This window comes from Pantoea phyllosphaerae, from assembly GCF_051025595.1.
GTDB lineage: Bacteria > Pseudomonadota > Gammaproteobacteria > Enterobacterales > Enterobacteriaceae > Pantoea.
Genome location: NZ_JBPFDE010000001.1, coordinates 230,686 through 684,345, shown reverse-complemented (window position 1 = coordinate 684,345; position 453,660 = coordinate 230,686). Strand labels below are relative to the sequence as shown.

Annotated in this window: 429 protein-coding genes, 5 tRNA genes, 1 other RNA gene, 7 pseudogenes and 1 other annotated feature (1 of these 443 only partly in view); of the genes and pseudogenes, 184 read left to right on the top strand and 258 right to left on the bottom strand. The window is 58.7% G+C overall.

Annotation, left to right across the window (positions count from 1 at the left end; genetic code table 11):
- The 4 genes from ACR6A7_RS03190 to ACR6A7_RS03175 form a co-directional block, all read right to left on the bottom strand.
- On the bottom strand, window positions 1-7,107 hold part of the coding region annotated (locus ACR6A7_RS03190; protein ID WP_434123308.1) for a hemagglutinin repeat-containing protein (this coding region is incomplete at its 3' end). Its footprint begins 2,745 nt before the window's first position; 7,107 of 9,852 annotated nt are visible.
- Between the two features lie 12 nt (window positions 7,108-7,119).
- Complete coding sequence (locus tag ACR6A7_RS03185; protein ID WP_434123307.1) at window positions 7,120-8,766, bottom strand: ShlB/FhaC/HecB family hemolysin secretion/activation protein; 1,647 nt, start codon at window positions 8,764-8,766, stop codon at window positions 7,120-7,122.
- A 335-nt stretch (window positions 8,767-9,101) separates the two neighbouring features.
- Window positions 9,102-9,572, bottom strand: coding sequence for a GNAT family N-acetyltransferase (locus ACR6A7_RS03180; RefSeq protein WP_434123306.1), 471 nt, complete (start codon window positions 9,570-9,572; stop codon window positions 9,102-9,104).
- 51 nt (window positions 9,573-9,623) lie between these two features.
- A complete protein-coding gene (locus ACR6A7_RS03175; protein WP_434123305.1) occupies window positions 9,624-10,019 on the bottom strand; it encodes a VOC family protein in 396 nt (131 codons plus the stop codon).
- An 81-nt stretch (window positions 10,020-10,100) separates the two neighbouring features.
- Between ACR6A7_RS03175 and ACR6A7_RS03170 the strand changes: the two genes are divergently transcribed.
- The 7 genes from ACR6A7_RS03170 to ACR6A7_RS03140 all read left to right on the top strand — a co-directional run bounded on the left by ACR6A7_RS03170 (window position 10,101) and on the right by ACR6A7_RS03140 (window position 18,065).
- Window positions 10,101-10,955 (top strand): alpha/beta fold hydrolase, encoded by an 855-nt coding sequence (locus ACR6A7_RS03170; RefSeq protein WP_434123303.1) that lies wholly within the window; start codon window positions 10,101-10,103, stop codon window positions 10,953-10,955.
- A gap of 802 nt (window positions 10,956-11,757) precedes the next feature.
- Entirely contained in the window at window positions 11,758-12,609 is an 852-nt protein-coding gene (locus ACR6A7_RS03165) for a transporter substrate-binding domain-containing protein (protein WP_434123302.1), read from the top strand.
- A gap of 12 nt (window positions 12,610-12,621) precedes the next feature.
- Window positions 12,622-13,341: an ABC transporter permease gene (locus ACR6A7_RS03160; RefSeq protein ID WP_033746906.1), complete on the top strand. Its 720-nt coding sequence runs from the start codon at window positions 12,622-12,624 to the stop codon at window positions 13,339-13,341.
- Window positions 13,342-13,352: 11 nt separating this feature from the next.
- Window positions 13,353-14,081: an ABC transporter permease gene (locus tag ACR6A7_RS03155; RefSeq protein WP_033746902.1), complete on the top strand. Its 729-nt coding sequence runs from the start codon at window positions 13,353-13,355 to the stop codon at window positions 14,079-14,081.
- A gap of 1 nt (window position 14,082) precedes the next feature.
- On the top strand, window positions 14,083-14,877 hold the full coding sequence (locus ACR6A7_RS03150) for an ABC transporter ATP-binding protein (RefSeq protein WP_434123301.1): 795 nt from the start codon (window positions 14,083-14,085) through the stop codon (window positions 14,875-14,877).
- Window positions 14,874-16,370: an HAL/PAL/TAL family ammonia-lyase gene (locus tag ACR6A7_RS03145; protein WP_434123300.1), complete on the top strand. Its 1,497-nt coding sequence runs from the start codon at window positions 14,874-14,876 to the stop codon at window positions 16,368-16,370. Before ACR6A7_RS03150 ends, ACR6A7_RS03145 begins: the two co-directional genes overlap by 4 nt.
- Window positions 16,371-16,541: 171 nt before the next feature.
- Window positions 16,542-18,065 (top strand): sensor domain-containing diguanylate cyclase, encoded by a 1,524-nt coding sequence (locus ACR6A7_RS03140; protein WP_434123298.1) that lies wholly within the window; start codon window positions 16,542-16,544, stop codon window positions 18,063-18,065.
- Here ACR6A7_RS03140 and arnF read toward each other — a convergent pair.
- The 9 genes from arnF to ACR6A7_RS03095 form a co-directional block, all read right to left on the bottom strand.
- Window positions 18,060-18,443 (bottom strand): 4-amino-4-deoxy-L-arabinose-phosphoundecaprenol flippase subunit ArnF, encoded by a 384-nt coding sequence (gene arnF, locus ACR6A7_RS03135; protein ID WP_434123297.1) that lies wholly within the window; start codon window positions 18,441-18,443, stop codon window positions 18,060-18,062. The two genes, ACR6A7_RS03140 and arnF, sit on opposite strands and share 6 nt — an antisense overlap.
- Window positions 18,440-18,772 (bottom strand): 4-amino-4-deoxy-L-arabinose-phosphoundecaprenol flippase subunit ArnE, encoded by a 333-nt coding sequence (gene arnE, locus ACR6A7_RS03130; RefSeq protein WP_434123296.1) that lies wholly within the window; start codon window positions 18,770-18,772, stop codon window positions 18,440-18,442. The genes arnF and arnE overlap by 4 nt, the downstream gene beginning before the upstream one ends.
- Window positions 18,769-20,430, bottom strand: coding sequence for a lipid IV(A) 4-amino-4-deoxy-L-arabinosyltransferase (arnT, locus tag ACR6A7_RS03125; protein ID WP_434123335.1), 1,662 nt, complete (start codon window positions 20,428-20,430; stop codon window positions 18,769-18,771). The genes arnE and arnT overlap by 4 nt, the downstream gene beginning before the upstream one ends.
- Before the next feature lie 33 nt (window positions 20,431-20,463).
- Complete coding sequence (gene arnD, locus ACR6A7_RS03120) at window positions 20,464-21,348, bottom strand: 4-deoxy-4-formamido-L-arabinose-phosphoundecaprenol deformylase (RefSeq protein WP_434123295.1); 885 nt, start codon at window positions 21,346-21,348, stop codon at window positions 20,464-20,466.
- The gene (arnA, locus tag ACR6A7_RS03115) at window positions 21,345-23,324 is read right to left on the bottom strand and encodes a bifunctional UDP-4-amino-4-deoxy-L-arabinose formyltransferase/UDP-glucuronic acid oxidase ArnA (RefSeq protein WP_434123294.1); all 1,980 of its coding nucleotides are present in this window, start codon (window positions 23,322-23,324) and stop codon (window positions 21,345-21,347) included. The genes arnD and arnA overlap by 4 nt, the downstream gene beginning before the upstream one ends.
- On the bottom strand, window positions 23,321-24,307 hold the full coding sequence (gene arnC, locus ACR6A7_RS03110; RefSeq protein ID WP_434123293.1) for an undecaprenyl-phosphate 4-deoxy-4-formamido-L-arabinose transferase: 987 nt from the start codon (window positions 24,305-24,307) through the stop codon (window positions 23,321-23,323). The genes arnA and arnC overlap by 4 nt, the downstream gene beginning before the upstream one ends.
- Window position 24,308: 1 nt before the next feature.
- A complete protein-coding gene (arnB, locus tag ACR6A7_RS03105; protein ID WP_434123292.1) occupies window positions 24,309-25,445 on the bottom strand; it encodes a UDP-4-amino-4-deoxy-L-arabinose aminotransferase in 1,137 nt (378 codons plus the stop codon).
- A gap of 792 nt (window positions 25,446-26,237) precedes the next feature.
- The gene (locus ACR6A7_RS03100; RefSeq protein WP_434123291.1) at window positions 26,238-26,642 is read right to left on the bottom strand and encodes a cupin domain-containing protein; all 405 of its coding nucleotides are present in this window, start codon (window positions 26,640-26,642) and stop codon (window positions 26,238-26,240) included.
- A 103-nt stretch (window positions 26,643-26,745) separates the two neighbouring features.
- On the bottom strand, window positions 26,746-26,955 hold the full coding sequence (locus ACR6A7_RS03095; RefSeq protein ID WP_434123290.1) for a DUF1471 domain-containing protein: 210 nt from the start codon (window positions 26,953-26,955) through the stop codon (window positions 26,746-26,748).
- Between the two features lie 396 nt (window positions 26,956-27,351).
- Here ACR6A7_RS03095 and sapC point away from each other — a divergent pair, with 396 nt between their 5' ends.
- The 5 genes from sapC to ACR6A7_RS03070 all read left to right on the top strand — a co-directional run bounded on the left by sapC (window position 27,352) and on the right by ACR6A7_RS03070 (window position 32,271).
- The gene (sapC, locus tag ACR6A7_RS03090; RefSeq protein WP_434123289.1) at window positions 27,352-28,242 is read left to right on the top strand and encodes a putrescine export ABC transporter permease SapC; all 891 of its coding nucleotides are present in this window, start codon (window positions 27,352-27,354) and stop codon (window positions 28,240-28,242) included.
- Entirely contained in the window at window positions 28,242-29,237 is a 996-nt protein-coding gene (sapD, locus tag ACR6A7_RS03085) for a putrescine export ABC transporter ATP-binding protein SapD (protein WP_103795928.1), read from the top strand. The genes sapC and sapD overlap by 1 nt, the downstream gene beginning before the upstream one ends.
- Window positions 29,238-30,041, top strand: a complete 804-nt coding sequence (gene sapF / locus ACR6A7_RS03080; RefSeq protein ID WP_434123288.1) for a putrescine export ABC transporter ATP-binding protein SapF — start codon at window positions 29,238-29,240, stop codon at window positions 30,039-30,041.
- A 118-nt stretch (window positions 30,042-30,159) separates the two neighbouring features.
- Window positions 30,160-30,948, top strand: a complete 789-nt coding sequence (gene fabI, locus ACR6A7_RS03075) for an enoyl-ACP reductase FabI (RefSeq protein ID WP_434123286.1) — start codon at window positions 30,160-30,162, stop codon at window positions 30,946-30,948.
- 195 nt (window positions 30,949-31,143) lie between these two features.
- A complete protein-coding gene (locus ACR6A7_RS03070; RefSeq protein ID WP_434123285.1) occupies window positions 31,144-32,271 on the top strand; it encodes a CMD domain-containing protein in 1,128 nt (375 codons plus the stop codon).
- On the opposite strand, the gene ACR6A7_RS03065 is transcribed toward ACR6A7_RS03070, so the two are convergent.
- Both ACR6A7_RS03065 and ymcF read right to left on the bottom strand, forming a co-directional pair.
- Complete coding sequence (locus ACR6A7_RS03065) at window positions 32,247-33,164, bottom strand: LysR family transcriptional regulator (protein ID WP_434123334.1); 918 nt, start codon at window positions 33,162-33,164, stop codon at window positions 32,247-32,249. The two genes, ACR6A7_RS03070 and ACR6A7_RS03065, sit on opposite strands and share 25 nt — an antisense overlap.
- A 272-nt stretch (window positions 33,165-33,436) precedes the next feature.
- Complete coding sequence (ymcF, locus tag ACR6A7_RS03060; protein ID WP_434123333.1) at window positions 33,437-33,592, bottom strand: cold shock small protein YmcF; 156 nt, start codon at window positions 33,590-33,592, stop codon at window positions 33,437-33,439.
- A gap of 497 nt (window positions 33,593-34,089) precedes the next feature.
- Here ymcF and ACR6A7_RS03055 point away from each other — a divergent pair, with 497 nt between their 5' ends.
- Entirely contained in the window at window positions 34,090-34,302 is a 213-nt protein-coding gene (locus ACR6A7_RS03055; protein WP_434123284.1) for a hypothetical protein, read from the top strand.
- 56 nt (window positions 34,303-34,358) lie between these two features.
- Here ACR6A7_RS03055 and ACR6A7_RS03050 read toward each other — a convergent pair whose 3' ends face one another.
- Window positions 34,359-34,568: a hypothetical protein gene (locus tag ACR6A7_RS03050; protein WP_434123283.1), complete on the bottom strand. Its 210-nt coding sequence runs from the start codon at window positions 34,566-34,568 to the stop codon at window positions 34,359-34,361.
- A 49-nt stretch (window positions 34,569-34,617) separates the two neighbouring features.
- Window positions 34,618-36,204: a PTS transporter subunit EIIC gene (locus ACR6A7_RS03045; protein WP_434123282.1), complete on the bottom strand. Its 1,587-nt coding sequence runs from the start codon at window positions 36,202-36,204 to the stop codon at window positions 34,618-34,620.
- 250 nt (window positions 36,205-36,454) lie between these two features.
- On the opposite strand from ACR6A7_RS03045, the gene ACR6A7_RS03040 reads away from it, so the two are divergent.
- From ACR6A7_RS03040 to pdeR, 5 genes are all read left to right on the top strand, one after another.
- The gene (locus ACR6A7_RS03040; RefSeq protein WP_434123281.1) at window positions 36,455-38,758 is read left to right on the top strand and encodes an FdhF/YdeP family oxidoreductase; all 2,304 of its coding nucleotides are present in this window, start codon (window positions 36,455-36,457) and stop codon (window positions 38,756-38,758) included.
- A gap of 122 nt (window positions 38,759-38,880) precedes the next feature.
- Window positions 38,881-40,815, top strand: coding sequence for an exoribonuclease II (locus ACR6A7_RS03035; protein ID WP_434123280.1), 1,935 nt, complete (start codon window positions 38,881-38,883; stop codon window positions 40,813-40,815).
- 181 nt (window positions 40,816-40,996) lie between these two features.
- Complete coding sequence (locus ACR6A7_RS03030; RefSeq protein ID WP_434123279.1) at window positions 40,997-43,063, top strand: carbon starvation CstA family protein; 2,067 nt, start codon at window positions 40,997-40,999, stop codon at window positions 43,061-43,063.
- Window positions 43,056-43,340 (top strand): YbdD/YjiX family protein, encoded by a 285-nt coding sequence (locus tag ACR6A7_RS03025; protein ID WP_434123278.1) that lies wholly within the window; start codon window positions 43,056-43,058, stop codon window positions 43,338-43,340. The genes ACR6A7_RS03030 and ACR6A7_RS03025 overlap by 8 nt, the downstream gene beginning before the upstream one ends.
- Window positions 43,341-43,499: 159 nt before the next feature.
- Complete coding sequence (gene pdeR, locus ACR6A7_RS03020; RefSeq protein WP_434123277.1) at window positions 43,500-45,485, top strand: cyclic di-GMP phosphodiesterase; 1,986 nt, start codon at window positions 43,500-43,502, stop codon at window positions 45,483-45,485.
- Window positions 45,486-45,497: 12 nt separating this feature from the next.
- On the opposite strand, the gene ACR6A7_RS03015 is transcribed toward pdeR, so the two are convergent.
- The 3 genes from ACR6A7_RS03015 to araD form a co-directional block, all read right to left on the bottom strand.
- On the bottom strand, window positions 45,498-46,364 hold the full coding sequence (locus tag ACR6A7_RS03015; RefSeq protein WP_033746837.1) for a crotonase/enoyl-CoA hydratase family protein: 867 nt from the start codon (window positions 46,362-46,364) through the stop codon (window positions 45,498-45,500).
- A 140-nt stretch (window positions 46,365-46,504) separates the two neighbouring features.
- Complete coding sequence (gene kdgT / locus ACR6A7_RS03010; protein ID WP_434123276.1) at window positions 46,505-47,488, bottom strand: 2-keto-3-deoxygluconate transporter; 984 nt, start codon at window positions 47,486-47,488, stop codon at window positions 46,505-46,507.
- 329 nt (window positions 47,489-47,817) lie between these two features.
- Window positions 47,818-48,519, bottom strand: a complete 702-nt coding sequence (araD, locus tag ACR6A7_RS03005; protein WP_434123275.1) for an L-ribulose-5-phosphate 4-epimerase — start codon at window positions 48,517-48,519, stop codon at window positions 47,818-47,820.
- 351 nt (window positions 48,520-48,870) lie between these two features.
- On the opposite strand from araD, the gene osmB reads away from it, so the two are divergent.
- Window positions 48,871-49,086 (top strand): osmotically-inducible lipoprotein OsmB, encoded by a 216-nt coding sequence (gene osmB / locus ACR6A7_RS03000; protein ID WP_434123274.1) that lies wholly within the window; start codon window positions 48,871-48,873, stop codon window positions 49,084-49,086.
- Window positions 49,087-49,169: 83 nt separating this feature from the next.
- On the opposite strand, the gene yciH is transcribed toward osmB, so the two are convergent.
- The 5 genes from yciH to pgpB all read right to left on the bottom strand — a co-directional run bounded on the left by yciH (window position 49,170) and on the right by pgpB (window position 52,790).
- Window positions 49,170-49,493, bottom strand: a complete 324-nt coding sequence (gene yciH, locus ACR6A7_RS02995) for a stress response translation initiation inhibitor YciH (RefSeq protein ID WP_434123273.1) — start codon at window positions 49,491-49,493, stop codon at window positions 49,170-49,172.
- Window positions 49,490-50,212, bottom strand: a complete 723-nt coding sequence (gene pyrF, locus ACR6A7_RS02990) for an orotidine-5'-phosphate decarboxylase (protein WP_434123272.1) — start codon at window positions 50,210-50,212, stop codon at window positions 49,490-49,492. The genes yciH and pyrF overlap by 4 nt, the downstream gene beginning before the upstream one ends.
- A 200-nt stretch (window positions 50,213-50,412) precedes the next feature.
- Window positions 50,413-51,582, bottom strand: a complete 1,170-nt coding sequence (gene lapB, locus ACR6A7_RS02985) for a lipopolysaccharide assembly protein LapB (protein ID WP_434123271.1) — start codon at window positions 51,580-51,582, stop codon at window positions 50,413-50,415.
- Window positions 51,583-51,588: 6 nt separating this feature from the next.
- A complete protein-coding gene (locus ACR6A7_RS02980) occupies window positions 51,589-51,897 on the bottom strand; it encodes a LapA family protein (protein ID WP_434123270.1) in 309 nt (102 codons plus the stop codon).
- A 128-nt stretch (window positions 51,898-52,025) separates the two neighbouring features.
- Complete coding sequence (gene pgpB / locus ACR6A7_RS02975) at window positions 52,026-52,790, bottom strand: phosphatidylglycerophosphatase B (RefSeq protein ID WP_434123269.1); 765 nt, start codon at window positions 52,788-52,790, stop codon at window positions 52,026-52,028.
- Between the two features lie 229 nt (window positions 52,791-53,019).
- Between pgpB and ribA the strand changes: the two genes are divergently transcribed.
- Window positions 53,020-53,616: a GTP cyclohydrolase II gene (gene ribA, locus ACR6A7_RS02970; RefSeq protein ID WP_434123268.1), complete on the top strand. Its 597-nt coding sequence runs from the start codon at window positions 53,020-53,022 to the stop codon at window positions 53,614-53,616.
- Between the two features lie 118 nt (window positions 53,617-53,734).
- Here ribA and acnA read toward each other — a convergent pair whose 3' ends face one another.
- The 5 genes from acnA to topA form a co-directional block, all read right to left on the bottom strand.
- Window positions 53,735-56,416: an aconitate hydratase AcnA gene (acnA, locus tag ACR6A7_RS02965; RefSeq protein WP_434123267.1), complete on the bottom strand. Its 2,682-nt coding sequence runs from the start codon at window positions 56,414-56,416 to the stop codon at window positions 53,735-53,737.
- A gap of 439 nt (window positions 56,417-56,855) precedes the next feature.
- Window positions 56,856-57,035, bottom strand: a complete 180-nt coding sequence (locus ACR6A7_RS21125; RefSeq protein WP_491565904.1) for a YciX family protein — start codon at window positions 57,033-57,035, stop codon at window positions 56,856-56,858.
- Window positions 57,036-57,038: 3 nt separating this feature from the next.
- The gene (locus ACR6A7_RS02960; RefSeq protein WP_120454073.1) at window positions 57,039-57,197 is read right to left on the bottom strand and encodes a YmiA family putative membrane protein; all 159 of its coding nucleotides are present in this window, start codon (window positions 57,195-57,197) and stop codon (window positions 57,039-57,041) included.
- 496 nt (window positions 57,198-57,693) lie between these two features.
- Window positions 57,694-58,668: an HTH-type transcriptional regulator CysB gene (gene cysB / locus ACR6A7_RS02955; RefSeq protein ID WP_434123266.1), complete on the bottom strand. Its 975-nt coding sequence runs from the start codon at window positions 58,666-58,668 to the stop codon at window positions 57,694-57,696.
- A gap of 198 nt (window positions 58,669-58,866) precedes the next feature.
- Window positions 58,867-61,464: a type I DNA topoisomerase gene (topA, locus tag ACR6A7_RS02950; RefSeq protein WP_434123265.1), complete on the bottom strand. Its 2,598-nt coding sequence runs from the start codon at window positions 61,462-61,464 to the stop codon at window positions 58,867-58,869.
- Window positions 61,465-61,835: 371 nt separating this feature from the next.
- Between topA and ACR6A7_RS02945 the strand changes: the two genes are divergently transcribed.
- On the top strand, window positions 61,836-62,084 hold the full coding sequence (locus ACR6A7_RS02945; protein ID WP_434123264.1) for a YciN family protein: 249 nt from the start codon (window positions 61,836-61,838) through the stop codon (window positions 62,082-62,084).
- Window positions 62,085-62,141: 57 nt separating this feature from the next.
- Here ACR6A7_RS02945 and sohB read toward each other — a convergent pair whose 3' ends face one another.
- Window positions 62,142-63,191: a protease SohB gene (gene sohB / locus ACR6A7_RS02940; RefSeq protein WP_434123263.1), complete on the bottom strand. Its 1,050-nt coding sequence runs from the start codon at window positions 63,189-63,191 to the stop codon at window positions 62,142-62,144.
- A 174-nt stretch (window positions 63,192-63,365) separates the two neighbouring features.
- Here sohB and ACR6A7_RS02935 point away from each other — a divergent pair, with 174 nt between their 5' ends.
- Window positions 63,366-64,127 (top strand): YciK family oxidoreductase, encoded by a 762-nt coding sequence (locus ACR6A7_RS02935; protein WP_434123262.1) that lies wholly within the window; start codon window positions 63,366-63,368, stop codon window positions 64,125-64,127.
- The gene (gene cobO, locus ACR6A7_RS02930) at window positions 64,127-64,717 is read left to right on the top strand and encodes a cob(I)yrinic acid a,c-diamide adenosyltransferase (RefSeq protein ID WP_434123261.1); all 591 of its coding nucleotides are present in this window, start codon (window positions 64,127-64,129) and stop codon (window positions 64,715-64,717) included. The genes ACR6A7_RS02935 and cobO overlap by 1 nt, the downstream gene beginning before the upstream one ends.
- Before the next feature lie 35 nt (window positions 64,718-64,752).
- On the opposite strand, the gene rluB is transcribed toward cobO, so the two are convergent.
- Window positions 64,753-65,637: a 23S rRNA pseudouridine(2605) synthase RluB gene (rluB, locus tag ACR6A7_RS02925; protein WP_434123260.1), complete on the bottom strand. Its 885-nt coding sequence runs from the start codon at window positions 65,635-65,637 to the stop codon at window positions 64,753-64,755.
- Window positions 65,638-65,862: 225 nt separating this feature from the next.
- Here rluB and ACR6A7_RS02920 point away from each other — a divergent pair, with 225 nt between their 5' ends.
- Window positions 65,863-67,212 (top strand): MFS transporter, encoded by a 1,350-nt coding sequence (locus tag ACR6A7_RS02920; protein WP_434123259.1) that lies wholly within the window; start codon window positions 65,863-65,865, stop codon window positions 67,210-67,212.
- Between the two features lie 636 nt (window positions 67,213-67,848).
- Window positions 67,849-68,496 (top strand): serine protease, encoded by a 648-nt coding sequence (locus ACR6A7_RS02915; protein WP_434123258.1) that lies wholly within the window; start codon window positions 67,849-67,851, stop codon window positions 68,494-68,496.
- An 8-nt stretch (window positions 68,497-68,504) separates the two neighbouring features.
- Here the strand turns inward: ACR6A7_RS02915 and ACR6A7_RS02910 are convergent, their stop codons facing one another.
- Entirely contained in the window at window positions 68,505-69,125 is a 621-nt protein-coding gene (locus ACR6A7_RS02910) for an L-threonylcarbamoyladenylate synthase (protein WP_434123257.1), read from the bottom strand.
- Window positions 69,126-69,138: 13 nt separating this feature from the next.
- Window positions 69,139-70,023 (bottom strand): RNase RNM, encoded by an 885-nt coding sequence (gene rnm / locus ACR6A7_RS02905; RefSeq protein ID WP_434123256.1) that lies wholly within the window; start codon window positions 70,021-70,023, stop codon window positions 69,139-69,141.
- Between the two features lie 279 nt (window positions 70,024-70,302).
- Between rnm and ACR6A7_RS02900 the strand changes: the two genes are divergently transcribed.
- The 6 genes and pseudogenes from ACR6A7_RS02900 (at window position 70,303) to ACR6A7_RS02875 (ending at window position 77,323) form a co-directional block, all read left to right on the top strand.
- Complete coding sequence (locus ACR6A7_RS02900; RefSeq protein ID WP_434123255.1) at window positions 70,303-71,865, top strand: anthranilate synthase component 1; 1,563 nt, start codon at window positions 70,303-70,305, stop codon at window positions 71,863-71,865.
- Window positions 71,865-73,459, top strand: a pseudogene (gene trpD / locus ACR6A7_RS02895) (bifunctional anthranilate synthase glutamate amidotransferase component TrpG/anthranilate phosphoribosyltransferase TrpD). The gene ACR6A7_RS02900 and the pseudogene trpD overlap by 1 nt, the downstream one beginning before the upstream one ends.
- Before the next feature lie 2 nt (window positions 73,460-73,461).
- On the top strand, window positions 73,462-74,823 hold the full coding sequence (gene trpCF / locus ACR6A7_RS02890) for a bifunctional indole-3-glycerol-phosphate synthase TrpC/phosphoribosylanthranilate isomerase TrpF (protein ID WP_434123254.1): 1,362 nt from the start codon (window positions 73,462-73,464) through the stop codon (window positions 74,821-74,823).
- Window positions 74,824-74,866: 43 nt separating this feature from the next.
- On the top strand, window positions 74,867-76,057 hold the full coding sequence (gene trpB / locus ACR6A7_RS02885; protein WP_434123253.1) for a tryptophan synthase subunit beta: 1,191 nt from the start codon (window positions 74,867-74,869) through the stop codon (window positions 76,055-76,057).
- Window positions 76,057-76,863 carry a tryptophan synthase subunit alpha gene (gene trpA, locus ACR6A7_RS02880; RefSeq protein WP_434123252.1) on the top strand — a complete coding sequence of 269 codons (807 nt, stop codon included), beginning with the start codon at window positions 76,057-76,059 and terminating at the stop codon, window positions 76,861-76,863. The genes trpB and trpA overlap by 1 nt, the downstream gene beginning before the upstream one ends.
- 145 nt (window positions 76,864-77,008) lie before the next feature.
- The gene (locus tag ACR6A7_RS02875) at window positions 77,009-77,323 is read left to right on the top strand and encodes a BON domain-containing protein (RefSeq protein WP_033746762.1); all 315 of its coding nucleotides are present in this window, start codon (window positions 77,009-77,011) and stop codon (window positions 77,321-77,323) included.
- Window positions 77,324-77,372: 49 nt separating this feature from the next.
- On the opposite strand, the gene ompW is transcribed toward ACR6A7_RS02875, so the two are convergent.
- Entirely contained in the window at window positions 77,373-78,005 is a 633-nt protein-coding gene (ompW, locus tag ACR6A7_RS02870) for an outer membrane protein OmpW (protein WP_434123251.1), read from the bottom strand.
- Between the two features lie 253 nt (window positions 78,006-78,258).
- Between ompW and ACR6A7_RS02865 the strand changes: the two genes are divergently transcribed.
- The 4 genes from ACR6A7_RS02865 to yciA all read left to right on the top strand — a co-directional run bounded on the left by ACR6A7_RS02865 (window position 78,259) and on the right by yciA (window position 80,524).
- The gene (locus tag ACR6A7_RS02865; RefSeq protein WP_434123250.1) at window positions 78,259-78,675 is read left to right on the top strand and encodes a YkgJ family cysteine cluster protein; all 417 of its coding nucleotides are present in this window, start codon (window positions 78,259-78,261) and stop codon (window positions 78,673-78,675) included.
- A 27-nt stretch (window positions 78,676-78,702) separates the two neighbouring features.
- The gene (locus ACR6A7_RS02860) at window positions 78,703-79,437 is read left to right on the top strand and encodes a YciC family protein (protein WP_434123249.1); all 735 of its coding nucleotides are present in this window, start codon (window positions 78,703-78,705) and stop codon (window positions 79,435-79,437) included.
- Window positions 79,438-79,496: 59 nt separating this feature from the next.
- A complete protein-coding gene (locus ACR6A7_RS02855) occupies window positions 79,497-80,036 on the top strand; it encodes a septation protein A (RefSeq protein ID WP_434123248.1) in 540 nt (179 codons plus the stop codon).
- A gap of 65 nt (window positions 80,037-80,101) precedes the next feature.
- Window positions 80,102-80,524 carry an acyl-CoA thioester hydrolase YciA gene (yciA, locus tag ACR6A7_RS02850; protein ID WP_434123247.1) on the top strand — a complete coding sequence of 141 codons (423 nt, stop codon included), beginning with the start codon at window positions 80,102-80,104 and terminating at the stop codon, window positions 80,522-80,524.
- 27 nt (window positions 80,525-80,551) lie between these two features.
- Here yciA and tonB read toward each other — a convergent pair whose 3' ends face one another.
- On the bottom strand, window positions 80,552-81,301 hold the full coding sequence (tonB, locus tag ACR6A7_RS02845; protein ID WP_434123246.1) for a TonB system transport protein TonB: 750 nt from the start codon (window positions 81,299-81,301) through the stop codon (window positions 80,552-80,554).
- 201 nt (window positions 81,302-81,502) lie between these two features.
- Between tonB and ACR6A7_RS02840 the strand changes: the two genes are divergently transcribed.
- Together ACR6A7_RS02840 and ACR6A7_RS02835 are read left to right on the top strand one after the other, a co-directional pair.
- Window positions 81,503-81,799, top strand: coding sequence for a YciI family protein (locus ACR6A7_RS02840; protein WP_033746748.1), 297 nt, complete (start codon window positions 81,503-81,505; stop codon window positions 81,797-81,799).
- A gap of 78 nt (window positions 81,800-81,877) precedes the next feature.
- Window positions 81,878-82,051, top strand: a complete 174-nt coding sequence (locus ACR6A7_RS02835; RefSeq protein WP_434123245.1) for a hypothetical protein — start codon at window positions 81,878-81,880, stop codon at window positions 82,049-82,051.
- Window positions 82,052-82,076: 25 nt separating this feature from the next.
- On the opposite strand, the gene ACR6A7_RS02830 is transcribed toward ACR6A7_RS02835, so the two are convergent.
- Entirely contained in the window at window positions 82,077-82,250 is a 174-nt protein-coding gene (locus tag ACR6A7_RS02830) for a YciY family protein (RefSeq protein WP_123800210.1), read from the bottom strand.
- Window positions 82,251-82,410: 160 nt separating this feature from the next.
- On the opposite strand from ACR6A7_RS02830, the gene cls reads away from it, so the two are divergent.
- Window positions 82,411-83,871 carry a cardiolipin synthase gene (cls, locus tag ACR6A7_RS02825; RefSeq protein WP_434123244.1) on the top strand — a complete coding sequence of 487 codons (1,461 nt, stop codon included), beginning with the start codon at window positions 82,411-82,413 and terminating at the stop codon, window positions 83,869-83,871.
- Window positions 83,872-83,916: 45 nt separating this feature from the next.
- Entirely contained in the window at window positions 83,917-84,240 is a 324-nt protein-coding gene (locus ACR6A7_RS02820; protein WP_033746744.1) for an HI1450 family dsDNA-mimic protein, read from the top strand.
- A 66-nt stretch (window positions 84,241-84,306) separates the two neighbouring features.
- On the opposite strand, the gene oppF is transcribed toward ACR6A7_RS02820, so the two are convergent.
- From oppF to ACR6A7_RS02785, 7 genes are all read right to left on the bottom strand, one after another.
- Window positions 84,307-85,308: a murein tripeptide/oligopeptide ABC transporter ATP binding protein OppF gene (gene oppF, locus ACR6A7_RS02815; protein ID WP_033746742.1), complete on the bottom strand. Its 1,002-nt coding sequence runs from the start codon at window positions 85,306-85,308 to the stop codon at window positions 84,307-84,309.
- Window positions 85,305-86,318: an ABC transporter ATP-binding protein gene (locus ACR6A7_RS02810; protein WP_434123243.1), complete on the bottom strand. Its 1,014-nt coding sequence runs from the start codon at window positions 86,316-86,318 to the stop codon at window positions 85,305-85,307. The genes oppF and ACR6A7_RS02810 overlap by 4 nt, the downstream gene beginning before the upstream one ends.
- Before the next feature lie 11 nt (window positions 86,319-86,329).
- The gene (oppC, locus tag ACR6A7_RS02805) at window positions 86,330-87,238 is read right to left on the bottom strand and encodes an oligopeptide ABC transporter permease OppC (RefSeq protein WP_434123242.1); all 909 of its coding nucleotides are present in this window, start codon (window positions 87,236-87,238) and stop codon (window positions 86,330-86,332) included.
- 14 nt (window positions 87,239-87,252) lie between these two features.
- The gene (oppB, locus tag ACR6A7_RS02800) at window positions 87,253-88,173 is read right to left on the bottom strand and encodes an oligopeptide ABC transporter permease OppB (RefSeq protein WP_434123241.1); all 921 of its coding nucleotides are present in this window, start codon (window positions 88,171-88,173) and stop codon (window positions 87,253-87,255) included.
- 93 nt (window positions 88,174-88,266) lie between these two features.
- Complete coding sequence (oppA, locus tag ACR6A7_RS02795) at window positions 88,267-89,904, bottom strand: oligopeptide ABC transporter substrate-binding protein OppA (protein ID WP_434123240.1); 1,638 nt, start codon at window positions 89,902-89,904, stop codon at window positions 88,267-88,269.
- A 150-nt stretch (window positions 89,905-90,054) separates the two neighbouring features.
- A complete protein-coding gene (locus tag ACR6A7_RS02790; protein ID WP_434123239.1) occupies window positions 90,055-91,671 on the bottom strand; it encodes an ABC transporter substrate-binding protein in 1,617 nt (538 codons plus the stop codon).
- Between the two features lie 568 nt (window positions 91,672-92,239).
- The gene (locus tag ACR6A7_RS02785; RefSeq protein ID WP_033747940.1) at window positions 92,240-92,887 is read right to left on the bottom strand and encodes a YchE family NAAT transporter; all 648 of its coding nucleotides are present in this window, start codon (window positions 92,885-92,887) and stop codon (window positions 92,240-92,242) included.
- Window positions 92,888-93,316: 429 nt separating this feature from the next.
- On the opposite strand from ACR6A7_RS02785, the gene adhE reads away from it, so the two are divergent.
- Window positions 93,317-96,004, top strand: coding sequence for a bifunctional acetaldehyde-CoA/alcohol dehydrogenase (adhE, locus tag ACR6A7_RS02780; protein WP_434123237.1), 2,688 nt, complete (start codon window positions 93,317-93,319; stop codon window positions 96,002-96,004).
- A 62-nt stretch (window positions 96,005-96,066) separates the two neighbouring features.
- On the opposite strand, the gene tdk is transcribed toward adhE, so the two are convergent.
- Window positions 96,067-96,684, bottom strand: coding sequence for a thymidine kinase (gene tdk / locus ACR6A7_RS02775; protein WP_434123236.1), 618 nt, complete (start codon window positions 96,682-96,684; stop codon window positions 96,067-96,069).
- Window positions 96,685-97,107: 423 nt separating this feature from the next.
- Here tdk and hns point away from each other — a divergent pair, with 423 nt between their 5' ends.
- Window positions 97,108-97,515 carry a histone-like nucleoid-structuring protein H-NS gene (gene hns, locus ACR6A7_RS02770; RefSeq protein ID WP_434123235.1) on the top strand — a complete coding sequence of 136 codons (408 nt, stop codon included), beginning with the start codon at window positions 97,108-97,110 and terminating at the stop codon, window positions 97,513-97,515.
- A gap of 87 nt (window positions 97,516-97,602) precedes the next feature.
- Here the strand turns inward: hns and ACR6A7_RS02765 are convergent, their stop codons facing one another.
- The 5 genes from ACR6A7_RS02765 to rssA all read right to left on the bottom strand — a co-directional run bounded on the left by ACR6A7_RS02765 (window position 97,603) and on the right by rssA (window position 103,111).
- Entirely contained in the window at window positions 97,603-98,610 is a 1,008-nt protein-coding gene (locus tag ACR6A7_RS02765; protein WP_434123233.1) for an NAD-dependent epimerase, read from the bottom strand.
- 14 nt (window positions 98,611-98,624) lie between these two features.
- Window positions 98,625-99,965 carry a UDP-glucose dehydrogenase family protein gene (locus ACR6A7_RS02760; protein WP_434123232.1) on the bottom strand — a complete coding sequence of 447 codons (1,341 nt, stop codon included), beginning with the start codon at window positions 99,963-99,965 and terminating at the stop codon, window positions 98,625-98,627.
- 22 nt (window positions 99,966-99,987) lie between these two features.
- Window positions 99,988-100,896, bottom strand: a complete 909-nt coding sequence (galU, locus tag ACR6A7_RS02755) for a UTP--glucose-1-phosphate uridylyltransferase GalU (RefSeq protein WP_434123231.1) — start codon at window positions 100,894-100,896, stop codon at window positions 99,988-99,990.
- A gap of 193 nt (window positions 100,897-101,089) precedes the next feature.
- Window positions 101,090-102,106 (bottom strand): two-component system response regulator RssB, encoded by a 1,017-nt coding sequence (rssB, locus tag ACR6A7_RS02750; protein WP_434123230.1) that lies wholly within the window; start codon window positions 102,104-102,106, stop codon window positions 101,090-101,092.
- Window positions 102,107-102,205: 99 nt separating this feature from the next.
- Complete coding sequence (rssA, locus tag ACR6A7_RS02745; protein ID WP_434123228.1) at window positions 102,206-103,111, bottom strand: patatin-like phospholipase RssA; 906 nt, start codon at window positions 103,109-103,111, stop codon at window positions 102,206-102,208.
- Window positions 103,112-103,204: 93 nt separating this feature from the next.
- Here rssA and ACR6A7_RS02740 point away from each other — a divergent pair, with 93 nt between their 5' ends.
- The 6 genes from ACR6A7_RS02740 to xthA all read left to right on the top strand — a co-directional run bounded on the left by ACR6A7_RS02740 (window position 103,205) and on the right by xthA (window position 106,084).
- Window positions 103,205-103,660: a YchJ family protein gene (locus tag ACR6A7_RS02740; protein ID WP_434123227.1), complete on the top strand. Its 456-nt coding sequence runs from the start codon at window positions 103,205-103,207 to the stop codon at window positions 103,658-103,660.
- Between the two features lie 54 nt (window positions 103,661-103,714).
- Window positions 103,715-104,563 (top strand): formyltetrahydrofolate deformylase, encoded by an 849-nt coding sequence (purU, locus tag ACR6A7_RS02735; RefSeq protein WP_434123226.1) that lies wholly within the window; start codon window positions 103,715-103,717, stop codon window positions 104,561-104,563.
- A gap of 145 nt (window positions 104,564-104,708) precedes the next feature.
- A tRNA-Tyr gene (locus tag ACR6A7_RS02730) sits at window positions 104,709-104,793 on the top strand.
- Between the two features lie 45 nt (window positions 104,794-104,838).
- Window positions 104,839-104,923 (top strand) — tRNA-Tyr (locus ACR6A7_RS02725).
- Window positions 104,924-104,965: 42 nt separating this feature from the next.
- Window positions 104,966-105,093: non-coding RNA, RtT sRNA (locus ACR6A7_RS02720), on the top strand.
- Between the two features lie 184 nt (window positions 105,094-105,277).
- The gene (gene xthA / locus ACR6A7_RS02715) at window positions 105,278-106,084 is read left to right on the top strand and encodes an exodeoxyribonuclease III (RefSeq protein ID WP_434123225.1); all 807 of its coding nucleotides are present in this window, start codon (window positions 105,278-105,280) and stop codon (window positions 106,082-106,084) included.
- A gap of 29 nt (window positions 106,085-106,113) precedes the next feature.
- On the opposite strand, the gene ACR6A7_RS02710 is transcribed toward xthA, so the two are convergent.
- The 3 genes from ACR6A7_RS02710 to ACR6A7_RS02700 all read right to left on the bottom strand — a co-directional run bounded on the left by ACR6A7_RS02710 (window position 106,114) and on the right by ACR6A7_RS02700 (window position 109,066).
- Entirely contained in the window at window positions 106,114-106,419 is a 306-nt protein-coding gene (locus ACR6A7_RS02710) for a YnjH family protein (protein WP_434123224.1), read from the bottom strand.
- A complete protein-coding gene (locus ACR6A7_RS02705; protein WP_434123223.1) occupies window positions 106,419-108,338 on the bottom strand; it encodes a DNA topoisomerase III in 1,920 nt (639 codons plus the stop codon). The genes ACR6A7_RS02710 and ACR6A7_RS02705 overlap by 1 nt, the downstream gene beginning before the upstream one ends.
- Before the next feature lie 176 nt (window positions 108,339-108,514).
- The gene (locus tag ACR6A7_RS02700; RefSeq protein WP_434123222.1) at window positions 108,515-109,066 is read right to left on the bottom strand and encodes an NAD(P)H nitroreductase; all 552 of its coding nucleotides are present in this window, start codon (window positions 109,064-109,066) and stop codon (window positions 108,515-108,517) included.
- Window positions 109,067-109,238: 172 nt separating this feature from the next.
- On the opposite strand from ACR6A7_RS02700, the gene sppA reads away from it, so the two are divergent.
- The 3 genes from sppA (at window position 109,239) to pncA (ending at window position 112,822) form a co-directional block, all read left to right on the top strand.
- A complete protein-coding gene (gene sppA / locus ACR6A7_RS02695) occupies window positions 109,239-111,098 on the top strand; it encodes a signal peptide peptidase SppA (protein ID WP_434123221.1) in 1,860 nt (619 codons plus the stop codon).
- An 84-nt stretch (window positions 111,099-111,182) separates the two neighbouring features.
- Complete coding sequence (gene ansA / locus ACR6A7_RS02690; RefSeq protein ID WP_033791185.1) at window positions 111,183-112,196, top strand: asparaginase; 1,014 nt, start codon at window positions 111,183-111,185, stop codon at window positions 112,194-112,196.
- Window positions 112,197-112,213: 17 nt separating this feature from the next.
- A complete protein-coding gene (gene pncA / locus ACR6A7_RS02685) occupies window positions 112,214-112,822 on the top strand; it encodes a bifunctional nicotinamidase/pyrazinamidase (protein WP_434123220.1) in 609 nt (202 codons plus the stop codon).
- Between the two features lie 38 nt (window positions 112,823-112,860).
- Here the strand turns inward: pncA and ACR6A7_RS02680 are convergent, their stop codons facing one another.
- Together ACR6A7_RS02680 and msrB are read right to left on the bottom strand one after the other, a co-directional pair.
- Complete coding sequence (locus ACR6A7_RS02680; RefSeq protein ID WP_434123219.1) at window positions 112,861-113,142, bottom strand: YeaC family protein; 282 nt, start codon at window positions 113,140-113,142, stop codon at window positions 112,861-112,863.
- A 3-nt stretch (window positions 113,143-113,145) separates the two neighbouring features.
- Window positions 113,146-113,556, bottom strand: a complete 411-nt coding sequence (gene msrB, locus ACR6A7_RS02675; RefSeq protein WP_033746681.1) for a peptide-methionine (R)-S-oxide reductase MsrB — start codon at window positions 113,554-113,556, stop codon at window positions 113,146-113,148.
- A gap of 341 nt (window positions 113,557-113,897) precedes the next feature.
- Here msrB and gapA point away from each other — a divergent pair, with 341 nt between their 5' ends.
- Window positions 113,898-114,893, top strand: a complete 996-nt coding sequence (gene gapA, locus ACR6A7_RS02670) for a glyceraldehyde-3-phosphate dehydrogenase (RefSeq protein ID WP_434123218.1) — start codon at window positions 113,898-113,900, stop codon at window positions 114,891-114,893.
- A 75-nt stretch (window positions 114,894-114,968) separates the two neighbouring features.
- The gene (locus ACR6A7_RS02665; RefSeq protein ID WP_434123217.1) at window positions 114,969-115,844 is read left to right on the top strand and encodes a D-hexose-6-phosphate mutarotase; all 876 of its coding nucleotides are present in this window, start codon (window positions 114,969-114,971) and stop codon (window positions 115,842-115,844) included.
- A gap of 151 nt (window positions 115,845-115,995) precedes the next feature.
- On the opposite strand, the gene ACR6A7_RS02660 is transcribed toward ACR6A7_RS02665, so the two are convergent.
- Together ACR6A7_RS02660 and ACR6A7_RS02655 are read right to left on the bottom strand one after the other, a co-directional pair.
- Window positions 115,996-116,847, bottom strand: coding sequence for an aldo/keto reductase (locus ACR6A7_RS02660; RefSeq protein WP_434123216.1), 852 nt, complete (start codon window positions 116,845-116,847; stop codon window positions 115,996-115,998).
- 72 nt (window positions 116,848-116,919) lie between these two features.
- Window positions 116,920-117,669, bottom strand: coding sequence for a MipA/OmpV family protein (locus ACR6A7_RS02655; protein WP_434123215.1), 750 nt, complete (start codon window positions 117,667-117,669; stop codon window positions 116,920-116,922).
- Window positions 117,670-118,088: 419 nt separating this feature from the next.
- On the opposite strand from ACR6A7_RS02655, the gene yeaG reads away from it, so the two are divergent.
- The 6 genes from yeaG to ACR6A7_RS02625 all read left to right on the top strand — a co-directional run bounded on the left by yeaG (window position 118,089) and on the right by ACR6A7_RS02625 (window position 126,832).
- Window positions 118,089-120,023 carry a protein kinase YeaG gene (gene yeaG / locus ACR6A7_RS02650; RefSeq protein ID WP_434123213.1) on the top strand — a complete coding sequence of 645 codons (1,935 nt, stop codon included), beginning with the start codon at window positions 118,089-118,091 and terminating at the stop codon, window positions 120,021-120,023.
- Window positions 120,024-120,113: 90 nt separating this feature from the next.
- Window positions 120,114-121,391 carry a YeaH/YhbH family protein gene (locus ACR6A7_RS02645; RefSeq protein WP_434123212.1) on the top strand — a complete coding sequence of 426 codons (1,278 nt, stop codon included), beginning with the start codon at window positions 120,114-120,116 and terminating at the stop codon, window positions 121,389-121,391.
- 251 nt (window positions 121,392-121,642) lie between these two features.
- Complete coding sequence (locus tag ACR6A7_RS02640; RefSeq protein ID WP_434123210.1) at window positions 121,643-123,370, top strand: potassium/proton antiporter; 1,728 nt, start codon at window positions 121,643-121,645, stop codon at window positions 123,368-123,370.
- A gap of 75 nt (window positions 123,371-123,445) precedes the next feature.
- Window positions 123,446-123,679, top strand: coding sequence for a DUF1480 family protein (locus ACR6A7_RS02635; protein ID WP_434123209.1), 234 nt, complete (start codon window positions 123,446-123,448; stop codon window positions 123,677-123,679).
- Between the two features lie 380 nt (window positions 123,680-124,059).
- Window positions 124,060-125,526 carry an undecaprenyl-phosphate galactose phosphotransferase WbaP gene (wbaP, locus tag ACR6A7_RS02630; RefSeq protein WP_434123208.1) on the top strand — a complete coding sequence of 489 codons (1,467 nt, stop codon included), beginning with the start codon at window positions 124,060-124,062 and terminating at the stop codon, window positions 125,524-125,526.
- A gap of 112 nt (window positions 125,527-125,638) precedes the next feature.
- Complete coding sequence (locus ACR6A7_RS02625; RefSeq protein ID WP_434123206.1) at window positions 125,639-126,832, top strand: multidrug effflux MFS transporter; 1,194 nt, start codon at window positions 125,639-125,641, stop codon at window positions 126,830-126,832.
- Here the strand turns inward: ACR6A7_RS02625 and dadX are convergent.
- Window positions 126,825-127,895, bottom strand: coding sequence for a catabolic alanine racemase DadX (dadX, locus tag ACR6A7_RS02620; protein WP_434123205.1), 1,071 nt, complete (start codon window positions 127,893-127,895; stop codon window positions 126,825-126,827). The genes ACR6A7_RS02625 and dadX overlap by 8 nt on opposite strands.
- Window positions 127,896-127,912: 17 nt before the next feature.
- On the bottom strand, window positions 127,913-129,214 hold the full coding sequence (locus ACR6A7_RS02615; protein WP_434123203.1) for a D-amino acid dehydrogenase: 1,302 nt from the start codon (window positions 129,212-129,214) through the stop codon (window positions 127,913-127,915).
- 507 nt (window positions 129,215-129,721) lie between these two features.
- Between ACR6A7_RS02615 and ACR6A7_RS02610 the strand changes: the two genes are divergently transcribed.
- The gene (locus ACR6A7_RS02610) at window positions 129,722-131,257 is read left to right on the top strand and encodes a SpoVR family protein (protein WP_434123202.1); all 1,536 of its coding nucleotides are present in this window, start codon (window positions 129,722-129,724) and stop codon (window positions 131,255-131,257) included.
- A 223-nt stretch (window positions 131,258-131,480) separates the two neighbouring features.
- Here ACR6A7_RS02610 and fadR read toward each other — a convergent pair whose 3' ends face one another.
- On the bottom strand, window positions 131,481-132,200 hold the full coding sequence (gene fadR / locus ACR6A7_RS02605) for a fatty acid metabolism transcriptional regulator FadR (protein WP_033746644.1): 720 nt from the start codon (window positions 132,198-132,200) through the stop codon (window positions 131,481-131,483).
- A 201-nt stretch (window positions 132,201-132,401) separates the two neighbouring features.
- Between fadR and nhaB the strand changes: the two genes are divergently transcribed.
- Both nhaB and dsbB read left to right on the top strand, forming a co-directional pair.
- The gene (nhaB, locus tag ACR6A7_RS02600; protein ID WP_434123200.1) at window positions 132,402-133,931 is read left to right on the top strand and encodes a sodium/proton antiporter NhaB; all 1,530 of its coding nucleotides are present in this window, start codon (window positions 132,402-132,404) and stop codon (window positions 133,929-133,931) included.
- Window positions 133,932-134,048: 117 nt separating this feature from the next.
- Window positions 134,049-134,579: a disulfide bond formation protein DsbB gene (dsbB, locus tag ACR6A7_RS02595; protein ID WP_434123199.1), complete on the top strand. Its 531-nt coding sequence runs from the start codon at window positions 134,049-134,051 to the stop codon at window positions 134,577-134,579.
- Between the two features lie 32 nt (window positions 134,580-134,611).
- Here the strand turns inward: dsbB and ycgN are convergent, their stop codons facing one another.
- The 3 genes from ycgN to ACR6A7_RS02580 form a co-directional block, all read right to left on the bottom strand.
- Entirely contained in the window at window positions 134,612-135,058 is a 447-nt protein-coding gene (gene ycgN, locus ACR6A7_RS02590) for a cysteine cluster protein YcgN (protein ID WP_434123198.1), read from the bottom strand.
- Window positions 135,059-135,124: 66 nt separating this feature from the next.
- Window positions 135,125-135,784 (bottom strand): fumarylacetoacetate hydrolase family protein, encoded by a 660-nt coding sequence (locus ACR6A7_RS02585; protein WP_434123197.1) that lies wholly within the window; start codon window positions 135,782-135,784, stop codon window positions 135,125-135,127.
- Between the two features lie 307 nt (window positions 135,785-136,091).
- Window positions 136,092-136,367 (bottom strand): YcgL domain-containing protein, encoded by a 276-nt coding sequence (locus ACR6A7_RS02580; RefSeq protein WP_434123195.1) that lies wholly within the window; start codon window positions 136,365-136,367, stop codon window positions 136,092-136,094.
- A 154-nt stretch (window positions 136,368-136,521) separates the two neighbouring features.
- On the opposite strand from ACR6A7_RS02580, the gene minC reads away from it, so the two are divergent.
- The 3 genes from minC to minE are packed head-to-tail and all read left to right on the top strand — an operon-like array spanning window position 136,522 to window position 138,345.
- Window positions 136,522-137,226 carry a septum site-determining protein MinC gene (minC, locus tag ACR6A7_RS02575; RefSeq protein WP_434123194.1) on the top strand — a complete coding sequence of 235 codons (705 nt, stop codon included), beginning with the start codon at window positions 136,522-136,524 and terminating at the stop codon, window positions 137,224-137,226.
- A 33-nt stretch (window positions 137,227-137,259) separates the two neighbouring features.
- Window positions 137,260-138,072: a septum site-determining protein MinD gene (gene minD / locus ACR6A7_RS02570; protein ID WP_033746633.1), complete on the top strand. Its 813-nt coding sequence runs from the start codon at window positions 137,260-137,262 to the stop codon at window positions 138,070-138,072.
- Between the two features lie 3 nt (window positions 138,073-138,075).
- Entirely contained in the window at window positions 138,076-138,345 is a 270-nt protein-coding gene (gene minE / locus ACR6A7_RS02565; protein ID WP_033746630.1) for a cell division topological specificity factor MinE, read from the top strand.
- 52 nt (window positions 138,346-138,397) lie between these two features.
- On the opposite strand, the gene rnd is transcribed toward minE, so the two are convergent.
- From rnd to yoaA, 5 genes are all read right to left on the bottom strand, one after another.
- Window positions 138,398-139,519: a ribonuclease D gene (gene rnd, locus ACR6A7_RS02560; RefSeq protein ID WP_434123192.1), complete on the bottom strand. Its 1,122-nt coding sequence runs from the start codon at window positions 139,517-139,519 to the stop codon at window positions 138,398-138,400.
- A gap of 105 nt (window positions 139,520-139,624) precedes the next feature.
- Window positions 139,625-141,301 carry a long-chain-fatty-acid--CoA ligase FadD gene (gene fadD, locus ACR6A7_RS02555; RefSeq protein WP_434123191.1) on the bottom strand — a complete coding sequence of 559 codons (1,677 nt, stop codon included), beginning with the start codon at window positions 141,299-141,301 and terminating at the stop codon, window positions 139,625-139,627.
- A gap of 205 nt (window positions 141,302-141,506) precedes the next feature.
- Window positions 141,507-142,097, bottom strand: coding sequence for a Slp family lipoprotein (locus ACR6A7_RS02550; RefSeq protein ID WP_434123189.1), 591 nt, complete (start codon window positions 142,095-142,097; stop codon window positions 141,507-141,509).
- 63 nt (window positions 142,098-142,160) lie between these two features.
- The gene (gene tsaB / locus ACR6A7_RS02545; protein WP_434123188.1) at window positions 142,161-142,859 is read right to left on the bottom strand and encodes a tRNA (adenosine(37)-N6)-threonylcarbamoyltransferase complex dimerization subunit type 1 TsaB; all 699 of its coding nucleotides are present in this window, start codon (window positions 142,857-142,859) and stop codon (window positions 142,161-142,163) included.
- A 53-nt stretch (window positions 142,860-142,912) separates the two neighbouring features.
- Window positions 142,913-144,820: a DNA repair helicase YoaA gene (gene yoaA / locus ACR6A7_RS02540; protein WP_434123187.1), complete on the bottom strand. Its 1,908-nt coding sequence runs from the start codon at window positions 144,818-144,820 to the stop codon at window positions 142,913-142,915.
- Between the two features lie 123 nt (window positions 144,821-144,943).
- On the opposite strand from yoaA, the gene ACR6A7_RS02535 reads away from it, so the two are divergent.
- Entirely contained in the window at window positions 144,944-145,288 is a 345-nt protein-coding gene (locus ACR6A7_RS02535; RefSeq protein ID WP_434123186.1) for a RidA family protein, read from the top strand.
- A gap of 21 nt (window positions 145,289-145,309) precedes the next feature.
- Here ACR6A7_RS02535 and ACR6A7_RS02530 read toward each other — a convergent pair whose 3' ends face one another.
- Window positions 145,310-145,495, bottom strand: coding sequence for a YoaH family protein (locus ACR6A7_RS02530; protein ID WP_434123185.1), 186 nt, complete (start codon window positions 145,493-145,495; stop codon window positions 145,310-145,312).
- Between the two features lie 112 nt (window positions 145,496-145,607).
- Between ACR6A7_RS02530 and pabB the strand changes: the two genes are divergently transcribed.
- From pabB to ACR6A7_RS02510, 4 genes are all read left to right on the top strand, one after another.
- Window positions 145,608-146,969 (top strand): aminodeoxychorismate synthase component 1, encoded by a 1,362-nt coding sequence (gene pabB / locus ACR6A7_RS02525; protein ID WP_434123332.1) that lies wholly within the window; start codon window positions 145,608-145,610, stop codon window positions 146,967-146,969.
- A complete protein-coding gene (locus ACR6A7_RS02520) occupies window positions 146,966-147,532 on the top strand; it encodes a CoA pyrophosphatase (RefSeq protein ID WP_434123184.1) in 567 nt (188 codons plus the stop codon). Before pabB ends, ACR6A7_RS02520 begins: the two co-directional genes overlap by 4 nt.
- A 191-nt stretch (window positions 147,533-147,723) precedes the next feature.
- Entirely contained in the window at window positions 147,724-149,088 is a 1,365-nt protein-coding gene (locus tag ACR6A7_RS02515; protein WP_434123182.1) for an L-serine ammonia-lyase, read from the top strand.
- A gap of 223 nt (window positions 149,089-149,311) precedes the next feature.
- Complete coding sequence (locus tag ACR6A7_RS02510) at window positions 149,312-150,874, top strand: EAL domain-containing protein (protein WP_434123180.1); 1,563 nt, start codon at window positions 149,312-149,314, stop codon at window positions 150,872-150,874.
- Window positions 150,875-151,158: 284 nt separating this feature from the next.
- Here the strand turns inward: ACR6A7_RS02510 and ACR6A7_RS02505 are convergent, their stop codons facing one another.
- Window positions 151,159-152,727 (bottom strand): TerC family protein, encoded by a 1,569-nt coding sequence (locus tag ACR6A7_RS02505; RefSeq protein WP_434123179.1) that lies wholly within the window; start codon window positions 152,725-152,727, stop codon window positions 151,159-151,161.
- 505 nt (window positions 152,728-153,232) lie between these two features.
- On the opposite strand from ACR6A7_RS02505, the gene manX reads away from it, so the two are divergent.
- The 4 genes from manX to ACR6A7_RS02485 all read left to right on the top strand — a co-directional run bounded on the left by manX (window position 153,233) and on the right by ACR6A7_RS02485 (window position 156,451).
- Window positions 153,233-154,201 carry a PTS mannose transporter subunit IIAB gene (gene manX, locus ACR6A7_RS02500; protein WP_434123178.1) on the top strand — a complete coding sequence of 323 codons (969 nt, stop codon included), beginning with the start codon at window positions 153,233-153,235 and terminating at the stop codon, window positions 154,199-154,201.
- Between the two features lie 60 nt (window positions 154,202-154,261).
- On the top strand, window positions 154,262-155,062 hold the full coding sequence (locus ACR6A7_RS02495) for a PTS mannose/fructose/sorbose transporter subunit IIC (protein ID WP_033747932.1): 801 nt from the start codon (window positions 154,262-154,264) through the stop codon (window positions 155,060-155,062).
- 15 nt (window positions 155,063-155,077) lie between these two features.
- A complete protein-coding gene (locus ACR6A7_RS02490) occupies window positions 155,078-155,923 on the top strand; it encodes a PTS mannose transporter subunit IID (RefSeq protein ID WP_434123177.1) in 846 nt (281 codons plus the stop codon).
- Between the two features lie 69 nt (window positions 155,924-155,992).
- A complete protein-coding gene (locus ACR6A7_RS02485; protein ID WP_434123175.1) occupies window positions 155,993-156,451 on the top strand; it encodes a DUF986 family protein in 459 nt (152 codons plus the stop codon).
- On the opposite strand, the gene rlmA is transcribed toward ACR6A7_RS02485, so the two are convergent.
- The 5 genes and pseudogenes from rlmA to ACR6A7_RS02460 form a co-directional block, all read right to left on the bottom strand.
- Window positions 156,448-157,245, bottom strand: a complete 798-nt coding sequence (gene rlmA / locus ACR6A7_RS02480) for a 23S rRNA (guanine(745)-N(1))-methyltransferase (RefSeq protein ID WP_434123174.1) — start codon at window positions 157,243-157,245, stop codon at window positions 156,448-156,450. The two genes, ACR6A7_RS02485 and rlmA, sit on opposite strands and share 4 nt — an antisense overlap.
- 138 nt (window positions 157,246-157,383) lie before the next feature.
- Window positions 157,384-157,593 (bottom strand): transcription antiterminator/RNA stability regulator CspE, encoded by a 210-nt coding sequence (gene cspE, locus ACR6A7_RS02475; RefSeq protein WP_003852684.1) that lies wholly within the window; start codon window positions 157,591-157,593, stop codon window positions 157,384-157,386.
- A pseudogene (locus tag ACR6A7_RS02470) lies at window positions 157,580-157,748 on the bottom strand (DUF2627 domain-containing protein). The gene cspE and the pseudogene ACR6A7_RS02470 overlap by 14 nt, the downstream one beginning before the upstream one ends.
- A gap of 524 nt (window positions 157,749-158,272) precedes the next feature.
- A complete protein-coding gene (locus ACR6A7_RS02465) occupies window positions 158,273-159,283 on the bottom strand; it encodes an MBL fold metallo-hydrolase (RefSeq protein ID WP_434123173.1) in 1,011 nt (336 codons plus the stop codon).
- A gap of 27 nt (window positions 159,284-159,310) precedes the next feature.
- Entirely contained in the window at window positions 159,311-159,577 is a 267-nt protein-coding gene (locus ACR6A7_RS02460) for a YebO family protein (protein WP_434123172.1), read from the bottom strand.
- Window positions 159,578-159,785: 208 nt separating this feature from the next.
- Here ACR6A7_RS02460 and ACR6A7_RS02455 point away from each other — a divergent pair, with 208 nt between their 5' ends.
- Window positions 159,786-160,022: a YobH family protein gene (locus tag ACR6A7_RS02455; protein WP_434123171.1), complete on the top strand. Its 237-nt coding sequence runs from the start codon at window positions 159,786-159,788 to the stop codon at window positions 160,020-160,022.
- A gap of 72 nt (window positions 160,023-160,094) precedes the next feature.
- Here ACR6A7_RS02455 and kdgR read toward each other — a convergent pair whose 3' ends face one another.
- A complete protein-coding gene (kdgR, locus tag ACR6A7_RS02450) occupies window positions 160,095-160,886 on the bottom strand; it encodes a DNA-binding transcriptional regulator KdgR (protein ID WP_434123170.1) in 792 nt (263 codons plus the stop codon).
- A gap of 179 nt (window positions 160,887-161,065) precedes the next feature.
- Between kdgR and ACR6A7_RS02445 the strand changes: the two genes are divergently transcribed.
- On the top strand, window positions 161,066-162,445 hold the full coding sequence (locus tag ACR6A7_RS02445) for an MFS transporter (RefSeq protein WP_434123169.1): 1,380 nt from the start codon (window positions 161,066-161,068) through the stop codon (window positions 162,443-162,445).
- A 51-nt stretch (window positions 162,446-162,496) separates the two neighbouring features.
- On the opposite strand, the gene htpX is transcribed toward ACR6A7_RS02445, so the two are convergent.
- The 4 genes from htpX to ACR6A7_RS02425 all read right to left on the bottom strand — a co-directional run bounded on the left by htpX (window position 162,497) and on the right by ACR6A7_RS02425 (window position 166,945).
- Window positions 162,497-163,378, bottom strand: a complete 882-nt coding sequence (htpX, locus tag ACR6A7_RS02440) for a protease HtpX (RefSeq protein WP_033746579.1) — start codon at window positions 163,376-163,378, stop codon at window positions 162,497-162,499.
- 218 nt (window positions 163,379-163,596) lie between these two features.
- The gene (gene prc, locus ACR6A7_RS02435; protein WP_434123168.1) at window positions 163,597-165,642 is read right to left on the bottom strand and encodes a carboxy terminal-processing peptidase; all 2,046 of its coding nucleotides are present in this window, start codon (window positions 165,640-165,642) and stop codon (window positions 163,597-163,599) included.
- Window positions 165,643-165,661: 19 nt separating this feature from the next.
- The gene (gene proQ, locus ACR6A7_RS02430; RefSeq protein WP_434123167.1) at window positions 165,662-166,348 is read right to left on the bottom strand and encodes an RNA chaperone ProQ; all 687 of its coding nucleotides are present in this window, start codon (window positions 166,346-166,348) and stop codon (window positions 165,662-165,664) included.
- A gap of 96 nt (window positions 166,349-166,444) precedes the next feature.
- Window positions 166,445-166,945, bottom strand: coding sequence for a GAF domain-containing protein (locus ACR6A7_RS02425; protein WP_216493963.1), 501 nt, complete (start codon window positions 166,943-166,945; stop codon window positions 166,445-166,447).
- A gap of 232 nt (window positions 166,946-167,177) precedes the next feature.
- On the opposite strand from ACR6A7_RS02425, the gene yebS reads away from it, so the two are divergent.
- The 3 genes from yebS to rsmF all read left to right on the top strand — a co-directional run bounded on the left by yebS (window position 167,178) and on the right by rsmF (window position 172,610).
- Window positions 167,178-168,419, top strand: a complete 1,242-nt coding sequence (gene yebS, locus ACR6A7_RS02420; protein WP_434123165.1) for a membrane integrity lipid transport subunit YebS — start codon at window positions 167,178-167,180, stop codon at window positions 168,417-168,419.
- Window positions 168,391-171,024, top strand: a complete 2,634-nt coding sequence (locus ACR6A7_RS02415) for a PqiB family protein (protein ID WP_434123164.1) — start codon at window positions 168,391-168,393, stop codon at window positions 171,022-171,024. The genes yebS and ACR6A7_RS02415 overlap by 29 nt, the downstream gene beginning before the upstream one ends.
- Window positions 171,025-171,191: 167 nt before the next feature.
- Window positions 171,192-172,610, top strand: a complete 1,419-nt coding sequence (rsmF, locus tag ACR6A7_RS02410) for a 16S rRNA (cytosine(1407)-C(5))-methyltransferase RsmF (RefSeq protein ID WP_434123163.1) — start codon at window positions 171,192-171,194, stop codon at window positions 172,608-172,610.
- Between the two features lie 3 nt (window positions 172,611-172,613).
- Here the strand turns inward: rsmF and ACR6A7_RS02405 are convergent, their stop codons facing one another.
- Complete coding sequence (locus tag ACR6A7_RS02405; RefSeq protein ID WP_434123161.1) at window positions 172,614-173,261, bottom strand: metallophosphoesterase; 648 nt, start codon at window positions 173,259-173,261, stop codon at window positions 172,614-172,616.
- A 396-nt stretch (window positions 173,262-173,657) separates the two neighbouring features.
- On the opposite strand from ACR6A7_RS02405, the gene ACR6A7_RS02400 reads away from it, so the two are divergent.
- The gene (locus ACR6A7_RS02400; protein ID WP_033746561.1) at window positions 173,658-173,864 is read left to right on the top strand and encodes a hypothetical protein; all 207 of its coding nucleotides are present in this window, start codon (window positions 173,658-173,660) and stop codon (window positions 173,862-173,864) included.
- Between the two features lie 222 nt (window positions 173,865-174,086).
- On the opposite strand, the gene ACR6A7_RS02395 is transcribed toward ACR6A7_RS02400, so the two are convergent.
- The 5 genes from ACR6A7_RS02395 to copC all read right to left on the bottom strand — a co-directional run bounded on the left by ACR6A7_RS02395 (window position 174,087) and on the right by copC (window position 178,082).
- Window positions 174,087-174,944 (bottom strand): manganese catalase family protein, encoded by an 858-nt coding sequence (locus ACR6A7_RS02395; RefSeq protein ID WP_434123160.1) that lies wholly within the window; start codon window positions 174,942-174,944, stop codon window positions 174,087-174,089.
- A 457-nt stretch (window positions 174,945-175,401) separates the two neighbouring features.
- Window positions 175,402-175,980 (bottom strand): serine O-acetyltransferase, encoded by a 579-nt coding sequence (locus tag ACR6A7_RS02390; RefSeq protein ID WP_434123159.1) that lies wholly within the window; start codon window positions 175,978-175,980, stop codon window positions 175,402-175,404.
- A gap of 475 nt (window positions 175,981-176,455) precedes the next feature.
- Complete coding sequence (locus ACR6A7_RS02385; protein WP_434123331.1) at window positions 176,456-176,803, bottom strand: YebY family protein; 348 nt, start codon at window positions 176,801-176,803, stop codon at window positions 176,456-176,458.
- A gap of 34 nt (window positions 176,804-176,837) precedes the next feature.
- Window positions 176,838-177,713: a copper homeostasis membrane protein CopD gene (copD, locus tag ACR6A7_RS02380; protein WP_434123158.1), complete on the bottom strand. Its 876-nt coding sequence runs from the start codon at window positions 177,711-177,713 to the stop codon at window positions 176,838-176,840.
- Window positions 177,714-177,716: 3 nt separating this feature from the next.
- Entirely contained in the window at window positions 177,717-178,082 is a 366-nt protein-coding gene (copC, locus tag ACR6A7_RS02375; RefSeq protein WP_434123157.1) for a copper homeostasis periplasmic binding protein CopC, read from the bottom strand.
- A 151-nt stretch (window positions 178,083-178,233) separates the two neighbouring features.
- Here copC and ACR6A7_RS02370 point away from each other — a divergent pair, with 151 nt between their 5' ends.
- Both ACR6A7_RS02370 and exoX read left to right on the top strand, forming a co-directional pair.
- On the top strand, window positions 178,234-178,464 hold the full coding sequence (locus ACR6A7_RS02370; RefSeq protein WP_033791267.1) for a DNA polymerase III subunit theta: 231 nt from the start codon (window positions 178,234-178,236) through the stop codon (window positions 178,462-178,464).
- 3 nt (window positions 178,465-178,467) lie between these two features.
- On the top strand, window positions 178,468-179,136 hold the full coding sequence (gene exoX, locus ACR6A7_RS02365; protein WP_434123155.1) for an exodeoxyribonuclease X: 669 nt from the start codon (window positions 178,468-178,470) through the stop codon (window positions 179,134-179,136).
- Here the strand turns inward: exoX and ACR6A7_RS02360 are convergent.
- Together ACR6A7_RS02360 and ACR6A7_RS02355 are read right to left on the bottom strand one after the other, a co-directional pair.
- Window positions 179,130-181,193: a prolyl oligopeptidase family serine peptidase gene (locus tag ACR6A7_RS02360; protein WP_434123154.1), complete on the bottom strand. Its 2,064-nt coding sequence runs from the start codon at window positions 181,191-181,193 to the stop codon at window positions 179,130-179,132. The genes exoX and ACR6A7_RS02360 overlap by 7 nt on opposite strands.
- A 113-nt stretch (window positions 181,194-181,306) precedes the next feature.
- On the bottom strand, window positions 181,307-181,960 hold the full coding sequence (locus ACR6A7_RS02355) for a tellurite resistance TerB family protein (RefSeq protein WP_434123153.1): 654 nt from the start codon (window positions 181,958-181,960) through the stop codon (window positions 181,307-181,309).
- Window positions 181,961-182,112: 152 nt separating this feature from the next.
- Here ACR6A7_RS02355 and purT point away from each other — a divergent pair, with 152 nt between their 5' ends.
- On the top strand, window positions 182,113-183,291 hold the full coding sequence (purT, locus tag ACR6A7_RS02350) for a formate-dependent phosphoribosylglycinamide formyltransferase (RefSeq protein WP_434123152.1): 1,179 nt from the start codon (window positions 182,113-182,115) through the stop codon (window positions 183,289-183,291).
- A gap of 53 nt (window positions 183,292-183,344) precedes the next feature.
- Here the strand turns inward: purT and ACR6A7_RS02345 are convergent, their stop codons facing one another.
- Window positions 183,345-183,983: a bifunctional 4-hydroxy-2-oxoglutarate aldolase/2-dehydro-3-deoxy-phosphogluconate aldolase gene (locus ACR6A7_RS02345; protein ID WP_434123330.1), complete on the bottom strand. Its 639-nt coding sequence runs from the start codon at window positions 183,981-183,983 to the stop codon at window positions 183,345-183,347.
- A 176-nt stretch (window positions 183,984-184,159) separates the two neighbouring features.
- The gene (gene zwf / locus ACR6A7_RS02340; protein ID WP_434123151.1) at window positions 184,160-185,635 is read right to left on the bottom strand and encodes a glucose-6-phosphate dehydrogenase; all 1,476 of its coding nucleotides are present in this window, start codon (window positions 185,633-185,635) and stop codon (window positions 184,160-184,162) included.
- 361 nt (window positions 185,636-185,996) lie between these two features.
- Between zwf and hexR the strand changes: the two genes are divergently transcribed.
- From hexR to ACR6A7_RS02325, 3 genes are all read left to right on the top strand, one after another.
- Complete coding sequence (gene hexR / locus ACR6A7_RS02335) at window positions 185,997-186,875, top strand: transcriptional regulator HexR (protein WP_434123149.1); 879 nt, start codon at window positions 185,997-185,999, stop codon at window positions 186,873-186,875.
- A gap of 106 nt (window positions 186,876-186,981) precedes the next feature.
- The gene (pyk, locus tag ACR6A7_RS02330) at window positions 186,982-188,424 is read left to right on the top strand and encodes a pyruvate kinase (protein ID WP_033791280.1); all 1,443 of its coding nucleotides are present in this window, start codon (window positions 186,982-186,984) and stop codon (window positions 188,422-188,424) included.
- A 79-nt stretch (window positions 188,425-188,503) separates the two neighbouring features.
- On the top strand, window positions 188,504-189,739 hold the full coding sequence (locus ACR6A7_RS02325; protein WP_434123148.1) for an MFS transporter: 1,236 nt from the start codon (window positions 188,504-188,506) through the stop codon (window positions 189,737-189,739).
- A 184-nt stretch (window positions 189,740-189,923) separates the two neighbouring features.
- Here the strand turns inward: ACR6A7_RS02325 and lpxM are convergent, their stop codons facing one another.
- From lpxM to znuA, 3 genes are all read right to left on the bottom strand, one after another.
- Window positions 189,924-190,898, bottom strand: coding sequence for a lauroyl-Kdo(2)-lipid IV(A) myristoyltransferase (gene lpxM, locus ACR6A7_RS02320; RefSeq protein WP_434123147.1), 975 nt, complete (start codon window positions 190,896-190,898; stop codon window positions 189,924-189,926).
- Between the two features lie 119 nt (window positions 190,899-191,017).
- On the bottom strand, window positions 191,018-192,349 hold the full coding sequence (gene mepM / locus ACR6A7_RS02315) for a murein DD-endopeptidase MepM (RefSeq protein WP_434123146.1): 1,332 nt from the start codon (window positions 192,347-192,349) through the stop codon (window positions 191,018-191,020).
- A gap of 13 nt (window positions 192,350-192,362) precedes the next feature.
- Window positions 192,363-193,322 (bottom strand): zinc ABC transporter substrate-binding protein ZnuA, encoded by a 960-nt coding sequence (gene znuA, locus ACR6A7_RS02310; protein WP_434123145.1) that lies wholly within the window; start codon window positions 193,320-193,322, stop codon window positions 192,363-192,365.
- 77 nt (window positions 193,323-193,399) lie between these two features.
- Here znuA and znuC point away from each other — a divergent pair, with 77 nt between their 5' ends.
- Together znuC and znuB are read left to right on the top strand one after the other, a co-directional pair.
- Window positions 193,400-194,155 (top strand): zinc ABC transporter ATP-binding protein ZnuC, encoded by a 756-nt coding sequence (gene znuC, locus ACR6A7_RS02305; RefSeq protein ID WP_434123144.1) that lies wholly within the window; start codon window positions 193,400-193,402, stop codon window positions 194,153-194,155.
- Window positions 194,152-194,937: a zinc ABC transporter permease subunit ZnuB gene (znuB, locus tag ACR6A7_RS02300; protein ID WP_434123142.1), complete on the top strand. Its 786-nt coding sequence runs from the start codon at window positions 194,152-194,154 to the stop codon at window positions 194,935-194,937. Before znuC ends, znuB begins: the two co-directional genes overlap by 4 nt.
- Here znuB and ruvB read toward each other — a convergent pair whose 3' ends face one another.
- The 6 genes from ruvB to aspS all read right to left on the bottom strand — a co-directional run bounded on the left by ruvB (window position 194,938) and on the right by aspS (window position 200,408).
- Window positions 194,938-195,942, bottom strand: a complete 1,005-nt coding sequence (ruvB, locus tag ACR6A7_RS02295) for a Holliday junction branch migration DNA helicase RuvB (protein ID WP_434123141.1) — start codon at window positions 195,940-195,942, stop codon at window positions 194,938-194,940. It abuts the gene before it with no gap.
- A gap of 8 nt (window positions 195,943-195,950) precedes the next feature.
- Window positions 195,951-196,565: a Holliday junction branch migration protein RuvA gene (ruvA, locus tag ACR6A7_RS02290; RefSeq protein WP_033746510.1), complete on the bottom strand. Its 615-nt coding sequence runs from the start codon at window positions 196,563-196,565 to the stop codon at window positions 195,951-195,953.
- Between the two features lie 94 nt (window positions 196,566-196,659).
- Window positions 196,660-197,187, bottom strand: a complete 528-nt coding sequence (gene ruvC / locus ACR6A7_RS02285) for a crossover junction endodeoxyribonuclease RuvC (protein WP_434123140.1) — start codon at window positions 197,185-197,187, stop codon at window positions 196,660-196,662.
- Between the two features lie 37 nt (window positions 197,188-197,224).
- Window positions 197,225-197,968: a YebC/PmpR family DNA-binding transcriptional regulator gene (locus tag ACR6A7_RS02280; RefSeq protein ID WP_033746507.1), complete on the bottom strand. Its 744-nt coding sequence runs from the start codon at window positions 197,966-197,968 to the stop codon at window positions 197,225-197,227.
- A 230-nt stretch (window positions 197,969-198,198) separates the two neighbouring features.
- The gene (gene nudB / locus ACR6A7_RS02275; RefSeq protein ID WP_434123138.1) at window positions 198,199-198,627 is read right to left on the bottom strand and encodes a dihydroneopterin triphosphate diphosphatase; all 429 of its coding nucleotides are present in this window, start codon (window positions 198,625-198,627) and stop codon (window positions 198,199-198,201) included.
- Window positions 198,627-200,408, bottom strand: a complete 1,782-nt coding sequence (gene aspS, locus ACR6A7_RS02270) for an aspartate--tRNA ligase (RefSeq protein WP_434123137.1) — start codon at window positions 200,406-200,408, stop codon at window positions 198,627-198,629. The genes nudB and aspS overlap by 1 nt, the downstream gene beginning before the upstream one ends.
- Window positions 200,409-200,617: 209 nt before the next feature.
- On the opposite strand from aspS, the gene ACR6A7_RS02265 reads away from it, so the two are divergent.
- From ACR6A7_RS02265 to cmoB, 4 genes are all read left to right on the top strand, one after another.
- Entirely contained in the window at window positions 200,618-201,439 is an 822-nt protein-coding gene (locus ACR6A7_RS02265; protein ID WP_434123136.1) for a DUF72 domain-containing protein, read from the top strand.
- 22 nt (window positions 201,440-201,461) lie between these two features.
- Entirely contained in the window at window positions 201,462-201,857 is a 396-nt protein-coding gene (locus ACR6A7_RS02260) for an MAPEG family protein (protein WP_434123135.1), read from the top strand.
- Window positions 201,858-201,937: 80 nt separating this feature from the next.
- Window positions 201,938-202,666, top strand: a complete 729-nt coding sequence (gene cmoA / locus ACR6A7_RS02255) for a carboxy-S-adenosyl-L-methionine synthase CmoA (protein ID WP_434123134.1) — start codon at window positions 201,938-201,940, stop codon at window positions 202,664-202,666.
- Window positions 202,663-203,631, top strand: coding sequence for a tRNA 5-methoxyuridine(34)/uridine 5-oxyacetic acid(34) synthase CmoB (gene cmoB, locus ACR6A7_RS02250; protein WP_434123133.1), 969 nt, complete (start codon window positions 202,663-202,665; stop codon window positions 203,629-203,631). The genes cmoA and cmoB overlap by 4 nt, the downstream gene beginning before the upstream one ends.
- A 3-nt stretch (window positions 203,632-203,634) precedes the next feature.
- On the opposite strand, the gene ACR6A7_RS02245 is transcribed toward cmoB, so the two are convergent.
- Both ACR6A7_RS02245 and ACR6A7_RS02240 read right to left on the bottom strand, forming a co-directional pair.
- Window positions 203,635-204,261, bottom strand: coding sequence for a LysE family translocator (locus ACR6A7_RS02245; RefSeq protein WP_434123132.1), 627 nt, complete (start codon window positions 204,259-204,261; stop codon window positions 203,635-203,637).
- A gap of 68 nt (window positions 204,262-204,329) precedes the next feature.
- Window positions 204,330-205,175: a hypothetical protein gene (locus ACR6A7_RS02240; RefSeq protein ID WP_434123131.1), complete on the bottom strand. Its 846-nt coding sequence runs from the start codon at window positions 205,173-205,175 to the stop codon at window positions 204,330-204,332.
- Window positions 205,176-205,458: 283 nt separating this feature from the next.
- Between ACR6A7_RS02240 and ACR6A7_RS02235 the strand changes: the two genes are divergently transcribed.
- On the top strand, window positions 205,459-205,851 hold the full coding sequence (locus ACR6A7_RS02235; protein WP_434123130.1) for a hypothetical protein: 393 nt from the start codon (window positions 205,459-205,461) through the stop codon (window positions 205,849-205,851).
- A 97-nt stretch (window positions 205,852-205,948) separates the two neighbouring features.
- Here ACR6A7_RS02235 and cutC read toward each other — a convergent pair whose 3' ends face one another.
- Window positions 205,949-206,701: a copper homeostasis protein CutC gene (gene cutC, locus ACR6A7_RS02230; RefSeq protein ID WP_434123129.1), complete on the bottom strand. Its 753-nt coding sequence runs from the start codon at window positions 206,699-206,701 to the stop codon at window positions 205,949-205,951.
- Between the two features lie 84 nt (window positions 206,702-206,785).
- Between cutC and ACR6A7_RS02225 the strand changes: the two genes are divergently transcribed.
- Window positions 206,786-207,931 carry a MalY/PatB family protein gene (locus ACR6A7_RS02225; RefSeq protein WP_434123127.1) on the top strand — a complete coding sequence of 382 codons (1,146 nt, stop codon included), beginning with the start codon at window positions 206,786-206,788 and terminating at the stop codon, window positions 207,929-207,931.
- Here the strand turns inward: ACR6A7_RS02225 and ACR6A7_RS02220 are convergent.
- A complete protein-coding gene (locus tag ACR6A7_RS02220) occupies window positions 207,928-208,494 on the bottom strand; it encodes a VOC family protein (RefSeq protein ID WP_434123126.1) in 567 nt (188 codons plus the stop codon). The genes ACR6A7_RS02225 and ACR6A7_RS02220 overlap by 4 nt on opposite strands.
- 308 nt (window positions 208,495-208,802) lie before the next feature.
- Here ACR6A7_RS02220 and ACR6A7_RS02215 point away from each other — a divergent pair, with 308 nt between their 5' ends.
- Window positions 208,803-208,925, top strand: coding sequence for a hypothetical protein (locus ACR6A7_RS02215; protein WP_009089698.1), 123 nt, complete (start codon window positions 208,803-208,805; stop codon window positions 208,923-208,925).
- Window positions 208,926-209,124: 199 nt separating this feature from the next.
- The gene (argS, locus tag ACR6A7_RS02210; RefSeq protein WP_434123125.1) at window positions 209,125-210,855 is read left to right on the top strand and encodes an arginine--tRNA ligase; all 1,731 of its coding nucleotides are present in this window, start codon (window positions 209,125-209,127) and stop codon (window positions 210,853-210,855) included.
- 277 nt (window positions 210,856-211,132) lie between these two features.
- Here argS and flhE read toward each other — a convergent pair whose 3' ends face one another.
- The 18 genes from flhE to otsB all read right to left on the bottom strand — a co-directional run bounded on the left by flhE (window position 211,133) and on the right by otsB (window position 232,198).
- Window positions 211,133-211,537: a flagellar protein FlhE gene (gene flhE, locus ACR6A7_RS02205; protein ID WP_434123124.1), complete on the bottom strand. Its 405-nt coding sequence runs from the start codon at window positions 211,535-211,537 to the stop codon at window positions 211,133-211,135.
- Window positions 211,537-213,630, bottom strand: coding sequence for a flagellar biosynthesis protein FlhA (flhA, locus tag ACR6A7_RS02200; RefSeq protein ID WP_434123123.1), 2,094 nt, complete (start codon window positions 213,628-213,630; stop codon window positions 211,537-211,539). The genes flhE and flhA overlap by 1 nt, the downstream gene beginning before the upstream one ends.
- Window positions 213,623-214,774, bottom strand: coding sequence for a flagellar biosynthesis protein FlhB (gene flhB, locus ACR6A7_RS02195; protein WP_434123122.1), 1,152 nt, complete (start codon window positions 214,772-214,774; stop codon window positions 213,623-213,625). Before flhB ends, flhA begins: the two co-directional genes overlap by 8 nt.
- Window positions 214,775-214,958: 184 nt before the next feature.
- On the bottom strand, window positions 214,959-215,600 hold the full coding sequence (gene cheZ, locus ACR6A7_RS02190) for a protein phosphatase CheZ (protein WP_434123121.1): 642 nt from the start codon (window positions 215,598-215,600) through the stop codon (window positions 214,959-214,961).
- Between the two features lie 9 nt (window positions 215,601-215,609).
- Complete coding sequence (cheY, locus tag ACR6A7_RS02185) at window positions 215,610-215,999, bottom strand: chemotaxis response regulator CheY (RefSeq protein ID WP_033749727.1); 390 nt, start codon at window positions 215,997-215,999, stop codon at window positions 215,610-215,612.
- Between the two features lie 39 nt (window positions 216,000-216,038).
- Window positions 216,039-217,088 carry a protein-glutamate methylesterase/protein-glutamine glutaminase gene (locus ACR6A7_RS02180; protein WP_434123119.1) on the bottom strand — a complete coding sequence of 350 codons (1,050 nt, stop codon included), beginning with the start codon at window positions 217,086-217,088 and terminating at the stop codon, window positions 216,039-216,041.
- On the bottom strand, window positions 217,088-217,960 hold the full coding sequence (gene cheR, locus ACR6A7_RS02175; protein WP_434123118.1) for a protein-glutamate O-methyltransferase CheR: 873 nt from the start codon (window positions 217,958-217,960) through the stop codon (window positions 217,088-217,090). Before cheR ends, ACR6A7_RS02180 begins: the two co-directional genes overlap by 1 nt.
- Window positions 217,961-218,045: 85 nt before the next feature.
- Window positions 218,046-219,722 (bottom strand): methyl-accepting chemotaxis protein, encoded by a 1,677-nt coding sequence (locus ACR6A7_RS02170; RefSeq protein WP_434123117.1) that lies wholly within the window; start codon window positions 219,720-219,722, stop codon window positions 218,046-218,048.
- 173 nt (window positions 219,723-219,895) lie between these two features.
- Window positions 219,896-221,575: a methyl-accepting chemotaxis protein gene (locus ACR6A7_RS02165; RefSeq protein ID WP_434123116.1), complete on the bottom strand. Its 1,680-nt coding sequence runs from the start codon at window positions 221,573-221,575 to the stop codon at window positions 219,896-219,898.
- A 170-nt stretch (window positions 221,576-221,745) separates the two neighbouring features.
- Window positions 221,746-223,419: a methyl-accepting chemotaxis protein gene (locus ACR6A7_RS02160; protein WP_434123115.1), complete on the bottom strand. Its 1,674-nt coding sequence runs from the start codon at window positions 223,417-223,419 to the stop codon at window positions 221,746-221,748.
- Window positions 223,420-223,575: 156 nt separating this feature from the next.
- Window positions 223,576-224,073: a chemotaxis protein CheW gene (gene cheW, locus ACR6A7_RS02155; protein WP_033749739.1), complete on the bottom strand. Its 498-nt coding sequence runs from the start codon at window positions 224,071-224,073 to the stop codon at window positions 223,576-223,578.
- Between the two features lie 22 nt (window positions 224,074-224,095).
- Window positions 224,096-226,081, bottom strand: coding sequence for a chemotaxis protein CheA (gene cheA / locus ACR6A7_RS02150; protein WP_434123114.1), 1,986 nt, complete (start codon window positions 226,079-226,081; stop codon window positions 224,096-224,098).
- A 10-nt stretch (window positions 226,082-226,091) separates the two neighbouring features.
- On the bottom strand, window positions 226,092-227,039 hold the full coding sequence (gene motB, locus ACR6A7_RS02145; protein WP_434123113.1) for a flagellar motor protein MotB: 948 nt from the start codon (window positions 227,037-227,039) through the stop codon (window positions 226,092-226,094).
- A complete protein-coding gene (gene motA / locus ACR6A7_RS02140) occupies window positions 227,036-227,923 on the bottom strand; it encodes a flagellar motor stator protein MotA (protein ID WP_434123112.1) in 888 nt (295 codons plus the stop codon). The genes motB and motA overlap by 4 nt, the downstream gene beginning before the upstream one ends.
- Before the next feature lie 133 nt (window positions 227,924-228,056).
- Window positions 228,057-228,635: a flagellar transcriptional regulator FlhC gene (flhC, locus tag ACR6A7_RS02135; protein WP_434123111.1), complete on the bottom strand. Its 579-nt coding sequence runs from the start codon at window positions 228,633-228,635 to the stop codon at window positions 228,057-228,059.
- On the bottom strand, window positions 228,636-228,986 hold the full coding sequence (flhD, locus tag ACR6A7_RS02130; protein ID WP_434123110.1) for a flagellar transcriptional regulator FlhD: 351 nt from the start codon (window positions 228,984-228,986) through the stop codon (window positions 228,636-228,638). It lies immediately after the preceding gene.
- Window positions 228,987-229,976: 990 nt separating this feature from the next.
- Complete coding sequence (gene otsA / locus ACR6A7_RS02125; RefSeq protein WP_434123109.1) at window positions 229,977-231,413, bottom strand: alpha,alpha-trehalose-phosphate synthase; 1,437 nt, start codon at window positions 231,411-231,413, stop codon at window positions 229,977-229,979.
- A gap of 5 nt (window positions 231,414-231,418) precedes the next feature.
- Window positions 231,419-232,198 carry a trehalose-phosphatase gene (gene otsB / locus ACR6A7_RS02120; RefSeq protein ID WP_434123108.1) on the bottom strand — a complete coding sequence of 260 codons (780 nt, stop codon included), beginning with the start codon at window positions 232,196-232,198 and terminating at the stop codon, window positions 231,419-231,421.
- A gap of 470 nt (window positions 232,199-232,668) precedes the next feature.
- On the opposite strand from otsB, the gene pdxK reads away from it, so the two are divergent.
- Both pdxK and ACR6A7_RS02110 read left to right on the top strand, forming a co-directional pair.
- Window positions 232,669-233,511, top strand: a complete 843-nt coding sequence (gene pdxK / locus ACR6A7_RS02115) for a pyridoxine/pyridoxal/pyridoxamine kinase (RefSeq protein ID WP_434123107.1) — start codon at window positions 232,669-232,671, stop codon at window positions 233,509-233,511.
- Between the two features lie 60 nt (window positions 233,512-233,571).
- Window positions 233,572-234,387 (top strand): substrate-binding domain-containing protein, encoded by an 816-nt coding sequence (locus ACR6A7_RS02110; RefSeq protein WP_434123106.1) that lies wholly within the window; start codon window positions 233,572-233,574, stop codon window positions 234,385-234,387.
- Window positions 234,388-234,431: 44 nt separating this feature from the next.
- On the opposite strand, the gene ACR6A7_RS02105 is transcribed toward ACR6A7_RS02110, so the two are convergent.
- The 4 genes from ACR6A7_RS02105 to ACR6A7_RS02090 form a co-directional block, all read right to left on the bottom strand.
- Window positions 234,432-234,848, bottom strand: coding sequence for a helix-turn-helix domain-containing protein (locus tag ACR6A7_RS02105; protein ID WP_434123105.1), 417 nt, complete (start codon window positions 234,846-234,848; stop codon window positions 234,432-234,434).
- On the bottom strand, window positions 234,845-235,156 hold the full coding sequence (locus ACR6A7_RS02100) for a type II toxin-antitoxin system HigB family toxin (RefSeq protein WP_434123104.1): 312 nt from the start codon (window positions 235,154-235,156) through the stop codon (window positions 234,845-234,847). Before ACR6A7_RS02100 ends, ACR6A7_RS02105 begins: the two co-directional genes overlap by 4 nt.
- Before the next feature lie 95 nt (window positions 235,157-235,251).
- Complete coding sequence (locus ACR6A7_RS02095) at window positions 235,252-235,812, bottom strand: NlpC/P60 family protein (protein ID WP_434123329.1); 561 nt, start codon at window positions 235,810-235,812, stop codon at window positions 235,252-235,254.
- A gap of 162 nt (window positions 235,813-235,974) precedes the next feature.
- A complete protein-coding gene (locus tag ACR6A7_RS02090; protein WP_434123103.1) occupies window positions 235,975-236,886 on the bottom strand; it encodes a LysR family transcriptional regulator in 912 nt (303 codons plus the stop codon).
- A gap of 115 nt (window positions 236,887-237,001) precedes the next feature.
- Here ACR6A7_RS02090 and hpxD point away from each other — a divergent pair, with 115 nt between their 5' ends.
- The 4 genes from hpxD (at window position 237,002) to msrA (ending at window position 240,251) form a co-directional block, all read left to right on the top strand.
- A complete protein-coding gene (gene hpxD / locus ACR6A7_RS02085) occupies window positions 237,002-238,033 on the top strand; it encodes a molybdenum cofactor-independent xanthine hydroxylase subunit HpxD (protein ID WP_434123102.1) in 1,032 nt (343 codons plus the stop codon).
- A 12-nt stretch (window positions 238,034-238,045) separates the two neighbouring features.
- Complete coding sequence (locus tag ACR6A7_RS02080) at window positions 238,046-239,011, top strand: PDR/VanB family oxidoreductase (RefSeq protein WP_434123101.1); 966 nt, start codon at window positions 238,046-238,048, stop codon at window positions 239,009-239,011.
- 41 nt (window positions 239,012-239,052) lie between these two features.
- Window positions 239,053-239,619, top strand: coding sequence for a flavin reductase family protein (locus ACR6A7_RS02075; RefSeq protein WP_033749763.1), 567 nt, complete (start codon window positions 239,053-239,055; stop codon window positions 239,617-239,619).
- 98 nt (window positions 239,620-239,717) lie between these two features.
- A complete protein-coding gene (gene msrA, locus ACR6A7_RS02070) occupies window positions 239,718-240,251 on the top strand; it encodes a peptide-methionine (S)-S-oxide reductase MsrA (protein ID WP_033791336.1) in 534 nt (177 codons plus the stop codon).
- 64 nt (window positions 240,252-240,315) lie between these two features.
- Here the strand turns inward: msrA and ACR6A7_RS02065 are convergent, their stop codons facing one another.
- The 11 genes from ACR6A7_RS02065 to ACR6A7_RS02015 form a co-directional block, all read right to left on the bottom strand.
- On the bottom strand, window positions 240,316-241,398 hold the full coding sequence (locus ACR6A7_RS02065) for an acyltransferase family protein (protein WP_434123100.1): 1,083 nt from the start codon (window positions 241,396-241,398) through the stop codon (window positions 240,316-240,318).
- 452 nt (window positions 241,399-241,850) lie between these two features.
- Window positions 241,851-242,603 (bottom strand): L-cystine ABC transporter ATP-binding protein TcyN, encoded by a 753-nt coding sequence (gene tcyN / locus ACR6A7_RS02060; protein ID WP_434123099.1) that lies wholly within the window; start codon window positions 242,601-242,603, stop codon window positions 241,851-241,853.
- Window positions 242,600-243,268: a cystine ABC transporter permease gene (tcyL, locus tag ACR6A7_RS02055; RefSeq protein WP_048785860.1), complete on the bottom strand. Its 669-nt coding sequence runs from the start codon at window positions 243,266-243,268 to the stop codon at window positions 242,600-242,602. Before tcyL ends, tcyN begins: the two co-directional genes overlap by 4 nt.
- A complete protein-coding gene (gene tcyJ / locus ACR6A7_RS02050) occupies window positions 243,268-244,068 on the bottom strand; it encodes a cystine ABC transporter substrate-binding protein (protein WP_434123098.1) in 801 nt (266 codons plus the stop codon). Before tcyJ ends, tcyL begins: the two co-directional genes overlap by 1 nt.
- Window positions 244,069-244,177: 109 nt before the next feature.
- Window positions 244,178-245,164: a D-cysteine desulfhydrase gene (locus tag ACR6A7_RS02045; protein ID WP_434123096.1), complete on the bottom strand. Its 987-nt coding sequence runs from the start codon at window positions 245,162-245,164 to the stop codon at window positions 244,178-244,180.
- Between the two features lie 258 nt (window positions 245,165-245,422).
- Window positions 245,423-245,926 (bottom strand): flagella biosynthesis regulatory protein FliZ, encoded by a 504-nt coding sequence (fliZ, locus tag ACR6A7_RS02040; RefSeq protein WP_434123327.1) that lies wholly within the window; start codon window positions 245,924-245,926, stop codon window positions 245,423-245,425.
- Between the two features lie 49 nt (window positions 245,927-245,975).
- Window positions 245,976-246,698, bottom strand: coding sequence for an RNA polymerase sigma factor FliA (locus tag ACR6A7_RS02035; protein WP_434123095.1), 723 nt, complete (start codon window positions 246,696-246,698; stop codon window positions 245,976-245,978).
- Window positions 246,699-246,841: 143 nt separating this feature from the next.
- The gene (locus ACR6A7_RS02030; protein ID WP_434123094.1) at window positions 246,842-247,768 is read right to left on the bottom strand and encodes an HNH endonuclease; all 927 of its coding nucleotides are present in this window, start codon (window positions 247,766-247,768) and stop codon (window positions 246,842-246,844) included.
- Between the two features lie 20 nt (window positions 247,769-247,788).
- A complete protein-coding gene (locus tag ACR6A7_RS02025; RefSeq protein WP_434123093.1) occupies window positions 247,789-248,757 on the bottom strand; it encodes an HNH endonuclease signature motif containing protein in 969 nt (322 codons plus the stop codon).
- Between the two features lie 163 nt (window positions 248,758-248,920).
- Window positions 248,921-250,123 (bottom strand): flagellin lysine-N-methylase, encoded by a 1,203-nt coding sequence (fliB, locus tag ACR6A7_RS02020; RefSeq protein WP_434123092.1) that lies wholly within the window; start codon window positions 250,121-250,123, stop codon window positions 248,921-248,923.
- A 168-nt stretch (window positions 250,124-250,291) separates the two neighbouring features.
- Window positions 250,292-251,494 carry a FliC/FljB family flagellin gene (locus ACR6A7_RS02015; RefSeq protein WP_434123090.1) on the bottom strand — a complete coding sequence of 401 codons (1,203 nt, stop codon included), beginning with the start codon at window positions 251,492-251,494 and terminating at the stop codon, window positions 250,292-250,294.
- Between the two features lie 338 nt (window positions 251,495-251,832).
- Here ACR6A7_RS02015 and fliD point away from each other — a divergent pair, with 338 nt between their 5' ends.
- From fliD to amyA, 4 genes are all read left to right on the top strand, one after another.
- On the top strand, window positions 251,833-253,254 hold the full coding sequence (gene fliD, locus ACR6A7_RS02010) for a flagellar filament capping protein FliD (protein ID WP_434123089.1): 1,422 nt from the start codon (window positions 251,833-251,835) through the stop codon (window positions 253,252-253,254).
- A gap of 18 nt (window positions 253,255-253,272) precedes the next feature.
- Window positions 253,273-253,683 (top strand): flagellar export chaperone FliS, encoded by a 411-nt coding sequence (gene fliS, locus ACR6A7_RS02005; RefSeq protein ID WP_434123087.1) that lies wholly within the window; start codon window positions 253,273-253,275, stop codon window positions 253,681-253,683.
- On the top strand, window positions 253,683-254,051 hold the full coding sequence (fliT, locus tag ACR6A7_RS02000; RefSeq protein ID WP_434123085.1) for a flagella biosynthesis regulatory protein FliT: 369 nt from the start codon (window positions 253,683-253,685) through the stop codon (window positions 254,049-254,051). The genes fliS and fliT overlap by 1 nt, the downstream gene beginning before the upstream one ends.
- A gap of 100 nt (window positions 254,052-254,151) precedes the next feature.
- Window positions 254,152-255,633 carry an alpha-amylase gene (gene amyA, locus ACR6A7_RS01995; RefSeq protein WP_434123084.1) on the top strand — a complete coding sequence of 494 codons (1,482 nt, stop codon included), beginning with the start codon at window positions 254,152-254,154 and terminating at the stop codon, window positions 255,631-255,633.
- 49 nt (window positions 255,634-255,682) lie between these two features.
- On the opposite strand, the gene yedD is transcribed toward amyA, so the two are convergent.
- Window positions 255,683-256,162, bottom strand: a complete 480-nt coding sequence (gene yedD, locus ACR6A7_RS01990) for a lipoprotein YedD (protein ID WP_434123082.1) — start codon at window positions 256,160-256,162, stop codon at window positions 255,683-255,685.
- Window positions 256,163-256,356: 194 nt separating this feature from the next.
- On the opposite strand from yedD, the gene ACR6A7_RS01985 reads away from it, so the two are divergent.
- Window positions 256,357-256,680, top strand: coding sequence for a DUF6388 family protein (locus ACR6A7_RS01985; RefSeq protein ID WP_371240959.1), 324 nt, complete (start codon window positions 256,357-256,359; stop codon window positions 256,678-256,680).
- Between the two features lie 351 nt (window positions 256,681-257,031).
- Entirely contained in the window at window positions 257,032-257,271 is a 240-nt protein-coding gene (locus ACR6A7_RS01980; RefSeq protein ID WP_434123080.1) for a DinI-like family protein, read from the top strand.
- Between the two features lie 25 nt (window positions 257,272-257,296).
- Here ACR6A7_RS01980 and ACR6A7_RS01975 read toward each other — a convergent pair whose 3' ends face one another.
- From ACR6A7_RS01975 to ACR6A7_RS01960, 4 genes are all read right to left on the bottom strand, one after another.
- Window positions 257,297-257,563 carry a hypothetical protein gene (locus ACR6A7_RS01975; protein WP_434123078.1) on the bottom strand — a complete coding sequence of 89 codons (267 nt, stop codon included), beginning with the start codon at window positions 257,561-257,563 and terminating at the stop codon, window positions 257,297-257,299.
- A 231-nt stretch (window positions 257,564-257,794) separates the two neighbouring features.
- Window positions 257,795-258,523, bottom strand: coding sequence for a hypothetical protein (locus ACR6A7_RS01970; RefSeq protein WP_434123077.1), 729 nt, complete (start codon window positions 258,521-258,523; stop codon window positions 257,795-257,797).
- A gap of 84 nt (window positions 258,524-258,607) precedes the next feature.
- The gene (locus ACR6A7_RS01965; protein WP_434123076.1) at window positions 258,608-258,934 is read right to left on the bottom strand and encodes a hypothetical protein; all 327 of its coding nucleotides are present in this window, start codon (window positions 258,932-258,934) and stop codon (window positions 258,608-258,610) included.
- Window positions 258,915-259,304, bottom strand: a complete 390-nt coding sequence (locus tag ACR6A7_RS01960) for a hypothetical protein (RefSeq protein ID WP_033791350.1) — start codon at window positions 259,302-259,304, stop codon at window positions 258,915-258,917. Before ACR6A7_RS01960 ends, ACR6A7_RS01965 begins: the two co-directional genes overlap by 20 nt.
- Window positions 259,305-259,444: 140 nt before the next feature.
- On the opposite strand from ACR6A7_RS01960, the gene ACR6A7_RS01955 reads away from it, so the two are divergent.
- Window positions 259,445-260,071, top strand: coding sequence for a helix-turn-helix domain-containing protein (locus ACR6A7_RS01955; RefSeq protein WP_434123075.1), 627 nt, complete (start codon window positions 259,445-259,447; stop codon window positions 260,069-260,071).
- A gap of 311 nt (window positions 260,072-260,382) precedes the next feature.
- Here ACR6A7_RS01955 and ACR6A7_RS01950 read toward each other — a convergent pair whose 3' ends face one another.
- The 4 genes from ACR6A7_RS01950 to fliE all read right to left on the bottom strand — a co-directional run bounded on the left by ACR6A7_RS01950 (window position 260,383) and on the right by fliE (window position 262,515).
- Complete coding sequence (locus ACR6A7_RS01950; RefSeq protein ID WP_434123074.1) at window positions 260,383-260,541, bottom strand: hypothetical protein; 159 nt, start codon at window positions 260,539-260,541, stop codon at window positions 260,383-260,385.
- A gap of 543 nt (window positions 260,542-261,084) precedes the next feature.
- Complete coding sequence (gene zinT, locus ACR6A7_RS01945; RefSeq protein WP_434123073.1) at window positions 261,085-261,729, bottom strand: metal-binding protein ZinT; 645 nt, start codon at window positions 261,727-261,729, stop codon at window positions 261,085-261,087.
- A 79-nt stretch (window positions 261,730-261,808) separates the two neighbouring features.
- Entirely contained in the window at window positions 261,809-262,168 is a 360-nt protein-coding gene (locus ACR6A7_RS01940) for a hypothetical protein (RefSeq protein WP_434123072.1), read from the bottom strand.
- Window positions 262,169-262,203: 35 nt separating this feature from the next.
- Complete coding sequence (gene fliE, locus ACR6A7_RS01935) at window positions 262,204-262,515, bottom strand: flagellar hook-basal body complex protein FliE (RefSeq protein ID WP_434123070.1); 312 nt, start codon at window positions 262,513-262,515, stop codon at window positions 262,204-262,206.
- Between the two features lie 232 nt (window positions 262,516-262,747).
- On the opposite strand from fliE, the gene fliF reads away from it, so the two are divergent.
- The 15 genes from fliF to ACR6A7_RS01860 all read left to right on the top strand — a co-directional run bounded on the left by fliF (window position 262,748) and on the right by ACR6A7_RS01860 (window position 276,588).
- Window positions 262,748-264,463 carry a flagellar basal-body MS-ring/collar protein FliF gene (gene fliF, locus ACR6A7_RS01930; protein WP_434123069.1) on the top strand — a complete coding sequence of 572 codons (1,716 nt, stop codon included), beginning with the start codon at window positions 262,748-262,750 and terminating at the stop codon, window positions 264,461-264,463.
- Window positions 264,460-265,452 carry a flagellar motor switch protein FliG gene (gene fliG / locus ACR6A7_RS01925; protein ID WP_216491743.1) on the top strand — a complete coding sequence of 331 codons (993 nt, stop codon included), beginning with the start codon at window positions 264,460-264,462 and terminating at the stop codon, window positions 265,450-265,452. Before fliF ends, fliG begins: the two co-directional genes overlap by 4 nt.
- Window positions 265,445-266,137 carry a flagellar assembly protein FliH gene (gene fliH / locus ACR6A7_RS01920; protein ID WP_434123068.1) on the top strand — a complete coding sequence of 231 codons (693 nt, stop codon included), beginning with the start codon at window positions 265,445-265,447 and terminating at the stop codon, window positions 266,135-266,137. Before fliG ends, fliH begins: the two co-directional genes overlap by 8 nt.
- On the top strand, window positions 266,137-267,489 hold the full coding sequence (fliI, locus tag ACR6A7_RS01915; protein ID WP_033749819.1) for a flagellar protein export ATPase FliI: 1,353 nt from the start codon (window positions 266,137-266,139) through the stop codon (window positions 267,487-267,489). Before fliH ends, fliI begins: the two co-directional genes overlap by 1 nt.
- 26 nt (window positions 267,490-267,515) lie before the next feature.
- Entirely contained in the window at window positions 267,516-267,959 is a 444-nt protein-coding gene (gene fliJ / locus ACR6A7_RS01910) for a flagellar export protein FliJ (protein WP_434123067.1), read from the top strand.
- Window positions 267,956-269,239: a flagellar hook-length control protein FliK gene (locus ACR6A7_RS01905; RefSeq protein ID WP_434123066.1), complete on the top strand. Its 1,284-nt coding sequence runs from the start codon at window positions 267,956-267,958 to the stop codon at window positions 269,237-269,239. The genes fliJ and ACR6A7_RS01905 overlap by 4 nt, the downstream gene beginning before the upstream one ends.
- A gap of 129 nt (window positions 269,240-269,368) precedes the next feature.
- On the top strand, window positions 269,369-269,854 hold the full coding sequence (gene fliL, locus ACR6A7_RS01900) for a flagellar basal body-associated protein FliL (protein WP_434123065.1): 486 nt from the start codon (window positions 269,369-269,371) through the stop codon (window positions 269,852-269,854).
- 4 nt (window positions 269,855-269,858) lie between these two features.
- A complete protein-coding gene (gene fliM / locus ACR6A7_RS01895; RefSeq protein ID WP_123799740.1) occupies window positions 269,859-270,866 on the top strand; it encodes a flagellar motor switch protein FliM in 1,008 nt (335 codons plus the stop codon).
- On the top strand, window positions 270,859-271,263 hold the full coding sequence (gene fliN, locus ACR6A7_RS01890; protein ID WP_033749826.1) for a flagellar motor switch protein FliN: 405 nt from the start codon (window positions 270,859-270,861) through the stop codon (window positions 271,261-271,263). The genes fliM and fliN overlap by 8 nt, the downstream gene beginning before the upstream one ends.
- 5 nt (window positions 271,264-271,268) lie before the next feature.
- A complete protein-coding gene (fliO, locus tag ACR6A7_RS01885; RefSeq protein ID WP_434123326.1) occupies window positions 271,269-271,658 on the top strand; it encodes a flagellar biosynthetic protein FliO in 390 nt (129 codons plus the stop codon).
- Entirely contained in the window at window positions 271,658-272,389 is a 732-nt protein-coding gene (gene fliP / locus ACR6A7_RS01880) for a flagellar type III secretion system pore protein FliP (RefSeq protein ID WP_434123324.1), read from the top strand. The genes fliO and fliP overlap by 1 nt, the downstream gene beginning before the upstream one ends.
- A gap of 25 nt (window positions 272,390-272,414) precedes the next feature.
- Entirely contained in the window at window positions 272,415-272,684 is a 270-nt protein-coding gene (gene fliQ, locus ACR6A7_RS01875; protein ID WP_434123064.1) for a flagellar biosynthesis protein FliQ, read from the top strand.
- Window positions 272,684-273,469 (top strand): flagellar biosynthetic protein FliR, encoded by a 786-nt coding sequence (fliR, locus tag ACR6A7_RS01870; protein WP_434123063.1) that lies wholly within the window; start codon window positions 272,684-272,686, stop codon window positions 273,467-273,469. Before fliQ ends, fliR begins: the two co-directional genes overlap by 1 nt.
- 635 nt (window positions 273,470-274,104) lie before the next feature.
- Window positions 274,105-274,740 (top strand): transcriptional regulator RcsA, encoded by a 636-nt coding sequence (rcsA, locus tag ACR6A7_RS01865; RefSeq protein WP_033749830.1) that lies wholly within the window; start codon window positions 274,105-274,107, stop codon window positions 274,738-274,740.
- Window positions 274,741-274,875: 135 nt separating this feature from the next.
- The gene (locus ACR6A7_RS01860) at window positions 274,876-276,588 is read left to right on the top strand and encodes a methyl-accepting chemotaxis protein (RefSeq protein WP_434123062.1); all 1,713 of its coding nucleotides are present in this window, start codon (window positions 274,876-274,878) and stop codon (window positions 276,586-276,588) included.
- A 100-nt stretch (window positions 276,589-276,688) separates the two neighbouring features.
- Here the strand turns inward: ACR6A7_RS01860 and dsrB are convergent, their stop codons facing one another.
- Window positions 276,689-276,883: a protein DsrB gene (dsrB, locus tag ACR6A7_RS01855; protein ID WP_434123061.1), complete on the bottom strand. Its 195-nt coding sequence runs from the start codon at window positions 276,881-276,883 to the stop codon at window positions 276,689-276,691.
- Between the two features lie 54 nt (window positions 276,884-276,937).
- Entirely contained in the window at window positions 276,938-277,096 is a 159-nt protein-coding gene (locus ACR6A7_RS01850; RefSeq protein WP_033749833.1) for a YqaE/Pmp3 family membrane protein, read from the bottom strand.
- Between the two features lie 359 nt (window positions 277,097-277,455).
- Here ACR6A7_RS01850 and ACR6A7_RS01845 point away from each other — a divergent pair, with 359 nt between their 5' ends.
- The 3 genes from ACR6A7_RS01845 (at window position 277,456) to ACR6A7_RS01835 (ending at window position 280,076) form a co-directional block, all read left to right on the top strand.
- Complete coding sequence (locus ACR6A7_RS01845) at window positions 277,456-277,689, top strand: DUF2525 domain-containing protein (RefSeq protein WP_434123060.1); 234 nt, start codon at window positions 277,456-277,458, stop codon at window positions 277,687-277,689.
- Between the two features lie 344 nt (window positions 277,690-278,033).
- Window positions 278,034-278,843 (top strand): mannosyl-3-phosphoglycerate phosphatase-related protein, encoded by an 810-nt coding sequence (locus tag ACR6A7_RS01840; RefSeq protein WP_434123059.1) that lies wholly within the window; start codon window positions 278,034-278,036, stop codon window positions 278,841-278,843.
- Window positions 278,844-278,855: 12 nt separating this feature from the next.
- On the top strand, window positions 278,856-280,076 hold the full coding sequence (locus ACR6A7_RS01835) for a glycosyltransferase family protein (RefSeq protein ID WP_434123057.1): 1,221 nt from the start codon (window positions 278,856-278,858) through the stop codon (window positions 280,074-280,076).
- On the opposite strand, the gene dgcQ is transcribed toward ACR6A7_RS01835, so the two are convergent.
- From dgcQ to ACR6A7_RS01805, 6 genes are all read right to left on the bottom strand, one after another.
- Window positions 280,073-281,722, bottom strand: a complete 1,650-nt coding sequence (gene dgcQ, locus ACR6A7_RS01830) for a cellulose biosynthesis regulator diguanylate cyclase DgcQ (protein WP_434123055.1) — start codon at window positions 281,720-281,722, stop codon at window positions 280,073-280,075. The genes ACR6A7_RS01835 and dgcQ overlap by 4 nt on opposite strands.
- A 109-nt stretch (window positions 281,723-281,831) precedes the next feature.
- The gene (locus ACR6A7_RS01825) at window positions 281,832-282,011 is read right to left on the bottom strand and encodes a YodC family protein (protein ID WP_434123054.1); all 180 of its coding nucleotides are present in this window, start codon (window positions 282,009-282,011) and stop codon (window positions 281,832-281,834) included.
- 176 nt (window positions 282,012-282,187) lie between these two features.
- Window positions 282,188-282,319 carry a hypothetical protein gene (locus ACR6A7_RS01820; protein WP_255351574.1) on the bottom strand — a complete coding sequence of 44 codons (132 nt, stop codon included), beginning with the start codon at window positions 282,317-282,319 and terminating at the stop codon, window positions 282,188-282,190.
- Window positions 282,320-282,360: 41 nt separating this feature from the next.
- The gene (locus tag ACR6A7_RS01815; protein WP_434123053.1) at window positions 282,361-283,272 is read right to left on the bottom strand and encodes a DUF808 domain-containing protein; all 912 of its coding nucleotides are present in this window, start codon (window positions 283,270-283,272) and stop codon (window positions 282,361-282,363) included.
- Window positions 283,273-283,282: 10 nt separating this feature from the next.
- Complete coding sequence (locus tag ACR6A7_RS01810; RefSeq protein WP_434123052.1) at window positions 283,283-283,555, bottom strand: hypothetical protein; 273 nt, start codon at window positions 283,553-283,555, stop codon at window positions 283,283-283,285.
- 65 nt (window positions 283,556-283,620) lie between these two features.
- On the bottom strand, window positions 283,621-284,097 hold the full coding sequence (locus tag ACR6A7_RS01805; protein WP_434123050.1) for a very short patch repair endonuclease: 477 nt from the start codon (window positions 284,095-284,097) through the stop codon (window positions 283,621-283,623).
- Window positions 284,098-284,284: 187 nt separating this feature from the next.
- On the opposite strand from ACR6A7_RS01805, the gene dcm reads away from it, so the two are divergent.
- Together dcm and ACR6A7_RS01795 are read left to right on the top strand one after the other, a co-directional pair.
- Window positions 284,285-285,679: a DNA (cytosine-5-)-methyltransferase gene (gene dcm / locus ACR6A7_RS01800; protein WP_434123049.1), complete on the top strand. Its 1,395-nt coding sequence runs from the start codon at window positions 284,285-284,287 to the stop codon at window positions 285,677-285,679.
- Between the two features lie 115 nt (window positions 285,680-285,794).
- Window positions 285,795-287,387 carry a methyl-accepting chemotaxis protein gene (locus tag ACR6A7_RS01795; RefSeq protein WP_434123048.1) on the top strand — a complete coding sequence of 531 codons (1,593 nt, stop codon included), beginning with the start codon at window positions 285,795-285,797 and terminating at the stop codon, window positions 287,385-287,387.
- Between the two features lie 39 nt (window positions 287,388-287,426).
- Here the strand turns inward: ACR6A7_RS01795 and ACR6A7_RS01790 are convergent, their stop codons facing one another.
- Complete coding sequence (locus ACR6A7_RS01790) at window positions 287,427-287,678, bottom strand: Arc family DNA-binding protein (RefSeq protein WP_434123047.1); 252 nt, start codon at window positions 287,676-287,678, stop codon at window positions 287,427-287,429.
- Between the two features lie 78 nt (window positions 287,679-287,756).
- Window positions 287,757-288,455, bottom strand: a complete 699-nt coding sequence (locus tag ACR6A7_RS01785) for a phosphohydrolase (protein WP_434123046.1) — start codon at window positions 288,453-288,455, stop codon at window positions 287,757-287,759.
- Window positions 288,456-289,059: 604 nt separating this feature from the next.
- Here ACR6A7_RS01785 and ACR6A7_RS01780 point away from each other — a divergent pair.
- The 3 genes from ACR6A7_RS01780 (at window position 289,060) to ACR6A7_RS01770 (ending at window position 290,853) form a co-directional block, all read left to right on the top strand.
- Window positions 289,060-289,737 (top strand): hypothetical protein, encoded by a 678-nt coding sequence (locus ACR6A7_RS01780; protein WP_434123045.1) that lies wholly within the window; start codon window positions 289,060-289,062, stop codon window positions 289,735-289,737.
- A 160-nt stretch (window positions 289,738-289,897) separates the two neighbouring features.
- The gene (gene mtfA / locus ACR6A7_RS01775) at window positions 289,898-290,674 is read left to right on the top strand and encodes a DgsA anti-repressor MtfA (RefSeq protein ID WP_434123044.1); all 777 of its coding nucleotides are present in this window, start codon (window positions 289,898-289,900) and stop codon (window positions 290,672-290,674) included.
- A gap of 103 nt (window positions 290,675-290,777) precedes the next feature.
- A tRNA-Asn gene (locus ACR6A7_RS01770) sits at window positions 290,778-290,853 on the top strand.
- Between the two features lie 391 nt (window positions 290,854-291,244).
- Here the strand turns inward: ACR6A7_RS01770 and ACR6A7_RS01765 are convergent.
- Window positions 291,245-291,502 (bottom strand): LysM peptidoglycan-binding domain-containing protein, encoded by a 258-nt coding sequence (locus ACR6A7_RS01765; RefSeq protein WP_434123043.1) that lies wholly within the window; start codon window positions 291,500-291,502, stop codon window positions 291,245-291,247.
- A 401-nt stretch (window positions 291,503-291,903) separates the two neighbouring features.
- Between ACR6A7_RS01765 and ACR6A7_RS01760 the strand changes: the two genes are divergently transcribed.
- From ACR6A7_RS01760 to ACR6A7_RS01750, 3 genes are all read left to right on the top strand, one after another.
- On the top strand, window positions 291,904-292,164 hold the full coding sequence (locus ACR6A7_RS01760; protein WP_434123042.1) for a GlsB/YeaQ/YmgE family stress response membrane protein: 261 nt from the start codon (window positions 291,904-291,906) through the stop codon (window positions 292,162-292,164).
- A 21-nt stretch (window positions 292,165-292,185) separates the two neighbouring features.
- Complete coding sequence (locus tag ACR6A7_RS01755; protein WP_434123040.1) at window positions 292,186-292,566, top strand: YidB family protein; 381 nt, start codon at window positions 292,186-292,188, stop codon at window positions 292,564-292,566.
- Window positions 292,567-292,647: 81 nt separating this feature from the next.
- Complete coding sequence (locus ACR6A7_RS01750; protein ID WP_434123038.1) at window positions 292,648-292,992, top strand: hypothetical protein; 345 nt, start codon at window positions 292,648-292,650, stop codon at window positions 292,990-292,992.
- Between the two features lie 219 nt (window positions 292,993-293,211).
- On the opposite strand, the gene ACR6A7_RS01745 is transcribed toward ACR6A7_RS01750, so the two are convergent.
- From ACR6A7_RS01745 to ACR6A7_RS01695, 11 genes are all read right to left on the bottom strand, one after another.
- Window positions 293,212-293,964, bottom strand: coding sequence for an alpha/beta fold hydrolase (locus tag ACR6A7_RS01745; protein ID WP_434123036.1), 753 nt, complete (start codon window positions 293,962-293,964; stop codon window positions 293,212-293,214).
- Between the two features lie 8 nt (window positions 293,965-293,972).
- Complete coding sequence (locus ACR6A7_RS01740; RefSeq protein WP_434123035.1) at window positions 293,973-295,037, bottom strand: class I mannose-6-phosphate isomerase; 1,065 nt, start codon at window positions 295,035-295,037, stop codon at window positions 293,973-293,975.
- Between the two features lie 18 nt (window positions 295,038-295,055).
- Window positions 295,056-295,913, bottom strand: a complete 858-nt coding sequence (locus tag ACR6A7_RS01735) for a glucose 1-dehydrogenase (protein ID WP_434123034.1) — start codon at window positions 295,911-295,913, stop codon at window positions 295,056-295,058.
- 211 nt (window positions 295,914-296,124) lie between these two features.
- Window positions 296,125-297,927: a DNA/RNA non-specific endonuclease gene (locus tag ACR6A7_RS01730; RefSeq protein ID WP_434123032.1), complete on the bottom strand. Its 1,803-nt coding sequence runs from the start codon at window positions 297,925-297,927 to the stop codon at window positions 296,125-296,127.
- A 124-nt stretch (window positions 297,928-298,051) separates the two neighbouring features.
- Window positions 298,052-298,222: a hypothetical protein gene (locus ACR6A7_RS01725; protein ID WP_434123031.1), complete on the bottom strand. Its 171-nt coding sequence runs from the start codon at window positions 298,220-298,222 to the stop codon at window positions 298,052-298,054.
- Window positions 298,223-298,329: 107 nt separating this feature from the next.
- On the bottom strand, window positions 298,330-299,748 hold the full coding sequence (locus ACR6A7_RS01720) for an EmmdR/YeeO family multidrug/toxin efflux MATE transporter (protein WP_434123323.1): 1,419 nt from the start codon (window positions 299,746-299,748) through the stop codon (window positions 298,330-298,332).
- Window positions 299,749-299,867: 119 nt separating this feature from the next.
- The gene (locus tag ACR6A7_RS01715; protein WP_434123030.1) at window positions 299,868-300,617 is read right to left on the bottom strand and encodes an ABC transporter ATP-binding protein; all 750 of its coding nucleotides are present in this window, start codon (window positions 300,615-300,617) and stop codon (window positions 299,868-299,870) included.
- Window positions 300,610-301,485, bottom strand: coding sequence for an ABC transporter ATP-binding protein (locus ACR6A7_RS01710; RefSeq protein ID WP_434123029.1), 876 nt, complete (start codon window positions 301,483-301,485; stop codon window positions 300,610-300,612). The genes ACR6A7_RS01715 and ACR6A7_RS01710 overlap by 8 nt, the downstream gene beginning before the upstream one ends.
- Window positions 301,478-302,734, bottom strand: coding sequence for a high-affinity branched-chain amino acid ABC transporter permease LivM (gene livM, locus ACR6A7_RS01705; protein ID WP_434123028.1), 1,257 nt, complete (start codon window positions 302,732-302,734; stop codon window positions 301,478-301,480). The genes ACR6A7_RS01710 and livM overlap by 8 nt, the downstream gene beginning before the upstream one ends.
- 28 nt (window positions 302,735-302,762) lie before the next feature.
- Window positions 302,763-303,677, bottom strand: a complete 915-nt coding sequence (locus ACR6A7_RS01700; RefSeq protein WP_434123027.1) for an ABC transporter permease subunit — start codon at window positions 303,675-303,677, stop codon at window positions 302,763-302,765.
- An 83-nt stretch (window positions 303,678-303,760) separates the two neighbouring features.
- Complete coding sequence (locus tag ACR6A7_RS01695; protein WP_434123026.1) at window positions 303,761-304,876, bottom strand: branched-chain amino acid ABC transporter substrate-binding protein; 1,116 nt, start codon at window positions 304,874-304,876, stop codon at window positions 303,761-303,763.
- Window positions 304,877-305,222: 346 nt separating this feature from the next.
- Between ACR6A7_RS01695 and ACR6A7_RS01690 the strand changes: the two genes are divergently transcribed.
- Window positions 305,223-306,677 (top strand): AMP nucleosidase, encoded by a 1,455-nt coding sequence (locus ACR6A7_RS01690; protein WP_434123025.1) that lies wholly within the window; start codon window positions 305,223-305,225, stop codon window positions 306,675-306,677.
- A 72-nt stretch (window positions 306,678-306,749) separates the two neighbouring features.
- Here the strand turns inward: ACR6A7_RS01690 and ACR6A7_RS01685 are convergent, their stop codons facing one another.
- Together ACR6A7_RS01685 and ACR6A7_RS01680 are read right to left on the bottom strand one after the other, a co-directional pair.
- Window positions 306,750-307,301: a hypothetical protein gene (locus tag ACR6A7_RS01685; RefSeq protein ID WP_434123024.1), complete on the bottom strand. Its 552-nt coding sequence runs from the start codon at window positions 307,299-307,301 to the stop codon at window positions 306,750-306,752.
- 312 nt (window positions 307,302-307,613) lie between these two features.
- On the bottom strand, window positions 307,614-308,912 hold the full coding sequence (locus tag ACR6A7_RS01680) for an NCS2 family permease (RefSeq protein ID WP_434123023.1): 1,299 nt from the start codon (window positions 308,910-308,912) through the stop codon (window positions 307,614-307,616).
- Window positions 308,913-309,341: 429 nt separating this feature from the next.
- Between ACR6A7_RS01680 and ACR6A7_RS01675 the strand changes: the two genes are divergently transcribed.
- Complete coding sequence (locus tag ACR6A7_RS01675) at window positions 309,342-310,076, top strand: response regulator (protein WP_434123022.1); 735 nt, start codon at window positions 309,342-309,344, stop codon at window positions 310,074-310,076.
- Between the two features lie 23 nt (window positions 310,077-310,099).
- Here the strand turns inward: ACR6A7_RS01675 and ACR6A7_RS01670 are convergent, their stop codons facing one another.
- The 3 genes from ACR6A7_RS01670 to ACR6A7_RS01660 all read right to left on the bottom strand — a co-directional run bounded on the left by ACR6A7_RS01670 (window position 310,100) and on the right by ACR6A7_RS01660 (window position 313,616).
- Entirely contained in the window at window positions 310,100-311,038 is a 939-nt protein-coding gene (locus ACR6A7_RS01670) for an ABC transporter substrate-binding protein (protein WP_434123021.1), read from the bottom strand.
- A 69-nt stretch (window positions 311,039-311,107) separates the two neighbouring features.
- Window positions 311,108-312,088, bottom strand: a complete 981-nt coding sequence (locus ACR6A7_RS01665; RefSeq protein WP_434123020.1) for an ABC transporter permease subunit — start codon at window positions 312,086-312,088, stop codon at window positions 311,108-311,110.
- Between the two features lie 13 nt (window positions 312,089-312,101).
- On the bottom strand, window positions 312,102-313,616 hold the full coding sequence (locus ACR6A7_RS01660; protein ID WP_434123019.1) for a sugar ABC transporter ATP-binding protein: 1,515 nt from the start codon (window positions 313,614-313,616) through the stop codon (window positions 312,102-312,104).
- A 143-nt stretch (window positions 313,617-313,759) separates the two neighbouring features.
- On the opposite strand from ACR6A7_RS01660, the gene ACR6A7_RS01655 reads away from it, so the two are divergent.
- Window positions 313,760-316,336, top strand: coding sequence for an ATP-binding protein (locus tag ACR6A7_RS01655; RefSeq protein WP_434123018.1), 2,577 nt, complete (start codon window positions 313,760-313,762; stop codon window positions 316,334-316,336).
- Here the strand turns inward: ACR6A7_RS01655 and phnE (ACR6A7_RS01650) are convergent.
- The 14 genes from phnE (ACR6A7_RS01650) to phnF form a co-directional block, all read right to left on the bottom strand.
- Entirely contained in the window at window positions 316,290-317,174 is an 885-nt protein-coding gene (phnE, locus tag ACR6A7_RS01650) for a phosphonate ABC transporter, permease protein PhnE (protein ID WP_434123017.1), read from the bottom strand. The genes ACR6A7_RS01655 and phnE (ACR6A7_RS01650) overlap by 47 nt on opposite strands.
- Entirely contained in the window at window positions 317,171-318,031 is an 861-nt protein-coding gene (phnE, locus tag ACR6A7_RS01645) for a phosphonate ABC transporter, permease protein PhnE (protein ID WP_434123016.1), read from the bottom strand. Before phnE (ACR6A7_RS01645) ends, phnE (ACR6A7_RS01650) begins: the two co-directional genes overlap by 4 nt.
- Window positions 318,032-318,314: 283 nt before the next feature.
- Window positions 318,315-319,241, bottom strand: a complete 927-nt coding sequence (gene phnD, locus ACR6A7_RS01640) for a phosphonate ABC transporter substrate-binding protein (protein ID WP_434123014.1) — start codon at window positions 319,239-319,241, stop codon at window positions 318,315-318,317.
- A 26-nt stretch (window positions 319,242-319,267) separates the two neighbouring features.
- A complete protein-coding gene (gene phnC / locus ACR6A7_RS01635) occupies window positions 319,268-320,098 on the bottom strand; it encodes a phosphonate ABC transporter ATP-binding protein (RefSeq protein ID WP_434123013.1) in 831 nt (276 codons plus the stop codon).
- An 83-nt stretch (window positions 320,099-320,181) separates the two neighbouring features.
- A complete protein-coding gene (phnP, locus tag ACR6A7_RS01630) occupies window positions 320,182-320,952 on the bottom strand; it encodes a phosphonate metabolism protein PhnP (RefSeq protein WP_434123012.1) in 771 nt (256 codons plus the stop codon).
- The gene (gene phnN, locus ACR6A7_RS01625) at window positions 320,949-321,485 is read right to left on the bottom strand and encodes a ribose 1,5-bisphosphokinase (protein ID WP_434123011.1); all 537 of its coding nucleotides are present in this window, start codon (window positions 321,483-321,485) and stop codon (window positions 320,949-320,951) included. Before phnN ends, phnP begins: the two co-directional genes overlap by 4 nt.
- Window positions 321,485-322,621 carry an alpha-D-ribose 1-methylphosphonate 5-triphosphate diphosphatase gene (phnM, locus tag ACR6A7_RS01620; protein ID WP_434123010.1) on the bottom strand — a complete coding sequence of 379 codons (1,137 nt, stop codon included), beginning with the start codon at window positions 322,619-322,621 and terminating at the stop codon, window positions 321,485-321,487. Before phnM ends, phnN begins: the two co-directional genes overlap by 1 nt.
- Complete coding sequence (gene phnL / locus ACR6A7_RS01615; protein ID WP_434123008.1) at window positions 322,618-323,322, bottom strand: phosphonate C-P lyase system protein PhnL; 705 nt, start codon at window positions 323,320-323,322, stop codon at window positions 322,618-322,620. The genes phnM and phnL overlap by 4 nt, the downstream gene beginning before the upstream one ends.
- 11 nt (window positions 323,323-323,333) lie before the next feature.
- Window positions 323,334-324,098: a phosphonate C-P lyase system protein PhnK gene (gene phnK, locus ACR6A7_RS01610; protein ID WP_434123007.1), complete on the bottom strand. Its 765-nt coding sequence runs from the start codon at window positions 324,096-324,098 to the stop codon at window positions 323,334-323,336.
- Window positions 324,088-324,936, bottom strand: coding sequence for an alpha-D-ribose 1-methylphosphonate 5-phosphate C-P-lyase PhnJ (locus tag ACR6A7_RS01605; RefSeq protein WP_434123006.1), 849 nt, complete (start codon window positions 324,934-324,936; stop codon window positions 324,088-324,090). Before ACR6A7_RS01605 ends, phnK begins: the two co-directional genes overlap by 11 nt.
- Window positions 324,929-326,005 (bottom strand): carbon-phosphorus lyase complex subunit, encoded by a 1,077-nt coding sequence (locus ACR6A7_RS01600; RefSeq protein WP_434123005.1) that lies wholly within the window; start codon window positions 326,003-326,005, stop codon window positions 324,929-324,931. Before ACR6A7_RS01600 ends, ACR6A7_RS01605 begins: the two co-directional genes overlap by 8 nt.
- Window positions 326,005-326,580, bottom strand: a complete 576-nt coding sequence (phnH, locus tag ACR6A7_RS01595; RefSeq protein WP_434123004.1) for a phosphonate C-P lyase system protein PhnH — start codon at window positions 326,578-326,580, stop codon at window positions 326,005-326,007. Before phnH ends, ACR6A7_RS01600 begins: the two co-directional genes overlap by 1 nt.
- Window positions 326,580-327,026 carry a phosphonate C-P lyase system protein PhnG gene (phnG, locus tag ACR6A7_RS01590; protein ID WP_434123003.1) on the bottom strand — a complete coding sequence of 149 codons (447 nt, stop codon included), beginning with the start codon at window positions 327,024-327,026 and terminating at the stop codon, window positions 326,580-326,582. Before phnG ends, phnH begins: the two co-directional genes overlap by 1 nt.
- Window positions 327,026-327,739: a phosphonate metabolism transcriptional regulator PhnF gene (gene phnF / locus ACR6A7_RS01585; protein WP_434123002.1), complete on the bottom strand. Its 714-nt coding sequence runs from the start codon at window positions 327,737-327,739 to the stop codon at window positions 327,026-327,028. The genes phnG and phnF overlap by 1 nt, the downstream gene beginning before the upstream one ends.
- Before the next feature lie 306 nt (window positions 327,740-328,045).
- Here phnF and ACR6A7_RS01580 point away from each other — a divergent pair, with 306 nt between their 5' ends.
- Window positions 328,046-330,205 carry a putative bifunctional diguanylate cyclase/phosphodiesterase gene (locus ACR6A7_RS01580; protein WP_434123001.1) on the top strand — a complete coding sequence of 720 codons (2,160 nt, stop codon included), beginning with the start codon at window positions 328,046-328,048 and terminating at the stop codon, window positions 330,203-330,205.
- Window positions 330,206-330,238: 33 nt separating this feature from the next.
- On the opposite strand, the gene ACR6A7_RS01575 is transcribed toward ACR6A7_RS01580, so the two are convergent.
- The 19 genes and pseudogenes from ACR6A7_RS01575 to ACR6A7_RS01485 form a co-directional block, all read right to left on the bottom strand.
- A complete protein-coding gene (locus ACR6A7_RS01575; RefSeq protein ID WP_434122999.1) occupies window positions 330,239-331,081 on the bottom strand; it encodes an oxidoreductase in 843 nt (280 codons plus the stop codon).
- Between the two features lie 117 nt (window positions 331,082-331,198).
- A complete protein-coding gene (locus ACR6A7_RS01570) occupies window positions 331,199-332,977 on the bottom strand; it encodes a thiamine pyrophosphate-requiring protein (protein ID WP_434122998.1) in 1,779 nt (592 codons plus the stop codon).
- Window positions 332,978-333,033: 56 nt separating this feature from the next.
- The gene (locus ACR6A7_RS01565; protein WP_434122997.1) at window positions 333,034-334,995 is read right to left on the bottom strand and encodes a hydantoinase B/oxoprolinase family protein; all 1,962 of its coding nucleotides are present in this window, start codon (window positions 334,993-334,995) and stop codon (window positions 333,034-333,036) included.
- Between the two features lie 2 nt (window positions 334,996-334,997).
- Entirely contained in the window at window positions 334,998-337,049 is a 2,052-nt protein-coding gene (locus ACR6A7_RS01560) for a hydantoinase/oxoprolinase family protein (protein WP_434122996.1), read from the bottom strand.
- 16 nt (window positions 337,050-337,065) lie between these two features.
- A complete protein-coding gene (locus tag ACR6A7_RS01555; protein ID WP_434122995.1) occupies window positions 337,066-337,512 on the bottom strand; it encodes a GNAT family N-acetyltransferase in 447 nt (148 codons plus the stop codon).
- 189 nt (window positions 337,513-337,701) lie between these two features.
- Window positions 337,702-337,821 (bottom strand): annotated as a pseudogene (locus ACR6A7_RS01550) (type II toxin-antitoxin system mRNA interferase toxin, RelE/StbE family); the annotation flags it as partial.
- Between the two features lie 78 nt (window positions 337,822-337,899).
- Window positions 337,900-338,097, bottom strand: a pseudogene (locus ACR6A7_RS01545) (type II toxin-antitoxin system RelB/DinJ family antitoxin); the annotation flags it as partial.
- Window positions 338,098-338,107: 10 nt separating this feature from the next.
- Window positions 338,108-338,620, bottom strand: coding sequence for an Lrp/AsnC family transcriptional regulator (locus ACR6A7_RS01540; RefSeq protein WP_033749932.1), 513 nt, complete (start codon window positions 338,618-338,620; stop codon window positions 338,108-338,110).
- Between the two features lie 141 nt (window positions 338,621-338,761).
- Window positions 338,762-340,078 carry a 4-aminobutyrate--2-oxoglutarate transaminase gene (gene gabT, locus ACR6A7_RS01535; RefSeq protein WP_434122994.1) on the bottom strand — a complete coding sequence of 439 codons (1,317 nt, stop codon included), beginning with the start codon at window positions 340,076-340,078 and terminating at the stop codon, window positions 338,762-338,764.
- A gap of 113 nt (window positions 340,079-340,191) precedes the next feature.
- Window positions 340,192-341,326 (bottom strand): annotated as a pseudogene (locus ACR6A7_RS01530) (M20 aminoacylase family protein).
- Window positions 341,327-341,331: 5 nt separating this feature from the next.
- The gene (locus tag ACR6A7_RS01525; protein WP_434122993.1) at window positions 341,332-342,258 is read right to left on the bottom strand and encodes a 2-hydroxyacid dehydrogenase; all 927 of its coding nucleotides are present in this window, start codon (window positions 342,256-342,258) and stop codon (window positions 341,332-341,334) included.
- On the bottom strand, window positions 342,258-343,106 hold the full coding sequence (locus ACR6A7_RS01520) for a GNAT family N-acetyltransferase (protein WP_434122992.1): 849 nt from the start codon (window positions 343,104-343,106) through the stop codon (window positions 342,258-342,260). The genes ACR6A7_RS01525 and ACR6A7_RS01520 overlap by 1 nt, the downstream gene beginning before the upstream one ends.
- A gap of 139 nt (window positions 343,107-343,245) precedes the next feature.
- Window positions 343,246-344,910: an ABC transporter ATP-binding protein gene (locus ACR6A7_RS01515; RefSeq protein ID WP_434122991.1), complete on the bottom strand. Its 1,665-nt coding sequence runs from the start codon at window positions 344,908-344,910 to the stop codon at window positions 343,246-343,248.
- Window positions 344,907-345,755 (bottom strand): ABC transporter permease, encoded by an 849-nt coding sequence (locus tag ACR6A7_RS01510; protein ID WP_434122990.1) that lies wholly within the window; start codon window positions 345,753-345,755, stop codon window positions 344,907-344,909. The genes ACR6A7_RS01515 and ACR6A7_RS01510 overlap by 4 nt, the downstream gene beginning before the upstream one ends.
- Window positions 345,752-346,708 carry an ABC transporter permease gene (locus tag ACR6A7_RS01505; protein ID WP_434122989.1) on the bottom strand — a complete coding sequence of 319 codons (957 nt, stop codon included), beginning with the start codon at window positions 346,706-346,708 and terminating at the stop codon, window positions 345,752-345,754. Before ACR6A7_RS01505 ends, ACR6A7_RS01510 begins: the two co-directional genes overlap by 4 nt.
- Window positions 346,709-346,732: 24 nt before the next feature.
- On the bottom strand, window positions 346,733-348,319 hold the full coding sequence (locus tag ACR6A7_RS01500; protein ID WP_434122988.1) for an ABC transporter substrate-binding protein: 1,587 nt from the start codon (window positions 348,317-348,319) through the stop codon (window positions 346,733-346,735).
- A gap of 42 nt (window positions 348,320-348,361) precedes the next feature.
- Complete coding sequence (locus tag ACR6A7_RS01495; protein WP_434122987.1) at window positions 348,362-349,639, bottom strand: NAD(P)/FAD-dependent oxidoreductase; 1,278 nt, start codon at window positions 349,637-349,639, stop codon at window positions 348,362-348,364.
- Between the two features lie 10 nt (window positions 349,640-349,649).
- Entirely contained in the window at window positions 349,650-350,318 is a 669-nt protein-coding gene (locus tag ACR6A7_RS01490) for a haloacid dehalogenase type II (protein WP_434122986.1), read from the bottom strand.
- Window positions 350,319-350,346: 28 nt separating this feature from the next.
- Window positions 350,347-351,816 (bottom strand): aldehyde dehydrogenase family protein, encoded by a 1,470-nt coding sequence (locus tag ACR6A7_RS01485; protein WP_434122985.1) that lies wholly within the window; start codon window positions 351,814-351,816, stop codon window positions 350,347-350,349.
- On the opposite strand from ACR6A7_RS01485, the gene ACR6A7_RS01480 reads away from it, so the two are divergent.
- On the top strand, window positions 351,815-352,006 hold the full coding sequence (locus ACR6A7_RS01480) for a hypothetical protein (protein ID WP_434122984.1): 192 nt from the start codon (window positions 351,815-351,817) through the stop codon (window positions 352,004-352,006). The two genes, ACR6A7_RS01485 and ACR6A7_RS01480, sit on opposite strands and share 2 nt — an antisense overlap.
- Window positions 352,007-352,189: 183 nt before the next feature.
- On the opposite strand, the gene ACR6A7_RS01475 is transcribed toward ACR6A7_RS01480, so the two are convergent.
- Window positions 352,190-353,650: an NAD-dependent succinate-semialdehyde dehydrogenase gene (locus ACR6A7_RS01475; protein ID WP_434122983.1), complete on the bottom strand. Its 1,461-nt coding sequence runs from the start codon at window positions 353,648-353,650 to the stop codon at window positions 352,190-352,192.
- A gap of 163 nt (window positions 353,651-353,813) precedes the next feature.
- Between ACR6A7_RS01475 and ACR6A7_RS01470 the strand changes: the two genes are divergently transcribed.
- Window positions 353,814-354,479 (top strand): O-methyltransferase, encoded by a 666-nt coding sequence (locus tag ACR6A7_RS01470; protein WP_434122982.1) that lies wholly within the window; start codon window positions 353,814-353,816, stop codon window positions 354,477-354,479.
- On the opposite strand, the gene cbl is transcribed toward ACR6A7_RS01470, so the two are convergent.
- Window positions 354,476-355,435, bottom strand: a complete 960-nt coding sequence (cbl, locus tag ACR6A7_RS01465) for an HTH-type transcriptional regulator Cbl (RefSeq protein ID WP_434122981.1) — start codon at window positions 355,433-355,435, stop codon at window positions 354,476-354,478. The two genes, ACR6A7_RS01470 and cbl, sit on opposite strands and share 4 nt — an antisense overlap.
- Window positions 355,436-355,684: 249 nt before the next feature.
- On the opposite strand from cbl, the gene ACR6A7_RS01460 reads away from it, so the two are divergent.
- Both ACR6A7_RS01460 and ACR6A7_RS01455 read left to right on the top strand, forming a co-directional pair.
- Window positions 355,685-356,398, top strand: a complete 714-nt coding sequence (locus ACR6A7_RS01460) for a hypothetical protein (protein ID WP_434122979.1) — start codon at window positions 355,685-355,687, stop codon at window positions 356,396-356,398.
- 198 nt (window positions 356,399-356,596) lie between these two features.
- Entirely contained in the window at window positions 356,597-357,076 is a 480-nt protein-coding gene (locus tag ACR6A7_RS01455) for an Hcp family type VI secretion system effector (protein ID WP_434122977.1), read from the top strand.
- 89 nt (window positions 357,077-357,165) lie between these two features.
- Here the strand turns inward: ACR6A7_RS01455 and nac are convergent, their stop codons facing one another.
- The 4 genes from nac to ACR6A7_RS01435 all read right to left on the bottom strand — a co-directional run bounded on the left by nac (window position 357,166) and on the right by ACR6A7_RS01435 (window position 361,971).
- Window positions 357,166-358,083 carry a nitrogen assimilation transcriptional regulator NAC gene (nac, locus tag ACR6A7_RS01450; RefSeq protein ID WP_434122976.1) on the bottom strand — a complete coding sequence of 306 codons (918 nt, stop codon included), beginning with the start codon at window positions 358,081-358,083 and terminating at the stop codon, window positions 357,166-357,168.
- A gap of 401 nt (window positions 358,084-358,484) precedes the next feature.
- On the bottom strand, window positions 358,485-359,507 hold the full coding sequence (locus ACR6A7_RS01445) for an ABC transporter permease (RefSeq protein ID WP_434123322.1): 1,023 nt from the start codon (window positions 359,505-359,507) through the stop codon (window positions 358,485-358,487).
- 23 nt (window positions 359,508-359,530) lie between these two features.
- Entirely contained in the window at window positions 359,531-361,015 is a 1,485-nt protein-coding gene (locus tag ACR6A7_RS01440) for a sugar ABC transporter ATP-binding protein (protein ID WP_434122974.1), read from the bottom strand.
- A gap of 32 nt (window positions 361,016-361,047) precedes the next feature.
- The gene (locus ACR6A7_RS01435; RefSeq protein WP_434122972.1) at window positions 361,048-361,971 is read right to left on the bottom strand and encodes a sugar ABC transporter substrate-binding protein; all 924 of its coding nucleotides are present in this window, start codon (window positions 361,969-361,971) and stop codon (window positions 361,048-361,050) included.
- 507 nt (window positions 361,972-362,478) lie between these two features.
- Between ACR6A7_RS01435 and ACR6A7_RS01430 the strand changes: the two genes are divergently transcribed.
- A tRNA-Asn gene (locus tag ACR6A7_RS01430) sits at window positions 362,479-362,554 on the top strand.
- Window positions 362,555-362,652: 98 nt separating this feature from the next.
- Here the strand turns inward: ACR6A7_RS01430 and ACR6A7_RS01425 are convergent.
- Window positions 362,653-363,126 (bottom strand): Lrp/AsnC family transcriptional regulator, encoded by a 474-nt coding sequence (locus ACR6A7_RS01425; RefSeq protein ID WP_103796846.1) that lies wholly within the window; start codon window positions 363,124-363,126, stop codon window positions 362,653-362,655.
- Between the two features lie 161 nt (window positions 363,127-363,287).
- Between ACR6A7_RS01425 and ACR6A7_RS01420 the strand changes: the two genes are divergently transcribed.
- The 8 genes from ACR6A7_RS01420 (at window position 363,288) to ACR6A7_RS01385 (ending at window position 369,372) form a co-directional block, all read left to right on the top strand.
- Entirely contained in the window at window positions 363,288-363,644 is a 357-nt protein-coding gene (locus ACR6A7_RS01420; protein ID WP_434122971.1) for a Dabb family protein, read from the top strand.
- A gap of 29 nt (window positions 363,645-363,673) precedes the next feature.
- The gene (locus tag ACR6A7_RS01415; protein ID WP_434122970.1) at window positions 363,674-364,096 is read left to right on the top strand and encodes a DUF2000 domain-containing protein; all 423 of its coding nucleotides are present in this window, start codon (window positions 363,674-363,676) and stop codon (window positions 364,094-364,096) included.
- 89 nt (window positions 364,097-364,185) lie between these two features.
- A complete protein-coding gene (locus ACR6A7_RS01410; RefSeq protein WP_434122969.1) occupies window positions 364,186-365,595 on the top strand; it encodes a phenylacetate--CoA ligase family protein in 1,410 nt (469 codons plus the stop codon).
- Complete coding sequence (locus ACR6A7_RS01405; RefSeq protein WP_434122968.1) at window positions 365,595-366,563, top strand: branched-chain amino acid transaminase; 969 nt, start codon at window positions 365,595-365,597, stop codon at window positions 366,561-366,563. The genes ACR6A7_RS01410 and ACR6A7_RS01405 overlap by 1 nt, the downstream gene beginning before the upstream one ends.
- Window positions 366,564-366,584: 21 nt before the next feature.
- Window positions 366,585-367,163 carry a bacilysin biosynthesis protein BacA gene (locus ACR6A7_RS01400; RefSeq protein WP_434122967.1) on the top strand — a complete coding sequence of 193 codons (579 nt, stop codon included), beginning with the start codon at window positions 366,585-366,587 and terminating at the stop codon, window positions 367,161-367,163.
- Window positions 367,164-367,176: 13 nt separating this feature from the next.
- A complete protein-coding gene (locus tag ACR6A7_RS01395) occupies window positions 367,177-367,722 on the top strand; it encodes a carboxymuconolactone decarboxylase family protein (RefSeq protein ID WP_434122966.1) in 546 nt (181 codons plus the stop codon).
- A 15-nt stretch (window positions 367,723-367,737) separates the two neighbouring features.
- Window positions 367,738-368,706 (top strand): ornithine cyclodeaminase family protein, encoded by a 969-nt coding sequence (locus ACR6A7_RS01390; RefSeq protein WP_434122965.1) that lies wholly within the window; start codon window positions 367,738-367,740, stop codon window positions 368,704-368,706.
- 39 nt (window positions 368,707-368,745) lie between these two features.
- Complete coding sequence (locus ACR6A7_RS01385; RefSeq protein WP_434122964.1) at window positions 368,746-369,372, top strand: LysE family translocator; 627 nt, start codon at window positions 368,746-368,748, stop codon at window positions 369,370-369,372.
- Window positions 369,373-369,374: 2 nt separating this feature from the next.
- Here the strand turns inward: ACR6A7_RS01385 and ACR6A7_RS01380 are convergent.
- Window positions 369,375-369,569 (bottom strand): annotated as a pseudogene (locus tag ACR6A7_RS01380) (DeoR family transcriptional regulator); the annotation flags it as partial.
- A gap of 14 nt (window positions 369,570-369,583) precedes the next feature.
- Window positions 369,584-369,837, bottom strand: a pseudogene (locus tag ACR6A7_RS01375) (type II toxin-antitoxin system RelE/ParE family toxin); the annotation flags it as partial.
- A gap of 177 nt (window positions 369,838-370,014) precedes the next feature.
- Between ACR6A7_RS01375 and ACR6A7_RS01370 the strand changes: the two are divergent.
- The 3 genes from ACR6A7_RS01370 to ACR6A7_RS01360 all read left to right on the top strand — a co-directional run bounded on the left by ACR6A7_RS01370 (window position 370,015) and on the right by ACR6A7_RS01360 (window position 372,959).
- Complete coding sequence (locus ACR6A7_RS01370) at window positions 370,015-370,656, top strand: TetR/AcrR family transcriptional regulator (RefSeq protein ID WP_434122963.1); 642 nt, start codon at window positions 370,015-370,017, stop codon at window positions 370,654-370,656.
- A gap of 73 nt (window positions 370,657-370,729) precedes the next feature.
- Window positions 370,730-372,112, top strand: a complete 1,383-nt coding sequence (locus ACR6A7_RS01365) for a D-arabinono-1,4-lactone oxidase (protein ID WP_434122961.1) — start codon at window positions 370,730-370,732, stop codon at window positions 372,110-372,112.
- Between the two features lie 19 nt (window positions 372,113-372,131).
- Window positions 372,132-372,959, top strand: coding sequence for a glycosyltransferase family 8 protein (locus ACR6A7_RS01360; RefSeq protein ID WP_434122960.1), 828 nt, complete (start codon window positions 372,132-372,134; stop codon window positions 372,957-372,959).
- A gap of 40 nt (window positions 372,960-372,999) precedes the next feature.
- On the opposite strand, the gene ACR6A7_RS01355 is transcribed toward ACR6A7_RS01360, so the two are convergent.
- Window positions 373,000-374,121 carry a Gfo/Idh/MocA family protein gene (locus ACR6A7_RS01355; RefSeq protein WP_434122959.1) on the bottom strand — a complete coding sequence of 374 codons (1,122 nt, stop codon included), beginning with the start codon at window positions 374,119-374,121 and terminating at the stop codon, window positions 373,000-373,002.
- Between the two features lie 328 nt (window positions 374,122-374,449).
- Between ACR6A7_RS01355 and ACR6A7_RS01350 the strand changes: the two genes are divergently transcribed.
- Window positions 374,450-374,525 (top strand) — tRNA-Asn (locus tag ACR6A7_RS01350).
- Between the two features lie 53 nt (window positions 374,526-374,578).
- Here the strand turns inward: ACR6A7_RS01350 and ACR6A7_RS01345 are convergent.
- From ACR6A7_RS01345 to ACR6A7_RS01335, 3 genes are all read right to left on the bottom strand, one after another.
- The gene (locus ACR6A7_RS01345; protein WP_434122958.1) at window positions 374,579-374,911 is read right to left on the bottom strand and encodes a type II toxin-antitoxin system PemK/MazF family toxin; all 333 of its coding nucleotides are present in this window, start codon (window positions 374,909-374,911) and stop codon (window positions 374,579-374,581) included.
- Complete coding sequence (locus ACR6A7_RS01340; protein ID WP_048782244.1) at window positions 374,912-375,169, bottom strand: AbrB/MazE/SpoVT family DNA-binding domain-containing protein; 258 nt, start codon at window positions 375,167-375,169, stop codon at window positions 374,912-374,914.
- Window positions 375,170-375,687: 518 nt separating this feature from the next.
- Entirely contained in the window at window positions 375,688-376,899 is a 1,212-nt protein-coding gene (locus ACR6A7_RS01335) for an MFS transporter (protein WP_434122956.1), read from the bottom strand.
- A 201-nt stretch (window positions 376,900-377,100) separates the two neighbouring features.
- Here ACR6A7_RS01335 and ACR6A7_RS01330 point away from each other — a divergent pair, with 201 nt between their 5' ends.
- Both ACR6A7_RS01330 and ACR6A7_RS01325 read left to right on the top strand, forming a co-directional pair.
- The gene (locus ACR6A7_RS01330) at window positions 377,101-377,643 is read left to right on the top strand and encodes a TetR/AcrR family transcriptional regulator (protein ID WP_434122954.1); all 543 of its coding nucleotides are present in this window, start codon (window positions 377,101-377,103) and stop codon (window positions 377,641-377,643) included.
- A 76-nt stretch (window positions 377,644-377,719) separates the two neighbouring features.
- Window positions 377,720-378,916, top strand: a complete 1,197-nt coding sequence (locus ACR6A7_RS01325; RefSeq protein WP_434122953.1) for an MFS transporter — start codon at window positions 377,720-377,722, stop codon at window positions 378,914-378,916.
- A gap of 42 nt (window positions 378,917-378,958) precedes the next feature.
- On the opposite strand, the gene ACR6A7_RS01320 is transcribed toward ACR6A7_RS01325, so the two are convergent.
- Window positions 378,959-379,981: an LLM class flavin-dependent oxidoreductase gene (locus ACR6A7_RS01320; protein ID WP_434123321.1), complete on the bottom strand. Its 1,023-nt coding sequence runs from the start codon at window positions 379,979-379,981 to the stop codon at window positions 378,959-378,961.
- 210 nt (window positions 379,982-380,191) lie between these two features.
- On the opposite strand from ACR6A7_RS01320, the gene ACR6A7_RS01315 reads away from it, so the two are divergent.
- Window positions 380,192-381,250 (top strand): fatty acid desaturase, encoded by a 1,059-nt coding sequence (locus ACR6A7_RS01315; protein WP_434122952.1) that lies wholly within the window; start codon window positions 380,192-380,194, stop codon window positions 381,248-381,250.
- Entirely contained in the window at window positions 381,156-381,914 is a 759-nt protein-coding gene (locus ACR6A7_RS01310; protein WP_434122951.1) for a phosphate/phosphite/phosphonate ABC transporter substrate-binding protein, read from the top strand. Before ACR6A7_RS01315 ends, ACR6A7_RS01310 begins: the two co-directional genes overlap by 95 nt.
- Window position 381,915: 1 nt before the next feature.
- Here ACR6A7_RS01310 and fusA read toward each other — a convergent pair whose 3' ends face one another.
- Complete coding sequence (gene fusA, locus ACR6A7_RS01305; protein ID WP_434122949.1) at window positions 381,916-384,012, bottom strand: elongation factor G; 2,097 nt, start codon at window positions 384,010-384,012, stop codon at window positions 381,916-381,918.
- Between the two features lie 141 nt (window positions 384,013-384,153).
- Between fusA and ACR6A7_RS01300 the strand changes: the two genes are divergently transcribed.
- The 5 genes from ACR6A7_RS01300 (at window position 384,154) to ACR6A7_RS01280 (ending at window position 387,211) form a co-directional block, all read left to right on the top strand.
- On the top strand, window positions 384,154-384,459 hold the full coding sequence (locus ACR6A7_RS01300) for an ArsR/SmtB family transcription factor (protein ID WP_434122947.1): 306 nt from the start codon (window positions 384,154-384,156) through the stop codon (window positions 384,457-384,459).
- A gap of 72 nt (window positions 384,460-384,531) precedes the next feature.
- Window positions 384,532-385,443: a ketopantoate reductase family protein gene (locus ACR6A7_RS01295; protein ID WP_434122946.1), complete on the top strand. Its 912-nt coding sequence runs from the start codon at window positions 384,532-384,534 to the stop codon at window positions 385,441-385,443.
- A gap of 173 nt (window positions 385,444-385,616) precedes the next feature.
- Window positions 385,617-386,678: a LacI family DNA-binding transcriptional regulator gene (locus ACR6A7_RS01290; RefSeq protein WP_434122945.1), complete on the top strand. Its 1,062-nt coding sequence runs from the start codon at window positions 385,617-385,619 to the stop codon at window positions 386,676-386,678.
- Between the two features lie 52 nt (window positions 386,679-386,730).
- Complete coding sequence (locus tag ACR6A7_RS01285) at window positions 386,731-386,967, top strand: DUF4160 domain-containing protein (protein ID WP_434122944.1); 237 nt, start codon at window positions 386,731-386,733, stop codon at window positions 386,965-386,967.
- The gene (locus ACR6A7_RS01280) at window positions 386,948-387,211 is read left to right on the top strand and encodes a DUF2442 domain-containing protein (RefSeq protein ID WP_434122943.1); all 264 of its coding nucleotides are present in this window, start codon (window positions 386,948-386,950) and stop codon (window positions 387,209-387,211) included. Before ACR6A7_RS01285 ends, ACR6A7_RS01280 begins: the two co-directional genes overlap by 20 nt.
- 121 nt (window positions 387,212-387,332) lie before the next feature.
- Here the strand turns inward: ACR6A7_RS01280 and tmaR are convergent, their stop codons facing one another.
- Both tmaR and ACR6A7_RS01270 read right to left on the bottom strand, forming a co-directional pair.
- The gene (gene tmaR, locus ACR6A7_RS01275) at window positions 387,333-387,653 is read right to left on the bottom strand and encodes a PTS system regulator TmaR (protein WP_033791495.1); all 321 of its coding nucleotides are present in this window, start codon (window positions 387,651-387,653) and stop codon (window positions 387,333-387,335) included.
- A 161-nt stretch (window positions 387,654-387,814) separates the two neighbouring features.
- Entirely contained in the window at window positions 387,815-388,873 is a 1,059-nt protein-coding gene (locus ACR6A7_RS01270; protein WP_434122942.1) for an FUSC family protein, read from the bottom strand.
- 207 nt (window positions 388,874-389,080) lie between these two features.
- On the opposite strand from ACR6A7_RS01270, the gene ACR6A7_RS01265 reads away from it, so the two are divergent.
- The 3 genes from ACR6A7_RS01265 to ACR6A7_RS01255 are packed head-to-tail and all read left to right on the top strand — an operon-like array spanning window position 389,081 to window position 392,804.
- Window positions 389,081-389,833, top strand: coding sequence for a gluconate 2-dehydrogenase subunit 3 family protein (locus ACR6A7_RS01265; RefSeq protein ID WP_434122941.1), 753 nt, complete (start codon window positions 389,081-389,083; stop codon window positions 389,831-389,833).
- Complete coding sequence (locus ACR6A7_RS01260; RefSeq protein ID WP_434122940.1) at window positions 389,830-391,593, top strand: GMC family oxidoreductase; 1,764 nt, start codon at window positions 389,830-389,832, stop codon at window positions 391,591-391,593. Before ACR6A7_RS01265 ends, ACR6A7_RS01260 begins: the two co-directional genes overlap by 4 nt.
- Complete coding sequence (locus tag ACR6A7_RS01255) at window positions 391,590-392,804, top strand: c-type cytochrome (RefSeq protein ID WP_434122939.1); 1,215 nt, start codon at window positions 391,590-391,592, stop codon at window positions 392,802-392,804. The genes ACR6A7_RS01260 and ACR6A7_RS01255 overlap by 4 nt, the downstream gene beginning before the upstream one ends.
- Window positions 392,805-392,837: 33 nt before the next feature.
- Here ACR6A7_RS01255 and dacD read toward each other — a convergent pair whose 3' ends face one another.
- Window positions 392,838-394,001 (bottom strand): serine-type D-Ala-D-Ala carboxypeptidase DacD, encoded by a 1,164-nt coding sequence (gene dacD, locus ACR6A7_RS01250; protein WP_434122938.1) that lies wholly within the window; start codon window positions 393,999-394,001, stop codon window positions 392,838-392,840.
- A gap of 175 nt (window positions 394,002-394,176) precedes the next feature.
- Here dacD and sbcB point away from each other — a divergent pair, with 175 nt between their 5' ends.
- Window positions 394,177-395,601, top strand: coding sequence for an exodeoxyribonuclease I (sbcB, locus tag ACR6A7_RS01245; RefSeq protein WP_434122937.1), 1,425 nt, complete (start codon window positions 394,177-394,179; stop codon window positions 395,599-395,601).
- A 75-nt stretch (window positions 395,602-395,676) separates the two neighbouring features.
- Here the strand turns inward: sbcB and ACR6A7_RS01240 are convergent, their stop codons facing one another.
- The 5 genes from ACR6A7_RS01240 to ltnD all read right to left on the bottom strand — a co-directional run bounded on the left by ACR6A7_RS01240 (window position 395,677) and on the right by ltnD (window position 400,715).
- Complete coding sequence (locus tag ACR6A7_RS01240) at window positions 395,677-397,032, bottom strand: GntP family transporter (protein WP_434122936.1); 1,356 nt, start codon at window positions 397,030-397,032, stop codon at window positions 395,677-395,679.
- 108 nt (window positions 397,033-397,140) lie between these two features.
- Entirely contained in the window at window positions 397,141-397,926 is a 786-nt protein-coding gene (locus tag ACR6A7_RS01235) for an HPr family phosphocarrier protein (protein WP_434122935.1), read from the bottom strand.
- Entirely contained in the window at window positions 397,926-398,552 is a 627-nt protein-coding gene (otnC, locus tag ACR6A7_RS01230; RefSeq protein WP_434122934.1) for a 3-oxo-tetronate 4-phosphate decarboxylase, read from the bottom strand. The genes ACR6A7_RS01235 and otnC overlap by 1 nt, the downstream gene beginning before the upstream one ends.
- Complete coding sequence (otnK, locus tag ACR6A7_RS01225; RefSeq protein WP_434122933.1) at window positions 398,545-399,813, bottom strand: 3-oxo-tetronate kinase; 1,269 nt, start codon at window positions 399,811-399,813, stop codon at window positions 398,545-398,547. Before otnK ends, otnC begins: the two co-directional genes overlap by 8 nt.
- 2 nt (window positions 399,814-399,815) lie before the next feature.
- The gene (gene ltnD / locus ACR6A7_RS01220; RefSeq protein WP_434122932.1) at window positions 399,816-400,715 is read right to left on the bottom strand and encodes an L-threonate dehydrogenase; all 900 of its coding nucleotides are present in this window, start codon (window positions 400,713-400,715) and stop codon (window positions 399,816-399,818) included.
- A 260-nt stretch (window positions 400,716-400,975) separates the two neighbouring features.
- On the opposite strand from ltnD, the gene ygbI reads away from it, so the two are divergent.
- The gene (ygbI, locus tag ACR6A7_RS01215; RefSeq protein WP_434122931.1) at window positions 400,976-401,737 is read left to right on the top strand and encodes a DNA-binding transcriptional repressor YgbI; all 762 of its coding nucleotides are present in this window, start codon (window positions 400,976-400,978) and stop codon (window positions 401,735-401,737) included.
- A 63-nt stretch (window positions 401,738-401,800) separates the two neighbouring features.
- Here ygbI and ACR6A7_RS01210 read toward each other — a convergent pair whose 3' ends face one another.
- Window positions 401,801-403,156: an APC family permease gene (locus tag ACR6A7_RS01210; protein WP_434122930.1), complete on the bottom strand. Its 1,356-nt coding sequence runs from the start codon at window positions 403,154-403,156 to the stop codon at window positions 401,801-401,803.
- 337 nt (window positions 403,157-403,493) lie between these two features.
- Window positions 403,494-404,909 (bottom strand): glutamine synthetase family protein, encoded by a 1,416-nt coding sequence (locus ACR6A7_RS01205; RefSeq protein WP_434122929.1) that lies wholly within the window; start codon window positions 404,907-404,909, stop codon window positions 403,494-403,496.
- Between the two features lie 209 nt (window positions 404,910-405,118).
- Between ACR6A7_RS01205 and puuD the strand changes: the two genes are divergently transcribed.
- Genes puuD through ACR6A7_RS01190 form a run of 3 tightly spaced genes read left to right on the top strand, consistent with a single transcriptional unit; the run spans window position 405,119 to window position 407,739 of the window.
- Window positions 405,119-405,883, top strand: a complete 765-nt coding sequence (gene puuD / locus ACR6A7_RS01200) for a gamma-glutamyl-gamma-aminobutyrate hydrolase (protein WP_434122928.1) — start codon at window positions 405,119-405,121, stop codon at window positions 405,881-405,883.
- On the top strand, window positions 405,880-406,437 hold the full coding sequence (puuR, locus tag ACR6A7_RS01195) for an HTH-type transcriptional regulator PuuR (RefSeq protein WP_434122927.1): 558 nt from the start codon (window positions 405,880-405,882) through the stop codon (window positions 406,435-406,437). Before puuD ends, puuR begins: the two co-directional genes overlap by 4 nt.
- Window positions 406,438-406,461: 24 nt before the next feature.
- A complete protein-coding gene (locus ACR6A7_RS01190) occupies window positions 406,462-407,739 on the top strand; it encodes an NAD(P)/FAD-dependent oxidoreductase (RefSeq protein WP_434122926.1) in 1,278 nt (425 codons plus the stop codon).
- 6 nt (window positions 407,740-407,745) lie between these two features.
- Here ACR6A7_RS01190 and ACR6A7_RS01185 read toward each other — a convergent pair whose 3' ends face one another.
- Complete coding sequence (locus tag ACR6A7_RS01185) at window positions 407,746-408,573, bottom strand: SDR family oxidoreductase (RefSeq protein WP_434122925.1); 828 nt, start codon at window positions 408,571-408,573, stop codon at window positions 407,746-407,748.
- 147 nt (window positions 408,574-408,720) lie between these two features.
- Between ACR6A7_RS01185 and hisL the strand changes: the two genes are divergently transcribed.
- The 12 genes from hisL to ACR6A7_RS01125 all read left to right on the top strand — a co-directional run bounded on the left by hisL (window position 408,721) and on the right by ACR6A7_RS01125 (window position 418,771).
- Window positions 408,721-408,768, top strand: coding sequence for a his operon leader peptide (gene hisL / locus ACR6A7_RS01180; protein ID WP_100396937.1), 48 nt, complete (start codon window positions 408,721-408,723; stop codon window positions 408,766-408,768).
- Window positions 408,744-408,864, top strand: a sequence feature (His leader region). It overlaps the preceding gene by 25 nt.
- A 50-nt stretch (window positions 408,865-408,914) precedes the next feature.
- Window positions 408,915-409,814, top strand: coding sequence for an ATP phosphoribosyltransferase (gene hisG, locus ACR6A7_RS01175; protein WP_434122924.1), 900 nt, complete (start codon window positions 408,915-408,917; stop codon window positions 409,812-409,814).
- Between the two features lie 3 nt (window positions 409,815-409,817).
- A complete protein-coding gene (gene hisD / locus ACR6A7_RS01170) occupies window positions 409,818-411,125 on the top strand; it encodes a histidinol dehydrogenase (protein WP_434122923.1) in 1,308 nt (435 codons plus the stop codon).
- Window positions 411,122-412,198: a histidinol-phosphate transaminase gene (gene hisC, locus ACR6A7_RS01165; protein ID WP_434122922.1), complete on the top strand. Its 1,077-nt coding sequence runs from the start codon at window positions 411,122-411,124 to the stop codon at window positions 412,196-412,198. The genes hisD and hisC overlap by 4 nt, the downstream gene beginning before the upstream one ends.
- A complete protein-coding gene (gene hisB, locus ACR6A7_RS01160; protein WP_434122920.1) occupies window positions 412,195-413,262 on the top strand; it encodes a bifunctional histidinol-phosphatase/imidazoleglycerol-phosphate dehydratase HisB in 1,068 nt (355 codons plus the stop codon). Before hisC ends, hisB begins: the two co-directional genes overlap by 4 nt.
- On the top strand, window positions 413,263-413,853 hold the full coding sequence (gene hisH, locus ACR6A7_RS01155) for an imidazole glycerol phosphate synthase subunit HisH (RefSeq protein WP_434122919.1): 591 nt from the start codon (window positions 413,263-413,265) through the stop codon (window positions 413,851-413,853).
- On the top strand, window positions 413,853-414,590 hold the full coding sequence (gene hisA / locus ACR6A7_RS01150; protein WP_434122917.1) for a 1-(5-phosphoribosyl)-5-[(5-phosphoribosylamino)methylideneamino]imidazole-4-carboxamide isomerase: 738 nt from the start codon (window positions 413,853-413,855) through the stop codon (window positions 414,588-414,590). Before hisH ends, hisA begins: the two co-directional genes overlap by 1 nt.
- Complete coding sequence (gene hisF, locus ACR6A7_RS01145; protein ID WP_434122916.1) at window positions 414,572-415,348, top strand: imidazole glycerol phosphate synthase subunit HisF; 777 nt, start codon at window positions 414,572-414,574, stop codon at window positions 415,346-415,348. Before hisA ends, hisF begins: the two co-directional genes overlap by 19 nt.
- Entirely contained in the window at window positions 415,342-415,953 is a 612-nt protein-coding gene (gene hisIE, locus ACR6A7_RS01140; RefSeq protein WP_434122914.1) for a bifunctional phosphoribosyl-AMP cyclohydrolase/phosphoribosyl-ATP diphosphatase HisIE, read from the top strand. Before hisF ends, hisIE begins: the two co-directional genes overlap by 7 nt.
- A gap of 79 nt (window positions 415,954-416,032) precedes the next feature.
- Window positions 416,033-416,509, top strand: coding sequence for a YbaK/prolyl-tRNA synthetase associated domain-containing protein (locus tag ACR6A7_RS01135; RefSeq protein WP_434122913.1), 477 nt, complete (start codon window positions 416,033-416,035; stop codon window positions 416,507-416,509).
- Window positions 416,510-416,571: 62 nt separating this feature from the next.
- On the top strand, window positions 416,572-417,366 hold the full coding sequence (locus ACR6A7_RS01130; protein ID WP_434122911.1) for an ABC transporter substrate-binding protein: 795 nt from the start codon (window positions 416,572-416,574) through the stop codon (window positions 417,364-417,366).
- 106 nt (window positions 417,367-417,472) lie between these two features.
- On the top strand, window positions 417,473-418,771 hold the full coding sequence (locus ACR6A7_RS01125) for a succinylglutamate desuccinylase/aspartoacylase family protein (protein WP_434122910.1): 1,299 nt from the start codon (window positions 417,473-417,475) through the stop codon (window positions 418,769-418,771).
- A gap of 33 nt (window positions 418,772-418,804) precedes the next feature.
- Here the strand turns inward: ACR6A7_RS01125 and gnd are convergent, their stop codons facing one another.
- The 27 genes from gnd to wbaP (ACR6A7_RS00990) form a co-directional block, all read right to left on the bottom strand.
- A complete protein-coding gene (gnd, locus tag ACR6A7_RS01120) occupies window positions 418,805-420,214 on the bottom strand; it encodes an NADP-dependent phosphogluconate dehydrogenase (RefSeq protein WP_434122909.1) in 1,410 nt (469 codons plus the stop codon).
- A 195-nt stretch (window positions 420,215-420,409) separates the two neighbouring features.
- Window positions 420,410-421,519, bottom strand: coding sequence for a glycosyltransferase (locus ACR6A7_RS01115; RefSeq protein ID WP_434122908.1), 1,110 nt, complete (start codon window positions 421,517-421,519; stop codon window positions 420,410-420,412).
- 14 nt (window positions 421,520-421,533) lie between these two features.
- Window positions 421,534-422,157, bottom strand: a complete 624-nt coding sequence (locus tag ACR6A7_RS01110) for a NeuD/PglB/VioB family sugar acetyltransferase (protein WP_434122907.1) — start codon at window positions 422,155-422,157, stop codon at window positions 421,534-421,536.
- The gene (locus tag ACR6A7_RS01105) at window positions 422,141-423,796 is read right to left on the bottom strand and encodes a glycosyltransferase (protein WP_434122906.1); all 1,656 of its coding nucleotides are present in this window, start codon (window positions 423,794-423,796) and stop codon (window positions 422,141-422,143) included. The genes ACR6A7_RS01110 and ACR6A7_RS01105 overlap by 17 nt, the downstream gene beginning before the upstream one ends.
- Window positions 423,793-426,108 (bottom strand): glycosyltransferase, encoded by a 2,316-nt coding sequence (locus ACR6A7_RS01100; protein ID WP_434122905.1) that lies wholly within the window; start codon window positions 426,106-426,108, stop codon window positions 423,793-423,795. The genes ACR6A7_RS01105 and ACR6A7_RS01100 overlap by 4 nt, the downstream gene beginning before the upstream one ends.
- Window positions 426,105-426,854 (bottom strand): ABC transporter ATP-binding protein, encoded by a 750-nt coding sequence (locus ACR6A7_RS01095; protein WP_434122904.1) that lies wholly within the window; start codon window positions 426,852-426,854, stop codon window positions 426,105-426,107. Before ACR6A7_RS01095 ends, ACR6A7_RS01100 begins: the two co-directional genes overlap by 4 nt.
- Window positions 426,851-427,633: an ABC transporter permease gene (locus ACR6A7_RS01090; protein ID WP_434122903.1), complete on the bottom strand. Its 783-nt coding sequence runs from the start codon at window positions 427,631-427,633 to the stop codon at window positions 426,851-426,853. The genes ACR6A7_RS01095 and ACR6A7_RS01090 overlap by 4 nt, the downstream gene beginning before the upstream one ends.
- 48 nt (window positions 427,634-427,681) lie before the next feature.
- Window positions 427,682-428,773 carry a DegT/DnrJ/EryC1/StrS family aminotransferase gene (locus ACR6A7_RS01085; RefSeq protein WP_434122902.1) on the bottom strand — a complete coding sequence of 364 codons (1,092 nt, stop codon included), beginning with the start codon at window positions 428,771-428,773 and terminating at the stop codon, window positions 427,682-427,684.
- Between the two features lie 11 nt (window positions 428,774-428,784).
- A complete protein-coding gene (gene gmd / locus ACR6A7_RS01080; protein ID WP_434123320.1) occupies window positions 428,785-429,909 on the bottom strand; it encodes a GDP-mannose 4,6-dehydratase in 1,125 nt (374 codons plus the stop codon).
- A 22-nt stretch (window positions 429,910-429,931) separates the two neighbouring features.
- A complete protein-coding gene (gene cpsG, locus ACR6A7_RS01075) occupies window positions 429,932-431,305 on the bottom strand; it encodes a phosphomannomutase CpsG (protein WP_434122900.1) in 1,374 nt (457 codons plus the stop codon).
- A 12-nt stretch (window positions 431,306-431,317) separates the two neighbouring features.
- Complete coding sequence (locus ACR6A7_RS01070; protein ID WP_434122899.1) at window positions 431,318-432,733, bottom strand: mannose-1-phosphate guanylyltransferase/mannose-6-phosphate isomerase; 1,416 nt, start codon at window positions 432,731-432,733, stop codon at window positions 431,318-431,320.
- Window positions 432,734-433,278: 545 nt separating this feature from the next.
- Window positions 433,279-434,292, bottom strand: a complete 1,014-nt coding sequence (gene galE / locus ACR6A7_RS01065; RefSeq protein ID WP_434122898.1) for a UDP-glucose 4-epimerase GalE — start codon at window positions 434,290-434,292, stop codon at window positions 433,279-433,281.
- 53 nt (window positions 434,293-434,345) lie between these two features.
- Window positions 434,346-435,242, bottom strand: a complete 897-nt coding sequence (gene galF, locus ACR6A7_RS01060) for a UTP--glucose-1-phosphate uridylyltransferase GalF (protein WP_434122897.1) — start codon at window positions 435,240-435,242, stop codon at window positions 434,346-434,348.
- A 275-nt stretch (window positions 435,243-435,517) separates the two neighbouring features.
- Window positions 435,518-436,858, bottom strand: coding sequence for an MOP flippase family protein (locus ACR6A7_RS01055; RefSeq protein WP_434122896.1), 1,341 nt, complete (start codon window positions 436,856-436,858; stop codon window positions 435,518-435,520).
- The gene (locus tag ACR6A7_RS01050; protein WP_434122895.1) at window positions 436,855-438,078 is read right to left on the bottom strand and encodes a glycosyltransferase; all 1,224 of its coding nucleotides are present in this window, start codon (window positions 438,076-438,078) and stop codon (window positions 436,855-436,857) included. The genes ACR6A7_RS01055 and ACR6A7_RS01050 overlap by 4 nt, the downstream gene beginning before the upstream one ends.
- 4 nt (window positions 438,079-438,082) lie before the next feature.
- On the bottom strand, window positions 438,083-439,345 hold the full coding sequence (wcaK, locus tag ACR6A7_RS01045; protein ID WP_434122894.1) for a colanic acid biosynthesis pyruvyl transferase WcaK: 1,263 nt from the start codon (window positions 439,343-439,345) through the stop codon (window positions 438,083-438,085).
- Window positions 439,346-439,526: 181 nt separating this feature from the next.
- Window positions 439,527-441,740, bottom strand: a complete 2,214-nt coding sequence (locus ACR6A7_RS01040) for a phage tailspike protein (protein ID WP_434122893.1) — start codon at window positions 441,738-441,740, stop codon at window positions 439,527-439,529.
- Between the two features lie 91 nt (window positions 441,741-441,831).
- Window positions 441,832-442,866 (bottom strand): glycosyltransferase, encoded by a 1,035-nt coding sequence (locus ACR6A7_RS01035; protein ID WP_434122892.1) that lies wholly within the window; start codon window positions 442,864-442,866, stop codon window positions 441,832-441,834.
- Between the two features lie 40 nt (window positions 442,867-442,906).
- On the bottom strand, window positions 442,907-443,659 hold the full coding sequence (locus tag ACR6A7_RS01030; protein ID WP_434122891.1) for a glycosyltransferase family 2 protein: 753 nt from the start codon (window positions 443,657-443,659) through the stop codon (window positions 442,907-442,909).
- Window positions 443,660-443,725: 66 nt separating this feature from the next.
- The gene (locus tag ACR6A7_RS01025) at window positions 443,726-444,643 is read right to left on the bottom strand and encodes a glycosyltransferase family 2 protein (RefSeq protein ID WP_434122890.1); all 918 of its coding nucleotides are present in this window, start codon (window positions 444,641-444,643) and stop codon (window positions 443,726-443,728) included.
- A gap of 84 nt (window positions 444,644-444,727) precedes the next feature.
- Complete coding sequence (locus ACR6A7_RS01020) at window positions 444,728-445,930, bottom strand: acyltransferase family protein (protein ID WP_434122889.1); 1,203 nt, start codon at window positions 445,928-445,930, stop codon at window positions 444,728-444,730.
- Between the two features lie 33 nt (window positions 445,931-445,963).
- Window positions 445,964-446,686 (bottom strand): SGNH/GDSL hydrolase family protein, encoded by a 723-nt coding sequence (locus tag ACR6A7_RS01015; RefSeq protein ID WP_434122888.1) that lies wholly within the window; start codon window positions 446,684-446,686, stop codon window positions 445,964-445,966.
- A gap of 13 nt (window positions 446,687-446,699) precedes the next feature.
- A complete protein-coding gene (locus ACR6A7_RS01010; protein ID WP_434122887.1) occupies window positions 446,700-447,836 on the bottom strand; it encodes an EpsG family protein in 1,137 nt (378 codons plus the stop codon).
- Window positions 447,837-448,073: 237 nt separating this feature from the next.
- Window positions 448,074-450,251 (bottom strand): tyrosine-protein kinase Wzc, encoded by a 2,178-nt coding sequence (gene wzc, locus ACR6A7_RS01005; RefSeq protein WP_434122886.1) that lies wholly within the window; start codon window positions 450,249-450,251, stop codon window positions 448,074-448,076.
- Window positions 450,252-450,263: 12 nt separating this feature from the next.
- Window positions 450,264-450,698 (bottom strand): arsenate reductase/protein-tyrosine-phosphatase family protein, encoded by a 435-nt coding sequence (locus ACR6A7_RS01000; protein WP_033791542.1) that lies wholly within the window; start codon window positions 450,696-450,698, stop codon window positions 450,264-450,266.
- Between the two features lie 8 nt (window positions 450,699-450,706).
- Window positions 450,707-451,846 (bottom strand): polysaccharide export protein, encoded by a 1,140-nt coding sequence (locus ACR6A7_RS00995; protein ID WP_033750198.1) that lies wholly within the window; start codon window positions 451,844-451,846, stop codon window positions 450,707-450,709.
- Window positions 451,847-452,145: 299 nt separating this feature from the next.
- The gene (gene wbaP, locus ACR6A7_RS00990; RefSeq protein ID WP_434122885.1) at window positions 452,146-453,579 is read right to left on the bottom strand and encodes an undecaprenyl-phosphate galactose phosphotransferase WbaP; all 1,434 of its coding nucleotides are present in this window, start codon (window positions 453,577-453,579) and stop codon (window positions 452,146-452,148) included.
- Window positions 453,580-453,660: the final 81 nt, after the last annotated feature.

Below are 453,660 nucleotides of genomic sequence, written 5' to 3'. Positions count from 1 at the left end.
CAGGTCCGACCCGATGCCATTCAGATACTGGCTGCCGGTCTGGTTTAGCACCACATTGCTGACGTAACGGGTATCAAAAGCCGCATCGCCGAGGAATCGATAGTCTCGCTCAGGTTTCAGATTGAGGCGGTTGAGCAGGTATGAAGAGCCAAGAAAAGCATTCGCATCCGTATACTGCTGGCGAATTTCTTTTGGTGCGCTGCCAGGCTGTTTGCCCAGCAGCGTATTGAGATCGCTAAACAGACGAGTGTCCATCTGACCCATCCCATCCAGCTTCGGGTTGACCGTGATGAGATAAGGACTTGAGGAGCTGGTGGAAACAACAAAATAGCCGTTGTCACTGACTGGTATCGGATACGCGCTAATATCAACCGCTCTGCCCTGAAATTTTTTCAGCGTGGCTCCTTTGGCTTCAGACCCGGCATCTTTCAGGGCATTTGACACACCAAAACCGACGCGGCCTTTCTCGCTAACGGACCTGTCAGCAAGGGCTTTAGTATCATTGCTTTCCGCTGCCAGCGCACCAGTGCCGTTGATCTGCAGAAGTGCGTTCTGAACCTGGTCTTTCCACGCAGGTGAGGTCACCGCGACTTTGTCTGCTGTTACAGGTAATTGCTTCTGAGCCGTTCCACCTATCGTCTGCTGAGTCAGCGTGTTTAATACCGGTGCGTTAAGCGTGTTTACGCTTCCGCTAACATGTGGATCGGTGGAGGTGTTGCTGATGTTCTGACTGAAGTCAGCAGTAATGGTATTCCCCGCCTGAATGACGCTGCGGTAGACGTTGCCACTGCCGGTCGTTTCGTATACCGGGCTGCCATCAAGCGTGTAGCCAAATGAGCTTGAGGACGCGCCGCCGTTATAACGGTAGATCTGATAAACCGTTGTCGTGCCATCCGTCCAGCTCTGGTTATTTAGCTGATTGCCTGACAGCGCCATATTGTTACGGGCAAGCAGAGTGGACGCGGAATTGTCCAGCTGCGCGGCCTGTACATTCAGATCCCTGCCCGCCGCAATACGTCCTGCTCCTCCATTAGCAGTAGCGGTCACGGCAATCGACTGATACGCCACCTTTTGCACCTGAACATCAGCGTTTGGTCTGTAGCTGTATGTATGGGTTTCCCAGTCATCCCCATGACCGTGATGATATTGGGTACCACTAACGTATTGACTGTAATCGCTGGATTTAAACCACGTAAACGGGATCCTGACATTGGGACCATTCGCCCATGAGGGTGTAGCTAACTGAGTGACCTCATCATGAGTACTTAGCCCATCCCGCGTATTCAGCAGATGCCCGGTCCTGATAGTAATATCGCCATTCTGCGACTCAATCGTTCCCGACGTATTAATCACCTCGCCATTAGCATTCCCCGCCGCATCGCCCTGCATCCACAGGCTGTTGCCCGCCAGCATATCCCCGCGCTGGTTGCGGATGCTGTTCGCGTAGAGCGCCAGGTTTTGCCCGGCATAAATCAGCGCAGCGTTGACGATGCTGCCCGGCGAGCTCAGGGTCAGGCTGCCCAGCGTACCGGTAAAACCATTAACCGTGATGTCGCTGCGGCTGTTCAGGCTGACGTTGCCGCCGCCCTGTAACGTGCCGCTGCCGTTCAGGGTGATGCCGTTGCCGCTCAGGCTGCTGTCGCCGCTCCCGGTGGTGATCTGGCCGTTATTGGTCAAATCGCCGCCCGCACTCAGCGTCAGCGCCTGGCCCTGCAGGGTGCCCTGATTATCGATCGCGCCGTTGCTGCTGATGCTGAGCCGATTGCCTGCCGCCAGCGTGTGGCGGGCGGTAAAGCCGTTAATCAGGTTGAGGGCGGCGTCGCCGAGCGCCACTACCTGACCCAACTGATCGAAGCCGCCGCTCTCCAGCAGCAGGTTACCGCCGCTGAAGAGTCTGCCGGTCGCCTGCTGCGTCACCTGCGACGCCTTCACGTTAAGCTGACTGACGCCCAGCAGCGTTCCATTGTTAGTGAGCTGCGCGTAGTTCACCGTCAGGCTACCGCCCTGCGCGGTGCCCTGGTTTTGCAGCTGCGCGCCGGTCAGCGTGCCCTGCCCGTCGGCCAGCAGCGTGCCACTGTTGCTGGCATTCGTCGCATTCAGCGTCAGCTGCGTCGCCTGCAGCCAGCCGCTGTTGGTCAGCTGCGGCGCGTTCAGCGTCAGCTCCCCGGCCGACAGCACTCTGCCGGTGTTGGTTGCCGAACTGGTGGCGGTGAGGCGGCTGTTCGCGCCCTGAATCAGGCCGTAGTTATAGAGCTCCGGCGTGGTGAGCGTCAGTCCGCTCTGGCTCAGCAGCGTGCCGCTGCCCTCGTTGGTGACGCGGCCGCCGGCGGTGAGCAGCAGGCTGTTGTCGCCCTGCAGGCGCCCGCTGTTAGTGACGGCGCCGGTGGTCATGATCAGATCCGCGCCCTGCGCCCGTCCGGCGTTATTGACGTCGGCGGCCTGCAGTTCCAGCCGACCGCCGCTCAGCAGCGCGCCGTTCTGCTGCTGCGTCAGCGTGTTGCCGAGCAGGGTTGTCAGCCCGTTAACGCCGGAAATCTCTCCGCCGTTATCTAAGGTGCTGCCGTTCAGCGTCAGGTTTTTCGCTATCCACTCTCCCTGATTGCTGAGGCTGAGCGCACTGAGCGCGGCGGCGCCGTTCGCGGTGATTTTACTGCCCGCCGAGGATGAGAGCCGGTCGCGCAGGCTGAGCTGCAGGGTGTCGGCGCTCTGGATCGCGCCGCCGTTGGCGAGGCTCGCGGCGTTCAGCAGGATCTGCTGCCCCTGCCACGTCCCGTTATTGGTGACGCTGTCGCCGGTAATGCTCAGCGTGCCCTGCGTCAGCAGCTGCCCGCCGGGGTTATTGATCAAGACGCGCGCGGGCTGCGCCTGTACCGCCAGCAGGCGCAGGCCGCGCACCGCTGCGGCCGGGCCCAGCGTCAGCGACTGCAGACCAATCAGGCTGCCCTGATTGGTGACGCTGGCGGGCGTAATGGTGAGCGTCTCGCCCTGCACGGTACCGCCGTTGTTGAGTGCGCCGCCCCGCAGCGTCATCGCTTTTTCTGCCAGCAGCGAGCCGCTGTTCACGGCATCCTGCGCGGTTATCAGCGAACTGCCCTGCGACATCACCGCGCCGCCGTTGCGCAGCGCGCCGCTGATCGACGCCGTAAGGTCGCCGCTGCTCAGCAGCGAGCCCTGATGCTGCCAGCTCTCAGCGTCGAGCTGCACGCGGTTGCCCTGCAGCGTGCCGTCGGTATTGAGGTCGCGCGCAGTGAGCAGCAGATCGCCGCCGCTCAGGGCTTTACCGGGCGCTGTCTGGATAACGGCGTCCGTCGCCTGCGCGTCCAGCAGCGTGCTGCCCTGCCACAGCCCGCCGTTGCTGAGCGTATCGCCGCGCAGCGTCAGGCTATCCGCCATCAGCCTGCCGCGGTTGTCCAGACGGCCCGCCGTCAGGCTGGCGCTGCCTGTTGTCACCATCGTGCCGCTGTTGTCGAGCAGTCCGGCTGTGGTGCCGGTCAGCGTCGCGAGGCCGTTTATCGTGCCGCTGTTGGTCAGGGCGCCGAACTGATAGTGCAGATCGCTGCCCTGCATCGCACCCGCGTTGTTGCCGCTGTTTGCCTGCAGGCCGAGATCGCCGCCGCTCAGCAGCGTGCCCGCGCTCAGGTTGTTGATCTGACCAAACCCGGCTGAAAGCGCCGCGTCGCCCTGCACAAGACCGCGATTAGTCAGCGTATCGCCTGAGGCGGCGAGCTGCTGCGCGGCCAGCGTCCCGGCGTTGTCCAGCGTCGCGGCCTGCAGCGTCGCCTGCTGGCGCGCCAGCAGCACCCCGGCGTCGCCGTTGCTGAAGGTGCCGGTCAGACGGGTGGTGACGCTGTCCGCCGTGACCCGTCCGCTGTTGCTGAAGTCGCGTCCGTTTAAGTCGAGGTCGCCAGCAACCTGCAGCAGTCCGGCGTTGGTCAGCGTCACCGGCGAGAGCAGCAGCGAGGAGCCGCTGATAAGCTGACCGCCGATCGCGTTGGTAATGGTCGCACTGTTGAGAGTAAGCGCGCTGTTGCCCTGCAGCAGACCCGAGTTGGAGAGATTCGCCGTCGTGATGCCCAGCTGATCCGCCGCCAGCGTTCCGACGTTGCGCGTCTCGCCGCTTGTCAGGTCAACACGCTTTTCGCTCAGCAGCGCGCCGCCGTTATCCAGCAGGCCGCTGACCTCTGCAGTGAGCTGCGAGGCGGCGCGCGCACTGCCCGGGTTCTGCCAGCGGTTTACCCGCAGGTCGAGCCGATCGCCCTGCAGGCTGCCCTGGTTAACCAGATTATCGCCCTGCACCGCCAGCGTACCGGCGCTCATCAGCTGACCGCCCGCCTGGTTGCTGAGCTGGTTGCCCTGGAGCGTCAGCGCATCCGTGCCCTGCATCAGCCCGCTGTTCACCAGATCGCTCTGCAGCGTCAGCACCTGCGCCAGCAGCCAGCCGCTGTTGTCTGTGTTGCCCGCCTGCAGCTGCACGCCCTGCTGTCCCAGGATCTTGCCGCTGTTGTTCAGGCTGTCAGCCTTCAGCTGCGCGTCGCCGACGCTGAGCGCGTTGCCGCGGTTTTGCCAGTCGGCGGCCGTCAAATTCAGCCGTTCGCCCTGCATCAGGCCGCTGTTTGCCAGTCTGCCCGCGTCCAGCTTCAGCTCCCCGCCGCTCAGCAGGGTGCCGCTGTTGCTGAGCTGCTGGCCTGCGGCGAGCAGCGCCTGCTTGCCCTGTAGAGTGCCGCTGTTGTCGATTGTGCCGCCGTTAATGTTCAGCTGGCTGGCGGCGATCTCTCCGCCGTTGGTCAGCCTGGCGTTGCTGAGCTGCAGGGCGTTATCCGCCAGCAGCCGCGCCCCCTGCTGGTTGCTGAAGCTGTCGTTGCTGGCAAGGATACCTGCCGCGTTGATCTCGCCGCCGTTGGTCAGGCTGGTGCCGGCCAGCGTCAGGGTGCCGCCGCTGGTGATCAGGCCCAGATTGTTCAGCTCAGGCAGATTCAGCCCAAAGCTGTTCTCAGAGCTGACCGTGCCTTGCGCCAGGTTAGCGAGGCGCTGTCCCGTCAGACTGAGCGCGCGGGTGCCCTGAATCAGCCCGTTGTTGTCGGTTTCCCCGCTGCTCAGCCGCAGCGCCTGCTGGCTGAGCAGGCTGCCGCGGTTATCGAGATGCCCTAGCGTAAACGACGCATCCCCCAGGCTCAGCACTTTGCCGCTGTTCAGCCCGCTGTTGGCGATGACGGTTACCTGCTGTCCCTGCAGCGCGCCTGCGTTGCTGAGCGTGTCGGCATTGAGGGTTAGCTGCCCGTCGCTCAGCACCGTTCCGCGGTTGTCGAGCTGCTGGCCCTGGGTCTCCAGCGTCTGCTTAGCCTGCAGCGTCCCACTGTTGCTCACTGCGCCGCTGTTAATGGCCAGCTGTTCGGCGGCGATTTTTCCGCTGTTGTGCAGCGCGTTGTTGTTTAGCTGCAGGCGGTGCTCCGCGAGCAGCGATCCGCTCTGGCCGTTACCGATCGTCTCATTGAGCGCCGTCAGGTTCGCGGCGTTGATTTCACCCCGGTTGATCAGGCTGCGTCCGCCCAGCGTCAGCGTCGCGCCGCTGCTGATCAGGCCGCCGTTGTCCAGAGTCTGGAAATTGAGTGAGAAGTCGTTATTTGAACTGAGGGTGCCGCCCGCCAGGTTGTTGAATTGACTGCCGCTGAAGCTGAGCGCATCCGCGCCCTGCAGCAGCCCGCTGTTGTCGGTTTGCGCGCTGTCGAGGGTCAGCGCAGGCGCGGAGATCACGCCCTGGTTGAGCAGGGAACCGCTGCGCACCGCCAGGCTGCCGGTGCCGACAAGGGTCGCGCCGCTGTGGTTGGTTACGGTGTCCGCGCTGAGCGTGGTGGCGGCCGCGGCAAGTGAACCGCGGTTATCGAGCTGTTGCGCGCTCGCCGAAAGCATCTTGCCCGCGGTAAATTGCCCGGCATTGCTCAGCTGCGTAGCCGCCTGCAGCTGAATCGTCTCGCCCGCATTTCCCCGGCTGGCCTGGTCTGCCGACAGCGTGCCGCCGCTTAAGCGGATATCCCGCCCCGCCGTCAGGCTGGCGCCTTGCGTGGTGAGATTGCCGCTGGCCGACACGGCGATGACGGCATCGCTCACCAGCGCGCCCGGCCCGATGGCGACATCCTGCTGTGCGTTGACGGCAATCTGTCCGGCCGCTTTGTTATCGCCGCCCAGCGCGACCGACGCGCCTTTTGCCGTCAGCGCGCCGCTGCTCAGGCTGGTATTCAGCGTCAGCTGGCCGCTGCTGTCGAGCTGGATATCGCCCTGTTTCGCCACCAGGTTGCCGAGGTTGACCCCCACGCCCTTTTCGCTGGAGACCAGGCGAATGCGGTTGGCGTACATGCCGCCCAGCGCGCCGGTATCCACCGTTACCAACGGCGCGGTCCCCTCGCCGGCGATCGGCGTGACCGAGCCATCTGCGCCGACGCGGTTCGCGCCCACCGTCACCGAGAGATCTTTCGCATGAATGCCGGCATTGATTTCCGTGGCGCGCGCGACGATCGACACCGCGTCCGCGCTGCTGCCGTCCAGCCCCTTGCCCTCGACGATCACCGCGCCTTTGCTCACCTCCAGCGCGGCGAGGTTGCCGTTGGCGTCCAGCTGCGGCCTGCCGGTGGTGAGCGTGACGTTCGGGGTGTTGATAAAGCCGCAGCCGTTGCAGGTAATGCCGTACGGGTTAGCGACCATCACGTTGGCGGCTTTGCCCGCCACTTCGGTGTAGCCCTGCAGCTGGGAGCGGTTCGCGCCCGTGACTTCGTTGATGATCGCCCGCGCTTCCTGCCCGGCTTTCAGGTTGGGGTTGTTCTGGATCAGGCCGCCCAGCTGCGTCTGATTAAGCTGGCCGGTGGCGTTATTAAGGATTAGCCCTTCCTGCCCGACGTTGTACTGCTGGTACTGGTTATGCGACACGCCTGCGCCGTTCGGGGTGGCGATATTGACCACCGGCACGCCGTTGCCCGCGGCATCCATCTTCGTGCCGGGCGTGACTGGCGTAATCTGCGCCGCCGCGGCGGGCAGCATCGGCTGCACGGCCACCAGATAGCAGATGAGGTAGCTCAGCGCGCGGCGGGCAAGGGAAACAGGTTGACGATCGTCCATAATCTTTACCTTTTAGAAAGCCAGCCCGACGCGGGCGTAAATGCTGATGCGATCCGGCTGCAGATAGCCGGGATAGCTGAGGGGAATGCCGAGGGTGTACTGGGTGTAGAAGTCACGGCCGCGCGTGCCGAGCCCGACCGCGCCGCCCCACAGCGTGCCGGTCGCTTCCCGGTTCTGCGCGTCGCTTTTCAGCCAGCCGCCGTCTACCGCAGCCAGCGCGCTGACCTCGCCCATGACCGGCAGCGTGAACAGGCGGTAGCTGAGCTCGTTACGCAGGTAGCCGCCGGCGTCGCCGGAGAGATACTGCTCTTTGAAGCCGCGCACCGAGCTTTCGCCGCCGAGCGTCAGGCGCTCGCTGCCGTAAAGCCTGTCAGGCGACCACTGGCCATAGAGGCTGCTGAGCCACCAGAGATCGGTCGTCAGGGGACGCTGGAAGCTGCCGCCTACGCTCCATTTGCGGAACTGCGCCCTGGGCAGCTCGCTGCTTTTGCCCGCGTCGCTTTCGGCATCAAACCAGGGCATGCCGCGGCTGAAGGTCGGATTCAGCGTGGCCACGCCGCCGAACATTTTTTGCGTGTGGTTCAGCCCCAGCTGCAGGCTGGTGATTTTGCGGCTGCTGCCGGAGAGCAGCGTATGGTTAAGGAAGTTATGGCTGCGGTAGTGGTTCAGGCCGAGCTGCACGCCGGTTTTAATATCGCCGTTGCGAAACAGCACCCAGGACCCGCTCAGGCGGTGTGCGACGTTGTCGCCGTTGCTCAGCCAGGTAAAGCCGTTGTTGACGAAGCTGCTGTGATAGCTGCTCCAGCTGTAGCTGTAGTCGAGCAGGCCGTAGCCGTACGGCACGCTGAGGCCCGCCTGCAGGTTCTGCGCGTCGCGCCAGTCGCTGAAGGCGCTGCTGCGGCCGCCGCTGATAAACCAGCGGTCCGCCAGCCCGAGCAGGTTATTGCCGGTAAGCGAGGCGCTGAGCTGGCCGACGCCGGTGCTTTTCTGCCCGCTGTTGTCAAAGCCCACAGCGGCGCTCAGCGGAAATTCCGGCTTCGCGGTGAGATTAACCACGGAATAGCCCGCTCTGGGCGACGGCTGAATATCGATCTGCACCGGCGTACTGCGCACCCGGTTAATTTGTTCCATGCCCTGCTCAATATCGCGCAGGTTAAGGATTTTGCCTTCCAGCCCGGGAAAGGCCATCGTCAGGGCGCGCGGATGCTGGCCCTCAAGACGAATGTCATCCAGTTTGCCTTCCAGCACCGGAATAGTCAGCTCGCCCGTTGATAAATCCTGTTCGGTGAGAAATGCCCTGCTGGTAATATAGCCGCGCTGCATATACCAGTCGGATATGCTATGCACCAGCGCGTTTATTTCCGTTAAGTTAAGGCAGCGATTAATATAGGGCGCGGTAATCCTTTCCCGCTGGCCCGCAGAGAGCAGCGAGGCGTGGCGAATATCAATGGCGTGCACCGGGAAACAGGGGCCGCTTTGCGACGAGGCCGCAGCGGGTGGGCGCTCAGGCGACACCGTGCGCCACAGGGCGTCGCGCTGCTGCCGATCCTGCTCCAGCCGCTGCTGCTGCTGATTTTGAATATAATCGCGGTCGGCGGGATTTAACGGTGCCGCAATAGCCGGAGTTGCTAATAAGCTGACGCATAGCGTCAGTAACATCCCTGTTTTAGCCATTATCAAAAACTTAAGTTAAGTTAATTGTCTGTGTCTGTTCTTCCCTGCGACACAGAATATCACTTAAACAATGGGAAAGTTCCGGTTAACTGTATAAAAAAATAATGTCATCCTGGTCTGCCCTGGCAAAAAGTTAAATAATGAGTTAACTCAAACCAGAGGATTTAAAGATGGGCATCCCCTGTAAATAAATAACTACCTGGCCGAAACCCCGATATTAAGGATTAGCGTTAGCCTCTCTTTTAATATGATTCGTGGCGCGACGGTTAAATAAAGCAGCCATCAAAGCAATGCTGCTTAATCTGGCCGCGCGATCAACGTTAAAGCGCGATATCCATATCGATGCAGCGCAGCCCGGCCTGGGCGAGCCTGGAATGGTAGATATTTTCCTGCACAAAGCGAAAGCCGTGCCGCTCATAAAAGGTTTGCGCATTAGGCGTCGAGGCGAGCGTTAGCCGGGTAAACCCCTGCTGGCGCGCCTCGCCTTTTATCTCCTCGATAATCTTGCCAGCTAACCCTTTTCCAGCATGTTCGGGCAAGGTAAAAATTGCCTCGACACTGCCGGAAGAGAGGTCGAGAAAGCCCGTAGCCACCGGGCAGCTGTCCGGCCCGTCAATCACAAAGAAGGGATTGGCGTTGATGACCTCGCGAAAACTTTCAGGCATCCTGTCTGGCGTCCAGGCCTGAAGGATCTCAGGGGTATAGCTGTTGCGGCACCCGTCGCGGATAGCCAAATTTCTGACGAGCCAGCACTGTTCCGCTTCATCAGGTTGCGCGCGTCTCACCCTCATCGTTTTTCCTTGTTCTTTTCTCTGTCGGTTGGTTATCTCGGCAGGGGCGCATCAGCGCTCGCCCCAGCGCATCTGCTGAATCACGACGCGATAGCCATCGACATCCTGGAATGTCACGCCTCTTCTGTCCCAGTAGGGATTGAACGATGCCACACGGGCAAAGCCAGCCAGATCCATCTTCGCGCAGCGCGTCGCCCAGTCAGCCTGGTCAGGCACATAGAGCACCAGCAGATCTTCGGCGGATGGAGACGGTGTGACAGGATGAAAATGAGCCTGCGTAAATTCAAGATGCCAGGGCAAATCGTCGCGCCCTAACATACAGCCGCTAAATCCCTCATGATCGCGAAATTCGCCGATGACCTGCAGATCCAGCCCGCTGGCGTACATCTCCCCGCTTTTGCTCAGCAGGCTTACGGGCCTGGCGATACGCATATGCTGAAATTCCATTGCCGCCTCTCTTTATGCTCCAGATGGATCGCGGCCGACCGTGACTATAATTTGTACAACCCGCCTGCCAGGAAAATAAATATGTTTGAAGGATTTATTCATACAGAAATAGCGCTTTCCGACGCGATAATCAACGTACGTTATGGCGGAAGAGGTCCGCCGCTTATGCTGCTGCATGGCCATCCCCGCACCCATGTCACCTGGTCAAAAGTCGCGCCGCAGCTGGCTAAGTTCTTTACCGTGGTCTGCCCAGACCTGCGCGGCTTCGGCTGCTCGTCAAAACCTGCCGATTTACCGGATCACGCAGGCTCTGCCAAACGAGCGAAAGCGAAAGACTGCGTTGAGCTGATGCGCCATCTTGGCTTTGCGCGCTTTGCGCTGGCCGGCCATGACAGAGGGAGTTATACGGCCTATCGCGCCGCGCTCGATTATCCCGACAGCATCACTCGCCTCGCGCTTCTCGATTCTGTTCCGATCATTGAAGCCCTGGAACGCTGTAACGAGAGGTTTGCGCGTCAATGGTATCACTGGTTTTTCTTTGCCCAACCTGAAAAGCCTGAACGGGCGATTCTGGCCGATCCGGACGAGTGGTACGGTCCGCAGCCGAAAACGATGGGCGATGAGGAGTATCAGGCGTTCCGGCAAGCCATTCACGATCCCGCCACCGTGCACGGGATGATTGAGGACTATCGCGCAGGCTTGTTGATAGACAGAGAGCATGAGGCGCAGGATCGCCAGGCCGGACGTCTTATCACCTGCCCAACCTTATGTTTATGGTCGAAGCAGGATGATCTGGAAGATTTGTACGGCGATATCCTCGCCATCTGGCGGCGCTGGGCGCCGGATGTGCGCGGCCACGCGATTAACAGCGGTCATCATATGGCGGAAGAGGCGCCTGAAGAGCTGAGCGCAGCGCTGCTGCGCTTTTTTCAGTAGCGGCGCGGCGACGCTGGCCAGGCGGCTGCCAGTGCCGCCTTTAACGGCAAATATGCGTCAGACATTCACGGCAAGGTTTTGAATTCACCTTTCTGTTCTTTGCGGTCAGCATCGCGTCGCGCGGATGATAAAAGGTGCCGATAAACACCCGTAGCGCCACGTCGGGAAGCCGGGCGCAGGCTTTGGTGTGCAGAACAAAACAGCCTGAGGGATCGCATTCCAGGGTAAGGTAGTAAAAGCTACTCATCGGGGTTACTGGTTGAAAGTGGTATCGTAAATGCACTATCAAACATCCTGAAATATATTGATACATCAGTAAAAACTATCGCTGGGAAAGGTTTCAACTATCAATAAAAGTTAGCATTTTCTGCTGCCAGCATGGCTTAAGTCGGCATAATGCCGACAGTGCGCACCTCGCAACGCCTGAAATCTTAAGGTTCATCTCTATGATTAGGCTGACCTTAAGATGAAAATAAATAAGCGGCTCGCATTAACTTCCGCCGCGCCTCTTTTGCACTTTTTTCAGGCAGCCATGCGCTTTTTTCGTGCAGAAGCGTGGTATGGCCTCTGCTTTTGCGCCTGTTTTACCGGTTTTACCTGCCCATTTGCTGGCACAACTTTTGCTACTTGTATGTACAAGTTAATCCTGCTCTGCATTTAACAAAATTTTATCAAGTGATGCTCACAAACTGGGCAAATCAACGAGGTATCAGAACGGATTTGCTTGTATATACATGAAATGTCATTTGCACAGATTTCACCATGAGATGGCCTGAATCGATTACTCACCAGGAGAAGCCGCATGACGCAACGCGCACCCGTTCGCCTTTTTTGCCTTACCACCCTTTTCGCCACGCTGATGTTGAGCGGCGCGGCCGCGCAGGCCAAAGAGTGGAAATCGATTACCATAGCGACCGAAGGAAGCTATGAACCCTGGAACCTGACGCTGCCTGGCGGCAAGCTGGGCGGTTTTGAACCAGAACTGATGGAAGACCTCTGCAAGCGCATGGGCGTTCAGTGCAAGCTGGTGGTGCAGAACTGGGACGGCATGATCGCCGGACTCAATGCCGGCAAATATGATGTGATCATGGATGCGATCGTGATTACGCCAGATCGGAAAAAAGTGGTCAACTTCACCACGCCGTACGCCTCTACGCCCGCCACCTTTATTACCAGCAAAGATAACCCGCTGCTGCCGGCCGATAGCCACATCATTAAACTGCACGACGACCAGGCCGCGATCAACGCGGCGATCGCCCCGCTCAAAGCAGCGCTGAAAGGCAAAACCATCGGTATCGCCTCCGGCACCGTTTATACCCCCTTTATCGATAAATACTTCAAAGGCGACACTGAGGTGCGGGAATACACCTCGTCGGCGGACGCCATTCTCGATCTGCAATCGGGCCGCATCGACGCGGTGTTCGATGATGTCACCTTCGCCCAGTCGATGCTGGCGCGCAAAGAGAACGCCAACCTGAGCTTTAGCGGTCCGCAGCTGGGCGGTCCGATCTGGGGCGAAGGCGAAGCGATGGGCGTGCGCATGGCTGACAACGATCTTAAAACCAAACTCGACGAAGCGATTCATGCCGCGCTGGCCGACGGCACGGTGAAAAAGCTGAGCGAAAAATGGTTTAAAACCGACGTCACCCCGTAAGAGAGGTAAAAGATGATGAGCCTGCTGAGTTTTGGCCCGGACGGCTGGGGCCGACTGATCCTGAGCGCCGCCTGCACCACGCTGCTGCTGTCGCTGGCAGCGCTAATCATTGGCGCCGTGGTCGGCTCCGGCGTGGCGGCCGCCAAGCTCTCTCCCCAGCGCTGGCTGCGCTGGCTGGGCGAGAGCTATTCGGTGGTGTTTCGCGGCATTCCGGAACTGCTGGTGATCTACCTGTTCTATTTCGGCGGCTCCGGATTGATTACGCTGGTAGGCCAGCTCTTCGGCGCGGACGGCTTTATCGAGGCGCCGCCGTTCCTGATCGGCGCGCTGGCGATCGGGCTCATCTCCGGCTCCTATCAGGGCGAAGTCTATCGCGCGGCGCGCCTGGCGCTGGCCAAAGGCGAAGTGGAGGCGGCAGTGGCGATCGGCATGCCGCGCTGGCGCATCGCGCAACGCATTCTGCTGCCGCAGGTGGTGCGCTACGCCCTGCCCGGCATGTCAAACGTCTGGCAGATGAGCCTGAAGGATTCGGCGCTGGTCTCGGTGACCGGCATCGTCGAACTGATGCGCGCCAGCCAGGTCGCGGCCGGTTCCACCCGCGATTATTTCACCTTTTACCTGGTCGGCGGCGCCTGCTATCTGGTGCTGACGCTGCTGTCTAATCAGGCTTTTCGTCGGGCGGAATCGCGCCTCGGACGCGCGTGGCAGAGCCGCACCGCGGCACAGCATTAAGGAGCAGCAGCATGATTGATTTCGCCTTTCTCTCCGACACCTTTCTTAAGCTGAGCGCCGCCCTGCCGGTGACCCTCGGCCTGTTTATCAGCGCCTTTCTGTGCGGCGGCGTGCTGGCGATCGGCATTCTGGCGCTGCGCATGAGCCGCTGGCGGCTGCTGAGCGGGTTTGCGCGCGGCTACATTCTGGTGTTTCGCGGCTCGCCGCTGATGATCCAGCTCTTCCTTATCTACTACGGGCTTGGGCAGTTCGGCGTGATCCGCCACAGCATCGTCTGGCCGTTCCTGCGCGAGCCCTTTATTTGCGCGGTGCTGGCGCTGTCGCTCTGTACCGCGGCCTATACGGCGGAGATCCTGCGCGGCGCGCTGCTCGCCGTGCCCGCCGGTCAGGTTGAGGCCGGCCTCGCCTGCGGCATGTCGCGCTGGCTGCTGCTGCGCCGCATTATCGCGCCGGTGATGCTGCGCTATGCGCTGCCCGCCTACTCCACCGAGGCGATTCTGCTGGTGAAATCCACCGCGCTGGCCAGCCTCGTCACCGTCTGGGATGTGACGGGCGTGGCGCAGCAAATCATCCAGCGCACCTACCGCACTATGGAGGTGTTTCTCTGCGCCGCGGCGATCTACCTGCTGCTGAATTTTATTATCGTCCAGCTCTACGCGCTGCTGGAGCGTCGTCTGACCCCGGTGCATCGCACGGCAAAAAAGCCGTTATCCGCCGTTAAACCGCTTGTCGGAGAGTAATATGCATTCCACATCCCCCGTTACCCTGTCCGCCACGGATATTCATAAATCCTTCGGCGCCATGGAAGTTCTGAAAGGCATTTCGCTGCAGGCGCGCAAAGGCGATGTTATTTCGATTCTCGGCGCCAGCGGCTCGGGAAAAAGCACCCTGCTGCGCTGCATTAACCTGCTGGAGACGCCCGACGCCGGCGTGGTCAGCGTCGGCGGCGAAACCATCGAGATGAAGCGCCATGCGCGCGGCCATCAGCTGGCGGCCAATCCCCGGCAGATCGAGCGCCTGCGCTCCCGCCTCGGCATGGTGTTTCAGAGCTTTAATCTCTGGTCGCACATGACGGTGCTGCAAAACGTCATCGAAGGACCGCACTACGTGCTGAAGCGCGACAGAAAAAGCTGCATCGCCCAGGCGGAGCAGCTGCTGGATCGCGTCGGCCTGCTCAACCGCAAAGATTTCTATCCGGCGCAGCTCTCCGGCGGTCAGCAGCAGCGTGTGGCGATCGCCCGCGCGCTGGCGATGGACCCCGAGGTGATGCTGTTCGACGAGCCGACCTCAGCGCTCGATCCTGAACTGGTGGGCGAAGTGCTGAAGGTGATGCGCAGCCTGGCCGAAGAGGGACGCACCATGCTGGTGGTGACGCACGAAATGGGCTTCGCGCGCAACGTCTCCAACCGCGTGGTGTTTATGCATCAGGGCACCATCGACTGTCAGGGCGAACCCGAAGCAATGTTCGGCCAGCAGGGCTCGCAGCGCTTTAAGCAGTTTATCTCCAGCCACCACGCCACGGGGCAACCGTCATGATCCTGGTCTGGGGCGACGGGCCGCTACGGTGGCAGGATCTGGTCGCGGTGGCGCGGCACGATGCGGAGTTAAGTCTAAGCGCCAGCGCCTGGCAGCGTATCGCCCAGGGGCGCGCCATTGTCGATGAGATCGTCGCCAGCGGGCAGATCGCCTACGGCGTCAACACCGGCCTCGGCGCGCTGTGCAATATCACGCTGGCGGACGAGCAGCTTAGCCAGCTGTCGCGCAATACCCTGCTGAGCCACGCCTGCGGCGTCGGCCCGCGGCTGACGCGCGAGCAGGCGCGCGCCATTCTGTGCGCGGCGATCGCCAACTACAGCCACGGCAAATCGGGCGTATCGGCCGGACTGGTGCAGCATATGCTGGCGCTGCTGAATCATCAGATTACGCCGCAGGTGCCGTCGCAGGGATCGGTCGGCTACCTGAGCCATATGGCGCATATCGGTCTGGCGCTGATCGGCGTCGGCGAGGTGGAGTATCAAAACCAGCGCATGCCCGCCGCCCAGGCGCTCGCGCTCGCTGGCCTGGCGCCCTGGCGCCCTGGCGCCAAAGAGGGGCTGAGCCTGGTGAACGGTACGCCCTGCATGACCGGTCTCGCCTGTCTGGCGCTGGACGATGCCGCGCCCCTGCTGAACTGGGCGGACGTCACCGGCGCGATGAGTTTCGAGGCGCTACGCGGCCAGCTGGCGGCGTTCGACCCTGAGGTGCTGGCGCTTAAGGCGAGTCCCGGCATGCAGATCAGCGGCCAGCGGCTGCGTCAGCTGCTGGGCGACAGTCCGCTGCTGGCGGCCAGCGTCGGCGTCCGCACGCAGGACGCGCTCAGCCTGCGTTCGATGCCGCAGGTGCACGGCGCAAGCCGCGATCAATTCGCGCACGCCGCGCGCCAGATCGAGACCGAGCTCAACGCCTGCACCGACAACCCGCTGGTGCTCGGCACGCCGGAGAGCTGGCGCGTGGTGTCGCAGGCCAACCCGCACGGCGAGTCGGTGGCGATGGCGGCGGATCTGCTGGCGATCGCCATGGCGGAGATCGGCAGCATCGCCGAGCGGCGGCTCGACCGGCTGGTTAATCCGCTGGTGAGCGGCCTGCCGCCCTTTCTGGTGGCGCAGCCGGGCGTTAACTCCGGCATGATGATCGCGCAGTATGTAGCGGCGTCGCTCTGCGCCGAGAACCGCCAGCTGGCGCAGCCTGCGGTGCTGGATAACTATGTCACCTCAGGCTTGCAGGAAGATCACCTGAGCCTGGGCACCGGCGCGGCGCTCAAGCTGCTGAAGCTGCTGGAAAATGTCTGGCATATTCTGGCTATTGAGTATCTGCTCGCCGCCCAGGCGCTCGATTTTCACGGCGACGCGGCGCTCGCCTCGGGCACGCGGCGTGCGCTGCACCGCCTGCGGGGTGTGGTGGCCAACTGGCAGCAGGATCGCTGGCTGGCGCCCGATATCGACCTGGCGGTCAAGGTCCTGAAAAGCACGCCAGATTTTACTCAGCCGTAACGCCCTGTCGCGGGCTCACTACGCCCGGCGGGCGCCAACCCGCCGCGGCGCGGTCCGCTTTGCCGCTGCGCTTCCCGACGCGCCAGCTCTCTCTCGCTTCCCGCCCGCCGCCAGGTCCGCTTTTTACTGCTACCTTTTACGGATAACCCGTTGTTTTACCGGAGAGAGACTTTGCCATTGCCCCGCTCGAGAAAAACAGAGCGCTTTGTGCTGCTGTTTCTGCTTTTTATCAGCGTTTTTATCGTGACGGCCTGCAGCTGGGCGCTCTGGCAGTCGTGGCAGAACCGGCTGCAGGATGTCTCGGTGCAGGCGCGCAACCAGTCGCTGTCGCTCTCCCGTCAGGCCCAGGACACCTTTCTACAGGTCAATATCGCGCTGGATGAGATCGCCCGCCAGGGAGATGAGGTGTTTAGCCATCCCGGGGCTTACAGCGGCAGAAACGGCATTCTCGCCGGACTCGCGCTGCCGCTGCCGCAGCTGGCCGGGCTGTTTATTTATGACAAAGAGGGCAACTGGCTGGCCACCTCGCGCGACATGCAGTTTAAGCAGATGAATAACGCCGACCGCGAATCCTTTATCTGGCACCGCGACCATGCCGATCCGGGCGTACATATCGGCCACGTCATTCGCAGCCGCAGCGCCAGCGAGCTGGTGATCCCGGTTTCTCTGCGACTCAACGACGCGGCGGGCAATTTTCGCGGCGTGGCGCTCGGCTCGGTTAAAGTCGCTTTTTTCCGCCAGTTTTACGGCTGGTATGAACAGAGCCCAGGCGATCTTCTGGCCCTGATGAACACCGACGGCGTCCTGCTTTACGCCCGCCCCTTTCCCGACAGCATGCTCAACCGCAGCCTCTCTTCCAGCCCGCTGTTCACCCGCTTGCTGAGCCAGTCGCGCATCGGCAGCGCTACCTGGGAGAGTCACCTGGACGGCGAGGAGCGTCTTTTTGGCTACGCCCGGCTGGAGCGCTATCCGCTGGTGGTGGCGGTCGGCTATGAAACCCGGGCGATCCGGCACGCCTGGTGGAAGAGTAATATCACCGGCATCGGCGTCAATATCTTCACCTGGCTGCTGGTGCTGCTGTTCGGCTATCTGGTGCTGCGTCAGCTGCGCGCCAACCAGCGCAGCCAGCAGGCGCTGATGCGCTCGCAGGATGAGCTGACGCGGCTCAACGGCACGCTGAGCGATCTGGCGATGCTGGATGGCCTGACCGGCCTGGGCAACCGCCGGCAGTTCGATTTTTATCTGGAGAAGAGCCTGCAGGGCGTCGCCTCGCCCGTCTCGCTGATTATGTTTGATGTGGACTTTTTCAAACGCTACAACGATGCCTATGGCCACATCGCTGGCGACCGCTGCCTGCAGGAGGTGGCGACGCTGCTTAAACACCTGCCGCTGCGCGGCACCGACCGGGTCACGCGCTACGGTGGCGAAGAGTTCGCCATTATTCTGCCGGGCACCCACGCCCGTGATGCGGAGAATGTCGCGCACCGGGCGCTGGGGGCGATTCGCCGCGCGGCGCTGCCCCATGCGGCGAGCGATCTGCCGGACAAAATCGTCACCCTCAGCGCGGGTATCAGCGCCGCGCCGCCGGGCGACTCGCCTGACTCGCTTAAGCTGGCCGCCGACGAGGCGCTCTATGTGGCGAAAAAAGCGGGACGCAACTGCATCGCCGGGACGAACGGCATCTGCCTGTTATAACTTTTTGCGACGCGGCGGGACGGCAATCGCCAGCAGGCCCAGCACAATCAGCAGCACGCCCGCCAGACCGCTCCAGCGAAAGGGCTCGCCGAATACCGGGAGCAGCACCGCTGCCAGCCATACCAGCACATAGCTCAGGCTCAGCAGCGGGTAGAGCCGGTTGAGCGGCAGATGACGCAGCGCCAGCATCCAGCAGAGCATAGAGAGCCCATAAGCGAACAGCCCCGCGCCCAGTAGCACCAGCAGCGTAGCGTAGCGGGACCAGTCGATGTGAAGCCAGTCAGCGACGGGTGGAAAATCGCGCATCGCCAGGCGAAGCGCCAGCTCCGCCAGCGTAACCAGTAAAACTGAACCGAGCGCAAGCCCTAGACCTTTCAAAGATGACTCCCTGTCAGCGCCACGCCGATCACAATCGCCAGCGTGCCGAGCCACTGCCGCAGCGTGTAAGTCTCTTGCCAGATGAAACGCGCGGCGACCGCAACCAGCACAAAATTGAGGCTGAGCATGGGATAGGCCTGGCTGACCGGCACCAGGCGCAGCACCCACAGCCAGAGCAGCATTGCGACGCCCAGCAGCAGCAGGCTCAAGGCAATCCACACTATCAGGCGGCGTTTACCGTGGCGCGCGCCGAGGGTGGCCGCCTGCTTCTGGCAGAGCTGCGCCAGACAGCTCAGCAGACTCACCAGCGCAATCAACAACAGGCTCATGGCCTGGCCTCGTAGCCGTAGTAGAGCAGCCGCCCCTGACGATAAACCTCGTCCGGCGTCGGCATCGTCGCGTCAGGCGTCTTCTCGCCCGCGTTAAGCATCATGACCACCGACACCCGCCCCTGGCGACGATGTTCTCGCAGCCAGTCGGCAAAGGCCGCGCCATCAACGTAGCGCGACTGCGCATCGGGGTAGCTCAGGCCATACTGCACTTCGCCTTTAGCGTCGTAGAGGGTGATGTCGCTGCGGCGCAGCGTCCAGGCGATGGCTGAGGCGACGCCCGGATTGTCGACCAGCAGATAGCGGCTGCCCGCCAGCTGCTCGCGCACGGCGCTGACGAAGCCCAGCGGCTGCTTCGAATCGCGCACCTTCTGCGGAATGGCGTACCCCACCAGCAGCGCCAGCACCAGCGGACAGAGCGCCGCCCTCTGCCAGCGGTGGTCGCCTGGCCGCAGGCTGAGCCAGCCCGCAAGGCCCCAGCCAGCAAAGGCCGCCGCCGCCGCCGCTACGCGCAGCGTCTCGTCGCGCGCATAGAGCGGATGGTGCGCCAGCCCCCAGGGCGCGAGAAACAGCACGACCGCCGCGGTGGCGATCAGGCCGAACAGCAGATTGATCCCGCCGTTGATGCGGAACACCTTGCCGAGCCGCGCGCCGCCGCTGTGGGCGTAGCGCGCCATCAGCAGCGCCAGCGGCGCGAAGCACGGCAGAATATAGGTGGGCAGCTTGCCTTTGGCGATGCTGAAAAAGAGCAGCGGCAGCAGTACCCAGCTCAGCAGGTAGGCGGCACCGGCCTGCTGTTCGCGCTGACGCCACGCCGTGGCCAGCGCACCGGGCAGCAGCGCCAGCCAGGGAAGGCAGCCTGCCAGCAGGATTGGCAGGTAGTACCAGAACGGCGCTTTATGCTGCGCGTCCGCCTCGGCGAAGCGCTGGATATGCTCCACCCAGAAGAAGTAGTGCCAGAAGTCCCCTTCCTGCCGCGCGATCGCCAGCGCCCAGGGCGCGCTAATCACTAGCGCCGTTGCAACGGTTACCATTCCCCAGCGCAGCAGCTCGCCGAAGCGCCGCTGCCAGATAGCCCAGGGCGCAATCGCCAGCACCGGCACCGCCAGCGCCAGAAAGCCTTTGGTCATAAAGCCCATGGCGCAGGCGACGCCGAGCAGCAGATAGCCGCACAGCCGCTGTCGCGTGCTGCCCGCCTGCGCCGCCAGCCAGTAGCTGCACATCGCCGCCGCCAGCCACAGCAGCAGAATGGGATCGAGCACTGCGTAGGTGCCGACTCCGTAGACCAGCAGCGAGGTAAGAAAAATCACGCTGCCGCTGAGCGCGACGGCGCGGCTGGCGAACATCCGCACGCCGAGCCAGTAGAGCAGCAGCGCGCTCAGCGCGGTGCTGAAAATAGCGCCCGCGCGCACGCCAGACAGGGTATGGCCAAACAGCAGCTGGCCGATGTTGTTGACCCAGTAGCCCGCGATCGGTTTTTCAAAGTAGCGCAGGCCGAAAAAGTGCGGCACCACCCAGCTGCCGCCCGACACCATTTCGCGGCTGATCTCGGCGTAGCGCGTTTCATCCGGCTGCCACAGGCTGCGAAATTCGATGGGTATCAGGTAGTAGAGGGCGAAAAGCGCCAGCAGCAGCGCCGTTTTCGTTCCGGCGCGCATCGGTGTCCACATAGCGTAGCGTCCTGTTTTAAGTTAACGCTGGCAGCCCAGCCAGCCTTCGCGCCCGGCGATCTCGCCGCGGACCACTTTGCCCTGGGGCAGCGTCGTGAGATCTTCCGGCAGCAGCTCACTGAGCGGGCAAAAGCGAATGCCCATCCGTTCGGCGCGCGTCAGCAGCTCGCGGAAGGCGGACAGTCCCACGATGCCTTCGACCTCGGCATGAATGGTGTAGACCGGCGAGCCGCTGGCGGCCTGCATCTGTTCGAGGATGTAGTCGTTGAACTGCGCCGCGCTCACTTTCTGGCCGACCACCTCATCCCAGGTAGGCAGAGTCACCGGGATTTGCACAGTCGCCGGGCTGCCGTCGGCCAGCAGCGGGATAAACGGCCCGCTGCCGCGGCAGTCGCTGTTATAGCGGAAGCCGAACGCCTCTTTGGCGGCGATAACGCGCGTGTCCGCGCGCCAGCCCGCCACGGCGGAACAGGTGACAACGTCACCCAATATCGCCTCCAGCGCCGCTTTACCGCGCGCGGTCTGCTCCGTCAGCTTCTCCTGCGGCCAGACGCCCGCCCAGGTTTGCCAGGCGAAGTGGTCCCAGGCGTGCAGGCCGATTTCATGGTGTTCAGCCGCCGCGCGAAGGGTATCCGCCAGGCCGTGCCCGATATGCCGCCCTGGCCAGGCGGTGCCGGCCAGCAGGATGTCCCAGCCGTAGAGCGACGCCGCGCGCGAGCGCAGCATCTTCCACAGGAAACGCGGCTTCATCAGACGCCACAGGTGGCGTCCCATGTTGTCTGGCCCGACGCTAAAAAAGAAGCTCGCCTGCAGCTGGTGCAGGCTGAACTGCTCCAGCAGCGCCGGCACCCCCAGCTTTGTGCCCCGCCAGGTGTCGACGTCGACGCGCAGCCCGACTCTCTTCATGGCTTCTCCTGCAGCTCGACGGTGCGCAGGAAGAAATCAAGCGTATTGTCGATGGTGGTGTCCATCGCCACCGTCGGCGTCCACTCCAGCAGACGGCGCGCGTTCTTGATCGAGGGCTTGCGGTGCTCGACGTCCTGATAGCCCTTGCCGTAGTAGCTGCTGCTCTCCACTTCGCGGAAACCGGCAAACGGCGGGAAGCGATCGCGCAGCGGATGGCGCTCAAAGCTCGCCAGCAGATGCTCCGCCAGCTCCTTGATACTGGCCTCGTTGTCGGGGTTGCCGATGTTGACGATCTGGCCGTCGCAGTTGTTGTTTTTGTTTTCAATAATGCGGAACAGCGCTTCGATGCCGTCGCGGATATCGGTAAAGCAGCGCTTCTGTGCGCCGCCGTCGATCAGCTTGATCGGCGAGCCTTCCACCAGGTTAAGGATCAGCTGGGTGATGGCGCGCGAGCTGCCGATACGGGCGGCGTTCAGGTTGTCGAGGCGCGGCCCCATCCAGTTAAACGGACGGAACAGGGTAAACCGCAGCCCCTCTTTTTCGCCGTAGGCCCAGATGACGCGGTCCAGCAGCTGTTTCGACACCGAGTAGATCCAGCGCTGCTTGTTGATCGGGCCGACCACCAGGTTAGAGCAATCCTCGTCGAAATGGCTGTCGGTGCACATACCGTAGACTTCAGAGGTGGACGGGAAGATGATGCGCTTTTTGTACTTCACGCAGTCGCGAATAATCTTCAGGTTCTCTTCAAAGTCGAGCTCGAACACCCGCAGCGGGTTGCGGGTATACTCAATCGGCGTGGCGATCGCCACCAGCGGCAGCACCACGTCGCACTTCTTGATGTGGTACTCAATCCATTCGGAGTGAATGCTGATATCGCCTTCGACAAAGTGAAAGCGCGGCTGGTCGAGGAAGCGGCTGATGGCGTCAGAGCCGATATCGAGCCCGTAGACCTCAAAGTTGTCATCCTGCAGCAGGCGCTCGGTCAGGTGGTTGCCGATAAAGCCGTTGACGCCGAGGATCAAGACGCGGGTACGGCGCTTAACCGCCGCAACCGGCTTCGAATAGAGCAGCGCCCCCGGCACCATCCCCAGGCTCTGCGCCAGCTGGCTGCCGTTCATATAGACGCCGTTGTCGCTCTGTCCGGTCAGCACCTCCAGCGCACCGTCGCCGCAGGCGATCAGGAAGGGCTCGACAGATAAGACCGTGCCAGGTTTCGCCTGCGGCGCGTCGGCGTGCACGCGCCCTTTCCACACCACGAACTTTAGCGTGCCGGCAAAGGCGAAGGCGCCTGGCCAGGGATCGGTAACGGCGCGCACCAGATTGTTCACCTGCTGCGCCGGCCATTCCCAGTTGATGCGCCCGTCCTCCGGCGTGCGGCGGCCGACTACCGTCGCTTCGCTGTGGTTCTGCGGCCGGGCGGCGATCTCGCCGCGCTTCATCGCCGGCAGCGCCCCTTCCAGCAGTTCGGTGGCGCAGGCGACCAGCTTGCGGTGCAGCGTCAGGGCGTTGTCCTGCGCATCGATCGCCACGCGCTGCTGCGCCACGATATCCCCCGCGTCGGCGCGCTTCACCATGTGGTGCAGCGTTACGCCGGTTTCCGTTTCGCCGTTGACCAGCACCCAGTTGAGCGGCGCGCGGCCGCGATATTTCGGCAGCAGCGAGCCGTGCAGGTTAAAGGCGCCCACACGGGCGGTGCGGAGGATGCTGTCGCTCAGCAGCGCGCGGTAGTAGAACGAGAAGATAAAGTCGGGCTGCATCGCTTTGATGCGGTCGACCCACAGCGGATGGCTGGCATCTTCCGGCGCGAAAACCGGAATGCCCTGCTCCGCCGCCAGGCGCGCCACGGAGGGAAAGGCGTGGCTTTCCGGCGAGGTGTCGGCGTGGGTGAAGATGGCGCTGATTTCATAGCCAGCGTTCAGTAACGCGCTGATGCCTGCACAGCCCATTTCGGCGTAGGCGAAGACGATGGTTTTCATTGCTCAGATTCCTGTACAGAAGAGGCTGTTTGCTGGGGGTAGATAACATGCTGGATAAAGTAGCGAGGCCGCGCGCGCACATCGTTGTAGATACGGCCAATGTATTCGCCGAGCAGCCCCATGCCGATAAACTGCGCGCCGACAAAAATAAACAGGATGGCGAACAGCACAAAGACGCCGTCGCCCGCCCAGCTGGCGCCGAGAAACAGGCGCAGCACAATCAACACCAGCGAGAAGGCGAAACCGGCCAGCGCGATCAGGCTGCCGACGATGCTCAGCAGACGCAGCGGCGTGGTGGTCAGGCAGGTCACCAGGTCGTACATCAGGTTAATCAGCTTCATAAAGCTGTATTTGGAGTCGCCGAATTCACGCTCGGCGTGGGTCACCGGCAGTTCGATGGTGCGCCGCGCGAAGGTGTTGGCGAGGATGGGAATAAAGGTGCTGCGCTCGTGGCAGTTGAGCATTGCATCGACGATATGGCGGCGATAGGCGCGCAGCATACAGCCGTAATCCCCCATCGCTTTTCCGGTGACGCGCTGGATCAAATGGTTGATGGCGCGCGAGGCGCGGCGGCGAAACCAGCTGTCCTGGCGGTTCTGGCGCACGGTGCCGACTACGTCATAGCCCTGCTGCGCGGCGCGCACCAGGTTTGGGATCTCCTCCGGCGGGTTTTGCAGGTCGGCGTCCAGGGTGATGATCAGATCGCCGGAGACATGGCTGAAGCCAGCCATAATCGCCGAATGCTGGCCGTAGTTGCGGTTCAGCAAGACGCCGACCACATGGCTGCCGGGCATAGCGGCGGCCTCGCCGATCATCTGGGCGGAGCGGTCGGCGCTGCCATCGTCCACCAGCAGAATTTCATACGCCAGCCCCAGCGTGGCGCAGGCGGCGTCGGTGCGGCGCACCAGCTCTGCCAGGCTCTCCTCTTCGTTGTAGACCGGGATCACCACGGAGACTTTGCGAATCGCTTTTTCTTGCTGCATTTCAGACTCCTGCCAGCTGACGCAAGGCGCTGACGACGCGAGTGACGTCCTCGTCGTGCATATCCGGGAAGAGCGGCAGGGAACAGATGCGCTCGCTGTTCCACTCGGTGTTGGGCAGTGAGAGCTGCGGGTAGCGTTCGCGGTAATATTTATGGGTGTGCGCGGCGCGGAAATGGAGGCCGGTGCCGATATCCTGGGCCTTCAGCGCCTCCATCAGCGCGTCGCGGCTGATGCCGCACGCCGCCTCGTCAACGCGAATAATAAACAGATGCCAGGCATGCTGATGCGGCCAGCCTGGCTGCGTCAGCGGCAAAAACGGCGTGTCGGCCAGTTCGCGCAGATAGCGCCCGGCGATGGCGGCGCGGCGCGCGTTAAAATCAGGCAGTTTTTTTAGCTGCACCAGCGCAATGGCCGCGCTGATATCGGGCAGGTTGTACTTAAAGCCAGGCGCGATCACTTCCGCCTGTGGCTTGCGGCCGTGGGTATGGCGATCGTAGGCGTCGACCCCCAGCCCGTGGAACTTCAGGCTGCGCATGCGATCCGCCAGCTGCGCGTCATCGGTGACAATCAGGCCGCCTTCGGCGCAGGTCATATTTTTGATGGCGTGAAACGAAAAAATGGCGGTGCCCGCGCTGCCGATATGGCGTCCCCGGTAATAGCAGCCCGTCGCATGCGCGGCATCTTCAATCACCGGAATGTTATAGCGTGCGCCAAGGGCGCGAATCGCGTCGACATCCGCGGGCGCGCCGGCATAGTGCACCGGGATGATGGCGCGGGTGCGTGGCGTGATGGCGGCCTCAATCTGTTCGGGCGTTACCATCAGCGTATCGCGGTCAATATCGATCATCACCGGCGTCGCGCCCAGCAGCGTGATGATATTAATAGTGGAAACCCAGGTCAGCGACGGCGTAATCACCTCGTCGCCGGGCTGAATATCGAGCGCCAGCAGGGTGACATGCATGCCTGCCGTCGCCGAGCTGACGGCAATGGCGTGCTGATTGCCGGTGAGCTGACAAAAAGCCTGTTCCAGCGCCGCATTCTGCGGACCGGTGGTAATCCATCCGGATTCAAACACCGCTTTGACCGCCGCCAGCTCCTCATCACCTAACGAAGGCCGCGAAAAAGGGAGAAATGACATAATAAAACCCCATCCGTTCCAGATGTTCGAAATAAATACGCAAGCGCCGCCTGAAAAAATAACGCTTACAAATATGAAAGAATTGTTTCCTTTCGACGTAGGTTTAGTGAATCTCGCCAACCCTGCTTAAGGACAGGATGGGAAAAATAATGCTGACCAAACCTTAAGACAGCCTTAAACAGGCTGACGCCTCATTTCATCTGGTGTGGAGGGAGAGCAAGAGCAACAAAGAGGAGGAGCGCAAATAGTAAAGCGGCCACTGCTTTTCTTATTATTCAGGTGCAGGCTATGCGCTATGAGTCTATATCAGCGCTTATCGAGATCAAGTTTTTACCAGAAAAAAACAGGGAGCTTTCCACAGCCAATTATTAACACCTTAACAAAATGGGCATAAATAACAATATAATAATTATTAAAAACAATAGCTTAATTTGAATGCATCCAGAAATGATATATCTTGCTCGCGGAATGACATTGCTGCCTTTTCAAAGAGAAATCTCTTACAGATGTCATGAACTTAACTGGCCTGCTAAAAGCCGCCAGCAGAAAAACGGCTTTGCAGAAATGCGCAATTGAATGGAGCGGGCGAAAAATCGGGCATTATTTTATGCCGCAGATATAGCGCTGCAACGATACGACACGCAAAATAACGCATTAATTCCCGCCTTCTTATCATCACAATCGCGTAATGGTTTATCTTTCGTTTAAGAAAAAAGTATTACTCCCAACGTTGCCGGCAGCGCAACAGCTAAAACGGCCACCGCTGCGCCACCGCCTCTGCTGATTTTACGATTAATACTCCGCTTCCTCTCCCGGCAGTGGCAGAGAAAGTTCCTCTCCCTCCACGCCTGCGTAGAAAATGACTAACTCGGTTGGCTGGTCGGTGGTGTAGCCACGGTGCGCGCGGTTGAGTGTTTCGTTCAATGCCTCTCCCGCGCCAGCGTGAAACCGTTCGCCACTCTCTTTGTCCTCAATGGTCAGGCGCCCGGAAAGCACAAAGGCGGTATTAGGCACCGGATGGGTATGCCAGGGGAGTTCGCTGTGGGCGGGTAATGACATACGCATCACCGTTATCTGTGGCTTGCCGACTGGGTAAGCCTGATAAGGCTGGTCATTCCAGGCGCTGCCGCTCTGCAATACCTGTTGGTGCGTAACCTCGGTGGCGCGCGGGTCTGAGCGGTTTTTTTTCTCCGTCATGGTTTCTCCTGTTCGTGAGTCTGAACAGAGTGTAGCGGACGGGAGGCGCCAGAAACGCCAAAGGCCGCACTAAGCGGCCTCTGAAACAGCTATTACGACAGCGTTATTTAATCAGTTCAGCGGAAACGTAGGCGCCGTTATCAAAGCGAGCCCCGGTAATTTTGTAAGCGGCACCCGACTGGTGCGCCTGCGCGGCGATTTGCGCTTCCGCTGCGTCGAGGGTGGCGGCAGAAGCAGTAATGCTCTGGGCGAAACTGCCGAATGACGCGAAAGAGAGCGCAGCAACTACAACGAAGTTTTTGATGGTTTTCATGGTCAATTCCTTAAAGTTGATTTCAGCTGGTGAGGCGTTCTGCCTCGATGTAGACATCATGCGCCTGGGGGGGACGGTTTGAAAGCGGACATATTTGCATTTAAACCACAAAAATATTGAAAGACTTTTCCCGCCCTCTTTTCCCTTCCTGTCAGTGCGGTCCTGCCCCCTTGACGGCGCAAATTCTCACCTTCCATGAGCCCGGCGCGAAATTGCTGCCGCCCTTTCCTTGCCTGTAAGCGGGTTATCGACGGATAATCCTTACAAACTTCGTCATGCTGACGCGGCGATGCCGCAGCCCGACACCCCAACGCTGAAAATTTAGGCAACGCATTGATATGAGTAAAAAATGTAAAGCGCTGCAAACCACGCTGATTCCTCTTCAGGCGAGTGTTCATGCCCTACGATAACGTCTATGCCGAAAAACGGCTGCCCGGCGCCTTTCGCCGCAGCTGGCACCATTTTTATCGCAACACCACGGCCATGATTGGGCTGTACGGCTTTGGCGCACTGCTGTTTCTCTGCCTGTTCGGCGGGCTACTCGCCCCCTACGGTATCGACCAGCAGTTTCTCGGCTATCAGCTGCTGCCGCCCTCCTGGTCGCGCTACGGCGACGTCTCTTTTTTCCTCGGCACCGACGATTTAGGACGCGACGTGTTAAGCCGCCTGCTGAGCGGCGTGGCGCCGACCGTGGGTTCAGCGATTCTGGTCACGCTCTTCGCCACGCTGTGCGGGCTGGCGCTCGGCGTGCTGGCGGGCATCACGCACGGTTTGCGCTCGGCCGTGATGAACCATGTGCTGGATACCCTGCTATCGATCCCCACGCTGCTGCTGGCGATTATCGTGGTGGCCTTTCTCGGCCCGCGCCTTGAGCACGCGCTGCTGGCGATCTGGCTGGCGCTGTTGCCGCGCCTGGTGCGCGCCACCTATAGCGCTGTGCATGACGAGCTGGAAAAAGAGTATGTGGTGGCGGCGCGCCTCGACGGCGCCACCAACGTCGATATCCTGCGCCATGCGATTTTGCCCAATGTGCTGCCGATGCTGATCAGCGAAGTGACGCGTTCGCTGTCGCTGGCGATTCTGGATATCGCCGCGCTCGGCTTTCTCGATCTCGGCGCGCAGCTGCCCTCGCCCGAATGGGGCGCCATGCTGGGCGATTCGCTGGAGCTGGTTTACGTCGCCCCCTGGACGGTGATGCTGCCGGGCGCCGCGCTGATGGTCAGCGTATTGATTGTTAACCTGCTGGGCGACGGTATCCGCCGTGCTGTAGAGGCGGGAGTGGAATAATGCCGTTACTCGATATTCGTAATCTGACCATTGAATTTATGACCGCCGACGGCCCCGTCAAGGCGGTGGACCGCATCAACCTGACGCTGATGGAAGGCGAAGTGCGTGGATTAGTGGGCGAATCGGGCTCGGGCAAGAGCCTGGTGGCAAAGGCGATCTGCGGCGTAACCAAGGATAACTGGCGCGTCACCGCCGATCGCATGGTATTCGACGATATTGACCTGCTGCGCCTGTCGCCGCGCGAGCGTCGCCGCATCGTCGGTCACAACGTCTCGATGATTTTTCAGGAACCGCAGTCCTGTCTCGATCCTTCGGAGCGTATCGGCCGCCAGCTGATGCAGGCGATTCCGCGCTGGACCTATAAAGGTGCGTGGATGGGACGCTTCTGGTTCTGGCGCAAAACCCGCGCCATTGAGCTGCTGCACCGCGTCGGCATCAAGGATCATAAAGATATCATGCGCAGCTTTCCCTACGAGCTGACCGAAGGCGAGTGCCAGAAGGTGATGATTGCCATCGCGCTGGCCAACCAGCCTCGGCTGCTGATCGCCGACGAACCCACCAACGCCATGGAGCCAACCACCCAGGCGCAAATTTTTCGCCTGTTGAGTCGCCTCAACCAGAATAACAACACCACTATCCTGCTGATCAGCCACGATCTGCGCACCATGAGCCAGTGGGCGGACCGCATTAACGTCATGTACTGCGGGCAGACCGTGGAAACGGCGGGCAGCGACGATCTGATCGCCACGCCGCACCATCCTTATACCCAGGCGCTGATCCGCGCGATGCCCGATTTCGGCCGCGCGCTGCCGCACAAAAGCCGCCTGAACACGCTCTCCGGCGCGATCCCGTCGCTGGAGAGCCTGCCGATTGGCTGTCGGCTTGGCCCGCGCTGCCCCTATGCGCAGCGAAAATGCGTGGAAACCCCGCGCCTGAGCGGCAGCAAGACGCACCTTTTCGCCTGCCACTTTCCGCTGAATATGGAGGAGCAGTAGATGGAGACGCTGCTTGAAGTGCGCAATCTGAGCAAAACTTTCCGCTATCGCACCGGCCTCTTTCGCCGCCAGCACGTCGAGGCGGTGAAATCAGTCAGCTTTATTCTGCGCGAAAAGCAGACGCTGGCAATCATCGGCGAGAACGGCTCTGGCAAATCGACGCTGGCGAAAATGCTGAGCGGCATGGTGGCGCCGAGCAGCGGCGAAATCCTGATTAACGACCATCCGCTTGAATTCGGCGACTACGGCTACCGCAGCCAGCGCATCCGCATGATTTTTCAGGACCCCTCCACCTCACTCAATCCGCGCCAGCGCGTCAGCCAGATCCTTGACCTGCCGCTGCGCCTCAACAGCGATCTGACGCCTGAGGCGCGCGAAAAGCGCATTATCGCCACGCTACGCCAGGTAGGGCTGCTGCGTGACCACGCCGGCTACTATCCCCATATGCTGGCGCCGGGCCAGAAGCAGCGCCTCGGCCTTGCGCGCGCGCTGATCCTGCAGCCGAAGGTCATTATCGCCGACGAAGCCCTCGCCTCGCTCGATATGACGATGCGCTCCCAACTGGTGAATCTGATGCTGGAGCTACAGGAGCAGCACGGCATCACCTATATTTATGTGACGCAGCATCTCGGCATGATGAAGCACATCAGCGATCAGGTGCTGGTGATGCACCAGGGAGAGGTGGTGGAGCGCGGCGGTACTGCCGACGTGCTGGCTTCACCGCTGCACGATCTGACTAAGCGGCTCATTTCGAGCCACTTCGGCGAAGCGCTGACGGCAGAAGCCTGGCGTCGCAAAGCCTGAATCAGGTTGGTTTACCCCATTTTCCTGAGACGTGCTAGAATCCGCACGTCGATTAACGCGGCCGCCTGTTTTTTAACCAACTCGGCCGCCAACAACAATGACCATAAGGATTACAGCTATGGGTTTTCTTTCCGGTAAGCGCATTCTGATTACTGGCGTTGCCAGTAAACTCTCTATTGCCTACGGAATTGCGCAGGCGATGCACAAGCAGGGCGCAGAACTGGCTTTCACCTATCAGAACGACAAACTGAAAGGTCGTGTGGAAGAGTTTGCTAAAGATCTGGGTTCAGAGATTGTGCTGCCATGCGATGTGGCCGAAGACGAGAGCATCAAATCGCTGTTTACTGAACTGGCAAAAACCTGGCCGAAATTTGACGGTTTCGTTCACTCCATCGGCTTCGCCCCGGGCGACCAGCTGGATGGCGACTATGTGAACGCCGTTACCCGCGAAGGCTTTAAGATTGCTCACGACATCAGCGCCTACAGCTTTGTGGCGATGGCGAAAGAGTGCCGCGAGATGCTGAACCCCAATTCCGCTCTGCTGACGCTCTCCTACCTGGGCGCAGAGCGCGCCATCCCGAACTACAACGTGATGGGTCTGGCGAAAGCGTCGCTGGAAGCCAACGTGCGCTATATGGCGAACGCGATGGGCCCGGAAGGGGTGCGCGTGAACGCCGTTTCCGCCGGTCCGATCCGTACCCTGGCGGCGTCAGGCATCAAGGATTTCCGTAAGATGCTGGCGCACTGCGAAGCGGTTACCCCGATTCGCCGCACCGTCACCATCGAGGACGTTGGCAACTCGGCGGCGTTCCTCTGTTCTGACCTGGCCGGCGGCATCACCGGCGAGATCGTTCACGTTGACGGCGGCTTCAGCATCGCCGCCATGAACGAACTGGAACTGAAATAAGTTCTGAGGGCGAGCCTGGCTCGCCCTTTTTTTTGCTCACTTTCCCCGCCTTATAGCTTCGCGCTATTAATTATCACCGATCGGTCTTTTGCCCTTCCCCGCCGTTAAGCGACGATAAGCCAGCCCCCGGGCGCGCGTCACGGTTTCGGATTCACGCCATGCGCGACGTGCCAGTTATTTGCAAAAGGAATAACCATGGAACAACGCCGCTATCCTGGCCACAACCACTGGTTTTACGAGAGCCAGACCAGCCCCCACGCCCTTCAGGCTGAGCCGCTGGTTCCCGAAGCTGCCCTGATTAACGACCGTTTCCTGCTCGGCCTGCAGCAGGAGGCGAGCGCGCTTCAGCCGCTGTTGCAGACGAGCCAGCCGATGCTGCTGGCCTCCCGCGATCTTTGCCAGCTGCTGTTTCCCGATCGCGTCGCGGCGACGCTGACCCATACCCTTACCCTTTACGATCGCCTCAGCACCGCGCTGACCGTGGCGCAGGTCGCGGGCGTGCAGCGGCTGTGCAATCACTACTCGGCGCGCCTTAATCCGCTGCCCGGCCCCGACTCGTCACGCGAGAGCAATAATCGCCTGACGCAGCTGACGCAGTATGCGCGCCAGCTGGCGATGCAGCCGACGCTGATCAACGCGGCGGCGCTCAGGGCGCTGGATGCCGTGGGCCTGACCGAGCCGGATATCGTGACGCTGAATCAGATCGTCGGCTTCGTCAGCTACCAGGCGCGCGTAGCGGCCGGTGTGCAGGCGCTGCTGGCGCTGCCGGTGCGCTGGCTGCCGGGCGTGACGCCGCCGCCCGACGCCGACCGAGAGGGGTTTGAGGAAAAGCCGCGCTGGAAACCGGGGGTGAAGCCGCTGGAGCTGCGCTACGCCAGCGCCGAACAGCTGGCCGCCGTGACCTTCTGTCAGCCGCGTCCCGATCTCGCCGAGGCGGTCTGGCTGCTGGCGCACGACGCCGCCGCGCTCTACGGCTGGCAGACCCTGCGCCAGCGCATTACCCCGACCGACCTTACCCCGCTGGCGGAGGCGACCTGCGCGCGCGCGCTCGGCAGCCGCTGGGCGTTTCAGTTTTTCCCGGATGAGGTGCGCAATGCGCTGCTGGAATCGGTGGATGACGCCGCCGATCAGACCACGACGCAGGGCCGCGTCGTGGCGCTGGCGGCGCAGCTCACCCGCTCGCCTGAACGCTTCAGCGCGGCGCATCTGCAGCCGCTGGTCACCGAAGGGTGGCAGCCGGACGCGCTCTTCGCCCTGATTCAGGCGGTGGCGATCGGCAACTGGAACAGCCGGCTGTTTTACGCCATGGGCGAAGTGGCGTAGCCCTCAAGGTGGCTGCGCGCCTCGTCGAAGAAGTGTTGTGACAGCAGCGAGGCGCGACCCGGTTCGGCAATCACCAGCGCCGCCTGGCGCGCCATATGAGTAATGGCAATTGGCCGCTGCGCCATGCCTTGCAGCATCGACGGCAGAAGATGACCGACAGGCGACACCAGCACCCCCAGCCCCACCTGCGCGCTCTGCACCAGTTCGAGGATCGCGGCGCTCTCCACCATGACCTGCGGCGTCACCCCGGCTTCGCGAAAGGCCATATCAAGATAGCGGCGAAAATAGCGCGTCGGCTCGGAGAGGCAGAGCGGCACGGCGGCGAGATCGGCGAGCGTGAGCGGTGCATCGCCCACCAGCGTGGGAAACTGCGTCGGATCGAATATCGCTTCGACGCCGCGCTCGGGCAGAAATGCCGTCTGAAAATGGAGTTCGCGCAGCGTCGCCAGCTCGAAAAAGCCGATGCCGACGTCGACGGTATGACTGTTAAGCGCCTCCAGCAGCTGATCGGCGCTGAGCGCGGCGATACGGTAGTTCAGCTGAGGATAGCGGCTCTGCACCCTCTTCAGCAGCGCGGGCAGCGCCACGCTGCACTGCGGCATCACGCCGATGCGCAGCGTGCCGTTGACGCCGTGCTTCAGCGACTCCACCTCCAGCTTCAGCCCCTGATAGACCGACACGATCTCCCGGGCCCACGCCAGCACGCGATCCCCTTCCGGCGTAAAGCCGACGAAGTTATTGCTGCGGTTGATCAGCGACAGGCCGAGTTCGCGTTCGAGGTTTTTCAGGCGCATGGAGAGCGTCGGCTGGCTGACGAAGCTGGCTTCGGCCGCGCGGCCAAAGTGGCGTTCACGCTCGAGGTTGCAGAGGTAAATTAATTGTTTAATGTCTATTTTCTTTACCCGTCAATAACATAACAGCATAGCCGTATAGAAAAAATATAATGCTGTACCTTTCCCTGTACCGACTTCAAACGTGACTTATCCTGAAGAAGATCTTCAGGTACCTTGCTGGCGATGTCAATGCTGCTGGCCAGGATTATTCTTAACGCTCACCGGCCCGTCCCTGTTATAAGCGCTAATCAGATTGCTCTGCTAAAAACGTGAAAAGGCCGCCCAATGGCGGCCTTGAATAAGTAAGGTAAATCGGATGAGCAAAAAGAAAATCAGGCAGCGATTGGTTGCGGATCTATTTGGATCATGGCCGATTTACAAAAAATGCACTTTGCCCCAAGCGGATTTTTAACGCTAACGTCAAAAACGGAGCGGCGATATTGCGAGCCCTGACAATGTGGGCAGCGCAGAGAAATAATGGCTGAAATAATTTTTAGCGTCCTGTGACGTTGGCAGATAATGGACCTTTAGGCCATTCTGCGCAGTGAATTCTATCCTCCACTCCTTATCGGGCGTGCGGAGGTCATTGTTTTTAAGAGCGGAAAAGCGTGCAAACCGCGCCTGCCCTCCTCGTCGGGCACATAAAGCCGGCGCTTTTTTCTGCGTTAATCCCTCTCATCGTGCCAGGCGTGTCATGAGAAATAATCTCTCTTTCTTTTAGCCTGCAGATAAGCATAGCTGAAGTGCAGAGGCAGATCGGTAAGATTAAGATAAAACTCAAAAGAGAGGCTTAAGCGCGGCACTTCCGGAAATGAGAGACGGCAGAAACAGAGGATAAAGCTGCCTGCTTTTCAGGCCAGGCACCTATTTACGCATGCTCTGGCCTGCCATTGCAAGCAAGTAAAAAAGAATTTTGCTGTTACACTCTTTACGGCACGCGACGCCCGGCTAAGAATATGAATTAAATATAAAGAAGGAGAAAGCGGTGAAAAACAAAATTTATCTTCCGCAGTTTGATGTCAGCGCGGATGCGGAGATATTTGGTCAGAAAATCACGGTGCGCTATGAGGGAAATGAACATTTTCCTAAGCGCCTGAAGGTCAAAGAGCAATATTTCGTGGTTATCGACGGCCAGGAAAAGATTATGGTGCTGGAACGCAAAGCAATCGGCTCCTGGCAGTTCTCTCTACAGTCGTGATAGCGAGATTCCCACCTCCCTTTACAGGCTCAGCAAGGTGGGAATGCAGCGTGGTGCTATTTCTTTTCGCGATCCTCGTAAGGATCGTTCTTGTCATCATTGTGATCGTCACGGGTGCGCGGGATTTCGCCGTGCTCAGCGGGCGCATCGACCGCCGGATGATCGTCCTCTTCCCAGGCGTTATGGACGTGCGGTGTGCTCTCGGGCGCGCTCTTGCTGACGTCCCCTTCCTGCTTACGTTCTTCGTTGGTTTTATGTTTAAACATTTCCGTCTCCTCGTTCGCTTCCAGTCTGTTAAGTGTAGACGTAAATCCTTCAGGCCACGCCAAGCGCGCTTTTTACCTCACTGGCAATCTTCTCAACCTGCGGCCCATAGATAACCTGAATATCGTGCTCGCTGACGCGGTTGATGCCGTTGGCGCCGGTGGTGAGCAGCGTCTGATCCACCACCTCTTTCATATCTTTCACCCGGACGCGCAGGCGGGTAAAGCAGCAGTCGACATCTTCAATATTCGCCTGACCGCCCAGGCCGCTGATAATCACCTTTGTACGCTCGTCTGCCGCCACCTGCTGCGGCTTTTCATCTTCTGATTCGCGCCCCGGCGTCTCGACGCCCATGCGGGTGATAACAAAGCGGAATCCATAGTAGTAGAGCGGCGCATAGATTGCGCCGAGCGCCAGCGTCCACCACCAGTGCGTGTTGCTGCCGCCGAGAATGCCGAACACCACCAGATCGATCACGCCGCCCTGCACGTTGCCGATCATCAGGTGCAGCATCGACATCAGCATAAAAGAGAGACCGGTCAGCAGCGCGTGCAGCAGATAGAGCACCGGCGAGACGAAAATAAAACAGAACTCCAGCGGCTCGGTGATGCCGGTCGTGAAAGAGGTCAGCGCGCCCGCCATCATCAGCGCCTTGACCCGCTGTTTATGTTCAGGCCGCGCGGTGTGATAGATAGCCAGCGCGGCGGCCGGCAGGCCGAACATCATCACCGGGATTTTACCCTGAGCGAGAAACTGGGTCGCGTTGCGCAGCACGTCGTCAGGCACCGAGCCGGGATGGGTCAGCGAGGCGTTAAAGATATTGAGCGCCCCCACCAGCGTTTGTCCGTCGACGATGGCGACGCCACCAATCGGGGTAAAGCGCACGGTTTCATTAAGGATGTGATGCAGCCCGGTGGGGATCAAAATGCGCTCCGCCGTGCCGAGCAGAAAGGCGCCGTACTGGCCGCTTTTGCCGATCATCGCACCGATCCAGGCGATGCCCGCGCCCAGCGTCGGCCAGATCAGCGCCAGCAGCACCCCTACCAGCGGCAGGACAACCACGGTGACGATCGGCACGAAGCGGCGTCCGCCGAAGAAGCTGATGGCGGTTGGCAGCTGCTGGGTATAGAAGCGATTGTGCAGCAGCACCGTCAGCAGCCCGGCAATCACGCCGCCCAGCACGCTCATGTTGTAGGTGAAGATGCCGAGCATCTGGATATACTCCGCCGAGGTCATCATCGCCGTGGTCTGGTCCATGCCCGCCTGCTGTAGCGCAGCGGGCGTGGTGGTCGCCGCCGTCAGCCCTTTCGCCGCCAGCGTGGCGCTGATGCCGACGTTCATGGTGATGTAGCCGATGACCGCGGCGAAGGCCGCCGTCGGCTTTTCCGCCTTCGCCAGGCCGATGGCGCTTGCCACGGCGAAGAACACCGGCAGGTTGGCGAAGAGCGCGCCCGCCACTTTGCGAATGAAACCGATAATCAGCTGCGGCACCTGCATCTGGGCAAAGGCGTCGCCGGTAATCGCCGGGTTCTGCATCGCGGCCGCGAGGCCGAGGAAGATCCCCGCCGCCGCAATCACCGAAATTGGCATCATCAACGCTTTGCCAAACGCATGGATCTGGCTGGTGAGCTGTTTCATGAGGTGCGCCCTTTAAGAGATGAAGGTGCAAGTATTGACTCGATACGCCCGTAACTCCCGTTATCAACAGGTTGCCAGAGAGTAAAATTTGAGCAGCATCACAATTTTGCAGTCGGCGCGATAAACGGCGGCTATCGCACCATTAAGTCAATCAATTAGACAACTTATGATTGCAGTCGCACACTTCCCTCACCGTCAGGATATATCCTGATAACAAACTTCCTACAAAAAACATAAGCCTGCACTCACCATGAAATTCAAACGTAAAATTAAGCCCTACCGCGCCGCTGCGGGCGGCTGGGGATCGCTGGAAGCCACAACCCGTTTCGTTTTAGACAGCAAAGCGGCGCTGAAAAATATGCGCAACCTGATGCGCATGAACAAAGCGCGCGGCTTCGACTGCCCGGGCTGCGCCTGGGGCGACGACAATAAAAGTACCTTTAGCTTCTGTGAAAACGGCGCCAAAGCGGTGACCTGGGAAGCGACGCGCCGCGTGGTCGACACCGATTTCTTCGCCCAGCACAGCGTCACCAAACTCTATGCGCAGAGCGACTACTTCCTGGAGTATCAGGGCCGTCTGACCCACCCGATGCGTTATAACGCCGAAACCGACCACTATGAGCCGGTAAGCTGGGATGACGCCTTTGCGCTGATCGCGCAGCATATCAAGGCGATGGACAACCCGAACCAGATGGAGCTCTATACTTCGGGCCGCGCCAGCAACGAAGCCTCCTGGCTCTATCAGCTGTTCGGCCGCCTGGCGGGCACCAACAACTTCCCGGACTGCTCCAATATGTGCCACGAAGCGAGCGGCGCCGGTCTGAAGCGCAGCATCGGCGTCGGCAAAGGCACTATCCGCCTCGACGATTTCGACCATGCCGACGCGATTTTCGTTTTCGGCCAGAACCCGGGCACTAACCACCCGCGTATGCTGCACAGCCTGCGTCACGCCGCCGATCACGGCGCGAAGATCGTCACCTTTAATACCCTGCGCGAGCGCGGTCTTGAGCGCTTCGCCGATCCGCAGAAGCCGCTGGAGGTGGTCACCTCTAAAGCGGGCACCATCAGCTCCGCCTATTACCAGCCGAATCTCGGCGGCGATATGGCGGCGGTGCGCGGCATGGTGAAAGCGCTGCTCGAGACGCATCGCGCGCGCGTAGCGGCCGGTGAGAAAGGCCTGTTCGACGAAACCTTTATCAACGCCACCACCCACGGCGTCGAAGCCTATTTCGACGCGGTCGACAATACCGACTGGATGCAGATCGTGCAGCAGTCTGGCCTGAGCGAAGCGCAGATCCGCGAAGCCGCGGCCATCTACCAGAGCGCCGATCGCGTTATCATCACCTGGGCGATGGGCATCACCCAGCACAAACACTCGGTGGATACGGTACGCGAAATCGTGAACCTGCAGCTGCTGTTCGGCCAGCTTGGCAAGAAAGGCGCAGGCCTCTGCCCGGTGCGCGGCCACAGTAACGTGCAGGGCAACCGCACTATGGGCATCGACGAGAAGCCGAGCAAAGCGTTTCTCGACGCGCTCGGCAGCCACTTCGGCTTCGAGCCGCCGCGCGAGCACGGCCATAACACCGTTGAAGCGCTGAACGCCATGCTGCGCGACGAGATCAAAGTGCTGATCGCCCTGGGCGGCAACCTCGCTGCGGCGGCGCCCGACTCCCCGCGCACCGAAGAGGCGCTGCAGCGCTGCGGCCTGACGGTGCATATCAGCACCAAGCTCAACCGCAGCCATCTGGTGCCGGGCGCGGAGAGCCTGATTCTGCCGACGCTGGGCCGCACCGAGCGCGATACCCAGGCGACCGGTAACCAGTTCATCACCGTAGAAGACTCCTTCAGCATGGTGCACGCCTCCGAAGGCATCGGCATTCCGCTGGCGGAGACGCAGCGCTCGGAAACCGCCATCGTGGCGGGCATCGCCCACGCGGTGCTGGGCGACGAGAAGGTGCAGTGGCTGAAGCTGGCCGCCGACTATAATCTGATCCGCGACCATATCGCCGCCACCATTCCGGGCTTCGCCGACTTCAACGAGAAGTGCGACCAGCCGGGCGGCTTCTACCTGGGCAACGCGGCGGCGGACCTGCGCTTCAATACCCCGACGCAGAAAGCGGAGTTCAGCAGCGCGGCGCTGCCCGCCTCGCTCTTCCCGATGGACGTGGCGGAGGTGCCCTTCACGCTGCAGACCCTGCGTTCGCATGACCAGTACAACACCACGATTTACGGCCTCGATGACCGTTACCGCGGCGTTTACGGCCAGCGCGAAGTGGTGTTTATCAACCCGGAAGATATGCAGGCGCTCGGCTTTACCGAAGGTCAGCTGGTGGATATCGAAACCCTGTGGAACGACAATGTTTCGCGTCGCGTCAGCGGGTTTAAACTGGTGCCCTATAATATTCCGCGCGGCAACCTCGCGGCCTATTATCCGGAAACCAACCCGCTGGTTCCGCTGAACAGCTTCGGCGACATCAGCGGCACGCCGACCTCGAAATCGGTGCCGGTGAAGCTGGAACTGTCGGTTTCTCTGCCGACGCAACGCATCGCGTAAGCGCAGAGTTTCCTTAGTAAAAAGCCGGTTAATCCGGCTTTTTTGCCCTCTTTTGCCTTGCCGCGCGCCCCTGATTCGCGTAAAACTAGCAGCCGCTCTTAGGCCACGAAACTAAACTGACTATGTTCCAGGATAATCCGCTGCTCGCGCAGCTTAAAGAGAAGCTCCACGCGCAGACGCCCCGCGCAGAAGGTGTCGTTAAAGGCACCGAAAAAGGTTTCGGCTTTCTTGAAGTCGACGCGCAGAAAAGCTATTTCATTCCGCCGCCGCAAATGAAGAAAGTGATGCACGGCGACCGGGTATCCGCCATCATCCACAGCGATAAAGATCGTGAAAGCGCCGAGCCTGAAACGCTGATCGAACCTTTCCTTAGCCGCTTTGTCGGCCGCGTGCAGAAGAAAGATGACCGTCTTTCCATCGTTCCGGACCATCCGCTGTTAAAAGAGGCGATCCCCTGCCGTCCGGTGCGTGGCCTGAGCCATGATTTCCAGGCGGGCGACTGGGCCGTTGCCGAAATGCGCCGCCATCCGCTGAAAGGCGACCGCGGCTTCTACGCCGAACTGACCGAATTTATCGTTAAAGCCGACGATCATCTGGCGCCGTGGTGGGTCACCCTGTCGCGCCATAACCTGGAGCGCGAAGCGCCGCAGATCGGCTTTGGCGAGATGCTGGACGAGCAGCTGACGCGCGAGGATCTGACCGCGCTCGATTTCGTCACCATCGACAGCGCCAGCACCGAAGATATGGATGACGCGCTTTACGTCGAAGAGAATGCCGACGGCACGCTGCGTCTGACTATCGCCATCGCAGACCCCACCGCCTACGTGGCGGAAGGCAGCGAGCTGGACAAGCTGGCGGCGCAGCGCGCCTTCACCAACTACCTGCCGGGCTTCAATATCCCGATGCTGCCGCGCGAACTCTCCGACGACGTCTGTTCGCTGCGTCCCAACGTGCGCCGCCCGGCGCTGGTCTGCCGCGTCACCGTGGCGCAGGATGGCTCACTGGGCGACGACGTCCACTTTTTCGCCGCCTGGATCGAATCGAAAGCCAAGCTGGTCTATGACCAGGTTTCCGACTGGCTGGAGAAGAGCGGCGAGTGGCAGCCGCAGAGCGAAGCGATCGCCCAGCAGATCCGTCTGCTGCACCGCATCTGCCTGGCGCGCAGCGAGTGGCGTCAGAACCACGCGCTGGTGTTCAAAGATCGCCCGGATTACCGCTTTGTTCTCGGCGAGAAAGGCGAAGTGCTGGATATCGTCGCCGAGCCGCGCCGCATCGCCAACCGCATGGTGGAAGAGGCGATGATCCTCGCTAACGTCTGTGCCGGTAAGGTGCTGCGCGAGAAGCTGGGCTTCGGCGTCTACAACGTGCACACCGGCTTCGACGCCACCAACGCCGAGCAGGCCGCCGCCGTGCTGGCCGGCCACGGCGTCACCGTCGATGCCGCCGCCATCACCACGCTGGAGGGCTTCCGCCAGCTGCGCCGTCAGCTCGACGCGCAGCCGACGCAATACCTCGACAGCCGCATCCGTCGCTTCCAGTCTTTCGCCGAGATCAGCACCGAGCCGGGTCCCCATTTCGGTCTGGGCCTGGAGGCGTACGCCACCTGGACCTCGCCGATCCGTAAATCGGGCGACATGATCAACCATCGCCTGCTGAAAGCGATTATCCGCGGCGAGCAAGGCGCGCGTCCGGATGAGGCGCTGACGGCGACCATGGGCGAACGTCGTCGCCTGAACCGTATGGCGGAGCGCGACGTCGGCGACTGGCTCTACGCGCGCTGGCTGGCGCCGCACGCCGGCACCGACCGCAAGTTCAGCGCCGAGATTATCGACGTCTCGCGCGGCGGCATGCGCGTGCGCCTGCTGGAGAACGGCGCGGTTGCCTTTATTCCGGCGCCCTTTATCCACGCGGTACGCGACGAGCTGGTGTGCAGCCAGGAGAGCGGCACCGTACAGATCAAAGGCGAAGTCGCTTTCCGCGTGACCGACGTGATCGACGTGACCATCGCCGAAGTGCGCATGGAAACGCGTAGCGTGGTGGCCCGTCCGGCCGTCTGAGCATGAAAAGAGGCGGGATAATCGCTGTTATCCCGCATTTTCACCTCTCTCTTTACACAAATGTTAAATTTGTTCCCCGCTTCACACTTCTCAACACATTAACTTTCACTTACATTCCATTACATTACCTTTGACTCGTTGTCTTTGAACGTCCCTTTCGGTTCATACAAGGAGTGAGGTCATGAAGAACGTCAAAACCAGTGCCGTCTGGTTAGCGGTGGCGTTAGTCGGCGCGGGCGCATTCGCCATGCTGGCGTTAAACCGCGGCGAGCACGTCAACGCCGTCTGGCTGGTGGTGGCTGCCGTCGCCTGCTACAGCATTGCCTATCGCTTTTACAGCCTGTTTATCGCCCGCAATATTTTCGAGCTGGACGATCGCCGCCGTACGCCCGCCGAGCGCTTCAACGACGGCCTCGACTATGTGCCGACCAATAAGTGGGTGCTGTTCGGCCACCATTTTGCCGCTATCGCTGGCGCCGGGCCGCTGGTCGGGCCGATTCTGGCGGCGCAGATGGGCTTTCTGCCTGGCACTCTCTGGATCCTCGTCGGCGTTATGCTGGCGGGCGCGGTGCAGGATTTCCTCGTGCTGTTTATCTCAACCCGCCGCGACGGCCGCTCGCTGGGCGAAATGGCGCGTCAGGAGCTGGGCGCCTTTGCTGGCGTGATAACCATGCTCGGCGCGCTCGGCGTGATGATCATCATTCTTTCGGCGCTGGCGCTGGTGGTGGTGAAAGCGCTGGCCAACTCGCCGTGGGGGCTCTTTACCATCGCCGCGACTATTCCGATTGCGCTGCTGATGGGCGTCTATATGCGCTTTATCCGTCCCGGTAAAATCGCCGAGGTGTCGCTGATCGGCTTTGTGCTGATGATGGCGGCGATTATCTTCGGCGGCAACGTGGCGCAGGATCCCTACTGGGGCCCCTTCTTTACCCTGAAAGGCACCTCGCTGACCTGGGTGCTGGTGATCTATGGCTTTGTTGCCTCAGTGCTGCCGGTCTGGCTGCTGCTGGCGCCGCGCGACTATCTTTCCACCTTCCTGAAAATCGGCGTGATCGTCGGGCTGGCGGTCGGCATCGTTTTCGCCATGCCGGAGATGAAGATGCCGGCGGTGACGCGCTTTATCGACGGCAGCGGCCCGGTCTTCGCCGGTCAGCTCTTTCCGTTCCTGTTTATCACTATCGCCTGCGGCGCCATCTCCGGTTTTCATGCGCTGGTCTCCAGCGGCACTACGCCGAAGCTGGTCGAGCGCGAGAGCCATATCCGCTTTATCGGCTACGGCGCAATGCTGATGGAATCTTTCGTCGCCATCATGGCGCTGATTTGCGCGTCGGTTATCGATCCTGGCGTCTACTTCGCCATGAACGCCCCGGCGGCGCTGATCGGCACCACGGTCGAGAGCGCCTCGCAGGTGATTAACGGCTGGGGCTTCGTGGTGACGCCGGAGATGCTCTCAGGCATCGCGCGCGACGTCGGCGAGGCGTCAGTGCTGTCGCGGGCAGGCGGCGCGCCGACCTTTGCGGTGGGCATGGCGCATATCATCACCGACGTCTTCAACAGCCGGGCAATGATGGCCTTCTGGTATCACTTCGCCATCCTGTTCGAAGCGCTGTTTATCCTGACCGCCGTGGATGCCGGGACGCGCGCCTGTCGTTTTATGGTGCAGGATCTGGTCGGCACCGTGGTGCCGTCGCTGGCGAATAACCGCTCATGGGTGGGCAATATGGCGGGCACGGCGGTCGCGGTCGCCGGCTGGGGCTTTTTCGTCTATCAGGGCGTGGTCGATCCGCTGGGCGGCATTAATACCCTGTGGCCGCTGTTCGGCATCGGCAACCAGATGCTCGCCTCAATGGCGCTGATCCTCGGCACCGTGGTGCTGTTTAAGATGAAGAAGCAGCGCTACGCCTGGGTGACGATTCTCCCCACCGCCTGGCTGTTTATCACCTCGATGACGGCGGGCTGGCAGAAAATTTTCCATGAGAAACCTTCTATCGGTTTTCTGGCGCAGGCGAACAAGTTCCGCAAAGGCATCGATGAGGGTGTGATTATCGCCCCGGCGAAAAGCGTAGCGGATATGCAAACTATCGTTTTCAGTAACCAGATTAACGCCGTGCTGTGCGGCTTCTTTATGCTGGTGGCGGTTACCATGCTGATCGCCGCCTTCTTCGTGATTCGCCGCGCCCTGCGCAGCAGGGTGCCGACCACGCACGAAGCGGAGCCGTCGCTGCGTAAGGAGGTTCGCCATGTCTGATGCCATTCGCCGCGCCGCGCGCCCGGCGCGTCTTGACACCATTACCCGCTGCCGCCCGCTCGACGCCCCCAGGCGCTTCAGCTGGCGCACGCTGTGGCGCGGCGTGCAGCAAAGCTTTCGTCTCATGGTAGGGGTTCAGGATTATCAAAATTATCTTCAGCATATGCAGCGTCAGCACCCGGATCTGGTGCCGATGAGCGAGCGCGATTTTCATCGTTACTGTCTTGATGCCCGGTTCCCCAGTCAGGCTGGCAAGCTGGGAAAATGTCCTTGCTAAGCAGGTAAATCGGCCCCGCGACGCGGGGCTTTTTTGTGCCATTCTTTACCAGACTGGAAAATATATTTGGCTGGCATCTTGTACTGAAGTGAGATGCCGAATACTGTTGATAAAATAATGAGATAACGCCAGTAGAGCACTCCCCCGGAGGACCTTTCCATGACCGATGAACAAGGGCAAACGTTGCTGTATACCTTGTTTGGCACGACCAGCCCTCATTGGCGCCTGACCACCGACAGCGATGCCCTGCAATTAGCAGAAGATGAAACCGCACACACCAATATGGCTGTCGCGCTGACGCCCGCGCAGGCCAGCCTGTTGCGCGCTATGCCGGTGATCACCTCCAGCGTCAACCTGACGCTACCGCTCCACGGCACGCCGGTGCCGATGCATTTTGTCGGTCGTAAGGTAAACCAGTCGAGCTGGGCTGGTACCGCCTCGGCGTGGGGTGACACCTCTGCCGTCGCGCGCGATCTGACGCTCGGGCTCTCGTTTGCCGAACAGGTGGTTTCCGAAGCCAACTCGGTGATCGTGATTGTCGATCAGCGCGGCAATATTCAGCGTTTCAACCGCCTCAGCGAGGAGTACACCGGCCTCCACGAGCATGAAGTGATCGGCCGCAACGTTTTTCAGCTCTTTATGACCAAGCAGGAGGCCGCTGCCTCACGCCGTAACATCGCGGGCTTCTTCCGCGATGGCAACTCCTATGAGGTGGAGCGCTGGGTGAAGACCCGTAAGGGCCAGCGACTCTTTCTGTTTCGTAATAAGTTCGTTCACAGCGGTAGCGGGAAAAATGAAATTTTCCTCATCTGTTCCGGAACGGACATAACCGAGGAGCGGCGGGCTCAGGAGCGCCTGCGGGTGATGGCGAACACCGATACCGTGACCGGTTTGCCCAATCGCAACGCCATCCACCAGCAAATTAGCCTGGCGCTGGAGCTGGCGAAAGAGGATGAGACCGGCGTGGTCTACCTCGATCTCGATAATTTCAAGAAGGTGAACGACGCCTACGGCCATATGTTTGGCGATCAGCTGCTGCAGGCGGTGTCGCTGGCGATCCTCAGCTGCCTGGGCAAAGACCAGACGCTGGCGCGCCTCGGCGGCGACGAGTTCGTGGTGCTGGCGGAGCATACCAGCCAGGCGGCGCTGGAGGCGATGGCGTCACGCATTCTCGAGCGTCTGCGCCAGCCCTTCCGTATTGGCCTGATTGAGGTCTATAGCGGCTGCTCTATCGGTATCGCGCTGGCGCCGCTGCACGGCGAGGATCGCGAAAGCCTGATCCGCAATGCCGACACCGCGATGTATCATGCCAAAGAGAACGGGCGCGGCAAGTTCTGCGTCTTCGCCGCTGAGATGAATCAGCGCGTGTTTGAGTATCTCTGGCTCGACACCAACCTGCGCAAGGCGCTCGAGCAGGATCACCTGACGGTGTTCTATCAGCCGAAGCTCGACAGAGACGGCGTGGTGCGCAGCGCGGAAGCCCTGGTGCGCTGGAATTCGCCGGAGCGCGGCATGGTCTCGCCCGCCGAATTTATTCCCTATGCCGAAGAGTCGGGGCTGATTGTGCCGCTCGGCCGCTGGGTAATGCTGACCGTGCTGCGGCAGATTCTGGCCTGGCGCGAAGAGGGCATCAACCTGCGCGTGGCGGTCAACGTCTCGGCGCGACAGCTGATCGACCAGAGCATCTACAGCGATCTCAAGCTGGCGCTGATGGACAGCGGACTGGCAACCTGCCCAATCGATATTGAGCTGACTGAAAGCTGCCTGATTGAAAACGAAGCGCAGGCGCTGACCCTGATGAAGCAGTTTCAGGAGCTGGGCGCGCAGGTGCATCTTGATGATTTCGGCACGGGCTACTCCTCGCTGTCGCAGCTGGCGCGCGTGCCGATCAACGCCATCAAGCTCGATCAAAGTTTTATTCGCAATATTAATGAGCAGCCGGTCTCTCAGTCGCTGGTGCGCGCAATTGTCGCCGTTGCTAAGGCGCTGACGCTGGAGGTCATCGCCGAGGGCATCGAGACGAAAGCGGAAGAAGAATTTGTTCTCCTCAACGGCGTGGACGGGCGTCAGGGCTATTTCTACGCAAAACCAATGCCCGCAGAACAGTTCGGGCATTGGCTGGCTAAGCATCCTGCCCGCGTTTAAAACTCCGCGTGATTAGCCCGCTTTACGCAAGGATGCGCTATGGCGGTTTTGTAACTGCACCAGACGTTCCATATAGGCGATGTCTTTCGGCTCCAGCGTGAAGGCATAATCGACCCAGTCCTCAGTGATGTCCATCAGCTCCGCGCGCGACAGCTGCAGAACGCGCTGGCGCGCCTTCAGCATGGCGCGCACGCCGTTCAGCTTCGGCCGCAGCGTATCGATAAAGGTGCGCGTGCAGCGGTAGCTTTCGCCGGGCTGGAAGACTTTGTCCACCAGGCCGCGCGTCTCATACCATTCGGCGCTGTGCGACTCCCCTTCGCATATCAGCTCTTCCGCCAGCTTCATCCCGGCCCGACGTGCCACTAAAGAGTAGCCTCCCATACCGGGGAACAGGTTGAAGGCGATCTCCGGAAAGCCGAGCCGCGCGTTGTTTTGCGCCAGGATAAAGTGGTGCGCCAGCGCGGCCTCAAAGCCGCCGCCTAACGCGCTGCCCTCAATCATCGCAATGGTGACCGCGCCGGTATCGAAGCCGCGCGCCGCCGAGTGAATGCAGTCGACGCAGGCACGCGCATAGGCGCGCAGCGCCTCGCGACGGTTGTTGCGAATGCACTCCACGAAGAAGCGCAGATCGCCGCCCGCGTTGAACATCTGCGGCACCAGCGAGCCGGTAACCCAGAAATCGATCGGCAGACCGGAACGCTGGGCCGCATAGCTCAGGTTCATGATCTCCTCAATTAATTCGTGGTTGAAACTGGGGCGCGGTTGCGCCCGCAGCATCATCCACATGGTGCGGCGGCCCTCTTCATAGTAGGCGGCAAGCTGGGTGGTCTGTCCCACTTCGGTGAACAGTCGGCAGGTTGGTTGGTTAATTACTGTCATCGTCTCATCCTCTGTTTATTTGATGCGTTAAACGCCACATCAGCGTAATGCAGAGAGAGGCCAGACCAAATGAGAGATTGATTTGTAAAGTAAAATCCAGAGATATCCCCGACTTAGCGGTCGGGGATGCTTAAGCGGGGTTACTTGATCGCCGCGCGTTGTCCAACCGCAACGCGAGAACGCTTAACGCGTTTTGAATAAACAGCAGTTATGACTGGTACCAGCACCGAGGTGACAATCACCGAGGTTGCCACCAGCGCAGTGGCGGCTGGCGCAACCGGTTTAAACTGCGGCAGCATCTCTGCTATCAACACCGGCGTCGCCACCGCCGCGCCCGCCGTACTCGACGCGGCGATGCCTGCAGTACCGTCGCCGCCGCCAATCAGCCGGTCGGCGATAATCAGCGGAATGCCGGTAACGATAATGACCGCCACGCCCAGCAAAATGCCCAGCAGGCCAGTTTGCGCAATAACGGTCAGGTCAATGGTGTTGCCCAGCGCAAAGGCGAAGAAGGGAATCAGCGTATGCACTGCCTTGCCGAAAAACTCCCGTAGCTCCGGATCCAGATTGCCCAGGGCAAAGCCGATCAGGAACGGCAAAACGGCGCCAACGAAGACGTGCGGTTCAAAAGAGGCGATGCCTGCCGTGCCGAGGATGACCATGGTCATCAGCGGTCCCGACTCCAGCGACATCAGCACAAAGGCGCCCGCCTCTTCTTTGCTGCCGTACTGCTGCATGATCGAGGCGTAGAGGCCGCCGTTGGTCATATCCATCGCCGCCACCAGCGCCAGCGTCGATAGCCCGGCGAACATGCCGACCTCAACGCCGTTTTCCGGCACCACGCGTGAGGCGATCGCCGCGACTATCCAGGCCACCGCGATTTTGGTGATCACCAGCGTGCCCGACTTGCGCAGCACCGCGCCGGTCGCGCTGAGCTTGATAGAGGCGCCCATACAGAAGAACCAGATGGCGAGGATCGGCACCGTGCCGGTCATCAGGCCATTACTGAAGGAGCCCAGGTATTTGCCAGCACCTGGCGCCAGCGTGTGGCATAGCGCGCCAAGAAAGAGCGGGATGAGCATCATACCGCCAGGGATTTTATCGATAGCACGTTTGATATGCATAAGGGATCACCTTTGCTGTCCAGAGGGAGGTGCGTTTTTATGCCCGAAGGCCTGACAGCAAAGTACGGGTCGCGGCGAGGGAAAACAGTGATCGCATCGTAAAAATGAAACGCTGTTTTATTTTTGGTTGCCGGTATGTTTCGATATTTTGATCTGCGTCGCCATACCAGGAGAATGACTAAGAGGAGGAGTGAACGTCCAGAGTAAACACAGGCGGCATCAGCCGAAGGTAAAGGGTGGCGTTTCCCCTAATGTGGGGCCCCTCACCTTCGGTGATGCCGCCTGCGTGTCGATGCTTACCTTATCTTTAACAGCGCTGGCGCGGCAGATTACTCTTTCTGGCCGTACCAGGCGTTTTTGCCGTGCTTGCGCAGGTAGTGCAGGTCAAGCAGCGTCTGGTTAATCGGCGGCAGGTCAGCGCGCAGCTGCTGGCTGAACAGCCCCATATAGGCCACCTCCTCCAGCACTACGGCGCTGTGCACCGCCGCATGGGCGTCGCGCCCCCAGGCGAACGGCCCGTGCGAATTCACCAGCACCGCCGGAATGGCGCTGGGCGAGAGATCGCGCTGAGCAAACGTCTCGATAATTACACCGCCGGTGTTCCACTCGTAGTCGTGCTGAATTTCGTCATCGCGCATGGCGCGGGTACAGGGAATTTCGCCATAAAAATCGTCCGCGTGCGTGGTGCCCCAGGCGGGGATCGCACGGCCAGCCTGCGCCCAGATAGTGGCGTGGCGCGAATGGGTATGCACAATGCCGCCAATTTCCGGCCAGGCCAGATAGAGCGCGCGGTGGGTGGCGGTATCGGATGAAGGACGCTTGCTTCCCTCTACAACCTCGCCGCTGGCGAGATCGACTACCACCATATCGTCGCGCTGCATGCTGGCGTAGCTGACGCCCGAAGGCTTGATCACCAGTAGCCCCTGCTCGCGATCCACTGCGCTAACGTTGCCCCAGGTAAAGGTGACAAGGTTGTAGCGCGGCAAATCCAGGTTCGCTTCCAGAACCTGCTGTTTAAGTTGTTCCAGCATTGTTTTCTCCTGCTCAGATTGATCTCTGAATTGTGCAGGTGCTGGCTAAAAAGCTTATGGAGAGACTGGCTGGAAAAGAGGCGGAAAACGGCTGATAAATAAAAAATGTGGCGCGAATTAGGAATCTTCCCTCTTCGGAAAATTTGCTTAAGGCTTAGAATTCACTCATGCAATGGGCGGATCTGTTTGCCGACTGCATTTATCTGCCCGAGACAACATTGTCCATAGTGAAAGGCATATCGGCACCTTCAGGGAAGAAGCGATGGCGTAATACGGGTGGATATAAGAACAGAGGAAAAAAACACCTATACTGAGTGTGTTGCCTCTGTGAGCACAATCAAGGAGAAGTTTATGACAACAACCATGAAACGTATCACCACAGCTGTTTTGGCTACCACTTTAGTTGTCGCGCTGAGCGGCTGTTCAAACTGGTCCAAGCGCGATCGTAACACCGCTATCGGTGCCGGTGCCGGCGCAATTGGTGGCTCAGTGTTAACGCACGGCAGCGCGCTCGGCACGCTGGGCGGCGCGGCGGTGGGCGGCGTTATCGGTCATCAGGTCCATTAATGACCGCAAAGCCGTTTAAATAATAAAAGGCTACACAGCGTATTAACATAACCATCGGGCTACAGACGTAGCCCGATTTTTATTTAACCGCCCGCCAGTTTGACCTTCAGCCCCCTGGCTTCCAGCAGCTGTATAAGCAGATCGCGTTTGTCGCCCTGGATTTCGATAACGCCCTCTTTTACCGACCCGCCGCAGCCGCATTTTTTCTTCAGCTCCGCGCCCAGCTTATTCAGGGCATCGTCGTCAAGATCGAGCCCGGTAATCAGGCAGACGCCTTTGCCTTTGCGGCCGCTGGTCTGACGCTGAATGCGCACAATGCCGTCGCCTTTCGGACGTTCGGCTTTCTCTTGCGGCTGCTCGATGCGGCCCACATCGGTGGAGTAGACCAGCGGATTGTCGCGGCTCATGAGGACTCCTTAAGGGAGGTTAAAATAGCGGACAGCGTGGCGGCGGGATCGGCCGACTGGGTAATCGGACGCCCGATCACCATATAGTCTACGCCCGCCTGCTGCGCCTGCTGCGGCGTCATGATACGGCGCTGATCGCCAGCATCACTGCCTGCCGGACGAATGCCCGGCGTCACCAGCGCGAAATCGGCGCCGAACGCGGTTTTGAAACGCGCGGCTTCATGCGCCGAACAGACGACGCCGTCGAGGCCGCACTCGCGGGTTAATTTTGCCAGCCGTTCCGCCTGTTCGGCGGGCGACAGGGTGATGCCGAGGCCGCGCAGATCCTCGGCGTCCATGCTGGTTAACACCGTGACAGCGATCAGCAGCGGCGCATCCTTGCCAAACGGCAGCAGCGCTTCGCGCGCGGCGTTCATCATGCGTGCGCCGCCGCTGGCGTGCACGTTCACCATCCAGACGCCAAGATCGGCCGCCGCGGCGACCGCATGGGCGGTAGTATTAGGGATGTCATGAAATTTAAGGTCGAGAAAGAGCTCAAAGCCGCGCTGCTGCAGATCCTTCACCAGCGCGGGGCCAAACAGCGTAAACATCTCTTTGCCGACTTTTAAGCGGCAGTGCTGCGGATCAATCTGGTCGACAAAACGCAATGCGCTGTTGAGATCGTGATAATCGAGCGCCACCACAACAGGCGACGCGATCGCGGTTGACGATAAAGGCATAGCATTTCCTCGTAGTTGACGGCGACAGGCAAAGGGGACAAACGGCAAGCATTCTACCCGCGGCTTCCGCCAGGGACAACGTTTGCGGCGCCCTCGCCTCCTGTCAGGCGACAAGTTGCACAGTGCCGCGTTGATGCTTCGGCCGCTCTTTAGTATGTTGTAACTAAGAAAGGTGCCGTATGCAACAGCGCGACGGTCGGCTATTGACCGTCGAGCCCGCGAATCGGTTTGATTGAAGACCAGGTGCGGCAGGAGGGGCAGTGCCAGTAGAGCGCATGGGCGGTGAAGCCGCACTTCTGACAGCGATAGCGCGGCTTGGTGCGGATCTGCTCGCCAACCATGTCGCGCAGCACCATCAGGCTCTCTTTGGCGCGTCCGTCTTCCGCTTCGTGCAGGTGGAAGTCCATCAGGCGATGGAAAACACGCATGGTGGGGTGGCGCTGCAGCTGGCGATTGATATAGAGCTGTGCCGCTTCCGGCCCTTCCTGGCGCTCGAGAATATCGGACATGTAGAGCTCAGCCGCCGCGCCGGTGTTCTCCTCCACGCAGCGCTGCAGGAACGCCGCCCAGGCGTCAGGTTGACTCAGACGCTGATAGCAGGTTTCCAGCATCGGCAGCGTTTCGCTTACCAGCTCTTTATCCTGATCCAGTACGCGCTGCAGATGATCGATCGCTTTCGCGTACTCGCCCTTTTCAATCAGAATACGCCCCATCATGATCGATACGCGCGCGCTCTGGCGATCGGCTGCCTCGCCCTTTTTCAGCAGAGTCATCGCGCGGTCGAGATCGTCGCTGCTCATCGCCTGCAATGCCAGCTCGCAGTAGAAGTGAGCGATCTCCCCTTTCTGCTTATCTTTGCCCAGCTTCACCAGCCGCTCGGCGACCTCTATCGCCTGATGCCAGTCGCTGGTCGCCTGATGGATCAGCAGCAACTGCTGCAGCGCGCTGATGCGAAAGTCGGTTTCATCCGTCAGCTGCTTGAACATATCTTCGGCGCGATCGTAAAGCCCGGCGGCCATATAGTCGCGCCCCAGCTGCTGGACCGCCAGCAGGCGCTGATCGTAATTGAGCGAGGCGCTCTCCATCAGCGACTGGTGAATGCGTATCGCGCGATCCACTTCGCCCCGCGAGCGAAACAGATTGCCCAGCGTCAGGTGCGCCTCCACCGTGCCGCTATCCTCTTTCAGCATATCAAGGAAGAGATCGACCGCTTTGTCCTGCTGGTTAGAGAGCAGAAAGTTAACGCCTGCAACGTAATCCCGCGACAGGCGGCTCGCTTCCTGTTGCTTGCTCTGTTGCGCGCTGCGTCGCCCCATATACCAGCCGTAAGCCGCAGCGACGGGCAATAACAGAAACAGCAATTCATGCATGGAGAACTATTCCCGGCCCGCAACGGGGGTCGATGCGGCCGCAGGTGGCGCACTTTTATCCAGCTGCGCCTGCATGCGTTTGATTTTGCGCTGCGCATGGCCCAGCGAGACGCGGACACGCAGCCAGAAGAGACCGCAGATGGCCCACCCCAGCACAAATCCCGCGCCGAACAGCGCAGCCAGCAGCGTAGAGACACGGAATTCGCCCTGCGCCAGCAGATAATTAAAGGTGATGACCTGGTCGTTATGCGCGCCTAAGGTGACGGAAATGATAAAAATGACCAATACCACTAAGAAAATCAGCAAATATTTCACAGTGCATCCTGTTGTGAGGTTATCCGGTGGAAGTATGCCAAAAAAGCGGCAACAATACTGCTCCCTGCAGCGCCAGGCGCATCGCGTTTACGCAAGCGCAATCAATAATATGGGGATAAAGCGCGGAATTACAATCCGTTTTCCCGCTGCGCCACTTCATTTCGCTCTTCAGGCGGCAAGGTGAGCGGGCCGCAAAAGCGCTGCGCCAGCCAGGTGGCGCAGGAGACCAGCAGCCAGGAGAGCGCCACCGCTACCGCCAGATCGCCTGGCCAGTGCATGCCCAGCAGCAAACGGCTGGCCATCACCGCTCCCGCCCAGACGCCGACCACCGCGATGGTGACATAGCGGCGGCGCGGCCAGAGCAGGCTCAATACCAGCAGCGCCCAGCTGGCGGCGAACAGCGTATGGCCGGAAGGGAAAGCGAAGCCGGTTTCAAACGCCCAGTGGCGCTTCAGCCAGCCTGGCAGCATGCGGTCGCTGGCGAGCAGCTGATCGACGCGCTGACCGCGCTCTTTGCGCGTCATGCTGTAGAACTCGCGTTCGTCGAGGCCGTGGTTATGCTCGAGCCAGACCACATAGGGGCGCGGCTCCTGGACCTGGTCCTTGATATAGGATTTGGTGTATTGCCCGGTGAGAATAGTGGCGTTCATGATCAGCAGCAGCAGCAGCGCAGGCTTGAGGCGAAAACGCAGGCACCAGAGCACCCACAGGCTGAGCAACAGGCTGGTCAGGGTGCCCCAGGGGCGCGTCACGGTTTCGGTCATCCAGAAGAGGAAACGCAGCAGCGCGTCGCTTTCGCCGGGCTGCCAGCGCCAGCCGGACGCCCAGACTACGAGCGGAATGATCATCAGCAGCAACATGCCTGCCGTAGTACGACGCAAAATCTGCAGCATCCTTTCTCCTCTGGTACGGCATCATATTGCCGCTTGCAAATAACTTTATCTTAAAAAATAATAACATAACTTGTTGCGCATTGGATAATCGTGCTTTATCACTACAATCGCTCTGACAAATTACCAGCCCAACTTCACGTTGTGGCACAATATTGCCAATTTTTTCAGGCCATACTGGCCTGTGCGCTGTTTTAGAATAGCGCATCCTCTGAAGGTTCTGGAGAGTCACATGCAGCTTAAACGGGTGGCAGAAGCCAAACTGCCCACGCCCTGGGGCGATTTCCTCATGGTCGGTTTTGAAGAACTGGCAACCGGTCACGATCACGTCGCGCTCATTTTCGGCGACATCAGCGATAACACGCCCGTGCTGGCGCGCGTTCATTCGGAATGCCTGACCGGCGACGCGCTGTTCAGTTTACGCTGCGATTGTGGTTTTCAACTGGAAGCGGCGCTCAACGCCATTGCTGAAGAGGGTCGCGGCGCGCTGATTTACCATCGTCAGGAAGGCCGCAATATCGGCTTGCTGAACAAGATCCGCGCCTACGCGCTGCAGGATAAGGGCTACGACACCGTCGAGGCCAACCACCAGCTCGGCTTTGCGGCGGACGAGCGCGACTTCACGCTCTGCGCCGATATGTTTAAGCTGCTGGGGGTAAACGAGGTGCGGCTGCTGACCAATAATCCGCGTAAGGTGGAGATCCTCAGCGAAGCGGGCATCAATATCGTTGAGCGCGTGCCGCTGGTCGTCGGCCGCAACCCGAAGAACGCCCACTATCTGGATACCAAAGCCGCGAAAATGGGCCATCTGCTGCCAAAATCGGAATAGCAGCTTAGTCAGCCTCAACGCTGAGACGCGGGCGGAAAGGATCGAGGAGCAAAGCCTCCTCCTCCTCCGCCCGCGTGGCTATCCAGTCGCTATATGCCGGGTTTCCCCGGCGTTGCGTTTAGTTAAGCATATTGCGAATAACGTAGTGCAGGATACCGTCGTTGCGGTAATAGGTCAGTTCGTTGCCGGTATCGATGCGGCAGCGCGTATCCAGCACCTCCTGCGTGCCGTCCGGGCGCGTCATCGTGACCTGCACCGTGCAGCCCGGCTGCAGCTGCGACAGGTTGCCGATATCAAACAGCTCTTCACCGGTCAGCTGCAGCGTTTTACGCGTCACGCCCGGCGCGAACTCCAGCGGCAGAATGCCCATGCCGATCAGGTTAGAGCGGTGGATACGCTCGAACGACTCGGCGATCACCACACGCACGCCCTGCAAACGCGGGCCTTTCGCCGCCCAGTCGCGGCTCGAACCAGAGCCATACTCTTTGCCGGCAATCACCGCCAGCGGCGTGCCCTCCTGCTGATACTTCATCGCCGCGTCGTAAATCGCCAGCTGCTCGCCGCTGGGGATATGGCGCGTGTAGCCGCCTTCAACCCCGGGCACCATCTCGTTGCGAATACGGATGTTGGCGAAGGTGCCGCGCATCATAACTTCATGGTTGCCGCGTCTTGAGCCATAGGAGTTAAAGTCAGCCTGGTCGACGCCGTGAGACTGAAGATAGCGCCCGGCCGGACTGTCCGCCTTGATACTGCCAGCAGGCGAAATATGGTCGGTGGTGACAGAATCACCCAGCATCGCCAGCACGCGCGCGCCTTTGATGTCTTCAACCGGTTTCGGCTCGCGCGCCATATCGTCAAAGAACGGCGACAGGCGAATATAGGTGGAGCCCTCGTCCCACGCATAGGTGGCCGCTTCGCTCACGTTGATCGCCTGCCACTCTTTGGTGCCGTAGAACACCTCGGCGTACTCTTTATGGAACATGTCGCTGGTCACCTGCTGCACCGCCGTAGCGATCTCTTCAGGCGACGGCCAGATATCCTTCAGGAAAACGTCCCTGCCCTGCGCATCCTGCCCCAGCGGCTCGGTCTGCAGATTAATCTTCATATTGCCCGCCAGCGCATAGGCGACCACCAGCGGCGGCGACGCCAGCCAGTTAGTTTTCACCAGCGGATGAATGCGGCCTTCGAAGTTGCGGTTGCCGGAGAGCACGGCGCCGACGGTTAAATCGCCCTCTTTAATCGCGGCTTCAATTTCGTCGGGCAGCGGGCCGGAGTTGCCGATACAGGTGGTGCAGCCGTAGCCCACCAGGTTAAAGCCGAGCTTATCGAGATAGGGCGTCAGCTGCGCAACCGCCAGATAGTCGGAAACCACTTTCGATCCCGGTGCCAGCGAGGCTTTCACCCAGGGCTGACGCTTCAGGCCGCGTTCAACCGCTTTTTTCGCCAGCAGCCCCGCCGCCATCAGCACGCTCGGGTTAGAGGTGTTGGTGCAGGAGGTAATGGCGCTGATCACCACGGCGCCATCCTCAATTTCATGGCTCAGGCCGGTGCGGCTATCGGTATAGGTCACGGATTTATGGGCGGGCTGGCTGTGATTCACCTCCAGCTCGTTGCTGGCGTTGAACGCCGCAGGCACGTCGCCGAGGGAAACACGATCCTGCGGGCGTTTCGGGCCAGCGATACTCGATTCAACGCTATCCATATCCAGCGCCAGCGAACTGGTGAAGATCGGCTCGTCGCCTGGGTTACGCCAAAGCCCCTGGGTTTTGGCATAGGCTTCCACCAGCGCGACCTGCTCGGCATCGCGCCCGGTAAGCGTGAGATAGCCCAGCGTGACGTCGTCGATCGGGAAGAATCCGCAGGTGGCGCCATATTCCGGCGCCATATTGGCGATAGTTGCGCGGTCAGCCAGCGGCAGATCCGCCAGACCGTCGCCGTAGAACTCCACAAACTTGCCGACGACGCCGTGCTTGCGCAGCATCTGGGTCACGGTCAGCACTAAATCAGTGGCGGTAATACCGGGACGCAGCTTGCCGGTCAGCTTAAAGCCGACCACATCCGGGATCAGCATCGATACCGGCTGTCCGAGCATCGCCGCCTCGGCTTCGATGCCGCCGACGCCCCAGCCCAGCACGCCGAGCGCATTAATCATGGTGGTATGCGAGTCGGTGCCGACCAGCGTATCAGGCCAGGCGAACTGCTTGCCGTCGATCTGCTCATGCCAGACCGATTTGCCCAGGTACTCCAGGTTTACCTGATGGCAGATGCCGGTGCCCGGCGGCACGACGCGGAATTTATTGAAGGCCTTCTGACCCCAGCGTAGAAAGAGATAGCGCTCATGGTTGCGCGCCATCTCCAGCTCGACGTTCTCTTCAAATGCGCTGTCGTCGCCGAAGCGATCCACGGTAACAGAGTGGTCGATAACCAGATCGACCGGCGAGAGCGGATTAACCTTCGCGACGTCGCCGCCGAGGCGCTTCACCGCTTCGCGCATTGCCGCCAGATCCACCACCGCCGGCACGCCGGTAAAATCCTGCATCAATACGCGCGCAGGACGGTAGGCAATCTCTCTGTCGGCATGCGCATTTTGCTGCCAGCCGACCAGCGCCTGGATATCTTCTTCCGTCACGGAGTCGCCGTCCTGCCAGCGCAGGAGATTCTCCAGCAGCACTTTTAATGATTTGGGAAGGCGGTCGATGTTGCCGAGGTGTTGGGCGGCGCGGGGTAGACTGAAAATATGATACTGCTGCTTGTCGACCTGCAGGGTGTCCTGACTCTGCTGGCGTAGGGTGTCCGACATAGCTCCTCCTTTTCTTATCGTGATCGCGGTAACCTCAAAGAGAACAAGGTTTATGTTAAAGATAGACTACATTTTCTTTAACGTTTTGATTACAACACGAAATGCTACACCATTGCGCAGACAAACGAAAACGCCCCGCAATCAGGCGGGGCGTTGACGAAAAGAATAAGGAGAAATACCGCTTTCAGGTTATACAGCGATCCAGACGGCCGCGGCCCACACTGCAAACGAGAAGGCATATGCGCTCAGCCAGGAGATTTTAATGCTATTGATAGTCATATTCATACATCACTCCTCCCGAATTCGGGCGTAAAAAATCCTGCCGTCATCATGCTGATGACACCTTTTTTATGCTGAGTGTAAAAGAGTGGGCTTTTCATTTGCCCGCCGGATAACCGGAAAGAAGTATTGCGCTGGCGAAGCCAGTAATGCTGACAGCTTATTTAGCTTTCGTGTCCATGAAAGACTCGATGAAGTGACGCTGATTTTCACTCAGTTCCCAGCTATCCGGGATAGTCACTTTGCGTTCCGTCACGCTGTTCTCTTTGCCTTTGCAGGCTGGCGCCTGAATCTGAGGCGCGGATAACGACTGTTTACGGCTGAGTGTGTTTGCCCACATGGCTTAGCCCCATATACGCCAAATCATCAATGCTACAACTACCCAGAACAGCGCAGAAGCAGCTATTACGGTTAACCAGGCCTTGCGACGGATGTTGCCAGAGCGCTCAACCTTGGTGCTTTTTGCCCGGAAGTCCGGTTGTACAGTCAGTCTCGTAGCCATAGTTTTTGATAATCACTCTCAATAAAACGATTGATAACATCGATTAAGATTTAGGACGAATCCTAAACGCATTAAGGCCGAAAATCCAGTTATTTTTATTGAGTACAACGATTAACGCTATTAATCAACGCGGCCTGAAAAACTTAAGGAATAATGAACCGCGACACATTTCCTTAATTGAATTATTAGATTGCAAATTTGAGTTAATTTGCAATTAGGACCATTTCAAATTTGAGTTAACTATGTAACCCCTGATAAAAAGCGCTTTCACATCAGGTCTTAACTGGAGTATGGGAATAATCCTGGCAGGGCGCAAAGCGGCAAAGTTAAAATTGTGTACTGTTTCTCATTTAAGTAACCCAAACAGAAAAACATGTGATCGATGTTTCATTTACAAAAAAATAATAACTTTTTTCGACATTAAGATGGCGCTAACGGCTACGGATAAAAAAGGCTGCCAGAGGCAGCCTTTAACAATGCTAAACGAACCGCGGCGTTACTTAAACGGCAGCTTGATATCTTTGAACATCGCTTCGATATCTTCGTTAGAGCGCAGTGCAACCGCCGCGTCCACTACGTCGCGGGTCAGGTGCGGTGCAAAGCGCTGAATAAAATCATACATATAGCTACGCAGGAAGGTGCTTCGTCGGAAGCCGATTTTAGTGGTGCTGTTGGTGAAAATTTCCGCTGCTTCAATGCGAACCAGGTCAGGATCGGCAACAGGATCGACCGCCATGCTGGCGATTACGCCGACGCCAAGCCCCAGGCGAACATAAGTTTTAATTACGTCTGCGTCGGTTGCGGTGAACACAATGCGCGGCGTCAGCCCGGCGCGGTTGAAGGCGGTATCCAGCTCCGACCGCCCGGTAAAGCCGAAGGTGTAGGTTACCAGCGGATATTCCGCCAGCTCTTCAATTGAGACCTGGCCCTTGCCCGCCAGTGGATGATCGGGGGTCACCACAATGGCGCGATTCCAGTGGTAGCAGGGCAGCATAATTAAGTCGTCATAGAGATGCAGCGCTTCGGTAGCGATAGCGAAATCGGCGTTGCCTTTAGAGACCGCTTCGGCGATCTGTGTTGGTGAACCCTGATGCATATGCAGGGAGACGCGCGGATAGCGCTCGATAAAGCCCTTAATGACGCCAGGCAGTGCATAGCGCGCCTGGGTATGGGTTGTCGCCACATAGAGCGAGCCCTTATCTGGCCAGGTGTGCTCTCCCGCCACCGACTTTATGGCATCTACTTTGGACAACACCTCACGGGCGATGCGAATGATCTCCTCGCCCGCTGGCGTGACCTGGGTTAAATGTTTGCCGCTGCGTGCAAAGATCTGCACGCCCAGCTCATCCTCCAGCATGCGCACCTGTTTGCTGATGCCCGGCTGTGACGTATAAAGCCCTTCTGCTGTCGAAGAGACGTTCAGGTTGTGATTAACCACTTCGACGATATAGCGCAACTGCTGCAATTTCATATCTGTTCCATCCCAGTAAGCTACAGAGCAGCATCCCCGATTGACGTATTTTCGCCGGATCGGTGAGAAAAGAGGCAAAGCACAGGAACATGTCGGAAATGCTATAACCACTATATCATCGCGGGGAGGAATGTAGAACGTTTTGATATAAGGCTAAGAAAAAGGCCAGCAGTGCTGGCCCTGGATAAAGAGAGGAGATTACTTTTTCGCTTCCTGCCATTTGCCGTCGATATAAAACGCCGACCAGCCTGTCGCTTTGCCCTCTTTTTCAGAGGCGACATACTGCTGTTTGGTTTTACGGCTAAAGCGCACCATTGTCTTGTTGCCGTCGGCATCGGTCGCAGGCGCCTCAGCCAGGTAGCGCAGTTTTTCCGGCAGACGATCCTTAAAGCGCTGCAGCTCTTCCACTAACGGCGCGCGGGTTTCACGCGATTTCGGGAAGGTGTTAGCGGCGAGGAACACGCCTGCCGCGCCGTCGCGCAGCACGAAGTAGGCGTCCGATTTCTCGCACGGAAGCTCGGGCAGCGGTACCGGATCCTCTTTCGGCGGCGCAACCTCGCCGTTACGCAGAATTTTACGCGTGTTTTTACACTCGTCGTTGGTGCAGGCCATATATTTGCCGAAGCGCCCCATTTTCAGGTGCATTTCCGACCCGCATTTTTCGCACTCCACCACCGGACCGTCGTAGCCTTTGATGCGGAATTCGCCCTGTTCAATCTCGTAGCCGTCGCACTCAGGGTTATTGCCACAAACGTGCAGCTTGCGCTGCGGATCGATCAGGTAACTGTCCATCGCTGTGCCGCACTTCTGGCAGCGACGACGGGCGCGCAACGCATTGGTTTCAGCGTCGTCGCCTTCCAGCACGTTCAGCACTTCGTTTTCAGGGATCAGATTTATGGTCTGCTTGCAGCGCTCTTTCGGCGGCAGCGCATAGCCCGAACAGCCGAGGAAGACGCCGGTACTGGCGGTGCGAATGCCCATTTTGCGTCCGCAGGTCGGACAGTCAATCGAGGTAAGCACCATCGGGTTCGGCTGCATGCCGCCCTCTTCTGGATCTTTCTCCGCTTTGTCCAGCTGCTGAGTAAAGTCGCTGAAAAAGTTATCCAGCACGCCTTTCCACTCCACCTCATTATTAGCGACGCGGTCCAGGCTGTCTTCCATGGTGGCGGTAAAATCGTAGTTCATCAGATCGCGGAAGTTCTCTTCCAGGCGATCGGTGACAATCTCGCCCATCTTCTCAGCGTAGAAACGGCGATTCTCAACGCGTACGTAGCCGCGATCCTGGATGGTCGAGATAATGGCGGCGTAGGTAGACGGACGGCCGATACCGCGCTTCTCCAGCTCGCGCACCAGCGAGGCTTCGCTGAAGCGCGCTGGCGGCTTGGTGAAGTGCTGGCCTGGCGTCAGCTGCTGCAGATCGAGCGTCTCACCTTTGGCAACGTGCGGCAGCGTGCGGTCTTCATCGTTTTTACGCAGCGCAGGCATCACGCGCGTCCAGCCGTCAAAGCGCAGCGTGCGCCCTTTCGCCTTCAGCCTGAAGCCAGCGGCCGCGACGGTGAGCGTGGTGGAGTCGTACTGCGCCGGCATCATCTGACAGGCGACGAACTGACGCCAGATCAGCTGGTAGAGCTTCTGCGCGTCCGCTTCCATATCCTTGAGCTTCTCCGCCACGACGTTGACGTCGGAAGGACGAATCGCTTCGTGCGCTTCCTGAGAATTCTCTTTGCTGGCGTAGGCGTTCGGCGTCTCAGGCAGATACTTTTTGCCGAAGTTTTTGTCGATGTAGCCGCGCGCCATCGCCAGCGCATCCTGACTCAGGTTGGTGGAGTCGGTACGCATGTAGGTAATGTGGCCCGCTTCATAGAGACGCTGCGCCATCATCATGGTTTTTTTGACGCCGAAGCCGAGCCGCGTACTTGCTGCCTGCTGCAGCGTCGAGGTGATAAAGGGTGCGCCAGGCTTGCTGCTGGTCGGTTTATCTTCGCGATCCACGACTTCGTAGCGGGCATTTTCCAGCAGCGCGACGGCGGCCTGGGTCTGTTCGCCATTGACCGGACGGAACGGGCTGTCGTTCTGGTGAGTGACCGCCATCGCCAGCAGGTCGCCTTTCGCGGTATGCAGATCGGCATTCAGCTCCCAGTACTCTTCCGGCACGAACGCTTTGATTTCCCGCTCGCGCTCAACCACCAGACGCACCGCCACGGACTGGACGCGTCCGGCAGAAAGGCCGCGCGCGATTTTTTTCCACAGCAGCGGCGAAACCATATAGCCGACGACGCGGTCCATAAAGCGACGCGCCTGCTGAGCGTTGACGCGGTCGATATTCAGTTCGCCCGGCGTTTCAAACGCCTGACGAATCGCATTTTTAGTGATTTCGTTAAACACCACGCGGCTGAAGCGCTTGTCGTCGCCGCCGATCACTTCCCGCAGGTGCCAGGCGATGGCTTCCCCTTCGCGGTCAAGGTCGGTTGCGAGGTAGATGTGGTCGGCGTTCTGCGCCAGCGCTTTCAGTTCGGAGACAACTTTCTCCTTGCCTGGCAGAATCTGATAATCCGCTTTCCAGCCGTGATACGGGTCGACGCCCATTCGACTGACCAGCGCGGCCTTTTCATCTTTCTTAACTTTTTTCGCTTTTTTGTCGCCGGCCCCGTCAGCACTCTTTTTCGCGGTTGAACCACTGGTCGGCAAATCACGGATATGACCGACGCTGGATTTCACCACGTAGTCACTACCGAGGTATTTATTGATTGTTTTGGCCTTTGCCGGGGACTCAACGATGACGAGTGCTTTACCCATATGTACCTTTACCTAATGAAAACGTCCTGATAAACGGGAGAGGATTTGATGCCCAGAAACCCAGTGGGTTCAATATTGTTGCGCCTTTTTTGCTTTTCAAGGCTGCGGGGTCAATCTCGGGCCAGCTGGCATAAGTTTATGCAAGGGTATGAATAAGAGCGACTTTTTCATCTGACACAATCACACTTCCCGGTGTGATCTCCCTGAAATCTGAATCGCCCACACTCTACCTGATAAAATTCGTTACGCAACTTAATTAGCACTCAGTTGAATTTTGCGCCAGATTTTCATCCGTTTTGCCGATTTGCCGCGCAGCGATTTTGGCACGTAATATAGAAAGGATTTTAGGGATGTCAAAAAGGCGATATTCAATGCAGAAAAGTACGCAACCCATTACACGCCAGGCCCTACTGGAAAAAGCCAATAGCCTTATTCAGGAACACGACGACTATTTTGCCGGTCTGGAAGCGGACGAGGTGATTCAGCAGGGCGACGTGCTGGTATTTCGCGGCCCATTTTTTCTTGATGACGAAGGGCTGCCGACGGCGAAAACCACAGCGGTATTTAACGTCTTTAAATATCTGGCGCTGACGCTCTCGTCGCGCTATCACCTGGCGTAAAAAACCCGGCGTCAGCCGGGTTGTTTGCAGCAGGATGCCGAGGCGGATGTCAGGCCGTTAAAGCAGCGGCTTCTCGCCGCGCTGCCACCACTTCATCAGCAGGCGTTCCGCGACCGAACCGGCGCTGTGGGTGACGCGGTCGATCATCTTGCGGCGACGCGCATAGTGCACGCCCAGCACGTTGAAGAGATCCATCTGGCTGATGATCAGCTCGTCGCTGGTGCTGATATCGTCGGTAAGATTTAACGCCAGCGCCTGGCGGCCATACCAGTGTTCGCCGGTCGCAACCTTGTCAATATCGAGCGATGGCCGCATCTGATGCACAAACTCTTTGAACAGCAGGTGCGTTTCGTTGAGATCTTCCTGAAACTTCTCGCGGCCTTCGTCAGTATTCTCGCCAAACAGCGTCAACGTGCGTTTGTACTGCCCGGCGGTATGCAGTTCGACATCAATATCATTGCGCTTGAGCAGACGGTTGAAGTTCGGGATCTGCGCCACGACACCGATGGAGCCGAGAATGGCGAAAGGGGCCGCTACAATGCGATCCGCCACGCAGGCCATCATGTAGCCGCCGCTGGCGGCCACTTTATCCACCGCCGCCGTCAGGCGCAGGCCGCGATCGCGCAGGCGCTGCAGCTGCGACGCCGCCAGGCCGTAGCCGTGCACCACGCCGCCCGGACTCTCCAGCCGCAGCAATACCTCGTCGCCCTTCTCAGCCACGGCCAGCACGGCGGAGACTTCTTCGCGCAGCGCCGAGACTTCGCCAGCATCCATACTGCCTTTGAAATCGATCACGTAAAGCGTTGGCTTCTGGCGCTCGACGGCGCCCTGCTTCGCGGCGCGCTTCTCCGCCTTCGCCTTCTGCTTTTCCGCCTTTTTATGCTGCTTCAGCCACACCTTCTGCACCTGCGGCTTCATTTTAGCGAGCTGCAGATCGTCCTTCATTTGCTGATAGTCGTCGCCCAGATGCGTCAGCCGCAGCTGCCCGGCCGCCTGCCCGCGCTTGCGCAGCGCCGCGTTAACGATAATCGCCACCACGGCGGCGATGGCTACCACCACCGTCACCGCTTTCGCGAGAAATAATCCATAGCTGGAGAGAAAATCCATTCTGCCGCCTTATTAAACAGAGAATTAGCACTGGTCGGAGAGTTTACCGGGTTTAGCGCCGCACGTCGCCTGAAATGCCAGCGCCTGGCACAGAAAGCGCCTGCGGATGATTGCACCCTCCGGCGAATTGAGGCATAAAGCCAACAACCCGTTTACGCGCTCAAGGAAACCGCCGTGCACTATCAACCGAAAAGCGATCTGCTGCAAAACCGCATCATTCTTGTCACTGGCGCCTCCGACGGCATTGGCCGCGAAGCCGCCATCACCTATGCGCGCTACGGCGCGGAGGTGATCCTGCTGGGCCGCAACCTGGCGCGGCTGGAACAAACGCAGCAGGCGATCGCTCAGCTGGGTCTGCGTCCGGCGCACTGCCTGGTGTGCGATCTGGCGCAGGCGACGCCGGCATCCTGTCAGCAGCTGGCCGATCGGCTGGCGCAGCAGTTTCCGCGTCTGGACGGCGTGCTGCACAACGCCGGCATTCTGGGTGAGATTGTGCCGCTCGCCGAGCTGGATCCGCAGGTCTGGCAGCAGGTAATGCGGATTAACCTCGACGCCACCTTTTTCCTGACCCAGGCGCTGCTGCCGCTGCTGCTGAAATCAAGCGCCGGCTCGCTGGTCTTCACCACCTCCAGCGTGGGCCGCACCGGCCGCGCTGGCTGGGGCGCCTATGCAGTGTCGAAGTTCGCCACCGAGGGCATGATGCAGGTGCTGGCGGATGAGTATAAGAACCAGCCGCTGCGGGTCAACTGCATCAATCCTGGCGGCACGCGCACTAAAATGCGCGCCGCTGCCTTTCCGCAGGAGGATGCTGACAAGCTGAAAACCCCGGCCGATCTGATGCCGCTCTATCTCTACGTCATGGGCGACGACAGCCGCCGCAAAACCGGCATCAGTTTCGATGCGCAGCCCGGACGCAAGCCAGGAGCGGCGGAATAATGGGCGACGATCGCCACCAGCAGCGACAGCAGCGGCTGAAAGAGCAGGTTGACGCGCGCATCGCCGCCGCGACGGAAACGCGCGGCATCATGATGGTTTTTACCGGCAACGGTAAAGGCAAAACCACCGCCGCCTTCGGCACCGCACTGCGCGCCGTCGGGCACGGCAAAAAGGTGGGCGTTATCCAGTTTATTAAGGGCGAATGGCCCAACGGCGAGCGCAATCTGCTGGCGCAGCACGGCGTGGAGTTTCAGGTGATGTCCACCGGCTTTACCTGGGAGACGCAAAACCGCGCCACCGACACCGCCGCCTGTCAGTCGGTGTGGCAGCACGCCATGCGCATGCTGGCGGACGATACCTTAGATTTGGTGCTGCTCGACGAGATCACCTATATGGTGAGTATGGATTATCTGCCGCTGGACGATCTGGAACGCGCGCTGGCGGCACGCCCGCCGCATCAGAGCGTCATCCTGACCGGGCGCGGCTGCCATCGCGCGCTCATTGAGCGCGCGGATACCGTGACCGAAATGCGGCCCGTGAAGCACGCCTTCGACGCCGGGATCCAGGCACAGCAAGGCATCGACTGGTAGGCAAAAAAAACGCAGCCCGTAAGCTGCGTTTTTTATTAGCCGCGTTTGTTGCCACCGCCGTTGCTGCTGCGTCGACCGCTGCCGCTCACCTGCGTGTGGCGCTTAACCGCGCGACGAATTTGATTCGCCTTGGTGCGGCGGCGATCTTTTTCTACCGCCAGCTTGGTGACCGTCTCGTCATCCATGCCCACCAGCGAGCGCAGGTAGTTCACCGCAGTGAGATCCATCTCCATCCAGCCGCCGCGCGGCAAACCTTTCGGCAGCGTGATATCGCCGTAGCGCACGCGCATCAGGCGGCTGACCTGCACGCCGACCGCTTCCCACAGACGACGCACTTCACGGTTGCGTCCTTCGGTCAGGGTAACGTTGTACCACTGGTTGACCCCTTCGCCGCCGGCAAAGCGCAGCGTTTTAAAGGCTGCCGGGCCATCTTCCAGCTGCACCCCTTTGCTCAGCTGACGAATTTTATCGTCGTCAACCTGACCAAACACGCGCACGGCGTATTCGCGCTCAACTTCGCGGCTCGGATGCATTAGACGGTTGGCCAGCTCGCCGTCGGTGGTGAACAGCATCAGTCCGCAAGTATTAACGTCAAGACGTCCGACCGCAATCCAGCGGGAGCCGCGCAGGCGCGGCAGGCGATCAAACACCGTTGGACGGCCTTCCGGATCGCTGCGGGTGCAGAGTTCGCCTTCAGGCTTATAGTAAGCCAGTACGCGACAAACCTCCGTCGCCGACTCGGCGATAGAGACCAGATGACCGTCGATGCGGATTTTCAGGGATTTATCATTTTCAATGCGGTCGCCCAGCGTGGCGAGTTTGCCGTCGATACTGACGCGACCGGCGGCGATTTTTGCTTCAATTTCACGACGGGAACCGTGGCCTGCGCGTGCCAGGACTTTCTGTAACTTTTCGCTCATAGCGGCCTCACTGTCGCCTTCCCAGGCGTCATTTTGGTTAAAATTCTTTAAAATCAATAACTTAAGTTATTACTTTCCGCCTATTATACCTTTAATTTACGGTTTTGTAACCTGCTTAATCAGGCTAGCTGCCGGACGAGCCGTTGAACAACTGTGATCCTCTTCGCATCACTCTTCCCTGCAGACTTGTATGGTAGCGCTACTGCTCTATAAAGGGATACCGCTATGACTTCTCTTTCGCCTTCAGCCTCACGTGACAGTGTCACTGACATCGACAATAAAAGCGTAATACGCCGGGTTGCCAGCGCTTCCGCCATCGGCACCGCCGCGGAGTATTATGACTTTTTCGCCTACGGCACTGCTGCGGTGCTTTTCTTCGGCCACCTTTTCTTTCCCAGCGAAAATCCGCTGGTCAGCACCCTTGCCGCCTTCGCCACCTACGCCGTCGGCTTTCTGGCGCGTCCGGTCGGCGGAATTATTTTTGGCCATATCGGCGATAAGGTAGGCCGTAAAAAAGCGCTGGTGGTCACTATTCTTATCGTCGGCCTGGGCACCTTTTGTATCGGCCTGCTGCCAACCTATGCCACCATCGGTATCTGGGCGCCAGTATCCCTGATTGTTATCCGTCTGCTGCAGGGTTTTGGCGTGGGCGGCGAGCAGGCTGGCGCGGTGCTAATGACCGCAGAGTATGCGCAGCCCACGCGGCGGGGCTATTTCGCCAGCTGGGTGCAGATCGGCGCGCCGACCGGCTTTCTGCTGCCGCTGGCGCTGTTTGCGCTTCTGAATGTCCTGCTGACGGCGGATCAGATGATGAGCTGGGGCTGGCGCGTGCCCTTTCTGCTGAGCGCCCTGCTGGTGATCGTCGGGCTGTTTATTCGCCTGCGCATTGATGAGTCGCCGGTGTTCGCCGAGATCCGCGCCACGAAAGCGGCAGAATCGCGGCCGCTGAAAGAGGTCATCCAGACCAGTCCGGGGCTGGTGCTGAACGGCGTGGCGGCAAAGCTGATCGAAGCCTGCGCCTTTGCGCTCTTCACGGTGATCATTCTGGCCTGGGGTAAAGCGAACCAGCTCGACAACAACATTCTGATGGAGAGCATGATTGTGGCGGTGATACTGGAAATTTTCGCCATTCCGCTGATGGGCGCACTCTCCGATCGCATCGGGCGCAAGCCGGTTTATCTGATGGGCGCGCTGCTGATCGTGTTCTCTATCGTGCCCTTTTTCCTCGCCCTGCAGCAGAACAGCTACTGGCTGACGCAGATTGCCATGATTGTCGCGCTGACGCTGGGCCACAGCATGTGTTACGCACCGCAGGCGTCGTGGTTCCCCGAGCTTTTTCCCACTCATATTCGCTGCAGCGGCATCGCGGTGATCTGGCAAATCGGTTCGTTGATCGGCAGCGGCATTCTCGGCCTGGCCGCGGTTAAAATTCTGCAGGTCACGGACGGCCACTGGTATGGGCTGGCCATTTATGTCGGGGTGCTGGGCGTGCTCTCTCTGGTGGGTCTGGCGCGGTTGCCAGAAACCGCACCGGGAAGGCGCGAAGCGGAATATCACAGCTGGCAGCGGCGCTAACTCGCCCTGTTTGCTGCTAAGAGCCCTCTTCACGGAGGGCATTGATTAGTCTGACACACACATCGGCGCTTTTTGGGCGGCTTTCACCAAGCTGCTGAAGCAGAGATATTTTTATGCGCCTCAGACTCTTATTGCTGCCGCTAATGTATGGCGGCAGCAGAGGATTCATTAGCCATACAAGAAAATTAAAAGAGCGTTAATCTTTAGCCGCCTGTGGGATGCATTTTTTCATCTTACAAGAAGAACATTGGTAGTGGTTTATTCTGACAATTTGACGCGCAACGCGCTTCCTGAGTGGCCATCGCACTTTAAACCCGGTTTTTAATCCACAGATTGGTTTACTACCCTATTTATGCACATTTCATTTTAAGATTAATCTTAATCGATTGTCTGCGGATTAATTACAGGTAAAATCAGAGCCAGAAACGCAAATAATCACTTTCGCATTATTAATCTTATAGCGTTACTCCAGCGAAAGTTATTAACGAGATTTTAACCCACTCATTGCAGTTTCTTTAAAAATAAACCGGCGCTACCGGAAATGCAGCGTTAATACGGCTCAATGATGAGTCTGAAATTGCATGTCAAAAGTCTTCACCAGGGATTTTCCGACATGCCAGTATGAAGATAATCACCATGAGAAAACTGTTCTTATGGCCAGCCTTTGCTGCGCTGGCGTTGAGCGGTTGCTCTGTGGGCCATACCGAATATAGCCGTACGGCAATGCAGCACGTGGACATGAGTTTCACCGGCATTCCTACGATTCTCGGGCTCGGCACGCTGGGCAGCAGCATTCCCATCACCCCCGAATACAGCCTGACGGCGGCGCACGTGGCGAAGTTTGCCGTGCAGCGCGTTAAGGCTTATCACCCCTATTGCGATCTGGCGATCATCTACCACAAAAATGACGCAACCACGCTGGCGAAATTCCGCAGCGGCGCCATCGGCGATCCGGTTAAAATGTACGGCTACAGTTTTATTTCCGCCATGCCGGTTGAATCGTCGGGCAGTAATTTAGCGCGCACCGCTATCCGCAACAGCTGGAATAAAAAACCCTGTATGGCGATGGCGTCAAATGCAGGCGTTGTTAAAGGAATGTCGGGCGGGGCGGTCTATAATGCGGATAATACGCTGGGCGGCGTGATTGTCGGTTTTAGCGATGAAATAAAAAGTAGCAGCAGCGGCAAAATCGTTTTGAAAGATGTGTCGCTCTATATTCCCTATTCCGACTTTCAAAACTGGCTGAAACAGAATATTGGTCAGGCGGCGCAGAGCGGCGCCTGACCAGGCTGTTACAGGAAAGGCCGGGTATCGCCTGAGCCTTCGCGCACAATGACGGGCGCATCGCTGGTGAGATCGACAACCGTTGTCGGCTGCTGTCCCAGCGTGCCGCCGTCGATAATTAAATCGACCAGCTTGCCGATGCTGTGCTGAATCTCGTCCGGGTCCGATTCGGTGAAATCGTTGCCCGGCAGGATCAACGAGGTCGACATCATCGGCTCGTTGAGCGCCTCCAGCAGCGCCAGCGCAATCGGGTTGGACGGCACACGCAGCCCGATGGTTTTACGCTTCTCGTTCATCAGACGACGCGGCACAATCTTGGTCGCCTTCAGAATGAAGGTGTAGCTGCCCGGCGTGTTGTTTTTCAGCAGGCGAAACGCGCTGTTATCCACCTGAGAATAGTTAGAGATTTCCGACAGATCGCGGCACATCAGCGTGAAGTTGTGATTGCCGTCCAGCTGACGAATGCGGCAGATGCGCTCCAGCGCGTTTTTCTCTTCCAGGCGACAGCCCAGCGCATAGCCGGAGTCGGTCGGATAGACGATCACCCCGCCCTTATTGAGATAGTCGACCGCCTGGGAAACCAGGCGCGGCTGCGGATTGTCCGGGTGAATGTGAAACAGTTGACTCATAACAAACCTCGTATCACCTGTCCGCGTCAGAGCCTGCGGGCGCCAGCGCCGGGAAACGTTCCCATACCGGCTCGACGCCGGCCGGCAGCCAGAGTTTGCGGCCCAGCTCAATCCACGGGCAGGGTTGGTGAAAATCGGAACCTTGCGATCCAGCCAGATCGGCATCGCGGGCGTACTGCGCCAGCTGCGCGCGTTCATTGGGCGCCTGCTGACACTGTGCCACTTCCATAGCGTCGCCGCCCGCGTCGCGGAAATGCGCGATAAGCCGCTTCAGCCACTTCGCCGACAAACCGTAGCGGCCTGGGTGCGCCAGCACCGCACAGCCGCCAGAATGGTGAATGGCATCAATGGCTTGTTTAATTGTACACCATTGCGGCGGAACGTAGCCGGTTTTGCCGCGCGCCAGATAGCTTTTGAACACCTGCGCTACCGTGTCGGCTTTGCCCTGCTCAATTAAAAAGCGGGCGAAGTGGCCGCGCGTAATCACACCGCCCTCCGCCAGCCGCGCGGCGCCCGCCAGCGCGCCAGGGATGCGCGCCTTATCCAGCCGCTCGGCGATCAGCTCAGCGCGCGCCTGACGGCAGCGCGCCTGCTCCGCGAGAAAAGCGATCATCGCCGGATGGCGGATATCAATGTTCAGCCCGACGATATGAATCTCATGGTTTTCCCACAGCGTCGACGCCTCTACCCCCGCCAGCACCTTTAGCGGCAGCGCCTGCTCGCTGACGGCACGCTGCGCCGCGGCGACGCCCGCCACGCTGTCGTGATCGGTGATCGCCAGCACGCCAACGCGCATGGCGACGGCGCGCTCGACCAGCGCCTCGGGCGTCAGCAGCCCGTCAGAGGCGCGGGTATGGCTGTGTAAATCATAAAGAGGAAAACGGGCAATCTCGTTCAAATGGCACTCCTGCTGCACGATGAAGCGGCCAGCATGATAACGATTTTATGCGCGGGTGAAAAAGCGTATTGACTTTTATGCCCTGAACCCGTTAACTAGTACACAAGTTCACAACTAAACGGGTTTTCTCTCATGGCGATGATTTTGATGCTTTCTGCAGGCTGGTGGCGCGATGTTTCCCCTGACGGGCAACGTCCAGCACCCCTTGCGTAACGCAGTGCAGAGACCCGAGCCCGCTTAAAGCGGGCTTTTTTTTAGGCGAATTTCAGAGAGAACATCATGCCAAATGCGAAACCTACAGTGAAGTTGATTACCGGCACCGCGCCCTACCGCGAAGATCCGGCCGCAGTGTTTCATCAGTTATGCGGCGCACGTCCGGCAACGCTGCTGCTCGAGTCGGCGGATATCGACAGCAAACAGAACCTGAAGAGCCTGCTGATCGTCGACAGCGCCCTGCGCGTCAGCGCGCTGGGATCCTGCGTAACGGTGCAGGCCCTGTCGGAAAACGGTCGCGCGCTGCTGCCGCTGCTCGACGCGGCGCTGCCCGCCGCCGTGAAAATCGAACCGCGTCCGGACGGTCGCGAGCTGCACTTTCCATCCGCCGATGCGGTGCAGGATGAAGACTCGCGCCTGCAGGCGCTGTCGGTTTTCGACGCGCTGCGCCTGATTCCCCGTCTGGTGAACGCGCCTGCGGACGAGCGCGAAGCGGTACTGCTGGGCGGCCTGTTCGCCTATGATCTGGTGGCGGGCTTTGAGGCGCTGCCTGCGCTGGAAAATCAGCAGCGCTGCCCCGACTACTGCTTCTACCTGGCGGAGACGCTGCTGGTGCTCGACCATCAGACGCGCAGCGCCACGCTGCAGGCGAGCCTGTTCTGCCCCTCTACCAGCGAATTTCAGCGTCTGCAAAGCCGTATCGAGCAGCTGCACGGCCAGATGCTGCAGCCCGCGCCAGCGCTGCCGGTGCAGAAAGTCGAGCAGATGACGCTCAGCGTCAGCCAGAGCGACGAAGCCTATTGCGACACCGTGCGTCAGATGCAGGAAGCGATTCGCATCGGCGAGATTTTCCAGGTGGTGCCGTCGCGCCGCTTTTCGCTGCCGTGCCCGTCGCCGCTCGCCGCCTACGACACGCTGAAGAACAGCAACCCCAGCCCCTATATGTTCTTTATGCAGGATCGCGACTTTGCGCTGTTTGGCGCCTCACCGGAGAGCTCGCTGAAATATGACGCCGCCACGCGCCAGATTGAGATCTACCCGATCGCCGGCACGCGCCCGCGCGGCCGACACGCCGACGGCTCGCTGGATCGCGATCTCGACAGCCGCATTGAGCTGGAGATGCGCACCGACCATAAAGAGCTGGCCGAACATCTGATGCTGGTAGATCTGGCGCGCAACGACCTGGCGCGCATCTGCGTGCCGGGCAGCCGCTACGTCGCTGACCTGACTAAGGTCGACCGCTACTCATTCGTGATGCATCTGGTGTCGCGCGTGGTTGGCACGCTGCGCGAAGACCTTGACGTGCTGCACGCCTACCGCGCCTGTATGAACATGGGCACCCTGAGCGGCGCGCCGAAAGTGCGCGCCATGCAGCTGATCGCCGCGGCGGAAGGCACGCGCCGCGGCAGCTACGGCGGTGCGGTCGGCTACTTCACCGCCAACGGCGACCTCGACACCTGCATCGTTATTCGTTCCGCCTGGGTGGAGGACGGCGTCGCCACCGTACAGGCGGGTGCCGGTGTGGTGCTCGACTCCAATCCGCAGGCTGAAGCGGACGAAAGCCGCAACAAAGCGCGCGCCGTGCTGCGCGCCATCGCGACCGCCCATCACTGCAAGGAGATTTTCTGATGGCCGATATCCTGCTGCTCGATAACATCGACTCCTTTACCTATAACCTGGTTGATCAGCTGCGCGCTTTCGGCCACAACGTGGTGATCTACCGCAACAGCGTGCCGGCGGCGGTACTGACCGAACGCCTGCAGCGCATGGAGAATCCGGTGCTGATGCTGTCGCCGGGCCCGGGCGCGCCAAAAGACGCCGGCTGCATGCCGGAGCTGCTGCGCAACCTGCGCGGACGTCTGCCGATTATCGGCATCTGTCTTGGCCATCAGGCGATTGTCGAAGCCTACGGCGGTCACGTCGGCCAGGCGGGCGAGATCCTGCACGGCAAAGCCTCCGCCGTGAACCACGACGGTGAAGCGATGTTCGCCGGACTGAGTAATCCGCTGCCGGTCGCACGCTACCATTCGCTGGTGGGCAGTAATACGCCGGCGGAGCTGACGGTCAACGCCAGCTACAACGGCATGGTGATGGCGGTGCGTCACGACGCCGATCGCGTCTGCGGCTTCCAGTTCCATCCTGAATCCATCCTGACCACTCAGGGCGCCCGTCTGCTGGAGCAGACGCTGGCCTGGGCGCTGGCGACATCACAGGGAGAATGATCATGCATGCCATCCTGGAAAAACTTTATCAGGCGCAGTCGCTGACGCAGGGCGAAAGCCATCAGCTGTTTAGCGCCATTATTACCGGCCAGCTGGAGCCAACGCAGCTCGCCGCCGCGCTGATCGCCATGAAGGTGCGCGGCGAATCGCCGCAGGAGATCGCAGGTGCAGCCAGCGCGCTGCTGGAAGACGCCCGTCCTTTTCCGCGCCCGACCTACGCCTTTGCCGATATCGTCGGTACCGGCGGCGACGGCAGCAACAGCATCAATATCTCGACCGCCAGCGCCTTCGTCGCCGCCACCTGCGGGCTGAAAGTCGCGAAGCACGGCAACCGCAGCGTCTCCAGCAAGTCCGGCTCTTCCGATCTGCTGGCGGCGTTCGGTATCAGCCTGGATATGCCTGCTGAGCAGGCGCGCGCGGCGCTGGACGAGCTCAACGTCTGCTTTCTGTTCGCGCCGCAGTATCACACCGGCTTTCGCCATGCGATGCCGGTACGCCAGCAGCTGAAAACCCGCACGCTGTTCAACGTGCTTGGCCCGCTGATCAACCCGGCGCGGCCGCCGCTGGCGGTCATTGGCGTTTACAGCCCGGAACTGGTACTGCCGATGGCTCAGACGCTGAAGGTGCTGGGCTACCAGCGCGCCGCGGTGGTGCACGGCGGCGGCATGGACGAGGTGGCGCTGCACAGCGACACCCACGTCGCCGAGCTGCGCGACGGCGAGATCACCCGCTATCAGCTTACGCCAGAGGACTTCGGTTTCGGCTTCCATCCCAAAGAGGCGCTGGCGGGCGGCACGCCGGAAGAAAACCGTGACATTCTGACCCGTTTACTTCAGGGTAATGGCCAGCAGGCCCATGAGGAAGCGGTCGCCGTCAACGTGGCGATGTTGTTAAAAGTATTCGGTCATGAAGATTTGCGTGAAAACGCGCAGCGTGCGCTTCAGGCTATCCGCAGCGGACAAGCCTATGAACGCGTTGTCGCTCTGGCAGCAAGAGGATAACCATGCAAGGTACGATTTTAGAGAAGATTGTTCAGGATAAAGCGCAGTGGGTCGAGGCGCGCAAGGCGCAACAGCCGCTCGCCGCCTTTCAGAATGACGTGCAGCCCGCTTCCCGCAGCTTTTATCACGCGCTGCAGGGCGCACGCACCGTGTTTATTCTGGAGTGCAAAAAAGCGTCCCCTTCCAAAGGGCTGATCCGCGACGATTTCGATCCGGCGGCCATCGCGGGCGTTTATCGCCACTACGCCTCCGCCGTCTCAGTGCTGACCGACGAGAAATATTTCCAGGGCAGCTTCGACTTTCTGCCGATCGTTAGCGCGGCGCTGACGCAGCCGGTGCTGTGCAAAGATTTTATTATCGACCCTTATCAGATCTATCTGGCGCGCCACTATCAGGCTGACGCCATCCTGCTGATGCTCTCGGTGCTTGACGATGAAGCGTATCGTCAACTGGCCGCCGTGGCGCACAGCCTGAAGATGGGCGTGCTGACCGAGGTCAGCAACGAAGCGGAGCTGGAGCGCGCTATTGCGCTGGAGGCGAAAGTGGTCGGCATCAATAACCGCGATCTGCGCGATATGTCGATCGATCTGGACCGCACCCGTCAGCTGGCCCCGCGCCTGTCGCACGGCGTGACGGTAATCAGCGAATCGGGCATCCATAACTATGCGCAGGTGCGCGAGCTGAGCCACTTCGCCAACGGCTTCCTGATCGGCTCGGCGCTGATGGAAGAGCCGGACCTGGCGGCCGCGGTGCGTCGCGTGCTGCTGGGCGACAACAAAGTGTGCGGGCTGACGCGAGCGGAAGACGCGCGCGCCGCCTTCGAGGCTGGCGCACTTTACGGCGGACTCATCTTCGCCGAGGGTTCGCCGCGCCAGCTCGACGCGTCACAGGCGCAGCAGGTCATTGCCGCGGCGCCGCTGCGCTACGTCGGCGTATTCCGCAACAGCACGATTAGTGACGTTGTCACGCTGGCCGATACGCTGCAGCTGAGCGCCGTTCAGCTGCACGGCGATGAGGATCGCGCCTATGTCGCAGCGCTGCGCGCCGCGCTGCCCGCCGCCGTCGCCATCTGGAAAGCGCTGAGCATTAAAAATGCGCTGCCCGCGCGCGACTGGCCGCACGTTGACCGCTACGTCTTTGACAACGGCAACGGCGGCAGCGGCGAACGCTTCGACTGGTCGCTGCTGCAGGATCAAGACTTAAGCGATGTGCTGCTTGCTGGGGGCCTGGGCGCGGACAACTGCGTGGAAGCGGCGCGCCTCGGCTGCGCGGGCCTCGACTTCAACTCCGGCGTAGAAAGCGCGCCCGGCATTAAAGATGCCAGCAAAATTGCGGCGGTCTTCCGCACGCTGCGCGCCTACTGATTTGTCAGGCCCGCTGCGGCGGGCCTAAAAGGAAGATAAAACCATGACTCTACTGAACCCCTATTTTGGCGACTTTGGCGGCATGTATGTGCCGCAGATCCTGATGCCGGCGCTGCAACAGCTGGAAGCGGCCTTTGTCGAGGCGCAGAAGGATCCGGCGTTTCAGGCGGAATTCACCGACCTGCTGAAAAACTATGCGGGACGCCCGACGGCGCTGACGCTGTGCAGCAACCTCACCAAAGGCACCAAAACGCGCCTCTATCTGAAGCGCGAAGATCTGCTGCACGGCGGCGCGCACAAAACCAACCAGGTGCTGGGCCAGGCGCTGCTGGCGAAACGCATGGGCAAAAATGAGATCATCGCGGAAACCGGCGCGGGCCAGCACGGCGTCGCCTCGGCGCTGGCGTGCGCGCTACTCGGCATGAAGTGCCGCATCTATATGGGCGCGAAGGATGTCGAACGCCAGTCGCCTAACGTCTTCCGCATGCGACTGATGGGCGCCGAGGTTATCCCGGTGCACAGCGGCTCCGCCACGCTAAAAGACGCCTGCAACGAGGCGCTGCGCGACTGGTCCGGCAGCTATGAAACCGCGCACTATATGCTTGGCACCGCGGCAGGCCCCCATCCCTTCCCGACGATTGTACGCGAGTTCCAGCGCATGATCGGCGAAGAGACAAAAGCGCAGATTCTGGAAAAAGAGGGACGCCTGCCCGATGCGGTTATCGCCTGCGTCGGCGGCGGCTCAAACGCCATTGGCATGTTCGCCGATTTTATCAACGATGAGAACGTCGGCCTGATCGGCGTCGAGCCTGCCGGTCACGGCATTGAGACCGGCGAGCACGGCGCACCGCTCAAGCATGGCCGCGTCGGCATCTATTTCGGCATGAAGTCGCCGATGATGCAGACCGAAGAGGGTCAGATTGAAGAGTCCTATTCGATCTCAGCCGGTCTCGACTTCCCCTCCGTCGGCCCGCAGCATGCGCACCTCAACAGCATCGGCCGCGCCGACTATGTATCCATTACCGATAATGAAGCGCTGGCCGCCTTCAAGGAACTCTGCCGCGCAGAAGGCATTATTCCGGCGCTGGAGTCGTCGCACGCCCTCGCCCACGCCCTAAAGCTGATCCGCGAGAATCCAGAGAAAGAGCAGCTGCTGGTGGTTAACCTTTCGGGCCGCGGCGATAAAGACATCTTCACCGTTCACGATATTCTGACTGCGCAGGGAGAAATCTGATGGAGCGTTACCAACAGCTGTTTACGCGTTTACAGGCCAGCAAAGAGGGCGCTTTCGTGCCGTTCGTGACGCTGGGCGATCCCTCGCCGGCGCTGTCGCTCAAGGTGATCGACGCGCTGGTCGCGGGCGGCGCCGACGCGCTGGAGCTGGGCATTCCCTTCTCCGATCCGCTGGCGGATGGTCCAACCATTCAGAACGCCACCCTGCGCGCCTTCGCGGCGGGCACCACCACCGCGCACTGTTTCGAACTGCTCAGCAGCGTGCGGCAAAAATATCCCGATCTGCCCATCGGCCTGCTGATGTACGCCAACCTGGTGTTCGCCAACGGCCTCGACGCCTTCTATGCGCGCTGCGCCGAAGCGGGCGTGGATTCGGTGCTGGTGGCGGATGTGCCGGTCGAAGAGTCGGCGCCGTTCCGCCAGGCGGCGCTGCGCCACGGTATCGCGCCGATCTTTATCTGCCCCCCTAACGCCAGCGACGATCTGCTGCGTGAAATCGCCTCTCACGGCCGCGGCTACACCTATCTCCTGTCGCGCGCGGGCGTAACCGGCGCGGAAAATCGCGCCAGCAGCCTGCCGCTGCAGCGCCTGATCGACAAACTGCGCGAATATAACGCCGCGCCGCCGCTGCAGGGATTCGGCATCTCTGAACCGGCGCAGGTTAAAGAGGCGCTCAGCGCGGGCGCGGCGGGCGCCATCTCCGGCTCGGCGATCGTGAAAATCATTGAGCAGCACCATGCGCAGCCGGAAGAGATGCTGGCGAAACTCACCGCCTTTGTCAGCAGCCTGAAAGCCGCCACCCGCTGATCTTTTCATGCTCTCTCCGCTGAGGGAGCATGATTTTTCACTCTTTTTTACATCCCGACGTTGCCGCTTTCGCTTTTCCCGCCCACACTTGATTTGCGCGCCGTTATGGTAACGGCGCATCTTGTTCGAGACAGGGAGAGAAGCAATGAAACTGTTTAAAGTCCTTGCAGGCGCGCTGGTCGCCGTGGTTGTTGCGCTAACGCTGAGCGCCTGTGCGCCGACGGCGAAGCAGGAAGGTACCGGCGGTTATATCGACGACACGGTGATCACCACCAAAGTCAAAGCACAGCTGCTGAATGACGATGAGCTCAAATCACGCGAGATTAACGTTGAGACCTTTAAAGGCCGCGTGCAGCTAAGCGGTTTTGTCAGCTCGCCGCAGATGGCCAGCCGCGCGGTAGAAGTGACCCGTACCGTGAAAGGCGTGAAGTCTGTTGTGAACAACATGCAGATTAAATAACGCAGACGCAAAAAAATAAAAGGCCGCGAGCGATTCGCGGCCTTTTTTATCAGAAGCGGTAGCCTGCGCCGAAAAAGAAGACGAAAGGATCGATGCGCGTATCGATATTCTGCTGCTTGCCGCCCGCCTTAAACTTCACTTCCGTATCAATATCCATATACCAGAGCGAGGCGTTCAGCATCCAGTCGCGGTTAATCTGGTAGTCGAGACCGACCTGTCCCGCCACGCCCCAGGAATCTTTCACGCTCAGGTCGCTCAGCCCGGCATCACGGCCGGTCTGATTGAAGTCGGCATCGTAAAACGTGGTGTAGTTGACGCCAACGCCCACGTATGGGCGCACCTTGCTCTGGCTGTCGAAGAAGTAATACTGCGCCATCAGGGTCGGCGGCAGCTGACGCACCGTTGCCAGCGTGCCGGTCGCGCCCAGCCCCACTTTGTGACGGAACGGCGTGGCGGCGAGAAGTTCGACGCCGATATTGTCGGTGGCCATATAAGTAAAGGTCAGGCCAAGCTGGGTATTGTTGCTGACGTCAAAACCGCCCATACCCAGCACGTTATCGGAACCTTCGGTAGGACGCACCGTCGCGCTGCCGGCGCGCATAAAGAAATCGCCTGCTTCATGAGCCAGTGCCAGTTGCGGTAGAGCCATTGCCAGTAAGAAAGCGCATTTTGTCAGTTTCATGATCACTCCTTTGCACAAGATAAACGGGGGAAATTAGGGTGTGACGTTGTGGGCAACGTTCTAACGGGATTTGGCAAAAAATGCATCTGAATCAATCAAGAAAAACCACATAAAGCGCATGGTATTGATCTTGATCAATTTTAGCCCTGGAGAGCCGCCTGAAATATCGCTTGAAGAAATTTAGCGGCGTGATTATTTTGCTTTTTTCCCGTGTTGATTTTGGTTCGATGCCTCAGGAGTGGCGGGCGATCAAATGAGCGATAATCCAAACCCTTGCATGACCTGCGGCGCCTGCTGCGCCCATTTCCGCGTCTCTTTCTACTGGGCTGAAGCCGATGACGCCGGCGGTGCGGTTCCGGTCGAGCTGACCGAGCCGTTAAGCCTGCTGATGCGTAATATGCGCGGCACCAATACGCATGAGCCACGCTGTGTGGCGCTGCAGGGCGAGCCGGGCGGCTGCACCTCCTGCGGCATCTATACGCAGCGCCCCTCGCCCTGCCGCGAGTTCGCCATGTCGGGCGAAAACGGCGTATATAACGAAGCCTGCGATCGCGCCCGCGCTCGCTATGGCCTGCCGCCGCTTTTTCACCCTTCTTTACCTTCCATGACAGAAAGTTATCGCGCTGCGGGTGCCAGCGCCGGGCCAGACCATGTACAATCGCCGGGTTAATCAACCCGGTTTCACCAAGGAGAGTACATGTCTATCACGGCAAGCTCGTTATACCGTGACACAGGAAATTTTTTCCGCCACCAGCTGCTGACCATCGTGCTGATGTCGTTACTGACGGCCTTTATCACGGTCATTCTGGTGCACGCCTTTACCCCCGGCGGCGATCAGCTGGCGCAGCTTCAGCAGAGCGACAGCAGCGCCTCTTCGCTGTTTGAGCTGGTGCAAAATATGTCGCCTGAGCAGCAGCGCATTCTGCTGCGCGCCTCTGCGGCCGGGACCTTCTCCGCGCTGATTGGCAATACGCTGCTGCTGGGCGGCATGCTCTGTCTGATCCCGATGGTCTCCGCCGGCCAGCGCATCAGCGCGCTGCGCGCGATCGGCGCCTCGGCGCCGCTGCTGCCAAAGCTGCTGCTGCAGACCTTCCTGATTACCCTGGTGGTGCAACTGGGCTTTATGGTGCTGATGGTGCCGGGCATTATGCTGGCGATTCTGCTGTCGCTGTCGCCGGTGATCCTGGCAAGCGAAAAGAGCGGCATTTTCGCCGCGATGCGCGCCAGCTGCCGTCTGGCATGGAAAAACGTCAGGCTGATCGCGCCAGCGATTATTCTCTGGCTGCTGGCGAAAATGGCACTGCTGTTCGCCTCCTCCTCGCTGACGGCGCTGCCAGATAACGTGCTGGCCATCGCCATCACCGCTATTGGCAACCTGATCTCCGCCCTGCTGGTTATCTATCTTTTCCGGCTCTATATGCTGGTTCGTTAAGCGCGCTGCGCCCTGCGGGGCGCACCGTTTTATGTTGTTTTCGCTGAACTGGAATGACTATGAAGCAGTTACTCGATTTCCTTCCCTTAGTGGTCTTCTTTATTTTTTATAAGCTTTACGACATCTTCGTTGCCTCTGGCGCGCTGATCGTGGCCACCGGCCTTGCGCTGGTGGTGAGCTGGGTGCTCTACCGCAAGCTGGAAAAAATGACCCTCTTCACCTTTGCCCTGGTGGCGATCTTCGGCACCCTGACGCTGGTTTTCCATAACGATGAGTTTATTAAATGGAAAGTCACGGTGATCTACAGCCTGTTCGCGCTGGCACTGCTCTACAGCCAGTTCTTTATGACGCAGCCGCTGATCAAAAGCCTGCTGGGCAAAGAGATTCAGCTGCCGGAAAGCAGCTGGCGCCGCCTGAATGTCGCCTGGGCAATCTTCTTTCTCGCCTGCGGCCTGGCGAATATCTATGTCGCGTTTTGGTTACCTGAAGCGTTTTGGGTTAACTTTAAAGTATTCGGTCTGACCGCGCTTACCCTGCTGTTTACCCTGCTGAGCGGACTCTACATCTGGCGACAGATGCCGCAACAAGACGAAAAATAAATGCGGTCCGGCCTGGCCGGGCCTTACGGGCGCAGCGCGCCTTCACCTGCATAAGAAGTGAAGCAATGGACGAGAGACATAAGTTGCCACAAGGCGAAATGGTGTTGCGTACCCTGGCGATGCCGGCGGACACCAACGCCAATGGCGATATCTTCGGCGGCTGGCTGATGTCGCAGATGGATATGGGCGGCGCTATTCTGGCAAAAGAGATTGCAGAAGGACGGGTGGTGACGGTGCGCGTCGACGGCATGTCGTTTCTCAAACCGGTCGCGGTAGGCGATGTGGTGAGCTGTCACGCGCGCTGCATTCGCACCGGCAACAGCTCTATGACCATTAATGTCGAAGTGTGGATCAAGAAGGTCTCATCAGAACCCATCGGTCAGACCTACTGCGCCACCGAGGCGGTATTTATCTATGTCGCCGTAGATAATGAAGGGAAATCGCGCCCGCTGCCGCCGGGACGCGCGAATCTCGCACCGACGGAGTAGTAAAAAGCGGTCAGATGACCGCTTTTTTTATTCGATGCTGGAGCCGCCGTTCATTTTGAAGACGATCGTCATCTTCAGGTTTTTGCCAGGCCGGCCTGGCTGATAGCGCCACTGCTTCATCGCCTGTTTCACCTCGCGCTCAAACATATTGCGCGGCTGTGCGGAAAGAATAGCGATGTTCTCCACGCGCCCGTCGTCGCCGACGTCAAACTGCACCTGCACGCGTCCCTCAATTCGCAGCGCCTGCGCACGCGCCGGATACCCTGGTTTCGACACGCTGAGCGCCTTCGGCCCCTGCGAGGTCGACGGCGAGGGCGATGGCGAGGGCGTCGATTTCGGCGCGGTTGTGGGTTTCGCCTGGGTGGCTGGCGCCTCCTGTTTAAACGGATTCGCCTGCGGCTTCGCCTCCTGGCGCGGCTTCACCTCGCGTTTGTGCTCTACCTTTGGTTTCGGCTTCGGCTTCGGCTTAGGTTTGGGTTGCGGCACCGGAATTGGCACCGGCTCAGCTTTAGGCGGCTCCGGCACCGGCTGAGGTTCCGGAACAGGCTCTGGCTCCGGCTCTGGCTGAGGCGCCGGCTGTTCCACTACAGGTGCGGGTTCAGGCTGCACTTCCGGCGCGACCAGGCTGACGCTAATCGGCTGTGATACCTCAGGAACGTTGACGACCTGATGAAACGAGGCATAGAGAATGCCGGCGATAACGGAACCGTGCAGGACAACGGAGAGCAGCACAGAAACAGGCGTACGTTTTAAAAAGGGCATCGTCAACGTGGTCATAGCAGTCGCAGTCAGAAAATGAAGCCACGATTTTAAATGCAAATAGCAATCAGTTTCAATAACTGCTGAAAAATGGGCAGATATCGCCGTTTTTTAACCTGACCTGCTGCCCCACATGCATTACACCATCTTTCGTTTGCACTCTTATTTACGATCCCTTACCGTGTTGCGAAAATATGATGAGCCAATGGGGGCTTCAAAGTGCTGTACATCATTTACGCCGAAGATAACGCTGATTCTCTGGAAAAACGCACTTCGGTGCGCCCTGCCCACCTGGCGCGCCTGCAGCTGCTGCAGGATGAAGGCCGTCTGATCGTTGCGGGCCCGATGCCGGCTGTCGACAGCAACGATCCTGGCGTCGCCGGTTTTACCGGTTCAGCGATTATTGCGGAGTTCAGCTCGCAGGAAGCGGCGCAGGCATGGGCAGAGGCCGATCCCTATATCGCGGCTGGCGTTTACAAAAATGTTGCGGTAAAACCCTTCAAACGCGTTTTCTGATTCCCCGACCGATTTTGTTACCCTGGCTTCCGCGTTCGCGCCGAAGCCATTTTTATTTCTTAGCGTGGAGTAAACAGGATGCAATGGCTGGTGATTGCGCTGCTGATGCTGGCCCTCGGGCTGATCGTTAAGGCGCTACTGATCTGGCGGCGTGACGGCTGGAAACAGAAAAAACAGCTTATTGTGATGCTGATTGTCATTGCCGCGGCGGCGCAGCTGGTGAATGTGGTGCTGGTCGCCAGAGGCCACTAAAAAGCCGCCTCTGGGGCGGCTCTGGTCAGGTATTCTGTGTGATAAACAGAATCGAACGGCGCTGCTGCTGCGCCAGCTGATGGCGAATCGCGTGGATCCGGCTGTAGCGACGCGACTGGCCCTCCAGCCAGCGGGCGCGACGGCGATGCACCTGCCGTAACATTCTCCAGCGCGCGACTTCATTTCTGCTTTTTCTCATCACCTTCTCTCCTGCTTCGACATCACGCGGCCGCATTATAGAGATCTTCACGCTAATGCCAACTCGGATCTCTTATCGATCGCGGTGGCGATTGGGGGTTTCGTTGTCGCCTGCCAGCACGTAAACTTCTCTGACCAAGCGCGAACGGGATGTCCACTTAATGACCACCTTTTACACTCTTATCAGCTGGTTGCTGCTGTTTGGCTACTGGTTGCTGATTGCCGGCGTCACGCTGCGTATTTTGATGAAGCGCCGCACGGTTACCTCCGCCATGGCCTGGCTGCTGATTATCTACATCCTTCCACTGGTCGGTATTATCGCCTACCTCTCTTTCGGCGAGCTTCATCTGGGCAAGCGCCGCGCGGAGCGCGCGCGCACCATGTGGCCCGCTACCGCGAAATGGCTGAGCGATCTGCGTCAGCGCAGCCATATTTTTGCGACGGAGCACAGCGACGTCGCGCGCTCGCTGTTCCAGCTCTGCGAGAATCGCCAGGGCATCGCTGGCGTGAAAGGCAATCAGCTGCAGCTGCTCACCAGTTCGGACGACGTGATGCAGGCGCTGATCCGCGATATCCAGCTGGCGCGCCACAATATTGAGATGGTGTTCTATATCTGGCATCCCGGCGGGCTGGCGGACGAGGTGGCAGAATCCCTGATGGCGGCGTCGCGGCGCGGTGTGCACTGCCGTCTGATGCTTGACTCGGCGGGCAGCGTGACCTTTTTTCGCAGTCCCTGGGTCGGCATGATGCGCAACGCTGGCATTGACGTGGTCGAGGCGCTGCAGGTCAGCCTGCTGCGCGTGTTTCTGCGCCGTATGGATCTGCGCCAGCACCGCAAAGTGGTGTTGATTGACAACTACATCGCCTATACCGGCAGCATGAACCTGGTGGATCCGCGCTATTTCAAGCAGGACGCAGGCGTTGGTCAGTGGGTCGACCTGATGGCGCGTATGGAAGGCCCGGTCGCCACCACCATGGGCATCGTCTACAGCTGCGACTGGGAGATTGAGACCGGCAAGCGTATTCTGCCGCCGCCGCCCGACGGCAATATCATGCCGTTTGAACGCGAGAGCGGCCATACGGTACAGGTCATCGCCTCTGGGCCGGGCTTCCCCGAAGATATGATCCATCAGGCGCTGCTGACCGCCGTCTATTCGGCGCGCGAGCAGCTGATTATGACCACGCCCTACTTTGTGCCGAGTGACGACCTGCTGCACGCCATCTGCACGGCGGCGCTGCGCGGCGTCGAGGTAAGCATTATCGTGCCGCGTCATAACGATTCGCTGCTGGTGGGCTGGGCGAGCCGCGCCTTTTTCACCGAGCTGCTGGAAGCGGGCGTCAGGATCTATCAGTTTGAGGACGGTTTGCTGCACACCAAGAGCGTGCTGGTGGACGGCCAGCTCAGCCTGATCGGCACGGTTAATCTCGACATGCGCAGCCTGTGGCTAAACTTTGAAATCACGCTGGTGGTTGATGACGCCGGTTTCGGCAGCGACCTGGCCTGCGTGCAGGACGACTATATCGCGCGCTCGCGTTTGCTGGACGGGAAACGATGGTCAAAACGTGCCTGGTGGCAGCGTATCGTTGAACGACTGTTTTACTTCTTTAGTCCTTTACTGTAAAACGAGCGGAAATTGCAACGCGCCTCAGGGCAGACAGGATCGATCATGGATTTAAATAATCGCCTTACCGAAGACGAAACGCTGGAACAGGCCTACGACATTTTTCTGGAACTGGCAGGCGACAACCTCGATCCGGCGGATATTATTCTTTTCAACCTCCAGTTCGAAGAGCGCGGCGGCGCAGAGCTGTTCGACCCTTCGGAAGACTGGAAAGAGCACGTCGATTTCGATCTTAATCCGGACTTCTTCTCTGAAGTGGTAATTGGGCTGGGCGAAGCGGACGGCGAGCCGATTACCGATGTGTTCGCCCGCGTGCTGCTCTGCCGCGAGAAAGACCACAAGCTGTGTCATATTCTCTGGCGCGAATAAGCGACCTGCGCCGCTTGCAGGGATAATCAACTGGCAAAACGCCGGGCAACTGCCCGGCGTTTTTTATTACAGCGGATCGACCTTCAGGCAGGAGACCGCATGGCGGAAACTCCCCTCCAGCAGCGGACGCGTTTTCGCACACTCGGGGCCAGCGATTGGGCAGCGGGTGCGGAATACGCAGCCTGACGGCGGGTTGATCGGCGACGGCAGTTCCCCTTCCAGCAGCTGGATCTGCTTATTCTTCTCCAGATCGGGATCGGGGATCGGCACCGCCGACATCAGCGCGCGCGTGTAGGGATGCTGCGGGTTGTTGTAGACCGCGTCATAGGTGCCCAACTCGACGGCGTGGCCGAGGTACATCACCAGCACGCGGTCGGAGATGTGCTTCACCACCGCCAGATCGTGCGCGATAAAGATCAGCGACAGCCCCATCTCGCGCTGCAGCTGCTGCAGCAGATTCACCACCTGCGCCTGAATCGAGACGTCGAGCGCCGAGACCGGCTCGTCGCAGATAATCAGCTTAGGCTCAAGGATCAGCGCGCGTGCGATGCCGATACGCTGACACTGTCCGCCCGAGAACTCATGGGGATAGCGGTTGATCAGGTTCGGCAGCAGGCCCACCTTCATCATCATATTTTTGACGCGGTCTTTCACTTCCTGACGCGGCATCTTCGGATGATAGGTGCGCAGCGGCTCGGCGATAATATCGCCGATGGTCATGCGCGGGTTAAGCGAGGCCAGCGGATCCTGGAAGATCATCTGGATATCGCTGCGCGCCTTGCGCCACTCCTCTTCGCTCTGCCCAAGCAGATCGCGCCCCAGCCAGGCGACGCGTCCGTCAGTGGCCTTCACCAGGCCGATAATCGCGCGCGCCAGCGTCGATTTGCCGCAGCCGGACTCGCCGACCACGCCTAAGGTTTCGCCCTCGTAAAGACGCAGGCTGACGCCGTCCACCGCCTTGAGGGATTTCGGCGGCTGCCAGAACCACTGGCGGCCATCTTTAATGTCGAAATGCACCTTGAGATCGGCGATTTCCAGCAGCACTTTTTTCTCAGCGACGGTACTCATACTAACTCCTCAACCGGCTTAAAGCAGGCGCGCAGGCGCCCTTCGCCAAACGGCAGCAGCGGCGGCGCCTGGGTGCAGACGGGCATCGCATGCGGACAGCGCGGCTGAAACGGGCAGCCCTGCGGCAGGCGCAGCAGGTTCGGCGGGTTGCCGGGAATGGTGGTCAGGCTTTCGCCCTCGGCGTCCAGACGCGGCACTGCACTCAGCAGGCCGATAGAATAAGGATGGGCTGGCTGATAGAAAACATCGCGCGCGCGGCCATACTCCATGGTGCGTCCAGCGTACATCACCAGCACCTTGTCACAGATGCCTGCCACCACGCCTAAATCATGAGTGATCATGATAATCGCGGTGTTGAACTCGCGCTTCAGCTCGTTTAGCAGCGTCATGATCTGCGCCTGTACGGTGACGTCCAGCGCCGTGGTCGGCTCATCGGCGATCAGCAGCTTCGGCCGACAGAGCAGCGCCATCGCAATCATCACGCGCTGGCGCATGCCGCCCGAAAACTCGTGCGGGAACATCTTCATGCGTTTGCGCGCTTCCGGCATTTTTACCGCGTCCAGCATGCGCACTGACTCTTCGAACGCCTGCGCGCCGCTCAGCCCCTTGTGCAGCTTCAGCACCTCCATCAGCTGGTCGCCAACACGCATATAGGGATTGAGCGAGGTCATCGGATCCTGGAAGATCATCGCAATCTGCTCGGCGCGCAGCTTGTTCAACGCCTTCTCCGGCAGATTGAGGATCTCTTTGCCATTGAACAGCGCAGAACCGCCGATACGACCGTTTTTCGCCAGCAGCCCCATCAGCGCAAACGCCGTCTGCGATTTGCCGGAACCGGATTCGCCAACAATGCCCAGGGTTTCCCCGGCGCGCAGCGAAAAGTTCAGATCGTTAACGGCCGTCACATCGCCATCGTGGGTCTGAAAGGTAACGCGTAAGTCCTTTACCTCCAGTAACAGCTCGCTTCCCGCGCGGGCAGCCATTGCCGGCTGAAATTCATGAATGGTCATCGGGAAACTCCTTAACGATCTTTCGGGTCGAGGGCGTCACGCAGGCCATCGCCGATGAAGTTGAAACAGAACAGCGTCACCACCAGAAAACCAGCCGGGAACAGCAGCAGCCACGGCGACACTTCCATCGAGTTGGCGCCGTCGCTGAGCAGCGCGCCCCAGCTGCTCAGCGGTTCTTGCGTGCCGAGGCCGAGAAAGCTCAGGAAGGATTCAAACAGGATCATGCTCGGCACCAGCAGTGAGGCGTAAACCACCACCACACCCAGCACGTTCGGCACGATATGGCGCAGTACAATGCTGGCGGTAGAGACGCCGCCAACGTGTGCCGCTTCAATAAACTCTTTACGCTTCAGCCCCAGCGTCTGGCCGCGCACAATACGCGCCATATCAAGCCAGGAGACCATGCCGATAGCGGCGAAAATCAGCAAGATATTGCGGCCGAAAAAGGTCACCAGCAGGATCACAAAGAACATAAACGGAAAAGAGTTCAGGATCTCCAGAATACGCATCATCACCGAGTCGATTTTGCCGCCGAGATAGCCGGCAATCGAGCCGTAAAGCGTGCCGACAATTACCGCGATCAGCGCCGACGCGATGCCCACCATCAGCGAGATACGTCCGCCGATGGCGACGCGCACCAGCAGGTCGCGCCCGGAGGAGTCGGTGCCGAACCAGTGGCCGGAGGTGGTGTCCGGCGCCGCGGACATCATGCCCCAGTCGGTGTCGTCATAGCTAAACTGCGCGAACATCGGGGCGAAAATAACAAACAGCGTGATCAGCACCAGCACCAGCAGGCTGATCAGCGCCGCTCGGTTGTGGATAAAACGGCGACGCGCATCCTGCCACAGGCTGCGCCCTTCTACCTCCAGCTTTTCGCTGAAGGCGTCAAGAGCTTCGCTGTTTTTCTTACTTAACATCATGGCGAGCTCCAGCGTTAGTAACGAATTTTCGGATCGATCACGGCGTAGAGCACGTCGACGATCGCGTTGAAAATAATGGTCAGGACCCCGACCAGAATGGTCAGACTCATCACCAGCGAGTAGTCACGGTTCAGCGCGCCGTTGACGAACAGCTGACCGATACCGGGCAGGCCGTAAATCGACTCGATCACCATTGATCCGGTAATAATGCCGACAAACGCCGGGCCGAGATAGGAGAGTACCGGCAGCAGCGCGGGCTTGAGCGCATGGCGCAGCACAATACGGCGCAGCGGCAGTCCTTTGGCGCGCGCGGTGCGGATGAAGTTAGAGTGCATCACCTCAATCATCGAGCCGCGGGTGATACGCGCGATGCTGGCGATATAGGCCAGCGACAGCGCCACCATCGGCAGCAGCATATAGCGCAGCTGCCCGCCGTTCCAGCCGCCGCCGGGCAGCCATTTCAGGGTGATGGCGAAAAGCAGCACCAGCAGCGGCGCCACCACAAAGCTGGGTATCACCACGCCGGTCATGGCGACCCCCATCACCGCATAATCCCACAGGCTGTTCTGCTTCAGCGCCGCGATGACGCCCGCCGTCACGCCGAGGATCACCGCCAGCACGAAGGCCGCCAGGCCGAGTTTGGCCGAAACCGGGAAGGCGTGGCCGACCAGATAGTTAACCGTATAGTCTTTATATTTAAACGACGGGCCGAAATCGCCGTGCGCCAGCTGGATCAGATAGTCCAGATACTGCTTGCCCATGGGATCGTTCAAATGGTACTTCGCTTCGATATTCGCCATCACTTCCGGCGCCAGCGTGCGTTCGCCGGTGAAAGGGCTGCCGGGCGCGAGGCGCATCATAAAGAAGGAGATGGTGATCAGCACGAAAAGCGTGGGGATCGCTTCGAGCAGTCGACGCAGGATAAATTTTAACATTGCCGTACCTACCAGGCTTATTGCTTCACAAAGCGGACAAAGTACATAAAGGCGGCGCACCACGCGCCGCCCTTGCCGATAGCCTGTTTGCTATTAGTGTTTGATGATGTAGAAATTCTTGTCGAGCGTTTTATCCAGCGGATCCTTGCCGGTATAGCCGCCAACATAAGGTTTCACCAGGCGCGCGTTCACGTAGTAGTAAACCGGCACGATGGTGCTGTCCTTATCCATAATTTGCTCAGCTTTGGCATAATCCGCCGCGCGCGCTTTATCGTCTGCCGCCTTGATCGCATCGTGGATGACTTTATCGAATTCCGCGCTCTTATAGTGCGAGGTATTGTTGCTGCTGTCGGAGAGCATGGTGTTCAGGAAGGAGGTCGGCTCGTTGTAGTCCGCACACCACGCGGCGCGCGCAACGTCAAAGTTGCCCTGATGGCGCGTATCCAGGAAGGTTTTCCACTCCTGGTTTTCCAGCTTGATGTTGACGCCGATATTTTTCTTCCAGATTGACGAGGCGGCGATCGCCAGCTTTTTATGCAGATCTGAAGTGTTGTAGAGCAGATTGAAGGTCAGCGGTTTGTCAGCCGTGTAGCCCGCTTCGGCCAGCAGCTTTTTCGCCTCTTCATTACGCTTCTCCTGCGACCACTTGAACCAGTCCGGCGGCAGAATATCCATGCCGTCGGTGGCTGGCGGCGTATAGCTGTAGGCTGGCAGCTGGCCCTGCGCCAGCACTTTGTTCACGATAATGTCGCGGTCCAGACCCAGCTTAAGCGCGGCGCGCACGCGCGGATCGGTAAACGGCGCTTTCTGGTTGTTGATTTCGTAGTAGTAGGTGCAGAGATAGGGATCGACATGCAGCTCTTTGCCGTTCTCGCGCTGCAGCTTTTTGAACAGCTCAATCGGCATGTTGTTGTAGGTCATGTCGCTGCCGTTTTCCGAGAAGTAGCGGTTTACGTCGCTGACTTCAGAGTTGATCGGCAGGAAGGTGACCTTGTTGAGCACGGTATGCGCATTGTCCCAGTACTGCGGGTTACGCACCAGGGTAATGCGTTCGTTGATCACGTGCGCTTCCAGCTTAAACGCGCCGTTGCCGACCCAGTTCTGCGCCTGCGTCCACTGATCGCCAAATTTTTCAATCGCTGGTTTATAGACTGGCGACATCACGGCATTGATCAGCAGCTTATAAAAATAGGGAACCGGTTCGCTCAGCGTGACCTGTAGCGTATGGTCGTCCAGCGCTTTTACGCCCAGATCGGAGGTCGGTTTTTTGCCGGCGATGATGTCGTCGACGTTTTCAATATGGCCATACTGCAGATAGCTGGCGTAGGGCGATGCGGTTTTCGGATCGGCCAGACGCTGCCAGCTGTAGACGAAATCCTGTGCGGTTACCGGCTCGCCGTTGGACCATTTAGCGTTGTTGCGCAGATGGAAGGTCCAGACTTTGAAATCTTTGTTTTCCCACTTTTCTGCGACGCCGGGCACCGGATGGCCATCGCTGTCGCTGACCAGCAGACCTTCATAGAGGTCGCGCGCGACGTTATCTTCCGGCACGCCTTCGATTTTGTGCGGATCGAGCGACTGCACCTCATCGCCGTTGCCGCGTACCAGCTCCTGTTTGGCCGCCAGTTCAACGCCAGCCGGAACGTTGGCTGCCAGTGCATTCCCTGCCAGGGCGCCCAGTGCTGCCAGAACGCCAGCAGCAATCAGGCTTTTTTTCGTGATGTTGTTCATTATTACACTCCAGTTTTTTATCTTCACCGACGCGGCAAACCGTGTCGGCGTCCCCCGTTAGCGGGTTCCTCATTTTGGCTGAGGATAGTTGTTTGCCCCGAAAGGCTTCAGCACCGCGCGGGCTTCCCGGCTTATGTTGCCAGGTCAGCCTCAGTGCTTTTTAATGAAGTAATATTTCAAATCGGTCATATCGAGCGGGTCTTTGCCAGTAAAACCGCCTGTCCAGGGTTTCACCAGCCGCACGCTGACGCGGTAATAAACTGGCACAATCGCCGAGTCATTGTCGAGCTGTGCTTCAGCCTGCTGATAGAGCGCGGCGCGCGCCGCTTCGCTGCTGGCGGACAGGGTTTGCGCCATCAGACGGTCATACTTCTCGCTGTGGTAAAACGCCGTGTTAATGGAGGCGTTGCCAATCAGCATATTCAAAAAGGTGGAGGGCTCGTTGTAGTCGGCGCACCAGGTGGCGCGCACCACGTCATACTGTGCCTGATGCCGCGTCTCCAGCAGGGTTTTCCACTCCTGATTCTGCAGGCTGACCTGCGCGCCGAGATTCTTTTGCCACATCGAGGCGGCGGCGATCGCCTGCTTTTTGTTTTGATCGGAGGTGTTGTAGAGCAGCGTAAAGCGCAGCGGATGCTGGGCGTTATAGCCTGCTTCAGCCAGCAGTTTTTTCGCGGCCGCATTGCGTTCCGCCTGGCTCCAGCTGAACCAGGCTGGCGGCGTCAGCGTCACCCCCGCCGTCGCAGGCGGCGTCAGGCTATAAGCCGGGATCTGGCCCTGCCCCATGATTTTCTGCGTAATGATATCGCGATCCAGCGTCAGCTTAATGGCGGTACGCACGCGCACGTCGTTAAACGGCGGCTTTTTATTGTTGATCTCGTAGTAGAAGGTGCAGAGCAGCGGGCTGACTTTCACCTGATCGCCTAGTTCGCCCTGCAGCTTGCGGAACAGCTCGGGCGGCACCACGCTGTTGGTCATATCGGTATTGCCGCTGCGATAGCGGTTGACGTCGTTATGGTCCGATTCGATCGGCAGAAAAGTCCCCTGTTCAATCACCGTGTGCGCGTTATCCCAGTAACCAGGATTGCGCTTTAGCACCAGCTTCTCATTAATCACCCATTCGCTCAGCAGATAGGCGCCGTTGCCGACGTAGTGCTCGGGACGCGTCCAGGCATCGCCCCACTTCTCTACCGTCGCGGCGTTGACCGGTGACAGCGCGGTGTTTGCCAGCATTGAGATAAAATAGGGCACGGGTTCGCTCAGGATGACCTGCAAATGACGATCGTCCAGCGCCCTGACGCCGAGGCTGTCGGGCGCGGCTTTACCGGCCACGATCGCGTCGATATTGCTGAGGTGCGCCGCCTGAAGGTAGCTGGCATAGGGCGAGGAGGTTTTAGGATCGGCGAGACGTCGCCAGCTGTAAACAAAATCGTGCGCGGTAACGGGCGCGCCGTTGCTCCATTTCGCGTTGTCGCGCAGAGTGAAGGTCCAGACCTTTCCGCCCTCGTTTTGCCACGACTGCGCCACGCCCGGCACGATAACGCCGCTGTTGTTGGTAGTTACCAGCCCTTCCAGCAGGTTGGAGATAATGCGCGATTCCGGCACGCCCTCCGTCTTTTGCGGATCGAGCGAAGAGACCTCTGTGCCGTTATTGATCACGATATTTTGCGTGGCGGCGAGTTCGGTGCCTGGGGGAACAGTCGCGGCGTGCGCCGCGCCGGAGAGTATCATCAAGCTGAGTGACAGCGGCGTAATCTTCCATTTCATCAAAAAAGTTAACCCTTCTTCATAAGCCCTTTAGCTCATAAGCAAGAAGCGTTCTCACTTTGAGACCAAATGAAAAACTGTTGCGCCGAAAATTAGCAGAACGCCGCCTCTGCCGACAAAGTAAAAATAACAAAAATGTTACCTGATTCTCTTTTATCACGTCTTTATGCAGGAGAACAGCGTTAATTTTTGCGCAGAAATAAGGATTATCACCCTGTTTATACAGCACTTTACCTGTTTTTCGGCTTCAACTCGCGCTTTCTCCCTTTCGTGCCGGTAAGAATGCGCAACCCTTCTGTCTTTATCTTCATTGTGAAAACAAAAAACAGATAATTGCAGCTTTCATGCCAGTTTATGATGCCGTTTCAGCAAGTAATGACATTTTATGATGTGAAAATAGTCACAGCAGGATGCAAACGCTTCCGGAGCGCCAGGCGGGCAAGTAATTTACTTAATAATTTTTGCAGCAGATTAAGCCACAGGAATAATTGCATCTTAATGGTGCAAAAAAGTCTGCCATTGCACCATTAAGAGACATAACAGCGTTTGTGCCGGAAATTAAGCCGTCTTAATTCACCAGGCCGGGAAATAGCGCTTTGATGCCGGTGACGACAAACTCAATGCCGAGGGCCATCAGCAGCAGACCCATAATACGCGTGATCACGTTAATGCCGGTCTGACCCAACACGCGCACCATCAGCGGCGCGGCGCGAAACAGCAGCCAGCAGCAAAAGGCGAAGAGCGCAATCGCCACGCTAAAGCCCAGCAGGTTTTGCCAGCTATGGTAGCGCGTGCTCCAGACAATCGTGGAGCTGATAGCGCCAGGACCGGCCATTAGCGGCAGCGCGAGCGGCACCACGCCGATACTCTCACGAATGGCGGTTTCCGATTTCTCCTGCTTGTTCTGCTTATCTTCCCCCAGCTTGCCGCTGATCATCGACATAGCGATAGTGACCACCAGAATGCCGCCTGCGATGCGGAAGGAGTCGATAGAAATGCCAAAAATATGCAGGATGGCGTCGCCGAGAAACAGCGAGGTCCAGAGAATAATGGCGACTGCCAGATTCGCAGTCATATTGGTTTTATTACGCTCAGCCGCCGCCTGATAGCTGGTCATGCTGATAAAGACGGGAATAATGCCCACTGGATTCACCAGCGCGAACAGGCCAACAAAGAATTTGATATAGCCCGAAAGATCAAGCAACGCAGGGTTCACGGTTCGCTCCGATGAGGATAAAGAAATCGCGCTTAATTTACGCAAAAACTGCCGCGTAAACCAGTCAACTAAACAGAAAATTCTGCTGCTTCAGGGCAACGCAGAGCGCCTCTTGCGCCCGCGCGACAGGCAGAGCAGGCGCACAAGCGGGCGACCCGCTTAGCCCGCCTGTTTTAGACAAAAATGGCTGCTGAAAGGTGTCAGCTTGGGGTTAAATTGATCTGAATCAACATTCCTCTACCCCATTCCAGGTAATCTTTTTCCAACGAAAGTTATCAGCAAGGTTATTTGCTCCGTGCGAAAACTCTTTCAGTAAGCCAACGAATATTCTGACCTTTTGGCTTAGGCCAAAATATTAGCGCAGCATGGCTATAATCAGGACTCCGGGCAGGTTTACTAACAGAGTTTAACTTCCTTCAGGAGAGCACCATGGCCGTTACTAATGTCGCTGAACTTAACGCACTGGTAGAACGCGTAAAACAAGCACAGCGTGAATACGCCAACTTCACTCAAGAACAGGTTGACGCCATCTTCCGCGCCGCCGCCCTCGCCGCCGCTGACGCCCGCATCCCTCTCGCCAAAATGGCGGTCGCCGAATCTGGCATGGGTATCGTCGAAGATAAAGTGATTAAAAACCACTTTGCCTCAGAGTATATCTATAACGCTTATAAAGACGAAAAGACCTGTGGCGTGCTGGACACCGACGATACGTTCGGCACCATCACCATCGCTGAGCCCATCGGACTGATTTGCGGTATTGTTCCCACAACCAACCCAACCTCAACGGCAATTTTTAAAGCGCTGATTAGCCTGAAAACCCGCAACGGCATTATCTTCTCACCGCATCCGCGCGCCAAAGACGCCACAAATAAAGCGGCGGATATCGTGCTGCAGGCCGCCATCGCCGCCGGCGCGCCAAAAGATATTATCGGCTGGATCGACGCGCCCTCCGTCGAGCTCTCTAATCAGCTGATGCACCACCCTGACATCAACCTTATTCTGGCGACCGGCGGCCCCGGCATGGTGAAAGCCGCTTACAGCTCCGGTAAACCCGCTATCGGCGTCGGCGCGGGCAATACGCCGGTGGTGATTGACGAAACGGCCGATATCAAACGCGCCGTTGCCTCTATCCTGATGTCCAAAACCTTCGATAACGGCGTTATCTGCGCCTCCGAGCAGTCGGTTATCGTGGTTGACGCCGTTTATGATGCGGTGCGTGAGCGCTTCGCCAGCCACGGCGGCTATCTGCTGCAGGGCGAGGAGCTGAAAGCGGTTCAGAACGTTATCCTGAAAAACGGCGCGCTTAACGCAGCCATCGTAGGTCAGCCAGCGTACAAAATCGCTGAACTGGCTGGCATCAGTGTGCCGAGCAGCACCAAGATTCTGATTGGTGAAGTGAAGCGGGTAGATGAATCAGAGCCCTTTGCCCATGAAAAGCTCTCGCCGACGCTGGCGATGTACCGCGCCAGCGATTTCGAAGATGCCGTGGCGAAAGCGGAAAAGCTGGTGGCGATGGGCGGTATCGGCCACACCTCTTGTCTCTATACCGACCAGGACAATCAGAAAGCGCGCGTCAACTTCTTCGGCGACCGCATGAAAACCGCGCGTATTCTGATCAACACCCCGGCTTCACAAGGCGGTATCGGCGACCTCTACAACTTCAAGCTGGCGCCTTCTCTGACGCTGGGCTGCGGATCCTGGGGCGGCAACTCTATTTCTGAAAACGTGGGACCGAAACACCTCATCAACAAGAAAACCGTGGCTAAGCGAGCAGAAAACATGTTGTGGCATAAACTTCCGAAATCCATCTATTTCCGCCGCGGCTCGCTGCCAATTGCGCTGGAAGAGGTGGCCGCCGACGGTGCGAAACGCGCCTTTATCGTCACTGACCGCTTCCTGTTCAATAACGGCTACGCCGATCAGGTGACGCGCGTGCTGAAATCGCACGGCATTGAAACCGAAGTCTTCTTTGAAGTTGAGGCTGACCCGACGCTGAGCATCGTGCGTAAAGGCGCCGAGCAGATGAACAGCTTTAAGCCTGACGTGATTATTGCGCTGGGCGGCGGCTCCCCGATGGATGCCGCGAAAATCATGTGGGTGATGTATGAACATCCCGAAACCCATTTCGAAGAGCTGGCGCTGCGCTTTATGGATATCCGCAAACGTATCTATAAATTCCCGAAAATGGGCGTGAAAGCGCGCATGATCGCCATCACCACCACCTCAGGCACCGGTTCAGAAGTGACGCCGTTTGCCGTCGTGACGGACGACGCCACCGGTCAGAAATATCCGCTGGCGGACTACGCCCTGACCCCGGACATGGCGATTGTCGACGCCAATCTGGTGATGGAGATGCCGCGTTCGCTCTGCGCCTTCGGCGGTCTGGATGCGGTAACGCACGCGCTGGAAGCCTATGTTTCGGTGCTGGCTAACGAATACTCTGACGGCCAGGCGCTGCAGGCGCTGAAACTGCTGAAAGAGAACCTGCCAGCCAGCTATCAGGAAGGGGCGAAAAACCCGGTGGCGCGTGAACGCGTGCACAACGCCGCTACTATCGCCGGTATCGCTTTTGCCAATGCCTTCCTTGGCGTCTGTCACTCCATGGCGCACAAGCTGGGTTCCGAGTTCCATATTCCGCACGGTCTGGCCAACGCGCTGCTGATTTGCAACGTTATCCGCTATAACGCTAACGATAACCCGACTAAGCAGACGGCGTTCAGCCAGTACGACCGCCCGCAGGCGCGCCGCCGCTACGCGGAAATCGCAGACCATTTAGGTCTGGCGGCGCCTGGCGACCGCACCGCGCAGAAAATCGAGAAGCTGCTGGCGTGGCTGGATGAGATGAAAACTCAGCTGGGTATTCCCACCTCTATCCGTGAAGCCGGCGTACAGGAAGCGGACTTCCTGGCGAAAGTCGACAAGCTGGCCGAAGATGCCTTCGACGACCAGTGCACCGGCGCTAATCCGCGCTATCCGCTGATCGCCGAGCTGAAACAGATTATGATGGATACCTTCTACGGCCGCGAATACGCCGAGCCCTTCGCCGATGTGGCGCAGGCGCAGGCCGCACAGCCGGTGAAAGTGGAGAAAGCCGAGAAGAAAGCGAAAAAAGCCTGATAACCGGCCTGTAAGGAAAAACCCGCTTTGGCGGGTTTTTTTATGGCTGTCGGGAGCCGGCGTCAGCCAGGTTTTTGCTGGCCGTAGATGGCGGCCAGCGACCCCTGCTCTATCGCCTGCTTGTAATGCTTACGGCATACCGAGATATAACGCTCGTTGCCGCCGATCACCACCTGCTCCCCCTCGCTGTAGGGTCGGCCTTCGCCGTCGAGCCGCAACACCATACCCGCCTTACGGCCGCAGTGGCAGACGGTTTTCAATTCCACCAGCTTGTCGGCCCATGCAAGCAAATACTGGCTGCCGCCAAAGAGTTCGCCGCGAAAGTCGGTGCGCAGTCCGTAGCAGAGCACCGGGATATCCATATTGTCCACGACGTCCGAGAGCGCCTTGACCTGATCGCGCGTCAGAAACTGGCATTCGTCTACCAGTACGCAGTGCACCGGCTGGCGCGCATGTTCCGCTCCGATCTCCGCATCGAGCTGCGTTTGCGCATTAAACAGGGCGGCAGGCGACGAAAGACCAATACGGGAGCTAACCTTGCCCGCGCCGAAGCGATCGTCAATTTCAGCGGTATAGACCAGGGTCCTCATGCCGCGCTCCTGATAATTGTAAGAGGACTGTAATAGCGCGGTGGATTTCCCTGCATTCATTGCGGAATAATAAAAATAGAGCTGAGCCATTAGCGTGGTTTCTCAAAGCATTGCAAACAGAATAGGCGGAATTCTATCACAGATAAACGCAAATTATGGCGGCGATTATTTGGCGCAGGCTGTTTACAACTTAGCCAGCAAGAGAAAAACGCGCGTGGGCTTTACTCTTTTTTAATCATTTGTACCTGAACTTTATTGTTGAACGGTACTCTGGCATGTCGGCCTGGCCTTAGGTTACTCTGAAAGCACTGCTTACTTTAACGTTTCGATTTTTCATAACGTGGCGACGTGCGAATATCGACCGCCTTAACGTTTCATTTGATTAAACCTCAGCGTAAATTTAAATTACCATTGTTTACCGCTTCACTTATTTTACTATTGCAGTAATTTTTTGCCGCCACTATTATTAGCTGGCAGAACACCTCTTCATTAATATATTCAGAGATCAGGACAATGAGCGAAGCACTAAAAATCCTTAATAATATCCGTACATTACGCGCACAGGCTCGAGAGTGTTCACTGGAAACGCTGGAAGAAATGCTGGAAAAACTCGACGTCGTGGTTAATGAGCGCCGCGAAGAAGAGACGCATGCTAAAGCAGAAAGTGAAGAACGCACGCGCAAACTTGAGCAATACAGAGAAATGCTGCTGGCGGATGGAATCGATCCCAATGAGCTGTTGAGTACAATGGCTGAAACCAAAGCGCCAGGTAAAACTAAACGCGCTGCGCGTCCGGCTAAATATCAGTATGTGGATGAAAATGGCGAAACCCGCACCTGGACCGGTCAGGGTCGCACGCCTGCGGTAATCAAAAAAGCGATCGAAGAAGAAGGTAAACAGCTGGACAGCTTTCTGCTGTAATAACTGATAGTGCTTCAATCATTTGGGTCACCCTGATTAGGTGACCCCGGATAAATCAGGGAAAGGAAGCGCAGGCTTCCTTTTTTATCAGACGTTGTAAAATTCACGATACCAGCTGACAAAGCGCGCTACGCCCTCTTCTACGCTGGTCTGCGGCTTAAAGCCAATCGCCTGATAGAGCGCCTCGGTATCTGCGCTGGTTTCCAGCACGTCGCCGGGCTGCATCGGCAGCAGATTTTTCTTCGCGGTAACGCCTAACGCTTTTTCAATCGCCTCAATATAGCTAATCAGACTGGTCGGCTGACTGTTTCCGATGTTATATACGCGGTACGGTGCAGAACTGGTGGCAGGCGAACCCGTTTCTACCGTCCAGCTCTCATCACGCTGCGGAATAACATCCTGCAGACGCACAATAGCTTCGGCAATATCGTCGATATAGGTAAAGTCGCGCTTCATTTCACCGCGGTTATAGACGTCGATCGCTTCACCAGCAATCATGGCGCGGGTAAATTTAAACAGCGCCATATCCGGACGGCCCCATGGGCCATATACGGTGAAAAAACGCAGGCCGGTCGTTGGCAGATTATAAAGATGCGAATAGGTATGCGACATCAGCTCATTGGCTTTTTTCGTCGCGGCGTAAAGCGAAACCGGATGATCAACGCTGTCGTCCGTCGAAAAAGGCATTTTACGATTCAGCCCATAAACAGAACTGGAGGATGCATAGAGCAGATGCTCGATTTTATGATGACGGCATCCTTCAAGAATATTTAAATGCCCCGTCAGGTTGGCGTCGGCATAGGCGTGAGGATTATCGATAGAATAGCGTACGCCCGCCTGCGCGCCCAGATGAATGACGCGTTGAAAGGCATGTTGTTCGAATAACGAGGCAATGGCGGCGCGATCCCCCAGCTCCATTTTAATAAACCTGAAGCTGGGGTGCTGTGCGATTAAATCAAGACGAGATTGTTTCAGGCCGACATCATAATAGTCATTAAGATTATCGATGCCGACAATCTGGTGACCGGCAGCCAGCAAGCGTTGAGTGACGTGAAATCCAATAAAGCCTGCGGCGCCGGTGACCAGAATGTTCATACTTCCCTCGTTAATTACGCAATTTGAATAGACGCTCCGCGGCCGATTGCATAATAAACGAAACCGCGTTTGCTGATACGCTCTGGATCATACAGGTTGCGACCATCAAAAATCACGGGTTCTTTAAGGGAATTTTTAATGACGTCAAAGTCCGGCGCACGGAAGTTCTGCCACTCGGTGCAGATGACCAGGCCATCCGCGCCCTGCAGCGCCGCTTCTTTGGTGCCCATCAGCTTCAGATCGCTGCGGTGACCATAGATGCGCTGCGCTTCGTCCATTGCTTCCGGATCGAACGCCTGAACGCTTGCGCCAGCTTCCCACAGCGATTCCATCAGCACGCGGCTGGAGGCTTCACGCATGTCGTCGGTGTTCGGCTTAAACGACAGACCCCAGACAGCAAAAGTTTTACCGCTCAGATCGTCGCCGAAGTGGCGCTTGATAAAAGCGGGCAGCTTGGTTTTCTGGCTGTCGTTAACATCTTCCACCGCCTGTAACAGACGCGGCTTATAGCCGATCGACTCAGCAGTACGGATCAGCGCCTGCACGTCTTTCGGGAAGCAGGAACCGCCGTAGCCGCAGCCTGGGTAGATAAAGTGGTAGCCGATACGTGAATCAGAACCAATGCCCTGACGCACTTTCTCGACGTCCGCACCCAGACGTTCGGCAAGGTTGGAGATCTCATTCATGAAGCTGATTTTGGTCGCCAGCATGCAGTTCGCTGCATACTTGGTCAGCTCCGCGCTGCGGATATCCATAACAATCATTCGGTCGTGATTGCGGTTGAACGGCTCATAGAGTTCGCGCAACAGCTCTTCAACTTCCTCATTGTCCGTACCCACTACGATGCGCTCAGGACGCATGCAGTCGTTAACGGCTGCGCCTTCCTTGAGAAACTCCGGGTTGGATACGACGTCAAACGTCAGGCTGATGCCGCGATCGCGCAGGGTCTCTTCCATCACGCGACGCACTTTATCCGCTGTTCCAACAGGAACGGTGGATTTATCAAGCACAACCTTGTGATCCTTCATATGCTGCGCAATGGTACGAGCAACGGCGGTCACATATTTAAGGTCAGCCGAACCGTCCTCATCTGGCGGCGTACCCACGGCGATAAACTGCATGACGCCGTGATTAACGCCCTCTTCCGCATCTGTGCTGAACTTAAGGCGACCCGCCTCATAGTTCGACATAACCAGCGGCGTAAGGCCGGGTTCAAAAATGGGGATGATGCCTTTTTTCAGGTTTTCGACTTTTTTCGCGTCGACATCAATGCAGAGAACGTCATGTCCGACTTCGGCCAACACCGCAGCCTGAACCAGACCGACATAGCCGATACCAAATACAGTGACTTTCATTGAGTTATCCTGTGTTTATGAATTACTTTTTGTTGCCAACTGCGCTATCGAGCCACTGAGAAAAATCTTTGCCCAGCACTGGATGGCGTACACCGTACTCAACGAATGCCTGCATATAGCCGAGTTTATTACCGCAGTCATGGCTTACGCCTTTCAGGTGGTAAGCTTCAACGGTCTCTTTCTCCATCAGCATGGCGATAGAGTCGGTCAGCTGTACTTCGCCGCCTGCGCCCGGAGGGGTTTTCGCCAGCAGAGGCCAGATATCGGCAGAGAGAACGTAACGGCCAACAACCGCGAGGTTAGACGGCGCTTCAGTGGCTTTCGGTTTCTCAACCACACCTACCATCGGCGCGCTGTCGCCCGGCTGCAGTTCTGCACCCTGGCAGTCCACTACACCGTAGGCCGTCACATCGGCAACTGGCTCAACCATGATCTGGCTGCGGCCAGACTCTTCATAACGGCTCAGCATCTCTGCCAGGTTATCTTTGGTTGGGTTAGATTCATATTCGTCGATAATGACGTCTGGCAGGATGACCGCAAAGGGTTCATCACCAATCAGGGGGTGCGCACACATCACAGCGTGGCCCAAACCTTTAGCGATGCCCTGACGAACCTGCATGATGGTGACGTGCGGCGGGCAAATTGACTGGATTTCATCCAGCAGCTGACGCTTGACGCGTTTTTCCAGCATGGATTCCAGTTCGAAGCTGGTATCGAAGTGGTTTTCGATAGCATTTTTGGATGAGTGCGTTACGAGCACAATTTCGTTAATTCCTGCTGCGATGCACTCGTTAACGACATACTGAATTAACGGCTTATCGACCAGCGGTAACATCTCTTTCGGAATCGCTTTTGTCGCAGGGAGCATACGGGTGCCCAAACCTGCTACAGGGATTACCGCTTTTTTTACTTTGGACTTATAGGCAGACATCAAGATACCTCTCTTATAGGCCGTTCAAGTTAATACTTGATATGTCGGTTGAAATTCGGGAATGAGTATATCAGCTACCATCGAACGGATTTATCCTGGAAGGAGTCAATCCGCCGAATTTAAGACTATTACCCAAGTGTAAAGCTAACCTCTGGACCTGTCTTCAGACCGCGACGAAATTAAATTTTTTCGCCTATTCATCAGCCGATAACATCAGACGGATCCTGCCTCCGGCGCCCCAGACGTGGCATTGCCAGCTGTCAGCCCGCTGACTGATTTGATTGAGATGCGTGCTTCCCATAGTGCCAAGGGGAACGCCGTTACTGAGTTGAATTTGGTGGGCGTGAACATGCAGTGTGGCGTTTAATCCAGCAGAAACCAGAATCAGGTTCTGAAAGGTGCGATGGTAATAGCCAACCAGTAGCGGAAACTGCCCGCTCAGATTAGCCTGACGCAACAGCAGATTCACCTGACGCAGCAAACCGTTTAACTCTGGCAGCCGCTGTTTTTGGCCGGAAAGCTGCTCCTGCAGCAGACCGTTGAACAGCGCGCGCAGCAGCAGTGCCGCCAGCACGCCGTTATCGCCTGCGCGGGTAACGTCAAGACAGTAAAAAGCGAGATCGTTGTCGGAGAGTGCCGCGATATCCAGTACCAGTCCCGGCTGTTCGGCCATGGTAAGCTGTCGGTAATTAACGCGGCAATTGGCCACCGTCTGCTGGACCGGCGGCTGAAGCTGTTTAAGCAGCTTCGCGGCAGCGACCGGATCGCGCACCAGCGCGTCCCAGTCCTGAAACAGCTGTTCGTCCTCTTCCACTTTAGAGGTGAACATCGAAGGATAGAGACATTCATAGACCGCTTCACGGAAGCGTTCGAAATTTTTCAGTGGCTTAAGCAGCACGTCCTGCACGCCAAGGCGCAAAACGTGAGCGATATCCGCCATATTTTCCGTCGCTGAGATAATCAGAATCGGCACGCTGTTGCCGCGCGTGCGGATATGCTCGACAAACTGAATGCCGTTCATACGCGGCATCTCCAGATCGCATATCACCAGATCCATATCATGCTGCTGCAGATAGCCAATGCCATCAATGCCGTCGCCGGCTTCAAACGTGCTGGCGCCGAGCGCCAGCAAGAAGTTGTTTACCAGAGAACGGAAAACGACCTCATCTTCGACAATGAGTATCTTTTTGCCGATTAGTGGTTTCTCCATTCTTTCCCCCTGCGTACCAGATCAATCAATAGTGGTTCATAAAACGCAGTTGCGCCTTTCAGAATTAGCCGAAGTAACACCTGTGAATGAACAACCTGATTATCTGTTTCGCACCAGCGGTAATAGTTCATCCATTTTTTTCTCAACGGCGGCCCTGCCTGCCTCGATAGCCTCTTCTGCGCGGTGAAAGTCCAGCGTCGAAATCTGCGGACAAAACGGCTGAATCAGCACATCGGGAGGATCGCCTGCCATACGGTTACGCTTCAGGCGATTTTCCAGCACCTGGATGGATGTTGACATAATCTCCATCGCACCCGGCGTTTGTGTAGTGCGGCGATGGGTCAATCCCACCAGCCGCTGACGTATTTTTTTAGCCCAACTCAGGGCTGCGGCTGAAACCGCTTCGTCGCTGTTCTGCGGCGTGACAGACAGGAGATCCTGCTGCATCAGATGCGCGTCATGCTGAAGATCGACAGCGATAACGATATCCGCGCCCAACGCTCGGGTAAGCGAAACGGGTACGGGATTCACTACCGCGCCATCCACCAGCCAGTAACCATTGTAGCCGACCGGCGGCAATAAGCCTGGCATACTACAGGATGCGCGCACAGCCTGATGTAGATCGCCCTCGGTCAGCCATAATTCCCGGCCGGTACTGAGGTTGGTCGCCACCACGCCGAACGGCTTGCCGCAGCGCTCAAGACGATGTTGCGTAATCAGCTGACGCACGTGGCTGAAGACGCGCTCGCCGCGCAGCAGACCGCCGCGCTGCCAGGAGAGGTCCATCAGACGAATAACATCCCAGTAGCGAAAGGCGCTGACCCATTTCTCCATCTGCGGCAAGCGGTCATTGACATAAGCCGCGCCAACCAGCGCGCCCACGGAACACCCCGCTACCACGTCGATTTCGACGCCCGCTCGCGTCAGGGCGTTAATAACACCGATATGCGCCCATCCCTTGGCAGCGCCTGACCCTAACGCCAGCCCGATTTTAACCTTTCTCATTTACCCTCTGTCGCCAGCGACTGTGCATAGCTTCACTGCGCCAGGTCGGCTACCATATGGCGTCAACTTACTTTATCGCTCACAGGAGTTATTGTGTCCGAACCCTGTCCTTGCTGCAGCGGGAAGCAGTATAGCTTATGTTGCGCGCCCTTTCTGTCTGGCGAACAACTGCCTGAGTCGGCTGAACAGTTAATGCGCTCGCGCTATACCGCCTATGCCATGCAAAACAGCGACTGGCTGGTCGCCAGCTGGCATCCCGACCAGCGTCTGCCCGATATGGCGCAGCGATTATCCGAAAGTTTCGCCGGTACTGAGTGGCTAAGCCTGAATGTAACCTGTTGTAATCATGGAAGCCATGATAATGAAGCTTTCGTCACCTTTTTTGCGCGATACCGCGAAAATTCGCAGATAAGCGCAATCCACGAGCGTTCTCGCTTTCTTCGCGAGGACCACCGCTGGTACTATGTCGATGGAACAGCGCCCGCCGTAGGGCGCAACGATCGCTGTCCTTGTGGCGCCGATAAAAAATACAAGAAATGTTGCGGCTGAACAGCATACGGCCCAACGGTTTTACCCAATCGCTTTGACAGGACTCTGATCGAGATGCAAGCGCAAACACTGCAACGAAAAGTTTTACGTACCATTTGCCCTGACGCGAAAGGTCTGATCGCTAAAATCACCAATATTTGCTACAAGCACGAGCTGAATATCGTGCAAAACAATGAATTCGTTGATCATCGTACCGGTCGCTTTTTCATGCGCACCGAACTCGAAGGCATTTTCAACGATAATACGCTGCTGGCGGATTTAGACAGCGCGCTTCCCGCTGGATCGACGCGCGAACTGAACAGCGCTGGCCGCCGTCGCGTGGTGGTGCTGGTCACCAAAGAGGCGCACTGCCTGGGCGATCTGCTGATGAAGAGCGCGTTCGGCGGGCTGGATATGGAAATTGCCGCGGTTATCGGCAACCATGACACGCTGCGTTCGCTGGTTGAGCGTTTTGATATTCCTTTCGTGCTGGTCAGCCATGAAGGGCTGTCGCGTGAAGAGCACGACAACCTGATGGCGGACGAAATCGACCGCTACCAGCCTGATTACGTGGTGTTGGCGAAATATATGCGCGTGCTGACGCCAGCCTTTGTGCAGCGCTATCCGAACCAAATCATCAATATCCACCACTCGTTCCTGCCGGCGTTTATCGGCGCACGTCCTTATCATCAGGCCTACGAGCGCGGCGTAAAGATCATCGGCGCAACGGCGCACTACGTGAACGATAATCTGGACGAAGGTCCGATCATCATGCAGGACGTGATCAACGTCGATCACAGCTATACGGCCGAAGAGATGATGCGTGCTGGACGCGACGTAGAGAAGAACGTGTTAAGCCGCGCGCTCTATAAAGTGCTGGGGCAGCGCGTATTTGTTTACGGCAACCGTACGATTATTCTTTAAGCGCACCGGGCGCTGAATTGTTTGTGAATTCAGCGCCACGGGCAAAAAGTGGGCAAACGGTTCACATTTTTTAGCTGGGTGCTTTACACGCTGACCGCATTTGATATGATGCGCCCCGCTTTAAGGCACAATGATTCAGGCCAGTGGTGGGATTCCCGAGCGGCCAAAGGGAGCAGACTGTAAATCTGCCGTCACAGACTTCGAAGGTTCGAATCCTTCTCCCACCACCATCTGAATCGTTTCTCTGCCTTACCGGTCATTATCAGCATTTCCCAGGTGGGATTCCCGAGCGGCCAAAGGGAGCAGACTGTAAATCTGCCGTCACAGACTTCGAAGGTTCGAATCCTTCTCCCACCACCATCCTTGCATCATCTCCTTTACTAAATACACTCTCCTGATTTTCCCGCTATTACGGGGAGAAGGATGAGAAGCTTCGACCGAAGGTTTGGGTCGAGCGTAGCGAGACAACGCGCACCGCGCGGCCCGAAGGGTGAGGCGCAATGCGCCGAATAATCCTTCTCCCACCACCATCCTTGCATCATCTCCTTTACTAAATACACTCTCCTGATTTTCCCGCTACTACGGGGAGAAGGATGAGAAGCTTCGACCGAAGGTTTGGGTCGAGCGTAGCGAGACAACGCGCCCCTCCCCATGACTTTTTGCTAAAAAATCGCTACCATCCGGCGCAACATTCTCAGCATACTGGTCTACGCCATGAAATTTGTTTCATTCAACATCAACGGGTTGCGCGCCCGCCCCCATCAGCTCGAAGCGCTTGTCGAACAGCATCAGCCTGACGTTATCGGCCTGCAGGAAACCAAAGTCCATGACGATATGTTTCCGCTCGAAGAGGTGGCGAAGCTCGGCTACAACGTCTTTTATCACGGGCAGAAAGGCCACTATGGCGTCGCCTTGATGACCAAAGCGCAGCCCGTTTCGGTACGTCGCGGCTTCCCCGGCGACGATGAGGAAGCGCAGCGCCGTCTGATTATGGCGGAGATCCCGAGCCCGATAGGCGATATCACGGTGATCAACGGCTATTTCCCGCAGGGTGAGAGCCGCGACCATCCGGTCAAATTCCCGGCGAAAGAGAAGTTCTATCGCGATCTGCAAAGCTATCTTGAGCAGAGCCTGCTGGCGGATAAGCCCGTGCTGATTATGGGCGACATGAATATCAGCTGCACCGATCTCGATATCGGCATCGGCGAAGAGAGCCGCAAACGCTGGCTACGCACCGGCAAATGCTCTTTCCTGCCGGAAGAGCGCGAATGGATGGCGCGTCTGCTGAAATGGGGACTGGTGGATACCTTCCGCGAAAAAAATCCTGAGGTAAGCGATCGTTTCTCCTGGTTCGATTACCGCTCAAAGGGGTTCGACGACAATCGCGGGCTGCGCATCGATCTGCTGCTGGCCAGCCAGCCGCTGGCCGCCCGCTGCGTGGAGACGGGAATCGATTACGACATCCGCAGCATGGAAAAACCGTCTGACCACGCGCCGGTCTGGTCGACTTTCGCGTTCTGATGCGACGGCGTGGCCAGGCGCCACGCTATTTACTTCACGATTTTCCAGATCAGCGGATTGGTGCCAAGCACCTTTTCGTCTCGGGCGCACTGCAGCAGTACCCCTTCCGATTTCACCACCGCGCCCTCGCTGTAGCTGCGGTTCTCGAAAATACAGCACTGCTGACAGCTGGGCGCGCTGCTCTGATTTTGCGTCCAGACTTCAGGCGGCATATCGACCACCACATCCGCATTGCCGCCCGCGCTGTACTCCTGCTGATGCCCGTGCGAGGGGCTGGCGGCGGCAGCGCCGCTTACCAGCGCCGCGATAAAGCATAAACCTGCGCCATAACGCATTATTCGCTCTCCTTCACTTTTCGTTTCGCCGTCCGTTTGGGACGTTTCTTCTGCCCTGAAGCGGGCAGTCCGCGAAAGGCCATCGCGCTGGGCTGCTGGCGCGCCTGATGGATCAGCTCCGTCAGCGTGCCGACCAGCGGCTGCATAAATTCCTCATAGCGGCACGCCTTTTCGCTGATGCGCGTCAGGGTCGACTCCCATTGCGCCGTCATATCGGGCCGTGCCGCCAGTTCCGGCAGCGAGTGGATCAATGCCCGTCCCGCAGGCGTCGCGTTGATATAACGTCCGTTTTTCACCAGAAAAGATCGTCGGAACAGCAGCTCGATAATCCCGGCGCGCGTGGCCTCCGTCCCTAAACCATCGGTCGCGCGCAGCACTTTCTTTAATTCTTTATCCTGCACAAAACGGGCAATGCCGGTCATGGCGGAGAGCAGCGTCGCATCGGTGAAGGGGCGCGGCGGCTGCGTCTGTTTCGCCAGCACCTCGCCCCGCTCGCACAGCAGTTCGTCATCCTTCGCGACCACCGGCAGCGGCGTACCGTCGTTTTCCTCGTCGCGCTCTTTGCTGCCCAGCAGCGCGCGCCAGCCCGCTTCGGCAAGAAAACGCGCTTTGGCGACGAACTTGCCGCCCGCGATATCCAGCTCGATAACGCATTTGCGGAAGATGGCGTCGGGACAGAACTGCATCAGATACTGACGGGCAATCAGCGCGTAAACGTTCTGCTCGTTCTCCGTCAGCCGTACCGTGCTGGCGCGTGCGGTAGGAATAATGGCGTGGTGCGCGTCCACTTTTTTATCATCCCAGCAGCGGTTACGGCGATCGGCGCTGAAGTCATCCGGAGGCGTCATGGCGCCCGCGTGCGTCTGAATCGCCTTCAGCACCGCATGGCGGCCGGCGAAATGCTCTTCCGGCAGATAGCGGCAGTCGGAACGTGGATAGGTAATCAGCTTATGGGTTTCGTAGAGCTTCTGACAGGTGTCCAGCACCGTTTGCGCGCTCAGTCCGTAGCGTTTCGCCGCCTCGATTTGCAGGCTGGAGAGCGAGAAAGGCAGCGGCGCGCCCTCGCCTTCGCGCTTATCGTTGTAGCTGGTGACCAACGCAGGCTGACCCGCAATGCGGGCGACGACGTGATCCGCCAGTGCACGATGCAGCAGCCGCCCCTCTTCATCCTGCCAGGGTTCGCAGGCATCGCTGGGCACCCAGTTAGCGACGAAGCGCTGCTGGTCCGGCGTAACAATATGGGCTTTGACTTCAAAATAATCTTTGGGAACAAAGTTTTCGATCTCTTCGTCGCGGCGCACCACCAGACCCAGTACCGGCGTCTGCACCCGCCCCACCGACAGCACGCCGTCGTAGCCCGCGTTGCGCCCCAGCAGCGTCCAGGCACGCGTCATATTAATGCCGTAGAGCCAGTCGGCGCGCGCGCGCGCCAGCGCCGAGACGCAGAGCGGAATAAATTCGCGGTTTTCACGCAGGCGGCTGACTGCCCGCTGCACCGCCTGCGGGTTCAGGTCGTTGATCAGGCAGCGCTGAACGCGGCTGCGTTTTTCCGCCGGCAGCTGTAGATAGTCGAGCACTTCATCCACCAGCAGCTGACCTTCGCGATCCGGGTCACCCGCATGCACCACTTCGCTGGCCTGCTTCAGCAGCTTTTCAATGACTTTAAGCTGCTTCGCCACCGAGGGACGCGGCTGCAGCTGCCATTTTTGCGGGATGATCGGCAGGTCGGCCAGCGACCAGCGCGCGTAGCGGCTGTCATAACTGTCCGGCTGCGCCTGCTCCAGCAGGTGGCCGACGCACCAGGTGACAACCTGATCGTCGCCGCAGGCGATAAAGCCTTCTCCGCGACGATGAGGCTGGGGCAACACATCGGCAATGGCGCGGCCCAGGCTCGGTTTTTCCGCAATAAACAAACGCATGAGTCAGCAAGATCCTTTACTTCAGGGTATGAGGGCCATTTGGCTAACGCGACAGAGGCGCAGCGCTATCTTAGACGTTTCCTGATAAGGAGGTAAGCGCTGGCGGGTCACTTCTGGATCGGTCGCGCAGGATCCGCGCAACCCGCTACGCTGCACGGAAAAAGAAACGGCGTCGGCTAGAAATAGCTGACGAAAGGCGCGGTATCGGGATGAACCACGGTGGTGCTTGATTTTAGCTGCGGCGTGCCGAGATAGAGAAAACCGACGATGGCATCCTGTTCACGGCAGTTAAAGGCGCTGCGCACGCGTGCGTTATCGGTCCAGGGGCCGCTGCGCCAGATGCCGTTGAAGCCTTGCGCAACCGCCGCCATCTGCATCGCCATCACCGCGCAGCCCGCCGATACCACCTGCTCCCAGCGCGGCACTTTGGGATGATCCTCGCAGTGGGCTATCGCCGTAATGATCATCGGCGCGCGGAACGGCGAGCGCGCTGCTTTGTCGATCGCCTTCTCCTCCAGCTGCGCCTCGCGCGCCGCCTCTTCCAGCAGCGCGCTCAGCCGATCGCGCCCGTCATTCTCAACGATAACGAAGCGCCACGGCTGCAGCGACTTATGATCCGGCGCGCGCATTCCGGCGCGGATAATGTTCTGCAGGCTTTCACCAGCAGGCGCGGGCTCAGTCAGCCGCGAGGCCGATCGACGATTAATCAGTAATTCAAGTGCATCCATGATTTTCTCCTGATGAGATAACGCGTTGGCTAATCCTGGCACAGCCTGATCTTTTGTAACAGTCCGCCGCGATTTCCTGCTGACATTTTCCACGCTGCTCTTTAGGATGAGGACGTCATGGAAGGCGGAGCCGCGCGGCGACCGCTTTCCGCTAGCGAAAATGGAGAGTCTGATGCGCACATTGTGGCGAATTATTGCCGGTCTGTTCCGATGGACATGGCGAGTGCTGAATTTTATCAGGGAGTTTATTCTCAATCTGTTCCTGATCTTTTTAATCCTGGTCGGCGTCGGTATCTGGCTGCAGGTCAGCGGTTCCGGTAGCGGCTCGACGCCGGTGCAGCAAGGTGCGTTGAAAGTCGACCTCACCGGCGTGCTGGTGGATAAACCCTCGGTCAGCAACAGGCTGAGCAAACTGGGTCGTCAGCTGCTGGGCGCAAGCAGCGATCGCCTGCAGGAGAACTCGCTGTTTGACGTGGTGGACGCCATCCGCCAGGCCAAAAGCGACAAAAACATCACCGGCATGGTGCTTGATCTGCGCGATTTCGCCGGCGGCGATCAGCCTTCTCTGCAATACGTTGGCAAAGCGCTGCGCGAATTCCGCGACAGCGGCAAGCCCATTTTTGCGCTGGGCGACAGCTATAGCCAGGCGCAGTACTACCTCGCCAGCTACGCCAGCAAAATCTATCTCTCGCCACAGGGCACGGTCGATCTGCACGGCTTCGCCACCAACGGCCTCTACTATAAGACGCTGCTGGATAAGCTGAAGGTTAACTCCCACGTCTTCCGCGTCGGCACTTACAAGTCCGCGGTCGAACCTTTCCTGCGCGACGATATGTCGCAGGCGGCGCGTGACGCCGACAGCCGCTGGATCGGTCAGCTGTGGCAGAACTACCTGAATACCGTAGCGGGCAACCGACAGATTACGCCGGATCAGCTGTTCCCCGGCGCGGCGGCGGTGATCGCCGGTCTTGAGGCGGTCAACGGCGATACCGCCAAATATGCGCTCAACAACAAGCTGGTGGATGTGCTGGACAGCCGTGCGGCGGCCGACCAGGAGCTGGTGAAAACCTTCGGCTGGGATAAAGCCAGCAACGACTATCACAGCGTCAGCATCTATGACTACAACGTGAAACAGCCAACCCAGCAGGATGGCAATATTGCGGTGGTGATGGCGAGCGGCGCGATTATGGACGGCGAGGAGACCCCCGGCAATGTCGGCGGCGACACCACTGCCGCGCAAATCCGTGATGCGCGCCTCGATCCTAAAATCAAGGCGATTATCCTGCGCGTCAACAGCCCTGGCGGCAGCGTTACGGCGTCCGAAGCGATCCGTGAAGAGCTGGCGGCGGCGCATGCGGCCGGTAAGCCCGTCGTGGTGTCTATGGGCGGCATGGCGGCCTCAGGCGGCTACTGGATCTCAACGCCGGCGGACTACATTGTCGCCAGCCCGAGCACTCTGACCGGCTCTATCGGCATTTTCGGCGTCATCAATACGCTGGAGAACAGTCTGGATAGCATCGGCGTGCATACGGACGGCGTCGCCACCTCGCCGCTGGCGGACGTCGCCTCCACCAAAGCGCTGCCGAACGAAGTGCAGCAGCTGATGCAGCTGACGATTGAAAACGGCTACCGCAACTTTGTCGGTCTGGTCGCCGCTTCGCGCCATAAAACGCCGGAGCAAATCGACGCGATTGCGCAGGGTCACGTCTGGACCGGCAGCGATGCCAAAGCCAACGGTCTGGTCGATGCGCTGGGTGACTTTGACGATGCGGTGAAGAAAGCGGGCGAACTGGCCAAGGTGGCGAAGCCGCAGCTCGCCTGGTATCAGGATCAGCCGGGCATGTTTGATATGCTGCTCAACCAGGTCAATGCCTCAGCGCAGGCGGTGCTGCCGACCACGCTGAAAGCCTTCCTGCCCGCGCCGATGCTCGACGTAATGAGCGCGATGAAACAGCAGCCCGGCCTGCTGAATAACCTCAACGATCCGCAAAATCGCTATGCGTTCTGCCTGAACTGCGGCGAAGTGCGATGAAGCTCGCAGCCCGGTCCTTGACCGGGCTGCTTTTCCCCCGCTTTCCCCTTATACTGCGCGTTTTACGGCAAGTCTGAGTTTCTGATGCAAAAGAAAAACATCTATGTCGCCTATACCGGCGGCACCATCGGCATGCAGCGCTCCGCGCAGGGCTACATCCCGGTTTCAGGTCACCTGCAGCAACAGCTGGCGAATATGCCGGAGTTCCACCGCCCTGAGATGCCGGATTTCACCATCCATGAATACGATCCGCTGATCGACTCCTCCGATATGACGCCCGAAGACTGGCAGGCGATCGCGGAGGATATTCGACAAAATTATGATCGCTACGATGGATTTGTTATCCTACATGGAACCGATACCATGGCGTTCACCGCTTCGGCGCTCTCGTTTATGCTGGAGAACCTGGCGAAGCCCGTGATCGTGACCGGCTCGCAGATCCCACTGGCGGAGCTGCGCTCCGACGGCCAGCAAAACCTGCTGAACGCGCTCTATGTGGCGGCGAACTACCCCGTGAATGAAGTCTCGCTGTTTTTCAACAACCAGCTCTATCGCGGCAATCGCACTACAAAAGCGCATGCGGACGGCTTTAATGCGTTTGCCTCGCCGAACCTTTCCGCCCTGCTGGAAGCCGGCATCCATATCCGTCGGCTGAATACGCCGCCCGCGCCGCAGGGCCAGGGTCCGCTGAAGGTGCATACCATTACGCCGCAGCCTATCGGCGTCGTCACCATCTACCCAGGCATCTCGGCGGATGTGGTGCGCAACTTTTTACGCCAGCCGGTAAAAGCGCTGATCCTGCGCTCTTATGGCGTCGGCAACGCGCCGCAGAACGCCGAGTTTCTTGCCGAGCTGCAGCAGGCGAGCGAGCGCGGCATTGTGGTGGTTAACCTGACCCAGTGTATTTCCGGCAAGGTGAACATGGGCGGCTACGCCACCGGCAATGCCCTTGAGCATGCCGGTGTGATAAGCGGATTTGATTTAACGGTGGAAGCCGCGCTAACCAAGCTCCACTTTTTACTGAGTCAGTCGCTCTCCTGCGATGAGATCCGCGCCAGGATGCAGCAAAATTTGCGCGGTGAACTGACCGAAGACTAATTACGGAGCCACCTGTTATGAAGCAGGCCCTCATTATCATCGATATTCAAAACGATTTTTGTCCGGGCGGCCCCATGGCCGTGCATGAAGGCGACATGACCGTGCCGGTCGCCAACCGCTATGCGCGCGAATTCCGCGCACGCGGCGAGTGCGTGCTGGCGCTGCAGGACTGGCACCCGGCCAACCACGGCAGCTTCGCTTCGGTATCCGGTGAGCCGGTCTACACGCTGGGCGAACTCAACGGGCTGGCGCAGATCTGGTGGCCGGATCACGGCATTCAGGGTTCCGCCGGTGCCGAACTTCATCCCGGCCTCGATCGCAGCCTGATCGACGCGGTATTCCATAAGGGACAGGATGTCGACGTTGACAGCTACAGCGCCTTTTTCGACAACGGCCATCGGCGCAAAACCGAGCTGGACAGCTGGCTGCAGGCGCGCGGCATTACCCATCTGGTGATGCTGGGGATCGCCACGGATTACTGCGTGAAGTACAGCGTGCTGGACGCGCTGGAGCTGGGCTATCAGGTGACGGTGGTAAAAGAAGGCTGTCGTGGCGTCAATCTCAGCCCGGAAGACAGCGATATCGCTTTCGCCCAGATGAAGGCGCAGGGCGCGGTGCTGGTTTAGCGGAATAGCTTAAGGCCGACGCAATGTCGGCCTGATATTCAGTGCAGGTTGATGCGCGTAATCTCCGCGTCGATGCCGAACTCTTCTTTCAGCTCCCGCTTCGATTTCGTCACCATTTCGCCGCCCTTGCCGATGGTCATATGCTGTGGCGCCGCGTTGTGGCGCGCCTGATAGAGCATCACCAGCTGAAGGCAGTTGTCGCGCTGCTCCTGCGACAGTGCCACGCCGTCCGGCCATTTTCCGATTTCCACCGCCGTCGCCAGCCGCTCGTAGACCTCAGGCGTCATGGCGTCGACCATGGCCTCAAGCTGTTGTTTCATTCATCACCCCTGCTGTTCGTCGCCCTGCTCGTCGGTAAAGCTCAGCGACGCCGAGTTAACGCAGTAGCGCTCGCCGGTTGGCTGCGGGCCGTCCGGGAAAACGTGTCCCAGATGGGCGTCGCAGTTATTGCAGCGAATTTCGATCCGATGCATGCCGTGCGAGTCATCCTCCAGATAGCGAATCGCATCGTCGCCTACCGGCTGATAGAAACTCGGCCAGCCGCAGCCAGAGTCATACTTCGTTTCCGAGAGAAACAGCGGCGCGTTGCAGACCAGGCAGTGATAGATGCCTTCCTGTTTATTGTGCAGAAGCGCGCCGCTAAAAGGCGGCTCTGTGCCGCGCTGCTGGGTCACATAGCGCTGCATTTCAGACAATTGCGCAATTTTTGCTTCAGGTGCGGTTTCTTTAGCCATTTGAGTGATTCCGGAGAGTGTCATTCTGAAAAAATCGTCTACTATTCTAACAAACGAATAACATTGCCGGGGCTTTTTTCGTGCTTAGCGACCCGACTTCCCTTTCACAGCTTAGATTTGTGACCTCGATCACCTTTTGCAAACGCTATCCCTTTATATTCAGCAATCGGGTTTCGGCATCACCTCAGCAAGCTTGTTGCGCAAGCGGTTGCGCAGCAAATTATTCCTGTTGAACGGATTGACCTGTCGCAACTATTGACACGATTCCGCTTGACGCCTGGTAAGGTTTTTGTAATTTTACAGCCAACCTTTTATTCACTAACAAATAGCTGGTGGAATATATGACTATCAAAGTAGGTATCAACGGTTTTGGTCGTATCGGCCGTATCGTTTTCCGTGCTGCTCAGCAGCGTTCTGACATCGAAATCGTTGCGATCAACGACCTGTTAGACGCGGACTACATGGCATACATGCTGAAGTACGACTCAACGCACGGCCGCTTCGACGGTACCGTTGAAGTACAGGACGGTGCGCTGATTGTTAACGGCAAAAAAATCCGCGTTACCTCTGAGAGAGACCCGGCTAACCTGAAGTGGGACGAAGCAGGCGTTGACGTTGTTGCTGAAGCGACCGGCATCTTCCTGACCGACGAAACCGCCCGTAAACACATCACTGCCGGCGCGAAAAAAGTCGTGCTGACCGGTCCGTCTAAAGACGACACCCCGATGTTCGTTCGCGGCGCTAACTTCGACAAATATGCTGGCCAGGACATCGTTTCTAACGCTTCCTGCACCACCAACTGCCTGGCACCGCTGGCAAAAGTCATCAATGACAAATTCGGCATCGTCGAAGGTCTGATGACCACTGTTCACGCCACCACCGCTACCCAGAAAACCGTTGACGGCCCGTCTCACAAAGACTGGCGCGGCGGCCGCGGCGCTTCTCAGAACATCATCCCGTCTTCTACTGGCGCAGCGAAAGCCGTGGGCAAAGTCCTGCCAGAGCTGAACGGTAAACTGACTGGTATGGCGTTCCGCGTACCAACCCCGAACGTGTCAGTGGTTGACCTGACCGTCCGTCTGGAAAAAGCGGCCTCTTACAAAGAAATCTGTGAAGCGATCAAAGCTGCTGCAGAAGGCGAAATGAAAGACGTGCTGGGCTACGTTGAAGATGACGTGGTTTCTACCGACTTCAACGGCGAAGTGCTGACGTCTGTATTCGACGCCAAAGCGGGTATCGCGCTGAACGACAACTTTGTGAAACTGGTTTCCTGGTACGACAACGAAACCGGCTACTCAAACAAAGTTCTCGACCTGATCGCGCTGGTTGCTAAATAAGCAGACCGGTCACGACAGACAACAAGGGCGACTTCGGTCGCCCTTTTTTTTCGTAGCAACAGGAAGGATTCGGTTATGCAAGATAAAATTTTCTCGCTGCCCGTGGTGAAGCAGATCTCCCCTTACCTCTCGCAGCGTCAGCTGGGCGATCTGCCGGTGATTGTGGTGAGCCATCCTCAGGTACGTGCTGCGATTACCCTTCAGGGTGCGCATCTTATTGCCTGGCAGCCGAGCGGAGAAAAGCCGGTTATCTGGCTGAGCGAAAAGTCGCTTTTCGCCTCTGGCAAAGCCATACGCGGTGGCGTGCCCATCTGCTGGCCGTGGTTTGGACCGGAAGGCGAACCGGCGCACGGTTTTGCCCGTAATCAACCCTGGACGCTGTCGGCGCACGATGAGAACGAAGAGAGCGTCATGCTGACCTTCGTGCTGGAGAGTACGGCGCAGACGAAAAAATTATGGCCGCATGACTTTACCCTGTTCGCCCGTTTCCGCCTCGGCAAGCACTGTGAAATCGAGCTGGAAGCGCACGGCGACTTTACCGCGACCGGCGCGCTGCACAGCTACTTTCAGGTGGCTGATATTGCTGGCGTCGAGGTCAGCGGGCTGGGTTCGCACTTTATCGATAAGGTCGACAACAACAGCGAGCAGACCTCAAGCGGTAAACAGACCTATCCGGGCCGTATTGACCGAGTCTTTACCCAGCCGGAAGATTGCGCGCTGATTCAGGATAAACAGGGACAGCGCGTCATTGAGGTCTATCACCATCATCACAGCGACGTGGTGACCTGGAACCCTGGCGTTGAGCTGTCATGCAGCATGGCGGATATGGCCAACGACGGCTATAAAACCATGGTGTGCGTGGAGACGGCGCGCATTTCCAAACCGATGCACAGCGCAGGCGAAAAACCGGCGCGGCTGGCGACCACCTTCCGTCTGCGGCAGAAAGCCTAAAAGAGGTCAGGCGGCGGCCTGATGTATGAGCTGGGCGACACGGATCGCAGGGCAAAACGTCCCGCGCTGGAAGCATGAGCGTCTGGTTATCGCTCCGCGTCGCTCACCACCGCGCTGCGCCAGCAGAACGACTGCTGGCGTAGCTTACCCTTTAAACGATATCCAGTGCCATCTTGTGCCGGGGCGGCGGAAACGCTTTATTAATACGCGCCAGCTCATCGTCGCTCAGGCGAATGTGCAGCGCCGCGGCGTTCTCTTTCACGTGCGCCTGCGAACTCGCCTTGGGGATTGCCATTACGCCCTCTTTACGGATCACCCACGCCAGCAGCAGCTGCGCGACGCTAATGCCCTTCTGTTGTGCAATCTCCACCAGCGTGGCGTCGGAAAAGAGCGCCTGTCGCAGCCTTCCGGCCTGCGCCAGCGGGCAATAGGCCATGACCGGCATCTGATGCTGCTGGCAGGCGGGCAGTAGATCGAACTCGATGCCGCGCGACGCGAGATGATACAGCACCTGATTGGTGGCGCAGCCTGTACCGCCTGGTTCTTCCAGCAACTCCTGCAGATCGTCGACGTCAAAATTAGAAACGCCCCAGCGCAGGATTTTGCCCTGCTGCTGAAGAGTTTCCATTGCGCGAATGGTCTCTTCAAGCGGGACGTTGCCGCGCCAGTGCAGCAGATAGAGATCCAGTCGGTCGGTGCCGAGCCGCCGCAGGCTGCGCTCGCAGGCGTCGACCATATCCGCTTCTCCCGCGTTCCACGGATAGACCTTGGAGACGAGAAACGCGCTGTCGCGTCGCCCGCGCAGCGCCTCGCCGACCACTATTTCCGCGCCGCCTTCCGCATACATCTCGGCGGTGTCAATCAGCGTCAGGCCCACATCGAGTCCTGCCTGTAGCGCGGCGACCTCTTCACTGCGACGCGCGGCCTCTTCGCCCATGTACCAGGTGCCCTGACCTATCGCGGGTAGTTGCGTGTGGTCATCAAAAGCGATCGCTTTGTCCATCCGTTTGCTCCTGCATCAAATCAGGGCACCCTTTTGGTGCCTGGTTAACAATTTGCCCCGCGACGGTGCCGATCAGAAGCTGTAGCTAATGCCGCTCCAGAGCGTGGTCTGACCGCTCTTATCGATCATCGGGCTGTCTTTGATCTCGCTATCGAAACGGGTGTAGCGCCCAACCAGGCTGGCGTTCCACTGCGGCGTGATCTGATAGCTGGCGCTCAGCTCGACGTAGGGAGACCAGCTGTCGTCTGGCTGATAGCGGCTGATGCCGGTGCGGGCCGACTCATGACTGGAAACGCCATAGTAGTAGCGGTTCTGATTGGCGCTGGTCCACATCGCGCCGACACCCGGCGTCAGGCTGAAGCTGCCAAAGTTGAAACGATAAAGGTAGGTCAGGTCCCAGATAATGCCGTTACTGTTGTTGAGCACATCACCCAGCAGCGCCGTGCGCAGGATGCCCCATTGCGCCATGTGATTGTAGGTGGCGCCGCCCATGAGCGTCATACGGCGCTTATCGAGGCCTTTCATGTCGCCAAGGTCATTGTCGCCCGGATCGTACTGCTGCGGCGACCCGAGCAGGGTCAGAGAGAGCTGATTTTGCGGATCTTTCCACAGGTAATACCCACCCTGCAGGGTATGGAACCAGAAGTTATCGCCTTCGTAATTAATGACGGGAACCGGCAAATAGCGATCCTGTCCGCCACGATAGGGAGACTGCGCGTAAATCACTGATGCGCCAACCGACAGGGACTCGGCCGCAGCGGTATGAGCAAAAAAAAGAGCACAAATAATCGCGCCGGGCGCGTTAAGTTTGAATTGGTTCACAATTTATTTCTTCCATAAATATAAAAATCACCAGGAAGTTTAACGATTTTTGCTCGCCGGTTTAACCATTATCTGAGGTGCTCTTTAACAGAGCGGCTGAAAGCGGCACATCTGCCGGATTCTTCTCTCTTTTCCCTTTGGTTGACGCAAAGCTGGCTTTGCAACAATCTGACTTTGTTATTGATATATCGCCAAATAGTAAAATTAAGCGGAGGAAATTTCCTAAATGCCTTCTACAGTTAAAAGTAAGCCGTGAGTCTTAGTACGAGCAGAGTGACCATAAGAAGTGTGTACCCCGATAACAATACATCAGGTTGGCATAAGGGTTGCTGTACTCAATGAGAATATCTTCCGGGAGCTGCATGAGCCTTTAATTACGCTCCTTTACCTGTGCTAAAAACGAAAGGACGGGCATCGCTATGAATATATTCGATCACTATCGTCAGCGTTATGAAGCTGCCAAGGACGAAGAGTTCACACTGCAGGAATTTCTTGCAATCTGTAAGCAGGATCGCAGTGCATACGCCAACGCCGCAGAGCGACTATTAATGGCTATAGGTGAGCCAGTAATGGTCGACACTGCCCAGGAGCCACGCCTTTCCAGAATATTCTCCAACCGTGTGATTGGCCGCTATCCGGCCTTCGAAGAGTTCTATGGCATGGAAGAAGCCATAGAGCAGATCGTTTCCTATCTGAAGCATGCCGCGCAGGGTCTGGAGGAGAGAAAACAGATCCTGTACCTGCTGGGGCCGGTCGGTGGCGGTAAATCCTCGCTGGCGGAGCGTCTGAAAGCGCTAATGCAGCGCGTGCCTATCTATGTGTTAAGCGCCGATGGCGAACGCAGCCCGGTCAACGATCATCCGCTCTGCCTGTTCAATCCGCAGGAAGACGCCAACATTCTTGAAAAAGAGTACAACGTGCCGCGTCGCTACCTCGGCACCATCATGTCGCCCTGGGCGGCGAAACGCCTGCATGAATTTGGGGGCGATATTACTCGCTTCAAAGTGGTCAAAGTCTGGCCGTCGATTCTTGAGCAGCTGGCGATCGCCAAAACCGAGCCTGGCGACGAGAACAACCAGGATATCTCCGCGCTGGTGGGTAAAGTCGATATCCGCAAGCTGGAGAACCACGCGCAAAACGATCCCGACGCCTACGGCTATTCCGGTGCGCTGTGCCGCGCAAACCAGGGGATTATGGAATTTGTCGAGATGTTTAAAGCGCCGATCAAGGTGCTGCACCCCCTGCTGACCGCGACGCAGGAAGGAAATTACAACGGTACAGAGGGGATCTCTGCGCTGCCGTTTAACGGTATTATCCTGGCGCACTCTAACGAATCGGAATGGGTGACCTTCCGCAACAACAAAAACAACGAGGCGTTTCTTGACCGCGTCTACATCGTCAAGGTGCCTTACTGCCTGCGCGTTTCCGAAGAGATAAAAATCTACGAGAAACTGCTCAATCACAGCGAACTGGCTACCGCGCCCTGCGCGCCCGGCACGCTGGAAACCCTTGCCCGGTTCTCTATCCTGTCGCGCCTGAAAGAGCCGGAAAACTCCAGCATCTATTCAAAAATGCGCGTTTACGACGGTGAGAGCCTGAAGGATACCGATCCGAAAGCGAAATCCTGGCAAGAGTACCACGACTATTCCGGCGTTGACGAGGGCATGAACGGCCTCTCTACCCGCTTCGCGTTTAAAATTCTGTCGCGCGTGTTTAACTTCGATCACAACGAAGTGGCGGCGAACCCGGTGCACCTGTTCTATGTGCTGGAGCAGCAGATCGAGCGCGAGCAGTTCCCGCAGGATCAGTCAGAGAAATATCTGGAGCACCTGAAAGGCTACTTGATCCCGAAATACGCCGAGTTTATTGGCAAAGAGATCCAGACCGCCTATCTGGAGTCCTACTCTGAATATGGCCAAAACATTTTTGACCGCTATGTGACCTACGCCGATTTCTGGATTCAGGATCAGGAGTATCGCGATCCTGATACCGGACAGCTGTTCGACCGTGAGTCGCTGAATGCGGAGCTGGAAAAGATTGAGAAACCGGCCGGGATCAGCAATCCGAAGGATTTCCGCAACGAGATTGTGAACTTCGTGCTGCGCGCCCGCGCGCAGAATAATGGCCGCAATCCTAACTGGACCAGCTACGAGAAGCTGCGCACCGTTATCGAGAAGAAAATGTTCTCGAACACTGAGGAGCTGCTGCCGGTTATCTCGTTCAATACCAAAACCTCCACGGATGAACAGAAGAAACATGACGATTTCGTCGAGCGCATGATGGAGAAAGGCTATACCCGCAAGCAGGTGCGTCTGCTGTGCGAATGGTATCTGCGCGTGCGTAAATCGTCCTAATCACAACGCGTAAGCACGTTGATGCGCTGGCATTAATACCCATAAGGTCGGGCCACTGCCCGACCTGCTTACAACGTTTGGGGGAGTTTTATGGCCTACTTCATCGATCGGCGACTTAATGGCAAGAATAAAAGCGCAGTCAACAGACAGCGCTTTTTGCGCCGTTATAAATCGCAAATCAAACAGTCTATCTCGGAGGCCATCAATAAGCGTTCGGTAACCGACGTTGAAAGTGGCGAGTCCGTTTCCATTCCCGTCGACGATATTAATGAACCGATTTTTCATCAGGGCCGAGGCGGCAGCCGCCATCGCGTCCACCCCGGCAACGACCACTTTGTGCAGAACGACCGTGTTGAACGGCCTCAGGGCGGCGGCGGCGGCGGTGGCGGCGGTCAGGGCAACGCCAGTCAGGATGGCGAGGGTCAGGATGAGTTCGTTTTCCAGATCTCCAAAGATGAGTATCTCGACCTGCTGTTCGAAGATCTGGCGCTGCCGAATCTGCGGAAAAATCAGCATCGTCAGCTGAATGAATATAAAACGCATCGCGCCGGTTTTACCTCTAACGGCGTGCCCGCCAATATCAGCGTGGTACGGTCGCTGCAAAATTCGCTGGCAAGACGCACCGCGATGACCGCGGGCAAGCGCCGTATGATGCATGAGCTGGAAGAGGCGCTGACGGCGATTGAGAAAGCGGAGCCGGCGCAGCTGCTGGAAGAGGAGCGCCTGCGTAAAGAGATCGCTGAACTGCGCGCGCGCATCGAGCGCGTGCCCTTTATCGACACTTTTGATCTGCGCTATAAGAACTTCGAAAAACGCCCTGAGCCCTCCAGCCAGGCGGTGATGTTCTGCCTGATGGATGTCTCCGGCTCAATGGACCAGGCGACGAAGGATATGGCGAAGCGTTTCTATATTCTGCTCTACCTCTTCCTGAGCCGCACCTATAAAAACGTGGACGTGGTCTATATCCGCCACCATACGCAGGCAAAAGAGGTGGATGAGCAGGAGTTCTTCTACTCGCAGGAAACCGGCGGCACCATTGTCTCCAGCGCCCTGAAGCTGATGGATGAGGTGGTCAGGGAGCGCTACGATCCGTCGCAGTGGAATATCTATGCCGCCCAGGCGTCAGACGGCGACAACTGGGCAGACGACTCGCCGCTCTGCCATGAAATTCTGGCGAAGAATATTCTGCCGGTGGTGCGCTACTATAGCTACATTGAGATTACCCGACGTGCGCACCAGACGCTGTGGCGCGAATATGAACATCTGCAGGCGATGTTTGATAATTTTGCCATCCAGCATATCCGCGAGCCGGAAGATATTTATCCTGTGTTTCGCGAGCTGTTTCACAAACAGGCAGCGGAAGCCTGATGCTCTGAGCCGGTCGCTGACCGGCTTTTTTTATTTAATCCCGCGAATACCTGCTAAAATACCCGCCATTAATCCTCTTGACGAACAAGCCCTTTTTTTTGCACATTAATAGTGAGTTCAGACAGAAAAATCAATCGGCATAATTAGAGATTGTACGCTGACAACTTACTGATTACGCATCTTCTTTTTCCGATGCACGGCCATTCCCCGCACCAGACTTCTTATCACTGTCGTAACTGCAGGAGAGCACGTTGAACCACAATATTGTCTACAGCCTTTTTATCATCGGTTCTGTGCTGGTTGCGTCAAGCATCTTACTCAGTTCTTTCTCTTCGCGGCTCGGCATCCCTATCCTGGTGATCTTTCTGGCTTTAGGCATGCTGACCGGCGTCGACGGCATCGGTGGCATCGCCTTTGACAACTACCCCGCCGCCTATCTGATCTCCAACCTGGCGCTGGCGGTGATCCTGCTCGACGGCGGGATGCGCACCAAAGCCAGCTCTTTTAAGGTGGCGCTGGGGCCGGCGCTCTCGCTGGCGACGGTCGGGGTGATGATCACCGCCGGGCTGACCGGTCTGGCGGCCGCCTGGCTGTTCCGGCTTGATTTGATGCAGGGTTTTCTTATCGGCGCCATTATCGGCTCCACCGACGCTGCGGCGGTCTTCTCACTGCTGGGTGACAAAGGCCTGAACGAGCGCGTCAGCTCGACGCTGGAGATTGAGTCGGGCAGCAACGATCCTATGGCGGTGTTTTTAACTATCACCCTGATTGAGATGATTCAGAAAGGCGAAACCGGCCTCGACTGGATGTTCCTGGTGCATCTGGTGCAGCAGTTCGGTCTGGGCATCGTGCTGGGGCTGGGCGGCGGCTGGGCGCTGCAGCAGTTGATCAACCGCATCAGCCTGGCCACCGGCCTCTACCCGCTGCTGGCGCTGAGCGGCGGCATTCTGGTATTTGCCCTCACTACCATGCTGGAAGGCAGCGGCATTCTCGCGGTTTATCTCTGCGGCTTTCTGCTCGGCAACCGGCCGATTCGCAACCGTCATGGCATTCTGCAGACCTTTGACGGCATGGCCTGGCTCAGCCAGATCGGCATGTTTATCGTGCTTGGCCTGCTGGTGACGCCGTCCGACCTGTGGCATATCGCGGTACCGGCGATGCTCCTGTCGCTGTGGCTGATTCTGGTGGCGCGTCCGCTGTCAATTCTGGTGGGGCTGCTGCCGTTCCGCGGCTTTACCGGCCGCGAACGCATCTTTATCAGCTGGGTCGGCCTGCGCGGCGCGGTGCCGATTATTCTTGCCGTCTTTCCAATGATGGCGGGGCTGGAGAATGCGTCGCTCTACTTTAATATCGCCTTCTTCGTGGTGCTGGTATCGCTGATGCTGCAGGGCACGTCACTCGGCTTTGCGGCAAAGAAAGCACGCGTTGTGGTGCCGCCCACGGCGTCGCCTGTCAGCCGCGTCGGTCTGGATATCCACCCGGAAAATCCCTGGGAGCAGTTCGTCTATCAGCTCAGCGCCGACAAATGGTGCGTCGGGGCGGCGCTGCGCGATCTGCAGATGCCGCGCGAAACCCGCATCGCCGCGCTGTTCCGCGATAACGTTCTGATGCATCCGAACGCGAATACCCGGCTCAAGGAAGGCGACGTGATCTGCGTTATCGGCCGCGAACGCGATCTGCCGGCATTGGGCAAAATGTTCAGCCAGTCGCCGCCCGTCTCGCTGGATCAGCGCTTTTTCGGCGACTTCATCCTCGACGCCGAGGCGCGCCTGCGCGACGTGGCGCAGATTTACGGGCTGGAGCTGGGCGAAGAGACCAACGACCTGCAGTCCCTTGGCCAGCTGGTCATGAGCATGCTTGGCGGTACGCCGGTAGTCGGCGATCAGGTCGAGTGGAATCACATTACCTGGACGGTGGCGGAAAAAGAAGATAACCGCATCGTTAAAATTGGGGTGCGCGTCGCAGAAGAGCGAGAATAATCTGAGGCGCTGCGGCTCGATATTTTAGCGGAAACGGCTATGCTCATTATTTGGTCCAGCAAACGGGAGAGAGTTATGGGACACGTCGTTAAAATTGGTCGTTATGAGATTATTGATGCCGAACTCGACAGCGATAATCTGCAGACCGTCAGTATTCCCTGTCAAACTAATCCCGGCCTGAGTTATCAGCTCGACGGCTGGGACCATGAGACCAGCGTGCCGGCATGGATTGATGGCGAGCCGGTGGATTTACAGATTGGACATTATGATAAACAGCAAGACCAGTGGGTGTTAAAAAAACCTGCCTGACCGCACATTTCGCCGCCAGCGATTACGCCTGGCGGTAATTCTGAAAAATCTGCCTGAAAAAGTGGCCTATCTCCCGCTCTTTCCTCACTTTAAATAATCAAATCAATGCCTTAAATTTAAAAAACTTTAGGCAAAAAAGCGTTTTTAGGATTTGTTCCGTATTAACTCTGTCAAATATCTCCTGCATACTCTTAATCGCTGCTGCAGATTTTCGTGACAAAAATCACGCAATTGTTTTATCTCTTCACTGCAGCCTGTATGGCTCTAACGACTGTAATGAACTGAAGATAATTGTTCTGGTTTTTCAGTTGTCCACTCCTGAGCGCGTACTTGATTCTGGTCAGGCCATCTTTTACTTAAGAAAAAAGAGAGCAGGTGTTATGGCAAGTACACTGGTAATGAATGATGCGAGCCGCTCATGGAGCGGAACGCGAAAAAATATCATCGCAAAGCTGGCGTTAAGCTTTTCCGATCTGGTTGCCCTTAATCTGGCGCTGTTTTTATCCGCCGCCACTATTCAGGGGATCTGGGGCGACCTGGATGGATTTATTCCGCCTCATCAAATTGAATACCGTTTTATTGCGCAGTTTGCGCTTTCCGTTTTGTGCACCGCTTATTTCTGGATGCGCATGCGTCACTACACCTACCGCAAACCCTTTTGGTTTGAACTGAAAGAAGTGGTGAAAACCCTGTTTGTGTTTTCGCTGCTGGATCTGGCGCTGATCGCCTTTTCCAAGTGGGACTTTTCGCGCATGGTCTGGCTGTTTAGCTGGAGCTACGCGCTGCTGCTGCTGCCGCTGATGCGCGCCGCCGTCAAACGCGCCATTAACCGCGCCGGTCAGTGGCAAAAAGAGACCATTATTATCGGGTCGGGCAAAAACGCCATGGAAGCCTATGCTGCGCTGCAGAGCGAAGAGATCCTCGGCTATAACGTGCAGGCGTTTATCAGCACCGACGACGAAAATCATCCGCCGTCTGTTAACGGCGTGCCCGTTATTAAACAGCAGGACATTAACTGGCAGACCATTGACCGCGACAACGTGCAATTTATCGTCGCTACCGAATTTGAACAGCAGGTCATACGCGACACCTGGCTGAAATTCCTGTCGAAAATGAACTGCCGCTCAATCTCCGTGATCCCGACGCTGCGCGGCGTGCCGCTTTACGGCACCGATATGTCATTTATCTTCAGCCATGAAGTCATGATCCTGCGCGTCAGTAACAGCCTCGCCAAGCGCTCTTCCCGCTTTCTGAAGCGCGGCTTCGATATCGTAGTCGCTTCGCTGCTGCTGCTGTTCCTGGCGCCGGTTTTTGGCCTGCTCTGCTATATGGTAAAACGCGACGGTGGCAACGCCATCTACGGTCATGAACGTATCGGTCAGAACGGCGAGAAGTTTAAATGCCTGAAGTTCCGCTCAATGGTGACCAACTCGAAAGAGGTGCTGGAACAACTGCTGGCCACCAGCGCTGAGGCACGCGCCGAGTGGGACAAAGACTTTAAGCTGAAAAAGGATCCGCGCATCACCAGCATTGGCGGCTTCCTGCGTAAAACCAGTCTTGATGAGCTGCCGCAGCTGTGGAACGTTATCCGCGGCGAAATGAGCCTGGTGGGCCCGCGTCCGGTAATCGAAGCGGAGCTGGAGCGCTATGCGGGTGACGTTGACTACTATCTGATGGCGAAACCGGGCATGACCGGCCTGTGGCAGGTCAGCGGCCGTAACGATATCGACTACGATACCCGCGTCTACTTCGACTCCTGGTATGTGAAAAACTGGGCGTTGTGGACCGATATCGCCATTCTGTTCAAAACCGCCGGCGTGGTGCTGCGTCGCGACGGCGCCTACTAAACGCGTTCAGGATGCCCGCTTTATGGCGGGCATCCTATTTTCCGCTTTTCTTTTCGTCCTCAACTCATTACCCTTCCCGCTTGTTTTAACAAGACGTTCACCTCTGGTTTTTATGCAAAAATTTACCCTGATGCTGTTAAGCCTGGTGCTGCTGGCGCCGCTGGGCATCGATCTCTATCTGCCAACCCTGCCTGACATCGCCGTCGGCCTGAATACGCCGGTCAGCCTGATCCAGACCACCATTCCCGTCTTTTTGCTGGTAATGGGCTTAGGACAGCTGGTGACCGGCCCACTGGTCGACAACTACGGCCGCAAGCCGATTGCGCTGCTGGGGCTGGCGCTTTACGTGGCGGGCAGCGCAGTGGCGGCGACCGCCACCAGCTGGCCGCTGTTTCTGTCGGCGCGTCTGATTCAGGGCTGCGCAGTCTGCTGTAGCGCCGTTGTCGCCTTTAGCGGGGTGCGCGATCGCCTGAGCGGCGACGATGCGGCGCGCGCCTACGGTTTTCTAAACGGCGCGCTGAATATCGTGCCTGCGCTGGCGCCTTTGCTGGGCGGCCTGCTCGCCAGCGCCTTCGACTGGCGCGCGCCCTTCTGGTTCCTGTGCGCCTACGGCCTGCTTATCGCGGTTATCGTGCTCGTCGGACTACCGGAGACGCGCCCCGCCAATACGCTGCGGGTAAAGGGACTGCCGCTGGCGCAGTATGGCGCTATCCTGCGTCAGCCGCGCTTTCTCGCCTTCGCTTTCGCCAACGCGGGGGCGCTCGGTATGGTGCTGACCTATGTTTCACTGGCGCCGCACGTGCTGATGACGGAAGGCGGCCTGACGCCGCTACAGTTTTCGTTCGCCTTTGGCGCTAACGGCTTCTGGATCATGCTGGTCAGCGCCTTCGTCAATAAAGCGATCCGCAAGGCGGGACGGCCGTTCTGTCTTGCGATGGGCTTCGTCACCATGCTGGCGGGCGCGCTGCTGCTGTTTGCCGGCATGTATCTGCTGCCGCAGGGCGCGCAGAGCCACTGGGCGCTCTATATGCTGCCGGTCGCCGTTTCGGTCGCGGGCCTGGCCTTTACCGTCGGTCCTGCCACCAGCTATGCGCTAGAGCCCTACCAGCAGCAGGCTGGCGTCGCGGCGGCGCTGCAGGGGTTTATTCAGATGGCGGGCGGCGCGGCGGGCAGCCTGCTGATTGTTATGCTGCCCGTGGCGGAAAAGAGCGCGCTGGCGCTGATGATGCTGGCGGGCGCAGCGCTGGCGCTCATCGCCTGGCGCTGCAGTAAGAAGATGCGCGGTTCGCTGACCGCGCTTAAATAACCCTGACCGGCACGCGCGGCGCCAGCGCGCACATGAGCTCATAGCCGACCGTGCCGGCTGCTTTCGCCACCTGATCGATTTTCACCTGCTCGCCCCATAGCTCAACCGCGGAACCGATGCCCGCCTGCGGGCATGGCGTCAGGTCGACGGTGATCATATCCATCGAAACCGCACCAACCACCTGGGTCATGACGCCGTCGACGCACACCGGCGTGCCGGTGGGTGCGTGGCGGGGATAACCATCGGCATAGCCGCACGCCACCACGCCGATACGCTGCTCCTGCTGCGCACGATAGCGATAGCCGTAGCCTACGCCGTCGCCGCGGCTCAGCTGCTGGACGCCGATGATTTCGCTGTTAAGCGTCATCACCGGCTTCAGGCCGGTGCTGGCGATATCCTGCCAGTCGCCGCTGGGCGACGCGCCGTAAAGAATAATGCCGGGACGCACCCAGTCGTAGTGCGCTTCAGGATGCCAGAGCGTGCAGGCGGAATTGGAGAGCGAACGGGGAATCGCAAGCCCTTCTGCGGCGCGTTCAATGCGCTGCAGCGGCGCGATCAGCCCTTCCGGGTTTTCCGCATCGGCAAAGTGCGCCATCAACGTAATGTCGCCGACGTTTTCCAGCGCACGCAGCTTTTGATACGCGCCGTGCGCCTGCTCAGGCCGGAAGCCGAGGCGGTTCATGCCGCTGTTGACCTTCAGGTAGATATCCACCGGCGCGGAGAGCCGCGCTTCCGCCAGCGCTTTGATTTGCCAGTTGCTGTGCACGCTGGTGGTCAGGCGGTAGCGATCGATCAGCGGCAGATCGTCGGCGTGGAAAAAGCCCTCCAGCAACAGAATCGGTTTACGCCAGCCGCTGTCGCGCAGCAGGATCGCCTCTTCCATATTCAGCAGCGCGAAGCCGTCGGTCTGGGCCAGGCTCTCCCAGACGCGGGCCAGCCCGTGGCCGTAGGCATTGGCTTTGACCACCGACCAGACGCGCGCATCGGGCGCCGCCTGGCGCACTATCGCCAGGTTATGCCGCAGCGCCTGCTGATCGATGGTGGCGAAAACTGGACGTGACATACCTCTCTCCCTGACTGTTAACGCGTGGCGTTCGCGTTGCGTAATGGTGACGATGACGGGGCAAAACCCGGCAGGTAGCGGAACACCGACAGATCGTCGGCGGCGATCGCCGGGGTTTTGCCGCTGATAAGGTCGGCCAGCAGCTGACCGGAGCCGCAGGCCATGGTCCAGCCGAGCGTGCCGTGTCCGGTATTCAGGTAGAGATTGCTGAGCGGCGTCGGTCCGACAATCGGCGTTCCATCTGGCGTCATAGGGCGCAGGCCGCTCCAGAAGCTGGCCTGTTCGATATGACCGCCTTCAGGATAAAGATCCCGCACCACCATCTCCAGCGTTTCCCGCCGCGCAGGTAAGAGTTTGTTGTTAAAACCGACGATTTCCGCCATGCCGCCAACGCGAATGCGGTTGTCGAAGCGGGTAACCGCCACCTTATAGGTTTCGTCGAGAATGGTAGAGACCGGCGCAGCCTCGGAATTTTTCACCGGAATGGTCAGGGAGTAGCCCTTCAGCGGATAGACCGGGATATCGAGGATATGCTTCAGCAGCGCGGTAGAGTAGGAGCCAAAGGCCACCACGTAGCTGTCGCCTTTGATCACTTCGTCGCCGCACTTCACGCCGTAAATGCGGTTGCCTTCGCGCAGCAGCTGGTCGACCGGCGTATTGAAGCGAAACACCACGCCCGCCTCCTGCGCCATTTTCGCCAGTTTTTGCGTAAAGAGCTGGCAGTCGCCGGTTTCATCGTTGGGCAAGCGCAGGCCACCGGTCAGCTTGTGCTGCGTGGTGGCCAGTGCCGGCTCGACGCGCGCCAGCTCATGGGCGTGCAGGAGTTCGTAAGGCACACCCGCCTCGCGTAGCACCTCGATATCTTTACTGGCGCTGTCAAACTGCTGCTGAGTGCGGAACAGCTGCAGCGTGCCGCCCTGCCGACCTTCATAGGCGATACCGCTCTCTTCGCGCAGCGCCTTCAGGCAGTCGCGGCTGTATTCAGCGATGCGCACCATGCGGCTTTTGTTCTGTTGATAGTGCTGCATGTCGCAGTTGCGCAGCATGTTCCACATCCATTCCAGCTGGAAGCTGCTGCCGTCCAGGCGGATAGCCAGCGGCGCATGACGCTGGAACATCCACTTAACCGCCTTGAGCGGCACGCCAGGGGCGGCCCAGGGCGCCGCATAACCGGGCGAGATCTGCCCCGCGTTGCCTGCGCTGGTCTCCAGCGCAGCGTCGGGCTGGCGATCCAGCACCGTCACCTGATGGCCCGCACGCGCCAGATACCAGGCGCTCGCCACCCCCACTACACCACTACCGAGAATCACTACGTGCATATCGCCCCCACCGGCAAAATCAAAAGCATAATTCACTAGACTACAGGGCAATACCAGCGCATTCACACCTGCCGGTAACAGCCCTTACCTCATTAACTTATTTCACATGTTTTTCACTTTTTCAGACACTAAAATCGTTGGTCAGAGACAAAATCAGTAACTTATGCGCCTTTTTACCGCTTCTCAGCAGTTAATAATAGCGCATGAGGCAATATTCACTTATTTCAGGAGAATAAGCCGACGCCATACAATCCACTTATAAACAGCATTTTATCCCGACTTTTCGCCATTTACGCCGCCGCGCGTTCATCAAATGCTTTTGCGCTCTTTTTCAGATGATTTTGTGCCGAATAATTCAGTTGAGTTCCGCGATCAGATAGGTGACAGTGGACTATCATTGAAGTGTTCGCTCCGTGTTTGGGGTTCTCTTTCTTAGGGATGAGCCTTGAAATTACCGAAACCGGCTGCTCGCAGCGGGCAGGCCTGTTTGCAAAACAGAGGTGCGCTATGACGACAATCTTTGACGATCCGATTAAGGACAGCAAACGACTCAGCGATGGACCGGACTGGACATTCGATTTGCTCGATGTCTACCTTGCGGAAATTGACCGCGTAGCCAAACTCTACCGACTTGACACCTACCCCCATCAGATAGAAGTCATTACTTCTGAGCAGATGATGGACGCCTACTCCAGCGTCGGCATGCCGATCAACTACGCTCACTGGTCGTTCGGCAAAAAGTTTATCGAAACCGAACAGCGCTATAAGCACGGGCAGCAAGGGCTGGCGTATGAGATTGTGATCAACTCCAATCCCTGTATTGCCTATCTGATGGAAGAGAACACCATGACCATGCAGGCGCTGGTGATGGCGCACGCCTGCTACGGCCACAACTCATTTTTTAAAAATAACTATCTGTTCCGTAGCTGGACCGACGCCAGCTCTATCGTCGACTATCTGCTGTTTGCGAAGAAATATATCTCCGACTGTGAAGAGCGTTACGGCGTCGAAGAGGTCGAAAGGCTGCTTGACTCCTGCCATGCGCTGATGAACTACGGCGTCGATCGCTATAAGCGTCCGCAGAAGATCTCCTTACAGGAGGAGAAAGCGCGACAAAAGAGTCGCGAAGAGTATCTGCAAAGCCAGGTAAACACGCTGTGGCGCACCCTGCCGCGCCGCGAGAAAGAGGCGGTGCAGATTGAGGCGGCGCGCTATCCGTCGGAGCCGCAGGAAAACCTGCTCTACTTTATGGAGAAAAACGCGCCGCTGCTGGAGCCGTGGCAGCGTGAGATCCTGCGCATCGTGCGCAAGGTGAGCCAGTATTTCTATCCGCAGAAGCAGACGCAGGTGATGAATGAAGGCTGGGCGACCTTCTGGCACTACACCATCCTCAATCATCTCTATGATGAGGGTAAAGTTTCTGAGCGCTTTATGATCGAGTTTCTTCACAGCCATACCAACGTGGTGTTCCAGCCGGCCTATAACAGCCCCTGGTATAACGGCATTAACCCTTACGCGCTTGGCTTCGCGATGTTCCAGGATATTAAGCGCATCTGTCAGTCGCCGACAGAAGAGGATCGCTACTGGTTCCCCGATATTGCTGGTTCCGACTGGCTGGAGACCCTGCACTTCGCCATGCGCGAATTTAAGGATGAGAGCTTTATCAGCCAGTTCCTGTCGCCCAAGGTGATGCGCGATTTCCGTCTGTTTACCGTGCTGGACGACGACCGCAACAACTATCTTGAGATCGCCGCTATCCATGACGAGGCGGGCTACCGCGCCATTCGCCAGCAGCTCTCGGCGCAGTACAACCTGAGCAATCTGGAACCGAATATTCAGGTCTACAACGTCGACCTGCGCGGCGACCGTTCGCTGACGCTGCGCTACGTGCCGCAAAGCCGCACGCCGCTCGACAAGAGCCGCCGCGAGGTAATGAAGCATGTGCATCGCCTGTGGGGGTTTGATGTGATCCTCGAACAGCAGAATGAAGACGGCAGCGTCGAGCTGCTGGACCGCTGTCCGACGCGCGGCAGTGCGCTGTAAGGAAAAACAATGAAAAAACCGGACAGCGTCCGGTTTTTTTCAGGCCGCACCTCTGTTCATTAAGTGGGTAGCATGAACAGAAGAGCAAAGCGTCCCGCGGCAGGGATGCCGCGGGCCGAGCGCGCAGGGACGCCTTGAGCGACTTTGCGATCTGTTCATGCTACCCGCGACCGCGCCTGACTCACAGGCGTAAAAAAACCGGACGCTGTCCGTTTTTCCGCTTTTAGCGCTTGCTGCCCAAATCTTCCGGCATGCTTTTCTGCATGCTGTGCCAGATCTCGCCGCTGCGACGGCCATACTCGCGCACCGCATCGACAATCTGATCCTGCGACGGCTCTTTAACGCACAGCGCTTCGAGCCGCGAATAGAAATTGCGCGCCAGCTCGCGCGCCTCGGGGTTAGAAAAGTAGTAGCGCCCTACGCGGGTATAAAGCCCTTTCAGGCCGTTGAGAATCAAACCGTAAATAGGATTGCCGGACGCGAACGCCAGACCGCGAAACACGCGGTAGTCGAGTTCGGTATAGGCATCGGCCTGATCCTCAATGCCGGCGACGCTCTCCAGCACCGCGCGCGCCTTGTCGGGATGGTGACGCAGCGCACGGCTGATAAAGATTGAGGCAATATTGGTGCGCACCGACAGCAGGTTATCGATCAGCACCGGCACGCTATCGTGATCCAGACGCGCCAGCGTCTCCAGAATGTTCAGGCCGGAGGTTTCCCAGAAGTCATTTACGCGGGTCGGTTTACCGTGCTGAATCGTCAGCCAGCCGTCGCGCGCCAGACGCTGCAGCACTTCTCGTAGCGTGGTGCGGGTTACGCCAATAAGTTCAGAAAGCTCACGTTCAGCGGGAAGGATCGACCCAGGAGGAAAACGGCTGTTCCAGATGCTTTCAATAATATACTCTTCAGCAAATCCCGCAGGGCTCTGCGCCTTAATGACCATAGCGATATGTTCTCGTTGCTTTCTTTGTCAAAATAGCACTCATCATACCAGACGTCCTGGGCGTGTATAGACAGAGCAGGGATTAAAAGCGCGGGCTGCCGCAAAAATCGGCAGCCGCACGCAATCCGGCAAGGGAAGATTGCGCCACGCTGGTTCGCTGATTACCCTTTTCCCATCTTTTTTCACACAGGACATTACGCCATGGAAATCACCTGGGGTCAGGCGCTGCATCGCAACTTTCTCGGACAGTCGCCTGACTGGTACAAAAAGCTGCTGTTGGCGTTTCTGGTCATCAATCCGCTGCTGTTCTTTTTCGTCAGCCCGTTTCTTGCCGGCTGGCTGCTGATTGCCGAATTTATCTTTACGCTCGGCATGGCGCTAAAATGCCACCCGCTGCTGCCCGGCGGCCTGCTGACGCTGGAAGCGATCGCCATCGGCATGGCCAGCGCCGAACAGGTTAAGCAGCAGCTGGCGGATAACCTTGAAGTGCTGCTGCTGCTGATCTTTATGGTCGCCGGCATTTTTTTCATGAAACAGCTGCTGCTGTTCGTCTTTACGCGGCTGCTGCTGTCGCTGCGGTCAAAGGTGCTGCTCAGCCTCACCTTCTGCCTGGCGGCCGCGTTTCTCTCCGCCTTTCTTGATGCGCTGACCGTGGTCGCCGTCGTCATCAGCGTCGCTGTCGGCTTCTATCAGATCTACCATCGCGTCTCTTCCGACCCCGGCTACGCCGCAGCGGATCCCGATCAGCGCGCTACGCTGGAGCAGTTTCGCGCCTTTCTGCGCAGCCTGATGATGCAGGCGGGCGTCGGTACCGCGCTGGGCGGCGTGATGACCATGGTGGGCGAGCCGCAGAACCTGATCATCGCCCATGCGGCCAGCTGGGATTTCGCCAGCTTCTTCCTGCGCATGGCGCCGGTTACGGTGCCGGTGCTGCTGTGCGGCATTCTCACCAGCCTGCTGGTCGAGCGCTTTCGCCTGTTCGGCTACGGCGCCACGCTGCCGGACGCGGTACGCGTCATTCTGCTGCAGAGCGATCGCGAGGAGAAAGCGCAGCGCACGCGCCAGGATCGGCTGAAGCTGTGGATCCAGGCGGCGATTGGCCTGTGGCTTATCATTGCGCTGGCGCTGCATCTGGCGGAGGTTGGCCTGATTGGCCTGTCGGTAATCGTGCTCGCCACCGCGCTGTGCGGCGTCACAGACGAGCACACCATCGGCCAGGCTTTCACCGAAGCGCTGCCCTTCACCGCGCTGCTGACGGTGTTTTTCGCCGTGGTGGCGGTGATTGTCGAGCAGCAGTTGTTCAGCCCGCTGATCGCCTTCGTGCTGCAGGCTGAGCCGCAGGCCCAGCTGAGCTGGTATTACATCTTTAACGGCCTGCTCTCATCGATATCTGACAACGTTTTTGTGGGATCGGTGTTTATCAACGAGGCGAAACAGGCGTTTGCGCACGGCGCGATCGATCTGCAGCAATATGAACTGCTGGCGGTGGCGACCAATACCGGCACCAATCTGCCGTCGGTGGCGACGCCTAACGGTCAGGCGGCGTTTCTGTTCCTGCTGACCTCCGCGCTGGCGCCGCTGATCCGTCTCTCATATGGGCGTATGGTGTGGATGGCGCTGCCCTTCACTATCGTGATGTCGCTGGTCGGCTTTGCCTCACTTTACTGGCTGCTGGAGCCGGTCACGACCATTCTGCAGCAGTGGGGATGGATAGCGACGCCGCCGATGTAAATACCTGAACGGGATCAGGTAAAGCCCAAATTGACCAGGATTTTCGCCAGTGCATGGCTGGCACTGCCGCGCTTTTGGTTTACACTGCGTGGCACTACCGTTTACAGGGAAAGCAAGATGTTGCGATATCTGAATCAATGTTCGCGCGGTCGCGCCGCCTGGCTGCTGCTGGCGTTAACGGCGCTGGCGCTGGAGCTGACGGCGTTGTGGTTCCAGCATGTGGTGGGCCTGAAGCCGTGCGTCATGTGCATCTATGAACGCTGCGCGCTGTTTGGCGTCATGGGCGCGGGCATCGTCGGCGCCATCGCGCCTAACTCGCCGCTGCGCTGGGCTGGCCTGGCTATCTGGATCTACAGCGCCTGGGAAGGGCTGCGCCTCTCGTATGAACATACGATGATCCAGCTTCATCCTAATCCCTTTACCACCTGCGATTTTGCCGCGCGTTTCCCGACCTGGCTGCCGCTGGACAAGTGGCTGCCGTCGGTGTTTGTCGCCAGCGGGGATTGCGCCGAACGCAGCTGGACCTTCCTGACGCTGAGCATGCCGCAATGGATGATTGTGGTGTTTGCCGCCTACCTGATCGTGGCCGTCGCAGTAGTGATTGGGCAGCTGTTTAAGCCAAAACGCCGCGAGATTTTCTCCCGCTAAAAAAAAGGCTGCCCTGGCAGCCTTTTTATCGCTTATCCGTTGCGGTCGGGACGATCGATAATATGGTCTTCCCAGTCGCGCACTTCGCTTTCCCGCACGGCGATATAGCGCACCGAAATACGCTGCGCGTGCATCGCCGACTTTGAGCCGCTCACCAGCGGATGCCACGCCGGTAATCCTTTTCCCTCGCCCAGCAGGCGATAGGCGCAGGTACGCGGCAGCCAGTTAAACTGCGTCAGGTTCTCACGCGTCAACTTGATGCAGTCCTCTTCATATTCGAAGCGGCGCGCATAATTGCGGCACTGGCAGGTTTTAATATTAAGCTGGTTACAGGCGACGTTGGTGAAATAAATCTCATCGGTATCGGCGTCCTGCAGCTTATTCAGGCAGCACTGGCCGCAACCATCGCACAAGGATTCCCACTCGTCGTCGTTCATTTGATCGAGGCGTTTCGTCTGCCAGAAAGGAAGTTCACTCATGATGATTGCGTCCGGATTAATCACAAAACCGCACCTTATATCGGGTCAGGCGCGGTGTTGCAAGCTTTACAGCACGCGCGTGCTGATGCCGTGGCCTGCCAGCGACACGTCCACCCTGTCGCCCGAGCGCAGCGGACCCACCCCTTCCGGCGTGCCGGTTAGCACCACATCGCCCGCGCGTAGGGTGAAATACTGGCTCATATGGGCGATAAGCGGCAGAATTTTATGGATCATATCGGACGTTCTGCCGAGCTGACGTACCTCGCCGTTTACCACCAGCTTCAGCTCGGCATCCTGCGGATCGCCTGGAAACTCCGCTGAGGGAATAAAGCCGGAGAGCGGGCAGGCATTATCGAAGCCCTTTGATTTTTCCCACGGCTGGCCCGCCTTTTTGAACCCCGCCTGCAAATCGCGCAGCGTCAGATCCAGCGCCACGCCGTAACCGGCAATCGCTTTCGCCACGTGATCTTCGCTCGCCTGCTTAAGCGTGGCACCGATCAACACGGCCAGCTCCACCTCGTGATGCACTTCACCAAAGGCAGAGGGAAGAGAGAGCGGCTGACGCAGATCGCAGATGGCGGTTTCCGGTTTGATAAACACCACCGGCTCAGCTGGCGTGGCGCTGCCCATCTCCTTAATGTGTTTCGCATAGTTGCTGCCGACGCAGACCACTTTGTTAACCGGAAAATCCAACAAGGCGCCCTGCCAGTTACGATGCTGATACATGCTAATCCCCTGCTCTGGTTTATGTGTTGCCAGCGACGCCGGCACGTTGATGTTTGCGGTTCAGCGGATCTTTAGCCCGCCGTGACGGCCATAATAAGACGCTTTAGCAAAGATTAGTGTGCGTAAATTGTCAAAAAAGCGTGAATATATGCTGCCGAGGCGGTGAATTTATCGCCAGCAAGCGGGCAATAAAGAATAATGAACAGTAAAAGGCGCGGTCATCGCGCCATTATTTTGCTGGAAATCGTTATATATAATTATGCTGAAGAAGCAGGAAGCACTGATTATATTTACAGATGAATCTGAATTAATCTTTTTTTGCCGCCGCAAGATGAACTTTCAGCAAACTTTCAACCGGCGGCGGGATTTGTAAATAATAGCCCTGATCGATAAGCGCCTGTTTAACTTTATTGATGTCGGCGTTGGCCAGACGATCGCGTCCGTCCAGCTTCAGCACCATCGCCAGCTGCGGCTTGCCGAAGCCGCGCAGCAGCTCCTCAGGCACACGGGAAAAATCGTCCTTTTTTTCAACATAAAGATAAGTCTGGTCACGGGTGGGGCTTCGATAGATCACACAAAACATATTTTTTACTCGAATAAACCTGGATGGTGGCTTGCCTGGAAATAACAGTAACTATAACATGCTTGCAGAACTTCGAATATTCACCGGATGGACTGAAATGATGATTTTATCGACGTTTGTTCGCCGGGCGAGAAAACAGGACTGAGTGGGACAGATGTCACAAACGCCAATCGAATTCAAAGGTAGCAGTTTTACCCTGTCTGTTGTTCATCTGCACCATCCCGAACCTGAAGTGATTCGCAAGGCGCTTCAGGACAAAATCGATCAGGCGCCGGATTTCTTAAAAAACGCGCCGGTCGTCCTTAACGTGGCGACGCTTAACGGCAACGTCAACTGGAAACAGCTGCAGCAGGCGATCGCCGCGACCGGATTGCGCATCGTTGGGGTCAGCGGCTGTAAAGACGAGGCGCTGAAACGCATGATCGCCCGCGCCGGCCTGCCGGTACTGGCGGAAGGTAAAGAGAGCGTGCGGCGCAATGAAACCCCAGCGCCAGCGGCGCAGCCTGCCGCGCCCGCTGAACCGGTAGCGAGCAAAACGCGCATTGTCACCACGCCGGTGCGTTCCGGGCAGCAGATCTACGCGCGTAACGCCGATCTGATTGTCACCAACAGCGTGAGTGCCGGCGCCGAACTGGTTGCCGACGGCAACATTCATATTTACGGCATGATGCGAGGACGCGCGCTGGCGGGTGCCGGTGGCGATCGCAACAGCCAGATTTTCTGTACCAACCTGGCAGCAGAGTTGGTCTCCATCGCCGGTGAGTACTGGATCATGGATCAAATCCCGGCGGAATTTTTTGGTAAAGCCGCGCGCCTTAGCCTCGAAGAGGGCGCGCTGACTATCCAGACACTTAATTAGGCCCCTTTTCTTCTGTTAAGGAAATCAATATTTATGGCACGCATTATTGTAGTTACATCCGGTAAAGGGGGCGTTGGCAAGACCACGTCAAGCGCGGCCATCGCCACCGGTTTAGCGCAAAAAGGCAAAAAAACGGTCGTCATCGATTTCGATATTGGCCTGCGTAACCTGGACCTGATCATGGGCTGCGAACGCCGCGTGGTTTACGACTTCGTTAACGTTATCCAGGGCGATGCCACGCTGAATCAGGCGCTGATCAAAGACAAGCGCACCGAGATGCTGCATATCCTGCCCGCCTCCCAGACGCGCGATAAAGATGCGCTGACCCGCGAAGGCGTGGAAAAAGTCCTCAACGATCTGGCGGCGATGGATTTCGACTTTATCGTCTGCGACTCCCCGGCAGGCATTGAGACCGGCGCGCTGATGGCGCTCTACTTTGCCGATGAAGCGATTATCACCACCAACCCGGAAGTATCGTCGGTGCGTGACTCTGACCGTATTCTCGGAATTATCGCCTCTAAATCTCGCCGCGCCGAAAACAGTCAGGAGCCGGTTAAAGAGCACCTGCTGCTGACCCGTTATAACCCTGGCCGCGTTAATCGTGGCGACATGCTGAGCATGGAAGATGTGCTTGAGATCCTGCGCATTCCGCTGGTGGGCGTCATCCCGGAAGACCAGTCGGTGCTGCGCGCCTCTAACCAGGGCGAACCAGTGATCCTCGACACGAATTCCGATGCCGGCAAAGCCTATGCTGATACCGTAGATCGGTTACTCGGCGAAGAACGTCCCTTCCGCTTTATTGAAGAAGAGAAGAAGGGTTTCCTGAAACGCCTGTTCGGGGGATAAACCATGGCATTACTCGATTTCTTTTTATCCCGGAAGAAGAACACTGCCAACATAGCCAAGGAAAGGCTGCAGATTATCGTGGCAGAACGCAGAAGGGGCGACAGTGAGCCCCACTATCTTCCACAGCTTAAGCGCGACATTCTGGAAGTGATTTGCAAATATGTGAAGATCGATCCAGATATGGTCACCGTTCAGCTTGATCAGAAAGGCGATGATATCTCCATTCTGGAGCTGAACGTGACGCTACCTGAAACGGAAGAAGCGGCCAAATGACGGTGTCGGTTTCCTGATATTCCCCTGCTGTTGAGCAGGGGAATGTTTTCAATCAGTACTGCGCCAGAATCGCCTCAATGCGGGTTTTAAACAGATCGCCGCGCCAGCCTGCCAGCAGCTCCGGCACGCGCGTTTGCGGCTTCAGTCCCCAGTACTGGCTCAATACCTGATTGATCTGACGGCGCGACGCCAGCAGCTCCTGGCTGAAGCCGCTCTCCTCACTGACTTCCTGCACCAGCGCCTTAATCGCCTTGAATACGTTTTTATAATGCGGATGATCCACCAGATTGCCCAGCGGCGGCGGTAGCGCCTCTTCCGGCAGTGCCTGCGCTTCAGCCACCAGCGCCACCAGGGTTTTGCCGTGGAAGCGAATTTCATGGCCTGACAGGCCAAGATGATCCAGCTCGCCCATGGAGCCCGGCATAAAGCGCGCCACCTTCCACAGGTTCTCTTCGCGCACCACAAAATTGACCGCCATATCTTTTTCGCGCGCCAGGTTCAGACGCCACGCGGCCAGCAGCCGCAGCGCCGCCAGCTGGCGCGGACGCAGCTGCCAGGCGTTGGTGATGTCGCGCCAGGCATCCTGCGGCTGCAGAATATCAAGACGTCGCTGGCAGAGCTGGTCGCATTCGCTGAGTGCCGCGGCCATATTGCCCGCCGCCTCGGTCAGGGTCATCAGCTGCTGCGCGATTGGCAGCAGATAGTGCACGTCCGCCGCAGCATAGTCGCACTGACGCTGCGTCAGCGGGCGCGCCAGCCAGTCGGTGCGCGATTCGCTCTTGTCCAGCGTGACCTGGGTGAAATGCGCCACCATCGCGGCAAAGCCCCAGGAGAGCGGCTGGCCGCTGAAGGCCGCCAGAATCTGCGTATCGATCATCGGCTGCGGCAGCACGCCAAAACGGTGCAGAAAAACCTCGAGATCTTCGCCGCCCGCGTGAAGAAACTTTTTCACCTGCGTGTCGCTCAGCAGCGCGATAAACGGCGACCAGTCACTGATGGTCAGCGGATCGATCAGCACCAGCTGTTCGCCATCGAACAGCTGAATCAGCCCCAGCTGTGGGTAATAGGTGCGGGTGCGGACGAACTCGGTGTCGAGCGCGACGGCCGCATGCTGGCGGGCCTTCTGGCAGACAACGGCCAGCTGCTCATTTTGGTCGATCAGGGAATAATTCAAATCTCATTTTCACCGCGACAGACTGCGCGCGGCGCTCCATCTCATCATCAATAAAAACGCCGGGCTTCGCCGGCGTTCAACCAGAAATCTTGCCTGACATCAGCGTCAGCGTGTGCCGGATCGGGCCTCATCACGCAGTTCGCGCCGCAGGATTTTCCCGACGTTGCTTTTTGGCAACTCGTCGCGGAACTCAATAATTTTCGGGACTTTATAGCCCGTCAGCTGACGCCGACAGTGGTCGAGCAGCTCTTCTTTGGTCAGCGACGCCTCTTTCTTCACGATGCAGACTTTAACCGCTTCGCCCGAGAGATCGCTCGGCACGCCAATCGCCGCTGCTTCCCGCACTTTGGGATGCTGCATCAAGACATCTTCAATCTCGTTGGGATAGACGTTAAAACCTGAGACGAGGATCATATCTTTTTTGCGGTCCACAATGCGAATAAAGCCTTGCGGGTCAACGGTAACAATATCGCCGCTGAGGAGCCAGCCATTTTTCAGCACCTCTTCGGTGGCGTCCGGCCGCTGCCAGTAGCCCGCCATCACCTGCGGGCCGCGGATCCAGAGCTCGCCCGGCACCCCAGGTTCAACATCGTTGCCTTGCTCGTCCACCACGCGCACGTCGGTAGAAGGCACCGGCAGGCCGATGCTGCCGGTATGCTCAGTGATGTCGTAGGGATTAACCGACACCAGCGGCGAACACTCTGTCAGGCCATACCCTTCCAGCAGGTAGTGGCCGGTGAGCTTTTCCCAGCGCTCCGCCACCGCTTTCTGCACCGCCATGCCGCCCCCCGCCGACAGGCGCAGCGTGGAAAAGTCGAGTTTAGTAAACTGCGCGTCGTTCAGCAGCGCGTTAAACAGCGTGTTGACGCCGGTGATCGCCGTAAAGGGAAACTTCGACAGCGACTTGACGAAGCCGGGTATATCGCGGGGGTTGGTGATCAGCAGGTTCTGCCCACCCAGCTCAAGAAACAGCAGGCAGTTCACCGTTAGCGCGAAAATATGGTAGAGCGGCAGCGCGGTCACGACGCTCTCTTTACCGTCGCGCAGCAGTTTGCCATAGGTTGCCCTGGTCTGTTCGAGGTTGGCCTGCATGTTGCGGTGGGTCAGCATCGCCCCTTTGGCGATGCCGGTGGTGCCGCCGGTATACTGCAAAAACGCCAGGTCGTCGTTAGTCACGCTAGGGCGCTGGTAGGCCAGCGTTTCGCCCTGCTGGAGCGCATGACGAAAGCTCACCGCGCCGGGCAGATGGTATTTCGGCACCATCTTTTTAATATATTTCACCACGAAGTTCACCAGCGTGGCCTTTACCGGCCTGAGCTGATCGCCAAGGCGCGTCAGGATTACGTGCTTCACCGCCGTCTCCGCCACTACTTTCTCTAGCGTATGCGCGAAGTTCGAGACGATAAGAATGGCGCTGGCTCCGCTATCATTGAGCTGGTGCTTGAGTTCACGCGGTGTATAAAGCGGATTAACGTTGACCACGACCATGCCCGCGCGCAGCACGCCGAACAGCGCCACCGGGTATTGCAGCAGATTCGGCATCATCAGCGCAACGCGATCGCCTTTTTTTAGCCCCAGTCCGGACTGCAGGTAAGCGGCGAAGGCGCGGCTCTTTTGCTCCAGCTGCCGATAGCTCAGCGGCTGCCCCATATTGATAAAAGCGGTTTGATCGGCGTAACGCTGCGTCGCCTGTTCAACTAAATCGACCAAAGAGGTATAACGATCCGCGTTAATTTCGGCGGGCACATCTGCCGGATAGCGTTTCAGCCAGACCTTATTCAAGGGTTCACCTCGATTAATATGTTGTTGTTCCATTGCACCCTCAACACCCAGCCAATTAACAATATTTTAACTCATTGTACCAGTTTGCCGGATTCGGCCTGCTGAGGTTGCGAAGCGCATCACTAATTTTCACCCCGCTTTTCAGCGGCAATAAAAAGCCCGGTCGCGACAGGCGCGGCCGGGCCTGAAATATTGTCTGTTACACCTATTCCGTCAGAATCGTTTCCACCTGCGCCGGGCCACTATTCATGCCCCAGTAAGGGTTAGGTCCCCAGTAGCCGGGATGGCGACGCGTCGGGCCATACCAGATCCAGGGATCGATCGGCTGCGGCGGCGTATTGATCTGCTGCGTCAGATGCCAGCGCTGATAGCCGCGCACGTCCACCACAACAAAATTGTAGCTGGCCGCGCCGATGGTGCCCTTCTCCGTTCCCTTGATGTTGCCCAGCACGGTAACGTACTGGTTGTTCACATCGGTGGGATCGACGAAGTTATTAATGTCGGCGTATATACGCCCGACGGAAGCGGCGCCTAAACGCGGCCGCGCGCTGTCGTCCAGCGGCTGCGTGGCGATCTCCAGCCGGGTTTTGCCGTTAAGGTTGGTGACCTTAACCACTTTGCCGCCGAAGCGCGACTCCTGACCGACATAGAGCGACGGATCGTTCATCACGCGCACCAAATCCTGCTGAGGAAGCTCGGAACTTCCCTTGATTGCATCCGGCACCGTGACGCACCCGCTGAGCAGCAGCGCGCAGGCTAACAAAACCCCGGACATTCCTTTATGACATAGTGACATAGGCATTCTCCTAAAAGATGTTTGTTAGACTGGCGCGGTGGCAATAAGTTGCGCCTCAGGTTCTCAGCGGCCAGGCAATTTTTTCCACGCCACCTCGTTACGCAAATAGGTCGGTTCCGCATGCTCGGGCTGAACGGTCGCACCACGCTGCCACGCCTGCTGCGCCAGCGGCAGCATATCTTCCGCAGCGGGCAGTTCCACGCCGCTCTCTCTGAGGATCAAGGCGTGGCCCTGCTGCAGCTGCGGCCAGGCCTGCCAGCCGGTGCCAGCGATAAACCACTCGCCCTCCAGCGCCTGCATGCGCGCCAGCGCCGCCTCCGGCGACAGCACGCATTCACTCGCCTCACCCTGCCAGACGCCGTGTTCGTCGCGCTGATATTCGGCCCAGTAAACCTCGCCCATGCGTGCGTCAATCGCCGCCAGCACGCGCGTCGCGCCCTGCTGGCGATACGCGCCCTGCGCCAGCGTCGCCAGCGTGGAGATGCCGATCATCGGCAGCATGGCGCCGAGCGCGAGGCCCTGCGCGATGCCGATGCCGATACGCACGCCGGTAAAGCTGCCGGGACCGCGGCCGAACGCCAGCGCGTCAAGCGCCGTCAGCGCCAGCTGCTGCGCCTGCAGCAGCTCTTCGATTAGCGGCAGAATACGCTGCGTATGGTCGCGCGGCGCGATTTCAAAACGGGCATCGATCTGCTGCTGATTAAGCAGCGCGGCTGAACAGGCTTCTGTCGCAGTGTCCAGCGCCAGGATTCGGGAAGACATAACAACCTCGGGTCATTTAAAACGGCGCGCATGTTAGCACAGCCGACGGAAAATTACTGTTTTGCCTGCTGCGTGAAGGCGATGGCGCGCGCCAGATCGCGGGTGCGCGGCGTCGGCGGCAGACTGTTGAGAAACAGCGCGCCGTAGGGACGGGACACCAGCCGCTGATCGCAAATCACCAGCACGCCGCGATCGTCCGTGTCACGGATCAGACGTCCTACCCCCTGCTTCAGGGTAATCACCGCGTCCGGCAGCTGTACGTCGCTAAAGGGATCGCCGCCGCGCAGGCGACAATCTTCCATACGCGCCTTCAGCAGCGGGTCTTCCGGCGAGGTAAAGGGCAGCTTGTCAATAATCACCAGCGACAGCGCATCGCCACGCACGTCGACCCCCTCCCAGAAGCTGCTGGTGGCCACCAGCAGCGCGTTGCCCGCCTCGATAAACTGTCGCAGCAGCTGGCCTTTGCTGGTTTCGCCCTGTACCAGCACCGGCAGCGTCATGCTGGCGCGGAACTCCGCCGCCAGTTCGCGCATCATCAGGTGCGAAGTACAGAGAAAGAAGCAGCGGCCTTTATTGGCGTCGATCAGCGGCTTCATCATGCGCGCCAGCTGCCGCGCGCCGCCGGGCCGGTTCGGCTCCGGCAGATTGCGTGGCACACAGAGCAGCGCCTGGCGGCTGAAATCAAACGGGCTGTTGAGGATCAGGGTCTTTGCGCTGCTGACGCCCAGGCGGTCTGCGAAGTGGTGCATCTCTTCATTGACCGCCAGCGTCGCGGAGGTAAAAATCCACGCCGCCTTGCGCGCATCCATCACCTCACGGAAGCGCTCCGCGACCGAGAGCGGCGTCAAGGCGAGGATAAAGTGGCGCGAGGTGCATTCGTACCAGTAGCTGTAGCCGGGTTCATTAATCGCGCGCAGGCGTTTGAGGCGTCCACGGTAGAGCGCGGCGCGCTCAAAGGCCGCGTCCAGCAGCGCCGAGCGCCCCAGCGACATTTTTATCACGTCGTAGCAAAGCTCGAGCGCATCGTCGAGCAGCGTAAACATGCGCTGCACATTGTTGTCTGCGAAGAGTTCACGCAGATTGCCGCGATAGCCCGGATCGCCCAGCGTCAGGCGAAAATCCTGCGCGCACTGCGCGAGGCGGTCTGCTGATTTTTGCAGCTGCTGCACGTCGCGCACTTCGGTGCGGTAGGCAATAGTGATATCTTTCGCCAGGTCAAGCAGCTGGCGGCTGGAGAGCTGCTGGCCGAAGTACTGACTGGCGATGTCGGGGATTTGATGCGCCTCATCGAAGATCATCACGTCCGCTTCCGGGATCAGCTCTGCGAAGCCGCTCTCCTTGACCACCAGATCGGCGAGAAACAGATGATGGTTAACCACCACCACGTCGGCATCCATCGCGCGCTTGCGCGCTTTGACCACAAAGCAATCTTTATAGAGCGGGCAGTCGCTGCCGAGACAGTTGTCGTTGGTGCTGGTTACCAGCGGCCAGATGGGACTGTCTTCGGTGACGCCGCCGCAGCTGCTGATATCGCCGTCAACGGTTTGCGACGACCAGCCGCGCAGCGTCACCAGATCGCCCAGCGCCTGGGCGTTAAGATCGCCACCCGCCATCGACTGCTGCTCCAGCCGCTCCAGACAGAGGTAGTTGGAGCGCCCTTTCAGCAAGGCAGTTTTACCGGTGAAATTTAACGCCTTTGCGATGGTCGGCAGATCGCGGCCGTAGAGCTGATCCTGCAGCGCCTTCGAGCCGGTTGAGACAATCACTTTTTTTCCGGCGCGCAGCGCGGGCGCCAGATAGGCGTAGGTTTTTCCCGTGCCCGTTCCCGCTTCGACGACCAGTTCACCGCCAGCCTTCACCGCCTCTTCTACTGCCTGCGCCATTTCACGCTGCGCCTCGCGCGGCTTAAAGCCGGCAATCGCCTGCGCCAGCGCGCCATCTACTGCAAAATCGTCCGCCACACTTCCTCACCCGTTTCGGCAAAAACACTGTAATTATGTCAGTATTCCACCAGCGGCTCCACAACTGATGACAGCGCCCCCTGGACTGTGCCAGGCTATCAGCTGGAAAAATAAGGAGAAACAATGACCATTACCCGTATCGATCCCGAACATCGTATGTCTGAAGCCGTTATCCACGATCAAACGGTTTATTACACCAGCGTGCCGGAAAACCTCGACGCCGACGCTGAGGCGCAGACCGCCAACGCGCTGGCGGTGATTGACGCGCTGCTGACGCGCGTCGGTTCGGATAAAAGTAAGATCCTCGACGCCACGATTTTTTTGGTGGAAAAAGAGGATTTTGCGGCGATGAACCGCGCCTGGGACGCGTGGGTATCGCCCGGCAATGCGCCGGTGCGCTGCACCGTTCAGGCCGGGCTGATGAACCCCAAATATAAAGTTGAGATTAAAATCATCGCGGCGCTGTAGGCAACAGGGCCGCGCCGGGCGTTACTCTTCATCCTCGTCATCTTCGAAGCGCGCCCGGATCTGCTCGCCCGTATGGGTATGGCGGATCTCCTGCGCGACCTGCGTAATCGCCTCTCCGCTGGACATGCCGCCAGCCATTAGCTCCTGAATGCGCTCCACCGCCTGCTGCTGCTGCTCGTGGGAGAGTGCCGGTAAACCTTTAAACATTCTTCACTCCTGGTTGCAAGGCGGGCAGCAGGGTTCCCAGGGGAACAAACAGATGCCAGCCGGTAAAAAATATGTCAGGCTAACGCCCTCATTACTGTCTGATTTTTGCCGAATAATGGTCTCAACGCTCAGTCTACACTATACGCAGGATGCGCTCAGCGCGCATTTCGCCAGGCTTTCGCATCTTCCCTGGGCGATGCTGCTCACCTCCGGCCATGCCGATCATGCGGACAACCGCTTCGATATACTGACCGCCGATCCGCGCGCCACCCTGGTGACCCACGGCGACCTGACGACAATTGACGCCCGCGACGCCGTGAGCCACTCGGCTGAGGATCCGCTATGGCTGGTGCAGCGCCAGTGCGAGGCGCTGGGTGTGCCTCCCGACGCTCGCGACGACCTGCCGTTTCAGGGCGGTGCGCTTGGCCTGTTCGGCTACGATCTCGGGCGCCGCTTCGAACGCCTGCCGCAGCAGGCTGTGGACGATCTCACGACGCCTGATATGGCGATCGGTATTTACGACTGGGCGCTGATCGCCGACCACCATCTGCAGCGCCTGACGCTGGTGTCGCTGGGAGATGCGCAGGCGCGGCTGCGCTGGCTGCTGCAGTGGCCGACGCGCGACGCCGCGCCCTTCTCGCTCACCAGCGACTGGCACTCCAACCTGAGCTACCGCGACTACGCCGCGCGTTTTCACGCGGTGCAGGCCTATATCCAGGCGGGCGACTGTTATCAGGTCAATCTGGCGCAGCGCTTTCAGGCGCACTATCAGGGCGATGAGTGGCTGGCGTTTTGCCGCCTCAACGCCGCTAACCGTGCGCCATTCAGTGCTTTTCTACGCCTGCCCGACAGCGCCATCCTTAGCCTGTCGCCGGAGCGCTTTTTATCGCTGAAGGGCGATGAGATTGAAACGCGGCCGATCAAGGGCACGCGGCCGCGTGCGGCCGATGCCGAGCTTGATCGTCGTGAAGCGCTGGCGCTGGCGCAGTCGGAAAAGGATCGCGCCGAGAATCTGATGATTGTCGATCTGCTGCGCAACGATATCGGCCGCGTCGCTGCGCCGGGCTCCGTCAGCGTGCCGGCGCTGTTCGAGGTCGAGCCTTTCCCGGCGGTGCATCATCTGGTCAGCACCATACGTGCGCGCCTGCCTGCCTCGCTGCACGCCAGCGATCTGCTGCGCGCCTGTTTTCCCGGCGGCTCCATTACCGGCGCGCCGAAAATCCGCGCGATGGAGATTATCGACGAGCTGGAGCCGCATCGCCGCAACGCCTGGTGCGGCAGCATCGGCTATCTCAGCCTCTGCGGGCGTATGGATACCAGCATCACTATTCGCACGCTGATCGCCGAGCGCCAGCAGCTGTTCTGCGCGGCGGGCGGCGGCGTGGTTGCCGACAGCGAACTGGACGCCGAATATCAGGAAACGCTACACAAAGTCAGCCGCATTTTGCCTGCGCTGTCCGGAGACAACGAATGAAGCCGCTTACGCTCGACGCCTTTATTACCCGCTTTATGCTGCATCAGCCTGAGAAGCCGCAACAGCGCCCCGCCGGTCGCCAGGCGGCAGTGCTGGTGCCCATCGTTGCGCGCGCCGCGCCGGGCCTGCTGCTGACGCGCCGTTCGCGGGAGCTGCGCAAGCATGCCGGTCAGGTCGCCTTTCCCGGCGGCATGCAGGACGATGACGACATCTCCCTGGTGGCGACCGCCCTGCGCGAGGCGCAGGAAGAGGTCGGCATCGCTCCTGATGAGGTGAAGGTGATCGGCCAGCTCGCTCCCGTGACCAGCAGCACTGGCTTTCGCGTGACGCCGGTGGTTGGCATCATTTCGCCGCAGATTGCGCTGCACATCAATCCCGACGAGGTGGAAAGCGCTTTTGAGATGCCGCTGGAAGAGGCGCTGCGGCTCAACCGTTACGCGTCGCTGGAGGTGCAGCATGCCGGCCTGCGTCATCCGGTCTGGCTCTCGGTCTATGAGGAGTATCTGGTATGGGGCATGACGGCTGGCATCATCCGCTCTCTGAGCCAGCAGATTGCGTTCTGACCCCCCGCCTCGCTCTATTTTAGCCTTTATAAACAATCGGTTGCACTCAGCTGTGCAGCATAACTATTTCTCGCCTGAACGATTAGTTTATTTCATGCGAAAAGGCGTTCGTTTACCTGGGCCGACGATTACTATTAGCGCCACAAACTGCCCCGGCAGAGATAAAAAATTTTTTGTGAGGAGTGTCGCCTGTGATTAGCGTTTTTGACATGTTCAAAGTGGGCATTGGCCCGTCGAGTTCCCATACCGTGGGGCCGATGAAAGCAGGCAAGGAGTTTGTCGACCTGCTGATTGAACAGGGAAAACTTCAGGAGGTGACGCGCATCGCTGTAGACGTCTACGGCTCCCTCTCGCTAACCGGCAAGGGCCACCATACCGATATCGCCATTATTATGGGGCTGGCGGGCGCTTCCCCGGCCACGGTGGATATCGACAGCATTCCTGCCTTTATTAAAGACGTCGAGCAGCGCGAACGACTGCTGCTGGCCAAGGGCGCGCACGAAGTAGACTTTCCGCGCGAAGGCGGCATGGTGTTCCGCAGCGAGAATCTGTCGCTGCATGAAAACGGCATGCGCCTGCTCGCCTTTGCGGGCGACCTGCTGATCTTAAGCAAAACCTACTATTCGGTGGGTGGCGGATTTATCGTCGACGAAGAGCATTTCGGCCAGTCGACGCTGGATGAAGTGAGCGTGCCATGGCCTTTTCACTCGGCGAAAGCGCTGCTGGCGCACTGCCGCGAAACCGGTCTGTCACTCTCGGGCCTGGTGATGAAGAACGAACTGGCGCTGCACTCCCGCGACGAGATCCGCGACTACTTTACCGACGTCTGGCAGACGATGCAGGCCTGTATCGATCGCGGGCTCAATACCGAAGGTGTGCTGCCGGGCCCGCTGCGCGTGCCGCGCCGTGCCGCCTCGCTGCGTCGCCTGCTGACCTCATCGTCCAAACACTCCAACGATCCGATGAACGTCATCGACTGGATTAATATGTTCGCGCTGGCGGTCAACGAAGAGAACGCCGCTGGCGGCCGCGTCGTTACCGCGCCCACCAACGGCGCCTGCGGCATCGTTCCGGCGGTGCTCGCCTATTACGATCGCTTTATCGAAACCGTGACGCCCGATATTTTCACCCGCTATTTCCTGGCGTCGGGCGCCATCGGTATCCTGTATAAAATGAACGCCTCGATTTCCGGTGCGGAAGTGGGCTGTCAGGGCGAAGTCGGCGTAGCCTGTTCCATGGCGGCCGCCGGACTGACCGAACTGCTGGGCGGCAGCCCGGAACAGGTCTGCGTTGCGGCCGAGATCGGCATGGAGCATAACCTCGGCCTGACCTGCGACCCCGTGGCGGGTCAGGTGCAGGTGCCCTGCATTGAGCGCAACGCTATCGCCTCGGTAAAGGCGATCAACGCCGCCCGCATGGCGCTGCGCCGCACCAGCGAGCCGCGCGTTTCGCTCGATAAGGTTATCGAAACCATGTATGAAACCGGCAAAGATATGAACGCCAAATATCGCGAGACCTCGCGCGGCGGCCTGGCGATAAAAGTTCAGTGCGACTAATGTTCCGGCATCGGTTGTTTTTCGCGCGGTCGTCATGAATCGCGCGCCTCGCTCTACCTCATCGCCCTGATTAACGATAAAGTTATGATTCGCGCGACTCTTTCAGGTCACGCGGTTATTTCAGTACCGCTTTTTTTATCAAGCATGGCTAAACCTTATTTCCGCCTTGCCGATAATCTCTCCGTTATCCTGCTTTAATTTAGTGTGTGGAAGGTGGTTACTGATGCTTTTGGCCCAGCAATATGTTGGACAGTTTCGCCGTAAGCGACTCTTTATCGCGTTGGTGCTCGCCGCTGTGGTTTTAATATTGACGCTGGCTTTGCGCTTTTTTGAAGAGAAGTCGCGTATTGAACAGCAGTCGCTTAATTTCGCTAATAACGCCATTCAGCGCTTTGACCGCATGTTTTCGCCGCTCGACGTTTCGGCAAACAATACGCTGGGGCTGGTCGGCGTGCCCTGTCGGGATGTGCGCTTCCCGCTTGTTGAGAAGATTTCTGCGCTGCAAACCGTGCGCGCCATGCTACTGGTGGAAAACGACACCATCTACTGCTCCAGCATTTACGGACCGCGCGCCATTCCTTTTAGTCAGACCTATCCCGAGCTGGCCATTAATAATCAGCGCATGATGCTGACAACCGACAATTACCTGCTGAAGGGTTCGCCGATCCTGCTGCTGTGGACGCCTAAGACACTCGATAACCGCTCAGGCATTTTACAGGCGATTAATATTGAGCTGATGAGCACCTATCTGCTGGAGCCACAGCATCCCTGGGTAGAGCGCGCTATCTTCAGCGTCGGCGGCGAAAGTCTGGAGTATGGCAACCCGCTGATTGAGCCCACGATGCCGTCAGAAGATGAGGTCAGCTACGATCAGGGTTCGCTGCGCTATCCCTTTTCCATTACGCTCTATGGCCCCTCGCCGGCACGCCTGGCGATGGCGTCGCTGCCGTCGCAGCTGCCGCTGGCGCTGCTGCTGAGCCTGCTGATCGGCTATATCGTCTGGCTGGCGACGGCGAACCGCATGAGCCTGAGCTGGCAGATCAGCTACGGCATTACCGCCAATGAATTTATGGTCTACTGCCAGCCGCTGATTAACGCCCAGAGCGGCGAGTGCGACGGCATCGAGCTGCTGCTGCGCTGGCATAACGCGCGCCAGGGCTGGATCCCGCCGGACGTGTTTATTCCGCTGGCCGAGCGGCAGAATCTTATCGCGCCGCTGACGCGCTTCGTGCTTAACAAAGCGGTGGCGCAGCTGCCGAACCTGCCGCGCTGTCCCTCATTTCATATCGCCATTAACGTGGCCGCCAGCCACTTCCGCGATCGCGCCATCGTTGAGGATCTGCAACAGCTGTGGTGGCCGGCGAATCCGCTGCCGAAGCTGGTAGTGGAGCTGACGGAGCGCGACGCCCTGCCGGTAGTGGACCAAAAGGTGATTTCGCAGCTGCACAGCATCGGCGTGCGGCTGGCCATCGATGACTTCGGCACCGGGCACAGTTCGCTCTCCTATCTGAAGGATTTGCAGCCTGACGTGCTGAAGATTGACAAGATTTTCACCGCGGCGATTGGCACCGACGCCATCAACGCGACGGTGACCGATATGGTGATTTCGCTGGCGCAGCGTTTAAACATTAGCCTGGTGGCCGAAGGGGTCGAAACCGCCGAGCAGGCCGCCTATTTGCGCGAGCGCGGCGTCGATCTGCTGCAGGGCTATTTCTACGCGCGGCCGATGCCGATTGAGGATTTTCCCGCCTGGCTGACGCAGCATCAGGCGCAGCTGACCCCGTAAAAAACGGCGCATATGCGCCGTTTAGCTTGCCTGTAAGAGCGGATGCCTGCGTGGATGAGAGGGCCCGACCGCAAAGTCGCTTTACGCATCCTTGCTCGCTCGGCCCGCAGATACGCACCTCTTCCCTGAGGTGCGCCCGTAACCGGGCCAACGCACCGCGTTGTTCAAAAACGCTCCCGGCGTTTTTGTCCCTGTTGCGGGACGCTTTGCTCTTCGGCCCCTCTCACCCACGCGTTGAACAGCATCATCGTCTGTTCGATAAACCCGCTACAGATTTAGACTGATTACTGCTCCTCTTCCTCATCCTCGTGCGGCTTATCTTTGGTAACGCGCACCAGGTCGACACGATAGTCGGTCGCCTGCAGGATAGTGAAGTGCAGCGGCGGCAAGTCGATTACCTCGCCCGGCAGCGGCAGCTGGCCTTTTTGACCAATCAGCAGGCCTGCCAGCGAAGCGTGATCTTCATCCGGGTTGACCAGGTCGTTGACGTCGAACAGCTGCTGGAGTGAATGGAGGTCGGTGCCGCCCTTAACAATCCAGCCGTCGCCGTCGGCGACAATATCCGGCGTTTCATCCTCGTCCGGGAACTCGCCAGCGATCGCTTCCAGCACGTCCAGCGGCGTAATCAGCCCCTGCACCACGCCAAACTCGTTGGTGACGATAACGAAACTGCCTTTGGCACGGCGCAGCACGCCCAGCAGGTTAATCGGATCCAGCGTTTCCGGCACCACGATAGCGGGTGACGCGGCGGCAAAGGTCGATACGTCCATCCCGTGTTCGATCGCCACCAGCAGCTCTTTAGCGCGCACCACGCCGATAATTTCATCCAGCTCGCCGCGGCACACCGGGAAGAGGCTGTGCGGCGTGTCGAGCAGCTGAATACGGATCTCATCCATTGGACGCTGGGCGTCAACCCAGGAGATTTCGCCGCGCGGCGTCATAATGCTGCGGATTGAGCGCGACGCCAGCGTCAGCACGCCGTTGATCATATAGCGCTCTTCATCCTTAAAGGCCTCCTGCGGCATCGCCTGCGTCAGAGGGGACTCCTCGTTCACCGCAGGCTGGGCCGGACGCTGACGACCGCCCATCAGGCGCAAAATCGCCTCGGCAGTGCGCTCGCGCATGGGGCGATGCGCCTGATGGCGCATAAAGTTGCGGCGCGCAATCTGGTTAAAGAGCTCGATCAGAATAGAGAAGCCGATCGCCGCGTAGAGATAGCCTTTCGGGATATGGAAGCCGAAGCCTTCCGCCACCAGTGACAGGCCGATCATCAGCAGGAAGCTCAGGCAGAGCACCACCACAGTAGGATGCGCGTTGACGAAGTTGGTCAACGGCTTCGAAGCCAGCAGCATGACGCCCATGGCAATCACGACCGCCGTCATCATAATCGGCAGATGGTTTACCATGCCGACCGCCGTGATCACCGCATCCAGCGAGAAGACCGCGTCCAGCACCACAATCTGCGTCACCACCGCCCAGAAGCTGGCATAGCTGCGGTTTCCCTGATGCTCGAGCTGACGGTTCTCCAGCCGCTCATGCAGCTCCATCGTCGCCTTGAACAAGAGGAACACCCCGCCCACCAGCAGAATCAAATCACGTCCTGCAAAGCTAAACTCGCCTACGCTAAATAACGGGCGCGTCAGCGTGACCATCCAGGAGATGAGCGACAGCAGGCCCAGACGCATCACCAGCGCCAGCGACAGGCCGATCAAACGCGCCTTATCGCGCTGCTTCGGCGGCAGCTTGTCAGCCAGGATGGCGATAAACACCAGGTTGTCGATGCCAAGCACGATTTCCAGTACGACAAGCGTGAGCAAACCGGCCCAGATTGAGGGGTCGAAGAGAAATTCCATCATTGACTCCTGAACGAGAGACAGACTGAACGATATCGTGCCAGCGTCCTGTGGAGACGTGACAGAAAGACAATCGGATAAACTGCAGGTACGCCGTCAGGCGTGAGGGAAAGCGCGGATGCGCGCATCAAAGTGGTTAAGCGACGTCGGTGACGATCCATAAAGGTGGGCTGAAACCCGTTACTCCTGAGTAATAAACAGATCGTTAATGTAACAGGCCAGTAATGTACGTCAAAAAATTTTCTTTCATTTACAAATGATTCAGCGCCGATTCGCTAATAAACCCTGTTTAAGGCAGGTTCGGCCGTCTGATTACTGACAACCGTCACATAAATTATTTTTTCGCGCACTAAAATAAATCGCGATTTATCGATCATTCAAGACGCCCGGAGAATGATTCATTAATTCAGATGTTTTGACTACGTTTGTCGCCAGATAACCGTAGTGATAACTCATAACGATTCGTCGACTCCAGACGAATTTCTTTAGCGAACGGAGGTAGCAAGTGACCATTGCGATAGTAATTGGTACACACGGCTGGGCAGCCGAACAACTGCTGAAAACCGCAGAGATGCTGTTGGGCGAGCAGGAGAATGTCGGATGGATCGACTTTGTGCCCGGCGAAAATGCAGAAACGCTTATTGAAAAATATCAGGCGCAGCTGGCAAAGCTGGATACCTCGAAAGGGGCGCTGTTTTTAGTCGATACCTGGGGCGGAAGTCCGTTCAACGCCGCCAGCCGCGTGGTGCTGGATAAAGAAAATTACGATGTGATCGCCGGGGTCAATATTCCGATGCTGGTGGAAACGCTGATGGCGCGCGACGACGATCCCGGCTTTGCCGAACTGGTTGGCATCGCGGTAGAAACGGGCCGCGAAGGCGTCAAGGCGCAGAAAACCGCGCTTGCCGCGCCGCCTGCACCAGCCGCCGCGCCTGCGCCCAAAGCGCCGTCTGCCCCTGCGCAGCCGCTGGCGCCGGGCGAACATATGAAGATTGGGCTGGCGCGCATCGACGACCGCCTGATCCACGGTCAGGTGGCGACGCGCTGGACCAAAGAGACCAACGTCTCGCGCATCATCGTGGTGAGCGACGAAGTCGCCAAAGATCACGTGCGCAAAACCTTGCTGACGCAGGTGGCGCCGCCCGGCGTGACCGCGCACGTGGTAGACGTCGACAAGATGGTGCGCGTCTGGAATAACCCAAAATATGGCCGCGATCGCGTGATGCTGCTGTTTACCAATCCCACCGACGTGCTGCGCGTGGTCGAGCAAGGCGTGGAGATTAAGTCGGTCAATATCGGCGGCATGGCGTTTCGTCAGGGCAAAACCCAGGTCAATAACGCCGTCTCGGTCGATGACAAAGATATCGCCGCGTTCCGCAAGCTCAACGAACGCCATATCGAGCTGGAAGTTCGTAAAGTCTCCAGCGATCAAAAACTAAAAATGATGGACCTGATTGCGAAGGTCAATGCGTAAAACGCCGCCAGCTGCGCCTGCGGGCCAGTTAACGCTATCCTGCTGAGGAGAAGGGATATGATGGAAATAACCTCGCTACAAATCATCCTGATATTTATCGTAGCCTGTATTGCGGGTATGGGCTCGATTCTGGATGAGTTTCAGTTTCACCGTCCGCTGGTGGCCTGTACCCTGATTGGGGCAGTGCTCGGCGATATGAAAACCGGCATCATCATCGGCGGCACGCTGGAGATGATCGCGCTGGGCTGGATGAACATCGGCGCTGCCGTGGCACCCGATGCGGCTCTCGCCTCCATTATCTCTACCATTCTGGTTATCGCTGGCGGTCAGAGCGTCGGCGCGGGCATTGCGCTGGCGATTCCGCTGGCGGCGGCAGGCCAGGTGCTGACGATTATCGTGCGCACCATCACCGTGGCCTTCCAGCATGCAGCCGATAAAGCGGCGGAGAAAGGCAACCTGACGGCGATTTCGTGGATCCACGTTTCGGCGCTGGTGCTGCAGGCGATGCGAATCGCCATTCCAGCGCTGATCGTGGCGATTTCCGTCGGCACCAGCGCGGTTCACTCTCTGCTTAGCTCTATCCCTGAAGTGGTCACCAACGGCCTGAATATCGCCGGCGGCATGATCGTCGTGGTCGGTTACGCCATGGTCATCAATATGATGCGCGCAGGCTATCTGATGCCTTTCTTCTACCTCGGCTTCGTCACCGCGGCCTTCACCAGCTTCAACCTGGTGGCGCTGGGCGTCATCGGCGTGGTCATGGCAGTGCTCTATATCCAGCTGGCGCCGAAATATAACCGCGTGGCGGGCGCGCCTGCAGCGGGTCCGGCAAATAACGATCTCGATAACGAACTTGACTAAGGAACAGGTGACAACATGGTAGATACCACTACAACGCAAAAGAAACTCACCCCAGGCGATATCCGCGGCGTGTTTTTGCGGTCGAACCTGTTCCAGGGGTCGTGGAACTTCGAGCGTATGCAGGCGCTGGGCTTCTGCTTCTCAATGGTGCCGGTGATCCGCCGCCTCTATCCGGAAAACAACGAGGCGCGCCGTCAGGCGATTAAACGCCATCTGGAGTTTTTCAACACCCATCCCTACGTCGCCGCGCCGGTATTAGGCGTGACCATGGCGATGGAAGAGCAGCGCGCAAACGGCGCCGAGATCGACGACGCCGCCATCAACGGCATCAAGGTCGGCCTGATGGGCCCGCTGGCCGGCGTCGGTGACCCGATTTTCTGGGGCACCGTGCGCCCGGTCTTCGCCGCGCTTGGCGCAGGCATCGCCATGAGCGGCAGCCTGCTGGGCCCGCTGCTCTTCTTTGTGCTGTTCAACCTGGCGCGCCTGCTGACCCGCTATTACGGCGTGGCGTACGGCTACCGCAAAGGGATCGATATCGTCAGCGACATGGGCGGCGGTTTCCTGCAGAAGCTTACGGAGGGGGCGTCGATTCTCGGCCTGTTTGTCATGGGCGCGCTGGTTAACAAGTGGACGCACGTTAATATTCCACTGGTGGTGTCGCGCATTACCGATCAGACCGGGAAGACCACCGTTACCACGGTTCAGACCATCCTCGATCAGCTGATGCCAGGCATTGTGCCGCTGCTGCTGACCTTCGCCTGTATGTGGCTGCTGCGCCGCAAGGTCAACGCGCTGTGGATTATCGTCGGCTTCTTCGTTATCGGGATTTTCGGCTACTGGATCGGCCTGCTTGGCCTGTAGTCCTTTCGCCGGGCGCGCCGCGCCCGGCCTCTTCCCCGCTTTTCCGCCGTATCGCCTCAGGAGAATGTGATGACACTAACGGACGGCCTCATCGCGCTCTGCATCGCCGCGCTGCTGCTTTTTTTTCTCTACCACGACGTTATTCTGCCGCGCCGCAAAGGTCCGACGCGCCTGAGCGTGGCGCTGCGGCGCAGACACAAGATCGACAGCCTGATATTTATCGGTCTGCTGGCGATTTTACTCTGGAATAATGTGACGCATCAGGGGCCGCAGCTCACCACCACCCTGCTGATGGTGCTGCTCTTTCTCGCCTTCTGGCTCTTCTGGCTGCGTCGCCCCACCCTGCTGATGAAGCGCGACGGGCTGTTTTATGGCGGCGTCTGGATAGACTATGCGCGCATTCAGAGCCTCAATCTCTCTGAAGACGGCATTCTGGTGATGCAGCTGGAGCAGCGACGCCTGCTGATCGCCGTGCAGCAGCTCGACGATCTTGAACGCATCTACCATACGCTGATGGAGGCGCGCTAATCGCGCCGCCAGAGCGTCAGACGGAAGTCGGCGTCGCATTCAAAGGTTTTCGACGCCTGCAGTTCACCCCACACCGACGGCTTCGCGCGCCAGGCGAAAGGGGTCATCTGCAGCAGCGTGGCCGCCGCGTCGCCGCTCAGGTGCATCGTGTAGCGCAGCGACTGCTGGCTCTCTTCGCTAAAGCCGCTGTAACACTTCTCTTCTGGCGCATGAAGCTGCACCTCGCGATAGATCAGCGCCTTGAACTGTTGCAGATGGTGCGCCCCGGGCGTGACGGTCAGCAGCACGCCGCCAGGCCTGATAACGCGCGTCAGCTCCGCTTCGTTGCAGGGGGCGTAGATACGCACAACGCCATCCAGAGAAGCGTCGGCAAAGGGCAGTCGCTGGCTGGAAGCGACGCAAAACTGTACGTCAGGATAGCGCTTCGCCGCCAGGCGAATGGCGTTTTTAGCGATATCCAGCCCGTAGACTTCGCCGCCCAGCGCGCCGAGCGCCGAGGTGTAATAGCCTTCGCCGCAGCCGATATCGAGCACTGCGTCCGGGTCTTGCAGCTTTTCACGCAGCAGCGCCACTACCCCCTCGCGCAGCGGCTGATAGTAGCCCGCCTGTAAAAACTCGCGCCGCGCCTGCATCATCTCCGGGCTGTCGCCAGGCTCGCGCGAGCCTTTATGCTGAACGGGCAGCAAATTGAGGTAGCCCTCTTTCGCCTGGTCGAACTGATGACGGTTTCCACAGCGCCAGCTGCGATTTTCAGGCTGTAAAGGGAGATGACAGAGGGGGCAAATCAGTAACATACGAACTCCATTAACATGAGCGCCGCAGTGTACTCCGTTAACCACCGTATCGAAAGCGCAAAGAAAAAGCCCCGGTCAGATGACCAGGGCTTTACAGGATTCGTTTTCAGTGGTGCATGGCACCGAGCTGGCACGAAATCAGATAGCGGTTACGTTGACTGCAGCCGGGCCTTTCTGGCCGTCCTGAATTTCGAACTCAACGCTTTGGCCTTCAGCCAGGGTTTTGAAACCGTTGCCCTGGATAGCGGAGAAGTGTACGAACACATCTTTGCTACCGTCAGCAGGAGTAATAAAACCAAAACCTTTAGACTCGTTGAACCACTTAACCTGACCTTTAATCTTTGCCATTTTGCAAATTCCTTAGAGTGTTTATTTTGCCCGAAAGCAGACCTACAGAGAAACCAGAGACGTTACTGAATGAGGCACTAATAAGGTTCGGCAAGGAAGCGGTATTCAACGTCAACGTTTTTACTCGTAACTTCTTTACTGAAGATGCCATACATAAACAGAACTGTACCTCGTTTGACCCACGAATTGTTATCACATATCCGCAAATTAATGGCAAGGCATTTTTAATCGACCATGGACGCGCCGCACAAATTTTGCAAAGCAGCAGCGCCCTTTGTTCATTTCGGTACATAACTTATCCAGCGGTAGTCGAAAAAGCGCTATCCATCAATCTGGCGAAGAGGCAAATAACTTTAGCGGATGACCGCGTCATCGTCCAACCTTGTTCACCGTAACAAGTTAATTTACAGCTAAATTATTGCAGTATTATGGCATTCGTTTTTCTTAAGCGAAACCGCAAAAGTAAAATGCGCCGCCGTTGTTAACGTTTAATCGCTAGCGGGCTCTCATTTTTACTGGCGCAGATAATAAATACCTTTGCACCAAAATCATGAAAATAAAAAGTGCGTTGCCCCAATTAAAAGCAGAGCATCACTCATCGATCATTAATTTTTATTCTTTGATCCTGAATAATTGTTCTGTTGAAACCCAATACCCGCCTGAGGATAAGCGTCAATATTTAGGAATTTTCCTGGTTACTATTTTCCAGGCTGCGCCCCTCCCCTATTCTCCACGGCGCGAAACGGCCATTATCCTCTCCGCTGCGCTGAATAGCGCGCATTAATTCCGCGGGAGGCTCATCCAGCGATTCGTCAGCGAGTTCAAAGACGCCCCAGTGGATCGGCAGGGTGAGCGGCTCGCCCGCTAGCCGCCATAATGAAACCGCCTGATCCGGATCCATATGGCTGCTCTGCATGAACCATTTCGGTGCATAGGCGCCGACAGGCAACGCGGCCAGATTAAAAGGGCCGAGCTCGCGCGGGATCTCCGCCAGATTGTCAGAAAAACCGCTGTCGCCGGAAAACCAGAAATTCAGCCTCTTGCTGCGCACGACCCAGCCGCACCACAGCGAGCGGTTGCGATCCCAGGGCGAGCGCATGCTCCAGTGACGCGCCGGCACGGCGGTCAGGGTGAGATCCGCCTCCTGCTGGCTCTGCCACCAGTCAAGCTGGCGCACATGGCGCGCACCGCGCCGTTTGAACCAGCCTTCCAGCCCCAGCGGCACCAGAAAGGTAACCTCGGGGAAGCGGCGGAGAATGCGTTTGACGGTGGCGGCGTCGAGATGGTCGTAGTGATTGTGGGAAATCAGCACATAGTCGAGGCGCGGCAGATCCTGGATGCCCAGCGGCGGCGGGGTTTTGCGTTTCGGTCCGACAAAGGGCAGCGGCGAGGCGCGCGTTGAGAGCGCAGGATCGATCAGCAGATAGCGCTGATTAAGGCGCAGCAGCACCGCCGCATGACCCAACCACCAGATGCGATCGTCCGCGCCAGCGAGATCGGCGGGCTGCCACCAGCGCGCTTTGAACGGCTCATAGCCCGCCTGCGGCGGTAAGGGCAGCCCCGCCGCCTTGCGCGCTTTGCGCCAGCGCTGGAGATCGCCGGGCTGACGCAGATCCGGCTCGGGATTACGGAAACCTTCAGGGGTATGGTGCGTTTTGCTGGCGTCGTACCAGGGGTTTTGCCAGGGCATGTCGTCTCCTTGCCGGGCTCAGGAACGTTAGCGTTCCGGGATCATGCGGATAAAATCGCGCGCTTCTTCCGCCTCTGGCTTTGCCTGCTCCACGCTCTGGCTCTCCACCAGGCGACGCAGCAGGGCGTTCTGTTTTTTCTGCTCTTCCAGCAGCTGGCTCAGCAGCTGGATCTGTTCGCTGGCGCGCACGCTGGCCCGGTTAACGAAAAACCAGGCGATAAACGCCACAATAATAGTGACCGCCAGTACGCCATAGCTGAACAGGGGATCGGTGGTTGCGGCTACTTCGTTCATCACTGCCTCAAAACGTAAAAATATTGATGACGCCGATTCTACCTGCTGCACGCACAGCTGACCAGGCTATGCGCCTGAATGCAGAATTCCCTGACGCCTCGCTTTCAGCAATCTCCGATCGCTTCAGCAGACAAAGCGAGGCAAGCTGTTAATATTACGGGCGACAGCTCAAGGTGGAGAGCTGCGTTATGTATCACAAGGAGAAAAAATGAAACTCTTTATTCGGGCGATCGTTCTGCTCGCCGTTATCTGGGTCGCCATGCTGTTTACCGGCTATGGCGTGCTGACCGGCAGCGCTAAAAACGCAGCGGGTCTGGGCCTGAAATGTAACTACCTTACCGCGCGCGGTCTGATTACCGCTCAATATCTGCATACCGACAGCGGCGTTATTGGCGTGAGCGACTGCCCGCTGCTGAAGAAGAGCGGCGAGGTGATAGACAATTAAGGGGCACGCGGCCAACAGCGCCGCACTGACTCTGCTTCGAAAGGTCAAGCGGGCCTGGGCCCGCCTTTTTTATTAAAAATCGTAGTGGTGATAGCCCATTTCGGCGGAGAGCGCGCGCGCCGCGCGGTGCAGCATGGCAACGTAGTCGCTTTTCGCCTCTTCCGAGAAGCGAATCGTCGGGAAAGAGATGCTCAGACCGGCGATCACCACGCCGAAGCGGTCAAAAACCGGCACGGCGATGCAGCGCAGCCCCTCTTCCTGCTCTTCGTTATCTTCCCCGAAGCCCTGCATCTTCACCTGATCGAGCACCTCGATCAGCGCTTCGCGCGTAACGATGGTATTGGCGGTGCTGCGCTTGAACTCCACCTCTTTGAGAATCTCATTCACCTCGGCGCGGTCGCGCCATGCAAGCAGCACTTTGCCGATCGCCGTGGTGTGCAGCGGATTGCGCCGTCCAATGCGCGAATACATACGCAGATTGTAGAGCGAGTCGATTTTATGGATGTAGACGATGCTGTCCTCTTCCAGCGCGCCGAGGTGAATCGTCTCCTTGGTGAGTCGGGAAAGCTCGCGCATCTGCACGTCTGCGCTGCGGATAAGATCGACGTTCTGCAACGCCTTCGCGCCCAGCTCGAACAGCTTCAGGGTCAGAGAGTACTTTTCGCTCTCTCCTTCCTGCGTCACATAACCCAGCGTTTTCATGGTTTGCAGGAAGCGGTAAACGGTGCTCTTCGACATCATCACGCGCTGCGCCAGTTCGGTGATCCCGTGATCGCGCTCTTCGCCCAGCGCCTGCAATATGCCGAACACCTTCATCACGGAGGAAACGGCGTCGGGTTGTTTATCGTTTTCACTGGCGGCCATCACGCACCCTTTTTTAAAATTGTTTTAATAAAATCGGAACAGATGGCCAATATAGCGCGCCAGACCCTCATCTGTCACCGCACGACATACTTTAACCCTGCTTATTGCGCTAAAGACGGTGCGTTTCAGCAGCAGATTCATTAGCATGGTGATACTCACCCACTTTATTTTTTCTCGCTATGTCCCCAACACCTTTTCAGGATGGCCTGCCCGCTCCGCAGCGGTACGGCGCTATTATTACCATTGCGCTGGGTATTATGATGGCGGTGCTGGATGGCGCTATCGCCAACGTGGCGCTGCCGACCATCGCGCGCGATCTGCACGCCAGTCCGGCGCAGTCGGTCTGGATCGTCAACGCCTATCAAATTGCTATCGTCGCCTCGCTGCTGTCGCTCTCTTTTCTCGGCGATATGCTCGGCTATCGCCGGGTCTACCAGGTCGGGCTCGGTCTGTTTATCCTCACTTCAGCCTTCTGCGCCCTCTCCTCGTCGCTGTCGATGTTGACGCTGGCGCGCGTGCTGCAGGGCTTTGGCGGCGCGGCGCTAATGAGCGTTAACACCGCGCTGATCCGTATTATCTATCCGCAGCGTCACCTGGGGCGCGGCATGGCGATCAACTCGCTGGTGGTGGCGGTTTCCAGCGCGGCCGGGCCGACGGTGGCGGCAGCAATTCTGTCGTTCGCCAGCTGGAAGTGGCTGTTCCTGATTAACGTGCCGCTCGGCGTGATTGCGCTGTGGCTGGCGCTGCGCTTCCTGCCGGAGAATAGCCAGAAAGCGAAGGCGCAGAAGTTTGACGTGCCGAGCGCGCTGATGAACGCGCTGTTTTTCGGCCTGCTCATTTATGCGCTGACGGGGTTTGCCCAGGGCGGCAGCTGGGCGCTGGCGCTGGGGGAAATGGCTGTGCTGGCGGTGCTCGGCGTGTTTTTCGTGCGTCGGCAGCAGCGGCTGACGGTCCCGCTGCTGCCGGTGGATCTGCTGCGTATTCCGCTGTTCAGCCTCTCAATCTGCACCTCCATTTGCTCTTTCTGCGCGCAGATGCTGGCGATGGTGTCACTGCCCTTTTTCCTGCAGAACGTGCTGGGACGCGACGAGGTGGCGACCGGCCTGCTGCTGACGCCCTGGCCGCTGGCGACGATGGTGCTGGCGCCGATTGCCGGACGCCTGATTGAACATATTCACGCCGGGCTGCTGGGCGGCATCGGTCTGGTGCTGTTCGCAGCCGGATTGTTTCTGCTGGCGCTGCTGCCCGCGCAGCCGCAGGACGGGGAGATTATCTGGCGCATGGCGCTGTGCGGCGCAGGTTTCGGCCTGTTCCAGTCGCCTAACAACCATACCATTATCTCTTCCGCTCCGCGCAACCGCAGCGGCGGCGCCAGCGGGATGCTGGGCACGGCACGTCTGCTGGGTCAGAGCAGCGGCGCAGCGCTGGTCGCGCTGATGTTCACCTGGTTCGATCAGGGCGGCACGCACGCTTCGCTGATCCTCGCCGGGCTCTTCTCCAGCGTCGCCGCGCTGTTCAGCCTGTCGCGGCTGTCGCAGAAAAGCGCCGCGACGCAGTGATGGCCATAAAAAAGGCGACTCCAGGGAGTCGCCTTTTTATCGTCTGAGCGGTTACTTCAGATACTGACCGCTGCGCAGCGCTTCGATACGCTTATCCAGCGGCGGGTGCGACATAAAGAGTTCGCTCAGCGACTTGTTTTTGCCGTTGATGCAGAACGCCATCATGCTGCTCGGCTCTTGCGGTTCGTAGCTGGTTTTCAGGCGTTGCAGCGCGGCGATCATCTTCTCGCGACCCACCAGCTTCGCAGAACCGGCATCGGCGTGGAATTCACGGTGGCGCGAGAACCACATGGTGATGATGCTGGCCAGAATGCCGAACACCAGCTCCAGCACCGTCGCCACGGCAAAGTAGACCAGCGGATTGCCGTTGCTGCTCTCCTCACCGTCGCGGTTGCCGGAGAGGAAGCCCGATGCGACCTGCGCGATAATGCGCGAGATAAAGATCACGAAGGTGTTCACGATGCCCTGGATCAGCGTCATGGTGACCATATCGCCATTGGCAATATGCGCGATCTCATGCGCCAGCACCGCTTCCGCTTCGTCGCGGCTCATATTCTGCAACAGGCCGGTTGAGACGGCGACCAGCGAGGCGTCGCGGCGCGCGCCGGTGGCGAAGGCGTTGATGTCGGGCGCATGGTAGATAGCGACCTGCGGCATCGCGATGCCCGCCTGCTGCGCCTGACGCCCAACGGTCTGCATCAGCCAGCGTTCCGTTTCATTCCGGGGTTGTTCAATGACCTCACCGCCGACTGAACGCAACGCCATCCACTTCGACATCAGCAGTGAAACAAACGCACCGCCAAAGCCAAACAGGCCTGCCATAATCATCAGGCCCTGAACACTGCTTGACTGGATCCCTGTCAGGCTGAGGATCAGCCCAAAGACCAACATCACAGCTAAGTTGGTCACCAGGAAAAGAGCAATACGCATCATAAAAGTTAATCTTCCTCAGTTGTTCATGCGCTAGCTGCGCGGATCCTTATCCTAGGGTCATCGCAGCGCATTTCAAGCGACCTTAACCTTTAAGTGTCTAAAAAGACATAACTTTACATTTAGTCACGCTTTCGTCACACCGCCAGGTTTGAGTGGGCCATCTGCTGCCTTCAGGCAAAAAAAAGCACCGCAGCGCGGTGCTTTTCACTCCCCTGCGCTTACTGCGCGGCGGGGGTCGTTGACGCGGGCTGGGACTTATCCAGCTGCGCCAGATCGTTGGCGATTTTCACTGTCTCGTCGAGATAAGGATCGGGCTCTTTGTAATCTTTCGGCAGATCGTCCAGGCTCTTCAGCGGCTTTTTACCTTCCGCCTGATAGCGCGCGTTAATTCGCTCCAGACGCAGCGCATCCTCTTCGTGATTCTCTTTCTCGCGCTGGGCGAGATTAAGCGACACGATATTGCGCTTGTCCTTCATCGCATTAAAGCGGGCGATATCCTTCATGATGTACTTGAACTCACGATCCTCGGCGATACGCGCCTCGTGCTGTTTGGTTAACTGCGCCACCAGTGGCTTGATGTCGCCGGTTTTGGTGTAGGTCGCCGCGTTGATGCTGTCCCACGGCAGCGCGTTATCTTCAAACTTCTCGCCGGTTTCCGCCGCTTCCACGCCGGTCGGCATCAGCAGATCCGGCGTGACGCCTTTACGCTGGGTGCTGCCGCCGTTGATGCGGTAAAACTTCTGGATGGTGTACTGCACAGAACCGAGCGCAGGCCACTCTGGACGCAGCATCTGATCGTAGATGCGGTTCAGCGAGCGGTACTGCTGCACGGTGCCCTTGCCGAAGGTCGGTTCGCCGACAATCAGCGCACGACCATAATCCTGCATTGCCGCCGCGAAAATTTCCGACGCCGAGGCGCTGAAACGGTCCACCAGCACTACCAGCGGGCCTTTGTAGTAGACGACGCCGTCGTTATCGCTGTCTTCACGCACGCGACCGTTGTTGTCGCGCACCTGCACCACCGGACCGCTGGGAATAAAGAGGCCGGAGAGCGAAACCGCTTCGGTCAGCGCGCCGCCGCCGTTGGTGCGCAGATCGATCACTATGCTGTCGACGTTCTGCTTCTGCAGTTTTTGCAGTTGCACCTTCACGTCATCGGTCAGGCCGACATAGAAGCCCGGAATATCCAGCACGCCGACTTTCTGTTTGCCGACGTTGTGCACGCTCATCTTCACCGCGCGGTCTTCAAGACGAATCTTCTCGCGCGTCAGGGTCACGGTGCGGGTTTTGGTGCCTTTGCCTGCAGGCAGCACTTCAAGACGCACCTTGCTGCCTTTCGGCCCCTTGATTTTGGCTACCACATCGTCAAGACGCCAGCCAATCACATCTTCCATCGGCTTGCCCGGCTGACCGACGCCAACAATGCGATCGCCGACGCCAATCGCTTTACTTTTCGCCGCAGGACCGCCCGCGACCATAGAGTTGATTACCGTATAGTCGTCATCCATCTGCAGCACCGCACCAATGCCTTCCAGCGACAGGCTCATTTCGGTGTTGAACTGTTCGGTATTGCGCGGCGACAGGTAGTTGGTGTGCGGGTCGATTTCATGCGCAAACGCGGTCATCGCCAGCTGGAACACATCTTCGCTGTTGCTCTGCGCCAGACGACGGATCGCGAAGTTGTAGCGCTTGGTCAGCACATCGCGGATCTCTTTTTCGTCTTTGCCCGTCAGCTTCAGGCTGAGCTGGTCATACTTTACCTTGGCGTCCCATAACGCATTCAGCTCCGCCTGATCTTTCGGCCAGGGCGCTTTGGCGCGGTCGATATCGATGGTGTCGTTGCCGGTAAAGTTCATCGGGCGCTTCAGCACGTCGAGCGCGTACTGGTAGCGCTCGAAACGGCGTTTCTGCGCCAGATTGTAGAGATCGTAAAATACGTCCAGCTTGCCGCTGCGCAGCTCATCGCCAAGCGTGGTTTTTTTATCGGCGAACTGCGCCACATCCGACGCCAGCAACACGTTGTGGTTGTAGTCGAGCAGATTGAGGTAACGGTCGAAAATTTTCGCCGAAAAGGCCTGATCGAGGTCGAACTGGCGATAGTGAGAGCGGGTAAAGCGAGAGGTCACCCGTTCACTGACGGTAGGATCCTGCGGATCTTCGTGCAGCTGGGGAATTTGATCGACGCGGGTAATATTCTCAGCGCCAAATGAAGGGCCTGCCAGTAGCAGGCCCGCAATCATACCGATTTTTAACAGGGTGTTCATGCCGGGGTCAGCCTCCGTTTCAGAACTGCAAGTGTTCTGCGCGCACAATCATTGCCATGCCGGAAGCGAGCTGTACCCGAACGCCGTCTTTTGACACTTCAAGAACGGTAGCGTCCATCGCACTTTTGCCTGCTTTGACTTTGATATTCTGGCCAGGTTGCAACGTTGAGGTATCGGTGATGGGTTTCGCCTCAGCGACCGGGCGCGGAGCTGGTTTGCGATCCTGAGCGGCCGGACGCGGCGACTGAGGACGCGCTTTACGCGGCGCTTCGCCTTCGGCTGGCTTGCGTGCGGCCGGACGACGCGGACGACGCGGTTCTGCACCCTCTTCGCCTGCTTCGCGCTTCGCGGCTTTCTGCTGCTCGCGCTGCGCCTGAACGCGCGCTTTCGCCTCTTCCAGCTGCTGACGCGCATGCTGCACGTGCTGCTCGTCGAGCACGCCACAGGCGTTGCCGTCGAGATCGACGCGCGTCGCGCCGGCTTTGATGCCGTAGAGATAGCGCCAGCTGGAGGTATAAAGACGCAGCGCTGAACGCAGCTGAGTCTTGCTCAGACCCATTTCGCCCTGAACACGCTCGACCAGATCCTGAAAGATGCCGATTTTGAGCGGACGCGCCTCACCTTCGGCGCTAAAGCAGTTTGGAAAACGTTCCGCCAGAAAGGCGATCACTTCTTTACTGCTATTCAACTTAGGTTGATTTTCCATGAAATTTCCTGATTACAACGGATTTGCCGACCAGAGCAGGCATGAACAGGCGACATTATAATGACAACATTGCCAAATACCATGCGATCCAGTCGATTAGCTACGCGTCAGCTGCAAAAATTTTTCGATATCGCTGTCCGCCAACACGTCGCAAAGCCCATCAGTCAGTGCAACCAGCCCTGTCTCATCCTCGCTGTCGAAGCGATTGAACACCGTGCTGTCGATATCCAGAACGCCTACCAGCGCGCCGTTTACTTTCAGAGGAATCACGATCTCAGCGTTGCTGGCGGCGTCGCAGGCGATATGGCCGGGAAACGCGTGCACGTCGTCGACGCGCTGTACTTTATCCTGCGCGATCGCCGTGCCGCAAACGCCTTTGCCTACCGGAATGCGCACGCAGGCGATTTTGCCCTGAAAAGGCCCCAGCACCAGCGTGTCGGCTTCCGTCAGCAGGTAGAAGCCCGCCCAGTTGACGCCCTCAAGGCGTTCATACAGCAGCGCGCTGAAATTGCCCAGCGCGGCAAGAAACGATCTCTCACCCGCCAGCAGCGCGCGCATGTCGCGATTCAAATCATCGTAAAAGGCAGTTTTGTTCATTGTTTAACCATTAACATTAACAACAGAGCGGCTTTAATTAACCGCCCGTTAAAATAAGCACTAAATATCCACCGCCACAAGGTGAATCATAGCGTTAGTTGCTATAACCTTAGATTTTTGTGGATCGAAACGTGGGCCCCTTGCGGGGATGCCGGAAACGTAAAACGTTTTTTTGCCCCACGACCGCATCCGGTCACAGCGACAAATATCTGGGCGAAACCTGCATCACCCTATGAAAATTCACGCTATCAGCCAGCCATTGCCCCACGCACGTTATCAGCGTTGTCCGCAATGCGATACCCTTTTTTCCTTACCGGATGTGAAATCGCATCAGTCTGCCTATTGTCCACGCTGCCATGCACAAATTATCAGCGGGCGCGACTGGTCGATGACGCGACTGACGGTCATGGCCGCGATGATATTGGTGCTGATGCCTTTCGCCTTTACCCTGCCGCTGGTGGATATTCGCCTGCTCGGCATGCGCATTAACGCCAGCCTGCTGGGCGGCGTCATCCAGATGGCGGAACAGGGCAACGTGCTGACCGCCTCGATGGTGGCCTTCTGCACTATCGGCGCGCCGCTCGCGCTGGTGGCGGGCATCGGCTATCTGACCCTCGGCCATCGGCTGGGAATGAACCTGCGTCCGGTGCTGCTGATGCTGGAGAAAGTTAAAGAGTGGGTGATGCTCGACATCTACCTGATAGGTATCGCAGTGGCCTCAATTAAAGTGCAGGACTACGCCTCGCTGGAGGTGGGTTACGGGTTAGCCGCCTACCTGACGCTCACGCTGCTAAGCCTGCTGACCCTGATCCACCTCAACGTCGAGCAACTCTGGGAACATTTCTATCCGCAGAAGCAGAATATGCGCGCGCACGACAGGCTGCAGGTCTGCCTCAACTGCCATAATACCGGCGAGCCAGACGCGCGCGGCCGCTGTCCACGCTGCCATACGCCGCTCGACTTCCGGCGTCGCCATAGCCTGCAAAAATCCTGGGCGGCGCTGATCGCCTCGATCGTGCTGCTGATCCCCGCCAACCTGTTGCCGATTTCCGTGGTCTACGTGAACGGTTCGCGACGCGAGGACACCATCTTTTCCGGCATCCTCGGCCTGGCCTCCGGCAATGTTCCGGTGGCGGCGGTGGTGTTTATCGCCAGTATTCTGGTGCCCTTCACCAAAGTGCTGGTGATGCTGACGCTGCTGCTCAGCATTCACTTCCGCTGCAAACAGGGGCTGAAAACCCGCATTCGCCTGCTGCGGGTGGTGACCTGGGTGGGGCGCTGGTCCATGCTGGACCTCTTTGTCATTTCATTAACCATGTCGCTGGTCAATCGCGATCAGCTGCTGGCTTTTACTATGGGACCCGCCGCGTTTTACTTTGGTGCGGCGGTCATCCTGACCATTATGGCCGTTGAGTGGCTCGACAGCCGCCTGCTTTGGGATGCACATGCACAAAACGCCGACTACACCGACTAACGCCACGCTGCGCAGCAAGCGTAAAATTTCTCCATTCTGGCTTCTGCCGATCATCGCCATGCTGATCGCCGGCTGGTTGCTCTGGACCAACTATGAAGAGCGCGGCACGGTGATCACCATTAACTTTCAGTCGGCAGACGGCATCGTGCCGGGCCGCACGCCCATCCGCTATCAGGGCGTGGAGGTCGGCACCGTGCAGGGCATCAATCTGAGCGACGACTACCGCACCATTCAGATTAAGGCGAGCATCAAGAGCGACATGAAAGAGGCGCTGCGCGAAAACACCGAGTTCTGGCTGGTGACGCCGAAGGCGTCGCTGGCGGGCGTTTCGGGTCTCGACGCGCTGGTGGGCGGCAACTATATCGGCATGATGCCGGGCAGCGGCAAGCCGCGCGAAAACTTTGTCGCGCAGGATACCCAGCCGAAGTATCGCGTCAATACCGGCGAGCTGCTGATCCACCTGCACGCGCCCGACCTCGGCGCGCTCAACTCCGGCTCGCTGGTTTACTATCGCAAGATCCCGGTGGGCCGCGTCTATGACTACAGCATCAACAGCAAGACGGACGGCGTTACCATCGACGTGCTGATCGAGCGCCGCTTCAATAATCTGGTCAAAACCAACAGCCGCTTCTGGAACGTATCGGGGCTGAATGCCGACGTCAGCCTGAGCGGCGCGAAGGTAGAGCTGGAGAGCCTGGCGGCGCTGGTCAACGGCGCTATCGCCTTCGACTCGCCGGAAGATTCGCCGCAGGCAAAAACCGACCAGAACTACACACTCTATCCCGATTTGGCGCGTAGCCAGCGCGGCGTGGTGGTCACGCTCGATCTGCCCGACGGCAATAACCTGAAAGCGGGCCGCACGCCGCTGATCTATCAGGGGCTGGAGGTCGGCAGCCTGACTAAACTCAACCTGCTGAGCGGCGGCAAAGTCACGGGCGAGCTCACCCTCGACCCGTCGGTAGTCAGCCTGATGCGCAGCGGTACGCGCATTGAGATGCGCAGCCCGAAAGTGAGCCTGACCGATACCAACCTCAGCAGCCTGCTGACCGGCAATACGCTTGAGCTGGTGCCGGGCGACGGCGAGCCGCAAAGCCACTTTACCGTGCTGCCCGCCAACGAGTCGCTGCTGCAGAAGCCCGACGTGCTGACGGTGAAGCTCAGCGCGCCGGAGAGTTACGGCATCGATGCCGGTCAGCCGGTGATGCTGCACGGCATGAAGATCGGTCAGGTGATTTCGCGCGAGCTGAATGAGAAAGGTATTCAGTTCACGGCGGCGATTGAGCCGGCCTATCGCAACCTGGTGCACGGCGACAGCAAGTTTATCGTCAATAGCCGACTCGACGTGAAATTCGGCCTCGACGGCATGAAGGTGCTGGGTGCCAGCGCGCGCGAATGGGTCGACGGCGGCATCCGCCTGGAGCCGGGCAGCCAGGGTGCGGTGAAATCCGCCTATCCGCTGTTTGCCGACGCCGAAAAGGCGGAGGAAGGCATTACTGGCGACCGCCCTTCGACAACGCTGACGCTGACCGCCAATAGTCTGCCGGACGTGCAGGCCGGTTCGGTGGTGCTTTACCGCAAATATGAAGTGGGCGAAATTGTCAACGTCACGCCGCGCGCCAGCGCCTTCGATATCGCCGTGCATATCAAGCCGGAGTACCGCAAGCTATTGACCAGCGAGAGCGTGTTCTGGGCGGAAGGCGGCGCGCGCGTGCAGCTTAACGGCAGCGGCCTGACCGTCCAGGCATCGCCGCTGAACCGGGCGCTGCGCGGCGCAATCAGCTTTGACAATATGAGCGGCGCGGCGACCGCCAAAGGCAGCAAACGCACGCTTTATCCTTCTGAGACGGCGGCGCGCGCGGTAGGCAGCCAGATTACGCTGCATACCTATGACGCCAGCAAACTGTCGCAAGGCATGCCAATTCGCTATCTGGGCATCAATATCGGCCAGGTCGAGTCGCTGTCGCTCAGCCAGGATAACAATCAGGTAGTGGCGAAGGCGGTGCTCTATCCAGAGTATGTACAGGATTTTGCGCGTAGCGACAGCCACTTCTCGGTTGTGTCGCCTGAAATCTCTCCGGCTGGCGTCAACCATCTGGAGACGCTGCTGCAGCCTTACGTCAACGTCGATCCTGGTAAAGGGCGTCCGGCGCGAATTTTTGAGCTGCAGGAGAGCACCATTACCGATTCACGCTACTTGAACGGGTTAACGATCTATGTTGATGCCGCCGAAGCGGGCTCGCTCTCTGTCGGCACACCTGTGCTGTTCCGCGGCGTCGAGGTGGGCACCGTTACCGGAACCGCGCTAGGCAATATGGCGGACCGCGTGCAGATTGCGCTGCGCATCAGCAAGAAGTATCAGCATCTGGTGCGCAACAACTCGGTGTTCTGGCTGGCGTCAGGCTATAACCTCGACTTCGGCCTGATCGGCGGGGTGGTGAAAACCGGCACCTTCCAGCAGTTTATTCGCGGCGGCATTCAGTTCGCCACCCCGGCGACAGTGCCGCTGGCGCCGCAGGCGGGCGCGGGCAAGCATTTCCTGCTGCAGGATGAGGCGCCGAAAAACTGGCGCAACTGGGGAACAGCGATCCCTGAGCCGCGGCAGTAATCTCGTCAGCCGTCTGACTCCCTTTCAGACGGCTGACGCATCAACGGCGCGGGTGCGACCAGCCAAAGAGCGAAACGTCACGCGCCAGCGCCTTATCTGCCCGCTACCTTTTCTGTGCTACACTGCCGCCCTTGTTTTTGACCTCAACGCCTTACCTGGAACCTGCCGTGGCCGACCTTTTTCCTTCTGACTTCCTTCAACTGATGCGCGACGCCCTGCCCGACGATGCTGAACTGCAGCGCTTTATCGCCATTAGCCAGCAGCCGCTGCGCCGCTCTATCCGCGTCAATACGCTAAAAATCAGCGTCGCCGATTTCCTTGCTCAGACGGCGAGCTATGGCTGGCGGCTGACGCCGGTGCCCTGGTGCGCGGAAGGTTTCTGGATTGAGCGGGATGACGAGAGCCTGCCGCTCGGCAGCGTGGCGGAGCATCTCAGCGGCCTGTTTTACATTCAGGAAGCGAGCTCAATGCTGCCGGTCAGCGCGCTGTTCGATGGCGTACCCCAGGCGCAAACGGTGATGGATATGGCGGCGGCGCCGGGTTCGAAAACCACGCAGATAGCGGCGCATATGCAGAACCGCGGCGCCATTCTCGCTAACGAGTTCTCCTCCAGCCGCGTCAAGGTGCTGCACGCTAACGTCAGCCGCTGCGGCGTCAGCAACGTGGCGCTGACCCATTTTGACGCGCGCGTTTTTGGCCCGGCGCTGCCGGAGCGTTTCGACGCCGTGCTGCTGGACGCCCCCTGCTCGGGTGAAGGGGTGATACGCAAAGATGCCGACGCGCTGAAAAACTGGTCGCTGAGCAGCACCGAGGCTATCGCCGCTACGCAGCGCGACCTGCTGGAGAGCGCGTTTCATGCTCTGAAGCCTGGCGGCATGCTGGTCTATTCCACCTGCACCCTTAACCAGATTGAAAATCAGCAGGTCATTGCCTGGCTGCTGGCGCGCTATCCGCAGGCGGTAGAGGTCGTTTCGCTCGATGCGCTCTTCGCGGGCGCAGGAGAGGCGTTGACGCCGGAAGGGTATCTGCACGTTTTCCCGCAGCTTTTCGACAGCGAAGGCTTTTTCGTGGCGCGCCTGCGTAAAACCGACTCGGTGCCGCCGCTGCCCGAGCCTGGCTATAAGCTGGGCAAGCTGCCTTTTACGCCGCTGAATAAAAAGGCGGCGGCGGAGGTGACTCAGGCCGCAGCGTCGGTGTGCCTGCAGTGGGGCGACGACCTGACGCTGTGGCAGCGCGACAAAGAGATTTGGCTGTTTCCCGAGGCGATTACGCCGCTGCTTGGCAGCGTGCGCTTCTCCCGCATCGGCATCAGGCTGGCCGAAACCTTTGCTAAAGGCTATCGCTGGCAGCATGAGGCGGTTGTCGCCCTGGCACAGCCGGAGGCGGCGCGGACGTTTGAGCTGAGTACCGACGAGGCGCTGGAGTGGTATCGCGGCCGGGATATCTTCCCTGATACGCCGCCGCAGCGTGATGAGGTGATTGTCACCTACCAGCAGCAGCCGATTGGCCTGGCGAAACGCGTCGGCAGCCGCATTAAGAACAGCTACCCGCGCGAGCTGGTACGCGACGGCCGTCTGTTCCGCTAAGCCTTACTGCAGCTGTATCAGCGTCAGCCGGTTGCCGAACACCGCGCCGGTATCGATATAGTGCAGGTTGCCCGATTCCAGCGGATGCTGCAGCGGCGTATGGCCGAAGTAAAAAGCATCCGCCCCCGCAATTTTTTCCGCATCGCCCGTTTGCAGTCGGGTGATGCGCTCGCGATCCCACACCACTTTCTCCCAGTCCAGCGGCTGCTCCCACGCATAGCGCTCCGCCGGATAGTCTGCGTGCGCCACGACCACGATGCGATCCGCCAGCTGCAGGTGCAGGATCAGCGGCAGGCTCTCTACTTTTCTTAGCGCATGGCGCGCCGCAATCAGCCTGTCGCCCGTCAGCTTATAGAACCAGTCGCCGCCGTTCATTATCCAGTTAAGCGAATCGTGACACTGTAACGCATGCAGCGCCATCTCTTCGTGATTTCCTCGTACACAGCGGAACCATGGCGCATCAAGCAGCGCTAAACAGCCAGGACTATCAGGCCCACGATCGATTAAGTCGCCAACGGAAATCAGTAAATCGCTTTCTTTATCAAAAGCGTTTTCCAGCAGCAGCGCGTCCAGCTGGCGCCGGCAGCCGTGCAGGTCGCCGACAATCCAGATGTTTTGCCAGTTTTCACCGTTTAGGTACTGGTAGTGCATTTTTGATTCCGCTTGTTAATAACAGGTTTACTTATTGCGGGTTAAAGTATAGCCGGTCGCATCTTCAGGGAGGCGTGATGAATAGCCGTAAACAATTTATCAGCGTGTTAGTGCTTATCTTCCTTGGCAGCCTGCTGCTGCTGGAATCACTGGCTCGCCTCGTGCATCTGCTGTTTGTCGGCTGACAGGCCGAACGCAATGCTTTCTCTCCTCTACTCAGATTTTCCGTACGCTTTGCCGGTAAAAGCGCCAGCGATTGGCGATTACTGTTCAGATATCAGGATGTTTCCGACAGACGAAACTGCGTTAGTGTGACATCTCAGCCCGTCCACAATGTGGAGCAGATACACACAGCAAAGGAGGGATGGCTGATTACCTCTGGTCAGGAGAATAAGAATGGTCGCTGAAACGCTTGATAATGTAAGTTTTAACCTTGATTCTCTCGAAAACGCAGCATTAGAAATCTGTAAAACCAAAGGAATGCTGGGCATGCTGTTGGCGTCGGTTTCAACAGATATTCAGCAATCCTATTTCCAGCTGCTGCGCGAGTCCGGTTTTGATGACGAACTGGTCTGGCTGCAGCAGGTTCTCGATACCAAATAAGTGATTCAGTTAACCCCGGCGCAGGCTGGGGTTTTTCATTTCTGGCGCCGCGGCAGGTAAAGAACCGCTTTTTGAGTGGCGTCGAAAAAAATATTTTTCGCCGCTCTGATTTAGAGTGGCACGAAAGTCACTGGCGCCGCTGAAGCAATAGTTCATTTTTTAGCAAGCGTCAGATGCGCCCAATCTGCAGAGTGCCTGTGTCCTTCCCTGGACAGCGTGCGATTAAGGTTTTAACGCGGGCGGAACGGTGCCCGAGAGCTCCTGCTCGCTTTGCGCGCCCGAGCCCGGACGGGCATGGCCCAGCAGCGGCTCATCGCCCAGCAGCTCAGGTTTCTCTTTCGCGGTGAACTGGGCTTTGCCGTCAAATGATGGGCCTTCGCACCAGCGGCCTTTTGGCAGCGGTTTATCCAGCGAGGTATTAAGCACATAGTAAGCATGCTCGCTGGCCTCTTCGCTTTGCGGAAAGCTGTTCGGTATCGGCAGCGAAGCGTTAAGCCCGCCCATCTCTTCAATTACCGCCAGCCACTGCTGTTGATGCAGGGTGTCGCGGGCAATCAGGAAGGATAGAAAATCCTTCATGCCGGTATCTTCAGTGAGATTATAGAGGCGGGTCGCCAGTACGCGTCCTGTCGCTTCCGCCGTAACGTTGGCCAGCATATCCGCCGCTACGTTGCCAGACGCGTAGATATGGCTCATGTCGAAAGGCACGCCGTTAGCGTTGACCGGCAGCGCCGCCAAACCTGATGAAAGGATGTGGCGCGGGTTCATCCCGCCCAGTACCGCATTGACCACCGGATCTTTCGCCGACGCTTCCTGGTAGGAGAGCGGCGCGCCTTCCAGATTGAGCGCCACGGCATGCGCCAGCATTTCGATATGCGCCAGCTCTTCGGTTGCGGTAGAGATCAGCAAATCGCGGATGCGCGCATCGCCGCGCGCGCCCATCGCCTGGAAGAAGTACTGCATCGCCACACGGATCTCCCCTTCCACGCCGCCGATCGCCTGCTGCAAAAGCATGGCGAATTCCGGATCCGGCTTATCGACGCGTACGGGGTATTGAAGCTTTGAAGAATGGTGAAACATAATTATCTCCTGGCTTGTTGAAAAGAATAAGCCAGAAAAGCCTGGAAGAGACTGGCGGAAAATGAAAGCGTGCCCGTAACGACAGACAGGAAATATAAGCGGCCGGAAGCGGCATCAACTCATTTATATTAATCGCTTAGCTATAGCCCGTTTAAATTTCACTTTTTGGGATGAAACTGCAGCTTTACACCAATACACTCAATCTTTGTCGGGATTACTTTTCCGCCAGGTTGAAAGATACTCACTCTTAAACGAAGCGCGTTGTGAACGTCACATTGTACATCGGTAACTGCTTATCAGCTTTATCAGAAAAAAAATTGAAAGCGGAGATAAATGCTTTACCGCATGCGCTCTGACCCGCGTTGCCGCTTGTTCTCGCAAACGGCAGGTTCGCCACTGGAAGAAGAGGCGAAAGAACGTGCAAATCCTTTACACCTTAACAGTCGCCAAAAGGATATCAGGAAAGCCTGTCAGAATCTGAATGCGCTTTTTCTATCAGACGAGTACTTTTTTCAGTATAAACAGTATGGTTATCACCAACATTCTTATTAACAAAACTCATCGCGCCAACCGTGACGTTATTACCGATGCGTAACGCGTCGCCAATTACGCAGCTATTCGAACCCAGAAAAAAGTTATCGCCGATTATAATTTTTCCCTGTTCATTCTTACCCACGCTGCCTGTTACGCAGTTTTGTGTCAGCTTCATATTTTTCCCCGCCACTACACGCTTTGTGACGACCACGCCGACATGATGCGCAATCGTCAGTCCTTCACCAATGGTCGCGCCTGGCATAATATCGCAGCCAAAATTCTTTTTAATACGATTATGAATGCGATAGGCCATTCTTTTATGCCCATTAACGTAAAGATGGTTAGCCAGCCGCCACCAGAACACATATTTTAAACCAGGCTTATTCTTCAGTCGTGTGTAAATACGCCAGACGCTAAAAGACTTGTTAAGGCCTATCACTTCAACATGCCAATAGCGCAGCAGTTGCTGTAAGCTTTCTTTTTCTACTGATTTTTTAGCCATGAATAAGCGCTTTAAAGAATATTATCAACGTGCTTACCTTAACCGTTCTGCTCTTTACAGACAACACCTGTAGGCTGTGTACTGATTGAATCATTCGATCAGCAGGTTAACTAATCCAGGACATAATGTATCGGCTTTTTAAATTTTGCCGAGGAGTGAAAAATAAGCTTTAACAGAAACGTAAAATGAAAGGTTAAATAAAATCACAACAGGGCAGCCCAATCTGCGTGCCAAAAAGCAAACAAAAAAAGACCGAACACGATTCCTGTATTCGGTCCAGGGAAATGGCTCTTTAAGAGCCGTGCGCTAAAAGTTGGCATTAATGCAGGCGATGACGCCTTGCAACTTAAGGTTAGCCCACGATTGCGGAAATGCCAGCGAACGGCCGGACAGAGGCGATCCGCAGGATCAGATTGTGATCCTGACGGCAGAATCAGCGAAATCAGGCGCGAAAAACGCTCGCGCCTCGGCAGGATTATTTATCACACAGCGCCTGAGTACGCTCAATGATCGGCTGCAGGCTCATCATCTGGCCCGGGTGCGCTTTATCTTCCGCCTGGATAACGGAGATGGGCTGCGCTTTTACCTGCCCGGCCTTTACGCGCGCTTCCGCTTTATCGTTAAGCGGATACTGCATCAGCGTGCTGGGGTTGATGGCGAACAGCGAACCATCTTTCTCGCAGCTCAGCATCACCTCTTCACGGCTAAAGGGCCACGCCGCCTTACCTACCTCGAAGCGGCTGACGGTGATAATTTCAGACGCCAGCGCCTGGCCACCGAGAGATAACAACAGCATTGCGGGGATCACTTTTTTCAGCAAAATAGCCTACCTTTTACTCAGTCAAAACGGGTCACACTCAGGCTGGCGACAGCGTAGCAAAGACGCTGACCAGACCAACCACTGCGCATGCCAGCAGCAGCTCAAGCTGCGTCATGCGAATAAATTTTTGTTGCGCGCCCGAGCCTGCCAGGCGAAAGCGCGGCACCAGCACGTAACGATTGCACAGCGCGATAGCGACCATAAACGCCACCAGCGCCGCCTTAGCCACCAGCAGTTCGCTATACAGGCTGCCGTGCCACTGCCGAGGCCAGCCAGCGATCAGCAGCCCATTCACTACGCCGGTGCATAATGTTACCGCAACGGCCAGATGGCCGTAGCGTGAAAAGCGCATCATGGCGCGAATCGCATCGCTGCGGCGATCGATCTGCCGCGCCTCACGCATCAGGATCAGCAGCGGCACTAAACCGCCCGCCCAGAAGGCCGCGCCAACAAGGTGCAGCGCATGGTTTATCTGCTGCAGCGCGCCCGTCATCCCTTCCCGCATCGCCGCATGGCCGATTAGCGCCATACAACCCAGCTGCAGCAAGGCGCCGATCAGCCACGCCCGCTGTCGCGCGCTGTCTTTCAACAGACTCGCCAGCAGCGTGAGGCCAGCCAGCCCTGTTTCCCACTGCCACACCGTGCCGAAGCGCGTGCTCAGCACCGCGCGCCAGATCTCACTGTCGGTCAGTTTGCGCCAGTCACCACTCATCAGCGCCAGCTGGGTCGCCAGCATCAGCAGTGCGCTGACCAGCGCCAGCCAGACGCTACCGCGCATCAAGGCGCCAAGACGCTGCCCGAGCGCATGGCGATAGCGCGCGGGCGCTAACAGCACGGTATAAAACGCACTGCCCGCGAGCAGCATCACGGCGGCAAAATGGAGCGCGCGCAGCAGGATCCACAGCGAGGTCACGATTTATTTTACGCTAAAGCGGTAGCTGCCCTGGGTCTTATGTCCGTCCACCGACAGCACATGCCAGTTAACCTGATAGTCGCCCGCCGTCAGCGGTTTTTTCAGCGGCAGGATCAGGCGGCTGTGCTGCTGCGCATCCCGCTGCGCTTTCTCGCTGGCCACAGGCTTTTGACTGGCGTCAAGCAGCACTACCCCGCTAAATGCGGGCTCAATGTCCTCGGTGAAGCTCAGCGTCAGCGCCTGCGGCGAGGCATCGAGCGCGGCATTGGCGGCCGGTTGAGATGCTTTGAGGTGGGCATGCGCCAGCACCGCCTGGCTCACTAACAACAGCGAGGCGGCAACGCCTGACAAGATTGTTCTTTTTTGCATGGGATCATCCTTTTAGCCATCGTACTAGCGGCAAATGTGGGCAAGGATACGCTGAGGCTTTTCAGGTGTCGAGGGCCAGCAATGCTATCCTTTGCCCTTGATTCAGGCCGGGATAAGCATTATTTTTGCCCCCTGTCTTCAGGAGATCCCCATGAGTCAAAACCTCGCCCTGCTTTCTCAGGAAGAGAAAGATAAAGTCAACGTTGAACTGGCCGCAGCGGGCGTGGCGTTCAAAGAGCGCTACAACATGCCGGTCGTGGCCGAAATGGTTGAATATGAGCAGCCCCCTGCGCTGCGCGACTGGTTTCGTCAGCGCCTGATGCACTATCGCCAGGCGTCGCTGAACTTCTCGCGCCTGCCCTACGAACCCAAACTGAAATAAATCATGCTACGCGTAATTGATACCGAAACCTGCGGGCTCCAGGGCGGCGTGGTCGAGGTGGCGTCGGTCGACGTCATCAACGGAGAGATCGTCAATCCGATGAGCGACCTGATCTTGCCGGACCGCCCTATTAGCCGTCAGGCGATGGCCGTACACCGCATTACCGAAGCCATGGTGGTGGGCAAACCCACGATTGAAGAGGCGATTGGCCGCTATCACGGCAGCCCTTTCTATGTCGCCCATAATGCCAGCTTCGATCGCCGCATGCTGCCAGAGATGCATGGCGACTGGATCTGCACCATGACGCTGGCGCGCAAGCTATGGCCAGGCATTAAGTACGGCAACCAGGCGCTGCGCCACAGCCTTAAGCTGGAGGTGACACCGCCCGCCGATCTGCACGCGCACCGCGCGCTGTACGACTGCTACGTCACCGCCGCACTGCTGATCCGCATAATGGAGATTTCCGGCTGGGATGCCGGGCAGATGGCGCAACACTGCCAGCCCGCCAGCGTGACGGGCGACGTGCTGCCCTTCGGTAAATATCGCGGCCAGAGCGTCGCCGCCATTGCGCGTAAAGATCCGCGCTATCTGCGCTGGGTGCTGGAGAACGTGCGCGATCTGCGCCCGCCGCTGCGGCAGGCGCTGCGCAAATATCTGAGCGACGATCAGTAATCGCGCTGCGGCGGCAGGCTGCCCTGCGCCAGCGCAATCAGGAACGTCAGCTCCAGCGCGATGCCCTCATAGGATTTATAGCGCCCCGACTTACCGCCGTGACCGGCATCCATATCCGTACAGAGCATCAGCAAATGGTTGTCGGTCTTCAGCGCGCGCAGTTTCGCCACCCACTTCGCCGGCTCCCAGTACTGCACCTGCGAGTCATGCAGCCCGGTCGTCACCAGCATATGCGGGTACTCCCTGGTCTCGACATTGTCGTAGGGGCTGTACTGACGAATATAGCCATAGTAGTCGGCGTCGTTTGGGTTGCCCCATTCGTCATATTCGCCGGTAGTAAGCGGAATTGACTCATCCAGCATCGTGGTCACCACGTCGACAAAGGGCACCTGCGCCACCACGCCGTTAAACAACGTCGGCGCCATATTAATCACCCCGCCCATTAACAGACCGCCTGCGCTGCCGCCCATGGCATAGAGCTGTCCAGGCTGGCCGAATCCCTTTTTTACCAGCGCCTGGGTAACGTCGATAAAATCGGTGAAGCTGTTCATTTTGTTAAACAGGCGGCCGCCGTCATACCAGCTCTGCCCCAGTTCACCGCCGCCGCGCACGTTGATCAGCGCATAGACGAAACCGCGATCGAGCAGGCTAAGCCGGCTGACGCTGAAGTCCGCCTCCATATTGCTGCCGTAGGCGCCATAGCCGTAAACCAGTAGTGGATTTTTGCCCGGCTGATAGTGTTTGCGGTGATAGACCAGCGACACCGGTACTTCGGTACCGTCGCGGGCCGTGAGCCAGTGGTGCTCGCTTTTGTAGTTGTCGGGGTCAAAGTTGCCCACCGCGCTCTGCTTGAGAATGCGCCGCTCGCCGGTATCCATATCGAGTTCAAACAGCGTGGTCGGCGTGGTCATCGAGCCGTAGCCGTAGCGCAGTTTGCTGGTTTCCGGCGACGGGTTGAACGCCAGCCAGGTCACATAGGTCGGATCGTCGAAGGCGATGCCGGTTACCTCGCCGGTCTGCCAGTGGATCTGACGCAGGCTGGTCAGGCCGCGCTGCCGCTCCTCCACCACCAGCCAGTCACGAAACAGCTGGAAGTCCTCCATGACCACATGGTCGCGCGGCTTGATCAGCGTTTCCCAGCGCGACTCGTCCAGCCAGCGCGTGCGGTAGAGGCCGAAGTTTTTCCCCTCGCGGTTAGAGCGGATATAAAACTGATGCTCATAGTGATCCAGGCTGTATTCATGATCCTTGCGGCGCGGCAGGAAGATCTGCGGCGCGGCGTCGGGAAAGCCGGCGTCGATGAGCTGGATCTCGCTGCTGTTGGTGCTGAATAGCGCGATCAAGATAAAGTGTTCGGAGGTGGTTTTATGCACGCTGAGATGATAGGTGTCATCCTGCTCTTCATACACCAGCCGATCGTCGCTCTGCGGCGTGCCGAGCTCATGGCGCCAGACCTGATAGGGCAGCAGCGTTTGCTCATGCTTGCGCACGTAATAGAGCGTGCGTGAATCATTCGCCCAGGCGAAGCTGGAGGAGGCGTTGTTCAGCACCTCCGGATACCAGCTCCCCTTCTCCAGGCAGCGAAAGCGAATGCCGTACTGGCGCCGGGAGAGAAAATCTTCCGCCAGCGCCATCACCTTGTTATCAGGGCTGATGTTGAGCGATCCCATGGTGTAAAACTCGCTGTGCGAGGCGCGCTGATTGGCGTCCAGCAGCAGTGTCCACTCATCGGTCACGGCGCACTCGGCAGGCTGGCGGTAGTAGGCGGCATATTCGTTACCGCTCTCATAGCGGCTCTGATAGCGGTAGCCATTGTGCACATAGGGAACGGAATGATCCTGCGGCGGCAGGCGATCGACGATCTCTTTTAAAATATGGTTCTGCAGCGGCTGCTGTGTCGCCATGATCTGCTTGCCGTAGTTGTTTTCGGCGCGCAGATAATCCAGCACCTCTTCATTCTCGCGCCTGTCGTCGCGCAGCCAGTAGTAATCATCCACGCGCGTTTCGCCGTGGAGGGTCATTTCATGCGGAATTTTTTTTGCGATGGGGGCCTGCATGCTCTCTCTCCCTGTTATTCATATCCTCTAAGGGTGGCATCAGGTGGCGGGGAAGCCAAATTTTTGTCGCTAACGCGTTGTTATTGCGACCGCAAAGCGCGGTCGCGGCGGGTTTATTCTGCCGGAATGCGCGCTTTTTGTTCACGCAGGTCGTTTTCAATGCCGTCGCGCACATCCTGCGGGATCTTCAGCGCGTCGCCGAGCGCCGTGAGATAGCTGCGTTCCATAAAATGATCCACATCGATAGCGGCGCAGCTGAGGAAGTAGAGTTCCAGCGCTTCATCCTCGTTTTTCACGTCGGCGGCCAGCCAGGCGGGATCCAGCGGCCGATTGATCGCTTTCTGGATCAGCGCTTCCGCCTCCTGACCATAGCCCGCCTCATGGATGCTGCGCTCGATGGCGGCGCGCTCGCGATCGTCGATATGCCCGTCGCTTTTAGCGGCAAACACCAGCGCCGTTACCAGACGCTCGGCACGCTGATCGGCGGGCGTCTGCAGCTCGCCGAAGCCAGGTTCGGCCTGGTGCGTCTCGCGCACGCGCTGTTTATATTTGTTCCACAGCACCGCGCCAGCCGCCGCGCCACCGCCGATAATCAGCGCTTTGCCGCCATACTCGGTTAACAGCTTGCGCGACTTTTTGCTGGCGATGAGCAAGCCTGCCAGGCCGCCCAGCGCGCCCGGCGCCAGCATATCGTTTAAACCTCCGTTGCCGCCGCTGTGCCCTTTCTTCGCTAGCAGCGACTGAAGCTGTTGCAACAGGTTGTTCATCATTCACTCCTTTTTCAGCGATAAGGGCTCTACTCTGCCCGACCAGGCGTCAGTTAACGTCAAGGTGCGAAAAGAGAGGCAAAGCCGCAGAGGATGAGAACGCAAACGTTTTCGTTTATACTGCGCGCGCGTTTTGACTCACAGGTGAAATTATGACGACTCTTGGAACTGCGCTGCGTCCGGCTGCGACGCGTGTCATGCTGTTAGGCTCGGGTGAGCTGGGTAAAGAAGTGGCACTGGAGTGCCAGCGACTGGGTGTGGAAGTGATTGCCGTAGACCGCTATGCCGACGCGCCCGCGATGCATGTGGCGCATCGTAGCCACGTGGTAAACATGCTTGACGGCGAGGCGCTGGCCGCGCTGATTGCGCAGGAAAAGCCCGATTATGTAGTGCCTGAAATCGAAGCGATCGCCACGGATAAGCTGCTTGAGCTTGAGCAGCAGGGTCAGCGCGTGGTGCCGACCGCGCGCGCCGCGCGCCTGACCATGAACCGCGAAGGCATTCGCCGCCTCGCGGCGGAAGAGCTGTCGCTGCCCACCTCCCGCTACCGCTTCGCCGACAGCCAGGCGAGCTTTGAGGCAGCAGCGGCGGAGATCGGCTTTCCCTGCATCGTCAAGCCGGTGATGAGTTCGTCAGGCAAAGGCCAGAGCTTTATTCGCGACGCCAGCCAGCTCAGCAGCGCCTGGGCGTACGCGCAGCAGGGCGGACGCGCCGGCGCAGGCCGCGTCATTGTCGAAGGCGTGGTGAAATTCGATTTTGAAATTACGCTGTTGACCGTAAGCGCGGTGGACGGCCTTCACTTCTGCGCGCCAATCGGCCACCGACAGGAGGATGGCGACTACCGCGAATCCTGGCAGCCACAGCAGATGAGCGATGTCGCGCTGCAGCGCGCGCAGGCGATTGCTGGCGACGTGGTGAAAGCGCTGGGCGGCTACGGCCTGTTCGGCGTTGAGCTGTTTGTCTGCGGCGACGACGTTATCTTCAGCGAAGTGTCGCCGCGCCCGCACGACACCGGCATGGTGACGCTGATTTCGCAGGATCTCTCGGAATTTGCTCTACACGTGCGCGCCTTCCTTGGCCTGCCGATCGGCGGTGTGCGCCAGTATGGCCCGTCAGCGTCAGCGGTGATCCTGCCGCAGCTGCACAGCCAGAACGTACGGTTTGTCAACGTGGAAGCGGCACTGGGCGCGGGTCTGCAGCTGCGCCTGTTTGGCAAGCCGGAAATCGCCGGTTCGCGCCGTCTTGGCGTCGCGCTGGCCAGCGGCGAGAGCGTCGATGACGCCGTTGCGCGGGCGATCGCCAGCGCCGCGGCGGTACAAGTCGAAGAGTAATAAAACCGCGGGTAGATCATGATGCGGTGAGCGCCCTGCTCACCGCATCATGCTTATTGCGCCCCCTCTACCGCTTCGCGCGCCAGACGCGTAATGCGATCCCAGTCGCCTGTCTCCAGCGCGTCGTTCGGCACCAGCCAGGAACCGCCAATGCAGAGCACGCTTTTCAACGCCAGATAGTCGCGATAGTTGGCGGGCGAGATGCCGCCAGTGGGACAGAAGCGCACCTGCGGGAAGGGACCGCCAATCGCCTGCAGCGCCTTAACGCCGCCGTTGGCTTCCGCCGGGAAAAATTTAAATTCGCGCAGGCCGTAATCCATACCGGTCATCAGTTCGGAAACGGTGCTGATGCCGGGGATCAGCGGCACCGGACCTTCTACCGCAGCCTTCAACAGCGGCTCGGTAATGCCAGGGCTGATAACGAACTGCGCGCCCGCTTCGGTGACTTCCTGCAACTGCTGGGTGTTAATGACCGTACCTGCGCCAACAATAGCGTCCGGCACCTCTTTAATCATCAGGCGCAGCGCCTCCATCGCCACCGGCGTGCGCAGCGTGACTTCCAGCACCCGAACGCCGCCAGCCACCAGCGCTTTCGCCATCGGCACCGCATGCTCCAGCTTGTTCACCACAATCACCGGCACCACAGGTCCAGTGGTCAGAATCTTTTCCGCACTTGTCTTCCAGTTCTTCATCAGTTCCCCTTGCTTATCCATACCGGCGTCAGCCGCGCGGCGCGCCATCAATGCGCCACTACCATACAGGATCGTCTTCCGCATCGTCTATCCGCCCGGCGCTATTTTTGAAACTGCGGTTCAGTTTCCTGAAACCCGGCACAAAAAAGCCCGCACGTGGCGGGCTACTTTCAGGATTATTCGAACTCGTTCCAGGAACGACCGTCTCGCGTGATCATTGCCACGGAGGCTACCGGCCCCCAGGTGCCCGCCTGGTAAGGCTTGGAGGAGTCGCCGTCGGCGGCCCAGGCGTCGATAATGGAGTCGACATAGGTCCATGCCGCTTCCACTTCGTCGCGGCGCACGAACAGCGCCTGAATGCCGCGCATCGTCTCCAGCAGCAGACGCTCATAGGCGTCAGCCAGATGCGACTGGTTAAAGGTCTCGGAGTAGCTCAGATCCAGCTTGGTGGTTTGCAGCTTGTGTTTGTGATCGAGGCCCGGCACTTTGTTCAAAATCTCGATATCGACGCCTTCGTCCGGCTGCAGGCGAATAGTGAGCTTGTTCTGCGGCAGTTCCGAGTAGGAATCCTTGAACAGGTTCATCTCCGGATTTTTGAAGTAGACCACCACCTCAGAGCATTTGGTCGGCAGACGCTTGCCGGTGCGCAGGTAGAACGGCACGCCCGCCCAGCGCCAGTTGTCGATATCGACGCGGATGGCCACGAAGGTTTCCGTCGAGCTCGACTTGTTTGCGCCCTCTTCTTCGAGATAGCCCGGCACTTTTTTACCCTGCACGAAGCCTGCCGTGTACTGGCCGCGCACCGTTTTTTCACGCACGTTGGTCTGATCGATACGGCGCAGCGAGCGCAGCACTTTGACTTTCTCGTCGCGAATAGCATCGGCGCTCAGGTCGGACGGCGGCGACATGGCGATCATGGTCAGGATCTGCAGCAGATGGTTCTGGATCATATCGCGCATCTGGCCAGCCTGGTCGAAGTAGCCCCAGCGTCCTTCGATGCCCACCTCTTCGGCCACGGTGATCTGCACGTGATCGATGGTACGGTTGTCCCAGTTGTTGACGAAAATTGAGTTGGCGAAGCGCAGCGCCAGCAGGTTGAGGACCGTCTCTTTACCGAGATAGTGGTCGATGCGGAAGACCTGGCTCTCGTCAAAGAATTCGCCTACCGCGTCATTGATCTCTTTTGAGGTTTCCAGCGAGGTGCCGAGCGGCTTCTCCATGACCACGCGCGCCGGTTTCGCATTCAGCTTCGCCGCGCCCAGCCCTTTGCAGATGGCGCCGAAGGTGCTGGGCGGCATCGCGAAATAGTTGATGGTGGTGCGTTTTGCCTGATCGAGCATTTTCCCGAGTTTAGGGAAGTGAGAGGTGTCGTTAACGTCGAGATTGCAGAAGTCGAGGCGGTTGCTGAGTTTATCCCACAGCGCTTCGTCAATCTTCTCCTTCATAAAGGTTTCCAGCGCTTCACGCACGACTTTGGTATAGGCTGCTTTATCCCAGTCGGCGCGTCCCACGCCGATGATGCGGGTTTCCTCGTGGATCTGTCCCGCTTTTTCCAGCTGATACAGTGAAGGCAACAGTTTCCGGCGCGCAAGATCGCCTTTGGCACCGAATATCACCAGATCGCATGCCTGGGCTGTTTGTGTTACCGCCATTTTCCTCTCCTCGTTGCAGGATGATCCCGTGGGCGTTTGCATCCTCATCCATCGGGTCCATGTTGTAATTTTCTTTCAGCACAATGTACTTATTTCAGGGGGTCAGGTAAACCGACTCCGTGCGGGTTCGCAGCCTTTACTCTGAACGGAATAAGGTGTGCCGATGTGATAGTGCGTGCGCTTTAGCCCACTCTAGCGTGAGGGCCGACAGGCGGCAAAATCGAATCCGGGTCAAATTATGACAAAAATTTTCCGCGCCATCTTATCCGTACTTGCGCGCAGTCATAGCGAACGGAGTATATTCACGCTCTTATGCCCTTTCAGCCAGCCCTTGCTGGCATCGATAAAAGCGATAACGGCCATGAATACCCTGGAAAAAATTGAGGCTCAGCTGGCGACGCTCAGCAAATCGGAACGCAAGGTCGCCGCGCGCATCCTCGCCGCCCCGCAGGAGGCGATCCATTCCAGCATCGCCCGGCTGGCGCGCGCTGCTGAGGTCAGTGAACCCACCGTTAACCGCTTTTGCCATCGGCTCGGCATGCGCGGCTTCCCTGACTTCAAGCTACAGCTGGCGCAGAGCCTGGCGCAGGGGCAAAGCTGGGCCAGTTACAACGTCAATGAGGGTGACGACACTCGTGGCTATAGCCATAAAATTTTCGACTCGGCGCTGGCCGGACTGCAGCGCGTACGCGACCGGCTCGATCTCGCCGTTGTGCAGCAGGCGGTAACGGCGCTGTTACGCGCGCAGAAGGTGGCGTTCTTCGGCCTGGGCGCCTCGGCGGTCGTGGCCCACGACGCCTTTAATAAATTTTTGCGCTTCGATCTGCCTGTCGTCTGGTCAGAGGATATTGTGATCCAGCGCATGAGTTGTATAAATAGTCGAGCGGACGACGTGTTTGTTTTAATTTCACATACAGGCCGCACGAAAAATATGGTAGAACTGGCTCGCCTCGCCGGTGTAAACGGTTCCACAGTGATCGCGATCACCTCGCCCGCTTCGCCACTGGCAGAGGTCGCCACGCTGGCGCTCACGCTTGACGTCCCGGAAGATACCGATGTTTATCTGCCAATGGTTTCCCGCCTGACGCAACTCACCGTTATCGACGTGCTGGCGACCGGCTTTATTCTTGAGCGCGGCGCCGCGTTTGGTGAAAACCTGAAGCGAGTGAAAGAGGTTTTGAAAGCGTCGCGTTTCGACAAGCCTTTCGCCATGGAAAACGCAGCCCAACAAAAAAATTAACATCACATTCACAATGTGAGTCGTATCACAGCCTCTGCTTCAGTTAGAATAATGATCACGCCCTGTCCACTTTAGGGGATACGCAAATTTGTCAACGGAGTCCTTCATGTCAAGACGTCTCAGAAGAACCAAGATCGTTACAACCCTCGGCCCGGCAACAGACCGCGATAACAACCTGGAAAAGATCATCGCCGCAGGCGCAAACGTTGTGCGACTCAACTTCTCTCACGGCACCCCAGAAGATCATCAGCTGCGCGCGAACAAAGTGCGTGAAATCGCCGCGAAGCTGGGTCGTCACGTCGCGATTCTGGGTGACCTGCAGGGACCGAAAATTCGCGTGTCGACCTTTAAAGAGGGCAAAGTATTCCTCAACGTCGGCGATCGCTTCCTGCTCGACGCCAGCCTGAGCAAAGGCGAAGGCGATAAAGAGAAAGTCGGCATCGACTATAAAGGCCTGCCGGAAGATGTGGTGCCGGGTGATATTCTGCTGCTTGATGATGGGCGCGTGCAGCTAAAGGTGCTGGAAGTTCAGGGCATGAAGGTGTTCACCGAGGTTACCGTCGGCGGACCGCTCTCCAATAACAAAGGCATCAACAAGCTCGGCGGCGGCCTGTCGGCGGAAGCGCTGACCGAGAAAGACAAAGCGGACATTATTACCGCTGCGAAAATCGGCGTCGATTATCTGGCGGTTTCTTTCCCGCGCAGCGGCGAAGATATGAATTACGCACGTCGTCTGGCGCGCGAAGCGGGCTGCGAGGCGCAGCTGGTGGCGAAAGTCGAACGCGCCGAGGCAGTTGCCACGCAGGAAGCGATGGACGATATCATTCTCGCCTCTGACGTGGTGATGGTGGCGCGCGGCGACCTGGGCGTTGAAATTGGCGATCCTGAGCTGGTTGGCATTCAGAAAGCGCTCATCCGTCGCGCGCGTCAGCTGAACCGCACCATCATTACCGCCACGCAGATGATGGAGTCGATGATCACCAATCCGATGCCGACGCGCGCTGAGGTGATGGACGTCGCCAACGCCGTACTCGACGGCACCGACGCCGTAATGCTGTCGGCGGAAACGGCCGCCGGCCAGTATCCGGCTGAAACCGTTTCCGCCATGGCGAAGGTCTGCCTGGGCGCGGAGAAGATCCCGAGCGTCAACGTCTCCAAACACCGTCTGGAAGTCACCTTCGACAATATCGAAGAGGCGATTGCCATGTCGGCGATGTATGCGGCTAACCATCTGCAGGGCGTCACCGCGATTATTACCATGACCGAGTCTGGCCGTACGCCGCTGATGACGTCGCGGATTACCTCCGGCCTGCCGATTTTCGCTATGTCCCGTCATGAGCGCACCCTGAATCTGACCGCGCTCTATCGCGGCGTAACGCCGGTCTTTTTCAACAGCGACAATGACGGCGTGGTCGCGGCGCACGATGCGATTAATCTGCTGCGCGACAAAGGCTTCCTGGTTTCGGGCGATCTGGTTATCGTTACTCAGGGCGACGTGATGGGCGCGACCGGCACCACCAATACCAGCCGGGTGCTGCGCGTCGACTGATTGCGCACCCGCTGTAGTAACGCTGCAAAAAACGCGACTGCCTGGCGGTCGCGTTTTATTTTTCTTAAAAGGAGTCTGGATGCCCCGCTATCAACCCGTCAGCAAACTGACAGCAGGCCTGCTGCTGTTTCCGCTGGCGCTGGTGCTGTTTGAATTCGCCACCTATATCGCACACGATATGATCCAGCCCGGCATGCTGCTGGTGACGCAGGAGTTCAGCGTCGGCCCGGAGTGGGTCTCGACGTCGCTGACCGCCTATCTGCTGGGCGGCGTGGTGCTGCAATGGCTGCTCGGCCCGCTCTCCGATAAATTTGGCCGCCGTCCGGTGATGCTGGGCGGCATTCTCTTTTTTATTCTGGCTTGCGTGCTGACCACCTGGGTTGGCTCAATCGAAGAATTTGTCGCGCTGCGCTTTATTCAGGGCATCAGCCTCTGCTTTATCGGCGCGGTCAGCTATGCCGCGATTCAGGAAGCCTTTGACGAGGCGCTGGCGGTGCGCGTGATGGCGCTGATGGCCAACGTCGCGCTGCTGGCGCCGCTGGCAGGTCCGCTGGCGGGTGCCGCCTGGCTGACGGTGGCGAGCTGGCGCAGTATGTTCTGGCTCTTCGCCCTGCTCAGCGCCCTCGCCTTTGTGATTTTGTGGCGCGTGATGCCCGAGACCGCCGGCGACCGCAGTCACTCCATCGCGCTGCCGCAGCTGGCGCGCACCTACTGCAAGCTGGTGCGCGACCGGATGGTGATGCTGGGCTCTTTCGCTATCGGCCTGGTATTTATTCCCATCCTGACCTGGGTGGCGCTCTCGCCGGTGATTCTGATGCATGAGGAGCAGCTGTCGCGCATGCACTATGCGCTGCTGCAGCTGCCGGTGTTTCTGGCGATGATTGCCGGGAATATTACCCTGGGCAAGCTGGCCGGACGCGTGCCTATCGAGCAGCCGGTGAAGTTCGCCGCCTGGCCGATTCTTTTGGGGTTAGGCATTGCGCTGCTGGCGAATCTGCTGGACAGCCACAGCTATCTCTTTCTGACCGCCGGGCTAAGCCTTTACGCTTTCGGCGCGGGCATGGTCAACGCCGGGCTCTATCGCCTGACGCTTTACGCCAGCGACGCGGGCAAAGGCAGCGTCGCGGCGATGCTGGGGATGATCAGCATCCTGACGCTGGCGATCGGCATCGAGCTGGCGAAAAGCGGTTATTTTAGCGGCGGCACCCCCTGGTTTAGCCTGATCAATTTCGTCAGCGGCGTGCTCTGGTTTGTGCTGGTGACGCTGTTCCTGCGCGAGCGCAAGCGCCGTGCGCAGGTGACGGCGTTATCCTGAGCCTCAAGGTGTTACTCACGAGCTGCTGCGGAAGCTGGAATGCGGGGGGCGCTATGGCACGAAGAGCAAAGCGTCCCGCGACAGGGACAAAACGCCTCAGGGATGAGGTGCATATTTGCGCGGGCCATACCGTCCCAGCGCCAGCACAGGATCGGTAAAAAGGGCCGCAGTTTCGGCCCTTTTGCTATTTACGCGGATAAAGCTCCTTGCGCTTATAGGGCTCGATATCGCCCTCTTTGCGCGTTTTCAGCAGCTTCAAAATCCAGGTGTACTGCTCGGGATGGGGACGCACGAACACCTCTACCTCTTCGTTCATGCGCCGTGCCAGCCGGTTGTCGTCGGCGTCCAGCAGATCGTCCATTGGCGGGCGAACGAAAATCTCCAGCCGGTGCGTCTCGCTGTTGTAGACCGGAAACAGCGGCACCACGCGCGCGCGGCACACCTTCATCAGGCGGCCAAGCGCCGGCAGCGTTGCCTTGTAGGTGGCGAAGAAATCGACAAACTCGCTGTGCTCAGCACCGTGATCCTGATCGGGCAGATAGTAGCCCCAGTAGCCCTGGCGCACGGAGCTGATAAAGGGTTTGATGCCGTCGTTGCGAGCGTGCATACGGCCGCCGAAGCGACGACGCACGCTGTTCCAGACGTAGTCGAGCAGCGGATCGCTCTGGTTATGAAACATCGCCGCCATCATTTGCCCTTCCGAGGCGAGCAGCATCGCGGGGATATCTACCGCCCAGCCATGGGGCACAAGAAAAATAACGTTCTGCTTCTCCGCCTGCAGCCGATCGATAATCTCGCGACCGTGCCAGTCGACGCGCTGGCGTACGCGTGCCGGATCGCGCATGCCCAGTTCCGCCATCATCGCCATCGCCTGCGGCGCAGTGGCGAACATCTCATCGACGATTTCGCCGCGCTGCGCTTCGCTCAGCTCCGGCAGGCAGTAGTAAAGATTGATTAGCGCACGGCGGCGAGCGCCTTTAGCCAGCTTTCCCGCCATTCTTCCCAGCCCGCCGAGCAGCGGATCGCGCACTTTCGCCGGCAGCAGCGCCATGCCCGCCAGCGCGCCGATCGCCAGCCAGCTGCCCCAGTATTTCGGTTTCAGGAACGAACGTTCAAAAACGGGAATAAATTCAATATTCTTTTTTTTCGGGGTTTCCATGCACTCGCCTCAATCAATGACGCGCTAATGATAGTGGCGACAGGTAATTTTGCAATCCCTGGCGCAGGGTGAAAAAAAACCGACGCGGTAAGCGTCGGTTTCGTGGCGTGGTGCGCGAACTACTCGAAGCGCAGCAGCGGCAGGTTGGTTCTCACCTGCGCCAGATAGTCGCTGCGATCTTTGCCGGTCAATCCTTCCATGCGCGGCAGCTTCGCGGTCAGAGGGTTGACCGCCTGGTTGTTAATCCAGATTTCAAAGTGCAGATGCGGACCGGTGGAGCGGCCGGTATTGCCCGACAGCGCGATGCGGTCACCGCGCTTCACTTTCTCGCCCGGCTTCACCAGCACTTTCTTCAGGTGCATATAGCGCGTCATATACTGGCGGCCGTGACGAATCGCCACATAGTTGCCCGCCGCGCCGCCGTTTTTCGCTATCACCACTTCACCGTCGCCAACCGCCAGCACGGGCGTGCCAACCGGCAGCGCAAAATCGACGCCTTTATGCGGTGCGATACGGCCCGTTACCGGGTTCAGACGACGCGGATTGAAATTGGAGGAGACGCGATACTGCTTCACGGTCGGAAAGCGCATAAAGCCGCGCGCGAGGCCCGACCCGTTGCGATCGTAGAACTTGCCGTCTTCGGCGCGGAACGCGTAGTAATCTTTGCCGCCGGAGCGCAGGCGTACGCCAAGCAGCTGGCTCTGTGCGCTTTTGCCATCGAGCATTTCACGTGACATCAGCACGCTGAACTGGTCACCGGCGCGCAGCTTGCGGAAATCCATCTGCCACTGCATCGCTTTGATCACCGCGCTCGCTTCGCTGCTGGTCAGGCCGGCGCGCTGCGCGCTGGCGGCGAAACTGCCGCGCACGTCACCTTTCAGCACGCGATTCTGCCATTCGCCTTTTTGCATCTCAGCGTGCATGGTGAACGCGCCGTTATTGCCGCGCTGGTAGGTGCGCGTTTCACGACGGTTTATCTCCCAGGTGAGAGACTGCAGGCTGCCGTCGTCGGTCAGCGTCCAGCTCAGTTGCTGGCCGACCTGAAGATTGCGCAGCGCTTTATCGCTGTTAACCAGCGCATTAATATCGCCTAGCTCAATGCCGTACTGATTCAGGGCGCTGCTCAGCGTATCGCCGGACGAGATGGTGTATTCATGCGTTCCCGCCGCGTCCGGCACATCGCTGTCGATGTCATCGGCAGGCAGTTCTTCTTCCGGTTCGGAAGTGGTTTGATCGATGGGTTCGCTGGCCTCAGGCAGCAGCGTACGCAGCTGATTTTTATCGAGTTCGATGCTTTTGACTATCGGCATCGCATCATCGGTGGGATGGTAAACGTAAGGCCGCCACACGGCGACGGCCAGCGTCACGACGGTTAAAGACCCCAGCATAACGCGGTGGGGGCGCGGCAAATTATTAAATGCGAGGGCGACAGAGCGGGCTATCTGCTGCACTTTTACCTATTCCTCATGCTCCATTCAGGCAGCTCGCATACTGGCCTGACAGCTGTGAAAGAAACTTCACGTAGCTGTCCTGACTAAGGCTGATATTTGTTCCCAGCGGATCCAGCGTGCCTTTTCGCACGTTGGTTCCCCGGGCAACCGCATCGATGACGGCTGGCCTGAATTGCGGCTCAGCAAAGACGCAAACGGCCTTCTGCTCAACCAACTGTGTTCGTATTTGATGTAGACGCTGTGCGCCCGGCTGAATTTCAGGGTTTACGGTAAAATGCCCGCTGGGCGAGAGGCCGTAGTGTTTTTCAAAATAGGTGTAAGCGTCATGAAAAACGAAATACCCTTTATTGCTGACCGGCGCGAGCTGCGCGCTAATGTGCTTGTCGGTCACCGCCAGTTCGCTTTCGAACTGCTGGAGATTCGCGTCAAGTTTTGCTTTGCTTCCGGGCATAAGTTCCAATAATTTTCCATGGATTGCAACCGCCGCTAGCCTGGATATTTGCGGTGACAACCACAGATGCATATTAAATTCGCCGTGGTGGTGGTGATGTTCCGCGCCCTCATCGCCGCTATCTCCCGGGTGAGCAGCCTCTTCGCTATGACGATCGTCATCATCTTCCCCCTTCAGCAGTAGCGGCTTGACCGCCTTCATATCAGCAATCTGAAGGTTTTTAGCCGCGGGTAATTCCGCCGCGGGCTTTGTCATAAAAGCCTCCATCTCGGGGCCGACCCACACCACTAAGTCCGCGTTTTTTATACGTTTTACGTCAGACGGACGCAGCGCGTAATCATGCTCCGACGCGCCATCCGGCAGCAGAACATCGACAGGCGTAACGCCGTCGGCGATGGCGGCAGCAATAAAGCCGAGAGGCTTGACCGAAGCGACGACATTGGCCTGCGCGGGAAGCGATAGCGAGGCGGCGAATGCCATCGCAGAAAGGGTGAAAATTGTACTCTTTTTAATGTGTAACATAATGCATCATTCCATCGTGACCTGGGGATGGGATGTGATATTATAACATTCGAAATTCTGTGCAACCTGTAAATAATATGACTTCACTCGTCACGCTTGAAAATATTTCCGTGCAATTTGCACGACGTAACGTGCTCTCTGGTATTAGCCTGAAGCTGATGCCTGGGCGCATACTGACGCTGCTCGGCCCCAACGGCGCGGGCAAATCCACGCTGGTGCGGGTGGTGCTGGGGCTGCTGGCGCCAGCCTCCGGTCAGATACAACGCGTGCCAGGCTTGCGCATCGGTTACGTGCCGCAAAAACTGCATATCGACCCGACGCTGCCGGTTACCGTCGAACGTTTTATGCTGTTGACGCGCGGCGCAAAGCGCACCGACGTAATGCCGGCGCTGAAGCGCGTGCAGGCTGGCCATCTGCTCAACGCGCCGCTGCAGAAGCTCTCTGGCGGTGAAACGCAGCGCGTGCTGCTGGCGCGCGCCCTGCTCAACCAGCCGCAGCTGCTGGTGCTGGATGAACCGACGCAGGGCGTCGACGTGAATGGCCAGGTGGCGCTCTACGATCTGATCGACCAGCTGCGCCACGAGCTTAACTGCGGCGTGCTGATGGTTTCACACGATCTGCACCTGGTGATGGCGAAAACCGACGAGGTGCTCTGTCTGAATCACCATATCTGCTGCTCCGGCACGCCGGAAGCGGTGTCGCAGCATCCCGAATTTATCGCCATGTTTGGCCCGCGCGGCGCGCAGCAGCTGGCGATCTACCGCCATAACCATAATCATCGTCACGACCTTCAGGGACGTATCGTTTTACGCAGAGGACAGGGTCCATCATGATTGAGTTGTTACTACCGGGCTGGCTGGGCGGCGTGATGCTGGCGCTGGCGGCCGGTCCGCTGGGTTCGTTCGTGGTCTGGCGCAAAATGTCCTACTTCGGCGATACCCTGGCGCACGCCTCGCTGCTGGGCGTCGCCTTCGGCCTGCTGCTGAACGTTAATCCTTACTACGCCGTTATCCTCGTCACCGTCTGCCTGGCGCTGGGGCTGGTGTTTCTGGAACGCCGCCCGCATCTGGCGATCGATACCCTGCTGGGCATTATGGCGCACAGCGCCCTGTCGCTCGGTCTGGTGGTGGTGAGCCTGATGTCGGGCGTGCGCGTCGACCTGATGGCCTATCTGTTTGGCGATCTGCTGGCGGTGACGCCGGAGGATTTATGGGTGATGGGCGCGGGCGTGGCGGTGGTGCTGGCGGTGATGGCGTGGCAGTGGCGCGCGCTGCTGTCGATGACCATCAGTCCGGAGCTGGCGCAGGTGGACGGCGTGAATATCCAGCGTACCCGCCTGATCCTGATGCTGGTGACGGCGCTGACCATCGGCGTGGCGATGAAGTTCGTAGGCGCCCTGATCATCACCTCGCTGCTCATCATCCCCGCCGCCACGGCGCGCCGCTTTTCGCGCTCGCCGGAGCAGATGGCGGGCCTGGCGGTGGTAGTGGGCATTATCGCCGTCTCGGGCGGCCTGACCTTCTCCGCCTTCTACGATACCCCGGCCGGCCCGTCGGTGGTGCTCTGCGCCGCGCTGCTGTTTATTTTCAGCATGGTACGCAAGCCCGCCGTCTGATTACTCGTCGCGCGCCATGCCGAAGTGGCGATAAGCATGCTGCGTGGCCATCCGGCCGCGCGGCGTGCGCTGAATAAAGCCCTGCTGGATAAGGAAGGGCTCAATGACATCCTCAATGGTTTCCCGCTCTTCGCCAATCGCCGCCGCGAGGTTATCCAGCCCGACCGGCCCGCCGGTGAACTTGTCGATAATCGCCAGCAGCAGCTTGCGATCCATATAGTCAAAGCCTTCGCTGTCGACGTTAAGCATATCCAGCGCGCTGGCCGCGACGTTGCCGCTCATTTCACCATTGGCGCGCACTTCCGCGAAGTCGCGCACGCGGCGCAGCAGGCGGTTGGCGATACGCGGCGTGCCGCGCGCGCGCTGCGCCACTTCCCGCGCGCCCTCATCGCTCAGCGGCAGTCCCAGACAGGCGGCGCTGCGGCTGACGATGTGCTGCAGATCCGGCACGCTGTAAAACTCCAGGCGCTGCACGATGCCGAAACGGTCGCGCAGCGGCGACGTGAGCGAGCCAGCGCGCGTGGTCGCGCCGATCAGCGTAAACGGCGGCAGGTCGAGCTTAATGGAGCGCGCAGCCGGGCCTTCGCCGATCATAATATCCAGCTGGTAATCCTCCATTGCCGGATAGAGCACCTCTTCCACCACTGGCGAGAGACGGTGGATCTCATCGATAAACAGCACGTCGTGCGGTTCGAGGTTGGTCAGCATCGCCGCCAGATCCCCCGCCTTTTCCAGCACCGGGCCAGAGGTGGTGCGCAGATTGACGCCCATCTCATTGGCAACGATATTGGCCAGCGTGGTTTTTCCCAGCCCTGGCGGGCCGAAAATCAGCAGGTGATCGAGCGCATCGCCGCGCAGCTTCGCCGCCCGGATAAAAATTTCCATCTGCTCGCGCACCTGCGGCTGGCCCACGTACTCCGAGAGCAGCTTAGGGCGGATAGCGCGGTCGAGATTCTCTTCTTCGTTATAGCTGGCGGAGGAGACCAGACGGTCGGCTTCGATCATGACTTACCTCAAATGGCGGCGCGCAGAGCTTCTCGGATTAGGGTTTCGCAGTCTGCGTCAGGCTTGCCAACCTTGCTTATCATACGGCTGGCTTCCTGCGGTTTATAACCCAGCGACACCAGCGCCGCAACCGCTTCGGCCTCGGCGTCGTTGCTTTCCGGCTCGGCGTGCGGTGCGGTGAGCGTAAAGGCGGATTCGCCGGAGAAGAGGTCGCCATGCAGGCCTTTAAAGCGATCTTTCATCTCAACCACCAGACGCTCGGCCGTTTTCTTACCGACGCCCGGAAGCTTGATCAGCGCGGCGATCTCCTCTTTTTCCACCGCCGTCACAAACTGCTGCGCCGACATGCCGGACAGAATGGCCAGCGCCAGCTTAGGGCCGACGCCGTTGGTTTTAATCAGCTCGCGAAACAGCGCGCGCTCTTGTTTGTTGTTGAAGCCGAACAGCAGCTGCGCATCTTCGCGCACCACAAAGTGGGTAAAGATTACCGCTTCGTGGTTCAGTTCAGGCAGCTCATAAAAACAGGTCATCGGCATATGCACTTCATAACCCACGCCGTGCGCTTCAATCAGCACCAGCGGCGGCTGCTTTTCCAGAATATTGCCCCGTAAACGACCTATCACCTGAACGCTTCCTTAATAAACGAATGTGGCGGGATTTATAACATAAAAAAGGCTGGATGAATATCCAGCCTGAAACAGAACGCGGTGCGGCCCACTAGCCTGAGCGCAACCGTCCGCGCGTCAGCAGCAGTTTGCTGTCGCTGACGCGCGCCGCGTTCTGACTGACATGGCAGTGCGTAATGGCGATCGCCAGCGCGTCAGCGGCGTCCGCCTGCGGGTTGGCGGGCAGCTTAAGCAGCGTGCGCACCATATGCTGCACCTGGCTCTTCTCCGCGCCGCCGGTGCCGGTGACGGTCTGCTTCACCTGACGGGCAGCGTACTCAAAGACCGGCAGGTCAAGGTTGACCGCCGCGACGATCGCTGCGCCGCGCGCCTGCCCCAGCTTCAGCGCCGAATCGGCGTTTTTCGCCATAAAGACCTGCTCAATGGCGAAGTAGTCCGGGGCAAACTGGGTGATGATTTCAGTCACGCCCGCATAGATCAGCTTCAGGCGCGCCGGCAGTTCGGTGGTATTGGTGCGGATGCAGCCGCTGCCCAGATAGCTGAGCTGGCGGCCGGTCTGACGGATCACACCGTAGCCGGTTATGCGCGAACCGGGATCGATGCCCAGAATTATCGCCATGCCGACTCTCCGGTGTGCGGGCTAAAGAGGAACGCCATTACAGCGTTTCCGCAACCTCATCAGAGATCTCACCGTTATGGTAGACTTCCTGCACGTCGTCGCAATCTTCCAGCATGTCGATCAGGCGCAGCAGCTTCGGCGCCGTTTCCGCATCGAGTTCCGCTTTGGTCGACGGGATCATCGAGACTTCGGCGGTGTCCGCCTTCAGGCCGGTGGCTTCCAGCGCGTCGCGCACTGCGCCCAACTCTTCCCAGGCGGTAAAGACGTCGATCGCGCCGTCGTCGTAGCTCACCACATCTTCCGCGCCCGCTTCCAGCGCCGCTTCCATCACGCTGTCCTCATCCTGGCCCGGCGCAAAGGAGATGACGCCCTTCTTGCTGAACAGGTAAGAAACGGAGCCGTCGGTGCCGAGGTTGCCGCCGGTTTTGGTGAAGGCGTGACGCACTTCGCCTACGGTGCGGTTGCGGTTGTCGCTCAGGCACTCCACCATCACGGCAGAGCCGCCGGGGCCGTAACCTTCATAGATGATGGTTTCCATATTGGAGTCATCTTCGCCGCCCACGCCGCGCGCGATAGCGCGGTTCATGGTGTCGCGCGTCATGTTGTTGGACAGCGCTTTGTCCATGGCAGCGCGCAGACGCGGGTTGGACGCGGCGTCGCCGCCGCCCAGCTTAGCGGCGGTAACCAGTTCACGAATAATTTTGGTAAAGATTTTACCGCGCTTGGCGTCCTGCGCCGCCTTGCGGTGCTTGGTATTCGCCCACTTACTATGACCAGCCATCTTGGTTATTCTCCGATCTTTGACATCGCCCGGGCTATCTTGCTGGCGATCTCGCCTTCCGGCAGTGCTCGCACTCCTCACGTACGGAAATACGCTCCGGTTGCTGCGCGCTGGCGGTAGCCGACCTCGCTGCGCCGATAACGCCCGACGCTTTAGGTTTTGAGGTGCAGTTCTGCGGGAACGCACCAATTTTCTTTAATCCTGGCTGCCACCAAAACAACGGCGAGCAGCTAAATAAATTCTTCAATCGCCTGGCGATTGCTCCAGGACTTGGTGAGTGCTGCGGCGGCGGCAGGATCGAGCCAGCGCGCGGCGAGATGCTCGCTGAGCGTCGGCTGCCGCTCGGCGGGCAGCGCCAGCCGGAACCAGTGTTCGCGGTTGTGCGTGACGTCTGGCGCGTAGCGATGGCGATAGTGCGGAAAGATTTCGAATTCAATCTCTTTGCCGCAATCCTCCAGCGCCAGCGCCTCGCCCGCGACGTCGATGGCCAGCTCCTCCAGCACTTCGCGCCGCGCCGCCTCAAGCGGGGTTTCACCCGCTTCCAGACTGCCGGTAACCGACTGCCAGAAATCGCTGTCGTCGCGTCGCTGCAGCATCAACACCCGGCCGGTATCCTGCGCGAAAATCACCACCAGAACCGATACCGGATGCTTATACATTACTTATTCTCTGACTTTTCTTTCTTCGGCGCGATCTGAATACCGAGATCCGCCAGCGCCGCCGGGTTGGCTTCGCTTGGCGCTTCGGTCATCAGACAGGCCGCCGCGGTAGTTTTCGGGAAGGCGATAACGTCGCGGATATTCTCGGTGCCGGTCAGCAGCATGGTGAGACGATCCAGACCGAACGCCAGGCCCGCATGCGGCGGCGTGCCATATTTCAGCGCATCGAGCAGGAAGCCGAATTTCTCGCGCTGCTCCTGCTCGTTAATGCCCAGAATAGTGAAGACCGCCTGCTGCATGTTGCCGTTGTGGATACGGACGGAACCGCCGCCCACCTCATAGCCGTTAATCACCATATCGTAGGCGTTCGCCACCGCGCTCAGCGGATCGGCCGCCAGCTCCTTCGCCGACATCTCTTTCGGCGCGGTAAACGGATGGTGCATTGCCGCCAGACCGCCTTCGTCGTCCTCTTCGAACATCGGGAAGTCGATCACCCACAGCGGCGCCCAGGCGCTTTCGTTGGTGATCTGCAGGTCGCGGCCCACTTTCAGGCGCAGGGCGCCCAGCGCGTCCGCCACCACTTTGGCGCGATCGGCGCCGAAGAAGATCAGGTCGCCATCGGCCGCGCTGGTGCGGCTGAGGATCGCTTCCACGATCTCTTCGTTAAGGAATTTGGCTACCGGGCTCTGCACGCCGTTGAGGCCCTCGGCGCGCGCGTTGACCTTCATCCACGCCAGACCTTTCGCGCCATAAATCTCGACGAACTTGCCGTATTCATCAATCTGCTTGCGGCTCAGCTGTGCGCCGCCCGGCACGCGCAGCGCGGCGACGCGGCCTTTGGCGTCGTTGGCCGGACCGGCGAAGACCTGGAACTCGACATTTTTCAGCAGATCGGCGACGTCCACCAGCTCCATCGGGTTACGCAGATCGGGTTTGTCGGAGCCATAGCGGCGCATCGCGTCGGCAAAGGTCATCTGCGGGAACTCGCCGAGATCGACGCCCTTCACTTCCTGCCACAGCTGACGAATCATCCGCTCGTTGATCTCGCGCACCTGCGGCGCGGTGAGGAACGAGGTTTCGATATCAATCTGGGTAAATTCCGGCTGGCGGTCAGCGCGCAGATCTTCATCGCGGAAGCACTTCACGATCTGATAGTAGCGATCGAAGCCGGACATCATCAGCAGCTGTTTGAACAGCTGCGGCGACTGCGGCAGCGCATAGAACTTGCCTTTGTGCACGCGGCTCGGCACCAGATAGTCGCGCGCGCCTTCTGGCGTCGCCTTGGTCAGCATCGGCGTTTCGATATCGAGGAAGCCTTCGCTATCCATAAAGCGGCGCACGAAGCTGGAGATTTTCGCGCGGGTCTTCAGACGCTGCGCCATTTCAGGACGGCGCAGGTCGAGATAGCGGTACTTCAGACGCGCTTCCTCGCTGTTGACCTGATTGGAGTCGAGCGGCAGCGGCTCGGCGCGGTTGATAATGGTCAGCGCCTGCGCGAACACTTCCACTTCGCCCGTGGCCATCTCAGCGTTTTTGTTCTTTTCGTCGCGCGCGCGAACGGTACCGGTGATCTGGATGCAGAATTCGTTGCGCAGCTCAGACGCCAGCTGGAAAGCCTCCTGACGATCGGGATCGAAGAAGACCTGCACGATGCCTTCGCGGTCGCGCATGTCGATAAAAATCAGGCTTCCCAGATCGCGACGGCGGTTGACCCAGCCGCAAAGAGTGACTTGCTGACCTACATGAGACAGATTGAGCTGTCCGCAATATTCTGTACGCATAACGTATCCTTTTAACTTCGCCGCTGCTGCCTGCAGCATCAGGCCGCGTAACCTTTTGAGATGCTGCCGCAAAAAAGGCGGCCATTATAATGGAAAAAGGCAGGCAGGATAAGTAGAGCCGCGCCAAACCGCGCATTTCGTCGCCGGTTTTTCCTCATCCGGACAACCAGGCTAGTCTATAAGGCAAAACCTGCAGGAAAGGAGAAGCCGTGACGCTTCGTATTGGGCTGCCGCAGTGGCAGCATTCGCACTGGAAACGCTGGGGCATTGAGAGTCTGGCTGATTATGCCCGGCTGTTCCACTGCGTAGAGGGCAACACCACGCTTTATGCGCTGCCCGCACCCGACACCGTTCAGCGCTGGCGTGATATGACGCATGACGACTTCCGCTTTTGCTTCAAGTTTCCGCAGACCATCAGCCATCAGGCGCAGCTACAGCACACCGACGATCTGCTCAGCGACTTTCTGCGGCTGCTCGATCCGCTGGCCGACCGTATTGGAGAATACTGGCTGCAGCTGCCCGCGACGTTTGCGCCCGCGCAGCTCGCCGATCTCTGGCGCTTTCTCGACGGGCTGCCGCGCCGCTTCAGCTATGGCGTTGAAGTGCGCCATGCCGCCTTTTTCGCCAAGGGCGAGGCGGAGCGTGCCCTGAATCAGGGCCTGCAGGCGCGCGGCGTCAACCGGGTGATTTTAGACAGCCGTCCGACGCACGCCTCGACCTCGCAAAGCCCCGCTGCCCTCCACGCCCGCCAGCAAAAGCCGCGCGTGCCGCCGCATGCGGTGCGTACCGGCGAGCGGCCCATGGTGCGCTTTATCGGCAGCGACGACGTGGACGAGAGCGATCGATTTTTTCAGGTCTGGCGCGAAAAACTGGCACAATGGCAGGCGGAAAGCGACCCGCTGTTTTTTATTCATACGCCTGATATGGGCGAGGTGTTTCCGCTGGTGCAGCGTTTATGGCCGCAGCTGCAGGCGATCGACGCCGGGATCGGCAGCGGCCCCGCCTGGCCGCAGCAGGCGTCGCTGTTCTGATACCTGATAAAAGAGGATAAGCATGGTAAGCGCGTTATATGTGGTACTGGGCGTGTTGATGGTGATGAAGTTCGCGCTGGACGTGGTGCGCTACCGTCGCCACTACCGCGTCGCCTTTGGCGACGGCGGCTTTCACGACCTGCGCGTGGCGATGCGCATTCACGGCAATGCGATCGAAACTATTCCGCTGGCGCTGCTGCTGCTGGTGATGATGGAGATGAACGGCGCCGATATGTGGATGATGCATCTGACCGCGCTGCTTTTTTTTGCCGGTCGGGTGCTGCATGCGCAGGGGCTGCGCCGCAGCGCGCTCGCCGGGCGCAAATATGGCATGCTGCTGACGCTGTTCGCCCTGTGCGGCATGGCGGTTTTTAACCTGATCTATCTGCCCTGGGAGCTGGTGCTGACGCTGCATTGACCGGCCGCGGGGGTAAAGGGTGCAGCCCGCCGCACTTTCTGCCAGAATAGCGCCCTTTCCGTTGTCTTTCCGGATTTACTATGTCTGACCGCGATACGCTATTTTCCGCGCCCATCGACAAGCTGGGCGACTGGACCTTTGACGAGCGCGTGGCTGAAGTCTTCCCCGATATGATTCAGCGCTCCGTGCCCGGCTACTCGAATATCATCTCTATGATCGGCATGCTGGCCGAGCGTTTCGTCACGCCCGACAGCCAGGTTTACGATCTGGGCTGCTCGCTGGGGGCCGCCACGCTCTCGGTACGTCGTAATATCAAGGCGCCCGGCTGCACCATTATCGCCGTGGATAATTCCCCGGCGATGGTCGAGCGCTGCCGTCGCCATATCGACGCCTTCCGCGCCGAGACGCCGGTAAACGTCATCGAAGCCGATATCCGCGATATCGCCATCGAAAACGCCTCGATGGTGGTGCTGAACTTCACGCTGCAGTTTCTCGACCCGCCTGCGCGCCTGCAGCTGCTGCAGAAGATCTGGCAGGGGCTGAAGCCTGGCGGCGCGCTGGTGCTGTCGGAGAAGTTCAGCTTCGAGGACGCCGAGGTCGGCGAACTGCTGTTCAATATGCACCACGATTTTAAACGCGCTAACGGCTACAGCGAGCTGGAGATCAGCCAGAAGCGCAGCATGCTGGAGAATGTAATGCTGACCGACAGCGTTGAGACGCACAAGGCGCGCCTGAAACAGGCGGGCTTCTCTCACGCGGAACTCTGGTTCCAGTGCTTTAACTTTGGTTCGCTGGTGGCGTTAAAATGATTGAGTTTGGCCGTTTTTATCAGCAAATCGCCACCGGCCCGCTCGCCAGCTGGCTGGAGGTGCTGCCAGCGCAGATCGCCGCCTGGCAGAAAGAGAATCTGCATGGCCTGTTTCGCAACTGGGAGAAGTCGGTAGAGCATCTGCCGCTGCTGCAGCCGCAGCAGCTCGACCTGCTGCACAGCGTCAGCGCAGCGCGCGACGATCTCAGCGATCGCCAGCGTCAGGGCATCGAGAAACTGCTGCGCAATCTGATGCCCTGGCGTAAAGGCCCCTACTCGCTCTACGGCACCGAGATCGACACCGAATGGCGTTCCGACTGGAAGTGGCAGCGCGTCGCGCCGCATATCGCCTCGCTGGCGGGCCGCACCGTGCTGGACGTCGGCTGCGGCAGCGGCTATCACATGTGGCGCATGGTCGGCGCCGGTGCGCAGCTGGTGGTCGGCATCGATCCGATGCAGCTCTTTCTCTGCCAGTTTGAAGCGGTGCGCAAGCTGCTGGGCGATGACCGACGCGCCCATCTGCTGCCGCTCGGCATCGAACAGCTGCCGACGCTGCAGGCGTTCGACACCGTTTTCTCGATGGGCGTGCTTTATCATCGCCGTTCGCCGCTCGATCATCTGCTGCAGCTGAAAAACCAGCTGGTCAGCGGCGGCGAGCTGGTGCTGGAAACGCTGGTGATTGAGGGGGATGAGCGAGATGTGCTGGTGCCGGGCGAGCGCTACGCGCAGATGCGCAACGTCTACTTTATTCCTTCGGCCCCGGCGCTGAAAAGCTGGCTGGAGAAGTGCGGCTTCGTCGACGTGAAGATTGTCGATTATGCGGTGACCTCCACCGACGAGCAGCGCCGCACCAGCTGGATGACCAGCGAATCGCTGGCTGAGTTTCTCGACCCGCAAGACGCCAGCAAAACAGTGGAAGGCTACCCGGCACCGCTGCGCGCGGTGCTGGTCGCCACCAAACCCTGATGCTTAGCGGCGCGAGAGCGCCAGCTTCGCCGCAAAGCCGATAAACACCAAGCCCGTCAGGCGGTCCATCACCTTAAGCACCGCCGGACGGCGCAGGTGCGCGGCGAAATAGTGGCTGCCGCCAATCAATACGGCGTTCCACAGCAGCCCAATCGCAATATGCATCAGCGCCAGCAGGCTGCACCAGAGCGGCACCGACGCCCCCGCCGGAATAAACTGCGGCAGAAAGGTGACGTAAAACACGCCCATTTTGGGATTAAGCAGATTGCCGAACAGGCCGCGGTTAAAGCAGCTCAGATAGCTTTGCGGCGCGATGTCTGTCGCTGCTTCATGCAGCGGCTGCGAGCGCGGGCTGAGCAGCAGCCTGACGCCCAGATAGAGCAAATAGGCCGCGCCGACCCACTTTAGCAGGTTATAGGCCATTTCTGACGCCAGCAGCAGCGCGCCCAGGCCACATCCCACCGCGACACCCCACACCAGACAGCCAAGGTTGATGCCGAGCGCCGTCGCGCTGCCGCGTCGCCAGCCCTGTGCGGCGGCGGTGCGCAACACCAGCGCGGTATCGAAACCGGGCGTCAGCGTCAAAATGGTAATGGCGAATAAAAACGAGAACATCAGCGTAGCGGTCATCTCTTTCTCCCTGAAATAAGGCTGCTCACTTTAACAAATTTTTAACGCAAAAGCGCTATTGCTGCGCGCTACTCCGACTCAGCAGGCCGATCCCAGTACTGATATTTATAGGCCGCGCTGAGATGGCGCTCGATAGTGCCCTTATCAAAGACTTCCGTTTCGTGCAGATAGCTTAAGGTGCAGTTGCCAACCTCATCCCAGAGCTGACACTCGTCGATCGAACGCAGCGTGCTGACGGGCGTGGTCGCGGTGCCGTGCAGCCGCCATTCACGGAAACCTTTATCGTAGGTATAGCGATCTTCGCTGCGCGCCGTGACCGCGCTGACCACCAGCCCCTGGGGGTTCCAGCGCCAGCTGCTTTCGCCGTTGGTCAGGGCATCAGTGCCGCGCGAAACGCTTTTCGTCAGCCGTAGCTGCGCGTCGTAGCGATAGGTGGTGTCGGTAAAACCGCTTTTACCCATGCTGGTGAATTTATCGGAAGCGGTAACGATATTGCCGTGCTGGCCGATGAGCCAGCTGATGGTGCCCTGGCGGTTATCTACCACCTGCTCTTTGCCCTCTTTCAGCACCTTCACCAGGTAGGCGTACTCCGCTACCCAGCCGCCCTGCACGCGCGCAATATGCTGCTCCATACTCAGCACCACATTGTGCTCTTTTTTATCGAAGGTGACGTCAGCCACCTGCAATATCCCACAGGGGTCAAACTGTCCCAGCACCCGCTTTTGCGAATCGACATCTTTGCCGAACTCGCCGGCGATCACCTGCCGCACCGCGCCTTTCGCGCTGCCGCCCAGCATAATCCAGCTGTTGCTGCTGGCAACGGCCTTGCTGTGCGGCGCGCAGGCGGCAGCCCATAGCGTGGGAGAGGCGAACAGCAAACCCAGCGCAAGCGCCGCAGTCTGAGAGCATTTCATGGTGTCACTCCAGAAGATCTCAATAAACTGAGTGTAACGCTATTGGCACCATCTGGCGCGGTCGAGTGACCGAGGGTGAAACAGCAAGATGTAGAGATGCAGCAGGCCTCACCTCAAAAAAGCCGTGCGAAACAACGTAAAGCAGCACTGGGGATTATCAGACAGTAGTGATCTTCATGCGTTGTCACGCTGTATAAAGGCAGTGGGCTATGCTTCCTGTCGCAACGTGGCATAACCGCCATGTTGAATGGTGACTTTTACGCACAAGCCGGACGACATTTGCATGCCCTACCGATTTTTTATCCTCTCGCTTTCCGCATTGACGCTTATGCTGAATATTTTTTTCCTGCCTGGCGTGCTCAGGCATATAAAAAATGACCCCGAGGTTGAGAGGCTGGCAGAGAGACCGGGTGAAGTCTTTACGCTCTTCAGTGAATGTAAAATCAGGGTTAAGGATGAGGCGCGTTGCTATCAGGCCTACAGTGCGGCGGTGCAGCTGGCAAACAGACCGGATTGCTCTGCCGAAGGGATTGCGTTGAAGCTGAAATTTAAAAAACTGGTTGAGCATACCACGCCGCAAGAGGCCTTGCGCGAGGTCATCAAAGCGTGTCCTCAGGCAGAGAGTGATATCAGGCAGACCGACCTTCCGCAGACTCGCGGCATAAACGGCGGGTAGAGGTATCAGATAAAAAGAACCCCAGCAAGATAACTGGGGTTTGGTACTTGCAAACATCACGTCATATGGCGTGCTGCGCGGCAAAATCTGGGGTGATTCAGGCTACCCTGACGCTGTTAAGCTGCATCACGCTTTTCATGGCTTCCACCACATCGCTATCCACGCAGTAACGGCTGAACTCATCCATTTCGGCTTCGGAACACATGGAGACACCGGCTTTACGATAGCGCATCGGTGAGGTGACAAGGCGGCTGGCGGAGCTGTGAACCTCGCTCAGTCCGCTGTCCAGGAACTTTTGCAGATTGCTCAGGCGTACGCCAGCACCGGCCATAATGATTGGACCTTCGCTCTGTTCATTAAGTTCCCTTAATAATGCAATTCCGTTTTCCGCGCTCTGCTGCTGGCCGGATGTCAGGATGCGCGCCACCCCCAGCGCGGTTAACTCCTCCAGCGCGCGATTGGGGCTGTGGCAAAGATCGAAGGCGCGATGAAAAGTCACCTGCATGCCGTCGCACAGCGCCATAATCTGCCGCATACGCGAGCGGTCAATATGCGCCTCCTCATCCAGCATGCCGATCACCAGGCCGGGAAATCCCATTTCGCGAATTTTCGCCACGTCGGACTTCATAATTTCAAATTCACGCGCGGTGTAGCAGAAGTCGCCGCCGCGCGGCCGAACGATGGGATGAACCGGAATGGATAATTCCCGGCGCGCCGCTTCCAGCGAACCAGACGATGGGGTCAGGCCGCCTTCGCGCGGTCCGGAACAGAGCTCAACGCGATCGGCGCCAGCCTGCTGCGCCGTCATGGCGCAATCCACGCCGTAACAGCAAATTTCCAGTAGGGTCATCTACTCCTCCTTTACATGACGTCTGGTTCGACACAGGGCGATAAGTTAGTCTGACTACCAATGAGTTTACGTGGAAACCGACACATGGCATTCAATTTTGACCAACGGATAGACCGTCGTCACACCAATAGCCTCAAATGGAACAAATATAGTGACCGGGACATCCTTCCTTTGTGGGTTGCGGACACCGATTTTCGCTCGCCTGATTGCATTATCGACGCGATAAAAACCCGCGCCGAACATGGCGTTTTTGGCTACGGCGACCGCCCGACCGGATTGATCGACGCCGCCATTGCGCGCTTCGAACAGCGCTACCAGTGGAAAGTAGAGCCGGAGTGGATTGTGGTGCTGCCCGGTGTAGTGAGCGGACTCAATCTGACGGTGCGCGCGCTTACCGCGCCCGACGAGCGCTCAATCTCGCCTTCGCCCATCTATCCTCCTTTTCGCGGCGCGGCGAAGCTGGCGGCGCGCGAGCAGATCACCCTGCCGTTGAAACTCCAGTCGGGGCGCTGGCTCGTCGATCTCAGCGAAGCTTCAGCCCTGCTTAACGGCAAAGAGAAGCTTTTGCTGTTGTGCAACCCGCAGAATCCCGGCGGCACCGTCTATCGCCGTGACGAGCTGGAAGCGCAGCTGGCTTTTGCGCGTCAGCACGATTTGATCGTCTGTTCCGATGAGATCCACTGCGATCTGCTGCTGGAGCCCGGCGTCCGACATATTCCCTTTGCCAGCCTGAGCGAAGATGCCGCTCAGCGCAGCGTTACGCTAATTTCGCCCTCTAAAACTTTCAATATCGCCGGACTCGGCGCGTCGCTGGCGATTATTCCCAATGCGGAACTGCGTGCGCGCTTCAAGCAGGCGCGCTACGGCATCGTGCCCGAGGTTGATATCCTGGCGCTGGTCGCCGCCGAAGCGGCCTGGCGCGGCGGCGACGCGTGGCTGGAGGAACTGCTCGCCTATCTGCGCGTCAGCCGCGATCGTCTGCACGCCGCGGTTAACGCGCTGCCGGGCCTGTCGATGGCCAGTCCGGAAGCGACCTACCTGGGCTGGATAGCATGCAGCGGGCTGGATGTCGCCAGCCCGGCGCTCTATTTTGAAAACCAGGGATTAGGCTTTTCGCCCGGGCGTGATTTTGGCGACGATCGCTTTGTGCGCTTTAATTTCGGCTGCACCCACGCCATGCTGGAAGAGGCGCTCGACCGGCTAAGCGCCGCCGTCGTTGCGCGCGCTTAGCCCGCCTCGCTGGCGACAATCTCCTCCAGTCGCCACGGATGGAATTTTATTGTGGTCTGCCCGTCGGTCACTGCCAGCGTCGGGTTGGGCAGCCGCTCGTTTTTGCCCTGCGGCGAGCTGGTTTTGAACGAAATGCCTGGCTGCGTCAGCGCGTCGTCGCTGAGCAGCGCCATGGCGCGCACGCCCAGCGTCTGGTGATCGCCGCGCAGCACGATTTCCACATGCTCAAAGCCTTCGTGCCGATAGCGCTTTTCCCCTGGCCAGGGAAGTTCGATAACGTCCAGCTCCCAGCCGTTGAGCTGCAGAGGCTGATGCAGCTTAAACAGGCAGATGGGCCGTCCGTTGATGATCGCTTCCGAGAACAGCGTACCCATTTTCATCAGTCCCAGCTTCCAGCGCTCCGCCGTGGTGTTCTGATGACAGCGCACCGCGATATGGTCAGCCTCAAGCGCCGCTAAGTTTAATCCGAGGCGATCGGCAAATTGTTGCAGCGAGGCGCTGAAGCGCGCCAGATCTCTCTCTAAGTCCTGTAATTCACAGGGAAACACCGGGGCAAAAGTCATAAAATGTCTCAGCTAGTTTAAGTTTTCTAATAAATGGAAAGTCGCGCCAGCACTGCTTCAGGCGCGATTAAATGTTAGGAATCATCCGATTTGACCGTAATTTTGCCGTAAAACCATGTAAATTACCCTTTTAATTCGGATTTATCCCCTCTTCAGGGCCAGCTATTGCTGGATGAAATTAACCTAACTCAATGAAAAAAGTAGCTTTCATTTGTACAATAAGATAAATCTCATTTTCCCGGCAAACAATTGCAGCCAACCCCCCTTTCTTATAAATTTGACCTAACACAACTACAAGGAATGGCTCTATGTCTATGCTCATTGTTGTCGCAGTCCTGATCGCACTGATGGGATTTGCAATTTCCCGCCACTGGAAGGTGCGTGAAGACAAAAGCGTCAAAAATCCTCGTCGCCATCTTCGCCGTCGCTAATCTCTCTGTTTCGGGAAACCGGCCTGACGCCGTTTCCCCGCATGCTCTCTTGCGCGGCGGCTGCTGACGCAAGGTGACATTTCACGTATACTTCCCCTCTTCTTTTTTCCATTCTGCGCGGCCTTTGGGCGCGTCGGCAGAGTGAGGACAACGGCTCTCTGCGCGGCAGACGAGCCTTTTAGCACATGAAGGTAATGCGGTGAATATTCAGGCTCTTCTTTCCGAAAAAGTCAGTCAGGCGATGATTTTAGCCGGTGCGCCGGCCGACTGTGAACCCCAGGTTCGCCAGTCCGCCAAGGTTCAGTTTGGGGATTATCAGGCAAATGGCATTATGGCCGTTGCGAAAAAGCTGGGTCAGGCGCCGCGACAGCTGGCTGAAAGCGTGATTGCGCATCTTGACCTCAACGGCATCGCCAGCAAGGTGGAGATCGCCGGGCCAGGCTTCATCAATATTTTCCTCGACCGCGACTGGCTGGCCGCGCAGGCGAAGCTGGCGCTGACGCAGCCGCGCCTGGGCGTCGCCGCCGTTGAGCCGCAAACCATCGTCGTGGACTACTCCGCGCCGAACGTGGCGAAAGAGATGCATGTTGGCCACGTTCGCTCCACCATCATCGGCGACGCCGCCGTGCGCACCCTGTCTTTTCTGGGTCATAACGTGATCCGCGCTAACCATGTGGGCGACTGGGGCACGCAGTTCGGCATGCTGATCGCCTATCTGGAAAAGCAACAGAACGAGCATCATGAAGCGATCGCGCTCGCCGACCTCGAAGCCTTCTATCGTGAAGCGAAGCGCACCTACGACGAGGACGAAGCCTTCGCCGAGCGCGCACGCGCCTATGTGGTTAAGCTGCAGGGCGGCGACGAATATTGCCGCACCATGTGGAAGAAGCTGGTCGATATCACCATGGGCCAGAACCAGCTGATTTATGACCGTCTTAACGTGACGTTGACGCGTAAAGATGTGATGGGCGAAAGCCTCTATAACGACATGCTGCCGGGCATCGTCGAGGATCTGCGCGCCAAAGGGCTGGCGGTGACCAGCGAAGGCGCGACCGTGGTGTTTCTCGACGAGTTCAAAAATAAAGAAGGCGAACCGATGGGGGTCATCATTCAGAAGAAAGATGGCGGCTACCTCTACACAACTACCGATATCGCCTGCGCCAAATACCGTTATGAGACGCTGAAGGCCGATCGCGTGCTCTACTACATCGATTCGCGCCAGCATCAGCATCTGCAGCAGGCGTGGACTATCGTGCGCAAAGCGGGCTACGTGCCGGCATCCGTTCCGCTGGAGCATCACGCCTTCGGTATGATGCTGGGCAAAGACGGCCGTCCGTTTAAAACCCGCAGCGGCGGCACCATCAAGCTCGCCGATCTGCTGGACGAGGCGCACGATCGCGCGCTGGCGCTGGTGCGCGAGAAGAACCCGGAGATGAGCGAAGCGGAGCTGCAGCAGCTGGCGGAAGTGGTCGGCATCGGCGCGGTGAAGTATGCCGATCTGTCGAAGAGCCGCACCACCGATTACATTTTCGACTGGGACAATATGCTGGCGTTCGAGGGCAACACGGCGCCCTATATGCAGTACGCCTACACCCGCGTGCTCTCCGTGTTCCGTAAAGCGGGCGTCGACGTCGACAGCATCGACGCGCCGCTGGCGATTACCGAGGATCGCGAAGCGCAGCTGGCGACGCGCCTGCTGCAGTTCGAAGAGACCATTACCCAGGTGGCGCGCGACGGCACGCCGCACGTGATGTGCGCCTATCTCTACGATCTGGCGGGTCTGTTCTCCGGCTTTTACGAGCACTGCCCGATCCTCAGCGCAGAGGATGAGGCGACGCGCCAGAGCCGCCTGCAGCTGGCCGCGCTGACGGCGAAGACGCTGAAGCAGGGCCTGGATACCCTCGGCATTAAGACCGTCGAGCGTATGTAACAAACAAAAAACCCCGCTTTGCGGGGTTTTTTGTTAAGGCGTGGTGCAGGTACGGATAGTCTGGCCCGATCGCAAAGTCGCTCAAGGCATCCATGCGCGCTCGCCCCGCGGGGATACGCACCTCATCCCTGAGGTGCGCCCGTAACGGGCCAGCGCTCTGCGCCGTTCAAAAACGCTCCCGGCGTTTTTGTCCCTGCCGCGGGGCGCTTTGCTCTTCGGTCCAGACTATCCGTACAGCTCACTTCTGTGCGCGCTTTAGGTTGCCCCTTCCGCGCTTTTAATCCTGGTAGTTCACCATCACTTCGCTGCTCAGCACCTGAAGCCCCGGCGGCAATGCGCCCCTGCCCGCCACGCCGAACACCATATAGAGCGTTTCGCTGGCATCCAGCGAGGCCAGCTCGCGCGTCGCGCCGCTGCCGCCCTCCAGCGAGGCGCAGCGCTGCGCGCCGCAGAGCTTCACCTGCAATCCCGACGGCGCCGCGCCGGTAAGCTGATAGCGCCAGTTAATCAGATTCACCGTGCCGGAAACGCCCGGCGGCGCACGCAGCGGCTTTGACTTCACCCACGCGCCGCGATTGCTTAGCGGCGGACCGCTCACGCTGGCGTGCCACGCGCCCGACGCGGCGTAAAGCGGCAGCGCCGTCAGCGACAGCAGCGCCAGCCCCCAAAATCCATAACGCATTACTTGCCTCCGATGGTGGCGGTCATACGGATATTGCGATTGTCGGTCAGCTCCATATTGGAGAGCACCACCAGCTGCGGCAGATTGCGGCGCAGGAAACGCGCCAGCAGCGCGCGCAGCGGATGATTGACCAGCAGCACCGGCGGCGCGCCCAGCATCTCCTGACGCTGCAGCGCCGCCTGCGCCTGCTCCAGCAGTCGGTCGGCCAGGCCCGGCTCCAGCCCGCCGCCGCCCTGCAGCGCCTGCAGCAGCAGACGTTCCAGCGTGGTATCGAGGCCGATCACCTGCACTTCATCATTGCCCGGGAACCACTGCTGGGTAATGGCGCGGCCCAGCGCCACACGCACCACGCTGGTCAACTCCTGCGGATCGTTCTGCACCGGCGCATGCTCCGCCAGCGTTTCGATAATGGTGCGCATGTCGCGAATCGAGACGCGCTCGACCAGCAGATTTTGCAGCACCTTGTGCAGCGTCGTCAGGGTGATGACGCCCGGCACCAGATCTTCCGTCAGCTTCGGCATCTCCTGACTGACGCGATCGAGCAGCTGCTGCGCCTCCTGACGACCAAACAGCTCGCTGGCGTACTGGCCAATCAGGTGGTTAAGGTGGGTCGCCACCACGGTGCTCGCCTCAACCACGGTAAAGCCCTGGATCTGCGCCTGCTCTTTCAGCGCGCTGTCGATCCAGATGGCCGCCAGGCCGAACGCAGGATCGACCGTCGCCTCGCCCGGCAGCGTGCCCGCCGCCGTGCCTGGGTTAATCGCCATCCAGCGGCCAGGATAGGCATCGCCGCTGCCGATCTCTACCCCTTTCATCAGAATGCGGTAGCGCGCAGGCGGCAGCTCCATATTGTCGCGGATATGCACCACCGGCGGCAGAAAGCCGACATCCTGCGCCACCTTTTTACGGATGCTGCGGATACGGCCCAGCAGCTCGCCGTTCTGGGTGCTGTCCACCATCGGGATCAGCCGATAGCCGACCTCCATGCCCAGCGTATCCTCCAGCTGCACGTCGGTCCAGGAGGCTTCGGTATTGGCTGGCGTATCGGACGCTTTCATTACCGCGCTGCTGGCGGCTTCCGGATTCTTCTTCGCCTCCATCTCGCGGCCGCGCATCCACCAGGCCAGGCCGAGTAGCGCGCCGGTAAACAGCAGAAACACGAAGTTGGGCATGCCGGGCACCATGCCAAGCAGGCCGAGCACGCCGGCGCTGAGCAGCATCACGCGCGGGTTATTGAAGAGCTGCCCCACCATCTGCTCGCCGACATCCTGATCGGTGCCGACGCGGGTGACAATGACGCCCGCCGCGGTTGAGATCACCAGCGCCGGGATCTGCGCCACCAGACCGTCGCCGATGGTCAGCAGCGTATAGGTTTCGGCGGCGTGGCCCACGTCCATACCGTGCTGCACCACGCCAACCATCAGTCCGCCGATGACGTTGATCACCATAATGATAATGCCGGCGATGGCGTCGCCGCGTACAAACTTACTGGCACCGTCCATGGAGCCGTAGAAGTCCGCTTCCTGCGTCACTTCGCTGCGGCGCGTTTTCGCCTCCTGTTCGCCGATCAGCCCGGCGTTCAGGTCAGCGTCGATCGCCATCTGTTTGCCCGGCATGCCATCAAGCACGAAGCGCGCGCCGACTTCCGCGATACGCCCCGCACCCTTGGTGATAACCATAAAGTTGATCACCACCAGGATAACGAACACCACAATGCCGATGGCGAAGTTGCCGCCGACAAGGAAGTGGCCGAACGCCTCAACGACCCGCCCCGCAGCGCCCGCGCCGGTATGGCCTTCCATCAGAATGATACGCGTCGAGGCGACGTTCAGCGCCAGACGCAGCAGCGTTGAGAAGAGCAGAACGGTTGGGAAGGCGGCGAACTCCAGCGTGCGCTGGGTGAACATGGCCACCAGCAGCACCATAATTGAGAGCGCGATGTTAAAGGTGAACAGCAGATCGAGGATGAAGGCGGGCAGCGGCAGCACCATCATCGACAGGATCATCATGATCAACACGGGACCGGCAAGCACCTGCCACTGTGTATCTTTCAGGTTGCTCGGTAAACGCAGTTTTGCGGCCAGGTTAGCCATCGTTTCGCTTCTCTCCTGCAAAGTCCATCTCTGCCGGGACCGGCAGGTTTTTCGGTTTGTTTGGGATCAGGCCGCCTTCACGCTTCCAGCGGCGCAGCTGCCAGACCCAGGCCAGCACTTCCGCCACCGCCGCGTAAAGCGCGCCGGGGATCTGCTGACCGATTTCAGTATGCCGGTAGAGGGCGCGCGCCAGCGGCGGCGCCTCCAGCAGCGGAATGCGGTGCTCCGCGGCGATTTCACGGATCTTCAACGCCACCTCGCCCGCGCCTTTCGCCACCACTTTCGGCGCGCTCATCTTGTTCTCGTTGTACTGCAGCGCCACCGAGTAGTGCGTCGGGTTGGTCACGATCACGTCCGCCTTGGGCACATCGGACATCATGCGGCGGCGCGCGGCGGCGCGCATCGCCTGGCGAATGCGTCCTTTAACGTGCGGGTCGCCCTCCTGCTGTTTGAATTCGTCGCGGATCTCCTGACGCGACATACGCAGCTTTTTGTAGTAGCTGTAGAGCTGCCAGAAAACGTCGTAGCCCACCATCGGGATAAGGCCGAGGATCACCAGCGCGCAGCAGGCGGCAATCATCCCCAGCCCGTGCATCAATGCATTGGTGGGGGACTGGCTGATCAGCCGCAGCATCTCCGGCCAGTGCGACCAGATGTACCAGCCGCCAACGCTGCCCACCAGAATCGCCTTGAGGATGCCCTTAAAGAGTTCGGTCCAGGCCTGAGCGGCAAACATGCGGGCGAAGCCGGGCAGCGGGTTGAGCTTTTTGAAATCCATCTTGATCGATTTGCCGCTGAGCACGATGCCGCCCAGCAGCATCGGCGCAGCGATCGCCACCAGCACCAGCCCGCCCATGAGTGGCAGAAGCGCCATCACCGCCAGGCCAATCAGGTTGCTGATATGGCCAATAATCAGCTTACTGTCGCTCACCATGCTGTGGTCGAAGCGCAGCCCGGAGGCGACCATCGCCGCCAGCTGGCGCGCCATCAGCGTGCCGCCCAGCCAGAGGATCATCAGGCCCACCAGCAGCATCAGCACCGACGTCAGCTCGCGCGAACGCGGAATCTGCCCCTCTTCACGCGCTTTTTCAAGTCGGTGGGGTGTGGGCGATTCTGTTTTGTCCTCGTCGCTCTCTTCAGCCACGACAAACCTCTGTGGGTAGGGATCTTGAACACAGGATGCCAAATTTGGCTTTGGTTAAAGCGAAGATAAAACGGGGAAAAGAGGCGTTCTTTGGCGGATGAGTCTGGCAATAAGGAACGGGACCGCTGGAAAGCGGTCCCGCTTATGGCAGGTTGTGGCCAGCCTGAGGGCTGGTCACACAGGGTTAAAACCCTAAGCTATCCAGCAGGTCATCGACCTGATCCTGGTTCGCCACCACGCCTGGCGCATCGGCGTGGATCTGCGGACCGTTCAGCAGGCTGGTGCCCTCCTGACGCTTCTCGGCGCTGACTTCCGGCATGTTCTCCAGCAGCACCATCAACAGCTGGCGCTCAATCTCCTGGATCACATCCATCATGCGCTTGATCACCTGACCGGTCAGGTCCTGGAAATCCTGCGCCATCATGATTTCGAGCAGCTGCTTGTTGGTAAAGGCGGTATGATCTGGCACTTCGCTGAGGAATGCGCGCGTATCCGTCACCAACTCTCGCGCGTCGGCCAGTTCAATCGGGTTTTCAAACCACTGGTCCCAGCGCCCTTTCAGCTGGGTTGCCCCGGCTTCCATTTTATCCTGATGCGGCTGCGCCGCCTCGACGCAGTTCAGCGCGCGGTCGGCGGCCTGCGCCGTCATCTGCACGACGTAATCCAGACGGTCGCGGGCATCGGGAATGGCTTCAGCCGCATCGGCGATGGCTTTGTCCAGACCCAGCTCGCGCAGGCTGTCGCGCAGCATGCGCGTCAGAGAGCCAATGCGAGCAATGATATCGTGTGCCGAGACATCCTCAGTTGGTTTCGGAAGGTCGCTCATCACATCTCCTTACATGCCCAGTTTTTCGAAGATCTTGCCTAACTTCTCTTCCAGCGTGGCTGCGGTGAACGGCTTCACCACGTAGCCGCTGGCGCCAGCCTGCGCGGCCGCGATAATGTTCTCTTTCTTCGCTTCTGCGGTCACCATCAGCACCGGCAGCTTGCCCAGCGCCGCGTCGGCGCGAATGGTCTGCAGCAGCTGCAGGCCATCCATGTTCGGCATGTTCCAGTCGGAGATCACGAAGTCGAAACCGCCCGCTTTCAGTTTGCCCAGCGCGTCTACGCCATCTTCCGCTTCTTCGACGTTATTGAAGCCCAGCTCTTTTAGCAGGTTACGTACAATACGACGCATCGTGTTGAAGTCGTCCACCACCAAAAAGCGCATGTTTTTATCAGCCATAATTACTCCTGTGTTATCTCGCCCGGCAGGACGGGCCTGTTAAATACGCAGTGCCTGTCCGGCGCTAATTTTTGCCAGCATATGCTGGCTGATGTTGCCTAAATCCACGACTTCGCTTACACCGCCGCTGGCGATGGCTTCTCGCGGCATGCCAAAGACCACGCAGGAGGCTTCGCTCTGTGCGATGGTCCAGGCGCCGGCGCGGTGCATTTCCAGCATGCCCGTCGCGCCGTCGTTGCCCATGCCGGTGAGAATGACGCCCACCGCGTTACGTCCGGCGTTAAGCGCCACCGATTTGAACAGCACGTCCACAGAGGGTTTGTGACGGTTCACCGGCGGCCCTTCGTTCAGTTTTACGACATAGTTGGCGCCGCTGCGCGCCAGCTCCATATGCATCGCGCCAGGGGCGATGTAGGCATGCCCAGGCAGGATGCGCTCGCCGTCCTCCGCCTCTTTCACCGTGATTTGACAGAGCTTGTTAAGGCGATCGGCGAAGGATTTGGTAAAGCCCGGCGGCATATGCTGGGTGATCATCAGCGCCGGACTGGTCGGCGGCAGCGGCTGCAGCACGTGGCGAATCGCTTCGGTGCCGCCGGTCGAAGATCCGATGGCGATCAGCTTTTCGCTGCTCAGCAGCGGCCCCGCCTTTAAGGTCGCCGGCGCCGGCATCATCGGACGGGCGTGCAGCTGCGCGCGCGCCGCCGCGCGGATCTTGTCGGCGATCGTCTGACTGTAGGAGAGCATCCCTTCGCGGATGCCGAGCTGCGGCTTGGTGACGAAATCCACCGCCCCCAGCTCCAGCGCGCGCAGGGTGATCTCCGACCCTTTGCCGGTCAGCGACGACACCATCACGACCGGCATCGGACGCAGACGCATCAGCTTCTCGAGAAAGTCGAGGCCGTCCATGCGCGGCATCTCCACGTCCAGCGTCAGCACCTGCGGGTTGTACTGCTTGATTAAATCGCGGGCGACCAGCGGATCGGGCGCTGTCGCCACCATCTCCATATCGGGATGACTGTTAATGATTTCGGTCATCAACTGGCGCATCAGCGCGGAGTCGTCCACGCACATTACGGTGATTTTGCTCATCATCTTTCCTTCGTCAGTCCATAGACGGTTTGTCCACGCAGCCAGAACTCTTTGCTGATCTGACTAAAGTTCTCTGAATGACCGGCAAACAGCAGTCCGCCCGGCTTCAGCAGGGGAACAAAACGGCGCAGAATCTTTTCCTGCGTCTCTTTATCGAAATAGATCATTACGTTGCGGCAGAAGATCGCATCGAAAGGCCCCGGCAGCGCCCACTCGTTCGCCAGCAGGTTAAGCTGGGCGAAGTTAACGCTGTTCGCCAGTTCCGGACGCACCCGCACCATGCCGCTATGCGGGCCGGTGCCGCGCAGGAAAAAGCGCTGCATCTGCTGCTGCGAGAGCGTGCGCAGCTCTTCCTGGCGATAGACGCCGGAAATCGCCTTCTCCAGCACCTGGGTATCGATATCGCTGGCGTGCACCTGGAACTTGCCCGGACCGGCGCCCAGCGTTTCCGCCAGCGTCATGGCGATCGAGTAAGGCTCTTCGCCGGTCGAGGCGGCGGCGCACCAGACGTTAAAGCTGCCCGCGCGCTTGCGCGCATGTTCCGCCAGAATGGGGAAGTGGTGCGCCTCGCGGAAAAACGCCGTCAGGTTGGTGGTCAGTGCGTTGATAAAGGCCTGCCACTCTGCGCTGTTGACGTCGTTCTCCAGCAGCGCCAGATAGCGGCCGAAGTCGTCAATGTTCAGCGTGCGCAGACGACGCACCAGACGGTTGTAGACCATCTCGCGCTTGTGGTCGGCCAGCACAATGCCAGCGCGCTGATAGATCAGCTGGCTGATACGACGAAAGTGTGTATCCGAAAGCGGCAGGCGCTGCACCATCTGCGAGAGCAGCGTGGTCGCTTCGGCTTGATCCAGTAACGTCGATTTCTTCATTTCAGGTCACCTGGCACTGTACGTAATTCATTAAATTTTGCTGCTATGTCGGGCGGCGTTGCCGCCAGCCCGACCATCCAGGCAATTAAAAGGTTTCCCAGTTATCGTCGCTGCGAACAGCTGGCGCACGGGAGGCCGCAGCCGGCGCATCCAGCCGTAAACTTTTCGACGCCGTAGTTCTGTTAACGGCCTGGGCGACAAATTCTTTACCAATATTGAACACAGAAACGGCCTGTTTCAGTCGGCTGGCCTGATCTTCCAGTGAGGCGGCCGCCGAAGCGGACTCTTCCACCAGCGCAGCGTTCTGCTGAGTGACGCGATCCATCTCCGTCACCGCGAGGCCAACCTGATCGATACCGCGGCTCTGCTCGTCCGACGCCGAGGCGATCTCCCCCATGATGTCGGTGACGCGCGTGACCGCGCTAACGATGTCATGCATGGTCTCGCCTGCGCTCTCTACCAGCACCGAGCCGGTATTGACGCGCGCCACTGAATCCTCGATCAACGCTTTAATCTCTTTCGCCGCCTGCGCGCTGCGCTGCGCCAGGCTGCGCACTTCGCCCGCCACCACGGCGAAACCGCGGCCCTGCTCGCCCGCGCGCGCCGCTTCCACCGCCGCGTTCAGCGCCAGAATGTTGGTCTGGAAGGCGATGCCGTCGATGACGCTGGTGATATCGGCAATCTTCTTCGAGCTGCCCGCGATGTCGCTCATGGTTTTCACCACGCCGTCCACCACGCTGCCGCCCTTCTGCGCGGTTTCCGAGGCGCTCAGCGCCAGCTGCGACGCCTGACGGGCGTTCTCGGCGTTCTGCTTCACCGTGGCGGTGAGCTGCTCCATGCTGGCGGCGGTCTGCTCCAGCGACGCCGCCTGCTCTTCAGTGCGAGACGAGAGATCGTTATTACCAACGGCGATTTCGCTGGCGCCGGTATAGATGGCGTCCGCGCCGTCGCGCACGGTTGAGACGGTGCGCACCAGCGCCTGCTGCATCTCCTGCAGCGCCTCAAGCAGGTCGCCCAGCTCGTTGCGGACGCTACAGGTAATGGGCTGCGTCAGGTCACCGCGCGCGATATGGCGGATATGCTCGATGCTCAGCTTCAGCGGAGCGATCAGCGCGCTGCGCATCACCGTCCAGACCAGCAGGCTAATCAGCAGCGAGGCGACCACCAGGCCGATCGCCATCAGAATGGCGTGGCTGTAAGCGAGGTCATTGGCGTCAACCCCTTCTTTTGCCAGCTGCTGGTTGTGGCTCTGCCAGGCGTTGTAATCGTTTTCAAACTTATCCTGAAAACCCTGCGTCGGCTGGTCGACAAAGCCCTTGAAGTTACCGGCGGCAAGGAAGCCGGTCAGCTCGGTCAGCGCGTCGCGGTAGGCTTTATAGTTCGCCTGCAGCGCCAGCACGTTTTCGGCGGTTTTCCCCTTTTCGGACAGATTGGCGTTAAAGTCGGCGAAGCCCTGATCGGCGACCTTCAGCTCCTGGTTGGCCAGCGCCACCAGATCCTGCACCGTCGCGCCGGAACCGGCCTGCTGACTGTCCAGCAGGTAGCGGATGCCAGCCCGGTTCAGGGTATTGCGTGCCTGTACCAGGGAAACCCATGAGGTGCCCATCGCCTGCTGTAGCGTCGCGAGACGCTGGTTATAAGCAAAATTCTCTTTGTCGGCTTTCACCGTATTAAAAAAAGCGCTTCCGGAAACCAGCTGGAGCAGAACAAACAGCGCCAGCACACCCAGCAGCCCGGAAACAACGCGTACTCGATTAAACATAAACACCTCATTGGTTGGCGGAACTCACCAGTTATCGGCCTCAGCGAGGGGATCTTTATGCAGGAAACGCGGGGTTGGACCAGCTGGAGAGAAAATGAAAAAAGAGCGCGTCACCGGCGCGGCAACAGACAGGATCGAAGGGACCCGCTTCCCTGCGGGCAGTGCGTTGCGGGTTAAAAGGTTTCCCAGTTATCGCCGCCCGCGGGCGCCGCCACTGCTTTACGCGGCGCGGCGGCGGCGCTGAACGCAGGCGCCGCGATCTGGGCATGGCGGGTGCCGACAGCCGTCTGCGCGGCGCGTGGGATGTTAAACACCGCCACCGACTGGCTGAGGCGGCTCGCCTGCTCTTCCAGCGAGGCGGCCGCCGAGGCGGACTCCTCCACCAGCGAGGCGTTCTGCTGGGTCACGCGATCCATTTCCGTCACCGCCTGACCAACCTGGTCGATGCCGCGGCTCTGCTCGTCCGACGCCGAGGCGATCTCCCCCATGATGTCGGTGACGCGCGTCACCGCGCCGACGATTTCACTCATGGTATCGCCCGCGCTGCCCACCAGCTGCGAACCCGCGTTGACGCGGTTCACCGAGTCTTCGATCAGCGCCTTGATCTCTTTCGCCGCCTGCGCGCTGCGCTGCGCCAGGCTGCGCACTTCGCCAGCCACTACGGCGAAGCCGCGACCCTGTTCGCCCGCGCGCGCCGCTTCCACCGCCGCGTTCAGCGCCAGAATATTGGTCTGGAAGGCGATGCCGTCGATGACGCCGGTAATATCGGCGATCTTCTTCGAGCTGCCCGCGATGTCGCTCATGGTTTTCACCACGCCGTCCACCACGCTGCCGCCTTTGCGGGCGGTTTCCGAGGCGCTCAGCGCCAGCTGCGACGCCTGACGGGCGTTCTCGGCGTTCTGCTTCACCGTGGCGGTGAGCTGCTCCATGCTGGCGGCGGTCTGCTCCAGCGACGCCGCCTGCTCTTCGGTGCGGGCGGAGAGATCGTTGTTGCCCGCAGCGATTTCGCTGGCACCGCTCAGAATGGCGTCGGAGCCGTCGCGCACGTTGCTGACGGTGCTGACCAGCGCCTGCTGCATCTCCTGCAGGCCGTTCGCCAGCTGGCTCATCTCATTGCGCCCTTCTACCGCAATCGGCTGGGTAAGATCGCCCGCCGCAATGGTGCGAATATGGGTCAGCAGCTGGCGCAGCGGCAGGATCAACACCTGACGCAGGCCGAACCAGCAGGCGACCACCACGCCGATTACCAGCAGCGCCACCGCCGCCAGCAGCCACATCATCTGGGTAAAGGCGCGCTGGTTCTGCTCGGCACCCTGCGCGGCGAGCAGGGTCTGCTTCGCGCGCCATTCACCGTAGGCCGCCTGCGTCGAGTTCTGGATCTGCTCGATATTGAAGCGGAACATTCCCTCCAGATCGCGCGCCTTCAGGCGCTCCAGCATGCCGGCGAGGCCGTCATGATAGCTGGCGTACTGCGCTTCGAGACGGTCGCGCAGCGCGACCTCAAGGCCCGGTGTAGCCGGAAGATCGTAATAGACTTTGAAATGGCGATCGGCCTGCGCCAGCTGCTGCTCGGTCTGCCTGACCAGCTCGTCCAGCTGGCCGCCGTTGATCTGCGCCGCCGTGCTGCTCTGCAGCCGCAGCATGGCGCGATTGAGGGTGATACGCGTCTGATTCAGCGCGATCCAGGCGTCGGTCATCGCCGTGACGTTGCTGGTGGAGACCTGTGCCAGCGCGAAGGCCTCTTTATCTTTGTGCAGCGCGGACCAGAAGAGCCCGCCTGACGTGAGCTGCAGCAGGCTAAAGATAGCCAGCACGGCGATCAGGCTGGTTACCACTTTGATTCGTTTCAACATATATTTTCCCGGAAGTCATAAAAAAACGTGCAGGCTCTCTATCGGCGGGCGGCCACCAGATTTGAGCCTCTTTAACGGTTTTTACAGTTATGTAGGTTTTTAAAGTGCGGTGTGACGCTGGAGGGGTGACATGCCGGGCGGCTGCCCGGCAGAGTAAAGGGTGAGGCCGATCAGAAGGTTTCCCAGTTGGCGTCGCTGGCAGGGGCGGCCAGCGCTTTGCGCGGCGCGGCGGAGGCCGGGCTGACCACAGGCGCCGCGATCTGCACGTGGCGGGTGCCGACAGCCGCGGCGCGCGGGATCCTGAAGACCGCTACCGACTGGCTCAGACGGCTCGCCTGCGACTCCAGCGAGGCGGCCGCCGCGGCGGACTCCTCCACCAGCGAGGCGTTCTGCTGGGTCACGCGATCCATCTCCGTCACCGCCTCACCAACCTGGTCGATGCCGCGGCTCTGCTCGTCCGACGCCGAGGCGATCTCGCCCATGATGTCGGTGACGCGCGTCACCGCGCTGACGATTTCGTTCATGGTGTCGCCCGCGGTGCCCACCAGCTGCGAGCCCGCGTTGACGCGGTTCACCGAGTCTTCGATCAGCGATTTGATCTCTTTCGCCGCCTGCGCGCTGCGCTGCGCCAGGCTGCGCACTTCGCCAGCCACTACCGCGAAGCCGCGGCCCTGTTCGCCCGCGCGCGCCGCTTCCACCGCCGCGTTCAGCGCCAGGATGTTGGTCTGGAAGGCGATGCCGTCGATGACGCTGGTGATATCGGCGATCTTCTTCGAGCTGCCCGCGATGTCGCTCATGGTTTTCACCACGCCGTCCACCACGCTGCCGCCCTTCTGCGCGGTTTCCGAGGCGCTCAGCGCCAGCTGCGACGCCTGACGGGCGTTCTCGGCGTTCTGCTTCACCGTGGCGGTGAGCTGCTCCATGCTGGCGGCGGTCTGCTCCAGCGACGCCGCCTGCTCTTCGGTGCGGGCGGAGAGATCGTTGTTGCCTGCGGAGATTTCGCTGGCGCCGGTAAAGATGGCGTCAGAGCCGTCGCGCACGTTGCTGACGGTTTGCACCAACGCCTGCTGCATCTGGTGCAGGCTGGCGGCCAGCTGGCTCATCTCATTGCGCCCTTCCGCGTGGATCTGCTGCGTCAGGTCGCCCTGCGCAATCTGCTGGATATGGGCAATGTTGGCGTTCAGCGGAGCGATCAGCACGCGGCGCAGGCCAACCCAGCACAGCGCAATCACCACCACCACCAGCGCCATGATGGTGCCGAGGATCCAGAGCATGCGCGTGTAGGCGCTGGCGTTTTTTTTCACGCCCAGCTCGGTCAGATGCGCCTGATCGGCGCGCCAGTCGGTGTAGATCTGCAGAAAGGCGTTCTGGCTTGGCGCCACCGGCGCCTTGCCCGCCTCGGCAAGATTGTTAGCCTGCAGCGCAGTTTGCAGCTGGGTCAGCGCGGTCGCATAGGCGCCATAGGCGTCCATCAGACGGTTGTTGAGTGTTTTGTTCAGTCCCGGCGTGTCCGGCGTCGCCTTGAACAGATCGAAGTTAGCTGCCGCGGTTTTCTGAAATTGCTGGCTGTCGGTAAACAGCGAGGCGATATCCGGCGTGCTGCCATCTGCTTTACTGTTGGCAATGCGCAGCTGAATACGCGTCAGCACGACGCGGCTCTGGTTGAGGCTCATATAGGCGTCGTTAAGCGCCTGCAAATTTTTGCTGGCGAGCTGCGATACATTGAAGCTGGTTTTATCATCACTTAGTGCAGAGAAAAACACTGCTCCTGAGAACGCCTGGAACAGGCCGAACATCAATAACACCAGCAGCAGGCTGGTGACGACACGAATTTTGGTTAGCATAAGGGAGCCCTGGAAAAGTAGGAGATCAAGCAGAAGGGGTATCGGCAGAGTACGGGATATATTTAGCGCAAGGTGGGATGGCTCAAATGCGCTTCTTATTGTTTTTAAAGTAAATAATCACGAGCCGGTTTAATTCCGGCTCGTGAAAAGCAGGATTTACGCGCTGCGCAGCGTATCCATCAGCGCCATCTCTTCGCTGCTCAGCAGCTTCTCGATGTCTACCAGAATCAGCATACGCTCGCCGAGCGCGCCAAGGCCGGTCAGATATTCGGTCGACATGGTGACGGCAAATTCCGGCGAAGGACGGATCTGATCCTGCGTCAGCGACAGCACGTCAGAGACGCCGTCCACCACGATGCCGACGACGCGATGCTCCAGATTCAGCACGATCACCACGGTGTTGTCGTTGTACTCGACGTCCGGCTGGGAAAACTTCACGCGCAGATCGATAATCGGCACGATGACGCCGCGCAGATTGGTGACGCCCTTGATAAACTCCGGCGTGTTGGCGATGCGCGTGACCTGATCGTAGCCGCGGATCTCCTGCACCTTAAGAATATCGATACCGTACTCTTCGTCTCCCAGCGTAAATACCAGGAACTCCTGGCCGACGGTTTCGCCGGCGATTTTGGTCACGGTTGCCATTCCAGTCATTTTTCTACCCTTTTGTTGTCAGTCAGGCGGCCGCGCCGGCCACACGTTTTTCACGGTTAAGCGATTGCAGCGCCGACACGTCAACGATCAGCGCGACGCTGCCGTCGCCGAGGATGGTGGCGGCGGAGATGCCAGGCACCTTGCGATAGTTGCTTTCGAGATTTTTCACCACGACCTGATGCTGGCCAATAAGCTGATCTACCAGCAGCGCGTAGCGTTTTCCGGCGCTTTGCAGGATCACCACGATGCCCTGCGTCGCCTCGGTTTTCGCGCCCTGCACGTCAAACACATTCCACAGTTCAACCAGCGGCAGGTACTCGCCGCGCACCTCCAGCACGCATTCGCCACCCGCCAGCGGCTTCAGCTCTTCGCTGCGCGGCTGCAGGGATTCCATCACCGCGTTGAGCGGCAGGATAAAGACTTCGTCCGCCACGCGCACTGACATGCCGTCAAGGATCGCCAGCGTCAGCGGCAGCAGAATACGGATGGTGGTGCCTTTACCCTGCTTCGAGGCGATCTCCACATGGCCACCCATCTCCTGAATGTTTCGCTTAACCACATCCATGCCGACGCCGCGGCCCGACACGTCGGTGACCTGCTCAGCCGTCGAGAAGCCCGGTGCGAAGATCAGCATGCCGACCTCTTCGTCGCTCATGTTTTCGCTGACTGGCAGGCCGGAAGAGAGCGCCTTGGCGAGAATGCGTTCGCGGTTCAGGCCGGCGCCGTCGTCAGAGACCTCGATACAGATGTTGCCGCCCTGATGTTCCGCCGACAGCGTCAGGTTGCCGGTGGCCACCTTGCCCGCCGCCAGGCGTTTTTCAGGTGCTTCGATGCCGTGATCCAGGCTATTGCGCACCAGATGCGTTAACGGATCGATAATGCGTTCGATGAGGCTCTTGTCGAGCTCGGTAGAGCTGCCGAGCAGCGTCAGCTCTACCTCTTTGCCCAGCTTGCTCGCCAGGTCGCGCACCAGGCGCGGGAAGCGGCTGAAGACATACTCCATCGGCATCATACGAATCGACATCACCGATTCCTGCAGATCGCGCGCGTTGCGCTCCAGCTGGCCCATGCTGTTCAGCAGGTCGCCGTGCGCCACCGGGTCAAGTTCGCCCGAGCGCTGCGCCAGCATCGACTGGGTAATCACCAGCTCGCCGACCAGGTTGATCAGCTGATCGACCTTCTCCACCGCGACGCGGATGCTGCTGGATTCGCTGCTTTTAGCGGGCGCGGCGGCGCGTTTGCCTTCGCGCTTCGCCACCGGCAGTTCACTCACGCTGGCGCTCTGCACTGGCGCGGCCTCTGCGACCGGCGCAGGCGCGGCGACCGGCACAACCTCCGCAACCGGCGCGGCGTCAGCGTCCGGGAAGCGGATCTGCGCCTCTTCGATCACGAAGCAGAGCACCGCCACGATGTCGTCTTTGCTGACGCCGTCGATGCTCGCCTCAAGAAAATCGCTGCCTTTAACCACGTTGCTCAGGGCGCCGAGATTGCCCAGCTCCTCCAGCATTAAATCGACCTCTTTCTCTTTCAGGGCGACCAGCTTCACGCGCAGGCCGCTGCTGGCTGGCGCGCTCTGTACGGCTGGCGCAACGGCAACGACCGGCGCCGCCACCGGCAGGCCTTTCGCTTCTAACGCCAGCTGGCGCAGCGCTTCGCAGATGTAGTTAAAGCTTTCCGCGTTGGGCTCCTGCGCGGTTTTATAGGCATCGAGCTGTTCCTGCATAATATCTTTGGTTTCCAAAAACAGGTTGATGATGTCGGTGCTGAGCTGCATCTCGCCGCGACGAGCACCATCCAGAATATTTTCCAGAATGTGGGTAGTTTCCTGCAAAACCGTAAACCCAAAGGTTCCGGCTCCGCCTTTTATCGAATGGGCGGCGCGGAAAATGGCATTTAGCTGTTCGGAGTCCGGCTCCTGGGGATCGAGCCCCAGCAGATGCTGCTCCATATCAGCTAACAGCTCATCGGCCTCATCGAAAAACGTCTGGTAAAAATCGCTGATGTCCATGCTCACGGGATCACCTCGGCTGTGAGGGGGCTGTTGTGGTTACCGGGCTGCTGCCTTGCGGCACAGGCGGCGCGGTAATCTTTTCTATGGCCGCCGGATCGCTCACCTGTACGGCGTCGCTCTCGGCGTTCTCTTTTTCAATCGCCGCTTCGGTGTCATGGTTCAACACCAGCAGGCTAATGCGGCGGTTAACGGCATCGTTACCGACGCGATTTTTCAGTTTCATGGTGTCGGCCATGCCGACCACGCGCAGGACTTTGCCGCCGTCGAGCCCGCCTATGACCAGCTCGCGACGCGAGGCGTTGGCGCGATCGGCGGAAAGCTCCCAGTTGCTGTAGCCGCGATCGCCATTCGCGTACTGAAAGTCGTCGGTATGGCCCGCCAGGCTGATGCGGTTCGGTATATCGTTAAGCAGCGGCGCAATGGCACGCAGGATGTCGCGCATATAGGGCTCGACTTCGGCGCTGCCGGTTTTAAACATCGGCCGGTTCTGGCTGTCGATAATCTGGATGCGTAACCCCTCTTCCACCATGTTGATAATCAGGTGCGGACGCAGGGCTTTCAGGCGCGGATCCGCTTCAATCAGCTGGTCCAGCTTTTCGCGCAGGCGATTCAGGCGAATGTCATCCAGCTTGCGCTTCTGCTCATCCATATTGACGACTTTTTTTACCTCGCCCTGGATGCGCGTCGCGTCGTCGCCGCCGCCTGGAATCGGGCTGTCGCTATCGCTACTGCGCTTGCCGCCGGTCAGAGCGACCTTAAGCGGCGTTTTAAAATATTCAGCGATCTGCACCAGCTCCTGCGGGCTGGAGATGGAGATCAGCCACATCACCATAAAGAAGGCCATCATCGCCGTCATAAAGTCGGCATAGGCGATCTTCCAGGAACCGTGACCGCCTTCGTGACCTTTATGCTTGCGCTTTTTGACGACGATGATTGGGCGGTTGCTGTTCTTCATGCACTTTCGTCCGAAGTCTGTTTCGCCGGGTTCTTCGCGTTACGTACGTGCTCCTCCAGCTCGCTGAACGACGGACGCTCGGTGGAGTAAAGCGTCTTACGGCCAAATTCCACTGCAATCTGCGGCGCATAGCCGTTCAGGCTGGAGAGCAGCGTGACCTTGATGCACTGCATCATCTTGGTGGTTTCAGAGCACTTCTGGCGCAGTACCGACGCCAGCGGCGAGATAAAGCCATACGCCAGCAGAATGCCGAGGAAGGTTCCTACCATCGCGTGCGCCACCAGCGCGCCCAGTTCGGCCGCCGGACGGTCCGCTGAGGCCAGCGCGTGCACCACGCCCATTACCGCCGCCACGATGCCGAAGGCGGGCAGGCCGTCGCCGACGGCGGATAGACTTTGCGCTGGCACTTCACATTCATGTTCGTAGGTCTCGATCTCTTCATCCATCAGCGCCTCGATCTCAAAGGCGTTCATGTTGCCGCTGACCATCAGACGCAGATAATCGGTAATAAAATCCACTAGCTGTTTATCGGCGAGAATACGCGGATAATTAGCAAATATTTCGCTCTGTGTTGGATCTTCAATATCGCGTTCCAGCGACAGCATGCCCTGCTGACGCGACTTAGCCATCAGGCGATAGAGCAGCGCCATTAAATCCATATAAAGGGCTTTATTATATTTTGAGCCGCGCATCAGCTTTGGCAGCGCTTTTACCGTCTTTTTAATCGACTTGCCGTTGTTGCCGACGAAAAAAGCGCCAAGCGCGGCACCGCCGATAATTAACAGCTCTGACGGCTGGTAAAGGGCACCCAGATGACCACCCACCAGCGCATATCCGCCCAACACGGATGCGACAACAATGATATAACCCAATAAGATCAGCACTAGAACATCCTTACGTCCGTAACGTGTTGGTGGAAGTTAAGCCAGAGAGCCGCAGGCGCTATTCAGATCGTGGGCAAAAAAAAAGCAGCGGGGGATACCCGCTGCTGGATGACTTTCCACGATGCGAACAAACTTAAACGGCGTGTTTAACCTGTTCATCCAGCAGTTGTGGAAAGGTATCGGCAGAATCTGCAGAAAGTTTACGTCTTTTTACCGCGCGCGACGGCGGCTGGCACAGGCTGCAGACGAAGCTGCCGACCGGCTGATGCGCATGGTTAATAAAACTGCCGTTGCAGCTTTTGCAGTCGGACAGTTCGAGCATATTACTTTCAACGAATCGCACCAGGGTCCAGGCGCGCGTCAGCGCCAACAGCGGGCCCTCGTCCGATTGCGGACACTGTTCGAGATAGAGGCGGTAAGCTTTAATGACCGCGTCAACGCCGGTCGCCATGCCGGTTTTTAGCATAAACTGCCAGGCGTTGCAGAACATAGAGGCGTGGATATTTTGCTCCCACGTCATAAACCAGTCGGTGGAAAAAGGCAGCATGCCCTTCGGCGGCGGGCTGCCGCGCAGCTCTTTATAAAGTTTAATTAAGCGGCCGCGGCTTAACTGGGTTTCGCTTTCCAGCATTTGCAAACGCGCGCCGAGCGTAATTAATTCCATCGCGAGCTGAATATCGCGCGCTTCCTGAACAATGCTCTTTTCCGACATTTACATCGCCCTCTTCTTCGCCGGCACTTCATCTTTAGAAGCATTACGCAGTAAACGGCTGGATAATAAAATGCCGGTGTGGATTTGCTGTAAATCATCCACGCGAGATTCCTGCGTCAGGCGGTTAATAATAGTGTGATCGTTAAAGCGAAACTGGCAAACCAACTGATTGGTTTCCGCTAACTTTACCATTTCCGGTAGAGTTAATTGCGACAATGCGTTAGCCATCTCTTCATCAATTCCGAGGCGAAACATTGCAGAAGCTTTTTCCTGGTTAATTAATCGCTGTGCAAGCAGTAAATATGACAGATTGAGATCATAAATATGTTTCAGTAAATCAGATGTACCCATTTTTTCCATCCTGACAGACACGACGTGAGAGCTTCGCAGAAAAACCCTCTGCGTTACGGGTTGCTGGTTGTTAGGTATAAAGATGGCAAAAATTGACAGCCAAAAACCAAACGTACTCTGAAGTCTGCCTCATGTCCTGAACGACATATTTACAGTGTTAGTCAAAACCCCAGGGCCATTCTTTTTTAAATTATTGCGCTCTTCCGTGACGTCTTTTTACATTCTTTTAAGACTATTCCTAAAACAACGCAAATCTATCCCGTCTGATTTACACATACAACGACAGGACCATGAAATTTTAGATAAAGTGTGATCTGCATCACACTTTTAAGGCAAATTTTTTCGCGAACCCTTCAGTGATGCTTTTATTTTGTCTATTTTTTGCACAAATCAGCTTTGTTTCATTTATATTTCGTCCTAACAAAGGGCTTATTACCCTAATGGACCCGATATCTCTTTTATCCCGCCTCGCCAGCGATCGATTATTTTTAACAATGCCATTAACGCCCTACAAGGCGCCATGTACTTATCGTATAGCAGCATAATATGCTAAAAACAGGCGTGACTAACCGCTGGAAAATTAATTACTTAGGGCAAATATTTCCTGGAGGGCGTAAGCGAAGCGTAAAGAGAGATGACGCATAATCGTCGCGTTTTAACAACGAATCGTTAATGTTTTAAGGTGGGCGTAAAGCAGAGAACAGCAGGTGTAACAAGGTGTTACATTAGAGATATGAATGAATAATGCATTTGACACTTTTATGACTCATAACTATCGGCATTTTGCCGTCAGACTTTAGGTTCGCGTGGGCAAAAAAAGCCGTTTTTTTCTTAACTGTGGATTAAAACAGCAAACAGACTCGGTCGGAATTGTCAGCTGACAACCATAATCTTAAGAGGAACTGGAGAGCGATGAATGAGTGAGTGAATGAGTGAGTGAGTGAGAGAAGCAGGATAAAGGGCGGTCCATAGAGCGGACCGCCATGAGAATCAGGCGAGTTTGGGGAAAGTGGCCACTTTATTCACCGTGCTGTGATCTTCACTGCGCGGCGGGATAGCCCACAAATCCTTCAGGAAGCTTTCGCGCCAGTGAGTGATGTCATGCTTGCGCAGTACGGCCATCATGTCGTTGTAGCGTGAAATACGCTCGGTCCGCGGCATGGTCAGCGCTTTATTCAGCGCCGCTGCCACTTCATCACGATCGTAAGGGTTAACAATCAGTGCGGAGGTCAGCTCGTTGGCAGCACCGGCAAAGCGCGACAGCACCAGCACGCCTGGATCGTCCGGGTCCTGCGCGGCAATATACTCCTTCGCCACCAGATTCATGCCGTCGCGCAGCGGCGTCACCAGCCCGACATCGGTCAGACGGAAGATCTTCATCAGCAGACGGCGGTCAAAATGCTGGTTCAGGTAGTAGAGCGGTGTCCAGCCCAGCGTACCGTACTTGCCGTTGATGCGGCCCGCTTCAGTTTCGAGCTGATGACGAATATCCTGATACGCCTGCACGTCCCCGCGCGAGGTTGGCGCGATCTGCGAATAGCGGATTTTGCCGCGATGCTCAGGGAAATTTTCCAGCAGCGCCTCATAGGCCAGGAACCGCTCCGGTAGCCCTTTGGAATAGTCGAGGCGCTCGCAGGCAATAATGTTTTTCGCATCGCCCAGCTCGCGTTTCATCGCCGCCATTTTCGGCGGCAGCGGACCTTCAGCCATCTCCTTGATACTGTCGGGCTCGATGCCGATAGGATAGACCTCGGTCATAAAGGTGTTGCCGAACGCGCGGTGCTTTTTGTCGCCTGCATTCTGCAGCTTCGTCAGCTGGCTGAGGCAGTCGAGAAAGGCGACGCGATCCGATTCAGTCTGGAAGCCCAGCAGATCGTATTCGCACAGCATCTCAAGCAGCTCCTGATGCGGCGGCAGCGCGTTGAAAATTTCCGGCGTTGGGAACGGGATGTGCAGGAAGAAGCCGATGCGGTTATTCACGCCCTGCTTGCGCAGTTCGGCGGCGAACGGCAGCAGATGATAATCGTGGATCCACAAGGTGTCGTCCGGCTTAATCAGCGGCTTCAGGCGCTGCGCCAGCATCTCGTTGACGCGGCAGTAGCCGTCCCAGGCTTCGCGCTGGAACTGTACCAGATCGAGACGGTAGTGGAACGCGGGCCAGATAACGGTATTAGAGAACTGGCAGTAATACAGATCGTAATCGTTCTGACTCAGCGGCAGCGCGGCGTAGGAGATGCCGTCATGCTCTACCTGTACCAGCTCGTCTTCCTCTTCTCCGGAAAATTCGCTGATCTCCCCGTTCCAGCCAAACCACAGGCCGCCGGTGCTTTTCAGCGCGTCAAGAATGCCGACGGCGAGGCCGCCTGCGCTGGCTTTTTTCCCATCAGGAATGGCGATTCGGTTAGATACGACCACTAAACGACTCATAACCTTTACTCCTTACCGACATTGTCTTGTTTTATTTGTAATAGTAATCGCTCCAGCCATGCGTAAACCGCCTCAACGTCTGGCAGCCGATAACGCGCCTGACTGGAACCTTGGCCAACCTTCACGGAAATGCCCTGCATGGCGTTTACGGCGATAAATCCTTTCTCATCCGTTAGATCGTCTCCGACAAATACCGGGATACGACCGGCAAAGGGCGCTTCGCGCATAAAGGCGCGTACGGCTTCGCCTTTATCAACGCCCTGCGGTTTGATCTCCACAACGCATTTCCCCGGCTGAAGCGCCAGCGCCGGAAAGCGTTTCACGGCCTGTTCGGCCAGCGTGAGGACATCCTGCTCATGCTGCATCGCCTGACGGTAGTGCAGCGCGAAGGCCATGCCTTTGGCCTCGAGTAGCGTGCCTGGCCAGCGCGCCATCGCCTCTTGCAGCTGCTGCTGCAGGGCGTCGGCGACCACGGGCTCCAGACGGATAAAGTGCTGTTCGCCCTGCGCATCGCGACGCTCGGCGCCGTGAACGCCCGCCGCGGGCGCAATTAAGGGTGCGGCCAGCGCGTCGAGCTGTGAAATCGGCCGCCCCGACACCAGCGCCAGTGCGCCGTGACACAGGGAGGCGAGCTGCTGCAGCTGCTGACGCACCTTTTCCGGGATAAAAACGGCGTCAGGCTGCGGCTGAATGGCCGCAAGGGTGCCGTCTACGTCAAAAAAGAAGGCATAAAGACCGCCGCTTAGCGCAGGAAGCGAGGCATGTTCATTCGCCGCTTGGGTCACGTGTCTTCTCCTGTAGTTGATTCGGGCGCGTACGATTCGCGGCTTGTCAGGTCAGAGGCCTGGCTCGTCAACGCGCCATTGCAGGATGTTTGAGTGAGGATGAATGTCTGCGGGAGCACCAGCCGGAACGGCTGAGCGTGGGGTAAGGTGCAGGGCAAAAACTGCGGGTACCAGCAAGTCACTTCAGATAAGACGCCACTACGTTTTAGAACCTTCACAGACATATCAACCTGACTGAAAACATCGTCGCGATTAAGTGTAGACGGCCTTGCCATATTTGCCACTCGACGCGGCATTATTTGCGTGTTGTTAGCAGAATATTCTGCCGTTAGCGCTTCGCTTAGCGTTGCGCCGCGCTTTGTCCGGCAAGGGCTGAAGCGGGTTAAGGGAAGCGGCACCGCCAGGCGCTGCCTGCCGCTGGCCCCCTCGTAGCGATATACTGGTGCAAGAGTGCCAACAAGGAGCGCAATATGTTTCAGGTTTCCGACGCCGCAGATGGCGAAATCATCGACGTCATCTCCGTTCAGTCGCAGGTGGTTTACGGCAGCGTAGGCAACAGCATCGCCGTCCCTGCGCTGCGCCGCCATGGGCTGCAGGTTGTGGCAGTGCCTACGGTGCTGTTGAGCAATACGCCCCACTATGCCAGCTGCTACGGCGGCGAGATCCCTCAGCCCTGGTTTGAAGGCTATCTGACCGCGCTGGCCGAGCGGAACCTGGATAGCGCCGCGCGCGCCGTGGTGCTGGGCTATCTGAAATCCACCGATAAGGCGGCGTCGCTGGCGCGCTGGCTGCGGCTGATGCGTGAGAAAAACCCGCAGATGCCGGTGATTATCGATCCGGTTCTGGGCGATGACGACAGTGGCTTCTACGTCGATCCGCAGCTGGCGGTCCACTATCGGCAACAGCTTGCGCCGCTGGCGACCGGCCTGACGCCGAACCGCTTTGAGCTGGGCTGTCTGTGCGACGCGCCGCTGGAGAGCAACGCCGAGATTATCGACGCCGCCCGCTCGCTGCTCAGCGCCCAAACCCAATGGGTGGTGGTGACCAGCGCTACGCACGACGAGACGCGTCACTGCATGGAGGTGTTTTGCGTGACCGCGGAAGAGACCTTCGTCACCGAACACCCGCGCTACGATAATCCGCCCAAAGGCACAGGCGATCTCTTTACCGCCGAGCTGACCGCCCGCCTGCTGCGCGGCACGCCGCTGAGCCAGGCGGTCAAGCAGGCAAGCCTGTATGCCCAGCAGTCGGTTCTGGCGACCCGCACGCTGGGCAGGCGCGAACTGCAGCTGGCGGACGCAGAACCATTGTGAAACAGGCGCCGCATCCTTTATGGTACGGGGACCTCTACTCACCTTAACAGGGTCTTCATAATGTATAACAACACCTGTAAAACCATTGGCGTGCTGAGCCATGATTTCAGCCATCCGCAGACGGCGGCGCTGCTGCAGGAGGTGAACCGGCAGCTTAACGCGCGCGGCTGCGCGGCGCTGCTGGTCGACGCTGCCGATCAGCGCGCGCGTCAGCTGGCGCCGCTGCTGAGCGGCGCGCTCCACCTCTCCGGTCAGTTCAGCGATACGTTTCGCGCCGCTGCCGGGCCGATCCCGCTGCTGACGCTGGATGAGCTAAATCTGGACGGCTATGCCGCTGGCGCAGAGATGGGTCAGCTGCTGCTGGCGCAGGGCCATCAGCGTTTCGGCTACCTGCAACCGGCGCGCTGCGCCGATCCCGCCCGCATCGACGGTTTCTGCAGCGTATTAGCGGCGGCGGATAAACGCCTGGATCAGTCGCTTATTGCCGACGAGGGCGATGAACGCATCAGCGGCTATCAGGCGATGCTTGCCTACCTGAAGCGCGCCCGCGCCTCGGAGCGCATCCAGGCGCTATTCTGCGACAGCGACCCGCTGGCATTCGGCGCGCTACAGGCGGTGCGGGATTTTGGTCAGGGGGCGCATGTCGCCGTGGTGGGATTTGGTGATTGCCTGGAGGCGGGCGCCTCGCCCTGGCATCTTACAAGCTGGGCGCAGCCGCAGGCGCTGCGGGTCACGGAGGCGCTAAACCGGCTGCTGCTTAATCGCGTGGCGGAGGATGGCGCCTGGCGCAGCGGCGAGCTGCGGGTGCGCCACTCCCATCAGGGCAGAGCGGCGCTGGGCGAAATGGGCCAGTGCGGCTGCGCCGTTCGGCACTGATCGAAAAGCCCGCCGTAAGGCGGGCTTGCTGAGCGAGATCGACATTAACTGTCGCGAAAAGCCTCGAACGGGAGATTGAAGCGTTTTGCCAGTGCGGCTTTATGCTTATCGGTCAACTGGCGATCGCCTTTCAGGATACGACTTACATATGAACGCTGGCCGATCTCCTCAGCAAAGGATGACTGAGTGAGCCCGTGCTGATCCATCAGCACGCGTAGCAACGCAACGCCTCCCGGTAGATTAGCAATGCGAGTATTGAAAGCGGTGAACTCAGGCGCGTTACTTTCATATTTCGCTACTTTATCAGCCAGCATGTCGATCAAGGGACTGTTCGGCTCATGTTCAACCAGATACTCCACCAGCTCCAGTGCCTGCTTGTAATCATCTTTTGAGGGACTTGCGCCCAAAAAAGGTACGATTTTGATTAAATCGTTCGTTGCCTGGATGGCTTCTGCGATCATTCTTTGTTCTCCCGATAATGCTTCACCAGCCTGTCATACTCAGAATGTGTCACGATATGCTTGATAAAAATTCTTTTAGCGACGAAATCAGCGAAAAACATCACTCTTAAATGATTGCCGCCAACATCAATTACCCACCATTTAGCCCGATACTTCATCCGGTCAAGCGAGGGAAAAAAAGATTTCAGATCCTCTGGCTCGGCAAACTCTCTGCCATTGAGCATCCTGTAAGTTGCATCCAGCGCGGCGGCATAGGCCGGGAACTTTATAGCCGCTTCGAGGAATATTTTTCTTGAGATGATGTGCATCCTGCTTTCTCGTTTTCCTTATTGGAAACATCATAGTCTAACGTGATGATGTTTCCAACAGGTAAACACGACAGCGTTCTGATCGGTGAGGAGGCTTACTTACGCGCCAGCGTCATACCGCTGCCTTTATTAAGGGTGATCTGCGCGTTGTACTCTTTCGGCAGGCGCCGTGCCTGATAGAAGACTTTTTGCCAGTAAGGATTATTCAGCTCGGAGCGCACCACGCCCTGGCTGACCGAGGCGTGGAAAAAGTGCTGGTCGGTATCATAGAAGCCGACGTGCATGCCGCCTTTGATGCGGAAAAAGACCAGGTCGCCCGGCTGCAGATCGCGCGGCGCAATGCGCTTGCCCATCTTCAGCAGTTCGGTGGTGGTGACGCGATCCATCGGCAGGTTAAAGCGATCCTTCAGCGTGCGCCAGACAAAGCCGGAGCAGTCGACGCCGGAAAGTTCGGTGCCGCCCCACTGATATTGCGTGCCGTGCCAGGTATGCATCTGATCGTGCAGCGCGGCAACAACCGGAATGAGGTCGCCCTGATCGCCCTGGCCCGTATCGCTGACCTGCGTATCGTTCCGTGCGGAGGGTTCAGTAGAATGGCGGGAGCAGCCGCCAAGCAAAAAAGCGGATGCTAACAGAAGCGTCAGCAGAGGTCGCAGAGTCATCATCATGTAAGGTGAAACCCTAAGCAGGTTGGCGTGGTAGAGGACTTATAGCCTAATTAGGCTTTCCGCTAAACCTGACCCGCTTCCGCTTTACGTTAATTTACAAAAAGGGCGACCGGTGCGCGCTATCTGCTGATTTTAAGGCAAATCTTCACCTTAGCCTGACGCGTTAAGCGATTCGATCACACCGGTCAAATGTTGAATCACCTGCTGGGCGGCGCGCGACAGCTGCCGCGCCGGCGCGCAGCATAGTGCCAGCGTCAGCGGCCGCACGTTAGCGTCGCGCAGCGGCACAAAGCTCAGCGTCCCCCGCTCCACCTCATCCATCACGTCCAGCAGGCTTAATATGCTGATGCCACTGCCCTGCTTGATCAGCGATTTAATCAGACGAATATCGTTACAGGTAATGACGTTCTCCGGCTGCAGGTTGTGCTTCTGGTAGAGCATCTCGACCCGCTCATGTACCACCAGCGGCGCGCCGGGAATGATATGCCGCTCCGCGCTGAGCTGGCCGGTGGAGAGCGTCGCGCGTGCGCTAAGCGCATGCCCGGCGGGCAGCACCACCCCCATCGGCAGCTCGGCGAAGGCCATCACGCTTAGTCCGGCCTGCGCCTGTGGGTCGAGCACCAGCCCGGCGTCAAGCTCCGCCAGCCGCACCTGCTCGCCGATCTGCGCGCTGTCGTGCACGCTGAGGTCGAGCCGCAGCCAGGGATGCGTCTGTGCAATGTGCGACAGCGCATCGGCAATGGCCCCTTCATTTAGCGCCTGAATCAGCCCAAGCGTGACGTGGCCGCGCCGCAGCCCCTGAATCTCATCGAAGCGCTGACGGGTGCGCTGGTACTCGCGCTGCCAGCGACGCAGGTCATCCAGCAGCAGCTCGCCAGCGCTGGTCAGACGCATACCGTCCGGCAGCCGTTCGAACAGCCGCATGCCCAGCTCCTCTTCCGCCTGTAAGATTTGCCGGTTAATCGCCGAAGCGGAGACGTGCAGCCGTTCCGCCGCCTTACGCAGGCTACCGCTGCGCGCCAGTTCGAGAAAATAGTGAGAGAAGCGAGAAAAAGGGAGCATCAGTTACCTGTACCGTTTAACGCAACACCTTAGTGAAAAAACGATGATGGATCGTTGCACCCACCTTTGTCCACAATGTTGATATCTTCTCTTGCGCCTCAGACAGGTAATCGCCATGAAACAACCTTCGCCTCCCGCCCATTGCACTTTTGAACCTGATGACTGGCTGCGGCTGGCGCGCTGCTGGCATCCCGTGGCGCGTCTGTGCGACGTTGGTCCTGCGCCGATGAAAGCGGTGCTGCTTGACGAGCAGCTGGTGATCTACCGCATCAATGAGCAGATTGTCGCCGCGAAAGATGTCTGCCCGCACCGCGGCGTGCCGCTGACGCTCGGCTTTCACGACGAACACGGCATTATTTGCCCTTACCACGGACTGCGCTTTGGCGAGGATGGCCGCTGTAACCGCATTCCTTCTAGCCCCAACCAGCCGGTGCCCGCCAAGCTCAATCTCATCAACTTTCCGGTAGAGGTGCGCTTCGGGCTGGTATGGGTCTGCCTCGCCCCGGATGCGGATAACCCCGCCGCGCTGCCGCAGATGCCGCACTGGGACGACGCCAGCTTTCAGCAGATCACCTGTCCTCCTTTCGACGTCGCCGGCTTTGCCGGACGCCAGGTCGAGGGATTTCTCGACGTGGCCCATTTCGCGTGGGTGCACAGCGAAACCTTCGCCGATCCCGGCAATCAGGAGGTGCCGCCCTACAACCCGGTGGAGACGGCGTATGGCTTTGCGGTGGATTACTGGAGCTCGGTTTCCAACTTCGCGGCGGGCTCCGATCAGCAGGCGCCGGAGGGCTTTCAGTGGCTGCGTCATTTTGAGATGCATCTTCCCTTTACCGCCACGCTGACGGTGCATTTTCCCGAGGCGGCGCGCCTGGTGATTATGAACGCCGCCTCGCCGGTTTCAGCGCGCAAAACGCGGATGTTCGCGCCCATCGCGCGCAACTTCGACCTGCATATCCCCGTCGAAGAGGTGCACGCCTTTAACCATCGCGTGTTCGAGGAAGACCGGCTGATGGTGGAGACGCAGATGCCGGAGCGCCTGCCGCTCGATCTGACGCTGGAGGCGCATATTCCCGCCGACCGCAGCTCTATCGCCTACCGTCGCGGCCTGAAAAAACAGGGCTACGGCGACTTTTTCCTGGTGTAGGGAGGAGATGAGATGACAACGTTTACGGTAACTGTCGATGGTTTGTCGCGTCAGGGACGCCACGCCGTTGCGCTGAGCCTGGTGCGCGATGACGGCCTGCCGCTGCCGCGCTGGGAGGCGGGCGCGCATATCGACCTGCAGCTGGGCAACGGCATGATGCGGCAATATTCGCTGACCGGTTCGCCGCTGCGCCAGGATCGCTATCTGATCTGCGTCGGGCTGGCCGCCGATTCGCGCGGCGGCTCGCGCTATATCCATCAGCAGCTGCGGCTGGGCCAGCGGCTGACTATTTCAGCGCCGCGCAACCTGTTTCCACTGGTGGCGGCGCAGCGCGTGGTGCTTATCGCCGCCGGCATCGGCCTGACGCCGCTGCTGGCGATGGCGGCGCAGCTCGAAGCGGACGCCGTGCCCTTTTCGCTGCACTATTATGTGAAGCAACGCCAGGATGCGGCCCTGACGCGCCAGCTGCTGCAGCCCTTCCGCTACGGCTACGGCGAGATCCTGTGCAGCGCCGAGGGGCGGAGCCCGCGTCAACACCTGCCTGAGGCGCTGCGCGCCCCTGAGCACGGGACGCATCTCTACCTCTGCGGGCCGCAGGGTTTTATGACGCATATGCAGCAGCAGGCGCAGGCGCTCGGCTGGCGGGCAGATCAGCTGCATACCGAAGCCTTTAGCGCCGCCGCGCCGACGCCGACGCAGGCAGACGACGAAAGCTTTATCGTCACGCTGGCCTCTTCCGGCGCCAGCTGGCCGGTGCCTGCGGATAAAACCATCGCCCGCGTGCTGCTGGAGAACGGCGTCGAGGTGCCGCTCTCCTGCGAAATGGGGCTGTGCGGCGCCTGCCTCACCCCGGTGGTGTCCGGGGAAGCGGACCATCGCGACACCGTGCAGACCGAAACGGAAAAGTCTGCGCCGCTTCAACAAATCGCGCTCTGCTGCTCGCGCAGCCGCAGTAAAGCGCTGGTGATCGACCTGTAGCTTCTACACTTAAAGGCATCGCCCCGAAATAAGGAGATGCCATGAGTCAACGTCTGCACAAAACCGCCTTTCCGGTCAGCAAGGCGCGTAAATACCTCGAGCCCGGCCCGGTGCTGCTGCTCAGCTCGCAGTTCGACACCCACAGCGACATCATGACGCTCGGCTGGCATACGGTGCTGGAGTTTTCACCGTCGCTGGTCGGCTGCATGATCTCCAGCATGAACCACAGTCATGCGCTGATCCGCGACAGCGGACAGTGCGTGCTAAACGTTCCCTCGGCGGATTTGATCGATAAGGTCGTCGCTATCGGCAACAGCCACGGCGACAAGCTGGATAAGTTCGATGCCTTTGGCCTCACCGCCGAACCGGCCAGCGTGGTGAACGCTCCGCTGATTAATGAGTGTTTCGCCAGCTTTGAGTGCCAGCTCTATGACGATTCGATGGTGGATAACTACAACCTGTTTATCTTCGAGATCGTCAAAGCCCACGTCGCCGACGAGCCGGAATTTCCGCCGACCCTGCACTATACCGGCGAAGGACGCTTTACCATCATGGGCGACCGGGTGCTGGATCGCAGCGGTCAGTTTAAACCTGAGATGCTGATTTAGCCTGCCCTCGGCCAATCTTGCCCTGCGCGGGTTGAAAAGGCGCGCAGCCGTCCCTACTCTCTCATACTCGACCTCGACCTCGACAGGAGTTAAGCATTATGGCAATCGAATACGCAGTGATCGCAGGCGGCTGTTTCTGGTGTACCGAAGCGGTTTTTAAAGATGTGATCGGCGTGGAGTCGGTTGAAAGCGGCTATACCGGCGGCGCGCGTCCTAATCCGACCTATGAGCAGGTCTGCAGCGGCGCGACCGGGCATGCGGAAGCGATTCGCATCGGATTTGATCCCGAGAAAGTGAGCTACGGCGATCTGCTGGATATCAGCTTCGCCACCCACGATCCGACGCAGCTTAACCGCCAGGGCAACGACATTGGCACGCAGTACCGTTCCGCCATCTTTCCGGCCACCCCGGAGCAGGAAGCAGAGGCGGTCGCCGCTATTGCACGCGCGCAGCAGGACCATCAGGATCCGGTGGTCACGACCATTGAACCGCTGAAAGAGTGGTATCCCGCCGAGGCCTATCATCAGGATTACTGGGAAGGCGCGGGCCAGCGCAACGGCTACTGCATGGCGGTCATTCCGCCGAAGCTGCAGAAGCTGCGTAAAAGCTTCGCCAGCCGCGTAAAAAGCTAAGCCAGCAGCGGGCCTGCCGCCCGCTGCCGCGCACTGAACAGCCCCGCCTGCGCGGGGCTTTTTTTCAGGTAGTGGAACGGGCGCGTTTCAGGCCGATCAGCGTCGGGAAGATAAACAGCGACTGCCCCAGGCCGCGATTGGTCACCGACCACACCGCCACCGAGCAGAGCGAGCAGAGGCCGACTATCGCGACCGGATAGAGGCAGGCCCACAGAAACGAGAACCAGGCCTGCTCGAACAGGTGGTGCCGCTGAGCGAACAGAATCGCCGACATACCAAAGAATTCGATAAAGATACGGTGGATCACATAAATCTGCAGCGTGTTGCGCCCTATCCAGTTCATGTAGCTCATGCTGAAATGCTGATTGAGCCAGCGGCAGGCCGCCACGCTCCCCAGCACCGCGATAATGCACATAAACAGGCTCTTATCGAGGCCGAAAATAACGTGCATGCCCGCCAGCGCCGCCAGTATCGCCCAGGGCATCCAGTTTTCCCGTCGCCATTCGCTCAGGCGCAGCATCATCGGGCTCCAGAACACGCCCAGCAGGAAGAAGACAAAATATTGTGCCACGCTCTGCGGCCCCCAGAAGGGAATAATTTTCTCTACCGCCAGGTAATTAAGCAGCACGGCAACCGCCAGCAGGGCCACTTTTTGCTGGCGAAAGATTTTGGCGCAGAGAAAATAGAGGCCGAGCCCGTAGAGATACCAGGAAGTGCTCATCGCCAGAAACGTCAGTTTTAAAAATTCAAACAGCGAACCGGCATAGGCGGCGTTAAGATTTTGAGAAATACGCTGGCCGGTTATTTCAGTTGAGATGCCGACAATCGACCACCACTGAATAAAGCCCCACAGAATGTAGAGATAAAAGAGATTGGTAATACGGCTGGTGAAAACCTGTTTCCAGGGACGATTAAGAATGCCGTTCGTGGCCAGCAGGCCGGAGACAAAGAAAAAGGCGGGCATACGCAGCGGCGACAGCACGGTATTAAACTGTACCCACATTTCCGCCGGGATCCAGCCTGCGGAAAGATACTTCAGCGTGCCTTCAAAGCCTGGCAGCACGGTGTGATAGAGCACGACCAGCAATATGCAGGCCCCCTTAAGGGTATTGACCCACGATATTTCATCTGACTTAGCGCTGTTCATAATTTGACTCCTGCTGTGTAGGTCAGAAATGAGAGAGGAAAAAAGAAAAAACGAGATAATACTTTTAGGATTATCTGGCGATTATTCGCCTTTCCCCTGCCGCTGACTCTAGCGAAAGTCTTAAAAGTTTTAATCTGGCCCTGAATTAACAAGGCTTTACGCGTTTCGTTTTTTCTTTACATTCCTTCCGTACAGCGCTTTTTTAGTTATCTGTTAACGACTAAGCGGAAAAAATGCGGCGGGCAGGCAACCTTTATTCGCCCAGGTAAATAGGAGTAAGCCTGAATCGGTTAAACCAGAAAATGATTGATGCGTACGAAAATAGTTAACGTTTTTGCCCCAAATGGTTTAAGCATAAATAATTAACTGTGGTAGAGCGAATAAGAAAATAGTGGCGGGTGTGGCTCGCGCGCAGCAGAAAAACAGAATACGCCCCCGAAGAGGCGTATTGATTACTGGTTGAGGAATTTATCGAGGAACTGCCGGGTGCGCGCCTGCTGAGGATTGCTGAACAGCGCTTTCGCCGCGCCCTGCTCGACGATGCGCCCCTGATCCATAAAAATCGCCCGATCCGCGACGTCGCGGGCAAAGCTCATTTCATGGGTTACGATCACCATGGTGCGCTTCTCCTGAGCCAGCGCGCGAATGGTGTTGAGCACCTCGCCCACCAGCTCAGGATCGAGCGCCGACGTCGGCTCGTCGAACAGGATCACCTGCGGACGCATCGCCAGCGCGCGGGCGATAGCCACGCGCTGCTGCTGGCCGCCAGAGAGACGACGCGGGAAACTGCCCTCTCTGCCCTGCAGCCCCACTTTCTCCAGCAGCGCACGCGCACGCGCTTCGGCTTCCCCTTTCGGTTCGCCTTTGACGATCACCGGCCCTTCAATAATGTTTTCCAGCACCGAGCGGTGGGGAAACAGATTGAAGTTCTGGAACACAAAGCCGACCTGCTGGCGCAGCTGGCGCACCTGCTCTTTCTGCCTGGTCTGCGCCAGCCGGGCGTCGATAGCGATCTCCCCGACCTTGACGGTGCCGCTGTCCGGCGTTTCCAGCAGGTTGATGCAGCGCAGCAGCGTGGTTTTACCCGAGCCGCTGGGGCCGATAATCGCCACCACTTCGCCGGAAGCCACCTCAAGGTCGATGCCGTGCAGCACCGTCTGGCCGTTGAAGGTTTTCACCAGCTTGCTGATTTCGATGGCGCTCATTTCGCCTCCTCATCCTGACGATTAACCCGTTTCTCCAGCCGGTTTTGCAGCGCCGACAGCACGGTCGCCATGACCCAGTAGATCAGCGACGCCGCCAGGTACATGGTAAAAACCTCCAGCGTGCGCGAGGTAATCAGCTGCGCCTGACGGAACAGCTCCGGCACCTGAATGGTGGCCGCCAGCGAGGTATCCTTCACCAGGCTGATAAAGCTGTTGCCGAGCGGCGGCAGCGCCGTGCGCGCCGCCTGAGGCAAAATGACGCGGCGCAGCGTCTGCCAGCGGGTCATGCCGATACTCGCCGCCGCTTCCCACTGGCCGCGCTCGATAGCCGCAATCGCGCCGCGCAGCGACTCCGACGCGTAGGCGGCGGTATTCAGCGACAGGCCAATCATGGCGGAGGGAATGGGATCGAGCTCGATACCAAACTGCGGCAGGCCGTAGTAAATCATAAACAGCTGCGCAATCAGCGGCGTGCCGCGAAACACCGACACGTAAAAGCGGGAAAGCAGGCTAACGGGCCAGAAACGCGACAGCCGCATCAGCGCCAGCACAAAGCCCAGCACCAGCCCGAAAAACATGCCGCCGATACTGAGCTGTAGCGTAAAGAGCGCGCCTTTTAATAAAAAAGGTGCTGAATCCAGCACCAGTTGAAGACTTTCCTGCATTACTTAGTCACATCCGCGCCGAACCATTTTTCAGAGAGTCTGGTCAGCGAACCATCTTTCTGCATGGCGGCGATCGCCTGATTGACGGCGTTAAGCAGATCGTCGTTGCCTTTGCGCAGCGCGACGCCTGACTCGAGACGTGAGAACGGCGCGCCGGCTACTGCCATGGTGTTGCCGGTTTTCTTCACCAGATCCAGCGCGGCCAGACGATCCACCAGGATCGCATCCAGACGGCCAGAGCGCAGATCCTGATATTTGGTCGGGTCGTCGTCATAGGTGCGAATATCGACGCCTTTTACGTTGTCGCGCAGCCACTGCTCATAGTTCGAACCCAGGCCGACGCCCACTTTCTTACCGGCCAGGTCTTCCGGCTTGCTGATGGTGCCCGCTTTCGCCTTCATCGTCAGCGCCTGTACGCCGGAAATGGTGTATGGCGTAGAGAAGTCATACTTCTTCTTGCGCTCGTCGGAGATGGTCACCTGATTGATCACCACGTCGATGCGTTTTGAGTCCAGCGACGCCAGCATGCCGTCCCATTTGGTCGGCTGCAGTTTGGCCTTCACGCCCAGATGCTGCGCCAGCTGCTGCGCGAACTCCACTTCAAATCCGGTCAGCTTGCCGCTCTCATCCTGGAAGCTGAACGGCGGATAGGTGCCCTCCAGGCCAACGCGCAGCTCGCCCTTGTCTTTGACCTGCGCCAGCAGGTTTTCCGCCGCATGCGTTTTCAGGTTAACGCCGGCAATCAGCGCCGCCGCCATCACGCCCATCGCCAGATGGCGACCAACACGAGAAAAAATCATATCTACCCCATTTATTAGTATGTGATGTGTGTGTTGCCAGGCCGCGCCTGCGCGCCGCCCGGTATTGCTGTCATAACCCGCGAAGTATAAATGTTTTTTTCCCAACTGCTCAGACCGAAGGATGATAAGCAAATAACGCGGGCGCCCCGCCGGTGTGAACGAACAGCAGCGGCCCTTCACGACGGAATCGGTTCTGGCTGATGCCGTCGAGCAGGCCCGCCATCGCTTTGCCGGTGTAAACCGGATCGAGCAGGATACCTTCCAGCCGCGCCAGCAGCTTCACCGCCTCCATTCCTTCCTGGTTCGGCTCGCCGTAGCGCGGGCCGAAGTAGTCGTCCCACAGGGTCACGGGGGCCGTGCTGGTCAATTCCAGTTTAGCAATCAGCTGCTGCCGCAGGCTGTCCACCACCGGCAGCTGCTGCTCCGCGTGGCGCGAGACGGTGACGCCGATCACCTCTGTTTCCGGCAGCAGCTGCTCAAGCCCGACCGCCAGTCCGGCATGGGTGCCCGCGCTGCCGGACGCGACCACGACCGCGGCGTAGTCAACCACGCCCTCGCTCTGGTGCGCAATCTCCTGCGCGCAGTCGATATAGCCAAGCGCGCCGAGCCAGCTCGAACCGCCGACCGGCACCACATAGGGACGAAAACCCTGCGCCTCAAGGCGTTCCGCCTGGGCCGCCAGCTGCGCCGCCGGATTGTCCAGCGCGTCGACCAGCACGATTTCGCAGTCGAACAGATCCAGCAGTAGCCGGTTGCCGTTGCTGAGATAGTTTTCCGCTTGGGTGGCGATCGGGTTTTCCAGCAGTGCGACGCACTTCAGGCCGAGCTTCGCGGCGACGGCGGCGGTCTGACGCACGTGGTTGGACTGGATGGCGCCCGCCGTCAGCAAGAGATCTGCGCCTTCGCGCAGCGCATCCGCCGCCAGAAACTCCAGCTTGCGCAGCTTATTGCCGCCCAGGGCGACAGGCGTGACATCGTCACGTTTGATAAAGATATCGCGGCCAACGTAGTCAGAGAGGCGCGGCAGATGCTCAAGCGGCGTGGGCGCACCGAGCAATTCCAGACGCGGATACTGGTGAATAAGATGTAAAGACAATGCGGCCTCCAGGGCAGTCACAGTAATCTTTACAGTGTTGCAGAAGTTGCGCGAAGGATCATCTGACTTCGCGCGTAAAAGAGGCGGTCGATGCGCCTGATGCAGCATCGCTCGCTTACAGGGGACGAGTCTTAGCGCCCTGCCTCGCCAATCCGCCGCCGGCTGAGTGCGCGGCGGCTGAGTGCTTCACGCGTTGCTGGCGCTATCTGGTTCGCTTCCGCCTGGGCAGAAGGGTTCAGATGGCCAGCGCGTCAGACGCTAGCCGCGCTGCCATCCTAAAAACTGGTCATATTTGCGCAGCGCGATGCGATAGTTATTATTGCCCGCATCGGGCAGATCGTTCTCCAGGCACGCGTGCCAGCTGTTGCCGCTTAAACGGTCAGCCGGGAAATTTTTGGCCTTAAGCATATCGTCCAGACGACGCAGCCTGACCACATATTCGCGGATCGTGCTGTGGCTCATTTCCGTCTGCTCAAACAGATACTGCTTGAAGGCCATAATGTCGAAATAATTAGGATGCGTATTGCAAAAAATATCACTACAAAAACGGCACAGTGCGGTCAGTTCTGGCTGTAATTTCAGCCACAGCTGCTCATCAATCATTTGGTCCATGCGCGCAATGGCCTCTTTATTGATGATCTGACCGCGAAAGACCAACGCCATGCGGTCCAGTACTTTGCCACAGTGTGAACAGTGGCTCTGGCTATGTTTATAATCTTTAAGATAACGGCTTAAAGGTCTGGCCTTGGATTTGGCTCCCATTGCTGAGTCCCCGGTTTTATTATTTTTAGATCGCCAGGAACTGAGGCCGTCAGCGCGCTCCCGTAAGTCGGGCACGCAGGCGTTTGATCGCCTGACTGTGCAGTTGGCTGACGCGTGATTCTCCCACGTCGAGTACCGCTCCAATCTCTTTCAGGTTCAGTTCTTCCTGGTAGTACAGTGTCAGCACCATTTTTTCGCGATCGGGTAAGGCTTCGATCGCTTCAATGACGCGTTCACGCAGATTCCCTTCAAGCAGCTGATGCAACGGATTGGCCTCTTCATGCCCTTCCGTGACCAGCTCCGCGCTGTCGCCGTGTTCTTCCCGATACTCGTCGTAGGAGAAGAGCTGGCTGTTGTTGGTATCCAGCAAGATCTGCCGGTACTCTTCCATCGAAACATTCAGCCTCTCGGCTACCTCCTGCTCGGTGGCGGCACGCCCCATGTTCTGCTCAACCTGGTGCATCGCGCTCGCCACTTCGCGCGCGTTGCGTCGCACGCTGCGTGGCGCCCAGTCCCGGCTGCGAAGCTCATCCAGCATTGCGCCTCGGATGCGCTGCACGGCGTAGGTGGTGAAGGCTGTTCCCTGCAGCGCGTCGTAACGCTCTACAGCGTTCAGTAAGCCAATACCCCCCGCCTGCAGCAGATCGTCAAGCTCAACGCTGGCTGGCAGACGGACCTGCAAACGCAGCGCTTCATGGCGCACCAGCGGCACGTAGCGCTGCCAGAGCGAATGTTTATCCATCACGCCTTCGGCGGTATAGAAATCGTTCACGTTGACTACCCTGCGTTAATGAAGTTATCGGCAAGATTATCCAATTCTGTAGGGGGATTGATTGGCTGAATAGGCGGGCAAAAGCGAGGTTATTTCATTTTTGTTATGTCAGAGAGCGGATTGTTCCGCTCTCATCACGCTGCTTAGTCTGACGCGCGCAGCCGCTGCCGCGTGGCAGGCGGCACGAGGTCCCAAAGGGCGCAGATCTGCCCCTCAAGCGAAGCATAATGTTCAAACACCTTTTCACCCAGTTTTTCGCGATCGAAGCGCAGACGCCCCTCCGGAAGCTCAATGAAAAGTAATCTGTTATCAAACAGGGCGTGCAGATCTTTGCGCAGGCACAGGCCATTATCTGTACTGTTATCGCGGAGATAGCCGCCATCGGCGCTCTTTGTCGCGTCGATATGGGCGGCATCTATCCAGCATGATGCAACCTGCTCGCTTAACGGCAGGCCGGTGATAACGCACGCACCATAGCGCTGCCGCACGCGGCTGGAGAACAAGGATTGCTGGGTACGCATCCAGACTTCACGCCTGACACGCCTCCCCCTCTCCTCTGCGCCCTGCTCGGGCATCGCGGCGGGAGAAAGCTGAAGGACAAACTCAATGCTGCGTGGCGATTCCAGCACGGGCACCATGCCATTAAAGAGTTGCCAGCGCTCGTCGCCTGACCGGTTATCCAGCTTCAGTCGATAACCCTTTGCCGCCAGCTGCATCTTTAACGCGCGACTGTGCGGCGAGAGCAGCTCTGCCACCTGCATGTGCCCTTGCGCAATCCACGCGTCGCCTGTGAGCGGCTTACGAAATACCCAGAACGGTGATTGATCCTGCTGAGCGCGCTTCAGCCGATCAAAGTAATGCCTGTAGTCATTGTCACCGGCAATAAAGATAAACTCATCCAGATCGCCGTTGATGCGGTCGTGGGCGAAGAGCGCCCGAACCAGGGTTGCCTCATTGCCTCGCGATGGATTCAGCATTCCCCCCGTGGTCAGGCCGGGTTCATCCGGACTCTGCGCACGCCAGCGCAGAGCAATGTCGTTGAATAACAGCGTTTCGCCTGATTTAAACATATCTTTCCCTTTAATAGCGTTTATCCGACGTTGGCCAGATAGGCCCGCGTTCTTTCAGGCACCAGATGCCATAACTTGCAAATCTGTTGATCGAGTAAGGCGTAATCCTGCTGCAGGGTCTCTTCCTCCATCGCCTGCTGCAGGAAGCTGACCTGCCCGGTCTGCGCATCTATCTTCAGCAACTTACTGGTAAACAGGCGCTGAAGATCGCTGCGCAGGTAGAGGCCGTTATCAGCGCTGTTGTCGGTGATTAGACCCTCTTCATTTTCCGCCAGCGAGATGTGGCAGGTTTCTACCCAGGGGAAAGGGGTGTTGTCTGTTACACGCGTCCCGGTAATGACGCAACCGCCGTAGCGTGCCTTTACCGCAGCCAGAAACTCCGCCTGGCTGGCGCGCTGAAAGAGGCTGGTTTTTACGCGCCGCCCGACCTCCGTGCCCGCCATCACCGCCGTCGGGATTTTATGCTGCGGCGTGCTCAGTACCACGATGAACTGGATACGGCGCGAATATGGGAAACAGGGATGCGACTGCGCGTCGAAAAGCTGCCAGTACGCCTCGTTCTCATCTTCACGCATCAGCACCAGCTGATAGCCCCGGCTGGCGAGCAGGTTTTGCGCGGTCGCGGAATGGGGATCGAGCATGGCGTAGACCCGGCTTTCGCCAATGACCTGCCAGAGGTTCTCGCGCTGCGCCTCTCTGGCGCGGCGAAAACAGGCGAACGGCTGCTGCGACTTCATATAGTGCTCGAAGCGGCGCAGGTAGTTCTTCCGCTCGTTGTCGTCAGAGATGAAGAGCAGCTCTTCCAGCGGGCTGTTGCTCTCTTCGCTGGCGAAGACTGCACGGATGCGCAGCGTACGATAGCTGGTAGACGGGCTTAGCAAGCCGCGCACGGTCAGCGCCTTTTCGTCGGGATGCTGCCGCGCGTAACGCAGCGCGATCTCGTCAAAGGTGAGCTGCTCGCCGGGTAACAAGTCATAATTGAAGCGCATAGACACTCCAGAAAATAGTCAAACTGAATGCGTGTGTTGTTCTGTAGGGAGTTATCGGCAGGCGCGCGGGGATCTGTAACGCATCAGGCAGGAGCTGGCGTCATCAAAGCAAACTGACCAGGTCAGGCGTACTGTTTCGGGCGAATCAGTACGCCTGTTTTACTTATCGCAGCAGATGAAGCAGCGAGAGATCGTCGTTAACTTTGCTTTTTTCAATTTCACGCATAAAAGCTTTATCGGAAATCTGATCGTGTTTCGTCACGGAGTGAAAGCTGTAAATAATATTCACGATGTCGTTTTCACTGACGGTGCCTACCAGATCCAGGCTGGCTGCGAGAAGCGATCTCAGCAGGAACCACTCCGCCGTTAACAGATAGAGATTTGCGAGTGCGCTCTGCTCGCTGTGGGATGGGAAGCCATCGTGATACATCCGGTACTGCAGATAATTACCCATAATATGCGGGCGCTCCGCCAGCCAGGGTTTCAGCTTATCCTGCCAGACGGCTGCCAGACGCTTCATCGATACCGTGACGTCATTGCCCTCAGCGAGATCGCTCTGGATGTAAATCAGCTTATTGACATAGTGGATAAGCGTCGCCGACCCGCGAATCGCCTTGTGACTGCCCAGATAGGCCTGGAGACGCAACAGCAATGCCCACTGCAGCTGATAGTCAGGCTTGATGCTGTCGATATTCGCAGCCATCTCTCCCTGTTCGATCAGATTCAGAACCGAGAAAAAGTACTCTTCAAGCCGGGTATATTTATCTGCGCTGTCGCCTGTTTTCTCGGCAAAAAGAAAAAGCATCGCAATGCCGTACAACCCTTGCTCGATGTTAGCGCCGCTGGCCAGCAGCAGATTACTGCACATCAGATTGATAAAGCGCGACGCCTGATCGACTTCCGGCGCGTTCAGCGCTGAAATACGCAGCGATTTATGTTCATTAAGCAGCATCGCATCAGGGCTGGCCAGCAGGCCTTTGACCGCTTCCGGGCAGGAGAGCGTCAGGCTGTTCCGGATTTCATATTTGGTTTTTTTCTGCGAGCGAGGATAGCTGGAACAGGTCGGGCTCAGCGCCTTTTCACCCATTTTTTTATGGATGCTGCAGAGGCTATTCTCATCAAGGAAACCGCAGTTTCCGTTAGCAGAAAACTTCATGGTGCCCCAGTTATCAAAACTCTTTTTGGTTTTGACAATGTTTTCTTCCGCAATCTGGCGCACCGTAATGTCGCCGCTCTTTAAATAACGGTTGACCGTAGGCTTATCCAGATAGATGTCCCAGCCTTTGCAGCAGTGGTCGAGGCAGGCGCTGCCGGCGCACTTAAATTCGCTGAAAAACAGCGGTTCAACTACAGAAATCTCTTTCATGATCTTACCTGCTGATGGCGTTAAAACGGCAAAAACACAACGATAGCGGCCAGACTATCAGCAGGTAAGCCAGCGCAATGCGCATAATACAAAGGCTTTCGTGTCTTTTTCTCAGGCATAAAAAAACCCCGCCGAAGCGGGGTTTTCAGGTATGTCACCAGAGGGCGATTAGCCCTGCAGCAGAGACAGAACCTGCTGCGGAACCTGGTTAGCTTTCGCCAACACAGAGTTACCTGCCTGCTGGATGATCTGCGCTTTAGACATGTTTGAAACTTCGGTCGCGTAGTCAGCATCCTGAATACGAGACTGTGCTTCAGACAGGTTAGTCGTGGTGTTGTTCAGGTTAGTTACCGCTGAATCCAGACGGTTCTGAATCGCACCCAGTGAAGAACGGAACTTGTCTACGCTGGCGATTGCGCTGTCGATTTTTGCCAGCGGGTCAGAGGTCGCGCCGGTTGAGAAATCAGACAGGTTCATGTTTTTGGTGTCGATTTTGAACGCTGCGGTGTCGCCGCCTGCAGTGGTCGTTGCTGACTGCGGGTCAACAGCGACGTAGAAGTCCTGGCTTGAACCGTTAGCGATGTCGAAACCGTTCGCTTTCAGGTTGTTGGTTTCTGCCGCAGAAGTAGACTTGATGGTCACTTTTGCAAACATGTTGCCGTTGTCGTCTTTGTAAACGCTGGTGCCGTCTACTTTCGCGCCGCCAGCGGCCAGGCCCAGACGGGTTGACAGGTCGTCAGTCGCGCCAGATTCCGCTACGGTTGCTTTAGAAACGTTACTGGTGGTGCCGTAAACTTTCTGGAAGTCAGCAGCAACGGCAGCAGTCGGCGTGCCCTGCGGGCCGGTCACGTTCAGGGTGTCCAGCTTCAGCGTAGAAGAGTCGATTTTTTTCAGGTCGATGTCGATGGTTTCACCATCGTTCGCGCCAACCTGGATAGACATTTTGCCGTCTTTAGCCAGTACGTTCACGCCGTTGAACTGAGTCTGACCAGAAACGCGGTCGATTTCGCTCAGGCGAGATTTGATTTCGTCCTGGATTGATGCTTTGTCAGAGTCAGAGTTGGTGCCGTTCTGCGCCTGAACAGTCAGTTCACGGATACGCTGCAGGTTGTTGTTGATTTCTGACAGCGCGCCTTCAGTAGTCTGCGCAGCAGAGATACCGTCGTTGGCGTTACGTGCAGCCTGAGTCAGGCCTTTGATGTTGGACTGGAAACGGTTGGCAATCGCCTGACCAGCAGCGTCATCTTTCGCGCTGTTGATACGAAGACCAGAAGACAGACGCTCGATAGAGGTAGACAGAGCAGACTGGTTCTTGTTGATGTTGTTCTGAGTGATCAGCGAGAGGCTGTTGGTATTAATGACTTGGGCCATGATAAATATTCCTGTTAATCAAGTCTTTCGGTTAAGGTGTGGGCTTCAACCCGCCGGCTTCAGCGCCGTCAAAGTTGTTATCGTCTGCCCTTAAACAACCTTTAGAATTTTTTTAGTACCAGGTGAAAATTTTTTCCTTCAACCTGTCACGCTTATCTTTATCGCCCTCGCCCCTCACTTCTTTAGAAGAAAATCACTGCTGTTTTAGCCGTTGAAATACCCTTCTCTATATGCGCTATTCGCTTTATCGCGCAGCCATCAATAACGTTAAACTTTCCTTATTGGCAGCCGATAACCCCGGTATTCACTCTCCGTGTCGACATGATAAGGAAACAAACATGGCAAGTATCTCTAACCTGGGTGTCGGTTCAGGCCTTAACTTAAGCGATATCTTAGACAGTATGCAGACGGCGGAAAAAGCCGCGCTAACTCCGATTTCTAAACAGCAGTCCTCCTATACCGCTAAACTGAGCGCCTACGCGACGCTGAAAAGCGCGCTGACCACCTTTCAGACGGCGAACACCACGCTGAATAACGCCAGCCTGTTTAGCGCCACCACGGCGACCAGCAGCTCAAGCGCCTTTAGCGCCACCACCTCCGGCAGTTCCGTCGCGGCAGGCAAGTACACCATTAGCGTGACGCAGCTGGCGCAGGCGCAGACCCTGACCTCAGCGGTACAGAGCAGCAACAGCGCCCCGCTGGGCGACAGCTCGGCCAGCAGCCGCACGCTGAGCATCGCGCTGGCGGACGGCTCCAGCAAAGATATTACGCTGACCAGCGCGCAGACCTCGCTGACCGGCATGCGCGACGCCATCAACGGCGCCAGCGCGGGCGTGACCGCCAGCATCATCAAGGTTGGGGATGGCAGCTACCGCCTCTCGGTCAGCGCCAATGAGAGCGGTTCAGGCAAAGCCGTCAGCTCGATTAAGGTGACCGGCGACGATACGCTTGCGGGCATCGTCGGCTACGACGCCAGCGCCACCAGTAACGGGATGACCGAAAGCGTCACGGCGCAGAATGCGAAGCTGACGGTCAATAACGTCGCGATTGAGAGCAGCAGCAACACCATCAGCGACGCGCTGGAAGGCATTACGCTGAATCTCAGCGACGTCACCAGCGGCACCCAGACGCTGACCATCGCCTCCGATACCACCAAAGCCAACGCCGCTATCACCGGCTGGGTCTCCGCCTACAACACTCTGCAGGACACCTTTTCCAGCCTGACCAAATATACCGCGGTGGATGTGGGCGCAGACTCGCAGGACAGCAGCAACGGTGCGCTGCTGGGCGACAGCACCCTGCGTACCATCCAGAACCAGCTGAAGAGCCTGCTGACCAATGCCGCCAGCTCCTCGACCTTCAAAACCATGGCGCAGATCGGCGTGACCTCCAACCCGACCACCGGGCAGCTGGAAGTCGATTCTGACAAGCTGAGCACCAGCCTGAAAAACAATATGTCGGACGTGAAAGAGATGATCATCGGCGACGGCAAAACCACCGGCATCGCCACCAGGGTCTCCAGCAACCTGACCAGCTGGCTCTCCAGCACCGGCATCGTACAGTCCGCCACCGACGGCGTCAGCAAAACGCTTAACGCCCTGACCGTCCAGTACAACTCGGTCAACGATCGCATCAACGACACGATTACGCGGCTGAAAGCCCAGTTTACGAAGCTCGATGTGATGATGAGTTCGCTTAACCAGACCAGCAGCTACCTGACGCAGCAGTTCGACACCTCGAACTCCAGCTCCAAAAGCTGATTTTTATAAGGAGTGAGCATGTACACCGCAAATGGCATTCAGGCCTATGCAAAAATCGGCGTCGAGAGCGCCGTCATGAGCGCGAATCCGCATCAGCTGGTCAACATGCTGTTTGACGGCGCGCTGAGCGCGCTGGTGCGCGCCCGCCTGTTTATGCAGGACGGCAACATTGAAGGGAAAGGCCTTTCCCTTTCAAAGGCCATTAATATTATTGAAAACGGGCTTAAGCAAGGTCTCGCAGAAGAGAGCGGCGATGAGCTTACCACCAACTTAATTTCACTGTATGCCTATATGGTGCGAAGACTCCTGCAGGCGAATTTACGCAACGACGTGGAGGCCATTGTTGAGGTCGAAGCACTGCTGCGTAATATCGCTGATGCCTGGAAGGAAATCGCCCAGCCTCAACCTCAGATTCAGGACGCCGTTTAATGATACTTGCACCGCAACTGATTACCATTTACCAGCAGTTACTCGATCTTAGCCAGCAAATGCTGCGTCTTGCGGCCGAGGGAGAATGGGACGATTTAATCAAAAAGGAAGTTGATTACGTCAGCGCGGTGCAACGGCTGGCGCGATCGACCGAAGCCGCCTCGCCTTCCGTGCAGGCGCAGGAGCAGCTGCGCCCGGTACTGCGCCATATTCTTGATAATGAAGGGGAAGTGAAGCGCCTGCTGCAGGCGCGCATGAACGAGCTTTCCACGTTGGTAAACCAGAACACCCGTCAGAAATCGGTGCTCAGCGCCTACGGCAAACAGGGCTGCGTCATGGTGCCGACAGAGAACCCGCCGCTCTCCTGATTCTGAAACGCACCGCGACAGAGAAAATAATGCTTCTGCCGGTGCGTCTTTTTTTCGCCGTGCTCCATACTTGCTTTTCCTTCCCGCTGGAGCACAGCAAATGCACAACCCAACGCTACTGCAATTTTTTCACTGGTATTACCCGGATGGCGGCCAGCTCTGGCCTGAAGTCGCTGAAAAAGCGGCCTGGCTGAGCGAGATCGGCGTTACCATGGCCTGGCTGCCCCCTGCTTATAAAGGCGAATCAGGCGGCTATTCCGTGGGATACGACAGCTACGATCTCTTTGACCTGGGCGAGTTCGATCAGAAAGGCAGCGTCGCCACCAAATATGGCGACAGGCAACAGCTGCAGGCGGCCGTGGAGGCCTTACGCGCCCACAACCTTGGCGTGCTGCTGGACGTAGTGGTGAACCATAAGATGGGCGCCGACGAGAAAGAGCGGGTGCGGGTTAACCGTGTTAACCCTGACAACCGCGACGACATCAGCGACGAGGTTATCGAATGCGAAGCCTGGACGCGCTTTAGCTTCCCGGCGCGCGCGGGCGAATATTCCCGATTCGTCTGGGACTACAAATGCTTTAGTGGCGTCGACCATATCGAAAACCCGGATGAAAACGGCGTCTTTAAGATCGTCAACGACTATACCGCCGACGGCTGGAACGATCAGGTCGACAGCGAGCTGGGCAATTTTGACTACCTGATGGGCGCCAATATCGATTTCCGCAATAATGCCGTGCGCGAAGAGCTGAAATACTGGGCGCGCTGGATCAGGGAACAGCTGCCCTGCACCGGCTTCCGCCTTGATGCGGTGAAGCATATTCCCGCCTGGTTCTACAAAGAGTGGATTGAACACGTTCAGGAGGTCGCCGACGAGCCGATGTTTATCGTCGCCGAGTACTGGTCGTTCGAAACCGATAAACTGCTGGAGTATATCCAGCAGGTCGAGGGCAAAACCCTGCTGTTCGACGCGCCGCTGCATATGAATTTTCATCAAGCGTCCACGCAGGGCAGCGACTACGATCTCAGTCAGATCTTCGCTAATTCGCTGGTGCAGGCCGATCCCTGGCATGCGGTTACGATCGTCGCCAACCACGACACGCAGCCGCTGCAGTCGCTGGAGGCGCCGGTCGAAGCCTGGTTTAAGCCGCTCGCCTACGCGCTGATCCTGCTGCGCGAGCAAGGCGTGCCGACGGTGTTCTATCCCGACCTGTTCGGCGCCAGCTACGAAGATGAAGGCGGCGACGGCGAAACCCACCGCGTCGAGATGCCCGCCATTGCGGAGCTGGAAGCGCTGATCCGCGCTCGCCAGATTTACGGCTGGGGCGCGCAAACGGACTATTTCGATCATCCCAACTGCGTAGCCTTCAGCCGCAGCGGCACCGCTGAACAGCCGGGCTGCATCGTTATTATGTCGAACGGCGAGGAGGGTGAGAAAAGCGTGGCGATGGGCGACGGCTTTGCCGGTAAAGCGTGGCGCGACTATTTAGGTCATTGCGACGAGATCCTCACCGCGGATGAACAGGGCACCGTCGTGGTGCGCTGCAACGGTGGTAGCGTCAGCGTCTGGGTGCTGGCGGAGTAACGTCACGCGCCTTATTCCTTCACAGCGAATGGAATAAGGCGCGACGGGATTACTGCTTGTTTTCGTTCGCCTGAGTGATGGCGGACTTGAGGATTTCCGGTTCAATATTCTGGATAACGGCCGCGTTCGGCTGTTTCGCCACCTCTTCCAGCGCCTGCTGGCACTCTACCGTCGGGCGCTCGACCTTACGCAGCGTCAGCCCGTCATAGCGCAGCTCGCCCCCCTCCAGCTCCAGAGGCATAACGCGCGACTGGCGATTGACGTTAACGTAGTCGCCGCTGAGCAGCGTCAGCTTGCCTGGCTTGGCGATCACGCGCATCCACTGGCGGCAGTCAAGCGTAGTGCCGTCCGCCTTGACGATCAGCGTGCCCAGCGCGCGATCGCTGCGCAACCCGCTTTGCGGCCCGACCGTTTGCCAGGTCCCCTGCAGGCTGGCAGGCGCCGGCGTCTGTACCGCATCCTGATAGCTGTTGATTTGCGCACAGCCGGCCAGCACCAGCGCGGCCGTCGTCAGCATCCACTTTTTCATCGTTAATCCCTGAGATCGCTTCAATGGCGGCTAAGTTATAATTTTTCGCCTGCTTTCCGCAAGCTATCTACGCCCTGCTTCGACTCGCACGGCCATTTTTTTTCTTCTGCGCCGGGTTTAACCGCGCCCTGACAGCGACGGCAGGGTGCGTTACACTGGCGCGCTGCACCACACTTAATCTTTCGGGAAATCTTATGAAAACGCCAGAAGCCTATTACGCGCAGGCGCGCGATATGTTTTTCACCGCCCATGCCGATTTTCAGGCCGCGCTCGATGAACTGACGGAGAGCGATGCGCGCCACGCTAATATGTCACTGCGCCAGCTGCGCGAATGGCATGCGGAACGTATTTACGCCGCCTTTCTGCGCCAGAAAAATCTCGACGGCATGATCTTTTCGATCCAGCTTGCCGAGCCAGATAAAGCGGTGGCCGCCGAAGCCATTGAAAACTATCTTAAATCGCATGCTGAATCGCTGGGGATGACCTGGGAAGAATTTTGCATCAAGAACGAGCTTTAAGCGGTTAAAAACAGCAACACCTCCAACCAGTGAAATAAGTCAGGATTAAATTGTACAAGATCATAAAACTTGTATAAGTTTACTGTACGACTTCGGTCGTGATTGTCCTTGAACGAATGGTGCGTTTGCACCGCCTCTGGAGGTGTTTGCTGGATTTCCACCTCCAGAGGTTTGATTTTTTTCGCTTTATTACCTCTTCTTGCCCCTCGTTACCCCTCCCGGTTTTATTATCTGAGACGAATTTGCGCATCACGCCGAAAAAAGATCGTTCAACTGGCCTGAGAGGCTTGTCACTGGTTGGATTTACAGTATGATGTGCCAGCGAATTTCTTCCCTGTATGGAATACCAGTATGTTTGTGGAATTGATTTACGATAAGCGTAACGTTGCCGGCCTGCCAGGCGCACGCGAGATAATTTTACAGGAGCTGGAAAAACGCGTTCAGCGCGTCTTCCCGGAGATTGAGGTGCGCGTAAAGCCAATGGAGCGTAACGCCATCGAGACCGACTTAAGCAAAAACGATAAGGCTACGGTGGCGCGCATTGTCGAAGAGATGTTTGACGAGGCGGAAATGTGGCTGGTGGCCGACTAAGCGCCGACCACTGCCGGGAGCAGGATTACTTCTCCTGCTCGCTGTGGTTAATGGCGATTTCGATATCCTGAATGACGGCGTCTAAATCATCCAGCAGCGTGCCCTGTTTGTTCAGCAGCGCATCAATGCGTCCGGCAAACTCGGGATCTTTATATTCGCCAGCATCGAACGCGAGCCAGTGGCTGGAGAGCGTTTCGGTATTGGTTTGCGCATAGTGGCGCATCTCTTTCAGCTGCGAGGTCACATCGCGCAGGTAGTCAGTTTTGCTTTTCGTTTCGACTGAATCACTCATGCAGTTTCTCCTTTTGCTGTTTTAACCAATAAATATCTCGCGTGAATGATTAAAGATAGTGGAATATAACGAAGCCGCCTTAAGAATATTCGGAAGTAGCGCCTGCCCCCTCACCCTCTCTGGCTGGTAGGCCTTTTCTTGAGGCCAGCCTTAACGCTGCTTCTCCAGAAGCGTCCCTCTGATCAAAACAGGGGACGCGTTGTCCCCTTTCATACTTTATCTGTTTAGCTATCAGAGATACTTACGCGCCAGTTCGAACAGCTCCTTTCGGGCTGCCATGCCAAGATGCTCAATCCCTTGCTGTACAAAATCAAACGCGGCGCCGAAATCTTTTACCCCTGCGCTGAAGTCGCTTTGCTCCTCTTCTCCGGCGGGCTGAGCTGAAGATGGCGCAGCAGACGTCGCGCTGCCGGAATCGGCTACAGGTGCCGTTTCCTGAACAGCAGCGTTAACAGCCTGCGCGCTCGCCTGCTCGGCAGCGGCATCCGCCACGGATGTCTGCGCCTGGGGTTGCGCATCGGCGGCAGGGTCGGCCGCAGCGGGCTGATCGACAGGCTGAGCGGGCGCGTCCAGCGGCACGCTTTGCTCTGCGGGCTGTGGCGCTGCGGCGGCCTCTGGGGTCGCAGCCTGATCCGCAGGTTGCGCAGCGGCAGCGTCGGGCGTTGCCGACTGCTCCGCGGGCTGCACAGTAGCGGCATCCTCAACAGCGGCCGGTGAGGCTGAGGCGTCCGGCACAGCGCTCTGATCCCCCGATGGCGAGGGCGTGTGCTGTGCCGTCGCATCAGGCGCTACATGGGTTTCGCCCGGCGTCTCTTCGGAGGTGGCGGGTGCCACCGTCGAAGGAGAAGATAACCGCTGCAGCTGCGGATCGGTCGGCACATTAGCGTCCGGTATAGCAAACTGCGGCAGCTCGGCGTCGCCTGCTGGCGTGGTTGAGTTAATGATGCTGGTATCGGTCATGGCAGACTCCTTAGTGATGATGAACGATCGGAGGGCATGAAAGCCTTCACCAATCAGGTTAAAAATTCGCATAACCTTCTCCCGTTACGGTTTCAAAGCTTTTTCATCCTGTATAACCACACGTTTCACTTTGTCAGCCGTCTGAGCAGCAGTCTGATCCGGCAGCGCATCCAGCTTGTGCTGGAGTACGGACACCTGTTTCGTCAGCTGATCCACTTTTTGTTCGCGTCGATCGGCAGCCTCGATAGATGCGCGACGAATCTCTTCAACGCGCCGGTTAGCTGTGCTGCTGACATATAAAAAAAGAATTGTCATCACAATGCATACCAATGACATGCTCAGCATCAGCACCCCGAGCATGACCTTGCGCTTGTGGGTCGTCGGTCTTATTTCACTGTGTATCTCTGCCATCGCTATGCTCCTCCAGAGTGGAAATTAACCTGTCGATTTCATTACGAAACTTGCTGTTCTGATCGGCATCGGTCATGACCACCAGAATGCCGAGCGCATTTTTGATTAAGCGCAAATCGGTCTCCAGGGTAGATATCCGCCGTAAATTAGTGTCATGGCGTATGCGCAAATCGTCATTTTCCTGACGGAGAAGTGCATTGCTCTCCTTCAGCAATAAGACCTGCTCCTTGTAGCTGGTAATGATCTCTCCACCGGCACGGTTGCTGGTGACAATAGAAGCAATGCCTGCAATGAGCGGCTTCCAGAAAAGCGCCGCCGCTCCGCCTCCAAGTACTAATGCGCCAACACTGGTTATCAAACTACTTTCCATGCATCACCTCTGTACCTCGTCGGGTAACGGCTGCTGACGTCAGGCGTAAAACGCAAAGCGCCTCCCTCGCCGAAACTTAAGATTGCTTAAATTCACAGCTTAAGTATACTTAAGTCTGGCTCTCAGGAGATGTCAAGAAGATGGAAAAAGAAACAGCGGGCGATCGTATTCGCCTTCGTCGTAAGGCACTGAATTTGACGCAGAAAGCAGTCGCGGAAAAAATTTCGGTATCCCATGTAGCGATATCACAATGGGAAAAAGAGGAAACGCTGCCGCGCGGAGAAAACCTGCTGCGGCTCGCGGAAGTGCTGGGGTGCGCGCCAGCCTGGCTGGTAGATGGAGATGGGCCGGTATTTACTGTACAAACGTTAACGCAAACCGGCCTGCCTGTTCTGGAAAGAGAACAGATCGGCGACTGGCTGGCCGAGGCAGAGCAGGTGGAGATCCTCAGGCGAGTCCCCACCGATCGCAGCTACTCTGCCACCAGCTTTGCATTAACCCTGTGGGATAACGCGCTGGCACCGCAATGCCTGCGTGGCGATTTGCTGTTTATCGATCCAGACTTACCGCCGCAGCCAGGGGATCTGGTGCTGGCGCTTACTGGAGAGAACGAGTATGTACTACGGAAATACCGCGCGCGCACTCATCACAGCTTTGAGCTGGCGCCGCTCAACGAGGATTATCCACTGCTGCGTTCCTCGGAACAGGCGCTCTCTGTGCTGGGAACGCTGGTAGAGTGGCGGCGCTACCGCGACACGGCGCGGTAAGCCGCTTAAATCTTCCGCTTCGCTCGAACTTTCGCTGCGAAGCAGCATCCAATTCAGCATGTGGATAATTCCATGTAACGATTTCACCCGCCTTGCGCGGGCTTTTTTTTGCCCATAAGAATTTCCTGTGATGAATCTCTGCTTCTGCGTTTCTTTATCCTGCCGCCGGTGAGAAGATAATCTGGCGCTATGCGCATACCCTTTACGTAATGCAAACGAGAATTCTGCCTGAATGGACTTGCCCGCTGACCTGTGCGGGCAATTTTTTGTTCGCTGTAATGAATAAAGCCGTCCGCAGACGGCTTACACATTCAGGGATTCAGATTTTCATCCTCATCCTCGATGTCATCTTCTACATACTCGTCATCATCGGGCATCGCATCCCCCTCTCTGCCGGGGATATCATCTACGCCGCCTGGGAGCTGGCCGTCGCCGGGAATGGGATCGATATCATTGGGACGTTCTGACATAGGCACCTCCAGTTACCCCTATTGGGTATATTTAGTTTAGTGCTGTGACTATTTAATATGCGCCCTCTCTTGCTGAAACGTGAACAAAGCGTAAAAGATCAAACATACCGCCGTTGCCGTTTGGCTTATCGAACAGGTCATGTTCCCTGAACTTTTCACAAAAGCGCCCGTCGTTAGCGCAGATAAATTTAAGTCTGTTTATTGACGGATCGCTTAATAGCTTCTTCAATGAAATAAGAGACTGCACAGGAGGAAAAGCTCATGACCGAACTATTACATATTATCTCTGTCAGCACGATTGTCGCCGGAATATATTTAATCCAGTAAGAGAATGGTCACGCGCAGGTAATATTATGGAAACAACCTTCGTTGATGCGACACTTTTGCTTGAGAACCGCTTCAGCGCGGAAGCCTGCTCAGTAAGGTCTGTAATAAGACTGCTGTTTGATAAGCATTGTCCACAATATTTCTCCGGCCGACTGAATAATATTATTTTCCAGGATAAATGCCTGACTGAAATATATTCATCCAGTTTCAGCTATATTAATGATGCAGCATTTCATCAACCACCTGATCATCTGTTAGCTGCCAGGGATAATAAGTGGGCCAGTTATCCATCTCTTCCAGCAGCGCCTGCTGAGAGATATTGCCGCTAAAAAGATGAAAATGGCTCGACCTGCGCGGCGCGATTATATGATCGCTGAACTGCACATATTTAGGCGCCAGGCTGTTTTTATCGCGACACTCAAACAGATAGCGCACACCTTTTTTTCCTGAAGCGTATGTCAGGATTTTATGTCCGGCATAGCTGTAGCGGCAGGAGGCGACGCTGTCGCCACGATGAAACTCAATTGTGTCATTTTCAATTTCCAGCCGCTCGGTATCAGTAGCGTAGCCTTTGCGGTAGTAAGCTTTAATCTGCTCTGCGGTTTTGCGCTCTTCCTTTTGCGCTTTCTGCGCGAAGACGGGATCCAGCTTTCCCTGCTCCAGCAGCGGATAGACGGATGCCCATACGCCATCCCAGTCTGACAGCGGACGATCTTTGACATTATTGTCGTCAAACTCGCCTTCTGCTGCTTTTTGCTCTATCTGCGACAGCGCCGGACCGTGCGCGTGGTGACCATGCGCCATAGCCTGCCCGCTAAGCAGCAGACTCAATGCGATAACTTTCCTTTTGCTTGCCAACATATTTACCCTCCATCAGTGAAAGAGTGTAAAATGTTATGATATAACATTTCCAAAGACAAGCTTTGCGATTGCACTCTCGCTAGCTGGAATGGAAAAGCCCTTGCGCCTGCGGTAATGAATCCGTTGCCGTTGCGCATTTTACATCGCGCAGCGCCTGCAACTCAGCGAGACGCGATTTCGCTTTTTCGCTGGCGTTGTGCCGAGCGAGCCCGTTGCCGATGCCGAGGTCGCCCATAAAGCCCAGAACGGTGCGATAATCAAAGCTGCCAGTTTCTGTGATTTCCTGCTGAATGTGGCGCGTTTTGACGATTTCCTGTTCAAGCATCTGGCAGTTCAGCGTCACCGCTTCTTGATCCGTTACCGCGGAAGCCTGGGGGTACTGTTTGGTTGCGCAGGCGGAGAGCAGCAGCACGGCTGCGATTAACCATATTTGTTTCATTGGAATGCTTGTCAACCGTGCCGATTGTTGAGAAGTTAAACCTGCATATTCATAATATCAGTATAAGCCGCCACCAGCTTATTCCTCACCTGAATCCCCATCTGCATCGAGATAGAAGACTTCTGCATATCCACCATCACATCGTTGAGCGCGATGCCTGGCTTGCCCATTTCAAAATCCTGCGCCTGCGTACGGGCGGTGTTCTGCGTTTCGCTGATCTTATCCAGCGCCGCTTTCATGGTGGCGGCGAAGTCGACCGGCTGCGTCGCCTCGCTGTTTTTGTTACTGGCCTGCAGCGAAGTTAGCTGAAGCTGCTGTAAAACGCCGTCGATTGCCTGAATGGACATGCCGTTACCTCATTGAAAGAGAGATGGAATTTTCTACGCTCAAAAATTTATCACAATGTCAATGAGACAAAGGCGCTAAATAACAGCAAAAAACCCGGCTTATTCGCCCATCGAATTTTGCGATAAAGAAAATAATGCCATGCATTGAAGTGGAGTTTCATTTACGCAGTGTCAGGGAGTCTGTTTTGTCACTACAACAAACCCGGTCAATTATGTCAGGCAGGAATAGGTCATGAACGCGAGCGCAGCCGCCCCACAGGATTCAGCCAAAAAAGGTTTCGGTGACCTTATCGCTCGCCTGCGCGCTAATCCGCGTATCCCCCTTATCGTTGCCGCCGCCGCCGCTATCGCCATCGTGATGGCGCTGGTGCTGTGGGCGAAAGCGCCCGATTACCGTGTGCTGTACAACAATCTCTCTGATGAAGATGGCGGCGCGATTGTTACCCAGCTCACCCAGATGAACATCCCCTATCGCTTCGCCGACAACGGCGGCGCGCTGATGGTGCCGGCGGAAAAGGTGCATGAGCTGCGCCTGCGCCTGGCACAGCAGGGACTGCCGAAAGGCGGTTCGGTGGGCTTTGAGCTGCTCGATCAGGAGAAGTTCGGCATCAGCCAGTTCAGCGAGCAGGTCAACTACCAGCGCGCGCTGGAAGGCGAGCTGGCGCGCACCATCGAAACCTTAGGGCCGGTTAAAACGGCGCGCGTGCATCTGGCGATGCCGAAGCCGACGCTCTTCGTGCGCGAGCAGAAAGCCCCTTCTGCCTCGGTCACGCTGAACCTGCAGCCTGGCCGTGCGCTCGATGAGGGCCAGATTCAAGCCATCGTGCATATGGTCTCCAGCAGCGTGGCAGGCCTGCCGCCGGGTAACGTCACCGTCGTCGATCAGAGCGGACGCCTGCTGACGCGTTCAGACAGCGAAGGCCGCGACCTTAACGACGCTCAGCTGAAATATACCGCCGAAGTGGAAGCGCGCTACCAGCAGCGCATCGAAGCGATTTTGAACCCGATTCTCGGCCAGGGCAACGTACACGCGCAGGTAACGGCGCAGATCAACTTCGACAAGAGCGAGCAGACCGACGAGAAGTATCAGCCGAACGGCAATCCGAGCAACACCGCTATTCGCTCGCGTCAGACCAGCACCAGCGATCAGACCGGCAGCCCGTATCCGGGCGGCGTGCCGGGCGCCCTTTCTAACCAGCCAGCGCCTGCTAACACCGCGCCGGTCAACGCGCCGAACGCGCAAAATGGGCAAAACGCGCAGAACGGCCAGCAGAACAACGCGAACAACGGCACAACTACCAGCACCGCCAGCAGCAGCGTGCCGACCAACTCGCGTCGCGACGATACCGTGAACTACGAACTGGACCGCACCATTCGCCACACCAAAATGAACGTTGGCGACGTGCAGCGTCTCTCGGTCGCGGTAGTGGTGAACTATCGCGCCGACGATAAAGGCAAGGCGATCGCCCTGAACGAACAGCAGCTGAAGCAGGTGGAAGATCTGACGCGCGAGGCGATGGGCTACTCCCAGCCGCGCGGCGACAGCGTCAACGTGGTGAACTCGGAATTCACCGCCGCCGAGCCGACCAGCGGCGACCTGCCCTTCTGGCAGCAGCAGGCCTTCTTCGATCAGATGATGAACATCGGCAAATGGCTGCTGATCGCGCTGGTCGCCTTCATTCTCTACCGCAAAATGGTGCGTCCGCAGCTGATGCGTAAACGCGAAGCGGAAAAAGCCGCTGTGGAAGCCGCAGAACAGCGTGCCGCCGCCATGCAGGAAGAAGAAGCCTATAGCGTACAGCTCAGCAAAGATGAGCAGGATGCCGAGCGTAAGTCTAACAACCGCATGAGCGCCGAGGTGATGAGCCAGCGCATCCGCGATATGTCCGAGAACGATCCGCGCGTCGTCGCGCTGGTTATCCGCGAATGGATGAGTAAAGAACTATGAGTCTGACCGGAACTGAAAAAAGCGCCATCCTGATGATGACCATCGGCGAAGAGCGCGCCGCCGAGGTGTTCAAGCACCTCAACCAGCGTGAAGTGCAGCACCTGAGCGCCGCAATGGCGAATATGCGCCAGGTGTCGCATAAGCAGCTTACCGAGATCCTGCGTGAGTTCGAGAGCGACGCCGAGCAGTTCGCGGCGCTGAGCCTCAACTCCAACGAGTATCTGCGTTCGGTGCTGACCAAAGCGCTGGGCGAAGAGCGCGCCGCCAGCCTGCTGGAGGATATTCTCGAGTCCCGCGAAACCACCAGCGGCATGGAAACGCTCAACTTTATGGAGCCGCAGGCCGCCGCCGATCTTATCCGCGACGAGCATCCGCAGATCATCGCGACCATCCTGGTGCACCTCAAACGCGGCCAGGCAGCGGATATTCTGGCGCTGTTCGACGAGCGCCTGCGTCACGACGTCATGCTGCGTATCGCCACCTTCGGCGGCGTACAGCCGGCGGCGCTGGCGGAGCTGACCGAAGTGCTCAACGGCCTGCTGGACGGCACCAACCTCAAGCGCGCCAAGATGGGCGGCGTGAGAACCGCAGCGGAAATCATCAACCTGATGAAAACGCAGCAGGAAGAGGCGGTCATCGAAGCGGTTCGCGACTTCGACGGCGAGCTGGCGCAGAAAATTATCGACGAGATGTTCCTGTTCGAAAACCTGGTGGAAGTGGACGACCGCAGCATCCAGCGCCTGCTGCAGGAAGTGGAGTCGGAGCAGCTGCTGGTCGCGCTGAAAGGCGCCGAGCAGCCGCTGCGCGAGAAGTTCCTCAAGAACATGTCGGCGCGCGCCGCCGATATCCTGCGCGACGACCTCGCCAACCGCGGACCGGTACGTATGTCGGCGGTGGAAAACGAACAGAAAGCTATCCTGCTTATCGTGCGCCGTCTGGCGGAATCGGGCGAGATGGTGATTGGCGGCGGCGAGGAAACCTATGTCTGACGCTTTTTCCGCCCGCCCGTGGCAGCTCTGGCAGCCTGATGATTTAGGCCGCCGCGACGAACCGGAGCCGGAGATGCTGCCGGAGCCGGAGGCATTCGAATCAGAGGTCGACGAACAGCAGCAGCACTTCGAGCATATGCAGCAGCAGGCCCGCAAAGAGTCGCAGGCGCAGGGCTATAACGAAGGCCATCAGCAGGGTTTCGCCGAAGGCCAGAAAGCGGGCTACGACGCCGGTTTTCAGCAGGGGCTGGCCGATGCGCAGCAGCAGCAGGCACCGCTGCAGGCGCGTATGCAGCAGCTGGTCACTGAGTTTCAGCACTCGCTGGAGGCGCTCGACAGCGTGATCGCTTCGCGCCTGATGCAGCTCGCACTGGAGGCGGCACGTCAGGTCATTGGCCAGGCGACCACGGTGGACGGCAGCGCCCTGCTGCGTCAAATTCAGCAGCTGCTGCAGCAGGAGCCGATGTTCAGCGGCAAACCGCAGCTGCGCGTGCATCCTGACGATCTGCAGCGCATTGAGCAGACCCTCGGTCCAACGCTCGATCTGCACGGCTGGCGTTTGCTGGCCGACAGCACGCTGCATCCTGGCGGCTGCAAGCTGAGCGCTGAGGATGGCGATCTCGACGCCAGCGTGGCGACGCGCTGGCAGGAGCTCTGCCGCCTCGCCGCGCCTGGAGAATTTTAATGACCTCGCGACTCTCTCGCTGGCTGGGCGCGCTCGACGCCTTTGAAACCCGTATCGCGCAGGTGCAGCCGGTGCGCCGCTATGGCCGCCTGACGCGCGCCACCGGCCTGGTGCTGGAGGCGACCGGCCTGCAGCTACCGCTCGGCGCCACCTGCGTTATCGAACGCAACGACGGCAAGAACCTGACCGAAGTCGAAAGCGAAGTGGTGGGCTTCAACGGCCAGAAGCTTTTTCTGATGCCGCTGGAAGAGGTCGACGGCATTCTGCCCGGCGCCCGCGTTTATGCACGCGACAGCGGCCACAGCGGCAAACAGCTGCTGCTCGGCCCGGAGCTGCTGGGCCGGGTGCTCGACGGCAGCGGCAAGCCGCTTGACGGCCTGCCGTCGCCCGATACCGGCTACCGCGCGCCGCTGATCACGCCGCCCTTTAACCCCTTGCAGCGCACGCCGATTACAGACGTGCTGGATACCGGCGTCCGCGCCATTAACGCCCTGCTGACCGTGGGTCGCGGCCAGCGTATGGGCCTGTTCGCCGGGTCCGGCGTCGGCAAGAGCGTGCTGCTCGGCATGATGGCGCGCTATACCCAGGCGGACGTCATCGTGGTCGGGCTGATCGGCGAGCGCGGCCGCGAAGTAAAAGACTTTATTGAAAATATTCTCGGCGCAGAAGGCCGCGCGCGTTCGGTGGTGATCGCCGCGCCCGCGGACGTCTCGCCGCTGCTGCGCATGCAGGGCGCCGCCTACGCCACGCGCATCGCCGAAGATTTTCGCGATCGCGGCCAGCACGTGCTGCTGATCATGGACTCGCTGACGCGCTACGCCATGGCGCAGCGTGAGATTGCGCTGGCCATCGGCGAGCCGCCCGCCACCAAAGGCTATCCGCCTTCGGTGTTCGCCAAACTGCCGGCGCTGGTGGAACGCGCCGGCAACGGCACGCACGGCGGCGGCTCAATTACCGCCTTCTATACCGTACTGACCGAAGGCGACGATCAGCAGGATCCTATCGCCGACTCGGCGCGCGCCATTCTCGACGGCCATATCGTGCTGTCGCGTCGGCTGGCCGAAGCGGGTCACTACCCGGCGATCGACATTGAGGCCTCTATCAGCCGCGCCATGACCGCCCTGATCGACGAGGATCACTACGCACGGGTGCGTCAGTTTAAACAGCTGCTCTCCAGCTTCCAGCGCAACCGCGATCTGGTGAGCGTCGGCGCCTACGCCGCAGGTAGCGATCCCATGCTGGACAAGGCGATCCGCCTTTATCCGCAGATGGAAGCTTTTCTGCAACAGGGCATTTTTGAGCGCAGCCACTATGACGACGCCTGCCTGCATCTGCATGCGCTGTTCGGCTAACGGCGGCGTAACGGGAGGAGTAAGCGATGAAGAGCGCCAGTGCCATCGACACGCTGCGCGATTTAGCGGAGCAGGACCTGGAAAAAGCGGTGATCCACCTCGGCGATATGCGCCGCGGCGTGCGCCAGGCGGACGAGCAGCTCACTATGCTGCTCGACTACCAGGATGAGTACCGCAACAAGCTAAACAGCGATATGTCGGGCGGCATCGCCACGACGCGCTGGACCAACTACCACCAGTTTATTCAGACGCTGGAGCAGGCGATCGAGCAGCATCGCGCTCAGCTGAGACAGTGGAACCAGCGCCTCGATCAGGCGCTCGCCAGCTGGCGCGAAAAGCAGCAGCGTCTTAATGCCTATCAGACGCTGATTAGCCGCGCGGCAGACAACGCATTACGAGTAGAAAACCGTCTCGATCAGAAACGGATGGATGAATACGCCCAACGGGCCGCACTGAGGAAAGGCGAATGATTACGCTGCCAAATATTGTCACCACCGCCAGCGCGAAAGGCGAGCTGAAAAGTTCAGATTCCGCTGAGGTTTTGCACAGCGTCAAATCGCTGCCGCAGGCGTTTCTGACCGAGCTGGGCAACCGCCTGCTGACGATGGCCAAACAGCAGGGAAACGCAGCGCAATCTGCTGAAAGCGCAGAGGAAACTGAAGATGCGCCTGCAGCGAAAGGCCAGCTTGACGCCCTGCTGAACGCCTTTGGTAAAAAAGCGGATTTGAATGCGCTGCTGACGCCGGAAAATATTAAAGCCGCCACCAAATCCGCCGATGATAAGGATAAGGCGAGCGCAGAAACCTTAACCAGTCGCGAGGCGCAGGCGATGCAGGCGCTGTTTGCCATGCTGCCGACCTCGCCGGTTGCGCAGAGCAATCTTTCCGCCGCATCCGTCACCGCCGAGTCAGGTGCCGACGCGCGCCGCGGCGCGCTCGCTGGCAATGCCCTCTCCACGCTGAGCCAGGCGCTAAGCGCGTCGCTGACGCAAAGCGCGTCGCCATCGGCATCGGCCAGCGCACCAGCGCACGCTGAGGCGAAGGCGGGCCCAACGCAGCTGAACGCCGCATCAGCGGGCGCGGCAGCGAACACGGCCAGCGCCGGTGTGCCGCTGACGCTGGACGGCAGCTTTCAGCAGGCGCTGAGCCACATCAGCCGACAGGATGAAAAAAGCGCGCCGCTGACGCAAACGGACAGCAATGCGCTGACCAGCGCGCCGATCAGCAGCAGCGCCGCGCCGCTGATGACGCAGACCGCTTCGGCCACGACCAGCACGCCGTCAACGCCGATGCTCAACGCGCAGCTGGGCAGCGACGAATGGCAGCAGGCTCTGAGCCAGCAGATTGTCATGTTCACCCGCAACGGCCAGCAAAACGCCGAGCTGCGGCTGCATCCGGCTGACCTGGGCGCCATCCAGATCAGCCTGAAGCTGGATAACGACCAGGCGCAAATCAATATGGCCTCCAGCCACAGCCACGTCAGGGCCGCGCTGGAAGCCGCCCTTCCACAGCTGCGTAACGCGCTGGCGGAAAGCGGCATTAACCTGGGACAGAGTCAGGTAAGCAGTGACAGCTTCGCGCAGAGCCAGAGCTTCCAGCAGCAGCAACAGCAGCAGGAGGCGCGCCGCGACGGACAGCACGGCACCTTCTCTCTCTCCCAGAATGACGATAGCGAGATAACGCCGATCGCCGTTCCCGCCGCCCTTCAGGCGCGCATCCTCGGCACCGGCGCTGTCGATACTTTTGCCTGACAGCGACAAACGCTGAAGGTAAGCGTAAAACCCGCGTCTTTTCTTCCCATTGTTTGACTTAAGACGCGGGATAATCTGTCCAGGCAAACCGAGAGGTTTGCCCATAATTCACAGGAATTTACTGCAAAAATGTCTGATAACGCGAAAGCAAAAGGCCGCAAACGTTCACTCTTAATTCCGGTGTTGCTCATTGTAACGCTGGCCGCTTGTAGCGTGGCAGGCTATGCAGTCTGGCGAATGATGAATAAACATGAGAGTGGTACCCCGGAAGCTGCGAAAGTAGAGCCGCCACCCGCTCCCGTCTTTTTTGCGCTTGACACCTTTACGGTCAACCTGGTCAATCCCGATAACGATCCGGACCGCGTGCTGTACGTAGGCTTTACCCTGCGTCTGCCGGACGAGGATACCCGTCGTCGGATGAGTGATTATCTGCCGGAAGTGCGTAGCCGCCTGCTGCTGCTGCTCTCGCGACAGAGCGCCGCCGCGCTGGCGTCGGAGCAAGGAAAGCAAGCGCTGATTGAACAGATTAAGCAGGTGCTGTCACCTCCGCTGGTGAAAGGACAGCCTGCGCAGGTGGTAAATGACGTACTGTTTACCGCCTTCATTTTGAGGTAAACCAATGGGCGATAGCATTCTCTCCCAGGCTGAAATTGACGCGCTGCTTAATGGCGACAGTGACAGCGCGGTAGATGAAAAGAGTCAAAGCGGGCCGGAAGGCGACATTCGTCCTTACGACCCTAATACCCAGCGTCGCGTGGTGCGCGAGCGTCTTCAGGCGCTGGAGATTATTAACGAGCGTTTCGCCCGACATTTCCGTATGGCGCTGTTTAACCTGCTGCGCCGCAGCCCGGATATCAGCGTCGGTGCGATCAAGATTCAGCCGTATCACGAGTTTGCCCGCAACCTGCCGGTGCCGACCAACCTGAATCTTATCCACCTGAAACCGCTGCGCGGAACGGCGCTGGTGGTGTTTTCGCCGAGCCTGGTGTTTATCGCCGTGGATAACCTGTTCGGCGGTGACGGCCGCTTCCCCACCAAGGTGGAAGGCCGGGAGTTCACCCACACCGAGCAGCGCGTGATCCGCCGCATGCTAAAGCTGGCGCTGGAAGGCTACAGCGACGCGTGGAAGGCGATCTACCCGCTCGAGGTGGAATATGTCCGCTCCGAAATGCAGGTGAAGTTCACCAATATCACCACCTCCCCGAACGATATCGTGGTTAACACGCCGTTTCAGGTGGAGATTGGCAACCTGGTAGGTGAGTTCAACATCTGTATTCCGTTTTCGATGATTGAGCCGCTGCGCGAACTGCTGGTTAACCCGCCGCTGGAGAACTCCCGCACCGAGGATAACCACTGGCGTGAGAACCTGGTGAAACAGGTGCAGCATTCGGAACTGGAGCTGATCGCCCACTTTGCTGAAACCTCGCTGCGGCTGTCGCGCATTTTGCAGCTGAAGCCCGGCGATGTGCTGCCGATTGAGAAGCCAGAGCGCATTATCGCGCACGTCGATGGCGTTCCGGTACTGACCAGTCAGTACGGCACCATGAACGGCCAGTACGCCCTGCGCGTCGAGCATTTGATTAACCCGATTTTGAATTCGCTGAATGAGGAACAGCCCAATGAGTGACAGCAATAAACCGTCCGACGACATCTCTGCGGACGATCTGTGGGCTGAGGCGATGAATGAGCAGGCCGTTAGCAGCGCGCCGCAGGCCGACGACGTCTTCAAAACGTTCGAAAGCAGCGCCGCCGCCGGCTCGCTGCAGGACATCGACCTGATTATGGATATCCCGGTCAAGCTGACCGTCGAACTGGGCCGCACCAAAATGACCATCAAAGAGCTGCTGCGCCTGACGCAGGGTTCCGTGGTAGCGCTGGACGGTCTGGCGGGCGAGCCGCTCGATATCCTGATCAACGGCTACCTGATCGCCCAGGGCGAAGTGGTGGTGGTTAACGATAAATATGGCGTACGCATCACTGACATTATTACGCCGTCTGAACGTATGCGTCGTCTGAGCCGCTAAATATGATGAATACCCAATCCCACACGCAGCAGCCCGCCGCACCGGCTATCTCTGGCGGTTCCGTTGTGACCCAGGTCAGCAGCGTGCTGGCCGTGATTGTTCTGCTGATCCTCGCCTGCGCCTGGCTGGCGCGCCGCCTCGGCTTCGCGCCGAAGACGGTGAGCAGCCAGGCGCTGAAGGTGAGCGCCAGCGTGCAGGTCGGCCAGCGCGAACGCGTGGTGATTGTGGATACCGCTGAGGCGCGCCTGGTGCTGGGCGTGACGGCGGCGCAGATTACCCATCTGCACACGCTGCCGCCGGTCGCGCCGGATGCCCGTCCGGCCGCCGCGGCCGCGCCGCAAGATTTCCGTCAGCTGTTACAAAACCTGGTTAAACGTCCCGGAAAACCCCAATGATGCGTCGACTGCTCTCTCTTCTGCCGCTGTTACTGCTGGCGCCGGTCGCTCATGCCCAACTGCCGGGACTGGTAAGCCATGCGTTGCCCAACGGTGGACAAAGCTGGTCGCTGCCGGTGCAGACGCTGGTTTTTATTACCTCGCTGACCTTTATTCCTGCCGTACTGCTGATGATGACCAGCTTTACCCGCATCATCATCGTGTTCGGCCTGCTGCGCAACGCCCTCGGCACGCCCTCCGCGCCGCCGAATCAGGTGATGCTCGGCCTCGCGCTCTTTCTGACCTTTTTTATTATGGCGCCGACCTTCGACAAGATTTACAACGACGCCTATCTGCCCTTTAGCCAGGACAAGATCGGCATGGACGTCGCACTGGAGAAAGGCGCGCAGCCGCTACGCGACTTTATGCTGCGTCAGACGCGCGAAGCGGACCTGGCGCTGTTCGCCCGACTGGCGAATACCCCGCCTATCGACGGGCCGGAAGCGGTGCCGATGCGCATTCTGCTGCCCGCCTACGTCACCAGCGAGCTGAAGACCGCGTTTCAGATCGGCTTTACCGTCTTTATCCCGTTTCTGATTATTGACCTGGTGGTCGCCAGCGTGCTGATGGCGCTGGGGATGATGATGGTGCCGCCAGCGACGATCTCGCTGCCGTTCAAACTGATGCTGTTTGTACTGGTGGATGGCTGGCAACTGCTGGTCGGATCACTGGCACAGAGCTTCTATTCCTGATTATTCCGATTTCCCGGAGAAACAAATGACGCCAGAATCCGTGATGTCAATGGGCCAGGATGCGCTGCGCCTGGCGCTAATGCTCGCCGCGCCGCTGCTGCTGGCGGCGCTGGTCAGCGGCCTGATTATCAGTTTGCTGCAGGCCGCAACCCAGGTGAACGAGCAGACACTTTCCTTCATACCGAAAGTGCTGGCCGTTGCAGCGACGGGCGTGATTGCCGGCCCCTGGATGCTAAATCTGGTGCTGGACTATATCCGCACCCTCTTCAGCAACCTGCCTTATATGATCGGCTAATGGTTACTCTCGACAGCGGCCAGCTGGTTCACTGGGTCAGTCAGTTTTTCTGGCCGCTGGCGCGTATACTGGCGCTGTTCGCCACGGCGCCACTGCTGAGCGAGCGTGCTATCAGCAAACGCGTCAAAATTGGCCTGGCGGCGTTAATCACCTGGATAATGGTGCCAACGCTGCCTTCCGTCGAGGTCACGCTGTTTTCGCCCGCTGGCTTCTGGCTGCTGCTGCAGCAGATGCTGATTGGTATCGGGCTGGGGTTCACGATGCAGCTGGCGTTTGCTGCAGTGCGCCTCTCTGGCGAGGTGATTGGTCTGCAGATGGGCCTCTCTTTCGCCACCTTTTTCGATCCAGGCAGTCGTTTAAATATGCCGGTTCTGGCCCGTTTTCTCGACATGCTGGCGATGCTGCTGTTCCTTACCTTCAACGGGCACCTCTGGCTGATCTCGTTGCTGGCGGATAGTTTTCATACATTGCCAATTGGCGGACAGCCGTTAAACGCCAACGCCTTTAACGCACTGGTCAAAGCAGGCGGTTTAATTTTCCTTAATGGCATGATGTTAGCGCTACCCTTAATCGTTTTGCTGCTTCTGGTAAACCTGGTACTGGGTTTGTTAAACCGTGTTACACCTCAACTCTCTATTTTCGCCGTGGGCTTCCCGATTACCTTAACAGTGGGAATTTTGACTATGGGGCTGATGATGCCTCTGGTTGCGCCCTTCTGTGAGCATCTGTTCAGCGAAGTCTTTGATTTACTCGCCCAGTTTCTTTCGGAACTCTCTCACCCCTGATGATTAAGTATCTCACTATCATTCTGAAGTGATACTTAAGCCAGCTAAAACATTCTGTGCATTTTTCAAACCAGTTTTCTAAGAAATCAACTAAGGAAATTCTGATAAGTGAGAAGTGACTCTGAAAATTATTCTTATTAAACCCCGCTTCAAGTATTTTATTTCACAGATTCCCGGCACAGCTAACCCGGTGGAATCGTTGACAATATCGGCAACAGGTTGTTTTGGAACAAAAAAAATCCTTTCACGATTTTTCTTGTCAGGACCATTTTTTTCCGGCATTGTCAACACTCGCTAAAACGTCACACTTTCGCGAATCAAATGTTTTTAAGAATCGTCCTATCAGCATTGACTTTGTTATGCGCGATAGTGACGAGGATCTCAAAACAGGGTGTTATGCACGCTTATTGCAAACCGCCAGCGATTCCCGCTATCACTGGCGGAATAAGTGACGTCAAGGCAGCACAAAAACAACTTTGCAGAAACGGGTCAGGGAAGAATACTTTTGGCAGGCATATGGCCTGTCGCCAGACTGCTGAGCAGAATAAAAAAGTGTCTTAGAAATCTCTCTCGTACCGCAACGCGTAATTCATCGTTGATTTAAACGGATAACAAATTGGTGAGGGTCGCTAAACATGCCAACGATTATTATGGATTCATGCAACTACACACGCCTGGGATTATCGGACTATATGTCCTGTAAGGGAGTCAAAAAGAAAAACATCTTTTCTGTCTCCGATATTGAGCAATTACAGCAGCGCTGCGAACAGTTAAAACCTGGCGTAGTGTTTATTAACGAAGAATGTTTCATCCATGAATCCGATTCCAGCGACCGCATTAGAAATATTATTATGCAGCACCCGGAAACGCTGTTTTTCATCTTCATGGCTATTTCTAATATCCATTTTGAGGAATACCTCTACGTTCGTAAGAACTTGATTATTACATCAAAATCGATAAAAACAACGACACTTGACTCATTACTCAGCACCTATTTGCAGAAAAAGCTCAATGCGTCTACCCGTATTTCTTCAGGTCTGGATGTACACCCTCTGACGTTAAGTCAGACGGAGTCAAATATGCTGAAAATGTGGATGTCAGGCCATGACACCATTCAGATCTCAGACAAGATGCAAATTAAGGCCAAGACGGTTTCGTCACACAAAGGCAATATTAAACGCAAGATTAAAACCCATAACAAACAGGTTATCTATCATGTAGTGCGTTTAACTGACAATGTGACGTCAGGTATCTATGTCAATGTGAGATAATCAACTCGCGAAAAAAACCGGCCGCCAGGCCGGTTTTTTTTCGCCTTTTTTGCGAGCCAGATCTCACTCCGCTCCCTAACCCTTTCCCCTTCTCTGCCGATGTTAGTTTCATAACCCCGACATGAGATCAAGGATATGAACACACTACTGGATTCATCCACGCCGTCCAAAGCTGGCCTCTGGCGCAACCTACGCCTGGTGCCGCTTTTCAGTATGATTTTCGGCGGTATTCTGCTGCTGTTTGCCCTCTGTATCGCCCTTGCCAGCTATTTTCTCATCCAGAGCAATCAGTCGCTTAAGGATGCCACTGACGAAATCCAGGTGCGTATGGGGCTCTCTAACAGCTCCAACCACCTGCGCACCGCGCGCCTCTATATTATTCAGGCGGGCGCCGCCGCCCGCATCGGCGAGATGGATGAGTTTCGAGCCAGCGTCGCCGCCACTGAGAAACGTATTCAGCAGGCGCAGGAGGGCTTTAAGATTTATCTGGCACGTAAAATTAAAAACCCCGAAGATATTGCACTTGATGCCCCGCTGACGGCGCGCTTCAACGACTATGTCGAAAAGGGGCTGAAGCCGATGATCAACGCCGGCAAGCAGGGCAGCTTCGAAGGCATTATTGCGCAGGAGACCGACGTCACGCGTAAACTCGATAACGCTTATAACGAGGTGCTGCTCCAGGCGATCAAACTGCGTACTCAGCGCGCCGAGGCGATTAACGCCATGGCGGAGCATCAGTCGCGTATCGGCTTTATCGCGATGGCGGTCGCCTTCGCCATCGCCTTGCTGCTGACGCTGATGACCTTTGTATTCCTGCGTCGCGTGGTGATCAGCCCGCTGCGCCAGTCGGTCGCGCGTATTGAGCGCATTGCCAAGGGCGACCTCACCGCCCCGCCGGAACCGCACGGCCGCAGTGAAATTGGCACGCTGCTGCATAATTTGCAGCTGATGCAGGATTCGCTGGTGAAAACCGTCGGCACGGTGCGTGAAGGCGCGGTGGCGATCTATCAGGGTTCCGGCGAAATCTCTGCCGGGAATACCGACCTCTCTTCCCGTACCGAACAGCAGGCCGCCGCGCTGGAGCAGACCGCTGCCAGCATGGAGCAGTTGACCGCCACGGTAAAACAAAACGCCGAAAACGCGCATCACGCCAGCCAGCTGGCGGCAGATGCCTCAGGCAAAGCCCGCAGCGGCGGCGAGCTGGTGAGCGGCGTGGTGAAAACCATGACCAATATCTCCGGCAGCTCAAAGAAAATCGCCGAAATCACCAACGTCATCAACAGTATCGCCTTCCAGACCAATATTCTTGCGCTGAACGCCGCGGTGGAAGCGGCGCGCGCGGGCGAGCAGGGCCGGGGCTTCGCGGTCGTGGCCAGCGAGGTGCGCAGCCTGGCGCAGCGCAGCGCCCAGGCAGCCAAAGAGATTGAGTCGCTGATTGCTGAGTCGGTCAATTTGATTAAAGACGGTTCGCATCAGGTAGGTGAAGCGGGCGAAACCATGGGTGAGATCGTCGAAGCGGTACGCCGCGTGACCGATATTATGGCGGAAATCGCCGCCGCCTCGGATGAACAGAGCCGCGGCATTCAGCAGGTCAGCCAGGCGGTTACCGAGATGGATAACGTCACGCAGCAGAACGCCTCGCTGGTGGAAGAGGCCTCGGCAGCCGCCGCATCGCTGGAAGATCAGGCGGGCAAACTTACCAGGGCTGTCGCCGCTTTTCGTCTGCAGGACAACCCGACGCTGACAACGGCAACGGCCGCCGCTGCAGCGCCCGCGCTGAAATCGCCGGGCCTGACGCCACGCCCGGCGCTGGCGACGCCCGGCAACGATAACTGGGAAACGTTTTGAGGCGCCTTTATCCGTTTTAAATCAGCATAAAATAAGGCGCCGTCAGGCGCCTTATTATTGCTGCGATGTTCAGAGAGAATAAAAGCAAAGCGCTGTGCCGCTATTCCGCCAGATAAGGCTCAACAAATATTCCTTCCGGATGGTCGCCCTCATTAAAAAACCAGATGCCGAGCGGATAATCTTCCAGCGCCACCAGATACATAACCCCTTCGTTGAATGGCTCTACGGCGAGAACAGTGCCGAGGCGGCGCGGGCCGCCATCGGTCTTCACGGTGACGCGGTCATTGACCTTCATGCGCGTTGCTCCTGATGATTTTCCTGTGCATCAGTGTAAACGATGAGGCCCGCCTCAGCGACGCGCAATCACCCAAACCGCATGAATAATGCCGGGGATGTAGCCGCACAGCGTCAGGAGAATATTGAGCCAGAAGGCGCCGCCAAAACCGACCTGCATAAATACGCCCAGCGGCGGCAAAATAATGGCGATAATAATGCGTAACAGATCCATGGTCTCTCCTTGTCGCGTTATGGGTTAACTTCGCCTGTAATTATAGACGATGCCGCTGATTACAAAGGAAAAACCAGGTAAATTTACGTAAGCGGGCACTTTTTCGCTTTCTTAACGTTTCGCTACAAGAGTTCTGACACGGTAACCTTTTACACTTCTTTTACTGCTCCACCCCAAAGGGGCAGTCAACCTAAAAGTAACAAGGATTTTGCCCGCGCAGCGCGGGCTTTTTTTTGCCTGCTGCTTTTCCCGCCGCAAAGTTATTCGCCTGCCCAGACCGCCGTCTATACTTAGTCGATCCGTCGCACTCTGTGGTCGGAGAGAAGCAAACTATCCTTTTAGACAAAAGGAGAGCAATGATGGCGCAAACCAAACAGGGTAGCCCTGACCTTCAGCCCGATGAGAAATCTGATGTGGAATCGCTGCTCGACAGCCTGCCGCGCAGCACGGCGGTTCTCACGCAACCCCTTCCCGAGGCGGACAGCAGCCGCCATCTCAGAACCGGCGGCCGAGCCTGGGGAAACAGTATTGAGCTGGCGGACGAATATGAACTTGATATTCGCGACTGTACCTGTAACGAGATGAACCGCTAACCGCAGGCCAAAAAAACCCGGCAGGGAGCGCCGGGGAAGTAATTACGTAAATTCGTTACATCAGGAAATGCTTAATACCTTTGCAGAATACGCCTGACCGGCATTAAGACAACTCCTGGCTATGCACAATACTGCTGCCCTTTTTGCTTATACCCCCTGATGTTACCGGAAACAGCCTGACTTCAGGCGCTTTGCACCATGCGTTTTTTGTGCATCCCGTTTCGCTTTGCCGCTGCGTTTTAAGAATTATCCTGGAAGTGCCGCCCGTCAGGAGAAAAGCAGGCGCAATTCTCCATCAGCTATAATACTGAAAATCCGCCAGTTAATGTCGCAAGGAGCCTGCTATGCCCAGTTTGCAACAGCCGCTGTTAGTGATTACCGATCTGGATGGTTCCCTGCTCGATCATCATACCTACCGCTGGGATGCCGCCGCAGACTGGCTGGCCGAGCTGCAGCGCCAGCAGGTACCGGTCGTGCTCTGCTCCAGTAAAACCGCTGCGGAAATCGCGCCGCTGCAAAAGCGCCTCGGCCTGACGAATACCCCCTTTATCGCGGAAAACGGCGCGCTGGTGCAGATGTCGGCGCAGCGACGCGAGCGCATCCCGCCGGAGAGCCTCACCTATGAGGCGCTCTGCCGCACGCTGAATACGCTCCAGTCGGGCTTTCGCTTTCAGGGCTTCAGCCGCTTCACCGATGTCGAAGTGGCCGCGATGACCGGTCTTGCCGAAAGCGACTCGGCGCTGGCGCGCCAGCGCGAAGCGTCGGAAGTGATTGTCTGGCGCGATGACGAAGAGAAGCTGGAGGCGTTTCGCGCCGCGCTGGCGCAGCACCAGCTGCAGCTGACGCAGGGCGGACGCTTCTGGCACGTTATGCCCGCAGGCAGCGGCAAAGGCGAAGCGCTGCGCTGGCTGCTTAGCCAGTATGACAGTGCGCCCGCCACTATCGGCCTCGGCGACGGCCCCAACGACGCGCCGATGCTGGATGCGGTTGACTACGCCGTGGTGATAAAAGGCTACAGCAAAACGCCGGTCACGCTGACCCGACAAGACAAGCAGCGGATCTACCATACGGCGCACTACGGCCCCGAGGGCTGGAAAGAGGGACTCGACTATTTTCTGACCCAGCCCGATGAAGCCGCAACCACTGATGATTAAAAGGATGGCGCGATGAGTGATTTTTATCAGAATGGCGTGATTACCAATTTCCACAATCTGACCAACCGCAGCGTTGAGTCGCTGGAAAAAGAGATGGTGCGCTTCGCGCGCAAGCGCAAAATGGGACTGATTCTCCCGTCGCTCTTTTCTGAACTGGAAGGGCCGGCGCTGGGCAATATCGTCGATGAGCTGGCCAAGGTGCCCTACCTCGACGAGATCGTTATTGGGCTCGATCGCGCCGACCGCGATCAGTTCCTCTTCGCGCGCGAATTTTTTTCGCGCCTGCCGCAGCGCCACCGCATTTTATGGAATGACGGCCCGCGCCTGAAGGCGATTGACGCCGAGCTGGATAAAGAGGGGCTTTCGCCTTCTCAGCCCGGCAAAGGACGCAACGTCTGGTTCTGCACCGGCTTCACCCTCGCCTCGGATCGCACCCAGTGCGTGGCGCTGCACGACTGCGATATCGTGACTTACGAACGCGGCATGCTGGCGCGCCTGCTCTATCCGCTGGCGAACCCGGCGTTTCAGTATGAGTTCTGCAAAGGGTTTTACGCGCGCGTCGCCGACGGCAAGCTAAACGGCCGCGTGGGACGCTTGCTGGTCGGTCCGCTGCTGCGCTCGCTGCAAAAGGTGTATGGCCACTCGGAGTATCTCGACTATCTTGCCAGCTTCCGCTATCCGCTGTCGGGCGAATTCGCCATGCGCACCCACGTGCTCAACGGCATTAAAATTCCCGGCGACTGGGGGCTGGAGATTGGCGTGCTGTCGGAAATCTACCGCAACTACACCACGCGTCAGACCTGCCAGGTGGAGATCGCCGACAACTATGATCATAAGCATCAGCCGCTGGCGGAAGATGACGGCACCGGCGGCCTGAAGCGTATGAGCAGCGATATCGTGCAGTCGCTGCTGCGTAAGCTGGCGACGATGGGCGTGCCGCTTACCAGCGACTCGTTCCGCGTGCTGAAGGCGACCTACTACCGCAACGCGCTCGATATCATGGAGACCTACAACCACGAAGCGGCGATGAACGGCCTGAAGTTTGACCAGCATATCGAGGAAGCGGCGGTAGAGATGTTCACCCAGTCGATTCTGGAGGCGGGACAGGCCTTTATCGAACGTCCTAACGACAAGCCGTTTATTCCCAGCTGGAGCCGCGTCCAGTCCGCCTTCCCCGATATTCTGCAGCGTATCTATCAGGCGGTGGAAGAGGATAACGCCGGCAACGTCTAACCTCCGGCGACTACGCGGTTGCGGCCCTGACGTTTCGCCAGATAGAGACGGCGGTCCGCTTCCGCCTGCAGGCGCGTCGCCTGGTAGTCGCCCCGCTCTTCGCTGCTGGCGACGCCTGCAGAGAGCGTCACGCTAAAAGCGTGGCTGGCGTTGACCAGAATGGTTTTTGCCGCCAGCCGCGCGCGCATCCGTTCCGCGACCTCTTGCGCCTCTGCCAGCCCGGTCTCTGGCAGCACCACGCAGAACTCTTCGCCGCCGACCCGGCCGGCCAGATCCTTTTCCCGCAGCGCCTGGGAAATAATCGCCGCGACGCGTATCAGCGCCTGGTCGCCCGCCTGATGACCCCAGGTATCGTTTACGGCTTTGAAGTGGTCGATATCGAGCTGGATGACCGTCAGCGGCGCGTTAAGCGCACGACAGCGCGCTACCTCTGCGTCGAAGCGTTCGAAAAAGGCGCTGCGGTTAAGCAGACGCGTCAGGCCGTCATAGCTGGCACGCCACGCCAGCCGCTCGGAGAGCTGGCTCAGCCGCCGTACCAGACGCACAATAATTTGATGTGCCAGCAGCAGCAGCAGCACGAACAGCAGCCACATCGTCAGCATAAACAGCATGGCGCGTCCTAAATCCTGGCGCAGCCCTTGGGCCAGGGTTTGCTGATTCACCAGATAGCCGTCGACGTTTTTTAGCCTGCTCCAGCTGATGAACTGCTGATCCAGCCGCAGCGTGCCCTGCGGCTGCCGCGCAATCTGCGCGTAGAGCCGCTGCCGTGCCTTTTCGCTCAACGGCTTGCCGTCCGGCGCATCAAGGGAGGCCACGGGCTGCTGCGCCTTGTCGAGCAGCAGCACGCTGCCCAACAGCGCGCTGCGACGCATCGTGCTCAACTGGCTGGCGATACGCTGCTGGGTGAAATCCATCGACAGTGCGCCATACCAGTAGCCGTTATAGAGGATGGGCGTCGTCGCCGTCAGCATGGCCCCCTCCTTTTCCGCGCCCTGATAGACGCCCGACCAGCGCAGCTGCGGTGGGGGCGCCAGCGTCGCCATCGCCCTGAACCAGGGGCGCGAAACCATGGTGGCATAGCTGGCTGAGACCGCGGAAAGCGTTTGCGGCGGACGCGAGCTGATAAAGAAGCCCGCGCGCGAGGTGTACCAGAAGCGCGAGTGAAAATCGGCTGCCGCATCGCTGAACTGCAAAATGAAACTGAACTCCAGCGCCGCAAGCAGCTCCTCATGGAGCCGCGCCTCATCACGCTGCAGCAGCGCATCCTGCGTCAGCCAGCTGTCGCCGACGCCGTTTATTGGCATGCTGCGCGGCATATTGAGCCGCAGCTGCCAGGCGGGCTGCGAGCGCAGCTGCTGAAACTGCGCCAGCGCATAGCGCGCATGGTGAGGATCGAGCGGATGCGCCAGCGCATAGGTAAGCATGCGGCGGTAGTAGATCATCCCGTCAATACTCTCCTGAAACTGACTCTCCAGCCTGCTCTGCATCTCCGCCAGCGCGGCGCGCTGACGATCTTCATAATTGCTTTTCAGGATATGGAGTTCGCGCCATGTCAGAAAGAAAGAGAAGAGAAAGACCGCTAAAAACAGGAGATGAACGCGCAGTTCAGGAGATAATTTTCGCACGGAGAGCGGCAAAGCAGCCATTAGCAACGGTGCTCCGAATAACTGACATCGGGTGAGTATAACAGGCGTGGGAAAGTAAAAAATGCGGGAAGTCACGGGGGATGGTCAGCGCATCCCCGTTGAACAGCGCTTAGCTGGCGAGCGGACTCTCAGAAATCGCGTGGCTCAGCTCATCCTGATGAAAGGCTTCGCGGCGCACGGCGTAGCCGTCATACCAGCGACACTCCACCATGCCACTGGCGTAGCCGGTAACCACCATGGCAGGCCCGCCCTCTTTATGCTGCACCTCATCGCTAATCGTAAAGCTCATTACGCCTCCCTCCTCTGACCGTTGACTGAACCATTTTATCTATAGCAGCCATCTGGACATCCTGCCCGTAAAGGCAGGGAAAAAAGCGTAAATTCAGATTAAAGCAGTAAGAAATAGTGAAAATAAAAAAGCGGATAAGCATGCTTATCCGCTTTTAACCTCTGCTGGCGCTGAAATCAGATTTTGCAGCCTTCGCAATCCGCTTCGTCGCCTAAGTCGTCAGGCACTTCATTGACCTTTTCTGCCGCTTTGGCTTCGGCCTGCTCAAGCTGGGCATCAATATCAAATTCAAACATATCGTCGTTCATGGCGTTCTCTCTCCTGACTTCACATCATATGACAGTGCGCTTTATACCGATTTACCGCGCAGTTTAGCAATCAGATTCACCGCTAACAGCACGATCGACCCAACGATAAAGCCGAGCACCAGGTTGGCGCCGTTGCTGAGCAAACTGGCCACCAGCCCGCTCATACCGCCAGTGATCGATTCGATCAGATGATGCAGCGGCGTCAGGCCGTGCACGATGATGCCGCCCCCGACCAGGAACATCGCCAGCGTGCCAACTACCGTTAAAATCTTCATCAGCCAGGGGGCGAACGCCAGCAAAAAGCGACCGATGCCCTGCGCGACGGAGGAGGACTTCTCATTCAGCCAGTAGCCGAGATCGTCGATTTTAACGATGGCGGCGACGATGCCATAAACCCCAATCGTTACCAGGATAGCGATGCCGGCGAGGATCAGCACCTGATTCAGCAGCGGCGCATCGGACACGATGCCGAGGGTAATGGCGACAATTTCGGCAGAAAGGATAAAGTCGGTACGCACCGCGCCTTTGACTTTGTTCTTCTCGAATTCGCGCGGATCCTGCTGCGCCAGTTTGTCCAGCCGCTGCTGGCGCGCCTCCGGGCTTTTCTCCTGTTTATCATGCTGCAGGCTGTGCAGCACTTTCTCTACCCCTTCATAGCAGAGGTAGGCGCCGCCGATCATCAGCAGCGGCGTGATAAGCCAGGGCGCAAAGGCGGAGATCAGCAGCGCCAGCGGCACCAGGATCAGCTTATTGAGAAAAGATCCCTTGGCGACGCCCCACACCACCGGCAGTTCACGATTGGCCTTCACGCCCGTTACCTGCTGCGCGTTCAGCGACAGATCGTCGCCCAGCACGCCCGCGGTTTTTTTCGCCGCCACTTTACCCATGACGGAAATATCATCCAGAAGTGTTGCAATATCATCTAATAAAGTCAGTAAGCTGGATCCTGCCAAAATCTCTTCCTTATTCCGGTTCGTTATGTTGACAACAGGGACAGCGCTCCAGCGTCGCGACGGTAATGTCTGCGATGCCGTCGCACTCCCACTCTACGCGGACCGCGCCGGACAGCTCGCCTGCATGCAGGTATTTGCTAACCGGGCTTTCCGTCATGCCGGTGATCTCTTCCGTCGCGACCAGGGTGTCGCCAATATAAACGCGCGCGGTCGCATGGGCGTTGACCATGCGCTCGTCGCGCAGCTGATAGAGGCGTTTTACCGTCAGTTTAATACTGTTCATCCACAACTCCTGATCGCAGGGAAAGGCGAAATCTAACCCGGCGAAGCTGGCAAGGCAAGGCGGCCTCAGCGCGGGCGATAGTGCTGAATGCCGTTGTGATCGATCTCAGCGCTCTCATCCATCGCCAGCAGCCACTCCTCCAGCCGCTCCTGCAGATCGCCGTCGCTGAGCCGCAGTTTGTTACGCAGCGCGCACTCCCAGATAATCAGCACTTTCCAGCCGCTCTCCTGCAGCTGACGCACATAGCGGTTATCGCGCTCGACGTTGCTGTTGATCTTGCCAACCCAAAACTCGGTGCGCGTCGCCGGCACCTTAAAGAGATAGCAGTGGTGGTGATGCCAGAAACAGCCATGTACAAAAATAATTGCCTGCTGCTCCAGCAGAACGAAATCGGGACGGCCCGGCAGGTTCTTGTCCTGAACGCGGTAAGCGAAACCGCGATCTTTGAGCAGTTGTGCCACCCGCAGTTCAATGGCGGTGTCCTGCTGGCGTATCGCACGCATATTTTTGCTGCGCGTCGTGCTGGAGTGTACATCGGCCATGGCGTCTCCTTTTTGCCTTCTCTATCAACTTTAGCCTGCCTCACTAAAAGCGAAAGCCTGCGCCGCGCTTAGCGAGGCGGGTGAAATCCTGGCGATCCGTCTCGCGACAGCCTCAAGGCATCGCGCGCCAATTTCTTCGCGGCCAGAGGAGTGTTAGCATAGCCCGTTCACAGTTAAGGAAAAACGCATGCTTGTCGATGACGCCACCGCAATGACGGAACCCGCTTCTCCCCTGCTCTCTGCCGATAGCGAAACCGCTGACCTGATGCGCCAGGCGCTGGCGATTTACGCCGCGCGCGATTTAGCCGCGACATTTCACCAGGCGGGCTTCCACGACTGGACGCCGCAGCAGCTGACCCGTCTGCGGCAAAACAAAAGCGCGCTGCCGCCCTTGAGCGAAGGCGAACTCACGCTGTTGCGTAGTCTGCTGCCGACGCGTCCGGCTCACTACGACAACCCGCTGTTTCGCTTTATCGATCTCTTTGCGGGCATCGGTGGCATCCGCCGCGGCTTCGACGCCATCGGCGGAAAGTGCGTTTTTACCAGCGAGTGGAACAAAGAGGCGGTGCGCACCTACAAGGCGAATCACTACAGCGATCCGCAGGAGCACCACTTCAATACCGATATCCGCCTGATAACCCAGCCCGACGGCCTGAGTGACGAGGCGGCTATCTACCACTATATCGACGCGGCGATCCCCGACCATCAGGTGCTGCTGGCCGGTTTTCCCTGCCAGCCGTTTTCGCTGGCGGGCGTCAGCAAAAAGAATGCGCTGGGCCGCGCGCACGGCTTCGAGTGCGAAGCGCAGGGCACGCTGTTTTTCGACGTGGCACGCATTATCGCCGCCAAAAAGCCGCCGATTTTCGTGCTGGAAAATGTCAAAAATCTCAAAAGCCACGATAAAGGCCGCACCTTCGCCGTCATTATGGCGACGCTGGACGAGCTGGGCTACGACGTGGCAGACGCCGATGCCGCCGCGCCGGACGCGAAAATCATCGACGCGCGCCACTTTCTGCCGCAGCACCGCGAGCGTATCGTGCTGGTCGGCATCCGCCGCGACTATCCCTTCAGCAACAGCCTTTCGCTGCGACAAATCCAGCAGCTCTATCCGCCTGCGGTACCGAGCCTGCAAAGCCTGCTGGAGCCTGAGCCGGAAGAGAAATATATTCTTTCTGCCCAGCTGTGGCGCTACCTCTACGACTACGCCAGAAAGCATAAAGCGAAAGGCAACGGCTTCGGGTTCGGGCTGAACGATCCGCGTCAGGCCGACGTCTGCGTCCGCACGCTCTCGGCGCGCTATTACAAAGACGGCTCGGAAATCCTTATCGATCGCGGCTGGGATCGCGCGCTGGGCGACGCAGATTTCAGCAATGTTGCCAATATGGCGCGCCGGCCTCGCCGCCTCTCCCCGCGCGAGTGCGCGCGCCTGATGGGCTTTGAGGCCCCGGGGGAGTGCCATTTCCGCATTCCGGTTTCCGACACCCAGGCCTACAAGCAGTTCGGCAACTCGGTGGTGGTGCCGGTTTTCGCCGCGGTGGCGAAGCTGCTGTTGCCCTACATCCGGCAGATTAACCAGGCATAACAGGTCCATAATTTCCCTTAGTCAGGCGCATTATGCTGTTTTTCAGCCCGTGCGCCCGCTGTCACAAAGCTGTCACGCAACCAGCGAATACTCGCTTTTATTTTCAGGTTGCGCTATGTCCTCTGTCATGTTGTCAACTCGCCGTTTTCGTCTGCGCAGGCCGGGATTTCCCGGCTGGCTCAGCAGCCTGCGCGGCAACTTTATCCTGTTCGTTATCCTTTTCTGTCTGCTGCAGGCGCTGGGCGTTGCGCTGCTCGCGGCACAGGTCACTCATACGCAGCGTGCGCTGACGCAGAGCGCATTGCTGCGGGAAAGACTGGCCCTGCTCGATAAAGCGCGCATCGAACTTCTTACCGCCAGCGACAGCAGCCACCGCGCAGGCATCTATCTGATGCAGGATCAGCAGAGCGGCTCGGTGGACAGCTGGAAAAGCCTGGCCGACAGTGCCAACGCCTCACTGCGGCAGGCGAAAGCGCTGTTCGCCCGCTACCATGCTGACCAGAACAGCGCGCTGGCTCAGGGCTTTACGCTGCTGACGCAGGGGCTGGAAGAGCAATTAAAAGGATTGAGGGAGAACCAAATCGACGCCTTTTTCATGGTGCCGATGCAGGCCTGGCAGCAGCAGTTTAACGACGCCTGGTTCGCGGAGATCGACGCAGCCAACCGCGCGCTCGGCGCGGTCAACCGCAGCACGCTGGCGAGCATGACGCAAAGCCGCAACCTGTCGCTGCTGGTCAGCGCGCTGCTGTTTGCGCTGCTGCTGGTGGGCGGCGTGCTGCTGGCGCGCGGCGTTATCGCGCCGCTGCGCCACGCCAGCGGCCAGCTGCAGCGCATCGCCACCGGCAATCTGCTTCCGCCCCCCCCTGCCGGACGGCTGCAGCCGCGCGAAACGCAGCAGCTGTTCAGCGCCATGGCGGAGATGCGCCACGGGCTGCGCCACATTGTTGATGAGATCAATACCATCGCCGCCAGCGTGGCGGCAGGCGCAGGCGAGATGCAGCAGCACAACGCGCGCGCAAGCGCTCAGCATCAGGCGCAAAATGCCAGCTTCACCCATTTGTCGCAGCGGCTGCGCCGCGTGGCTGATGAGGTAGAGAGCGGCGCGCAGATGTCGCAGCAGGCGACCCAGCAGGCGCACGACGCCGATCGCCTGATGCAGCAGTGCGTCTCGCGAGTAGATGAGATGGAGACGCAGATGCGCCAGATTGTCGCCGCTTCCGGAGATATCGCCGGGATCGTCGAGATGCTGGATAGCCTTTCGCTGCAAACGCGTCTGCTGGCGCTTAACGCGGCGATTGAGTCTGCCCACGCCGGCGTCTATGGCCGCAGCTTTTCCGTGGTGGCCAAAGAGATAGGCCTGCTCTCCAGCCAGAGCAGTGCATCGACGCAGCGCATCGACGGTTTAATCCAGCACACGCAGCAGCATGTCACCCAGGGCTTTGATAAGGTCAAGCTGCTGGAGGCGCTGTTTCAGACCATCAGCAGCGCGGTAGCCGATATCGCCGCGCAGCTGCAGGCGCTGCAGCAGAACGCCACGGGACAAAGCGCGCGCGTCAGCCATATCGCTGCCGAAATCCACAGGCTAGACGAGACGCTGCAGGCCAATACCGAGCTCAGCACAGAGCAGCAGCGGGCCGCCGATGCTCTGCAGCAGCAGGCGGCGCGTCTGGCGCAGAGCGTGCGGCAGTTCCGCATGGAGCAGGCGTAAACGCCGCCCATAAAAAACCCGTCTCGCGACGGGTTTTTTCTATTTCTTCTTCCTGGACTGCTTCTTTAGCAGGGCGCGAAGCTGTTTAACCTCGGCAGCGGAAAACGCGTTTGACGCGGTTTCCGCCGTGTCCTGACTGTCTACCGCCGAGGCGGTGGGCGGCAGCAGGCTCTCCTGTAAACGCTGAACAATCTCCTGACTCATTGAGATCTGATTCTCCAGCGCCAGCTGCTTGAGCTGCTCTTTCAGCGCCGGATCGATCTTAATCGTCAAATTTACCGTCTCAGTCATTCCATTACTCCCTTCGTTAGTTGTCATCAACCTAGCGGAAGTCACGAAGATTTAACAGACTGTCATAAAAATTTAATATTAGGCGCGTAAGGGGCTGAAATCGCGCAATACTGACTCGTCAAAGCTGGTGAGATTACCCTGCAGCTCGGCGCACAGCTTCGCCATATAGTGCACCAGGAAATCGGCGTTATGCTGCGCCAGCGCCCTGCCCGCCTCGGTTTGCATGGTATCGGGCAGCCGCAGCAGCTTTTTTTGAAAGTGATCGAGCGTCCAGTTGACGTCGTTGAGCTCGCGCATCTTGCCGAGCGGGTCTTCATTATCGAACAGTGGCCGGTTAAGCGCGCCCGCCGTATAGAACACCCGCGCCAGCCCGATCGCGCCAAGCGATTCGAGCCGATCGGCGTCCTGCACGATTTTCGCCTCCAGCGTTTCCGGCGTGATAGCGGCGCTGAAGCTGTGCGCCTTAACGGCGTGCGCCACTGCCGGGATCAGTGCGTCAGGAAAGTCGGGAAAATCTTGCGTCAGGATGCGCGCCGTCTCTTCAGCGGCATAGGTCGAGGCAAGATGGCGTTCAGGGTGATTTTTCGGCAGATTGACCACATCGTGGAAATAGCAGGCGGTGAGCACCACCAGCGGGCTGGCGTCACTGCCTGCCATAATACGCTGCGCGCTCATCCAGACACGGCGCAAATGGGCAATATCGTGCGCCTTGTCATCATGAATCCAGTTAATCTGAAACCAGCTTTCGAAGCGCGTTTGCCAGAGTGAGAGCGACATGGCTTATCTCCCTGTTAATGTTTAGGTACCGGTCTTAACATCTGACCGTACGCATTGGGACGTCATCTTACCGAGTAGCTGATGACAAATTTTTGACACAGGGTGGTGTAAAATACGCAGTGATAAAACCGGCCCGAAAAAAAGGGGGCCGGAATCGAGTTATAGCGCTAATTCAAGCCTTATCCCAGTTTTTAACAGACTTTCAGCATTAACCCATATCAATTATCTTAAGTAAAACTTATTAATAGCGCTCAAGATTCACGCACTGTATCTGAAGCGATCGTGGCGCCTGATGGCCAGCAAAACCTGGCATCACTCAGGATATTTCTACTTTGTGAAGGTTAAAGAATCTGAAAAGGTTCCAAAATCGCGCGATATAACGTACTGTATCCGGGTTATACCAGGTAAGGGACCACTTAGTAGACTCGGACTGGTGCGTTTTTTGCATTTTCGCTTTTTCCTAAAGGCAAATCGTTGTGTTGCCGTTACTGTAAGGCATCAAATTGTTAAGCAGACTGATGTAAATTCATCAGCGCTACACGCAGGTGCAAGACATCGGTTTAATGCATGTCTACCGGGCTCTATTTATATTCAGAGGTAATCAATGAAAGAACGGCCGATTCTTTTTTCCGAACAGCGGGTTCGCGCCCTGCTGGTTGACCAGCAAACCCAGACCCGGCGAATCATGAAAACGCAGTCTTTCGGACCCGGTCAGGATCATCATGAAGGTGTGCATGCCTTTGACGTTAACGCCAACCATCTGCACGGCTATAAACTGATGTCGATGGCGGATATCAGCCAGCACTGCCCCTACGGCAAGCCGGGCGATATTCTCTGGGTGCGCGAAACCTGGCGCGGACCTATCGTGCCGGAAAACGATCTGGCGGAGTATGAGCGCGATCCGGTGCCGTTCCGTCAGCCGGCGTTTTGCCAGTACCGCGCTGACAGCAACGAGCTGGGACACCATACCCAGAGCGGCCCGGAAGCCGATCAGTTCGGCTGGCAGACCGCCATTCACATGCCGCGCTGGGCCAGCCGCATCAACCTGCAAATCACCGCCGTGCGTGCGGAAAAAATCCAGGATATTAGCGAAGATGACATCATGGCCGAGGGCGTGCAGACCGATTCGCACTTCCTTAATAACTTTTTCACCATGAACATGAATGCAGAGTCACCTAAAGAGGCCTACCGCAAGGCGTGGCAGAAGCAGTACGGCGCGACCAGCTGGGAGGTGAATCCCTGGGTGTGGGTGATCGAATTTAAGCGCGTCGCGCGCAATTAATAGCGCTTTGCGGGCTGAATCACAGACAAATTGCATGCTAAGCGGTTGAATAGGCAGCTTTCACCCCTGCAGCCAGATTAAGGTGCCAGCGACCGCTTCGGATGCTGGCATTTTTTCTGCCGGTCAGGATAGCGCGGGTAATTCGTCAGCGAGTATTGCGATGTTTAAATGGCCGTGGAAAAACGAGAACCGCACCGCCCTTGCCGACCTTCCCTGGCAACAGGCGCTGGCGCAGCCGGTGTTCAGCTGGCTGGACGAGGATGAGCAGCAGGCGCTGATCGCTATGGCGCAGCGTTTTCTGCAGCAGAAGAAACTGGTGCCGCTGCAGGGTGTCGAGCTGGACGAACTGCCCAGCGCGCGTCTCGCCCTGCTCTTCTGTCTGCCGGTGTTAAAGCTGGGGCTGGAGTGGCTGGACGGCTTCCACGACGTGCTGATCTACCCGGAGCCTTTCGAAGTGGCGGACAGCTGGGAAGATGAGCAGGGGCTGGTGCATCACGCCGCCGCGGTGCATGCCGGGCAGAGCTGGACGCAGGGCCCAATCGTGCTCAACTGGCTCGACCTGCAGGACGCCTTCGATCTCTCTGGCTATAACCTAGTGATCCATGAGGTGGCGCACAAGCTCGACGCGCGTGGTCGCGGCTATACCAGCGGCATACCGGTCATGGCGCTGCGTGACGTGGCGGTATGGGAAAAAGATCTGCGCGCCGCGATGGACGAGATTGAAAATGAGGTTGAACTGGTCGGCGAACAGGCCGCGACGATCGATCCCTACGCCGCCAGCGATCCCGCCGAGTGCTTTGCGGTGCTGTCCGAGTATTTTTTTACCGCGCCTGATTTGTTATACGAACGCTTTCCAGCGATGTATCGTCACCTGAGTCAGTTTTATCGCCAGCATCCGCTGCCGCGTTTTGACGGCTTTTTCACCGCCACCGCTTAATTCGCGATCGCTTTGCTGTAAAGCTAGCCAGTTGAATGCTAATATCTTTTTCGCTGTTGACAGGCCGGAGCGCGGCCATTAATATGCGCCCCATCGACACGATTCCTCTGTAGTTCAGTCGGTAGAACGGCGGACTGTTAATCCGTATGTCACTGGTTCGAGTCCAGTCAGAGGAGCCATATTTGTACTTTCATGCCGCTTCGCGAATCTCGCTACGATGCAGGTTCAACGGCAGGCGTGAAAAGCCTTTCCGATGCGCGACCGCTGTCTGCAGCGCATCGGACAACAAAGGCGGTCTGATTTCGCAGACTTTCATCGTCCTGATGGCTTGACCGCCCCCTCTCTGAAACGCCTTCAATACGCCGCCTCTACTTTCTAACCACCCACTTTACCCGCATTCAATATTTCCATTATCCCGACTATCTGGCTATAAAATCGCATCAAGAGAATATCTCCTCCTCCCTGCCTCAATGACCCACAAGCGCTGACAAAGTGACGCACCGGCAGGCGAAACATAAATGCCAGCTGCGGCCTGTTCATAGCAGCTGGCCTAAAGAAATAGTCTGGCCGCTACTCGGGAATGTGCAGCACCTGACCCGGCGCGATGTTATCAGGGTTGGTCAGCGTAGATTTGTTCGCTGCAAAAATCTTCATATAGAGAGAAGCATCGCCGTAAAAATGTCTGGCAATAGCGCTTAGCGTATCGCCGGATTGCACGGTATAGGTGCGCTCATCTTTATTCGCCGTTGTGCTTTTCGCTTCGGTGTTGTTTTCCACTGTCTTAAGCAGATCGCTGCCGATATCTTTAACCTTATCTAAAATACTCATCTTCTGACCTTATTTTTCAACACGACATATTTTTTAGTTTAGCCTGTAGATTATAAGCAAACCCAGCCTTGCAAACATGCAATAGAGAATAAACAGGAAAAAAATTATTACTTGTCAATGTAGTTATCATTTACCCGTAAATATACACATGCGTTCCATTATTATTGTCTGGAATATTGACACCATCAGAAGAGATACAAAAAATTAACGCCATCTCTATAATAAAAAACATCAGATTAGCCTTCCTGTCATTTTCCTGGGCAACGAGGCGCGTCCGCCTTATCTACTCTTCGATTGTTTACCCGAGGTTTAGGATGAAGATTGTCATGAAAATAACGCTCCATATAACATAGCTGCCTGGCGTGGTTTAATCAGATCAATTGATCATTAAGGAGTGCACAATGGGGATATTATCATGGATTTTTTTTGGATTAGTCGCAGGCGTTCTGGCACGCTGCATAATGCCAGGTAAGGAACATTTGGGAATCGTTATGACCATTCTGCTGGGTATCATCGGCGCGCTGATTGGTGGCGCGATCAGCATGGAACTGGGATTTGGCAAAATCAGCGGCTTCAACCTTTACAGCATTTTGATTTCAACTGCGGGCGCCATTATCGTTTTGTTTGCGGTACACAAAATCAGAGCGCTAAAACAAGCATAAACAGGACGGGAGGTAAAAAAGATGGGTTTACTGAATACTATTCTGGAGCTGGTTGGCGTTAATGATAAGGCCGGTCAGGAATTAAAAGGCGTATTGCAATGGATAGAACAGCAAGGGGGTATTCACGCCATTGTTGACCATCTGCAGGCGGGTGAATTTAGCGATATCGTCAAATCCTGGCTCGCCGATGAGAATAATATGGCCATCAGCAGTGATATCGTGAAAAAAATGTTTAGCGCGGAAGCGGTTCAACAGTTAGCCAGCAATGTCGGCGTAAACAGCGAAGATGCCGCTAGCCTGCTGGCTAAATATCTTCCCCAGTTAGTTGACAAGATCTCATCTGCGGGTGCCATTGCTAAAGATGCCGATCTTGCCTCTGTTATTAGCGGATCCCTGCGCTAAGGCAAGCAGCAGAAGATTGTAGCCCCGGCGCATTATCTGGGGCTTATCGTTCTGCCCGGTATCGACAGAGTTGAGTGACAGATGATCATTCCTAAAGCCAGATTTTTAAGGCAATGCTATTTGAAAAATTTATCCCAGTCGCAAAATATCGCGCAGAGAGAATCTTTTCGAATTACCAACGATATCGTCAACGCGCTGCGACAGCCGGAAAAGCATAAGCTCGGATCTTTTGTGTATGCTGGCCTGAAAGAAAAGTATCCTCTTCTGTCGAGCGGTGCATTTGAAGAATATCTGACGGAGATTAAGAGCAAATTTGAAGAGGCGGGTTACCGGGTGAAATATACCTTTGCTAATAACGACCTCTCTTTCCATATTGACTGGAGAAGCGAAGAGATAAGCCAGAAGGTAACTGATAAGAGCGAATAGTTGCATGACTCTCAGCCCTGTGTCACCGCTAAATCTGGGTTAACAGACGTCAAGCCGCACTGCATCAGCCTCGCATTTTGCTGGCCTGTTATGCCCGCTTTTTTTAACAGCAAACGACTTTTGATTCAGTCACCCAGCCTCTTACCTTACCAGCCCCAGCAGGAGCCCGCTCAGCGCTACCTGAGCGGGCCGGATGATTTACTGTGTTAATCCCACGCCTCAGCGCGCGCGCTGCGCAAATGCCAGCATCCCCTCCGCCAGCGCCTGCGGCGTCTGCATCGGCAACAGATGTCCGGCGCCGTCGATAATCTCCAGCTCGCCCTGTGGCAAATGAGCGCGCATCACCTCAAGCTGCGCTTCCACGCCTGGCACGTTGCCATCCTCGCTGCCGAGCACCATCATGGCAGGCAGTTCAAGACGGCCAATCTGTTCGCGCAGATCGTCGCGGCTGCCGTGCAGCGCCCAGGCGCGAAAAGCGGCCGGCGCGGCGCGTTGCGCATCGGTAATCGCCACCTCGCGCAGCACATCCGGCAGGCGCGTGGAGCAGGCGCCATCAACAAAGGTTTCCGCCTGCTGGCGCGAGCCGTCAAACGCGGCCTGCGCCTGGCGATCCTGCTCGCTCATTGGCTGCGGTCCAGGTGGCGAAGGTGCGACCAGCACCAGGCGCTGAAGGTAATCGGGCCGTCGGGCAGCCAGCGCCAGCGCCACTTTTCCCGTCATGGAGTGGCCAACGAGAATCACCCTTTCCAGCTGCAGGTGGCGAAGGGTTTCATCCACCCGATCCGCCATTGCAGCCACCCCATACTCCTCCCTGTCCGATGCGGCGCCAAAGCCCGGCATATCTAACGCCACGCAGCGGGCGGCGCGGTCAAGCCAGGGCAGCACAGGAAACCAGGTGCGGTGCGACCCGCCCAGATAATGCATCAGCACAAACGTCGTTTCACCCTCTCCCTGCAGGCTAAAAGGCAGCATAGATCCTCCTATATCATCGTGCCGTGAATGTCGCCCAGCCGCGCAATCTCCGCCTCGCTATAGCCCGCCTGCCGCAGCGGCGCGATCACCTCGCGCGCCAGATCGGGCACATAGCCGATCAGCAGTTCGCCAGCGTCGCGCAGCGCGACCTCCGCCAGCGCAGCGGGCAGCAGCAGCGATTCGGCGCGGCCCAGCGCGACGCTAACGCCATTCGCCTCGACCGTTAACGGCTCGCCGAGGTTGGAAAGGATACGCGCGCTATCAAAGCTGAACCGCTGTGGCTCGCTAAAGCGCCAGCGCTCCAGCGCAAAGTAGGGGCCCGCGCAGCAGAAGCGCCGCGTCAGCCCTTCCACCTCTAACGTCAGCCCCGGCTGCGGCGTACAGCGCAGTTCCGGCCGCAGCTCCTGCAGCATTGCGTCGATATTCTTTTCCCACTCCTCTTGAGAGAGGCGCGACCCATCCTCCATGCGCCACGGCATCGCGTGCTGCTGGATATTGGAGGTCTGCTCAATCTCATAGATCAGGGTATCGGGACCAAAGCTGTGCAGCATGCCGCCGGGCACATAAAAGGTGTCACTCGCTTTTACCGGCACCCGATGCATCACCGCGTCGTAATCCTGTGCCAGCAGCGCGGCCTTCAGGCGAGCACTCTCCACGCCGTCGCGCACGCCCAGCAGACAGGTGGCGTCAGGCGCAGCCCATAAGATATGCCAGGCTTCGCTTTTGCCATTCGGCTGCTGCTCCAGCCGCTTCGCCAGCGCGTCGTTAGCGTGCAGGTGAACCGGAAGCATGCCGCTTCCGTCGATAAACTTGCTAAGCAGTGGGAAAAAGGGGCCGCGCCAGCCGGGGGCGACCATCTCATCAGGATAGCGTTCGGTGAGCTGGCGCAGCGTCTGGCCCGCCAGCTCGCCGTTGGTGACGGAGGCGATCATGCCGTCCACATCGCTGATTTCCCAGCTCTCCGCCACGCGCGTCTCAGGCAGCTCCGCTTTTCCTAACTGCTCTCTGATACGCTGCCCGCCAAAGATATGGGTGGCGAGGGGCGTAGTCAGCTTTAAAGGATAGGCGTTCATCTCTCCTCCTGGACGACATTAAATAACCGCGACGCCGCCTGTAACCGCAATAGTGGCGCCGGAAATATAGCTGGCCTCGTCGCTGGCGAGCATCACATAGGTCGGGGCGAGCTCAGCAGGCTGTCCCATACGCTCCAGCGGCACTTCGCTGCCGAAGCTTTCCACCTGCTCCGGCGGCATGGTGGCCGGGATCAGCGGCGTCCAGATGGGGCCAGGCGCAACGGCGTTGGCGCGGATCCCTTTCTCCGCCAGCAGCGCCGCCAGACCGCCGGAAAAGTTTACGATCGCGGCTTTGGTCGCAGAGTAAGCCAGCAGTTTCGGCTTCGGCTGGTCGGCATTCACCGATGCGGTATTGATAATGGAACCGCCAGCCGGCATGTGCGGCACTGCCGCCTTGCAGATATAGAACATGGCGTAGAGATTGGTTTTCATGGTGCGATCGAATTCATCATCGCCGATCTCCTCCAGCGCGGTGCGCGTCATCTGGAAGGCGGCATTGTTTACCACGATGTCGATCTTGCCGAAGCGCTCAGCGGTCTGCGCCACGATGCTGCGGCAATGCTCCGCCTCAGTCACATCGCCTGCGATCAGCAGCGCCTGCTGGCCCGCCTCTTCCACCCGTTTCGCCGTATCTTTCGCGTCTTCATGCTCATCCAGGTAGGAGATCACCACGTCCGCGCCTTCGCGGGCGTAGGCGATGGCAACAGCGCGGCCGATGCCGGAGTCGCCGCCGGTAATAATGGCGGTTTTGCCCTTCAGGCGGCCGGAGCCCTGATAGCTGGTTTCACCGTGATCGGGTTTTGGATCCATTTTGAGGAAGCTGCCGGGCCATTTCTGCTGCTGCGCCTGCTGAGGATTCTGGGGACGATCTGTCATAGGTTCTCTCCTTTTAGCCACGCTTTCACGCTTGTCAGTAGAGCTGAATCGTTATCAGCCTCGAGCGCTAAGTGTAGCAGCCATGTCAGAAGCGCAAGTCTGCCCACTAAGCGTAACGGGTTGAAGGCTCAGCGATTTTAGCGGAAAGGGAGCGTAAAAAAGCCCGCACTGGGCGGGCTGAGCGGGCTTTTGGACGCCGCAAGCGCAGCGGCTAAAGCAGATCCTCCCAGTTCATAATCAGCTTCGCCGGCAGCGGCTGCGCCAGCAGGCTTTCATCCGGTTGCCAGCTCTCCCAGTCGCGAAAAGCGGCGAAGTTCAGCCCGGTCAGCGTCTCCAGCGCGCTGACCGTCACGCGGTACTCGTCAACGTTAGGGCGCGGCGTCGTCTGCGCATGGGGCAGCACGCGGCGCGGCTCATCCAGCAGCTCCGCCTGGCTGACCAGCAGCGCCGTTGCCTGCGGCTTCCCCGCCGCGTTGATGCGCAGCACCACCTTCCAGAACATCAGCGGCACCTGCCATTCCGCATACTGCCGCCACTGGTCGTTCAGGACCGGGCCGGTGAGCACGCTAATTTTCCGCTTCGACGCCAGCACGCCCGACTCCAGAATATAGCGCTCCACGCCCTGCCAGTACTGCAGGCTCTGGTTGAAGCGAAAATGCTGCGGCGAGCAGTTGGTAAAGTGAAAGGTATCTTTGTTGGCGCGCACCGCTTCCGCCGCCGTGCCCCAGGTGGGATCGCTGCGGCGCGTAAGATGGCCGCGATCGAACCAGCGGCTGAAGGCGCTGTAAAAGGCCTGGCCGGTGACGTAGCGGCTGTCGATACGGCTCTCGTCAACCCAGCGATCCCCCTCCTCCAGCAGCGACGGCTGGCCGTTGCCGCGATCGATGGCGATATAGCGCGCGCCGTCGATGTTGGTGGCGGTAAAAAAGGCGAGCCGCCGCTCGGCGTTCATCAGCAGGGAAAAGTGCTCGTAGTCGAGCTGCGCGTCTGCACCCTGACGGCCGTCGCGCAGCGGCGCCACCTCGGCGGCGCGCGGCGCGATAATAGCTGCCAGATCGATCGGCGCGCCCTCAAGGAAACCCGGCTGAAAACCGTCGCGGTTGGCGTAGCCGCTCTCCGACGCGGCGGAGGCGGCCAGCGGAGCCGCGCTGTCGCTGGCGGTCAGCGCCTGCATCAACAGCGCCTGCTGCGGCGCAGGCAGCTGCGGCAGCTCGCCCTTCAGCCAGTCGATAATGGCGCTGATGCGAATCCCTTCATTCACCCAGCCGTCGTCGCTTTCCACGCCGCCGTGGTGCAGCGCCACCAGCTGCCAGCCATCGTTGAATACCGGCGCGCCGGACGAGCCGCCGTCGGTATCGGCCGCGTAGTGCAGCAGCTGCGCGTGACGCGCCAGCAGCGCGTTGTTGCGCAAGGTAATCTGCTGCGGCGCGCCGCCCGGATGGTGGATAAGGTTGAGGCTGATGCCCAGCGCATGTTTGTCGTTGCGATCGTTCAGCGCAATCGGCTGCGGCGCCTCGCCGCCTCCGCCAGTAACCTCCCCCAGCGCAATCAGGGTGCAGTCGAGCGCATCGGTGGGGCTGGTGAGAAAAAAACGGGCGGCATCGACGCCATACGTAACGCCGTCCACCAGCTCGCCCGCCTCGCTGCGCCGCCAGCCGAACTGCAGGGTGACGCGGCCCGTCGCAGGCGGCGCTGGCAGCAGATGATGGTTGGTAATAAGCAGGCCGCCGTGGGTGAGAAACGCACTGCCTGCAGGCACGCCATCGTCGCGCAGCAGCGCCACGCCGCGCGCGCAGGCCAGGCCCTGCGCCAAAAAGGCCACCGGCAGCAGATCGTTGCTGTTGCCGGTAATGACGCCCTGACGCAGATGCTGTTGAAAGGCGTAGCGCTGCGCGCGGGCGCGATCTGGCTCCGCGGTAACGCCCTGCGCCAGTGCGGCGCGGGTCTGCGCGCGCTGCTGCGCGGTCAGTGCCAGCCGCGCGCTCATCAGCGCGGCGCTCTCTTTATCGCTCATTCGCTTCTCCAGGATAAAAGGCATGCTGCCCTTTTAACCATAGCCGCTGCGGCTGTACCGCAGGCGAAAAAAAAGCCCGCCGGGTAAGAGTGGGCTTTAATTCCGGTAGCGATAACAGGGGGCGCTATTTCTCATGGTAGCGATGCACGGAGGGAAAATATTCAAAGCCGTAAAGCTGGCTGATGGGAAGCAGCAGCTCCTGCTCCAGGCTTAATTCACTCTCGCCGTGCCCATCGCGTTTGCGCGCCTGCCAGATGGCGACGCCTTTTTTCCACAGCTGCAGCAGTGCTTTCATCGGGTTGATCCTCCGTTATTGAGAGGTTCAGTAAACCCCTGGTACAGCCGTAGCTGAACCATTATTTTCTGCATTTTATTGCCAGAAAACAGCTAAACGCCCGGCGGCTACTGCTGCTTCGCCATCTTTGCCACCATTTTGCGGTAGTTATCCAGCCACTTACCGCTCTTCAGCCGCCACCAGAAGCAGGCGCCGCGCACCGCCCAGTCGAGGAACATGCCGAGCCAGACGCCGACCACGCCCATGCCGAGCATGATGCCCAGCACGTAGCCCACCACCACGCGCGCGCCCCACATGCTGAACATTGAGACGTACATAGTGTAACGGGCGTCGCGTGCCCCTTTCAGCCCCGCAGGCAGCACCCAGGAAGCGGCCCAGATCGGCATAAAGGCGGCGTTGAGCCAGATCAGATGCTGGGTTACGCTGATTACGTCCGGATCGCGGGTATAAAAGCGCGCCAGCACGCCGGAGAGGGGCACCGTCATAAACGCCAGCGCGCAGAGACAGAGGCTTGCCAGCCAGAAAACATGCCTGATCTGCCGCTCCGCCTGATAGACCTGGTTACGCCCAAGGCGGGTGCCGGTGATAATGGTTGAGGCAGAGCCCAGCGCATTGCCCGGCAGGTTGATCAGCGAGGCGATCGAGAAGGCGATAAAGTTGCCGGCGATGGCGTCGGTGCCCATGCCCGCCACAAACACCTGTGTCAGCAGCTTGCCGCCGTTAAAGAGCACTGATTCAATGCTCGCCGGCACGCCTATCCCTAACACCTCCATCAGGATTTTTAGGTCCCAGCGGCGAAAATAGCTCGGCAGGCTGATCTTCAGCGAGGCGTTAAAACCGATCATCAGCACGTAAATCACGCCGATTGCACCGATATAGCGCGAGATGGTCAGCCCCAGACCGGCACCGACGAAACCCAGCCCCTCCCAGGAGAAGGCGCCATAAATCAACACGCTGCTGATAACGATATTGAGGATGTTCATCCCGCCGTTGATCAGCATCGGGATTTTGGTATTCCCCGCGCCGCGCAGCGCGCCGCTGCCTATCAGCGCAATCGCCGCCGCCGGATAGCTCCACGCCGAGGTCTGCAGGTAGCTCAGCGCCAGCTCTTTGACTTTGGGCTCCGCGCCGCCGGCGATCAGATCGATGATCAGATGCCCCCAGAGCTCGATGGCGAACACCAGCACCAGCGACAGCACCGTCATCAGCGCCAGCGACTGGCGCGTGGCGGCGCGGGCGCGCTTGCCGTTGCGCTTCGCCAGGCTGAAGGCGACCACCACCGTGGTGCCGAGGTCGATGGCGGCGAAAAATGAGATGATGATGATGTTGAAGCTGTCCGCCAGCCCAACGCCTGCCATCGCCTCTTTGCCCAGCCAGCTCACCAGGAATGTGCTTAACACGCCCATCAGCATCACGCACAGGTTCTCGATGAAGATGGGCACCGCCAGTGGCGTGATCTCACGCCAGAACAGCGTGCGATAAAAGCGACGTTTGGGATACCACGCCGTACGCTTGATCGCCTGCATCACTGCTACGCCAGGATTTTGCAAGGGAATAACCAAATCAGAACAGATTGGACAGGAGTTGTAATGATGGGTGCGCTTAACTATTTATGCAAAGCGTTTCCCTGATTTTTCAATCATTATTACACTCTTTTCTCGCTCGTCACCGCAGCTGCTGCCGCGCCGCCCAGATAGGCGCTACGCACCTCCTCATTATCGAGCAGCTCCCGCCCGCTGCCGCTGAGGCGAATCTCCCCGTTCGCCATCACATAGCCACGGTCGGCGAGCGCCAGGGCATGACGGGCGTTCTGCTCGACCAGAAACAGCGTCATGCCCTGCTGCGTCAGCTCACGCAAAATGGCGAAGATCTGCTTCACCACAATCGGCGCCAGCCCGAGGCTCGGCTCATCGAGCAGCAGCAGCCTGGGACGGCTCATCAGCGCACGGGCGATGGCCAGCATCTGCTGCTCGCCGCCGGAAAGGGTCATTGCCCGCTGCCTGCGCCGCTCCAGCAGGCGCGGAAAGAGTTCATACATGCGCGCCAGATCGGCTTTCTGATGCGCGCTGCCGATGGCAATAGTGCCCATCTGCAAATTCTCTTCTACGGTCATATCAGCAAAAATCCGCCGGCCTTCCGGCGCCTGAGCAATGCCGCTGGCGGCGATAAAGTGGGTTGAGCGCTGGCTAATGGGCTCTCCCTGAAAGTAGATCTCCCCCTGCGCAATGCGCGGCTGGCCGAAAATCGACATCAGCAGCGTCGATTTGCCGGCGCCGTTGGCGCCGATCAGCGCCACGGTCTCGCCGGGCTGCACGCTCAGCGACACCTTTTTTAACGCCTGCACCGGGCCGTAGTAGAGATCGACCGCGTCAAATTTCAGCATCGGTTCAGCCATGAAGATCCTCCTCCTCTGCGCCAAGATAGGCGGCAATAACGCGCGGGTCCTGCTGAATCTGGCGCGGCGCACCCTGTGCAATCACGTCGCCGTGGTCGAGCACCACGATATGGTCAGAGATCGCCATCACCATCGGCATATCATGCTCGATCAGCAGCACGCTGATGCGGTGATCGGCGCGCAGGCGGTGCAGAATCGCGCTCAGCGTCTCGGTCTCCACGGGATTGAGTCCCGCCGCCGGTTCGTCGAGGCAAATCAGCTCCGGCTGAGTGCACATGGCGCGCGCGATCTCCAGCCGCCGCTGCTGGCCATAGGAGAGCGTGCCGGCCAGCCGATTGGCCGTCGGTGCCAGATCCACCGTCTCCAGCCAGTAGAAGGCGCGATCGAGCGCGCGGCTCTCCGCCTCGCGATAGCCGCGGGTATTGAAAATTCCCGCCAGCAGGTTGCGGTTCGCCAGCATATGCTGCGCCACCAGCAGGTTCTCAATCACCGACATGTCGCGGAACAGGCGGATATTTTGAAAGGTGCGCGCCAGCCCGGCGCGGTTCACCAGGTGCGCGCCGCCGAACATCTTGTACCAGAGCCGCGATCCCAGCTGCGTCGGGCGCAGCCAGTCCTGCGGCTCGATTTTCTGGCCGAGGATCTGAATGACGTCGGTGCTGCGCGCCTGAGCATTCAGCAAAATGCGGCCGCCGCTGGCGCGGTAGAAGCCGGTCAGGCAGTTAAACACGGTGGTTTTGCCCGCGCCGTTAGGGCCAATCAGCGAGGTGACCGAGCCGCGCTGCACACGCAGGCTGACGTCGTTAAGCGCCTTGATACCGCCGAAGCGCATCATCAGATGATCGACCTGCAAAATAGCGTCACTCATGGCGCACTCCTTTACGCGGCGCGACGCCGACGCGGCTGGTGCGCACCAGGCCGCGCGGCCGCCAGATCATCATCAGCACCATCAGCATGCCGAACAGCAGCACGCGGTATTCGGCAAAGCTGCGCAGCAGCTCCGGCGCCACCGTCAGCACAAAAGCGGCCAGCACCACGCCGAGCGTCGAGCCCATTCCCCCCAGCACCACAATGGCGAGGATCAGCGCCGACTCGAAAAAGGTGAACGAGGTCGGATTGACAAATCCCTGATAGCTGGCGAAAAAGACCCCTGCGATACCCGCCGTCGAGGCGCCGAGCATAAAGGCGGAGAGCTTCACCAGCACATGGTTTAGCCCCATCGCGCGACAGGCGATCTCATCTTCGCGCAGCGCTTCCCAGGCGCGCCCGATCGGCATACGCGTCAGGCGATGTTTGATAAACAGCACCAGCGCCACCACCAGAAGCAGCACCACGTAGAGAAAGATAAACTTCATATTGGGGTTGTAGTCGAGGTGGAAAAACGCATGAAAAGGGACACCGCCTTCGCGTGCGCGTCGCCCAAACTCCAGACCGAGAAAGGTCGGCGACGGCACGGAGACGCCGTTCGGCCCGCCGGTAAAGCTCAGCCAGTTGGTCAGCACCAGACGGATAATCTCGCCGAACCCCAGGGTGACAATCGCCAGATAGTCGCCGTGCATGCGCAGCACCGGAAAGCCGAGCAGCGCCCCGGCGAAAGCGGCCAGCAGCGCGGCCAGCGGCAGCATGCTCCAGAATCCCAGCCCCAGATACTGATAGCCGAGCGCCAGCCCATAAGCGCCGATGGCGTAAAAAGCCACGTACCCGAGATCGAGCAGCCCCGCCAGCCCCACCACAATATTGAGCCCCAGCCCCAGCAGGACATAGATCAATCCGAGGATCGCCACGGTCAGCAGATATTTGCTGGAGAGAAAGGGAAACAGCAGCGCCACCGCCAGCAGCAGCGGCAGGATCCAGCGCAGCCGCGAGCGGTAGCCCGGCTCGCGCACGTAAACGCCGTCGTCCGCGCCTTCGACGCGCCGCAGCAGCGCCCGCCCGCGCTCGGTCTGCAAAAAGAGGCTAAGCAGCAGCCGTCCCGCCATCACCACCGCCACCAGCAGCGCCACGCGCGCAGGGGCGAGCTGGAAGGCGTACCCTTTCAGCACCACGCCGACGATCGGTCCGAACACCACCACCGCAATCAGCCCGGCCAGCAGGGTTTCACGCAGCGCCTGAGACACACTGATAGATCGCCTCATCACCGCGCCCTCATACTTTTGCCACCAGCGGACGGCCAAGCAGCCCCTGCGGGCGGAAGATCAGGATCACCACCAGCAGCGCGAACGAGAAGACATCTTTGTAGTCGGAGTTCACCAGCCCGGCGAACTGCGCTTCCGCCACGCCGAGCAGCAGTCCGCCCAGCATTGCGCCGGGCAGCGACCCGATGCCGCCCAGCACCGCTGCGGTGAACGCCTTGATGCCGATGATAAACCCGGCGTAAAAATCGAAGGTGCCGTAATTCATCGTCACCAGCACCCCTGCCAGCCCGGCCATCGCCGCGCCGATCACGAAGACCAGTGAAATCACGCGGTCGGTATTGATGCCGAGAATGGCGGCCATGCGCCGATCCTGCTGCACCGCGCGGCAGATACGGCCGAGGCGTGTGTACTGAATAATCCAGGTAAGCAGCGCCATGCCGCAAAAGGCAGCGGCAAGAATAAAGAGCTTGGTCCAGGTGATCTGCACCATCCCACCGTCAAACTCGACGCGCAGCACGCCGGTCAGCAGCGTTGGCACTCCCTGCTGATTGGGGCCCTGGCTCAATTGAACATAGTTCTGCAGGATCAGCGACATGCCGATGGCAGAGATCAGCGGCGCCAGCCGCGTCGAGTGGCGCAGCGGCCGATAGGCGATACGCTCAATGGTCCAGCCGTAGACCGCCGTCACCACCACGGTGAAGAGCAGCGTGCCGAAAATCAGCAGCGGGAAAGAGTGCACGCCGAAGAACGAGAGCAGCGCCAGGCCGATGGCGCAGAGATAGGCGGAGATCATATAGACCTCGCCGTGCGCGAAGTTAATCATACCGATGATGCCGTACACCATGGTGTAGCCGATCGCGATCAGGCCATATACCGCGCCCAGCGTCAGCCCGTTGATCAGTTGCTGAAGTAAGAAGGCGTCCATAACGAAGTCTCTGCACAAAGCGGACCGCGCAACCGGGCGGTCCGGACAGGAAACGCCCTGCGCTGCGCAGGGCGGGCTCAGGCCTACAGCTGGTGATACTTGCCTTTGTCGTCCCACTGATAAACGACGTAATCGGAGATTTTCAAATCGCCTTTTCCGTCCCAGGCTTTTTTACCCATCACGGTCGGCACGTCGTGAGATTTCAGCCATTCGCTGGCTTTCTCGTTATCTTTGCCTGCGCCCTTATAGGCGGCCGCCAGCGCCTGAACAGAGGCGTAGGCGTAGAGGGTATAGCCTTCCGGCTCGAAGCCGCCTTTGCGGAACGCATCAATCACCGCTTTGCCGTCGGCGATCTGACGCGGATCGTTGCCGAAGGTCATATAGATGCCGCTGGTGTATTGCGGCCCGCCCGCGGCGGTGACCAGCTCCTGCGTCACGATGCAGTCGCCGGAGAAGAAGTTCGCTTTTACGCCCTGCTCGCGCATCTGGCGCACCAGCGGACCGGCTTCGGGATGACAACCGCCAAAATAGACCACGTCGGGATTTGCCTGGGCGATTTTGGTCACCAGCGCGTTAAAATCTTTCTCGCCGCGCGACAGGCCCTCATACATCACCTCTTTGACGCCGCGCTTCTCCAGCGCTGCTTTGGTGGCGTCGGCCAGCCCCTGACCGTAGGTATCTTTATCATGGATAATCGCGACCTTCTTCGCTTTCAGCTTGTCGAGCATAAAGTTGGCGGCGATGGCGCCCTGCTGGTCGTCGCGTCCGCACATGCGAAACAGAGTTTTCATGCCGCGCTCGGTGATTTGCGGGTTAGTGGAGCCTGGCGTAATCGACAGCACGCCAGCGTCGTCGTAAACCTCAGAGGCTGGCATGGTGCTGGAGGAGCAGAAATGGCCAACCACCGCCATCACCTTATCCTGATCGACCAGCCGGTTCGCCACCGCGACCGCCTGTTTGGGTTCGCAGGCGTCGTCGCCCTGCACCAGCACGATTTTCTCGCCGTTAATGCCGCCCGCCGCGTTAATATCCTCTGCCGCCTGCGTCGCCCCTTTCCAGTACTGTGCGCCATAGGTGGCGTTAGGGCCGGAAAACGGCCCGGCGACGCCGATTTTTATATCGGCCTGCGCGCTAAGCGCTACGCCGATACAGCCTGCTATTACGACGTTTAACGACAACTTGATCAGTTTCTGAGACATGCTGTCTATCCTCGACACAGTGAATTTGCGTTCGCCAGACCACGGAACAGGCGCGGTGAATGTTTTTATCCGGTTCGGACCGACCAGGCGCGGCGACAGAGGCCGCTGTTTATTGCAAGCAAGAATCTCGCCAGAACGAAACGGGACGCGGGATTTCGCCAAAGGAAGGTGGCAACGCCAGCGACAGCGCACGACGTCACCTTCTGATTCATTTAAACGTAGGCGGGGAATGGCAACACGCCAGCACCCTGTTGGTGCATAATGCGGTCGATCACAGATTCTTGCTTTGCAGCGGCGGCAAAACCGCTAAGCTGTGGGGAAAGTTCGCTACATATCAGGAGAGTTTATGCCTACACAACGGAACGGCCTTACCCGCCAGCAGGCGCTGGATGAACTGGAGCGTCTGTACGATAACGCGGTGAACGCGCTGCGCGCGGCGATAAAAACCTATACCGAACAGGGCACGCTGCCTGAGGCGGAGGCGCGTCGCCAGGGGCTGTTTGTCTACCCTGAACTGCGCATCACCTGGCGCGGCGAAGGCCCGCAGCAAAACCGCACGCGCGCATGGGGACGTTTCACCCATACCGGCAGCTACAGCACCACCATCACGCGCCCGGCGCTGCTGCGCCACTATCTCAGCGAACAGCTGGCGATGCTGGAAAAAGAGTATGAGGTGGAGATTCAGGTTGGCCCGTCCAGCCAGGAGATCCCCTACCCTTACGTGATTGACGGTTCCGATCTGTCGCTGGACCGCACCATGAGCGCCAGCATTGCGCGCTATTTTCCTACCACCGAACTGTCGCAGATCGGCGATGAAACCGCCGACGGCCTGTTTAACCCGGACGCCGTTTTCCCCTTGTCGCACTTCGACGCGCTGCGCACCGACTTCTCGCTGGCGCGCCTGCGCCACTACACCGGCACCTCAGTAGAGCATTTCCAGCCGTTTGTGCTGTTCACCAACTACACGCGCTATGTGGATGAGTTCGTGCGCTGGGCGACTGAGCAGGTGCGCGACCCCGCCAGCGACTATGACAGTCTGGCCTGCGCGGGCGGCGCGGTAATCACCGCCGATACGGCGGAGAGCGACGCGGCGATGCTGGATCTGGCGTGGAAAAAGCATCAGATGCCGGCCTGGCATCTTACCTCGCCTGGCCGACGCGGCATTACGCTGGTGAATATCGGCGTTGGCCCATCCAATGCCAAAACCATCTGCGATCACCTGGCGGTGATGCGGCCGCACGCCTGGCTGATGATCGGCCACTGCGGCGGCCTGCGCGAAAGCCAGCGCATCGGCGACTACGTGCTGGCGCACGCCTATCTGCGCGACGACCACGTGCTTGACAGCGTGCTGCCGCCCGACATTCCGGTACCGAGCATCGCGGAGGTGCAGCGCGCCCTCTATGACGCCACCAAAGCGGTGAGCAATATGCCCGGCGAAGAGGTCAAGCAGCGTCTGCGCACCGGCACCGTGGTAACGACGGACGATCGCAACTGGGAGCTGCGCTACTCCGCTTCGGCGCTGCGCTTTAACCTGAGCCGCGCGGTGGCGGTGGATATGGAGAGTGCCACTATCGCCGCGCAGGGCTATCGGTTCCGCGTCCCTTACGGCACGCTGCTCTGCGTTTCGGACAAGCCGCTGCATGGCGAAATCAAGCTGCCGGGCCAGGCGAACCGCTTTTATGAAGGGGCAATTTCAGAGCATCTTCAGATCGGTATTTGCGCGGTAGAGCTGCTGCGCGCCGAAGGGGATAAGCTGCATTCACGCAAACTGCGAACCTTTAACGAGCCGCCGTTCCGGTAATGGCTTAGCGCACGAGGGAAGCCTCGAGCTTTTCATCTCCCAATATAGCGAGGCAGCGCGCATGCTGCCTCGCTATATGTTCACCATAAATTCTCTCGCCAGCCAGCCAAGCACGGCCAACACAGCCGGAACCAACAGCGTCCAGGTGATGCGATCGTTAAGGCGGTCGAACTTTTCGTCTATGCGCTCAAACTTCTCATCCATGCGGTCAAACTTCTCATCCATGCGGTCAAACTTTTCGTCTATACGCTCAAACTTCTCATCCATGCGGTCAAACTTTTCGTCTATACGCTCAAACTTCTCATCTATGCGGTCAAACTTTTCGTCTATGCGCGTAAATCTCTCATCAATCCGGGCAAACTGGGCTGCTGACCGGGAGAAGCCTTCGAGCATTTCACAGCGCAGCCTGAACTGTTCGGTATGCAGGCTCTCAACATCCGTTTTTGTCGCGAAGTGTTGCGAACGCTCGGTGAGTACGGCCAGGTCTGTTTTTATCTGGTGCGTATCCAGTTCAAGCCGCTCAACACGTTTGGTCAATCGCTCCATAAGGTTACCTCCTGATTGACGAAGAGGGATGCGGGGAACAGAAACCGTGCGCGGAAGCGGGATTAACGACATGTCCATACTATTCTCTCCTTTCCTTGTTACGCCTTACAGTCATGCTACCGGCACCGCCCCTGACTGTTGAGTATTTAACCAGATTGCCGCCTGGTTAACATTCCCCGTTCCGCTAATTCAGTCATAAATGGCAGGCGAAGCGCACCTGAATGCGCAGAGGCAGAGTAGCGCTGCGCCAGAAAAGCGAACACCCTTTCTGTCAAAAGCTGGAATCCGCTACGCAAATCCCTGGGGAATGAAATAAAAAAAGCGCGCAAAACGACCGACGTCTTGCGCGCAGTAAAAGAATAAGGCCACGCCAGCTGGCGCAGCGACAGATCAGGCGCTGAGCCAGCCCAGCTTGATCACGAACAGTAAAGAGAGGATCACCAGTGCCGTGTTGACCTCTTTGGTGCGGCCGCTCAGCAGCTTCACCACCGTCCAGGTGATAAAGCCGAAGGCGATGCCGTTAGCGATAGAGTACGTCAGCGGCATGGTCAGCGCGGTAACGGTGACCGGCGCCGCGGTGGTGATATCTTTCCAGTCGATCTCCGCCAGGCCGGAGGCCATCAGCACCGCGACAAACAGCAGCGCTGGCGCGGTAGCGTAGACCGGCACGCTACCCGCCAGCGGCGAGAAAAACAGCGCCAGCAGGAACAGAATCGCGACCACGACCGCCGTTAAGCCGGTGCGCCCGCCCGCGCTCACGCCCGCTGCGGACTCCACATAGCTGGTGGTCGTCGAGGTACCGAGCAGCGATCCAAACAGCGCCGCGGCGCTATCGGCCACCAGCGCGCGGCCCATTTTCGGGATATTGCCCTGCTCATCCGCCAGTCCGGCGCGTTTCGTGACCCCCAGCAGCGTGCCGGTGTTGTCGAAGACGTCGACAAACAAGAAGGCGAAAATCACGCTGACCAGGCCGACGTTAAAGGCCCCGGCGATATCGAGCTGCATAAAGGTGGGCGCGATAGAGGGCGGTGCGGAGAAGACGCCGGCAAAAGGCGACAGACCGATGCCCATCGAAATAAAGGTGATCAGCAGAATGCCGATCAGCACCGCGCCGGTGACGCGACGCGCCTCCAGCACCACAATGACCACAAAGCCCAGCAGCGCCAGCAGCGGCCCCGGCTTAGTGAGATCGCCCAGCCCCACCAGCGTCGCCGGGTTATCCACCACGATGCCTGCGCCTTCCAGCGCGATCAGCGCGAGAAACAGCCCGATGCCCGCCGCAATGCCGGCGCGCAGCGGCAGCGGAATGCTGGCGATAATCCACTCGCGGATTTTAAAAATCGACAGCGCAAAGAAGATCACCGCCGACAAAAACACTGCGCCCAGCGCGATCTGCCAGGTGTACCCCATATGCAGCACCACGGTATAGGTGAAGAAGGCGTTCAGCCCCATGCCCGGCGCCAGCGCAATCGGATAGTTGGCGATCAATCCCATCAGAACCGAGCCGATCGCCGCCGCCAGGCAGGTGGCAACGAAGACCGCGCCTTTGTCCATTCCAGTGGCGCCCAGAATGCTGGGGTTAACAAACAGGATATAGGCCATCGCCAGGAAGGTGGTGATCCCGGCGACCACCTCGGTGCAGACCGTGGTGTTATGCGCTTTTAGCTTGAACAGTTTTTCTAACATCATCATCTCTCAAGAGCGGAGACGGCACGAATGCGCGTTCTCACTTGCCAGTGTGGGTTACATGCTGATTATTGTGATACCGCACGACGCGCCGCTGCATGCTGACGGCCGCTGTCGTCACGCCTTGAATCTCCATAAGGCCTGAAGACATAGCAATCGCTATGCCAGCCGCAAACGCAATCGTTTACCTTGCCAGGCCTGGCAGTTTATAAGAGAAATCTGAACCAAAAGAAGGCGCGATTATGGTGCATTGCCCCGCTGCCGCGCAATCGTTTTCATCACCTCCTCTGCGCTGCGAAAAAATTCTGCGCCAACGCACGCTTCAGTCACGTCGATGGCGATATCGCTCACGTTTCCATCGCTTGCCAGCGCGGCGAAAAACGCGCCGTGTACAATCTTGTTAACCTTTTTTTAACCCTGAGGTCGCGCTGCATGAAGCCCGCCATTCTGGTTGTCGATGATGATAAGGCCGTCTGCGAACTGCTGCAGGATGTGCTGGATGAACAACAGTTTAGCGTTTACTGCTGCCACTATGGCCGCGACGCGGCCGCGCTGCTGGCGCAGCACGACGACATCGCGCTGGTGATGCTGGATATGATGCTGCCCGATACCAACGGCCTGCTGGTGCTGCAACAGCTACAGCGTCAGCGCCCGGATGTGCTGGTGATCATGCTGACCGGCATGGGCTCCGAAGCGGAAATGGTGGTTGGGCTGGAGATGGGCGCGGATGACTATATCGCCAAGCCTTTCAATCCGCGCGTGGTAGTGGCGAGAGCGCGCGCGGCGCTGCGGCGCGGCGGTCGGCTTATACCGCCGGAGGCGGCGGAGAGCGGCTGGCGCTTTAACGGCTGGCAGCTGGATGAAGCGCGCTGTCAGCTGCTCAATCCGCAGCGCGAAGCGGTGCCGCTGACCCAGGGCGAATATGCGCTGCTGCGCGCGCTGGTACGCCATGCGCGCAAGGTCCTGACGCGCGATCAGCTGCTGGAGCTCACCCACGGTGAAAGCCTTGATGTTTTCGACCGCACCATCGACGTGCTGATTATGCGACTGCGGCGCAAAATTGAAATCAATCCGCATCAGCCCAGCCTGATCCGCACCATTCGCGGCCTCGGCTATGTCTTTTCCGCCGATGTGGCGCGCCCGGAAGCGGTCCGGCTGAGCGCCTGAGAGGCGAACAGCCGGGAACGGTACTATTTCACCGTCCAGCCCTTGTAGCTGCCGACATTGTTGCGATCGATCAGGGTAACCGGGATCAGCACCGGCTTATCCGGCGCCGGTTTGCCCTGCAGAATGTCATAGCCGATCTCGACTGCTTTCGCCGCCATCACCTGTGGATCCTGTGCCGGGGTGGCGACGAACAGCGAATTCTTGCGCTTCAACGCCTCTTCACCATCTGGCGATCCATCGACGCCGACAATAAAGAACTCGTTGCGCTGCGCCTGTTTCGCCGCCAGATCGGCGCCGATGGCGGTCGGATCGTTGATGGCGAACACCGCGTCTACTTTCGGATTGGCCGACAGCAGGCCGGTCATCACTTCCAGCCCGCCTTCACGGCTGCCTTTGGCGTTCTGGTTCCAGGAGAGCAGCTTGATCCCGGGATGGCGTTTCAGTTCGGTCATACAGCCCTCGACGCGGTTCTGCACGGCGGAAACCGGCGGGCCGTTGATGATCAGCACATTACCCTTCTCCTTCAGGCGATCGGAGATGTATTTACAGGCCATCTCGCCCGCCTGGGTGTTGTCGGAGGTAATGGTGGCGTTGGCGCCGTCGGCCGCCACGTCGACCGCCACCACCACAATTCCGGCGTCGCGGGCGCGCTTCACCGCCGGCGCGATGCCTTTGGAATCGGCGGCGTTCAGAATAATCATGTCGACTTTCGCCGCGATAAAGTTATCAATCTGCGCCACCTGCTGGCCCAGATCGTAGCCGCTGGAGACCAGCGTCACGTTGACGTTGTCCCCCGCCAGCTCGTGCGCTTTCTTCTCCGCGCCTTTGGTGATCTGCACGAAAAACGGGTTGGCGAGATCGCCGACGGTGACGCCGATGGACTTGAGATCTTTCGCCTGGGCGAAGGTGCCGCTGAACAGCGTTGCCGCCAGCAGCCCGGTTACGATCGGATTAAAACGCATAGACCTTCTCCTGCTGTTATTAGAATCGCCAACGGCTGAATGGCGTAGGGTAAAAAAGGGGCGCCGCGTTCAGGAGACGTGGTGCCGGGTGCGATATTTGTCGATCAGCACCGCAATAATGATCACCGCGCCTTTGATCACCAGCTGCCAGAAATAGGAGACCCCCATTAGCGTCATGCCGTTATTCAGCGTGGCGATAATCAGCGCGCCGATCAGCGTGCCGGTAATGGTGCCGATGCCGCCGACGAAGCTGGTGCCGCCGAGGATCACCGCGGCGATGGCGTCCAGTTCATAGCCGACGCCGAGATTGCCGTTGGCGCTATAGAGGCGCGACGCCGACATCAGCCCGCCTAATCCGGAAAGCAGCCCGCTCATGGCGTAGACGAACACCAGCACCGCGCCGACTTTGATGCCGGTCAGCCGCGCCGCCTGCATATTGCCGCCCACCGCGTAGATATGAACGCCCAGCGTGGTGCGGCGCAGGATAAACCAGCAGACGGCGATGACGGCGAAGGCGATAACGATCAGCCAGGGCACCGGGCCGAGATAGCCGTTGCCTATCCACTCGAAGCTGATATCGGAGTTAATTACCGTGGTGCCGTTCGCCAGCAGATAGGCGGCGCCGCGCAGCGCCGTATAGGTGCCGAGGGTGACGATAAAGGGTGGCAGCCCGGCCCAGGCGACCAGAATGCCGTTGAACAGCCCCATCACCAGGCCTGCGCCGAGCGCCATGGGGATGGTCATACCGGCGAGCATCGGATCGAGCGAGGCGACCATCGCCACTACCGCCGTGGTGCCGAGCATCGATCCCACCGAGAGGTCGATGCCGCCAGTGAGGATGACAAAGGTCATACCGGCCGCCAGCACGATATTAATTGAGGCCTGCCGGGTAATATTAAGCAGGTTGCCCTCGGTGAAGAAGTTCGGCGCGACAAAGCCGAACACCACCACAATCAGCACCAGGATCGGCAGAATGCCGACGGTTTGCAGCATGTCGCCTGTCAGCGCCCGCTTAACGGTGGGCGGTTTCGCCCGCGTGGTCTCAGTCATCGCTCTCGTCTCCTTATCTTTCCAGCGGCGAGGCGCTGTGCGCCCCGGTGGCCAGCGTCATAATGTTTTCCTGGCTGATCCGATCGCTATCCAGCTCCCCTGCGATAGCGCCTTCGCGCATCACGTACACCCGATCGCTCATGCCGACCACCTCCGGCAGCTCGCTGGAGATCATCAGGATCGCCACGCCCTGCTGCGCCATCTGATTCATCATGCGGTAGATCTCGCTTTTGGCGCCGACGTCGACGCCGCGCGTCGGCTCATCGAGTATCAGGATGCGGGGCCCGATGGATACCCAGCGTGAAATCAGCAGCTTCTGCTGGTTGCCGCCGGAGAGGCCGCCCGCCCGCACCTGGGCATGGGGCACGCGAATATTGAGCGTGGCGATGGCGTCGCCGGCGATCTGTCGGCCTTTGCGCCGGTTAAGCAGCCCGTAGCTGGCGTCGCGCTCCAGCGTCGCCATCACAATGTTCTCCTGTGCCGCCATCTCCAGAAACAGCCCCTGCTCTTTGCGGTTTTCGGTGAGGAAACCGATGCCGCGCGCAATGGCGTCGCGCGGCGAGTGGATAGTCACCTGCTGCCCGTCGATCCAGATCTCGCCGCCGCGGGGTTGACGCACGCCGAAAATCAGCTGCGCCAGCTCGCTGCGCCCGGCGCCCACCAGCCCCGCCAGCCCGACGATTTCGCCGGCGCGCACCGCCAGGCTGCTCGGCCGCACTTTGCCGCCGTCGGTCAGGTGATTGACCGCCAGACGAATGTCGCCAAACGGAATGGTGCGATCCTTATTAAACAGGTCGCTCAGCGGACGGCCGACCATCATGCGCACCAGCTCGCTGGCATTCAGGGTGTCGCGTGTCAGGCTGCCGACATACTGCCCGTCGCGCAGCACGCTGACGCGGTCAGAGAGCTCATAGACTTCTGCCATACGGTGGCTGATATAGATAATCGCCATCCCCTCCGCGCTCAGGCGCTTAATCAGCGCGAAAAGCTGCTCGGTTTCGCGGTTGCTCAGCGCGGCGGTGGGCTCGTCCATCACCAGAATGCGGCTATTGCGATGCAGCGCACGCGCAATCTCCACCTGCTGCTGTTCGGCAATGCTGAGGCGGCTGACGCGGTCGGTGGCGCTAAACTGCGCGCCGAGCCGATCGATCACCTGCTGCGCCTCTTCCGCCATCTGGCGACGCCGAACCAGCCCGCCGCGCGCGATTTCGCTGCCGAGAAAGATGTTCTCCGCCACCGTCAGGTTGGGCGCCAGGTTGATCTCCTGATAGATCAGCGTGATGCCTGCCGCCAGCGCCTCTTTGGGCCCCTTAATAGCACAGGGCTGGCCGTCGATCAGGATCTCGCCGCTGGTGGCGCTGTAGGCGCCAGCAAGGATCTTCATCAGGGTGCTCTTGCCCGCGCCGTTTTCGCCCATCAGCGCGTGGATCTCCCCGGCATAGATCGTGAGGTCGACCCCTTTCAGCGCATAGAACTGGCCAAATCGCCGCGTAATGTCGCGCATTTGCAGAATCGGTGTGGCTGTCATGGGCGCTCCAGATAACGGTAACTGGGGCTGAGTAAAGCAGCGCCAGATAAATGGAAAATGTCAGCGGCCGTTCATATTTGTCATAAATGCGCCTGAGCCGCGCCCTATACTCGCCTCAAACAGGGCGGGCGCGGAGGCGCGGTATGCGGCATCAACATCCCTGGCAGGCGGGCGCGCGTGGCCGCCTGCTGCTGTTTAATCTGCTGGTGGTCTGCGTCACGCTGATGGTGAGCGCGGTGGCGATACTCGGCTTTCGCCATGCCGGACGCATTCAGGAGCAGGCGCAGGCGCAGACCCTGAGCGATATGAGCGCCAGCCTGGCGCTGGCGCGCGATACCGCCAGCGTCGCCACCGCGGCGGTGCGCCTGTCGCAGGTGGTGGGGGCGCTGGAGTATCAAAGCGAATCGCAGCGGCTGCAGCAGAACCAGCAGGCGCTGCAGCAGTCGCTGACGCTGCTCGCCTCGGCGCCGCTCGCGGCGCGCCAGACGGCGCGGGTAGCGCGCATCCGCGCGCGCAGCCTGATGCTGGAGCAGACCATTACGCAGCTGCTGATCAACGGCCATCAGCGTCACCTGCAGCGCAACGCGCTGCTCAGCGGCCTGTGGCAGTCGCAGCTGCTGCTGGATCATATCAACCAGCTCACCGCGCAGCGCGGCCCGACTGCGGCGCTGCGTCAGCAGACCGAGCGGCTGCTGGCGGCGGCGATCCGCACGCCGTCGCCGGTCGCGGTGGTCGACCAGCTGCAGCAGGTGATGACGGCGTGGCGGCCCGATTCCGGCGAGGCGGTGCTGGATGAGAAAATTGCGCGCCTGATCGCCACCCAGCAGTCGCTGCGGCCGCTGGCTGATCGTCTGGCGGAGAACGATCTCGCTATCGCCTATTCCACCTACCGCATCAAGGCGCTGGTGGCGGCGCTCAATGACGACATCACCGCCTGCGTGCAGCAGGTGGCGCAGCAGAGCGAAATGCGCAGCATGGAGACCCATCGCGAGCTCAACTCGGTGATCCTCTTTATCGCGCTCTTTGCTCTGCTGGCGCTGGCGATCACCGGCTATGCCGGGATCTATATCTACCGCAACCTCGGCTCCAGCCTGACCGCCATCGCCGACGCCATGACGCGGCTGGCGCAGGGAGAAAAGCACGTTTCAGTGCCGGGCCTGCAGCGGCGCGACGAACTGGGCGATCTGGCGCGCGCCTTTAACGTCTTTGCCCGCAATACCGCGTCGCTGGCGCACACCTCGCGCCTGCTGAAGGAGAAGAGCAGCCAGCTGGAATCCACCTTCCTCGCCATGCGCGACGGCTTCGCGCTGTTCGACAACCAGGGCCAGCTGGTGGTGTGGAATGCGCAATATCCGCAGCTGCTGGGGCTCTCCGGCGAGGCGCTCCATCGCGGCCTGCACTATCGCCAGCTGCTGAGGCAAGTGGGCGTAGATCTGCAGCATCCGGGCGAGCCGCAGGAGGTGCGGCTGGCGGATGGGCGTACGCTGGAGCTGCGCTTCAGCCCGGTGCCGCGCCGCGGCATCGTCAACACCGTGCTGGAGCGCACCGCGCGCAAGGCGCTGGAAGAGGCGCTGCTGCACAGCCAGAAGATGAAGGCGGTCGGCCAGCTGACCGGCGGCATCGCGCACGACTTCAATAACCTGCTGGCGGTGATCATCGGCAGCCTGGCGCTGACGCAAGGCCAGCTGCCGCCGGGCAGCCTGGCGAGCCGCATCGAACGCGCCCGTCAGGCCGCGGATCGCGCCGCCCTGCTCACCCAGCGCCTGCTCGCCTTTTCGCGCAAGCAGGCGCTGCATCCGCGCGCCGTCTCGGTGACGCAGCTGGTGGACGAACTGCAAAACCTGCTGCAGCATTCGCTGCTGCCCGGCCAGCGCCTGACGGTCGAGGCGCAGCGGCCCGGCTGGCTCGCCTGGATCGACGCCAGCCAGCTGGAGAACGCGCTGATGAATCTGGTGGTCAACGCGCGCGACGCTATGCAGCAGAAAAGCGGCGAGATCCGCCTGCGTATCGCCAGCCAGCGTCACGAGCAAGGGGAACGCGTGGTCATTGAGGTGATCGACCAGGGGTGCGGCATGACGCCGGAGGTGCGGGAACAGGTATTCGAGCCTTTCTTCACCACCAAAGAGACCGGGAGCGGCAGCGGGCTGGGACTGTCGATGGTCTATGGCTTCGTGCGGCAGTCGGGCGGCCAGATTGAGATCGACACCGCGCCCGGACAGGGCACCACCGTGCGCCTGCTGCTGCCGCGCGCGCCTGAAAGCGCGGCATCCTCCTCGCCGGCGCAGCCGGTCGCCCCGCCGACGCCGCGCGACAAGCTGGTACTGGTGCTGGATGACGAACCGGCGGTGCGCCAGACGCTCTGCGAGCATCTGCACCAGCTCGGCTACGTCACGCTGGAGTGCGCCAGCGGCGAAGAGGCGCTGGCGCTGCTGCGCCAGACGCCCGATATCGATCTGCTGATCAGCGACCTGATGCTGCCCGGCGGCCTGAACGGCGCCGAGGTGATCCGCCAGGCGCAGCAGCAGTGGCCGCAGCTGGCGACGCTGCTGATCAGCGGTCAGGATCTGCGCCTGCAGCCGGTGGCGCTGCCGCTGTGCGAACGGCTGGCGAAACCCTGGCAAGGCGCGCAGCTGGCGCAGGCGCTGGCGCGCGCCTGGCAGCGCAGCGAACGGCTTAGTCGCGCGCGACAGGCTGCCAGAGCGGCACCGGCTTCCCGCTGATATAGCGCTTGCGCAGGCGGCTGGAGAGCGCATCCATGATCATGACCACCGCCACGAGGATCAGGGTTAAAAACATCACCACGTCCCAGTTCCACAGGCGCATATTCTCGGCGTAAACCAGCCCGACGCCGCCCGCGCCGACAAAACCCAGCACCGCCGCCGAACGGGTATTGGATTCGATCTGATAGAGGCTAAGCGCCAGGAAATGGGGAAACGACTGGGTAAAGATGCCGAAGCGATGCTTTTGCAGGCTGTTGGCCCCCACCGCGCTCAGGCCGCGGCTCGGCGAGCGCTCGACCGCCTCGTGCCCTTCCGAGTAGAGTTTGCCCAGCAGGCCGACATCCTGCATCACAATCGCCAGCACGCCCGCCAGCGGCCCCATGCCGACGGCGCGGACGAATATCAGCCCCCAAATCGCCATATCGATGCCGCGCAGCAGATCGAGCAGGCGACGCACCGCCCAGGCGATCGGCCGCGTCGCGCGGGCGTGCATCACGTTGCGCGCGGCGAAAAACGACAGCGGCAGCGCGATAATCGATGCGGTCAGGGTGCCGGCGAAAACGATCGCCAGCGTAATGCCGATTTGCGAGAAGTAGTAGCCGAACGGCCAGTGCATAAAATCGTGCCAGACAAACATGCGCAGAAAATAGCGGCCGAGCTGCTGCGCGCCCAGCACGGCGCGGCTCCACTCGATACCGTAAAACGCAAAAAAGAACAGGTAGTAAAGCAGGATAGCGGCCCCCGCCAGCGCAAGCCGACGCAGATAGCGCTTCTGCGCGGCGAACAGCGCCGGGTTTTCCCGCCTGATTTTGTCAATATCCGGTGCCAGCGCGATCATGCGGAACCCTCCACGACGCGGCGGCGCAGCCGGCCGGAACAGCTGTCCAGCAGCGATACCACCACGATAATCAGCAGCAGCGTGATGCTGACCTGATCGTAACGATCGAGTTTGATATTGGTCATCAGCTCCTGGCCGATGCCGCCCGCGCCCACCAGCCCGAGAATGGTTGAGGAGCGAAAGTTAATCTCCAGCCGCATAAAGCTGTAGGAGAGAAAGATCGGCTTCACCTGCGGCCAGAACGCAAAGCGCATGCGCTGGAACCTGCTGGCGCCGCAGGCGGCCAGGCCGCGCACCGGCTTATCGGAGGCGCTCTCAATCGCTTCATAGAAGAGCTTGGTCAGGCTGCCGACGGTGTGCAGCGCCAGCGCGAGGAAGCCGGGGATGGCGCCGATACCAAACGCCATCACGAACATCACCGCCCAGGCCAGCTCCGGCATGGTGCGTAAAAAGGCGACGGCGGCGCGAATAGCCACGCGCAGGCTTGCCGGGGTTTTGGTGTTGTCGGCGGCGAAAAAGGCCAGCACCGCGGCGATGCACACCGCCACGATGGTGGAGGCGAGCGCCAGCTGCAGCGTTTCCCAGATCAGCGGCAGCTGAAAATGAAGGCGATAGCCCCAGTAAGCGAGCGATCCTTCTGTTTTTACGCTGTCGAACAGCGTGGAACAATGCAGCACCGGCAGCGTTTCCCACAGGTAGTCGAAGAAGTGCGGCATTGACGCCCAGAGCGTCGTCAGGCTGAACTCTGACATTTTGCCAGCCAGCAGGTAGAGCGTGACCAACAGCAGCGACCAAATCAGCGTGTCGCGTTTCTGCTGGCGGCGGATGCGTTGGTAGTAGCGTTCGAAGTCAGTCAAAAGAAGATTCCCGCGTAATAAAAGAAATTAACTGAGCGTGCAACAGGCAGATTCTCAGGCCGCAGAATAGCTTACTCAGCGGGTTACAGGGGGAGAAGAGCAAAGCGTCCCGCGCCAGGGACAAAAACGCCGGGAGCGTTTTTGAACAACGCCGCGCGTTGGCCCGGTGACGGGCGCACCTCAGGGATGAGGTGCGTATCCGCGCGGGCCGAGCCGGCAGGGATGCCGTCCTTGCGTCTTTGCGATCTCTCCCTGTCACCCGAGTCAGCACCGGGTATCGACCTTAGCCGCGCTGGCCTTTCGCCAGGTCGCGCTTCATATCAATAATATTCTGGTAGTCCGCTACCGACGCCGGGCCGATATGCTGCGCGCCGCCGACGGCCTTCACAAAGCAGGCGTGCTGCTCTTTATCCAGCTTCTTAATCGTCTCGACCACTTTCTGTTTGAAATCGGCCGGCAGCTTATTACTCACCAGCAGCGGGCCGTTCGGGATCAGCGGCGACTGCCAGATGATGCGGATCTGCTTCATCAGATCGGGGTGATCCATGCGGATCAAACGACCGAAAGCGCCGGCGCTGTAGCCGCTGTTGTAGTCGCCCACCAGCGAGCTCCAGGTGACCGCGCCGTCGAACTGGTTGTTCAGCACGCCGAGAATGTCCTGCTCGTGGCCGCCGGAAAAGGTAACGCTGGAGAAAAAGCCGTTGTACTTGTCATCGACGCTGCCGCCGAACTGCTTCTTAAATGCCTGGTTTGGCATCAGGAAACCAGAGGTCGAATCGGGATCGGCCATGCCGAACGATTTGCCCTTGAGATCTTCCAGCTTTTTATAGGGGCTGCTGTTTTTCACGATCACCACCGAGTGGTAGCCTTTTGAGCCATCTTTGTCGTCCACCAGGATGCCCACGATATCCACGGCTTTAGGATCCTGCAGATAGACGGAGGCGTAGGAGGCGGGCGACATACTCAGCACCATATCGATCTTGCCGCCCAGCAGCCCCTGAATCACGCCCGCGTAGTCGGAGGAGTTGCGCAGCTTCGTATCAACGTTGAGTGCCTTATCAAAAAAGTCCTTCACGCACTGGTTATCGCCAATCTGCTGGGTGGCGTTCTGCCCGCCGAGAATGCCCAGATTCAGGGTTTTCGGCGCATCCGCCGCGTGCACGCCAAAGGTCATTACGCTGGTGAGTAAGGCTAATAAAGTCAGTTTCATTCGAGGTTTTTCTCTTACCGTGGGAGTTAGTGAAGCTGATTGATTTCGTCGCCGTACAGCTGCTGCAGCAGACTGTCGGTCAGGTGCGCCGGATGGCCGTCGAACAGCACTCTGCCGCGCTGAATGCCGATCGCGCGCGTACAGTAGCTTTTCACCAGCTCAACCGAATGCAGGTTTACCATCACGCTGATGCCCTGCTCGCTCACCTGGCGCAGAACATCCATGATGCGTTTGGTATTTTTGGGATCGAGCGACGCCACCGGCTCATCGGCCAGCAGGATTTTTGGGTTCTGCATCAGGGCGCGACAGATGGCCACGCGCTGCATCTGCCCGCCCGACAGGTTCTCGGCACGCTGCAGCGCCTGCGGCAGCATATTCATCCACTGCAGCAGTTCGATGGCGTGGGCGCGGTCGCCGTCGGAGAAGAGTTTAAAAAAGGATTTCAGCGTCGAGGTCTGGCTGAGACGGCCCAGCAGCACGTTGGTCAGCACGTCAAGGCGCGGCACCAGGCAGAAGTCCTGAAAAATCATGCCGCATTCGCTGCGCCACTGGCGCAGCTGGCGGCTGTTCAGCGCCAGCAGATTGCGCTGCACCTCGCCGTCGCGCAGGCTATATACCGCGCCTTCCGAGGCGGCGATGGTGCCGTTTAGCATATGCAGCAGCGTCGATTTGCCTGCGCCCGAGCGGCCGATCACGGCGACCATTTCTCCCGCATGCAGATCAAAACTGACATTCTCCAGCACGCGGTTCTCGCCCCAGCGCTTGCCCAGACCCTGCACCGACAACACCTTCTCTCCGGTCTGGCTAAGCGGCGCGCTGCTGTTATCCACCACCGTTCTTAACAGTGCCTGTGCCATGATTCACTCCGTATGCGTTGACAAGGGGTAAGTTGACGCCTATTACGGCCCGGCGGGATGACTCTCTGATGACAGGAAGGTGATCAAACGGTGACAGGGTCGTCCGCGCTCAGCGACAGCGTCAGCCCGTCGGCCGCCGCGGATACGGACGCGGGCAACGGATTGTTTGCTAACCAGTTATCCATCTGATGTGACAGATGGGTCAGCCAGGCGCGACGCGGTGTGAGCCGGTCGACGATCGCCAGCGCGCGCGTCACGTCGTTATGGTTGCGCGCGGCGGGAGACGGCGGATCGTTGCAGTCGATCACCAGCTCATCAATGCGCTGGCCGGTGAGAAAATCGTCGGTGTCGGGCGGCAGACCGCAGGTGTCGCACAGCCAGGCGAGCCGCGCGCCGTGCCAGTCGAACAGGTAGCCATGCGTCAGCTTCGAGTGCTGCAGCGGCAGCGGCGTCACCTGCAGCGCGCCGAAAAGATGGGGCACGAAGGGCGTCAGCGACGGACGAAAATCGAGCAGACCGGGATGTTTAAAGAGATCGTCGCAGCCCCGCTCGTCCGGCGGCCCCCAGACAGGGATCGCCTCGCCCACGCCCCAGCGCAGCGCGAACAGCCCCTGCACGTGATCCATGTGGTAGTGGGTCAGCAGTATGCGCGACAGCTCGCCGGGGGCGAAGCGCTCCGCCAGCAGCGGCAGCCCGGCGTCGAGCAGGATGCGCTCGCAGCCCGCCTCGATCAGCGCGCTGCACGGCGCGCGTTGCCGTTTCCTGTCGCCGCGCGCCCTCAGGCAGGCGGCGCAGTCGCAGCCGAAAAGCGGCGCGGCGGTGACCCCGCCGGTGCCGAGAAAGGTCAGCTTCATGAGAGCGGCTCCAGCAGCTGGCGCAGCTGCAGCAGGGTGTGCGACAGCGCGCCGTTGTTGTTCAGCAGGCGGCAGCCCGGCGGCGGGGCGTGCGCGGCGCGATCGAGCCGTTGCGCAATCTCACTCTCGCTCTCCCGCCCGCGCTGGCGCAGACGCGCCGCCAGCACCTCCGGCGACACCGTCAGGCAGAGCGGCAGCAGCCGCGCGCCGTAGCGCGCCTGCGCCTGCGGCAGATGATGGCGCGAGCCGTTGACCAGCACGTCGTGGCCGCGTGCCAGCCAGAGATCAAGCTCCAGCCCGAGTCCATAGTGCAGGCCGTGCGCCGTCCAGCGCAGGGCGAACAGCCCTTGCGCCGCGCGGCGCGCAAACTCCGTTTCAGTCAGGGCGATATGGTTCTCGCCGCCCGCGTCGGCCGCGCGCGTGATGTAGCGATGGGCGATCAGCAGATTCAGCGGCGGCGCGTCGCGCAGCGCGTTGAGCAGGCTGTCTTTGCCCGAGCCTGACGGCCCGATAAGCCAGATCAGGCGCGCCATCAGTAGACCTGCCTGCCCTGCGCCCAGACGTGACAAATATGGGGATGACCGTGGTCGGTGTGCGCCAGCACCAGATCGGCGCGGCACCCTTCGGCAATCACGCCGCGATCCGCAAGGCCGAGCGCGCGCGCCGGGTTGCGCGTCACCAGCGCCACCGCCTGCGGCAGCGTCAGCGGGTTGCGCTCGTCGGCGGCAAGACGAAACGCCGCGTCGAGCAGCGACGCTGGATAGTAGTCGGAGGAGAGAATATCGAGCAGCCCCTCCGCCGCCAGCGCCCAGGCCGCGACGTTGCCGGAGTGGGAGCCGCCGCGCACGATATTGGGCGCGCCCATCAGGATCTGCATTCCTCTGGCGCGCGAGGCGCGCGCCGCCGCCAGCGTGGTGGGAAACTCGGCGATGGCGCTGCCGACGCCGTGCGACTCCTCAACGTGCGCCTCGGTGGCGTCGTCGTGGCTGGCGATGGCGATGTGGCGCGCGCGGCAGAGCGCGGCGATCGCCTGACGGTTCGGCTGCGACCACTGCGCCGCCAGCGTCAGCTGCTCCAGCTCAAAGGCATCCATCTCCTGGTCGTTGAGCGCGTATTTGCCCTGGTAATATTCGCGGTACTTCTCCAGCGAGGCGTACTGGCGCTGGCCCGGCGAGTGGTCCATCAGCGACACCAGCGACAGCTCTGGCGTGCCCATCAGCGCCTCGAACAGCGGCAGCGTGGCGTGATGCGGCAGCTCGCAGCGCAGGTGCAGCCGGTGTTCGGCGCGGTTCAGCCCTTTGCGGTTGCTGTCGCGGATGGCGTCGATCATGTTGCTCAAATTATCGAGACGATGGCCGCCGTCGCGCACGTCGCCGACGCCGATGGCGTCCAGCACCGTGGTAATGCCGCTGGCCACCATCAGCGCGTCGTGGCTGCTCATCGCCGAGTGGGCGGGCCAGTCCACCTTCGGCCGCGGCGCGAAGAACTTATCCAGGTTGTCGGTATGCAGCTCCACCAGGCCGGGCAACAGATAGCCGCCCTCGCCGTCCAGCGCGCCGGGCTGGCGGCTCGGGGTTTCGCTGAAGCTGGCGATCAGGCCGTCGCGCATCTCCAGCGATCCCGTCACCCGCTCGTTCTCCAGAATCAGCTGGACATTATTAATAATCATGCTTCCACTCCGCTGTTGAGCGGCTGCATGACGTGCAGGCGATCCGCCACCCGCTCGCGCACCGCGTCATCGTGAAAAATGCCGACGATGGCCGCGCCGCGCGCGCGCGCCTGCTCAATCAGCTCCACCACTGCCGCGCTGTTGGCTTTATCCAGCGAGGCGGTCGGTTCATCCAGCAGCAGCACCGGGTAGTCGGCGATAAAGCCGCGCGCGATATTGACGCGCTGCTGCTCGCCGCCGGAGAAAGTCGCGGGCGCCAGCGGCCAGAGGCGCGGCGGCACGTTGAGCCGCGTCAGCAGCTCTTTCGCGCGCTTCTCGCAAAAGGGGCGCGCCACGCCGCGCTCCAGCAGCGGCTGCATCACGATCTCCAGCGTCGGCACGCGCGGGATCACGCGCAGAAACTGGCTGACCCAGCCGAGGGTGTCGCGGCGCATCGCCAGCATCTGACGCGCCGGGGCGTGCGCCATATCGACCCATTCGCCGTCGTGACGCAGCCAGATATGACCGCTGTTGGCCTGGTAGTTGCCGTAGAGCGCGCGCAGCAGCGTCGATTTGCCGCTGCCGGAGCGGCCGTGCAGCACCACCACTTCGCCCTCCGACACGTCAAGCGAGGCGTTCTGCAATACCGGCAGCTCGACGCCGCCCTGATTATGCAGCACAAAGGTTTTGTACAAATTCTCGACGCGCAGTCGTCTGTTCATGGAATTGTCCGTCATGAGTTGAGCACCGATGAGACCAGCAGCTGAGTGTAGGGGTGGTGCGGATCGTCGAGCACGCGGTCGGTCAGGCCGCTCTCCACTACGCGGCCCTGCTTCATCACCAGCAGCCGGTGCGCCAGCAGGCGCGCCACGCCGAGATCGTGGGTGACGATAATCACCGCCAGGTTCAGCTCGCGCACCAGGGTGCGCAGCAGATCGAGCAGCCGCGCCTGCACCGAGACGTCCAGGCCGCCGGTCGGCTCGTCCATAAACACCAGCTTCGGCTGAGTGACGAGGTTGCGGGCGATCTGCAGTCGCTGCTGCATGCCGCCCGAAAAGGTGGTGGGCAGATCGTCGATGCGGTTAGCGGCGATCTCCACCTCCTGCAGCCAGCGGCTCGCCTGGGCGCGGATGTCGCCGTAGTGGCGATGGCCCACCGCCATCAGCCGCTCGCCGATATTGCCGCCCGCCGTGACCTGCGCGCGTAGCCCGTCGAGCGGGTGCTGATGCACCACGCCCCATTCGGTGCGCAGCAGGCGGCGGCGGTCGCTCTCCGACAGCGCATAGAGATCGCGCTGGTTGTAGAGAATGTTGCCCTGCTGCGGCGTCAGGCGCGCCGAGAGGCTGCGCAGCAGCGTGGTTTTGCCGGAGCCCGATTCCCCGACGATGCCCAGCACCTCGCCGGGATAGAGATCGAAGCTCACGGCTTCGAAGCCTTTACCCGGCGCATAGAGATGCGTCAGGTTGTTGACCGCAAGCAGCGGCTGTTCACTCTGCATGTTGCTGTTCCTGCTGCTGGTGGCAAAAATCGGTGTCGGAGCAGACGAAAAGGCGCGTGCCCTGGTCATCCATCACCACCTCGTCGAGATAGCTGTGGCGCGAACCGCACAGGGCGCAGGGCGCATCCCACTGCTGCACGCTAAAGGGGTGATCCTCGAAGTCGAGGCTTTCGACTCTGGTAAAGGGCGGCAGCGCGTAAATGCGCTTTTCACGGCCCGCGCCGAACAGCTGCAGCGCGGGCATCATATGCATCTTCGGGTTGTCAAATTTCGGGATCGGCGACGGGTCCATCACATAGCGATCGTTGACCTTTACCGGGTAGGCGTAGGTGGTGGCGATATGGCCGTAGCGCGCGATATCTTCGTAGAGCTTCACCTGCATCACGCCATACTCCTCCAGCGCATGCATGGTGCGGGTTTCGGTTTCGCGCGGCTCGATAAAGCGCAGCGGCTCCGGGATCGGCACCTGGAAAATCAGGATCTGATCCTCTGCCAGCGGCGTCTCCGGGATGCGGTGGCGCGTCTGGATCAGGGTGGCGTCGGGGGTGCGCTCGGTGGTCGCCGCGCCGCTGACGCGCTGGAAAAAGCGACGGATCGACACCGCGTTGGTGGTGTCGTCCGCGCCCTGGTCGATCACCTTCAGCACGTCGGCGTCGCCAATCACGCTGGCGGTGATCTGAATGCCGCCGGTGCCCCAGCCGTAGGGCATCGGCATCTCGCGTCCGGCGAACGGCACCTGATAGCCGGGGATCGCCACCGCTTTCAGGATGGCGCGGCGGATGGCGCGCTTGGTCTGCTCGTCGAGATAGCCGGGGTTATAGCCGCTCAGTTTACTCATCGCCAGGTTCCTGATAATCCGCACGCAGCTGCTTCAGCAGCGCCAGCTCCGCCTGAAAATCGACGTAGTGCGGCAGTTTGAGGTGGGAGACGAAGCCGGCGGCCTCGACGTTGTCGGCGTGCGCCAGCACGAACTCTTCGTCCTGCGCCGGGCTGGTGATGCGTTCGTCGTGCTCGCGGGTTTGCAGCGCGCGATCCACCAGCGCCATCGCCATCGCCTTGCGCTCGGCGCGGCCGAACACCAGGCCGTAGCCGCGGGTAAAGTGTGGCGCCGCCTCGCCCTGGGTGGTGAAGCCGTTGACCATTTCACATTCGGTCAGCAGCAGTTCGCCGATCTCCAGCTCAAAGCCCAGCTCTTCCGGGCAGATGCTGACGCTGAGGTAGCCGGTGCGGATCTCCCCGGCGAAGGGGTGGGTGCGGCCGTAGCCGCGCTGGGTGGAGTAGCCGAGCGCCAGCAAAAAGCCCTCGTCGCCGCGCACCAGCTGCTGCAGGCGCGCCGCGCGCGTCGCCGGAAAGCCCATCGGCTCGCGGGTGATATCCACCGGCTCGCTGCCGTCGTCAATCTCCTGCGCCGCCAGCCCTTCATCGCTCATCATGGCGAACATATGCGGACAGCGCGACGCCAGCGCCTCGTCGCCGCGCGGCGCGGCGGGCGCCTCGCCGTTGGCCAGCAGCGTAAAGTCGAGCAGGCGGTGGCTGTAGTCAAAGGTCGGGCCGAGCACCTGGCCGCCCGGCAGATCTTTATAGACGGCGGAGATACGGCGCTCGAGGCGCATCTCGCCGGTCGCCAGCGGCGCGCTGTCGGCCAGGCGCGGCAGCGTGGTGCGGTAGGCGCGCAGCAGGAAGATCGCCTCCACTAAATCGCCGCTCGCCTGTTTGATTGCCAGCGCCGCCAGTTCAGGATCGTAGATGCCGCCCTCGGTCATCACGCGATCTACCGCCAGCCCGAGCTGCTGCGCCACCTGATCGCAGCCCAGCTCCGCCACGTCGCGCGCGCCGCGCCGCAGGTCCGCCTGTAGCTGATGGGCGTTGGCAATCGCCTTCTCGCCCCCTTTCACCGCGACGTACATCAGCACACCTCCACGTCGGTGGTGCGCGGCAGCGCCATCATCGCTTCGCCGCAGGTAAAAATCAGATCGACGCCCTGGGGAAACGGATGCGGACGGTTGCGCAGGTACTCCAGCACGCTCTCCGGCAGCTGCGGCGCGATGGCGCGCGACTCGCGCAGGCCCGGGCCTGACAGGCGCAGCGTCAGCCCGCCGTTGAGCGACGGCACCTCAATAATCAGCGTGGTGCTTTTTTCCGGGGCGAGGTTGTCGCCTGCGGCGAAGTCAGCCGGGCGCGGGCTGCTGGCGGCATGGCTCAGCGCAAACGGGGCGTCGCGGCTCTCGCTCAGCGGCGCGCCGGTGTGGAAGCGCAGGTTGCTGCGCAGGATCTCATTATCGACCTGCGGCTCGATCCAGAGCGGGCTCTCCTGATCCACCAGCGTCAGCAGCACCGCGGTCGCGGCGGGCGACAGCGCGCCCCAGCCCTGCGCCAGCGGCAGCGAGACCATCACGCCCGGCTCGCTCATCGCTTTCAGAATGCGGCGGAAGGCGCGCTGCGCATCGGCCACCGGATGGTTAAAACTCGCCAGTAATGTCATCAGTTATCTCCGCGAACCAGCGTAAAAAAATCGACTTTCGAGCTGGCGACTTCCCGCGCGCGCAGCTGGCGCTGCTCCTCGCGCAGGGCCGCCAGCGGCGTTATCACTTTTTCCGTCAGCAGCGCGTGGGTCTGCGGCTGCTGCAACAGCGCGTCAATCAGGGCGCAGCGTTCGGCGTGCGCCCTGTCGCGCCCCAGCACGTAGCTGTAGCCGAGCGTGCCGTCCTCAAGCTGCACCACGGCGCGCGTCACGGTGGCGTCGCCCATCACAAAGCGCTTGCCGCTGGCGCCCATGCGCGCCATCAGCCGCGTCAGGCCGATTTCCGCCGGGCGGATCAGCGCGAAGCGCGGCGCGAGGCGCAGCGCATCCCAGTGCTGCGCCAGCGCCGGGGCGCTGCTGTGCGCCAGTACCGACAGCCACTGCTGTCGTTGCGTTAAGCTTTCCATCAGTGCTCCAGGGTCAGTTCGATCATGTCGCCGCGCGTCAGGCTGACGGAGTACTCCGCCACGGCGCCGTCGCGGGTTTTATTCAGGGTGCGCACGCAGAGCAGCGGGGCATGCAGCGCAATCTCCAGCAGGCGGCACTCTTTGGCCTGCGCGCGGCGCGTGCTGATGCGGGTCTGGCTGCGCGTCAGCTGGTGGCCGCCGTGCTGCTGCAGAAAATCGTGCAGCGAACCGCTGCTGAAGCGCTGCAGCGCCGGCCACCAGCGCAGATCGGGCAGAAAGTGGTTAATCACGCAGACCGGCACGCCGTTCACCCGACGCAGGGTGCGCAGATGGATGACGCTGTCGCCCTCGACGACGCCCAGCGCGCTGGCGACGTCGGCGCTGGCGGGACGCACCACCGCCAGCAGCCGTTCGCTGGTGGGATGGCTGCCCTGCTCCATCAGGTTCTGGCTAAAGCGCGCCTGCGCATGCAGCGGATAGTCGTAAGGGCGCATCAGCACCAGAATGCCGACGCCGTGGCGGCGCTGCAGCAGACCTTTACTGACCAGTTCGTCCACCGCGCGCCGCAGCGTGTGGCGGTTCACCTCATAGCGCTCGGCCAGCTGCTGTTCGGAGGGCAGATAGTCGCCGCTGCGGTAGTTTTCCCGCAGCGCCTGCTCGAGCTGCGCGGCGACGGCCTGGTAAACAGTGGTCGGATGTCTGGATATCTCCATCTTGAACAGATCCTCAACCTTGACTGAGTGGGGAGCGCAGCGGTGAGCCCGGCTGCGTGTTGGCCACTACCTTGACCTGCGCAGATGACAGGAGGGTGACCGTGCAGTGACGCGACGATGAATGTCAGACAGAGGCGCGGCCAGACGCGGCACGATCAATTAACGCTGCTGAACGGTTTCGCCTGCGCGGCGCGGCCCAATTTTTGGCGCGTTATCAATAACAACCTTGCGCGTCAGACAGCGTGCAGGCTGGGGGATTTCTGCCAGGCTATTAACTGATATATCCTTGCTACGTGAAAAACCAAAATGATTAATAGCGCCAAACTTTCCGCGGGCCTGCGCGGCAGTTTTATTCGTGAAGTGCTGCTGCCGCTGGCGGCGATCCTGCTGCTGACGCTGGCGGGCGCCGCAACCGGCCTTTTTCTCAGTACCGCTATCACTAACCAGAAAGCGCAGGCGCAGCAGCAGCGCATGATTGAGGCCTCTTTTGCCCAGAGCCTGGCGGAACATCAGCGCCAGCTGCAGAGCCTGTCGCGCTGGACGCCGCTGCAGACGCATCTCGACGCGGCGCAGCCCGATCTGCGCTGGCTGGATGATAACGTCGGCCGCTGGCTCTACGAGATGTTCGGCCACCAGCTGATTATGGTGCTGGATGAGGCGCGTCGACCGGTGCGGACATGGCGTAACGGCGTGCTGCTGACCGATCCGGCGCGCGATGCTGGCGTGCAGGCGATTTTAGCCAGCGCGCAGCTACGCGCAGCAGCGCAGCAGGAGGCGGCGGATCTCGCCCGCGTCGACGGACGCGTGGCGGCGCTGGCGACGGGTGCCATCCGCCGCGAGGCGCAGGCCGCGCCCCGCTTCATGCTGGTGAGCCTGAAATATCTCGACGACGGCTACCTCGCCGCCCTGGCGGAGCGCAGCCAGCTCAAGGGGCTGCACTTCTCCGACCCCGGCGCCCCGCCCGTCGCGCCGGCCCGCTTTATGCTGACCTCGCAGACGGACGGCGAGGTCGGCTATATCAACTGGGATCCAGCACGGCCCGGCGCGGAGATGCTGCGCGCCATCGGTCCCTCAACCGGCATTGCCGTGCTGGTGGTGACGCTGCTCTGCCTCTATATGGTGCGGCGGCTCTGGACCTCTTCCTTTAACCTGTCGCAGTCGATGCTGAAGCTCGGCGCCAGCGAAGCGCAGGCGCTGCACCTGGCGTTCCATGACGTGCTGACCGGCCTGCCGAACCGCGCGCTGGTGGAGGATCGCCTGACCCAGGCGCTGGCGCTGGCGACGCGCCACGAGCAGCGCGTGGCGCTGATGCTGATTGACCTCGATCGCTTTAAAAACATCAACGATACCTACGGCCATCACGCCGGTGACGAGCTGATTATCGCCGTGGCCCATCGTCTCGCCAGCCTGATGCGCCCCTGCGATACCGTGGGGCGCATTGGCGGCGACGAATTTCTTGTGGTGATGCCGGAAGTGGACAATATCGGGCAGGTCGAGGCGCTGGCGCAGCGTATTCTCGACGCGCTCAGCCAGCCTTTTCCGCTGTTTGGCAGCGAAGTGTGGAGCGGCGCCAGCATCGGGCTGGTGCTGGCGCCGAAGGATGGGGTCGATCGTCAGGAGCTGTTGCGCAAAGCGGACATCGCGCTCTACGAGGCGAAAAGCAGCGGGCGCGGCAAATACCGGCAGTTTGAACGGGTGATGGACGAGTCGATCCGCACGCGGCAAAGCATCGCCGCCGATCTGCGCGCCGCGCTGCAAAACTATCAGGGCCTGGCGGTCTGGTACCAGCCGCTGATGGATATTGACGGCAAAAATATGGTGGCCGTCGAGGCGCTGCTGCGCTGGGATCATCCGACGCGCGGCGCCATTCCGCCGGGCGACTTTATCGCTATCGCCGAAGAGACCGGGCTGATTATCCCGCTGGGCGAATGGGTGCTGCGCGAAGCCTGCCTGACGCAGCAGCGCTTTCCCGACTTGATGGTGGCGGTGAACGTCTCGCCGGTGCAGTTCCGCGCCACGGGGTTTGTGGCGCGCATGGTGGAGATCGTGCGCGAAAGCGGCGGCGATCCCCAGCGGATTGAGCTGGAGATCACCGAAGGGGTGCTGATAGAGGATGAGCATGAGGCGCGCGCCATTATCATTGCGCTGCGCGACGCCGGTTTCCGTATCGCGCTGGATGATTTCGGCACCGGCTACTCCAGCCTCAACTATCTCAGCACCTTTCCGGTGGACAAAATCAAGATCGACCGCTCCTTTACCCAGTCGCTGGGGGTGGCGGAGAATTCGGTGGCGATTATCGAGTCGGTGGTGAAGCTGGGACATGCGATGGGGCTGACGGTGACGGCGGAAGGGGTCGAAACGCCGGGACAGATGAACGCGCTGGCCGACGCGGGCTGCAATCAGCTCCAGGGTTATCTGTTCAGCCAGGCGGTGCCGCTTGAGCGGCTGGGCGACTGGATGCGCTGAAACAGGCGCGCTGGCAGCCAGCGCGCCTGTCAGCTATTCCGGGAAATCGGTGTCGACAGCGGTCTGCTTCCAGGCTTCAATCTGCGCCAGCCGCTCTTTCAGCTTTGCCGTCACCGCGTCGTAGCCCCAGGCGCCCATCACCAGATGGCGCGGCGGATCATCGCGCTCGGTAATGGCAATCATCGCCTGCGCCGCGCGCGCCGGATCGCCCTTCTGCGTGCCGCTGTATTCTGAGGTCGCCTTCATGCGCGCCGCCGCGGTGTCGGCGTACTCCGGCAGCCTGCTCGGCGTCTGATGCAGCGAGCGGCCAGCCCAGTCGGTGCGGAACGGGCCCGGCTCAACGCAGGTGACGTGAAGGCCGAGCGGCGCGGTCTCCTGCGCCAGCGAATCGGACCAGCCCTCGACCGCGTGCTTGCTGGCGGAGTAGTAGCCGGAGCTGGCGAAGCCGATAAAGCCCGCCACCGAGGTAATATTGATGATGTGGCCGCGGCGCTGCTGGCGCATGGTCGGCAGCACCGCGCGCGTCAGGGCGAAGAGGCCGAAAACGTTGGCGTCGAACTGATCGCGGATCGCCTGCTCCTCACCCTCCTCCACCGAGCTCTGGTAGCCGTAGCCGGCGTTATTCACCAGCACGTCGACAGTGCCGAATTTTTCCAGCGCCGCCCTGACCGCACCCTCGATGCTCGCCTGGTCGGTCACATCGAGCGCCACTGCCAGCGCGTTGCTGTGGCCTTCCACCAGGTCGGCGACTTTCGCGGTGTCGCGCGCCGTCACCACCACGTTGAAGCCGCGCGCAATGGTCTGCTGCGCCAGTTCGCGACCAAAACCTGTCGAACATCCTGAAATAAACCACACCGGATTGTTATCTGTAGCCATGAGTGACTCCCAAACTGATTAGTGGCGAATCGCCTGAACCCCGACGCGAACGGCCTGGGGAAAGAGAGTGGGTAAGCGTAGCGGCCCGCGACCGGGCCGCTTAACGCTTCGTGCCTGTTACTTTTTATGCAGCAGCTGGCTGGCGGTGTCGCTGATGATCTGCGCCGCGCCGCGATCGCCCTTCGCCATTGAGCTCATAAAGGCTTTCGCCTGTTTAAAGGTGATGTGAGGCGGCAGCGGCGCCACTTCCGGATCGGTTTTCACCTCCAGCACCACCGGACGATCGGCGCTCAGCGCGCGTCGCCACGCCTCTTCCAGCTCATCCGGGTTGTCGACGAAGATGCCCTGCAGGCCAAGCGACTCGGCAAACTGGGCGTAGCGAACGTCCGGCAGCTGCTGCGTCGCCTCGAAGCGCGCATTGCCCTCCATGACGCGCTGCTCCCAGGTGACCTGGTTCAGGTCCTGGTTGTTGAAGACGCAGACGATAAGGCGCGGATCGCGCCACTGCTGCCAGTATTTCTGGATGGTGATCAGCTCCGCCATATTGTTCATCTGCATCGCGCCGTCGCCGACCAGCGCTACCACCGGTTTGTCGGGATGGGCAAATTTCGCGGCAATGGCGTAAGGCACCGCCGCGCCCATGCAGGCGAGCCCGCCCGAGAGCGTGGCGCGCTGGCCCTGCTTGACGCGATAGTCGCGGGCGAACCAGTTGGCGCAGGAGCCGGAGTCGGAGGTGACGATGGCGTTGTCGGGCAGCTGCGGCGACATCTCCCAGACCACGCGCTGCGGGTTAACCGGGTTGGCGGGCGCGTGGGCGCGATCCTCCATCACTTTCCACCAGTCGCGCACCTGCACCGCAATCTTCTCCTGCCAGCTGCGGTCCTCTTTATGCTCCAGCAGCGGCAGCAGCGCGCGCAGGGTCTCCGCCGCGTCGCCGTGCAGGTTCACCTCACACGGATAGCGCAGGCCAAGCATCGCCGGGTCGATATCAATCTGCACCGCGCGCGCCTTGCCCTCTTCCGGCAGGAACTCGGTCCAGGGGAAGCCGCTGCCGATCATCAGCAGCGTGTCGCAGTTCTGCATCAGCTCCCACGAAGGTTTGGTGCCGAGCAGGCCGATAGAGCCGGTGACGAAGGGGGCGTCGTCCGGCAGCACGTCTTTGCCGAGCAGCGCCTTGGCGACGCCCGCCGCCAGCACGTTGGCGGCCTGCACCACTTCCACCGCCGCGCCGCGCGCGCCCGCACCGATGAGAATGGCGACTTTTTTCCCGGCGTTGAGCACCTCGGCGGCGCGCTGCAGGTCAGCCTCATAAGGCACCACTTTCGGCCGCTGATAGCCTGGGCCGGAGTGGGTAAAGCCGTGCAGATGCTTCGGCGCTTCCCAGGGTTCGTCCTGAATATCCTTCGGCACGATCACTACCGCCACGCCGTTTTGCGCTTTGGCGATGCGCACGCCGCGATCGACCAGATGACGCACCTGCGCCGGCGCGGCCGCCTCCTGCACAAAGTTGGCGACGTCGGCGAAGACGCGATCCAGGTTCATCTCCTGCTGATAGCTGGCACCGCGCGCCGTCACCTCCGCCTGGCCGGCAATCGCCAGCACCGGCGCGTGATCCATTTTGGCGTCGTAGAGGCCGGTCAGCAGATGGGTCGCCCCCGGCCCGCCGGTCGAAAGGCAGACGCCCAGCTCGCCGGTAAACTTGGCGTGCCCGGCCGCCATAAAGGCCGCCATCTCTTCGTGCCGCACCTGGATAAATTCAATGCCGTCGCCCTTCTCATTGGCGCGCTGAATGGCGCCGAGCACGCCGTTGATGCCGTCGCCGGGATAGCCGTAAATACGGGTCACGCCCCAGGCTTTTAGCCGTTGCACAAAGAAATCGCTGGTTTTCATGCTCATCGTTGTCCCCTCGGTGAAAATCCGTGTCAGAGAGTAAGGGTAGACGACAATCCGGCCTATTCGCCTGCTAATGCGGAAAAGCGCAGCCGTAACTCGCTGAATATTTGCGCCATATCCGCCGCTTCCCCTGCCTGCTCCACGGCGCGAAACACCTGGGTTTTGAGAAAATGACGCCAGCTGATCGGCGCGGCGGCGAGAAAGAGGGTAAGCGAACGGTAGCGCTCCGGCGTCCAGATTGCCTCAAATGCCTGGCGCGCCGCGCCGTGATGAAAATGCGCCTCGACCTGCTGCGGCATCGCGGCGCGCAGTTGCGCCGTCGCCGCCTCGTCCAGCTCGCCGTCCGCTAGCGCCACGCCGTACTGCGCGCGCGCCGCCGCCGCGCTGAGGAAGCCGCAGCGCACGTCATTGAGCACCGCCTCAACGTCGCGCTGCGACGGCAGCCCATAGCCGCCCGCCCCTGGCCCGCGCACCTCGACCACATCGCCCGGCTGGCAGTGGATCACGTCGCGGTTGCCGTGCTCCAGCGTCTTGCCGTCACGCAGGGTGCGAAAATGAGAAAGCCCGCCCGCGCGGCCGCCCGCCGCGCCCGCCGAGGCGAACAGCGAGCGGTTGCGGTTGCGCGCGGTGACAATGGTTTCCGGCGTGAAGATCTCAAAGGCCATTTCGGTTGCCAGCCCGCCGCGAAAGCGTCCGGCGCCGGCGCTGTCGGCCGCCAGGCCGTAGCGCAGGAAGCGGATGGGCACCTCCGCTTCATTGATCTCAATCGGGGTGTTTTTCAGGAACGCCGACAATCCGCCCGAGCCGTCCGGTCCGTCGTGGCGCGGCGTGCCGCCCGCGCCGCCGCCGACCGGCCCGAGCGAGGCGACTACGCTACGGTTGCGCGCGTCCAGCGTGCGGATATTCATAATTGAGTTGCCGCCCGGCGAGTTCGCCGGAAGCCGCGTCGGCAGCGCCAGCGAAAAGACGCCGACGGTGGCGATTTGCGACAGCGCGCAGGTGAGCGAGCGCATGCCGACGGCGGCGGGCGCTTCGCAGTTCATCACCGTGCCCGGCGGCAGGATGGCGCGCGTCGGGCGCAGCGTGCCGGCGTTCAGCAATAGCCGCCGGTCCAGCGTCGAGAGCACATAGGTCACCCCCACCAGCGCCAGCGGATGGCGCTCGCGCCCGCCGGTCGGCATATTCAGCGACGAGGCGAGCTGCGGATCGCTGCCGGTATAGTCCAGCTCCAGCGTCTCTTCGCGCACCCGCAGCGTAACGACGATACGGCAGGGATAGCCGCCTTCGCCATCTTCATCGGCGTAATCGGCGTAGACATATTCGCCGTCGGGAATGGTACGGATAATGGCGCGCGCCTGCTGTTCGGCGTAGTCGAGGATGCCTTCGACGCCCTGCAGGAAATCCGCCGCGCCGAAGCGAGCGACAATCTCGTGGATCTTGCGTTCGCCGATGTTGACCGAGGCGATTTGCGCGTTGAAGTCGCCCCAGTTCTGTTCCGGCACGCGCACGTTCAGTCGCAAAATGCGCGCCACATCCTCGTTTAGCTCGCCGTTACGCATGATTTTCAGCGGCGGGATGCGAATGCCTTCCTGCACGATATCGGTCAGCGAGCGCGACAGCGAGGCAGGTACCGCGCCGCCGATATCAGTATTGTGGATATGGCCGACCACAAAGCAGAGGATTTCGCCGTGGTAAAAGACCGGCTTCCAGATATGAATATCGGGCGAATGGGTGGCGACGTTGCCCGCATAGGCGTCGTTGGTAATGCAGATGTCGCCTTCGTCGTAGTGGTCGATCAGCGTCAGCACCGGCGCATAGTCGATGCCGCTGTACCAGGGCGCGCCAAAGCTGCGCGGCGAGGCGAACGCCAGCCCGTCCCGGCTGACGATTTGGCAGGAGAAGTCCTCCGTCTCCTTCACAAAGGTGGAGTGCGCGGTGCGCATCAGGGTAAAGGCCATGGCGTCGGCTGCCGCCGCGCAGTAGTTGGCGAGTATTTGCAGATTACGTCCGTCGATAGCCACGATTACGTCTCCTCGCTCAGCGGGGTAATTAACAGATTGCCGAAGCTGTCCACCTCAACCTGCATGCGCGGCGGCACGCAGGTGGTGCAGTCGTCCTGCGCCACGATAACCGGCCCGCGCAGCCGATGGCCGGGACGCAGCGTCGCGCGCAGCACCAGATCGACCTGATGAAAGGCACCGTCTATCCACGCCTGAACCTGCTTCGCCACCTGCACCGGCCCGCTGGCCGCCGCAGGACGATTCAGGGCGGGCTTCGGCGTGGGCGAGGCGATAACCAGCCGCAGGTTGATAAGCTGCACCGGCGCGGCGCCGTCGCTGTGGCCAAACAGCTGGTGATGCTGCTGGTCGAACGCCGCGTGCAGCGCCGCCACGTCGGCGCTCGCCAGCCACGCCGCCTCCAGCGGGACGTCGATTTCGAACGACTGGCCGCGATAGCGCATATCGGCGCTGAACTGCAGCGTAAAAGGCATCTCCTTGCCGTGCTCGGCCGCCAGCCAGGCCTGCGCCCGCTGGCTCAGGCTCTCCGCTTCGGAGGCGAGCCGGTCCGCCAGCTGCGCGTTCAGATCGCCATACAGCGTGCGGATAAAGTCGTTGCGAATATCCGCCACCAGCCCGCCCAGCGCCGAGAGCACGCCCGGCGTTGGCGGCACGATAACGCCTTTCATATTGAGTTCGCGCGCCAGAAAACAGCCCATCATCGGCCCGGCGCCGCCGAAGGCGAGGAACCAGAATTCGCGCGGATCGAGGCCGAAGCGCGACAGCAGGCCGCTGGTATCGCCATACATGCTGGAGATCGCCAGTTCGATGGCGGTTTCGGCGGTTTGTTCTACCGAGACGCCCAGGCGATCGGCCAGCGGCTGCCAGGCGGCGCGCGCAGCGGCGACATCCACCTGCACGGCGTGGTAGCCGAGATCGCCATGGCCGATCATGCCGCAGGCGGCGAACGCGTCGGTGGCGGTCGGCTGAGTGCCGCCGCGCTGGAAGCAGACCGGGCCGGGCAGCGAACCGGCGCTCTCCGGCCCCATCTGCATCACGCCCTGCTCGTCGATCCACGCCAGCGAGCCGCCGCCCTGTCCGACAGAAGTCACCGCCACCGACGGGATATAGATTGGGAAGTCGCCGATGATCTCGCCGTTGCCCTGCGCCACCTCGCCGTTAACGATCACCGCCACGTCGGCGCTGGTCCCGCCGATATCCAGGCTCAGGATGCGGTCGAAGCCGCAGGCGCTGGCGAGATAGCTGGCGCCAATCACGCCCGAGGCGGTGCCGGAGAGCACCATCTGCACGCATTCGCGCTTCGCCTGCTCGACGCCCATCACGCCGCCGTTGGATTTAGTGATGCGCGGCGGCACGGTCACGCCTCTGGCGCGCAGCGCGCCTTCAAACTTCTCCAGATAGTTGATCACCATCGGCTGCACGTAGGCGTTGATGGTGGCGGTGATGGTGCGCTCATATTCGCGGATAATCGGCCAGATATCGGCGGAGCAGGAGGTCAGCAGGTCGGGCGAGACCTCTTCGACGATCGCCTTCACCGCCGCCTCATTGCACCGGTTGCGATAGCTGTGCAGCAGCGCCACCACAATGCCCTGACAGCCTGCCGCGCGCGCCCCCTCAATAGCGGCCAGCACGCTACCGCGATCCACGGGCTGCAGCACCTTGCCGTCGCGGTCGGTGCGCTCGTGAATGGCGAAGACGCGGTCGCGGCTAATCAGCGGCGCGGGCCGGCGAGAGAAGAGATCGTGGATATGGGGAATTTTCAGCCGCGCCAGCTCCAGCACGTCGCAAAAGCCGGCGGTGGCGAACAGCGCCAGCCGGACGCCGCGCCGCTGGATCACCGCGTTGATGCCGACCGTGGTGCCGTGGGTAAAGTAGCCAATCTCTGCCGGATCCAGGCCATCGCGCTCGGCGAACTGCGCCAGTCCGGTAAGAATTTCGCTGCCCGGCGCATCGGGCCGCGACAGCACTTTCAGGGTATGGATCTGATTGGTTTGCCGATCCAGCACGGCGAAATCGGTAAAGGATCCGCCAATATCCACGCCAACGCGGTAACGCATCTGTGTCACTCCAGAGTCAGGAGGGAGGGAATTCCATCAGCTTGTGCGGCTCCTGCACCACGCGCCAGCCAAGCCGCTGGTAGAGCTGATGGGCATCGTTTGTCGACAGCATCCAGCGCCGCACCGTGGCCAGCTCCGGATGCTCGCGCACGCAGCTTGCCAGCCAGCTGCCCAGGCCATGTCCGCGCCACGCCTCATCGATAATCACGTCGCACAGCCAGCCGAAGCGGGTGTAGTCGGTAATCAGGCGACCAAAACCGATTTGCGCGTCAACGTGATAGAGCCCGAAGGGCAGCGATGCGGCGATTGCCCGCTCGGTGGCGGCGCGCGTTTGCCCTTTCGCCCAGTAAGACCGCTCGGCAAGCTGGAGGTGGATCCAGTCCATATCCAGCCGCGTTCGTTTAGTTGAAAGGGTAAAATCGTCGCGCTGCCAGAGATGGTCGGCAATGATCGGTGCGGTCATAAATAACTCCTTGTGGCGACATGGGCTTATAGTAAGCGCGCGGCATCAGCCGACGCGGCTGAAGAGACGCGGTGAACCGGTCAAATGCGGTGAAAAAAGAGTAGAAAAGAAATTTTATGCTGCGTGAAAGAGGCTGGCTGCGGGCTTAATAAGGCCCCATTGCGGAGCTGAACAGAGAGAGGCGCTTTGTTAAAACAGGTCGGCGTGCGTGCCGGTTCTTTCGAACCTGACTCGCTCATTTGTGATTTTGTCGATCAGTAGCCAGTCGGGTTCAATATGCGCATCTCTGTAGCCGTTATAGTTGCCCTTCCGTCTTTGTAGAACTGGCTTGAGTAGGCAATTTCCCTTTGCTTATCCATGAGGTTTCCTTCTCGTCGCGATGCCCTGCTAAATGCCTGACTGGTCAAACAGATCCTTTTCATCTTTCGCTTTTTTCACGCCTTTCCCTTGCTCACTCGCTTCGATACTGCTGGCTGTGATGTCATTGGGAATGCGCATAGCAAAAGGCAGCGCCTTTTCTTTGGCGACCTTAGTCAGGGTGATGCGTACCAGGTCAGAGACGGTTAATCCCATTTCAGCCAGCACGCGTTGAAAGCTACAGCGCCCCCAGCACATCATTCTGACGGGTAATCAGCGAGCGCAGCGGCACGCTGCTCTTCATGACCGGCGATTTGATCACGATATAGCTGAAGTATTTGTCGATGCCAATTTGCGCATCCAGCATCTTCTCAATCACTTCCTGATAGTGCTCAATGCTGCGGGTGATAAAACGCAGCAGATAGTCGTAGCCGCCGGTAATCAGATGGCACTCCATCAGCTCGTCCACGTCGCGCAGCGCGCTCTCAAACTTCATAAAATCTTCGCGACGATGGCCGGAGAGCGTCACTTCGGTAAAGACCGTGACCGAGTCGGTGATTTTGGTGAGATTGATATGGGCTTCGTAGCCGGTGATAAAGCCCGCCTGCTCAAGGCGCTTGACGCGCTGCAGGCAGGGGCTGGGCGAGAGTCCCACGGCATCGGCGAGATTAACATTGCTGATACGGCCATCTTTTTGCAGTTGCACCAGGATGTTGATGTCGATGCGGTCAAGTTTCATTAAGCCGTTCATACCACCCCTCATTGTTAACCAATTGTGCAGGACGTGCTGATGGTATAACACGCTTTGCGCCGCCAGCGCCAGCGGTAACGCGCGCGTTATCCATCAGTAAAAATTATAATTATTCCAGCAATATCAATGAGGAAGATAGCGTCAGCCCAGACGACCGGTGGCACGCGCCAGCGCAATATCGAAAATATGCAGCGCCTCCTCCAGCTGTGAATCGGTGGTAACCAGCGGCGCCAGGAAGCGCACCACATTGCGCTGAACGCCGCATTTGATCAGCAGCAGCCCTTCCTGACAGGCGCTGTCGAGGATCTTCTGCGTCAGCGCGGCGTCCGGCTTGCCGGTTTCAAAATCGAGGATCTCCACCGCCAGCATAAAGCCCAGGCCGCGCACGTCACCGATGCAGGCGTACTTCTCCGCCAGCAGCTGCAGCCGCGCCAGCAGCTGTTCGCCCAGCACATTCGCTCGCGCCAGCAGGTTGTCGTGCTCCAGCAGATCGAGCACCGCCAGCGCCGCCGCGCAGCCCAGCGCGTTGCCGCCGTAGGTGCCGCCCAGGCCGCCCGGCGTCGGCGCGTCCATGATCGCCGCCTTGCCCACCACGCCGGAGATCGGCAAACCGCCGCCGAGGCTTTTCGCCACCGTGACCAGATCGGGTTTGATATTCAGGTGCTGGAAGGCGAACATCTTGCCGGTGCGGCCAAAGCCGGTCTGCACCTCATCGCAGATCAGCACGATGCCGTGCTGCTCGGTAATGCGGCGCAGCGCCTGCATAAACGCCGGTCCGGCTGGCAGGAAGCCGCCGTCGCCCTGCACCGGTTCGATAATGATCGCCGCCACGCGCTCCGGCGCGATCTGCACGGCGAAAAGCTGTTCCAGCGCCTTCAGGCAATCCACCTCCGTTACGCCGTGCAGCGGATTAGGAAACGGCAGGCGATAGATATCCGCCGGGAACGGGCCAAAATTCTGCTTATAGGGCTGGCTCATACCGGTTAGCGTGACGCCAAGCAGCGTGCGGCCGTGGAATGCGCCGTCGAAAGCAATGACGCCGGAGCGGTTGGTGTGCGAGCGGGCAATTTTGATCGCGTTCTCTACCGCCTCTGCGCCGCTGGTAAAGAAGACGCTTTTGTACGCCTCGCCACCGCCCACCAGCCGGTTAAGGCGCTGCGCCAGCTCGATGTAGCCCGGGTAGGCCACCACCTGGAAACAGGCGTGGGAGACCAGGCCCAGCTGACGCGTTACCGCATTGACCACCGCCGGATGGTTGTGCCCGACGTTGAGCACGCCGATACCGCCGACGAAGTCGAGATAGCGGTTGCCCTCGACGTCCCAGACTTCGCTGCCTTTTGCCCGCTCAATCACCAGCGGGTGCGCGGTGACCACCCCGCGAGGCACATTCTGCTCGCGCGCGTCCAGCAGCAAACTGTTGTCTGAATAGGTCTGTTGTTCGGCCATGATATTCTGCATTTTAAACCCTCATCCACGTAACGTTCGGTTGGCTCAAGTATCGCAACCCACTGGTTTCGCATGCTGCCGTTATGGGTAGTGCTGCGGCATATCCTGTCAAAATGCGTGCCCTTTCAGCAGGGAAATTTCTTAACGCAGCGCGCGTCGGGCGAGCGCTGTCCAGGCGCGCACACCATAAGGGATGAGCGCGTCATTAAAGTCGTAGGCGGAGTGGTGCAGCGGCCGAGAAGGCGCGGAGCCGATCCAAAGACAGGCGCCAGGCTTCGCCTGTAGCATAAAGGCGAAATCCTCCGAGGTCAGCGCGGGCTGTCGCGCGACGCTGGCGGTAAAGCCCGCCTCGCCGAGCGCCTCCAGCGCCAGCATCGCTTCAGCGTCGCTGTTGATGGTCGCCGGGTAGTAGCGTAGATAGCTGACCTCGGCTTCCAGCCCGTGCGCGGCGGTGACGTGGCGCGCCATCTCGCGCAGCCGCGCTTCAAGCCTCTCCTGCGCCGCCGGGCTAAAGGTGCGCACCGTGCCGGTTATTGACGCTTCCGCCGGGATCATATTGTGCGAAAAGCCGCCCTGTATGCGCGTCACGCTCAGCAGCGCCGCCTCGCAGGGATCGATGGCGCGCGCCACCAGCGTATTAAGCTGCACCACCAGCTCGCTGGCGGCCAGCAGCGTGTCGCGCGTCAGATGCGGCTGCGCGGCATGGCCGCCGCCGCCCTTCACGGTAATATCGAAGCGATCCGCCGCCGCCATGATCGCGCCGGGCCGCGTCTGCACCTCACCGAGCGGCAGTTCCGGCCAGTTGTGCAGCGCGTAGACCGCGTCGCAGGGGAAGCGGCTGAACAGGCCGTCGTCGATCATCGCCTTCGCGCCCGCCAGCCCCTCTTCCGCCGGTTGAAAGATAAAGCAGAGGGTGCCGTTGAGATCCTCGGCGTCGGCCAGCTGCTGCGCCGCGCCGAGCAGCATCACGGTATGGCCGTCGTGGCCGCAGGCGTGGCAGAGGTTTTCCGCCCCGCTTTTCCAGGGGGCATCGCCCTGATCCTGCATCGGCAGCGCGTCCATATCGGCGCGCAGGCCAATAACGCGCGCACTGTCGCCGCGCCTCAGCACGCCGACCACGCCGGTCTGGCCGATGCCGCGATGAACCTCCAGCCCCAGCTGATGCAGAAAGCGCGCCACGATGTCGCTGGTGCGCCTCTCCTGATAGCCCAGCTCCGGGTGGGCATGCAGATCGCGCCGCAGCGCGATAAGTGCGTCAATGTCCATTAATATCCTCGTGCACGGTCGATCAGACCAGTCATGGGCTCGCCGCGCTGATAGCGACGCAGATTCTCCAGCAGCGCGGCGACGGCGCTCTCGTTTTGCGTCTGGCTGGCGATGTGCGGCGTCAGCCAGATGGCGGGATGACGCCAGAAAGGATGCGACGGCGGCAGCGGTTCGGGATCGGTGACGTCAATCACCGCCGCGCTCAGCCAGCCGCCGTCGAGCGCCGCCAGCAGATCGGCATGATTAAGCTGCGCGCCGCGTCCCGCCTGCACCAGCGCCGCGCCGGGCGGCAGCTGCGCAAAGAGATCGCGGTTAAGCAGGCCGCGCGTCTCTGCCGTTAACGGCAGCAGGCAGACCAGAATGTCGCAGCGCGCCATGAACTCCCCCTGCTGCGCGGCGCCGTGAAAGCACTGCACGCCGTCGAGCTGACGCGGCGTCCGGCTCCAGCCTGCGCAGTCAAAGCCGAGCGAGACCAGCTGGCGCAGCGTCGCCTGGCCCAGCTCGCCCAGCCCCATCACGCCGACCCGGCGCGCGGCGGCGGGCGTGACGCTGTGCGCCTGCCAGCGTGCGTCACGCTGCTGATGCAGGTAGCGCACCATATCGCGATGGATGCCGAGCACCGCAAAGGTCACGTACTCCACCATGCCCTGCGTCAGCCCCGGCTCAATCATGCGCACCACCGGCAGGTCGGGCGGCAAGGCGGCGAGATCGAACTGGTCCGCGCCCGCGCCCACCGACAGCAGCGCTTTCAGGTTGGGAAAGGTTTCCAGCAGCCTCTCCGGCGGCTGCCAGGCGATCAGTATCTCCACATCCAGCGGATCGCCGATGTCGGGCCAGAGATGCAGCTGAATATCGGGCGCGTGCTGCGCCAGCCACTGCTGCCAGAGTGCGCCGCGCTGGGGATCCGATTTATAGAGGATATGCATCAGGCCATCGCCTGGGTCATCAGGCCGAACGCCTGCATCGCGCCCGCTGGCGGCGTCCAGGGCGTGCCGCGCACCATGGTGGTGGGGTTATCTACCTGCGCCAGGCCGAGCGTGGCGAGCCAGGGAGCCAGCGGCAGCGCGGCGTCGGTGTCGATGCGGACAAATTCGCCGCGCAGCCCCTGCATCAGCGAGGCGACCAGCGCCTGCGCCGTCGTAAAATCCTGCGCGATCGCCGGCCCAATGGCCCAGCCGTGGCCGAAGCGGCGCAGGCTGGCGAAGCCGCGGACGTCACCCTGCGCATCCTCCAGCAGCACCGTCTGATGCTGGTTAATCAGGTGGTCGATCAGCTTTGGACGCAGCATGCCGTGCGCCTGCTGGTCGAGGGCGGTGAGGATCGCCGCGTCCTGCGCCTGCGCGCGGCGCAGCGTTAATCCTGTCGGGATAGCCACGGGCGGCACCGCCTCCAGCGCCCGCGTCTGATGCTGGAAAATCTGCCCGGTCGTCACAAAGCCGAGCTTTTCATAGAGCCCTTTGCCCATCTCGGTGGCGTGCAGCCGCACGTTATAGTCGGGCACTTTTTCCAGCAGGGTCAGCATCAGCTGTTTGCCCAGGCCGCGCCCCTGCTGCTGGCTATCGACAATCACCAGCCCGATAGTGGCGGCGCGTTCGCCCCAGCGCCAGAGGATGGCGCTGCCGAGCAGTCTGCCCTGCTCCTCTATTACCACGCCCTCGCCGAAGGTCATCGCCTGCTGCCAGTCCTCGCGGCGGTGCGGCCACTTCAGCTGCTGCGTCATGGCGTAGCAGGGTTCGATATCGTGCGCGTTCATGGCGCGAAAAGTTGTGGTCATGCGTTGCTCCTTACATCATGCCAGGCATTTCAGGCGCGCCGCCTTCTGCTCTGTGGCGGCGCGATAGCGTGTGGATTCGGCGAGCGGCCCAGCCGGTTTCGCGGTCCGCTGAGAGAATGGCAGGCAGGCGCGCCCTGCGCTATTCCGCCTTAAGAATCTCTTCGTGTTCATCCAGCCACCCCTGACGCAGCTCCGGCACCGCGCGCTTCAGGCGCTCGAAGTAGAGCTCGCTGGTGGGCTTGTCGTAATCTTCCCGCGCCAGCTGGGTGACGATGCGTCCCGACTTCATCACCACGATGTTGTCGCACACCGCGCGCACCGCGTGCATATCGTGGCTGATAAACAGCACCGACAGGCCCAGCTCGCGCCGCAGCTCGCTGATAAGATCCAGCACCGCCGCCGCGACCACGGTGTCGAGCGCCGAGGTCACTTCGTCGCACAGGATCAGATCCGGCTCCGCCGCCAGCGCGCGCGCCAGATTAACGCGCTGCTTCTGCCCGCCGGAGAGGGCCCAGGGCCGCCGCCACAGCACGCTACGCGGCAGCTTCACCAGATCGAGCAGCTGGTGCAGCCGCTGGGTCAGCGCCTGGCCGCGCAGGCCGTGAAACAGCGCCAGCGGCCGCGACAGGATGCGCTCGACGCTGTGCGCCGGATTGAGCGCGGTGTCCGCCATCTGGAACACATACTGAATGCGGCGCAGCTCGTTGTCAGGCCGCTTATGCATATCGCCAGCAATATAGTGGCCGTTAAACAGCATATGGCCGTGACAGGGGGCGTTGAGCCCGGCGATAGCGTGCGCCAGGGTGGTTTTACCCGAGCCTGACTCGCCGATAATGCCGATCGCCTGCCCTTTCCACAGCTGGAGATTGATATCTTCGAGAATGCGGATTTTCGGCTGGCCGTCGCTGCCGCGCGGGCCGTAGCCGGCGGAAAGATCGCGCACCTCCAGCAGCGGCTGCCGCTCGCCGCTCTCCGCGCGCCACGGGCTGGGGCGCTCTTGCTGCCGCGCCGCGTCCATCAGCAGCCGCGTGTAGTCCGCCTGCGGCGCGCCGATCAGCCGTTCGGTGGTGCCGTACTCGGCGATCTGGCCGCGCAGCAGCACCAGAATGCGGTCCGCCATCTGCGCCACCACCGCCAGATCGTGGCTGACGTAGATGGCGGTGACGCCGCGCTGCGCCACCACGCGACGAAACGCCTTCAGCACTTCCACCTGGGTCGTGACGTCGAGCGCGGTAGTCGGCTCGTCGAGGATCACCACATCGGGATCGCCAATCAGCGCCATCGCGGTCATCAGGCGCTGCAGCTGCCCGCCGGAGACCTGATGCGGCCAGCGGTCGCCGATGGTGTCGGGACTGGGCAGCGCCAGCTCGCGGAACAGCGCCACCGCTTTGGCTTTCGCCGCCTGGCGCGTCATGGTGCCGTGGATCACCACCGGCTCGATCACCTGATCGATGATCTTCATGCCGGGGTTAAACGAGGCGGCGGCGCTCTGGGCGATATAGGCGACCTTGTTGCCGCGAAATGCGCGCAGCTGCTGCGGGTTCAGACTGTTCACGTCGACGCCCGCCACGTGAATATTGCCCTCGGCGATGCGGCAGCCGGGACGGGCATAGCCCATCAGCGCCATGGCGATGGTGGTTTTTCCCGATCCCGATTCGCCAATCAGGGCGAGCACTTCCCCTTTCTGCACGGTAAAACGGATATCCGACACCAGGTCGATCGCATCTCCCTTGTCGCTCTGCGCCGTGACGCGCAGCTTTTCCACCGAGATGGCTGGCATTGCAGTATGCGGCATCACGTTCATACGCCCTCCTTCGCCAGCGTCAGCGGACGCATCTGCTGGAGGCTGTCGATAAACAGGTTGGCGCCGATGGTCAGGCTGGCAATCGCCAGCGCAGGCATCAGCACCGCCGGCGAGCCGTCAAACAGCCCCTGAATGTTTTCGCGCACCAGCGTGCCCCAGTCGGCATAGGGCGGCTGGACGCCGAGGCCGAGAAAGCTCAGGCCGCTCAGCAGCAGCACGATATAGACGAAGCGCAGGCCGAAATCTGCCAGCATCGGGTGCACCATATTGGGCAGAATGTCATGGATGGCGATATACCAGCGGCTTTCGCCGCGCAGCCGCGAGGCGCGTACGTAGTCCATATTGCGCAGGCTGCCCGCCATGGCGAAGGCGATACGGAACGCGCCCGGCCAGTAGGTAAAGATGGCGGTGAGCAGCAGCATCGGCAGCGACGAGCCAAACACCGCCACGATCATCAGCGACAGCACCTTGCCCGGCAGCACCAGCATGGCGTCGTTGACGCGGCCGAGGATCTCCTCCAGCCAGCGGCCGGTCACCGCCGCCAGCAGCGCCAGCAGCGTGCCGATCAGGCTGGCGCCGATCGCCGCGCCCAGCGCCAGGCCGATAGAGAACTTCGCGCCGTAGAGAATTCGGCTGAGAATATCGCGCCCCAGCCCGTCAGTGCCGAGCCAGTTATCGGCGGTAAAGCCGCCGAACAGCGGGCCGCCGCCGATATCTTCGACGTTGTGCGGCGCCAGCTGGTTGCCGAACAGCGCCATCAGCAGCCAGAAAAGGGAGACCGTCAGGCCGAGCCGCCCGGAGATCGACAGCGACTGAAAGAAACGAACGGGAAGTAAGGTATTCATGCGCTTCTCCATTTCGGGTTGAAGGCGATGGTGAGCACGTCGGCCAGCAGCAGCAGCAGCAGATAGCAGCCGGCGAACAGCATCACGCAGAACTGCACCACCGGCAGATCGCGGTTGCTCACCGCGTCCACCAGCTGGCTGGCGAGGCCGGGATAGCTGAAGATGGTTTCGATAATGATGACGCCGCCGAACAGATAGGAGAGGCTGAGCGAAATGGCGTTGGCGATAGGGCCGACCGCGTTGGGCAAGGCGTGGCGCAGCACGGCGCGCAGCGGCGAAACGCCTTTCAGCAGCGCCATCTCCAGATAAGGGCTGTCGAGCTGGTTGATAATGGCGGCGCGCGTCATGCGCGCCATCTGCGCCACCAGCACGCAGCAGAGCGTCAGCACCGGCAGCGCGTAGGCTTTCAGATAGCTGACCAGATCCATATTGGGCGAGCCGAAGGACATGGCCGACACCCAGTGCAGCTTCACGGCGAAGATCAGCACCGCTACCGTCGCCACCAGGAACTCCGGCACCGCCACCATCGCCATCGTGCTGACCACCAGCGCACGGTCGAGCAGCGAGCCGCGCGCCATCGCCGCGGTAATGCCGATCAGCAGCGCCAGCGGCACGCAGATCAGCGTGGTGATCGCCGCCAGCTCAAAGGTAGCGGGAATACGCTGCGCCACCAGCTGCATCACCGGCAGGTGGCTGGCGAACGAGGTGCCGAAGTCGCCCTGCAGCATGCCGCCCAGCCAGCTGAAGTAGCGCAGCAGCAGCGGCTGATCCAGCCCAAGCTGGGCGCGCAGCGCCGCCACCGTCTCCGGCGTGGCGTTTTGCCCAAGGATCATCTGCGCCGCGTCGCCCGGCAGCAGGCTGGTGATAAAGAACACCACCGCCGAGACGATCAGCAACGTCAGGAGGCCAGCGCCGGTGCGTCGGGCGATCAGGAACAGCATGTATCGGTTCATCGGCGTTCTCCTGTAAAGAGAGGGTTAAGCGGACAGCCAGGCAAACTCGTGAAAGCGATAGCCCATCATCATGCCGGATGGCCAGGCTTCGACGCCCTTCACCTTTTTGCTGTAGCCGTCGGTGGAGCTGATAAAGGTCGGGATAATGGTGCCGCAGTGGTCGTAGATCAGCTTCTGCATATCGCCGTACATCTGCTTGCGCTTCGCCTGATCCCGCTCCCCGCGCGCCGCCACCACCAGCTGGTCGAACTGCGCGTTCTTCCAGCCCGACTCGTTGTTGGGCGCGCCGGAAAGGTAGAACTGCGAGAAAAGCATATCGAGCGTCGGGCGTGGGTTGATGGAGCCGTAGCCCACCGGATCCTTGGTCCAGTGCGTCGACCAGTAGCCGTCATAGGGCACACGGCGCACCTTGATGTTGAGGCCGGCGTTGCGCGCCATCTGCTGGATCAGCTGGCCGCCCTCGACCGCGCCTTCGATGTTCGGCGTGGTGATAATTTCGACCGTTGCGCCCGTCATCCCTGCCTTCCCGATGTGGAATTTCGCCTTCTCCACGTCAAGCGGCCGCGGCTTCAGCTCGGCGTTGTAGAGAGGATGCCAGGGTGGCACCGGCGTATCGTTGCTGACGTCGCCGTAGCCCTGCAGCACGGTTTTTACCAGCATCTCGCGCGGCTGCAGATATTTCAGCGCCAGCACAAAATCTTCGTTGCTGCCGGGCTTGATATCGGTGCGCACAATCAGGTTGGTGTACATGCCCGACTTGCTCTCCAGCACGCCGAAATCGCTGGTGGCCTTAATGCGCTTGCAGTCGTTGGCGCTCAGGGTCGAGACGATATGCAGGTCGCCCGACATCAGGGCGTTGACGCGCGCCGCCTGGTCGGTGACGCCCAGCAGCTCTACCTCGTCAAGATGCGGCAGGCCCGGCTTAAAGTAGTGGGGGTTTTTCGTGCCGACCGAGCGCACGCCCGGGGTAAACTCTTTGCAGACGTAAGGCCCGGTGCCGATGCCTTTGGTAAAGTCTTTGGTGCCATCCTGCACGATCAAAAACGGCGGTGCGGCGAGGATATAGGGCAGATCGAAGTTCGCCTGGCTCAGCACCAGCTGCACTTCGTTGTCGTTAACGGCGCTGATGGTCTTGAACTGCTCGGCAATTTTAAAGGCGTTCGAGGCGACCGCCGCGTCTTTGTGTCGGCTAAGCGAGAAGACCACATCTTTCGCGGTCAGCGGCTTGCCGTCGTGGAAGGTCACCCCGCTGCGCAGCTTGATCTGCCAGGTGACGCCGTCGCCGGAATCGAGCGACGCGGCCAGCGCCGGCAGCGCTTTGAGATCTTTATTCAGTTCGGTCAGGCCGTTGTAGAACATACACTGGCGGGTATAGTCGCCGCTGTTGTTGGCTTTGGCGGGATCCAGGGTATCGGTGGCAGAGGCATTGGCCATGGCGGCGCGAATTTTGCCGCCTTTCACCGGCGTGTCGGCGGCGAAGCCCAGCTGTGGAAAGCCGATAATGCCGCTGCTCATTACCGCCCCGGCGGAGAGCATTTTCATCAGGCCGCGGCGCGACAGCGTGCCTTCGGTCAGCATGCGCGTCAGCGCATTATTATCATTTTGACTCATCTGCGTACCCTCATTTAAGGTTCAGCCCCTGGAATGCAAGCATCAAGAGAAGCGATCTTTGGCTTTGTAATAGAGTCCGGCCAGCGGCAAAAACCATGGCTTGCCGTGATAGCCTGGCAGTGCGGGCCAGGCGTCGCGCTGCCAGGGGTTGCGGTTGCTTTTTTCAGCGATGAGATCCGCCATCACCGCACCCATCCACACCGACATCTGGGTACCGTGTCCGCTGTAGCCCATGGAGTAGAAGACCCCATCATGCTCGCCCGCGTGCGGCAGCCGATCGGCGGACATATCCACCATGCCGCCCCAGCAGTAGTCGATGCCCGCCTGCGCCAGCGGCGGAAAGAGGCTGGCCAGCGTTCCCTGCAGAATTTCACCGCTGCGCGAGTCGGAGGTAGGGTTGCTGACCGCAAAGCGCGCGCGGCCACCAAATACCAGCCGACGGTCGGCGGTGGTGCGGAAGTAGTTGCCGAGGTTGAGCGAGGTAACGTAGGTGCGATCCTGCGGCAGCACCTGGCGGATCAGCGCGTCGCCCAGCGGCGCCGTCACCACGATAAAGCTGCCCACCGGCACGATGCGGCGCTGGAACCAGCGGAACGGCCCGACGTTGGAGCAGCCGGTCGCCATCAGCACTTTATCGGCGAGGATTTCGCCTCTGGCGGTCTGCACCCGGTGGCGATAGCCGTCAAGGCGGGTTAAGCCCGTCACCGCGTGGTGCGGGAAAATTTTCGCCCCGCTGCGCGCCGCCGCTTCCGCCAGACCGATGCCGAATTTACCCATATGCATCTGGCCGCCGCGCTTTTGCAGCAGCCCGCCGTGAAAGGCGTCGCTGTCGACTTCGCGGCGAATGTCATCTTTGCCGATGAGCTCGATCTCGGGGTCCACGGTGCGGCGCATCAATTCCCAGGCCTCGCGCAGCCCGGCGAAATGGGACGCCTTGCTGGCGAGCTTGAGCTTGCCGCACAGGCGAAAATCGCAGTCGATCTGCTCGTTGCGCACCAGCTGTTCGACGTAGCTCACCGCATCGTCATAGGCGCGGTAGAAGCGCGTCGCTTTCTCTATGCCCTGGCTCGCCACCAGCGAGGCGAAGTTCTGCGCCACGCCGGTATTGCAGTGGCCGCCGTTGCGCGCCGAGGCCTGGCTCATCACCTCGCCGCCCTCCAGCAGCACCACGTCGAGGCCGCTGCGCGCCAGGCTCAGCGCCGCCGAGACGCCGGTAAAGCCGCCGCCGATCACCACCACGTCGGCGCGCGACGGCAGCGGACCTTCCGCCGCGCCGTGAAACGGCGGCGCGGTGGCCTGCCAGAACGATTCGAGTTTCATAGCGCGATCCTCAGAGTCCGACCAGGGCGGGCAGTCCGCCGATGTCAGGGATTTCGGTATAGCCGTAGTAAGGATTAGCCGGTTCATGGCCGCGATTTACCCAGGCTTTATGGGTGATGCCGAGATCGTGCGCCGTCATCAGGTCGTAGCGGAAGCTGGAGGAGACGTGCAGGATCTCTTCCGGCCGACAGTTAAGCTTCTGCAGCATATATTCAAAGCCTTTCATCTGCGGTTTGTAGGCGCCCACCTCTTCGGCGGTAATCGCCAGGTGGATCGGCGCGCCCAGTCGCGGAATATGGTGCGGCAGCAGATCCTTCATCGAGTTGCTGAGCAGCACCAGCGGGAATTCGGTCGCCAGCTTCGCCAGTCCGGCCGGCACGTCGGGATGCGGGCCCCAGGTGGCGCAGTCGGTGTAGATATAGTCGCTGTCCGCCTTATCCCATGCGACGCCCCACTTTTTGCAGGTGCGCTGTATCGCATTGCTCACCACGTCGTAATAGGGCTTCCAGGCGCCCAGTACTTCATCCAGGCGATAGCGGGCGAAATCGGTAGTAAAGGCCTGCACCTCCTCTGCCGCCACGCGATCGCTAAAGCAGCGCGCCGCTGCGCCTGCCATGTCGAAGTTAATCAGCGTGCCGTAACAGTCAAAGGTGATGAATTTCGGTTTAAACAGTGCCATGACGCGACCTCGTGTTGATCAGGAAAGGTTAAAAATCGATAAGTACGCTTTTCTGGCGCTGGCAGGCCTGAAACGCCTGCCGCCCCAAATCTTTGCCGATGCCGGATCCGAGAAAGCCGCCGGTGGGAATGATGAAATCGCCGGAGCGGCCGTAGCGGTTGACCCACACGGTGCCCGCCTCGATAGCGCGTATGGCGCGCATCGCGCGCGGCAGGCTCAGGGTATGCACGCCCGCGCACAGGCCGTAAATCTCATGCGCCGCCAGCCGTAGCCCCTCTTCTTCCTCGTCGAAGGTCTGCACCGTCAGCACCGGGCCAAAGATCTCCTGCTGCACCGCCGGGTTATCCTGCGCCACGCCGCACAGCAGCGTGGGCTGCCAGAACCAGCCGTCGCGGGTGTCGGCGAAACGCTCGCCGCCCACCAGCACTTCCGCGCCCTGCGCTTTCGCGGCGGCCACCACCGACGCGACTTTTTGTCCCTGCCGCTCGTCGATCAGCGGCGCGTAGCGGCTGTCGCCATGCCAGGTGACGCCAGGCCTCACGCTGCGGCATAAGGCAGCGAGGCGATCGAGCAGCGGCGCGGCAATCGCGCGCTGCACAATCAGGCGGGTGCCCGCCACGCACGCCTGGCCGCCGTTGGCGGTAAAACCGCGCAGAATGCGCTGCGCCAGCACCTCGATGTCGCCCGCGTCGTCAAATACCAGCTGTGGGCTTTTGCCGCCCAGCTCCAGCGTCACCGGCTTCATGCCGTGCTGCGCCACGTCGCTCATGATGCGCGAGCCGGTCAGCGTCGAGCCGGTAAAGGAGACTTTGCGCACCAGCGGATGGGTCACCAGCGCGTGGCCGGTCACCGCGCCGCTACCCTGCACGATGTTAAGCACGCCGGCCGGCAAGCCGGCCTGCACCGCCAGCTCCGCCATGCGCACCGTGGAGAACGGCGTCAGCTCAGAGGGTTTGAGCACCACGGCGTTGCCCGCCGCCAGCGCCGGGCCGCACTTCCAGGAGGCCATCGACAGCGGGAAATTCCACGGCGTAATGGCGCCGACCACGCCGTACGGCTCCGCGATCAGCATGCCGAGGCTGCTGTCGCGGGTAGGAAAGAGATCGCCGCTGTACTTGTCGGCGCACTCGGCGTAGAAGCGGATTGCTTCGGCGGTAAACGGAATTTCATGCTGCGCCACGTCGCTGATGGGGCGCGTGGAGCCGAGCGCCTCCAGCTGCGCCAGCAGGCTGTCCTGCTCGATTAGATCGGCCCAGCGACGCAGCACCCGGCCGCGTTCGCGTGGCGCGCAGCCCGACCAGCCGCTGGTTTTCAGCGCCTGGTGCGCCGCCTGCACCGCGCGATCGACGTCGGCGGCGTCAGCCTCATGCAGCGTGGCGTAGACTTTGCCGTCCGACGGGCGTTTTACCGCGAACGCCGCACCCTGGGTCTGGATGTGATGGCCGTCAATATAGTGGCCGACAGGAAGCGAAACTTTTTCAGGGTCGAAACTTAACATGGATAAATCCTTATTTGTTACACCCGTCAACCATTATGAAATTAGCGCGCTGGCAGGGCTTATATTCAGCGCGAATAAGCTCATGACAAAAGGTAATGCAGAAAGTATGCCAGCCACCCGAAAAATTAAAATGCGTTTAAAACTGCGCAAAAAAATTTTCTGCCGTATTGAAAGCGGAAATTTTGCGTAATTGCCGAACCAATAAACAGATGATTTGGCTCACAAATTTCATGCATTGCCGTGGTGCATTGCGCATGAAACTTGCACTAAAATGGCCAGCGACGATAAAAACACGATACAGCGCACAAAATAAAAAAGCGTTTGCCGCGGGTGCGGAAAACGCTTGCATCAGAAATTTAATGTTAAGGATGAATTAATTCAGGCTGCCAATATGAAAGGTTTTCTGCTCCAGATATTCTTCAATGCCATAGCGCGATCCTTCGCGGCCTATTCCCGATAATTTTACGCCGCCGAACGGGGCGACCTCCAGAGAGATGGCGCCGGTATTAAAACCGACCATGCCAAATTCCAGCGCTTCGGCGACGCGCCATGCGCGGCGAATATTTTCCGTGAAGAAGTAGGCGCCCAGGCCATAGGGCGTATCGTTGGCCATCGCGATCGCCTCCTCTTCCTCGTCGAAGATAAACAGCGGCGCTACCGGCCCGAACGTCTCTTCATGGGCGATACGCATCTGGGTCGTGACCCCGCCAAGCACCGTCGGCTGCACGTATGTGCCGCTGCCGTGGCTGGCGCCGCCGGTCAGCAGCTCCGCGCCCTGCCCCAGCGCATCCTCGATGTGGCCGTTAACTTTCTCTACTGCGCGGTCGTTGATCAGCGGGCCGATGGTGCTGCCGGGCGCAAAGCCGTCGCCGACCTTGAGCGTGGCGACCGCCTCCAGCAGCTTCGCCACGAAGCGGGGATAGATGCCGCGCTGCACCAGAATGCGGTTGGCGCAGACGCAGGTCTGTCCGGCGTTGCGGAATTTGCTGACCATCACGCCCGCCACCGCAATATCGATATCGGCGTCATCAAAGACGATAAACGGCGCGTTGCCGCCCAGCTCCAGGCTCAGACGTTTAACGCTGTCGGCGCTCTGCTGCATCAGCAGCTGGCCGATGCGCGTCGAGCCGGTGAAGGAGATTTTGCGCACCAGACGGCTGCCGGTCAGCGCCGTGCCAATCTCCGTCGGCAGGCCGGTCACCACCTGCAGCACGCCGGCTGGCAAGCCGGCGCGCTCCGCCAGCACCGCCAGCGCCAGCGCCGACAGCGGCGTCAGCTCTGACGGCTTCACGATAATCGGGCAGCCCGCCGCCAGCGCAGGCGCGACTTTGCGGGTGATCATGGCGATGGGAAAGTTCCACGGCGTGATGGCCGCCGCCACGCCAACCGGCTGCTTCAGCACCAGGATGCGGCGATCCTCGCTCGGCGCCGGAATGGTGTCGCCATAAATACGGCGCGCCTCTTCGGCGAACCATTTGACAAAGCTGGCACCGTACAGCACTTCGCCCTTCGCTTCGGCCAGCGGCTTGCCCTGCTCGGCGGTCATGATGGTCGCCAGGTCGTCGGCGTTGTCGAGGATCAGCTGATGCCACTTCTCCAGCAGCGCGGCGCGGCTGGCATTCGGCGTCCTGCCCCAGGCGATACGCGCCGCCTCGGCGCAGGCGATAGCCGTTTCAGTCTCTGCACGGCCCAGCGCCGGAATGGTCGCCAGGGTTTCACGGGTGGCGGGATCGACCACCGGCAGGGTTTCGCCGTTATTTGCATCCTGCCAGCAACCGCCAAAAAGCGCCTGCTGGCGCAGCAGATCGGTATCCTTTAGTTGAAGACGCGACATCTTACTCCCCCTGTTTAATCGGTTTTCTTCCACTCTATCGCGTCGCCTCAGCGCAGGATGTTTTTCTCGCCGGGCAGAAACCGCAAACAGCGAGTTTTGCGCGCACAAAGAAAATTTTATGCCGCACGGCTGCTATGCTCAGTTTTTAAACAAGGAGATAACCATGAGCGATCATATGTGGCGTGCGGTCGATGATTACTTCACGCAGACGCTGGTGAAACCGGATGCGGCGCTCTCGTCGGCGCTGGCGCGCAACGCGGCCGCCGGTCTGCCGCCGATTGATGTCGCGGCCAACCAGGGGAAACTGCTCTACCTGCTGGCGCGCATGATGAACGCCTCGCGCATTCTGGAGATCGGCACGCTGGGCGGCTACAGCACGCTGTGGCTGGCGCGCGCGCTGCCGGAGAACGGCAAAATCGTGACGCTGGAGTTTTCGCCGCAGCATGCGCAGGTGGCGCGCGAGAATTTCGCCGAGGCGGGCGTGACGGATAAAGTCGAGCTGCGGGTGGGACCAGCGCTGGAGAGTTTGCCGACGCTGCAGGGCCCCTTCGATATGATCTTTATTGATGCCGATAAGCGCAATAATCCGCACTACCTGCGCTGGGCGCTCAAGCTGGCGCGCGTCGGCAGCGTGATTATCGGCGATAATGTGGTGCGCAGCGGGCGGATCGTCGACTCGCAGTCTCCGGATGAAAACGTGCAGGGGCTACGGCAGTATCTGCGCGACATCGGCGAGAATCCGCACCTGACGGCCACCGCCCTGCAAACCGTCGGCAGCAAAGGCTGGGATGGCCTGCAGCTGGCCCTTGTCGAGTCGCTGCCGGATTAGATCTGAAAGTCGATCGCCGGCTCTTCTTCGTTTTGATAGGAGAGCGCCTGGCGTTTGATCTCTTCCAGCGACAGGTTGGCGTTGCACAGCTCCATAAACTGCCAGACATAGTTGCGCTGCAGCTGCCCGCGCTTCAGACCAAGCCAGACGGTATTGGCGTCAAACAGGTGATGCGCGTCGATGCGCACCAGCGCCTCTTCCGGCTGAATGTCGCACGCCTGATCGGCAAGGATGCCGACGCCCAGCCCCAGTTCGACATAGGTTTTCACCACGTCTGAGTCCTGCGCGCTCAGCACGATATCGGGCTTCAGGCCGGCGCTCTGAAAGGCGCGGTCGACGCGCGAGCGCCCGGTGATGCCCTGACGATAGGTAATCAGCGGGTAGCGGCTCAGGGTGCTGAGCGATACCGGCTGCTGCTGCGCCAGCTCATGACCGCGGGGCACCAGCAGCGCATGATGCCAGCTAAACCAGGGGAAGGCCGCGAGGCTGGGGTTATTTACCAGCAGTTCGCTGGCGATGCCGACGTCCGCTTCGCCTGCCAGCAGCATGGCGACGATCTCCTGCGGCGAGCCCTGGTTAAGCTCAAGCCGCACGTTGGGATAGAGCTGGCGAAACGCCTTGATGACGCGCGGCAGGCTGTAGCGCGCCTGGGTGTGCGTGGTGGCTATCGTCAGGATGCCGCTGGTTTCATTGGTAAAAACGTCTGCCAGTCGCCGTACTTTTCCCGCCTCGTCAAGAATGCGTTCGGCAATGGTCAGCAGCGCCTTACCCGGCTCCGTCATGCCCAGCAGGCGCTTGCCGCGGCGAATAAAAATCTCTACGCCCAGTTCATCTTCCAGATCGCGGATATGACGGCTGACGCCCGACTGTGAGGTAAATAGCGTATTTGCCACTTCCGTCAGATTGAACTCGCAGCGCGCTGCCTCACGGATGATTTTAAGTTGCTGGAAATTCACGATATTTACCTCACTTTACGAAATTGTTACTTCCGATGGTAAGAAGGTTTATTGATATCAACAAATAATAAAAAATTTATGCTTATGCGCAGTGGGAATATAAGGCAAGGGACATACGCGCTGCCGGAGAGCTTCTTTAATGCTTAAGCGCTAACGGGATCACAAAATGAAAGCGCAGCGGCCAGAGCGGCTTGAAGCGGAGAGGCTTCAACGCATACCCTGATATCATTACAAAAAGTAGGGATACTTATGCAGGCTGCAGATGTTTTAAAGATGAAGTTCCAAAGCGACAGGCTGCTGGCGCTTTATGCGCAACAGGGCGTGACCTCCACCTGGAAGGCAATGAAGGGAACAGGCTCTGATATTTACTCTGGCGTGGAGCGGGCTAGCTGGTATGCGTCGTGTCTGATTCCAGCCTGTCACGATGTTTGTGGTGGATTGATTTCAGAAGAAAAAAGAATGCTCTGCTCGATTTTGTCTGTTTTTCGCCATCGTGATGTGATTGCTCATATGTTTAAGCTTTATTTTGAAATGATCATTGACGACTGCAGTGCCGGAAATAAAACAAATCGCATTCGACATGCCAATGCAAAAATTACCGAAGCTGCCACCTCCATACCGACAGGCAGAGCTACCCGTCTTGCCTTATCTCTGACGCTTGCTCAGTCGCTCGCTGCGTCTGATATTGTATCGCAGACCGCTATTAAACGCCTGTCGCGACGAATACCAACTATTGTTATGGCATTTCAGCTTTTTGGCACCGAGCAAAAATGCGCCCTTGCCGCCCGTCGGCTCAAGGCCCTTGATGCCGAATATTATGCGGTACTCTATCAGGCTGAAGTTGAGATGCTGTATTACTTTATTGAACCTGTGCTTTCCACGCTGATCACAAAACATCAATTGCAATTTCATCATGACTTTGATGGGTTTTACAGCTTTATAAAGGAAGCCTTTCATGTTTAAAAGCTTATTATCGATACTTTTTACTGAGATTTTATTTCCTGTCTGGATAGTTGCATGGGCATCTCTGTTCCTTTATCTCTTTCCAGACTATTGGCACATACTGACGCTAATATCGATAATTGTCTTTATTGTCATTCATCCAGTTTTATTTGGACGGTTTGATAAATACGATAAATAATCACTTGAAAAGGGAATTTTATGTCTAATCCAGCTTACCTGTGGCTAACAGATGAAAATGGCTCGCCGATGAGGGGGCCGTCGCTTGTGTCAGGCCGTGAAGGCGCCATCGAGCTAAAATCATTTACCCACAACGTTAATATTCCTGTAAATGGCAATACCGGCAGATTAACGGGAACGCGCGTTCATATGCCCATTATGTTTCAGAAAGAATTTGATCGCGTGACGCCGCTGCTTTTTCGCGCGTTAAGCACGGGTAAAACGCTCAGGTCCGCTATAATAAAAATGTATCAGATTAATGAGGCGGGTATAGAGCAGGAATATTTCAATATTATTCTTGAAGGCGTAAAGCTGACCTCTATTACGCCAGACCTCTATCCCGGCGCGCAGACGGGGACGCACCTTGAAACGGTTCTGTTACGCTACGAGAAAATCACCTGGAAGCATTGTGACGGGAATATTCTTTTCACCGACTCATGGAATGAGCGAGCAACCGGTTAAAGCGGTTAACTGCTATATAAAGGGGTCAGTCACTGCCTGATAAGCTGTATGAAGGCGCAAAAGCGGTCCCACAGGACCGCCAAACCCTTTTAACTGACCAGCAGCAGCGGCCGCTCTTCTGCCATCGGTTTATTCAGCAGCGACAGCAAAATATCTTTTACCGCCTGCGCAGAGGGTGAGAGCGGCAGGCGCGCCGACACGTTCAGCGACAGCGGCAGATTAAGCGCCGGACTGTTGATGCGCGCCATCCAGGCCTGAGTTGAGCTCACCAGTGCACGCGCGGCAGATTCCGGCAGCACCGTGACGCCCGTACCGCTGGCGACGGCGGCGGTCAGCATCGAGAGCGACTCGATCTCGCCGATAATGCGCGCGCTGAGACGACGCAGCGAAAAGGCTTCGTCTACCCGCTTGCGCACCGCACTGTAGTCGCGCGGCAAAAACAGGCTCATCTGCGCCACCTCAGCTAAATCTACCGATCCGCCGGGGCAGTCGGTGGCGCCGACCAGATAAAGCTCCTCTTTCATCAGCGGCAGACTGGTGATGCCCGCCGTCGGCGCGCGATCGTAAAGCACGGCCATATCAAGCTGGCCGTTCATCACCTTTTCATTAAGCATACTGCCGCTGTTTTCATGCAGATAAACCAGAATCTCCGGATGCTGTTCGCGCACCGTTTGCAGCAGCGGCATGGTCAGCGAAGAGGCCGCCGTGCCTGGCGCCATGCCGATGGAGACCTGACCACTCAGCATCTGCCCGGCATTGATCACCGCCGTCTGCGCCTGTTCGCACTGCCGCAAAATGGTACGCGCATGTGCATAGAGGATTTTACCGGCTTCGGTCGGCGTCACACCGCGCTTGGTGCGAATCAGCAGCTGCTGATCCAGCTCGTTCTCCAGCGTAGCGACCTGTTGACTGAGCGCAGGTTGCGCAATGTGCAGCACTTCAGCCGCCTGCGTCAAACTGCCAATATCGACGATTTTCACAAAGTATTTCAGTCGTCTTAAGTTCATCTTGCCTCCGTCACATTCCCCGAATGCCAATAACATCTGTTCTTGTGGCCTGCTGGCCGCCTGCTACAGAACAAATTGCAATTAGCAGGCCACTTTTTCTTGAGGCGCGATCAGGCTGCTGCAGAAAATTCCTAACAACGCGAAAAATAAGCCTTTCTGATTACCTGGAAAGAGTTAATAAGCAGCGGGAATGGTGCGTCACTATAAAGGCGCCCCGCGGTTGCACTCTGCTGGTGCAGCCCCTGCGAGCCAGACGTGCATAAAAGTGATGACCCGAAGCAAAACCGAGGCGATAACGCGGCGGAAAGCGGGTAAATGGGGTGTATCCAGCAGGAAAACTTATTCAGAAAGAAAAAGGCCTGCGCGCGATTTCAGCGCAAGCAGGCCTGTAGCGGGAGAAATCAGCGTTTTTTGCGGTTGCGATGCATATCGATAGCGACGGCCGCCACGATAATGATCCCTTTGATAATGTCCTGAACGTAGGCGTCGACGCCGACGAAGGTAAATCCGCTTTTGATCAGGCCCAGAATGACCGCGCCAATCAGCGTGCCGGTAATACGCCCGACGCCGCCCATCAGGCTGCTGCCGCCGATTACCGCCGCGGCGATGGCGTCCAGCTCATAGGACATCCCCATGCTCGACTGGCCGCTGCTGACGCGCGCCGCCAGCACCACACCTGCCAGGCCTGAAAGCGCACCGGCGATGGTATAGACGATCACCAGATACTTGTTCACGTTAATGCCGGAGACTTTGGCCGAGGTCATATTGCCGCCGATGGCATAAACGTATTTACCGTAGCGGGTATGCTTCAGGGCGATATGAAACACCAGCGCCACAGCCAGGAAGATAATGACCGGCATTGCCCCCTGACCGACGGAGGTAAAGCCGTCAGAGAGAAAGCTGATCGGGTTGCCCTGCGTGTAGTACTGCGCCAGACCGCGCGCCGACACCATCATACCCAGTGTCGCAATAAACGGCGGAATGCCGGTGCGGGTAATAAGTACACCGTTGACCAGGCCGCAGAGCAGACCGACCCCGATCCCAGCGGCGACGGGCACCACGGCGGGCATATCCACCAGCGCGGGAAACATCGGCGACAGGCTGTCGGAGGTTTGCGCGAGGCTGGCCGCGACCACGGCCGTCAGCGCGATCACCGACCCTGACGAGAGGTCGATACCGGTGGTGATGATTACCTGCGTGACCCCGACGGCGATCACGCCGATAATGGCTACCTGGAGCAGGATCAGGATCAGCCGGTTAGTGTTCATCAGAAACGACTGATCGCGCACATACCAGCCGGCGATTTCAAAGATCAGCGCAATGCCGACCATCACGATAAAGATGCCGGTATCTTTAGGCAGTTTATGCCGCAGATTGCCGAAGAAGGATGAATGTTCAGCTGTTGGCGTAGCTGTTGCTTTAATATTGCTCATAGGTGTCTCGCGCCTCACTCGGATGCCAGCGACAAAATGGTTTCCTGGTCGGCCTCTTCTTTATCGAGGATGCCGGTAATCCGCCCCTGATGCATCACCATCACGCGGTCGCTCATGCCGAGAATTTCCGGCAGTTCTGACGACACCATGATGATGGCCACGCCGCGGTTGGCCAGCTCAGAGATCAAACGGTAAATTTCCGCTTTCGCGCCGACGTCAATACCGCGCGTCGGCTCGTCGAGGATAAGAATTTTGGGCTGCGCCAGCAGCCAGCGGGCAATCAGCACCTTCTGCTGGTTGCCGCCGCTCAGGTTGTTGATGATCTGATCCATGGTCGGCGTTTTGATATTCAGCCGCTGGATTTGCTCCATACAGTCCTGCGCCATCTTGACGTGGCTGACGAAGCCGCTTTTGCCGCTGTACTCGGGCATGTTGACGATGCTCATGTTCTCCATCACCGACAGCACGAGAAATAGCCCCGATTTTTTGCGATCCTCCGTTAAAAACGCCATGCCCTTTTCAATCGCCGTGGAAGGCGAATCGATAGTGACCGGCACGCCGTCGATCAGCACTTCACCGCTGTCGACGCTCTCCATGCCGAATAAACTCTCCATGACTTCGCTGCGCCCTGCGCCCACCAGGCCGGCAACGCCGAGAATTTCACCGCGCCGCAGGCTGAAGCTGACGTCCTGGAAGCGATCTTTACTGGTGAGGCCGCGGACCGTCAGCACCTCTTCGCCAATGGCATTGTTGAATTTGGGAAAGAGCTGGGTCAGCTCGCGCCCCACCATCTGGGTAATGAGCGACTGACGGGTAAACTGCGCGGTGTGGTTGCTGCCGACCCAGCTGCCGTCGCGGAAAATGCTGATTTCATCGGTAATGGCGAAGATCTCGTCCATTTTGTGGCTGATGTAGATGATGGCTTTGCCCTGGGCGCGCAGGTCGCGAATGATAGTGAAGAGATGCGCTACTTCGCTTTCGGTCAGGGCGGAGGTGGGCTCATCCATAATCACGACGTCGGCGTTCCAGGAGACCGCTTTGGCGATCTCCACCATCTGCTGCGCGGCGATGCTCAGATCGCCCACCAGCCGGTCTGCCTTCAGGCGAATGTTAAGCTGGTTGAGCAGCGTCTGCGTCTGCTGGTTAAGCTTGCCGTGATCGACAAAGCCGTACTTCATCGGCTCCCGTCCCAGCCAGATATTCTCGGCGACGGTCATGTAGGGCACCAGATTAAGCTCCTGGTGGATCATGGAAATGCCGGAACGCAAGGCGTCCATGGTGTCCTGAAACTGCACCGGCTCCCCTTTAATGCGGATGGTGCCCCGATCGGGACGGTACATCCCGATCAGGCACTTCATTAAAGTGGATTTGCCCGCGCCATTTTCGCCCATCAAGGCATGAACCGATCCCGGACGCACGCGCAGCGAAACGTTATCGAGTGCCTTTACACCGGGAAAGAACTTGCTGATGCCTTCGGCTTCAAGCGCAAAAGCGGTCATACATCACCTCCGTACGGCTGAGTCGGGATCGGTTATTTCTGATTACGGTTCACGAACTGCTGCATATTGTCTTTGGTGATCAGCTGATAAGGGATATCGATGATTTTTTGCACTTTTTCACCCTTCGCCAGCTTGACGGCTGTCTGAACTGCGCCTTCACCCTGGCCGCGAGCGTCCTGGAACACCGTCGCAACCATCTTGCCGTTCTTGAGCATCTGCAGCGCGTCAGGCGTACCATCCACGCCAGCAATCAGGATGTGGTTAGGGTTTTTACCCAGCGCCTGGAGTGCTCCAATCGCCATCTCATCGTTGTTGGAGGCAATGGCCTGGATATCGTCGCCTGCGGTCAGCCAGTTACTCACCACATCGACCGCATCATTACGCATAAATTTGGCGGTCTGCTTCTGTACTACTTTGATGCCAGGGTATTTCGCGACCACCGCTTCAACGCCTTTGGTGCGGTCACGCGTGGCTTCGTTAGCGAGATCGCCCATCAGAATGGCAACGTTGCCTTTGCCGTTCATCGCCTTCGCCAGCGCTTCCATTTGCAGACGACCCGCCAGTTCAGAATCGGATCCTACATAAGCCATTTTGTCAGTTAGCTCCGCCTGGGGACGGCGGTTAACGAAGATCAGCGGGATGCCCGCTTTGGTGGCCTGATCCATAATGGGTTTAACCGCGTTGGTATCCACCGGATTGACGATGATGGCGTCAACGCCCTGACCGATAAAGTTTTGCACCTGCTGCAGCTGCTGCGACACATCGCCTTTCGCGTCTTCCATCTGCCCCTGAACCCCCTCTTTCTGCATCTCTTTCTGCATTGCAGTGCGCAGAATGGTGAGGAAGTTGTCGTCGAACAAGGCCATTGATACACCGACGGAGAGGTCTTTTGCCATCGCAGCAGCGGGCAACATGCAGGCTAACAGTGTGACAGCGAGCGTTTTTTTGATGTTCATGAGTAACCCTTATTGTCGTTAACTTGCCGACGTCGCTGAGGCTGATAATGAAAAATATTTTTTACATTCACTCAACGTCGATGGCGGATTCAGTTCTGCTTACAGGGGTGAAATCTGGGTTTTGACGCTTTTTTGTGACCTACCCCTCCTTTTTACAATCACTTGTTTCTAATAAAGATAATTTTGAAATTCCGTTCCATTTTTCCTGACTGATTACGCGGGTGACAATAAGCAGTTTGTTTATTCCATTAAATTTGTTTTTGAAATTTTCATCATAAAAGCACTGAAACAGTTGTTTTAACATCAGCAAATAACAAAACTTTGACATGCATCTAACATCCAGCGGGAAATGCGTATAAATTGAGATCTTGTCAGCAGTTTGAAATCTCGCCGAATCTGTTGAAAAAGCGGCAATCCGCTGCTTTTGCGAGCGTTCAGTTGAAAAAAGTGAAATCGCGCTTTGACAAGCCAGAACGGCGTCGTTAATATTCGCCCCGTTCCAACGATTCCTCTGTAGTTCAGTCGGTAGAACGGCGGACTGTTAATCCGTATGTCACTGGTTCGAGTCCAGTCAGAGGAGCCAAATTTAAAAAGCCCGCTCAGGGAAACCTGAGCGGGCTTTTGTTCGTCTGGTAGGTTTGATAAGCGTGAGGTCGCAGCCTTATCCCTGCAGCTTACAGTCTACTCCGCTGTCTTCTTTATGGGATAAGTCACGAGAGGCTTGATCTCTTTAAGCACAAACATACTCTGCATCTCCTTGATTCCCGGCAGTCGGCGTACCACTGACATGGCGAAATCAGCATAGGAGTCGAGATCCGATGCCACAACCTGCAGCAGGAAATCGGCGTCTCCCCCGATGCTATAGCAGGCCACAACATCCTCCAGCGCGGTGACCTCTTCTTCAAACTTTCTCGCCTCCGCTTCACTATGGCTGTCGATGGCAACACGAACAAAAACCATCACACCCAGCCCGATTTTCTTACGATCAAGAACGGCGCGGTAGCCCTGAATCACTTCATCTTCCTCAAGCTTGCGCACTTTGCGCCAGCAGGGAGACGCGGAAAGGTTTATTTTCTCCGCCAGTTCCTGATTCGTGACGCGCGCATCATCCTGTAAAATTTTCAGGATCTTCATATCTGTCAGGCTGAGTGCCATAAAAGGAAATTCCTTTCGCATTAAAAGCAATAAAGGGGGATTTTTACCTGACAATGCGCGTTGAGTAAATGATATAGGCAACAATTTCCTCTTTTGCTCATGCATAATACATTCACTTTTCTAATGATTTTAGGCAGCAGCGCAAGGACAAAACTGACCCTATGTTAATGCACATCGTCATGTTTACGTTAAGGAACCCATGGAACTGGTCATCTCTGGAAGCCATAGATGCTGAAAGAGCCACGCGTGCTCATCCTCATCACATTGATGAAATTAAAGGATGGAGCTGCGGCAGAAATACCACTAAGCGCGATATTGCAGCGGATTTCGTGGTGATTGGCCTGTTTGAAAACCGATCGGATCTGAATGCCTATATTATCCACCCCGATCATCAGAACGGGGTAGCGAAATGGAAATATATCGCGGACTGGAAAGTTGTTGATATAGAGCTTCCCAGTGATTTCACGCTGAACAGTGGTTTGCTCTCGATGCTAGATGAGCTTCCCGTTTCCGGCTGAAATAATCCCTGTGCTATTGAGGATAAATAATGAAATTTGATGCAAGCCAACATCGCTGTACGATTATTATTGATAAAGATCTCCCCGCGGGCCTGGCTATGAATGCCGCAAGCGTTATAGGCATTAGTTTCGGCCGTACCGTTGAAAATCTTGTTGGACCTGATATGCAAAGCCTGGACAATGTTAATTTTCCAGGCGTGATTTACGCACCGCTTCCGGTTTTGCTGGCATCAGGCCACTCTTTGCGTGAAATACAGGTGAGCGCGGAAAGCGACGAGGAGATTTACGTGATGCCGTTTAGCGCCCTGGCACAGTCGTGCAAAACCTATGACGAATATGGTGAAAAAATTTCCTCGGTAAAGAGTGAAAATATTGAGCTGGTAGCAATTGGCATCATTGGTCCAAAAAAGAAAATAACCAAGCTGACCGGAAATCTCCCACTCTATAAATAAAGCACTACAGATAAAAATACACTAGCAGCAACAGACTGCTGATTATTGTGCTGCACGCATAACGACTTTACCTGGCTAAGGATGACAATATGTATGCTATTTTCAAAGAAAAAATAATTGAACAGGCCAAAAATATCTATCATCAACACCGTGACTTTAATGCAGGGAAATTCAGCACAGAACAGCTCTCTATTCACCAGAATAACCAACTGCGTGAGGTCGTTAAATATGCCAGCGAAAACTCTCCATTCTATCGTGAACATTTAAAAGGCCTGACCTGCGCTGATTTAGAGGCACTGACCACCGATGGGATTAACGCGCTTCCTTTTACAACCAAAGATGACCTGAGAAATAATGGCAAATCGCTCGCCTCTGCCCCTCTTCACCAGAGCTGGATTTATTACGAAACTACGGGTACAACCGGCAAACCCACTCCCTGCCCTCGTAATGAAACGGACTCCATTCATAACAACACCCCTCTTATTATTCATTATCGCACTCTGTTTGAGCAGTTTGGTTCGAATCATATTGTGGGGGTCATGGGTCCAACTGAGCTTCATTCCACCGGCGATACCTTTGAAGATGTTTTTCGCAGCCTCGGCTACAGCGTGGTAAAAATGTGGCCGCGTTCGCCCGTGGTGGGCATGAAACGCGTTATGGCATTGATCAATGAATTGCAGATAACCGCACTGGTCTGCACGCCAGCGGTGGCTATTGCCGTGGCGCGTTTTATTCAGGATTCTGGAGAAAAACCCTCCGCTACGAGCGTGAAGCTAATCCTGACGGTGGGTGAATTAACCACGCCGTCGCTGTTAAGAAACATTGGTGAGGTCTGGGGGGCACAGGTCTATAGCTGTATGTATGCCTCTCAGGAGTCCTCTATTCTTGCCGTCTGCGCGGCGGACAGTCACCTTTACACCATCCCGCTGAACAACTACTACGAGCTCATCGATCCCGTCAGTGGTAAAAGCTATGACGTTACACTAGGTCAGGTGACTGGTGAACTGGTCATTACCCATCTCTATAAGGGACAGAAGCCGCTTGTTCGTTATCGTACCGGTGATATGGTGCGGTCGACTTATATGCCTGATGGCACCCAAAAAATTGTGCCTGTCGGTCGCGTGCGGGATGTTCTGACGCTTAATGGCGCCGCTTACTGCGCCTGGGATTTAGAAGCCGCGCTTCTTGAACGGCTCAACGGTTGCCTGGACTACGCGATTCAAATCGACAGAAGCGATGACGTTGACGTGCTTAATATCACCGTTGAGATGTTTGATAAGACATCTGATGTCTCCCAGGTGCTAAAAGAGGTGAAAGCACATGTCGAACAGCGCATTGCGGGCATTAAGGTCAACCTCGTTAAGGGCGAAACGAGTAGCGTAACCGCAACCTCAGCGATGGTGAGCTGGAAGGCAGCGCGCATCCACGATTTGCGACCTGCGGCAGATAACAGCGATCGTGAAGCGGCGCTTGCCCTGATCAACCGGGGTTTTAAATAATGAACGATACGTCCCCCAATAAAATCAGTGAAGCGAGCCCCCTTCACCACCCCTGGAGCTACCTCAATGGCACGTTTGTTGAGGCAAATGCGGCGCTATTACCTGTCACGACGCAGGCATTTAATTACGGCACCGCAGTGTTCGAAGGCATTCGTGGTTACACACATTTTTCTGATGGAAAGCTAACGGTTTTCCGCTTAGACGAACATATTGACCGACTGCGTCAGTCGGCATCACTACTGTTAATCGATGATCTGCCCGATCGTCAGGCGCTGAAGGAAGTCATCTTGTCCTTGCTGAAGCGAAATGATGCCAGTAGCGACTGCTACATTCGCCCTATTGCTTATAAACGTCATCTTTTACCTGGCAGTGGCTTCGGCGTAAAACTCTCTGGCATCAGTAGCGGATTATCGATCAACACGCTTAATATGCGCGCCTATGTAAAACAGGATGGTCTTGCATGCACCATTTCCAGCTGGCGTCGCGTTTCCGATAACGCCATTCCCGCGCGCGCTAAAATTACCGGAAGTTACGTAAACTCTGCACTTGCAATGGAAACAGCTCAGCGTGGCGGCTATAACGACGCCATTATGCTCAATCAGCAGGGTTATGTTACCGAAGCGACCACCTCAAACGTTTTTATTGTTAAAAACGGCAGGCTAATTACGCCCCCGGTGACGGCACAGATTCTGGAAGGGATTACGCGTGACACGGTGATTACACTGGCCGCCACCTGCCTGAAACTGCAAGTCGAAGAAAGAGACATCTTACCGTCTGAACTGTTGACCGCAGATGAATGTTTTTTAACGGGCACAGGCGTCGAAATATCACCAGTGAGTCAGATTGACCACCGAAAGCTTAATAGTATGGATACACAGAGTATCGCGATGACTATTAAAGGCCTTTACGAACAGTCGGTGCGTGGAGAATTAGACGCATTTAATCACTGGCTAACGCCTGTCTGTTGAACAACCCTGTTAGGTGAAACCATGCGCTATCATTTTATGGATATGGGCTTAAGTCATGCTGTTAACTGTCCGGTTTATACTTTAGGTCCTTCGGGTACCAGCAGTGAATATGCCTCTCATTTTTTTTATCGCTGGATGAGTGATAATTACGCCAACAGCCATCATGACATTCATCTTAATGACTCTTATGATTTAGCAAGAAATAACATCAGGCATGAAAAAGGACTGCTTATTGTTGCCAATGCCTATCCGAAGATTAACGATTTTTATATGGATACGCGTCTGAAACTGCTGGCTACCTTTCTTTATAACACGCCGCTTTATGGTCTGGTGACAAACAAAAAATTGCCCGATCGACCATTATATATCGCTTCTCATCCAGCACCGGTTCCATTAATTGAGGAGTTGCTTCCTGATGGACTGCGTATTGCTCAGGTAATTGAGATGCCCTCCACCAGTGCGGCCGCACAGGCGGTGGTATCCGGTGAAGTCGATGTCGCGTTAACCACTGAAATTGCCGCCGGCATCCATAAGCTCAACTTTATTTCACGAACGCGTCCGATACATATGCTCTGGTCTGTGTTTGCCTCCCATATTTAAAGTGGATAAAAAAATGACAAGATTAAAAATGCACACGCTCGACAGCGCGCCTGCGGCGAGTCGCCCTCTGCTGCAAAGTTCGATTGACGGTTTTGGCTGGATTCCATGGCAAAGCGCTTACATGGCAGAGTCGCCCGCCCTGCTGGCGTCTTACCAGTTTGCCCATGACGCCTTCTCCCACTGTTCGCTGAACGAAGAAGAGCGCACCATCGTGTGGATTACCACGGGTACTCTGAACCAGTGCGCCTATACGGTTCAGGCGCACAGCTGGATCGCACAGCGCAAAGGGGTCTCGCCAGCGATTCTGGATACGCTTGCTCACCAGCCTGAGGCCCTGCCAGTCAGGCTGGCCGCGCTTTATTGCTTTACGCGTCAGGTCGTTTTGGCCCAGGGCCAGATCCCCGAAAGCGCGGTAGAGGCGATGCTGGCGGTAGGATATAGCCGGCAAAATATGCTGGACGTTATCCTGGGGGTTTCCCAAAAAACCATGTCAACGCTGCTCAACAGCATTGCCCATACCCAGATCGAGCCTCAGTTTCACGCTGAGGCGACACCCTGATAACGGACACTTTCCATGCAATTCATTAGTCGAAAGCAGGTGGAGCAGGTTTTATCGCCCTCAGCGTGCCTGCAACTGAGCCGGGACGCTTTTGCACTGCTCAGCCAGGGTAAAGTGAAACAGACGTTGCGCAGCGTTATTGCCTCTGAACAAGGCAGCCTGATGGGTACGATGCCCGCCTGTATTGAAGAAGGGCCCTATGCTGGGTTTGGCCTCAAAACCGTTAAGGTCGATTTCAGCCGCCACGCGCAGCCTACGTCCCACGAGGGGTGTATTCTGCTCTATGATGCGTCGGAAAAGGGCGACCTTGTTGTTGTTGACGCCGCCTCAGTGACGGAATTACGCACCGCTGCAGCTTCTGCGCTGGCTACGGATATATTGGCACCGCCTGGTGCCACCCGTCTGGCTATACTGGGCACCGGCGTTCAAGCCAGAAAACATGCGCAAATGATGATGGAAATCCGTCCGCTGCAGCATATTTCTGTCTGGGGAAGAAGTGAAGCACGCGCGTCTGTTTTTGCGGAATGGTGTCAACAACAGCTGGGACTGTCCGCCACAGTGGCGATGACGCCAGCTCAGGCGGTGGCAGAGGCGGATATCATCTGTACGGTGACGGCTGCAAAGGTGCCGTTTCTCCATGGCAGAGACCTGCCAGCTCAGTGCCATATCAATGCCGTAGGGGCATCTGCCCCCGGTTTTCAGGAAATCGACAGCGACATCTATGCGACGGTAGCACTCTACGTTGACGACCGCGAGGCGGTCTGGCACGCCTCTACCTGTCTGCTGGAGGCAAAACAGCAAGGATTGATCCCGCAGGAATACTGGGGGACAGAAATAGGAGAACGGCTTACCTCAGATGTACAGCCGACCTCGCTCAGGCTGCAGCGAACCCTGTTTAAGTCCGTGGGCCTTGCAGTGCAGGATCTGGTCTTTGCCCGGGCGGTGGTGGCGCAAACCCCGCTATCCATCCACCCCACTCTTTAATAACCTCTCTGCCCGCATCTCATTTTGACAGGAATACTTATGTTAGGAATGGCTCAAATAATTTCTTATATCGCCGCGCTCGGTTTAGCCGCGGCAATCCCGGGGCCGGGAATGACCGCCCTGGTCGCTCGCAGCGTTAGCGGAGGTGCCCGAACCGGCTTTACGATGCTTGCCGGCCTGATCCTCGGTGATTTGATCTACTTATCTATCGCGGTATTTGGTCTGGCGGTGGTCGCCCATAATTATTCATCCGTATTCACGCTGATCAACTGGGCGGCCTCACTCTATTTGTGCGTGCTGGCATGGCAGTTCTGGCGCTATCAGCCTAAGGCAGTCAGCATTGACCAGAAAGCGACAACGCAGGAGCTGGCATCAGCCTGGCTTTCAGGGCTAACAATCACGCTCGGCAATCCCAAAACCATCGCCTTTTATCTGGCGATACTGCCTCTGGTTATCTCGCTGGATAATGTCTCATTACAGATTTGGGGCGGAATGCTGGTGCCCCTCACCATTTTCGTGCTGCTGAGCGTTGGCGCGGTTTTTATTCTCGCAGCGCTTAAAATTCGCCACCTGCTCACCAGCGCTAAGGCGCAGCAACGCCTTTTTCGCTCGGCTGGCGTGATTATGCTGCTGGCGGCGTTTGGCATGGTGGTGAAGACGCTTTAGCGCTACACCGCCTCCTGCGCCACAATCCGCTCTGTCTGATGCTCATCAAGCCAGGATTTCAGCTCCTCTGATGGAGGCGCGTCGATGAACAGCGCCGCTATCGGCGCAATATTACCGATCGTTACGGCGGCGGAAGCGGTGTATTTAGTGTGGTCGGCAGCCAGAAGAGTATGACGAGCGTACGCCATCATCGTTTTCTGCAATAAGCTTTTCAAACGTTCTGCCCACCCAGTGACGCCTTGTGTGTAAGATTATCAAGCCAGCACGTAAATTCTTGATCGGCAACCGGGAGCATCGGGTCGTAAAAGCGCTTTTTATTACTCGTTTGATCCCTTACGCAGAGCACCACGCCGGTGCGTTCGGGATCGAAGGCGCAAAAGCGCGATCGGGATGACCCCGACACTAAATGCGCAGCTCTTTCATATTGATAAAGCGAGAGCCTCTGATGGTATCGGGCCTGGGCTGTGGCCGATAATGTTGAGGATCTCGCCCTTAGTATACGCAGTTGCTTATCTCCAGATAATGATTTTTACGAGAATACTATTCCCGAAATGAATATAGACAGGCAACCGCTCGCGTCGCCAGACCGATCCCGCGGGCTGTGATACCATGCTGGCTGGATTTTCTTAGTGACTAAGCGCTATGTCGGACACCACTCCAAAACGAAAAAACGACCCTGAAGGGCTGAAAAAACGCATCCTCGCTGGCGCCCTGACCACCTTCGCCGAGTTCGGCATGCAGGGCGCGCGTCTGGAGCAGATCGCCGAAAACGCGCAAACCACCAAGCGTATGGTGGTGTATCACTTCGGCAACAAAGAGAAGCTCTATATTGAGGTGCTGGAGCAGGTCTATCAGGCGATCCGCCAGCATGAAACCGGCCTGAACCTGGCGGCGATGGAGCCGAAACTGGCGATGAGCAAGCTGGTGGAAGCGAGCTTTGACTACCACGTCTCTCATCCCGACTTTATGCGGCTGGTCTGCACCGAAAACCTGCTGCGCGGTCGTTATATCTCGCAGTCGCCGCGCATCAAGGCACTGAACCGCAGCGCCCTTGACGTGCTGGACGATATTCTGGCGCGCGGCCAGCAGCAGGGCGTGTTTATTCGCGAGGTCGAAACCATCGATGTGCACCGCCTGATCAGCAGCATCTGCGTGCATCACGTCTCTAACCGCTATACCTTCAACGCCCTTTTCAGCCCTGATAACAGCGAAGAGGAGAGCGTCAGCCGCAATCGCCAGCTGGCGGTCACGGCGACGCTGCGCTACATCAGTAAAGTGGGTTAAGGGAAGCGACAACGCTGTGATGGGCTACGCTTAACTGATGCCAATTAACCGATCTCAACACAGGAACGCAGTCGTGAGCAGAGACGCCGAACGTTATCCTCTACGCAACACCACCCTCAGCGCCGAAGACGATGCGCTATGGAACTGGGCGCAAAACGCCCGGGTTGGCAGCCGCCAGCAGTTACATCAACCGCGCAGCGAGGCGGAATTACAGCAGCTGCTGCGCGATAGCCACGGCCGCGTGCGCGTGGTGGGCAGCCGCCTGTCGCCGGGCCGCATGCTGAATGTCGCAGAGGATGATCTGCTGGTGGATATCAGCGCCCTTTCCGGCCTGCTGGCGCAGGATGAGCAGAGCGTCACCGTCGGTGCGGGCACCACGCTTAACGATCTCTATATTCAGCTTACCGCGCTGGACCGCATGCTCGCCGCCTCGCCCGGCGTAATTGCGGTACAGAAGCTGGCGGGCGCGATGGCCACCGGCACCCACGGCCAGGGGCTGCATCAAAGCTCGCTGGCGGACGAGGCGCTGCGTATTCGCATGGTGCTGGCTGACGGATCGATCCGCGAGTTTACGCGCGGCGAGCCGGACTTTCCCGCCGCGCAGGTGACACTCGGCGCGCTCGGCATTGTCACCGCCGTTACGCTGCGCACTCAACCCTTCCGCATTTACACCTGCCATAAAAACGCGGTGTCGGCGGATAATCTTGAGCAGGATCTGCTGCGCTGGAACAGCGAATACGCGCTGAGCAAGGCCTGGTGGTTCGTTGACGATAACCTGATGCACGTCTGGAATGCGAACGAAGCGAGCGCGCAGGAAACCGCCGAGTGGCAGGCGAATGGCCGCGAAGTGGTGAAGCACGCCGACCAGGGCGACGACAGCCTGAACAGCACTATCGACCAGACGCTTGAGCAGATGCACCGCGACACGCAAATCCACGGTAAAGGCGGCAAGCAGTTCCGCACCGTGACGCGCTTCCGCGACTTTACCGACGTGACCGGCGACATCTACCAGCTCTTCTGCCGCGGCATTGCGGTGCCGCAGATCAACGTTGAAATTGGCGTTCCTCTTTCCCGCACCCCGGCCGCTATCAGTAAAATCAAACGCTGGTACGCCGCAGAGCGGCCACATATGCACTACCCGATTATCCTGCGCTGCACCGGCGCATCGGAAGCCTGGCTCAGCCCTGCCTACGGCGAGCCGACCTGCTTCTTCGGCTTTGTGGTCTATTACGCCGACGACGGTTCGCTGTCGCAGGATGGCCTGCACTTTCTGACTGAGGTAGAGAAGCTGCTGGCCGAAGAGGGCGGCCGCCCACACTGGGGCAAATATTATGACGCCGGACGCTACGTCTGGCGCGACGTGTATCCGCACTGGGACGACTTCCGCACGCTGTGCCGCGAGCTGGATCCACAGCGCCGCTTCAGCAACGATTATCTGACCGCGCTTTTCGACTGACTTTTACAGGGAGAGAACCATGTTTGCATGGGTTACGCTGCTGACGCAGCCCGATTATCTGGTGGGCGTTAAGGCGCTACACCGTTCGCTGAAGCAGAGCGGCACGCGCTGGCCGCTGGTGGTGATGACTACCAATGCGATTTCGCAGGCGGATTGCGCAGCGCTGCAGGCAGAAGGCTGCGTGGTGCAGCCGGTCGATCCGATCTACCCCAACAGCGCGCTGGAACAGCACTACGCCTCGGCGCAGTTCGGCGAGGTCTGGACCAAACTGCGCGCCTGGCAGCTGACCGACTACGCGCGGGTGGTGTTCCTCGACGCCGATATGCTGGTGCTGCAAAACATGGATGAGCTGTTTACGCTCGATCTTGGTGACAACCTGCTGGCCGCCTGTCACGCCTGCCGCTGCAACCCTAATCAGATCGCCTCCTATCCCGCTAGCTGGCAGCCGGAAAACTGCCACTATACCTGGCAGGATCGCGGCGAGCCTGCGCCTGTTCTGCTGGATAACTACCTCAACGGCGGTTTTCTGGTGCTCACGCCGGATAATGAAGTTTTCGAACAGCTGGCGCAGCGCGTTGCGGCGATTGTAGACCTGAAGGCCTACCCTTTCTCGGAGCAGGATCTGCTGAACGAGGCGTTCCACGGCCGCTGGCTGCCGCTCTCCTATATCTACAACGCGCTGAAAACCCTGCCTTTCCAGCACAGCCGGATGTGGAAAGAGAGCGAGGTGAAGAACCTGCACTTTATTCTGGCGAAGCCGTGGAAGCGCGATTTGCAGCAGCCCGAGAGCGAACGCGACCGCTACTATGCGCTGGATAAGCTGTGGTGGGAGAAAGCCGCAGGATGATCATTTGGGCGCGCGGCTTCACGGGCCGCGCGCTGCGCCGCTAAACCGCCTGCCAGCGCCGCTCGGCGGCGGAGACCGCAATGGCCTCCAGCACCTTCTGCACCTGCAACCCTTCGGCAAAATCGGGCCACAGGCGATCGCCCGCCGCGATGCCGTTAATCAGGTCGCGAATTTCCACCGTTTTCTGATCGTTAAAACCGATGCCATGCCCGGCCGAGACGCAGAAGTTGGCATAATCGGGATGCGCCGGACCGGTCAGGATGGTTTTAAAGCCCTGACGCCCCGCCGGTTCGTCATGCAGATAGAGCTCCAGCTCCGCCATGCGCTCCTGGCTGTAGCGCAGCGTGCCTTTGGTGCCAGTGACGACATAGGTCAGCCCCATTTTACTGCCGCAGGCGATGCGTGAGGTTTCAATTACGCCGTGCGCGCCGTTGCGAAAGCGCAGCAGCGCGCTCGCCTGATCCTCATTCTCTACCGGCAGCTGGCGGCTGGGATCTTTCGCGTCGGGACGCGTTTTGATCACCGTCATCATGTCGCCGCTCACCTCTTCGATGTCGCCGACCAGATAGTGCGCCATATTGACGATATGCGCCGCCAGATCGCCCAGCGCGCCGAGCCCCGCCAGCGCCTTCTGGCAGTGCCAGTCGAGCGGCGTCTCCGGCTTCGCCAGATAATCCTCGTTGTGGGTGCCGTAGAAATGGACCACCTCGCCAATCTCGCCGCGCGCAATAATCTCTTTCGCCAGCTGGCTGGTGGGGTTTTTCATGTAGTTGAAGCCTACCAGGGTTTTCACCCCGGCGGCCTGGGCCGCCTGCACCATCTCTTCGGCGTCGGCCACCGAGAGCGAGAGCGGCTTTTCCGAATAGACATGCTTGCCGTGGCGGATCGCCTCCAGCGCCATCTCTTTATGCAGGAAGTTGGGCGCGCAGATATCCACCACGTCAATCGCCGGATCGCGCACCAGCTCGCGCCAGTCGCCGGTCGAGCGGGCAAAGCCAAAGGCAGCCGCCTGCTTCTCTGCCAGCGCCGGATTGACCTCCGCCAGCATCTCCCGCACGATTTCGCCTTTTAGCGGAAAAACCGTCGGTGCCTGCGCGTAGGCGATAGCGTGGCAGCGTCCGATATAGCCGCTGCCGATCATGCCGATCCTGACTTTGTTCATCGACTGCCCTCTTGTTTCATAAAATGATTTTCACGGAATATACGTTTCGAAACAAACCCAGGCAAACGGCAGAGATGAGAAGTGTGAGCGGCTTTGAAATCTTAATGTTAAGAGAACTGCTGGGTTATTCAGGTAGCGTGACGCACGCGCCGCAACAGGCGTTTTTTTTCATTGCCCATAGCGGAGAAAAATAATTTTCATTTGTCAGGCGTGAGCATGTTAACTGCGCAGCGGCCTCTGGCGTTTATTTCAGCAGTTGAACGTTTTTGTGAAAAAGGGCTTTGACATGGCCGGTGCGGGTCGATAATATGCGCCCCGTTCAAGCGATTCCTCTGTAGTTCAGTCGGTAGAACGGCGGACTGTTAATCCGTATGTCACTGGTTCGAGTCCAGTCAGAGGAGCCATATTAGAAAAGCCTGCTTTTGAAGCAGGCTTTTTGCTTTTCGGCATCATGGCGTTAACTCAAAATAGCATCCAGCCTGGCAAGCACTTCATTTACAACAGCGTCAGGTATGCGTTCCAGCCGCTTGCCGTTCCGGGCTGCCATATCAATGGTTCTGGGCTGGTCACAGCGAATAACGCCAACCGTTTTTGTCCCTGCCCCTTCCAGTGAAACGGTGAAACCTGCCGTGCGAGCAAAGTTTCCGCCGCTGGTAACGGGAACAACAACGGGTAGCCGGGTCAGCTGGTTAAACGATGCCTTCGATACGATAAGCACCGGACGTTTTCCACTTTGCTCGTGGCCGGCAATCGGATCCAGTGAAACCAGCCAGATTTCCCCTCTGTCCATTTACAGGATCTCCTTGCCCACCGCAGGCGCATCAATCCATTCCCGCTCTTCTTCGCTTATTTCAGCGTGCGGATCGCACTGCGCCAGCAGTTCCTCAAGCGAATAACGGGGCCGTTTCTGGGGTTCAATAATCAGGCATCCATTATCAATGGTCATACCTACCTCGCTGTCCGTCGACAGCTCCAGCGTTTTCAGCACGGCGGGAGGAACCGCCAGCATGATGGATCCGCCAACCTTTTTCAGGCGAGTTGTATACATAAAGCACCTCCGAATATTATATTTTAATATAACATCTACGGTGGGCGATGCACAATTATTCATCAGATTCACTGTGATTTCCTTAACGTAATAAAGCGTGAAGAAAGCCTTAATCCATCGGAAGACAGATCCAGCAGTTTTCAAAGGCGACATTGCCGGTAAAACGGCGACCATCCTGTTACATCAAGCGCTTCTTTCAGGCCATGAAGCATTTCGTGCAGGCGGGAGCTTAGTTCGCGGTAAGAAGGCCGATGATAGAAAACTGTTTTTGCGGTTCAAAGGATTATGACGGATCTGATAAACGAAATGCGGCGCAGCTTCCGTATCCAGCCTGCGCCGGAGGGATATCAGCGGTAACGCGAAGGCAAGTTTTTCATGCGCAATGCCCAGCACAGACAAAAACTGGCCTGTCTTATCGAAAAAATTAATAACTAAACTCTTGTTCTATTGATTTAAAAAGCCCGCTAAGGGAAACCTGAGCGGGCTTCTTGCATTTATCGTCCCGACAGCCCGCCTCACTACTCAGCCTGCCGCAGCGTTCTGATGGACGGCACCAGACAGGCCGCCAGCGTCGCCGCCAGCACCGCCGCGGCGCAGCAGAGCAGCACCGTCTGGTTGCCGAAGCGCATCGCCAGCGGCCCGGCGGCCAGCTCGCCCAGCGGGATGGTGATAAAAGATCCCATCGCGTCGTAGGCGTAAACCCGCGCCAGACGGTCGCGCGGAATGTGGGTTTGCAGCGCCTGCGCCCAGATCACGCCAAACTGGCCGAACCCCATTCCGGCGATGCAGAATGCCCCCATCAGCCAGCCGGCCGGTGCGCCGCCTGCCAGCAGCAGCATGGGAAAGGCACAGAGCGCCACCAGCGTCACGCCGGTGAACATCGCGCGGCGCGGACGCCAGCGCAGCGCGATGGCGGAGCCGATAATCAGCCCGACGCTTTGCGCCGCAATCATTACGCCCCAGCGGGCGCGGCCAAAGGCGTCGTCAGCGATAACCGGGCCCAGTACCATCACCATCCCGGTGAAGGCGGCGTTAACCACGGCAAACTGCGCCACCACCGCCCAGACCCAGCTGCGGGCGGTGAATTCTCGCCAGCCGTCGCGCAGATCCTGCCAGAGCGTCGCGGCAGAGGCCGCCGCCTGCGCGCCGGTGCGCACCGCGTAATAGAGCGGCGCGGCCAGCGCGAAGCCCAGCGCATCCACCGCCAGTCCCCAGCCTGCGCCCAGGGTGCTGGTAAGAATGCCGCCCAGCGACGCGCCAATAATGGTGCCGGCATAAACGCCCGACTGAATAAAGGCGTTCGCCTGGCGTAGCCTTTGCGCCGGCACGGTTTGCGGCACCAGCGCCGATGAGGCGGGCAGCGCAACACCTGCGGCCGCCCCGTTGACGGCACTCAGCATCGCCAGAGCGGTTAGCGTCGCGGCCTGCTCGAGCACCAGCCAGGCGACGCAGCTCTGGGAGAGCGCGGCGACAAGCGACGAGAGCAGCAGCACCCGATTGCGCGAGTAGCGATCCGCCAGCACGCCGCCAAACAGCAGAAAGAGGACGTTGAACAGCGAGCGCGCGGCAACCACGACGCCGAGATCGGCGGCGGAACCGCCCATATCGAGCACGGCGAAGGCGAGCGCCACCGGCGCGACGCTGTTGCCCAGCACCGTCAGCGTGCGGGCGAAAAAGAGGTGGCGGAACGGCGCGTAGTGAAAGGCGTGACGCGGGGTGTTACGCTTCACGGCTGCGCTCCCTGCTGCCGAGCCTGATCCTTATGCTGCTGATAGTGCCTCCCTGCCGCTGGCTGCCGTCGATGTCGTGTAGGGCGAAATCATAACCGGAGTGGCGCGCGCTGCCCAGCCCCATCCCGCCCGCGCCGCATGCTTTGTCGCCGCCGAGCGGTTATCCTTACCCTGTTTATGTCAGAGAAATGAGAGCAGTTGATGGCCGCTACACGGGATATTAAAACCGACATACTGGACGCGACGCTGACGGTGATCATCAACGAAGGCGTGCGCGGCACCACCTATCGCCGGGTGGCCGATCAGGCGGGCCTCTCGCCCGGCACCCTCACCTACCACTTTCCGCAAACCGATCTGCTGCTGATGGGCGCCTTCCGCTATATGGTCGATACCATCTCCCAGGCGTTCCGCCAGCGCATGCAGAGCGCCACCGAATGCGCGGACGCCTGCGAAGCGGTGGTGGATTTGATTTGCGGCGATGTCTGGGCCAGCCAGCGTCATCTGATCCTGAGTTTCGAGCTTTACTCGCTGGCGGCGCGAAAAGCGGCGTTTCGCCAGCTGCTGCAGCTGTGGATGGCGCGCAGCCGGGCGTCGCTGCACCTCTGCTTTCCCATGGAGACGGCCTGCGCGCTGGATGCGCTGATTGAGGGTTTAACCATCCATAACCTGCTCAACGACGCGCCGATGAGCCGCGACGCTGTTTTGCGGGCGGTGCGAAAAATAGCGGACCCGATTCGAGAATAATATTTCGTCTCCCCCCTCGCGCCGCGCCGTTTTTGTATTATTCTCTCGTACATCCGTACGACAAACAGGAGTCGTGATGACGCCTCAACAACAGGCTCGCGGCAAGTGGGCCATTTTCGGTCTGATGTTTATTCCCGGCTTTACCTGGGCTTCCTGGGTCAGCCGCACGCCCTTTATGCGCGACAGGCTCGACGCCTCAACTGAACTGATGGGCATGATCCTGTTCGGCTTCTCCTGCGGGTCGATGCTCGGCGTGCTGCTGGCCGGCAAGCTGATCGCCCAGCTCGGTACGCAGCGGGTAATGCGCTACGGCATGGTGATTTTGCTGCTTGGCCTGGTGCTGATGGCGCTCAGCCTGACGATGGCGAGCGCACTGGGCGTCTTCGCCAGCCTGACGCTGCTGGGGGGCGGCACGGCGCTGATGGATGTGGTGATCAACGTCGAGGGCGCCGCGTTCGAACGGGCGCTGGGCCGCTCTGTCATGACCATCATTCACGGCTTTTTCAGCCTGGGCACGCTGGCCGGTGCGCTGGCGGGCCTATTGATGACCGCCGCGGAGTTGAGCACCAGCCTGCACTTTGCCGCCGTGCTGCTGGCGGATGTGCTGATCGCCGCCGTGGCGCTGCGCCATCTGCCCGCGACCAGCGACGGCGAACGCAGCGAACAGGCGCACAGCGGCGGCTTTATCGCGCAGGTTCGCCATGAGCTGCGCGATCGCCAGCTGCTGATCCTCGGCGTGGTGATCCTGGCGATGGCGCTGGCGGAAGGCTCCGCCAACGACTGGCTGCCGCTGCTGATGATCGACGGGCATAACCTGAGCCACACGCAGGGCACGCTGGTGTATGCCGGTTTCACCGCGGGCATGACGCTGGGGCGTTTTCTCGGCGGCTATGTGGTCGATCGCATCGGCCGCGTCTGGATGCTGCGCGTTAGCGCCTTTTCCGCCGCGTTCGGCCTGATGCTGGTGATCTTCTCCGATAATTCATGGCTGGCGGCGGCCGCCGTGCTCTTCTGGGGCATCGGCGCGGCGCTCGGTTTTCCGCTTACGGTCTCTGCGGCAGGCGACGGCCACAACAGCGCGATTCGCGTCACCATCGCGGCGACGCTGGGCTATCTGGCCTTTCTGGTGGGGCCGCCGGGACTTGGCTTTATCGGCGAGCACGCCGGGCTGCGCATGGCGATGCTGCCGGTGCTGGCGCTGGTGGTGATCGCGCTGTTCTGCGCCGGGGCGGCGGGCAGCCGCAGGCAGGAAAAAGCGCAGCAGGCGAGCTGATCAAGGCAAAAAAAACGGCGGCCGAGGCCGCCGTTCTCACGCTTAGCGCCAGCCTAACTCCGGCGCAACATATTTCAGAATCGCTTCAATCACGTGCGCGTTGTAGTCGACGCCGAGCTGGTTCGGCACCGTCAGCAGCAGCGTGTCCGCTTCGGCAATCGCCTCATCCTGCGCCAGTTGCTTAACCAGCGCTTCCGGCTCCGCCGCATAGCTGCGGCCGAAAATGGCGCGCGTTTTCTCGTCGAGGAAGCCGACGGAATCCTGATCCTGGCCGCTGCGGCCGAAGTAGGCACGGTCCATGTCGTTCACCAGCGCAAAAATGCTGCGGCTGACCGACACGCGCGGCTCGCGCTTATGCCCCGCCGCTTTCCAGGCCTCGCGGTAGGCGCGGATCTGCTTCGCCTGCTGGACATGGAACGGCTCGCCCGTTTCGTCATCCTTCAGGGTTGAGCTTTGCAGGTTCATGCCCATTTTTGCCGCCCACTCGGCGGTGGCGTTGGAGCCGGAACCCCACCAGATGCGTTCGCGCAGCCCTTCCGAGTAAGGCTCCAGGCGCAGCAGGCCCGGCGGGTTCGGGAACATCGGCTGCGGATTCGGTTTGGCGAAACCTTCGCCGCGCAGCACCTCTAAAAAGGCTTCTGTATGGCGACGGCCCATATCGGCGTCGGTTTCGCCCTCCTGCGGCGCATAGCCGAAGTAGCGATAGCCTTCCACCACCTGCTCCGGCGAGCCGCGGCTAATGCCGAGCTGCAAACGGCCGTTGGCGATCAGGTCCGCCGCACCAGCATCCTCCGCCATATAGAGCGGGTTTTCGTAGCGCATATCGATCACGCCGGTGCCGATTTCGATTTTGCGGGTGCGCGCGCCCACCGCCGCCAGCAGCGGGAACGGTGAGCTGAGCTGACGGGCAAAGTGGTGCACGCGGAAGTAGGCGCCGTCCGCGCCCAGCTCTTCAGCGGCGACCGCCAGATCGATGGACTGCAGCAGCACGTCCTGCGCGGAGCGGGTGGCGGACTGTGAAGAGGGTGTCCAGTGACCGAAGGATAAGAAGCCAATGTTTTTCATCATTCTGTTCCTTTCGCGGGCAGGTTTTGCCCCTGCGTGAGAGATAAGATTCGATGGGCAAAGGTTACGTCAGCCGCCTCCACACTGATAGCCAATAGTTTTCAACCGCATCATCAAGTTTTTCGACATAAGTCAGTCAATCAGGATCTTTCTCTTTTTGTCCGCCTTCGCGCATGTTGTGCTGAATTTGGTCACCTGCGGCAGGTTGCTATGACAAGAGGCTCATCCGACTATCTTCACGCGCAGCAGCGCGCGCAAATCCGGCAGTGGAAACAAAGCTGGCTGTGGCGCAGCGAGCTGCCCACCTGGCTGCTGATGGCGACGATCTACAGCGGCTGGTTCGCCACGCTGGCGTACTGGCAAATACTGGGCCTGTGGCCCGCCACGGCTGTGCTGATCCTGTTTACCAGCTGGTACCTGTCGCTGCAGCATGAGCTGATCCACGGCCATCCGACGCGCTTTCCACGCCTGAACCAGCTGTTTGGCACGCTGCCGCTGGCGGTCTGGTACCCATATGGGGTTTACCGCGATTCGCACCTGGCGCACCACCGCAACCACAGCCTGACCGATCCCGACGACGATCCCGAAACCTGGTATCTGTCACCGGCGCGCTGGGCACGGCTGCGGCCCTGGCAGCGCCGGGCGATTCATCTGCGCAATACCTTTCCCGGTCGCCTGCTGCTGGGGCCGCTGCTGGATATTTACGCGGCGCTTCAGGCGCTGCTGCTGGCGATCTGCCGTGTTGACGGGCGCGCAATCGCCATGTGGGCGATCCATCTGGCGCTGCTGGCAGGTCTGTTTCTTTGGATGGCGCGCCTGGGCTTCTCGCCGCTCTGGTTTACGCTGGCGGTAAGCTACCCCGCGCTGATGCTGACCAAAGTGCGCTCTTTCTATGAGCACCGCGCCGCTGCCGATCCGCTGGCGCGCTCGGTCAATAACGAGGCGGGCTGGGCGTGGCGGCTGCTGTTTCTTAATCTCAACTATCACGCGGTGCATCACGACCTGCCCGGCCTGCCGTGGTATGGTCTGCGCAGGGTCTATCTGCTGTGGCGCGACGATTATCACCAGCGCAACCGCGGCTTTCGCGCGGCAGGCTACGGCGAATGGATCAGGGATTACACCACTACGCCCGTTAACGTTAACGCCCATCCGGGCTGGCAACAGGATCTCTCGCATGAAACGGCTTTCGCTACCGATGTACGACATCCATCGTCCGCACACCCAGGCGCTGACCGCCAGGCTGGCACAGCCGTTACGGGCGGATGTTGAATGGCCGGAAGATCTGCTGGCGCACTGGCGCGCCGACGATCTGGTGCTGAGCCAGACCTGCGGCTATCCGCTGATGACGCAGCTGCCAGACGTGCAGCTGGTTGGCGCATTTGAACTCAGCGCACCGGGCTGTCGCGGCGCGCGCTACCGCAGCTGGCTGGTGGCGCGCGAAGAAGATGAAAACAGCGCGCTGGTGGATTTTCGCGGCCGCCGTGCGGTGGCCAACAGCGTCGATTCCCACTCCGGCTATAACGCGCTGCGCTACCTGATTGCGCCGCTGGCGCAGCAGGGCCGCTTTTTTAGCGCGACCCGTTTCAGCGGCAGCCACCGCCAGTCGCTGGCGCATTTGCGCGCCGGGAAAGCGGATATTGCGGCGATTGACTGTTTGACATGGGCGCTGCTGCGGCGACACGCCGCACACGAGCTGGCGGGGCTGGCGATCGTCGGCGAAACGCCGCTCTGTCCCGCTCCGCCGCTGATTACGTCCGCGCAGACGGATGAGGAGACGCTGGCGAGGCTGCGCCATGTCCTGACGCAGTTTGTCGAGAAGAAGGCGACGCGCGCCAGTTTTATTACCGGTTTTACCGTGCCGGATCGCGCCGCGTATCAGGAGATAATGCGCTGGGAGGAGCAGGCCGCCGCGCTCGGCGTGACGGCCCTGTAGCTTAGTGACGCGCGGCGACCACCGCGTCCGCCACCTGACGCGGCGCCTGCGCGTAGTGGGCGAACTCCATACTGTAGGTGGCGCGCCCCTGCGTCAGCGAGCGCAGCGCCGTGGAGTAGCCGAACATCTCCGCCAGCGGCACTTCGGCGCGGATAATACGGCCGCCAAAGTGCTCATCCATGCCCTGCACCTGACCGCGCCGCGACGAGAGATCGCCCATAATACCGCCCGCATACGCTTCCGGCGTTTCGACCTCTACCTTCATCACCGGCTCCAGCAGCACCGGATCGGCCAGCTTCGCGGCGGCGCGGAAGCCAAGAATAGCCGCCATGCGGAACGCCATCTCCGAGGAGTCGACGTCGTGGTAGGAGCCGAAGGTCAGCGTCGCCTTCAGATCCACAATCGGGTAGCCAGCCACCACGCCGGTATTGAGCGCCTCGCGGATGCCCTTCTCCACCGACGGAATATATTCGCGCGGCACCACGCCGCCTTTGGTGGCGTCTTCGAACACAAAGCCGCCGCCCGGCGCCAGCGGTTCCAGCGTCAGCACCACGTGGCCATACTGCCCTTTACCGCCGGACTGGCGCACAAATTTGCCCTCGACGTCGCGTACCGCCTTGCGAAGCGTTTCGCGGTAGGTCACCTGCGGACGGCCGATATTCGCCTCGACGCCGAACTCGCGCTTCAGGCGGTCAACGATAATCTCCAGATGCAGCTCGCCCATGCCGGAGATAATCGCCTGTCCGGACTCTTCGTCGGTGTGCAGCCGGAACGAGGGATCTTCCGCCGCCAGCCGCTGCAGGGCCAGGCTCATCTTCTCCTGATCGCCTTTGGTTTTCGGCTCGATCGACAGCGAGATGACCGGCTCCGGGAACTCCATGCGCTCCAGCGTAATAATGGCGTTGGGATCGCACAGCGTTTCGCCGGTGGTGACCTCTTTCAGCCCGACGCAGGCGGCGATATCCCCGGCGCGGATCTCCTCAATTTCATGGCGCGCGTTGGCGTGCATCTGCACGATGCGGCCGATGCGCTCTTTTTTGCCCTTGACCGCGTTCCAGACGCTGTCCCCCTTGCGCAGCACGCCGGAGTAGACGCGCACAAAGGTGAGCTGGCCGACGAAGGGATCGCTCATCAGCTTGAACGCCAGCGCCGAGAAAGGCTCGTCATCGCCCGGATGCCGCTCTGCCTCGTTGCCGTTTTCATCCACGCCTTTGATGGCCGGAATATCGGCCGGCGACGGCATCAGCTCGACCACCGCATCCAGCATGCGCTGCACCCCTTTGTTCTTGAAGGCGCTGCCGCACAGCATCGGCTGGATTTCGTTGCGCAGCGTGCGCTGGCGCAGGCCGGCGATAATCTGGTCATGCGCCAGATCGCCGCTCTCCAGCCAGGCCTCCATCAGCTCATCGCTCGCTTCGGCCGCCGCCGAGACCATTTTTTCGCGCCAGGCGTTCGCCTCGTCGAGCAGCGCGTCAGGGATCGGCGCGTAGCGGAAGGTCATGCCCTGCGACGCCTCGTCCCAGTAAATCGCCTGCATTTTCAGCAGATCGACCACGCCGCTGAAGTGCTCCTCCGCGCCGATGGGGATGACGATTGGCACCGGACTGGCGCTGAGGCGATCTTTCATCATCTGCACCACGCGGAAGAAATCCGCGCCCTGGCGATCCATTTTGTTGACGAACGCCAGCCGCGGCACGTGATATTTATTCGCCTGGCGCCATACCGTTTCCGACTGCGGCTGCACGCCGCCGACGGCGTCATAAACCATGACCGCGCCGTCCAGCACGCGCATCGACCGCTCGACTTCAATGGTGAAGTCGACGTGGCCGGGCGTGTCGATAATATTGATGCGGTGCGGCGCGAAGCTGCCGTCCATGCCGGGCCAGAAGCAGCTGACCGCCGCCGAGGTAATGGTAATGCCGCGCTCCTGCTCCTGCGCCATCCAGTCGGTCGTTGCGGCGCCATCGTGCACTTCACCCAGCTTGTGGCTCATTCCGGTGTAAAACAGGATGCGCTCGGTCGTGGTGGTTTTACCGGCATCGATATGCGCGGAGATGCCGATGTTGCGGTAACGCTCAACGGGAAGAGTTCGGGGCATGATGCGTCCTTAGTCGATTGACCTGTGGCGCGGCGCGCAGGATTGCGCGCCGTCGGAAATCAGCTTACGCCTGAAGTACGACTGAATACGAACAGTTTGAGCTATAATTGCGCAATTCATCGATCGTAGAACAGGAAGACCATGCTGGAAAATCATCCGCAGCCGCACGAGATCAAACTGGAGAACGTGCTGTTTGCGCTCGGCAATCCGATTCGCCTCGCCGTTCTTCAGACGCTGGCGCAGCACGGCGAACAGAGCTGCAACGCGCTGCGCGGCGAGATCGCCAAATCGACCATGACGCATCACTGGCGCGTGCTGCGCGACAGCGGCGTGATCTGGCAGCGGCCCGTCGGGCGGGAAAATCTGATTTCGCTGCGCCGCGACTGCCTGGATCAGCGCTTTCCCGGCCTGCTCCCCGCCCTGCTGGCGGCGATAGCGCGGCGCTGAGCCACGCGACGCTGGCAACCGCTGCCGTCAGGTTTTAAGGTAGGAGCCTCAACGGCTAAGGAAAAATCAATCATGCGTATTCTTATCGTAGGCGCCGGGGCGACCGGCGGATATTTTGGCGCGCGCCTGGCGCAGGCGGGACGCGACGTCACCTTTCTGGTACGCGAGCGTCGCTTCAAACAGCTCAGTGAAAACGGCCTGGTGCTGCGCATGCCGCAGGGCGTGGAGAAGCTGCAGCCGCAGCTGGCGCAGGCGGGATCGCTGCACGGTCCCTGGGACCTGATTATCCTGACGGTGAAAAGTTTTGGCCTGGCCCAGGCGATAGAGGACATCGCGCCCGCCGTGGGCGAACAGACGCTGATTATGCCGATCCTCAACGGCATGCGTCATTTCGATACGCTGCGCGATCGCTTCGGCGATAAGGTGATCGGCGGGCTGGTAAAAATCAACGCCACGCTGGGCGAACAGGGCGAAGTGGTGCGGATGACGCCGCTGCATCAGATCTATTACGGCGCGCTGGATGGCCATAACGACGCGCGGCTACAGCGCGTAGACGAGGCGCTGCGCGCAGCCAGCGTCGACACCATTTTCAGCGACAATATTATCGGCGAGCTCTGGGAGAAGTGGCTGCTGCTGAGCACGCTCGGCGCAGTCTGCTGTCTGGCGCGCGGCGATACACAGCAGGCGCTCACCGCCGAGGGCGGCGAAGCGCTGCTGCGCACCATCTTCAGCGAGGTGCTGGCGACCATTACCGCCGACGGCTACCAGCCGCGCCCGGCGGTAACAGCGAAAATCCTCGCGCTGCTGAGCAATCCCGCGACGCCGATGACCTCCTCGATGTATCGCGATTTGAGCCAGGGCTTCGATATCGAAGCGGAACAGGTGATCGGCGATCTGGTGAAACGTGCGGCGCGCAACGGCGTCAGCGTGCCGCTGCTCAACGCGGTGAACGTCAATTTGCAGGTCTATCTAAAGAGCCGTTAACTCGCGCCAGCGGCCCCAGTCCCTGCGGCGGCGTGCCAGTGATGCACGCCATGCCGGAATTGAGCGTCACAGCCGGGTTAAACTGCATCGCTCCTCCGTTCGGGTTGCGCGCAGAGGCGCCTGCGCGACGAAAAATTTGCTACACTGGCCGCCTCTGTCCTGTGGAGAAATCAATGACTTCCCGCGCTATCACTCTTGATGACGTCGCCCGCCTTGCCGGCGTCTCCTACCAGACCGTTTCCCGCGTGCTTAACCATTCGCCGCAGGTCTCCCCGCGCACGCGGGCGAAAGTGGAAGCGGCCATGCAGCAGCTCAACTATGTGCCAAACCGCGTGGCGCAGCAGCTGGCAGGCAAAGCGACGCGCACGCTCGGGCTCGCCACCAGCGATCTGGCGCTGATGGCCCCGGCGCAGATCGCCTCGGCGATCCAGCAGCGCGCCAGCCGCGACGGCTACCATCTGGTGATTGCCATGCGCAGCCACAACAGCGCCGCCGAAACCGTCAATGAACTGCTGGCGCAGCGCGTCGATGCGCTGATGATTAACCTGCCGCTGGCCGCTGCGGAAGCGGAGCAGATCCAGACGCTGTGCGGCGACAAGCCGGTGATTTTTATGGATGTCGAACCCCAGGCGCAGGTGGCGCAGTGTCAGTACTCCAACGCGCGCGGCGCGCGGGCCGCCGTCGAGCACCTGGTCGCGCTGGGGCATCGTCAGATTGGCCTGCTAAACGGTCCGGCGCAGGCAATTTCGGCGCAGCTGCGCGAAGCGGCGTGGCGCGAGGCGCTGGCGTCACACCACCTGACGCCCTTCTGCACGCTGCGAGGCGACTGGAGCGCCCAGTCTGGCTACCAGGCGATGCTGCAACAGCTGCCCGATCGCCTGCCGCAGGCGCTGCTGGTGGCGAACGATCAGATGGCGCTTGGCGCGATGCGCGCGCTGCATCAGCACGGGGTGGCGATTCCGGGCGAGATATCGGTGGTCGGCTATGACGATACCGCCGAAAGCGCCTGGTATCAGCCGCCGCTCACCACAGTGCGTCAGGATCTGCAGGCGCTGGGGGAGCAGTGTGTCGAGACGCTGCTGGCGCATCTGCAGGATACGCCGCCGCCCTCCCGACCGCTGGAGCCGACGCTGGTACTGCGCGCCACCACCGCCGCGCCGGGCGGCGACGGACCCGGTGCCGAGGCGCTGGCGCAGCAGCTGCAGCGCATCGCGCGCCAGCTGCTGCAGCGCTGAGGGTGGAGTAAAAGCGTCTATTCTTTTCACACTGTTTGTCAGGGAGATAAACATGCTGACTGTTCTTAGAATTGGCCCTTACCGCTTCTATTTCTACAGCCATGAACCCAACGAACCCGCGCACATCCACGTTGATAAGGAGGGTGCAACGGCTAAAATATGGTTGCATGACTTGAGCATGGCGCGCAGTGTGGGTTTTGCTTCGCATGAGCTACGTGAACTTCAGCGCCTGGTGAAAGAGAACCAGAATCATCTTCAGGAGGCCTGGGATGCTTACTTTACAAAGTGAGAATGATATACGCGTCATGAAGGTCCATATTGACGATGACCGTCTGACTGTGGACCTGATGGACGGGCGCACTATCTCCGTGCCAGTTGCGTGGTACCCGCGTCTGGCTGCCGGCACGCCTGAACAGCGTCAAAAATGGGAATTGTGTGGCGCAGGCTACGGCATTCACTGGCCCGATCTTGATGAAGACCTGAGTACAGAAGGTCTGCTGCGTGGTGCAAAGGGGATATTATCAGGACAATGACGCTGATTTTCTCTGTATCCGTACCGTTATTCGTGACGAAATGCATATAAAAAAAAACCGCAGACTTAAAAGCTGCGGTTTTTTTACGCTATGAAGATGAATTTGTCTTCTGTACGGCCAGTTACTGCGCTTTCGGCTCGCCCATCGATTTCAGTTTTTTCGACAGGTCGCGACGCTCTTTCGACAGATCGGCGTTTTTGATGATGTATTCATCAACGCGATCTTCGTAGTCGGAACGCATCGAGGCGATGATTTCCTGAATCGCCTCAATGCTCATGCCCGGTTTAATATATTCGCTCAGGTTATCCAGCAGCAGAACGCGCTTCTGGTTATCACGGATTTTCTTTTCGTTATCAGTGATTTCACGCTGCAGTTTGTTTTTACGACGGAACATACGCACAAACTCCAGTACGTCCTGAAATGATTGCTTGGCATTTTCCATGGTGGCACCTTTTTTTGGGCCTGCTTACGCAGGGGGTAGAGTCATAACCTTCAGCTTAGCGGTTCGCCAGCCGGGGCGACAATTGTCGCCGCTAAAATCGGACTGGCGCTTATCTTAGCGCAAAGAATGCGGCTTTCACATTAAGTCATTGTCCCTGGTGATTATTTGCGCAGCGCGAGGCGGATCAAATCGGTCATGCGCTCCAGCTGCTTCGCCAGTTCCAGGCTCAGCCAGACATAGCCATAAATAGGCGTCTCTTCCAGCCCCTCGCTGCCCGCATCGGCGATCAGCTGCTTGAGCTCGCGGGTGATTTCCGTCAGCTCGTGGCTGTTGGCCACCACCTCATCAATCTCGCCGCGCAGCGCCAGCGCCGACAGCGCCTGCAGCGTCTTTTCGGTCATCTGCTGGGTGCGCCGCAGCGTCGGCGCGTTGAGCAGGATAAGGTGCGTTTCGCGCGAGGCCCACCAGGCTTCGATCTGCATCTCCACCGTGTTCACCATATTACGGTTAATGGTCTGAATCGCCTCGAATACCGATTTGGGAATGCGCGTCTCTTTACTCGCCGGTACCAGCAGCGCGCGCATTTTCACGACGCTGGTCAGTAGCTTGCCCAGCGGCTTTTTCAGGCGCGGTTTCTCTATCAGGTTGGGGGAAAACCCGGCGTGATAAATTTTGGCAATTTCCGCCAGCGAGTCCGACAGCTGTATGCGCCAGTGGGTATAGGCGCGCTGCGCCCAGATGGCGCTGAACAGCAGCGCCAGCAGCGAGCCGAGGATTACGTCGCCGCCGCGCCACAGCGCCACGGTGAAATCGCCCGCTGGCGCGCCGACCACCACGCTGAGAGTAATACCGATCAGCAGCGCCATATAGGGGTGCTTGCCTAACGTCAGGTAGCCGCACACCATCATCACGATGCCGCACCAGGCCAGCATCACCGGCAGCGACACCATCTCCAGCTTAAGGGCGATCAGGCCCGAGATCGATCCGGCGAAGGTGCCGCAGATACGCTGAATGGCGCGCGGAAAAACGTTGCCCCAGGTAGAGATCGGCCCCATCACCACCACCAGCGTGATCAGCGGCCAGGTGCCTTCGGGAATACCGGTAAGCCGCACCAGCAAAAAGGTGAGTAAAAAGGCGATGGCGATACGTATGCCATGCACGCTGCGGTAGTGGCGATAGAACCAGAACTCGATATTCGATATGGGCTTATCTGGGCGCAAGTTGGCTTTCCGGTTAAGGATCATAAAGTGCGTTATTTTATCCCATGACGTTGCTAAGGCTTAATGCCGCTTCTACATTTCAATACAGTTTTGACACCTTCTTACAATTATCAACACCGGCTTTACAATCAACTAAAACCATAAAAACAACCCTATAACCCTATCTCTTTTTTGCGTTTATTTGATAACACGACTGAAGGAAGCGACATGAAGAAAAGAGCCAAAACGTTGCCGGGCGTCACGCGGCGGCAGGTGTTGACCTGGTCTACGCTAGGCGTAGCCGCCACCGTTACCCGCGCGGCCGACGCCGTCTCCCTGAAAGGCTCGCCTGGCTGGACGCCCTTCTCCGATAACCCACCTGAAACCTTCGCCCCGCCCGGCTGGCTCTTTTTCACTCAGGAAGAGGCGGAAACCATTGAAGCCATCGTCGATCGCCTGATCCCCGCCGACGAGCTGAGCGTGGGCGGTAAAGAGGCGGGCTGCGCGCAGTTTATCGATCGTCAGCTGCACGGTTTTTACGGCACGTTCGAGCGCCTTTATATGGAAGGCCCGTTCCAGAAAGGCACCGCCGAGCAGGGGGATCAGTCGCCGCTGGTGCCGCAGCAGCGCTACCGCCAGGGCCTGGCCGCACTCGACCGCTACGTTCAGCAGACCTCCCAGAAACGTTTTAAGGAACTGACGCCGCCGCAGCAGGACGCGCTGCTGGCCGCAATGGAAGCGGGCAAAGTACACTTCGAGGGCTTCGATGCGCAGTCGCTGTTTATTGAGGTGCTGAACAATACCATGGAGGGCTTTTTCGCCGATCCTATCTACGGCGGCAATCGCGATATGGCGTCGTGGAAAATGCTGGGCTTTCCCGGCGCGCGCTACGACTATCGGCCCTATATCGAGCGGCACAACGAAGATCTGCATCTCGAACCCATCAGCATTGCACAGTGGAAAGGCAGGGATAAGCCATGAAAAAATTACCTAAAACGGATGTCGTCGTCATTGGCCTTGGCTGGGCGGGTTCGATTATTGCCAATGAGCTGGCCGACGAAGGGCTGGAGGTGATCGGCATTGAGCGCGGTCCGTGGCGCGATACCGCGCGCGATTTTAATATCGGCACCGTGACCGACGAACTGCGCTATGTGATGCGCGAAGAGCTGATGCTGCGCACGCGACAGAATACCTGCACCATGCGCAATAACCCGTCGCAGACCGCGCTGCCGATGCGGACCTGGGGATCCTTTCATCCCGGCAACGGCACCGGCGGCGCGGGCAACCACTGGGCGGGCATTACCTTTCGCTTTCAGCCGCACGAATTTCAGCTGAAGAGCTACCTCACCGAGCGCTACGGCGCCGACGCGATGCCCGGCGAGCTCACGCTGCAGGACTGGGGCACCACCTGGGAAGAGATGGAGCCGCACTATATGCAGTTCGAACGCGTGGCGGGCACCTCCGGCTATGCGGGTAACCTCAACGGCGAGAAGCGCGCCGGCGGCAACCCGTTCGAAGGCCCGCGCAGCGGCGACTATCCCACGCCGCCGCTGCGTCAGCCCTATGGCCCGACGCTCTTCGCGCAGGCGGCGAAAGAGATGGGCTATCAGCCCTTCCCGGTGCCCTCTTCGCTGGTTTCTGAGGCCTATACCAATCCCTACGGCGTCACCATGGGCCCCTGCACCTTTTGCGGCTTCTGCACTAACTACGGCTGCGCCAACTACTCCAAAGCCAGCGCCATCACCACCGTGCTGCCCGCGCTGATGCGCAAAGAGAACTTTACCGCCTGTACCAACTGCGAAGTGCTGGAGGTGCTGACCGACTCCAGCGGCAAAAAGGCGACCGGCGTCACCTATGTCGACTCCTCCGGCGATACCTGGGAACAGCCCGCCGATCTGGTGATTGTCGCCGCCTTTACCTTTGAGAACGTGCGCCTGATGCTGCTGTCGCAAATCGGCGAAGCCTACGATCCGGTCACTAACAAGGGCACCACCGGTCGCAACTACGCCTACCAGACCGCCAACAACGTGACGCTGTTTTTCGATGATAAAAACTTCAATCCCTTTATCGGCGCGGGCGCGGTCGGCATGGGCATCGATGAGTTCAACAACGATAACTTCGACCACAGCGGCCTCGGCTTCTTCGGCGGCGGCAGTATCCGCGTGACGCCGATCGGCTCTGCGCCTATCGGCTATCGGCCGCTGCCGCCCGGCACGCCGAAGTGGGGCTCGAAATGGAAACGCGCGCTGAAAGATAACTACCTCAGCACCATGTCGATCGGCTGCGAGGCGAGCAGCTACACCACGCGCACCAACTACCTTTCGCTCGATCCCAACTATAAAGATCCGCACGGCCGTCCGTTGCTGCGCATTACCTTCGACTTTTCGCAGAACGATCTGAAGATGGCGCAGTACTGCACCGGCAAGGTGGCGGAGATCGCCAAATCGATGAACCCGCGCGAAATGATCGTTAAGCCGATGACCGGCCACTGGAGCAGCGTGCCCTATCAGTCTTCTCACGTCGTTGGCGGCTTTGTGATGGGCGCTGACCCGAGCACCAGCTCGGTCAACAAGCATCTGCAGGTCTGGGACGTGCCGAACCTGTTTGTGGTGGGTGCCTCTGCTTTTCCGCAGAATCCCGGCTATAACCCGACCGGCACCGTGGGCGCGCTGGCGTTTAAGGCCGCGCACGCCATTCGCACCTGGTATCTGAAACGCCCGGGGGAGATGATTACCGCATGAAAACGCTGAATGCACTCTCCGCTGCGCTGCTGCTGGCCGCGAGCGTTACTGCCCAGGCGCAGCCGGAGTATGACCAGTATGCGCGCGGCAGCTACCTCGCCACCCTCGGCGACTGCACCGCCTGCCATACCACCGACGCGAAGCAGCCCTATGCGGGCGGCGTCAAGATTAATACCCCGTTTGGCGTGCTGGCTGGCGCCAATATCACGCCGGATCGCGAAACCGGCATTGGCGACTGGAGCTATGACGACTTCCGCCGCGCCATGACGGAGGGCATCGGTCATAATGGCAAGCGGCTCTACGGCGCGATGCCGTTTACCGCCTATACGAAGATGTCCGAGCGGGACCTGCAGGATCTCTGGGCATGGATGCAGACGCTGCAGCCGATCCATCATGAAGTCGAGACCAACCAGCTGCCCTTCCCCTTCAATATCCGCACCAGCCTGATTGCGTGGAACTGGCTTAACTTCGATAAGGGCACGTTTATACCCGACGCGAAAAAGTCGGCGGAGTGGAATCGCGGCGCCTATCTGGTGCAGGGGCTCGGCCACTGCGGCACCTGTCACACCTCGAAGAACTTTCTCGGCGGCGACAAAGGCGATCGCTTTCTTAGTGGGAGCGAAGTTGAGGGCTGGTACGCGCCCAATCTCGGCGCAGACGCCCATACCGGGCTGGGCAAGTGGACGCAGGAGGATATCGTCAGCTATCTGCGCACCGGCGTGAACCGCTACGCCATCGCTTCCGGTCCGATGGCCGACGCGGTGCGCCACTCGACCCAGTACTGGCGCGATGAGGATCTGCGCGCGGTGGCGACCTTCCTGAAAGAGGGCAACACGCATGATGAAGAGGTGCCGCAGCCGCTGGCCGCCAGCGACGAGCGCATGAAGCTCGGCGCGCAGATTTATGAGGCGAAATGCTCCGCCTGTCACAGCCCTGGCGGACGCGGCGAGAAAAATATTTTCCCGCAGCTGGCTGCCAATCCGCTGATTAACCAGCCGAATGCCACCTCGCTGATCCGCGTCGTCAGCGCGGGCAGCCGCGGCGTCGATACCGATGCGCGGCCGACCGCGCCCGCTATGCCCGCCTTTGCGGGGGTGCTGGATGACGAGCAGATTGCGGCCGTGCTGACCTATGTGCGCAACAGCTGGGGCAACGCCGCCGCGCCGGTGTCAGCCAGCGACGTTAAGGATGTGAAGGACGATCTGAAGTAACGATTAAAGGCGGCACGGAGGCCGCCTACGCTGTCAGAATTTCTTCTTCAGGTAGTCCTGAAGACGCGTGAAGATGCCCGCTTTTTCTACCGCGGAGAGCGTGACCAGCGGATAGCTCGCCAGCTGTTTGTCCTTATCGATCACCTGAATCTCGCCGATGGTTTCGTTGGCCTTCAGCGGTGCCTCAAGCTCCTTACGATTGATCACATATTTGGCCTTCACGTTCTGGATCTCGCTGCGCGGCAGCGACAGGTAGACGTCGCTGGCGGTGCCGACAGGGACGCTGTGCGGCGCGCCGTACCAGACGTTTTCGGTGCCGATTTTCTTGCCCGCGTGAAACAGCTGCACGGTATCGAAGGTGTTCTGGCCCCAGACCAGCAGCTTGCGCGCCTGCTCTTCACGCCCTTTCGCGCTTTTGCCGCCCATCACGACCGCGATCAAGCGGTGCTGGCCGACCACGTTAGAGACGATGATATTGAAGCCCGCCGTTTCGGTATGGCCGGTTTTCAGGCCGTCGACGTGCAGATTGTTGTCCCACAGCAGCCCGTTGCGGTTGTTCTGCGTGATGCCGTTCCAGGTGAGGGTTTTCTCGCTATACATGGCGTAGAAATCGGGTTCGCCGTTGATAATGGCGCGCGACAGCTTCGCCATGTCCCGTGCTGAGGAGAACTGGCCCGGGGCATCGAGGCCGTGCACGGTTTCAAAGTGCGTATTGGTCAGGCCCAGCTTCTGTACGTACTGATTCATCATATTGACGAAGCTCTGCTGACTGCCCGCCACGTAGTCGGCCAGCGCCACGCAGGCGTCGTTGCCGGAGTCGATGATGACGCCGCGGCTGAGGTCGCGCACGGTGATCTTGTCGCCAGGCTTAATAAACATCAGCGAAGATCCTTTGAACACCGGGTTGCCCGCCGCCCAGGCGTCTTTACCGACCGTCACCACGTCGTCGCGGGTGATTTTTTTCGCGTCAATGGCGCGATCGACCACGTAGCCGGTCATCAGCTTGGTGAGGCTGGCGGGGTTGCGGCGCTCGTCCGGATTGCCGGCGGTCAGCACCTGTCCGGTGGTGGCGTCCATCAATACCCAGGAGGCGGCGTCAATCGACGGTGGCGTCAGGGGAAATGGCATATCGTCGGCCTGGGCCAGCGAAGCCAAAAAGAGAGTTCCAGTTACAGTGATCAACAGACGCCTTTTCAACACTTCATCCTCAAGGTTACGGGGAAAACAGCGGCTCGTTTTACGGCAAAAGGCATAAACAGGTTTGATTAAATTGAAAAAAAGTGTGACCAGCCTGCCTGCTGCGCAGGCGTGGTTGTGACCTGCGACGCAAGCGACTATGCTGTGCGTTGTTTTCTCAGTACAGGATATGCTCGTGCCCGCCTCTGAACGCACTTTTCTGTTTCACGATTATGAAACCTTCGGTAAAAGCCCGTCGCTGGATCGTCCGGCGCAGTTTGCCGCGCTGCGCACCGACAGCGATTTTAACCCTGTCGGCGAGCCGCAGATTTTCTACTGCCGCCCCGCAGACGACTATCTGCCGCAGCCGGAAGCGGTAATGATTACCGGCATTACGCCGCAGGTGGCGCGCGCGCGCGGCGTATCGGAGGCGGAGTTCGCCGCCCGCATCTATGCGCTCTTTACCGAAGAGCAGACCTGCGTGGTGGGCTACAACAATGTGCGCTTCGATGACGAAGTCACGCGCAATATCTTCTACCGCAACTTCTTCGATCCCTACGGCTGGAGCTGGCAAAACGGCAACTCGCGCTGGGATCTGCTCGATGTGATGCGCGCCTGCTACGCGCTGCGCCCCGACGGTATCGTCTGGCCGGAAAATGAGGACGGCTTTCCCAGCTTTAAGCTGGAGCACCTCACCAAAGCCAACGGCGTGGCGCATGAGAACGCGCACGACGCCATGTCCGACGTCCACGCCACCCTGGCGATGGCGAAGCTGGTGAAAGAGAAACAGCCGAAGCTGTTTGAGTTCCTGTTTACGCATCGCAATAAAAATAAGCTGATGACGCTGATCGACATCCCGCAGATGAAGCCGCTGGTGCATGTCTCCGGCATGTTCGGCGCGGCACGCGGCAATACCAGCTGGGTCGTGCCGCTGGCGTGGCATCCGGACAACCGCAACGCGCTGATCGTCGCCGATCTGGCAGGCGATATGACGCCGCTGCTGGAGCTGGACGCGGATGCGCTGCGCGAGCGGCTCTACACGCGTAAAAGCGATCTGGCCGACGACGAAGCGTCGGTGCCGATTAAGCTGGTGCATATCAACAAGTGCCCGGTGCTGGCGCCGGCCAACACGCTGCGCCCGGAAGATGCGGCGCGTCTGGGAATCGACCGTGAGGCCTGCCTGGCGAATCTGGCGCTGCTGCGTCAGCATGCCGACGTGCGTGAGAAAGTGGTCACCCTGTTCGCCGAGGCGGAACCCTTTAGCGCGCCGGACGATGTCGACGCGCAGCTCTATGACGGCTTCTTTAGCGACGCCGATCGCGCAGGCATGAATATTTTGCGTCAGACCGCGCCCGCCAACCTGCCAGCGATGGACCTCGCCTTCCAGGATGCACGCGTGGCGAAGCTGCTGTTCCGCTACCGCGCGCGCAACTTCCCCGGCACGCTGGATGACGCCGAGCAGCAGCGCTGGCTGCAGCACCGCCGCGAAGCCTTAAACGCCGAGCGCGTGCAGGCATTTTTGCTGGAGCTGGAGTCGCTGGCGAGCCTGCATGAAGGGGATGCAGAGAAGATGGCGCAGCTCAAAGCGCTTTATCTCTACGCGCAGGAACTGGTCTCATAAAGATATAACGATGCGCTGGTGCGCACTCTTCTCCTTTTCTCCTCCACCCTCCGGGGGAGAAATGTCATATGCCGGTTACACCAGCGCCCACACCAGCCAGGTCAGCGCAAAGCCGCTCAGCCCCATGATGGTGGTCAGCACCGTCCAGGTTTTCAGGCCGTCGCCGACCGACAGCCCCAGATAGCGCGTGACCACCCAGAAGCCCGCATCATTAACGTGCGACAGCCCCAGACCGCCGAAGCACGCCGCCAGCGTCACCAGCACCCGCTCCATATCGCTGGTGCCGCTTACCGCGGAGGTAAGCAGTCCGCTGGTGGTCAGGATCGCCACCGTGGCCGATCCCTGCGAGGCGCGCAGCGCCAGCGACAGAATAAAGGCGGCGGGCACCAGCGGCAGATGCAGCGTCTCCAGCGTCAGCGCCAGCGCCTTGCCGACGCCCGACTCCACCAGTACTTTGCCGAAGGCGCCGCCTGCGCCCGCCACCAGGATCACGCTCGCCGATCCCGGAATGGCGCGGCCGGTCAAATCTTCCAGCTTGTCCTTGCTCCAGCCGCGACGCACGCCCAGCAGCCAGGCGGCCAGCGCCAGCGCAATCAGCAGCGCGATGGGCGGCGTGCCGATCACCGTCATCACTTTACCTGGCAGGCTGTCGGCCGCCAGCAGCGAGTGGGAGAGCGTGCCGAGCACAATCAGGAGGATCGGCACCACAATCAGCCCGGCGATGGTGAGCGCGCCCGGCGGCGCCGGCTCGTTCTTCTTCTCCGCGCCTTTCGGCTTCGCCATTTGCAGCTGTTCCAGCACCTCTACCGACAGATGGTACTGGCGGCGATTCATCGCTTTCGCGACGTAGTAGCCGATAATGCCCACCGGCACCGAAATCGCCAGGCCGATCATCATCAGCCAGCCCATGTCGGTATGCAGAATGCCTGCCGCCGCCGCCGCACCCGGATGGGTCGGCAGCGCCACGTGCACGGTGAGCATCACGCCCGCCATCGGCAGACCGAACTTCAGCGGCGAGACGCGCGCCACCTTGGTAAAGCCGTAAATCAGCGGAATAACGATAATAAAGCCGACCTCGAAAAACACCGGTATGCCGAGAATAAAGGCCGCCATGGTTAGCGCCGCGACGGTGCGCCGGATGCCCAGGCTTTTGCTGAAGCGCTGAGCCAGCGACTCCGCTCCGCCCGAGGCCTCAATCACCGCGCCGAGCATCGCCCCCAGCACGATGATAATGGCGATATGGCCGAGCAGGCCGCCCATGCCGCTCATAATGGTTTCCATAATCTTTTCAGCCGGAATGCCCGTCGCGATGGCGACCAGCAGGCTGACGATCAGCAGGGCAACAAAGGGATGGACTTTGGCCTTAATGACCAGCAGCAGCAGGATAACAATGCTGGCGGTGGCAATGGCTAACAGCAGTGCGGTGGACATGGTAAACCTCAGATAGGGTTATCTTTATATGAATAATGAGTAGGGTAATGTCTGGCCCAGGTGCAGCATTAAAACCGGCGTCGCCACGCCGGGGTGTTCAGTGCCTCTTCAGGATTTTTTCGCCCAGGGCGCGAACCATCCGAGGCCGTCCAGCGTGCTACCGCGCGGAATATATTCGCAGCCGATCCAGCCCGCATAGCCCACCTCGTCCAGCAGGTTAAACAGCCAGGGATAGTTGATTTCGCCCTCATCCGGCTCGTGACGATCCGGCGCGGAGGCGATCTGGATATGGCGATAGCGGCCGAGGTTCTCGCGGATCAGGTGGCTGAGATTGCCGTCCACCAGCTGCGCGTGGAACAGGTCGAGCTGGGTAAAGACATTGGGGCGATCGATGCGCGCCGCCATCTCCAGCGTCTGATACTGGCTGGCATAGAGATAGCCCGGCTTAGTGACCGGATTGAGCGCTTCCAGCAGCAGGTTGATGCCGTGCGGCGCAAAGCGCTCCGAGGCATAGTGCATATTGCGCACAAAGGTGTCGGCGTAGGCCGCGCGATCGGCGCCCGGCGGCACCGTGGCGGCCATGATGTGCACCTGCGGCACCGCAAGCGCCAGCGCATACTCCAGCGCACGGTCGATATCGGCGCGCGCCTCCGCCTCTCGGCCGGGAATGGCCGACACGCCCCACTCGCCCGCCGCGACGTTGCCCGGCGCGGTGTTGAACAGCACCAGCTTCAGGCTGTTCTCGTCCAGCAGCTGCCTGAGCTGCGCCGCCGGATAGTCGTAGGGAAAGAGAAACTCCACCGCCTCAAAGCCCGCCTGCGCCGCGGCGGCGAAGCGTTCGGTAAAGGGCACTTCGTTAAACTGCGTTGAGAGGTTTGCGGCAAACTTCGGCATTATCGGCTCCTTAATTCCGCCACTTCGCTGTCGCTGAGATAGCGGATAGCGCGGTCGCCCAGGGTAAACATCAGTCGGGCGGTCTCTTCCAGCTCTTCGGTATTGTCGGCGGCTTCGCGCAGCGATTTGCCGACCACGACCGGGCCGTGGTTCGCCAGCAAGAAGGCGCGATACTGGCCTGCCAGCCGCGACAGATCTTCCGCCAGGCGTTCATCCCCGGGCTTGTAGTACGGCACCACCGGCACGTCGCCGACGCGCATCACCACGTAAGGGGTGAACGGACGAATGCAGTTCTGCGCGTCCAGCCCTTCAAGGCAGGAGAGCGCAGTCAGGTAGTGGCTATGCAGGTGTACCACCGCCTTGCAGTCGGGATCTTTCATATAGAGCGCGCGGTGAAAGGCGATCTCTTTTGACGGCTTATCGCCGGAGAGCCACTCGCCGGCCAGCGTCACCTTCGACAGGCGATCGGCCTCCAGCTCACCGAGGCAGGAGCCGGTCGGCGTGGCCAGCAGATTGCCGTCTTGCAGCAGCAGGGAAAGATTGCCGGCGGAGCCGGTGGCGTAGCCGCGGGCGAAAAAAGAGGCGCCCAGCTTCACTATCTCTTCGCGGGCCTGTTGTTCAGTCATGGGCAAACTCCGTTTGCGCGCGGCGGAAAAACGCTTCGTCGCCGAAATTGCCGGATTTCAGCGCCAGCGACAGCGGTTGATAAATATCCCGCACCCAGGGCACGCCCGGTGAAATCGTCGGGCCGATATGGAACCCGGTGACGCCAAGGCTCTGCGCCACCACGCCAGAGGTTTCGCCGCCCGCGACGATAAAGCGCTGCCAGCCGCGCGCGCTGAGTTCGCGCGTCACGGCGGCGAACAGCTGCTCGACCGCCTCGCTGCTGCGCTGCGCGCCATACTGCTGCTGGATTTTTTGCAGCTGCTGCGCATCGGCGGTGGCGTAGAGCAGCGGCGCCAGCGGCTGGTCGCTGTGCGCTACCACCCAGTCGCACAGCGCCTGAGCGTAGGCCTCGGCGTTCTCCAGACAGCGCGTCACCTCGACCTCATGGGAAGGAGCCAGCTGACGATAGGCGCTGACCTGCCGGTTGGTCATCTGCGAGCAGGAACCGGAGATCACCACGGCACGCCCGCCCTGCGGACGGCCTGCGTTTTCCGCATCGGCGCCCGCACTGCCGCCCTCGGCCCACTGGCGCGCCAGCCCGATTGCCAGGCCAGAGCCGCCGGTCACCAGGCGCATATCACGTAGCGCTTCGCCCTGCGTCAGCAGATGCTGTTCGTTGAGCGCGTCCAGCACCACGTAGTTAACGCCCTGCGCCTTTAATGCGTTCAGCTGCTCACGTACCGCCTGCGCGCCCCGATCCAGCAGCGGCGCGGCAATTAACCCCGCTTTACCGGATGACTGGCGCGCCATCAGGCGCAGCAGGTTGCTGTCGGTCATCGGCGTCACCGGATGATGGCGCATACCGGAGTCGCTCAGCAGCTGCTCGCCGACGAACAGATGGCCCAGATAGACGGTGCGTCCGTTGACCGGCAGCGCCGGCGAGATCGCCGTCTGGGTTTCGCCCAGCGCCGCCAGCAGCGCATCGGTGACCGGGCCGATATTGCCCTGTTCGGTGCTGTCAAAGGTGGAGCAGTATTTGAAGTAGAAGCGATCGCAGCCCTGCGCCTGCAGCCAGCGCAGCGCAGCGAGCGACTGCTCCACCGCCTGCCCTGCCGGACAGGATCGCGACTTCAGGCTGATCACAATCGCCTGCGCGGTCAGCGCGTCATGCTGTTGCGGCACGCCGTTGAACTGGATCGTAGAGAGGCCGTTCTGCACCAGAAAGCTGGCGATATCGGTGGCGCCGGTAAAGTCGTCGGCGATAATGCCTACACGCGTCATGCTCACCTCTTTGCCTGCGGCAGTTCGATACCGCTGAAAATCTTGATCACCGCGCTGTCGTCTTCACGGCCATGGCCGGCGTTGCTGGCTTCGGTAAACATATTGAGCGCCGTGGAGGCGAGCGGCAGCGGGAAGCGCAGCGATTTGGCGGTATCCGCCACCAGCGTCAGATCCTTAACGAAAATATCGACGGCCGATTTCGGGCTGTAGTCGCCGTCCACGACGTGACGCATGCGGTTCTCAAACATCCAGGAGTTGCCCGCCGCGTTGGTTACCACGTCATACATGGTATCGAGCGGAATGCCGGCGCGCGCCGCCAGCGCCATCGCTTCCGCGCCGACGGCGATATGCACGCCCGCCAGCAGCTGGTGAATGATTTTAACCGTCGAACCGAGGCCGATTTCGCTGCCGACGCGGTATACCTTAGCCGCCACCGCATCCAGCACCGGCTGCAGGCGCTCGAACGCCGCGTCGCTGCCGGACGCCATCACCGTCATCTCGCCGGTTGCCGCCTTCGCCGCGCCGCCGGAGACCGGTGCGTCGAGCATCAGCAGCTGATGCTGCGCCAGCTGCTCTTCAATCTGCTGCGCGTCCTGCGCGGAGATAGTCGACGAGACCATCACCACGGTGCCCGGCTTCAGCTTCGCCGCCAGCCCGCTGTCGCCGAACAGGATGCCCTTTACCTGCGCGGCGTTTACCACCAGCAGCAGCACCGCTTCCAGCTGGTCAGCAAAGCCGTCGGCGGAGGATTGCGCATCGCGTGCGCCCGCCTGGCGCAGCATCTCCAGCGCGGCGGGATTGAGATCGACGCCCCAGGTATTCAGCCCGGCGCGAATGCAGGAGGTCGCCGCGCCCATCCCCATTGACCCTAACCCGATAACACAGACGTTTGAGAGTGGCACTGTCGGCCTCCGTTGTTAATTTAAGTGATTATTTGTTTGATGTTGTTAATTCTGGCAGGATTGTGGGGGGATAAACGTGTCTTGTGTCACATATTTTCACTTAGCGGACTGATTAAGAACATTTCTTCACAGTCAACACATCATTCTGAAATGTAAGAGCATTATTAAATATACAGCCAGGCATGGCGGCAATTTTTTCCATTCAGCCGATCTGGCAAATGCTTTACACTGTGAAAAATTGATAAGCAAGGAGTGCAGGAATGATACCGATTGAACGTCATCAGCAGATCCTGACGCTGGTCGCCGAGCGCGGCGTGGTCAGCATTGCCGAACTGACAGAACGGCTCGGCGTGTCGCATATGACGATCCGGCGGGACGTGCAGAAGCTGGAGGAGCAAGGCGCGGTGCTGTCGGTCTCGGGCGGCGTGCGTTCGGCCGACCGGCTGGCGGCGGAGCCGTCGCATCAGACGAAGACGACGCTCTATAACGCCGAGAAGAACGCCATAGGCCGCTACGCCGCCCAGCATATTCCGCGCAACAGCTGTATCTATCTGGATGCGGGCACCACCACGCTGGCGCTGGCGCGCGAGCTGCTGGAGCGCGACGATCTGCTGGTGGTGACCAATGATTTTATGGTGACCAACCTGCTGATGGAGGCGAGCGGCTGTCGGGTGATTCACACCGGCGGCACGGTGTGTCGCGATAACCGCTCCTGCGTAGGCGAAAGCGCGGCGCGCAGCCTGCGCCATCTGGCGATCGATATCGCCTTTATTTCCGCCTCCTGCTGGGGTCCGCGCGGCCTGTTTACCCCCGACGAAGACAAGGTCATGGTGAAGCAGACGGTGAGCGAGGTAAGCAGTAAGCGCGTGCTGCTGAGCGACAGCTCGAAGTACAACAAAATCGCCACTTTCCTGGCGCTGCCGCTGGCGCGTTTCGACAGCATCGTGACCGATACGCAGCTCAGCGCCGCCGCGCGCAGCGCGCTGAGCGAAGGCAGCTGGGAGCTGGTGCTGGCGGAGTAAATGCGAATACGCGCATAAAAAAAGGGTGAGGCCTGCGCCTCACCCTTTTTCACCGCAGGCGAATTACACTTCTTCGCTGTACTGCGGCACCGGATTACGGAAGCTGCGGGTAACAAACGCGAGATAGACAATGCCCACGGCGGCCCAAATCAGGCCCAGCACCATCGAGCTCTCTTCCAGGTTAATCCACAGCGCGCCCACCGTCAGCGCACCGAGCACCGGCAGCACCAGATAGTTGATATGGTCGCGCAGCGTGCGGTTACGCTTCTCGCGGATCCAGAACTGCGCGATCACCGACAGATTCACAAAAGTAAACGCCACCAGCGCGCCGAAGTTCACCAGCGCCGTTGCGGTCACCAGGTCAAAACGGATCGCCATCAGCGCTACCACGCCAACCAGCAGCACGTTCAGCGACGGCGTGCGCCATTTCGGATGGATATAGCCGAAGAAACGCTCCGGGAAAACGCCATCGCGGCCCATCACGTACATCAGACGCGACACGCCCGCGTGCGCTGCCATACCTGACGCCAGTACGGTCACCACCGAGAAGATCAGGATGCCGAACTGCAGCACGTGGCCCGCCACGTAGAGCATGATTTCCGGCTGCGACGAATCGGGATCCTTAAAGCGCGAGATATCCGGGAAGTAGAGCTGCAGGAAGTAGGAGGCCACGATAAAGATCAGGCCGCCGATCAGCGCCGTCAGGAAAATCGCGCGCGGAATGGTGCGCTCCGCGTCTTTGGTCTCTTCCGACAGCGAGCTGATGCCGTCAAAGCCCAGGAACGAGAAACAGAGGATAGTCGCGCCGGTAATCATCGGCACCACATGGGCGTCAGCGGACCAGAACGGCTGCGAGCTGGTGAGCGTGCCCGCGCCTTCGCCGTGCGCCACGCCGTAAATCACCATGCCGGTAATACCGATCATCACCACAACCTGCAGCACCACAATGACGCTGTTGAAGTTGGCCACCGTTTTAATGCCGCGCAGGTTAGACATTGTCATAAATGTCACCAGCAGCACCACAAAGATCCATGACGGGATACCCGGCACCAGCGCTTCGAAATAGTTTTTCGCCAGCAGAATATTGATCATCGGCATGAACAGGTAGTCCAGCAGGGATGACCAGCCGACCATAAAGCCGACGTGCGGACTGATCGCCTTCTGAGCGTAGGTATAAGCGGAGCCCGCAGATGGGAAGCGGCGTACCAGCTTACCGTAGCTTACGGCGGTAAACAGAATCGCAATCAGCGCGAAGGCGTAGGCGGTGGCGACGTGACCGCTGGTCAGACCCGACACGATACCGAAGGTATCAAACAGGGTCATCGGCTGCATGTAGGCCAGGCCAATCATGACGACCGGAAGCAGGGTCAGAGATTTTTTCAGGTGGGCACGCTGTGGTGCTGAGGTATCAAGCGACATGTTTCAGACCTCCCTGGGCGGATTGCATCACGGGAGCGAGGAAGGCGGCGTTATGAGCCTGCACGGCGCCGTAGTCATCACGGAAGCGAGAGCCAGCGCGGGCTGGCTGAATGAATAACATCCCCATCTTTGTTTCCTCAGTTCGTACGCTTGCGCGTTTTTTAACGTGTATCTATCCGGGCGTGCCCGGCCTCATGCAAATCGGTTAAGTACATGCAAAAAAAATAACCGAGGCTCTTAAAAGCATCGGTTATATTCGGAATTTTGCAGGCCGCGTATTCTGCCCTAAAGTGATGCAAAAACACAAGACCCGCTGATAAGTATAGCGACTTTTTTCTCAGGCGTTTTTCAGCATCCAGTCAATCTCCGTGGCGGTGACCAGCCGCTCAAACTGCATCATCTCGTGGCGCTTGCAGCTGTGCCACACCGCACCGAAACGTTCGCCCAGCAGTTTTTGCAGCGGAAAGCTGCTTTCAAACTCAAACAGCGCTTCGCTCTGGCGCACCGGCAGCGGGATGCCCTCCGCCTCGTGACCGTTGCCCTGCACCGGCTGCGGCAACGGCAGCGCGGTGTCCAGACCGTGCAGAATACCCGCCAGAATCGCCGACATCACCAGATAGGGGTTGGCGTCCGCGCCTGCGACCCGATACTCGACGCGGTGGTTTTCCACATCGCCACAGGGGATACGCAGCGCCACGGTGCGGTTGTTATGGCCCCAGGAGGCGCGCAGCGGCACGTAGGCGTCCGGCACGAAGCGGCGATAGGCGTTGACGTTGGGGGCGAGCAGCGCCATCGAGGCGGGCATCAGGTCGAGCATGCCCGCCAGTGCGCGCTTCAGCAGCGGCGAGTCGCTGCCGTCATCAGTGGCGAAGGCGTTATGATCGGCGGCGTCCAGCATGCTGATATGCACGTGCATGCCGCTGCCCGCGTACTCTTCATAGGGTTTGGCCATAAAGGTGGCGGTCATGCCGTGGTTCTCCGCCACCTGCCGGATTAGCCTTTTTAGCTGTACCGCATGGTCGCAGGCGCTCAGCACGTCGCGGGTGTGGTGCAGGTTAATCTCAAACTGGCCGGGCGACGCTTCCGCCAGCGCGCCGTCGGCGGGAATGTTCTGCTGGCGCGCCAGCGCGTCGATATCGCGCAGCACCGCGCCGAAGTGATCGAGATTATCCACCGAGTAGACCTGGCTCTGCATATTGCGTTCGCTGCTGCCTGGTGCGCACGGCGGCTGAATATAGCCCTCGGCGTCGCGGGCCTTGTCGACCAGATAGAACTCCAGCTCTACCGCTACCACCGGAAAAAGTCCTTGGTTGCGTAGCTGCTGCCACAGCCGGTTCAGGACATTACGGGGTTCAACGTCAAAGGGAGTGCCATCTTGGTTGCACATGGTCAACAGCAGTTGGGCGATGTGCGCAGGATCGGAAGCGGAGGGAACTAAAGTGCCGGGAACCGGCATGCAGAGGTTGTCTGGTTCGCCGAGAGATTGCCCGAGGCCAGCTTCTTCGACGGTGTTGCCGAGGATATCCATAGCGAAAACCGAGGCGGGGAAATAACACCCTTTTTCCAGCTTCGCCAGCGCGGTTACTGGAATACGTTTGCCGCGAAAGACGCCGTTTAAATCATTTAATAAAATATCGACATACTGCGTTTCAGGGTGGCGTTCCAGCCAGTTTTTCACTTCAAGCTGGAACGCGCTGGTTCGTCTCTCTTCACTGTGACGCGTGAAGTCTTCTACTTCCACGAGGTTCGTCATATCCCACCCGCCTTCTACCGTTGATTGGTTTGCGCAATGCTCAAAATAACAGCCACTCCTCTAACATAGCGCCAACACAAAAAGTGTGCAAATGTAACAAATCTGTTTGAGAAACAAACAGCGCATTGCTAGATTGAAAAAATATTGCACGTTTTTACCCGCTGCGGGCCCGATCGGTGAATTTTTTGAACAGCGAGTCGAGGAGTGAAATGGGCATTATTTTTAACAACCCTTTGATCGGCGTAGCGATGTGCCAGATTGATCATGATGGCCATCTCACCCAGTCGGTGCATAACAAATATCTGTCGGCGATAGCCCAGGCGGGCGGCGTGCCGCTTGCCCTGCCCCAGCAGCTCTGCGCGACGCCGCATCTGCTGGAGCAGGCGCTGGAGAGGCTCGACGGCGTGATGCTCACCGGCAGCACCAGCAATGTCGAACCCTGGCACTACGGCGAGGCGGGCAGCGAGCCGCATGCCGATCCCGGCCGCGACCGGCTCGCCTTCGCTATTATTACCTGGGCCACCAGCCGCAGGATGCCGCTGTTCGGCATCTGCCGCGGCATGCAGGAGCTGGTGGTCGCCAACGGCGGCGCGCTGTGGCGCGATCTCGACGCACGCAAAACCGGGCTGGCACATCATCCCGCGCCGACGCTGCCGCTAAATGAGCAGTACGCCCTGGCGCACGACATCTTTCCCGAAGCGGACGGCCTGCTCGCCTCTCTGCTGGGCAGCGACGCGATGCGGGCGGTGAATTCGCTGCATCATCAGGGCATCCGCGAAACAGGCCCGCAGTTGCGCATCGAGGCGCGCGCGCCGGACGGCCTGATCGAAGCGGTCAGCTTGCGCCACCATCCCTTCGCCCTGGCGGTGCAGTGGCATCCCGAATGGCAGCCGGAACAAAACGACGCCTCCCGCGCCCTTTTCGCGGGGTTTATCCACGCCGCACAGCACTATCACGAGGAAAAATCACCATGAACGATGCCGCTCTGGCGCCTGGACGACGCTTATCGCAAATCCGGCAAGAGTTGGGATTGTCTCAGCGCCGCGCCGCTGAACTGTCAGGTTTAACCCATAGCGCCATCAGCACCATTGAGCAGGACAAGGTGAGTCCGGCAGTCAGCACGCTGCAAAAGCTGTTGAAGGTGTACGGGCTGTCGCTGTCGGAGTTCTTCTCCGAACCCAAACACCATGACGCGCCGAAGGTGATCGTCAGGCCAGCCGATCTGGTGGAGATCGGCAGCCAGGGGGTGTCGCTGAAGCTGGTGGACAACGGGCAGGCGAAGCGCTCGCTCGGCATGCTGCTTGAGACCTATCAGCCCGGCGCCAGCACCGGGGAAAAGCTGCGCCATCCGGGCGAAGAGACCGGGACACTGCTGGAGGGAGAGATCACCCTGGTGGTCAACGGACAAAGCTACCACCTTAACGCGGGCGAAAGTTATGTGATCGATACCGGGCTGCCGCACAGCTTCACCAATCTCTCGGCGCAGCCCTGCCGTATCGTCAGCGCCCATACGCCCGCTAATTTCTGAGCAGTTCGCAGGCAGGAGGTTGAGATGAAACATGTTGAAAGCTACTACGCGGCGACCGCCAACGACCATGCGCCCTGGCCGACGCTGCAGGAGAGCATCCAGTGCGACGTCTGCGTGATCGGCGCGGGCTTTACCGGCCTCTCCGCCGCGCTCTACCTCACCGAGGCGGGCTATGACGTGGTGGTGCTGGAGGCGGCGCGCGTCGGCTTCGGCGCCAGCGGCCGCAACGGCGGTCAGGTGGTTAACTCCTACAGCCGCGACGTGGACGTCATCGAACAGCGCTACGGCAAAGAGAGCGCGCGCATGCTCGGCAGCATGATGTTCGAGGGCGCGGAGATCATTCGCGACCGCATTGACCGTTACGCCATCGCCTGCGACTACCGGCCCGGCAATATCTTCGCCGCCCTTAACCCGCGCCAGATGAATCACCTGCGCCGCCAGCAGCAACTGTGGGAAAAGTATGGCAATCACCATCTGGAGCTGCTCGACGAGCGCGGCATCCGGCGCGAAATCGCCACCGAGCGCTACGTCGGCGGCCTGCTGGATCGGCGCGGCGGCCATCTGCATCCGCTCAACCTGGCGCTGGGTGAAGCGGAGGCGATCCGCCGTCACGGCGGGCGCATCTATGAAGGCTCCGCCGCGACGGCGCTGACCTACGGCACGCCCAATCGGGTGAAAACAGAGCACGGCGAGGTAAGCGCCACCTTCGTGCTTTTTGCCGGCAATGCCTATCTGCCCTCGCAGCTGGAGCCGCGCCTGACGCGCAACAGCATGGCGTGCGGATCGCAGATCCTCGCCAGCGAACCGCTGAGCCGCGATCGCGCGCTGGCGCTGCTGCCCAATAATCACTGCGTCGAAGACTGTAACTACCTGCTCGACTACTTCCGCCTGACGGCGGATAACCGGCTGCTCTACGGCGGCGGCGTGGTCTATGGCGCGCGCGAGCCCGGCGACATTGAAGCGCTGATCCGCCCCAAACTGCTGCGCACCTTTCCGCAGCTGCGCGATCTCTCCTTCAGCTACCGCTGGAGCGGCAACTTCCTGCTGACGCTGTCACGGCTGCCGCAGTTCGGACGGCTGGAGAACAACGTCTACTTTATGCAGGGCGACAGCGGCCACGGCGTCACCTGCACGCACCTTGCCGGCAAGCTGATTTGCGAAGCGCTGCGCGGCGATGCGGAACGCTTCGACGCCTTTGCGAAGCTGCCGCACCTGCCTTTCCCCGGCGGGCGGCGCTTTAAGGTGCCGCTGACCGCGATGGGCGCCGCCTGGTATGCGCTGCGCGACCGGCTTGGCGTCTGAGCCACCCTATTCCAGCGGCATTTTTGTCGGGTCGTCGTAGCTGTACTCGAACCCCAGCTCGTTGCAGATGCGCGAGCCGTCAATCAGCTTGCCGGTGTCGCCGGACGCTGAGGGCAAAAAGGTGGGCGGCGTCAGGCCCAGCTGGCGCGAGACCGCGGGGTAAAAGGTCGCACGCGACGGATGTTTTGACGCGCAGAGGTTATAGACGCGCCCGCCTTTCGGCGTCTGCAGCAGCAGAGTAATGGCGCTGACCACATCATCCAGATGCACCAGATTGACGCCGTGCGCGCCGTTCTCCAGCCCGGTTTTTCCCGCCAGAAAGCGGCCGGGATGGCGACTCGGCCCCACCAGCCCCGCCAGCCGCAGAATGTCGACCTGCGTACCGGGCAGATCGTGCAGCCAGCTCTCCAGCGCGGTCAGGGTTTTGCCCGCTACCGTTTCCGGCTGAAGAACGCTGTTCTCTTTCATTACGCCGCTGCCGCCGCCGTAGACCGAGGTGGAGCTGGTAAAGATAATGCGCGGCACCTGCTGCGCCAGCGCGCTGTCCACCACGTTCTGCACCGCCTGCATATAGCTTTCGCCGCCTTCCGCCGTGCGGCTGGCGGGCAGGGTGACCACCAGCGCGTCGACCGCCAGCAGCCGGGCGAGATCCTCGGCGTCGCACTCGATTTCCGGCGTCAGCCGCAACTGCACCGCGTCGATGCCGCAGCGGCGCGCCGCCTCGACGCCGTCCAGCGTGGTTTTACTGCCGGTGACCTGCCAGCCGCGTGCCGTGAGCGCCAGCCCCAGCGGCATGCCCAGCCATCCCAGACCGATAATTGCGACCTTCTTCATATTGACTCCTGCGCGTGACTCACTGCCGTCCATCTTAGTGCGCCACGCTGTCGTATCGCAAAGGTTAAAAAAGGGTTGCGCATCGCCGCTATCTTCGCTAGGTTAATCAACACGCAAATGAATACGCATTCAGCAACGGAATAGATTATGACACGCGTTCAGTTCAACCATCATCATCACCATCACCCTGACTAGTCTTTCAGGCGATGTGTGCTGGGAGACATTCAGATCTTCCAGTGGTGCGAACGCAAAGAGAACCCCCGGAAGATCGCCTTCCGGGGGTTTTTTTATGGGCTGGCGCAATACCTTTTCAGACAGGAATGAAACAGAGGACAGGACCGATGTTAGATAACAAGCGAATTCGCATAGCTATGCAGAAATCTGGCCGTTTAAGCGATGACTCACGCGAGCTGCTGGCGCGCTGCGGCATTAAAATTAACCTGCAGCAGCAGCGTCTGATCGCCTTCGCAGAGAATATGCCGATCGATATCCTGCGCGTGCGCGATGACGATATTCCCGGTCTGGTCATGGATGGCGTGGTGGATCTCGGCATTATCGGCGAGAACGTGCTGGAAGAGGAGCTGCTGACGCGCCGCGCACAGGGCGAAGATCCGCGCTACTTCACCCTGCGCCGTCTGGACTTCGGCGGCTGCCGCCTGTCGCTGGCGATGCCGGTGGACGAAGAGTACAGCGGCCCGCAGTGCCTGAATAACGCCCGCATCGCCACCTCCTATCCTCACCTGCTGAAGCAGTACCTCGATAAAAAAGGCCTTAACTTTAAACCCTGTATGCTGAACGGCTCGGTGGAAGTCGCGCCGCGCGCTGGCCTGGCCGACGCGATTTGCGACCTGGTGTCGACCGGCGCCACGCTGGAGGCTAACGGCCTGCGCGAAGTGGAAGTGATCTACCGTTCGAAAGCGGTGCTGATCCAGCGCGACGGCGAGATGGCAGCGGAGAAGCAGGAGCTGATCGACAAGCTGATGACCCGCATCCAGGGCGTGATCAAAGCGCGCGAATCGAAATACATCATGATGCACGCGCCGAGCGACCGTCTGGAAGAGGTGATCCAGCTGCTGCCCGGCGCCGAGCGTCCGACCGTGCTGCCGCTGGCGGGCGACCAGAGCCGCGTGGCGATGCACATGGTCAGCAGCGAAACCCTGTTCTGGGAAACCATGGAAAAACTGAAAGCGCTGGGCGCCAGCTCGATTCTGGTGCTGCCAATTGAAAAGATGATGGAGTAAGCCATGGCCTTTATGACACCCGTCGAATGGCAGCAGTGCAGCGAGGCGCAGCGTCAGGCGCTGCTGCAGCGCCCGGCCATCGCCGCCTCCGACGCCATCAGCGCCACGGTGCGCGAGGTGCTGGATGAGGTTAAAAGTAACGGCGACGCGGCGCTGCGCGCCTTTAGCGCGCGCTTCGACAAGGCGCAGGTAGCGGCGCTGCGCGTCACGCCCGCCGAGATTGCCGCCGCCGGCGCGCGACTCAGCGACGACCTGAAGCAGGCGATGGCCGTGGCGGTCGCCAATATCGAAACCTTCCACAACGCGCAGCAGCTGGCGACGGTGGATGTCGAGACCCAGCCAGGCGTGCGCTGCCAGCAGATCACCCGGCCGGTGCGCTCGGTCGGCCTCTATATTCCGGGCGGCTCCGCCCCGCTCTTCTCGACCGTGCTGATGCTGGCGACTCCGGCGCGCATCGCCGGCTGCGGCCGCGTGGCGCTCTGCTCGCCGCCGCCCATCGCCGACGAGATCCTCTATGCGGCACAGCTGTGCGGCGTCGAAGAGGTGTTTCAGGTCGGCGGCGCGCAGGCGATTGCCGCCCTCGCCTTCGGCACCGAGAGCGTGCCGAAAGTCGATAAGATCTTCGGGCCGGGCAACGCATACGTCACCGAGGCGAAACGCCAGGTGAGCCAGCGTCTCGACGGCGCGGCGATCGATATGCCCGCCGGTCCGTCGGAAGTGCTGGTGATCGCCGACGAAGGGGCAACGCCCGCCTTTGTCGCCTCCGATCTGCTGTCGCAGGCGGAACACGGCCCCGATTCGCAGGTGATCCTGCTGACTCCGTCGCTGACGCTGGCGCAGCAGGTGGCTGAGGCGGTTGAGGCGCAGCTGCAGGCGCTGCCGCGCGCCGCGACCGCGCGCCAGGCGCTGGCGAGCAGCCGCCTGATCGTGGCGGGCGACCTGGAGGAGTGCGTGGCGATCTCCAACCAGTACGGCCCGGAGCACCTGATTATTCAGACGCGCCAGCCGCGCGATCTGGTGGACGCCATCACCAGCGCCGGGTCAGTGTTTCTCGGCGACTGGTCGCCGGAGTCGGCGGGCGATTACGCCTCCGGCACCAACCATGTGCTGCCGACCTACGGCTACACCGCCACCAGCTCCAGCCTCGGCCTGGCTGATTTTCAGAAGCGCATGACGGTGCAGGAGCTGACGCCGCAGGGCTTCCTCAACCTCGCCGCCACCATTGAGACCCTGGCCGCCGCCGAACAGCTGGAGGCGCATAAAAACGCCGTTACCCTGCGCGTCGCCGCGCTGAAAGAGGAGCAGGCATGAGCCGCAATATTGAAGAGCTGGCGCGCGACAACGTGCGCGCCCTGACGCCCTACCAGTCCGCGCGCCGCCTCGGCGGCAACGGCGACGTCTGGCTCAACGCCAACGAATTTCCGCTGCCGGTGCCCTTTGAGCTGTCGCAGCAGACGCTGAACCGCTACCCGGAGTGTCAGCCGAAGATCGTGATTGAGCGCTACGCCGCCTACGCCGGACTGCAGCCAGAGCAGGTGCTGGTGAGCCGCGGCGCCGACGAGGGCATTGAGCTGGTGATGCGCGCCTTCTGCGAGCCGGGCAAAGACGCCATTTTGTTCTGCCCGCCGACCTACGGTATGTACAGCGTCAGCGCGGAAACCATCGGCATTGAGTACCGCACCGTACCGGCGCTCGAGAACTGGCAGCTCAACCTGCCGGCTATCGCCGAACAGCTCGACGGCGTGAAAGTGGTCTATATGTGCAGCCCCAACAACCCGACCGGCAACTTGATCGATCAGGAGGATATCCGCGCGCTGCTCGAGATGACCGCCGGAAAAGCGCTGGTGGTGGCCGATGAAGCCTATATTGAATTCTGTCCGCAGGCGACGCTGAGCGGCTGGCTGAAAGATTATCCACACCTGGTGATCCTGCGCACGCTGTCGAAGGCGTTTGCGCTCGCCGGGCTGCGCTGCGGCTTTACGCTGGCAAATAAGCCAGTTATCGATCTGCTGATGAAGGTGATTGCGCCCTATCCGCTGGCGACGCCGGTCGCCGACGTCGCCGGGCAGGCGCTGAGCGACCAGGGCATCGCGCTGATGCGCCAGCACGTCGCCGAGCTGAACGCCAGCCGCGCCTGGCTGCTGGCGCAGCTGCCGCAGCTCAGCCTGGTGCAGCAGGTCTTCCCGAGCGAGACCAACTATATTCTGGCGCGCTTTACCGATTCGCCTGCGGTGTTTAAATCCCTGTGGGATCAGGGCATTATTCTGCGCGACCAGAACAAAAATCCGGGCCTTGCGGGATGCCTGCGCATCTCAATCGGCACGCGTACAGAGTGCGAGCGCCTGATCGCCGCGTTACAGGCTTTATCTGTGGAGAGAGCATGAGCCAGAAGACCCTTTTTATCGATCGCGACGGCACCCTTATCGCCGAGCCGCCTGAAGATTTTCAGGTGGATCGCCTGGAGAAGCTGGCGTTTGAAGCCAACGTCATCCCGGCGCTGCTGGCGCTGCAAAGCGCCGGCTACCGGCTGGTGATGATCACCAACCAGGACGGACTGGGCACCAGCAGCTTTCCGCAGGCGGATTTCGACGGCCCGCATAACCTGATGATGCAGGTGTTCAGCTCGCAGGGGATCCAGTTCGACGAGGTGCTGATCTGCCCGCACAAGCCGGAAGATAACTGCGACTGCCGCAAGCCGAAGACCAAAATGGTCGAGGCCTGGCTGGCAGAGGGCGCCATCGACGTGGCGAACAGCTATGTGATCGGCGACCGGCTGACCGATATCCAGCTGGCGCAGAATATGGGCATCCAGGGCATCCGCTTCGGCAGCGAAGGCGAGGACTGGGGCGCGATTCAGGCGCGCCTGACCAAACGCGACCGCCACGCGCTGGTCAACCGCAACACCAAAGAGACGCAGATCCGCGCCGAGGTGTGGCTGGACCGCGAAGGCGGCAGCAAAATCAATACCGGCGTCGGCTTCTTCGACCACATGCTGGACCAGATCGCGGTGCACGGCGGCTTCCGCATGAATATCGAGGTGAAAGGCGATCTCTATATCGACGATCACCACACTATCGAAGACACCGGGCTGGCGCTCGGCGAGGCGCTGCTGAAGGCGCTGGGCGACAAGCGCGGCATCGGCCGTTTCGGCTTTGTGCTGCCGATGGATGAGTGCCTGGCGCGCTGCGCGCTCGATATCTCCGGCCGTCCGCATCTGGAGTTCAAGGCGGAGTTCAGCTATCAGCGCGTCGGCGATATGAGCACCGAGATGGTCGAGCACTTCTTCAGCTCGCTCTCCTACGCCATGATGAGTACCCTGCATCTGAAAACCAAAGGCAAGAACGATCACCATCGCGTGGAGAGCCTGTTTAAAGCCTTCGGCCGCACCCTGCGCCAGGCGATCCGCGTTGAGGGCAACACCCTGCCCAGCTCGAAAGGAGTGCTGTAAATGAACGTGGTGATCCTCGATACCGGCTGCGCCAACCTCTCCTCGGTGAAGTGGGCGGTAGAGCGCCTTGGCTACACGCCCGACGTCAGCCGCGATCCTGACGTGGTGCTGCGCGCCGACAAGCTGTTTCTGCCGGGCGTCGGCACCGCGCGCGCGGCGATGAACCAGCTGGAAGAGCGCGACCTCGTCGACCTGATCAAAGCCTGCACCCAGCCGGTGCTCGGCATCTGCCTCGGCATGCAGCTGCTCGGCAGCCGCAGCGAAGAGAACGGCGGCATCCCCACCCTTGGCATTATCGACGCCGAATGCGGTCTGATGGATACGCGCGGCCTGCCGCTGCCGCATATGGGCTGGAACCAGATTACCGCCCAGGCGGGCAACCACCTGTTTCGCGGCATCGACGAAGAGAGCTATTTCTATTTCGTGCACAGCTACGCCATGCCGGTCAACGCCAGCACCATCGCCCAGTGCGATTACGGCCAGCCGTTCACCGCGGCAGTGCAGAAAGATAACTTCTTCGGCGTGCAGTTCCACCCCGAGCGTTCCGGCAAAGCGGGCGCGCAGCTGCTGAAAAACTTCCTGGAGATGTGATGATTATCCCTGCGTTAGATTTGATTGACGGCAAAGTGGTGCGTCTGCATCAGGGCGATTACGGCCAGCAGCGCGACTACGGCAGCGATCCGCTGCCACGCCTGCAGGATTATGCCAGCCAGGGCGCGACGGTGCTGCACCTCGTGGACCTGACCGGCGCGAAAGATCCGGCGCAGCGCCAGATCCCGCTGCTGCAAACGCTGCTTAACGGCGTCGACGCCGTAGTGCAGGTCGGCGGCGGCATCCGCACGCGCGACGATGTGAAAGCGCTGCTGGATGCGGGCGCCAGCCGCGTCGTGGTCGGCTCCACGGCGGTAAAAGCGCCGGAAGAGGTGAAAAAGTGGTTCAGCGAGTTTGGCGCCGAGGCGATCGTGCTGGCGCTGGACGTGCGTATCGACGCGGCGAACCGCAAAGAGGTCGCCATCAGCGGCTGGCAGGAAGCGGCCGGCGTCACGCTGGAAGAGGTTATCGCCTGGTTTGAGCCGGTCGGCCTGAAGCATGTGCTCTGCACCGATATCTCGCGCGACGGCACCCTGAGCGGCTCCAACGTCGCGCTCTATCAGGAAGTGACCGCGCGCTATCCCGACATTGCGTTTCAGTCCTCCGGCGGCATCGGCGCCATTGAGGATATCGCGGCGCTGCGCGGCAGCGGCGTTAAAGGCGTCATTGTCGGACGCGCCCTGCTTGAAGGTAAATTCACGGTTTCGGAGGCTATCGCATGCTGGCAAAACGCATAATTCCCTGTCTTGACGTGCGCGACGGTCAGGTCGTCAAAGGCGTCCAGTTCCGCAATCACGAGATCATCGGCGACATCGTGCCGCTGGCGCAGCGCTATGCGCAGGAAGGCGCGGACGAGCTGGTGTTCTACGATATCACCGCCTCGAGCGACGGCCGCGTGGTTGACAAAAGCTGGGTGTCACGCGTGGCGGAAGTGATCGATATTCCTTTCTGCGTGGCGGGCGGTATCAAAAGCGAAGAGGACGCGGCACGTATTCTGGAGTTCGGCGCCGACAAAATCTCCATCAACTCCCCCGCGCTGGCCGATCCTGAGCTGATCACCCGCCTGGCGGATCGCTTCGGCGTGCAGTGCATCGTGGTAGGCATCGATACCTGGTTCGACGAAGCCACCGGCAAATATCACGTTAACCAGTATACCGGCGACGAGGCGCGCACCCGCGTCACCCAGTGGGAAACCCTGGCGTGGGTCGAAGAGGTGCAAAAGCGCGGCGCAGGTGAAATTGTCCTGAACATGATGAACCAGGATGGCGTGCGCAACGGCTACGATCTGGTGCAGCTGAAGAAGATGCGTGATGTCTGTAAGGTGCCGCTCATCGCCTCAGGCGGCGCGGGCACTGTGCAACACTTCCTGGACGCCTTTGAGCAGGCGAACGTCGATGGCGCGCTGGCCGCCTCGGTGTTCCATAAGCAAATTATCAATATCGGCGAGCTGAAAAGCTTCCTGAAAGAGAACGGAGTGGAGATTCGCGCGTGTTAACTGAAGAACAGCTGGCCCAGCTTGACTGGGTCAAAACCGAGGGCATGATGCCCGTTATCGTGCAGCACAACGTCTCTGGCGAAGTGCTGATGCACGGCTATATGAATCAGGACGCGCTGGCGAAAACCCTGAGCGACGGCAACGTTACCTTCTTTTCGCGCACCAAACAGCGCCTCTGGACCAAGGGCGAAACCTCCGGCCATTTTCTTCGCGTCGTCAGCATTACGCCAGACTGCGACAACGATACGCTGCTGGTGCTGGCGGACCCCATCGGGCCGACCTGCCATCGCGGCACCTCAAGCTGCTTTTCGCCTGCCGCACCTGACTGGGTGTTTCTGCATCAGCTGGAGCAGCTGCTGGCGTCGCGCAAAAGTGCCGATCCGGCCAGCTCCTATACCGCTAAGCTCTACGCCAGCGGCACCAAGCGCATCGCGCAGAAAGTCGGCGAAGAAGGGGTTGAAACCGCGCTGGCGGCGACGGTAAACGATCGCTTTGAGCTGACCAACGAGGCCTCTGACCTGCTCTATCACCTGCTGGTGCTGCTGCAGGACCAGGATCTCGACCTCAGCGCCATCATCAACAACCTGCGCGCACGGCATAAATAGCGGTGCGCCATGCTGCTCAACATTGGGACAGGTGCAGGACGTTGAGCAGCATGGTTCTCTTTTCGTTTCAGGATCCGGTATGACCACCCATGAAAAATTGATTGCCCTGCTGGAACAGCATCAGGCGCGCTATCAGCTGATGAGCCATGAGGCGACCGGCAAATGCGAAGCGGTGGCGGCGATCCGCGGCACCGCCGTTGGCCAGGGCGCGAAGGCGCTGGTGTGTCACGTCAAAGGCAACGGCGTCAAACAGCATGTGCTGGCGGTGCTGCCTGCGGATCAGCAGGCGGATCTCAGTAAGGTTGCTGAGGCCGTCGGCGGCCGGCGCGCCTCGCTCGCCAGTCCGGCTGAGGTCGAGTCGCTGACAGGCTGCGTGTTCGGCGCCATTCCGCCCTTCTCGTTTCATCCCGATCTCAGGCTGGTGGTCGATCCGCTGCTGTTTGAGCGCTTTAGCGAGCTCGCCTTTAACGCCGGACGGCTCGACAGGTCGGTGATATTGAACACTGAGGATTACCGCCGGCTCTGCAATGCTAACGTAGTGAAAATAATCCAGTAATTGTCATCACAGTCGCTGGCGGGTACTCTGCTTTATTCAACATCACGATAAAAGAAGAGACTATGACTACTCCTGGCTTCTCACGTCTGCGCAACGCGCTGATGACCGCCCTACTGGCAGGCTGCGCCTTTGGCGCGCAGGCAAAAATCGATCAGGTGCGCTTCGCCGTCGATCCGACCTATCCGCCGTTTGAATCCAAAACGCCGCAGGGCAAGCTGGTCGGCTTCGATATCGACCTTGGCAATGCCCTCTGCCAGCAGATGCAGGCGAAGTGCGTCTGGGTGGAGAGCCAGTTCGACGGCATGATCCCGGCGCTCAAGGCGCGTAAGTTCGACGCCATCCTCTCCGACATGGGTATTACCGAAGAGCGCCTGAAGCAGATTGACTTTACCGTGCCGCTCTATGACACCCATACGCAGCTGATTGCCCGTAAAGGCTCGGGTCTGCTGCCGACCGCCGAGTCGCTGAAGGGTAAAACCGTCGGCGTAGAGCAAGGCACGGTGCAGGAGCGCTACGCGCGCGCCAAATGGCAGCCCTTCGGCGTCAACGTGGTGCCTTACGGCGACCAGGCGCAGGTGGAGAGCGATCTGATCTCAGGACGGCTTGATGCGGTATTCACCGATGCTGCGCAGGCGGCGATGGGCTTCCTGAAACATCCGCAGGGCAAAGATTTCGAGCTGGCGGGTCCGATTGTGCAGGATCCGATTATCGGTCCGGGAACGGCGATCGGCCTGCGTAAAGGCGACAGCGAGCTGAAAACCGCGCTGGACAGCGCCTTTGCCGAAATCAAAAAGAACGGCACCTTCGACAAGATTCAGAAGCGCTATTTCGCGACCGATATTTCAATTCAGCAGTAGTCTGGGGCGACCCAGGTGGTCGCCCGCTTTGATTCGGCACTATACTTTTCTTCATTTCCTGGGCGCAGTTGCGCCCTCTTCTAAATGAAAGGACAATCAGCGCCCTATGCATCAACAACATCACCCCCTTCTCAGCGCCTCGCTGGGCACGCAGCGCGAAATCGTCAGCTTCCACTTCGGCGAAGAAAAATATAAACAGGTTTATATCCAGGCGTCGCTGCACGGCGATGAGATCCCTGGCATGGCGGTCGCCTGGTTTCTCAAGCAGAAGCTGATGGCGCTGGAGTCCGCTGGCAGGCTGCGCGCCGGCTTTACGCTGGTGCCGGTGGCCAACCCGCTGGCGCTGAGCCAGCACTGGCACGGCACCCACCTGGGACGTTTTCACAGCGAGTCGGGCCAGGATTTCAACCGACGCTTCCCCGCGCTGGGCGAGAAGCTGGCGGCAGAGCTGGCGGGATCGCTGACGCCGAACGAAGGCGACAATAAACGGCTGATCCGCGACGCTATCGATCGCCACTATCGTGATGTGATTGCCAAAACCGAGCTGGAAGCGCAGCGCTTTACGCTGATGCGCATGGCAAGCCAGGCGGATCTGATGATTGATTTGCACTGCGACTGGGAAGCCCTGACCCACCTCTACACCACGCCGCACGCCTGGCCGGACATTGAGCCGCTGGCGCGCTGGCTCGGCAGCGAAGTGCAGCTGCTGGCGCAGATTTCCGGCGGCGAGCCGTTCGATGAAGCCTGCTGTGAACCCTGGCTGACGCTGGCGCAGCGCTTTGGCGACCAGTATCCGATGCCGCGCGGCCTGCTGCCGGTGACGCTGGAGCTGCGCGGCGTGCGCGACGTCGATCCCGACCAGGCGGAGCAGGATGCGGAGGCGATTATCAATGCGCTGCGCGAAAGCGGCTATATTGCTGCGGAAAGCCCGACGGTGTCGGCGGAAGTGGCGGCGCCGGTCATTGGCGGCGACGAGCTGGCGCTGGTGACGGCCAATGCCGAGGATATCGCCGGCATGACCGAGAGCAACGCGGCGGCCAGCGCGCTGGAAGCGGTGGACGTTCTGGAAGAGAGCGGCGTGATTAAGCAGCGTCATACTGAAGGCGCAGGCGCGGTTTCCCCTGCCCTTAAACATCCCGCTACGCCGCTGGCTGCGTGCGAGTATATTCACTCGCCGGTATCGGGGCTGATTCTGCATCGCAAGAAGCTGGGCGCGCATATCCGTCCGGGCGAAGTGGTGGCGGAAGTTGTAGATCCGGTTACTGACAGTGTTACGCCGCTGGTGGCGGAGTTCGGCGGCGTGCTTTATGCGCGGCACTGGACGAAGTTTGCGACGGCGGGGATGCTGGTGGTCAGGCTGGCGGGGGAAGATGAGGTGAGGAGCGGGGATTTGCTGGTGGGGTAAAAAAAGGCTTCCGGATGGAAGCCTTTTTGCTGTTTAGTCCAGCCACTCGGTGTGGAACACACCCTCTTTATCGATGCGCTTATAGGTATGCGCGCCGAAGTAGTCGCGCTGCGCCTGAATCAGGTTGGCAGGCAGCACTTCTGAACGGTAGCTGTCGTAATAAGCGATAGCGGCAGAGAAGGTCGGCGTCGGGATACCGTTCTGCACGGCATAGGCCACGACGTCACGCAGCGCCTGCTGATACTGGTCAGCAATGTCTTTGAAGTACGGTGCCAGCAACAGGTTCGCAATGTTTGCATCTTCCGCGTAGGCATCGGTAATCTTCTGCAGGAACTGCGCGCGAATGATGCAGCCAGCGCGGAAGATTTTAGCGATCTCGCCGTAGTGCAGATCCCAGTTGTACTGCTCGGAAGCGGCACGCAGCTGAGAGAAGCCCTGAGCATAGGAAACGATTTTGCCCAGATAGAGTGCGCGACGCACTTTCTCAACAAACTCCGCTTTGTCACCGGTAAAGGCCTGCGCCTGCGGGCCGCTCAGTACTTTCGACGCGGCAACGCGCTGCGTTTTCAGCGAAGAGAGGTAACGGGCGAATACGGATTCAGTGATCAGCGACAGCGGTTCGCCGAGATCCAGCGAGCTCTGGCTGGTCCACTTACCGGTGCCTTTGTTAGCGGCTTCATCCAGAATGACGTCAACCAGGTAGTTACCCTCTTCATCTTTCTTGGTGAAGATATCCTTGGTAATGTCGATCAGGTAGCTACTCAGCTCGCCGTTGTTCCACTCGGTGAAGGTTTTCGCCAGCTCTTCGTTGCTCAGACCCAGCGCACCTTTTAACAGCGCATAGGCTTCTGCGATCAGCTGCATGTCGCCATATTCGATACCGTTGTGAACCATTTTCACATAGTGGCCAGCGCCATCTGGACCAATGTAGGTCACGCAGGCTTCGCCATCTTCAGCACGGGCAGCAATTTTATCCAGGATGGGGGCAACCAGCTCGTACGCTTCTTTCTGACCGCCAGGCATGATAGACGGGCCTTTCAGCGCGCCCTCTTCACCGCCGGAAACGCCGGTACCGATGAAGTTGAAGCCCTGGTCAGACAGCTCTTTGTTACGACGGATGGTATCTTTGTAGAAGGTGTTACCGCCATCAATCAGGATATCGCCTTTGTCGAGGTGCGGAGTCAGGGAGGCAATGGTTTTGTCAGTTGCTTCGCCCGCCTGCACCATCAGCAGAATACGGCGCGGTTTCTCAAGGGACTCCACAAACTCTTCAATGGTGTAGTAAGGCGCCAGTTTTTTGCCTTCGTTCTCGGCGATGACTTCATCAGTCTTTTCGCGAGAGCGGTTGAATATGGATACAGTATAACCACGGCTCTCAATGTTGAGAGCCAGGTTACGTCCCATTACTGCCATACCTACAACGCCGATCTGTTGCTTGGACATTATTTACTCCTGTCTGAAGGTCACCTCACAAACGCGTCGCTTGTGAGAGAAAGTATCAAATATGTTAACTCATCATAGGCAGTCAGAGGTAGTAATTGATGCGATTAGACTTTTGCTAAACCATTAGTAAATGTAGGATATTTTTAAGCCCGAGCACGCTTGAACTCCCCTTTTGAAGCTGAAACTGTCGCTAATTTAAGCCAGCATCGAGCGATAAAGCGCGTCAAACTGCTGCGTCATTTTTTTTGCGGTAAATAGCGCATAGAAACGCCGCTGCGCCGCTGCCCCGTAGCTGGCTGCCAGTGCGGGATTGTCCCAGAGGCTTCTCATTGCTTCGCGAAGCGCTGGCGGATCTGATGGCGGTATAGCCAGCCCCGTCTGCTGGTGTAGATTGATAAAAGTAGTGCCCGTACCGATTTCACAGGTGATTAAGGGCTTACCGAATAAGGCGCCTTCTAGCAGCGTTATACCGAAGGCTTCGGTACGCAAGTGTGAAGGAAAGACGATGCCGTAGCTTAGCTTGAGCAGCGCGCATTTATCCTCATTGGCTAACGGACCAAGAAAATGGATATGTGTGATACCGGCCTGCTCGGCCCGGCGCTTAAGGTGCGCCTCATTCGGCCCCGAACCCATAATGACTACCGGCATATTATCGCTGCGCATCGCTTCTAAAAGTGTATCAAGACCTTTGTAATAGCGGAGCGCGCCGATGAATAAGAAAAATCGGGGCGGCAATTTCTCCTGCCACGAAAGCAGACGCTGTTCGTCGATAAGCAGATAGGGTTCGGGATCAATTCCTATCGGGATAACAGAAACCTTATCCCTGAAGGCCTGTAGCACAGGGCTTGTCGCAAAGTAGTTTGGCGAAGTGGCAACAATATGAGTAACGGAGCCAAGAAACCTTTTCATTAGCGGCTGGTAGAGCTTAAGCCAGTATTTTTGCTTAAGAATATCAGAGTGATAGCTAACTACCGTAGGTTTACGTACGCCGGACATAAAGTGAACCATATCCATAAAAGGATAGGGAAAATGGTAGTGAATAATATCAGCCTGCGCCGCCATATGGCGAAACTTGCTCAGCGCATCCAGAGAGAAAGGTGTCGAGGCGATATTTATCAACTCTTTAGCCTTTACGGACTCAGAGTGCGAAAACTCAACGCTGTTGTTATTGGGATCAAGACTGAGAGAGAGCACGGCGCTCTGAATATCGCTTGCGTCGTTCCCTTCAGTTAGCTGATAGATGACTTGCTCAATGCCGCCATAAGAATCAGGGTAATAGGTTTTATAGAAATGAAAAATTCGCATACAGCCGATAGACCCTATTTAATCCGTTTTGCGGGCGTACCTGCATAGGTACCTGGCTCTGACACATCTTTAATAAAGCAACCGCCAGCGCCCAACGTAATGTTATGGCCGATTTTAATTGAGTTAATCACGGTCGAACCTGCACCGATAAAGCAACCGTCGCCAATTATTGTTCCTCCAGCAACGGTGCTGTTTACGGAGATATGGGTAAAGCTGCCGATCTGGCAGTCGTGTTCAACTACGGCACCATTATTAATAATTGCCCCGTCCCCTATTGTGGCATTAGGGCCAACATGAGCATGATGCCCAACGAAGCATCCCGTACCTAGTTTTGACAGCACGCCGAGGGTTGCCGTTGCGGAGATGATGCAGCCGGTGCGCCAGCCGCGTCGCTTAATATCTTCAAGCTGAGCCTGCCGCTGCGCTGTACCACCTGCGGCCGGAAAGGCTATCCAGTCTTCGGGTAAAGCAGAGGGCATCTCTTTTATAACCGGAAACCCGGCAAAAGTTTCATTTGGTCGGGCGTTACTATCAATAAAAAGTAACGTTTCAAACCCGCTGGCTAAAGACACATCCGCAATGCTGCGAGCATGACCGCCAAAACCGTAAAGCAGTACACCTTTAACGATGTTGTTCAATACGATTGCTCCTGTCAGCGTGGAACTTATCCGCGATTTCATCCATCGCTGTAATATGCTCGCTCACCACATCTTCCCACGTGCGCTTCATGAGCTGGTGATAGGTTTGCAGCTGGACTTCGCGTAGCGGGTCAAGATTACCAAGCGCCCATTCAATTTTATCAGCGATGCTTTTCCAGTCATAAGGATCGAAAAAGGTCATTTCCTGCAGTTTAGGATCGGTCAGTACTTCTTCGGTGACGCCGATGCGTCCCATTACTACCGGCGTGCCAACCGAAAGCGCTTCGGTAAAAGTGAAAGGACATCCACCTTCGCTCAGCGTTGGGTTAACGGCGAGATCGGCAAGCTTGTAGCAGGCAGCCAGTTCCTGAACAGAAAGGCTATTCATAAAAAGAACGTCCCTTTCCAGATTGTTTTCTTTAACAAAGTCAGGTATTGCCTGTAAATGCTCTGGCGCACCGGTTAAAACCAGCTTATGCTGCAAAAACTTATTTTTCAGTAGATAATTGTAAGCTTTAAGCAAACTAATAACATTTTTATTAGGTCTAAACTGGCTTGCATAAAACATATATTTAAACCCAACGCTCAAGCCTTTAACGTAAGGATTTCTATTTTTAAAAAGCGCAACGGAAAGCAATCTTTCGGCATAGTATTTCGAACTAGCCTGCGCGTCGTTAAAACCTTTAACATTAAGCCAGGTGTCAAGTCTGTTAGGGGCATGATTCACTACATAAACATTATCTTTTTCTATATTAAAATGTTCAATTAAAGTGCGCTCTTTGACATCCTTACTGTAGGTTACAAAATATTCGTTTTTATTTATTGTCCTTTGAATGGTTTTAAATGTGTTTAAAAACCGCTCACCCCCAATCTGAGAAAACCCCCCAGGAAATCTGGTAAGTACAACATCGGGGACACATAGAAGACGGGGGGCATCAATGTCAGAAAACGTTTCCCAAAAGGCGGTGGGACAATACCATGCAGAAACAGATTTGATATTACGAATAATTTCATGCATCCGTTCTGCTTCAGCAAGCATCATAGATTGATAAAGATTAAGTACGAATCCATCCTCTTTAGGGTTATCAAAGAACCCCCCTACCTTTCTCTTTATTAAAGCCGCATAAAGAGCAACCTTACTTGTTCTAACTTTTTTTAAGACATAAAAAAGCAGACCAGCCACGCACGCAAACGGAATGACCAGTATAAACATTAAAAGAAGAATCAATATATCCAGGGCGGCTGGAATCAGTGAAATGAAATTATAGGCGCCTGCTACCCTCGTCTCTATTCTTTTTAACAAAATAAACGGGGAACGCCGAATTTTTTCAAGCAAACTGCCAACAAAACCGCCTTTCTTAACCTTTTTTCTTTTACGTAACTTGGCCAGGAATGTATGTACCTTTAAAATTATAGGTTGATCTTCCGGTGCATCAATAGTAACAGAATTGAGAGAAACCCCCTCACTCTCAAAAAGTTCATAAAGATCTTCTTTAGACCAACTCGGGCAAACAATTCTGAAATGCACGTCATCTTTATCTGAGGCACCTTTTATAAAAGCAGCGAGATAGCGGCCTAAACCTTCCTGCTTCAACACTACTGTAGGCTGGTAACAAACATAAATCCCATAATTTTTCATAGTAATCCCTTTAACTCTTCCCAATAAGTAGTTGCATGTTTTTTATAGATGTGCTTCTTAAGATCCTCTAAAGCAGGGAGTTTGCTCTTTAATTCTGAAGAACTAACTTCCATTTTCTTTAGTTTACTTGCAACGTCATGTTCATCGAAGACATTAAAATATGAAAGATTGAGACTATAATTACCATCCATTTCTCTTATGGCCGGGTAACTGTTTGATAAAGACGGAACATTATAAAAAGCAGCTTCAACTACAGAAAAAGTCCCATTATCACCATGTGCTGAATGCAATAAAAAATCGGCTGATTTCAGGACAACCTTATACTCATCATCTGAAAGATTGCCTTTAAAAATAACATTTTTCTTCATTTTCATAGAGAGCGAATAGGATTTTTTTGCTCGCATTATATGAGGCGATGAAGAAGAAAGAATATTATCTGTATTAACACCAGTCACCACACACTTTAAGCTTCCATTATAAACCTCATAATAAATTCTTAAAGCTTCAAATATTTTATCAATGTTTTTATGCGGAGCGGAGTTAGTGGTCCAGACAAAATAATTTTTTTCCTTTTCATTCCCCTTATCGATAACCGAGAAATCAAATTCTATAGCATTTTTATTTTCAACTGAAAAATCAGGAAGTAGCATGGGAACTTTACTTAAGCGTTCTTTTTTTACGCCAGCATACTGGAGTGTGTCTTCATAAGTAAAATGAGAAGTTACTAATACTTTATCCGCTCGACGGACAGCATCAATGAAAAGCCAGTTGATTTCTTGTTCGAGAAAATTATTACGCCGTTGTAAATAATCGTAGACCATGAAGGCGACAGGACGAACTGGCAAAAGAGGTGCTTCAACTCGGTCCGACACTATGAGCCAAAGATCGCAATCAAAGCCAAAATTTATGCCATCATCAGGGATGATAAAGGCATTATTCGAAGGGTGCCAGTCTTCATAACCTGCATATGCCATAGTTCTTACAGAGGCTTCAGCATCAAGCTTTTTCCATTTGAATGGACGAATAGATATGGACTTATCAAGATCGGTAAAGGTGTTTAGATCATATATCTCGCTTTCTTGATGATAAAAAACAACTTGGCAATCTTCATTATCTAGTCGTGCCCCTTCTTTAATTGCATTAGCCAATAACTGAGCACCGCGCAGGCTTCCGCCAAGGTAACCGACAGGGAGTATAACAGCAACTTTTTTCTTTTTATATAGCTCTTGTACGGGTTGTAAACGTTCCGCCCCAATATTAAGCATTTGCATTATACCGCTTATCCACTGCGGCTTTAACAAATCAAAGTTCATTGCGTTTAAAAGAACGTGCTGAGACTCTAAGATGCTTTTTATTAAGCGCTTATCGCCATTCGTGATACCCTTTATTTTTTCTTTAGCTTCTTTAATATTTTTACATCTACCCGGCAGATTTGATCCGCCAAGCTTATCGAGGAGCCCACCGGCCATAAAGACTAAAGGCATTCCATTTTTTACTGCCTCGAAGGGATGAAAATGGATGTGATAAGGCTCTTGTGAATGATAGAACATAACGCTAGAGTCACGCATATTTTTTTCATGCTGCTCATATGTCACATAGCCTAATACTCGTTTATCCATAACTTCGATAGGTTGCGAACCAGCGATAATATAGTCAAATTCGGAAAAGTTTTTAACGAAATCTTTGTATACTTTGTTATAATAAGGATTAATAGCAACATCAGGACAAACAAATAAAACCTTTTTGTTGCCGCCGCTCCAGTTATCTTTCACCTCAGTATTATTCATTCCTAGCGGAAGATAAAGTGCTTTATCTTTTAGCAGGGATGACTCAATATTTGCAAGGTGCTCATAGGCAATACCAAATACGAAACGCCTTCCCATCTTCCTAATATACTCAGCGCCTTTCCCAGCAGAAATAAATGACAACCACTTGCTGTATGTATTAGGTTGATGCAAGCCATAAGCTCTTAATACACATACACCTTTAAAATAGCTGGCCATGTTTTTTATATTGTCTGTATCATAGGCAATAAAAAAAACGGCATCAAACCATCTGTTAGCTATCATCCAGGCTTCTTTGGTACCGCCTGCATACCAGTCAGTAGAGTTTAAAACAGCCAAATCCTCTAAGGGAATAGTAAGTTTTTCATCTTCACTCCAGTCAACTGAGGCACTGCGAAAACTGGGATCGGCCGGAAAAGACTTAGGTAAAAATACCTCATCAAACCCACACTCTTTCAACATAGGCACTTCAAACTTGCGTGCCGAGGTGTGGTTAAGCAGCCACATGACTCTTTTTTTATCGCTCATAGGATTCCGTTTACTTCCTTATATTTGGAGACGGCATCAATAATGGGACCATCAAAAACGATCTGCCCCTTATGAAATACCAGACCGCGCTGGCAAATTTCCTTAAGGGTGCCAAAATCATGAGACGCTAACACTAAAATTTCAGCCTGCTCAATCAGTGCCGTAATACGCTTTTTAGCTTTAATCATAAAGTTCGCATCACCGGCCCCAATAACTTCATCCAGCAGAAGAATATTGCCACCTACGGAGGTCGAGATGGCAAAGGCTAAACGTACCTGCATCCCGGCCGAGTAGGTTTTAATCGGATAATCGATAAACTCACCAAGATCGGCAAACTCCACGATTTCATCCTGAATGCTGCGCATATATTTTGGCGACAACCCCAGTAGCAGTCCGCGGTAGAGAATATTTTCTCGTCCGGTTGCATCTGGTTCAAAGCCAAGGCTCAAGTCAAACAAGGAACGAACCTTACCCTGTACGTGAAGACGCCCGCTTGAGGTGGGATAAAGTCCCGCCACAGTTTTCAGGAAGGTACTTTTACCGGCACCATTATGCCCGAGTAACCCGACGCGCTCGCCTTCATGAATTTCAAGATTAACATTTTTAAGAGCGTGCACGTCAGCAACGGTTTGCTTACTGCTGTTCGCTCGCGCGAGTTTGGCTAGCCAGGATTTCAGCGAGCGCTCCTGATAGGCGACAGAAGAGTAATGAAGGTTAACCCCTTCCAGCTTGATAAAATTACTCATAGATAGAAAATCACCTTACGTTCAGCTTTACGTCCGACAATCAGTGCGATAATCATAAAAACAATCGCCGTGCCTAATACATATTCATAATTAACCAGTGTTGGCCATTTTCCCTGTAGCAAGGGCGCACGGACTAGCTGCAGCAGGTGATAAACCGGATTATAGTCAATGAGTACGTGCAGCCCACCCGAGCGAAATATTTTCGTTTCGAAATAGACGGGAGAAATAAACCAAAGGCCCTGCATAACCAGGCCTAGCGCATGAGGCACGTCGCGAAAGCGTACACCTACGTAGGCCAACATCGTCGAAAGCGGCCACGCAATCAACGCCAGCACAGGAAAAATTGTCAGCGCGGCTAACCAGCACCAGCCAAAGTTTTCAGGCAGAACGACGAGCGTCCAGCCGATGAGAGAAATGCTGGCTAATGCAAGGATAAAGCTCGCCGTCAGTACCGTACGCAGGGTATAAATTGCCAGCGGATGATTACACTGCTTAATATAGGCATCGGCCTGCACAAATGAGAGAGAGCCCCCCGTTACGCAGGTAATAAGATAATCCCATATTAAAATACCGGATAGAATATAGGGTGCATAGGTTGTGATCGGTGAGTGAAACATCTTTCCGAACACGATTGAAATAAGGATAGTGATGCCAAGCGGCTGTATAATTGACCACAGCACGCCAAAAAAAGAACGTCTCCAGCGAGAACGTAGATCGGACAATGAGAGATGTAACCAAAAATATCTGGCATCCCAAACGCCTTGTAAGTAACTTGTCATAATGCCCTTTAAATAGTAAAACGCTCACAAAAGTGAGCGTTGTATTAATTACTTATTAAAATACGTCTTTATTGCACTGCAAATAAATGCGATTTGCTCATCGGTCAGTGCCGGATAGCTCGGCAGGTTAATGCCGCGTCCGCTAAGCGACTCTGCCACCGGGAAACTTTCATCGCTAAAGACGTGCGGCATAGTATGGGCCGGCGGAAACAGCGGGCGTGTTTCAATGCCTTGCTCTTTCAAGTAGTCACGTAGACCAACGCGTTCGCTGGCTTGATCCAGTAGAATAGAGCACATCCAATAAGTATGGAAATAGCCTTCTGGCTCCGGTTGAAGGTGTAATGGCAGACCCGCCAATCCCTTCGCGTACTGTGCCGCGATTTCACGCTTGCGCGCAATGATGCTGTCTGCCTGCTCCAGTTGAGCAAGACCAATGGCAGCGCAGATATTCGTCATGCGGTAGTTGTAGGCCAGCACGTCGTGCCAGTACTCACGTGTTTTAGAAACACCCTGGCTTTTGAGATGGCAAGCGCGATCATAAACTTCACGATCGCGGCAAAGCACCATGCCGCCTTCGCCGGTGGTAATCGTTTTATTACCAAAAAAGCTAAAGGTAGCAACGTCACCAAAGGTGCCAACATGCTTACCGTTAAGTCGTGAGCCAAACGCTTCGGCACAGTCTTCGATCAAATAGAGGTTATGCTCTTTACAAAGCGCGGCAACGGCTTCTAAATCACACGCTAGCCCATAAAGGTGCACGACCATGATTGCTTTAGTGCGGGGCGTAATGCGTTTACGTAAGTCTTCAACATCTACGTTCCACGTATCAGCTTCAGAATCGCAGTAAACCACTGACGCACCGGTCTGAACAATGGTGTTTACCGAAGCGATATAGGTTAATGTCGGAACAATAACCTCATCACCCGAGCTAATTCCCAATGCTTCCATCGCTAAATGTAGCGCCACCGTGCCATTAGCTACGGTGGTCGCATATTCACAGCCTGCATACGCCGCAAAAGACTGTTCGAATTCAGAAATGAATTCGCCGCGTGATGAAATCCAGGTCGTATCCAGGCATTTCATTACGTACTCTTTTTCACGGCCATTCAGGCTCGGTTGATAAACCGGGATCATGCTCATAACGGCTCTCTTTATTCGACGCTAACGTTCACGGTATAGCCGTGTGATTTTAACAGGGCATGCTGCTGTGCGTTCTTGAGGTCGTGCTCAACCATCTCTTTGATCATCTCATCAAGCGTGGTTTCTGGCGTCCACCCCAGGCGTGTTTTCGCGTAGGTAGGATCGCCCAGCAGGGTTTCTACTTCTGCAGGACGGAAGTAACGCGGATCAACTTCAACGATGACGTCGCCTACTTTCAGCGCCGGGGCTTTATCGCCATTAATGGCCGACACGACGCCTCTTTCATTCACCCCTTCACCGCTAAACTCAATCTCTACGCCAAGTTCTAGGGCAGACATACGGATGAAATCGCGCACGCTATACTGCACGCCGGTCGCAATCACAAAGTCTTCTGGCTGCTCCTGCTGCAGCATCATCCACTGCATTTTGACGTAGTCGCGCGCATGGCCCCAGTCGCGCAGCGAGTCCATATTACCCATGAAAAGCTTACTTTCCAGACCCTGCGCAATGTTAGCCAGGCCGCGCGTAATTTTACGGGTAACGAAAGTTTCACCACGACGAGGAGATTCATGGTTGAAAAGAATACCGTTACAGGCATACATACCGTACGCTTCGCGATAGTTAACGGTAATCCAGTAGGCGTACATTTTGGCGACGGCATAAGGGCTGCGCGGATAGAACGGCGTCGTTTCTTTCTGCGGAATTTCCTGCACAAGTCCGTATAGCTCGGAGGTAGATGCCTGATAAAAACGCGTTTTTTTCGTCAGGCCGAGGAAGCGAATCGCCTCAAGCAGACGAAGCGTACCAATCGCATCGACGTCCGCCGTGTATTCGGGCGCTTCAAAACTTACCGCTACGTGAGACTGAGCACCAAGGTTATAAACCTCATCTGGCTGCACTTCTGAAAGGATACGCGTCAGGTTAGAAGTGTCAGTCAGGTCGCCGTAGTGCAGCTTGAAATTAACGTTAGATTCGTGCGGATCCTGATAAATATGGTCCACGCGCTGGGTGTTAAACTGCGATGCGCGACGTTTAATACCATGAACCTCATAGCCTTTCTCAAGCAAAAATTCTGCAAGATAAGATCCGTCCTGACCAGTCACACCAGTAATAAGGGCTACTTTCTTTTTCACTATCAAGTCTCCGTATAATAGACTTTTAAAATTTAATCAATGAATTGAGGGTCTGAAGCTCTTGCTGAAGCAGTTCATTATTCCCTCTGGTTTCCACGTTCAAGCGGAGTAACGGTTCAGTATTTGATGTTCTGACGTTGAATCTAAATTCCGTGAATTCAAAACTAAGGCCGTCCGTTGTATCAAACCTGTCGCAGCGTTCAATGTAATGCTGTTTTATGTGCTCTAATACTTTCTTCGCGTCCTCAACCTTATAATTAATTTCACCACTGCACGGGTAAGCCTGCACACAGTCAGCTACCTTTTGTGACATCGTTTTTGAAGTCAACGACAGCAGTTCAACGACCTTGAGCCACGGAATCATTCCGCTGTCGCAATAAGCAAAGTCACGGAAGTAATGATGCGCGCTCATTTCGCCACCATATACTGCATCTTCTTCACGCATACGCTCTTTGATAAATGCATGCCCAGTTTTAGACATAACTGGAGTTCCACCTGCACTGCTCACTACATCAATAGTATTCCAGGTTAGACGCGGATCGTGAATGATTTTGGCGCCGGGTTCTTTTTGCAGGAACGCTTCAGCCAGCAAGCCCACAATATAGTAACCCTCGATAAATTCGGCATTTTCATCAAAAAGGAAGCATCGATCGAAATCGCCGTCAAAGGCGATACCTATATCAGCATTATGTTTCCGAACTGCGTCTGAGGTATCTTTGCGACATTCTGGCAGAAGGGGATTAGGAATACCGTTCGGGAAATTGCCGTCTGCTTGATGGTGTACCTTGATAAAAGTTACCGGCGCGTTAGCCTGCTTAAAGCGTTTTTCGATTTCATCGATAACGTGCCCTGCCGCACCGTTGCCTGAGTTGATAACAAGCTTCATCGGCTTTTTGAAGTTCGCCAGATCAATGTAGCCCATTAGATGATCGACATACGCGTCCAGCACGGAGATTTGCTTGTAACTTCCGCGTTTAGTTTCATCTACAGAGGCGAAATCATTTGCTTCCGCCAGGCGTTGAACGTCGCGCAGCCCCGTATCGCCACTGATGGGACGAGCGCCTTCGCGCACCAGCTTCATGCCGTTATAGTTCATTGGATTATGGCTGGCAGTCACTTCAATCCCGCCATCAATACCCAGATGGAAGGTGGCGAAATAGATTTCTTCCGTACCGCTCAGACCAATGTCCAGCACGTCTGTACCGGCATCCATCAGCCCTTTAGCCAAAGCCAGTTTCAAAGCTTCGCTGGTTAAACGAACATCTCCACCAACTACAATGCTCTTAGGTTTAAGAAATTCACCATAAGCGCGGCCTATACGGTATGCAATATCTTCGTTCAGTTCTTTGCCCAGTTCGCCACGGATGTCATAGGCTTTAAAACAGGTCAAGGTTTCCATACTTATGACTCCTTAATTATGGGCAAATTGCTGTTTAATGAGAATAAGATCATCATCATTCAGGTAGGAACCAGACTGAATCTCTAATAGTTCTAAAGGTATCTTGCCTGGGTTTTCTAACGTATGCTGGTGGCCTATTGGAATAAAGGTTGACTGATTTTCTGTCAATAAAAACGTCTTATCCTGAATGGTGACCTTAGCCGTACCAGACAGAATGACCCAGTGTTCAGTTCGGTGGTAGTGCATCTGTAATTCAAAAGATTCGCCAGGCTTCACCGTAATTCGGTTCACGTTGAAACGTCCCGCATTGACAACTAAATCGCAACGCCCCCATGGCCAGTATGTCTCCCGATGACGTCTATACTCACTACGGCATTCGCTTTTCAGAAACTCAACGACGCGTTTAACATCCTGAACATGATCTTTATGAGCCACCAATACTGCATCTTTTGTATTTACAATTACCAGGTTTTCAACGCCAATCGCGGCAACCAGTTGATCTTCACTGTTGATATAGCAATTTTTGGTGTTATGCAGGAAGGTATCGCCTTTAAGCGAGTTGCCAGCGGCATCTTTCTCATTCACTTCCCACAGCGCCGACCATGAGCCTACGTCGCTCCAGCCAGCATCCAGCGGTACCACCACTGCTGCGTCTGTCTGTTCCATTACGGCGTAATCGACAGACTCATCCGGACAGGCGATAAAATCGTCTTTATCAATGCTGATAAAGTCATTGCCTTCCTTAACGTTTGCCATCGCGCGACGACAGGCATCAAGAATGTCTGGGCGGAATTTTTCCAGTTCCTGAAGGTAGCGCTTGGCGCGGAACATAAACATCCCGCTATTCCAGTAATACTCACCGGAAGCCAGATAATCCTGAGCCGTACTGAGGTTAGGCTTTTCCACGAAGCGCTGCACGCCAAATGGCGCATCTTCTGCATCAGGCAGTTGCTCACCGCGATGAATATAGCCGTAACCGGTTTCCGGGCCGGTCGGTACGATGCCGAAAGTGACCAGATGCCCTTGCTTGGCATATTTAGTTGCTGTCTTAATCGCATCGTGAAAAGCAGCACGATTTTCAATAACGTGGTCGGCCGCGAGCACAAGCAGTACCGGATCGTCGCCTTGCTCTACTGCATTGATCGCCGCCAACGCAATGGCTGGCGCGGTATTGCGGCCAACAGGCTCCAGGATAATATTGTGCGACAGCTTATTGATTTGGCGGAGCTGCTCCGCAACCAGAAAACGATGCTCTTCGTTGCAGATTACCAGCGGCGCGCGGGCTTCTACGCCAGACAAGCGGTTAACGGTTTCCTGCAGCATGGAATTTTCGCCATGCAGACTAATGAACTGCTTGGGGTAGAGTTCACGTGAGAGAGGCCATAAACGACTGCCGGTTCCTCCGGCCATGATTACTGGAAGTAACATTCCACATCCTCTAACAATTTCTGTTCGTGTTAATGCTTTTTTAGCGGGTGATTTTTTAATCAAAATAAAAAAACAGCCACGCTACCGCCCTTGGCTTGCAGCAACCAATCTGCTGTGTGATGAAATAATCACCTTTTAAGCTATTTTTTGTACTGCCTTATTTAACGTAACCGCAACAGTAGTAGACCAACGCAAATACTACAATTTGTGCGCCAGAATTAACATGGTTATTGCTTTAATGTTTACAGTTGAAGCATAAGTAATACTTACCTGATTCAGGCATCTTAGCGATAGCCTTAACGTCGGCAAAACAGCTTAGTAGCGTTCTCGCCCTCGTGTTTTGACGTGGCACACAAAGGCGCGCAATAGCAGCCCCGTAAAGAAACGCAGCGAAATTCATTTCCAGGAAAAATCTGTAATTGGCCACCGCTTAATCTTCAACTTCGCAATACAGTAAACCGGCAAAATTACCTTATCCGATAAGCGAACTGAAATTAGGGCAATAAAAAACCCGACCAAGGCCGGGTTAATAATCTGTAGCGAGCTTACCGAAACCCATCCGGGTTCTTACTCTGCCACTTCCACGTATCGCGCATCATCTCTTCGATCCCACGCGTCACGCGCCAGTCCAGCTCCTTATCCGCCAGGCTCGCATCGGCCCAGAAGGCCGCCAGGTCACCGTCGCGACGCGGTTTAATCTCGTAAGGAATCTGCTTACCCGACGCCGCTTCAAACGCCTTGATCATCTCCAGCACCGAGTAGCCTTTACCCGCGCCGAGATTGTAGGCCTTGTAACCTTCAACCTTCGGTAAATGGTCGAGCGCTTTCAGGTGCCCTTCCGCCAGGTCGACGACGTGGATATAGTCGCGCTGACAGGTGCCGTCCGGCGTCGGGTAATCGCCGCCGAACACGCCGAGCTGCGGCAGGCGACCAATCGCCACCTGCGCAATATAGGGCAGCAGGTTGTTGGGAATGCCGGTCGGGTCTTCGCCGATCTCGCCAGACTCGTGCGCGCCGACCGGGTTGAAGTAGCGCAGCGCGATGGCTTTGAATTTCGGCTCGGCGAAGGCGAAGTCGCGCATCACGAACTCAATCATCAGCTTGGAGGTGCCGTAAGGGCTGGTGGTGCCGCCAATCGGCGTGGTTTCCACGTAGGGAACCGGCGCATCGGCGCCATACACTGTGGCGGAAGAGCTGAAGATAAAGTTATAGACGCCAGCGGCGCGCATCTCTTCCAGCAGCACCACGGTGCCGGCAACATTGTTCTCGTAGTACTCCAGCGGCATGCGGGTTGACTCCCCTACCGCCTTCAGCGCGGCGAAGTGAATCACCGACGCAATATCGTTGCTGGCAAACAGATCGCGCAGGCAGGCGCGGTCGCGAATATCGCCTTCAACGAAGGTCGCTTTTTTACCTGCCAGCTTCTCAACGCGATTAATAGCCTCGCGCGAGGCGTTGCACAGGTTATCCAGTACTACAACGTCGTCGCCGCGCTGCAATAACGCCAGCACCGTATGCGAGCCGATGTATCCCGCCCCGCCCGTTACCAAAATAGCCATGTGTGCTCCTGTCTAAGCTGCCGCGTCGGTGCGCGGCAAAACGTGAGAAAAGGTTATTTTGCCAGAATTTTCTCAATGGCGGCGCGGAAATCCTGCCCCATGCTGTTGCTGCGCAGACCGTATGACACGAACGCCTGCATATAGCCAAGTTTACGTCCGCAGTCGAAGCTGCGACCCATCAGCAGCGCGGCGTCGACCGGCTTCTTCTGGCTCAGGCTGGCGATAGCGTCGGTCAGCTGAATACGGCCCCATGCGCCCGGCTCGGTGCGCTCCAGCTCGCCCCAGATATCGGCAGAGAGCACATAGCGGCCCACCGCGGCCAGATCGGAGTTCAGCGGCGCTGGCTGATCCGGCTTCTCGATGAAATCGGTGATGGTGCTGACGTCGCCTGGGTTATCCAGCGGCTGCTCGGTGGTGATAACAGAGTACTCAGAGAGATCGCCGGTCGGCATATGCTGCGCCAGCACCTGGCTGTGGCCGGTCTCTTCGAAACGCGCCACCATGGCGGCAAGGTTGTAGCGCAGGTGGTCGGCGGTGGAGTCATCCAGCAGCACGTCCGGCAGAACCACGACAAAAGGATTGTCGCCGATCATCGGGCGCGCGCACAGAATCGAGTGGCCCAGACCCAGCGGCTGCGCCTGGCGCACGTTCATAATGGTCACGCCCGGCGGGCAAATTGACTGTACTTCGCTCAGCAACTGACGTTTTACGCGTGCTTCGAGCAGCGCTTCCAGCTCGTAAGTGGTATCGAAGTGGTTTTCCACCGCATTTTTGGAAGCATGGGTGACCAGCACGATCTCTTTGATGCCTGCGGTAACGCACTCATCAATGATGTATTGAATCATCGGTTTATCGACGACAGGCAGCATCTCTTTTGGAATTGCTTTTGTCGCCGGGAGCATATGCATACCGAGACCCGCAACCGGGATTACTGCTTTAAGCTTGGTCATATTTTTTCCATTTCATGAAGTGAATACGTGCGGTCGATTATGCAGGATCGGCCAGAACTGCAAGTATAATCTTTATCCGAAAATCTGATACTAAATGCCTGTCATCCCTTAGAAATTCATCATTTTCCCACTGTTCGGACGTGCCATAAAGTGAGCAAAGACAAGCGTTAACCTGCATGCTAAAACCTGCCGCAGGATCAGCAGCCCCTCTGGATTAATGCCAGGCTAAAAAAGACCCGGGCGGCACGCGTGCCGCCCGGGAAGAAACGCGCCGATCAGAGCCAGCCCTCAAACCATTCCGGCTTTACGAACAGGTTGAAATGGTTTACCAGGGCGATGACCGCGATGAATATCGCCGACACCGATACCCACTGTCGCGCGTAAGGCATAAAGCGAATGCCGATCACCGGCCTGATAAAGAACGGGTGCGCGAAGGCGGAGATCAACACCTGCGAGATCGACAGCGTCAGCGCCACATAGAGCACGTTCGGCCAGATAAAGGTGGTCGCCAGCACCGCCAGCACCACCAGGCTCGCCACCACATTCCAGTAGAACTCGACGCTGGTGCGCCCGTTCGCCTGCGAAATCGCGCCGGTCAGGCCGCCCATCGGCCGCAGCATGCCGAACAGCAGCATCAGCGGGATCAGGTGGTAAACCTGCTCGTGCGAGGCGCCATAGAGCAGGCGCACAATCACCGGCGAGAGAATGCCGATGGCGAGGTACATCGCGCTGCTGAACAGCATGATGACGAAGGTGCCCTTCAGGAACAGCTTTTTCAGCTGCTCCGGATCCTGCTGCTGCTCGGCGAAGCGCGGCAGCGCCAGGCGGTTGATCACCGGCGACACCAGCTTGAGCGGCTGCAGAATCAGCTCTTTCGCCAGCGAGTAGATGCCGAGCATCTCAGCGCCCATCACCTTGCCGACAATCAGCGCATCCGCCTGGGTGCGCAGCTGGTTAATGGTCTGCGAGCCGAGCTGATAGATGCCGTAGCGCACCGCGCCGACAAAGGTCGCTTTATCAAACTCCCACGTCGGTCGCCACGCCTTCTCCCCGAAGGCGATCAGGCAGAGGATGCGGGTAAAGGCGTTGATAAACAGGCCAAGGATCGCCGCGGCAACCGTCAGCGAGGTGAAGTAGAGCATCGCTACGGTGCAGGCGAACGCAAACAGTTTGGTGGCCATCTCGATTTTGGCGAGCAGCACCATACGTTTGGTTTTGATGTAGTGCGCCTGATACTGCGACAGGTGCCCCAGCACGAGGAAGTTAAGGCTGGTGAGCATAATCAGCCCCACCAGCTCCGGCAGGTGGTAGAACCAGGCAATGGGATACGCGACGCCGATCAGGATCAGGCCGGTCGCCAGGCTCAGCGACACATTGACCCAGTATATGGTGCTCTGCTCGCGTCGGGTAATCTCCTGGCGGTGCACGATATAGCTGCTCATCCCCATATCCTGCAGCACGGTGGCGACCGCCAGGATAGCGTTGATGATCGCCAGCAGCCCCAGCTCGTGCGCTTCCAGCTTGCGCGCCAGCACGCTAAGCTGCAGCACCTGCAGCAGTGCGGCAAAGCAGGTACTGCCAAACAGCCATACTGCCTGTTTTTTCAATCCGCTCACGCCAGCTGCTCCAGCAGCCTCGCCAGCTCGCCGTAGGCGATGTGCTGGTTGAATTCCGTTTCAACCTTGCGGCGCGCCGCTGCAACGACCGGCGCGACGTCGATATCGCCCTGAGAGAGCCTGAAGAGCGTATCGGCCAGCGCCTCGGCGTCGTTTTCCGGCACCAGCCAGCCTGAAACGTTGTTCTCGATCAGCTCTGGGATCCCACTGTGGAAGGTGGAGACCACCGGCAGCCCCACCGCCATCGCCTCCATCAGCGCGACCGGAATGCCTTCCATATCGCCATCAGCGGCGGTTTTCGACGGCAGCAGGAAGATATCCGCCTCGCTCAGCGCGGCGCGGATCGCCTCCTGGGGCTTAAAGCCCGGCATGCTGACGCAATCCTCCAGCCCGGCGTTAGCGATATGCTCGCGCATCATCTCATCCTGATCGCCATTACCGATGATGGTGAACTCAAACTGGCCGCCGCGCTGTTTAAGGATCTCGCTGGCCTTCACCGCCACGTCGAGCCCCTTCTTCTCGGTGAGTCGCGCCACGGAAACAATGCGCAGCGGCGAGTGAAACGCCTGACGCGGCTCGAAGTTGAACTTCTCCGGCTCGATGCCCATGCGCGTCACGTGGATCTTCTCCGGCGGGCAGCCCATTTCGATCAGCTTGCGCTCCCACAGATGGCTAATCGGCAGCAGCAGCTCGCTCTGTTCGAACAGATTGACGTAGTCCTGCTTATGCTCTTCCAGGATATGGCGGCGCGAAATATCCGCGCCGTGGAACACCGTCGCCTGTTTGCCCACCAGCACGCCCAGCTCGCGCAGCTTATTGGCCAGCGCGCCCGCATAGCCAAAATGCACCAGGAAGACGTCGGCGGTATAGGGCTGGTGGGTATTCGCCACGATAGAGGGCAGCAGCAGCTTGCTGGACTGCGCACCGTAGCGCCGCACGTTCAGCGAGCGGATCAGCGCCGGTTTCGCCACCTTCGGCAGCACCAGCTTCAGGCGCTGGTTGAGCTTGTCAAGGTTCGAGACCTTCTCTTCCGGCAGCAGATAGTGAGTGCGCGCCGCCAGCTGATACTCGTCGAAGGCTGCGTGACGGTTCACCAGATCGCCCGGGAACACGGAGATAATTTCGACGTCGTAGCCGGCGTCAATAAAATGGGTCACCTGGTTCAGCACGAAGGTCTCAGAGGCGACCGGGAAACGCATGGTGAAAAAAGTCAGTTTCATAGCATTACCCCAATACGTTGAGGATCTCTTCTGTGATCCGGTTACCGACTTCGCGCTCGTGCGCGACCGCCGTATCGACCTGCTGCCTGATGGCGTCGTAATTCGCCAGCACCTCTTTTACTTTGCCGATCAGCGAGCCGTCCATCAGGCTCTTCACATCGGTCGCCATCTGCGGCAGACCGAGCTGATTCATCACGCCCATCGACTTGTGTTCATAGTTGATCGCCACGGCCGGCGTGCCGAAGTTCATGGAGATAATGGCGGAGTGCAGGCGCGTGCCGATGGTGAGATGGCAGTGGCTCAGCAAGATGCCCAGCTCCAGGTCGTTGAACTCATCCATGATGACGTGGTAATTCTCCGGGCGCTCGACGCGGTCGCGCAGGGTCAGCGCCACCATGCGATCGTCTTTGGCATAGCTGTCGATGCCGGTGCAGGTGGAGAAGGCGACCACCTGATAGCCTTCGGCGATCATCGCGTTGATCACGCGGCCAAAGGCGGCTTCATACTCCTGCTGCGTCACGCCCAGGCGCTTGTCGAACGGCGCCAGCTCGCGCACGGTAATGGCGATGGTTTTGCGGCGGCTGATGATGTTTTGCCAGTGCTGCAGGTTATGGCTCGGCTGCTCGACGCTGCGCGCGCGCACCAGAAAGGCGGTATCGACGCCGGGCGCCACTTTACGCGTGGTGACGCCATCTTTTTTCATCAAATCGAGGCTGACCGACTCGCGCAGCACCAGGCTGTCGACGCGGTCAAACACAAAGTTCGCCAGCGCGTTAACACGGGGGTTCTGAAAAGGGCCGACCGAGTGGCCGATCAGATAGATCGGCTTTTTTGCCATCAGGGCGCAGAGCGCATGGTCGAACTGCGTCACGCCGTAGAGATCGACGAAGAAAGAGCCGCCGACCTGGATAATGGCGTCGTACTGCTTCAGGCTGTTGGCGAAAGTTTGCAGATGCGCCGGTACGGAAAAGGATTTAAACGGTCCGCCTTTGCCCAGGTGCGCCATCATAATGTTCGGCATCAGTCGGTTGGCGACCTTGCGCTTTACCGTGCCGATCAGGCCCTTCGCCGCTTTGCTGTTGTGCAAAAACAGCGAATCCTGCTGAATCTCCTGCTGGAGCAAATACCCAGAGCTCGTTGGATAACGGCTGATCGCGTCAATCTCTATATCACTGCGGGCAGCATGTATTGAATCGATCAGCCCGCGCAGAATCGCGCCATCCCCGCGATTCCCACACGTGTGGTTACCCACCAATAAAATTTTCATCAACAACTCCGAAAAATTCTTTTAATTTTTACCCGACCGGTAACGCTGCGATGCGTCGGGTAAACAAGCCGCCCTGTCCTGACGGGCAAAGTAAACTCTGCGTTTAAAAAACAACCAATATGCAAGCTAAAAACAACTCCAGAGGATGTGACTCGCGCGCCTCCCTGCGCGCGATAACGCGTTATTCGCCCTTCACGGCGAAATAGGGCACGGCGCACTGTTCGCCGTTAATCACCATTGAGATAAAACCTTTCGGCTTGCTGGTGTCCACCTGTCCGGCGTTAAGCGCGCGCGACGCCAGCAGCAGATCGCCCTGCTCGTTGCCGCCGATGCCTGCCTTGCCGTTATGCAGGCTAAAGCGCTGCGGCGCCGCCACATTGCCGGACGGCGGCGATGCTTTCTCCATGCTGGCGCTGACGCGTGCGCAGCGGCCGGTGGCGAAACGGTCTTTGCTGGTAGTTTTCATCAGCACCACCGCCGACGGCGTCCAGCCCGCCAGCTTCACGAAGATGCGCACTTCGCTGTCGCTGGCGGCAACGTAGCGCACCTCGACGACCGGGCTGCTGCCCTCCGCAGACCAGCTCGCTTCCGCCTTGCTCTTCTTGCGCTGCACCTGGATCACCGCGCGGCCGCCGGTCGAGCGATCGGCGATCGGATTCATCAGCGGCTGGCTGGTGCTGCCGTTGCTGAACTCCGACTGGCCGAAGATTTCGATTTCCCAGGCGTCGCCGACGTCCGGCGAATAGAGCGTGCCCAGCTCAAACCACGTCTGCTGGGCGCTGTTGTTCTCCAGCCGCCAGCGCGAGGTGATGTAGTTGTATTTCAGGCTGCCGTCGATGGCGACGCCGTAGGACTCCACGCGCGTCGATCCCATCTCCCAGACGTTGAGCCAGCGCTCGCCCTGATCGGAGTTATCGATCCAGCTGCCGGACTGCAGATTGGTCTGGCGCATATTGAGGCGCGAGTTGTGCGCAATCAGCGGGTTTTTACAATCTTCCAGGCTCAGTGCATCGACAATCCACTGACCGTTGGAGATGTCGCCCGGATGGTCGCAGTGCTCGATCCAGCCGTTGTGAATAATTGACTGGCTGCAGCGCGGCAGGTTGAGCACCATGCCGCCGCGGCAGTTCTGCGCGTTGAAGTTGGAAAGCTCGATAGCGGTGCTGTGATCCCAGGCGCCCGCCTTGCGGCCTGACCAGCCCGCTTTAATCACGTCGCCGGTGCAGCGCGAGGCGTACCACTGGTCGATTTTGCAGTCGAGCGTATCCAGCAGGCTGAGCGCGGTGCCGCCCACCGCGTTAAAGCGCAGACAGGCGCCGCGGAAGAACTGGCCGCCGTCGCAGGTATTGCGGAACAGCCCCTGTTTATTGGGACGCTTATCGCTGTTGCCGTTGAAGATCAGGTTGGAGATCTCCACCCAGCGCGCGTTGACGTCGAAGACGAACTCTGACTGGCCGTCGGAGACAATAGTGGTGGCGGGGAAGTAGCCGAAGTTGACCATTGCGCCGGAGATGCGGAAAAAGCGGCGCCCTTCGCTGCCGAAGTCGCAGGCGGAGACAAAGAAGGTGCCGGCGGGAAACTGCACGCAGATAGGCTGCTGTGCCTGTTCCGACCACTGGTACATCGCCTTGATGGCGGGCGCGGCGTCAGTTTTGCCGTCGGCGATGGCGCCGAAGTCAAACAGCGACAGGCGGTTGAAATCATCCACCACGCGGCGCCAGTAAAAGCCCTCACCAGCGAAGTTCACGCCGCCGTCATCTTTCGCGCTCTGGAAGCTGCCGACAAACTCGCCGCCGCCCACTTCCAGTCCTTCGTGCCAGCTTTTCAGCTTGATTTTCGCCCCTTCGAACAGCGGACGGGTTTTGCGCAGCTCCTCAACCGAGGCGATCTCGCCAATCAGCTGATAGCCGCCCGGCTGCGCCAGCCGCTGGCTGAACGCCGCCTGGCCCGGTCGGCTGACGTCGGGAATGTTAAACAGCGTATTGCCGTCTTTATCTTTCACCGTCATTGAGTGCGACGGATCGGCGATCAATGCGGCGTTGTCGTGAACGAAGCGGGCGAAGCTGCCTCTATTGAGCGCAATTGGCTGGGTAATTTGCGCCAGCTTGCCGCTGTCGTCGCGCAGAAAAACCGGGATCTGGTTGCCCGCCTGGCTGGCGTCGCTGCCCGCCTTGCCGATCCAGAGCTGCCCTTCGAAGCCCTGCCAGAACTGCGGCGGCATGGCGTAGAGGTTCTCCGGCGTCAGAATCGGCACGTCCCCTTTTGGTACCGCGGCCGGATCGACCGCTTTCAGGGCGACGCCGCTGCTTTTCGCGGCGTGGCTGGAGAACGCGCTGACGGAGAGTGCGGCAACAATGGAGGAGGCTGCGCTCTGCAAGACTTCTCTTCTTTTCATGCATCTAATCCCGTAGTCAATGGGGCCGCGCAATGGGCCATAACAGTTGTCCCCTGAGGCACGTTGCAATCAGGCCCGTCCCTTGCCGCTGTTAAACCAGCGCCAGCCAGCTCTGCTTGATCTGCTTACCGTCGAATTTCAGCGCGGTAATTTTTGTTTTCTGACTCATGGCGAAGAAAAGCGCGTCGTCGCTGGCGAGCTGGTCCATGCGCGCCAGGAAGGTCGCTTTGTCGTTCATTGGCACCAGGAAGCCATCTTCGCCCTGGTTGATAATCTCCTGCGGGCCGGTTGGGCAGTCATAGGCCACCACCGGCAGCGACCAGGATTTGGCCTCGAGCAGCACCAGCGGCAGCCCTTCATAGCGCGAGGTCATCAGCGCCATATCGCTTTCGCGGTAGTAGTCGTTGATATTGCTGACGCGGCCAACGAACCTGACGCTGTCGGTGATGCCGAGCGCCGCCGCCTGATCTTCCAGCTGCTGGCGCAGCTCGCCGTCGCCGGCGATCGCCAGCGTCCACTCCGGATGGGTTTGCGCGAAGTCGCGCCAGATATCGAGCAGCAGATCGAACCCTTTCTGGTGATCGAGACGGCCCACCGCCAGCGCCTGACGGCTGCGCGAGGTGCGCTCAAAGGCTTTGTATACCACCGGATTGGGGATTTGCTTGCTTGGGATGCGCCAGCGGGAGAAGACCTGATGGTCTTTATCGGTCAGGACGATGACCCGATCGTAGTAGCGCAGCAGCAGGTACTTGAGGAGCTTGATCGGCTTGCTGAAGGAGTTGATGGCGATATGTTCGCAGGCATAGGCCTTGAAGCGTTTTTTCTTGCCGGAGAGCAGGCTCCAGAAAGCGAACATCACGCTCAGACGCCCCATGCTGATCAGAAAGACGCTGTCGACCTCTTCGCTGTGAATGCGTCTGACAATGCTTTTGATCGGGTTGCTGTGTCCCTCGAAGCTGACGATCTCTTTGACGTGCTCAAAGGGGTAGAAGGTTTTTCCGCTGCCTTCCAGCGAATAGATGGTGACGTCGTGCGTTTCGCCCAGACACTCGGACATAAAGTTGCAGATGTTCTCAGTGCCGGCATACGAATAGGCATCTTTGATCACCAGGACGATTTTTTTCATGTAACGCTACCCACCTCAAAAGAGTAAAAAGACAATCCTGTTATCGATGCTTAAGGGTAAACAGCACGCCGTTCACCATATACCAGCCGTAATAGTAATAGATTTTTAAAGGATTGTTTTTATAGATAATTCTTAATAATTCCAGGTGCCATTTCGCCGCTTTATTCTTGTTGCGCGAAAGGGAATCGCCTAATTCGTAATAGTTGACGAGAATGCTCTGAATCACGCGCGCCTGCTTGTAGCGGGTGAAGAGTTCGTAGAGGAACAGGAAATCCTCGTGCCCTTTACGCTGGAAGAATATCCCCTGCGGCGGACGGCGGAAGCAGACCGAGGAGAAGCAGACGCGATACTGCTTCTTCACGAAGTTTTCCTGCTGAAGGTAAGGTTTGCTGTAGGTGATGTCGTGATCGGCGTTTTTGGTTTTGTAGTGATATTCGGCGATCACGAAATCGTCGCCGGAGGCGATGGCGGCCGCCTGCTGCGCCAGCTTGTCGACGTGCCATTCGTCGTCGCTGTCGAGGAAGGCGATAATCTCCTCTTTTGCCGCACGCAGCCCGACATTGCGGGTCTCCGCCGCGCCGAGGTTCACCTCGTTGTCGAGAATGGTAATGCGCGGATCGTTACAGTGCTCGCGCACCAGCGCCAGCGAATCATCGGTCGATTTATCGTTGATCAGGTAAAGGTGCCAGTCTGGCCAGGTCTGATTCATTACCGACTGCACGGCGCGTAAAACCGTCTGGCGTGCGTTATACATCGGCATCACAATGCCTACGGTGCCAACATGATTCGTCATATTCATACCTGAATAAAAAAGTGTCGTTCCGGGAAAAACGCTCCCGCGTCGGGGAGCAACAAGAAGTCAGGAAACCGCTTTTTCACCGCCCAGCCGCGCCCTTAACTTGTCTTTCACGCGGTTAAGGAAATAGGACTGGTTATCTTTGTTGGTGAGAAAGAAGTAGCGCGCGAAGGTCAGGCTCGCCATCAGCGACTTGCCGTCCATTTTGTAGCGCAGCGGCAGCTTAAACGCCTTGTAGGTGTCGATATCGCGCGCGGTCAGGTGCGGCTTCATGGCATCCAGCCAGAAAAGCGAATATTTCACCGATTCGCCTTTATGCTTGGATCCAAATTTCGTCACCAGATGATAGGTGGCGAGCGGGCGCGCGATCATCACGAACTCATAGCCGAGACGATCGGCGCGAATGCAGAAGTCGTAATCCTGATGGCGGATATAGCGCGTATCAAACTGGATGCGTGCGGCATCCTCGCGCTTCAGCACGATGGTGCTGGTCTGGATAAAGCCGTAGCAGCCAAAAAGATACTCCGCCACGGTTTCGTTTTTGCCTGGCGTCTGCATCGGCATCACCTTCAGGAAGCTGCCGTCCTGATAGATGTTCACCTGGCTGTAGATCACGAACTTGCTTTTACCCTGCGCTTCCAGCGCCTGGATTTTACGGCTGGTCTCCAGCAGCTTGTCGGCGTGCCACTCGTCGTCCGCGTCGAGAAAGCTGATGTAGTCCCCTGTCGCCAGCTCAATGCCTTTATTGCGCGCGCCTGCGCCGTTCAGTTTCACCTCGGAGAGCACCAGGTTAATGCCCAGATCCTGATAGCGCTCGCTGTTGACTACCTCCGCCAGCGCCGCCGCATCGGCAGATTTGTCGTCAACGATAATCACTTCGAAATTGCGGTAGCTCTGCGCCTTGACGCAATCCAGCGTCGCAACGATCGACTGCGACGCGTTGTACGCGGGGATTACAATGGAGAAACGAATGTCCTTCATGCCAGTACCTCTTAAAAACAGGGCTGAAATCGATAAAAAAACGCGCTGCGTGCCGCGCGGCGGCGTCGCACGCAGCCGTGATAATCAGTAAGGGTTACCGGTGCGATCCTGCTTGGCTGGCGCAACTTCGGCCGCGACCTTCTTCTTGTTGCTGCTGCCGATAAAAGGCTTTTCAACATAGAGATAGGTCATCTTCGCCACGTTGAACGACAGCACGAAGAAGAGCGTGGAGATCAGGGTGTAGACCACCACGTTATGCGGCACCATGCTGAGCGGGATCTGCTTAATGAAGTAGAGCACCACGCCGTGGATCAGATAGAGGCTGTAGCTCACCTCCCCGATCGACATCAGGGTTTTGTTCTCCAGCATGCCCAGCAGGTTGTTGCCGCTGCTCACCACGAAGAAGATGGCCGTCAGGCAGCAGAGAAACACCAGATACCAGAAGGCGTTGCTGGTGAAGGCGAGCGCGAAAATCGCCAGCAGGATGCAGGCCACGCCCGCGATGCGCGACGCTTTAAACATCGCCAGCCGGTCACGCCAGGTATAGGCGAAATAGCCCATCGCGAAGCCCAGCACCGGACGCGGGTCGGTATAGGTTTTCCCCCACAGGCGCAGCGCCACGGCGACGCAGAAAATCGCGCCGATCGAGCCGAGGATAAGCAGGGTTTTGTACTTGCCGTGGGTGGCGCGGTTCACCACAAAAATCAGCGGGATAGAGAGATAGAGCAGCCACTCCAGGCGCAGCGTCCACTCTACGCCAGCGTTAACGTCGGCGGTGAGAAAATCACCCATATGATAGCTGCCGACGAACAGCAGCCAGAGTACGGCGTCGGTGATGCTGTGCGCGTTGAGCTGCAAACCGCCCTGCGCGAGGCCGACCAGAATGATCACCAGCCCGGAGAACCAGAACATCGGCACAATGCGGCGCACGCGCGACTTCAGCAGCTTCCAGGTGAGCTGGCTTGCCGGCATGCCGTCGTTGTCCAGCCAGCGATAGAACAGAAACGCCGAGATCATAAAGAAGAGCAGCACGCCGAACTTGCCGGCGTTGACGAAAAAGTTGCCTTCGGAGAACCAGACGAAATAGTCCTTATCGAAGATCCAGTTGCCGTCCAGCGAGTAGAGATAGTGCACCAGATGGGAAAAGGCGACGATGCTGGCCAGCAGCGCGCGCAGCCCGGAGATGCTTTTAATGCCGCTGCCGTTGTAAACGCCCTTATGGAACCCGGTCGCGCGCAGAAAGAGCAGCGCCAGACAGAATGACGCCACCATAATGAATACGTACATGACAACTCCTGAAGCCACAGAGTGAGGTTGGGTTTAGCTGCCGGTCTGCGACAGCTGCTTACCGAAGCTGGCACTGATAACGTTAAAGGTCTGCTGCGCTTTTAGCTTATACAGCGATTCGGACGGGTGAATGCAATCCGCCGACATGTCGCTCTGCCAGTCGCGCTGCGCCTTAATGGCCGTCCACTGCTTCACGATCGGCACGCCTTCCGCTTTTGCGACCTCATTGAGCTGATAGACGTAGGGCCAGACATTCCAGCGCTCAACCTTGCCGCAGATGGGATTAGGCTCCTGCAGCACCACCAGCTTGTTGTGCGCCTTCGCCTCTTTCACCAGCGCGGTCATGATGCGGCCATACTCTTCCGGGCTTTCCAGGTGCGTGTTTGTGTCTTTGAAAAAGTAGTGACGCGCATCGTTGATGGCATAGTTGAGCAGGATAAGCTGCGCGCTGGAGTTCGCCATGCGTTCGCGCCAGCCGCTGGTATCCTCCGTGCCCTTGTTGTAGAGCAGTTCCGCCGCCTGCGCGCCCGGCACACCGTGATTTTTAACCTCGACAGCGTCGCCATATTTGCTTTGCAGCATTTTTTGCAGCCAGGCCATCTCGTTGCCCGGCGCGATGATGTTTTTCCCGCCGGAGGACATCACGCCCGCCGTGGTGGAGTCGCCGTAGGCGTCGATAATAAATGCGCCTCGATCGGCGGCCTGCGCGAAGCAGGAGGCCGAAAGGATGGCTGCAGCAATAAGTGATTTCGTCATGTTACCTCCCCGGTTAATGGAACAGCTTAAATTCCTGAGCAACTTCATAGCCGACAACGGCCTGCTTCAGAGAAATCGTGTTGTAGTAGAGGTAATAGACAAGGAAGAACGCGAACATCGCGAACATGGCCGGCTTGAGTATCGGGCGCACCTGATACACCAGCGAGGCTAAAATAATCGGCTCGACCTGCAACAGGTAGTTGGAGAGGCGCGCGCCCGACGAATAGTTATAGAAGAAGATACGGATGCCGCCGCCGATGGCGAAGGTCAGCACCAGCAGATAGTTAAGGCGATACTGCTGATAGTTATATTTTTTAATCTCGTTGCTCAGCAGGAAGTAGACGAAGATAAACACCAGCATGATGTTTTTCAGGTTTGACACTGAGAAGATGCTGCCTTCGCCCGCGTTGGAGGTTTCGTTGCTGTAGCCCTCCGCCCTCTCCCCCAGCGATCCCATATGGGCTGAGATGAGCGAGATAAAGCTGGTGCCGCCGACTTTCGAGGCGGGAATGCTCAGCAGGATAATCGCCACCGGCCACCAGCGCGAGTCGCGGATAAACAGGAACGGCACGATGGTCACCACCATTACCGCGGTGTTGTGGCTGAAAAACGACAGCAGGGTAAAGCCGAGCGCCATCCAGTAACGCTTCAGGTAGATATACCAGATTACGCCGAGGAACAGCGCCGAACTCAGGCCGAAACGGATCTGGTTCATATCTTTGTTAATAAAGATATGCGCCGAATAGAGCGCCAGCGCCAGGATGGGATAAGGCGACATCTTCTTGAAGAAGACCGCGTTAACCGCCACCGCCAGCAGGCAGAAGATAAACAGGAAAATGTCGGCGTTGTGCGATACCAGGCTGGTGAGATACGCCAGTACGAAAATCAGCGGTTCGTAGCGGAAGAACGCCACCGTCTCACTGAAGCCGTTCACCTGAATGCGGTTAATAAAGTCGGCGAAAAAGCTGCGGTACTGATAATCATCCATGCCGGTGCCGAGGCCGCGGATCCCGCCGAACACCACCAGCGTCGCGGCGGCGATGCAAAACAGATAAGTCAGGATGTGCGTGGTGCGTTCGTCTTTTTTTAGCAGGATTTCTACGATCGCCATCAGCAGCAGAAATCCTGATAGATACCAATATGGAGCCATGGTGTGATTCCTTAATTCCACACGTTGCCAGCTGACAGGCGTTTACGCCTTCTGCGTAAAGCCGCGCCTGAGGGCGCCTGCCTGTTGCTGAACCATTTTGTTATGGGCGCCCGCCCGGTTATGCGTGTTATGCGTGGCGTCTGGCGCGAAACACAGAATCACCTGTGTAGATCGTTGCGTGTTGTCTTTAACGGACGATAAAAGGGGCGGTCTTGCCGCCCCGTTAATCGTCAAAGTTTAGCTTTTGGTCGGCTTGCCGTATTCGTAGTCGTAATAGTCGTAGCCATGACCGTAGGCATTGGCGGCTTTACGCACCACGGCGTTCAGAATCACGCCTTTGATCTCGATGCCGTTCTGCGCGAAGCGCTTGAAGCTGACGTCGATCTCTTTCGCGGTGTTGGTCTCAAAGCGCGCCACCATCAGCGAGGTGCCGGCCAGCTTGCCGATAATCGAGGCGTCGGTAACGGCCAGAATCGGCGGCGTATCGATCAGCACCAGGTCGTAGTTCTTGCTCGCCCAGTCCAGCAGCTCGCCCATGCGGCGGTGCATCAGCAGCTCCGACGGGTTCGGCGGCACCTGGCCGCGCGGCAGGAAGTCGAAGCCATACGGACCGCGCTGAATCAGCGCCGGGCTGAACTCGGTTTTACCGGAGAGCACGTTAGAGAGACCCGACTTGTTATCCGCGCCGATCAGGTCGTGGGTATAGCCGCGACGCATATCGCCGTCGATAAACAGCACGCGCTGACCCGCTTTCGCCACCAGCGTCGCCAGGTTGGCGCAGATAAAGGTTTTACCAATGCCTGGGCTCGCGCCGGTGATCATCAGGATATTGTTTTTCGCCTCCATCATCGCGAAGTGCAGGCTGGTACGCAGGCTACGGATCGCTTCGATAGAGAGGTCGGTCGGGTTGCCCAGCGCCAGCAGCGTTTCGTGCGGATCGGTCTTCACTTTTTGACCGCGACGCGCCAGCGCTTCGGTGTCTTTCTTGCGCTGCCATTCAGAGAGCGGCACGCTCGCATAGACGTTCATGCCCAGCTCTTCCAGCTGTTCCGGGTTCTCAATGCCGTGATGCAGCAGCGCCTTCAGCAGCACCAGACCCACAGAGACCACCAGACCAAGCAGCAGGCTGGCGGCGATAATCAGCGTTTTCTTCGGCGCGACCGGCGCGTTAGCGGTTTCCGCGTTATCGATGATACGCACGTCGCCGACGGTGCTGGCTTTACTGATGCCCAGCTCCTGCTGACGGTTCAGCAGCTGCATGTAGATCTCCTGACCCGACTGTACGTCGCGGGTCAGACGCAGGATCTCTTGCTGCGTCTGCGGCATCTGGGAGATTTTCTTGTTCAGCTGTGCCTGCTCGCCTTCCAGCGTTTTGCGTTTTTCCAGCAGCGCGCGGTAGGTCGGGTGGTCTTTAGTGAACAGCTGCGACACTTCTGCTTCGCGGAAGGTCAGCTCGTTCAGCTGGCTCTGCACGCTGACAGAGGAGTCGAGCGCCGATTTCGCTTCAAGCGACATATCGACCGATTCGTTCTGACGACGGAACGCGTTCAGCTTGTTCTCAGCCTCGTCCAGCTTAGCGCGCACCTGCGGCAGCTGGTTGCGCAGGAACTCGAGGCTCTTCTCAGCCTGCTCAGATTTACGCTCAACGTTTTGCAGCAGATAGTTGTTGACGATCTGGTTCAGCACCTTGCTGATCTGCTCCGGATCTTCCCCGACATACTGCAGACCCAGCACGCCGGTATCTTTGCCTTTATCGGCCACGGTCAGGTTTGCCAGCACGGAGTTGATCGCCTGCAGCTCGTTCAGCTTGGTGACGGTGAAGCTGGTGCCCTCTTCCGCCTGAATGTCGCTGACCAGCATGGTGATGTTGCCGTGCTGTTCCAGACGACCGACCTGACCTTTAAACAGCTCGTCGCCATCTTTGGTCACGGTGTAGGTTGTCGGGCTGTTGACTTCCAGCTCAACGCTGCGCTTGTCGATAGTGCGCGGGATATCCAGACGGGAGATGGCGATCTGCGCCGGTTTGTTGCCCATCAGGCGCGACAGGCCTTTACCGATAATCGGAAAGTATTTCTGCTCGACCACGGTATCCAGACCAAGATCGCTCACGGTCTTACCGATGACCATGCGCGATTCCAGGATCTGAATCTCGGTATCTGACTCCGGCGTCGCCGGCATCAGGGTTTGCAGATCCGAAAGGACGGAGCTGCTGTTTTTCTGCTCAACCTGCACCATGGCGTCGGCGCTGTAGATCGGCGTTGCAAAGAGTGTGTAGAGCGTTCCCACCAGCATAAAGAAGGCGGTTACGGCGACAATGATCCAGCGATGATCGATCAGCTGTCCCAAAAGGTGGCCAAGATCGAATCCCGTCGACTCCTCTCTTGGCGCGGTCATAACCTTATTTTTAATATTCATGGATAATCCCAACTATCGGCTTAATACGTTGACCCATTTCTGGGTAGCGTTTTCCAGTAACCCGTAAACCTCTTCAAAGGCCTCACGACTTTTTCTATACGGATCCGCGATTTCCTGTTGGTTGAGCCAGTGCCCAAGCAGCATGGTTTTTCCGCGCGCGGCTGGATCGATGCGATTGACCTGTTCGATATGACGTTTCTCCATCACCAGAATCAGGTCGAAATCGCGGCACATACTGGCGGTCAACTGCTGCGCGTGATGCCCTTCCAGCGAGAGGCCATGACGCGCGGCCACCTCGCTGGCGGTTTGATCCGCCGGATAGCCCTTGAGGGCGCTGAGCCCCGCCGAGGCGATACGCTTTTCCGGCAGCGCGCGCTTCAGTAAGCGCTCCCCGGTAGGAGAGCGGCAGATGTTGCCGACGCAGACCACTAACACGGACGAAATCATGGCTAAACCTAGTTCGACCAGTTGCGGAAACGCAGCGCCGCCTCGCTCGCATCGTTGATGCCGGCGATGGTCGGCAGCAGCTGCGAAATCACGCGGTTCCAACGCGTCAGCGGCGTCGAGGTGACATAGACGATATCGTAAGGTTCAAGTTGGAATTCGGTACCCATGACCATCGCCGCCGCATCTTTGGTGTTCAGCTGATAGATGTTGGCGATTTTGGTGCGGTTTGTGCCGCGAATCGGACGGATAACGAATACGCCGGTGGCGTCAGCGGCGGTCTGATCCATACCCTGGGCATTGCCCAGCGCTTCAGCCAGCGTCATGCCGCTGCGGTCCATTTTCAGCGTCGACTGCTGACGCACTTCGCCCATCACGAAGACTTTGAGATCGTCGTTGCGCGGCACGTAGAGGATATCGCCCGGATAGAGCAGATGGTTCTGGCTCAGGTCGCCGTTCTGCATCAGCGCCTGCAGCGAAATGCGCTGCTCGGTGCCGTTGTGCGTCAGCACCACGTTGCGCCAGTCGGCGTCCGCCGCCAGGCCGCCCGCGGCGTTGATGGCGTCCAGCACCGTCAGCGGCACGTTGGTGATGGGCTGCTGACCCGAGGTGGTCACGGCGCCGGTCACATAGGTTTTCTGCGACTTAAAGGAGGCGATGCTGACATCGACCTGCGGGCTCTCGATATACTGCGCGAGGCGACGCGCGATCTCGCCGCGCACTTCAGTGACCGTACGGCCAACCACGCGGACTTTGCCGATATAGGGGTAGAAAATAGTGCCGTCGGAGTGCACCCAGTTGCCGGTGTCGCTGGCGCTGCGGTACTGACCGGCCGGTGTGGTCAGCTCGGGGTGATCCCAGACGGTGACGTTAATCACGTCGCCGATGCCGATGCGGTATTCATAGTTCTGGATTTCGTTCTGCAGCCCTGGGTTAGCCTGAGCCACCAGCGGCTTGGGTCGCATCTGTTCGACCAGGCGCGGCGTTAACGGGAAGACGTTGACATATTTGTCGATGTCATAGTTGCTGTCCTGCTGCTCAACGACATCTTTTCCGCTAGTGGAAAGGTGCTGGCCTGGAACAACCGTACACCCTGAGAGAAATGTGGCGGATACCAGCATGGGTATCAATTTCGTTTTGATTGTAATCATCTAGATCTTCGCTATCAGTTATTGATTGATAGAGGCGAAAACGCCGCTGTGTAAGCGCTGAAAAAAAATAAACTCGCCAGCCTAAGTACTGAAAATGCCCGTCATTATCACTTGCTCCCTAACTCTTTTTTGTTGCTACCGTTTAACTGGGCGGAATAAGCAAATGCATGAGATTGCCTTCTGCATCAATTAACGGCTTCCTTCAGCCACGATAATGGCGGCTCTCGCCAATGACGTTGCCAGCAGCGGCGCCAGGAACCCGGGAGCGTCCATATTTCGCTCCCCGCACTCGCCTGCTATCAATACGCCCCATCGCGCTTCAGTACGACACCGACCGTTTTGAACAAAATGGCGATATCGTTCCACAGCGACCAGTTTTTTACGTACCACGAATCAAAATAGACGCGCGTTTCGTAATCAACGTCGTTACGACCGCTGACCTGCCACAATCCCGTCATGCCCGGTTTCGCCATCAGATAGTAATCGACATCCCCGGCATAACGGCAAAGTTCATCTTCAATCACCGGGCGCGGACCGACGAGGCTCATGTCGCCGCGCACCACGTTCCACAGCTGGGGCAGCTCATCCAGGCTGGTTTTACGGATGAAGTGGCCGACCTTAGTGATGCGTGGATCGTTTTTCAGTTTGAAATCTTTATCCCACTCGGCGCGCGCCACCGGATCGGTGCGCAGCACCTCTTCCAGCACCTCTTTGGAGTTGATCACCATCGAGCGGAACTTCAGGCATTTGAACTTGCGGCCGTTCATGCCGACGCGTTCGTGTCCGTAAATCGGCGGTCCACCATCGCGGCCGACCAGAAAGCCGAGCACCAGCAGCGCAGGCAGCAGCATAAGAATAATCGACAGCGCACCGACAATATCGAACGCGCGCTTCAGGAAGCGCGAGGTACGCTTCGCCAGGTTGTTGTTCACGCGCAGGATCATCACTTCATGGCTAAAGATATAGGCCATGTCGGTGCCGTAAAGCGGCACGCCGCGCAGCGTCGGGATAACGGAGACCGAGCGGCAGTTATGTCTCGCCAGGTTCTTCAGCCACAGGTCGCGATACTGGCTCTGCTCAAACTCCACCGCTACGATGAACTGCGTTTCACTGTGGGTCAGGTTCCAGAGTTCCGCCTCTTCGCGCAGCACCGGCACGCCGGCAATGCTCGCCTGCGGGCAGGTACCGTCTACGTCATAAAAGGCGATAACGTCGAAACCCATGACCTCTTCGCTCTGCAGCGCCTGCCAGGCTTCCTGCGCATTTTTGCTGCTGCCGATAATAATGGTCTGCTTTTTCCACAGGCCATAGTGATTAAGCAGATGTTTAACCACCGCGCGCGACACCGGAATTAAGACCAGCGCCAGCACCCAGGTCAGCAACCAGACGAAGCGCGACATTTGCCACTGCGACAGCGCGGTAATCGACAGGTCGATAATAGAGAAAATAAGAATGGTACGAAAAACTTCTTTCAGCTCGAACCAGAATGGTTTGCGGTAGGTAAAGTGACGCAGCCTGACCCAGAACCATCCGACGCAAATTACCGACAGGAGAATATGCGTAGCTATTTTCAAATGCAGATCTTTTTCAGAAATATCTGCCAGCGGTGAATCAGACATCATATTAATTAACGCCAGCGCTATAAATAATGCGGCGTTAAAACAAATTAAATCCGAACCTGCCAACAACAATTTAGTGAAAAGACTTTTAAACGTAATTTCAGTATCGCGCATATTTAACTCTTTATTTTATTTCCTTTAACCCGTGACGCCCTGAGCTGTGTAATAATTGAGCAAATCAGTTTCTTGTCGACA

Bases quoted from the DNA above. Each gene is read 5' to 3' on its own strand.
- ACR6A7_RS03185 (WP_434123307.1), bottom strand. From the start codon at position 8,766: ATGTTACTGACGCTATGCGTCAGCTTATTAGCAACTCCGGCTATTGCG.
- ACR6A7_RS03180 (WP_434123306.1), bottom strand. From the start codon at position 9,572: ATGAGGGTGAGACGCGCGCAACCTGATGAAGCGGAACAGTGCTGGCTC.
- ACR6A7_RS03175 (WP_434123305.1), bottom strand. From the start codon at position 10,019: ATGGAATTTCAGCATATGCGTATCGCCAGGCCCGTAAGCCTGCTGAGC.
- ACR6A7_RS03170 (WP_434123303.1), top strand. From the start codon at position 10,101: ATGTTTGAAGGATTTATTCATACAGAAATAGCGCTTTCCGACGCGATA.
- ACR6A7_RS03165 (WP_434123302.1), top strand. From the start codon at position 11,758: ATGACGCAACGCGCACCCGTTCGCCTTTTTTGCCTTACCACCCTTTTC.
- ACR6A7_RS03160 (WP_033746906.1), top strand. From the start codon at position 12,622: ATGATGAGCCTGCTGAGTTTTGGCCCGGACGGCTGGGGCCGACTGATC.
- ACR6A7_RS03155 (WP_033746902.1), top strand. From the start codon at position 13,353: ATGATTGATTTCGCCTTTCTCTCCGACACCTTTCTTAAGCTGAGCGCC.
- ACR6A7_RS03150 (WP_434123301.1), top strand. From the start codon at position 14,083: ATGCATTCCACATCCCCCGTTACCCTGTCCGCCACGGATATTCATAAA.
- ACR6A7_RS03145 (WP_434123300.1), top strand. From the start codon at position 14,874: ATGATCCTGGTCTGGGGCGACGGGCCGCTACGGTGGCAGGATCTGGTC.
- arnE (WP_434123296.1), bottom strand. From the start codon at position 18,772: ATGAGCCTGTTGTTGATTGCGCTGGTGAGTCTGCTGAGCTGTCTGGCG.
- arnT (WP_434123335.1), bottom strand. From the start codon at position 20,430: ATGCGCGCCGGAACGAAAACGGCGCTGCTGCTGGCGCTTTTCGCCCTC.
- arnD (WP_434123295.1), bottom strand. From the start codon at position 21,348: ATGAAGAGAGTCGGGCTGCGCGTCGACGTCGACACCTGGCGGGGCACA.
- arnA (WP_434123294.1), bottom strand. From the start codon at position 23,324: ATGAAAACCATCGTCTTCGCCTACGCCGAAATGGGCTGTGCAGGCATC.
- arnC (WP_434123293.1), bottom strand. From the start codon at position 24,307: ATGCAGCAAGAAAAAGCGATTCGCAAAGTCTCCGTGGTGATCCCGGTC.
- arnB (WP_434123292.1), bottom strand. From the start codon at position 25,445: ATGTCATTTCTCCCTTTTTCGCGGCCTTCGTTAGGTGATGAGGAGCTG.
- ACR6A7_RS03100 (WP_434123291.1), bottom strand. From the start codon at position 26,642: ATGACGGAGAAAAAAAACCGCTCAGACCCGCGCGCCACCGAGGTTACG.
- ACR6A7_RS03095 (WP_434123290.1), bottom strand. From the start codon at position 26,955: ATGAAAACCATCAAAAACTTCGTTGTAGTTGCTGCGCTCTCTTTCGCG.
- sapC (WP_434123289.1), top strand. From the start codon at position 27,352: ATGCCCTACGATAACGTCTATGCCGAAAAACGGCTGCCCGGCGCCTTT.
- sapD (WP_103795928.1), top strand. From the start codon at position 28,242: ATGCCGTTACTCGATATTCGTAATCTGACCATTGAATTTATGACCGCC.
- sapF (WP_434123288.1), top strand. From the start codon at position 29,238: ATGGAGACGCTGCTTGAAGTGCGCAATCTGAGCAAAACTTTCCGCTAT.
- fabI (WP_434123286.1), top strand. From the start codon at position 30,160: ATGGGTTTTCTTTCCGGTAAGCGCATTCTGATTACTGGCGTTGCCAGT.
- ACR6A7_RS03070 (WP_434123285.1), top strand. From the start codon at position 31,144: ATGGAACAACGCCGCTATCCTGGCCACAACCACTGGTTTTACGAGAGC.
- ACR6A7_RS03050 (WP_434123283.1), bottom strand. From the start codon at position 34,568: ATGTTTAAACATAAAACCAACGAAGAACGTAAGCAGGAAGGGGACGTC.
- ACR6A7_RS03045 (WP_434123282.1), bottom strand. From the start codon at position 36,204: ATGAAACAGCTCACCAGCCAGATCCATGCGTTTGGCAAAGCGTTGATG.
- ACR6A7_RS03040 (WP_434123281.1), top strand. From the start codon at position 36,455: ATGAAATTCAAACGTAAAATTAAGCCCTACCGCGCCGCTGCGGGCGGC.
- ACR6A7_RS03035 (WP_434123280.1), top strand. From the start codon at position 38,881: ATGTTCCAGGATAATCCGCTGCTCGCGCAGCTTAAAGAGAAGCTCCAC.
- ACR6A7_RS03030 (WP_434123279.1), top strand. From the start codon at position 40,997: ATGAAGAACGTCAAAACCAGTGCCGTCTGGTTAGCGGTGGCGTTAGTC.
- ACR6A7_RS03025 (WP_434123278.1), top strand. From the start codon at position 43,056: ATGTCTGATGCCATTCGCCGCGCCGCGCGCCCGGCGCGTCTTGACACC.
- pdeR (WP_434123277.1), top strand. From the start codon at position 43,500: ATGACCGATGAACAAGGGCAAACGTTGCTGTATACCTTGTTTGGCACG.
- ACR6A7_RS03015 (WP_033746837.1), bottom strand. From the start codon at position 46,364: ATGACAGTAATTAACCAACCAACCTGCCGACTGTTCACCGAAGTGGGA.
- kdgT (WP_434123276.1), bottom strand. From the start codon at position 47,488: ATGCATATCAAACGTGCTATCGATAAAATCCCTGGCGGTATGATGCTC.
- araD (WP_434123275.1), bottom strand. From the start codon at position 48,519: ATGCTGGAACAACTTAAACAGCAGGTTCTGGAAGCGAACCTGGATTTG.
- osmB (WP_434123274.1), top strand. From the start codon at position 48,871: ATGACAACAACCATGAAACGTATCACCACAGCTGTTTTGGCTACCACT.
- yciH (WP_434123273.1), bottom strand. From the start codon at position 49,493: ATGAGCCGCGACAATCCGCTGGTCTACTCCACCGATGTGGGCCGCATC.
- pyrF (WP_434123272.1), bottom strand. From the start codon at position 50,212: ATGCCTTTATCGTCAACCGCGATCGCGTCGCCTGTTGTGGTGGCGCTC.
- lapB (WP_434123271.1), bottom strand. From the start codon at position 51,582: ATGCATGAATTGCTGTTTCTGTTATTGCCCGTCGCTGCGGCTTACGGC.
- pgpB (WP_434123269.1), bottom strand. From the start codon at position 52,790: ATGCTGCAGATTTTGCGTCGTACTACGGCAGGCATGTTGCTGCTGATG.
- ribA (WP_434123268.1), top strand. From the start codon at position 53,020: ATGCAGCTTAAACGGGTGGCAGAAGCCAAACTGCCCACGCCCTGGGGC.
- acnA (WP_434123267.1), bottom strand. From the start codon at position 56,416: ATGTCGGACACCCTACGCCAGCAGAGTCAGGACACCCTGCAGGTCGAC.
- ACR6A7_RS21125 (WP_491565904.1), bottom strand. From the start codon at position 57,035: ATGTGGGCAAACACACTCAGCCGTAAACAGTCGTTATCCGCGCCTCAG.
- ACR6A7_RS02960 (WP_120454073.1), bottom strand. From the start codon at position 57,197: ATGGCTACGAGACTGACTGTACAACCGGACTTCCGGGCAAAAAGCACC.
- cysB (WP_434123266.1), bottom strand. From the start codon at position 58,668: ATGAAATTGCAGCAGTTGCGCTATATCGTCGAAGTGGTTAATCACAAC.
- topA (WP_434123265.1), bottom strand. From the start codon at position 61,464: ATGGGTAAAGCACTCGTCATCGTTGAGTCCCCGGCAAAGGCCAAAACA.
- ACR6A7_RS02945 (WP_434123264.1), top strand. From the start codon at position 61,836: ATGCAGAAAAGTACGCAACCCATTACACGCCAGGCCCTACTGGAAAAA.
- sohB (WP_434123263.1), bottom strand. From the start codon at position 63,191: ATGGATTTTCTCTCCAGCTATGGATTATTTCTCGCGAAAGCGGTGACG.
- cobO (WP_434123261.1), top strand. From the start codon at position 64,127: ATGGGCGACGATCGCCACCAGCAGCGACAGCAGCGGCTGAAAGAGCAG.
- rluB (WP_434123260.1), bottom strand. From the start codon at position 65,637: ATGAGCGAAAAGTTACAGAAAGTCCTGGCACGCGCAGGCCACGGTTCC.
- ACR6A7_RS02920 (WP_434123259.1), top strand. From the start codon at position 65,863: ATGACTTCTCTTTCGCCTTCAGCCTCACGTGACAGTGTCACTGACATC.
- ACR6A7_RS02915 (WP_434123258.1), top strand. From the start codon at position 67,849: ATGAGAAAACTGTTCTTATGGCCAGCCTTTGCTGCGCTGGCGTTGAGC.
- ACR6A7_RS02910 (WP_434123257.1), bottom strand. From the start codon at position 69,125: ATGAGTCAACTGTTTCACATTCACCCGGACAATCCGCAGCCGCGCCTG.
- ACR6A7_RS02900 (WP_434123255.1), top strand. From the start codon at position 70,303: ATGCCAAATGCGAAACCTACAGTGAAGTTGATTACCGGCACCGCGCCC.
- trpCF (WP_434123254.1), top strand. From the start codon at position 73,462: ATGCAAGGTACGATTTTAGAGAAGATTGTTCAGGATAAAGCGCAGTGG.
- trpB (WP_434123253.1), top strand. From the start codon at position 74,867: ATGACTCTACTGAACCCCTATTTTGGCGACTTTGGCGGCATGTATGTG.
- trpA (WP_434123252.1), top strand. From the start codon at position 76,057: ATGGAGCGTTACCAACAGCTGTTTACGCGTTTACAGGCCAGCAAAGAG.
- ACR6A7_RS02875 (WP_033746762.1), top strand. From the start codon at position 77,009: ATGAAACTGTTTAAAGTCCTTGCAGGCGCGCTGGTCGCCGTGGTTGTT.
- ompW (WP_434123251.1), bottom strand. From the start codon at position 78,005: ATGAAACTGACAAAATGCGCTTTCTTACTGGCAATGGCTCTACCGCAA.
- ACR6A7_RS02865 (WP_434123250.1), top strand. From the start codon at position 78,259: ATGAGCGATAATCCAAACCCTTGCATGACCTGCGGCGCCTGCTGCGCC.
- ACR6A7_RS02860 (WP_434123249.1), top strand. From the start codon at position 78,703: ATGTCTATCACGGCAAGCTCGTTATACCGTGACACAGGAAATTTTTTC.
- ACR6A7_RS02855 (WP_434123248.1), top strand. From the start codon at position 79,497: ATGAAGCAGTTACTCGATTTCCTTCCCTTAGTGGTCTTCTTTATTTTT.
- yciA (WP_434123247.1), top strand. From the start codon at position 80,102: ATGGACGAGAGACATAAGTTGCCACAAGGCGAAATGGTGTTGCGTACC.
- tonB (WP_434123246.1), bottom strand. From the start codon at position 81,301: ATGACCACGTTGACGATGCCCTTTTTAAAACGTACGCCTGTTTCTGTG.
- ACR6A7_RS02835 (WP_434123245.1), top strand. From the start codon at position 81,878: ATGCAATGGCTGGTGATTGCGCTGCTGATGCTGGCCCTCGGGCTGATC.
- ACR6A7_RS02830 (WP_123800210.1), bottom strand. From the start codon at position 82,250: ATGAGAAAAAGCAGAAATGAAGTCGCGCGCTGGAGAATGTTACGGCAG.
- cls (WP_434123244.1), top strand. From the start codon at position 82,411: ATGACCACCTTTTACACTCTTATCAGCTGGTTGCTGCTGTTTGGCTAC.
- ACR6A7_RS02820 (WP_033746744.1), top strand. From the start codon at position 83,917: ATGGATTTAAATAATCGCCTTACCGAAGACGAAACGCTGGAACAGGCC.
- oppF (WP_033746742.1), bottom strand. From the start codon at position 85,308: ATGAGTACCGTCGCTGAGAAAAAAGTGCTGCTGGAAATCGCCGATCTC.
- ACR6A7_RS02810 (WP_434123243.1), bottom strand. From the start codon at position 86,318: ATGACCATTCATGAATTTCAGCCGGCAATGGCTGCCCGCGCGGGAAGC.
- oppC (WP_434123242.1), bottom strand. From the start codon at position 87,238: ATGATGTTAAGTAAGAAAAACAGCGAAGCTCTTGACGCCTTCAGCGAA.
- oppB (WP_434123241.1), bottom strand. From the start codon at position 88,173: ATGTTAAAATTTATCCTGCGTCGACTGCTCGAAGCGATCCCCACGCTT.
- oppA (WP_434123240.1), bottom strand. From the start codon at position 89,904: ATGAACAACATCACGAAAAAAAGCCTGATTGCTGCTGGCGTTCTGGCA.
- ACR6A7_RS02790 (WP_434123239.1), bottom strand. From the start codon at position 91,671: ATGAAATGGAAGATTACGCCGCTGTCACTCAGCTTGATGATACTCTCC.
- adhE (WP_434123237.1), top strand. From the start codon at position 93,317: ATGGCCGTTACTAATGTCGCTGAACTTAACGCACTGGTAGAACGCGTA.
- tdk (WP_434123236.1), bottom strand. From the start codon at position 96,684: ATGGCTCAGCTCTATTTTTATTATTCCGCAATGAATGCAGGGAAATCC.
- hns (WP_434123235.1), top strand. From the start codon at position 97,108: ATGAGCGAAGCACTAAAAATCCTTAATAATATCCGTACATTACGCGCA.
- ACR6A7_RS02765 (WP_434123233.1), bottom strand. From the start codon at position 98,610: ATGAACATTCTGGTCACCGGCGCCGCAGGCTTTATTGGATTTCACGTC.
- ACR6A7_RS02760 (WP_434123232.1), bottom strand. From the start codon at position 99,965: ATGAAAGTCACTGTATTTGGTATCGGCTATGTCGGTCTGGTTCAGGCT.
- galU (WP_434123231.1), bottom strand. From the start codon at position 100,896: ATGTCTGCCTATAAGTCCAAAGTAAAAAAAGCGGTAATCCCTGTAGCA.
- rssB (WP_434123230.1), bottom strand. From the start codon at position 102,106: ATGGAGAAACCACTAATCGGCAAAAAGATACTCATTGTCGAAGATGAG.
- rssA (WP_434123228.1), bottom strand. From the start codon at position 103,111: ATGAGAAAGGTTAAAATCGGGCTGGCGTTAGGGTCAGGCGCTGCCAAG.
- purU (WP_434123226.1), top strand. From the start codon at position 103,715: ATGCAAGCGCAAACACTGCAACGAAAAGTTTTACGTACCATTTGCCCT.
- xthA (WP_434123225.1), top strand. From the start codon at position 105,278: ATGAAATTTGTTTCATTCAACATCAACGGGTTGCGCGCCCGCCCCCAT.
- ACR6A7_RS02710 (WP_434123224.1), bottom strand. From the start codon at position 106,419: ATGCGTTATGGCGCAGGTTTATGCTTTATCGCGGCGCTGGTAAGCGGC.
- ACR6A7_RS02705 (WP_434123223.1), bottom strand. From the start codon at position 108,338: ATGCGTTTGTTTATTGCGGAAAAACCGAGCCTGGGCCGCGCCATTGCC.
- ACR6A7_RS02700 (WP_434123222.1), bottom strand. From the start codon at position 109,066: ATGGATGCACTTGAATTACTGATTAATCGTCGATCGGCCTCGCGGCTG.
- sppA (WP_434123221.1), top strand. From the start codon at position 109,239: ATGCGCACATTGTGGCGAATTATTGCCGGTCTGTTCCGATGGACATGG.
- ansA (WP_033791185.1), top strand. From the start codon at position 111,183: ATGCAAAAGAAAAACATCTATGTCGCCTATACCGGCGGCACCATCGGC.
- pncA (WP_434123220.1), top strand. From the start codon at position 112,214: ATGAAGCAGGCCCTCATTATCATCGATATTCAAAACGATTTTTGTCCG.
- ACR6A7_RS02680 (WP_434123219.1), bottom strand. From the start codon at position 113,142: ATGAAACAACAGCTTGAGGCCATGGTCGACGCCATGACGCCTGAGGTC.
- msrB (WP_033746681.1), bottom strand. From the start codon at position 113,556: ATGGCTAAAGAAACCGCACCTGAAGCAAAAATTGCGCAATTGTCTGAA.
- gapA (WP_434123218.1), top strand. From the start codon at position 113,898: ATGACTATCAAAGTAGGTATCAACGGTTTTGGTCGTATCGGCCGTATC.
- ACR6A7_RS02665 (WP_434123217.1), top strand. From the start codon at position 114,969: ATGCAAGATAAAATTTTCTCGCTGCCCGTGGTGAAGCAGATCTCCCCT.
- ACR6A7_RS02660 (WP_434123216.1), bottom strand. From the start codon at position 116,847: ATGGACAAAGCGATCGCTTTTGATGACCACACGCAACTACCCGCGATA.
- yeaG (WP_434123213.1), top strand. From the start codon at position 118,089: ATGAATATATTCGATCACTATCGTCAGCGTTATGAAGCTGCCAAGGAC.
- ACR6A7_RS02645 (WP_434123212.1), top strand. From the start codon at position 120,114: ATGGCCTACTTCATCGATCGGCGACTTAATGGCAAGAATAAAAGCGCA.
- ACR6A7_RS02635 (WP_434123209.1), top strand. From the start codon at position 123,446: ATGGGACACGTCGTTAAAATTGGTCGTTATGAGATTATTGATGCCGAA.
- wbaP (WP_434123208.1), top strand. From the start codon at position 124,060: ATGGCAAGTACACTGGTAATGAATGATGCGAGCCGCTCATGGAGCGGA.
- ACR6A7_RS02625 (WP_434123206.1), top strand. From the start codon at position 125,639: ATGCAAAAATTTACCCTGATGCTGTTAAGCCTGGTGCTGCTGGCGCCG.
- dadX (WP_434123205.1), bottom strand. From the start codon at position 127,895: ATGTCACGTCCAGTTTTCGCCACCATCGATCAGCAGGCGCTGCGGCAT.
- ACR6A7_RS02615 (WP_434123203.1), bottom strand. From the start codon at position 129,214: ATGCACGTAGTGATTCTCGGTAGTGGTGTAGTGGGGGTGGCGAGCGCC.
- ACR6A7_RS02610 (WP_434123202.1), top strand. From the start codon at position 129,722: ATGACGACAATCTTTGACGATCCGATTAAGGACAGCAAACGACTCAGC.
- fadR (WP_033746644.1), bottom strand. From the start codon at position 132,200: ATGGTCATTAAGGCGCAGAGCCCTGCGGGATTTGCTGAAGAGTATATT.
- nhaB (WP_434123200.1), top strand. From the start codon at position 132,402: ATGGAAATCACCTGGGGTCAGGCGCTGCATCGCAACTTTCTCGGACAG.
- dsbB (WP_434123199.1), top strand. From the start codon at position 134,049: ATGTTGCGATATCTGAATCAATGTTCGCGCGGTCGCGCCGCCTGGCTG.
- ycgN (WP_434123198.1), bottom strand. From the start codon at position 135,058: ATGAGTGAACTTCCTTTCTGGCAGACGAAACGCCTCGATCAAATGAAC.
- ACR6A7_RS02585 (WP_434123197.1), bottom strand. From the start codon at position 135,784: ATGTATCAGCATCGTAACTGGCAGGGCGCCTTGTTGGATTTTCCGGTT.
- ACR6A7_RS02580 (WP_434123195.1), bottom strand. From the start codon at position 136,367: ATGTTTTGTGTGATCTATCGAAGCCCCACCCGTGACCAGACTTATCTT.
- minC (WP_434123194.1), top strand. From the start codon at position 136,522: ATGTCACAAACGCCAATCGAATTCAAAGGTAGCAGTTTTACCCTGTCT.
- minD (WP_033746633.1), top strand. From the start codon at position 137,260: ATGGCACGCATTATTGTAGTTACATCCGGTAAAGGGGGCGTTGGCAAG.
- minE (WP_033746630.1), top strand. From the start codon at position 138,076: ATGGCATTACTCGATTTCTTTTTATCCCGGAAGAAGAACACTGCCAAC.
- ACR6A7_RS02550 (WP_434123189.1), bottom strand. From the start codon at position 142,097: ATGTCACTATGTCATAAAGGAATGTCCGGGGTTTTGTTAGCCTGCGCG.
- tsaB (WP_434123188.1), bottom strand. From the start codon at position 142,859: ATGTCTTCCCGAATCCTGGCGCTGGACACTGCGACAGAAGCCTGTTCA.
- ACR6A7_RS02535 (WP_434123186.1), top strand. From the start codon at position 144,944: ATGACCATTACCCGTATCGATCCCGAACATCGTATGTCTGAAGCCGTT.
- ACR6A7_RS02530 (WP_434123185.1), bottom strand. From the start codon at position 145,495: ATGTTTAAAGGTTTACCGGCACTCTCCCACGAGCAGCAGCAGCAGGCG.
- ACR6A7_RS02520 (WP_434123184.1), top strand. From the start codon at position 146,966: ATGAAGCCGCTTACGCTCGACGCCTTTATTACCCGCTTTATGCTGCAT.
- ACR6A7_RS02510 (WP_434123180.1), top strand. From the start codon at position 149,312: ATGCTTTTGGCCCAGCAATATGTTGGACAGTTTCGCCGTAAGCGACTC.
- ACR6A7_RS02505 (WP_434123179.1), bottom strand. From the start codon at position 152,727: ATGGAATTTCTCTTCGACCCCTCAATCTGGGCCGGTTTGCTCACGCTT.
- ACR6A7_RS02495 (WP_033747932.1), top strand. From the start codon at position 154,262: ATGGAAATAACCTCGCTACAAATCATCCTGATATTTATCGTAGCCTGT.
- ACR6A7_RS02490 (WP_434123177.1), top strand. From the start codon at position 155,078: ATGGTAGATACCACTACAACGCAAAAGAAACTCACCCCAGGCGATATC.
- ACR6A7_RS02485 (WP_434123175.1), top strand. From the start codon at position 155,993: ATGACACTAACGGACGGCCTCATCGCGCTCTGCATCGCCGCGCTGCTG.
- rlmA (WP_434123174.1), bottom strand. From the start codon at position 157,245: ATGTTACTGATTTGCCCCCTCTGTCATCTCCCTTTACAGCCTGAAAAT.
- cspE (WP_003852684.1), bottom strand. From the start codon at position 157,593: ATGGCAAAGATTAAAGGTCAGGTTAAGTGGTTCAACGAGTCTAAAGGT.
- ACR6A7_RS02465 (WP_434123173.1), bottom strand. From the start codon at position 159,283: ATGCCCTGGCAAAACCCCTGGTACGACGCCAGCAAAACGCACCATACC.
- ACR6A7_RS02460 (WP_434123172.1), bottom strand. From the start codon at position 159,577: ATGAACGAAGTAGCCGCAACCACCGATCCCCTGTTCAGCTATGGCGTA.
- ACR6A7_RS02455 (WP_434123171.1), top strand. From the start codon at position 159,786: ATGAAACTCTTTATTCGGGCGATCGTTCTGCTCGCCGTTATCTGGGTC.
- kdgR (WP_434123170.1), bottom strand. From the start codon at position 160,886: ATGGCCGCCAGTGAAAACGATAAACAACCCGACGCCGTTTCCTCCGTG.
- ACR6A7_RS02445 (WP_434123169.1), top strand. From the start codon at position 161,066: ATGTCCCCAACACCTTTTCAGGATGGCCTGCCCGCTCCGCAGCGGTAC.
- htpX (WP_033746579.1), bottom strand. From the start codon at position 163,378: ATGATGCGTATTGCTCTTTTCCTGGTGACCAACTTAGCTGTGATGTTG.
- prc (WP_434123168.1), bottom strand. From the start codon at position 165,642: ATGAACACCCTGTTAAAAATCGGTATGATTGCGGGCCTGCTACTGGCA.
- proQ (WP_434123167.1), bottom strand. From the start codon at position 166,348: ATGGAAAATCAACCTAAGTTGAATAGCAGTAAAGAAGTGATCGCCTTT.
- ACR6A7_RS02425 (WP_216493963.1), bottom strand. From the start codon at position 166,945: ATGAACAAAACTGCCTTTTACGATGATTTGAATCGCGACATGCGCGCG.
- yebS (WP_434123165.1), top strand. From the start codon at position 167,178: ATGAAAATTCACGCTATCAGCCAGCCATTGCCCCACGCACGTTATCAG.
- ACR6A7_RS02415 (WP_434123164.1), top strand. From the start codon at position 168,391: ATGCACAAAACGCCGACTACACCGACTAACGCCACGCTGCGCAGCAAG.
- ACR6A7_RS02405 (WP_434123161.1), bottom strand. From the start codon at position 173,261: ATGCACTACCAGTACCTAAACGGTGAAAACTGGCAAAACATCTGGATT.
- ACR6A7_RS02400 (WP_033746561.1), top strand. From the start codon at position 173,658: ATGGTCGCTGAAACGCTTGATAATGTAAGTTTTAACCTTGATTCTCTC.
- ACR6A7_RS02395 (WP_434123160.1), bottom strand. From the start codon at position 174,944: ATGTTTCACCATTCTTCAAAGCTTCAATACCCCGTACGCGTCGATAAG.
- ACR6A7_RS02390 (WP_434123159.1), bottom strand. From the start codon at position 175,980: ATGGCTAAAAAATCAGTAGAAAAAGAAAGCTTACAGCAACTGCTGCGC.
- copC (WP_434123157.1), bottom strand. From the start codon at position 178,082: ATGCAAAAAAGAACAATCTTGTCAGGCGTTGCCGCCTCGCTGTTGTTA.
- ACR6A7_RS02370 (WP_033791267.1), top strand. From the start codon at position 178,234: ATGAGTCAAAACCTCGCCCTGCTTTCTCAGGAAGAGAAAGATAAAGTC.
- exoX (WP_434123155.1), top strand. From the start codon at position 178,468: ATGCTACGCGTAATTGATACCGAAACCTGCGGGCTCCAGGGCGGCGTG.
- ACR6A7_RS02360 (WP_434123154.1), bottom strand. From the start codon at position 181,193: ATGCAGGCCCCCATCGCAAAAAAAATTCCGCATGAAATGACCCTCCAC.
- ACR6A7_RS02355 (WP_434123153.1), bottom strand. From the start codon at position 181,960: ATGAACAACCTGTTGCAACAGCTTCAGTCGCTGCTAGCGAAGAAAGGG.
- purT (WP_434123152.1), top strand. From the start codon at position 182,113: ATGACGACTCTTGGAACTGCGCTGCGTCCGGCTGCGACGCGTGTCATG.
- ACR6A7_RS02345 (WP_434123330.1), bottom strand. From the start codon at position 183,983: ATGAAGAACTGGAAGACAAGTGCGGAAAAGATTCTGACCACTGGACCT.
- zwf (WP_434123151.1), bottom strand. From the start codon at position 185,635: ATGGCGGTAACACAAACAGCCCAGGCATGCGATCTGGTGATATTCGGT.
- hexR (WP_434123149.1), top strand. From the start codon at position 185,997: ATGAATACCCTGGAAAAAATTGAGGCTCAGCTGGCGACGCTCAGCAAA.
- pyk (WP_033791280.1), top strand. From the start codon at position 186,982: ATGTCAAGACGTCTCAGAAGAACCAAGATCGTTACAACCCTCGGCCCG.
- ACR6A7_RS02325 (WP_434123148.1), top strand. From the start codon at position 188,504: ATGCCCCGCTATCAACCCGTCAGCAAACTGACAGCAGGCCTGCTGCTG.
- lpxM (WP_434123147.1), bottom strand. From the start codon at position 190,898: ATGGAAACCCCGAAAAAAAAGAATATTGAATTTATTCCCGTTTTTGAA.
- znuA (WP_434123145.1), bottom strand. From the start codon at position 193,322: ATGTTACACATTAAAAAGAGTACAATTTTCACCCTTTCTGCGATGGCA.
- znuC (WP_434123144.1), top strand. From the start codon at position 193,400: ATGACTTCACTCGTCACGCTTGAAAATATTTCCGTGCAATTTGCACGA.
- znuB (WP_434123142.1), top strand. From the start codon at position 194,152: ATGATTGAGTTGTTACTACCGGGCTGGCTGGGCGGCGTGATGCTGGCG.
- ruvB (WP_434123141.1), bottom strand. From the start codon at position 195,942: ATGATCGAAGCCGACCGTCTGGTCTCCTCCGCCAGCTATAACGAAGAA.
- ruvC (WP_434123140.1), bottom strand. From the start codon at position 197,187: ATGGCGATAATTCTGGGCATCGATCCCGGTTCGCGCATAACCGGCTAC.
- ACR6A7_RS02280 (WP_033746507.1), bottom strand. From the start codon at position 197,968: ATGGCTGGTCATAGTAAGTGGGCGAATACCAAGCACCGCAAGGCGGCG.
- nudB (WP_434123138.1), bottom strand. From the start codon at position 198,627: ATGTATAAGCATCCGGTATCGGTTCTGGTGGTGATTTTCGCGCAGGAT.
- aspS (WP_434123137.1), bottom strand. From the start codon at position 200,408: ATGCGTACAGAATATTGCGGACAGCTCAATCTGTCTCATGTAGGTCAG.
- ACR6A7_RS02260 (WP_434123135.1), top strand. From the start codon at position 201,462: ATGGTAAGCGCGTTATATGTGGTACTGGGCGTGTTGATGGTGATGAAG.
- cmoA (WP_434123134.1), top strand. From the start codon at position 201,938: ATGTCTGACCGCGATACGCTATTTTCCGCGCCCATCGACAAGCTGGGC.
- cmoB (WP_434123133.1), top strand. From the start codon at position 202,663: ATGATTGAGTTTGGCCGTTTTTATCAGCAAATCGCCACCGGCCCGCTC.
- ACR6A7_RS02245 (WP_434123132.1), bottom strand. From the start codon at position 204,261: ATGACCGCTACGCTGATGTTCTCGTTTTTATTCGCCATTACCATTTTG.
- ACR6A7_RS02240 (WP_434123131.1), bottom strand. From the start codon at position 205,175: ATGAAATGCTCTCAGACTGCGGCGCTTGCGCTGGGTTTGCTGTTCGCC.
- ACR6A7_RS02235 (WP_434123130.1), top strand. From the start codon at position 205,459: ATGCCCTACCGATTTTTTATCCTCTCGCTTTCCGCATTGACGCTTATG.
- cutC (WP_434123129.1), bottom strand. From the start codon at position 206,701: ATGACCCTACTGGAAATTTGCTGTTACGGCGTGGATTGCGCCATGACG.
- ACR6A7_RS02225 (WP_434123127.1), top strand. From the start codon at position 206,786: ATGGCATTCAATTTTGACCAACGGATAGACCGTCGTCACACCAATAGC.
- ACR6A7_RS02220 (WP_434123126.1), bottom strand. From the start codon at position 208,494: ATGACTTTTGCCCCGGTGTTTCCCTGTGAATTACAGGACTTAGAGAGA.
- ACR6A7_RS02215 (WP_009089698.1), top strand. From the start codon at position 208,803: ATGTCTATGCTCATTGTTGTCGCAGTCCTGATCGCACTGATGGGATTT.
- flhE (WP_434123124.1), bottom strand. From the start codon at position 211,537: ATGCGTTATGGATTTTGGGGGCTGGCGCTGCTGTCGCTGACGGCGCTG.
- flhA (WP_434123123.1), bottom strand. From the start codon at position 213,630: ATGGCTAACCTGGCCGCAAAACTGCGTTTACCGAGCAACCTGAAAGAT.
- cheZ (WP_434123121.1), bottom strand. From the start codon at position 215,600: ATGAGCGACCTTCCGAAACCAACTGAGGATGTCTCGGCACACGATATC.
- cheY (WP_033749727.1), bottom strand. From the start codon at position 215,999: ATGGCTGATAAAAACATGCGCTTTTTGGTGGTGGACGACTTCAACACG.
- ACR6A7_RS02180 (WP_434123119.1), bottom strand. From the start codon at position 217,088: ATGAGCAAAATCACCGTAATGTGCGTGGACGACTCCGCGCTGATGCGC.
- cheR (WP_434123118.1), bottom strand. From the start codon at position 217,960: ATGAAGAAATCGACGTTACTGGATCAAGCCGAAGCGACCACGCTGCTC.
- ACR6A7_RS02170 (WP_434123117.1), bottom strand. From the start codon at position 219,722: ATGTTTAATCGAGTACGCGTTGTTTCCGGGCTGCTGGGTGTGCTGGCG.
- ACR6A7_RS02165 (WP_434123116.1), bottom strand. From the start codon at position 221,575: ATGTTGAAACGAATCAAAGTGGTAACCAGCCTGATCGCCGTGCTGGCT.
- ACR6A7_RS02160 (WP_434123115.1), bottom strand. From the start codon at position 223,419: ATGCTAACCAAAATTCGTGTCGTCACCAGCCTGCTGCTGGTGTTATTG.
- cheW (WP_033749739.1), bottom strand. From the start codon at position 224,073: ATGACTGGAATGGCAACCGTGACCAAAATCGCCGGCGAAACCGTCGGC.
- cheA (WP_434123114.1), bottom strand. From the start codon at position 226,081: ATGGACATCAGCGATTTTTACCAGACGTTTTTCGATGAGGCCGATGAG.
- motB (WP_434123113.1), bottom strand. From the start codon at position 227,039: ATGAAGAACAGCAACCGCCCAATCATCGTCGTCAAAAAGCGCAAGCAT.
- flhC (WP_434123111.1), bottom strand. From the start codon at position 228,635: ATGTCGGAAAAGAGCATTGTTCAGGAAGCGCGCGATATTCAGCTCGCG.
- flhD (WP_434123110.1), bottom strand. From the start codon at position 228,986: ATGGGTACATCTGATTTACTGAAACATATTTATGATCTCAATCTGTCA.
- otsA (WP_434123109.1), bottom strand. From the start codon at position 231,413: ATGAGTCGTTTAGTGGTCGTATCTAACCGAATCGCCATTCCTGATGGG.
- pdxK (WP_434123107.1), top strand. From the start codon at position 232,669: ATGTTTCAGGTTTCCGACGCCGCAGATGGCGAAATCATCGACGTCATC.
- ACR6A7_RS02110 (WP_434123106.1), top strand. From the start codon at position 233,572: ATGTATAACAACACCTGTAAAACCATTGGCGTGCTGAGCCATGATTTC.
- ACR6A7_RS02105 (WP_434123105.1), bottom strand. From the start codon at position 234,848: ATGATCGCAGAAGCCATCCAGGCAACGAACGATTTAATCAAAATCGTA.
- ACR6A7_RS02100 (WP_434123104.1), bottom strand. From the start codon at position 235,156: ATGCACATCATCTCAAGAAAAATATTCCTCGAAGCGGCTATAAAGTTC.
- ACR6A7_RS02090 (WP_434123103.1), bottom strand. From the start codon at position 236,886: ATGCTCCCTTTTTCTCGCTTCTCTCACTATTTTCTCGAACTGGCGCGC.
- hpxD (WP_434123102.1), top strand. From the start codon at position 237,002: ATGAAACAACCTTCGCCTCCCGCCCATTGCACTTTTGAACCTGATGAC.
- ACR6A7_RS02080 (WP_434123101.1), top strand. From the start codon at position 238,046: ATGACAACGTTTACGGTAACTGTCGATGGTTTGTCGCGTCAGGGACGC.
- ACR6A7_RS02075 (WP_033749763.1), top strand. From the start codon at position 239,053: ATGAGTCAACGTCTGCACAAAACCGCCTTTCCGGTCAGCAAGGCGCGT.
- msrA (WP_033791336.1), top strand. From the start codon at position 239,718: ATGGCAATCGAATACGCAGTGATCGCAGGCGGCTGTTTCTGGTGTACC.
- ACR6A7_RS02065 (WP_434123100.1), bottom strand. From the start codon at position 241,398: ATGAACAGCGCTAAGTCAGATGAAATATCGTGGGTCAATACCCTTAAG.
- tcyN (WP_434123099.1), bottom strand. From the start codon at position 242,603: ATGAGCGCCATCGAAATCAGCAAGCTGGTGAAAACCTTCAACGGCCAG.
- tcyL (WP_048785860.1), bottom strand. From the start codon at position 243,268: ATGCAGGAAAGTCTTCAACTGGTGCTGGATTCAGCACCTTTTTTATTA.
- tcyJ (WP_434123098.1), bottom strand. From the start codon at position 244,068: ATGATTTTTTCTCGTGTTGGTCGCCATCTGGCGATGGGCGTGATGGCG.
- fliZ (WP_434123327.1), bottom strand. From the start codon at position 245,926: ATGGGAGCCAAATCCAAGGCCAGACCTTTAAGCCGTTATCTTAAAGAT.
- ACR6A7_RS02030 (WP_434123094.1), bottom strand. From the start codon at position 247,768: ATGTTTAAATCAGGCGAAACGCTGTTATTCAACGACATTGCTCTGCGC.
- ACR6A7_RS02025 (WP_434123093.1), bottom strand. From the start codon at position 248,757: ATGCGCTTCAATTATGACTTGTTACCCGGCGAGCAGCTCACCTTTGAC.
- fliB (WP_434123092.1), bottom strand. From the start codon at position 250,123: ATGAAAGAGATTTCTGTAGTTGAACCGCTGTTTTTCAGCGAATTTAAG.
- ACR6A7_RS02015 (WP_434123090.1), bottom strand. From the start codon at position 251,494: ATGGCCCAAGTCATTAATACCAACAGCCTCTCGCTGATCACTCAGAAC.
- fliD (WP_434123089.1), top strand. From the start codon at position 251,833: ATGGCAAGTATCTCTAACCTGGGTGTCGGTTCAGGCCTTAACTTAAGC.
- fliS (WP_434123087.1), top strand. From the start codon at position 253,273: ATGTACACCGCAAATGGCATTCAGGCCTATGCAAAAATCGGCGTCGAG.
- fliT (WP_434123085.1), top strand. From the start codon at position 253,683: ATGATACTTGCACCGCAACTGATTACCATTTACCAGCAGTTACTCGAT.
- amyA (WP_434123084.1), top strand. From the start codon at position 254,152: ATGCACAACCCAACGCTACTGCAATTTTTTCACTGGTATTACCCGGAT.
- yedD (WP_434123082.1), bottom strand. From the start codon at position 256,162: ATGAAAAAGTGGATGCTGACGACGGCCGCGCTGGTGCTGGCCGGCTGT.
- ACR6A7_RS01985 (WP_371240959.1), top strand. From the start codon at position 256,357: ATGAAAACGCCAGAAGCCTATTACGCGCAGGCGCGCGATATGTTTTTC.
- ACR6A7_RS01980 (WP_434123080.1), top strand. From the start codon at position 257,032: ATGTTTGTGGAATTGATTTACGATAAGCGTAACGTTGCCGGCCTGCCA.
- ACR6A7_RS01975 (WP_434123078.1), bottom strand. From the start codon at position 257,563: ATGAGTGATTCAGTCGAAACGAAAAGCAAAACTGACTACCTGCGCGAT.
- ACR6A7_RS01970 (WP_434123077.1), bottom strand. From the start codon at position 258,523: ATGACCGATACCAGCATCATTAACTCAACCACGCCAGCAGGCGACGCC.
- ACR6A7_RS01965 (WP_434123076.1), bottom strand. From the start codon at position 258,934: ATGGCAGAGATACACAGTGAAATAAGACCGACGACCCACAAGCGCAAG.
- ACR6A7_RS01960 (WP_033791350.1), bottom strand. From the start codon at position 259,304: ATGGAAAGTAGTTTGATAACCAGTGTTGGCGCATTAGTACTTGGAGGC.
- ACR6A7_RS01955 (WP_434123075.1), top strand. From the start codon at position 259,445: ATGGAAAAAGAAACAGCGGGCGATCGTATTCGCCTTCGTCGTAAGGCA.
- ACR6A7_RS01950 (WP_434123074.1), bottom strand. From the start codon at position 260,541: ATGTCAGAACGTCCCAATGATATCGATCCCATTCCCGGCGACGGCCAG.
- zinT (WP_434123073.1), bottom strand. From the start codon at position 261,729: ATGTTGGCAAGCAAAAGGAAAGTTATCGCATTGAGTCTGCTGCTTAGC.
- ACR6A7_RS01940 (WP_434123072.1), bottom strand. From the start codon at position 262,168: ATGAAACAAATATGGTTAATCGCAGCCGTGCTGCTGCTCTCCGCCTGC.
- fliE (WP_434123070.1), bottom strand. From the start codon at position 262,515: ATGTCCATTCAGGCAATCGACGGCGTTTTACAGCAGCTTCAGCTAACT.
- fliF (WP_434123069.1), top strand. From the start codon at position 262,748: ATGAACGCGAGCGCAGCCGCCCCACAGGATTCAGCCAAAAAAGGTTTC.
- fliG (WP_216491743.1), top strand. From the start codon at position 264,460: ATGAGTCTGACCGGAACTGAAAAAAGCGCCATCCTGATGATGACCATC.
- fliH (WP_434123068.1), top strand. From the start codon at position 265,445: ATGTCTGACGCTTTTTCCGCCCGCCCGTGGCAGCTCTGGCAGCCTGAT.
- fliI (WP_033749819.1), top strand. From the start codon at position 266,137: ATGACCTCGCGACTCTCTCGCTGGCTGGGCGCGCTCGACGCCTTTGAA.
- fliJ (WP_434123067.1), top strand. From the start codon at position 267,516: ATGAAGAGCGCCAGTGCCATCGACACGCTGCGCGATTTAGCGGAGCAG.
- ACR6A7_RS01905 (WP_434123066.1), top strand. From the start codon at position 267,956: ATGATTACGCTGCCAAATATTGTCACCACCGCCAGCGCGAAAGGCGAG.
- fliL (WP_434123065.1), top strand. From the start codon at position 269,369: ATGTCTGATAACGCGAAAGCAAAAGGCCGCAAACGTTCACTCTTAATT.
- fliM (WP_123799740.1), top strand. From the start codon at position 269,859: ATGGGCGATAGCATTCTCTCCCAGGCTGAAATTGACGCGCTGCTTAAT.
- fliN (WP_033749826.1), top strand. From the start codon at position 270,859: ATGAGTGACAGCAATAAACCGTCCGACGACATCTCTGCGGACGATCTG.
- fliO (WP_434123326.1), top strand. From the start codon at position 271,269: ATGAATACCCAATCCCACACGCAGCAGCCCGCCGCACCGGCTATCTCT.
- fliP (WP_434123324.1), top strand. From the start codon at position 271,658: ATGCGTCGACTGCTCTCTCTTCTGCCGCTGTTACTGCTGGCGCCGGTC.
- fliQ (WP_434123064.1), top strand. From the start codon at position 272,415: ATGACGCCAGAATCCGTGATGTCAATGGGCCAGGATGCGCTGCGCCTG.
- fliR (WP_434123063.1), top strand. From the start codon at position 272,684: ATGGTTACTCTCGACAGCGGCCAGCTGGTTCACTGGGTCAGTCAGTTT.
- rcsA (WP_033749830.1), top strand. From the start codon at position 274,105: ATGCCAACGATTATTATGGATTCATGCAACTACACACGCCTGGGATTA.
- ACR6A7_RS01860 (WP_434123062.1), top strand. From the start codon at position 274,876: ATGAACACACTACTGGATTCATCCACGCCGTCCAAAGCTGGCCTCTGG.
- dsrB (WP_434123061.1), bottom strand. From the start codon at position 276,883: ATGAAGGTCAATGACCGCGTCACCGTGAAGACCGATGGCGGCCCGCGC.
- ACR6A7_RS01850 (WP_033749833.1), bottom strand. From the start codon at position 277,096: ATGGATCTGTTACGCATTATTATCGCCATTATTTTGCCGCCGCTGGGC.
- ACR6A7_RS01845 (WP_434123060.1), top strand. From the start codon at position 277,456: ATGGCGCAAACCAAACAGGGTAGCCCTGACCTTCAGCCCGATGAGAAA.
- ACR6A7_RS01840 (WP_434123059.1), top strand. From the start codon at position 278,034: ATGCCCAGTTTGCAACAGCCGCTGTTAGTGATTACCGATCTGGATGGT.
- ACR6A7_RS01835 (WP_434123057.1), top strand. From the start codon at position 278,856: ATGAGTGATTTTTATCAGAATGGCGTGATTACCAATTTCCACAATCTG.
- dgcQ (WP_434123055.1), bottom strand. From the start codon at position 281,722: ATGGCTGCTTTGCCGCTCTCCGTGCGAAAATTATCTCCTGAACTGCGC.
- ACR6A7_RS01825 (WP_434123054.1), bottom strand. From the start codon at position 282,011: ATGAGCTTTACGATTAGCGATGAGGTGCAGCATAAAGAGGGCGGGCCT.
- ACR6A7_RS01820 (WP_255351574.1), bottom strand. From the start codon at position 282,319: ATGAACGACGATATGTTTGAATTTGATATTGATGCCCAGCTTGAGCAG.
- ACR6A7_RS01810 (WP_434123052.1), bottom strand. From the start codon at position 283,555: ATGAACAGTATTAAACTGACGGTAAAACGCCTCTATCAGCTGCGCGAC.
- ACR6A7_RS01805 (WP_434123050.1), bottom strand. From the start codon at position 284,097: ATGGCCGATGTACACTCCAGCACGACGCGCAGCAAAAATATGCGTGCG.
- dcm (WP_434123049.1), top strand. From the start codon at position 284,285: ATGCTTGTCGATGACGCCACCGCAATGACGGAACCCGCTTCTCCCCTG.
- ACR6A7_RS01795 (WP_434123048.1), top strand. From the start codon at position 285,795: ATGTCCTCTGTCATGTTGTCAACTCGCCGTTTTCGTCTGCGCAGGCCG.
- ACR6A7_RS01790 (WP_434123047.1), bottom strand. From the start codon at position 287,678: ATGACTGAGACGGTAAATTTGACGATTAAGATCGATCCGGCGCTGAAA.
- ACR6A7_RS01785 (WP_434123046.1), bottom strand. From the start codon at position 288,455: ATGTCGCTCTCACTCTGGCAAACGCGCTTCGAAAGCTGGTTTCAGATT.
- ACR6A7_RS01780 (WP_434123045.1), top strand. From the start codon at position 289,060: ATGAAAGAACGGCCGATTCTTTTTTCCGAACAGCGGGTTCGCGCCCTG.
- mtfA (WP_434123044.1), top strand. From the start codon at position 289,898: ATGTTTAAATGGCCGTGGAAAAACGAGAACCGCACCGCCCTTGCCGAC.
- ACR6A7_RS01765 (WP_434123043.1), bottom strand. From the start codon at position 291,502: ATGAGTATTTTAGATAAGGTTAAAGATATCGGCAGCGATCTGCTTAAG.
- ACR6A7_RS01760 (WP_434123042.1), top strand. From the start codon at position 291,904: ATGGGGATATTATCATGGATTTTTTTTGGATTAGTCGCAGGCGTTCTG.
- ACR6A7_RS01755 (WP_434123040.1), top strand. From the start codon at position 292,186: ATGGGTTTACTGAATACTATTCTGGAGCTGGTTGGCGTTAATGATAAG.
- ACR6A7_RS01750 (WP_434123038.1), top strand. From the start codon at position 292,648: ATGATCATTCCTAAAGCCAGATTTTTAAGGCAATGCTATTTGAAAAAT.
- ACR6A7_RS01745 (WP_434123036.1), bottom strand. From the start codon at position 293,964: ATGCTGCCTTTTAGCCTGCAGGGAGAGGGTGAAACGACGTTTGTGCTG.
- ACR6A7_RS01740 (WP_434123035.1), bottom strand. From the start codon at position 295,037: ATGAACGCCTATCCTTTAAAGCTGACTACGCCCCTCGCCACCCATATC.
- ACR6A7_RS01735 (WP_434123034.1), bottom strand. From the start codon at position 295,913: ATGACAGATCGTCCCCAGAATCCTCAGCAGGCGCAGCAGCAGAAATGG.
- ACR6A7_RS01730 (WP_434123032.1), bottom strand. From the start codon at position 297,927: ATGAGCGATAAAGAGAGCGCCGCGCTGATGAGCGCGCGGCTGGCACTG.
- ACR6A7_RS01725 (WP_434123031.1), bottom strand. From the start codon at position 298,222: ATGAAAGCACTGCTGCAGCTGTGGAAAAAAGGCGTCGCCATCTGGCAG.
- ACR6A7_RS01720 (WP_434123323.1), bottom strand. From the start codon at position 299,748: ATGCAGGCGATCAAGCGTACGGCGTGGTATCCCAAACGTCGCTTTTAT.
- ACR6A7_RS01715 (WP_434123030.1), bottom strand. From the start codon at position 300,617: ATGGCTGAACCGATGCTGAAATTTGACGCGGTCGATCTCTACTACGGC.
- ACR6A7_RS01710 (WP_434123029.1), bottom strand. From the start codon at position 301,485: ATGAGTGACGCTATTTTGCAGGTCGATCATCTGATGATGCGCTTCGGC.
- ACR6A7_RS01700 (WP_434123027.1), bottom strand. From the start codon at position 303,677: ATGGACGCCTTCTTACTTCAGCAACTGATCAACGGGCTGACGCTGGGC.
- ACR6A7_RS01695 (WP_434123026.1), bottom strand. From the start codon at position 304,876: ATGTCTCAGAAACTGATCAAGTTGTCGTTAAACGTCGTAATAGCAGGC.
- ACR6A7_RS01690 (WP_434123025.1), top strand. From the start codon at position 305,223: ATGCCTACACAACGGAACGGCCTTACCCGCCAGCAGGCGCTGGATGAA.
- ACR6A7_RS01685 (WP_434123024.1), bottom strand. From the start codon at position 307,301: ATGGACATGTCGTTAATCCCGCTTCCGCGCACGGTTTCTGTTCCCCGC.
- ACR6A7_RS01680 (WP_434123023.1), bottom strand. From the start codon at position 308,912: ATGATGTTAGAAAAACTGTTCAAGCTAAAAGCGCATAACACCACGGTC.
- ACR6A7_RS01675 (WP_434123022.1), top strand. From the start codon at position 309,342: ATGAAGCCCGCCATTCTGGTTGTCGATGATGATAAGGCCGTCTGCGAA.
- ACR6A7_RS01670 (WP_434123021.1), bottom strand. From the start codon at position 311,038: ATGCGTTTTAATCCGATCGTAACCGGGCTGCTGGCGGCAACGCTGTTC.
- ACR6A7_RS01665 (WP_434123020.1), bottom strand. From the start codon at position 312,088: ATGACTGAGACCACGCGGGCGAAACCGCCCACCGTTAAGCGGGCGCTG.
- ACR6A7_RS01660 (WP_434123019.1), bottom strand. From the start codon at position 313,616: ATGACAGCCACACCGATTCTGCAAATGCGCGACATTACGCGGCGATTT.
- ACR6A7_RS01655 (WP_434123018.1), top strand. From the start codon at position 313,760: ATGCGGCATCAACATCCCTGGCAGGCGGGCGCGCGTGGCCGCCTGCTG.
- phnE (WP_434123017.1), bottom strand. From the start codon at position 317,174: ATGATCGCGCTGGCACCGGATATTGACAAAATCAGGCGGGAAAACCCG.
- phnD (WP_434123014.1), bottom strand. From the start codon at position 319,241: ATGAAACTGACTTTATTAGCCTTACTCACCAGCGTAATGACCTTTGGC.
- phnC (WP_434123013.1), bottom strand. From the start codon at position 320,098: ATGGCACAGGCACTGTTAAGAACGGTGGTGGATAACAGCAGCGCGCCG.
- phnP (WP_434123012.1), bottom strand. From the start codon at position 320,952: ATGAAGCTGACCTTTCTCGGCACCGGCGGGGTCACCGCCGCGCCGCTT.
- phnN (WP_434123011.1), bottom strand. From the start codon at position 321,485: ATGGCGCGCCTGATCTGGCTTATCGGGCCGTCAGGCTCGGGCAAAGAC.
- phnM (WP_434123010.1), bottom strand. From the start codon at position 322,621: ATGATTATTAATAATGTCCAGCTGATTCTGGAGAACGAGCGGGTGACG.
- phnL (WP_434123008.1), bottom strand. From the start codon at position 323,322: ATGAACAGACGACTGCGCGTCGAGAATTTGTACAAAACCTTTGTGCTG.
- phnK (WP_434123007.1), bottom strand. From the start codon at position 324,098: ATGCAGAGTGAACAGCCGCTGCTTGCGGTCAACAACCTGACGCATCTC.
- ACR6A7_RS01605 (WP_434123006.1), bottom strand. From the start codon at position 324,936: ATGAGTAAACTGAGCGGCTATAACCCCGGCTATCTCGACGAGCAGACC.
- ACR6A7_RS01600 (WP_434123005.1), bottom strand. From the start codon at position 326,005: ATGTACGTCGCGGTGAAAGGGGGCGAGAAGGCGATTGCCAACGCCCAT.
- phnH (WP_434123004.1), bottom strand. From the start codon at position 326,580: ATGACATTACTGGCGAGTTTTAACCATCCGGTGGCCGATGCGCAGCGC.
- phnG (WP_434123003.1), bottom strand. From the start codon at position 327,026: ATGGAAAGCTTAACGCAACGACAGCAGTGGCTGTCGGTACTGGCGCAC.
- phnF (WP_434123002.1), bottom strand. From the start codon at position 327,739: ATGGAGATATCCAGACATCCGACCACTGTTTACCAGGCCGTCGCCGCG.
- ACR6A7_RS01580 (WP_434123001.1), top strand. From the start codon at position 328,046: ATGATTAATAGCGCCAAACTTTCCGCGGGCCTGCGCGGCAGTTTTATT.
- ACR6A7_RS01575 (WP_434122999.1), bottom strand. From the start codon at position 331,081: ATGGCTACAGATAACAATCCGGTGTGGTTTATTTCAGGATGTTCGACA.
- ACR6A7_RS01570 (WP_434122998.1), bottom strand. From the start codon at position 332,977: ATGAGCATGAAAACCAGCGATTTCTTTGTGCAACGGCTAAAAGCCTGG.
- ACR6A7_RS01560 (WP_434122996.1), bottom strand. From the start codon at position 337,049: ATGCGTTACCGCGTTGGCGTGGATATTGGCGGATCCTTTACCGATTTC.
- ACR6A7_RS01555 (WP_434122995.1), bottom strand. From the start codon at position 337,512: ATGACCGCACCGATCATTGCCGACCATCTCTGGCAGCGCGACGATTTT.
- ACR6A7_RS01540 (WP_033749932.1), bottom strand. From the start codon at position 338,620: ATGAACGGCTTAATGAAACTTGACCGCATCGACATCAACATCCTGGTG.
- gabT (WP_434122994.1), bottom strand. From the start codon at position 340,078: ATGCAGAATATCATGGCCGAACAACAGACCTATTCAGACAACAGTTTG.
- ACR6A7_RS01525 (WP_434122993.1), bottom strand. From the start codon at position 342,258: ATGCATATCCTCTATAAATCGGATCCCCAGCGCGGCGCACTCTGGCAG.
- ACR6A7_RS01520 (WP_434122992.1), bottom strand. From the start codon at position 343,106: ATGACCACAACTTTTCGCGCCATGAACGCGCACGATATCGAACCCTGC.
- ACR6A7_RS01515 (WP_434122991.1), bottom strand. From the start codon at position 344,910: ATGAACGTGATGCCGCATACTGCAATGCCAGCCATCTCGGTGGAAAAG.
- ACR6A7_RS01510 (WP_434122990.1), bottom strand. From the start codon at position 345,755: ATGAATACCTTACTTCCCGTTCGTTTCTTTCAGTCGCTGTCGATCTCC.
- ACR6A7_RS01505 (WP_434122989.1), bottom strand. From the start codon at position 346,708: ATGAACCGATACATGCTGTTCCTGATCGCCCGACGCACCGGCGCTGGC.
- ACR6A7_RS01500 (WP_434122988.1), bottom strand. From the start codon at position 348,319: ATGAGTCAAAATGATAATAATGCGCTGACGCGCATGCTGACCGAAGGC.
- ACR6A7_RS01495 (WP_434122987.1), bottom strand. From the start codon at position 349,639: ATGAAACTCGAATCGTTCTGGCAGGCCACCGCGCCGCCGTTTCACGGC.
- ACR6A7_RS01490 (WP_434122986.1), bottom strand. From the start codon at position 350,318: ATGGCACTGTTTAAACCGAAATTCATCACCTTTGACTGTTACGGCACG.
- ACR6A7_RS01480 (WP_434122984.1), top strand. From the start codon at position 351,815: ATGGATAAATCCTTATTTGTTACACCCGTCAACCATTATGAAATTAGC.
- ACR6A7_RS01485 (WP_434122985.1), bottom strand. From the start codon at position 351,816: ATGTTAAGTTTCGACCCTGAAAAAGTTTCGCTTCCTGTCGGCCACTAT.
- ACR6A7_RS01475 (WP_434122983.1), bottom strand. From the start codon at position 353,650: ATGTCGCGTCTTCAACTAAAGGATACCGATCTGCTGCGCCAGCAGGCG.
- ACR6A7_RS01470 (WP_434122982.1), top strand. From the start codon at position 353,814: ATGAGCGATCATATGTGGCGTGCGGTCGATGATTACTTCACGCAGACG.
- ACR6A7_RS01460 (WP_434122979.1), top strand. From the start codon at position 355,685: ATGCAGGCTGCAGATGTTTTAAAGATGAAGTTCCAAAGCGACAGGCTG.
- ACR6A7_RS01455 (WP_434122977.1), top strand. From the start codon at position 356,597: ATGTCTAATCCAGCTTACCTGTGGCTAACAGATGAAAATGGCTCGCCG.
- nac (WP_434122976.1), bottom strand. From the start codon at position 358,083: ATGAACTTAAGACGACTGAAATACTTTGTGAAAATCGTCGATATTGGC.
- ACR6A7_RS01440 (WP_434122974.1), bottom strand. From the start codon at position 361,015: ATGACCGCTTTTGCGCTTGAAGCCGAAGGCATCAGCAAGTTCTTTCCC.
- ACR6A7_RS01435 (WP_434122972.1), bottom strand. From the start codon at position 361,971: ATGAACATCAAAAAAACGCTCGCTGTCACACTGTTAGCCTGCATGTTG.
- ACR6A7_RS01425 (WP_103796846.1), bottom strand. From the start codon at position 363,126: ATGGCACTCAGCCTGACAGATATGAAGATCCTGAAAATTTTACAGGAT.
- ACR6A7_RS01420 (WP_434122971.1), top strand. From the start codon at position 363,288: ATGTTAATGCACATCGTCATGTTTACGTTAAGGAACCCATGGAACTGG.
- ACR6A7_RS01415 (WP_434122970.1), top strand. From the start codon at position 363,674: ATGAAATTTGATGCAAGCCAACATCGCTGTACGATTATTATTGATAAA.
- ACR6A7_RS01410 (WP_434122969.1), top strand. From the start codon at position 364,186: ATGTATGCTATTTTCAAAGAAAAAATAATTGAACAGGCCAAAAATATC.
- ACR6A7_RS01405 (WP_434122968.1), top strand. From the start codon at position 365,595: ATGAACGATACGTCCCCCAATAAAATCAGTGAAGCGAGCCCCCTTCAC.
- ACR6A7_RS01400 (WP_434122967.1), top strand. From the start codon at position 366,585: ATGCGCTATCATTTTATGGATATGGGCTTAAGTCATGCTGTTAACTGT.
- ACR6A7_RS01395 (WP_434122966.1), top strand. From the start codon at position 367,177: ATGACAAGATTAAAAATGCACACGCTCGACAGCGCGCCTGCGGCGAGT.
- ACR6A7_RS01390 (WP_434122965.1), top strand. From the start codon at position 367,738: ATGCAATTCATTAGTCGAAAGCAGGTGGAGCAGGTTTTATCGCCCTCA.
- ACR6A7_RS01385 (WP_434122964.1), top strand. From the start codon at position 368,746: ATGTTAGGAATGGCTCAAATAATTTCTTATATCGCCGCGCTCGGTTTA.
- ACR6A7_RS01370 (WP_434122963.1), top strand. From the start codon at position 370,015: ATGTCGGACACCACTCCAAAACGAAAAAACGACCCTGAAGGGCTGAAA.
- ACR6A7_RS01360 (WP_434122960.1), top strand. From the start codon at position 372,132: ATGTTTGCATGGGTTACGCTGCTGACGCAGCCCGATTATCTGGTGGGC.
- ACR6A7_RS01355 (WP_434122959.1), bottom strand. From the start codon at position 374,121: ATGAACAAAGTCAGGATCGGCATGATCGGCAGCGGCTATATCGGACGC.
- ACR6A7_RS01345 (WP_434122958.1), bottom strand. From the start codon at position 374,911: ATGGACAGAGGGGAAATCTGGCTGGTTTCACTGGATCCGATTGCCGGC.
- ACR6A7_RS01340 (WP_048782244.1), bottom strand. From the start codon at position 375,169: ATGTATACAACTCGCCTGAAAAAGGTTGGCGGATCCATCATGCTGGCG.
- ACR6A7_RS01330 (WP_434122954.1), top strand. From the start codon at position 377,101: ATGGCCGCTACACGGGATATTAAAACCGACATACTGGACGCGACGCTG.
- ACR6A7_RS01325 (WP_434122953.1), top strand. From the start codon at position 377,720: ATGACGCCTCAACAACAGGCTCGCGGCAAGTGGGCCATTTTCGGTCTG.
- ACR6A7_RS01320 (WP_434123321.1), bottom strand. From the start codon at position 379,981: ATGAAAAACATTGGCTTCTTATCCTTCGGTCACTGGACACCCTCTTCA.
- ACR6A7_RS01315 (WP_434122952.1), top strand. From the start codon at position 380,192: ATGACAAGAGGCTCATCCGACTATCTTCACGCGCAGCAGCGCGCGCAA.
- ACR6A7_RS01310 (WP_434122951.1), top strand. From the start codon at position 381,156: ATGAAACGGCTTTCGCTACCGATGTACGACATCCATCGTCCGCACACC.
- fusA (WP_434122949.1), bottom strand. From the start codon at position 384,012: ATGCCCCGAACTCTTCCCGTTGAGCGTTACCGCAACATCGGCATCTCC.
- ACR6A7_RS01300 (WP_434122947.1), top strand. From the start codon at position 384,154: ATGCTGGAAAATCATCCGCAGCCGCACGAGATCAAACTGGAGAACGTG.
- ACR6A7_RS01295 (WP_434122946.1), top strand. From the start codon at position 384,532: ATGCGTATTCTTATCGTAGGCGCCGGGGCGACCGGCGGATATTTTGGC.
- ACR6A7_RS01290 (WP_434122945.1), top strand. From the start codon at position 385,617: ATGACTTCCCGCGCTATCACTCTTGATGACGTCGCCCGCCTTGCCGGC.
- ACR6A7_RS01285 (WP_434122944.1), top strand. From the start codon at position 386,731: ATGCTGACTGTTCTTAGAATTGGCCCTTACCGCTTCTATTTCTACAGC.
- ACR6A7_RS01280 (WP_434122943.1), top strand. From the start codon at position 386,948: ATGCTTACTTTACAAAGTGAGAATGATATACGCGTCATGAAGGTCCAT.
- tmaR (WP_033791495.1), bottom strand. From the start codon at position 387,653: ATGGAAAATGCCAAGCAATCATTTCAGGACGTACTGGAGTTTGTGCGT.
- ACR6A7_RS01265 (WP_434122941.1), top strand. From the start codon at position 389,081: ATGAAGAAAAGAGCCAAAACGTTGCCGGGCGTCACGCGGCGGCAGGTG.
- ACR6A7_RS01260 (WP_434122940.1), top strand. From the start codon at position 389,830: ATGAAAAAATTACCTAAAACGGATGTCGTCGTCATTGGCCTTGGCTGG.
- ACR6A7_RS01255 (WP_434122939.1), top strand. From the start codon at position 391,590: ATGAAAACGCTGAATGCACTCTCCGCTGCGCTGCTGCTGGCCGCGAGC.
- ACR6A7_RS01240 (WP_434122936.1), bottom strand. From the start codon at position 397,032: ATGTCCACCGCACTGCTGTTAGCCATTGCCACCGCCAGCATTGTTATC.
- ACR6A7_RS01235 (WP_434122935.1), bottom strand. From the start codon at position 397,926: ATGCCGAAGTTTGCCGCAAACCTCTCAACGCAGTTTAACGAAGTGCCC.
- otnC (WP_434122934.1), bottom strand. From the start codon at position 398,552: ATGACTGAACAACAGGCCCGCGAAGAGATAGTGAAGCTGGGCGCCTCT.
- otnK (WP_434122933.1), bottom strand. From the start codon at position 399,813: ATGACGCGTGTAGGCATTATCGCCGACGACTTTACCGGCGCCACCGAT.
- ygbI (WP_434122931.1), top strand. From the start codon at position 400,976: ATGATACCGATTGAACGTCATCAGCAGATCCTGACGCTGGTCGCCGAG.
- ACR6A7_RS01210 (WP_434122930.1), bottom strand. From the start codon at position 403,156: ATGTCGCTTGATACCTCAGCACCACAGCGTGCCCACCTGAAAAAATCT.
- ACR6A7_RS01205 (WP_434122929.1), bottom strand. From the start codon at position 404,909: ATGACGAACCTCGTGGAAGTAGAAGACTTCACGCGTCACAGTGAAGAG.
- puuD (WP_434122928.1), top strand. From the start codon at position 405,119: ATGGGCATTATTTTTAACAACCCTTTGATCGGCGTAGCGATGTGCCAG.
- puuR (WP_434122927.1), top strand. From the start codon at position 405,880: ATGAACGATGCCGCTCTGGCGCCTGGACGACGCTTATCGCAAATCCGG.
- ACR6A7_RS01190 (WP_434122926.1), top strand. From the start codon at position 406,462: ATGAAACATGTTGAAAGCTACTACGCGGCGACCGCCAACGACCATGCG.
- ACR6A7_RS01185 (WP_434122925.1), bottom strand. From the start codon at position 408,573: ATGAAGAAGGTCGCAATTATCGGTCTGGGATGGCTGGGCATGCCGCTG.
- hisG (WP_434122924.1), top strand. From the start codon at position 408,915: ATGTTAGATAACAAGCGAATTCGCATAGCTATGCAGAAATCTGGCCGT.
- hisD (WP_434122923.1), top strand. From the start codon at position 409,818: ATGGCCTTTATGACACCCGTCGAATGGCAGCAGTGCAGCGAGGCGCAG.
- hisC (WP_434122922.1), top strand. From the start codon at position 411,122: ATGAGCCGCAATATTGAAGAGCTGGCGCGCGACAACGTGCGCGCCCTG.
- hisB (WP_434122920.1), top strand. From the start codon at position 412,195: ATGAGCCAGAAGACCCTTTTTATCGATCGCGACGGCACCCTTATCGCC.
- hisH (WP_434122919.1), top strand. From the start codon at position 413,263: ATGAACGTGGTGATCCTCGATACCGGCTGCGCCAACCTCTCCTCGGTG.
- hisA (WP_434122917.1), top strand. From the start codon at position 413,853: ATGATTATCCCTGCGTTAGATTTGATTGACGGCAAAGTGGTGCGTCTG.
- hisF (WP_434122916.1), top strand. From the start codon at position 414,572: ATGCTGGCAAAACGCATAATTCCCTGTCTTGACGTGCGCGACGGTCAG.
- ACR6A7_RS01135 (WP_434122913.1), top strand. From the start codon at position 416,033: ATGACCACCCATGAAAAATTGATTGCCCTGCTGGAACAGCATCAGGCG.
- ACR6A7_RS01130 (WP_434122911.1), top strand. From the start codon at position 416,572: ATGACTACTCCTGGCTTCTCACGTCTGCGCAACGCGCTGATGACCGCC.
- ACR6A7_RS01125 (WP_434122910.1), top strand. From the start codon at position 417,473: ATGCATCAACAACATCACCCCCTTCTCAGCGCCTCGCTGGGCACGCAG.
- gnd (WP_434122909.1), bottom strand. From the start codon at position 420,214: ATGTCCAAGCAACAGATCGGCGTTGTAGGTATGGCAGTAATGGGACGT.
- ACR6A7_RS01115 (WP_434122908.1), bottom strand. From the start codon at position 421,519: ATGCGAATTTTTCATTTCTATAAAACCTATTACCCTGATTCTTATGGC.
- ACR6A7_RS01105 (WP_434122906.1), bottom strand. From the start codon at position 423,796: ATGAAAAATTATGGGATTTATGTTTGTTACCAGCCTACAGTAGTGTTG.
- ACR6A7_RS01100 (WP_434122905.1), bottom strand. From the start codon at position 426,108: ATGAGCGATAAAAAAAGAGTCATGTGGCTGCTTAACCACACCTCGGCA.
- ACR6A7_RS01095 (WP_434122904.1), bottom strand. From the start codon at position 426,854: ATGAGTAATTTTATCAAGCTGGAAGGGGTTAACCTTCATTACTCTTCT.
- ACR6A7_RS01090 (WP_434122903.1), bottom strand. From the start codon at position 427,633: ATGACAAGTTACTTACAAGGCGTTTGGGATGCCAGATATTTTTGGTTA.
- ACR6A7_RS01085 (WP_434122902.1), bottom strand. From the start codon at position 428,773: ATGAGCATGATCCCGGTTTATCAACCGAGCCTGAATGGCCGTGAAAAA.
- cpsG (WP_434122900.1), bottom strand. From the start codon at position 431,305: ATGGAAACCTTGACCTGTTTTAAAGCCTATGACATCCGTGGCGAACTG.
- ACR6A7_RS01070 (WP_434122899.1), bottom strand. From the start codon at position 432,733: ATGTTACTTCCAGTAATCATGGCCGGAGGAACCGGCAGTCGTTTATGG.
- galE (WP_434122898.1), bottom strand. From the start codon at position 434,292: ATGGCTATTTTGGTAACGGGCGGGGCGGGATACATCGGCTCGCATACG.
- galF (WP_434122897.1), bottom strand. From the start codon at position 435,242: ATGACCAAGCTTAAAGCAGTAATCCCGGTTGCGGGTCTCGGTATGCAT.
- ACR6A7_RS01050 (WP_434122895.1), bottom strand. From the start codon at position 438,078: ATGAAACTGACTTTTTTCACCATGCGTTTCCCGGTCGCCTCTGAGACC.
- wcaK (WP_434122894.1), bottom strand. From the start codon at position 439,345: ATGAAAATTTTATTGGTGGGTAACCACACGTGTGGGAATCGCGGGGAT.
- ACR6A7_RS01040 (WP_434122893.1), bottom strand. From the start codon at position 441,740: ATGAAAAGAAGAGAAGTCTTGCAGAGCGCAGCCTCCTCCATTGTTGCC.
- ACR6A7_RS01035 (WP_434122892.1), bottom strand. From the start codon at position 442,866: ATGAAAAAAATCGTCCTGGTGATCAAAGATGCCTATTCGTATGCCGGC.
- ACR6A7_RS01030 (WP_434122891.1), bottom strand. From the start codon at position 443,659: ATGACGAATCATGTTGGCACCGTAGGCATTGTGATGCCGATGTATAAC.
- ACR6A7_RS01025 (WP_434122890.1), bottom strand. From the start codon at position 444,643: ATGAAGGACATTCGTTTCTCCATTGTAATCCCCGCGTACAACGCGTCG.
- ACR6A7_RS01020 (WP_434122889.1), bottom strand. From the start codon at position 445,930: ATGTACGTATTCATTATGGTGGCGTCATTCTGTCTGGCGCTGCTCTTT.
- ACR6A7_RS01015 (WP_434122888.1), bottom strand. From the start codon at position 446,686: ATGACGAAATCACTTATTGCTGCAGCCATCCTTTCGGCCTCCTGCTTC.
- ACR6A7_RS01010 (WP_434122887.1), bottom strand. From the start codon at position 447,836: ATGGCTCCATATTGGTATCTATCAGGATTTCTGCTGCTGATGGCGATC.
- wzc (WP_434122886.1), bottom strand. From the start codon at position 450,251: ATGAATATTAAAAATAAGGTTATGACCGCGCCAAGAGAGGAGTCGACG.
- ACR6A7_RS01000 (WP_033791542.1), bottom strand. From the start codon at position 450,698: ATGATTTCGTCCGTGTTAGTGGTCTGCGTCGGCAACATCTGCCGCTCT.
- ACR6A7_RS00995 (WP_033750198.1), bottom strand. From the start codon at position 451,846: ATGATTACAATCAAAACGAAATTGATACCCATGCTGGTATCCGCCACA.
- wbaP (WP_434122885.1), bottom strand. From the start codon at position 453,579: ATGCGCGATACTGAAATTACGTTTAAAAGTCTTTTCACTAAATTGTTG.